Origin of the sequence: Sphingomonas alpina (assembly GCF_014490665.1) — a bacterium.
Classification (GTDB): Bacteria; Pseudomonadota; Alphaproteobacteria; order Sphingomonadales; family Sphingomonadaceae; genus Sphingomonas; species Sphingomonas alpina.
Genome location: NZ_CP061038.1, coordinates 4,500,372 through 4,946,440, shown reverse-complemented (window position 1 = coordinate 4,946,440; position 446,069 = coordinate 4,500,372). Strand labels below are relative to the sequence as shown.

The following is a 446,069-nucleotide window of genomic DNA, read 5'->3' as shown; positions in this document are numbered from 1 at the left end:
GATGCCGTCGATGAACGTGCCGACGGTGGGGTCGATCGACGGGATCGAGCTGTTGATGCCGAGGCCACGAATCGAGAAATTGGCATAGCCGGGGCTGGTGCCCAGTTCGGTCAACTGCACGTTGGGAATGTCGTAGCTTAGACCGGCGATGCTGCGGACATGCTGGTCATCCAGTTGGTCACTGCCGAATGCGGTGACGGCGAACGGCACATCCTGCACGTTCTGCGCCTGGCCGCGTTTGGTGGCCGTGACGACGATATCAGCGAGGCCGCCTGGTTCGTTCGCAGGAATTTCCGAAGATTGCTGCTCCGGTGTGTCCGCAGCCGCGGGCGGGCTGGCGGGTGTGGTCGTTCCGGGCACGGTCTGCGCTGCCACGGCCTGCGGCAAACAGATCAGCGCAGCGCTGCCAAGCAATAATATGGTCTTCAGGCCACTGACGTGCATCAAAATCCCTCCCCTATGTATCTGTCGCACGACGTTGCATGCTTGCTGTTCTTGGCTATCGGGCGCTGCCTGCCGAGACGTCCGTGGGACGTGGCGCAGTGCTGTTCGGCCCCGCTTTGTCGTCGCCGATGCAATCTTTACTCAATCGGGAGACCGGTCGGGGATTGGAAAATCACAACCGAGATTAGGCACAAACATCAATGCTGCGCAGCAAATCGCGTATGGGATTCTCCGCTCTGGCTCGATCCTCCCCGCTGGTCCGACGCCCGTTTCGTTAGAAAGCACGCACAAGGAATCAAACAGGAGAGTAGCGCCGTGAGCTTGATCAAGCTGGAAGTCGCTGATTACGTTGCCGTCGTCACCTTGAATAATCCGCCCGTCAACGCGCAGCCGATGGAGCTCATCCAAGAACTGATCGCGATCTTCGACACGTTCAACGATCGCGACGACGTGCGCTGCGTCGTGCTGACCGGCGCAGGCAAATGCTTTTCGGCCGGTGCGGAACTGAAGAACCGCATGGACCTGTCGGCACCGGGCGCGCGCTGGGCGCGCAACCGATGGGTACGCGAAGTAGGCTATTGCATTGCCGACAATTCGAAGCCGACGATCGCCGCGGTGAACGGCCCGGCACTGGGTGCGGGCCTCGGCCTGGTATCGGCGTGCGACATCATCGTCGCATCGGAGCGCGCCGTGTTCGGCCTGCCCGAAGTCGATGTCGGGCTGATGGGCGGCGGCAAGCATGCGGCCCGGATCCTCCCGCATTCGCTGGCCAGGCGCATGATGCTGACCGGCTACCGCGCACCGGCGGCGGAGTTGTACCGCCGCGGGGTGATTGAGGCGTGCTTGCCGCATGATGAACTGATGCCGTTCGTCATGGAGATGGCGGCCAACATCGCCTCCAAGAGCCCGCTCGCCACGCGCCTGGCCAAGGATAGCATGCGCACGATCGAGAACATGACGCTGCGCGACGGCTACATCTATGAGCAGGGTAACACGGCAAAGCTGGCGCAATCGGAGGATGCCAAGGAAGCGGTGGCGGCGTTCGTCGAAAAGCGCAAACCTGTCTTCCAGGGACGCTGAGGCAGTGACCGGAGGCGACGCGGCGCCGTGCCGGACGGCAATGGACTGGAACTTCGGCGACCTGCTGGATGCGACCGCCGCCAACGTCCCGGGGGACCGGCCAGCGCTGATCCACGGCGCGCGCGTAATAAGCTGGGCCGAGTTCGACGCGCGCACCAACCGCGTCGCGCGCGCGATGCTCGCAGCCGGACTGCCGACCGGAGCCCGCATCGCGATCATGGCACGGAACATCCCCGAATTCATCGAGATCGCATGCGCGGCGTTCAAAGCACGGCTGTGTCACGTCAACATCAACTATCGCTACACTACCGCCGAGATCGAGTATGTGCTGGCCGACTGCCAAGCGCAGGCGCTGTTCTACCAAAGTGAGTTCGCGGCGCTGGTCGCGCCATTGTTCGAAGGCTTGCACGATCTGAGACTCGGCGTGCCGATCGACCAGGATGGCGCGTATGAAGCGATGGCGCGCGAGGGCGACGGCAGGCCGCTAAACATCGTACGATCGCCCGAAGATGGCTACCTGCTCTATACCGGTGGCACGACGGGGAAACCCAAGGGTGTGATGTGGCGATCAGGCGATGCGCGCACTTCGCAGCTGGAAGCACCGACGATCAAGACGGTGGTGCGCGATATGGCGGATCACGTCGCGATGGTCGCCGGCGCCGCCGCGCCGGGCCGCGTCATTCCCGCTTGCCCGCTGATGCATGGTGCGGGCCTCAACAGCTCGATGGCGGAACTGGTCGGCGGCGGCACGGCGATCCTGCTGCCCAACATACGCTTCGACGCAGAGGAATTGTGGGACGAGGCGGCGCGAACGCGTGCGACGCGCATCCTGATCGTCGGCGACGTGTTCGCGCGGCCGATGGCGCAAGCGCTGCAGAAGTTTCCTGGCCGATGGGACCTCGCGGCGATGCGCGTCATTTCCTCCGCCGGATTGATGTGGAGCCACGAGGTCAAGCAAATCCTGGTGGCGGCGCTGCCGCAGGTAACGTTGGTCGACATCCTGGGAGCGTCGGAGGCATCGGGCTTCGGCTATGCCATCACAACGGCGACGAACGAGACACCCACCGGATATTTCGAGCCGGGCCAGCACACCGTCCTGATCGAGGCGGAGACGGACCGCGTGCTGGAGGCCGACCAGCCGGGCGAGGGCTGGCTGGCGCGGCGGCCGCCGTTCGCGCTCGGCTATCATGGCGATCCGGCGAAGACCGCCGCGACCTATCGCCGGATCGGTGATGAAACGTTCGCGATCCCCGGCGACATGGCGGTGCGCGAGGCGGACGGGCGGCTGCGGCTGATCGGGCGCGGCAACATGGTGATCAACACCGGCGGCGAGAAGGTGTTCGCCGAGGAGGTCGAGGAAGCAATGAAGCGCGTGCCCGGCATTGAGGACGCCATCATCGTCGGCGTGCCGGACCCGGTGTGGGGCAAGAAGGTGATCGGCCTCGCGCGCACTTCCGATGGTTATGACGAGCGCGCCGCGCATACCGCGATGCTGCAGGACCTTGCGGCATACAAACTCCCCAAGCAGATCATCATACTCGACGACCTGCCGCGGCATGCAAGCGGCAAGAGCGACTATCGCCGCGCGCTGGAGATCGCGCTTGAGGAACTGGGGCTGGCAGCCGCCTGATAGTCGGTCAGCGGCGCCGCGCCTGACGAAACTTCAGGTTGTTGCCGCCGTCGACCAGAACCGTCTCGCCAGTGATCGACGGGGCGTCGAACAACGCGGCCGCCTGAATCGCCGCATCCGCGATCACCGGTTCGTCTGAGGCCGTCGTGCCGAGCGGCAGCGCGACCAGATTGGCGCGCACGCCGTGGCGGCCATATTCCATCGCTACACTGCGCACGATGCCGACCAGTGCGGCGCTGGCGGCCGCCTGCCCCGTGGCGTGCCAGCGGCCGAGATGCGCGTCGGTGCCGATAACGACGATGCTGGCGGCGGGGGCGAGGTGCTCTAACGCAGTCTGCAGCGCGGCCACGCGACCGAGCGTCGCGTCAATCAACTGAGCGGCGAAGGCGCTATCGGCCAGATCGAGAAACGGCGTCTCCACCGCGCTGTCAGTGCCGTCGATCAGGACGGCATCGACGCCGTGCTCCGCCGCGACGTAAGCGCCACCCGCGATCAACCTGGCGGCGATCGCCGCGACGGCTTCGGCGGGTCCGACGGTCAGCAGGCGGTGCGGTGCGGTCATTGGCGCCATGCTCAATACAATCCGACGCCGATGGTCTTGCCGCCATCGACCAGCAGCACCTGGCCGGTCATCGACCGGCCGGCGGGTGAAGCGAGATAGGCGACTGCGCCAGCGATCACCACGGGATTGAGCGGGCCGCCGCCCGGCTCCATTTCGGTCAGTTTCTCACGCAGGACGGGCGAGAAATTCTCGATCATCCGCGTCTCGACCATGCCGGGCGCGACCGCGTTGACGGCGATGCCGCGCCAGCGCAGCTCGACTGCCATCGCGCGGGTCATGCCGACCACTGCCGCCTTGGACGCGACATAATGCGCGCCGCCGATCCCACCGAGATAGCCGCGCGAGGCGATGTTGACGATCGTACCGCTTTCCATGCGCCGTGCAGCTTCCTGCGCAACGATGAAGCTGCCCATCACATTGATGCGCAACGCGCGGGCGAAATGCCCGGAGGTCAGCTCGGCGAAGGGCAGCATGTCGGCAGGAATCGCCGCATTGTTGACGACCACGTCGAACGGCCCTCGTTGCTCTATCAGCGCCGCCACCGCCGCACGGTCGATCACGTCGAGCGTCTCCCCGGTGATGCGAAGGTCGGGCTCCGCCTCGGCGACGGCGGACGCGTCGATGTCGGCGGCGGTCACCTGCCAGCCCGCGGCCGCCAAGGTGACTGCAATCGCCCGGCCGATGCCGCGCGCGCCGCCGGTGACAAGCGCGCGCTTGTCCGTCGCCGGCCCGGTCACCCGAACAGCGCGTAGACGGGGTCGTCGGGATAACGCCCTCCGACCGGCTTGCGCGCGCCGAAGCGTTCCGCCTCGCTGCCCGGGGGCAGCGGCATCTGCTCGACCCAGTCGTAGATCACGACGCGGTTCAGGATCCGCCACTCCTCCCCGCGCTTCTCAAACCAGTCGATGTAGCGGCCCTTCAAGTCCCATTGTTGCAACCCGTCCGGGCCTGGCTGGCGCTGGAAGGCGGAGAAATAGGTCTCGACCGCCGCGCCGCCGTCGCGCAACTCGATCAGCATGTTGTGCAGTTGGTGGATGCCGCGATCGATTTTCGGCAGCACGTTCATCGCCCAGTCGCAAAATCCTTCAGCACTGCCCTTGTACGGGCCGTGATCATCGGTGCCATCGGGCCAGTAGGCGGAGCGCAGCGCGGCTTCGTCCACACGGTCGATGCCGCGGCAATAGCGCAGCAGGCAATCGTGGATTGCAGCGCGGTCGATCAGGTCTTGCAGGGTCACAAGAGCTCTCCTCAGGCGGGGATCGCGGCGAAGCGCGCGCGGTGGTGCTCGGCGGGGCCGAAGGCGAGGTTGAGCATCATCTGGCGGCGCAGGTGATGGCTGACGATCAGTTCTTCGCTGATGCCAACGCCGCCGTGCAGTTGCACCGCCTGCTGCCCGACATAGATACCGCTTTCGGACACGCGCACCTTGCCTGCCGCCACCGCTCGGCCGCGCTCTGCCGCGTCCCGCTGCAGGTTGAGCGTCGCGTGATAGGCCATCGACCGCGCTTCCTCGCCTGCGATGATCATGTCGACCATGCGGTGCTGCAACACCTGGAAGCTTCCGATCGCCACACCGAACTGCTGGCGCGTGCGGATATAATCGAGCGTCGCATCTGACGCCGCCTCCATCGATCCGACCGCCTCGGCCAACTGCGCGGCGATCGCGCGATCTACCGCTGCTTCGATGACCGGCAGCGCACTTTCGGCATCGTCGACCAGCAGGCCAGCGACATTCTCCAGCGTCAGCCTGGCGTGGCGATGGCCATCGATCGCGCGGAACGTCTCGACCGTCAGACCGTCCGCTGCGCGGGGGAGCAGGAACAAGCCGATGCCATCGCGTTCATCAGTGCCGCCCGCAGTGCGCGCCGAGACGAGGAACCAGTCCGCGTCGGCACCGTCCTCGACATGGGCCTTCGCGCCCCACAACCGCCAGCCTTCCGGTCCCTGTTCGGCACGCGTAGCGACACGGTGGAGATCATAGCCGCCATCAGCCTCGATCAATCCCGCCGCTGCCAGAGCCTCGCCGGCGGCGAGGCGCGCCAGCAGTTCGGCGCCCGCTTCGCTGCCGGCAAGCAGCGCAGGCACGAGGACGCAGCAACTGACATAGGGCACCGTAATCAGGTGGCGGCCGATCCCTTCCATCACCGCCATCACCTCGGCCGGGCCGCCGCCCAGCCCGCCATCGGCTTCGGCGATCGGCAGCATCAACCAGCCCAGGTCTGCCATCTCGGCCCAGCGCCGCTTGGCAGCCTCCGGCGCGGCAGCCAGGATCTTCAGGCGATCGGACGCCGCCCAGTTCTCCGCGCCGTAGCGATCGACGCTGTCTCGCAGCATCTGCTGCTCGTCGGAATAGCTGAAATCCATCGGAGCGCCCCTCCTTACAGGCCTAGCGCGCGGCGCGCGATGATATTGTGCTGGATCTCGCTCGACCCGCCATAGATCGAAGTGACGCGTGCATAGAGCGCGCCCTGCATCGCATACGGCATGTCGGCACCCGCGCCGGTGTCGCCAAGGGCGGCGAAATGCGCCGCCTCCGGCCCGAGCGCCTCTACCCACAAGGCGGTGCCGGCTTGCGTCAGCTGCGACCAGCGCAGCTTGACCATCGAGCCGCGCGGGCCGGAATCCGCGCCCCGTGCCGCATCGTCCATCAGTCGCAGGACCATGGTCTGCAGCGCGATCACTTCGATCTCATATTGTGCGAGTTTGGCCGCAAAGCCCGGCGTCTCTATCAGCGGCATGTTGCCGATACGCCGCCTGGTCGCCGCGTCGCGGATGCCCCGTACCGTCTGGGTCAGAAAGATGGCAGTGGCAGCGCTGACCATGCGCTCGCGGTCGAGCAGCACCTTGCCATAGCTCCAGCCCCTGCCCTCTTCGCCCAGCAGATTTCCGACCGGAACGCGCACATCGTCGAAGAACAGTTCGTTGGTATGATATTTCTCGTCCATCGTCGGGATCTTCTGCACGCGCAGGCCCGGCGTGTTCATGTCGACCAGGATCAGCGAGATGCCCTGCTGGCGCTTGGCCTCCTGCGAGGTGCGGGCAAGCACAAAGACGTGGCTCGCGACATGCGCATAGCTGGTCCACATCTTCTGCCCGTTGATGACATAATGGTCACCGTCGCGATCGGCGCGGGTGCGCAGCGCCGCGAGATCGGAACCAGCGCCAGGCTCCGAATAGCCCTGGCACCACCAATCCTCCAGCGTCAGGATACGCGGCAGATAGCGCGCCTTCTGTTCCAGCGTGCCATAGGTGAAGATGATCGGTCCGATCAGCTCCAGCCCTTGATGGAACTGCGCGGGAGCATCGGCGCGTGCCGCCTCGCTCCAGAAGATATATTGCTGCGTCGGCGTCCAGCCGGTGCCACCATATTCCTTGGGCCAGGTCGGCGCCCCCCAGCCGCGATCGTTGAGGCGCCGCTGATAGTAGATCAGGTCCTCGGGCTCGAGCCGGAGCCCGCTTCGCACTCTGATACGCCAGGCGTCGGGGATGCCCTCGGCAAAAAATTCCCGCACCTCGCTCTGAAAGGCGAGATCGGCGGCGTCGAAATCCAGGTTCATGGTTCTTTTCGATCCTCTCGGGCGAGACGGTGCGATGCCGTTCCCGGCCGGGCAATGCCGGGCGCGACGCGCGCCGGACTATTCGCGGATGTGATTGTCCCGGTAGCGGCCTTCCCGCAGCCCGCGCGCATCCAACCCGGTAATGGCGACGATCCGCCCGGCATCGGGATGGTCGCTCTTCAGGCGCTGGCCGGAGTCCGCGATAGTGGTGACGTACAGCGTGGCGAGTCCCGGCCCGCCGAATGCGGGACAGGCAGGGTACGGGATCGGCAGGTCGATGCTGCGCAGCAACGTGCCGTCGGGCGCGATGCAGGCGATCCGCTGCGCGAGCACGAGCGCAACCCAGAGATTGCCGTCGGCATCCACCGTGGCACCGTCCGGACCCGAGCCGTACGGTCGGCAATCGACCAGATCGCGACGCGGCCCGATCGCACCCGTTGCGGAGTCGTACGGGTGAGCGCGGATCACGCCGTCCAGGCTGTCCGCGAAATAGAGCGTATCGCCATCGGGCGAGAAGCAGATCGCGTTGGTCAGCTTCAGCCCGCCGGCCAGGTCGCGTACGCTCCCTGCATCCAGTTGCCACAGCAAGGCGTCACTCAACTCGGTGCCGGTGCCGTGTACTTGCATCTGGCCGCTCAGAAAACGACCGGCGCGATCGGCCTTTCCGTCGTTGAGACGCAGCGTTCTGTCTTCGGGCAGCAGTGCGATGGCGCTCGCGCCGCCGGTATCGCCATCGATGCGATAAAAGCCGTCCGCCAGCGCTGCGACCAGCCCGCCATCGGCCAATCCGATACTGCCGACCGGCCGATCCTGCGGCAGCGTCGCGCGCAGCATACCGTCGGCGGAGGCGGCATGAATCAGCCCGGCGAGCGAATCCACCCACCATAGACAGTGGCGTGCATCATCCCATACCGGGCTTTCGCCCAGTCTGTTGCGATGCTCCCCAAAGAAGGCGATCTCCATCAACTCTCCCCCGCAATGCGATAGATGCGCGCGGCGGTGTCGTGCCACAGCGCTTGGCGGTCGGTGTCGGGCAAGTCCTGGATGGCAGAGTCGAAACGCGCGACGATCGTCGGGTAATCCGCCATCACCAGATCGACCGGCGCGTTGCTGCCGATCATCAGCCGATCGCTGCCAAACAGGTCGAGCAGGCGCAGGATCATCGGCCGGATCGTGTCCGCCGACCAGTCGCGCCGCACCAGCCCCGGTCCCGAGAGTTTCACCGCGACATTGCGACAGGCAGCGAGCCGCGCCATGCCATCGGCCCATGCGGGATTGCCATCGGCAAGTGCGAAATGCTCGATCACGATCGGGGTGCCGGGGAAGTCCTGCGCCAGCGCCGCAGCTTCCGCCAACTGCTCCGGCCAGAGCATGATATCGGCCACGCCGCCCGCCGCGTCGAGCGCGATATAGCCATGCCGCCAGCCGGCGTCGGCGAACGACGTACGTGCCGGACGCTCCAGCGCGGGATCGCCCGGCCATTCGGTGGTGATGCGGATACCCCGCCAATTGGCGAAAGCGGCATCGGCCGAGATCCGGGCCCCGGCATCCGCCGCCGCAAGATCGATCCGGGTCAGGAAAGCCTGAGGGAAGCCATGCGCATCGGCAACCGTTTGCATCGCCCGCGCTTCGCCATCGGGCGGTGTGAAGCCGGCCTCGACATGCACGGAAGCGATCACGCCAGCGGCACGCGCATCCGCCATGAACGCCTCGACATCATAGTGCCCGCGCAACTCGGCGCTGTTGCCCCAGAAACGCGCGACTGGCGCGGCGAACAGCATCGGATGATGCCCGCTGTCCACCTCCCACAGATGATGATGCGCGTCGATGCGCCGCATGCGCCGCCTCTCCCGTCGTTTATCGGCGCGAAGAGTGGCGCGGCGAACGCGCAATATCCCGCACCCGGCGGAGCGGCCGCGACAATTTACATAGGTGATAATCGGCAGGTGGCGGACACGGCGATCAACTTGCGTCGTCGCGCCCCTATCATCGCCATGACGCCCCGACGGCAGATCGGCGGCAGGAGAGCGACGTGACGGATCAGACGACAGCCCGGTTTCCGCAGACACCCCCGGACGACGTCGTCGTGTCGGATCTGAACTCCAGCGATCCGCCCCCCTCCCCGATCCTGGGCGCCGCGTCACGCGACGATGACAGCCCAAAGGTCTTCCCGCTCGGTGTCATGTTGCTGATGATGCTGATCTACACACTCAATTTCTTCGACCGGCAAATCCTGACCATCCTGGTCGAGCCGATCAAGGCGGACCTCGACCTGTCCGACAGCCAGATCGGCGCGATCAGCGGCCTCGCCTTCGCGCTACTCTATACTGCCGCGGGCCTGCCATTGGCGCGCTTCGCCGACAAGACCAACCGCGTGCACATGATTTCCGGCGCGCTTGCGGTGTGGAGTATCTTCACCATCGCCTGCGGCTTCACGCGCAGCTTCGGCCAGATGCTGCTGACGCGCATCGGGGTCGGTGTGGGCGAGGCAGGCTGCACCCCGGCCGCACACAGCCTGATCACCGACTATGTGCCCCGCCATCGCCGTGCGCTGGCGCTGGCCATGTACCAGATGGGGGTGCCGTTGGGATCGCTCACCGGCCTGGTCGTCGGGGGCATCCTCGCCTCCACCCTCGGCTGGCGCTGGGCGTTCTTCATCGCCGGCGCGCCGGGACTGCTGCTGGCGGTGATCGTGCCGTTCGTGATGAAGGAGCCGCGGCGCCAGGCCAGCGCCGCCGCCGCGGTGCACATTCCGCTGCGCGCCGGGCTGGCGGTGCTATGGCGCAAGCGATCGTTCGCGTACATCTGCGTGGCGTCCGGCTTCTCCGCCTTCGGCTTTTATGGGCTCAGTGCGTTTTCTGGGTCGCTGTATATCCGTACGCATCCCGAACAATTGGGTACCCTGGCGAGCAGCCTCGGCATGGCGCCGACTGCCTTGCTCGGCGTCCTGCTCGGGCTGATGGTCGGCATCTGCGGCGGGCTTGGCACCTTTCTGGGCGGCTTCCTCTCCGATCGGTTTGCGCGCTCCAGCATCGCCAATTACGTGCTGTTCTGCGCCGTCGCGATCACTGCCGCCGCTCCGTTGTTCACGCTGGTGGCACTGGCCAGCGACATGCGCGTTTCGCTCGGCCTGTTTGGCGCAGCGCTGTTCTGCCAGACGATGAGCTATGGTCCCGTCTATGCCGCGATCCAGACCGTCGCCGAACCGCGCATGCGCGGCATGGCGGTGGCGATCCAGATCCTGTTCGTGAACCTGATCGGTCTGGCGCTCGGGCCGTTGTTCGTCGGCGTCATGAGCGACCTGTTCACCAGCTGGTTCGGCGCGATCCAGGGTCTGCGCTTCGCCATTTCGCTGGTCGGCGCGCCGATGTTGCTGAGTGGCCTGATGTTCATTCACGCGACCCGCCTCGTCCACCGCGAGGATGCGGCGGCGGCCTGACCCCAAGATCCGGAGAAAGACATGATCGGACTGATGCAACAACAGCAGCTAACCACTGGTGCACTGATCGACCATGCCGCGCGCAATCATGGCCGCACGGAAATCGTCTCGCGCCGCGCGGACGGGGCGCTGGAGCGGTCAGACTGGGGCACGGTCTCGCGGCGAGCGCGACAGGTGGCGGCGATGCTCGCGGCACTCGGAGCGCAGCCCGGCGACCGCGTCGCCACGCTCGCGTGGAACCGGTTGCCGCACCTCGAACTCTATTATGGTGTCACCGCGGCCGGCATGGTGCTGCACACCGTAAACCCCCGCCTGTTCGCCGAGCAGATCCGCTACATCGTCGATCATGGCGGCGCGCGCATCCTGTGCGTCGATCCAGATCTCCTGCCGATCGTGGAACCAGCGGTCACCGACCTGGCCGGGATCGAGCAGATCATCGTCTTGTGCGCCGGCGATGAGATGCCGGAGAGCGCCCTGCCCGGCCTGCTCGCCTATCACGACCTCGTCGCCGCTACCGCGCCGATCGCGGCCTGGCCGGCGCTTGACGAGAACACCGCCTCCAGCCTGTGTTACACCAGCGGCACCACCGGCAACCCGAAAGGCGTGCTCTACAGCCATCGCTCGACCGTGCTGCACGCGTTCGCGGCGTGCGCGGCGGATTCGATGGCGCTGTCGGCGCGCGACACGGTGCTGCTCGCGCCGCCGTTGTTCCACGTCAACGCCTGGGGGCTGCCCTTCACCTCGGCGATGTGTGGCGCGAAGCTGGTGATGCCGGGATCGGCGCTGGATGGTGCGTCGATCTACCAGTTGCTTCGCGATGAAGGCGTCACCTTCTCGCTCGGCGTGCCCACCTTGTGGTTCATCGTGCTCGACTATATCCAACGGCAGGTGAGCGAGGCGGACCGTGCTGCGCTGAAACTCAACCGCGTGTTCATGGGTGGCGCCGCGACGCCCCGCGCGCTGATCGAGCTGTTCCGCGACCTGCTCGGCGTCACCGCCAACCAGGCCTGGGGGATGACGGAAACCAGTCCTGTATCCACCGTGTGCCAGCCGCTCGCGCACCAGGCGGGGCTGACCGGCGATGCGCTGACCGATATATTGGCGTGCCAGGGACGCGCGGTTTTCGGTATCGAACTGCGCGTCGAGAATGAGGATGGCAACGCCTTGCCGCATGACGGTGCGGGCTCCGGGCTGCTCAAAGTGCGCGGGCCATGGGTGCTCAACGCCTATTTCGGATCGGAACCCGGATCGGCAGTCGATGCCGATGGCTGGCTCGACACCGGCGATGTCGCGCGGATCGACGCGGACGGCTTCCTCCACCTTACCGACCGCGCGAAGGACGTGATCAAGTCGGGCGGCGAGTGGATCAGCTCGATCGACCTGGAAAACGCCGCCACCGCACATCCCGCGGTGGCCGAGGCGGCGGTGATCGGAGTGCCGCATCCGCGCTGGCAGGAACGGCCCTTGCTCCTCCTGCGCCTGCATCCCGGCGAACGTATCGAGAAGCCGGCAATGCTCGATCATCTGACCCGCCATGTCGCGAGATGGTGGCTGCCCGACGACGTGCTGGTCGTCGATGACCTGCCGCACACCGCGACGGGCAAGTTGCTGAAGACCGAATTGCGCGCCCGTTACCGCGAGCATCTCGGGGGTGTAGGGTGACGATCGGTCGACAGGCGAGCGGCCCACGCGGTAGAGCGCAACATTGCGCGATAGGTTGCAGGTGGGCACGCAGGTGGCGGTACAGCTACCCTTCGGCGTGCGTTCCTCGCCGACCAAGGCGACGAGGTCGACCGCCGCATGCCGCTGCGCGACGGAGTTCAGGCATCCGCCAGCGCCCCGGCAGATTCGAACACCAACTCGGCATAGCCGCTATCGACCGCCGCCTGACAATATTCGTCATATTTCGAGAACCCCCCCGCGAACATCGTCAGCCCGCGTGTCTTGCCCTCGACGTTCGCCCCGACATACCAGGTGTTCGCCTTTGAAAGCAGCGTCTTCTCGGCGAGCATGCGGACGATTTCCATCCAGCGTTCCTCGCTCTCTCGGGTCGGCTCCGCTATCGCCATGCCGGTCGCCTCCATGTGATCCATCAGCGAGCAGATCCAGTCGACATTCTGTTCGTTGATCGAGATGATGTTGGCAAGCGCCGCCGGGCCGTTGGCGCCGCAGACCATGAACAGATTGGGAAAGCCGGCCAGCATCAAGCCGAGATAGGATATGGCGCCATCCTGCCACTTCTCACGCAGGTCCAGCCCATCGCGCCCACGCACTTCAAAGGCCATCAGCGCGCCGGTCAGCCCATCATAACCGGTCGCGAGGATCAGCGCGTCGAGCGGCACCTCGCCGCTCTGTAATTTCACACCGGCCTTTGTAATCTCCACGATCGGATTCGTGAACAGATCGATCAGATGCACGTTCGGCTTGTTGAACTGCTCGTAATAGTCGGTGTCGAGACACGGACGGCGCGCGAAGATCGGGTAGCCGCGCGGTTTCAGCGCCTCGGCGATCTTCGGGTCTTCCACCACCTCGCCGATCTTGCCGCGGACGAACTCCGCGACCTGGTCGTTTGCGTCCGGATTGCTCATCAGGTCTGAGAAGGTACCGAGAAAAGCGTGGCCACCCGCCTTCCAGGCATCCTCCATCAACTGCAGACGCTGCGCACGCGGCAGGCTGAAGAACGGACGGGTCGATGAGGGGCGCACGCCGCCCAGCAGGCTGGCGCGCGCTGCCGCGCGCAGGCCGGTATAATGGTCTTTGATCTCGCTCACATGTTCCGGATCGAGCTTGTCGTTACGCATCGGCATGGTGAAGCTCGGCGTGCGCTGGAAGACGTAGAATTCACCCACCGCCTTGCCGACCTCAGTGACGATCTGGATCCCGGTCGACCCAGTGCCGATCAGGCCAACGCGACGGCCGGAGAAATCGACCTGCTCATGCGGCCATTTCTGCGCGCGAAAGATATCGCCCTCGAACCGGTCGAGGCCCGCAATCTCTGGATCCTTGGGGATCGACAAGGGCCCTGTCGCCATGATGCAATAGGTCGCCTCATAAGTGTCGCCCTGATCGGTCTTCACCGTCCACAAGCGGCGAACATCGTCCCACACCGCGCTGGTGACGCGCGTGGCGAAGGTGAAATCCTTGCGCAGGTCGAGCTTGTCGGCGACGAAATTGGCGTAGGCGAGAATTTCAGGCTGCGCTGCGAACTGCTCGCTCCACGTCCATTCCTGCTGAATCTCGTCCGAGAATGAATAGCTGTAATCGACGCACATCAGATCGCAGCGCGCGCCGGGATATCGGTTCCAGTACCATACGCCGCCGACATCGCCGCCGGCCTCGATGCCGATGACGCGCATACCGCGCTCGCGAAGACGATAGGTCATGTACATACCGCCAAAACCGGCGCCGACCACCACGGCATCCAGCGTCACAATGCTACCGGCGGCCCGCCGCTGCAGTTCTTCAGTATCGCCCATCTTGAAAACCTCTCCACATTCGAGCGTGTGGAGCGACAATGCGGCGGATACCGGCGGAGCGGCTATCAAACCGCCGGCCCCCTGCGAAAATCACATATGCGGATCATGCGCCTTGGACGAAACCGCGATGGCGCCGATCCTGTCAGTCGTTCTCGACGCTCTCGGCGCTCGTCACTGCCGCCGGCGTCGCATGCGTGCGTTCGTTGAACGTGGCGATCATCTCGCGCATGATCGCCAGTATGTCGGACTTGTTGCGCGAGATGCGATCCGCCAGCCCGCCGACGCCGATCGCCAGCGGGATGCCGTGCAGGTCGGCATCCAGCGCGATCGAGATCGACGACACGTCGGGCGTGGGCCAGTTGGGAAAGTAACAATAGCCGACCTGCCGGATCCAGCTGACGTCCTTCATGATCTCCGCATAACTGACGCGGTCGTCCTTCATCTCGTAATGATTGGTGTAGCGGCACAATTTGTCGATCGCCCGATCGGTCATCCGGGCCATCATCGCACGCCCGCCGCTCGAATCGACCAGCAGCCGCATCGTGCCGTCGGGGGTACGTTCTTGAATTCGTGATCCGGGCCACGCAGGAACAGATACTGGACGAACAGATCGTTCTGCGTCGACAAGCCGACGGTCTCGTCGGTGCGGCGCTGCATCTCGTTGACCAGATCGCGAAAGCCGCCCTCGGCCTGGATATAGCCTGCCACCCAATTGCCCAGCTGGTTGAGCCGCATGGTCGGCAGGTACGTACGCTTGACGCGATTATAGTTGAGATAGCCGAGCAGGACCATGCTCTTGAGCAGGTTGGTCGTGCTCGATTGCGGATAGCCGAGCTCCGAATAGATTTCATGGAGCGCCATCGGGCGGCGGCGTTCGGCAAAAAGCTCCAGCACCTCGAATGTCCGCATTGCCGATTTCACGGCACGTCGCTGCATCGTCTTCTCCGTGGCGCCGCATGATCGTTACCGGCGCTGCGTCGGCACTACCACCGATGTTTGGCTAAATCGACTTGAGCGTTGGCGCGACGGGATGAGATCGATCTGAACGCCTGTCGCTGGATCGCTCGGGCTCGAATCAGCAAAAGTGCAAGTGCACGTGACCAATCTTTCGCTCAGCCGTTCAAAGCGGCCCAACAAGTTCGGCAACCTGACGGACAAGTCGGGTCATCTGAATCCGGAGAAGCCATCTACCGAACCTTTGCCGTTCATTTCGAGAAGGAGACCGCCCCCATCAGGATAGCGGCCGGCTTCGGTCAGGGATTTGTTGTGAGCGCCGTGAGCTTTCCCATGGAGCCATATTTGTGTGTGCGGAGTGTGGAACTGGGTGAATTCGGTTGAACTGAAAACACCTAATTTCTTGAGGGTCTATGGCAATTCATGAGAGTTTGGGGAGACCCAAATAAGGGGCAAGTGGCGGAGCGGGAGGGATTCGAACCCTCGATACGCTTTTGGCGTATACTCACTTTCCAGGCGAGCGCCTTCGACCACTCGGCCACCGCTCCGCATTTCCCGGACAGGAAGGCGCTGCCCTAGGGCCTGATGCGAGCCGGTGCAAGCGGCGAGCGATTGCGTCGGCGTATCGGCTCGTGCCACACTCTCGGCCATGCTGATCCCGCTGCTTTCTTTGCTCGCCCTTGCCCAGGCAACACCGCCCGCCTCCAGCCCGGCGCCGCTGCCGTCGGATGTCGCCGCGCAGGACTGGCGACCGATCCCCGATGACGAGCTGCTGGTGATGACCCTCACCGGCAACCGGATCGTGGTGATCCGCCTCGCCGCACGCTTTGCGCCCCAGCATGTCGCCAATGTCCGCACGCTGGCCAAAGCGGGCTGGTGGGACGCGTCGAGCGTATACCGCGTGCAGGAGAACTGGGTCGCGCAATGGGGCGATGCGACCGAAAAGAAGAAGCTCGCCCCGGGTGTGGTCGAGACCCCGGCTGCGGAATATGAGATTGGCGCCTTCACCGTCGCCCAACGGCTGAGCAAGCCGGATTCGCATTCGACCGCATCGGGCTTCAGCGCTGATGGCTGGCCGATCGCGACCGACGGCAAGGCGGCCTGGCTGACGCATTGCTACGGCATGGTTGGGGTGGCCCGCGGGCCAGCCCCCGATACCGGCAGCGGATCCGAACTGTTCACCCCGATCGGTCAGTCGGCGCGGCGGCTCGACCGCAATTATACCGTGGTCGGCCGGATCATCGAGGGCATGAAATATCTCTCGGCGCTGCCGCGCAGCGATGCAGCGATGGGTGTCTATGCGACTGAAGCCGAGCGCTCGGGCATCGTCTCTATCCGGCTGGCCAGCGACATGCCCGCTACCGAACGGCCGAAGTTCGAGTACCGGTCGACCGATAACGCGCGCTTCGCTGCCTATATCAAGCTGCGCGAGAACCCTGCGCCGCCGACGATCGGATCGGGCGGCGTCGAACTGTGCGAAGTGCCGCTGGCGACGCGGAGCGTGCCGGCGAAATAATATCGCAAGGCCCGCGGCGTCGGTGATTCGTGTCCTTCAGCCGATGTTGTTCCCTGCTGTTATTCGCGCAGATTTTTTCGCCGCTGTTAAGTTGGATTTCCTGCGAGTTTTTCTGCCTTATTTTGAATTACTTATGCCAAACCAATGCTGTTATTCAATAACAGCATGAAAACAGCAGATAACAGCAAGGAAGCAGCGCTGTTTTCCGCCGGAACAGCACGGAAAAACATCCAACATTTCTTCAACCATGAGAAAGAGCCGGGCAGGAACGCCAGATAGCGCTCCTCCCGCTCCACCCAGCCCTGTCCGCTGCGAACCTTGAATCGGCAACGCCCGCGCAACGCCGACCGCGAGCAGCGATTTGCGGGGTAGTGGGCCCCCGTACAGGCCCGAGTGACGATGTCTTGCGGGTAAGACCCCGGACGGAGAGCCGGCCTAGCGCCCGACCCAGTCGGCGACTTCGCCGGCGACCTGATTCGCAGCCTGGTTGAGGCCGATGCCGACCGCCCCCGCTTCAACCGCGGCGACGGCAACACGCACTTCGAAGCGGCGCTTCTCGACCACGCTCGCCGATCCGCGGGTCAGCGACGCATCATAGGTCACCACCGCTTCCTTGGTCGTCGCATCAACGCCGAAGCTGCGCAATTCGCCCGACAGGCGCGCGCCGGGATCGGCAAAGGATTGCGCGCTGCTCAGCACCACGCGCCCGGTCTTTGCGCCGACCGTGTCGGACAGCAATCGCGCGAACAGACGGGCCGGCTGTTCGACCCATTGCGCCTTGGCGACATAAGCGATCGCTGTATCGCTCGCCTGCACCGGCACACGAGTGGTTGCCAATGCCTGCGACACCACCGGCACCTGAATGGTGATCGTCGCGCTCTTCGACGAATCCTGCACCTGCCCGACCGGCAAGACCGAGGCCGAGCTGATCGTCAGCAGCACGGGCGGCGGCTTGGCGCTGAAGCTGATACAGGCAGACAGCGGCAACAACGCGGCAGTCACCAGCAGTTTGGGAGCCGACATTTTCGGGAACATGCTCATCGGGCGCCTCACTTGCTGGGCTTGTAGTCGGGAAGTTTCGGCGAGCCGACCAGCGCGCCAGCACCACCCTGGTCGATCTTCTCGGCGACCGAGGTCAGTGCAGCCGACATCTGGCGCAGATCATGGACGAGCAGGCCGACCTCAGGAATGGTCTGCTTCGAAAAGGCCTGAACCCCGGGACGTGCATCGCCAATCACCGCATCGAGCGATTCCATGCTGCGCTGTGCCGCGGCGACCGCCTTGCTGAGATTCTGCGTCGCAGGGCGGACATCCTCATTGATCATCGTGTTGGTAGTGCCGGCAAGTTGGCCAATCTGCTGTGCGGCGTCGCCCGCCTGCTTGATCGCAGTCCGCGTTTCGGCAAGCGCCGCCGCAATCTCAGGTCCGCGATCGGCGAGAGCGCCGGTCAGCCGGTTGGTGTTGGCCAGAATGCCCGTGATCGATTTCTGGTTCTTGTCCGACAGCATCTCGGTCAACCGCTCGGTCAGGGTCGAGAAACGTTCGAGCAGTTGCGGTGCCGAGCTGAGAATTGCGCCGAGGCCGCCCTGTTTGGGCGGGATCACCGGCACGCCGTACGGACAGGATTTCTTCGGCTCGATCGCCGGGCAGCTGATCGCCGGCGCGTTCTTGACCGCGCCGTCGAGCTGGATCTGACTGACCCCGGTAAAGCCGACGCCCTGGATGGTCGCGGTGGTCCCTTCGAGCACCGGCGTATCGTCATTGACCGAGATGCGCACGCGCACGAACTGCGGATCGGGCTTCCACAGCGAGATTTCCTTCACCTGCCCCGCCGGCACGCCCGAAAAAGCCACCGCCGACCCCTTGTTGAGGCCGTCGACCGACTGTTTGAAGAAGATATCATATTCCTTCTCGGCCGAGCCGTTGAGCCGCGCGATCCACACGGTGAACAGCGCCAGCACGGCAAGCAGGATCAGCACCACGGCACCGACCAGGACATGGTTCGAACGGGTTTCCATCAGCGCCTAGCCCCTGCTTGTTCGTCCTGCTCCCGCGCCGTGGCTCGATCGATCGATGCGGTCGCTGCCCGGCCGCGCGGGCCATTGAAATATTCCTGGATCCACGGATGGTCCAACGCGAGAAGTTCCGGAATCGTGCCGACCGCAATGACTTTCTTGTCGGCGAGCACTGCAACCCGGTCGCAGATCGCATAGAGCGTGTCGAGATCATGGGTGATCAGGAACACGGTGAGGCCAAGCGTCTTCTGCAGCCCCTTGGTCAGCTCGTCGAATGCCGCCGCGCCGATCGGGTCGAGCCCGGCAGTCGGTTCGTCAAGGAACAACAGCTCGGGGTCGAGCGCCAATGCACGCGCCAGGCCGGCACGTTTGCGCATGCCGCCCGACAGCTCGGCGGGATATTTGGGCCCGGCATCCGCGGACAGGCCGCTCATAACCACCTTGTACGCTGCGATCTCATCGAGCAGCGACGGATCGAGCTTCGGGTAGAATTCGCGCAACGGGACCTGGATATTCTCCGCGACCGTCAGGGTCGAGAACAGGGCGCCCCCCTGGAACAGCACGCCCCAGCGCTTGCGGATATCGACCGCTTCGGTTTCCTCGCGGCCAATGGTCGGCTCGCCGAACACCGTGATCTCACCCTCGTCAGGGGTCTGCAACCCGATGATCGAGCGCATCAGCACCGACTTGCCGGTGCCCGAGCCGCCGACCACGCCGAAAATCTCGCCGCGCAGCACCTCAAGGTCCAGCCCGTCATGCACGACCTGATCGCCGAAGCTGTTCTTCAACCCATGGACCGTGATGACGGCTTCAGGTGTTTCGGGCGGGCTCATGTCCAGCCGACCCAGGTGAAGAACACCGCGAAAAAGGCATCGAGCACGATCACCAGGAAGATCGCCTGAACCACTGCCGAGGTGGTGCGCAGACCAACCTGTTCGGCATCGGCCTCGACCATCATACCCTGGAAACAACCGGCAATAGCGATGATCGCCCCGAACACCGGCGCCTTGACCAGCCCGACATAAAGATCGGTGATCGGCACGACTTCACGAATACGCTGGATGAAGGTGATCGGCGGGATGTCGAGCGAGATCCAGCATAGCAGGCCACCGCCAATGATCGCGATCAGCGAGGAATAGAAGCCGAGCAGCGGCATCATCAGCACCACCGCAAGCGTCCGCGGCAGCACCAGCGCCTCCATCGGCGAGACGCCGATGGTGCGCATCGCATCGACCTCTTCGGTCAGTTTCATCGTACCGATCTGCGCCGCAAAGGCAGAACCGGAGCGCCCCGCAACCATGATCGCGGTCATCAACACGCCGAGTTCGCGCAACGTCAGCCGCCCGACCAGGTTGATCGTGAACACTTCCGCGCCGAACTGGCGCAACTGCACCGCGCCTTGCTGCGCGATCACAATGCCGATCAGGAAGCTCATCAGCCCGATGATGCCGAGCGCCGATACGCCGACCACCTCGAAACGCTGCACCGTCGCGTTGAAGCGGAACCGGCTAGGGTGACGGATGACATTGCCGAGCGCGATCACCGTCGCGCCCATGAAGCCAAGCAGGCCGACTGTGGTCTTCAGCGCGATCGACGTCGCTTCGCCGATTTCACCGAGAACGCGGGTGAAGCTGCCGACATGCGCCGGACGCATCGACACATTCTGATCGGCCGCCTGGACCTGAGCGAGCAGATGTTCGCCATCCGCATCCAGCCCCTCGATCTTCGCGTCATGTTCGCTGGCGAAGCGATGCACCACCCATGCTCCGACCGTATCGATGCGCTCGATATCGCTCAGGTCGAGCCGGTCGACCGGCCCGGCATAGGCGCGCAGCCGCTCCGGCAGATCGCCGATGCGCGCGAGCGACAAATTGCCGGTGAAGCGCAGGACATCGCCGTCACCGGCGCGTTCGTGCGAGAAGGCGGCCTGTGCGTTCATCGCCCCCATCCTTGGTGCAATCGTGCTGGATCGGCAAGACGTATGCTGTGTAGGACGAAATGATGTCCCAGGAATCCGCGCACCGTATCGCCATCTACGACATGGACAAGACGATCACCGTCGCACCGACCTGGACAGGCTTCCTGATCGGCACGGCACGGTTGCGCGCGCCGTGGCGGCTGGCCCTTTTGCCGCTCGCCGGGCTTGCGGTCGGCGCCTATGCCTTGAAGCTGCTCGACCGTGCGCGGTTGAAGCAAGTGACTCAGCACCTGCTGATCGGGAGCACTATTTCCGCCCAGGATGCCGCCACCGCGGCCACGCGATTTGCCGACCGGATCGTCGCCACCGGCCTGTTCGCCGGTGCTCGGGCACGGATCAAGGCGGACCGTGCTGCCGGCTATCGGCTGGTCATGGCGACCGCTTCCTATGATTTCTACGTCACCGCAATCGCCGCGCAGCTTGGGTTCGACGCAGTCATCGCGACCGGCTCGCGCAAGACACCGGACGGAGGCCTGCGGGCGCTGATCGACGGCGAAAACTGCTATGGTCCGGCCAAGCTGCGCATGATCCGGGCCTGGCTCGATGCGCAGGGAATCGCGCGCGCCGATGCCATGATTCGCTTTTATTCGGATCATGTCTCCGACGCGCCGACACTCGACTGGGCGGACGAAGCGTTCGCCGTGCATCCGCATGGCCCCCTGCGCACGCTCGCCACTACCAAAGGATGGACGATCCTCGACTGGTAGTCCGCCGTTCGAGAATTCGCGGCTGACCGGATTTTGCAGGCGGTGCCAGCCCACTCCCCCCTCCCGGCCACCCATTCAGGATACGCTGTGGGCGGCCGGGAGGGGGGAGCGAGCCGGCACCGCCGAAATGCGCCTTCAGCGCATTTCCCAACGGACTCTAAGACGCAACCGCTCAAAGCAGCGTGTCCACGGCATGAATGACCAATCCGACCAGGCCGCCGACCAATGTGCCGTTGACGCGGATATATTGCAGATCGCGCCCCACGGCATTTTCCAGCCGGCGCGTGATGGTCCGCGCATCCCAGCCGCGCACCGTTTCCGATACGAGCCGGACGATACCGTCACCATAATCCGCCGCCATGCCCACCGCCGCACGACGCGTGAACCGGTTGATGGTTGCACGCAGGCGGGGATCCTCCTGTAATGTCGTGCCGAGTTGGCGCAACGCATCGCCAAGCTTGCCGTTCATCGCGGCATTGGGGTCTCGCGCGATCTTGAGCAGGCTGGCACGCGCGCTTTCCCACATGCCATCGAGCCATTGCTGCATCGCCGGATTGTCGATCAGATCGGCCTTCAGCGCCTCGACCCGCGCGCGCATCTTCGGATCGTATTGCAGGTCATAGGCCAGCACCTCCAGCCCCTCCTCCGCCTTGGCGCGCAACGGATGCTCCGGATCTTCGGCCATGTCGCTGACCAGCCCGTCGAGCCCGGAAATGATCTTGTCGGCAAGCGTCTCGTCGAGACCAGTCCAGCGCAGGATCGACCCCGCGCGTTCATGCACCATCGCGCGCACGAGATGCTCGTTGGAACTGAGCACCTGTGCTGCCCAGCGGATGATACCGTCGAGCAGCGGCAAATGCCGCTTTTCCGCGATCGCGGCGGTCAGCGCCTGGCCGAGCAGCGGCGACACCTCGAGCGTGCGCAACCGCTGCCCGATCGCCGTCTTGACCATGCCGCCGAGACGCTGCGGATCGAAGGATTCGAGCATATTGGCAACCAGGCCCGAAGCGCCACGCCGCAACCGGCCTTCGCTGCCGGCCGGCGCGGCGAGCCAGCGCCCCGCCGCCGAGGCGACATCGAGCTGCCGCATCCGCCGCGCGACCACACCGGGGATGAGGAAATTGTCGCGCAGGAACTGCGCCAGCGTATCGCCGATCCGGTCCTTGTTGCGCGGGATGATCGCGGTGTGCGGGATCGGCAGGCCGAGCGGATGGCGGAAGAGAGCGGTGACCGCGAACCAGTCGGCCAAGCCGCCGACCATCGCCGCCTCGGCAAAGGCGCGAATGAAGCCGAACGCCGGATGCCCGTCATCCAGCGCGCGGGTCGCCAGGAACAAGACCGCCATGGCAACCAGCAGCCCGGTCGCGACGATTCGCATCCGGCGCAACCCCGCAGGCACGGCTTCGGCATTGCGGGATGCGCGGGCGAGCAGCTTCATGAGTGAAACAATCCCCGAAACCGGGGATTGTTCAAGCGTGAAGAGCTTTTAACGCGCGCATCGCACATTTACTCCGCAGGATGCGGGAGATCGTCACCGGACTGCGGTCCGCTGATGCGCCCGGCCGGATGCGGCGGCAATTGCGGCCGGGGGCCGTGGTCGATCACTGGCATGCCGTCATCGCCCGGCTTGTAGGTCAACAGGCCGCGGCGCAGTTTCGGCCCGATCCACTTCTCGACACCGACCGCCAGGCTGAAGCTTGCCGGCACGATCAGCAAGGTGAGGATCGTCGACAGGGTCAGGCCACCGATCACGGTGATGCCCATCGGCGCACGCCAGGAGCCATCGCCGCCCAGCGACAGCGCGGTCGGCACCATGCCCGCGACCATCGCGACCGTGGTCATGACGATCGGCTGGGCGCGCTTGTGCCCGGCATCAATGATCGCGGTGGTGACTTCCACGCCCTTCTCGATTTCCTCGAGCGCGAAGTCGATCAGCAGGATCGAGTTCTTGGCGACGATGCCGAGCAGCATGAGCAGGCCGATGAACACCGGCATCGACAGCGGGTTGCCGGTCACGAGCAGCGCGAACAGGCCACCGAGCGGCGCCAGGAGCAGCGACCCCATATTGACCAAAGGCGGCAGGACACGGCGATAGAGCAGCACCAGCACCGCAAATACCAGACCGACGCCGGCAATGACCGCGATGAAGAAATTCTTGATCATCTCCGCCTGCCATTTGGTCTGGCCGAGCGTCAGCTCGCCAACGCCGATCGGCAGATTCTTCATCGTCGGCAGATTATGAATCTGGGTTTGCGCCGTGCCGCTGACAACGCCCGGGGCAAGGTCAGTGCCGACCGTGATCTGGCGCTGCTGCGCGACGCGTTCAATCTTGGTCGGTCCGGCGCCAAAGCCGATATCCGCAATCACGTTAAGCGGCACCGAACCACCCGTCACGGTCGCGACCGGCAGATTCTGGATCGTCGACAGGCGTTCGCGCGCATTCTCGTCAAGCGCGACACGAATCGGCACCTGCCGGTCCGACAGCGAAAATTTGGCGCTGTTCTGATCGATATCGCCAAGTGTCGCGATACGGATCGCATTCGACAGCGCTGCGGTCGTGACACCCAGATTGGCGGCAAGGTCGAGACGCGGCTTGATCACGATTTCCGGCCGCTGCAGGTCACCGCTGATCCGCGGCGCGACGAGGATCGGCAATTTCGCCATTTCGCGCACCAGCTTGACCGCGGTTTCGTTGAGCAACTTGGGATCGTCGCCGCCAAGCACGATGGTCAAGGCGCGGCCGCTGCCGCCCCAGCCATTCTGCGAGCGGAACGTGACGCGCGCATCGGCAATCGTGTTGAGCTTCGGCGCGAGCCTCTGTTCGAACTGGGTACTGGTCATGCCCTTGTCCTTGTTGAACAGGGCAGTCACCCGGCCGTTACCGACAAAGGAGCGTGAATAGACTGATCTTACCGCCGGCTTTTCCGCCGCCAGGATGTCGGCGACCTGCTTGACCACCTTGCTGGTCTGCTCAAGCGTCGTTCCCGGCACCATTTCGACCAGCGCGGTGGTTGCGTCCTGATCCTGATCAGGCTGGAACGTCATCGGCAGGAAATAGAAGCACACCACGGTCAGCGCGAGCGCGCTCATGCCGCCGACGACCGCCGACCAGCGATGCCGCAGCGTCCATTTGAGCGTGGTGAGATAGGCCTGCATCAGCCGCCCCTCGCCATGCTCGGCATGACCGAAGGCCTTGAGGAAATAGGCCGCGATCATTGGCGTGAGCAGACGCGCCACGGCGAGGCTCATCAGCACCGCGGCGACGACGGTCAGGCCGAAATTCTTGAAGAACTGACCCGACACGCCCGGCATCAGCCCGACCGGCAGGAACACCGCGACGATCGCCATGGTGGTGGCGAGCACGGCCAGCCCGATCTCGTCGGCGGCGTCGATCGACGCCTGATATGCGGTTTTGCCCATGCGCATGTGCCGGACGATATTTTCGATCTCGACGATCGCGTCATCGACCAGCACGCCGGCGACCAGGCTGAGCGCAAGCAGGGTCAGCTGGTTGAGGTTGAACCCCATCAATTCCATGAACCAGAAGGTCGGGATCGCCGAAAGCGGGATGGCCAGCGCGGAAATGACCGTCGCGCGCCAGTCGCGCAAGAACAGGAACACGACCAGGACCGCAAGCAGCGCGCCCTCGATCAGCGCTTCGATCGCGCTGTGATATTGTGCTTCGGCATATTGGGTTTCGTTGAAGATCAGCTTGAACTGGACCTTCGGATTGCGCTTCTCCAAGTCCGCCAGCTTCTTCTCGGCGGCATGGAACACCGCCACGTCCGACGCGCCTTTGGCGCGCTGGAAATCGAAGGTGACGACTTGCTTCCCGTCGAATTCGGATTGTGAACGCTGTTCTGCATAAAGGTCGCGCACGCGGCCGATATCGGCGAGGCGCACGGTTCGTCCGCCGCCGACCGAAATCTGCGTCTGACCAAGCTCATAAGCATTCTTGGCATTGCCGAGCACGCGGACCGATTGCTCGGATCCGGCGATCTCCGCGCGACCGCCGGCGGCATTGAGATTGACTTGGCGGAGCTGCTGGTTGACTTGGCTCGCCGTCAAGCCCTGTGCCTGCAGCTTCAACGGATCGAGGATGATGCGGATCTCGCGGCTGACGCCGCCATTGCGGCTGACCGTCGCCATGCCGGGAACCGACAGCAATTCCTTGCTGACATTATTATCGATGTACCAGCTCAGCTGCTCGATCGTCATGTCGGAGGTGATTGCGGAATAGCTGGCGAGATCGTTGCCGCTGGTGTTCGCGCGATAGATTTGCGGTTCGAGAATGCCATCGGGCAGGTCGTTGCGGATCTGCGTGATCGCATCGCGAATATCGATGACGGCACGATCGATCGGCGTACCGATGGTGAGCTGCACCATGGTCTGCGACTGGCCTTCGGTCACCGTCGAGCTGATCTCGTCGATGCCCTGCAGGCTGCGCACCGCGGATTCGACGCGCTGCGTGACCTGGGTCTCGAGCTCGGTCGGCGCGGCGCCGGGCTGGTTGATGATGATGATCGCCATCGGGAAATCGATGTCGGGGTCGTTATTGACCTGCATGCTCATGAAGCTGAAGACCCCGGCGATCGACAGCGCGATGAACAGCACGATCGACGGTACCGGGTTGCGGATCGACCAGGCCGAGATGTTCCGGAAATTCATATCGATCAGCCCCCGGCCTTAACGGCGCTCTTGGCGACGACCGGCGCCACCTTCTGCCCCGGATTGAGGAACGCGCCAGCCGACAGCACGACGCGTTCCGCGCCGGACAGGCCTGATGCGATCGCAACGCCCGAATCGGTCACCGCGCCGACCTTGACGTCGCGCCGCTCGATCTTGTCGTCCTTGCCGATGATATAGACGAAATTGCCGCGATCGTCACTCAGCACCGCCGATTCCGGCAGCTGCGGGGAGGTTGCCGCGCCGCTGGTGATCTCCGCCGCGGCGAATCCACCCGGACGCAGCGCCGGATTATAGGTCAGCGCAATGCGTGCGATGCCCTGGCGGGTCTGCGGATCGATGATCGGCGAGACCTGCCATACCTCGCCCATGAAGCTCTGCGTACCACCGACCGGCGTCACCTTGGCCCGCACGCCGACCCCGAGACCGATCAGGTCGGCTTCGCTCAGCGCGGCGCGCATTTCCATTTCGCCGCCCTTGGCCATACGGAACAGGGTGCCCGATCCGGCGGTGACGATCTGCCCCGGCTCGACATCGCGCGTCAGCACGAGACCCGCCGCCGGTGCCCGAATGTCGAGCCGGCCATTGCGCGCGCTCTGTTCGCCGAGCGCGGCCTGGCTGACGCGAACGCGCGCCAGCGCCGCGTCGCGGGTCGCGGCCTTGCGTTCCAGATCGGCCTTGGAGATGAAGCCGCGATCGACCAGCTGTTTCGCGCGGTCGAGTTCGGACTGGGCGATCGCCGCGTCGGCGCGTGCGACATTGATCTGCGCCGCAAGCGACGCGGCGGTCTGGGTCTGGACCGAGCGGTCGACGGTTGCGAGCACCTGCCCCGCGCCGACCCATTGACCCGGCTCGACCAGCACGCGCGTCACCAGGCCGCCTTCGCCGGCAACACCGACAGGCATTTCACGGCGCGCGGCGAGCGAGCCTGTCGCCGACAGGACGCGCGGCACCAGCTTGCTGCCCGGCACGGCAACCGTGACATTGGGGAGCTGCTCGACATGCTTGACCTCGGGCTTCTTGGTCCCGAACACGAACCAGGCGGCGATCGCGATCAGCACGACGGCGACAGCGCCGACGATCCACCACAGGCGGTTCGAACGCGGTTCGCCGCCGCCGGGCAGTGCCAGGCGCCCGTCATTGTCGAACGTCGCCGATTCGTAGTTCATCTGATCCACTTTCCCCGTCCCGGCCATCCACTGGCCCACATTCGCGGGACTGTATTAGCGAAATAAGTCACCGACCTCAATAGGCCGTTTTCACTCGGCGCGGCTCCTGCCCTTTTTTGCCCCTTCCCGCAAGCGTCAGTAACCGTTGCGGTGAAGAAACGGGTTGCATTGATTGGGGTTGAGGACGACGTTCCGCAGCGGACTCGCCCAGTAGCGGGCCGATAACATTGGGAGTGAAGCGATGGACCGTAGCATTCTTGGTTGGCTGTTGATCGGCCTGGTGGCCGGCATCCTTGGCAAGATCATCATGCCCGGCAAGGACCCGGGCGGCTTCATCGTCACAATTCTGGTCGGCATTGCCGGCGCGCTGCTCGCCGGCTTCATCGCCCAGTCGATGGGTTGGCAGATCGTCGGCGGATGGCAGAATTATGCCGCGGCGACGGCCGGAGCGGTCGTGCTGCTGGCGCTGTACCGGCTGGTCATGACGCGCCGCGTGCGCTGACACAATTTCGTTGGTTCGTTCAGCTTAGGTTGGCCTGCGGGACGGCACAGGACGTCGTGCAGGCCAATCGGCCTGAGTGATAACGGGAGTTATGGAATGAAGTTGATCGCGACCGCAGTGGCGCTCGCCGCGCTGCCCCTCGCCCTCGCACCGGCGGGCGCACAGGTAGCTCCGGCGATCCTGCCAGATGGAACCATATTGGATGTGACCGCGACGGGCCAAACGAGCCGCGTGCCGGACGTCGCAACGATTCGCGCCGGGGTCGTGACCCAGGCGGCAACCGCCGGTGCCGCGATCAGCGACAATGCGCAGGCAATGGCGCGCATTCTCGCGGCGTTGAAGCGTGCCGGTATCGTGGCCCGCGACGTGAGCACATCGAATGTCGGGCTCAACCCGCAATATCGCTATGTCGAGAATCAGGCTCCGGTGGTTACCGGCTATCAGGCGACCAACACCGTGTCGGTGCGCTTTCGCGACATCGCCAAGTCCGGTGCGATCCTCGACGCGCTGGTGAAGGAAGGCGCGAACCAGATCGACGGCCCCAACCTGGCGATCGACAATCCCGATGCCGCGCTCGACGAGGCACGCGCCGATGCCGTCAAGCGCGCCCGCACGCGCGCCGAACTCTATGCCCGTGCCGCTGGCATGAGCGTGTCGCGGATCGTGTCGATCGCCGAGAATGGCGAGAATCCGGGCGGATCGCCGCCGCCGGTCCTGTATGCCCGCGCCGCAAAGGCCGAGGATGCCTCGACCCAGATCGCGCCGGGGGAAACCGATGTGACGGTGACGCTCAGCGTTCGGTTCCTGCTGAAATAACGAAACGGGCCGCCCGACGGTGTCGGGCGGCCCGTGATGTTTTCGAAACGGAGCGACGTTTTAACGAACGCTGCCGCGACGAACCAGGTTGACGATCGCCAGCAGGATGACCGCGCCGATCAGTGAATAGATGAACGTGGTGATCGTGATCACCTGATTGATGCCGCCGCCGAATATGAAGGAGGCGATCACCGATCCGATGATGCCGACGACGACGTTCAGGATGATGCCCTGCTGCCCGTCGGTGCGCATGATCATGCTGGCCAGCCAGCCGCAAACACCACCAACTACGAGCCAAACGATAAGACCGACCATAATACCCTCCGTTGAGGCCCTTCGATGGGGCCGATGGAGGGAAATACTCGCCAGACCGGGAATTTGTTCCGGTAGCGGTTTAACTTGGCTCGATCAATATTTCTGCTGTCGCTCATAAAGCGAGCGATAATGCTGGATTCGCGTGACACGCAGGCCAGGCATGCCCGACCGGTCGATCGCACGCTGCCAGCCGGCGAATTCCTCGACCGTCAGATTATAGCGTGCGCAAACTTCGTCGACCGTCAGCAAGCCGCCATTGACCGCGGCGACGACCTCGGCCTTGCGGCGCACGACCCAGCGCGTCGTTTCCGGCGGTGGCAGACTGTCCAGCGTCAGCGGCTCGCCGAGCGGGCCGATAACTTTGGCTGGACGGATTTTCTGGTTTTCGATCATTCTCAACCTCGATCGGGGCGGGGGCCCCCTCTCATCAATTTCAATAACGGCAATTAGGCTGCGGACTTGAACAGCGGCTAAAGCGGCTCGGTAAACAGCGTCTTCATATCTCTTTCCATCGCAGGAGTGCGGCGGCCATCGCGGCATTGAACGCACCATGCAGCGGCGCGAACAAATTGACGGCGGCAGCCGTCGTTTCCGGGAGATGCGAGTGGAACAGCGCAGTCGGGCTCGCCGCCTGACGCGCGGCGATCCCGACCATCATCACCGCCAGGTCGGGCGGCAGGATGGCGACGGAAGCGTCGTGCTCGAAACGGGAAAAACTCAAATCCACTCAGGCGTCCTCGGCAAAGAATCAGCGTTGGACAGCCCTGTTAGACCCATACCTCTAAAGGTCCGGTAAAGCCGGTGAAAATCCTTTGGAAAGCATGTGTTTTGCAATGGGGCCTCGCGGTCCCTATGTGCGGCGCATGATCATCGAAGGCGATTTCCAGCTTGGGGGAGACCTCCAGGGCAAGCGTATCGTCGTCGCCATGTCGGGCGGCGTCGACAGTTCGGTCGTGGCCGCGCTCGCCGCGCGCACCGGTGCGGAGACGATCGGAATCACGCTGCAGCTCTATGATCATGGCGAGGCGGTCGGCCGCGCCGGCTCGTGCTGCGCCGGTCGCGACATCCGCGACGCGCGTGCGGTGTGCGATCGGCTGGGCATCGCGCATTATGTCTATGACCATGAATCGAGCTTTCGCGCCGATGTGATCGACGGCTTCGCCGACGAATATCTCGCCGGCCGCACGCCGATCCCATGCGTACGCTGCAATATGGGGCCGAAATTCACCGACCTGTTCGCGATGGCACGCGATCTCGGTGCGGATTGCCTCGCCACCGGTCATTATGTCCGCCGGCTCGAGGGGCCGGACGGGGCGGAACTGCACCGCGCGGTCGACCCGGCGCGCGACCAGAGCTATTTCCTGTTCGCGACGACGCAGGATCAGCTCGAGTATCTGCGCTTTCCGCTCGGCGGCCTGCCCAAGGCGCGGGTACGCGAACTGGCCGCCGAACTGGGCCTGGGGGTCGCGGCCAAGCCCGACAGCCAGGATATCTGCTTCGTGCCCGACGGCGACTATGCCTCGCTGGTCAAGAAGCTGCGCCCCGAGGCAGATACCAGCGGTGACATCGTTGACGAGAGCGGCCGCAAGCTTGGCGAGCATCGCGGGCTGATCCATTTCACCGTCGGCCAGCGCCGCGGACTGGAAATCGGCGGCACGCCCGAACCGCTCTATGTCGTGCGGCTCGAGGCGGAGCAGCGCCGCGTCGTGGTCGGCCCACGCACTGCTTTGGCGGTGGATGCCGCGCGCCTTACCGAGATCAACTGGATCGGCGGCGATCATGCCGGCCCGGTCACCGCCAAGGTCAGGTCGATGGCGAAGCTGGTCCCCGCCAGGCTGGAAAGCGACCGGGTGATGTTCGATGCGCCGGAATATGGCGTCGCGCCGGGCCAGGCGGCAGTGCTTTATGCCGGCGACCGTGTCCTGGGCGGCGGCTGGATCGCGGAAACCGAGCGGGCTGAACTCGCTCTCGTCTGAGATGACGGGTCAGCGCAGCTTCAGCGGCGTACCCTTGAACGGCTCGGGCTGGCAGCCAAGCACCGGATCGAACCGCGCCGACCGGCTCGCCACCAGCGGAACCCAGGCGGTGACCGTCCGGGTCGCCGGTTCTTCGGACAGCTGGATCGCCGCCATGCCCGGTTCGAAATCGCTGCGGCAATTCTTCAGGTCGCGATTGCCGATATAGCGGCAGGCGCACGCGACCCGCGCCGCATAAGCGGTGCCGAGTTCGAGCTGCGGCGTCATCGCACGCGCATAGAGCCAGGCGCCGGCGGACAGCGCGACAAGCAGCACGGGGATCGTCCAGAACATGATGTGCCTTGCCTTCATCGGCTTGCACCCTATCGTTACGTCCATGATGCGCAAGGCCGTCCTCCTCGCTCTGGTGCCGCTACTGCTGGCTGGCGCGGACAGCGATGCCGGCAAGCCGGTTTATTCGATCAGCCCCTGCCCCGGCGCCGGTCTCGGCCGCTCGCTGGTGCCGGTGAAATCCCTGTTCAGCGACCATCCGGAAACGCGCGCAGTGCTGATCACCGCCGATGGCTGCCCCGCGCTGAAGGCCTATGCGCCGGGCTATTCCGACGCCAACCGCTTCATCAGCTGGTCGATGGCGAAAACCATCACCGGAATGCTGGTCGGCGAACTGGTCAGCGACGGGCGGCTGGCGATCGATACGCCCGCGCCGGTCGCCGAATGGCGCAAGCCCGGCGATCCCCGCGGCGCGATCACCTTGCGCCAGTTGCTCAACATGTCATCGGGGCTGGCGCATATAGAAGTCGGTGATCCGGTCGAACGGTCGGACACCAACCAGACCTTGTTCGTGGCCCATACCGCCGACATGGCCGCCGCGGCGATCGCGCATCCCTTGGAGACCAAACCGGGCGCGACTTTCAAATACAGCTCGCTGACGACTCTGATCCTGGCCGAGATCATCACCCGCACGCTGACCGACAGCCGCGACCCGAAGGTCCGCGCCAGCGCCTATACCGCCTTCGCCAATCAACGGATCTTCGCCCCCGCCGGCATCCATAGCGCAATACTCGAATTCGACGGTGCGGGCACCCAGATCGGCGGTTCGATCCTGCATATGAGCCTGCCCGACTGGGGCCGGATCGGCGGCCTGCTGCTCGACGGCAAGGCGACCGACGGCACCCAGGTGATCGCACCCGACTGGCTTGCCTTCATGAAAGCGCCGTCGCCGACCAATGCCGAATATGGCGGCCAGACCTGGCTCAACCGTCCCGGCGGGGCCGGTGGGCATGTCGCGCTGTTCCCCGGCAAGGGCCCGGCCAGCGCAGTCGCGGCAGACGGGCATCTCGGCCAGCTGGTGATCGCCAGCCCGGACAGCGGGCCGGGCCGCGGTATCGTCGTGGTGCGGCTGGGCAATACGCCCGACACGGCCAATCCCGCCCTGATGCAGACTTTGGGTGACGTGGTCGCGGGGTTCGACCGGAAATAAAGCCGCTCAGTCGAGGAAGAAGCTGCCCTCGATCACCGTCGTGCATTTCCCGCCAAGGATCGCCCGCTCGCCGTCGAGCCGGCAGGTCAGATAGCCGCCTCGCGCGCTCGCCTGATAGGCGGTGAAGCGATCGCGGCCGAGGCGCTTGGTCCAATAGGGCGTCATCACTGCATGTGCGGAACCCGTCACCGGATCCTCATCGATCGAATAGGCCGGGGTGAAGACGCGGCTGACCACATCGGTCGCCGCACCGGGTGCCGAGACGATCGCGATCAACTGACCGGCAGCCGCCAGCGCGCGCAGATCGGGCCTGATGCCGCGCACCGCCGCTTCGTCCGCGACGATGACCAGCGCATAGCCCCTGTCGTGCCACAGCGTTTCGACCGGCGTCACACCGAGCGCGGCGACGATCCCGGCCAATGCCTTCGGCGTCGGTGCCCAGGCCGGCAGCGCCACCGCATAGCCGTCGCCCGCGCGCGCGACTTCCAATATGCCTGCCTGGCGGGTGCGAAACCTGACTCGCTCGATGCTGCTGTCGGATGACAGGATAAAATGGCCGCTGGCGAGCGTGGCGTGACCGCACAATGCGATCTCCGCCCCCGGCGTGAACCAGCGCAGCTCGAAATCGGCAGCACCACTGTCGTCGGGCACGATATAGGCGGTTTCGCTAAGGTTGTTCTCCGCCGCGATCGCCTGCAGCACATCATCGTCGAGCCAGGTCGCCAGCGGCATCACCGCTGCCGGATTGCCCTGAAAGGCTTGCGCGGCGAACGCATCGATCTGCGCGAAGGGAAATCTCACGACCACCACCTCACAGGCGCTTGCCGAACCAGTGCGGCGTGACATCCGCCTCGACCAGCGGATTGTCGGTATCGACATGCCCTTCAGGATCGAGATGAATCAGCACTTCGACTTTGGGATAGGCGCCGCGCAGCGCGCGTTCGACCCCTTCGACGATATCGTGCGCGGCGATGATCGTCAGGTCGCGCCCGACCTCCATATGGAATTGCGCAAAGTCATGGCTGCCCGAACGGCGGGTGCGGAAGTCGTGGATGCCCTTGATACCGGGCTGGCGCGCGGCGACTTCGATGAAGCGCGCGCGTTCCGCCTCGGGCCATTCCTTGTCCATCAGTTGGTCGATCGCATTGCTCGACGCGCGGAACGCGCCCCAGGCAAGCCAGAGCGCAATCGCGATGCCCATCAGCGGATCGGCACCGTGCAGGCCGAAATACTGGTCGAGCACCAGCGCGGCGATGACCGATCCGTTGAGCAGCACGTCGGACTGGTAATGCATATTGTCCGCCATGATCGCGACCGACCCGGTGCGGCGGATGATGCTGCGCTGATAGATCAGCAGCACGACCGTCGCGAGAATTGCGACGACCGACACGCCGATGCCGAAATCGGCATCCCGGGTCGGCGTGGTCTCGCCGAAGCGCAGCACTGCGCGCCACGCGATGCCGGCAGCCGAGGCCGTGATCAGCATGACCTGGAACAAGGCCGCGAGCGCTTCCGCCTTGCCATGGCCGAAGCGGTGGTCGTGATCGGCCGGCTCCGCAGCCAGCTTCACGCCGTACAGCGTGACGAGCGACGCAAGCAGGTCGAGCCCGGTATCGGCGAGCGAGCCCAGCATCGCGACCGATCCGGTATGCCAAGCGGCAAAGCCCTTCAGCAGCAGCAGGAAACACGCCATGCCGACGCTGGCGAGCGCAGCCCGCACGGCGAAGGGAATGGCACGGCGCTGGTCTTCGGTCACGGGTAAAGCAACCCTTCGCTCCAGCCCCCGATCGCACCGGAGCCCGAGCGCTCGAACAGGCGACGCTCATGCAGACGGTGTTCGCGGTCCTGCCAGAATTCGATCCGCAACGGACTGACGCGATAGCCCGACCAATGCGGCGGACGCGGCACATCGACACTGGCAAAGCGTGCCTCCATCTCCGCAAAGCGCGCTTCGAACGTCGCGCGCGCGTCGAGCGGGCGCGACTGATCCGACGCCCAGGCGCCGAGCTGCGAATCGCGACCGCGCGTGGCGAAATAGGCGTCCGCTTCCGCATCCGTCACCGGCGCGACATTGCCCTCGATACGGATCTGTCGGCGCAGCGACTTCCAGTGGAACAGCAAGGCGGCCTGGGCATTGGCCGAAAGGTCGTCCGCCTTGCGGCTCTGCTGGTTGGTGTAGAAGACGAAGCCGTCGGGGCCATGCCCCTTGAGCAACACCATGCGCACCGCCGGACGCCCGTTCCCGTCAGCAGTGGCGAGCGCCACCGCATTGGAATCGTTCGGCTCGGTCTCGCGCGCCTCGGCGAACCAGGACTCGAACAGGGCAAAGGGATCGGTGGTCATTTCCGGCCTTTAGCGGAGCTTTGCCGTGCGCGAAACCTGCGCGCCGGTCGAAACAACGGAACGACTCCGCTGCTGAGGGATTGAATCGGCTCCGCAACGAAGGAAACCGGGCATGGCCGCACGCGCCTATTGGCAGGGACAGATCAGGCTCGCTTTGGTCTCGATCCCGGTCGAAATCTACTCTGCGACCAAATCGGGCGCCCAGATCAGTTTCAAGCAGATCCATGAGCCGACCGGCAAGCCGATCCATTACGAGAAGGTCGTGACCGGCATCGGCCCGGTCGACACCGACGAGATCATGAAGGGCTTCGAATATCAGAAGGGCAATTTCGTACTGCTCGAACAGGACGAGATTGACGCAGTGAAGCTCGAATCGAAAAAAACGCTCGAACTGACCCAGTTCGTCGACGCCGACGAAATCGACGTGCTCTATTATGAAAAGCCCTATTTCGTCGTGCCGGCCGACGATCTTGCCGAAGAAGCGTTCATCGTGCTGCGCGAGGCACTCAGGCGAACGAAGAAGGTCGGGCTCGGGCAGCTGGCGATGCGCGGCCGCGAATATGTCGTCAGCCTGAAGCCGTGCGGGCGCGGCATGGTGCTGGAAACATTGCGCTACGCCGATGAGGTCAACAAGGCGCAAGGCTATTTCCGCGACATTCCCGATACCAAGCCCGATGCCGATCTGATGGATCTGGCCGAGGCACTGATCGCCAAGAAATCGGGTGCGTTCCACCCGCAGGAATTCCATGACCGCTATGTCGATGCACTGAAGGATCTGATCGAGCGGAAGCGCAAGTCGAAGGGGCGAAAGATCATCGAGGACGATGGCGACGATACGCCGAAGCGCTCGGGCTCCAACGTCGTCGATCTGATGGCGGCGCTCAAGAAATCGATGGAGAAATCGGGCGGGACGGCGGCAAAGCCGGCGGCGAAGAAAGCACCGGAAAAAACGGCGGCAAAGCGCCCGCCGGCGAAGAAACGTGCCTGATCCTTCCTTGTCATCCCCGCGAAAGCGGGGATCCCGCTTCTTCTGTTTCGCGCGTGTCCAGACAGCGGGATTCCCGCTTTCGCGGGAATGACGGAAAGACAAATGGCCAAGACCGATCCCCTTGCGATCTACAACGCCAAGCGCGACTTCGCGAAGACAGCGGAACCGGCAGGTACGCTCGCGCCGGGTCACGGCAACAGCTTCATGGTTCAGAAACACGACGCGACCCGGCTGCACTGGGATTTCCGGATCGAGGTCGATGGCGTGCTGAAAAGCTGGGCGGTGACGCGCGGCCCCAGCCTCGATCCAGACCAGAAGCGCCTCGCGGTCCGCACCGAGGATCACCCGATGTCCTATGCGACGTTCGAGGGCGTCATTCCCGCGGGCGAATATGGCGGCGGCACAGTGATGTTGTGGGACCGCGGCACCTGGGCACCGATCAAGGGCAAGAGCGCCAAGGATCTCGACAAGGGCCATCTCCATTTCGTGCTCGATGGCGAGCGCATGAAGGGTGAGTGGCTGCTCATCCGCTTGAGGCCGCGCGGGAAGGAGAAGCGCGAGAACTGGCTGTTGCGCAAGATCGATGACGCCGAAGCCGGCGGCGCGGATGTCCTGGTCGAGACCGGGCTGACCAGCGTGTCGACCGGGCGCACGATGGTCGAGATCGCGGAAGGCAAGAAGGCCAGCAAGCTTCCTTCTCCGTCATCCCTGCGAAAGCGGGGATCCCGCTCCCTTTCAAACGTCGAGAAGAAGCCGGATTCCCGCGTTCGCGGGAATGACGGTGGGGTTCCGGGATTTCGCAACCTCCAGCTCTGTACACTGGTCGACAGCGTGCCCACCGGCAGCCAATGGCTGCACGAGGTCAAATATGACGGCTACCGCGCGCTCATCTCGATCGCGAAGGGCAAGGCGAAAGTGTTCACTCGCACCGGACTCGACTGGACCGACAAATTCGCCGCGATTGCTGCGGCGGCCGGGAAAAATCCCGGTCAGGAACGCCCTGATCGACGGCGAGATCGTCGCGTTCAAGGACGGCAAGCCCGACTTCTCGACCCTCAAGAATGCCATTTCGGAGGGCGGCGACATGACCCTGTTCGCGTTCGACCTGCTCGAGCTCGATGGCGAAGATCTGGCCGGTCTGCCCAATGTGCAGCGCAAGGAACGCCTGCGTCCGCTGATCGACGGCGCCGATGCGCGGCTGCAATATTCCGAACATATCATCGGCAGCGGAGAGCCATTGTTCGAAACGATGTGCCGCGAAGGCTATGAAGGCGTGGTCTCGAAACGCGCCGATGCGCCCTATCGCGGCGAACGCACCAAAGCGTGGCTCAAGACCAAATGCACGCAGCGGCAGGAATTCGTCATCATCGGCTGGACCCCGAGCGATACGTCGCGCGGCTTCCGCTCCCTGCTTTTGGGGGTGAACGGCCCGGACGGCCTGATCTATGCGGGCAAGGTCGGCACCGGCTTCACCGCCGATCTGATGACCGACCTGCTCGCGAAACTGCGCAAGATCGAGCGCAAGACACCGACGGTCGACGCGCCGCGCGCGGCGGTGCGCGGCGCGCATTGGGTGACGCCGAAACTCGTCGCCGAGATCGCCTATGCCGAGACCACGCCCGACGGCGTGCTGCGCCATTCCAGCTTTCTCGGACTGCGCGAGGACAAGGCGGCGGCCGACGTGGTCGCCGAAACACCCGCCATCATGCACGCCGCACCGCAAATCCATGTGACGGTCAGCAGCCGCGACCGGCTGATCTTCCCGGATTCCGATGTCACCAAGGGCGATCTGGCGGACTATTATGCACAGGTGGCATCGATCATGCTGCCCTGGACCGCGCACCGCCCGATCAGCCTGGTGCGCTGCCCGCAAGGACGCGGCAAACGCTGTTTCTTCCAGAAGCACGATGCGGGCAGCTTCGGCGAGCATGTCCATCAGGTGCCGATCCGCGAAAAGGACGGGTCGACCGAGAATTATCTCTATGTCGACGACGCCGACGGGCTGGTGACCTGCGTGCAGATGGGTACGATTGAATTCCATGGCTGGGGATCGCTGGTCGCCGCGCTCGAAAAGCCGGACCGGCTGGTGTTCGATCTCGACCCCGATGAGGGGCTCGGTTTCGATATCGTCAGGAAAGCGGCGGAAGATCTGAAGGAACATCTCGCCGAGATGGGCCTGACCAGCTTCCCGATGCTGACCGGCGGCAAAGGCGTGCACGTGATCGTGCCGCTCAAGCCCGATGCCGAATGGCCCGCGGTCAAGGATTTCGCCGACCGCTTCGCCCGCGCCCTGGCCGAGGCGGAGCCCGAACGCTTTGTCGCGACCATGTCCAAGGCCAAACGCAAGGGCCGCATCTTCATCGACTGGCTGCGCAACCAGCGCGGCAGCACCGCGATCATGCCCTATTCCGCTCGTGCGCGATCGGGCGCGCCGGTCGCCGCGCCAATTACCTGGAGCGAGTTGCACGACTTGGATCGGGCCAACCGCTGGGGCGTGCGCGACGGTGCGGAATTGATCGAACGCGCCAATTCGCGCGCCCTTGCCGGCTGGGGAACCGCCGATCAGGTCTTGCCGGATCTGTGATCCCTTAATCCTCCCCCATCGGGGGAGGGGGCTTGGCCGGGTGCGGGACGCTCGCTTCGCTCGCGCCCCTCCACCATTCGCTTTCGGCTCATGGTCCCCCTCCCCTGCGGGGGAGGATTAAGTGATCGCTGTCCGCGCCAGCCAATTCCCATGAAAGCCCGGCGGGACACGGTGCGGCAAGTGGATGCTCGCCACCGGTTCGCCCGCAAAGGATCGCGCATCGAGGATGACCAGATCGGTCGTCTCGCGCGGCAGGTCGACGACCAGGCCGATCAGCCATCCCTCATCCTCGCCCGCATCGGCATGGGCCGGCACGAACACAAACTCGCCCGGGTAGCGCCCTTCGCCGAAGTCATGCACCTCGCGCGCGCCTGTCTCCAGGTCGTGCTTCAGGATGAAAGTCTCGCCGATAAAGCTGTCGTCCTCCTCCGGCAGGCCCAGCATATAGGCATAGCGATAGGGCTGGCCGAACCGGCGCTCGTCGGGGCGGGGGAATTCCTGCGGCGTGGCGTCGATCGTGCGGCGCTCGACCGTGCCGGCCACCGGATCGATCGTCCAGCGCTCCAGCCCGCGCGACATCGCGTCCGGGCCAAGATTGCTGTCGGCGAACATCGTGCCATAGACCACCGCATCCATGACCACCCGGCCATCGGGCAAGTCGAACGCATTGGCGACATGGAAGATATAGCAGGGGTCGACATCGACCCAGATCGTCTCGCTGCCCCGGCCGTTCCGCGGCAACAGCCCGATCCGCGCCTGATGATCGGGGTTCCAGCGATAGGGGAAGCTATGCCCGGCGATCAGCGATTTCATCGAGAAGGTCACCGGCAGGTCGAGGATCACCGCAAACCGCGCGGTGATCGCGCAGTCATGGATCGACGGCCCATGCTTCACCCTGATCGGCTCCTCGCGCACCACCAGCCCTTCGGGTGAAAGAACCACGTGGCGGATCGTCTCGGGATCCGTCGCCTCATAGGCGATCGCATGCTGTTCGCCGGTCAGCGGATCGCGGTGCGGATGCGCGGTAAAGCTGCCGGTCAGCGTGTCGTCGAACGGGTTATAGGTCTGCTCGTCGAGCGTGTCCGACAGTTCGACCGGATAGCTTCCCGCCTCGACCAGCGCGAAGGTGCGGCCGGCGACCGCCAGCACATTGGTATTGACCGTGTCGAATCCGCCATGGCGCGGCCCGGGCGCGGGATGCCCGCCCAGCGTGTCGGCAACGCGCCGCGACCGGATCCAGCGGTTGCGATACCATAGAGCCTTGCCCTGCTGGATCGCCACGCCGTGCACCATGCCGTCGCCGGTGAACCAATGATAGCCGGCAGGATCGGGCGCGACCGGATTCGGGCCGATGCGCAGATAGCGGCCGTCAAGCATTGCCGGAATCGTGCCGGTCACCGGCAGGTCCTCCAGCGTCAGTTCCTCGGCCATTGGCTGGTGGATGCCGGTCAGGAACGGATGATGGGCATCGATATCCAGCCGCTTGCGATTGAATTCGGCGACAACGCCGATGCCTTTGGCCACCGTGCCGCGGATTGCGGTTTCGATCATGCCTGCCATTATGACCTCCCATCATGGGTTTCACGTCTAAAGTTGACGGTGTTCACATAGGGCGTAAAAGGTAACAGTGTCAACATTGGAATCCATAATCCCGAAAAAGGCCTATCATCATGGTGACCTGCGCGCGGCGTTGATCGATGCAGGCCTTACCTTGCTGGAGACACGCACCGCTGACGACCTGTCGCTGCGCGAGGTGGCGCGCGCGGTCGGGGTCAGCCCAACTGCGGTCTATCGTCACTTCCCCGACAAGAGCGCGCTGATGGCCGCGCTGGCGGCCGATGGGCTGGCGCGGCTGGCGGTGGTGCAGCACGCGGCATCGGATGCGGCCGGCGGCGGCGTCGCCGGGTTTGGCGCGACCGGCGCGGCCTATGTCCGGTTCGCGCTCGCCAATCCCGCCCTGTTCCGGCTGATCTTCGCCAACCCCATCTCGCTTCCACTGCATTCCGGCGAAAAAGAGGATGACGCGATGGCGTTTCTGCGCGCCAATGCCGCCCTGCTGGCCAAGGGAAAGGGCGGCGACGCACAGGTCATCGCGCTGCAGGCCTGGGCGATTGCGCACGGCCTGGCGATGCTGATGCTCGACGGCCAGGTGCCGGTCGATGAGACGCTGATCGATCGCGTGATCGACACCGACGCGATCCAGGGCTGATCTGCGCCGGACCTCGGGCCAGGACTTCAGGCCAGAGCCTCTGGGTTGCCGCCGATTCAACCCCGGCGCTGGTCATGACAGCGTGGAGACGGACGGGACCCTGGTCGGCGTTTCGCCCCGCTCTTTGACATGACCGGAAAATAGCAAGCACTCCGCACCGCTGTTCGGGCAATAACAGCGGTCGGCTCACCGCTGTTATGCCGCTGTTCCACCGCTGTTATCGGGAACAGCGGTGAAATGGTCCAAGAGCATGAAAAATGGCCGAAAATTTACGCTGGGAATCCAACATAACAGGGGTGGTTTTTTTATTCCGGAAAACAGCGGAGGAATCGGCCCGACGATGACCGCGACTCGCGTCGCGGCGATGGTCGATTGGTCCCTGAAAGCGACAAGCTTGTTGCACCCGCGAAGGGATTGTGGTCGAGTCACCGGGCAGTGCGGGGAATGATCATGGCGCGGACATATCCAAGACGCGACCCGGCAGGGCGCGACCGATAGATCCCATGGCCACCCTTGCCACGCCTTCCCTGCTTGATGCGGGCACGCATGCCGCGCGGTGGATCGCGGACTATTGCAGCCAGCAGTTCAAGGGCGACGTGCTCTGCGCACAGCATGACGATCCGGCCTGGACCGCGATGTTCGAGGAACTGGCGGCGGTCGCCGGCGATGACCTCGGCCATGCGCGCGAGCGCGCGCAGCGCCATGCCGAGGATATCGGCACCGGCTTCCGCATCATCGGCGAAAGTGAGGAACGCCCCTGGCCGGTCTCGCCCGTTCCGCTGCTGATCGGCAGTGCAGAGTGGCAGGGCATTGCGGCCGGCATCGAGCAGCGCGCCGAGCTGATGGAGACGATCCTCGCGGATCTCTACGGCGATGCGAAGCTGGTCGAGCGCGGGCTCATCCCGGCGGCGCTGGTTGGCGGCAGCCCCTTCTTCCTGCGGCCGATGGCCGGGCTGGTGCCGCCCGGCGGCTATCAGCTGCATTTCATCGCGGTCGACCTTGGCCGCGGACCGACCGGCGAGTGGCGCGTGCTGGCCGATCATCTCCGCGCGCCGGCCGGGGCCGGCTATGCGCTGGAGAACCGGCTGGCGGTGTCACGCACCCTGGGCGGGCTGCAGTCGCGGCTCAATGTCGAGCGCCACGCGCCCTTTTTTGCCGCGTTCCGCGACGGACTTGCCGCGATGTGCCGCCGCGTCGAACCGCGCATCGGCCTGCTCACCCCGGGCCGGTTCAGCCCGAGCTATACCGAGCAGGCGCATCTCGCGCGCTATCTCGGCCTGTTGCTGGTCGAGGGTGCCGATCTCGCCGTGCTCGAGGACAAGCTTTACGTCCGCACGATCGGCGGCTTGAAGCGCGTCGATGCGCTGTGGCGCCGCACCGACCCGCGCATGCTCGATCCGCTCGCATTCGATTCGCATTCTAAGATCGGCGTGCCCGGCCTGGTCGATGCGATGGCGGCGGGCGAGGTGGTGATTTCCAACGCGCCGGGCGTCGGGGTGCTCGAATCGCCCGCGTTCGGTGCCTTCCTCCCCCAACTCGCGATGCGTTTGACCGGGCGCGACCTGTTGCTGCCCAATATCGCCACCTGGTGGTGCGGCCAGGATACCGAACGCGCGCATGTGATCGAGGATTTCGATTCGATGTTGATCGGCCCGGCCTTCGGCGTCGCGCCGCTTGGTCTGCCCGGTGGCGTGCCATTGCCCGGCGGCGAGATCACCGGCGCGGCACGCGATGCGCTACTGGCGGACCTGGCGCGCCGGCCGCAGGATTATGTCGGACAGGAGATTGTCCGGCTGTCGACCATGCCGGTGGTCGCCGATGCCGCTTTGGTCGCACGTCCCTTCACGCTCCGCGTGTTCGCGGCGCGCGGGGCGGACGGCGCCTGGACCGTGATGCCCGGCGGTTTCGCTCGGATTGGCGAACATCCCGATCCGCGTGCGTCGGTGATGGGCGAGGGTAGCTGGTCGGCCGATGTCGTCGTTCACGGCGCGGCCGAGGTCGATCCCGTCTCGCTCCTGCCGGCAACCGATTCGGTCCATGTCCGGCGCAATCCCGGCACCTTGCCGAGCCGCGTCGCCGACAATTTCTTCTGGCTTGGCCGCTATCTCGAACGCGGCGAGGCCCTGCTCAACGTGATCCGCGTGATGCTCGGCAACTCGATCGATGCCGATGCCGGCGCGGCGCTCGGGCCGCAGACGGTCGGGCGGCTGGTCGGCCTGATCGTCGCGGGCGGCGGGGCGCCGCATCCGGCCAGCCTGCGCCGCGCCGACCTCGCCGCCTTCACGCGCACCGCGATGGAGGCGGAGGAACGCTGGCACAGCGTGCGCACGATCAACCGGCTGGCGCGCGGCATCGGACAGGGCTCGCGCGACCGCTTGTCGTCGGACATGGTCAGGCTGCTCGACGCCCCCTTCCCGACGCGCGGCGGCATGCTCGACCGCGCCGGGTCGCTGCAACGCCGCTATGCCGCGCTGTCGGGCCTTTCGGCCGAGCATATGGGGCGGACCGCGGCGTGGCGCTTCCATGACCTGGGCCGCCGGGTGGAGCGCGCGCTGGCGGTGACCCGGGCACTACGCGCTTTCGGCATGCCGCAGGGCAGCGCGGACGATCTGTCGACTCTGCTCGACCTGGCCGACAGCCAGATCAGCTATCGCCAGCGCTACCTGACCGGCATCGCGCGCATTCCGGTGGTCGACCTGATCGCACTGGATCCGGGCAATCCACGCTCGCTGGCCTTCCAGATCGACCATATCTGCGAACACCTTCGCGCACTCCCCGTACTCGAGGATGACGGCATGAACGAGCCGCAACAGGCGCTGGCCGCCCGGCTGGTCGCCACCGTGTCGACCGCGACCGCGGCAAGCCTTGACGAAGAGGTGCTGGGCGATCTCGAACGCGGCCTGTTCACCCTCTCCGACGCAGTCGCGCGGCGCTACTTCCTGCAGGGCGCGGAGCCGTTGCGCGCGGCCGGGATGACGCTGGCATGATCTCATTTCCCACCGTCATCCCCGCGAAAACGGGGATCCCGCTCCTTCTTCCAAGTGCGGGGCAAGGCAGCGGGATCCCCGCCTTCGCGGGGATGACGGCGCTGGGTGAGACGACGCCCCAATGATCTACGACATCCGCCACGTAACCCGTTTCGATTATGGCGCGAGCGTCAAGTTCGCGCGCTGCAACCTGCGGCTCAAGCCGATCCACTGGTCGGGCCAGACGCTGGAAAGCTACCGCCTCAGCATTTCGCCCTCGGGACGCTGCGCCCCGGCCCGCGCCGAGGCCGGTCTCGCCAATGTCATGCGACTGGTGGTCGAGGAGCCGGTGCGCCATCTCGTGATCGAAAGCGTATCGCGCATTACGGTCGACCGGCCGGTACCGATGCCCTCGCCCGCCGACCCGACCCTGGCACGGATCGCTGCAACGGCCCGTGCCAGCCGCGATGCGTCGCCGGCCGGTCCGGCAAGCTATATGTTCCCCTCGCCGCTGATTCCGCTCGACCGCGATATCGCCGACTGGTGCGCGATCGATCTCGACCCCGACCGCCCCTGCCTCGACGCCGCGATCGCGCTCGCCCGGCGCATCCAGGAGGAGTTCGAGTTCGATGCCGCGGCGACGCTGGTCGATACGCCGCCGCACGACGCGTTCCTCAAGCGCCGCGGCGTGTGCCAGGATTTCGCGCAGATCATGATCACCGGCCTGCGCGCCGCCGGCCTGCCCGCGGCCTATGCCTCGGGCTATATCCGCACCATTCCGCCGCCCGGCCAGGAACGGCTGGTCGGCGCCGACGCCACCCATGCCTGGGTCTTGCTGTGGTGCGGCGCCGATCTTGGCTGGGTCGGGGTCGATCCGACCAACGGCATCTGGATGGCCGGCGACCATATCGTCATGGCGATCGGCCGCGACTATGCCGAGATCGCGCCGATCGACGGGATCGTACTCGGGTCGGGCGCCCAGAAGATGGATGTCAGCGTCGATGTGGCGCCGGTGGTCGCGGCAATGGCCTAGCGAGACGCCGCACGAATTGCACTCGCCCGCCGAATACCCCAAATAGGCGCCGAAGACCTGAACCACCGGAGCCACAATGGCCGATCCTTACGCAACGCTGGGCGTGCCGCGCACCGCCAGCGAGGCCGACATCAAGAAAGCCTATCGGAAGCTCGCCAAGGAGCTCCATCCCGATCGCAACAAGGACAACCCCAAGGCGACCGAGCGATTTTCGCAGGCGACCAATGCCTATGACCTGCTGACCGACAAGGACAAGCGCGCGCGCTTCGATCGCGGCGAGATCGACGGCGACGGCAATCCCGCCTCGCCGTTCGGCTTCGGCAACAGCGGCGGCGGCCAGGGCGGCTTCAAGCCCGGCCCCGGCGGCGGGGCCGATTTCGGCTTTGGCGGCGACCCGTCCGACGTGAACGACCTGTTCGAGGGGCTGTTCGGCCAATCCTCCGGGCGTGGCGGCTTCGCCAGCGGCTTTGGCGGTTTCGGCCGCAACAAGCCCCAGCCCAAGGGCGCGAACATCGCCTATAAGCTGACCGTGCCCTTCGTCGATGCAGCGACATTGGCACCGCAGCGCATTGCGCTCGCCGATGGCAAGACGATCGACCTCAAGCTTCCCGCCGGGGTCGAGAACGGCACGCAGATGCGGCTCGCGGGCAAGGGACAGGTCGGCGCGGGCGGCGCGGGCGACGGCATCGTCACGATCACCGTCCAGTCGCACCGCTTCTTTACCCGGGTCGGCGACGATGTGCGGATCGACTTGCCGGTCAGCCTGTCCGAAGCGGTGCTCGGTGCCTCGGTGCGCGTGCCGACGGTCGAGGGCGCAGTGATGCTGACCGTCCCCCCCCGGCTCGACCTCGGGCAAGGTCTTGCGCCTGCGCGGGCGCGGTTTCCACGGCAAGGGCGGCACGCGCGGCGATCAGCTCGTCACGCTGATGGTCGATCTGCCGGTCGGCGACGACGCGCTGGTCGAGTTCGTCCGCGGCTGGAAGGATCGCGACACAGGGAACCCCCGCAGCGGCATGGGCGTCTAAACGCCATCGTGAAGGATGTCTCACCCGAATCCCCCGAGCAGCGCCGCCAACGGCATGACGGGAGACGCCTGAAGCTCAGCCGTCATCTCGCCTTTGTCCGCCCGGGCAGTTATGCGCGCGAAGTGGTCAAGCGCGTCGTGATCGGCGTGTTCAACGACGGGTTCGTTCATGCCGGCAATCTCGCCTATCTGTCCCTGCTGACGCTGTTTCCCTTCTTCATTGTCGCCGCGGCGGTGGCGCGGCTGTTCGGGCGCACCGATGAGGGGCTGCACACCGTCAACGCCTTTCTGCGCACCGTGCCGCCCAGCGTCGCCAATGTGTTGCAGACGCCGATTCACGACGTGCTGACCGCGCGATCGGGATCGCTGCTATGGTTTGGCGCACTCGTCGGACTATGGACCACCGCAAGCTTTACCGAGACGATCCGCGACATATTGCGCCGTGCGTATGGCGTGCAGTTCGTCCGCCCGTTCTGGCAATATCGTCTCTGGTCGATCGGGCTGATCCTCGCCTCGCTGATTCTCACGCTGATCGCATTCAGCTTCCAGGTGATGCTGCTGGCGGTCGAGCAGTTCATCCTGCGCGTCCTTCCCTTTGCCGCCGATGCGGCGAGCATCGTCTCGCTGACCCGGATCGCACCGGCCGTAGCGCTGTTCATCGCGCTCTATATGCTGTTCTATTCGCTCACCCCGCGGAAATATCGTGAGAGCAAATGCCCGAAATGGCCTGGCGCGGCCTTCACTGCCGGCTGGTGGCTGCTGGTCACCGCGCTGCTTCCGCCGATCCTGGGCTCACTCGGCAGCTACGACCTAACCTATGGCAGCCTTGCAGGCGTGATGATCGCGCTGATCTTCTTTTTCTTCGTCGGTTTGGGCCTAGTTGTCGGCGCGCAGTTGAATGCGGCTCTAGCCGAGGGCGATGATGACGGAGTAGAGGAGGACGGCCAAGGCGACATACAGGAGGCGACGGCGGCGTGAATGATTTGATGAAGGGCAAGCGCGGGCTGATCATGGGGCTCGCCAATGATCGCTCGCTCGCCTGGGGGATCGCCAAGAAATTGAGCGAAGCCGGTGCGGAACTGGCGTTCAGCTATCAAGGCGAGGCGCTGGAGAAGCGCGTCCGTCCGCTTGCCGAACAGCTTGGCGTGGCGCGACTGTTCGATTGTGACGTGTCCGACATGGCGAGTCTCGATGCGTGTTTCGAAAACCTCGCCGCGGAATGGCCGACGATCGATTTCGTCGTCCATGCGATCGGCTTTTCCGACAAGAACGAGCTGCGCGGCGGCTATGTCGATACCAGCCTCGACAATTTCCTGATGACCATGAACATCTCGGTCTATTCGTTCGTCGCGGTGTGCAAACGTGCGGCGGCGATGATGCCGGACGGCGGGTCGCTGCTCACGCTCAGCTATTATGGCGCGGAAAAGGTCATTCCCCATTACAATGTGATGGGCGTGGCCAAGGCGGCGCTGGAAACCAGCGTGCAATATCTTGCGGTCGATCTCGGCCGCGACAATATCCGCGTCAACGCGATCTCGGCCGGCCCGATCAAGACGCTCGCCGCGTCGGGCATCGGCGACTTCCGCCTGATCCTGAAGTGGAACGAGTTGAACTCGCCGCTCAAGCGTAACGTCACGATCGAGGATGTCGGCGGTGCTGGGCTCTATCTGCTCAGCGACCTGGCGAGCGGCGTGACCGGTGAGACGCACCATGTCGATGCGGGTTACAATGTGATCGGCATGAAGGCCGAAGACGCGCCGGATATCGCGCTGGCGTAACCCTCTCCCTTTCTGGAGGAGGGATATATGAGCTTCAATACTTTCGGCCGGGTCTTCCGGTTCACCACCTGGGGCGAATCCCACGGCCCCGCGCTTGGCGCGGTAATCGATGGCTGCCCGCCGGGGCTGAGCCTGTCGGAGGCGGATATCCAGCCCTTCCTCGACAAGCGTCGGCCCGGCACGTCGCGCTTCACGACGCAGCGGCAGGAACCCGATCAGGTACGCATCCTGTCGGGCGTGTTCGAGGGTCGGACAACCGGCACGCCGATCAGCCTGATGATTGAGAATGTCGATCAGCGTTCGAAGGATTATTCCAACGTCGCGCTCGCCTATCGCCCCGGGCATGCCGATTATGCCTATGACGCGAAGTACGGCTTTCGCGACTATCGCGGCGGCGGACGCTCTTCCGCGCGCGAGACGGCGGCACGGGTCGCTGCCGGTGCGGTCGCGCGACTTGTCATTCCCGAGGTGAAGATTCGCGCCTGGGTCGAAGCAATCGGCGGAGATGCGATCGATCCTGCCAATTTCGACCCGGACCAGATCGACGCCAACCCCTTCTTCTGCCCCGACGCGGCGGCTGCCGCGCGCTGGGAAATGCGGGTCGATGGCGCGCGCAAGGCGGGATCGTCGCTCGGTGCGGTAATCGCATGCGAAGCGAGCGGCGTGCCCGCCGGCTGGGGCGCACCGCTTTATGCCAAGCTCGATGCCGAACTTGCTGCGGCCTGTATGAGCATCAATGCGGTCAAGGGTATCGAGATCGGAGACGGCTTCGATGCGGCAAAACTGCGCGGCGAGGAAAATGCCGACGCCATGCGCCCCGGACAGAACGGCCCCGAATTCCTTGCCAACCATGCCGGCGGCATTGCCGGCGGGATCGCCACCGGTCAGCCGATCCGCCTGCGTGTCGCGTTCAAGCCGACCAGTTCGATCCTGACCCCCGTCGAGACGATCGATCGCAATGGCGAGGCGACCGAAATTGCCACCAAGGGACGCCACGATCCATGCGTCGGCATTCGCGGTGCGCCAGTGGTCGAGGCAATGGTCGCGCTGGTGCTGGCCGACCAGAAGCTGCTCCATCGCGCGCAGTGCGGCTGACCGCCGGGCGCTGGTTCGGCGGGCCGAAATCGCTTCCGCCTTTGGGAGTTCAGCCCGTAAAAGGTCGTACGCTATCGGTCCGGAAACGTTCGTGACCAAGGCCTTCGACAGGCTGATACGATCCGCCGTCAACCCGCAGGGGGAGTCTCGGAAGCTGCACGTGCCGCCTCCCTGGCAGCCTGTTTGGCGCTGACCGCCGCGATGTCGGTCGAGGTCACCACATTGTTCTTGTCATCATCCATTCCAGCGAAGGCGCGATTGCCCGAGACATCATACTCTGCCTTCTGCATCTTCTGGTCCTTGTCCTTGTCGAGCACGCCGAAGCGGACATGAGTCTGGCGGACCTGGCGCTGCCGCTCCTCGGTCTTTTGTTCCTCGCTGCGATCCGACGCGGCGAGCTGCTTTTCAAGCCGGGCCGTATATTCGGCCAGATACTCCGAGTCGGAAACCCATCCGTCCTTGTTGGTATCGGTGGCGATGAACCGCTCGGCCCGCACCGCATCGAATTCGGCCCGGGTCACCTGGCCATCACCGTTCGTGTCGTAATCGGCAATGAAGCTCCTGCCGTCATGCGGCGCCGCGGCAAGCGGTGTGGCCAGGATACCGGCGGCGATGGCTGCGGCCGTGAAGATCGATTTCATGCTCGTAACTCCTGTGGAAATGGTGCGCCGATCAGGCTGCATCGAAGGCAAGGGTATAGGTGTAGCTGCGCCAAGGCGTTCCCGCCCCGGCCGGCGCCGCTGCACGGTGCCGCACCATGACCAGATAGGTTCCGGCATCGTCCGGCTTGAGCGTGAAGCGGCCGGCACCGTCGCTCCTGGTCTGCGCCGCGACCTTACGGCCATCATGAACGCCCGCGCTACGGAACAAGGTCACATCGGCGCCAGCAAGTGGCTTGCCGTCGAACAGCAGCACGAAACTGGCATCGCTCCCCGCACTGATGCTGTTGGGGTGCGTGACAGGCTGGATCTCCAGAGCGGTCCCCACCGGCTTGAGCGGAGCCTCAGTCGGCTGGCCACGCGTCACATAGGCATCGGCCAGCGTCATGCTTTGTACCTCGACCGACTGTGCACCGGCCGGCGCTGCGCCGCCGCCTTCGCCGCGCATCACCCATTTCTCACCATCCCGGTACATCATGCCCTTGCGGCCGGCGCGCTGCCCGGTGGTGATGCGGTAGGTGCCGTCCCGCTTGAGGTCCGCTTCGAAGATCGACAGGTCGCGCAAATAGGTGACGGGCCCGACATCGCCGCGTGTACCGTCCGGCCCGAGCAGATGGAACGGCGCGTCACGCATCGCCACCTCCGGCACGAAGGCATCCTCCGCAAAGGATGATTCAACCGTGACATGATCTCCCTTACCCACATCGAATGACGTCGGGAGGACATAGGGCATATGCGCGCTGACGCTTGCGCCCCCCAAAATTGCCATGGCCAGCACAGCCAGGGCGACGGAATTAATCAACGGCTTCATACGGAAAATCCCCTTCGCTCGACTCAGTATCGATATTGAGAATCACTTGCAATATTGTTTTTTCGCTGTAGTGGAGCGCCGCAGTCGGGGTCGAAGCAACGGCCCGGATGATCCGGGGATCAATGATGACGAACAGGAAAGCGCCGCTTCTCGCGGGCATCGCACTGCTGACGCTGGCGAGTCCTGCCATTGCGCAGGACAGCACGGCAACAAACCCGCAAACAGATGCCGGGACGACCCAGCTCTCGCTCGATCGGCTGGTCATCTCCGCCGGCGCCGAGAAGGTCGCGATCGACACGCCGCAGGCTGTCACCGTGCTCGACCAGGACGATATCGACCAGACCCAGGCAAGCACGATGGGCGATTTGCTGGAAGGGATTCCAGGCGTGAACGTCCAGGGCGGCGTCGGTGCGCTGGGACAGGGTTTCAACATTCGCGGCATGGGCACGGCGATCGGCGATTCGGACAATCGCATCCTGATCACGGTCGATGGCGTGACCAAATTCTACGAACAATACCGCATGGGTGCGTTCTTCAGCGAGCCCGAACTGTACAAGCGGGTCGAGGTGCTGCGCGGGCCAGCCTCGTCAACGCTCTACGGTGCGGGCGCTTTGGCCGGGGTGATCAACTTCACCACCAAGGACGCTTCGGACTTTCTCAAGGATGGCGACCCGCTGGCGATCCGCCTCAAGGCCGCGACCGAAACCAATGCCGAGGGCCACACCTTGTCGGGCATTATTGCGATCGAACCGCTGAACGGCGTGGAATTGCTCGGCAATTACAATTACCGCCGCAGCCAGGATTACAAGGACGGCAACGGCAACATCGTTCCCGCATCCTCCGCGCAATCCGACAATTTCCTGCTCAAGGGTCGCGTCTCGATCGGCGGCAATCGCAAGCACGCCATCTCGGCCTCGTATCAGGACTGGGTCAGCGACGGGCCGCAAGTCTATGACCAGATTTCGGCAGCGACCGGCAGTTCGCTGATGCGTCGCCGGGTCCATGACAGGACCGCCGTGCTTGGTTATGTCAATGATTTCGACGGCAGCAAGCTGCTCAACGTCGAAGCACAGCTCTCCTACACCAACACGCTGGTGCATCAGACCGAGACGACGTTCCTCGGCGCCAATCTCGAACATTCCGATTTTTCCTACAAAGGCTGGCAAGGCCGGCTGCAGAACACCAGCAAGTTCGACCTGGGTGGCGACTGGACAAGTTTCCTGATCGTCGGCGCACAGTGGAACGAGCAGCAGCGCCGCAATCCGCGCGTCGCCTTTAACGGCACGGTGACGCCGGGTGCGGGGACGCATCCCGAGGGCGACATGACCAAATATGGGCTGTTCGCCCAGCTCGAAATCTCCTGGTCGGACAAGCTGATGATCATCCCCGGGGCGCGGATCGACTGGACCGACCTGAAGCCCGGCGCCACGGTGGTCGGCGGCACCGTCCTGACCAGACGCGTGAAGGACAGCGGCGTTTCACCCAAGATCGCGGCGATCTATTCGCTGACCGACTGGTTCGGCCTGTTCGGATCGGTCGCGCGCACCGTCCGCATGCCCAATATCGACGAGATCTTCACGCGCAGCGCGACGCGCCCGTCAAACCCCAATCTGCGTCCGGAGACCTCCGACAATTACGAAGCCGGCTTTACCCTGTCGTTCGACAACCTTGCCGGACGGACCGACAAGCTGCGTCTGAAGACCACGATTTTCCGCAACAATGTGAAGGACCTGATCATCAATGCCGCCGGTGCGGTCGGCACGCCTTATTTCACCAATGTCGGCCGATCACGCTTCACCGGTGTCGAGGTGGAAGCCGAATATGGCATTGGTGGCTTTTTCGCACGCGGCAACATGTCGTTCATAAGCGGCAAGGACCGGCTGACGGGCAATTATCTGAATACCATTCCGGCCAATGATTATCGCCTGACGCTGGGCTATGCCGATGCCAAGACCGGCCTGTCGGGCGGCTGGACCGGCGAGTTCGCCGAGCGGCAGGACAAGGTCAACAGCGGCGCCTTCTCCTCGCCCGGGTCAGGCCTGCCGACCCCAGGCTACAACGTCCATAATCTGTTCTTCGCGTTCAAGCCGCGCAGCGGGGCAGCAGAGGGTTTCGAATTCCGCATTGCGGCCGACAATGTCTTCGACACAGCGTTCCGCCGTCATCTGTCGTCGCTTGCCGCCGAAGGGCAGACCTTCAAATTCACGGTCGCGAAAACCTTCTAGCGGCCGATGAGGGGATATGTCCGCCTTAGCCTGCCCGCCGCCGGTTCGCTGGCGATCAACAGCCTGTTGCTGCTGATGCTGTTTCAGATCGGCATCGGTCAGCAGCGCGTGCGCGAGGAAGCGCCCGCCTTGACCGTCATGTCGCTGGCTGTACCGCTGGGGGTGGAAGACGCACAGGATGACCAACAGACGGCGCGGGAGCAGCCGACACAACCCGCTGCTCCAGCGCTGCCACCTGTTCCGGTGCCAAAGTCCGACTCCGCCTCGTTGCTACCGCCGTCGCCGATCCCCTTTCCAGCCCAGCAGCCTCGCGCGATGGCGCCGCCCGCTGCGGCGCCCGAGCCGGCCGCGGCAATAGCGCCGGCTGCAACGATGCAATCGCCCGCCACTGCGGAAACTGCTCCTCCGCTGCGAAAGGGGGCGGCGGATGGATTGAATGCCAATGCGCCGGCGGGCGGCAGCCGCAACTATGCGGCGAAAATTCGCTCCTGGCTTTATGCGCACAAGACCTATCCGCGTCGATCGCGCATGCGGCGCGAGGAAGGCGTGGTCCGCGTTCGCTTCGTTCTGGACCGGCGAGGGCAATTGCTGGAGGGGGAAGTGATCGGCAGCTCCGGCTTTGCCACACTCGACGAGGAAGGACAGGCTATGCTGTCCCGCGCCTCCCCCTATCCCGCCGCCCCGCAGGATATGCCGGGCACCCGGATCGAATTTACGGTACCGATCGAATGGCAACTCCCGACCTGAGCATCCAAAACCGCTGTGCAATATCGTTGCACAGGCCGACCGAAAATTGCTTCATCCCGCTCGGCGCGGCTGAAAATGCCGTTAGCTTACCGTCAAGTTGTTCGAATCATACGCCAAGGCGAGCTATGGGGCCGGACCGTATCGTTCCCCGAGCCGTTCCCTTTCTGACCGTCTGTTTCGACGGGCATAACGGGAGCCGAACTATGCGTATCGCAACGATGATGAGTGTGGCCATCCTCGGCCTGTCGACTGCCGCGCTGGCAAACATGACCACCGCGCCGGGCCAGTCGACCACCAACAATGTGATCACCAACAATGCAGTGGTCGAGACGCCGACGCCGGGTAGTCCGCCGGTGGACAACACCACGACAAATCCGACACCGAACAGCACCGCGCCGAGATAAGCCGTCCCGGTCCTTCGCGAATGACGTGAAGGACCGGCGCGCTTCAATCCGCGAAGGGATCGCGAACCAGGATCGTATCCTCGCGTTCCGGGCTGGTCGATACCAACGCGACCGGGCAACGGATCAGTTCCTCGATCCGGCGGATATATTTGATCGCCTGAGCCGGCAGTTCGGCCCAGCTCCGCGCGCCTGCCGTGGTTTCGCTCCAGCCGGGCATGGTTTCGTAGATCGGTTCGACCTGCGCCTGATCCGCCGCGTGCGACGGGAAATAATCAAGTGTTTCGCCACCGAGCCGGTAGCCGGTACAGATCTTCACTTCGTCGAAGCCGTCGAGCACATCGATCTTGGTCAGCGCGATGCCGGTGATGCCGCCGACCGCCGCCGATTGGCGTACCAGCACTGCATCGAACCAGCCGCAGCGGCGCTTGCGGCCGGTGACGGTACCAAATTCATGCCCGCGCTGCCCAAGCCGCTCGCCGGTCTCGTCCTCGAGCTCGGTCGGGAACGGCCCGGAGCCGACCCGCGTCGTGTACGCCTTGGCGATGCCCAGCACGAAGCCGACCGCGCTGGGCCCGAGCCCCGATCCACCCGCCGCCGTGCCGGCGATCGTGTTCGACGAAGTGACGAACGGATAGGTGCCATGATCGACGTCGAGCAGCACGCCCTGCGCGCCCTCGAACAGGATACGCTTTCCGCGCGACCGTGCCTCATTGAGGTTGCGCCATACCGGCTTCGCGAAGGAAAGCACGAAATCGGCGATCGCGCGCAATTCCTCGACCAGAGCGGCACGGTCGATCGGCGGCTCGCCGAACCCGGCGCGTAGCGCATCGTGATGCGCGGTAAGGCGGTCGAGCTGCGCATCGAGCGCATCGAGATGCGCCAGGTCGCAGACGCGGATCGCGCGCCGGCCGACCTTGTCCTCATAGGCCGGTCCGATACCGCGCCGCGTCGTGCCGATCTTGCCCGCGCCGCTGGCATCCTCGCGGAGCGAATCGAGATCGCGGTGGAACGGCAGGATCAGCGCGCAATTGTCGGCGATCATCAGCGTGTCGGGCGAGATCGACACACCCTGCGCAGTCAGCTTCTCGACCTCCGCCTTCAGATGCCAGGGATCGAGCACCACGCCATTGCCGATCACCGACGGCGTGCCGCGCACAATGCCCGAGGGCAGTAGCGACAGTTTGTAGACCTTATCGCCCACCACCAGAGTATGGCCGGCATTATGCCCGCCCTGGAAACGGACCACGACATCGGCCTGCTCTGCGAGCCAGTCGACGATCTTGCCCTTGCCTTCATCGCCCCATTGGGCGCCGATGACCGCTACATTTGCCATGACAGATCCTTAGAGTGGGCGGACTTCGCTGCCGACCAGTATGTGAGTGCAGAGTTGCGCTTCCGGCGTATCGCCGGCTTCGAGCGCGGTGACGGCGACCCAGCCCTGGCCGCGCATTGCGGCGGACAGCGCAGGATCGGTGCCGAGCGGCACGAACAGGCGACGTCGGTCGATCGGGCCGAGCCCCGCCGCGACGATCGCATCGGCATAAAGCGAGAAGCCGATCGCCGCTTCTTCGGCGCCGTCCTCATGCACGATGGTATAGCTGCCGCCGCGCCCGATCTCGCCGAGCACGCCATCGGCGAAGATGGAGAAGCCGAGCCAGCTTTGATATTCGAAGCCGTGCCGTTCGGTCGGATCGAGCGTCAGCGCGACGCGGCCCTTGAGCCCCTCAGCGATGTTCCACAGCCCGTCGAGCCGCGAAGTCAGCGCCCCGCCGGCGTCGAAGGCGCACAGCCGCTCATGCGCCGGCTCGAACAGCCCCGCCGCCTCGATCAGCGGCAAATAGGCAGGGGCGATCGCTGCCACCCCGCCGGCATCCTTGGCGTCGAGCCGATCGCGCAGCGCATCGATCTGGTCCGCATCGACCGGGAACGGCCCGGCAGCAAGGATATCGACCAGGTCGGGCAAGGTGAAATCGATCGACACCCCGGCAACACCCGCCGCCGCCAGTGCCTCGACCACGACCTCGACGATTTCGCGTGCCGCAGCGATGGTATCGAGGCCGATCAGTTCGCAGCCGATCTGGCGTAGCTCGCGTTCCGGGCGAAGCTGCGACGCGCGCAGCTTGAGCACTGGCCCCGCATAAGCGAGCCGCACCGGACGCGGGTGATGGCCCATGCGCGTGGCGGCGATACGGCCGATCTGCGCGGTCATGTCGGGGCGGATCGCCAAGGTCGCCTGGCTAACCGGATCGACGAAGCGCACCGCATCCTGAGTCCGCGCCGATTTGAGCCGACCCGCCAGCCCTGCCTCGAACTCGGCCAGCGCCGGATCGACGCGTTCATAGCCATGCGCATAAGCCGCGCCGAGGATCGCCTGTTCGAGACGCGCGGCAGCATCGGCGAACGGCGGCAGTCGGTCGCGAAAACCTTCGGGGAGCAGTGCGTGGGTCATGTCGGAAGCCCTCTGCACTAACCGGCATTCCGGCGCAAAGCCGGAATGCCGGTTGGGGTTCAGAAGGACAGGCCCATCGCAGTGCGCACGCCCGACAGACCGCGCACCTTGGCGAGCAGGTCCTGCGTCACCGGCTCATCGACCGACAGCAACAGGATCGCCTCGCCGCCGGCACTGCGCCGGCCGAGATGGAAGGTGCCGATATTGACCTCCGCTTCGCCGAGCAGCGAGCCGAGCCGGCCGATAAAGCCGGGTGCGTCCTCGTTGACGACATAGAGCATATGCCCGGCGAGATCGGCTTCGACCTTGATCCCGAACAGCTCGACCAGGCGCGGCGCGGCGTCGCCGAACAGCGTGCCCGCGACCGAACGATCGCCGGCATCGGTCTTCACCGTCACGCGCAGCAGCGTGTGGTAATCGCCTTCGCGGTCGTGCCGGACTTCGCGCACGTCAATGCCGCGTTCCTTGGCCAGATATGGCGCATTGACCATGTTCACCGTGTCGGTGTGCACGCGCATCAGTCCGGCGAGAACCGCGCTGGTGATCGGCTTCTGGTTGAGCGATGCCGCCGCACCCTCGACCTCGATCGCGATCCCGGACAGAGCGCCGTGCGCGAGCTGGCCGATCAGCGAGCCGAGCTTTTCGGCCAACGCCATATACGGCTTCAGCTTGGGTGCTTCCTCGGCCGACAGGCTCGGCACGTTGAGCGCGTTGGTGACCCCGCCCGACACCAGATAATCCGCCATTTGCTCGGCGACCTGGATCGCGACATTGACCTGCGCTTCGTTGGTCGACGCGCCGAGATGCGGCGTGGAGACGAAGTTGGGCGTGCCGAACAACGGCGATTCCTTGGCCGGCTCGGTCACGAACACGTCAAGCGCGGCGCCGCCGATATGGCCCGAATCGAGCCCGGCCTTGAGCGCCGCCTCATCGATCAGCCCGCCGCGCGCGCAATTGATGATGCGCACGCCCGGCTTGGTCCTGGCCAGATTTTCCGCCGACAGGATGTTGCGGGTCTGGTCGGTCAGCGGCGTGTGCAGCGTGATGAAATCGGCACGGGCGAGAAGATCCTCGAGCGTGACCTTTTCGACGCCCATCTCGACTGCGCGCTCGGGGGTCAGGAACGGGTCGAACGCCACGACCTTCATTCGCAAGCCGCGAGCACGATCGGCGACGATCGAGCCGATATTGCCCGCACCGATCAGGCCCAGCGTCTTGCTGGTCAGCTCGACGCCCATGAAGCGGTTCTTTTCCCACTTGCCGGCCTGAGTCGAGGCATCGGCCTCGGGCAGCTGGCGGGCGAGCGCGAACATCAGCGCAATGGCGTGTTCGGCAGTGGTGATGGAATTGCCGAACGGGGTGTTCATGACCACCACGCCCTGCGCCGACGCGGACGGGATATCGACATTGTCGACGCCGATCCCGGCGCGGCCGATGACCTTGAGATTCTTCGCCGCGGCGAGGATCGCCTTGGTCACCTTGGTCGAACTGCGGATCGCGAGGCCGTCATACTCGCCGATGATCGCGATCAGCTCTTCGGGGGTCTTGCCGGTGATTTCGTCGACCTCGACACCGCGTTCGCGGAAGATCTGCGCGGCTTTGGGATCCATCTGGTCGGAGATGAGGACTTTAGGCATGGTTTGGGTAGCTTTCTGTTTCTTCGTCATCCCCGCGAAAGCGGGGATCCCGCTTCTTCGGTCCGGGGAAAGGCAGCGGGATTCCCGCTTTCGCGGGAATGACGGGACGGATCAGGCAGTGACGGTCGCGTAGGCCCAGTCGAGCCATGGGCCGAGCGCGACGATGTCCGCCGTGTCGACGGTCGCGCCGCACCAGATGCGCAGGCCCGGCGGGGCATCGCGATAGCCGGCGATGTCATACGCCGCGCCGGCCTTGTCGAGCAGGCCGGCGAACGATTTGATCATCGCTTCGTCGGCACCCTCGACGGTCAGGCAGACGCTGGTCTTCGACCGCGACGCCGAATCGGCGGCGAGATGGCCAAGCCAGGAGCGCTCGCTGACGAGTCGGTCGAGCGCCGCCGCATTGGCGTCCGAGCGCGCGATCAGCCCATCGGCGCCGCCAACCGATTTCGCCCATTCGAGCGCCGAAATGGCGTCCTCGACCGCAAGCATCGACGGCGTGTTGATCGTCTCGCCCTTGAACACGCCTTCGGTCAGCTTGCCCTTCGACACCAGGCGGAAGACCTTGGGCAGCGGCCATGTCGGCGTGTAATTTTCGAGCCGTTCGACCGCACGCGGGCCGAGGATCAGGACGCCGTGCCCGCCTTCGCCGCCCAGCACCTTCTGCCACGAGAAAGTCGCGACATCGATCTTGTCCCACGGAATGTCATAAGCGAACACCGCGCTGGTCGCGTCGGCGAAGCTCAGGCCGGTGCGGTCGTCGGCGATCCAGTCGCCATTCGGCACGCGCACGCCCGAGGTGGTGCCGTTCCAGGTGAACAGCACATCGCTCGACCAGTCGACCTGGGTCAGATCGGGCAGCTGGCCATAATCGGCGCGGACGATCGTGGGGTCGAGCCCGAGCTGCTTGACCGCATCGGTCACCCAGCCTTCGCCAAAGCTTTCCCAGGCCAGCGCCGTGACCGGCTTGGCCCCGAGCATGGTCCACATCGCCATTTCGAACGCGCCGGTGTCGGAACCGGGGACGATACCGATGCGGTGCGTGTCAGGAAGCTTGAGCAATTCGCGCATCAGGTCGATGCAATATTGCAGCCGGGTCTTGCCGATTTTCGAGCGATGCGAGCGGCCGAGCGACTCAGTGGCGAGATTGGCGGCGGTCCAGCCGGGAGGTTTGGCGCAGGGTCCCGAGGAAAAATAGGGACGCGCAGGCAGATGCGCCGGAGGCGCGGGTAACTCAGTCATGTAGTCTCTCCTTACAGAGAGCACGCGCGGCGTTGGGACCGCGTGGCCCATCGACGGCCCTAGCGATATGGCGCCGGGTGTCAATCGGACTTTCCGCACCGCACAACGACAAGGCCGTGGCCCGCCGCTGGACCTTTGCCGCGCCGGCGTTATTCCGGGCCGGGTGAACCGCGCGCTTATTCTGCTTGTGCCCCTATTGCTTTCCGGCTGCCTGTTCGGCGGCGGCGACGATAATCGCCCGGCGCCGCGGCGCAGCGCCAAACCGGCGCGGGTCGAGGTCCCGACCTCACGCGAAACCCGCGCCTGCTATGCCGATCTGGCGCGCGACAATATCCAGTTCACACCCCTGCCCGATCGCGACTTTGGCGGCGGCTGCACGATGGTCGGCACGGTGCAGCTGAACGATATCGGTGTGCCGGTGAGCGGCATAAAGGGCATGCGCTGCGGCCTTGCCCGCGCCTTTACCGGCTGGGCGCGCAACGGTGTCGCGCCCGCCGCACGGCAGATGCTCGGCAGCGACCTGGTGCGGATCGAAACCTATGGCACCTATGCCTGCCGCAAGATCGTCGGCAGCGCGGGCAGCGGCAACCGGCTGTCCGGACACGCCACCGCCAATGCCGTCGATATCTCGGCCTTTGTGCTGCGCGACGGACGGCGCATCAGCATCGAGCATAGCTGGCGATCGGAAGACCGTAACGTGCAGGCATTCCTGCGCACGGTCCGTGCCTCCGCCTGCAAACGGATCGGCACCGTGCTCAGCCCGGATTACAACGCGGCGCACTACAACCATCTGCACCTCGAGGACGATCACGCCAGCTTTTGCCGGTGAGGTGGTTTGAAAATTCGCGAAAGAGCGAATTTTGCAGGCGGTACCAAACGCTTCAAACCTCCGCCACTTTGCTCTAAAGGGCCGGGATGAGTGATACACATGTTCCGTCGCGGGTCTTTCCGCGCGCCCGCCAGGATGCCGAAACCGCCAAGACCGGCATCAGCACCCCGCAAACCGAAAATCCGGCCTACAAGCTCGCCTTTCAGGATCTCGATTTCCTGCTGCGCGAGGATTTGCGCCCGGTGCGTTTCCAGCTCGAGCTGCTCAAGACGCAACTCGTGCTCGACGAGGCCAATATCGCCTCGACCTTCGTCTTTTACGGCTCGGCACGAATCCCCGAACCGGCCAAGGCACAGGCGCTGCGCGACCTCGCCGTCGGCGAAGAGGCGATCCGAATCGCCGACAGCCTGATCGCCAAATCGAAATATTATGACGTCGCGCGCGAACTCGCCGCGAAGGTCAGCCAATTCCCGCGCGATACCGAGGGCAAGCGCCATTTCGTCGTCTGTTCGGGCGGCGGCCCGTCGATCATGGAAGCGGCCAATCGCGGCGCCGCTGATGTCGGCCAGGAATCGATCGGCCTCAACATCGTCCTGCCGCATGAGCAGGCGCCCAATCCCTATGTGACGCCATCCTTAAGCGTCCAATTCCACTATTTCGCGCTGCGCAAGATGCACTTCCTGCTGCACGCCCGCGCGCTCGCTGCATTCCCGGGCGGGTTCGGCACGTTCGATGAGCTGTTCGAGCTGCTGACCCTGATCCAGACCGGCAAGATCGCGCCGATTCCAGTGCTGCTTTATGGCCGCGACTTCTGGAACCGGGTGGTCAATTTCGAGGCCCTGGTCGAGGAAGGCGTGGTCAGCCCACGCGATATGAACATCTTCAAATTCGTCGAGACGGCCGAGGAAGGCTGGCAGGTGGTGCGCGACTTCTATCGCGAGCGGCCCGAAACGGGCGTGGTGCTCGACTAGGGGTTGGCTTGGGTAGAATCCTTTCCCCGATCGTGCTGAGCTTGTCGAAGCACCGTCCTTCTTCAGCGTCAAAAAGAGAGAAGAACGGCCCTTCGACAAGCTCAGGCCGAACGGAAGAGAATGGATCAACTCAACTCGAAGCGGCTCTAGAATTTGCCCCGGCACCCGGCATTTTGCTGGCTGTTCCTGGCTGTTATTTCGGAAAATAAATTTTGCTGGCTGTTAAATTCGCCCTTTCGACCTGATTTCCGCTTTATATCAATGCGCTAAATCAAAATCGGCGATCACAGATAACAGCCATGGAACAGCCAGCATAACAGCCAGTAACAGCGAACAGGACTGGCTGTTATTAGCCGGAACAGCCAGCAGCAAGGCAGGTAGGTTTCCGGTCATGTCAAAGAGCGGGGCGGAACGCCGAATGGCATTTCCGTCCGCCGCAACGTTTCATGATCCACGCCAATTGTTGAATCGACACGCCGCCGCGCCCACACCGGGGTCAGCGCCAGCGGGCGATACAAGCTAAACCGAGCCCTTGCGTTCCACGACGAGGATGTGCGCCGCGCCGACCGGGTGTGCGACATGCTCGTCGCCGACCTCGGCCAGGAACATGTCGGTCGGGGAGAGCCGCACGCAATGCTCCTCCCCATCGAGCCGGTAGAACATATCGACCTGGCCGCTGAGCACGACAAAGGCCTCGGCCCCGTCATTGGTGTGCCATTTATACGGCTGATCGGTCCAATGCAGCCGAACGGTGACGCCGTCGATCTCCATGAGATCGCGCGCACCCCATGCCCGGTCGGGCCTGAAATCGATGACGTCGTTGACGATCGTCGGCATTTCAGAGCTCCGGCGTGAGCAGGGGTCGTCGCCGGGTTTCCGGCGGCCCCGGCCTCTCCCGAAGGAGAGGCTGTTCGATCAATGCGCGTTCGCGGCCGGCGCTGGGGCCGGTGCTGCTGGGGCCGGTGCCGCGCCCTTGGCCGGTTCGGCGGCGGCAGTCGCGTTGCCTTCTGCCTTCGCATCTGCCTTGCCGTCGGCCGCCGCAGGTGCGCCCGCCGCCGGGGCGGCCGGAAGCGGCAGGTTCGATCCCTGCTGGTTGAGATAGGCGATCACATTCGCCCGGTCCTGCGCATTGCCCAGGCCGGCAAAGGTCATCTTGGTGCCGCTGGCGAATTTGCGCGGGCTGGTCAGCCACGCGTTCATTTCGTCAAAGCCCCATTTGCCGCCATGCGACTTCAGCGCGTCGGAGAAAGCGAAACCGGCCTTGCCCTCGGCAATGCCTTCGCCGAGCGTCCCATACAGATTCGGGCCGATGCCGTTCGCGCCACCCTGGGCGATCGTGTGGCATGCCGTGCACTTCTTGAAGACATCCGCCCCCTTGGCCGGATCGGCCGACGCCAACAGAGTCGCGATCGGCACTTCGGCGGCGCCTGCGCCACCCTCGGCCTCGGCGCCCTCAATCGGAAAGCCGGCCTTTTCGGGCACGCCGGTATGGTACACCATGCCGCCGACGATCCCGAGCCCGAGCGCCACGCCGCACGCCCCCAGTACCCAGCCCGCGATCGTGTTCGTCCTGTTGTCCATTATGCCTCTGCCCCTGTCCTGTCATAGGCCGGAAAGTTGGCATCCTTTAGATCTCGCGTTGCTCACACCGCAAGCCGCGCTTGTGGCGGCGTTGTCATGACACAGGGTCCGTCCTCAATTACCGCGACGGTCGAGACGGTCACCCGTGGGAGATGGGCAGGTCGCCATGTCCCCCGGACATGGCTGAAACTGCCGGGGGCAGTTTCTCCTGCCCATCTCCCACGGGCGATCACGACCCATTGCGGTAATTGAGGGCGGACCCTAAGCGCGCGGTCGATGGAAAATTTTGCTGCCCCCGCCCGCCCGATCGTCGCGAAGATGACTGAAGCCGCCGCCGCCGAGCCGGAGCGCGCGGTCGCGTTTCAGGGCGCGCCCGGGGCGAATTCGCATGTCGCCGCGATGGAGGCCTTTCCCGACTGCCTGCCTCTTCCCTGTTTCGACTTTGCCGATGCGATCGACGCCGTGCGCGAGGGCCGGGCCGATTGCGCGATCATCCCGATCGAGAATTCGCTCCATGGCCGCGTCGCTGACATGCATTTCCTGCTGCCCGAATCGGGGCTGGTCATCACCGGCGAGCATTTTCTCGGTATCAAATATGCCCTGATGGGCGTCGGTACGCGCGACGATGTGCGCGAAGCGATGAGCCATCCCCAGGCGCTCGGTCAATGCCGTCACTGGCTGCGCGAACATGGCATCACCGCCATCGCCTATCCCGATACGGCCGGCGCCGCAGCGGTCATCGCCGAGATGAACGACCCGAAGGTCGCGGCCCTCGCCCCGCCGGGCGCGGCGGCGATCTACAATCTCAACCTGCTCGCCAATGGCCTGGCCGACGCCGATCACAACACGACCCGCTTCGTGGTGCTGGCACGCGCTGGGCATGAGCCGCTCGGCGACGGTCCGTGGATGACGACATTGATCTTCGAGGTGAAGAACATCCCGGCCGCGCTGTACAAGGCTATGGGCGGGTTCGCGACCAACGGCGTCAACATGACCAAGCTGGAAAGCTATCAGCGCGGCGGCACCTTCGCGGCGACCGAATTCTATGCCGATATTGTCGGCCGGCCGGGCGACCCGGCGATCGACCGCGCGCTCGAGGAACTGGGCTTCCATTCGAAATGGATGCGGTTGCTGGGGACGTATCGCATGGCGCGCACGCGCGACTGAGTCGTCAGAGCGGGATGACAGCTGACTGACCCATTCACCGTCATCCCCGCGAAAGCGGGGATCTCGCTCCTTCTTCTTCCGCCTGTGCGGCAAGGTAGCGGGATCCCCGCTTTTGCGGGGATGACGGTGGAAATTGCCCAATTCCTCCACGTGTTGGGTAGGATCAGCCCTTCGCCCAAGCTTCCAGCAAAGTATGCGCAATCGCATAAGGTGGCGGCGCCAGGAACGAGCCCTCACCGCCCGCGAGCACGCGCTGCACTTCCTCGCGCGGGACCCAGATCGCGTCCTCCAACTCATTGGTGTCGAGCGTGATCCTGTCGTCCTCCGCCATGCCGACACAGGCCATCATCAGCGATGACGGGAACGGCCAGGGCTGGCTGGCGATGTAGCGCACATTGGACACGCGTACGCCCGCTTCCTCCATGATCTCGCGCGCGACCGCTTCCTCGATCGATTCGCCGGGTTCGAGGAACCCCGCCAGCGCCGAATAGCGCCCGGCGGGCCAAGCCGGCTGGCGCCCGAGCAGTGCACGGCCGTCATGCTCGGCGATCATGATCACCACCGGATCGACGCGCGGAAAATGCTCGGCATGGCAATTGGGGCAGCTGCGTCCCCAACCGGCGCGAAACATCACCGTCTGTGTCCCGCAATTGGCGCAGAATTGATGGCGCGAATGCCAGTCGAGCACGCTGCGCGCGGCGGCATAGGTCGCAGCCTCGCCCGGTGCGAACCGGTCGAGCAGCCCGAACAGGCGCATCGACCGTCCGGCCGGCGCGCGCATGCCAGGCGTGAAGGCAGCGAAGTGCGGTTTGTCGCCGTCCAGCCCGAGCAGCACCAGTTCGGCATCGTCCGGCGCATCGGCCAGGCTGGTCCAGCCGAGCTGACCGGCTTCATCGAGCTCGGGCTCGAAATTCTCGAGCTTGAGCAGCTTCGCGCGCCAGTCGCCCGCCGCTGCCGCAAACGCTTCCGAATCGTGGCGAATGCGGTCGGCGCGGTCGAGCGTGCCGCCGGTAAATCCTGGTATCACTGGTGCTTATGCTCCAGATCGGCCTTGAAGGCGCCGAGCACTTCGGTGCGCAGCGGCCATTTCTCGCCGGGGAAATAATTGACCATCACGGTTCCGCGCGTCTTGTGCGCCGGATCGACGAAAGCGACCGTACCGGCCGCCCCGCCCCAGCCATAACTGCCCTTGGCCGGCCCGTTCGGCATATCGTCGATCGCCACCGACCCGCCGGCGCCGAAGCCCATCGGCTGGGGCGTGCCGCCGGTGGAAGCGGCGACGCCCGTGAAGAAGACCCCCGCCGGCATCAGGTTCGACATGCCGAGCCTGGCGGTCTCCGGCTTCATCACCCGCGCCCCGTCGAGCTCACCGTAATTCTGCAGCATGTGCAGGAAGCGGTCATAGTCGCGCGCCGACATGACCAGCCCGGCCCCGCCATAAGGGAAGCTCGGCGGCTTGAGCCAGACTGAGGTCGCGGCGGGATCGAAGGGCAGGCGATTGGTGCCCATGATGACATACATGCTCGCAAAGCGCCCGACCTCGCTCTGCGGCACGGTCCAGTAGCTCGAAGTCATCTTGAGCGGGCCGAAGATCCGCTTCTGCACGAACGCATCGAAGCTCATGCCGCTGGCGACTTCGATCACCCGGCCCATCACGTCGAGGCCGATCGAATAGCTCCATTTGGTACCCGGATCGGCGATCAACGGCACGCTCGCAGCGCGGTTGGCGAATTCCTCAAGCGTCGCAGGCCGAATCGGGCGCGATTTGGCCTCGAGTTGTGCGTTGACCTGTGCCGGGTCGATCCCGAGCCGGTTATACTCGGCCAGCAACGGCCCCTTGGTGATGATGTTGTAGCCCAAGCCGGCTGTGTGAGTCAGCAGATGGCGAATCGTGATCGGGCGCGCCGCCGGGCGACTGTCGAGACTGTCGGGGCCGATCAGTACCTTCATGGTCTTGAACGCCGGGATGAAGTCCGACACCGGCTGGTCGAGCGACATCTTGCCATCCTCGATCAGCAGCATCGCCGCCATGCCGGTGATCGGTTTGGTCATCGAAAAAACCCGCCACAGGCTGTCGGGCCCCGCCTTGGCGGCCGTCGCATCGTCAGCGACCTTGCCCGCGCTGAGGAAGATCGTCGGGTGGTTGCCATAACCGAACGCACCGACGATGCCGGGCATCTTGTTGTCGACAACATAGCCGTCGAGCAGCGCCTGAGTGGTGGGCAGCGCCGACGGGACGGCGCGCAGTGCGGGTGCGGAGGTTTGGGCCCGAGGTTGGGCCCGAGGTTGGGATTGAGCCTGAGGTGCTCCCTCACTGGCAAACACCGCGCCCGCGGCGAGCAAAGCCAGAGCGCCCGCCGAAACCATGTACCGCACAGCCTTCATGTCGCTCTCCTGACCTCGGCCGCTGCTTTGGCGAAGACCGTCGGCAGACCTGCCGACTCGATATCCCCCACCGGCCACCATTCGCCAGCGTTCGAATGCTCCCGCACGCGCGCCACCGCAAGGGAGAGTTGGAGCCGAAAATGCGTGAAGACATGGACGACGCTCGTGTCGAGCATGCGCCAGCCGGCGGTGAGCGGCGGATCGGCAAGGCCGGGAGGCGATTCCGACCACGGGCCGGTGGGCAGTGCGCGCATCCCGCCAAGCAGGCCGCGCGGCGGACGGCGCACCAGCAGCACCTTGCCATCCCGTTCCGCCCAGAAGATCGTGCCGAAGCGCTCCGGCCTGGCAGTCCGGGCCGGCTTGACCGGATAGGCATCGGGCTGGCCGTGCGCGAACGCCGCGCATCGATCGCTGAGCGGACACACCAGGCATTTCGGGTTGCGCGGCGTGCAGATCGACGATCCCAGGTCCATCATCGCCTGGGCGAAATCCCCTGCCCGCGTCTCGGGCGTGATCGAATCAGTGGCGGCGCGGATCGCGGCGCGGGCGCCCGGCAGCGGCTCATCGATTGCGAACAGACGCGACACAACGCGCTCGACATTGCCGTCCACGACCACGGCGCGTTCGCCAAAGGCGATGCTGGCGATGGCGGCGGCGGTATAGGCGCCAATGCCAGGCAGAGCGCGCAATTCATCTTCATTCCCGGGGAAGGCGCCGCCATGCCGCTCGACCACGGTGCGTGCGCACGCGACCAGATTGCGCGCGCGCGCATAATAGCCAAGCCCGGCCCAGGCGGTCATCAGTTCGGCTTCATCGGCGGCGGCGAGACTCGCGAAATCGGGCCAGCGCGCGGTGAAATGCTCGAATTTCGGCCGCACCGTCGCGACATTGGTCTGCTGCAGCATGATCTCCGACAGCCAGACGCGATACGGATCGGCAAAAGGTGCCCCCGGTGGTGCGCGCCAGGGCAGGTCGCGGGCATGGACATCATACCAGGCAAGCAACGGTGCCGAAACGAGCGGCGCCGAAAAGAGCTGGGGGCGGATGGATCGGGGCTTTGCGGGCACCGCATCGCTATGGCATGAGAGACGCAATGAGCAAACGTGGCGTTCCTGCCCCCGATACCCAATCACCGAGTCCAGCGGCACGTGGCGGTCGCGCGCGCGCGGTGTCCGAGCTGTTGCCGGACGCCGGCCGTGCCGCGTTTCGTCGCTTCGGCTTCGTGCAGAGCGCAGTGGTGAGCCGCTGGGCCGAGATCGTCGGCGCGCGCTATGCCGGGGTGTCCGCGCCCGAATCGATCCGCTTTCCACAAGGAAAAAGATCCGAAGGCACGCTCAACCTGGTGGTACGCGGCGCGCATGGCACGATGATGCAGCATATCGCGCCCGAGATCATCGAACGGGTCAATCGCTTCTTCGGCTATGCCGCGGTCGCGCGAGTGCAGATGCGCCAGGGCGATGTCCCCGCGCCACGCCCGCGCGCGGCGCCGCCATCGCTGAAACCGATCCCGGTCGAGCTTGGCGCAAGCCTGCGCACCATCGCCGATCCGGAATTGAAAGCGGTGCTCGAAGCATTGGCGGCAGGCGTCGCCGCGACCAGGGGACCGCCGATCGTGGCAAGCCCAGTCAAGGGGAGTGGAGACGAGTGATTCGCTGGATGATCGCCTTATTTCTGGCCCCGCTGCTGATCGGCGCGGCCCCCGCCCCGCGCGACTGGTCCAAAACCGTGACTCAGACGAGCAGCGGCGCGTTCGTCGTCGGCAATCCCAAGGCGAAGGTGAAGCTGATCGAATATCTCAGCTATACCTGCCCGCACTGCGGGCATTTCTCCGCCCAATCGGCAGGCGTTCTCAAGGGCAAATATGTCCGTTCGGGCTCGACCAGCGTCGAGCTGCGCCACGCAATCCGCGACAAGCTCGATATGGCCGCGACGATCATCGCGCGCTGCACTGGCCCTGCGGGCTTTTTCGCGGCGACCGATGCGATGTTCGCGAGCCAGGAGGACTGGCTGGTGCGCGGAATGCAATTCGATCGCGTCAATGCCGGGCGGATGGGGCTCTATCCGGAAAATGCCCGGCTGCGCGCGCTGGCCGACGGGGCCGGGCTGACCGATATCGGCCGCGCCAGAGGATTGAGCGACGCGGCGCTCGATGCCTGTTTTGCGAATGAGGCGGACACGCTCAAGGTCGTGGTAATGGCCGACGCGGCCTGGACCGCGATTCGTGCCGCCGCGCCGAACGATGGCGGCACCCCGAGCTTCGTCGTCAACGGCAAGCCCTATCCGCACGCCGACTGGGCTGCGCTGGACAAGGTTCTGCAGGCGGCGGGTGCGCGCTGATCCGTTACCGTGATACTGTTGTTTCGTGATTTTCCCTGGAGTGTGCCGACCATGAAGTTCCGTCTCGCAATCGCCGTCCTGCCCTTGATCGCTCTCGCCGGTTGCGGCGGTGGAGACAGCGCCGGCAACAGCAATGCGCCCGCCAAGCCGGTTGCCGCCGTCCCGGCGCCCGCCGGGCAGAACTGGGCCGAGACATCGGCTCAGACACCTGAGGGCGGGTATCGCCTGGGCAATCCCAACGCGCCGATCAAGCTGGTCGAATATGGCTCGCGCACCTGCCCGACCTGCGGCCAGTTCGGCCGTGAGGGCATGGAGCCGCTGATCAAGAATTATGTGTCGACCGGCAAGGTCAGCTATGAATTCCGCGATTTCCTGGTCCATGGCGCACCCGATCTCGCCGCCGCCCTGCTCGGCACCTGCGGCGGCGCACAGCCCTTCTTCCCGCTGCTCGAGCAGATGTATCAGAATCAAAGCGATTATCTCGACAAGCTGCAGAAGATTTCGCCCGAAGCGCAGGCGAAGTTCGCGAGCATGAAACCCAATGAAGTGGCGACGGCGCTCGCCGAGCAGATGGGCCTGATCGATTTCGTCAAGCAGCGCGGCATCCCCGAGGCCAAGGCGCGCGCTTGCCTCAACGACCAGGCCAAGCTGGAAGCGGCGGCCAAGCTGAGCGACGACGCCGCGGGATCGGGCACCGTCACCGGCACGCCGACCTTCCTGATCAACGACAAGAAGGTCGACGCAGTGAGCTGGTCCCAGCTCGAGCCGGCGCTGAAGGGCGCGGGCGGCTGATCCCGCCCGATCTTCAGCAGGGGCATCAACGGGGCATCAACAGGGGGGCGGTGTCGTAAGTGCAGATCAAGCGGCTCAGGCTGTCTGGATTCAAGAGCTTCGTCGATGCCGCCGACCTGCGCATCGAGCCCGGGCTGACGGGGATCGTCGGCCCGAACGGCTGCGGCAAATCCAATTTGCTCGAGGCGCTGCGCTGGACGATGGGCGAAACCTCCGCCCGATCGCTGCGCGGTGCGGGCATGGAGGATGTGATCTTCGCCGGTACCGCCACGCGCCCGGCGCGTGAGTTCGCCGAAGTTTCGCTGCTGATCGAGGATGCCGGGTCCGAGGAAACCGAGGTGGTGCGCCGGATCGAACGCGGCGCCGGTTCCGCCTATCGCATCGACGGGCGCGACGTTCGCGCCAAGGACGTTGCCCTGCTGTTCGCCGATGCCGCGACCGGCGCGCATTCGCCCGCCTTGGTCAGCCAGGGCCGGATCAGCGCGGTGATCTCCGCCAAGCCGGCCGAACGCCGCGCGATGCTGGAGGAGGCGGCCGGGATCGCCGGCCTGCATGTCCGTCGCAAGGACGCCGAACAGAAGCTCCGCGCGACCGAGGCCAATCTCACCCGGCTCGACGAAGTGATCGCCGACCAGGACGCCCGCGCCGCGGCATTGAAGCGCCAGGCACGCCAGGCCGAACGCTATCGCGCACTCTCCGACCAGATCCGCACCGCCGAAGCGCGGATGATCTTCGCGCGCTGGCGCGACGCGGCAGCGGCGGCGGATGCCGCCAAGGCGGAAGCGGCGCTGGCCGAGACGCACGTCGCCGAGGCGTCCGAGAAACAGCGCGCCGCCGCCGCCTATCAGGCCGAGGCGACCGCTCGACTGGCCACCGCCCGCGCCGCCGCACTCGCCACGCGCGACCGCGCGAGCGAGACAGGGCATAAACTCTCCAGCTTGCGCACCGAGCGTGCGACGGTCGACCGGCGGCTGGCTGAACTGGCGGAGAACCGGACCCGGCTGATCGAGGACCGCGCGCGCGAAGGCGCGCTCGCCAATGACGCGGCCGAGGCGCTGGCGCGACTCGCCGAGGAAGCCAGGACTCTGGACGCGCGCATCGCCGAGGCGACGACGCGCATGCCCGAACTGGACACGATACTCGCCACGGCCGAACGCGCCGCGCGCGACGCCGAGGTCGCACTGGCCCAGGCGCTCGCGGCGCAAGCCAGTGAAGCGGCGGAAGCGCGCGTGGCCGAAGCGGCGCTGGCGGCTGCGCGTGCCCGGACCGAGCGCAGCGAGCGCGACCTGTCGCGTGTCACGGCGGAAGCCGCCGCACTTGGTGATGCGGCGCCGCTGCAGGCCGAGCGAACCCGCGCCGCCGAGGCGCGCGCGCAAGCGCTGCGCCATGCCGAATCCGCCCGCACCGCACTTGCCCGCGCCGATGCCGGCGAACGCTCGGCGATCGACCAGCGCGACCGCGCGCAATCGGCGCGCGCCGCGGCGCATGCCGAGCTCTCCGCGCTGGACAGCGAAGCCGCGGCACTCGCCAAGGCGACGCGCGCGAGCGGACGCGAGCGGCTGCTCGATCAGGTGCGTGCCGATCCGGGCTATGAGCGCGCGCTCGCGGCAGCATTGGGCGACGATCTGGAAACCGGGCTCGACCCGGCGGCAGAGCGCTTCTGGGCCGGAGCTGACGTCTTGCCGGGCGATCCGTCGCCACCATCTGGCACCGTTGCCTTGGGCAAGCACATTGCCGCCCCACCGGCGATCGCGCGACGGCTGGCGCAGATCCTGGTCGCCGACAGCGACGATGGCCAACCGCTTGCCGTCGGGCAAAGGCTGGTGACGATCGCCGGCGTGCTGCGCCGCTGGGATGGCTATGTCGCGAAGTCGGGCGGCGCCGCGGCGGCCGAACGGCTCGAACGCATGAACCGGCTGCGCGCAATCGAGGCGGCACGCCCCGCAGTGGTCCGCGCAGTCGATTCGGCCGAAACCGAACTGAATCGCATCGACGCAGCGATCGCCGAGGCGCGGCGCGCGGCGGCGGATGCGCGCCGCGTGCTCGAGGGTGCGGAAACCAGCGCACGCGATGCCGGCCGCGCCGAGGACAAGGCGGCGGTCGCGCTCGAACGGATCGAGACGCAGCGCGCCGATCTGGATTCGCGTCGGCAACGCATTGCGGCGGAACTGTCCGAGGCACAGGCCGAGCTCGACCGCGCGACGCGCGACAAGGCGGCGCCTGCCCGACGGCAGCGCGACCCGCGAGCGAGTCGTGGCCTTGTCCGCCGAGGCCGAAAGCCGACGCACCGCCGTGGCGACCGCCCGCGCCGACCGCGCGGGGCTGGAGCGGACGATCGCGCAGGACCGCGACCGGCTGGCAAGCGGTACCGGCGAGGCCAAGGGCTGGCGCGCCCGGGCCGGTGAGGCGGCCCGCCGCATCGGCGACATGGACAAGCGCGACGCCGAACTGGCCACCGAAGCCGAAACGCTGGCCGACCGCCCCGCAGCGCTCGACCGCGAGATCGCCGCACTGGATGCAGCCCACGGCACCGCGCGGGCCGAAGCGGAAGCGGCCCAGACCGTGGAACGCGAGGCCGAAGGCACGCTGCGCGAAACCGACACCGTCGCGCGCATGGCAGGCGAGGCTTTATCCGAAGCGCGCGAAGCCCGGGCCGGCGCGGCGGCGCGCGCGGAGAATCAGGAGTTGCGCCGGATCGAGATGGGCCGCTTGTCCGGCGAGCGTTTCGAATGCCCCGCGCCGGTGTTGCCGGAGCGGGTCGGCTTTCAGGTCGACACGGTGCGCAGCCCGGCGGACGAATCGAGCATGCACGAACGTCTCACGCTGGAGCGCGAGCGGATCGGCCCGGTCAATCTCGTCGCCGAAAGCGAACTGGCCGAGCTTGAGGCGGCGAGCATCGGCAACAGCGCCGAGCGCGACGAACTCGGCCAGGCGGTCAACCGGCTGCGCGGCTCGATCGGCACGCTGAACCGCGAGGGCCGGCAGCGCCTGCTCGCGGCGTTCGAAGCGGTCGACGGCCATTTCCGCCGCCTCTTCACCACCTTGTTCAATGGCGGCAGCGCGCATCTCGAACTGATCGATTCGGACGATCCGCTTGAAGCGGGACTTGAGATCATGGCGCAGCCGCCGGGCAAGAAGCTGCAGTCGCTGACCCTGCTCTCGGGCGGCGAGCAGGCGCTGACCGCGGTCGCGCTGATCTTCGGCCTGTTCCTGACCAATCCGGCACCGATCTGCGTGCTCGACGAAGTCGACGCGCCGCTCGACGACGCCAATATCGAGCGTTTCTGCGACCTGCTCGACGCGATGACCCGCGAAACCGCGACCCGCTATCTGATCGTCACCCATAATGCCGTGACGATGAGCCGCATGCACCGGCTGTTCGGCGTGACGATGATCGAACAGGGCGTCAGCCGGCTGGTCTCGGTCGATCTGGGCGGGGCGGAGAGCCTGCTCGCGGCATAGGGCTCTGCTCGACCCAATCCGGCGCGGGCTGGCGCAAGCTCGCGGCGATGATCCACAGCATCGCCGCGCCGCGAATCGCCGCGGCCAGCGCAATCTGGCCCTGCGTCGCGGCGGGCAGATGCCCCTCCATTCCGGCGAACAACCAGAATTCGGCGAAATAGGCGAGCACATCGCCGAACGCGAACCAGGCAACCGGCCAGAGCCGGTAGCTGGTCAGGATCAGCATCGGATAGAGCCACAGGTCGAATTGCGGCGAATAGACCTTGTTGGTCAGCAGGAACCAGGCAAGCACCGGGGTGAACAACAGCCAGGGCCGATGGCCGTGCCGTCGCCAGCCCAACGCGACGATCACCGTCGCGCCGATCAGGAACAGGCCGCCCGACACCAGGTTGCGCTGTGCGATCGGGGACATCCAGACCCCGAACACCGCCAGCAATTCCCAGATCGACGCGGCGGTGCCCGACCGGTCGCCGGAGAAGCGGTAGAATTCGGACCAGTTCTGATACGCGCCGAGCGCCAGCGGCAGATTGACCGCGCCCCAATAGGCGATGGCGATCCCCACCAGCAGCGCCGCGGCGGCAAGACGCCGGGTCACGCCGCGGCGCTCAGCGGGGAACAGCGCGCCCAAGCCGAGCAGCGGCAACAGCAACACCGGAAACAGCTTGGCGGCGGTGCCCAATGCGGCCAGCGCGGTGGCATTGGCCCCGCCCCCGCGCCGCGCCGCAAGCAGCGCCGCGACGGCGAAGGCGACGGCCAGCATATCCCAGTTATGCCCGAGATAGAGGATCAGCGGCGGCGCCGCCGCCCACCAGTAGAGCCGCTGGCGATCGACCCCGGCCCGCTCCATCATTGCCAGCACGAGAAAGGCGAGCAACGCATTAACCGCAGCCACGACACCAAGGAAATGCGCCGCGGTCGCCACCGGGCCGAAGATCGTCCGCGTCACCAGACCTTCGATCCAGATCAGCCCGCCGGTCAGCACGGGATATTCCATCCGCGCCTCGACATAGGGCAATTGCCCCGCCGCGACGCCGCGCAGACCCCAGAACGGCACCGCGTCGCTGTAGCAGCCAGTGGTGTACTGGATCGAATCGGTCCAATAAGCCCCGCAATGCCCCTTGAACGCCCAGCCGGCGAGGCAGGTCAGGCCCAGCAGCACATAGGGCCACCACCGCGTTCGATCCGTCCCGCTCATGCTCGCTCCCGATGCTTTGGGGCGGGTGTATCGTCCCCCACCGGCGAAGAACAGCCAGTCCCCGGCGTCACTTCAGAAGGCAATGCCGGGTCGCAGCACGACCTGGAAAAATGCCAGCATTGCCATCGCCGCGATCAATAGAAGCAATGGGCTGAGCTGGCCGGTCGGCGCCTCCGGCGGCCGCGGCGCGCTGCGCCAGGCGCCGGCCTGGATGAATCCCATGCCGATGATCGCCACCGCAACCGGGACCAGCGCCACCTGGTCGATTGAGCCCGGCAGGCGGAACGGGATGACGATCAGGGTCCCCAGCACCGCCGGCACAGTCCCCACCCGGAAGATCGTGCCGGTGCGTGACGCATCGGGTGCGAGGCTGAGCAAGGGGCGAGTCAGCGCAAACGCCAGTGCGATGATCGCCGCCATCGCAAGCAGCGCCGCAGCCCAGCGCAGCGGCGCGTCGAGGCCAAGATAATCCATCGCCATGCCGACATCGTTCTGCGGCAGGATCGCGCCGACCACGACCTGCGGAACCGACTGGAACAAGCCGGCAAAGGCGACCCAGATCAGCGCTGTGCGCGCGGTCATGCCCTTCGGCACATGCGCGGCGCGCAGCACGGCCAGCGCCGCCAGTCCGACCAGCAGGATGGCCAGTGCGCCGGTGCCCTGAAACAATCGCGCCAGCGGATTGTCGCCAGTCCAGTCGTGATTGTTGTGATAGAGGATCGGATGGAGCCCGGGAGTGAGCGCCTTGGGAATGACGAGAAACAGTTCCTGGATCAGGAACAGCACTTCAAAGGCGAGCGCATAGAGCAACGCCGACCCGATCGTCAGCCGCCAGTCCCATGACCGCGCCGCCGAGCCGCTTCCGCGGACCTTCCCGCGTCGGAGCCAGCCCATCAGGCCGAGTATCAGCGGCCCCAACAGGACAAGGACCGCGAACAGGATCGCGATCGGGCCGGCATCCACTCTCATATCTTCCCCGCTTCGATACGACGGACAAGCCTTACCGCCGTCGCGAGGCCCCGTCTAACAAAGCGGGTATGGCCGTTGAATCATGCGCCGGCCAGCATCCGCCGCCGGCGGTCGCCATAGCTCCACGCGGTCAGCCCGATCCCGATCAGCGCCGGCAAGGTGACGGCGGCGAAATCGCGCGGAAAAGCGGACAGCGCGCAGATGCCCACTGCAATTTCCCACAGATGGAACAGGGCATGGCCGCTGAACCAGATCGTCGCCACCGCCCAGAGCAGCAATCGCAGCTCCGCCCGCACCGCGCCGACCACATAGGCCGCGCCGGTCATGACGAAGATCATGCCGATATCGCGAATGAAATGCTGGTTGAATGCGCCGGTCGAGGTCACGCCGGGCACCGCGAAATACCAGTCCAGCGGCGATGCCAGCATGAATATGCCATTGGCCGCCATGGCCAGGCCGAGGATCGTCGCGACGATGATGCAGGTCCGTGTCATGTCATTTTCCTTTGCGATCTCGCGATCAATGCGGCTGTCCGGCCGGTGCTTCGACGGCCAGGGCCAGTTCGACATGTTTCAGCTTGTCGGGGTTGCGCATGATATAGATGCCGGTGATGCGCCCATCCTCGATCTCCAGCGCGGTGGTCTGCAGGACTTCCCCGCGTTCGGAACTGACATAGCCGGGCAAGCCGTCGATCCACACCGGGCGGATCATCACCATCCCATGCTCGCCGAACTTGCGATGCAGGCCGGCGAACAGCCGCAGCATGCGGTCGACCCCGACGATCGGGTTGCGGAACGACAACACTCGGCCGCCGCCATCGGCCTGCAGCACGACATTGTCGGCCAGCAATGTCTTCAGCATTTGGGTATCGCCGCTGCGCGACGCCGCGAAAAAGGCCTCGGCAATCCGGTCCGCTTCTTCCTGTTCGACCGGAAAGCGCGGCCGTGCGTCATGGACATGCTTGCGCGCCCGGACCGCCAGCTGCCGCACCGCGCCTGCATCGCGGTCGAGCGTCGCCGCGACTTCGTTCAGCGCCACGCCGAACACATCGTGGAGCAGGAACGCCGCCCGCTCCAGCGGCGACAGGCGTTCGAGCGCCATCATCAAGGTCATGGTGAGGTCATCGGCCGGCTCTTCCCCGGCGGTATCGAGCAATGGCTCGGGCAGCCATTCGCCGATATAGGTTTCGCGCCGCACGCGGGCCGATTTGATCACGTCGAGGCACAGCCGCGTGACGATGCGCGACAGGAAGGCAGCGGGCGTTTCCACCGCGACATCGGCGCGTTGCCAGCGCAGCCACGCATCCTGCACCACATCCTCCGCTTCGCTGAACGAGCCGAGCATGCGGTAGGCGAGGCGCAGCAGCCGCGGCCGCTGCGCCTCGAAAATGCGGGTCGACTCCTCAGGCTGCAGCACGCGCCGCATCCACCGGATGAACGGCGCGCAGGCCGATCTGCAGCCGGTTCCACAGGTTGATCGACCCGATCAGCAAGGTGAGCTGGACTTGCTCCTCCTCGCTGAACTGCGCGCTGACCAGCGCATAATCGGCATCCGGCGCGCCGGTATCGGCGACATGAGTCAGTGCCTCGGTCCAGGCCAGCGCGGCGCGTTCGCGATCATTGTAGAGCGGCGATTCGCGCCACGCGTTGAGCATGTAGAGCCGCATCTCGGTCTCGCCATGCGCCCGCGCATCGGTCGCGTGCATATGGATGCAATAGGCGCAGCCATTGATCTGCGACGCGCGCATCTTCACCAGTTCCAGCAAGCTGTGCTCCAGCCCGCTGGCCGCGATGCTCGCTTCCACCGCCATCATTGCCTTGAGGCCGTCGGGAATGAACTTGAACGGGTTCTTGATACGCGGGGCCATCTGCCTTCTCCTCGGTGCCCTATGCACCTTCCCCGTCAAGACGAGCTAGCGCGGGTCGAGTGTGACATGGCCGCGAAATTTTTTGGCTTTTTTTCTTCGGAACATGCCCATCGGCGGTGTAGCACGGTCAATGATGAAGGCGCTCGCCGATCCCGACAATGCTCTCGCCCATGGCCTGGCGACGATCCGCGACCAGTTTCAGGTGCCGGACGCCTTCCCCGCTCCTGTCCTGGCCGCCGCTGAAATCGCCGCGGCCCGCGCGCCTGCCCAGCATGTCGATCGCACCGACCGGCGCTTCGTCACGCTCGACCCTGCCGCCTCGACCGATCTCGACCAGGCCTTTGCAATCGAGCCGAGTGGCGCCGACCTGCTGCTCCACTACGCGATCGCCGATGTCGCCTGGTTCGTCGACGACGGCGACGCGCTCGACACCGAGGCGTGGCAGCGCGGTACGACGCGTTATCTGCCCGACGGCAAGGCCGGACTTTATCCACCGATACTCGCGGAAGGCGCCGCCAGCCTGCTCCCCACCGGCCCGCGCCCGGCGGTGATCTTCACCGTGCGCGTCGCCCCCGACGGCGGCGTCCGCCTCGACGGCGCCGAGCGCGCAATCATCCGCAGTGCGGCCAAGCTCGCCTATGACAGCGTGCGCGACAGCGACCTGCCGGCCGGCTTTGCCGAGCTGGCGGGGCGTATCCAGGCGGCCGAGGACCGGCGCGGCGCAGCGCGGGTCGACCCACCCGAACAGGAAGTCGCCGCGCTCGGCGACGGCACCTATCAACTCGCCTTTCGCCCGCTGCTCGAATCGGAGAATCGCAACGCCGCCATGTCGCTGGCGACCAACATGGCGATCGCCGACGCGCTGCAGGCGCATCATACCGGGCTGTTCCGGGTCATGGCCGAACCCGATGCGCGCGCAGTCAAGCGGCTGCGCCATACCGCCAGTGCGTTCGGCCTGACCTGGCCCGACGCCATGCCGCTCACCGAGTATGAGCGCACGCTCGATGCGATCGATCCGCGCCAGGCGGCCTTCATGCTGGCGATTCGCCGCGCCGGCATGGGGGCGTCCTATGTCCCGTACCGCGACGGCGTGGTGCCCTGGCATGCGGCGATGGCTGCGACCTATGCCCATGCCACAGCCCCGCTGCGCCGGCTTGCCGACCGCTATGTGGTGCGCGCCACGCTGGCGATCGCGAATGGCCAGACGGTGCCGGATGTCGTGACCGAGGCATTCACGCGCCTGCCCCAGGTGATGGCCCGCGCCGATGCGTTGAGCGGGCGGATCGACCGTGCCGTGATCGACCTGGCCGAGGCCGTCATGCTGCACGGCCAGGAAGGGCAGGTCTTCCCGGCGGTGGTCACCGACGTGACCGATCACGGCGCGCGCATGCAGCTGCGCGACCTGCCCGTGGTCGCCAATGTCAGCGCGCATAATGTGACACCGGGCGACGCGCTGCGCGTCCGGCTGACGGCGGCCGACCGGGAACAGCGCACGCTTTCGTTCGAGCGGATCAACTAAAAGCGACATCGGCTCGGGTCGGATCTTCGCACGGATAAGGTTGGATCAACTCAACTCAGCTCAATTCAAAACCCTCCAAGCGGGGTGCGGCGTGCGCGGCCAGCCGTTCGCCCCGGCGAACTCCGGGTAAGCGGCGCGCCAGCGAAAGATGGTGGTGCGTGAGACGCCAAACGCTGCGGCCAGCTCGCGATCGGTGGTTGCGCGCAGAATCGGCTGAAGCCTTGCCCGACTGAAGTCGCGAGCTTTGCTCCAAACATGCGACCAGAAAATTCTAGAACTTTCAGCCCTTTACGACGCGTCGATCGGAACATATAAAGAACATATGGCCCAGCTCGATATTCAGCAAAAGCTCGAAATCCTCGCCGATGCGGCCAAATATGATGCGTCCTGCGCTTCGTCGGGTACGGTCAAGCGCAGTTCGCGCGACGGCAAGGGGTTGGGGTCGACCGATGGCGGAATGGGCATCTGCCATGCCTATGCTCCCGACGGACGCTGCATCAGCCTGCTCAAGATCCTGCTGACCAACAGCTGTATCTTCGACTGCCATTATTGCATCAATCGCAAGAGCAGCAATGTGCGCCGCGCACGCTTCACCGCCGACGAAGTGGTGCAGCTCACCCTCGCTTTCTACCGGCGCAATTATATCGAAGGGCTGTTCCTTTCCTCGGGCATCATCCGCTCCTCCAACTATACCATGGAGCAGATCGTCGAGGTCGCGCGGAGCTTGCGCGAAGACCATCATTTCCGTGGCTATATCCATTTGAAGACCATCCCCGACGCCGATCCCGAGCTGGTGCATCAGGCGGGACTCCATGCCGACCGCGTGTCGATCAATGTCGAGCTGCCGACCGCGAGCGGGCTCAGACGGCTTGCGCCGGAGAAATCCGAGAGCCGGATCGAAGGCGCGATGACCGAGATGAAGTCGGCGATCATCGATACCGCTGACGCGACCCGAAAATACCGCTCCGCGCCGACATTCGCACCGGCCGGGCAATCGACCCAGATGATCGTCGGCGCGGACGCCGCGACCGACGGCGATATCGTGCGCAAGGCGTCGACTCTCTACGATCGCTTCGGACTCAGGCGGGTCTATTATTCCGCCTTCTCGCCGATCCCCGATGCCAGCGCGATCCTGCCGCTGCAGCGCCCGCCGCTGATGCGCGAACACCGGCTCTATCAGTCGGACTGGCTGATGCGTTTCTATGGCTATGGCGCGAATGAAGTCGTCGCGGCGGCCGATGCCGAAACCGGCATGCTGCCGCTCGACATCGATCCAAAGCTTGCCTGGGCGCTGAAGTTCCGCGGCGCCTTTCCGGTCGATGTGAACAAGGGGCCGCGCGAAATGCTGCTGCGCGTTCCCGGGCTCGGGACCAAGGCAGTCGATGCGATCCTTGCCGCGCGGCGCTGGCGGCGGTTGCGGCTTGAGGATGTCGCCCGGCTGACCGTATCGGTGGTGAAGGTGCGGCCCTTTCTGATCGCGGAGGGCTGGCGGCCCGGCGCATTGACCGACCTGGCGGGGCTGAAGACCATTCTTACGCCCAAGCCGAAACAAATGGAGCTTTTCATCTGATCATGGCCGGAAAACAGTGATCGGTGCCGCACTTCGCCGAAATAGTTATTGACCATAAAGTAGTTATCGCTAGATTTTTTCCAATGCCGGAACATGTCGGCACGGATGCGGAATCGGCAAAGCCAAAGGCCCCGGTTCGGTCTGAAAATGATCGTCATAGACGCGGGGCGAACCCGCGCATGACATTAGAGGAGCTGTACATGAAACCTATCCTGCCATTTGCGGCGCTCGCGATCATCGCGTCGCCCGCCCTGGCCAAGACCATCACCGTCGCACCCGGACCCGATGCGCAATCGCGGCTGCAAGGCGCGCTGATCGAAGCGGCGCCCGGCGACGTGATCGAGATCGGTGCGGGGCGCTTCGACCTGACCGACGGCCTGTCGCTTGATGTCAACAAGGTCATTGTGCGCGGCGCCGGGCCGGACAAGACGGTGCTGAGCTTCAAGGGGCAATTGGGTGCGGGCGAAGGCCTGCTCGTGACCTCCGACGATGTCGTGCTGCGCGGCTTCGCGGTCGAGGATTCGAAGGGCGACGGGATCAAGACCAAGGGCGCCGACCGCATCGTCTACAAGAATGTCCGCGTCGAATGGACCGGCGGGCCGAAGGAAACCAACGGCGCCTATGGCATCTATCCGGTCGAGAGCAGCGACGTGCTGATCGATTCGGTCATTGTGAAGGGCGCGTCCGATGCGGGCATCTATGTCGGCCAGTCGAAGCGGATCATCGTGCGCAATTCGCGCGCCGAGGGCAATGTCGCCGGGATCGAGATCGAGAACAGCCGCAACGCCGATGTCTATGGCAACACCGCGACGCACAATACCGGCGGCATCCTGGTATTCGACCTGCCCAATCTGCCGGTGATGGGCGGCGGCGACATCCGCGTGTTCAAGAATATGGTGGTCGACAACGACACGCCCAATTTCGCGCCCAAGGGCAATATCGTCGCCACGGTGCCGACCGGCACCGGCGTGCTGGTGATGGCCAACGACAATGTCCATGTCTTCGACAATGACCTGTCGGGCAACGGCACCGCGAACGTGATGATCATCAGCTACCCCAAGGCCTTTACCGACAAGCGCTACAACCCGCTGCCGCGCGGCATCGCGGTCGGCGGTAATCGCCACGGCAAGGCCGGCTTCGCTCCGCAATTGCCGGGCGGCGCTCAACTTGCCGCGGCGTTCGGCGGGTCGCTGCCGCCGATCCTGTGGGACGGCTCCGGCGACAAGGCCGGGCTGGCCGTGACCGACAAGGTCACAGTGCTTGGCCTGGGCCTTGCGCTCGCCGCACCGCCGGAGACGGCCAAGCCGGCGCCGGTCGATCTGTCCACGGGCACAGCGATGCCGCAACCCGCCAGGGTCGTGTTGCCCGAGGCGATGGAGGCCGCTGCCCGGTGAACCTCGCCCGACGCCTTGCCATAATCGTCTCCGCCGCCGCCGCGCTCGTCATTCTGGGCGCGGCGATGGAGGACGCGCGCGGCGTGAACGACGCGGCGATCACCGGTGAAGGATATCCGGCGACCCTGTCGGAATTCCATCTCTTTACCGACATGGCGACGCGCGCGCCGGCGGCGCGCGTAACGCCCTATACGCTCAATACTCCACTCTTCTCCGACTATGCCGAGAAGCAGCGCTATCTCTATGTCCCGGGCGGCAAGGCCGCCGCCTATGACCCGGACAAGGTCATCGACCTGCCGGTCGGCTCGGCGCTGGTGAAGACGTTCGGCTATCAGCAGGCGGGCAGGTTCAAGGCGCTCGAGACGCGGCTGCTGCTCCACCGTGCGAGCGGCTGGGTGGCGATCCCCTATGTGTGGAATGCGGACGGTACCGATGCAGTGCTGAAGCGCGCCGGCACGCGCATCCCGGTGACCTTCACCGATCCGTCGGGCACCATTCGCACGATCAGCTATTCGGTACCCAACCAAAATCAGTGCAAGGATTGCCACGCGCTGTCGGGCGCGGTCACCCCGATCGGCCCGAAGATCCGCAATCTTAATGACGGCAAGCAGCTTCAGGCCTTGCTCAAGGCCGGGATGCTCGACCGCTTGCCTACGGATGCGCCGCGCCTCGCACGCTGGGACGATGCGGCCGCCCCGCTCGCCGACCGCGCGCGCGCCTATCTCGAAACCAATTGCGCGCATTGCCACAACCCCAATGGCGCGGCATCCAATTCGGGCCTTTATCTCGACTGGCACCAGGCCGATCTGAATGCGCGCGGCATCCTCAAGCACCCGGTAGCGGCGGGACGTGGCAGCGGCAGCAACGAGTTCGACATCGACCCGGGCCATCCCGAACGCTCGATCCTGATCTTCCGCATGGAGAGCGCCGACCCCGGCATCGCCATGCCGGAGCTGGGCCGCGCCACCGTCCATGCCGAGGCGATCGACCTGCTCACACGCTGGATCGCGGAAATGCCACCCGCCGGCACGCCGGCGGATATCGGGGTGAAAGCGACTCGCAACTGAAACAAGCATCGCCGCGATCGGTTCTTCTGCCAACCACAGGAGAGTTTCATGGCCGACGCCCGTATCTTCGCCGATCTCAAGGCCGATCACGACCGCCACCGCACGCTGCTCGCGCAGATCAGCGAAACCTCCGGCGCGAGCGAGGAGCGCGAGACTCTGTTCGAGGCGTTCCGCGTCGAAGTCTCGGCGCATGCCGCCGCCGAAGAGGAGTCGCTCTATGCGACCATGCTGGGCAACCCGGAGCTGCGCGACGACGCCCGCCACTCGGTCTCCGAGCATAAGGAGATCGACGATTATCTCGGCGAGCTGGCCGAGATCGACATGGCCACCGGCGCATGGCTGACCAAGTTCAAGGAAATGCGCCACCGCTATGAGCATCATATCGACGAGGAAGAGGAAGAAATGTTCCCCGCCGCCGCGGAGGAGCTCAGCAGTGCGGAGGAAGCACGGCTCGCCAAAGTGTTCGAGACGCGCAAGCCGAAGGAGCTGGCCCGCGCCGAAGCCTCGCCGCCGGGTAGCGACGAGCGCGACTGACATTCTGGCACGACATTGAGGACTGCGATCCTCGCCGCGCCGGATGATTTCGAAGGCTGGCGCGACGTCGCACGCGCGTTGGCCGCGGAAGCCGTGGCGCCTGAGCAAGTCCTCTGGCAAATCGGCGAGGGGGGCAGCGATCTCTTCGCCGGAGCGGCAGCGTCAACGACCTCGTCTGCGCCTGCCGGCTTCTCCGTCCCGCGCGCCTTTATCGACCTGGCACGCGATGTGGTGCTGCACCGCGATCCCGAGCGGTTCGCCTTGCTCTACACCCTGCTCATCCGGCTCCGCTCCCGGCCCGGCCTGATCGAGGACCGCGCCGATCCGCTGATCCGCCGGCTCGATCCTCTCGCCGGGCAGGTGCGGCGCGACATCCACAAGATGCGCGCCTTTCTGCGCTTCCGGGACGTCCCCGACGATGCGGGTCCGCGTTTCGTCGCCTGGTTCGAACCCGAGCATCATATCGTCCGCGCCAATGCCGCCTTCTTCATCGAACGCTTCGCATCGATGCGCTGGTCGATCCTGACGCCGGACCTGTCGATTCACTGGGACGGCGAGACGCTGAGCGAGGGTCCGGGTGCACAAAAGGGCGATGCGCCGGACGGCGATCCGGTCGAGGATGTGTGGAAGACCTATTATGCCTCGATCTTCAATCCGGCGCGCGTGAAGATTGGCGCGATGTTGAAGGAAATGCCGAAGAAATATTGGAAAAACATGCCCGAAACCGCGTTGGTGCCCGGCCTGATCGCAGCGGCGCAAGCGCGGGAGAGTGGCATGATCGAGACGGCGCGCGCCAGTGTCGGCGGCAATATCCCGGTCGCATGGGAGGCACTGCGCGACGAGGCGGCTGGCTGTACGCGCTGCCCCTTGTATCGGGACGCGACGCAGACCGTGTTCGGCGAAGGGCCGGTCGATGCAGCGCTGATGTTCGTCGGCGAGCAGCCCGGCGACCAGGAGGATCTGGCCGGCAAGCCCTTTGTCGGCCCGGCGGGCCAGATGTTCAATCGCGCGCTGGCCGAGGCCGGGATCGACCGCGCGAGCGTCTATGTCACCAACGCGGTCAAGCATTTCAAATTCGAGCAGCGCGGCAAAAGGCGCATCCATTCCAAACCCGGCGCGGGCGAGATCGAGGCGTGCCGCTGGTGGATCGATCAGGAACGCATGCTGGTGAAGCCTCGCGTGACGGTCGCGCTGGGCGCGACGGCAGCGCGCTCGCTGTTCGGCAAGACCATGGCCATCGGCCGCGAGCGGGGACGGGCGCTCGCCCTGCCCGGCGACGGCGGCGAGGCGTGGATCACGGTTCACCCAAGCTATTTGCTGCGCCTGCCCGACGAGGCGGAAAAGGAGGAGGAGTTTGCCCGGTTTGTCGAGGATCTGCGCAGGGTGGGCGAACGGGTCGCCCGGAAATAAGGGCTTCCCTTCGCCGCCAACCTCCCCCATCGCATCTGCCCATGATCGAGCACATCCTGGGCATCCTCGCCACGTTCACTATCTGGGTCATCTCCAGCGGCGGCTATCTCGGCATCGCGCTGTTGATGGCGATCGAATCGGCCTGCATTCCCTTGCCGTCCGAGATCATCATGCCGTTCGCCGGCTATCTCGTCTCGACCGGACATTTCAACCTGTATTTGGCGGCGACCGCCGGGGCGATCGGCTGCAATATCGGGTCGATTCCGGCCTATGAACTGGGCAAGCGCGGCGGGCGTCCGGCGATCGAGCGCTGGGGCCGCTATGTCCTGATCGGCCCGGGCGAGCTTGACGCCGCCGACCGATTCTTCGCGCGCTTCGGCAATTCGGCGGTGCTGATCGGCCGGTTGCTGCCGGTGATCCGCTCGTTCATCGCCTTTCCGGCCGGTGTCGCCAGGATGAAGCTGCTGCCATTCCATGTGTACACCTTTGTCGGCTCCTGGCCGTGGTGCTTCGGGCTCGCCTGGCTCGGCATGGTGCTGGGCGAGAAATGGAACAGCGACCCGCGGCTCAAGGCCGCGTTCCACAGCGCCGATGCACTGATCGGCGTGGTGCTGGTGGCCGGGGCGGGCTTCTATATCTGGCACCGGGTACGCGGCATGAAGCGCAAGCCCTAGAATCGTTTTCAGCAAGACGGCACCAGCCCGCTCCCCCGCCCGGCCACCCATTCAGTATATTCTGTGGGTGGCTGAGCGGGGGAGCGGGCGGGTGCCGTCTCTAATCCGTCGGCATCCGCGCGGCGAGCGCCCGGGTGCGTTCGTCGCGGTCCGGCGCAAGCCGCGCAGCCAGCGCCTGATAGCGCGCAAGCGTCGCGGCATCGGCGCGCTCGGGCGAGCCCGCATCGAACGGCGGTGCCGGGTCATATTCGAGGCTCAGCTGAACCAGCCGGGCATGATCCTCGCCGCGGATCGCGGCGGTGAGCGCAAGGCCGAAATCGATCCCGGCGGTCACTCCGCCGCCGGTCACGCGGTTGCGGTCGAACACGACCCGCTCATGCACCGGGATCGCACCGAATGCGGCAAGATGGTGATGTTGCGCCCAGTGAGTGGTCGCGCGATACCCGCGCAGCAGACCTGCCGCGCCGAGCAGCAGCGCGCCGGTGCATACGCTGGTCACCCAGATCGCGTCAGCCGCCGCCGAACGGACCCACGCCATCGCCGCCGCATCTTCGCTGGCGTCGGTCACGCCGAAGCCGCCGGGGATGCACAGGATGTCGGGCTGGACCGCGTCCTCGAATGTCGCGGTCGGCAGCAGCGCAAAGCCCGCATCGGTCGCGACCGGATCGCGGGTCGCCGCGACCAGATCGATCGTCGCATTGCCGAGACGCGACAACACTTGCGCCGGCCCGGTCAGGTCGAGTTGCGTGACATCGGGGAATAGCAGAAAGGCAATACGGATCGCGGGCAGATCGGGCATGGGAGGCTCCTTCACGAATGAGGTCTGCCCAGGCGAGCGGCATGGATCGGTCGCGCTTCCCCGTGGTGCTCCACGCTTCGCCAGTCACGCGACGCCAGTCAGGTAATGCGGGCGAGACTATCCCGTGGCGGCGCACTCGACAAGCTCACCGCGCGGAACAGGAACCACAGCATCGGCAGCGCCAGCGCGAGATAGAATGCGAGACCGAAACCGGTCTTCCAATGCCACCAGTCGCTTGGCACGGTCCGGATCTCTCCAGCGAAGAAGCGCGTCATCACCGGATCATAGACCGGAAAATGGAAGCCATGTGGCGCAGTGACCTCGGCTGCGGCGATGGCGAGATTGATGACCATGCTCAGGCCCAGCAGCCCGGCGATCCAGCGTCGCCCGGTTTGTCCCCATGCCTGCCACAAGGGCGCAAGCCCGAGCGCCAGGAAGCCAAGCGCGGGAACCGAATGGCGCGGGCCAGTGGAATAGCCGCCATCCCAGTAATAATAGGATGAATTATACAGCAGCACGATGACGGCGATCGCTGCCGCGAGCCAGCCAAGGTCACGTGTTTCCGGGGCACGGATCAATCGCGCCAGCCCGAACGGCGCCAGCACGAGGATCGGTGCGACCCACACCAGCCCGCGATCCGGCCCGGCAATGATCTGTGCCAGCACCTCGATATGCGGATAGGTCAGGCCGAACAGCCCCTGTTGCATGCCCTCGAACCCGACCACGCCCTGATAGCCGACCTTGAACGGCAACCCGAAGGCGATCTCGTTATAGACAAGCATCGGGACCAAGGCGGCAATGCCCGCCGCAGCCGCGATCACCGCCAGCATCAGACGCCGCCGCCACGGCACGGCGCGCGTCCGCCAGATCGCCCAGAGCCCGATCGCGAAACCGGGCAGGATGGCGGGCAGTTCGATCACGATCGCCCAGCCGAGCGCGGCCCCGAACATCAACGGATAGCGCCAGCGGCCGAGTTCACGCGTGCCGGACGTGCCGCGCCACACCGCCCAGGTCGCGATCAGCAACAGCGCCCCGACCGGCGCGTGGCCGAACATGGTCGTCGACCAGCCCCAGGCGGGCGTCGCCATGGCATAGCCGAGCGCGACAACCAGCCCCGCCCGCGGGCTACCGGTGATGCCGGTCGCCAGGTCGAACAGCAGGACCGAAGCAAAGGCGATGAGCACGGCCGCCGTCGTCGCCACCGCCAGGCGCAGACGCAATTTCATGAAAGGCTCGTAGCGTGGATCGTTGAATTCGGTCGGCGGCTTGCGGGTATCATTGCCCGACAGCCGGTCGGCAGCCCATACCGCCGGGAGCGCCATCAGCGTCATGCCCGGCGTCTTGTCCATGTAGTAATGACCGCCGAACTGCGCCTTGTCGATCGTCAGCGCCTCGAACTCGTCGATCGTCGCATCGCCCTGATCGACCAGCGAAATCGCCGCGAACAGGCGGGTCGTATTGTTGGGATTATACTCCGACGACCCGAACCACATGCACGACAGCCAGACGAGCAGGAACAAACCGACCGCGACCGCATGGGGCCCGCGAACCGGTCCCCGCCCCCCTGTGTGTCGGTCATGCAGTCAACCCAACTGCCAGGCGCCGGGACGCCCGATCAGGGCAGCGATTCCTGGACCTGCTTGTCGGCCGCCTTCTTGTCCTTGTTGATGCGCCGCGCCTGATTGGCCTGCTGCACGAAACAGCCGCTGCCACCGCCCGGGCCGACATTGGTGCAGCTGCCGATACCGCTCGCGCCGGCCTGATCATTGGCCTGGGCACGCACCGCCCAGCTTTGCTTCTCGGGCGTGATCTCGAGTTCGCGCAGTTCCTTGGGAATGCGGAACTGTTCCTGCGCGCTGCGACGTTCGCATACCACGATCTCGTTGCCGTTCGGATCGGTCGGGCATTTCTGCGTGCCGTAGATCACCAGGACGCCGTTCTGCGGCGCATTCTGCGCAAAAGCCGGGGCCGCGACGCCCCCGCCGGCCAGTATCGTCGCGGCCAGCGCCGCGCGGAGTGCGAATGTCATCAGCCTTGCTCCCGTCCGACGGTCGAACGCATCAGCGCCGCTTCCGTCTCCAAAATTCCTGTCATCATATCCGCTTCGCCGTGGCGATGGCGACGCGGCAGCCGAGGCGGATCACCGCACTCAACAGCGGATAGGCGATCGCCGTCTCCGCGCCCGCGGCGAGCGCCGCTTCTCTGTGCTCGACCTCCTCGGCCTGGAAATCCAGCACCGCCGCCGACAGGATCGGATCGCTGTCGCCCAGTTCGATCAGTTGATCGGCATAATGTTTGTCGATCTCGGTCTCGACCGCCACGGTGCAGGCCATCGCTGCGGCCGGACCGATCGCTGCGGTCACCGCGCCGAGCGCGAAGCCGGCAACGTTCCAGAAGGGCTGCAACAGGGTCGGACGAACGCCGCGCTCGACGATCATCGCGTCGAAAAAGGCGCGGTGGCGCTCCTCCTGATTGGCCATGCCGGCGATCGCGCGCGCCGCGGGCGATCGATCACCCATCACCGCCAGTTGCCCGGCATAGATGCGCGTCGCACCATATTCACCCGCCTGATCCACCCGGATCATGGCGTGCGTCGCACGTTTCGCGTCGCCGGGTTTCCAGCCGCTCATCTGCGTCGATCTTGTACCATCAGCCACAAGATGGTGGCGGCACCGCCAAGTGAAAAGAGCGCATTGAAGCCGGCAAGCGAGATTCCGAACAGGCTCCATTGCGCCACGTCGCAGCGGATCAGCGGCGCACCCATGATCCGGGCGAGCATGTCCTGCGGCGTGCCGCCCGAGCCGGTGATGTTCGATGCGCAGGCCGTGATGCCGTTCCACCAATGATATTCGACCCCGGCATGGAACACGCCGATCGCACCGCTCGCCGCGATCGCAAGTGCCGCGAGCACCACCAGCAGGCGCCGTGCCGGCGGCGGAACAAGGAAGCCGAAACCGGCCAGCGCGATCGCGGTATAATGCGGCCAGCGCTGCCAATGGCACATCTCGCACGGAAACAGGCCGCCCCAATATTGCGACAGCAAGGCCCCCGCCATGAGCGCGACCGGCAGGAAGAAGGCAAGCTCGTGCGCGAGCTGGAAGCGGGTGCGCGCCATTATTTTGCCGATGCCGCCATCTTCGACGCGGCGCCAAGCCGGGCGATCGTTTTCAGCGCATAATCGAGCTGGAAGTCGGTGACTCCCTTGGCCTTGAGCTGGTCGGGCGTCGCGCTGTAGCGCGGATCGTCCTTGGTATCCTCTTCGAGCACGGCGTTGTCGGCCTTGACCTCGTTGATCAGGTGACGGCGCAGATCGGCCTCGCGGAACACCGGACGCGTCTTGAAATCGGGGTCGGAGATCTGCGGCACCTTGATGTCCGGCTCGATCCCGCCCTCCTGCACCGACCGTCCCGACGGCGTGTAGTAACGCGAGGTGGTCAGGCGCAGCGCCGAATTATTGCCCAGGTCGAGCACGGTCTGCACCGATCCCTTGCCGAACGAGCGTTCGCCCATGACCAGCGCGCGGTGATGATCCTGCAATGCACCGGCGACGATCTCGGATGCCGAGGCCGATCCCGAATTGACCAATACGATCACCGGCAGACCGCGCGACGGGTCGCCGTTCTTGGCGTAGAAACGCTCGATATCGCCCTTTTCGCGGCCGCGTTCGGAGACGATCTCGCCATAATTGAGGAAATTGTCGGCGACGTTGATCGCTTCGTCGCGCAGGCCCCCTCCATTGTCGCGCAGATCGACGATATAGCCGAGCGGCGGTTTGCCGAGCGATTTCTCGATCCCCAGCATGCCCGCCTTCACCGCAGCGCCGGTATTTTCCGAGAAGGTATTGATGTTGAGGATGCCGATCCCGTTCTTGACCTCCCACTTGACCGGCTTCTGCACGATCTTCTCGCGCACCAAAGTCACCTCGATCGGCTTGTCGCGGCCCGGCCGGACCAGCGTCAATGCGATCTTGCTGCCCGGCGTGCCGCGCATCTGGGTGATCGCTTCGTCCAGGGTCTGGCCGTAGATCAGCTTGCCGTCGATATGGGTGATGTAATCGCCCGACTTGATCCCCGCGCGGAAGCCCGGCGTATCTTCCTGCGGCGCGATCACCTTGACCGCGCCGTCCTCCGACGTGACGGTGAGGCCGAGCCCGCCATAGCTGCCCATCGTCTGGATGCGCAGATTGTCGTAGTCGAGCCCGGTCTCATAGGCACTGTGCGGATCGAGCGCGGCGAGCATGCCGTCGATCGCGCCCTTGATCAGCGTCTTGTCATCGACCTTGTCGACATAGGCGCCCTTCACCCGGTTGAAGACGTCCATGAACTGGTCGATCTCGCGATAGGCATCGGTATCGACCTGCGCCATGGCGGCGGTCGTGGCGGGAACGATCGCCAGAACGGCGGCGATCGCAGTTGCCTGAATGAAGGGACGAGCCATGAAATTTCCAAATCGGGAGAGCAGTTGCCGCAACTCTAGCGGTTAATTCGGCGCGATCAAAGCGCAGTAAGGATGAACCTGGGGTGAGCCAGCCGGCATGCGGCCGGATTGGCCCCGCCTCATCCGATCAATGGCGTCATGTCGACCGCACGCCCCTTGCGGCGCAGTTCGACCGTCACGCGCGGATCGTCGCCCCGTATGGCCCGGCCGATCGGTGCGCCCTGGCTGACACTCTCGCCGACCCGTACCGATGCCGAACCCAGCCCGGAAACGAGCGAGGTCCAGCCGGCGCCATGATCGAGTATGACGATCGTGCCATAACCACGAAAAATACCGGCATAAGCGACCCGTCCCGCGGCGGGTGCCACCACGGTTGCGTCGGCGGCGGCAGCGATGGTCAACCCGCGCGAGCGCACGCCGGCATCCGACAATTCGCCCAGGCCGGTGACGATCTTGCCCACCACCGGCAAGCGATAAGGTGGAGATGCGTGCGACCAGGACACCGTATCGACCGGCGACGCGACCTCACCCGGGCGCGGCGGGCGCGGCAGCGGACCGGGAAGCGATTCGAGACTCTCGCGCACCGCGGCCTGATTGCCGAGCTGGCCCATCAGGTCGACGATATCGCGCGCGCGTTCGCCGAGCGCGATGGCGCGATCGGATTCGAACAGCGCATCGCGCCCGAGCGCACGCGAACGCAGCCGGTGCTCAGCCTCAAGCCGGGTCAAGGCGAGCCGCTGCTCCTCCAGCCTGGCGCGGCTGCCGGCCAGTGCCTGAGTCGCCAGCGCGGCACTGGCCTGAAGCCGGCGCGAGCGCGCCAGATCGGCCCGGACATCGGCGGTGCGGGCGTGAATCACCGGCAGGGTGCTCGACAGGACCGCACGGACATGGACGATGTCGCCGACCGAACCGGGCTGGACGATGCTGATCAGGGCGGGGCGTCGCGCCAGCGATTGCAATGCCGCGACCAGCCGGACGACCGGCCCCTGACGCTGCGCGAGCCGCGCACGCTGCTGGGCGAGCTGGCGGCGGATGATCTCGATCCGCGCCTGCCCGGCCGCGATATCGGCCTCGGCCTGCTGGATGCGCGCGGCGACGGCCGCCTCCTGCGCCTGCGCCTGACGCGCCTGATCCTGTTCATGGGCGGCCTGCGCCTCGAGCCGGGCGGAGCGCTGTGCGGCGGCCTCGGACTGCGCCTTGGCCTCGGCCAGGCGTTGCCGCTGGTCCTGAGCGGGAAGTGATTGGGCAGCCAGGGCGAGCGCAGCCACGCCCGCGATCCATCCCCACAGCTTCGTGCCGCCCCGCATACCGCCTATCCTTCGCGGTGATAGGGGTGGTTGGCAAGGATGCTCGTCGCGCGCCACAATTGCTCGGCGAGCATGGCGCGGGCCAGCATATGCGGCCAGGTCGCCCGGCCGAACGAGAGCAGCAGGTCGGCGCCGGCACGGTCGCCATCATCGAAGCCGTCGGCTGCACCGATCATGAAGCGCGTCTCGCGCACGCCATCGTCGCGCCAGCGTCCGAGCTTCTCGGCGAAAACGCGCGAAGGCAGCACGTCGCCGGTCTCATCGAGCATGACGATCCGGGTCTGCGACTCAAGCGCCGGCAGCTTGCCGCCTGTGTCCGGTAGCTCGGTGACCTTGGTCGGCCAGGACAGCCGCTTCAGATAGCGCGCAACCAGTTCCGCCTCGGGGCTTTTCCCGATGCGACCCCGCGCGACGATATGGAGCAGCAAGGCCTAATCGTCGGAATCGGTATCGGCGTCGGCGTCGAGCACCGGCGCAGTAGGCACCGGCGGTGCATCGCCGAACGCCCACATCCGCTCCAGATTGTAGAAGCTGCGCACTTCGGGGCGGAACAGATGGACGATCACGTCGCCGGCGTCGATCAGCACCCAATCGGCGGTCGGCAGCCCCTCGATCCGCGTGGTGCGGCCAAGCTCGCCCTTGATCTTCTCGGCGAGCTTTGAGGCCATCGATGCGACCTGGCGCGTCGAGCGGCCGCTCGCGATCACCATATGATCGGCGATCGACGATTTGCCGGCGAGCGGGATGGTGATCGTGTCGACCGCCTGATCGTCGTCGAGCGAAGCCAGGACCAGCTTGTGCAGTGCCTCGACCTCTTCCGGGTCGGTCGCGCGAATGACGGGTGAAGTTGAAGCCAAAACGATTCCTATGATGAGCGTGTTGATCCGGATTGCGGCAGAAAACGCCGTTGCCAGGCGGGATCGGTCTTGCGCAGGCCGGTCGCCGAGGTGGGGTCAGGGCGGAATCGCAACAGCACGAGTGCCGGCATTCTCCACGTCGTCCAGCTCTTTGCCTGGTATGCGGGCCGGATGAAGCGCCGCAACCAACCCATCGCGGGAGCCGCGCGGGCAGCATGCTCATACCCCGGACGGGCAATGACCGCAATCGGAACCTCACGCGCGATGCCGCGCCAGTCGCGCCACTGATCGAATTGCGCGAGATTGTCCCCGCCCATCAGCCAGATGAAGCGCTTTTTCGGGTAGAGCCGGACCAGCTTGCGCAGCGTATCAACGGTATAACGCGTGCCGAGCCGGGTCTCGATATCGGTCGGCCGGATCGGTGCATGCCGCGCCATCGCCCGGGCCGAAGCGAGGCGGATGGCCAGGGGCGCCATATCGCGCGCCTTGTCCTTCAGCGGATTGCCGGGCGAAACGAGCCACCACACTTCGTCAAGCCCAAGGGCGTCGAGCGCGGCCAGGCTGATCGCGCGGTGACCGCGATGCGCCGGATTGAAGGAGCCGCCAAGCAGGCCGATACGGGTCAATCGCGTTTCCAGTCCTGGCGACCATGATGGATGCGCAGAACGTCGATCCTTTCAGCCAGCACGCGATAGATCAAGACATAGGGGGTCGAGCCGACCCGCCATTTCCGGACCTCTTCTCGCCGCAACGCTGGTCCGGCCCTCGGCATCGTCGTCAGGAAACGGGCCGCTCGTTCGATCTTGTCGGCCCTCTCTCCCGCCGCGGCTTCGGAATAAGTCATCCAGTAATCGTCGATCGCCTCGAGGTCGACGATCGCAAGATTCGATACAGATGATCAACCCCGCACCTGCCCCGTGCCTCGCACGACCCATTTATAAGTCGTCAGCCCTTCCAGTGCGACCGGACCGCGAGCGTGCAGGCGGCCAGTAGCGATGCCGATTTCCGCGCCTAGGCCGAATTCGCCGCCATCGGCGAACTGAGTCGATGCGTTCCACAGCACGATCGCCGAATCGACGCCCGCGACGAACCGGTCGGCCACGGCTTCGTCCGCGGTGACGATCGCGTCGGTGTGGTGCGAGCCATGCGCCGCGATATGCGCCATCGCGCCCTCGACCCCATCGACGATTGCGACCGAGGCGATCGCATCAAGATATTCGGTGTCCCAGTCGACCGCCTCGGCAGCCCCGATCGAAGCATCGAGCGCGCACACCGCCGGATCGCCGCGTACTTCGCATCCCGCCGCCGTCAGTGCCGCGGTCAGGCCGGTCGCCAGCGGGTAAGAGCGGTCGATCAGCAAGGTTTCCATCGCACCACAGATGCCCGTGCGGCGCATCTTGGCGTCGACCACGATCTTTTCCGCCATAGCGGGATCGGCGGCGGCATGGACGAAGACATGATTGATGCCGTCGAGATGCGCGAGCACCGGCACCCGTGCCTCGGCCTGGACGCGCGCGACCAGGCTCTTGCCGCCCCGCGGCACGACCAGGTCGATCACCCCTTCGGCGGTGAGCATGGCGCCGACCGCAGCACGGTCCGTGGTCGGCACGAGCTGGGCGATATCGGCGGGCAGCCCTGCACCCGCCAGCCCGGCAACGAAAGCGGCATGAATCGCGCGATTGCTGTGCGCGGCCTCCGATCCGCCGCGCAGGATGACGGCATTGCCCGCCTTGACGCACAACGCCGCCGCATCGGCGGTGACGTTGGGGCGGCTTTCATAGATGATGCCGATCACGCCGATCGGCACGCGCACGCGGCGCAACACCAGTCCATTGGGCCGCCGGCTTTCATCGATCAGCGCGCCGACCGGATCGCGCAAGCCCGCGATCGCCGCGACGCCCGCCGCCATCGCATCGATCCGCGCTTCGTCGAGCATCAGCCGATCAAGCATCGCACCCGACAAGCCGATCTCCCGGCCATGCGCCATATCGAGTGCATTCGCAGCGAGGATCTCCGCCGTCGCGCCGCGCAATCGCTCCGCCGCCGCATCGAGCGCGCGTGCCTTGGTCGCGCTCGGCAATGCGGCAACGGTACGCGCGGCATGGCGGGCGCGAACGCCCATATCGGCGATCAGCGAGACGGGATCGAATATCGGGGCGTTGTCAGCCATGACCGCACCGCTATCACGCCAGCCGCGCTGGACCAATCCCTTGGGCGAACCCCTATCGCCTTTCCCGATCCTGATGCTATTCGGTGCGGCGATGACGGGGGAAATCGAAGCAGTCGGCGACATCGCCACCGGGGCACTGGTCGGGCGCGCCATCGAACCGGGAGGTGCCGGGGCGCATGGTGCCGGCGCGCATGGGCCGTGCCTCAATTGCGGCACCGCGCTGATCGGGGAGCATTGCCACCAGTGCGGCCAGACCGCGCACATTCATCGCAACCTTCACTCGCTGTTTCACGACCTGTTGCACGGTGTGTTCCATTTCGAGGGCAAGATCTGGCGCACGCTGCCGATGCTATTCGGGCGGCCCGGATCCCTCACCCGCCGCTATATTGCGGGAGAGCGGATGCGCTTCGTCTCGCCGCTGGCCCTGTTCCTGTTCTCGGTCTTTCTGATGGTCGCGACCTTCGGAACGATCGGCGGCCCGCTCGGCCATGGCGCGACGGTAGTGCACAATGGCACAGCTACCAGCAGTGCCGATCTGTCCTCAGAAATCGACAAGGAAAAGAAGCGCGAAGCGCGGCTGGTCAAACAACGGGAAGCGGCGGTCGCGCGCGGCGGCGATACCGCACGGATCGACGAGCGCCTTGAGGACGTGCGCGGCGACATCAAGGGGCTGGCCATGGCCCACAGCATCACCGAGGGCAAACTGGCCGAGCCGGTGACGGTCCAATTGGCCAGTACGGGCAATGGGTGGCTCGACAAGCGCGTCCAGAAGGCAGCCAAGGAACCGGGGCTCTTCTTCTACAAGGTGCAATCGAGCGCCTATAAGTTCAGCTGGGCGCTGATTCCGATCTCGCTGCCCTTCATCTGGCTATTGTTCGCGTTCCGCCGCGATGTCGGGCCGTACGATCATGCGATCTTCGCGATCTATTCGCTATCGGCAATGACGTTGGGAGTGGTTGGGCTGAGCATAGCCAACGCGCTTTACCTGCCGAGGGGGCTTATCGCCCTGGTGATCCTGATTGGGCCGCCGCTCCACATGTACAAGCAGCTAAAGGGGGCTTACAGTCTTACCCGCTTCGGCGCGCTGTGGCGGACATTCGCGCTGGTCATCTCCGCCTATGTGGCGGCGCTCCTGTTCTTCATGGCGATCGTCAGCACCGTTTCGGGCTGAACCACGAAAAACCCCTTTCCAGCCCGGGCCGGAAAGGGGTCATTCTGCATCGCCGTCCAGAACCGTGTCAGGCGCCGACGGGACTCGGGTTGCCGAACGGCCCCTTGGGGCGCCGCGTCTTGGGGATCGAGGTGCCGCCCACCGGTACCGAAGGCGCCTTGGGGCCGCTGTCGCGGTCGATCGCATTGCCCGCGACCAGCGCCTTGATCTCTTCGCCGGTCAACGTCTCGAATTCGAGCAGTGCACCGGCAATGGCGTGAAGCTGATCGACATGCTTGGTGATCAGCTCGGTGGCGCGCTTGTGGCCACCCTCGACCAGGCGGCGAATCTCACCATCGATCGCGAGCGCCGTCTCGTTCGACATGTTGTGACGCTGGGTCTGTGAATAGCCCAGGAACGTCTCGCCCTGCTGCTCTTCATATTGCAGCGGCCCGATCGCCTCCGACATGCCCCATTGCGTGACCATCGCGCGGGCGAGCTTGGTCGCCTGTTTGATGTCGCTCGACGCGCCCGACGACACCTTGTCGTGACCGAAAATCACTTCCTCGGCGACGCGGCCGCCCATGACGGACGCCAGATCGGCGTACATCTTGTCGCGGTGATAGGAATAATTGTCGCGCTCCGGCATCGACACGACCATGCCGAGAGCACCGCCGCGCGGGATGATCGTCGCCTTGTGGATCGGATCGGACGCCAGTTCATGGACGCGGACCAGCGCGTGGCCCGCCTCATGATACGCGGTCATGCGCTTTTCGTCGGGCGTCATGACGAGCGATTTCCACTCGGTGCCCATGATCACGCGATCCTTCGCGATCTCGAACTGCGCCATCGCGACGAGGCGCTTGCCGAGCCGAGCCGCCATCAGCGCCGCTTCATTGACGAGGTTGGCGAGATCAGCACCCGACATGCCCGGTGTGCCGCGCGCCAGCGTGCGTGCATCGACATCCGGCGCCAGCGGCACCTTCTTCATATGGACTTCGAGAATCTTCACCCGGCCCTCGATATCGGGCAGCGGCACCGTCACGCGACGATCGAAGCGGCCCGGACGCAACAGCGCTGGGTCGAGCACGTCGGGGCGGTTGGTCGCCGCGACGATGATGATGCCTTCGCTTGCTTCGAACCCGTCCATCTCGACCAGCAACTGGTTGAGCGTCTGTTCGCGTTCGTCGTTACCATTGCCGAGGCCGGCGCCGCGATGGCGGCCGACCGCGTCGATTTCGTCGATGAAGACGATGCACGGTGCCGATTTCTTGGCCTGTTCGAACATGTCGCGCACGCGGCTTGCACCGACGCCGACGAACATCTCGACGAAATCCGAACCGGAAATGGTGAAGAAGGGCACGCCCGCCTCACCCGCAATGGCGCGGGCGAGCAAGGTCTTGCCGGTGCCGGGCGAGCCGACCAGCAGCGCGCCCTTGGGGATCTTGCCACCAAGCCGGGCGAATTTGGTCGGGTCCTTGAGGAACTCGACAATCTCCTGCAGCTCCTCGCGTGCTTCGTCGATGCCGGCGACGTCGTCGAAGGTCACGCGACCTTCCTTCTGCGTCAGCATTTTCGCACGCGATTTGCCGAAGCCCATCGCGCCGGAACCGGAGTTCTTCTGCATCTGACGCAGCACGAAAAAGGCAATGCCGAGAAACAGCAGGAATGGCAGCGACTGGATCAGGATGACCTGCCAGATCGCCGGGCCTTCCTCAGGCTTCGCGGTGATGACGACATTCTTGGCACGCAGCTTGTCGGTCAGCTGCGGATCGGCCATCGCATAAGTGCGGAAGCGCGTATCGTCGCGCAGCGTGCCGGAAATCACGTCGCCGGCGACATTGACCTCCTTCACCGTGCCCTCCTCGACCTTGTCGAGGAAAGTCGAATAGGCGATCGCGCTGCCGGCGGCCGGCTGGCTGCGGGTGTCGATCGTCATTACGAACAACGCCAGCGCGACCAGGATGCCGCCCCAGATGAGCAGGCTCTTCATCCATGGGTTGGGACCACCATTGTCGGGGCCGGGCTGTTTCTCGTTATCGTTCATCGCTGCGCATACCTTTCGAGATCACAAGATAGGCGGTGCGAGGTTAATGGCAATGGAACAAGCGCAGGACTCGGGTTTATCAGTGTTATCGCCGGGGTGGAGCCAGCCGGAAATGCCATCCCCGGGGCAGAATGCGGGCCTGAACATCGGCCAAAGTTCCCCCTTTCCCGCTATCCAGCGCCGCGACAAGCCGATCGAGTCCGGTTGCTGACCACACCTCGAACATGCCATTTTCCTGCCGGATGCCCTCAATCGCACGACGCACGAATCGGCGGCGAAGTTCATATGGCAGCTCGCGTGCATCGAGCCAGAGGCCGCCATTCTCGTCTTCGGCGACTCGAGTCTTCAGCTCGCGCCGCACCATCCACTCGATCGCATCCTCGGCATGCCGCAAATTGCGGGCGGCAAGCGCCAGCCGCGACGCCGGCAATTCGGGGGTGACCGCGAGGATCGCGCGCATCCGGCTGCGATCAAAGCGTGGATGGCTGTTCGATGGATCCTCGGCATGGCCGATCCCGGCGGCCGCAACGATCGCGGCAAGTTCGGATCGGCTCCAGCCAAGCAGCGGTCGAATCAGCACGGGCCACTCGCCACCCTGGCCGAACGGTCGCTGTCGCACCATTTCAGCGAGCCCGCCGACACCGGCGCCGCGCCGCGCACGCATCAGCAGCGCCTCGGCGACATCGTCGCGTTGATGGGCAACCGCAACCCAATCGGCATGCCGCAAACCCGGTGCGGCGCGGCGCGGCGATCCAGCCCAGAGCTCGAGCGCCGCGTAGCGCGCCACGCGCGCGCGATCCTGAATATTGCCCGCAAAACTATATCGCGGCGGCATGCCGAGAATGGCGTGCTCGATCCCCATGTCCGCGCACAGATGATGCACCTGGGTTGCCTCGCGAGCGGCATCGGGGCGCAGGCCGTGATCGACCGTCGCGGCACATACGGCACCCGGATAGGCCGTGGCGGCAAGCAGCAGCAAGGCAAGGCTGTCGCCGCCGCCCGACACCGCCAGACCGAGTCGCGCCTCGGATGTCGGCGGAGTGCCTGTGATCGCCTCCAGGTCGCGCCGGAAGCGTTCGACCAGCGCCGGGCCGGGCATGCTCATCCAACCACCGTCAGATGACGGCAGGAAGGATCATTTGCATTTGGAAGTGACACGACCGCGCGCGACATCGGCCTTCATCTGCGGCGACAATTTGTCGGGATAGACATCCTCGAGCTCATCATAGACCTTGCAGACCTCCCCCGCCGGCTTGTTGAGCTTCACCAGCGCCTGGGCGAGGTAGAACAGGCTCTCATGCGCGCGGTCGCCCTTCGGCATCTTGCGGTAATTGTCGTAGAAAGCGAGGATCGCGAGGTTCGGCTTGCCGCCGTCGAGCAGCGAGCGGCCGAGCATGTTCTGCGCCCGGCTGATACGGCGATGCTGCGGATAATCCTTGATCAGCGCTTTGAACTGCACCTCGGCCTCGGGATAGAATTTCGCCTCCCAAAGCCGGTAGCCATAATTGTACAAATCCTCGCCGGCGTCGTCGGTGGCGGGTTTTTCGATCGCCGCGACGCGCTGCGCGCGCGCCGGATCCTTCGCCGGCGCTGCAGGAGTCGCGGCGGGCGACGTTGCGGGCCGGGTGGCGCCCGGCTTGGGTGCGGGTGGTTTCGGAGTCGTGGCGGCAACCGACGGTGTGTCGATCACCGCCGTGCTGGTCGGGGCGCTTGTGCCCTCAAGCGCCGTCAATCGCGCATCGGTCGCCCGCTTATAGGCGGCAAAGCCTTCGTCCAGCTGCCGGCCCTTGAACTGAAGCTGCTCGATCTGACCGGTCAGGCCGCTCAGCTGCGATTCGAGCGCATCGACCCGCGCGGTCAGGTCGCTGATCGCGCTACCCGATGGTGCGCCGGTCGAAGGGGTCGAAAGGTCGTTCGGCGCGATATCGGGCTGAATCAGCTGGTTGTTGCCACCTTGACCCTGCGGTGGAAAAACCTTGCGCTGAACCGCGCGCATCTGTCCTTCGAGCCGCTCGACGCGGTTCTCGACCGCCGACTGCGCGACGGCGCTTCCCGGGATGGTCGCCACCCCGATCAATAATATTGCTGTCTTCAGATAGTTACGCATGACACCCCCCGGTGCAGTGAATGGGGCGGTATAGCTGACATCGTCATCCTGTCGCCAGCCTTAAGGAGCGGTCGCCGGCGACGCTGCCGGCGCGGGAGGAGGGACGAGCGGCGCAAGCGTTGCCGCCGGCGTGGGCGCACCCGGTGACACCGGGCCTGCCTCCGAACGCCGCCGCGAAGCGGTTGCCGGCGGCGTCGTGCCACTTTGCGGAGTCGCGACGGGCGGTGTCGGGACCGATACGCCATTGACCCGCGCATTGAGCACGGCGGCGCTGATCCCGACATCCTTGATCGCCACCCGGCCATCGCCGAGCGGCGGCAGCTGCGATCCGTTGAGCAATATCTGCAATTTGTCGGGCCGGCCGATATTGATCATCGGGCCATTGGCATCGGCCGGCACGTCATAGCGATCCCCCGGCTTCATCGTATTCTCGAACAGGGTCTTCTTCGTCGCATCGTAAACGCGCAACCAGACTTCACCGGTTGCAACCAGCGTGACCTGACCCGTGGCTGGCGCCACCCGCGTCGGCTCGGCTGCCGGTACCGGTGCGACCGTGTTTTCGACAATTGAGGCCGGCGGCGCCGACTCCTCGCCGCGGAACAGGGTCGTACCGTACCACAATATGGCCGCGAGGATGAGCAATGCTGTCAGCGCCACGGTGACGATCACGACGCCGCCGGTCGGATTGCGCGACGGATCGCTGATCTCATAGGCCTCATATTCGGTGCGTCGCACGCCTTCGTCATTCTGGCCGCGCACCTCGCGTGCGATCGCGACTTCGTCGAGACCGACGGCACGGGCATAAGCCTTGGCGAAACCGACCGAATAGGTGACCGAGGGCAGGGCCGAGAAATTGCTCGTCTCGATCGCTTCGAGCTGGCGGATCGGGATGCGGGTCCGCGACGCGATCTCGGCCAGCGACAGGCCCTGGCCTTCACGCGCATCACGCAACCTTTCCCCCGCCGTCTTGGGAAAAAGTGTGGCTTCCTCGCCGGGTTCGACGTCGGTCATGATTGTCTCCGGCAGGAAGGTGCGGCCCGATGTTTTTTCCTGCGATTGCAGACGTGTCTCACAAAGGGTTGCGGCAGTGTCAACGCCCCCTCTACCCGGTCCGTCACACAATCATGCCAGTTCGACGCCGCTTTCCGCCGCCCAGGCGGTCAGCGCGCCGCGCATGTCGCGCGGCGGCGCCGCCAAAAGGGTTTTCATGTGCGCCATCAACGCCGCGCGATCGAGCGAACGGACCATCGCCTTGATCGGCCCGACGGCGGCAGGCGTGATCGACAGCCGGTCGATGCCGAGCCCGATCAGCGCCATCGCCTCGAGCGGCCGGCCGCCCATTTCGCCGCATACGCCAAGCGGCACGCCCGCCTCGCTCGTCGGCGCGACAAGCCGGGCAAGGAAACGCAGGATCGCCGGGCTGAGCCAGTCATAGCGCTCGGCCAGCTTGGGGTTGGCGCGGTCGGCGGCGAACAGGAACTGAGTCAGGTCATTGGTGCCGATCGACAGGAAATCGAGCTTGGGCAGCAGGATGTCGAGCTGCTCGGCAAGCGCCGGCACTTCGAGCATCGCGCCGTAATTGATCTCATTGGGCAGCTTGCGGCCACGCTGTACGAACCACTCGCGCTGTGTCTCGAACAACGCACGCGCCTCTTCATATTCCCACGGCTCGGACACCATCGGGAACATCACGTTGAGCGTCCGTCCCGCCGCCGCCTCAAGCAGCGCGCGCGCCTGGACCTTCATCAGCCCGTCGCGTTCGAGCGCGAGCCGCAAAGCGCGCCATCCCATCGCCGGATTCTCTTCCTCGGCATCCTCCTGGGTCAGATAGGGCAACGCCTTGTCGCCGCCGATATCGACGGTGCGGAAAATCACCGGCCGGTCGCCCGCCGCATCGAGCACTTCGCGGTAGAGCCGCTGCTGCCGCTCGCGCGCGGGAAGCGTGGCGGAAACGAGGAACTGGAACTCGGTCCGGAACAGGCCGATGCCATCGGCGCCGGTCATATCGAGGGCGGCGACATCGTCGCGCAGGCCGGCATTGACCATCACCGTCACACGGTGCCCGTCGGTGGTGACCGGCAGTTCCGATTTCAGCGCAGCGAACACGGCACGGCGCTTCTGGCGTAGCTGCAGCTTCGCCTCGAACGCTTCCTCCATCGCCGGCGACGGGCGGGCAAAGACATTGGCTGCGGTTACGTCGAGCAGCAGCATGTCGCCCTCGGCGATCGAGCGGCGCACGCCCTTGACCCGGCCGAGCACCGGCACACCCATCGCTCGTGCGACGATCGTGACGTGCGCGGTCAGCGACCCTTCCTCGAGGATCACACCCTTCAGCCGGCGGCGATCATATTCGAGCAGTTCGGCGGGTCCGAGATTGCGCGCGATCAGGATCGTGTCCTGCCGGAGCCCGCCCTGCGCGGCCGTGCCCATCTGGCCCGAGACGATGCGCAGCAGCCGGTTCGACAGGTCCTCCAGATCGTGCATCCGGTCGGCGAGCAGTGGATCGTCGATCTGGCGCATGCGCTGGCGGGTGCGCTGCTGGACGCGCTCGATCGCGGCTTCCGCGGTCAGACCGGAATCGATCGCCTCGTTGATGCGGCGGCTCCAGCCTTCGTCATAGGCGAACATCTTGTAGGTCTGCAGCACCTCGTCATGCTCGCCGCCGACGCCGAATTCGGCCTGGCTGGCGATACGCTCGATCTGCTCGCGCATCTTGTCGAACGCGGCATAGACGCGGTGGCGCTCGGCATCGATATCCTCGGCGACGGTGTGCTCGATGGTGATGCGCGGCTGGTGGAACACGGCATAACCGCTGCCCATGCCCTCGACCAGCTTCAGCCCGTCGATGCGCATCGCCGCGGTCGATTGCGGCCGCAGCGTCGCGGCACCGGCGGTATCGACCAGATCGGCATTGGCGATCAGTTCGCTCAGCACCATCGCCACGGTCTGCAGCGCCTCAATCTCGACATCGTCATATTTATGCGGATCGGCATGCTGGACGCAGAGCACGCCGACGGCGCGTTCCCGGCGGATGATCGGCACGCCGGCAAAGCTGTGGAATTTTTCCTCGCCCGTCTCCGGCTTGTAGGCGAAGTCGGGATGGCTCGCGGCCTCGTCGAGGTTGAGCGTCTCGACCTGTTCGGCGATCGTGCCGACGAGCCCCTCGCCGAGCGCGAGCTTGGTGACGTGCACCGCCTCCTGCGCCAGGCCGCGCGTGGCATAAAGTTCGAGCACGCCGTCGCGCAGCAGATAGATCGAACACACCTCGCTGGTCATCGCCTCGCCGACGATCCCGACCACCGAATTGAGCTTCGCCTGTGCCGCGGTGCGCGACGCCATCACGTCGTGCAATCGAACGAGGATTTCACGGGCGGAGTTGGCGGCGGTCGGCATGCCCCTAGCGCTATCAGATTGTTGCGCGGGGAGCTATCATCCAGCTGCGCAACTTTTGCTCCGTTCCCCCGAACTGTAGCGGCAGGGCCTCAGCTGCGGAGTCGCCCTTGCCGAACCCAATCTAGATCAGGATATGCCCCTCCATCACGACGATGCCCGAACCGGATAGTTCCGGCTGCTTCCCGACGTCGACCGACAACAGGCTGCGACGCCCCAACCGGGTACCCTGTTCAACCAGCAGCGCGGTGTCACGCAACAGGCCCTGCTCAAACAGATAGGCCGCCAATGGTCCGGCTGCAGTGCCCGTTGCGACATCTTCCGACATACCCACCGCCGGACTGAAGAAGCGCGCATAGGCTTGCGAACCGGATTCTTCGTCGAATGAGTAAACGTAACAACCCTCCGCCCCGGCCGGCTTGAGAATGTTCAAAAGCGCCGGCACATTCGTTTCGGCACGATCGACGGCAGCCTTGTCACGGACCCGGACCATCAGATGCGACGCACCGGTATCGGCAGCACGCGGCGGCGGATTGGACAGGAAATCATCCGCCGCGAGACCCAGCGCAGGCGCCAGGCCGCTCGTATCGCTCAGGATCGGGAACAGCTGCAACGGGGCCTGCTGCATCCTGACATGGACTCGCTCGCCGCGGCGCTCGACAATCACCGGCAGAATATTCTCCCCAATCTCCTGGTGAAAAATGGTGGCCGAATCGAGCGGCCCGAGCGCATCGCCGCGCGCCAGCCAGAGCCATGCGCCGAGCGCATTATGCCCCGCGCCGGCCACCTCGAATCCAGCCGCGGTGAATGAGCGGAGCTTCCGGTCGGCCCTGTCGCTTTCCATGATGAAGGTGGTTTCCGCCTGGTTGAACTCGCGCGCGATCGCGCGGAGCACATCGTCCGAAAGTTGCTCGCCGCCTTCGACTACGGCGAGCGGATTACCCTCAAGCGGCGCATCGGCGAAAACATCGACCATCCCGAACACTAGCTTGCTCATTCCGAGCCTCCTATGGTGATGTAAATTCATCTGCTCACTTGCTATTGAGGAGTGTTTGTCTCAGCAATCGATCAATTCTCAGCTTAAGATGAGTAGGAATCATCATTCCATTCACCGACGTTCCACCGCTCGCTGCCCTGCGGACCTTCGAGTCCGTGGCCCGTCATGCGAGTTTCAAGCGTGCGGCGTTCGAGCTCTCGGTCACACCGACCGCCGTCAGCCATCAGATCCGGCAGCTGGAAGACAATCTGGGCACCAGGCTGCTGGATCGGAACCCGAGGCAGGTGCTGCTGACACCGGTCGGCGCCGACCTTTATGAAGCCGCGGCCGCTGCGCTGAAGACGATCGGCGATGCGACGCGGCGCGTGCGGCACGGTGCAGGCCCTGCAAAGGTGACGCTTTCCGCAAACACCGCCTTTATGAGCCAATGGCTCGTACCCCGGTTGACGGAACTGCAGGCGATGTTGCCATCGGTCGACCTCCGCCTCCACGCCTCTGATGAGCTGGTCGATCTTCGCCATGGCGAAGTGGACATCGCGATTCGCTACGGCCCCGGTGGCTATCCGAATGCGAACTCGGTCAAACTGATCGATGACGTGTTTGCGCCTGTATGCAGCCCGTCGCTCGGCCTGACGGACCGATCGGCGCTGCATCGCGCCGTCCTGCTCCACATCGATGGCCGACGCGCGCCACGTGCGACACCGGATTGGCCACGCTGGTGCGCGACGGCGCAGGTCGATGGCCTGGATGTCGCCACGGGCCCCCGCTTCACCGATGGCGGCCACGCAATCCAGGCTGCCATTGCCGGCCATGGCATTGTCATCGTCAGCCTGATCCTCGTCGCCGACGCGCTGGCAGCCGGGTTGCTCGTCCAACCGTTCGCGGTGGTCCTGCCGGGCGATTCATATCACTTTGTCCGCCCGCTCGACGCACCCGATTCCCCCGCCATTGCCGCGCTGCGGTCGTGGATGATGAAGGCACTCCGGCCTTACGCCGCCTGATCCCGGACACTGCGGCGCGACCGCCGAACGATCAGTCGAACAGCCCGTCCTGCGAATCGGCCGGCGGGTTGAGCCCGAGATGCTTCCAGCCGCCGGCATTCAGGCACCGCCCGCGCGCCGTCCGCGCGATCAGGCCGAGCTGGATCAGATAGGGCTCGATCACTTCCTCGATCGTGTCGCGCGGCTCGGACAGGCCCGCTGCCAGCGTCTCCACTCCGACCGGCCCGCCACGATAGATATCGGCGATCATCATCAGATAGCGCCGGTCCATCGCATCGAGCCCGAGCGAATCCACCTCAAGCCGGTTGAGCGCCGCATCGGCGGCCCGGGCATCCACCATGGGCGTACCCGCGACATTGGCGAAGTCGCGCACCCGGCGCAGCAGGCGTCCGGCGATGCGCGGCGTACCCCGCGAACGCCGCGCGATTTCATGCGCACCGTCGCCGGAGACATGGAGATCGAGCAGCGACGCAGCCCGCGCGACCACCCGCTCGAGCTCATCGACGGTGTAGAAATTGAGCCGCACCGGAATGCCGAACCGATCGCGTAGCGGCGTGGTCAGCAATCCCTGCCGCGTCGTCGCACCAACCAGAGTGAATCGCGGCAGGTCGATCCGCACGCTGCGCGCACTCGGCCCCTCGCCGATCATCAGGTCGAGCGCACGGTCCTCCATCGCCGGGTAGAGCACTTCCTCGACCGCCGGCGCCAGCCGGTGAATCTCATCGATGAACAGCACATCGCCATCTTCGAGATTGGTCAACAGCGCGGCGAGGTCACCCGATTTGGCGATCACCGGGCCGGACGTGGCGCGAAATCCGACGCCCATTTCACGCGCAACGATCTGCGCCAGGGTTGTCTTGCCCAAGCCCGGCGGGCCGAAGAACAGCACATGGTCAAGCGCATCGCCACGCGATTTGGCGGCGGCGATGAACACGCGCAGATTCTCGCGCGCCGCCTTTTGCCCGACAAACTCGTCGAGCGATCTGGGGCGCAGCGCGGCGTCGATATCCTCGGGCTTGCGCTCGGGTGTCATGAAGCGGTCGGCATCGGTCACGACTGCGGTCGTAGCGGGAGGCACGCCCCGCTGTCGAGCGCGACGGCAAATCGCTTTCGCTCGCACGGACCCCGGCCTAGGTTCGCCCCGCTGCATCTATTGGGCGCGCACCGCAGCGGATAACGGGAGAGACGGTATGAAACCGATCAACAAGACCATGATGGTCGCGGGCCTGGGCGGCACATTGCTGCTTGCCGCGTGCAACGCCCCCACCGGCGGCGGCACGGCCAACGGCACTGCGACCGCGGAAACCAGCGCGAGCGGCAGCACCGGCGGCGGCACCAAGCCGCCCGGCAACTGGAACGCGACCGATGCTTGCACCCTGCTCGACAAGGCGACGGTCGGTGCGGCGCTCGGCACCCAGGTCACCGAAGCCCAGCTCGGCCTGGTCCATGCGGCGGATGGCAGCAGCGCCGCGACCTCGGAATGCACCTATGTCCTGGCGGGGGGCGGGCGGGCAAGCTTCATGGCGCGCTGGTCGCCGATCGCCGACAATAGCGACGGCGCCATGAATGCCGCCAAAAATGCTACCGCGGCATCGATCAAGGCATTTTCCGACAAGCCGGTCGAGGACATTGCCGGTCTCGGCAAAAAGGCGTTCTTCGTGCCCGGCATCAATCAGCTGAACGTCTTCATCGGCGAGGACAGGTTCGTCATCATCACCTTGGCGAGCGCGGATAATGCGCACGCAAAGGACATTGCGGTCGCCTTGGCCAAGAAGGTCGGCGCCTGACGAAAGGGGCGGCCGACATGCGTGCCGGCCGCCCTTCTTCATCGCGATCGATGCCGATCCATTTGCCTCAGTAGAAGGCGCCGTAGATCACATCGGCGATGCGCCCGGTGCGCGTCTGCACCAGCAGCAGGTCCGGGCCATAGCGGACCCAGCGATAGCCGCGCGGCGGCGCACCCACGCCCAGCCCGTACCAGTCATTGTAATAATAGCGGCTCGACAGGAACAGGTGCGGCAGCAGCAACCCGACTACCCAGCGGCGATAGCGATAGCCGCGCGGATACTGGAATCCGGGTCCGTGGATCGGCCGGAAATGGGGCGGACGTCCGGTGCCGGGGCGATGCGGCGGACGCGGCGGCCTGACCTGACCGGGGCGACCGGGACGCGGCGGCTGAATCTGCGGACCGCCATTGCCCGGACCAGGCCGGCCTGGACGTGGCGGTTGAATCTGCGGCCCCCCGTTGCCGGGACGTGGAGGCTGTATCTGCGGACCGCCATTGCCGGGGCGGCCTGGACGCGGCGGCTGAATCTGAGGCCCGCCCGCTCCCGGGCGCGGCGGCTGGACATGCGGCCTGCCCGGCGGCGCGGGCCTCGTCTGCGGCGGGCCGGGCCGGCGTTCGGGTGCCGACTGAACGGCAAGGGCCAAATCGGGAAGGATCAACAACACGCTGGTTGCCGCCAATACGAGTCGCTTCATGCGTCGTCTCCGCCTGTGGAACGGAGCAAGCTATGCCGGTCGATGCGGGCTGACAACCGGCGTCGCAACCATCGTCGAGGCAACCGGCCCATCGCGCGAGGATCCGCCGCTATCGGCGATGTGGAAGATGAATCTTGAGAAGCGGGACGACCAGATAACCGCCGCTCACCGACCGCAGGATGCGCCCGCCACCCGAACGGTCGTTGCTTGTCAGACGTGCGGACAGCCGTTCATTGTGGATCATGTCGTCGAGGCCGGCAGCAGTGGCATTGCCGCGCGGCCAGAGATCGGGATCGGTGACCGCGTCGCTCGGGTCCGGGTCGGGCATCCAGTCGGCGCCAAGCGCGGGAAGTGCTGCGGCAGGCACCGGCGTCGATGCGGGTTTATCCGCAAAGCACGGCGCAGCGGCGAGCGCGATCGTCCCGGCAATGATGAAACGCATTTTCATGACACCCCATAATCGATTCGGCATCGCAAGGTTCCGCCTCACTTCGCTGCCTTGCGCAACGCCAGGCGAACCAGCGCGTCGAGCGTCGCCCCGACACCCAGTTCCTCTTCCGCCGAGGCGACCGCGGCATTGGCCTCGGCCGGGCGAAAACCGAGATTGAGCATTGCCGACACCGCATCCGCGCCCGCCCCGCTCGGCACGATCGGGGAGACGCCGCCGATCGCGACGCCGCCGATCTTGTCCTTCAATTCGCGCACGATGCGTTCGGCGAGCTTGGGCCCCACACCGTTGGCGCGCGCGACCATCGCCTTGTCCTGCGCGGCGATGGCGCGGCTCAGATCAGCCGCATCGAGTGCGGAGAGGATCGCCAGCGCGACCCTCGCACCGACGCCCTGAACGCCGGTCAGCAAGCGGAACCAGTCGCGCTCGCTTGCGGTCGCGAAGCCGACCAGGCGGATGAAATCCTCCGCGACGAGCATTTCGGTGTGGAGCATCACCGCCTCGCCGACCGGGCCGATACTGGCCAGCGTCCGGGCCGACGCGCCGACCAGATAGCCGACACCGCCGACATCGATCACCGCATGGTCGATACCGGTTGCGTCGAGGCGGCCCTTGAGATGCGCGATCATGATTCAACCATAGGTTGATTTTGCGCTCCCCGTCATCCCCGCGAAAGCGGGGATTCCGCTTCTTGTTCTTTTGCGGGCGGGAAAGGAAGCGGGACTCCCGCATTCGCGGGAGTGACGAGGCTTATTTTGACGGGTCAGGAATACGCCGCGCCGACGCCAGATGATGCGCGTGGCAGATCGCCACCGCGAGCGCATCGGCGGCGTCGGGGCCATCGATCTTCACACCGGGCAGCAACCGGCCGACCATCGCATGGACCTGCGCCTTTTCGGCGGTGCCGGTGCCGACCACCGCCTTCTTGACCAGGCGCGGAGCATATTCGCCGACCTCGATGCCGCCGCGCGCCGCCGCGCACAACACGACGCCGCGCGCATGGGCGAGCTTCAGGGTCGATTGCGGGTTGGCGTTGACGAACACTTCCTCGGCCGCAGCGCCGTCGGGCGCATGGTCCGCGATCAGCGCGGAGATCAGCGCATCGAGATGCGCGAGCCGGCGCGGCAGCGACGCGGCGCTGTCGGTCTTCAGCCTGCCATTGGCGAGATGCGACAAGCGATTACCCTCGGCGCGAATCACGCCCCAGCCGGTCGTACCGAGCCCGGGGTCGAGGCCGAGAATGATCATGGCGTGCGCCGTGCCGGCACGATCAGAACCACATCAGGAATCGCGGATCCTCGTCCTCAAGCGTCTGCCCGCTGCGCACTGGCGCCGGCGCGGCGGCATAGATCGAATCGGCCCAGTCACCGGCGACCGTCGCAGTGCCGGGGCATTGTAGCGTCGACACGTCCTTGCCGTCGAGGCTCACATGAATCCCCGACCATGTCTTGCCCGGCGTCTCGGTATATTGGCCGCCCACCCCCTTGAAGACGATGTAATGATAGCGCCCCGCGGTGAAGCGGATGCTGTCCTGGCGCCCCCCCGCCGCCACCGGTGATGGTGCCGAGATGGATGTTGCTCCATTTCCCGTCGGTCGCGAGATCGATCGCCGGACGGTTCGCCGGTCCGTAGCGATAATGAACGGCGGTTTTCGATGCGCAAACACTGCCGACTGCTCGTGGGAAGCGGCAGGAATAGAGAATCGTCTCAGCCGCGGCGCACTGGCTTTCGCCACCGGCGCGTTCTGCGACCGGAGGGGCGGGGCAACCGCACCCGACAGCAGGAAGGGAACGAGGAGCAGGGTCACATGAAGCGCGCGCATCGTCGTCCCTTCTCCTTCGGCTGATTAACCCAGCTTCTCCATCACCTCGTCGGAGACTTCGTAATTGCCCCACACCGTCTGCACATCGTCGTCGTCGTCGAGCGTGTCGATCAGCTTGAACAGCAGGCCGGCATCGCCCTCCCCGACCTCGACCATGGTCTGCGGCCGCCAGGCGAGCTTGGCGCCTTCCGGTTCGCCGAGCACCGGAGTGATCGCTTTCACCACCTCGTGCAGCGAATCGTTGGCGGTCCAGATCTCATGGCCGTCCTCGGTCGACGACACATCCTCGGCGCCCGCTTCGAGCGCCGCCTCGAACACCGTGTCGGCATCGCCCGCGCCGGCCGGATAATTGATCAGGCCCATGCGGTCGAAGCCATGGCTGACCGATCCCGAAGCACCGAGATTGCCGCCATTCTTCGCCACCGCGGTGCGCACATTGGTCGCGGTGCGGTTGCGATTGTCGGTCAGCGCCTCGATGATCAGCGACACGCCGCCGGGGCCGAAGCCTTCGTAGCGGATCTCTTCATAGGTCTCGGCATCGCTGCGGCTCGCCTTGTCGATCGAGCGCTGGATATTGTCCTTGGGCAGCGACGCCGCCTTGGCCGCGTTGACCGCCATGCGCAGGCGCGGGTTCATGTCCGGATCGGGCAGACCCATCTTCGCCGCAACGGTGATTTCGCGGCTCAGCTTGGAGAAAAGCGAGCTGCGCTTCTTATCCTGCGCACCCTTGCGGTGCATGATGTTCTTGAACTTGGAATGGCCTGCCATGGTCGTCCTGATCGTCGTTCGGGCCGTTTCCGGGTCACGGCCGCGCTGAATGTCCTCACGGACTAGTGGAAAACAGCCTTGCTCGACAAGTCGGGGCTCGACAAGTCAGGCCTTTGGTCGGGCAACAGGGTCAGGCGTCGCTGACGGTCACCGCGGTGCCGGTCACCGACACCATCAGCATCGATCCCGACTTGCCGATCACCTGATAATCGACATCGATGCCGATGATCGCATTGGCGCCCTTGTCGCGCGCCTCCGCTTCCAGTTCCTGGAACGCCGTTTCACGCGAGGAACGCAACGGCTTTTCATAGGCGCCCGATCGCCCGCCGACGAAATCGCGCACGCCGGCGAACAGATCGCGAAACACATTGGCGCCGACAATGACCTCAGCCGATACGATGCCGTGATAGCGAGTCACGGTCTTGCCATCGAGCAGGCTGGTGGTGGTAAGGATCATGATCGGCGCTCCCTGATGCTGCGTTCCGGTCTATGGGCCGCCTTATACCAGACCGAGCGCGACCTTGTAGGTCTCGAGCAGCGCCTCGGCCTCGTCGCGATGGTGCTTCTCCATGCGGCGCAGGCGGACGATCTGGCGCATCGTCTTGGTGTCGTAACCGGTCGACTTGGCTTCGCCGTAAACATCCTTGATGTCGTCGGCGATGCCCTTTTTCTCTTCTTCGAGGCGCTCGATACGTTCGATCAGAAGGCGTAGCTGGTCGGCGGCGATAATGTCGCTCATGAGTGGGAATGCTCCGGTAGGATGAAATGATTTGAGGCGGGGCCTCTAAGCCATCGCCGGGCGCGGCTCAACCGGCCCTGCGATCAATTCGGTGGAAAAGCCTGGCGAACGCCACCGACCTTGACCGCGACACCGTGCCGCATGACGAAATCGACCTGTTCCAGCCGGGTCACATCGCCCAGTGGATCCTCAGTCACCGCGATGATGTCGGCGAACTTGCCCGGTTCGAGCGATCCGAGCGTGTCCTTGCGCCCGAGCAGATCGGCGGCATCGATCGTCGCAGCGCGGATCGCCGCGGCGGGCGTCAGACCGGCCTTGACCATCAGCGCGAATTCCTTCGCATTCTCGCCGTGCCGTGACACGCCGGTATCGGTGCCGAACGCGACCTTCACCCCGGCGGCAAAGGCGCGCCGGTGGCTTGCCGCGGCAGCGGCGGCCGCCGCCTCAGCCTTGGCGATCGTCGCGGGCGGCAATTGCCCGCCCCGCGCCTGCGCCAATGCCGAGATCGGCGCGATCATCGTCGGGACCAGCCAGGCATTGTGCTGCTTGAACAGCCGGATCGTCGAGTCTTCGATGAAAGTGCCATGCTCGATCGAATCGACTCCCGCCTCAAGCGCGGCCTCGGTCCCTTCGCGAGCATGGGAATGCGCGGTGGCCTTGCGGCCGAACGCGTGTGCCGTGTCGACGATCGCCTTCATCTCCTCGGGTGTCATCTGCCGCCCGAGTCCGCCTGCGACATTCGACAGGACGCCGCCGGTCGCGGCGAACTTGATCACCTGCGCGCCGAGCGAAATCTGCGCGCGCACCGCGCGGCGGCAATCGTCGGGGCCGTCACAGGTATTGATCTGATGCGCATGGACCGCGTCGGCGAATTCTTCGGCCAGCCCGTTGCTGCCATCGCCATGCCCGCCGGTGACGGAGATCATCTGCCCGGCATTGACGATCGTCGGCCCGGCCACCGCACCGGCCTCGACTCCGTCGCGCAGCGCACGGATGCCACGCGGATTGCCGCCCAGGTCGCGCACGGTGGTGAAGCCGGCTTCCAGCGTGACGCGCATATTCTTCTCGGCCTCGATCAGATCATCGCTGTCGTCGCGATTGAGTTCGCCGAGCCGTGCGCGCATCGGGTCGCCGCCAATGCCCCACAGATGTACGTGCATGTCGATCAGCCCGGGCAGGACGTAGCGATCCTTGAGGTCGATCACGCTGGCGTCCGCATCCGGCGCGGCAAAGCCGTCGCGCAACTCGACCACCTTGCCGTCGCGCACCACGATGGTGGTCGCACCGCGCGACGGCTGGCCGGGACGGTCGATGACATGACCGGCATGGATGAAGATCGTTCTGGGCGCCGGGGATGCCGGCTGTGCGGTCTGCGCCTGCGCCATAGTCGCCAGGCCCATCGCGAGGGCGATCGTCGAAACCAGCATCCTGTGCATTGTCATCCCCTGACCCCTTGATTGTCCGGACCGTATCGATCGGCCCTGAGGGTCAGCCCTAACCGGGTTTGGCGCGCAATCAACTCTACTGGCCGGCATTTTTTGCGACGCTGAGCCGCATCCGTTCAAGCTGCTCGGGCGTCGCCTCGGCTTGATGCTCGGCCTTCCACTGCGCATAGGGCATGCCGTAGATCGCTTCGCGTGCCTCGTCCTTGCTCAGCCGTCCTTCGCTGGCTTCCTCGACCCAGTCGGACAGGCAGTTGCGGCAGAATCCGGCCAGGCCCATCAGGTCGACATTCTGCGCATCGTCGCGGTGACGCAGATGCGCGACAAGCCGCCGGAACGCTACGGCAGCCGCGGCATCGTCGATCTGTTTAGTTTGCGACATTATCATTCTCCCGGTTGATCGGGCGGAGATAGGCTTTAGAGCCAAGGCCCGCAAAGCCCCGAGGACGCGAAGCAATGACCAAGGCCATCAGCCCCCGTTCGCGCAAGGTGCGCGTCCTCGCGACGCTCGGTCCCGCCAGCAACAGCGTCGAGATGATCGGCAAGCTGTTCGAGGCCGGGGCCGACGCGTTTCGCATCAATATGAGTCACGGCGATCAGGAATCGAAGATCGCGGTGATCAAGTCGATCCGCAGCCTCGAAAAGAAATATGGCCGCCCGACCACGATCCTCGCCGATCTCCAGGGCCCGAAGCTGCGCGTCGGCAAGTTCGAGGGCGGGCGCACCGAACTGGTCAAGGGCGCGATGTTCACGCTCGACCGCGACAAGACGCCGGGCGATGCGACTCGCGTCGAATTGCCGCACAAGGAAATTTTCGCCGCGATCGAGCCCGGCGCCCGGCTGCTGCTCGACGATGGCAAGCTGGTGCTGCGCGTGACCGAACATGATCCCGACCAGATCATCACCCGGGTCGAGGTCGGCGGCACGCTGTCCAACAACAAGGGGCTGAACGTGCCGGACGTGGTCGTGCCGATGGCGGCGCTGACCCCGAAGGACCGCAGCGACCTGGCCTTTGCGATCGACCAGGGGGTCGACTGGATCGCGCTCAGCTTCGTCCAGCGGCCCGAGGATCTGGCCGAGGCACGGCTGCTCATTCAGGGCCGGGCGGCGCTGCTCGCCAAGATCGAGAAGCCCTCGGCGATCGACCGTCTCGAGGAAATTGTCGAGCAATGTGATGGCGTGATGGTCGCCCGCGGCGATCTCGGCGTCGAATTGCCGCCCGAATCGGTCCCGCCGCTGCAGAAGCGAATCGTCGAAGTATCGCGGCGGCTCGGCCGGCCGGTGGTGGTCGCGACTCAGATGCTCGAATCGATGATCACCTCGCCCTCGCCGACCCGCGCCGAAGTGTCCGATGTGGCGACCGCAATCTATGACGGCGCCGATGCGATCATGCTGTCGGCGGAAAGCGCCGCCGGTGCCTGGCCGGTCGAATCGGTCGCGATGATGAATTCGATCGGCGTCGCGGTCGAAGGCGATCCGATGCATGGCGACCGGATCCATTTCACCGTCACCCGGCCCGACCCGACCACCGCCGATGCGCTGGCCGAGGCAGCAAAGAACATCGCCGCGACGGTTGGCGTGGCGGCGATCATCTGCTTCACGACGTCGGGCTCGACCGCCCGGCGCGTCGCGCGCGAGCGGCCTTCGGTGCCGCTGATGGTGCTCACGCCGAAGATCGACACGGCACGGCGGCTCGGCCTGTTATGGGGCACCCATGCGGTGCACACCCGCGACGTCGAATCGTTCGAGGACATGGTGGCCAAGGCCAAGCGCATGGCGCTGCGTCACAATATCGCCAAGGCGGGCGACCGCGTGATCGTGATCGCCGGCGTGCCGTTCCGCACACCCGGATCGACCAATGTGCTGCACGTGGTGCGCATCATCGGGGACGAGCTGAAGGGCTATACCGACTAATCCTTCCCGTTTCGGGGAGGATTAGGTCAGGCGAGCAGGCCGAGCCCCACCAGATCGTTCCGCAAGGTCACCGCGTCGGTGAACAGCAGGCCGATCATCCCGACATTCTGCGCGCCGACGATATTTTCTTCGCGATCATCGACAAACACGGCGTGATCGGGGCGTAACCCGAATCGCTCCAGCGCGAGATGGTAGATCGCCGCGTCGGGCTTGGTCAGCTTCTCGTCGCCCGACACGACGATGTCGCGGAACCGGTCGAAGATCGCCGCCTCGCGGTCGCGGAACGGCGGCCAGAACTCACCCGAGAAATTGGTGATCGCATACAATGGCACGCCGACCGCATCGAGCTCCTCGACCAGCGCCTGCATGCCCGGCAGCATGTGCGGGATCTGCTCGTGAAAATGCGGCCCCCATAGCGCGATCATGTCGGCATAATGGGGATGTTGCGCGCTCAACTCCGCCGATGTCTCCGCAAAGGGACGGCCGGCGTCGTGCTGGAAATGCCATTCCTTGGTCGCGACATCGCGCAGGAATGCATCGAGCGCCCGATCATCCTTGATCAGGCGCCCGTAAGGGACCCGCGGATCCCAATCATAAAGGACGTTACCGACGTCGAAGACGACGGCGGCCGGTCCGCTCGACAATTAGCCCTGGCGGGCCTTGAAGCGGCGATTCGTCTTGTTGATGACGTAAGTGCGCCCGCGACGACGGATCACGCGGTTGTCGCGATGACGGTCCTTGAGGGACTTCAGGGAATTGCGAATCTTCATGTCGAAACTTCTTCGATTCTGGTGGTGCCGGAAAGACGTGAGCGCCTATAGTCGGCTGCCGCCCAAGTCAAGGCGAACCGGCCGGGAAACTGCCGGGGGAACCGGCAGGGGGCGGTGAAGCGTTACACACATGCAACAATCGGCTTAAAGAGGCTCGCACATGAAGAACGTGGCATATGGACTGGCGATCGCGCTGGCGGCATCCTCTCTGGGCGCTTGTGCCACGACGACGGCGAGCGGCCCGGTTGAGGTCACCCGCTTCCATCTCGGCGCCCCGCTCGAGCACGGATCGCTTGCGGTCGAGCCGCTTGCCGGCGGCGGTGCTGCCAGCATCGAATTCAAGACCTATGCCGCGGCGGTGGAAACCGAACTGCTCCAGGCCGGCTTCACCACGCCGCCACAGGGCGCCACCGCGCAATATCTCGCGGTGGTCGGCTTTGCCCGCACCGCGCAGGATGTCGGGCCGGCGCGCTCGCCGGTCTCGATCGGCCTGGGCGGCGGGGTCGGCAGCGGCGGCTATCGCGGCGGCGGGGTCAGCCTGGGCGGCGGCATCTCCTTCCCGATCGGCAAACCCAAGACGCGCGAAATCGTGCTGACCGAATTGTCGGTGCAGATTCGCCGGCGCAGCGACGGCACCGTGATCTGGGAAGGCCGCGCCCAGACTGGCGCGGACGTACGCGCGGTCGATGCTCAGGCCAATGTCGCGGCGGGTAAATTGGCCAATGCGCTGTTCCGGGGCTTTCCGGGAGAATCGGGTCGCACTATCACGGTCAAATGAGCTCGACCCCAACGCCGATCCCGGCCAGCATCGCCATCAACGCCGCCTTTGACGGCGGCAACATCAAAATCGTCGCCATTGACGGGGACCGAATCGACCTGGAGATCGTGCGCGATCACCAGTCCGATTTCTACCAATGGTTCTATTTCCGGGTCGCCGGCGCCAAGGGTCGCAAGCTCAGCTTCCGCATCCTCAATGCCGGCGATTCGGCATATCCGCTCGGTTGGCCCGACTATAAGGCGCGCGTCTCGACCGACCGCGAGACCTGGCGCCAGACGCCAGCGCGCTATGCCGGTGGCGTGCTCGAATTCGACTGGACCGGCGAGACCGATCTCGTCTGGTTCGCTTATTTCGCGCCCTATACGATGGAACAGCACGATGCGCTGATCGCGCGCATGGCGCTCAAGCCGGGCATGACGCACCGCCAGCTCGGCACCACGATCGATGGCCGCGCGATCGATTGCCTCACGATCGGGCGCGGGCCGAAACAGGCCTGGCTCTATGCCCGCCAGCATCCCGGCGAATCGATGGCCGAATGGTGGATGGAAGGCGCGCTGGAACGGTTGACCGATACGACCGACCCGGTCACCGCCGAGCTGCTGTCCAAGGCGACCTTCCATGTCGTGCCCAACATGAATCCCGATGGGACGTTCCGCGGTCATCTTCGTACCAATGCGGTGGGCGTGAACCTGAATCGCGAATGGCACGAGCCTTCGCTGGAGCGCAGCCCCGAAGTGCTGTGCGTCCGCAATGCGATGGACGCGAGCGGCGTCGATTTCGCGATGGATGTCCATGGCGACGAAGCGATCGCCGCCAACTTCATCGCCGGGTTCGAAGGTATCCCGTCCTGGACCGATGCGCTGGGCGAGAAATTCTACGATTTCGGCCGCCGCCTCGCGGTCAACACGCCGGACTTCCAGACCGAGCTCGGTTACGGCAAGGCCGCACCGGGCCATGCCAATCTGAGCATGTCGACCAACCAGGTCGCTGAACGCTTCGGTGCGCTCAGCATGACGCTGGAGATGCCGTTCAAGGATCACGATGCCAACGCCGATGTCGAATTCGGCTGGTCGGCCGAGCGCAGCAAGAAGCTCGCGCACAGCTGCCTCGAAGTGCTCGCTGAGGTGATCGACACGCTCTGACCCATTGACGCCGTCACGCTGAACCGCGTTCGGAGTGACGTCTGTAAGGAATGCCATGCCCACTCTCGTCCTGATCCGCCACGGCCAGTCGTCGTGGAACCTCGAAAACCGCTTCACCGGCTGGTGGGACGTCGACGTGACCGAAAAGGGCGCGGAGGAAGCGCGCGCGGCGGGGCGGCTGATGGCGGAAAAGGGCCTGGATTTCGACCAGACCTTCACCAGCCTGCAGACCCGCGCGATCAAGACGCTCAATCTCGCGCTCGAGGAGATGGGCCGGCTCTGGCTGCCGGTCGAGAAGGACTGGCGCCTCAACGAGCGGCATTATGGCGGACTGACCGGCCTGAACAAGGCAGAGACCGCGGCGCTGCACGGCGACGAACAGGTCCATATCTGGCGCCGCAGCTTCGATATCCCGCCCCCGGTGCTCGAAGCAGGGAGCGAATACGACCTGTCGCAGGACCGCCGCTATGCCGGCATCGCCATCCCCTCGACCGAAAGCCTCAAGGACACGATCGCGCGCGTCCTGCCCTATTGGGAGGGCCGTATCGCCCCCGCGCTCAAGGCCGGGCAGCGCGTATTGATCTCCGCGCATGGCAATTCGCTGCGCGCACTGGTGAAGCATCTGTCGAACATTCCCGACGACGAGATCACCTCGCTGGAAATCCCGACCGGCCAGCCGATCGTGTACGAGCTCGATGCCGATCTGAGCGCAACCGACCGCTATTATCTGAGCGAGCGATAGCTCCACCCGTCCGCGCCATTCGACCAAGGAGGTTGTGTTCCCGCGAAGGTAAGGAGCGATCATTCGACTAATGCCGATCCTTCGACCGAAGAGATAAGCACCGAACAGGTACGGGCGAGGTACATCCTATATCCTGCCCGGTTGCCCTCCCCCGATCGCGCCGCTAGTCAGGCCCTTCCTTGGGACGGGGCACGGACATGGCGGATACGCCACTTATCGGCATCATCATGGGTAGCACGTCCGATTGGGAGACGATGCGCCATGCCGCCGACATCCTCACCCAGCTCGGCGTGGCACATGAAACCAAGGTCGTGTCCGCGCACCGCACTCCGAAACGCCTCTACGATTATGCGACCAGCGCCGCCGGGCGCGGCCTGCAGGTCATTATCGCCGGCGCCGGCGGCGCGGCACACCTGCCAGGCATGGCGGCGTCGATGACGCATCTGCCGGTGCTCGGCGTGCCGGTCGAAAGCGCCGCGCTCAAGGGCATGGATAGCCTGTACTCGATCGTTCAGATGCCCGGCGGAATCCCGGTCGGCACGCTGGCGATCGGCAAGGCGGGCGCGATCAATGCCGGCCTGCTCGCCGCCTCGATCCTCGCACTCGGCGATCTCGCCCTGAGCGAACGGCTTCAGGCATGGCGTACGGCGCAGACCGATGGCGTGGCGACCGACCCGGCATGACCGTCCTGCCCCCCGGTTCCACCATCGGCATCCTTGGCGGCGGCCAGCTCGGCCGGATGCTCGCGGTCGCCGCCGCGCAGCTTGGCTATAACACCCGCGTGCTCGCGCCCGATGCCGAAAGCGTCGCGGCGCAGACCGCGTCGAGCTTCACCCGCGCCGATTATCACAGCCGCATCGTGCTCGACGAATTCGCCGCCGCCTGCGACGTGGTGACCTATGAGTTCGAGAATATCGCGCTCGAACCGGTGGAATATCTTGCCGGCAAAGTACCGGTCCATCCCGCCCCGGCCGCGCTCGGCATCGCGCAGGATCGCGCGACCGAGAAGGCGTTCGTCGAGACGATCGGCGGTCGCACCGCCCCCTGGGCGGCGGTCGCGACGCTCGACGAGCTGAAGGCGGCGATCGACACGATCGGCTGCCCCGCGATCCTCAAGACGCTGCGGCTCGGCTATGACGGCAAGGGCCAGGTGCGAATCGCCGCGCCGGGCGATGCCGAGGCGGCCTGGCAGGCGATCGGCCAGCGCCCCGCGATCCTCGAAGGCTTCGTCACCTTCAGCCACGAATTCTCGATCCTGCTCGCTCGCAGTCCCGATGGATCGACCGTCAGCTACCCGCCGCCGTGGAACGAGCATAAGGATGGCGTCCTCGACCGCTCGACCCTGCCCGCCCCGGCCGAGATCGCCGCGCAATGGGACGAGGCGGCGGAGCTTGCCGGCCGCATCGCCGAGGCGCTCGGCTATGCCGGCATCCTGGCCTGCGAATTCTTCGCCGGTACGGACGGCCCGGTGTTCAACGAAATGGCGCCACGCGTGCATAATTCGGGGCACTGGACGATCGAAGGCGCCAATTGCTCGCAGTTCGAAAATCATATCCGCGCGATCTGCGGCCTGCCGCTCGGCGATACCGGCCTGACCGCGCCGAAGGTCGTGATGGACAATCTGATTGGTCACGACGCCGATCGCTGGGCCGAAATCCTCGCCGAGCCGGGCGCACATCTGCATCTCTACGGCAAGGAAACCCGCCCCGGCCGCAAGATGGGCCATGTCACGCGGCTCCTGCGCGATTAGAGTCCGGGGCCGGGGGCCCTCCGCCCAACGGCGATTCAATCAAACTACGGGGTGCTGCACTGTGACGGTCGGACACGACGCTGGTCAGGCGTTCTTGTCCCGCTCTTTCACATGGCTGCAAAGCGTCGGGCGACATCGCCCCTGTTTTGATGGAGACGGCCCCTGTTATTGCCCCTGTTCCGCCCCTGTTTTCATAACAGGGGCCGGCGCAGCCATGCTACTGAAAATGAACGCGTAATCCGGCGGTCAAATCCAACATAACAGGGGCGCGAAAATACACTGTCGAAAACAGGGGGTAACAGGGGCGAACAGGCGCGAAAGCGATGACGGCGGTCGATCAGCCCGGATCGAAAACGCGCCCATGAAAAAAGGGCCCGCCACATCGGTGGCGAGCCCTTCATTCACGTCAGCAGGCGGCCGATCAGGCCCCCCGATCAGGCGGCGCGCGTTCCCGTCAGCGGGAAGCTGCCGAACGCGCCGGCGCCGACATTGCCGGTGATCGTGTCGCCATCGACCGTGGCGCTGCAATCAAGCGTCATCGGCATCGGCACGACAATGCTCATCTTCCAGGTGATGGTGTTGCCATCGACACCGCCATCGGTGATTTCGACCGAACCCATCGCGCCAGTATTGCTGCCGGTCCAGCTATTGCCGTCGCTCTTCACGACAAGCGTGGCTTTCTGATCGCCAAGCGGCGACTTTACAACGGTATCCCAGGTGCCATCGACATCGGCCATTACGTCTCTCCCTCAACTCGAAACTGGTTGGTATCGGATCACTTCGCGCCCGCAATGGACGCGGCGGGCACCACCTCAACCGGCAACCCGAGGCTGTCAAGCTGGGGGCGGACCGTCTTGGCATCGCCGACCACCACCCAGATGAAGCTCTTGGGGTCAATTGTCGCGCGTGCCGCAGCGTCAAGTTCGGCCTGAGTCAGCGCACGATATTTTTGCGTGATGGTCGCATAATAATCGTCCGGGCGCTTGTAGAGGTCGTTGGTCTGCATCGCACCGAGCACATCGCCCGATGTTTCGAAGTTGCCGGCCAACTCCCGAGTCTTGCCGATGATCGTGCGGTCGAACTCGGCCTTGGTCAGCCCCTTGGTGGTCAGGAAGTCACCGACCTGCTGGCGGATCGCCGCGATCGACGCGCCGGTCTTGTCGGCCTGGACCGGCGCCGAGACAATATAAGGTGCGGCATTTTGCGAACGGCTGAAATTGCCCGACGCGCCATAGGTCCAATGCTTGTCCTCACGCAGGTCCATGTTGATCCGCGACAGGAAGCTGCCGCCGAGCGCATCATTGGCGGTGATCACGGGCAACAGCTCGGCCGTGCCCTTGAGGCTGTTGGGCGCGGCACCGAGAATCAACGACTGTGGCGAATCGGGGCGGTCGATCAGCAGTATCTTGGGTGCCGACGGCGCTGACACCGCGGTGAAATCCTTGACCCCGGGTGCGCCGACCCCCTTCCAGCTGCCGAAGCGCTGGTCGAGCGCGGCCTTGACCTCGGCGAGCGGACGATCGCTGACGACGAAGATCTTGGCCTTTTCCGGGCGCAGCCAGGCATGCTGGAACGCGACCAGATCGGCGCGCGTCAGCGCCGCGACCGCGACCGGATCGCCCCGTCCCGCCGACTTCGCATAGGGCGAGGCCGGACCATAGATGAGCTTGGGCAGCGCGCGGCCGGCCAGGCCGCCGGGATTGGTCAGCTCCGACGCGATTCCGGCAAGCTGCTGGTTCTTCAGCCGCGCCACTTCAGCCGGTGCAAATGCCGGGTTGAGCGTCACATCGGCGAACAGGTCGAGCGACGGGCCGAGATTGGTGCTCGGCGTCGAGAGCGACAAATAGGTCCGGTCGAGGCTGGCGCCCGTCCCGATCTCCGCACCGAGCCGCTCGCGCGCTTCGGCGATCGCGATCGAATCCTTGGTCGTCGTACCCTCATCAAGCATGCCGAGGGTCAGTTGCTGGGTGCCGAGCTTGGTCGCGGGATCGGCCGCGACGCCGGCGTCGAAGCTGATCACTGCGCGCGTGATCGGCACCGCATTGCGCTGCGCATAGATCAATTCGATGCCGTTTCGAAGCTTGGCGCGCTCGACCTTGGGGAAATCGAGATCGGCGATCGTGCCGACCGCCGGCATATCGCCGCGCGTGCCCTTGAACGGCGCGGCCTCGGCGACGTCAGGCTTTTCCTCGGCCGCCTTGGCTTCGTCATAGGCTGCACGCGCACCGGGCTCGATCGTCAGCGCATAGACTGGACGCGACAGCCATTTCGCGGTCACGGCCTTCACATTGGCCGGCGTCTCGGCGGCCAGCGTCGCAAGCTGTTTCTTGTAGAAACCGGGGTCGTCCGAATAGAGCGCGCCCTGCGCCAGAGCGACGGCCTTGCCCCCGAATCCGCCGACCGATTCCAGCCCTTCGATGCGGTCGCTGACCTCGCCGGTCGCGACCCGCTGCACCTCGTCGGCGGTCGGGCCGTTCTTGATGAAATCGGCAATGATCTCGTCGAGCCGCTTGGCGACCAGCGCCGGATCGACGCCGGGACGGACATCGGCACTGACTTCGAACATGCCGAGTTGAGCGAAGGTCTGGTTGCCCGCCGTCACCGCGACCGCGAGCTTCTCCTTGCGCACCAGCGCATTGTCGAGCCGCGAGCTGGCAAGCCCGCCCAGCACGCTGGCCGCGACATCGAGCGCGGTCGCATCACTGCTGTCGAGGCCGGGCACGACCCAGGTGCGCATGATGCGCGTCGTGGCAACGCGATCCTTCATCACCTCGACCTTGGGCGCGGACAAGGTCGGCACGGGCGCCACCGGGCGCACGGTCTTCTGACCTGCCGGGATTGCGCCGAAATACTTCTCGATCAGCGGCCTGGCAGTCGCGACGTCGACATCGCCGGCAAGCACGACGATCGCGTTGCTCGCGCCATAATGGTCGCGGAACCAGTTCTTCACATCGTCCAGGCTGGCGGCATCGAGATCGGCCATCGAGCCGATCGTGTCATGACCGTAAGGGTGATCGGGGGAGAACAGAGCCGCGGTCTTGGCGTAATCGACCAGGCCATAGGGCTGGTTGTCGCCCTGGCGCTTTTCGTTCTGCACCACACCGCGCTGCACATCGAGCACGCGCTGAGTGATCGCGCCGAGCAGATAGCCCATCCGGTCGCTTTCCAGGAACAGCGCGCGTTCCAGCGCCGGGGTCGGCACGGTCTCGAAATAATTGGTCCGGTCGTACCAGGTGGTGCCGTTATAGTCGGTCGCGCCGACCTGTTTCAGCGGCTCGAAAAAGTCGCCCGGTGCATTCTCGCTGCCGTTGAACATCAGATGCTCGAACAGATGGGCAAAGCCGGTCTTGCCCTTGGGCTCGTGCTTCGACCCGACATCATACCACACCGACACCGCGACGACCGGCGCCTTGCGGTCCGTATGGATGATGACGCGTAAGCCGTTCTTGAGCGTGAATTCCTCGTACGGAATATCGACTTGCTTGACGAGATCCGCCACCGGCGCGGGCTTGGCGATTGCCGCCGCCTGAGGAGCCGCGAGCGCGGGGGTTGCGAGCGCGAACAGCGCCACGCCGGAAAGCGCGAGAATCTTGGCAGTCATTGGGGAGAAAATCCTTGGCTTAAGACCGTTGTGTGACACTATAACACCCAAACGATCCGGCGCAATCGCAAGGGCCCGTCGTTTCGATCCGATCCGGTTAGGGTCGATAGACCCGTTCGACATGGCCGCGCAGCGATGCCGGCGCGAAGCGGACCGGTTTGAGCTTGTGCGCCACGAACAACGGCGCCTGATCGGCATAATGCGGCGAATTGGGCCGCGTGGTCGCCGCGCCATAGGGCTGGATCGAGTCGGAGCGCACGCGCCCTGCCTTGTCCCATTCGATGAACATCACAAAGCTGTCGCCATGGTTGACCACCAGCCGCCCATCGGGCGCCTCGTCCCAGGTCGATGCGGCGCGCAGCACATCGGGCGCGCCGTCGAGCGGCAGATCGACCTTGCCCTGGCGCAGCCGGAGCACGGTGCCGAGCGGCGGATCAAGCCGGCCGAAATGCGTCGTCAGATAGGCTGCGGCCGTACCCAGTTCCACGCGCGGATCGAGCCGCGGCGCGCGGCGATAATGCCATTTCTGCCCCGCGCGCAGCAGGATCGCGGCCAGCGCATCGGCCGGGCCCTTGCCGTCGAAATTCCAGTCCCATTTCACCATCAGCGCCTTGGCGTCGGCAATGGCGCGATCACCCTTCGGATCGACCGCCGCCAGGTCGGCATACCATTTCGCCGCCCAGCCGAGCCGGCTCACGCCGGTGTCGAACTTGATCCGTTCCAGATCGGCGCGGCTGATCGATCCATCCGCCCCCATCAATTCGATCGCCCGCGTACCCCGATTGGTCGTGTCGGTTTCGATGCCGAGCAGCGGCGAGTAATCGCTCGGGCGGATCTCGGACCCCGCCCCCGCCGCCTGATAGGGCGTGTTGTTGGCGTTGATCAGAAAGCCCGACGCCGGGTTCACGTTGCGCGGCACCTTATCCCAGGGCACCGTTCCCGCCATCAGGTCGCGCGACGTATCGCCCGGCAGGACGGTGGCATAATCAAAGCCCGGCTTCCGGTTGGGGAAGCTCGCATTGTAGAAATAGGCGATGTTCCCCTTGGCATCGCCATACAGGAAATTGGTCGCCGGCACGCCCTGGATCGCCAACGCCTTCTGCCATTCGGAGAAATCGCGCGCCTTGGTCAGGCGGTAATATTCCTCGATCATCCGCACCTGGTCGGCGCCTGCATAACGCATTGCGAACGCGCCGTTCTTGTTGACGATGACCGGTCCCTGCACCGCGCGGTACACCAGCTTCGGGATCGGCAGCACGAACGGCCCGACCTTCACATGCAGCCATATCCGCGTGCGTTGCAGCGGCAGCCATTTCCCGTCGAAGCGATACTGGGTGCCGGCCGAATCGAGCACCAGCTTGTAGACATCGGTCAGGTCGGGCCGGTTGACCGTATTGGTCCATCCAAGCGTCTCGTTATGCCCGAGCACGGGAAACGGCACGCCGGGAAAGGTCGCTCCGGCGAAGTTCCAGCCCTGTCCGGAATGCACCACGAGCTCATACCAGGTAACCGGTCCGCGCCAGGGCTGATGCGAGTTCGACACGAGGCGCGTGAAGCCGTCGGACGAACGTTTGGGTGCGACGATGAACGCGTTCGAGCCATTCGAATTTTCCTCCCCGGCACTCGAGGCCCCCGCCGGAATCGTCGCGGGATCGGGTGAATCCGGCGTCGGCCCGGCGCTTTCCTTCGGCAATGGCATGTCGCCCGACAAGGCGCCCAGCACCTGATCGAGCCCGAAGAAGAACGGGGTCCTCAGCACGAAGCCGGTGGCGATATCGCGTCCATCGACCGGGAAGAGCCGGGACAGGCGCACTTCGTCGGGATGACGCTCGGCGTAGCGGTTCAGCCCGGACGCATAGCCATCGAGCAGGGCGCGGATATCAGCGGGCTGCTTCGCATAATCGCGATCCACGGTCGCGCGCGCGCCGAGCAGGTGCAGCGCATAATCGACCTTCGCGCCGTCCGCGCCGAGCATCGCGCCGAGCCGCCCGCGCGACATCGCGACCGCTTCCTGCAGCGTCGAGAAATCATCCTCGGCATGGGCATAGGCGACGCCGTACGCGACATCCGCATCGGTCCTGCCGAAGATATGCGGGACACCGAAATCATCGCGCGCGATGACGCTGTCATAGCGGTGCGGCGGTGGCGGCGCGGGCGCTCCGGCAAGGAGCGGCTCCCACACGGCAAGCCCGATCGCGACCAAGCCGAGCAGCGCGGCCAAACCGAGCGCACCGAGCTTCAAGACTTTGCGCATGCCGCCCTCCCCGCTTTTTTGTTGCGGGCAGGGTACAGCAGGCGGGGTGCTTCTCAACCCCTCCCGACGCGGGAGGGGTTGAGAAGGCCAGACCTTAGAGTCCGGTCTTGAGCGTCACGAACACCTGTCGCGGTGCGCCGATCAGCAGCGTCTGGCTGTCGCCCTTCTGGACGAAACCGTTCGAGCCGATCGTCGCGATATAGTCCTTGTCGAGCAGGTTGGCGCCGTTGACCTGCAGTTCGACCTGGCGGTCGCCGGCGACCTTCAGCCGCACGCCGACCGTCGCGTCGAACAGCACCCGCGCCGAAACGGACTGATCGTTGCTGTAGGAGAAATAGCGCTTGCTCATATAGTTCGCGCCAAGCCGGCCGAAGAACAGGTTGCTGTCATAGGTCAGCTCTCCCGATGCGATGTGCTTGGGCGCATCGACCACGGTCTTGCCTTTGATCCCCACGCCGCCGACCAGCGAACCATCGGCGTTGAAGACATCGTTGCGATAGGTCGAGTTGTTATAGGCATAGGATGCGAACGCCCCGAACCCGCCGGGCAGCTTGACCTGGCCGGTCGCTTCGATGCCATAGGAGCGCACCCCGCCGACATTCTGCAGGATCGCCGGATTGCCAAGGATCCCCGCGCCATTGGCGAACGCCAGCAAGCGGTTGCGGAAGTTGATATAATAGGTGCTGAGCGACCCGGTGAAGATGCCCGAACGTCCACGCACACCGAGTTCATAGGTGTCCGACGATTCGGGCTTGAGATCGCCGAGCTTGTTGAAGCCGGCCTGGCTGGTGGCCAGCGGCCCGCTAGTGGCCGCCGCGACGAACGCGCGGGTCACCTGAGTGAAGCCGCCGAACAATTCGGCGCGCTCGCCCAGCTTGTAGGTGAAGCCGGCATGCGGCTGGAACCAGTCGGTGGTCTTGACCTTGCCGGTCGCAAGCGGACCGGCGAGGATCGCGTCGGAGCTGCCGCGAACGTCGAAGCCCTTCCAGCCCAGATTGATGGTCAGATCGCCGATCGGGATCTTGTCCTCGACATAATATTGTACGGTATCGGTCTTGTAGCGCAGGTCCCATTGCGTCGCGAACGCGCCGTTCTGAAACTCGAGCGCATTGCGCGTCGGCACGGTCCGGCTGTCGAGCCCGTAGAAACGGCGTGCCTGACGCAGGTCGTTGCGCTCGTACCAGCCGCCGACGGTGATGTCGCCAAACGCACCCAGATCGGTGCCGAGCGAGCCGAATACGCCCTTGCGATGCATGTTGTATTCGGTCGTCCGCACCGAAATCGGCACGCCGGAGGGCGATGGGACATAGGGCGTGAACCAGATGCCCTGGCCGCGATTGTCGTGATAATAGGCCTTGAACTGGCCATGGACCTTCGCGTCCTTGCGGGTCTCGATGCCAAGCGAGGCGACATAGTCGTTCCGCAGGCCGGCCGCATCGTAATAAGCGTCGTCAATGGAGCCGAATGGAGCAGGGAAAGCTTTCCCTGCGGCGGGGTTGGAAGGAGCAAGCCCGGTGATATCCGACAGGCCGTCGCCGCCCGGTGCGCCGGTCGTGTTGTTCACATTATCGATATTGTTCGCGACATCGGCGACCCGCACGGCGAGCGGAAACTGGCCGGTGATATTGTCCCAGCGATAGCCAAGCCGCTTGATCATATCGAGCGACATGTCCTGATAATCTTCCTCGCGGCGCTCCGAATAGTTGAACGTGCCCACAAGGCGCAGGTCGGGCGTGATCGGTGCGATAGCCTTGGCGTTGACCTGGTTCTGGCGCTGTGCGCCGCGGCCCTTCCACTTGCCGGTGTCGAGATGGCTGTACGACACATAGGCGCTGGGCCCGTTGTCACCGAGCTGGCCAGTGTCGAGCCGGCCAAAGGCGTGGACCGTATTGTTGCTGCCATAGCTGCCGTCGAGCGACAGGCCGAAATCCTGCTTCGGATCGGACGAGAAGAATTCGATCGTACCGCCAAGATTGTTGGTCGCCTGAGTCCCGATCGAACCCGACCCCTGCGACACCCGTGTCTCGCCGATATTCTCGGAGCTGATCGCGCGGCTGATATGCAGGCCGTTGGTATTGCCATAGGTCCCGTCGCCAAGCGGAATGCCGTCAAGCGTGAAGCCGAGCTGATTCTGATTGAAGCCGCGGATCGACACGCGCTGCGACCATTCATAGGCGCCGAAGGGATCAGCGGACTGGAAGTTCACGCCGGGCAGCTTCTGGATTGCTTTGAGCGGGCTGGTACCCGGCGTCAGGATCGCAATGTCATCCTGGCCAAGGCGCTGCACCTGACGGGTCTCGCCGCGACCGATGACGATGATGTCGCCCTCGGCGGCATTTGCGTCCGGCTCTGCAAGGGTGGTGTCGACGGCGGGGGCAGCCGGCGCGGCGGCGACATCGTCACTGACGGCAGCAGTAGCAGCAAGCGGCCAGCCGAGCGCAGTGCCGGCGAGCAAGCAAGCGGTGAGAACACGCATTATGAAATCCCCTTAGGCAGAACGAGGCGCGCAACTGCGCGTCGCCCGCCGCCTAGGCGTTGTGCGTTGCACAATTACGCAGGCGTGATGACAGTTCGATGCCAGTCTCATGGCGTATTCGAGACACCTTGCGGCGCGCGGCGCGTTACGCTCCAATCATCACGGCAAAGCTGCGGCCGGGCGGGTTGTGTTGCATAAGTGCAACACTATATCGCACGAGCAAGTGGAGATGGGAGCAACATGAACCTCGAGAAATTCACCGACCGCGCCAAAGGCTTCCTCCAATCGGCGCAAACCGTCGCGATCCGCATGAGCCACCAGCGGATCGCACCCGAGCATTTGCTCAAGGCACTGCTTGAGGACGAACAGGGCATGGCCGCCGGGCTGATCACGGCGGCGGGCGGTGATGCGAAGCGCGCGGTGAGCGAAACTGACCTCGCTTTGTCGAAAATCCCTGCCGTGTCGGGCGGTGGCGCGCAGCAGACGCCGGGCCTCGACAATGACGCGGTGCGCGTGCTCGACCAGGCCGAGCAAATCGCCGCCAAGGCGGGCGATAGCTTCGTGACGGTCGAGCGGCTGCTGGTCGCACTGGCCCTGTCGCTCAACACGGCGGCGGGCAAGGCGCTGCAGGCGGCGGGCGTTCGCGCCGATGCGCTCAACACCGCGATCAACAATGTGCGCGGCGGGCGGACCGCCGATTCCGCGGGCGCCGAGGACCGTTTTGACGCGCTGAAGAAGTTCGCCCGCGACCTGACTCAGGCTGCGCGTGACGGCAAGCTCGACCCAGTGATCGGGCGCGACGAGGAAATCCGCCGCACGATTCAGATCCTCGCACGCCGCACCAAGAACAACCCGGTGCTGATCGGCGAACCCGGCGTCGGCAAGACCGCAATCGCCGAAGGCCTTGCGCTGCGCATCGCCAATGGTGACGTGCCCGATACGCTGAAGGACCGCCGCCTGATGTCGCTCGACATGGGCAGCCTGATCGCCGGCGCGAAATATCGCGGCGAGTTCGAGGAACGGCTCAAGGGCGTACTTGACGAGGTGAAGTCGGCCGAGGGCGACATTGTGCTGTTCATCGACGAGATGCACACGCTGATAGGCGCGGGCAAATCCGAAGGTGCGATGGACGCATCGAACATGATCAAGCCGGCACTGGCGCGCGGCGAACTGCACTGTGTCGGCGCGACCACGCTCGACGAATATCGCAAGCATGTCGAAAAGGACCCGGCACTGCAGCGGCGCTTCCAGCCGGTGTTCGTCGGCGAGCCGACGGTCGAGGACACGATCTCGATCCTGCGCGGGCTGAAGGAGAAATACGAACTGCATCACGGCGTGCGCATCACCGATGCGGCGATCGTCGCCTCGGCGACGCTCGGCAACCGCTACATCACCGACCGTTTCCTCCCCGACAAGGCGATCGACCTGATGGACGAGGCGGCGAGCCGAATCCGCATGGAGGTCGAATCCAAGCCGGAAGAGATCGAGACGCTCGACCGGCGCATCATCCAGCTCAAGATCGAACGCGAGGCATTGAAGCGCGAGAGCGACGCTGCGTCGCGCGACCGGCTTGCCGCGCTCGAAGGCGAACTCGCCAATCTTGAGCAACAATCGGCCGAACTGACCACGCGCTGGCAGGCAGAGAAGGACAAGATCTCGGCCGAGGCGAAGATCAAGGAAAAGCTCGACGCGGCGCGGCTCGAACTTGAACAGGCACAGCGCGCTGGCGACCTCGCCAGGGCGGGCGAGCTGTCCTACGGCACGATCCCGCAATTGCAGCGCCAGCTCGACGAAGCCGCGGGCGCGACCAAGGGCGCGATGCTGCGCGAGGAAGTGACCGCCGACGACATCGCCGCTGTGGTCAGCCGCTGGACCGGCATTCCGGTCGACCGCATGCTCGAAGGCGAACGGGCGAAACTGCTCGGCATGGAAGAGGCGATCAGCAAGCGCGTGATCGGCCAGCAACAGGCGGTCCATGCCGTCTCGACCGCAGTGCGCCGTGCGCGCGCCGGACTGCAGGAGGCGAACCGTCCGCTTGGCTCCTTCCTGTTCCTCGGCCCGACCGGCGTCGGCAAGACCGAGCTGACCAAGGCACTCGCCGAATTCCTGTTCGACGATCCCTCGGCGATGGTGCGTATCGACATGAGCGAGTTCATGGAGAAGCACGCAGTCGCTCGGCTGATCGGCGCACCTCCCGGCTATGTTGGTTATGAAGAAGGGGGCGTTCTAACCGAATCGGTTCGCCGTCGGCCTTATCAGGTCATTTTGTTCGACGAAGTCGAGAAGGCGCATGGCGATGTATTCAACATCCTGCTTCAGGTGCTCGACGATGGCCGGCTGACCGACGGGCAGGGCCGTACGGTCGATTTCTCCAACACGCTGATCATCCTGACCTCGAATTTGGGCAGCCAGTATCTCACCAACCTGGCCGATGGTCGGCCAGTGAGCGATGTCGAACCGCAGGTGATGGAAATCGTGCGCGGGCATTTCCGCCCCGAATTCCTCAACCGGCTCGATGAGATCATCTTGTTCCACCGCCTCGGCCAAAGCGAGATGGCACCGATCGTCGATATTCAGGTCGGCCGGATCGGCAAGCTGCTCGCCGACCGCAAGGTGACGCTGGATCTGACCGAGGCGGCACGCGCCTGGCTGGGCCGGGTCGGTTATGATCCGGTCTATGGCGCGCGGCCATTGAAACGGGCGGTGCAGCGTTACCTGCAGGATCCGCTCGCCGACCTGATCCTGCGCGGCGAGGTGAAAGACGGCGCGGCGGTGAAGGTCGATGAAGGCGATGGCAAACTTGAGTTGACGATCGGCTAGCGCAGTCGCGCGAGCGCCTCAGGGAGTGCTGGACGAGAGAACTGCCGGGATCGTAAATCGCCCCGGCAGTTCTCGTGATCCGAGAGGCTCAACAGCCCGCTTGCCTCTGGCACGAACCGACCTGAGTTTGCTGGACCATCGCACGATCATTTTGACGTTGGGCGGCCCATTCGCTCCGCGTCTTGCAGACCCGTCGCACCGCAAGACGGCTTCCGAGTACCTCTTCCTTCTGGCAGACGACCTCGTTTGGATCATTCTTTTTCCTGGCATCTGAAGGCGTGCCCTCCTTCGCCATCGCGGGTGTGGTCAGTGCGAAGCTGACCAGCAACCCAAAAACGGCCCGCCGAGCGACATGGTTCACTTTCTATCCTTTCAAGGCTGAAGAGTTGCTTTGAAACTATAACAGACGAAAGTGAAAACCCAGACTTTTCGAAACGACAACCCCGATCCCTGGCCTAACGCGGTGGCGCGACGTCGAAGGCGATGGTCAGTCTCTCCCCTTGCGCAAAGCGTCGCGTACCGTGCCACATCCAGGAGGGGAATAATATCAGCTGTCCCTCGCGGGGTTCGATCATTCGTCGCGGCGGTAGATCAAGGCCAAGCGCCGCCGGAGGCTCGCCAAGCACCAGCCAACCAGCATGGGCAGACTCATCCGGCTGGCGCCGGGGAAGCGAGACATAGAGCGCCGAACTGATCCAGCCCTGAGGATGGACGTGATTGGAATGGTGCCCGCTTGCCGCGAGCCGAACCGACCAGCTGCCAGCAAAGCGCACGCGGCGATCGCGACGACCAGCCAGGAGCGGGTGCGAAGGATCGGGCGGTGGAAGTTGGGCAATATAACGCGTCACAGCCTGCGTTATGGCATCGCGTGCGGTACGGATTATCGGCTCGATACGACTGAGCAAAGGCCCGTCCGTCTGGGTCCCGCCACGAACTGACTGATCCAGATACTCCCCCTTTGCGACATGCAGCGATCGCAGCAGTGCAGCAAGCTGTTCAAGCGGAGGTAGATTCCGCTCAAGATCCATCACCGTCACAAACCGAGAGTCGTTTTCCAGCCATTCGCCCCGGGAGTCTCCGGTCAGGCGCCACGTTGCAGCGGCATAAGGCCAGACGGCAGTCGCGCGCTCCGTCATCAGTTCATTATCGATCAGCCGCGATGCCCATTCAGCCCGTCCGCTTCGCAGCAGATGACGAATTCGCCATATGGCAAGCTTTGATTCCATGGCAGAGGCGACGTCGAACAACGTATCCGCACGCTCTTCGTCGCCGAGTTCGGCCGCAGCAATTGCTCTGTACTCGGCGCAGAACGGGTCGGCTTGTCCGGCTTTTTCCGCTGCGTTCACCCGGTCGGCAAGGGTCGCATAATCCTCACGGCGCAGATGGAGGTCAAAGAGAGCATACCACAGCGCGCTTTCGCCGGGCTGCGCCGCCAGCGCTCGCATCAAGGATGTTTCCACAGCCTGGGGCTGACCCAGCATTGAGCGAAGTTGCGCGAGCTGCGTATGCCCCTCAATCCACATTGGCGATCGAATGAGGATCGTATCGAGAGCCGCGGCCGCTTCCTCGCCGCGTCCCATGGCCATACGCGCTGCGGCAAGGCCAAGGACCATATCGCCCGCCATCGGAGCGAGGCGGCACGCCCGTTCAAAGAGAGCGATGGCATCGAGACCCGCCTCGAACGTTACCTGAGCATGGCCACGGGCAATACTGACGTCAGAAGGCGCCAGCCTGACCGCTTGCCCAAACGATTGTAGTGCAGCTTCGTGCTGGTCCAGCGCTCGTTGCAACAGGCCAGTCCATTGCCATAAACGGGCATCCATCGAACCCCGCGCTGCCCGTTCGAGCAACGGTAATGCGCGCTCTTCCTCACCTGCATCAAGTGCCAGCCCGGCCAGATCGGCGAGACTGTCTCTATTGAATCGACCATTGAGAATCGATGCGAGCCGAACCTCGAAAGTCACAGGCCAACCGCCGATACTCCGTCTTCGGCAGCGATAAGCGCCGCGATCGCCTCACGCTCGATAGTGCTGAGATCGGGGTGCCAAATATCGCAAATGAAGACGATGCGAAGCTGATCGGTTGGATTCGCCGCTTCATGCTCAATGGTGTCGTCGAATATAAAGGCTTCTCCACGCTGCCAGTGTCGCCGTTCGGCACCGACACGAAACCAGCAGCCTGCCGGCACAACGAGCGGAAGATGGCAGACCAGCCGTCCATTGTTGATGCCGACATGCGGTGGAATCTGGGTCCTTGGCGCAAGCAGCGAAAACATCGCATTGGGCGAGGCACCCGGTATCACTGGCTGGGGAAGTCGTTCGAGCAGTTCGAGAGTGCGCGGACAATGGCGGGAGTTGGCCTCGACCTTATGACCGTTCTTCCATAGGTGAATGGCCGTCCAATCGGCATTGTGGTTCAAGGGCCGCCATTGCTGAAGCGGAAGGTGGTCCGCGTATTGGATGTATGGCACAAGCTCAGCGCGCTCGGCCGACATGACTGCTTCCAGCTCGGCAACGATGATTCGGGTTTCCGCTTCGAGCTCGGCCAGCCATGGGAACAGTGTGCGGGGATGGAATTCGCGCTCAACCAGACCTGGAAAATGAAAATGGGTCGGCTCACTGTGAAAATGTCGTGTGCGGCGCAGCGCATTGCTCCTGAAACGCGCGATGCGTTTCCGCTCCTCGTCATCCGCTTGTTGCTCAGCAACGGCCATCGCGGCTTCCAATCGCTGCTCGCGCGCATCGAGCCAGGCAGCGTGCCGACGCTCCCCCTCCGCAAGTACCGCGGCCATCTGCGGCGGTAACTGACCATCCGGCTTCTGGGCAAGGGCATGGCCCCAAGCCTCCCCCGCCATTGGATCCCCCGCTCGATCCAATAGCCCGGCTCGCATGAGAAGCGCGGTAAAATCCAGTGGGGAGAGAGAGAGTGCGCGATGCACGGCATCGAGCGCGACGCCGAACTGGCCGATAGCACGGCTGACCCCGGCTAGTTTCAAGAAGATCGACAGATCCTCCGGCTGCGCCAGAGCCGCTTCGCGCAACAGCTTCTGAGCTCGGGTAAAGTCCTGCGCGGCTAGAGCCCGATCAGCCTCCCCCAGAAGAGATGCCAAGCTCATGGTCAAAGCGAATAACCGAACTTCGCTATCCAAGGCTCAAGCACTGGCAGGATCAGCTCCAGATGTGGCCGGTAGCGTTCCCAGCGACCGGCGGCGCGTTTGTAGATCGGCTCCGTTACCTGTGAATAGCTTGCGGTCGTGATCAAGCCGCGCTTCTTGGCGGTACGCTGATGGTCGAGCGCATCGGCATGCCATTCCAGACCGAGAAAATCGAACAGCGGGCGAACCTCCCCCTCGACGTCGTCGATCAATCGCTCATAGAAAATCGTATGTACATTGATCGGGAACAACGCACGCGATCTTTCCCAATGCTGGAACGTCAGGTCATAAAACTCGGCTGCGTCATCGAGCCGAAGAAAGTTGGACATCGCCGGATTCAGGCGAAAATTGCTCATGAAACAACTCAGGAGAACGTCGCATGGATGGCGTAGCGCCAAAATGAATCGCGCATTCGGGAAAAGGCGCTGAATGAGCGGTACCTTATGCAGGAAGAGCGGCGATTTATCGATCAGGAGGCTTGATGTTTCGACCTCCTGAATTTTATTCACCTCATCGAAGTAATGTCGGCGTGCATCGGCGATGCCGAGCGCATCGAGCGTCGGAATGGCCGCCAGCCCACCAATCGCCTTATCGGTCAGGCTCAATGGAGGTTTTTCCTCCAGCACGACTGTATCGGGATGACCCATCAGGATCGTGTCGAGCAACGTCGTACCCGATCGCGGAAAGCCAACGAGGAAAACCGGATCCGGCCGCTCCGGCACGACCGTTTCCCGAGACCAGCTCGTCCGCCACGCCGGTGTGAGCAAGGCAACCTCCTGACGAATTTCCGCACGAAAATCGGCGGCGCGGGAAATGGGATCGACGGGGTTTCCCTGGTGCAACCGACTGGTTTCGGCGAACGCGGCGAAGGCCTCATCTGACCGGCCGAGCCGATCCAATAGCGTCCCACGAAGATGTGCGCTGCGTTCCGGCTCGAACTCGGGCGGCACCATCGTCAGGCTCTTGAGCCCCTCCTCAAACCGCCCGGCCCGACGATGCTCCATCGCCCGCAGGAACTCGAGCGCGCCCCGGTCCACGCCATTCGCCTCGGCGAGCGCAATCAGCGGCGCGAATTCCTCCTCGCGATTGGTGTGTTCGTATTGGATTGCCAGACCGGCATAGGCATCCATCTGCTGCGGCTCGAGAGCCACGACCTTGCGATAGGCGCGCTCCGCATCGTCGACCCGCTGGATCAATCCACATTCGACGCCATATTTGAGCTGCAGGTCTGCATCGTCGGGATCGCGCGTGACGGCCTCCTCGATTGCCCACCACGCCTCGTCCTGCCGCCCGTCACGTTTCAGTTCGATATAGAGCTCACGCAGAGAGCGGGCATCCTGCGGGAAATCCTTGGCAGCAGTGCGCAGCACGCTTTCGACTTCCGCGGGTCGACCGGCCGCGCGAAGTACGGATGCGAGGTTCAGGCGTGTGGGAGGAGCTGATGGGTCGAGCTCAACCGCTCGCTGAAGAGCGGCGACACTACCGTCGAAATCGCCCAACGCCGATCTCGCATTGCCCAGGTTATTGAAACTCTCGAAATCATTCGGCGCGCGCGCGATCACATACTCATAGGCTTCGGCCGCTTCTGCGAAATTCTCAAGTGACTGGGCGAGAAACCCGCGATAGCGCGCGATCCGCAACGTCGGATCCGAGAAGGACAATTCGCGCGTCGCGATATCGAGTGCGCCAGCCAGTTCGCCGGAGTCGATCAAAGCGGAGATCAGGTTGCAAGCGATCGTGGCGTCATCAGGCCGGCCGCGATGAGCTTCCCGCAAATGGCGGATTGCGCCGACAGGATCGCCGATACGAGCTCGCGCCATACCGAGAAACGCATTGAGGGCCACCGTGTCGCCGCCTTGCAACAGCGCATCCCCGGCCAGTTGAATTGCGCGAGGCATGTCTCCGCCCTGGGCGGCACCCATTGCGCGCCTGAGAACGTCGACGGTGAGCGGGTCTAGCATGGATGCAGTCGTCATCTTTGCAGTTTGAACCGCTCTGCCCCTTCGATGCAATCCAAAGCGGCCATCACCGGGCAGAACGGGGAAAAGAAAGGGCGGCTGATCCGAAGACCAGCCGCCCGAAGAGTCGAAATTTTCCGACGATATTAGAAGTCCAGCGTTACACCCGCATAGAGGTAGCGGCCCAGCGCATCCCAGGTGGCGGGATAGGTATTGCCGTTGCACGGACCGCTCGGGCACAGGTTCGAACCATCACGACCGCCATTGCCGCTGGTGATGTATGGCGGCTGTTTGTCGAAGATGTTGTTCGCACCCACGCGGAAGGTGAACTTGTCGGCAACGTTGAACGTCGTGGCCAGATCGAAATAGTTGACCGCCTTGACGTGCAGGCCCGGGTCGAAGTTGAAGTCGCCGTGGAGCGACTGGTTCGCCTCTAGCGTTTCGGCCTTCACCTTGCCGACATAGCGCCACTGCAGCGAGAGACCGATGCCGTCCGGCAGCGTCAGAGTGGCACGTGCCTTATGGCGCCACTTGGGCATTGGCGCGCCGCTGCTGACGGTACCGCCAGCGCTGCAGGTCGGCCCATAAAGGCCGGCGCAGTCATAGGGCTGGGTGACACCATTATCGATCGCATATTTGTCGAGATAGGTGCCTGTCAGGCTGAGGCTGAGATTGCCAAAGTTGCCGAGGCCGGTCGACCAGGCCGAGTTGACTTCGATACCACGGGTATTGGCGGTACCAAGATTGTTCGGGATGTTATCGACATAACCATTGGTCGACAGCCAGAGCGACCCGGCTGCATCGCGCCTGACCATGGAGCATGACAATGGCGTGAAGGTCGCCGTCGCGTTGAGTACGCAATCCTTGAGGATAGCGTCCTGAGCAGGCGGTGCGATCGTATCCCGGATCTTGATGTCAAACCAGTCGACCGTCAGCGAGAAACCAGGCAGGAACGTGGGCTGAAGCACGATACCGACCGTCTTGGTGGTCGCGATTTCGGGCCGCAGATCGGGGTTGCCGCCGATCAGGCCATTATACTGACCTGATGGGTTGCCGGCCGTCTGCTGGCCGACAACGAGGCCCTGCGCACGGCAGCCAAATTCCGCCGCCGTGATCTGATGGCCAGAGCAGGGATCGGTGGAGCCGTTGAGACCCACCGTCGGCGTTGCGAACAGTTCCTGAATGTTCGGCGCACGTGCAGCGCGATTGTAGGTGCCACGGAAGCGAACGCCGCGGATCGGCGCGAATTCCAGACCGACCTTGAAAGTGTCGGTGTCGTAACTCCGGTCCGCGCTCGTCTTGTACGATGAGCGGCGATAACCCGCGTTCAGCGACAGATCGTAGATGAAGCTGTCATGGACGAGCGGCACCTGCGCCTCACCAAAGAATTCCAGGACGCGGAAATTCCCTGAAATCGGCAACGTCGCGCCACCTTGACCAGTCAGATCACCGGTCTGGAAGGCGTTGTCAGTCTGAAGTTCAAGCGACTCCTTGCGATACTCGGCACCGAAGTTCACCGCCACTCCGTCGTTCGTCCAAGGGGTCTTGAGGCCATAGTCGCCCAGCAAACCGGTGACCGAAACGCTCGCAATCTGCTCCGACGTCTGGCCCTTCTGGAAACCGGTCGCGGACAAATAGTCAACCGACGCCTGGCTCGCAGCACCCGCGCCGCCAAAGACATTATAGGGTACGCAATTCGGATCGGTTCCGTCGCGAGCGGAACGACAAATCGGCGTACCCCCAGGACCGGATACGACATCAAGTGCTCGGGCGAGACGCACGGCCGAGAACTCGTTCGAATAGACCTGCGAATAGTTCGACCGCCCATATTGATAATAGGCATCGTAGGACCAGACCTTGTCCAGGTCGCCCTTAGTACCGATCACGCCACGGAAATTGGTGTGCTGCAGGTCCGATTGGCGGGGACCGCCTTCAACATTGCGGCGCAGCAGCTGAAAGAATGCCTTTTGATATTGCGCGCCAGTCACCGGATCGGTGAAATTGAGAACTGGAAGCCCCGGATTCGGGTTATACGACGCCCCGACCGGTATCGGTGTGGTGGTTCCGGGGAAGAGCCCGTTAATCATGTTCCCAGGCGTGAAGACAATAGCGCGCTGGGCTGCTGACAGCAGCGGATTGTCCGAATTGATCGTCTGGGTATTACCGAAATCGCCCGAAGGAGCGATCTGCGCGACCGTTCGATCGTCCATGAACATGAACTCGACGTAAGGCTTGATCGAGTCATTGATTTCATAATTGGCGAACAGACCAGCGGTGTAGCGCTCGTCCGGCCGCTGATAATAATTAGTCGGGGCGAAGTTGTAGAGGCTGGTGGCATTATTAAATCCGCCGCCGGGCGCGAAAGTGTAGATCGTCGACGTGATACCGGTCCCACGAGGATCGGCAAACACGACCGCATTGCCGTTGTCCGAGGTGGCGGATCCGCCGCAGGTCGGCACGCCTGCTCGGCTGTTCTGCAGGACGCAGGCGCTATAGTCGCGCCTGGACTGCAAGACCGCGTTGACCTTCCGGTAGCCGAAATAAACCAGCGCATGACCGCGATCATCGGCAAATTTGCTGCCGATCGAAATCGTGGCGTCGATCGTGCCGCCATCAGCGACATTACCTTGAGGATAATCGAAGCCAGCGACGCCGGCCTTGATTTTATCGTTCAGCAGCGGCGTCAGGAACTTGTCGCGATTATTGTGCTGAAACAGGCTGTACTGGCCATCGAGCCGAACACCGGTGAAGTCGGTGTCGATAATGAAGTTGACGACGCCCGCAACCGCGTCCGCGCCATAGGTGGAGGATGCACCGCCGGTCAGCACTTCGACGCGCTTCAGGATCGATGCCGGAATGATGTTGATATCGGCGGCAGAGCCGCTGGTCGGGCTCGGGTCACCCGGAAGCAGGCGGCGGCCGTTGACCAGGCTGAGCGTGCGGCTCGTCCCCAAACCGCGAAGATCGATCGACGCCGTGCCGTCGGCACCGTTCGAAACGGTCGAGGACTGGCTTGCATAGACCGACGGCAACGAATTGAGCATGTCCTCGATTCGCGTCGTGCCCTGGAGCTTGATGTCCTGGTTGCTGACGATGGTGACGGGGCTGAGCCCTTCGAGGTTCGGCTGCGGGATGCGCGAACCGGTAACGACGATGTCGTCCGTCGGCGCGCTGGTGTCGGTGGCAGTCGCCGGAAGTTCAGCGGCCTGCGGATCGGCTGCCTGAGCAAAGGCTGGCCCGGAGATCAACGCCAGGCCCAGCACGATCGGCGCGGCGCCGTTCCTGAGCTTCGCGATGGTTGTAAATTTATTCACGTCCCTGTTCCTTTCGCATCCGCGGCCCTGACCGCGAGGCTGTCCCCGATATGCGAGCGATTTTCTCGTCAGATCGGGCGATGGTGCGATGAGTGCCTTTCCGGCAATGCGCTGTAAACGGATTTGCCTGCGGCGCAGCAAATTGACTTAATAGTGTTGCGTCCTTGCCACATAGCGCGGATGCCGGGAATTGAACGATAAGGCCGAATGACTTCCGGGGAGAAAGACGATGAAGCTGTTTTACGCCGCACTGCTGACCGGACTCGCGGCCAGCCCGGCCCTGGCAAAAGAGAAGGAGCCCCCCGCCCGTGCCCAGGCTTTTCAGCGACTGGTCGATTGCCGCGCAGTCAAGGATTCTGCCAGCCGCTTGGCCTGTTACGACAATGAAGTCGCCGCGCTCGACGCAGCCGAAAAGGCGAAGGAACTCGTCATCGTCGACAAGGAGCAGGTGCGCCAGGCGAAGCGCACTTTGTTCGGACTGAGCCTGCCAAGCATCAAGCTGTTCGGGGGTGATGACGAAGACGACACCGTCGCGCAGATCGAATCCAAGATCGCATCGGCCAGTGAAGACATTAATGGCTGGACGATACGACTGGTCGATGGCTCGGTATGGCGCCAGATCGACAGCAAGCCGTTCTACCGTCTTCCGAAGGCCGGCCTCGATGTCGTGGTGAAGCGCGCAGCGCTTGGCAGCTACATGTTGCGGGTCGGCGGCTCGCCGGGGGTTCGGGTCAAGCGCGTTATCTGAACGCGGAGGACGAGCTCACCCTACTCAGCACGCGGCATCGGCCCTGCAAGCAGCAGCGGGTCGATCCGCGCGTCGCGCCACTTCAAACCCCAGTGGAGATGCGGGCCGGTGGCGCGGCCGCTCATCCCGACCGCGCCGACCACCTGGCCGCGACGGACGCGTTCGCCGACCCGAACGTCGATCCGCGACAGATGGAGGAACGCCGAGTTCAGCTCCATGCCGTGATCGATCATCAGCAGATTGCCCTCCAGGGTGAAGGGATGATCGGCGGCAAGAATGACCACGCCGTCGGCCGGCGCCAGCACCGGCGTGCCGGTCGGCTTGGCGACATCGGTACCCGAATGATAGGCCCCGGGCTCACCCCGATAGACGCGCTGCGACCCGAACATGCCGGTGATACGCCCGGTCGTCGGCCATAGAAACGTCTGGCGCCACCCCGACGAATCGGATCGGATCCTTCGCGCGGCAGCGATCTGCGCGAGCTCGGCCGGCCGCAGCCGCGCCATTTCCGGCTCGGGCTTGGGAAATCTGGGCAGGGTATTGAGCCGTTCGATCAGCCATGCGCGCGGGGCGACGGCCAGCGTATCGCCGACCTGACGGCCATCCTCCAGCGTCGCGACGAGCGTTGCCGAGGGGCCGGCGTCGCGGTCGAAGGCGATCAGGAACCGGCCATCGGCGGTCACCGGCACCTGAGCGCCGTTGAAGGTCAGCAGGCTGGTGCCGGCGGGCGCGATACCGATCACCGCGGCGCCCTGCATGCGTGGACCGCTATAACTGAAGGTCACCGGTCCTGGATCGCGAGTCAGCTGTGGCGTGGGCTTGTCCATCCGGGGAGATGGCGGCGGCGCCTGAACGTGCTCCGGCGTCGTGGTGCAGCTTCCGAGTAGCATCAGCGCGGCCGCCCCAATGGTCCAGCGCCGCACGCGGTTCATCTGGGCGGGCTCATCGCTTCGGTGGCGATCTCGGCAGTCGCATAGGCTTCCTGCGCAGCGACGCTCCAGTAGCGCAGATCCTCGAGCGGGATACGCGCGCCGGACACCGCACAGACGACATGGTCGCCGGTGGTCAGCACACGAAAGCCATTGGCCATATAATGGAGCCGCGCGGGGCGATCAGTGTTCGACATCAACATGGTGCGTGGGTCCGGTTACAACAGGGTCGGCTGGTCGGGCTTGGGCCGAGTACCCAGTCCGTCATTTCCCTTGTCATATGCCTTGCCGCCGCCGCGCTCAACCCGCGCGTCGACTTCTCCGTCCCGGAAATGGAGCGTGACGGCCCCCGCCGTCCTGGCAGCCGCCGCACTCGCAAGCACAGCGCCCGACAATTTTGCCGAGACGCGGACATAGCCGCGATCGAGCAACCGGTCGGGATTGAGCGATTCGACCAGCCGCCAGGTCCGGTCGAGCCGGTCGCGCGCGCCGGCGAGCTGGCGTTCGAGTACCGACAGCCGCAACGCCCCACCGGCACGGTCGAGCGCGCCCCGCGCCAGCGTCACGCGCCGCTCCAGGCCACGGTCGAGCCGCGCACCCATATCGTCGGCCTTTTGCCGCTGCGGCCCGAGCAGCGCATCGCGTTTCGGCAAGACGCGAACCAGCGCATCGAGCCGCTCCCGGCCGCGCTCATGATAGCGCCGCGCGCACCGTTCCATCCGCTGGCCATGACCGTCGAGCGTCAGCCGCAGATCGGCAAGCACCGGCACCGCCATTTCCGCCGCAGCAGTCGGTGTCGGGGCGCGAAGATCGGCCGCGAAATCGGCCAATGTCGTGTCGGTTTCATGGCCCACCGCGGAGATGATCGGGATCGAGCAGGCGGCAATGGCGCGCACCACCACTTCCTCGTTGAACGCCCAGAGATCCTCGATCGACCCGCCACCGCGCGCCACGATCACCAGGTCGGGGCGCGGTACCGAGCCGCCCGGCGCGATCGCGTCGAATCCACGCAGCGCCGCAGCGACCTCGCCCGCCGCGCCGTCGCCCTGCACCTTCACCGGCCAGACGATGACATGGGTCGGACAACGATCCTCGAGCCGGTGAAGGATATCGCGGATCACTGCGCCCGTCGGCGACGTGATCACGCCGATGACGCGCGGCAGGAACGGAAGCGGCTTTTTCGCCGCGCTGTCGAACAATCCCTCGCCCGCCAGCTTCGCCTTGAGCTTGTCGAGCAGCGCCATCAGCGCGCCCTCGCCGGCCAGTTCCATCCGCTCGATGATGATCTGGTATTTCGACCGGCCCGGATAGGTGGTGATCCGGCCGGTGGCGATCACCTCGACCCCGTCTTGCGGCTGAAAGGCGAGGCCCGACACCTGCCCCTTCCAGATCACCCCGTCGATGACCGCGCTGTCGTCCTTGAGACTGAGATAGGCATGGCCCGAGGCGACGCGCTTGTACCCGGAAATCTCGCCGCGCAGCCGGACATGGCCGAACTCGCCCTCGACCACGCGCTTCAGCTTCATCGCCAGCTCACCGACGCTGACCGGCGCGGCGTTGTCGCCTGCCACCTCCTCGGCTACGAGCCGCCCCATGTCTGTTTTGGGTAAGTCGGAAAAGGGGTCGGCCATGAATGTCCTGTTGATTGGATCGGGTGGCCGCGAACATGCGCTGGCATGGCGGCTGGCGCAATCGTCGACGCTGACGAAACTCTATGCCGCGCCCGGAAATCCCGGCATCGCCGAGCATGCCGAGCTGGTCGCGCTTGACCCGGCCGACCATCGCGCGGTGATCGATTTCTGCATTCGCCATTCGATCGGCTTCGTCGTGATCGGGCCGGAAGCGCCTTTGGTCGACGGGCTTGCCGACAATATCCGTACCATGGGCCTGCCAGTGTTCGGACCGGACAAAGCGGCGGCGCAGTTGGAGGGATCGAAGGGTTTCACCAAGGATCTGTGCTCCCGCGCCAATATCCCGACCGCGGCCTATGCCAAGGTCACCTCACGCCAGGGCGGGATGGCGGCGCTCGACGATTTCGCCATTCCGGTCGTGGTGAAGGCCGATGGCCTTGCCGCCGGCAAGGGCGTGACGGTGGCGATGACTCGCGACGAAGCCGAAGGCGCGATCACGGACCTGTTTTCGGTATCGGGCGCCGAAGCCGTGATCGAGGAGTTTCTCGAAGGCGAGGAAGTCAGCCTGTTCGTCCTGACCGACGGCACGACGATGGTGCCGTTCGGATCGGCGCAGGATCACAAGCGCGTCGGCGATGGCGATGTCGGTCCCAATACCGGCGGCATGGGGGCCTATAGCCCGGCGCCGGTGCTCACGCCGCAGCTGGAACAGCGCGCGCTCGACGAGATCGTCGCGCCGACCATCGCGGCGATGGCGGCGATGGGTACGCCATTTTCGGGCGTGCTCTATGCCGGGCTCATGCTGACCGACGCGGGGCCCAAGCTGATCGAATATAATGTCCGCTTCGGCGATCCCGAATGCCAGGTGCTGATGATGCGCTTCCAGGGCGATCTGCTCGACCTGATGCTGGCGACCGCGCAGGGAACGCTGGCCGACCATCCGGCGCCGGCCTTCGCTGAAGACACCGCCTTGACCGTGGTGATGGCCGCCAATGGCTATCCCGGTACGCCCGAGAGCGGCGGTGCGATCGCAGGCATCGAGGCGGCGGAAGCGACCGGTGCCCGGGTCTTCCAGGCCGGGACACGCCGCGACGGCAAGACGCTCGTCGCATCGGGCGGACGGGTGCTGGCGGTCACCGGGACCGGAATCGACGCTGCGTCTGCCAAGGCAGCCGCTTATCGCGGTGTTGCGGCAATCGACTTTCCGACCGGCTTCAGCCGCAGCGATATCGGCTGGCGCGAGATCCAGCGCATCGCCGGGTGATGCTTTGTCGGCAAGGCTGAGTTAGCATCGGTTCGAAGAGCAACGGAGCATCAATCATGGCCGCCCAGTCGACGATCACTATCGTACCACTGATCCTCATCGCCGTGTTCGCGGTGATCGTGATCATCGGCATCTGGTGGGGCATCAAGCGCAAGCGCGACCGCGTGGCGGCGCAGGCCGTCACCGAGGAGCATCGCAAGACCATCGATGCCCAGGCGGCAGACACGCAGCCCGCATCGCCCGCAGCAGTTGCATCGCCCCCTCCCGCGACGGTCGTGGCGCCCGAAGCGGTTGCGCCGCCTCCCGTCGCACCGCCTGCTCCCCCGCCGCCGCTCGCGGACGAACCGATCGTCGCGGCCGCCGCGTTCGATGCCAGCCCGGCGGCACTCGCGGCCGACATGGTCGCGAACTCGCCGGTCGAACCGGTGCTTGCCGGCGCGATCACCCAGCTCAAGGGGCTTGGACCAAAACTCGCCGCGCAACTCGCCGAACTGGGCGTGACTCGCGTCGATCAGATTGCAGCGATGAGCCCGGCGGAAATCGAAGAGCTCGATGCGAAGCTCGGCACGTTCAAGGGCCGAATCGCCCGCGACCGCTGGGTCGAGCAGGCCAAGCTGCTGACCGCCGGCGACCGTGCAGCCTATGAAGCGGAGTTTGGCAAGCTCGGCGGCTAGGACCCGTCGGCCTCTCACCCCCGCCCCTGTTATCCCCTGTTTTTTTGGCGTTAAATTCCAGCCCCTGTTATGTTGGATTCGGTCGCCGGATTACGCGTTTGTATTCAATACCTTGCCCGACTTCGCCCCTGTTATGAAAACAGGAGAGAACAGGGGCAATAACAGGGGCCGTTTCGATCGAAACAGGGGGATAAACGCCCGATGCTTCGCGGCCATGTGAAAGAGCGGGAAGAGAGCGTGCGACCCGTGCCTCGTCCGACCGTCATCTTGCCGCATCAGGCAATTCCATTGAATCGCCGTCAGGTGGATCGGTTCAACCCGACAAGGCTTTAGGGCCGATCCGGCGCATAGCGGTCGAAAGCCGCGGCGAGATCCGCGAAGCTGCGGTCGGTCCCCGAAACACTGAGCGCAATGTCGCCGAACCCCATCGACTTGTTGGCCCCCGCGACTCTGCCCAGCACATGCGCCGACCGATACCGTTCCGGATCCTGCAGCCAGAGCGCCAGGAAGCGCTGGCGCCCCAGGCTCATGGCTTCGGCGCGTTCGATCGCAGACCAGGGAATCCGCTCATCCGACCAACGCCGCCATAAAATGCCCCGCGCATCGATTTCCATCACCGGACCGGTACGGAACAGCTGGCGTGCGCCGACCAGCGCACAAGCCCCGAAAAACAGAGCACCCAGCCAGCCAGTGATCAGCGCCCGGAGATCGGTCAGCCCCTTGGTCTGCATGACGAAGACGGCGGCGGCGACGAAGCCGAGCGCGCCCAGCACCAGCAGGCCGGCACGCCAGCGCGAAACACGCGCGACGAAACCATCGTCCATTTTCAGCCTCTGCGCTTCGCCGCGCTGACCAGCAGCTTGTCGATCCGGCGGCCGTCGAGATCGACCACCTCGAACTTCCAGCCCTGCTCGACAAAGCTCTCGCCCTCGCCCGGCAAATGGCGGAACACCGCCAGCGCCAGGCCGGCGACGGTCGCATAATCGCGGTCCTCGGGCAGGTCGATGCCGAGCCGTTCGGCCAGCGCATCGGCCGCCATCTGCCCCGCGACAAGCAGCGATCCATCGTCGCGCTCGACCACTGAAGGGCTGTCGTCGGGGTCGGTATCCGACGCAAATTCGCCGGCGATCGCCGCGAGCAGGTCGGCGGGCGTCACAATGCCTTCGAAATGGCCATATTCGTCATGCAGCAGCGCCATCGGTACTTCGGCTTCGCGCAGTGCGATCAGCGCATCCATCGCGTCGAGCTGATCGAGCACGACCGGCGCCTGGCGCATCAAGGCGCGCAGGTCGAGCGGCGCCCCGCTGAGCAGCGCGATCGCCACGTCGCGCGCCTGCACCACGCCGATCACCGCATCGACCGACCCTTCGGCAACCGGCAGACGGCTGTGCGATGCCTCCATCAGCGCAGCACGGATGCCGTCGGCGTCGAGCCCGACATCGATCCAGTCGATATCGGTGCGCGGCGTCATCACTTCGCGCACCGGACGATCGGCCAGCCGCACCACGCCCGAGATGATCGAGCGTTCATGCTCCTCGATCACGCCGGATTTTGACGCCTCTGCGACGATCAGATGGAGTTCCTCCGCCGTGACATGATCCTCGGTCTCGCGCTTCAGCCCCATCAGCCGGAACAGCAAGGCGCTGGTCGAATCGAGCAACCACACGATCGGCGCGGTTCCCCAGGCGAGCCAGCGCATCGGCGCCGCCATGAATGCCGCGATCGGCTCCGGCGCGCGAAGGGCGATCTGCTTGGGCACCAGCTCGCCAATGATCAGCGAGGCATAGGTGGTGATGGTGATGACCAGCGCGAAGCCGATTGTTGCGGTCGTGTCGTCCGACAGGCCGAGCCAGTGCAGCCGGGCTGCGACCGGTGCACCGAGACTGGCGCCGGAATAGGCGCCGGCGAGAATGCCGATCAGCGTAATGCCGATCTGCACCGTGGAGAGGAATTTTCCGGGATCGGCGGCGAGCTGAATTGCCGACCTAGCGCCGCGCTTGCCGGTACGCGCCATCGCCTCGAGCCGCGCCTTGCGCGACGAGACGATCGCCAGTTCCGACATCGCGAAAACGCCGTTCAACGCGACCAGCGCGAGGATGATCGCAACGTCGATCCAGGGAAAGGGGGAAGCGGTGCCATGACGCTCCTGTTCCTTTGGCGCGAATCTGTCTGCTTCACAACAGCGCGATCATCTTTCGTTCAAATCGGATGCGGAACAATCGCGCGACAGGACGAGTTATTGCGACCGTTCGGTCGTTCGAAACCATGGCTCGCTCTAATGGCTCGGGATGACCTCAAGGGAGAATTTACGTGATCAAATCCAGGTTGTTGCTCGGCGCAACGCTTGCCGCACTGGTCGCCACCAGCGCCTGCACCACCGACCCCGAGACTGGCGAACGGCGCCTTTCAAAGGCAGCGATCGGCGGCATCGGCGGCGCACTGGGCGGGTATCTGCTCGGTGACCTGGTCGGCGGCCGCAACGACCGGACCGAGAAGATCCTCGGCGCCGGCATCGGCGGCCTCGCCGGTGCCGGCATCGGCGCCTATATGGACAAGCAGGAGCGCGAGATGCGCGCCCGCACCGCCGGTACCGATGTCCGGGTCATCCGCCAGGGCGACGATCTGATCCTCAACATTCCTTCGGGAATCAATTTCGCCACCGACAGTGCAACCGTCGCGCCCAGCTTCCGGCAAACGCTCGATCAGGTCGGCCAGGTACTCGGCGAGTATAATCGCACCTATGTCGATGTGTACGGGCATACCGATTCGACCGGTAGCGACGTGTACAACCAGAGCCTGTCGGAACGGCGTGCGGTGTCGGTCGCCGATTATCTCACCACCCGCGGCGTCCAGGCGGCACGCATCGGCACGCGCGGATTCGGCGAATCGCAGCCGATCGCTTCGAACGACACCGAGGAAGGGCGCGCCGCCAACCGTCGGGTAGAGATCAAGATCGTGCCGATCCCCGAAAGCGATCTGCGCTAAGTAAGCCGCGCCTCCTCCCCCACTACCGTTCGAGCTGAGCTTGTCGAAGCCCCGCCGCTCCCAACAGGCCATCGCCTGCGGGAAGCGGCCCTTCGACAGGCTCAGGGCGAACGGACATGTTTGTGGCTAACGCCGCGCGGCGAAAAAATCCTTCAGCAGTGCGGCTGCCTCTTCCTCGCCGATTCCCGCATAGATTTCGGGCCGGTGATGGCAGGTGGACTGGCTGAAGAAGCGCGGGCCATGCGCGACCGCTCCGCCCTTCGGATCTTCCGCACCATAATAGAGCCGGGCGATCCGGGCATGGGCGATCGCCCCGGCGCACATCGCGCATGGCTCCAGCGTCACCCACAAATCACAGTCTTCCAGCCGATCCGACCCGATCAGCGCGGCGGCCGCGCGAATCGCCCGGATCTCGGCATGGGCGGTGGGATCGTGAAGCGTGCGCGGGGCATTGGCGGAAATCGCGATGATTTCCCCGGCGCGCACGACCGCTGCACCGACGGGGACCTCGTCATTGCCGGCGGCGGATAGTGCAGCGTCGAGCGCGGCGCGCATCGGGGCAGGCATCGGGAACATGAATGCCCTATGCCCGCCCGGTGCCGGCCGGACCAGCCCGCCGGCACCATGTGGCGTTATTTCGCCGGAGCGGCGGCGTTGCTCGCCGGCGTATCCATCTTCACCGTGGGGACAGTGATCGTCTTCTGAGTGGTGCCGACCGTCGGCACGTCGATCGTCTTGTTCTCCGTTCCAACCGAGATCGTCGCCATATCGGCCTTGACCTTCGGCGCGGAACCGCCTTCGAGCTTGACCGTGGGCAGCGACCCCGGGGTGCCTTTGAACGTCAGCAAGCCAAACGACATCAGGCCGACGACGACAAGGGCGGCAAGGCCAATAAGGATCAACAGCGCGCGCATGGCATTCTCCTGGATCGACTCAATCGAATCGTTACCGTAACCAAACGTCGCACCCGCACCGTTGGTTGCACGCCAAAGTCTGAATCGGTTGACGCACTGCCCTGTCTCGGGTATCCGCGCCGCCTTCATGGGATTACCGGGCCGTCATGGCCCTGACCTTCAGGATACGATCATGTCGCGGATTTGCGAGCTGACCGGCAAGGGCCGGCTGGTAGGGAACAATGTTTCCCACGCCAACAACAAGACCAAGCGTACCTTTCTGCCGAATCTGCAGAATGTGACTTTGATGTCGGAAGCACTGGGCACCAGCGTGAAGCTGCGTGTCTCGACCCATGGTCTGCGTTCGGTGGAGCATGTCGGCGGCCTCGACAACTGGCTGGTCAAGACGACCGACGACAAGCTGTCGCTGCGTGCACGCCGCCTGAAGCGCGACGTCCGCAAGAAGCTCTCCACGGCGGTCGCCGCCTGAGCTGCTGATCCGGGCGCCGACGCGCCGCTTTGAAAATTCGCGAAAAGGCGATTTTCAAAGCGGCGCCGGCCCGCTCCCTCATCCGCCCATCCATACAGCAAAGTCTGTTGGCGGCGGATGAGGGAGCGGGCCGGTGCCGCTAAACGCGTCTGCAGCGCGGCTCGATCAGCCGCCCGGCTCCAGCCTGAATTTGAGCAGCAACGTACGTTCCAGCACGAGCTGGTTATCGTCCGAGACAATCCAGACGATCGTGTCGCGCCCTTCGCGCGTCGCCACGATCCCTTCGAAATTGTCATGGATCAGCGGCGCTGCGAGCGTCGCGATCTCGCGGCCCCGCACCACCGCGCGGGGCCGGATCTGGGCCGGATCGACAATCGTGAGCTTCGCCGAGAATTTGAAGGGCAGGGCGAATCGGCGATTGAGGATCAGCAGGCGCCCGTCGGGCAACAGCGTCGCGTCGCTCGGATCATAGCCTGCGGGCGGCAGATAGCCGAACTGAAACCCCTGATTCGGGTGCGCGACCGGATCGCCGGCGAATCGGACTGCCTTGCGGGCTGCACGGTGCCGCCACTTGGTCGTTTCGGCGATGACGATCATTCCGCCATCGGGCATCCGCACCATCGTCTCCGGGCCGCCATTCTCGTCCCACCGCGCCATGACCGGCGGCGCGGCATGTCCCCGCACCCGAGTCAGCGACGAATCATAGCGCCAGATCGCATTGGCCCGCTCGAACCCGACCCAGACATCGCCGCTCGCCGGATCCACGACCAGCGATTCGCTGTCGCGGTCTCTCTTCTGCCAGCCATTGCCCGGACCATCGGGAAGCTCCGCAAAATGCGGGTCGCTCAGTCGCCCGTAGCGGTCCAGCGCGAAGCTGACGATGTTGCCGCCATCGCTAAGCAGCGTGAAGCGATCGCCCTGTACGCGCATCGACGAAAATCCGCCAAAGGTCGGATCGGGGCTGCTCAATTGCACACCGCCAAGCCAGGTCAGTTGCCCGACCCGTCGCCGCGCAGGGTCGTCCGCGTCGAGCCGCACGCGTTTCACGTCGATTCGCGCGTCCCTGCCGAGCAGGTCGAGACGTTTCGGCCCGGTCCAGGTCGGGACCAGCAACAGTACAAGCAGGATCGACTGAAGGATGCGCACGCGCCCTCATAGCCGCGAACCGCGCAACAGCCAGTGGCTTTGGCGCATTCGGTCCGGGCCCGACATGAACCAACGATAACGGACGCATTCAGGCTGGGCTCAAAGCGAATCACCTAGAAGCAATTCATCGACGGCGATCAGACAATCCCGTCGTCACGACATTCGAGACCGGGAGATCGACTATGTTCAAGAAATTCACCCTCGCCGCCGTCGCGCTCGCCATGGGCACCACCGCACTGGTTTCCGCGACCCCTGCTTCGGCTCAGCGCTATGATCGCTATGACCGTTACAGCGATCGTTACGATCGGAACGACGACCGTGGCTATCGCGATTATCGCCGCGACGACCGCCGTTATTATAACGACAACCGCCGCGACAATCGCCGCTATCGCAACAACCGCTGCGACAATGGCACCGGCGGCACGATCGTCGGCGCAATCGCCGGCGGCCTGCTCGGCCACGAAATCGTCGGTCGCCGCGGCGACAAGACCCTTGGCGCAGTACTTGGCGCCGGCGCCGGCGCCCTTGCCGGCCGCGCGATCGATAAGTCGGATAACCCCCGTTACTGCCGTTGATAGCTCCCCGGTAGTATGCGTAGCCCTCGTGTAGCGTAGCTGAGGGTGGAGGGCCGGTTCCCGGAAGGGAGCCGGCCCTTCGTGTTTGGGTGAAGCGCGGCTACGCCCGCGCGGTGCGCAAAGCGCAGCGCCCAAACCGGCCGGCGGGCGCTTCAGCGGCCCGTCCGACGGCGGCTTTGCCGCGGGTCTACCTGGACTCTACCCCCGTTCGTTTCGAGCGCAGTCGAGAAACAAACCATGAGCGCTGCGCACAGTTTCTCGACTGCGCTCGAAACGAACGGGGGAAGGAGTTTCGTGCTTTAGCCAGCGACGGCGGCAAAGCCGCCGTCGGACGGGTTGGCGCTGCCACCCGCCGGCCGTGCCGGGCGCTGCTCGCTCTGCGAGCATCGGCGGCACGCAGTGCCGCCTGCGCCCGTCAGTACATATGTTGCCCGCCATTGATGCTCAGCGTCGACCCGGTCACGAACCCGCCCTCTTCGGAGCACAGGAACGCAACGCCGCGAGCGATCTCATGTGCCTGGCCGAGCCGGCCGACCGGAATCTTCGCCACGATCTTCTCCAGCACGTCAGCCGGAACCGCCGCGACCATGTCGGTGTCGATATAGCCGGGCGCGATCGCATTGACCGTCACGCCGGCGCGCGCGCCTTCCTGTGCCAGCGCCTTCGTGAAGCCATGGATGCCCGATTTCGCGGCGGCATAATTGACCTGGCCATATTGCCCGGCCTGGCCGTTGATCGATCCGATATTGACGATTCGGCCCCATTTACGGTCACGCATTCCGGGAAAGGTCGCCTTGGCCATGTTGAAGCAACCGCCAAGATTGGTGTCGATCACTTCTTTCCAAGCCTGATAGCTCATCTTCAGGATCGTGCCGTCGCGGGTGATGCCGGCATTGTTGACGACGATATCGATCGGGCCAAGTTCCTCGGCGACTTGCGCGCAGCCTGCCTGGGTCGCGTCGAAATCACCGACATCCCATTTATAGGCCTTGATCCCGGTGCGATCGCTGAACTCGCGCGCGCGTTCGTCATTGCCCGCATAATTGGCGGCGACGGTCACGCCGATCTCCTTGAGCGCAAGGCTGATCGCCTCGCCAATCCCGCGCGTGCCTCCGGTAACGATCGCGACGCGTGCCATACACTCTCTCCTTGGATTTTCCCGTTGAACAAAGGCTAGGCGGTGATGTTCCAGCCTTCAAGCTCTCGTGCGAGCAGCGTGCGAAGCATTTCGATGCCGACGGCGCCTTCATTGAGGCAGGGCAGATAGGCGAAATGCGTGCCGCCGGCTTTTTCGAAGCCGTCGCGACCGCGGATCGCCAGCTCTTCCAGCGTCTCGAGGCAATCGGCGGAGAACCCCGGTGCGAGGATCGCAACCTTCTTCACGCCCTGGCCCGGCAGCGCCTCGAGCGTGATGTCAGTTGCCGGCGTGAGCCACTTCGCACGCCCGAAGCGTGACTGGAATGCGATCACCAGATCGCGACCGAGCGCTTCGCCGAGCAGGCGCGCGGTCTTCTGGCAGTGGCAATGATAGGGGTCGCCGAGTTCCAGCGTACGCTCGGGCATGCCGTGAAAACTGGCGACGATCACCTCAGGCTCGAAATCGAGACGCGCGAGCGACGCCTCGACCGACTGCTTCAGCGCATCGATATAGGCGGGGTCGTCATGATAGGGTGGCAGGGTTCGGATCGCCGGCTGCCAGCGCATCGTCGCCAGTGCGGCAAAAGCCTTGTCGTTGGCGGTCGCGGTCGTCGCGGCGCAATATTGTGGATAGAGCGGCGCGATCAGGATGCGGTCGCACCCGGCCTGTTTCAGCGCCGTGAGCCGCGCAGGGATCGATGGATTGCCGTAGCGCATTGCCCAGTCGACCACCACGTCCGGCCCGAACACCCCCTGCAACGCCGCGCTTTGCAATCGGGTGATCGCGGCGAGCGGCGACCCGTCCTCGCGCCACACCAGGCCATAGGCATGCGCCGATTTTTTCGGCCGTGTGTTGAGAATGATGCCGCGCAGGATCGGTTGCCACGCGATCGGCGGAATCTCCACCACGCGTCGGTCCGACAGGAATTCCGCCAGATAGCGTTTGACCGATTTCGCATCCGGCCCATCCGGCGTGCCGAGATTTGTCAGCAGCACGCCGATCTTCCGCGCGGCGACTGGGGGATGATCGACGGGGAGGATCATGCGTCTCCAGGCCTGAGCGGCAAGGTGCGCATGCGGAATCCGGTCGCGGCCTGCAGCGCATTGGCGATCGCCGGCGCGACCGGCGGCACGGCGAGCTCGCTGACGCCGCCCGGGTCGGCCTCGCTGCGGATCATCTCGATCGTGATGTCGGGCGTGTCCGCAAGCCGCGGCAGCGCCAGATCGCCAAAGCCGCGCGCATCGGCGAGATTCTCGGTGAATTCGGTCGCGCCACCGAGCGCCGCCGCCATGCCGAAGATCAGCCCGCCTTCGATCGCCTGCAGCACGACATCGGGATTGACCTGGCGCCCGCAATCGACCGCCGCAACCAGCCGGTCGACCACGGGCCGCTGATCGTCGCCGATATGCGCCTCTGCCAGCACCGCGATATAGGAGCCGCGGAATGCGTGGCAGGCGATCCCCTGTCCGCTGCCCGGCACGCCGCCCTCCCAACCCCCGAGCGCCGCGGCGGTCGACAGGCAGCGCGCGAGCCGCGCATCTCCGCCGAGCATGCCGATGCGGTACGACAGGGGCTCAGTCCCGGCGACATGCGCCAGCTCATCGAGAAAGCATTCGGTGAAGAACGCGGTATAGCTGTGTGCGCCCGAGCGCCAATGCCCGGTCGGCACGCCGATCTCGGCCGGGTGATGGTCGATCGCATAGGCCGGCAGGCGGTAGAATGGCCTGGCCCCCGCCACCGCATAGGCGTCGCCGCCGCCACTCGTCGCGAGCAGTGCGCGGGCGGTGGTGTCGCCCGACAGCAGCCGACCGGCGATCTCGTGACCGGTCGAGGGCGCGGCGATCTTCGCCAGCCAGCCGAGAATCTGGCCGTTGGGGCCAAGCCGGGCGCTCATCCGCGCCGCTGCGGGCGGGCGATAGCGATCGTGCAGCAGGTCCTCGCTGCGCGACCAGACCAGTTGCACCGGTCGTTTGATCCGTTCGGCGAGCAATGCCGCCTGTTCAGCGACCTGATGTTCGAGATTGGCGCCGAACGAGCCGCCGATCAGCATCGGATGAACAACGACGTCATTCTCGGAAATGCCGAGAACCGCCGCCGCCGCGCCGCGCGCCAGGCCCGGCGCCTGGGTCGGCAGCCACAGCTCGAGCCGGCCGTCATGATAATGTGCGGTCGCAGTCATCGTCTCGATCGCGGCATGGACCGCGAGCCCGGCGCGATATTGCGCGGTCACGACATTGGCACCCTTGAACACCGGTCCGAGATCGCCGAGCGCCGCCATACGCGTGCCGGGACCATCGAGCGCAGCGTTGAGCGCGGTGTCGATCGTCGCGCTGCTGATGATCGCCCCCCTGGTTTCGAAACGCGGGCTGAGTGCGTCAAGCGCCTTGTTCGCCGCCCACCAGTTGTTGGCGATCGCCGCGACCCAGCCATCATTGGTCACGACCGAGAGCACGCCGCGGATCCTGTCGGCGGCTGCCCGGTCGACGCGAATCAGCTTCGAATCACCGATCGGCCCCTGTCGGATCGCCGCGAACACCATGTCCGGCAAGCGGATATCGCCGGCGAAATTGGCCGAGCCGTCGACCTTGGCAGGTACGTCGAGCCGGGGCAGCGACTGGCCGTAGAGCCGATTGGTGTCGCCGCCGCGCAGGGGAATCGGACTGGGTATCTTCTGGTGCGCCGCTTCGGCGACGAGTTCGGCAAAGCGCAATTTCTTGGTGCCGTGCACGACGAAGCCGGCTGCGGTGCCGGTCGATTGCCAGTCTACGCCCCAGCGTTTGGCGGCCGCCTTGGACAGCATGATCCGCGCCGCCGCACCCGCCGCGCGCAGCTCACCCTCGAACGCCCGGACTGAACTCGATCCGCCGGTCAGCACCAGCGCACTGCGCTGCGCATGGGTGGCGCGAAGCGGCGCGGGCAAGGCGCCAAAGGCACCGCCGAACAATTCGCTTGCGGCGAGCGCATTGGCATAGAGCGGGTTGAGCGGCGCCGGCTGCACGCTGACCGTGCGCCAGTCCGCGCCGAGTTCGTCGGCGACGATCTGCGGCAGGGTGGTATAGACGCCCTGGCCGTGTTCGGCCTGCGGCACCGCGACGGTGACATGGCCGTCGACCCCGATCTTCAGCCAGGCGCCGAACACCGTCTCGCCCTTGGCCGGGGTCAAATTGGGCGCATAGCTGCGCGGCCAGACCGCCCAGGCGACAATCAGCCCGACACCCGCCCCGCCGCCGATCAGCAGCGTGCGTCGATCGATCTTTGCCGGAGTGTCGCCCTGCGCCATCGGCCTGCTCTATCTCCGCCGGTGGAAGGTGGGAAGGGAGGACAGCGATGGCTGGACCGTCAGCGCCTCAGGCCGTTCTCGCCGCCATCACAATCCGATACCGCTTCACTCACGCAACCGCACTGGATGATCCCCGCCATCGGCCGCGATCTGCGCCGGCGTGAAGGGCAGCCGGTGCCATCCCTTGCGCGAATAAAGCCTGGTCTGGTCGGCGTACCAGGGTGATGCCGGGTCGGTCGATTGCGAATAGGTCAGCACCGCATCGGCGATCGGGCCGGCCGCGTCGAAACCGACGATCTGGATATAGCTCGACCCGTGCTTGGGCTTCACACCACCCGGCGCCGGCTCGTTGATGATCACATTGAGCACGCCGAGCAGCCCGTCGGCGCCGTGGATCGGGATACGCTCCGTCCCGCGCGGCGCATATTGGACGTCGCCCCAGCGCGCATCCAGCGCGATCCCGTCCTTGCCCAGCTTCGCCGCCGCATCGGCCAACGCCGCGATCAGCTTCGCCCCGCTCGCGCCGCTGGTGACCAGATCGCGCGGCGTGTGCACCGGATCGACCGGGTCGAACTTCACCGCCCAGAGACCGGGCTGCGCCTGCACCGCCAGCCAGAAGGTCGAGAACAGGTGGGCACCGCGGCTGTCGAGGTCGAATTTGCGCTCCCACCCCTTCAGTGCGGCGCAGGCCGCGGCGACCTCGGCCTTGCCGGCGCACAGGGCAAGCAGCGGGTCCATCACCAGTTCGGCCGCCAGGCTGTGATTGGCAAGGATCAGCGCCTTGCCTGCCTCGCGGTCGATCTTGCGGCCCGGCGCGCCGTTCAGCCAGCGCTCGATCTCTATCAGGCCCGATCGCGTGCGCAGCGTCCGTTCGGTCTGTGCCGGGCCAAGGATCGGCGACAGCGTCGCATAGGGCGTGTGCGGATTGCTCAGCCAGTAGCTGTCGTTGCTGTTGGCGAGATAATCGCGCCGTAACCACACTGCCTGCTGGCCCGCCGGCAACAGTCCGGCAACCGGCGTGCCGGGCGTCTTGTCCCAATCGCACGCACTGCGCGATCCGTCGAGCAGCACGACGCGAGACGCGACCAGCGCAGACAAGGGTGTCGCGCAGTCCTTTGCCTTGGCGATCGATACATTCGGCACTGCCGTCACATCGGCATGCATCGCATCACCCTTGCGATCGACGACCAGGGTATTGACCCAGGGAATGCCGAGCGTGCGCTCGATCGCGGAGCGCACCTCGCCGACGCTGTGCGCCCGCCCGATCGCCATCCAGGTGCCGAGCGCGCGCTGGTTGCCATGATTGGCCTCGCGAAAGGCGAATGCTCGCTTCGCCGACCAGCTCAGGCCCAGCGCCGGCATCGCGACCAGCGCGCCGAACCGCGTGGTGTAGAGTGTGCGTTCGACCGGCGCGGTGCCGTCGGGCATCGCGACGCTGATCGTCCGCCGACCCATCTTCTCGCTCTTTCCATCGACCAGATAGGCAGTCGGATCGGCCGGGTCGATCTTGAGCTCGAACAAGGTGAAGTGCTGCGCCGCGGTGACGGTATGGGTCCAGGCGATGTCGCGATTGAACCCCAGGGTCGGCAAGGGCGATCCGGCGAGCCCGCTGCCCATCGCGTCGTAAATACCCGGGATGGTGACGTGCATCTGCCAGAAACGGCCCGGCCCATTCCATGGGAAATGCGGATTGCCGACCAGCAACCCGCGCCCGTCGCTGGTCACATCGCCGCCGAACACCCAGCCATTGCTGCCCCAGTCATTGCGCCCGACATCCGTCAGGCCGAACGGCCCGGGACTGGTAGTCATCGCGGCTGCCTGCGCCGCACCTGGCGGCTGCGCAGCGACGATCGCCGCCGCGAACGCGACCGAAGTCAGCTGCATCAGCGTGTCGTTCACGCGCAGCGCGTCGTCCATCGTCATCGGCCGCACCCACGGCTTGCCGCGACACGCCACCGGCACCCGGGCCGGGCCCAGGTCGCGTAGCCACCGGTTATAGCCGGCGATATAGCCGGTCAGCAGTTGCACCGCCCCCGGTTCCTGATGGGACAGGCCGCGCCGCAGCGCCGGCAGGTCGATCACTGACCGGAAAAAGAGATCGGACGAAAGATTGTCGATCCGGCCGGACCCCAGATCAGCGCTTTCCTTCGGCCCAAAATAGCGCGATCGCTCGCCCGCGGTGGTGACGAGCTGTTCCGCGAGCAGGCACAGATTGTCCTGCGCATAGGCGTAGCCGACACCATAACCGGCCCCGCGCCAGTCGCGCGCGCTGACGTGCGGAATGCCATATGTCGTGCGCACGACCGTCGCTGCGAACCGTGGCGCGCGCGCCTCCGCCGCATGGCCATGGGCAAGGCCCAGCACAGTTGCCGCAAGCATCCATTTCCGCATCGAACAGCCCCTCTTTTTATGGGGCCGACACTGTCGCAGATCGAAGGTTCGCGCAAGATATTTACATCGATGTCAGTTGCAAACTGTTAGTGATGACCATGTGTCCCGCAACCTCGATCAGGTCGCCTCTGCCTCTGCCTTTGCCAGCGCGCGATAGGTCTCGCGCAAACTCACCTTGTCGATCTTCTCCGTTCCCAGTCGCGGCAACGGCTCAGCCGAGGTCCAGATGCGCTGCGGCACTTTGAACGCGGCAATATGCGCGAACAGGAAGGCGCAGAGCTCTTCCGGGGTCAGTTCCTCGCCATCGCGATATTTGACCACCGCGCCCGGCACTTCGCCGAAACGTTCATCGGGCAAGCCGAACACCGCGGCTTCGGCGACGGCGGGATGTTCGTAAATCGCCGCCTCGACCTCCTGGCACGAGATATTCTCGCCACCGCGGATGATAATGTCCTTCTTGCGATCGACGATGAACAGATAACCCTCGTCGTCGAGATACCCGATATCGCCGGTCAGGAAATAACCGTCGCTGGTGTATGCCTCGCGCGTCGCTTCGGGCCGGTTGTAATATTCGCGGAAGTTGCAGATCGAGCGGATCCCGACTTCGCCGCGCCCGCCCGCCGCGACCGGCTTGCCGTTCCCGTCGAGGATCGCGAGATCGACCAGCGGCAGCGATGCTCTCCCGGTCGAATTGGGCTTGGCGATATAGTTGCTTCGCCAATTGCCGCAGCCGACCCCATTGGTTTCGGTCAGACCATAGCCGAGCAGCGGCGCACCCTCGCCCTTGGGGCCGCCCATTTCGTCCTTGATCCGCCGGACGTGATCGACCGGGCGCGGCGCACCGCCGGCGGCGAAGTCCGAGACGGTCGAGAGATTGTATCGCGAGCGGTTGGGATGAGTGAGAATCTCGAAGCTCATCAGCGGCACGCCGACAAAATAGGTCACGCCTTCGGCCTCGATCAGCCGCATCGCCTCCTCGGCATCCCATTTCGGCATCAGCACCAGCTTTCGCCCCATCGCGAAGCTTTGCAGGAACACCGGCACCTCCGCCGTCACATGGAACAGCGGCACGTTGAGCAGTGTCGCATGCTGAGCGGGCGGCGACACGCCGTCCTCGGTCGAGATGCCGAGCATGACCAACGCCTGGGTCAGATAATTGAAGATCCCCTGGACCACCGCGCGGTGATCGCTGATCGCGCCCTTGGACTGGCCGGTCGAACCGGAGGTGAACAGGATCGTCGCATCATCGGTGGCGGCGAGCATCGGCAGGGTTTCCGCCTGGCCGAGGCCGGTTACCGGCGCCAGCGCGGACGCCAGCGGTTGCAGGTCATCGATCGTGACGAGTTTCGCGGCCAGCCCGGCAACCTCGGCCAGGCGTTTGGCACGCGGCGGATCGGCGAAGACCAGGCTGCATTCGACATCGCGCAACGCCTCGTCGAGCTCGGCCGATTGCCACCAGCCGTTGAGCAGGGTGGCGATCCCCCCGGCCATGACGATGCCCATATAAAGCGCGATCCAGCTCGGCGAATTGCGCATCGCGATGCCGATTCGATCGCCCTTCTTCACACCAAGCTCGCCCGCCAGCGCACCGGCGACCTGTCGGGCCGTGGCAAATACCTCGGCAAAGGTCAGCCGTTCCAAGCCGGCGACGAGGAAGGTCTTGTCGGCATGTTCATTGCAGTAATGTGCGAAATAATAGGACAAAGCCGGCGGCGCGGCGGCGATCACCGGCACCTCGACACCGAACCGGTCGAGCGCCGCTCGGGTCAATGGCAGGGGCCCGCCCTCTCCGCTCAGCCTGGCCAGGCCCTCATCCATTCGCCGGTCAAGCTCGGTGCGCATGCTCTCTCCTATTGGTTCTATCGCCCAGGCTCTTTATGGAGACTGGAAAGCCCGGGGAAAAGCCTTGATCCTGACTGCCGCCACCGCCGCCCAGACACACATGACGTTCAGCAGTCTCGGGCTCGATCCCGTGGCGCTCAACCTGGGCTTCTTCCAGATCAAATGGTATTCGATCGCCTATATCACCGGCATCCTGGTCGGCTGGTGGTATCTGCTCAAGCTGATCGCACAGCCGGGCGCGCCGATGGCGCGGCGCCATGCCGATGATCTCGTTTTCTATGCGACGCTCGGCGTCATCCTGGGCGGACGGCTCGGCTATGTGATCTTCTATGCGTCGGACATGTTCCTCGATCCGATCCGCATCCTGAAGCTATGGGATGGCGGCATGTCCTTCCATGGCGGTGTCATCGGCACCAGCCTCGCGCTGATCCTGTTCGCGCGCAAGAACGGGCTGAACTGGCTGCGCGTCCATGACTATGTCGCGTGCGTCGTGCCGTTCGGGCTGTTCTTCGGCCGGCTGGCGAATTTCGTGAACGGCGAACTGTGGGGCAAGCCGAGCAACGTCGCCTGGGCGATCATCTTCGAGCGCGGCGGCGGCCCGCTGGCGCGCCATCCGAGCCAGCTCTACGAGGCGGCGCTCGAAGGCATTTTGCTGTTCATCGTCTTGTGGTTCGCCTTCTGGAAGACCAAGGCGCGCTACGATCCGGGCAAGCTCGTCGGCATCTTCGTCGCCGGCTATGGCATTGCGCGCTTCTGCGTCGAATTCTACCGCGAGCCCGACGACCAGCTGCGTGATTTCGCTGCCTCGACCGGCCTCCATATGGGCCAATGGCTGTGCGTGCCGATGATCCTGGGCGGCATCTATCTGATCGCGACATCGGCGAAACGACGCGAGCGTGTCGAGCCGATCGCGGGGGGCGAGAGCGTCGCCTGAACCAGTCCGCTATCTCTTCTTGCGTTCGTTTCGAGCGAAGTCGAGAAACAGCCACCGGCACCTGCCCTAATGTGTCTCGACTTCGCTCGACACGAACGGAAGGGGGTTTTCCGATGATTGAAGATGCCCCCCTTCCCGACCGGCTCGCCCGGGCCATCACGCTGGCGGGGCCGATTCCGCTCGCACATTTCATGGGCGCGGCGAACGCGCATTATTATGCGACGCGCGATCCGCTGGGCGCAGCGGGCGACTTCACCACTGCGCCCGAAATCAGCCAGATGTTCGGCGAGCTGGTCGGCCTGTGGTGCGCCGATCTGTGGGACCGCGCCAGCCGGCCGGATATTGCCTGGATCGAACTCGGCCCGGGGCGCGGCACGCTCGCCGCCGACGCATTGCGCGCAATGGCGACCGTCGGCCTGACGCCGCCGGTGCATTTCGTCGAAACCAGCCCGATCCTGCGCAAGGCGCAGGCAGAGCGGGTGCCACAGGCGATCTGGCACGACAGCGTCTCGACCCTGCCGGGTGACCGGCCGCTGGTCGTCATCGCCAATGAATTCTTCGATGCGCTGCCGATCCATCAGCTGGTCCGCACAACCGGCGGCTGGCACGAGCGGCTCATTGCCTGCCAAGACCTGCTGTTCCTGCCGATCGCCGGCAAGCAGGTGCCCGATTCGATCCTGCCCGCGGAGTTGCGTGAGGCGCCGCCGGGGTCGATCATCGAAACTTCCCCCGCCAGCGTTGCGATCATGCGCGACCTGGCGCAGCGCATCGTCGCGCAGGGCGGTGCCGCATTGGTCATCGACTATGGCTATGAAGGCCCGGCAGTCGGCGACACGCTGCAGGCAATGCGCGCGCACGGCTTCGTCAATCCGTTCGACAATCCCGGCGAGCATGATCTGACCGCGCATGTCGACATGGCGACGCTCGCCGCCGCCGCGCAGACCGAAGGCGCTGCCCGGTTCGGCCCGGTCGATCAGGGCGCCTTGCTCTCCGCACTGGGCATCGCCGCGCGCGCCGCAGCTTTGAGCGCGGCTGCCCCCGATCGCGTGGCGGGCATTACCGCCGATCGCGACCGGCTGATCGGGTCCGACGCGATGGGCACATTGTTCAAGGCGCTCGCCGTCACCGCGCCGGCCTGGCCGGCACCGGCGGGCTTCGCATAATCGAGGCGATCGGTAGCGGGATCGGCCGCAACGGCATATGGCGGACATCATGACCGATCTCGCTCCCCCACCCGCCATCACCTATCGCGACGCGCGCACCATCGACGGCCCGGCCCTGTCGGCCATGGCGCGGCGCAGCTTCACGGAGACGTTCGGCACGCTCTATCGCCAGTCCGATCTTGCCGCCTTTCTCGACGAGGCGTTCGGCGCCAACGGCCTGCCCTCGCAGCTGTCCGATCCCGATTTCGCGGTCCGGCTCGCGCTCGAAGGGGACAAGATCATCGGCTTCGTCAAAATGGGTCCCGTGACCTTCCCGGGCGAATGGCGGCCCGATGCGATCGAGCTGTACCAATTCTATATTCTGGGCCCGTGGCAGGGCCAGGGCGTTGCCCAAACGCTGATGGACTGGGCGCTGGAGCATTCGCGCGCGCATGGTGCGAAGGAGATTATCCTCAGCGTCTATGTCGACAATCACCGCGCACACCGATTCTATGAACGCTACGGCTTTCGCGATATCGGCCGCTACGCGTTTCGCGTCGGCGAAACGGTGGATGACGATAATCTCATGAGGCTGGTGCTGTGAACGATCTCGAATACCGTATCCCGACCCAGGCGGACGCGGCAGCATTATCGGCGATGGCGCGCACCAGCTTCGCTGCCACCTTTGCGGCCAAGATCGCCCCGCCCGAGATGAGCGTCTATCTCGATATGGCCTATGGTCCGTCCGGGCATATGCAGCGCGACCTGGGCGACCCTGCAATCCTGTGGCGCGCGGCGTTTCAGAACAGCGTGCCGGTCGGCTACGTCAAGGTGATGCCGATGAGCTTGCCCTATGACGCCGCCGTGCCCGGGGCATTGGAGGTGCGCCAGCTCTATGTCGATGAAGGCGTAAAGGGCGCCGGCGTGGCCGCCACGCTGATGGCCTGGGCGATCGACACGGCGCGCGCGCATGACGCGGGCGAACTCTATCTTGCGGTGTTCGACGACAATGTGCGCGCGGTGCGTTTCTACGCCCGGCACGGCTTCGCCAAGGTCGGGCGGTTCGACTTCGTCACCGGCGGCCAGGTGCATGACGACGGGATCTGGCGGCTGGCGCTGTGAGCGACGTCGAATTGACCCGCAGCCGCACGCTGGGCAGCGTAGCCCACGGCTTTCTCGGCCGGCGCGGTGGCGTCTCGACCGGCGTTCATGCCGGACTGAATGTCGGTATCGGGTCGGAGGATGACCCCGCCGCCGTCGCCGAGAACCGTGTGCGTGCCGCCGATGCTGTCCTGCCCGGCGCGACACTGGTCACACCGTTCCAGATCCATTCCGCCGACGTGATCGCCGTGACCGCGCCGTTTGCCGAACGCCCGCGCGGCGACGCGCTGGTCACCGACCGGCCAGGCCTGCTGCTCGGCATCCTGACCGCCGATTGCGCGCCGGTGCTGTTCGTCGATCCGCAGGCCGGGGTGATCGGCGCGGCGCATGCCGGTTGGAAAGGTGCGATCGGCGGGGTCACCGACGCGACGATTGCCGCGATGGAAGCGCTGGGGGCCCGGCGCGACCGGATCGCGGCGGCGATCGGACCGTGCATCGCGCGCGCCAGCTATGAGGTCGATGACGGCTTCATGCAGCGCTTCGCAACCGACGACCCGGCCAATGAACGCTTCTTCGCGCCCGGCAAGCCGGGCCATCATCAGTTCGATCTCGAAGCCTATGTCACGGCCCGCCTCGCCACCGCCGGCCTGACCCGGATCGAGGCGCTGGGCCTCGACACCTATGCCGATGAGGGCCGCTTCTTCAGCTTCCGCCGCGCGACGCATCGCGGTGAGCCGGGTTACGGGCGGCAGATCTCGCTGATCGGTTTGCAATCGCCGAGCTGAGCTCGGGGAGTTCAGCGCGTCCTGATCTCTTGCGGGTCTGTCAGTTGCGACAGGATCAGGCCGTTGCCGTCCGGATCAGTCAGCATGATATAGCGGCCCCAGGGCTCCTCCGCGACTGCGGGCAACTCCAGGCCAAGCGCGGTCAGTCGCGCATGTTCGGCATCCACATCGTCGATCCCGAGCATCAGCCCCTGCTGGCCGCCGGGTCTCAGCTGCTCGAACCAGGTGACCAGCGCGATCGTCGCGCCGCCGTCTTTCGGCTGCAGCTGGATCCAGCGCATGTCCGGTCCCATCGGCGCGTCGCGCAAAAGCGCGAGGCCCAAGGTGTCGACATAAAAGGCACGCGCGCGATCGAGATCGGTGACGGGTATGGAGACGATCGCAACAGGCATCGATTTTCTCCTTTGGGGTTCTCACCTATGACGGCCGGGACGGTATCAAATGCGACTATCCGGCGTTAGGATGGGCCAACACTCCTTCCCGCAGGACATAGAGCATGCCGAACAAGAACGAAACCGAAGCCGATCTGACCGGCGTCCCGCCACGCGGCAAGCCCAAGGCCAGCGTCGAGAAGATCGGCGACCGCAAGCTGAAGCCGTCGACCATGATGATGGGCCATGGCTATGACCCGACGCTGTCGGAAGGGTCGTTGAAGCCACCGATCTTCCTCACCTCGACCTTCGTCTTTCCCAATGCGGCGGCGGGCAAGCGCCATTTCGAAGGCGTCACCGGCAAGCGCCCGGGCGGGTCGGAAGGACTGGTCTATTCGCGCTTCAACGGACCGAATCAGGAGATCCTGGAGGACCGGCTCGGCATCTGGGAAGAAGCCGAGGACGCACTCGCTTTCTCCTCCGGCATGTCGGCGATCGCCACCCTGTTCCTGTCGATGGTCAAGCCGGGCGACACGATCGTCCATTCCGGCCCGCTCTATGCCGCGACCGAAACGCTGATCGCGCGCATCCTCGGCCGCTTCGGGGTGCATTGGCTCGACTTCCCGGCCGGCGCGACGCGCGAGGAGATCGATGCGGTGCTGCAAAAGGCATCGAGCGGCAACGTCGCGCTGATCTATCTCGAAAGCCCGGCCAACCCGACCAATGCGCTGGTCGATATCCAGGCGGTAGCGGCAAGCCGCGACGCGATCTTCAAGGGCGCCAAGCCGCCGATCGCGATCGACAATACGTTCCTCGGCCCATTATGGCTCAAGCCGCTGCAGCACGGCGCCGATATCGTGGTCTATTCGCTGACCAAATATGCCGGCGGGCATAGCGATCTCGTCGCCGGCGGCGTGCTCGGGTCGAAGGAGCATATCAACACCATCCGGCTGATGCGCAACACGATCGGCACGATCTGCGACCCCAATACCGCCTGGATGCTGATGCGCAGCCTGGAGACGCTCGAACTGCGCATGAGCCGCGCGGGCGAGAATGCGATCAAGGTGTGCGAATATCTGCGCACCCACCCCAAGGTCGAGCGCGTCGGTTATCTCGGCTTCCTCGAAAGCACGCCCGGCATGGAGCGCCAGGCCGATATCTATCGCCGCCACTGCACCGGCGCGGGGTCGACCTTCTCGCTGATCGTCAAGGGCGGGGAAAAAGAAGCGTTCGCGTTTCTCGATGCGCTCAAGATCGCCAAGCTCGCGGTCAGCCTGGGCGGGACCGAGACGCTCGCCAGCCACCCTGCGGCGATGACCCATCTGTCGGTGCCCGATGCGCGCAAACAGGCACTCGGTATCACCGACAATCTGGTGCGGATCTCGATCGGCGTCGAGGATGCGGACGATCTGATCGCCGATTTCGAACAGGCGCTGGAGGCGATCTAAGCGACGCAGACGATCCATAAAACCCGTTCGCCCTGAGCCTGTCGAAGGGTCGTTCTTGTTCCTGACTTCGGACAAGAAGAACGGTGCTTCGACAAGCTCAGCACGAACGGGCGGGAGGGTCGCGCCGATATAACCTGCGGTCCGTCAGGATTTCATGGGCAAGGCACGCGCATCGCCGCTTGCCCTGCCCAGCGCGCCGCGCGATCATGGTGCATGACCGATCTCGACCGCTTCATCGCTGGCCTGCCCAAGGCTGAGCTCCATCTTCATATCGAGGGCAGCCTCGAGCCTGAGCTGATGTTCGCATTGGCCGAGCGCAATCAGGTCACGATCCCGTTCGCGAGCGTCGATGAGGTTCGCGCCGCCTACAGCTTCTCGCGGCTGCAGGACTTTCTCGATATCTATTATCAGGGTGCGGAAGTATTGCGCACCGAGCGCGACTTCCACGACCTTGCCACGGCTTATTTCGATCGCGCGGCAGCCGATGGCGTGGTCCATGCCGAGATCATGTTCGACCCGCAGACCCACACCGCGCGCGGCATTTCGTTCGACACGGTGATCGCCGGCCTGTTGTCGGGCATGGCCGAAGCCGAGGCCAGGCATGGCCTGACCGCCAAGCTGATTCTATGCTTCCTGCGCCATCTCGACGAGGAGGACGCCTTTGCGACGCTGAAGGCAGCCGAACCCTGGCTCGACCGGATCGCAGCGGTCGGGCTCGATTCGGGCGAACTCGGCAATCCCCCCGAGAAGTTCGCCCGCGTGTTCGCTGCCGCCCGGGCGCAGGGGCTGAGACTGGTCGCCCATGCCGGCGAAGAGGGCCCGCCGGACTATGTCCGCCAGGCGCTCGACCTGCTCGGCATCGACCGGCTCGATCATGGCAATCGCAGCCTGGAGGATCCGGTGCTCACCGCGCGACTGGCGCGGATGGGCATGACCCTGACCGTCTGCCCATTGTCCAATCTGAAGCTGTGCGTGGTCGAGAGCATGGAGGCGCATCCGATCGACCGCATGCTTCGCGCTGGATTGCGGGCAACGGTCAATTCCGACGATCCGGCCTATTTCGGCGGTTATATCGCGGATAATTACCGCGCCGCCGCCGCCGGGCGCGGGCTCGATCGCGACGATCTGGTCGCTTTGGCGCGGAACTCCTTCCTCGGGTCGTTCCTCAACGATGACGAGGTCGCCGGGCATCTTGCGGCACTGGATGCCTATGTCGAGGGGGACGCGGCGTGACGATCTACACGCATATTCCGCAGGCGCAGTTCGTTGCCGATATCCGCGCGCTGGCGGGCCGGCTCGATAGCGATGCGAGCTGGAACCCGACCTTCATCATCGGCATCGGCCGGGGCGGGCTCGTGCCCGCAGTGTTCCTGAGTCACGCCACCGGCCTGCCGATGCTGTCGGTCGATTTTTCATCGCAAGTCGAGGATTTCTCCGACGCGCCGCTGGTCCGCCTCGCGGCGCGCACACGCGAGGGCGAGCGGCTGCTGTTCCTCGACGATATCAACGACACCGGCCGCACCATCGCCAATCTGCGTCGCGCACTGGCCGAGGCGGGCGCAGTGCCGGGCAGCATTCGATTTGCCACGCTGATGGACAATATCCGTTCCGACCAGCGCGTCGAATATCATGCGCGCGAGATCGACCGGTCAGTGACCAAGGACTGGTTCATCTTTCCCTGGGAAGCGGTCGCGCCCGATGTGGCGATCGCACTCGATGCGGCGATGGTGCCGGAGCGCACCGCTTAGATCGGATGCGCGCCGATGGTGAGCGCGTCGACAAGCGGTCGGAGCGCATCGATCAGCGGGTCCAGCACAGCCGGAGCTCCATCCGGCCAGACCGCCTCCAGCTCCGCTATTTCCATGCCGACCATCTCGAAACCGGCCAGCACGTCGCAGACCGACCCAAGGTCTGCCAATGTGAGGCCACCGGGAACCTGATACTCGGTCGGAACGATGCCGGGTTCCAGCACGTCGCAATCGATGTGCAGATAGACAGGCCTGCCGGCCACCGCCGTGCGGAGGCGATCCGCCAGATCGGGACCGCATTCCACCAGCTCGATCCGGCCGGCATCGATCAGCTCGCGCTCGCTGCGATCGAGATCGCGGCTGCCGACCAGAATGACCTGATCGAGGGTCAGGCCGGCGCCAAGGCCGGTCGGCCACATGCCGGCCGCGCCGCTCAAAACCATCCCGCCAAGGTAACCCGTGCTGGTGCGGTCGGGTATGTTGCAGTCGCCATGCGCATCGAACCAGACAATGGCAGCGCCGGGATGCCTTTTCGAAATGACCGGCAACGTGGCCAGTCCAGCGGCACAGCGAGGGAGGAGGGTCAGCGCGCGACGCCCCTCGGACAGGGCCCGATCGAGCTCACGCGCGAGAAGCCGCAAGCCCGGCATTGCGGCGGGCAATTCGATCGTCCAATCCGCGGCAAGGGGCTTGCCAGCCGTTCCGACTACCTGAACCGGCAAGCCGGTCTCGCGGGAAAGGCGCGTCGCGAGCATATCCACCCCGGCGGCGGCCCGGTCGTTCCGATCGCCGGCGCGGCCCACATAGGCAATAAGAGCCGAAGCAGGCGGCCCGCGCCTCACCCGTCCCCGACGCGCTCGATATCGGCACCGACCGCCTGGAGCTTCTCCTCGAGCCGCTCATAGCCGCGATCGAGATGATAGACGCGCTGCACCTGAGTCTCACCGCTGGCGACGAGGCCGGCGAGGATCAGGCTCATCGAGGCGCGCAGGTCGGTTGCCATCACCGGCGCGCCGACCAAAGGCGTGACGCCACGCACCACGGCGGTGCGGCCGCGTACCTGGATGTCGGCGCCCATCCGCGCCAGTTCGGGCACGTGCATATAACGGTTCTCGAAGATCGTCTCGGTCAGCACGCTGGCGCCGTCCGCCTGAGTCAGCATCGCCATGAACTGCGCCTGCATATCGGTCGCAAAGCCCGGGAACGGCGCGGTCGACAGGGTCAGCGGCCCAAGGCCATTCGATGCCTCGACATAGAGATTGCTGCCGCGTTCCTCGATCGTCACGCCGGCCTCGACCAGTGCGGCAACGGTAGCGCGCAGATCATGGATGCCGACGCCGACCAGTTCAAGCGCACCGCCGGTGATCGCCGCGGCACAGGCATAGCTGCCCGCCTCGATCCGGTCGGGCATCACGCGATAGGTCGCGCCGTGCAGCCGGTCGCGCCCTTCAATCTCCAGCGTCTCGGTGCCGATGCCGGAAATGCTCGCGCCCATCGCCACGAGCAGATTGCACAGATCGACGATTTCCGGCTCGCGCGCGGCATTTTCGATGATCGAGCCGCCCCTGGCAGTGACCGCCGCCATGATGACATTCTCGGTCGCGCCGACCGACACGATCGGGAAAGTATATTTGCCGCCCGACAGCCGCCCGCCCGGCGCGGTCGCCTTGACGTAGCCGGCCGCCATTTCGAGAGTGGCGCCGATCGCCTCGAGCGATTTGAGGTGAAGGTCGATCGGACGGTTGCCGATCGCGCAGCCGCCGGGCAGCGATACGGTCGCCTCTCCGGCGCGGCCGATCAGCGGGCCAAGCACCAGGATCGACGCGCGCATTTTCCGCACAATGTCGTACGGCGCCTCGGTCGAGGTGAGCTTGCCGGCGCGGATCGTCATCACCCGGCCGAAATCTTCCGGCCGCGATCCTTCGATCTGGGTCGAGGCGCCAAGCTGGTTGAGCAGATGCCCGAAGCTGTCGACATCGGCGAGTCGCGGCAGATTGCGCAGGGTGACCGGTTCATCGGTCAGCAGCGCGCACGGCATCAGCGTAAGCGCCGCGTTCTTCGCACCGGAGATGGGCAATTTGCCCGAAAGGCGATTGCCGCCGCGGATAAGAATTCGATCCATTGCCGAGCTTCTATCGCGTGCACGCGTCCGCGCAACAGCCGCGTGATGCCGATCAACCTTCCCGACCGCGGATCGCCCCGCTTGATCGACTTTAATGCGCGGATTCCGCCGTGATGCTCTGAGCTTACACCTTCGGGGGAATGCGTGAGTGGCTGGTAGTTGTTTCGCCGAACGATTGGGCGACATGGTGATTCTGACCCCGGCCGAGCATCGGGCGCTCGAGCGACTGGAAGAGCGGGAGCGCCCGCTGCGCCGTGGCGGCGCGCTGATCCGCGAAAATGATCGCACCACCGAGATGTTCGTGTTGCGCAGGGGCACGATGATGAGCTCGGTCCTGCTCGACGATGGCAGCCGCCAGATCCTGCGCTTCCTGTTTCCCGGCGACATGCTGGCGGTGTCGAGCCTGGTGTATCGCGAATCGCCCGAGACGATCACCGCACTGACCGATTGCGTGGTATGCCCGTTCGAGCGATCGGCAATGGCGAGTCTGATCCGCGATCATCCGCGGCTGGCCGCGCTGATCATGGTCTATAACCAGATCGAGCGCGCGGCGCTGACCGACCGGCTTGCGGCACTGGGGCGCACATCGGCCAAGGCACGAGTCGCAGCGATCCTGATCGAGATGCGCAACCGTTTGCGCATGATGGACAAGGAGATCGGCGCCAGCTTCACCCTTGGACTGACTCAGGAAGAGATTGGCGACGCGACCGGCCTGACCGCGGTTCATGTCAACCGCATGCTGCGCCAGCTCGAAGAAGACGGTTTGATCGCGCGCGAGGCCGGACGAGTGACCTTCCACAACGAGCGGGCGCTGGCGCGGGCGGCGAATTATGTCGACCGTTATGCCGGGCTCGACCTGAGCTGGCTGCCGTCCGCGTCCTGACGTGGCCCGCATTGGGCTGGCTGTTCCTGGCTGTTATTTCGGAAAAACTTTTTTGCTGGCTGTTATTTCAGGCTGATCACGCAATTTATGGTGCTTCTTCAGAAGCTTGTGCCAAATCCGGTGGTCATCGATAACAGCCAGGTATCAGCCAGCATAACAGCCAGCTATCAGCCAGGAACAGCCAGCGACGCTGGCTGTTTGCGCAACCCATGGCGCAGGGATGGGCTTTTTCGACACATTGATGATGAGAAAGAGCGAGTCGAAGGCCGGGTGGCGCTTCGTCCGCTATTTCGCTGTCACAACTGAGTTTTGTGTTGAATCAGGATCGATGCAACGCCTGAACCCGCGCTCAGGCCTTTTCCAGCGTGCATTGCAGCGGGTGCTGGTTCTGCCGGGCGAATTCGGTGACCTGCGCGACCTTCGTCTCGGCCACTTCGTAGCTGAAGGTGCCGCACACGCCGACGCCCTTTTGATGGACGTGGAGCATCACGCGCGTTGCAGCCTCCATGTCCATGCGGAAGAAGCGCTGCAGCACCAGCACGACGAACTCCATCGGCGTGTAATCGTCGTTGAGCAGCAGCACGCGGTACGGGGTCGGCTGCTTGGTGCGCGTCCGGGTGCGGGTGGCGATGCCGAGGCCAGTGCCTTCGTCGTCACCGCCCGTGCCCTCGTCGGGCCCTTGGGCCATCGCCTTGATGTTGAGCTGTTCGATCATGAAGTTCGAAAATATGGCATGACATGCGCCAAGGGCAAGGGGTGGCGGCAAGGAGAATGGATAACAGCCCCGATACCATGGCTTTGCAAACAGCCACGACCGGGACATTCCCGAGAGCGGGACATCAAGATCCAGGCCCGGAACGCTAATCGAAGACTTTCGCCACCTCTTCGACGTCGAGGTCGCCACGCCTCAGTGCCAGAGCGCCACGCACGCCGTTGATCATGAAGGCCAGCAGGACGAAGTTGATGACGATGCCGGCAATGCCGGTCATCGTAACGAGCTTCATGACCATCTCGATGATGAGCAACAGTGCTGCGACCCCGCCCCATATGACCCCTTTGCCGGCGCGCAACCGGAAGCCGGCGACGGTGAAGACCACGGTTTCGCTCGCCACGCCGGCAATGCCCCCAACCAGCCCTTCCACAGGTCCGTTATACATCGCGACAAGCATCGCCATGCCGACGACGGTGAGTCCTGCCGCGATGAAACAGGCAAAGCCGCCATTTTGCGCGGCGCCCTCTGCGCCGTCCTGCGTCGTCAGATCGGTATTCCAGAAAGCCATTGCAATTCCCCCTTCGCCCCATAGAGCGGATTTCTAGCACAACGCCGGGCCGCGTCGAGGAATCAACAAAGCTGAGGCCGCGCAAACGAAAAGGGCGGCCCCTTGCGGGACCGCCCTTTCCTGATTGGTTCGATTGCAGCGATTAAGCGGCGATCTTGACCTTCTCGACGGCGACGGCGACGCGGTTCGAGATCGGCTGAGCGACCTCGCCGGCCAGCTTCAGCACGGCTTCGGTGTTCTTCGAGGTCTGCGCGACGATCGCATCGAACGACGAGCGGACATAGTCGCTGTGCAGCTTGAAGAAATCGGTCGGCGACTTGACGGTCGACAGGCTCTTCAGCGCGGCGGTCGCGCCTTCGAACTGCTTGCGGCTGTACTCAGCGGCGTCCTGGCCGAGCGTCTCGAAGCCCTTGGCTGCGATCTTGCCCGATTCGACCAGAGCTTCGATGTTGCCCTTGCTGAACTCGTTGATTTCCTCGAACGCCTTGGTGCTCTTTTCCACAGCGGCCTTGGCGCGGTCGTTCGCATCGGCGAACAGGGTCTTTGCCTTGTCGGCAGCGGTCTTCAGCGTAGCTTCCATGACAGTCACTTCCTTCTGGATGACGGCCTTCGCCTTGGCGACGACCGGCTTGATTGCGGTGGGCACAGCCAGCTTGGCTGCAGGCTTGATCTTGATCGGGGCAGACTTGACGGCCGCCTTGGCGACGACCTTCTTCTTGGCCACCGGCTTGCGCTTGGCGGCGGTAACGGGCTTGGCCGCAGCCTTGGCGACCGTCTTCACGGGCGCCGGCTTGGCTTCAACCTTGGGCGCGGGCGCTGCTTCGACCTTGGCGGTCGGCGCTGCGGCCGGAGCCGGATCGGCCTTGGGCGCAGGCGCTGCTGCTGCCGTCACGGCAGGAGCGGAAACCGGCGCGACGACCGGCGCGGGCGCCTTGATGGTCGTGTCAGTGTTAGGCGACTTGCTGGCCAAAACGGCCTCCTTACATTCGTTGCTGCACTGCAATATAATTGCTGCGCCGCCAAAAGCAAGGATTTTTGTTGCAACGCAACATAACAGTCACGTAACGATGTAGAAACAGTTATAACAAGGACTTAGCGGGTCCTTACATAGGTCCCGGGCGCGTCTTCGAGCGCCTTGAGTTTGCCCTTGCCCGGCTGGCGCGCGGTCCTTGCCGCGACGGTCGTCGAGTCCTGATCCTGCAGCCAGCCAAGCCAGTCCGGCCACCAGCTCCCCTTGGTCTCGTTCGCCCCGGCAACGAATTCGGCCAGCGTCTTCACTGGCATCGGATTGAGCCAATATTGATATTTGTGCAGCGAGGGCGGGTTGACCACCCCGGCGATATGGCCCGACCCGGCGAGCACGAATTTGATCGGCCCGGCGAAATGATGAGTGATGTTCCACACGCTCTCCGCCGGCGCGATATGATCCTCGCGCCCGGCCTGAATATAGGCTGGGGTCTTTACCCTGGTCAGGTCGATCGGCGTGCCGCCGGCCTGCAGCGCGCCGGGTTTGGCGAGCAGATTGTCGCGGTACAGATCGGTCAGATAGCTGAGATGCCATTTGCTCGGCAAATTGGTCGTGTCGCCGTTCCAGTGGAGCAGATCGAACGGCGCATAATCCTGGCCGAGGAGGTAATTGTTGGTGACATAGTTCCAGATCAGGTCGCGCCCGCGCAGCAGGTTGAAGGTCAGCGCCATATAGCGGCCGTCGAGAAAGCCGTCGGGGGACATCTTGGCGATCGAGGCGAGCTGATCGTCATCGACGAAATGAAGCAGCTCGCCGGCATTGGCGAAGTCGATCTGGGCGGTGAAGAAGGTCGCGCTCTTCACTTTCTCCGCTTCTCCGCGCGCCGCGAGGATGGCGAGCGTCGCGGCAAGCGTGGTGCCGGCGACGCAATAGCCGATCGCATGGACCGCATCGACCTTCAGCGCATCGCGAATCGTGTCGATCGCATCGATCTGGGCGGCGATATAATCGTCCCACAGCACGTCCTTCATGCTCGCATCGGCCGACTTCCACGACACCATGAACACGGTGATGCCCTGATCGACCGCCCAGCGGATGAAGCTTTTCTCCGGCGTCAGGTCGAGAATGTAGAAACGGTTGATCCAGGGCGGGAAGATCACCAGCGGCACGGCGAGCACAGTCTCGGTGGTCGGCGTGTACTGGATCAGTTCGTAGAGCGGGGTGCGGTGCACCACCTTGCCGGGGGTCGTGGCAAGGTTGCGACCGACCTCGAACGCATTCGGATCGGTGTGGGTGAGTTGCCCCTTGCCGATATCGGCGAGCATGTTCTGCAGGCCTTTCAGCAGATTCTCGCCGCCCGTCTCGATCGTCTTTTCGAGCACCTGCGGATTGGTCGCGGGAAAATTGGACGGGCTCATCGCATCGAGGAAACCGCGCGCGGCGAAGCGCAATTGCTCCTTCTGCTTCGCATCCACGCCCTGCAGGGCATCGACATTCTGCAGCAGATGGTCGGAGATCAGGAAATAACTCTGGCGGATCCAGTCGAACATCGGATTGTCGCGCCACGCCGCGTCCTTGAAGCGCTTGTCGCGCGCCTGTTCGGGTTTTTCCTCGACCGCCGGCGCATGCGCCGGATCGACGAAGCGCTGCCACAGGGTGAGACTGTCGGTCCAGAAGGATTGGGCGCGCTCGAGCGTTGCCGGATCGTTGAACCCGGGGATCACCGGCAGGCCGCTCGATTCGGGCGGTGCGATCGCGCCGAGCCCCTGTTCGAGCATCATCTGCTGCGCCCGGCCGATCACCCAGGTCCAGTGCTGGATCTCCTCCAGGCTGGGCAAGGTCGGCATGGGCGTGTCGGGCTTGGCCATATATAATCTCCTGAAGCCACCCTAGCCTGAGCCTTCATTCCCGCGAAAGCGGGAATGAAGCATCTGTTTCTGATCCGCCGCGAAAGCGGGATTCCCGCTTTCGCGGGAATGACGTATGGAGGCCACTCCCTCCAACCGGAATCTCATGCCATGTCCGACGATTTCTACCGCATCCGCCGCCTGCCGCCCTATGTCATCGCCGAAGTGAACGCGATGCGGGCCGAGGCGCGAGCGGGCGGCGAGGACATCATCGATCTCGGCATGGGCAATCCCGATCTGCCGCCGCCGCCGCATGTGATCGAGAAATTGTGCGAGGTCGCGCGCAAGCCCGATGCGCATGGCTATTCGGCCTCCAAGGGCATACCCGGGCTGCGCAAGGCGCAGAGCGGCTATTACAAGCGCCGCTTCGGCGTCGACCTGAACCCCGATACCGAGGTCGTCGTGACGCTCGGGTCCAAGGAAGGCCTCGCCAATCTCGCCCAGGCGATCACCGCGCCGGGCGATGTCGTGCTTGCGCCCAATCCGAGCTATCCGATCCACACCTTCGGCTTCATCATCGCCGGCGCGACGATCCGCAGCGTGCCGACCACGCCCGACGAGCAGTATTTCGAAGCGCTGGAGCGGGCGATGGCATTCACCGTGCCGCGCCCGAGCGTGCTGGTGATGGGCTATCCGTCGAACCCGACCGCCGAAGTGGTCGATCTTGCTTTCTACGAACGCGTCGTCGCCTTCGCCAAGGAGCACAAGCTCTGGGTGCTGTCCGACCTGGCCTATTCCGAGCTTTATTATGACGGCCAGCCGACCCCATCCATCCTGCAGGTGCCGGGTGCAAAGGATGTCGCGGTCGAATTCACTTCGCTGTCGAAGACCTATTCGATGGCCGGGTGGCGGATCGGCTTTGCGGTCGGCAACCCGACGCTGATCGCCGCGCTGACGCGCGTGAAATCCTATCTCGATTACGGCGCCTTCACCCCGATCCAGGCGGCCGCGGTCGCCGCGATCAACGGGCCGCAGGACATCGTCGAGCAGAACCGCAAGCTGTACCAGCATCGCCGCGACGTGCTGGTCGAAAGCTTCGGCCGCGCCGGATGGGACATCCCCTCGCCGCGCGCATCGATGTTCGCCTGGGCGCCGCTGCCGCCGGCGCTCGCGCATCTCGGCAGCCTCGAATTCTCCAAGCAACTGCTCACCCATGCCAAGGTCGCAGTCGCGCCGGGCGTCGGTTACGGCGAAAATGGCGAGGGTTTCGTGCGCATCGCGATGGTCGAGAATGAGCAAAGGCTGCGCCAGGCGGCGCGCAACGTGAAAAAATATCTGCAGAGCATGGGCGTGAATACGCCGGCGCGCTCGGCCTGACGGGGCGGTTTGCCGACACTGGATTGACGCGCCCCCCGGGGCGCGTCATCGAGGCGCCATGACCGACAGAATCGCCACCAAGCTCGCCGAACTCGGCCTCACTTTACCCGAGGCCGCGGCACCGATCGCTTCCTATGTTCCGGCCGTCGAAGCCGGCGGGCTGCTCCATATCTCGGGCCAGCTGCCGTTCAAGGACGGCGTGGTGATGACCGGGCGGATCGGCGAGGACAAGGATCTGGCCTATGGCCAGGAGGCAGCGCAGCGCTGCGGGCTGATGCTGGTCGCGCAGATGAAGCGCGCGCTGGGCGAACTGCACCGGGTAGAGCGGATCGTGAAGCTCGGCGTATTCATCAATTCGGCGGGCGATTTCACCGACCAGCCTTTGGTCGCCAATGGCGCGTCCGACCTGATGGAGGCGCTGTTCGGCGACGCCGGCAAGCACGCGCGCAGCGCGGTCGGCGTACCGGCCCTGCCGCGCGGCGCAGCAGTGGAGATCGACGCGATCGTCAAGATCGCGGGGTAAGCGCGGCCGAACTCGCGGCCGGGAGCGTGTCCAGCCATTGCTGCGCATCGATCAGGCGCCTCGCCGCGGTGTGCCGGACGGCTTCCTCCAGCATGGCGCGGTTTTTGAAGCTCCCCAATACCAATACCCGCTTGTTCGGATTGGCCGCCACCGTTCGCCGGACGCAATCGGCCATATGGCGGTCCCATTGCCCCTGCACGATCGCATAGGAGGGGCCGACCAGCCCGAGCTGTAGTGCTTGCAGCCCACCGGCGAGCGCGGCGGTCGTGGCATCCTGCACCTGGCCCGCACTGCCCCAGTACGACAACAGGCTGTCTTCCATGGCCGTCTCCAGCCTGGCGAGTGCCGCTGCGCCTTCCGGATCCCGCTGGCGCATCGCCGCGAATGCCGCACCGGCACCGGACGAGAGCGCTTTGAACGTCTCGCCGCCCGGCTCCATCGCGACGGTTTGGGCGTTCAGGCTGGTTAGAAGCGGCCAGATGACCGCCGGATATTCGGGACGTCCCGGCGTTTCCTTCTTCCCGGACAGTTCGTCGGGCCGCACTTCAAGCACCAGTATGTCGGGCCGGAATGCCAGGATTGCCGAACGCAGGTCCGCATAGCCGAATCCCGGCTCCCGAGGATGCAGGTCGTGCAGCGCGCCGATGACCAGCACGGCGTTGGATGCGGGCCTGGTGGCTTTTGGCGCGGACGATGCCGGCACCGCGAGCAGCAAGGCGGCCGCAGCCACAAGAGAGAGGAAGCGCATCGATTGGGTCCCGTCCTGTCATGAGAGCGAGACCTTTGCGAGGCGAAATCGGGGGGATCGAGCGCATCCCTGTGAGCGGGATCGCCGCGTCGCCCGGCGGGAGTCAGACCGGGAAATGCGCCGCCAGATTGTCGCGATAGCGCCGGCTGAGGCGCAACGACGTACCATTGTGAAAAACGACGCTGGCATCCCCGCGCCCGAGGCCGCGCACTTCACGCACACGATCGAGGCGCACGATGGTGCTGCGATGGATTCTCGCAAACTCGCCCGGCGGCAATTCCTCGGCAAGGCTCGAGAGCGATCGGTCGATCAGCCGGTGGCTGCCATTGGCATGGACTTCGGCATAGTCACCGGCTGCGGCGATCCAGTCGATTTCCCGGTACGGGGTGAGCCGCGAGATGCCGCCCGCACGACTCCACAATCCCTCCACAGGTGCGGTGGGAACCGCAAGATCATGACTTTCCGGGCCGCGGGCTCGACGGCCGCCCGGCCTGCGAAAATGATCCAGCGCCACCAATGCGAGATAGGCAAAAACAGCCTTGTCCAGATTGGCGAGCAGAACCGGCCGCGCCATTTCGACGGGCGAGAGGCCGGTACCGTATACCGGCCAGTAGAGGACAACGAAAACCAGCATGTGCGCTGCAACGAACGCCGGCAGGCACAGCAGATGATATGCAATACGTGAAACCAGGGCAGGCCTTTGCGCGATCCACGCCGCCGCCTTCAGCACGACGGGGGTGAGCGCCCCCCAGACCGAAAAGACCGCGACGCTATAGCCGAGCGATGACCACCAATCCTGGGCCTGACCATGGTAAAGTGCGAAAATCTGCCCCTGAAGCGCACTGGCCAGGGCCAGCACCGCCCATATCGAGGCGCCGATCGTCACCGGCATTGCGTGGCGCGCCCACAGCCGGCCGGCGGTCGATGCAGCCAAGGGCGATCCGCCCGGGGATGTGTGCGCCGATGTTGCCCCCGTCGATGATATTCGCGCCAAATTCCCGCTCCTCGCCATCGACACGGCCATACACGCTCGCGCCCGCCGCATCTAAACCCGAAACAAACCCAGATCCCACCTTGGAGCGACCGGCCCCCGCCTCTACCTTAGGGACAATGACCGCCGTCACCGCCCGAATCGCTCACGGCGTCGCCGCCATCGCGCCCGCCGACTGGGATGCGTGTGCCGGGACCGGCAATCCTTTTCTCAGCCACGCCTTTTTGTCGATCCTCGAGGATTCAGGCAGCGCCACCGCGCAGGCCGGATGGCAGCCGATCCCGATCGTGGTCGACGCTGCGGACGGCGCACCCGGCGCGATCGCGCCCGCCTATGCCAAGAGCCACAGCCAGGGCGAATATGTCTTCGACCATGGCTGGGCCGATGCGTGGGAGCGCGCCGGCGGCCAATATTATCCCAAGCTGCAGGTCGCAGTGCCCTTCACCCCCGTGCCCGGCCCACGCCTGTTGCTGCGCGATGCCGCGCTGGCCGCGCCGCTGATCGCCGCGATCGAGGCGGTGACCGACCAGCATGGTCTGTCGTCGGCGCACGCCACCTTCATCGACCCCGACCAGCTGCCGTTGTTCGAAGCGGCCGGCTGGCTGATCCGTGCGGGGACGCAATTCCACTGGCGCAACCAGGGTTATGCCGGGTTCGACGATTTTCTCGGCTGCCTCGCCAGCCGCAAGCGCAAGGCGATCCGCAAGGAGCGCGCCGCCGCGGTCGAGGGGCTGACGATCCGCCATTTGACCGGCGCCGAGATCAGCGAGGCCGATTGGGACGCCTTCTGGATCTTCTATCAGGATACCGGATCCCGCAAATGGGGGCGCCCCTATCTGACACGGCAGTTCTTTTCGCTGCTCGGGCAACGTATGGCGGACAGCGTATTGCTGATCCTCGCCGAGCGGGACGGCGCACCGATCGCGGGCGCGCTCAACCTGATCGGCGCGGACACGCTTTATGGCCGGTATTGGGGCTGTATCGAGGAAGTGCCCTTCCTGCATTTCGAGCTTTGTTACTACCAGGCGATCGACGCCGCGATCGCGCGCGGCCTGGCGACGGTCGAAGCGGGCGCGCAGGGCGAGCATAAGCTGGCGCGCGGCTATGTTCCGGTCACCACCTGGTCGGCGCATTATATTCCGGACCCGAATTTCCGCCGCGCGATCGAAACATTCCTGGAGCGTGAGCGCGAGGCGGTCGAATCGGATCAGGAATATCTCGGCGCGCTGACACCGTTCAAAAAAGACGTAGAGTCGTTTTTCGAGTAAGCCGGTACCGGCCCGCTCCCCCAACCGGCCACCCAACGGCAGTGTATTCTATGGGTGGCCGGGTGGGGGAGCGGGCCGGTGCCGGCTTACATATCAAAAAGGCACCCGCCGGACATATTTCGGATAGAGTTCGGAATCCGGCACATCCGGCCCGGGCTTCGAATGGTCGACCTTGTACAATACGCTCGATCCGTCACGCCACACCTCGATCAGCCCGGCATTGAATTTGGGGTCGTATACGGGCGGCTGGATCAGCCACACATAATCGAACGCGTCGCGCGGAAAACGCGCCAATGAGCGGATCAGCGGACGCCAGAATTCGCGCGGGCATTGCGCGCTGGTCACGACCTGCGACGGATCATGGGCGAAATTGAGCGCCCTGGTATATTTGGTGGTCAGCAGCTGCGCGCCCGGCATCGACCATTGATCATTGGTATAGGCGAGCCGCCGTTCCAGTGCGATCGCCGGCATATGTTCGAGCCGCGACATCAGCCATTTGTTGCCGCATTCTTCGCCGATGAAGCTGACCAGCCGCGCGCCGACGGGCACGTGATTAAGCGCCGCCAGCTCGCGATCATAGCGCTGATCGAACATCCAGTAGCTGACCGTGCCCGCACCCATTCGCACCAGAAAGAAAGCGCAGCCCAGCACCGCAAGGAACGCAGTGCCGCGGATCGACAGGCCCGGGCGGGGGCGCAGCGAGATCAGCGCGATCGCGAGCAGGAACGGCGCGAGGCGCATATCGGCATAGGCGGAACCGAACACGATGCGCGGCAGGATGATGAACACGGCAGCCAGGAACAAAGCCGACAGCCCCAGATTGCGCGAATATTCGATCGCCGGGTCGCGAAAGCCCTTGAACAGGATGAGATAGAGCACCGCGGTCGAGGCGATGTCGAAGAATTGCCACCGGTCCTTCAGCACCATGGTCAGCCAGCCGACCTTGGCGCGCCAGTTGAACCAGTCGCCGGTCTGGCCGGTGACGTGATTGCCCGTGCGCCAGGCGACCATCAACACCATCGGCAGGGCGAGCGGCACGCAGGCAAGCCCGGCGCGCACCCAGGCAAGGCCCCAGTGCCGCCACCCCTTGCCGCGGATCGCGTCATGCTGGCGGATCATCTCCGACGAGAAGGCGAGCACGCCGAGCACGCCCCAGCCAAAGGTGTGGCACAACCACAGCGCGCAGGAGAGCGGCACGAAGATGATGGCGCGCAGCCGCAAATGCCCAAGCCGGGCAAGCCGCAGCCACAGCGCGAAGGCGTTCAGCGCGATCGCCATTGCCAGCGCAAAATTGACGAAGCCGAACTGGAACGGGAAACTATACGCCAGCGGCAGCGCGAACAGGGCGGTCGCCGGGATGCGGCCATGCACCTCGCGTGCGATCCATAACAGGCCGAGCACGGTCAGCGCCGGGATGGCGATGACGATCAGCTTGACCGACAGCTCAAGCCCGAAGATCGGCGTCAGCGGGACGACCAGCAGATCGACACCGAGATTACCGATCAGCGACCATTTGAAATCATACCAGTCACTCAGCCAGGGATAGCTCCCGATATCGAGCTGGACCCGGTAGCGGCCCATATGGCCGGGCAGGTCGACCAGCGGTGGAATGTCGGGCTTCAACAGCGGAATGATCGAGACGAGCACCATCAACGCCACGAACCAGCGTGTCTGCCACCAGTGCAGCCTGTCGGTGTCCCCCTGCATGATCACGCCTTACCGCGAGGAATGCGAAGCAAACAAGCGCGGTTCGACTACAAACAGGCTCAATCCACTGCTATTCTGGCCGATCGGTCGCATCCAGGGCGGAATTCGGCCCTGTCGCAGCTGTGCCAGCAGGTGCCGGCGGTCGCCGGTCACCCCCGCGCCAAGCTCGACGAAGCTGTCGGAACACAGCGCGACATAACGAATCCGCCACGTTCCCGCGATCGACCGGGCCTGATCGGGCGTGCCGAGAAAGAAGCGATAGACCGCCAGATTGCCCTTGTTGTTGCGATGATAGGGGGCGCCGAGCACCGTCAGCCGGGACGAGGCCAGCGCATAAGCGCCGAGGTCGAGCGGCGCGATCAGCCTCCCTTCGGCGAGCGCCCCGATTTCGGCGAGCGCCTCGGGCGAGGTGCAGCCGCCGCCGGCCTGCACCGCGGGCGACGCCGGTGCCGATACTTCGGGCTGCGGGATGAACGCGGTCGCGGCGAGCGGGTACAGCATGCCTGCCGACCCCAGCCAAGCCGCCGTCAGCCAGGCCGATCCGCGTCGCCGCGCGGCTGCGATCACCGCCGCCAGCGCGGGCGCGGCGAGGATCGCGCCGGCATAAGCGCCGCGCAGCTGCGCCATGCTGAGCGCCAGCGCGGCGATCTGAAAGGCGAGCAGCACCGACCAATAGCCGTCGCGCGTCGAGTGCCAGCGCCACAGGCTCGCGGCGATCCCCGCGACCATCAGCCCGGCATAGCCGATCGCGACCTCAGGACGGGCGGCAAACAGGGACTGCGCCTCGCCGACATTATCGAGCCAGAGCCGGGCGAGCAGCGGATCGACCCCGCCATAGGGCGAGAGACAGGCCGGTGCGACCAGCCACAGGCCCCAGGCAGCGGCGACTGCAAGCGCAACGGCAAGGCCGGCACGAACATCGCGGCGCGCGCTGGCATAACCGGCGATCGAGAGCACGATCGGCGCGAATGCGGCAAACTGGCTTGCGCGCCACACCGTCGCGGTAAAGCCATCGCAGGCGGCGAAATCGAACTGCTCGGTCTTGAGCACGGTATTGGCGGCCAGCAATCCCGCGGCGAGCGCGATGCCGAAACCCATCAGCGCGTCATCCGCACCACGCCGGCCCCATGCCCAGCCGACAACCAGCACGATGCCCGCGACCGCCAGCAACGGCAGCGTCTCGAGACCGATCGCGATGCTGAGCGCCGCCGCCAGTCCGGCAGTCAGGCCGCGCGACATGTCGGACACGTGAACCAGCGCATGGACGACGATGAGCAGCAGTACGATCTGCAGCCCATGATGGTCGATGCGTCCGGGCAGGAAGATCGTCGTTGCGGGATAGGCGATCGCCGCCACGATCAAGGCGGTACGGGCGATCTCCGCCCCGCCGAGCGCCCGGGCGATTCGGGCGATCAGCAGCAGCGCCATGGCCAGCAGCAGCGCCGGCCAGGCGATCACTGCGGCGATCTCGGCCGCGTGCCGCCCGACGAACGGGGTCAGGCCGGCAATCAGGCCGCCCGGCACCAGGTCGGGCAGCCGCGACCAGTGCATGGCAACACCCGGCGGAAACCCCAGGCGATGCTGGGCGAGATCGGAAAAACGCTGCCCGCCGAGCCAGTCGCGAATCTGCTGCAAGCGCATGACATCATCGGTGTCGGGCAGCCGCAGTGCCGACAATTGGTGCCAGTCGCGCCAGGACCAGGCGGCGGCAAGCAGGAACGCAAGCACGAACGCGGCCAGCGCGTCGCCCTTTATCCCCCGCTGATCCCCATAGTCCATGTCCTGCCATTAGGCGGGCGACAGTTAAATTGCGGTTCCCGATCTTGCTCTCACACCTCCCCGGCAAGCCCGGGGAGGATTTGAAAATTACCGATCGCGACGGCCCAGCAAGCGTAACCGCAAGGCGTTGAGCTTGATAAAGCCCGCCGCGTCGCGCTGATCATAGGCGCCCTGATCGTCCTCGAAGGTCACGACCTTTTCCGAGTAGAGCGAATTGGGCGATTTGCGGCCCGTGACGATGACCGACCCCTTGTAGAGCTTGAGCCGGACCGTGCCCGAGACCTTTTCCTGGCTATGGTCGATCGCCGCCTGGAGCATCTCGCGCTCCGGCGAGAACCAGAAGCCGTTATAGATCAGCTCGGCATAGCGCGGCGCGAGCTCGTCCTTGAGGTGCGCCGCACCGCGGTCGAGCGTCAGCTGTTCGATCCCACGATGCGCGAGGTGATAGATGGTACCGCCCGGCGTTTCGTACATGCCGCGCGACTTCATGCCGACGAAACGGTTCTCGACCAAATCGAGCCGGCCGATGCCATGCCGGCGACCCATCTCGTTGAGCGTTTCCAGCAGCGTCGCGGGCGACATGCCGACACCATTGATCGCGACGCCGTCACCGCGTTCGAAATCGACCGTGATCGTCTCCGGTTCATTCGGCGCATCCTCCGGATTGACGGTGCGCGAATAGACATAGTCGGGGACCTCGTCCCACGGATCCTCAAGCACTTTTCCTTCCGACGAGGTGTGCAGCATGTTGGCGTCGGTCGAAAAGGGCGATTCGCCGCGCTTGTCCTTGGGCACCGGAATCTGATGCTGTTCGGCAAAGGCGATCAGCGCGGTACGGCTGGTCAGGTCCCATTCGCGCCAAGGCGCGATCACCTTGATATCGGGCGCGAGCGCGTAATAGCCGAGCTCGAAGCGCACCTGGTCGTTACCCTTGCCGGTCGCGCCATGGCTGACCGCATCGGCGCCGACCAGCTTGGCGATCTCGACCTGGCGCTTGGCGATCAGCGGCCGGGCGATCGAGGTGCCGAGCAGATACAATCCCTCGTACAGGGCGTTGGAGCGCATCATCGGGAAGACATAATCGCGCACGAATTCCTCGCGCAGATCGTCGATGAAGATGTGCTCGGGCTTCACGCCCATCAGCTCGGCCTTGGCGCGCGCCGGCGCGAGTTCCTCGCCCTGACCGAGATCGGCGGTGAAGGTCACCACCTCGCAATTATAGGTCTGTTGCAGCCATTTCAGGATCACGCTGGTGTCCAGACCGCCGGAATAGGCGAGGACGACACGATTGATCTGATCGGACATGGGCAATGGGCTCCGCGAGATAGGGACGCGCGGGCGGGTATCAGCCCGCCTCGCACGGGGCAAGTCGAGGCGCTGTCTATTCGGGCGCCGCCGTTTTCATGCCTCTGAGCAGGGCAGGCAGATAAAGGCCCAATGCGCCGGCGCGATAGGCATAGCCGAGCAGCATCGCCCACCACAGGCCGATCGAGCCAAACGGACGGAGCAGCAGGTCGGTGACGATATACAATGCGGTCGCGACGATCGCGGCGTTGCGTAGCGCGCGGCCGCGCGTGGCGCCGATGAAGATGCCGTCGAGCAGCCAGGCCGGAACGCCAATCAACGGGATCGCGGCGGCGAAGGGCAGCAGCGCGCGTGCCTGAGTCCGCACATCGGCATTGGCCGCGAGCAGGTCGATCAACGGACCGCCGGCCAGGAAGAAGAGCAGCGCGAAACCGAGACCGGCGAGCAGCGAGAATTCTCCGGTCAGCCGGATCGCGCGGCGCATCTGAGCTTCGGACCGGGCGCCGATCGCATGGCCGACGCGTGATTCGGCGGTGAAGGCGAACCCGTCGAGCACGAACGCGGCGACGCTGACGAATTGCATCAATACGTGATTCGCCGCGAGCGGCACCGTCCCCAGCCGCGCACCGGCATTGGTGAACCACACGAACAGCAAAAGCAGCGCGATGGTACGGATCATGATGTCGGCGTTGACCGCGAACAGCCGCTTCAGCGCGCCACCGCCGAACAGCGCGGCCGAGCCCAGCCGGCGCCAATCGATTCCTCGCCCGACGATCAGCAGCCCGGTGGCGAGCGCGATCCATTCCGCGCAGGACGTGCCCAGCCCGACGCCGCGAGCGCCCAGGTCGAAATGCCATACGAACATCAGATCGAGCGCGATGTTCGCGACGTTCATCACGATCTGCAGTGCCAGCGCCGCGCGTGTACGACCGACGCCGAACAGCCAGCCATTGATCGCGAACACGGCGAGGCCGGCCGGTGCGCCGATGAACCGCGCGCCGACAAAGGCACGCGCGGCATCGTCGAGGGCGCCGCCGCCGGACAAGGCGGCAAAGGCAAGCGGGATCAGCAACAGCTGCAAAGCGAACAGGACCACACCCAGCACCAGGCCGACCGCAACCCCGCGGAGCAGCAGCGCCTCGACCTCCGGCGCATCACCCGCGCCCGCCGCCTGCGCGGTCATCCCGGTCATGCCCATGCGCAGGAAGCCGAAGGTCCAGAAAATCAGGTTGATCACCGTCGCGCCGAGCGCCACCCCGGCGAGCGCCGCCGCGTCACCGGTCGCGCCGATCACCGCGGTATCGACCAGCCCGACCAGCGGCACCGTGGTCTGGCCGAGCATGATCGGCCAGGCCTGGGCGAAGATCGACCGGCGGGTGAGCACAAGCGAAGTCATCGGCGGCGCTTAGGCAGGAATGCCGTGTTGCGCTAGATTATCGGCGTGTCGAATCGGGGAATGACGATGGCGGAGAACAAGACCCAGGCAACCGATGCGAGCGTGGAAACATTCCTTGCACGGGTCGAACCCGAACAGCGCCGCAGCGACGCGCGGATCGTCATCGATCTGATGACGCGCATCTCGGGCGAACCAGCGACGATGTGGGGCCCCTCGATCATCGGCTTCGGCCGCTATCGATACCGCTACGACAGCGGGCGCGAGGGCGAGATGGCGCGGATCGGGTTCAGTCCACGCAAAGCGAGTCTGGTGCTTTATATCGCCGGCGGCTTTCCTCGTCACGACGCGCTGATGGCGCAGCTCGGCAATTTCACCACCGGCAAGTCCTGCCTTTACGTCAAGAAGCTGAGCGAGGTGGACATGGGCGTGCTGGAAGCGCTGATCGTCGAGTCGCTCGACTATATGCGGATGACTTATCCGCCGGCTTGACGCAGCCGACGCTCTTCCTCGTACATATAGTCGCGCGTGATCGGCAGAACGTGGCGGTTGCGCGCGAACTGCACCTGATAATTGACCATCCCGCCATAGCGGAATGCGGCGCTCGCCCCCGCCAGATAGAACAGCCACATGCGATAGAAGCGCTCGTCATACAGCTCGATGATCTGTTCACGCGCGGCGACGGTGCGGTCATACCAGAGGTCGAGCGTATAGCTGTAATGCAGCCGCAGCACTTCGACATCGGTCAGGAAGAATTTCTGCCCTTCGTTGGCGCGCACGATTTCCGACAGCGCGGGGTTATAGCCGCCCGGGAAGATATATTTCGCGGTCCAGTCATCGGTCACGCCGGGCGCGCCGGCCCGGCCGATGGTGTGGAGCAGCATCACGCCGTCCTCGGTCAGCAGGCTGCGGCATTTGCGCATGAAAGTGCGGTAATGCGCCGGGCCGACATGTTCGAACATGCCGACCGACACGATGCGATCGAACGTGCCGGTGACGTGGCGATAATCGATCAGCTCGAACTTCACCTTGTCGGCGACGCGGGCCTCTTCGGCGCGGCGGCGGGCGACCTTGATCTGCTCTTCGGACAAGGTGACGCCGAGCACCTCGGCGCCGGTCTTGGCATGAAGATAGAGCGCCATGCCGCCCCAGCCGCAGCCGATATCGAGCACGCGCATGCCCGGCTTCAGCGCGAGCTTGGCGGCGATATGCGCCTTCTTGTCCGACTGCGCCTGTTCCAGGCTGTTGTCGGGATCCGTGAAATAGGCGCAGCTATACTGGCGATCTGCGTCGAGGAAGAGATCGTAGAGCCGGTCCGACAGGTCGTAATGATGCGCGACGTTGCGTTTCGATGCGCGCGCCATGTTGATCCGGCCGATGCGGTGAGTCACTGCCGCCACAGCGCGTCGTGTCGGGGAAGCGACCAGCGCGGCCTTGCCCTCCTCCCACAAATCATTGGCGGTCATCAGCGTAACCAGTCCCATGATATCCTCTCCATCGACGAGCATCCGGCCGTTCATATAGGCCTCGCCCGCGCCGAGGCTGGGATGACGCACGATGAAGTTCGCCGCACCCGCGTCCGCGAAACGGATCGTGACGGTCGGGAAGCCGGGTTCGGGCGTACCAAAGGTACGGACATTGCCGTCGGCGTGGTGGACTATGAGCTGCCCGCGCTTGACGCGGGCGGCAAGGAATCGATCGATCAGTGCCATACGCGGCCCCGTAACAAGTCAGATGCCCGCATACCAATCGTAATCGACACGATCTTCCCAATATCCGCCTTTTCCCAGGCCGATGCCGGCGAGTGACGCTACGGCATCGATGCGCATGACATATTTGGCGTGCTTATAGCCGAGCTGCCGTTCCACCCGCAGGCGAATCGGCGCGCCGTGCCCGACATCGAGCAGCGTATCGTTCATCGCCCAAGCAAGGATCGTCTGCGGGTGGAATGCGTCGATCAGGTCGATCGATTCATAATAGGGCTGCCCGCCGTAGAGATCGGCGCAAGTGAAGACGATATAGCGCGCCGCGTCCCGGATCCCCGCCAGCTTCAGCAGAGTGCCGAGCATCGGCCCCTGCCATTTGCCGATCGCGCTCCAGCCCTCGACACAATCGTGGCGTGTGATCTGGCTGCGTGCCGGCATCGAGCGAAGCTGCGCCAGCGAAAGGTCGAGCGGCCGCACGACGAGCCCGCCGACCTGCAATCGCCAGTGCGCGAAATTCTCCGCCACCATCGCATTATAGCTTGGCGTATTGGGATTGGCGGTGCCGTTGGTGCGGAAACGCGGCGACATCTGGTCGGGCCGAAATTCGGGCGCCAGCGCGCCGCGATTGGTCAGCGCACGCTGCAGGCCCTGGTTCATCGCATCGCCCGATAGCAGGATCTTGCGAAACCCCGGATTCTGCGCGACCCGGTCACAGCCGCTGAGCAACAGTCCCGCGGTCACGGCACCGCCGGTGACGAGCGCCCGCCGGGTGATCAGGCTGCTCATTGATCATCCTCCGGCACGGTCCAGCGTCCGGTGATCATAGAGCGCACCTCATTCCAGGCGCCGGCCAGAATGACCAGCACGAGGTGGACGATGATGAACAGGACCAGCCCGCTGGCGGCAATGAAATGGATCGAACGCGCCGATTGCCGCCCGCCGAACAGATCGAGCAGCCACGGCCATGCCGCATTCATGCCCGGCGACAGGGTCAGGCCGGTCAGGATCATCAGCGGGATCAATACGAAGATGGTCAGCGCATAGGAGAGTTTCTGGAAAATATTGAACGCGCCGGGATGGTTCGGATCGTGGAAGCGAAAGGCGAGATGTTCCTTCAGGTCGAACCACAGATGAGCCGGCGACAATTCCGCCAGCCGGATGCGCAGATCCTTCTGGAAATGCTTGTTGATCAGGCTCGAGACCATGAACAGCAGCAGCCCGAATGCCAGCACCAGCGCGAACAGCAGATGCCAGCGTCGCGCAATGGCGAGATTATAGCCCGCCGGGATGGTCAACCAGCTCGGTGCGCGCGGCGTGTGCAACCAGGCATGGTCGAAATTGGCGCCATAGGCGCCCCAGTAGAGATGCGGGTGGGCGTTGAGAATGGTCAGGCCGCTACCGATCAGGATCATCACCGTGACGACGGTGACCCAGTGCCAGATGCGTGTCGCCAGCCTGTGACGGTAGATGGAAGACCCGGGAGCCGGAGCGAGCGGCTGAGGTGCGCGCCCGGGGACGGCATCGCCCGTCGCTGGCGGAGGCTGGGGTTCGACCGGATCTTCCATCTGTGCCTCTTGTTCGGTCGTTGCTGGCGATCGGTTACATCCTGAACCTGTATCGGCCAACGCCGCCCTGTTGACCAGCGGTCGAAACCCGGGGAACCAGGGCGGGATGCCAGAACAATATTTCTATCAGCCCGAACATGGTCACGGCCTTGCCCATGATCCGCTGAACGCGATCGTCGCGCCACGGCCGATCGGCTGGATCAGCACGGTGAGCCCGACCGGTGTGCGCAACCTCGCGCCCTATTCCTTCTTCAACTTGTTCAGCTACCGCCCACCGATCATCGGCTTTTCATCGACCGGCTGGAAGGACAGCGTCGCCAATATCGAAGCGACCGGCGAGTTCGTATGGAATCTCGCCACCCGCCCGCTGGCCGAGGCGATGAACGCAACCTCGGCGCCGGTGGCGGGCGACGAATTCGCCCTGGCCGGGCTGGAGACGGCGCGGTCACGCCTGGTCGCGCCGTCGCGCGTCGCGGCGAGCCCGGTGGCGTTCGAATGCCGGCTGACTCAGTTGTTGAGGCTTGAAAGCAAGGACGGCGATGCGCTCGACCAATGGATGGTGTTCGGCGAAGTGGTCGGCGTGCATATCGATCCGGCGCTGATCGACAAAGGCATCTACCAGACCGCCAGGGCACAGCCGATCCTGCGCGGTGGGGGTGCTGGGGATTATTTCGAGATCACCGAGGCGCAATTGTTCCGGATGCGCCGGCCCGGCTGACTTCAGCTATAGGCCCGCCAGAAGAACACGGCAGTCGTGATTGCCGTCACCAGCAGAGTCCAGATCCGGATCACCGCCGGCGACAGGATACGCCCGAGCTGCGCGCCGAGATAGCCGCCGGCAATCGCGCCCGCGAGCATCGGCAGGCACAGCAGCCATTTCACCATGCCGGTAACGATGAAGATGATCGCCGCCGCCGCGTTGGCGGTCGCCAGCATCAGGGTACGCGGCGCCGCCAGCTTGTGCGGCTCCGCCCCCGACAACAGCCCCCAGGTCGCGGTCATCATCAGCCCGACGCCGCCGCCGAAATAGCCGCCATAGATGCCAAGCAGGGCCTGCGCGCCGATCAGCGTCTTCGGCCCGATGCTGATCCGGCCGCTCAATGCCGCCGCTCCACGCTTGCCGAATGCCAGCGCGATTGTCGCCAGCAACAATAGCCAGGGGATGACGATATCGAACACCCGGGTCGGGGTGGCGACCAGCAACAGGCTGCCCGCGACGCCGCCGGCAAAGGTGATGCCGGTGAGCAGCCGCACCGACAGGCCCGACATCGGTTCCAGCCCGGCGCGATAGGTCCAGGCGCTGGCCATCGCGCCGGGCTGCAGCGCGACATTGCTGGTCGCATTGGCGATCGGCGAGGGCAGACCGAGCGCGATCAGCGTCGGCATGGTCGCAAAGGTGCCGCCGCCGGCGAGTGCGTTCATGGCGCCACCGAGCATACCGGCACCGGCCGCAAAGGCGAGATCAGCGAGAGTCACGAGGCGCGCTACCCTTCCGTTCGCCCTGAGCTTGTCGAAGGGCCGTTCCTGTCCGCCATAGAGAGAAAGAACGCTGCTTCGACAAGCTCAGCACGAACGGGGAGTGTGAGCCGCCGCGCTCACCCGAGCGCCGCGAGTTTTTCCTCGGCCTGCCGGTCGAGTTCGGCACGGCTCTTCTTTTCCGACGCGGTCTTCAGCTGACCGCAAGCGGCATCGATGTCGCGCCCGCGCGGGGTGCGCACCGGCGCGGAAATGCCGGCTTCGAAGATGATGTTCGAAAAGCTGCGGATCCGGTCGGGCGTCGAACATTCGTACGGCGCGCCGGGCCAGGGATTGAACGGGATCAGATTGACCTTGGCCGGCAGATTATAGTGCTTGATCAGCCGGACCAGTTCGCGCGCCTCGGCATCGCTGTCATTCTTGTCGCGGAGCATGACATATTCGAAGGTGATACGCCGGGCGTTATTGGCGCCGGGATAATCGGCACAAGCCTGAAGCAATTCCTCGATGCCGTATTTGCGATTGATCGGGACGATCTCGTCGCGCACTTCCTTGGTCACGGCATGGAGCGAGACGGCAAGATTGACGCCGATCTCGGTCCCCGCGCGCGCCATCATCGGTACCACGCCCGAGGTCGACAAAGTGATGCGGCGCTTCGACAGCGCAATGCCGTCGCCGTCCATGATCAGTTTCAGGGCGTCGCGTACGGCATCGAAATTATACAGCGGCTCGCCCATCCCCATCATCACGATGTTGGTCAGCATCCGCCCCTCGGGCTGGCTCGGCCATTCGCCGAGACCGTCGCGCGCCAGCATGACCTGGCCGACGATCTCCGCCGGGGTCAGGTTGCGCACCAGGCGCATCGTACCGGTATGGCAGAAACGGCAATTGAGCGTGCAGCCGACCTGGCTCGACACGCACAAGGTGCCCCGATCGGCATCGGGGATGAACACCATCTCGTAATCCTGGCCGTCGTCCGAGCGCAGCAGCCACTTGCGCGTCCCGTCGGTCGACACCTGCGCCTCGACCACTTGCGGGCGGCTGATCACGAAGCGCTGCGCGAGCCAGGGCTGCATCGTCTTCGAGATGTCGGTCATCAGCGCGAAGTCGGTCACACCGCGATTATAGATCCAGTGCCACAACTGCTTGGCGCGCAACTTGGCCTGTTTCGGTTCGAGTTGCGACGTCTCCAGCGCCATGCGCAGGTCGAGCTTCGACAGGCCAAGCAAGTCGATCCGCCCGTCGCTGCGCGGCACGAAGCTGCGCGGCACGGGCACGGGATCAATGTGCCCGGGAATAGGCATGAGGGTCGTCGCGGTGTTGGGCATGGCGGCGATGTAGTCGAAAACCTCGACAATTTCCAGCCATGGCACCGATCCGCCGCAACGACCCGGACAGGCCTCCATCGCTCAGCGTTCGATGCAGCCAAGCGCGGTCAGCGTCGCACTCACCGCCTGGTCGAGTGGGGTGTGCGGCTCCGGCCCGATCACCGCAACCAGCGCGGCATTGTCGAGCTCGACCGGATGTTCCCAGAAGGGCTTCATCTCGATCAGTTCGCGCATCGTCGGGTTGAACGGCGCGATCAACGGCAACAGCAGCCAGGGCAGGCGCGATGGCTTGAGGTTCGGCTTGCCCACCGCGCGGGCGATGGCCCGGGTGATCATGGTGCCGTCTGCATCCCAGGTGCCGGCAAAATGATAGCGTGCAAAGTCGGGCAGCGATCCCTCAATATCCAGCAGCCGGGCAAAGGCTTCACCAAGGTCGGGCAGATAGGCCCAGCCATGGCCGATCCCGCGCTTGCCCGGATAGAGGATCGACCGCACCGGCTGACCCGGCTTGACCATGCCCTGCGAAAACCAGTTATTGCCTGGCCGTGGCCCGAAGAAATCGCCGGCGCGCAGGATCATCGCCCGCACGCCCGAATCGGCGATACGCTGCTCCATCGCCACCCGGATCGCGCCCTTGCGGGTCGCGGCCCGTTGCGGCGAGTTGGGCAGCGCCACCGGCGTGGTGGCGGGATCATAATTATAGATCGTGCCGGGCAAAGCGAGCCGCGCCCCGGTCGCCTGTGCCGCGGTAATGCTGTTGTCGAGCATCGGCAGGACCAGCTTCGCCCAGTCGCGATAGCCCGGCGGATTGACCGCATGCACGATCGCGTCCGCGCCCTGTGCCGCCGCCATCACCGCGGCCGCGTCGAGTGCATCGCCCTGCACCCATTCGATCCCGTCGCTTGCCGCCGGCGCACGCCGAGCAAGCCCTCGCACCCGCCAGCCATGCGCCAACAGCGCCCGCGCCGTCTCGCCGCCGACGCCGCCGGTCGCACCCAATATCAGAACAGTCTTTGTCATGATCGTCTCCATCGCTTGATGGTGAGGATATCGGCGCGGGAGAGACTAAAAGAAATTGTCAGGCTATTCTAATCGGCCTATCATAAAATGATGAGCAATGATTTTGCCGCCGAGGATGACTGGGAACGCCACCGCGCCTTTCTGGCGGTGTTGCGCGACGGCAGTCTGGCGGGGGCAGCACGGTCGCTCAACCTGGCGCACCCGACTGTGCGCCGCAGGATCGCGGAACTGGAACATCGGCTCGGCGTGACTCTGTTTACCCGCGCGCCCGACGGATTGCGCCCGACCGACGCCGCCCTGTCGCTGCGCGAACCCGCCGAGGCGATGGCGCTCGCCGCTGCCGCCTTCGCTCGCGCCGCACAGACCCGCCACGGCGAAGTGGCCGGCCTGGTCCGCGTTTCGGCCAGCGAGATCATCGCGATCGAAGTGCTGCCGCCAATCATTGCCGAGCTCCGCCGCCGTCACCCGGCGCTGAACATTGCGCTATCGCCGAGCAACCGGAACGAGGATTTGTTACGGCGCGAGGCCGATATCGCAGTGCGGATGGTGCGGCCGGCCCAGGATGCGCTGGTCGCGCGCCATATCGGGGCGATCGAACTCGGCCTGCACGCGCGCGCCGAGGTGCTTGACGGGCACCCCTTTCCCAAAACGCTCGATGATGTGCGCGCGATCGGCCTGATCGGGGTCGAGACCGACAATGCAGTCCTGCGCGGCCTGCGGGCCCAGGGTGTTACGCTCACCCAGGCCGATTTCTCGTTCCGCACCGACAGCGATATTGCGCAGGTCGCCGCGATTCGCGCCGGGATCGGGATCGGCGTGTGCCAGGTGCAGCTCGCCGCGCGTCATCCGCATCCGACCCTGATCCGCGTCCTGCCCGATTGGTTCAGCGTCGATCTCGATACCTGGGTCGTGATGCATGAGGATCTGCGGACCTCGGCACCGGTTCGCGCGGCGTTCGATGCGCTGGTTGCAGGGATGGATGCCTATCTCGCGCAGCCCAGTGCCGCCGCATCGATTGCGGTCGCCGCGCCGCGCAGGGCATAGACATCAGCGAAGGGCACGCCGCTCTTGCTTAGCGTCTCCACACTCATGCTGCGGCCCGACCGGATCGCCGCGACCACCGCAGCATCGGTGCGCCTGTCGGGCGACCAGGCATCAGCATTGCCGGCGACCAGCGCGAATCGCCGCTCGCCGACCGACAGCGTGACCCGGGCACGCGGATCGCGGTCGCGGCTGAGACGGATATGCAGCTGGTTGCGGGCGCCCTGTCCCGGCCAGGTCGCGATGCTCGCGAACGGCCGCCAGCGCGCCGATCCGCCGGCCTGGACTGGTTCGGCAATGGCGTAGCAACGCCGCGGCGAGGGGTCGGTGAAGGCGCCCCAGCGATCGAAGATGCCGAGCGATTCACGCGCCTCCGCCTGAGCCGGCGCCACACCGGCGGCAAGCGCGAGGAGGAGCAGCGCGCGCTTCATGCCGGCGCGTGGCCCGTGCCGAGATGGACGACCGTCTCGATTCCGTTTTCGATCATCACCACCGATCCTTGCGGCAATCCGGGCAAGGCCGGGGCGCCGAAGCCGGGGATCTCCGCCGTACCGGTCATCACCCCCCGCATGACCCGGCTCGAAATGCCGTGCATGATCACCAGCCGGTCGCCTGGATCCTCATTCGTCTCGCCGAGCCAGCCGCCGACGCGCGTCGCGATCTCGTGATAAAGCTCTCCATCGGGGGCGGAGATCAGCAATCCCGATTCGCGATCGAACACCGGCCCGACCTCGGCGATGACATCGGCATAATAGCGCCCGCCCCAGCTGCCCATGCCGATCTCGACCAGCCGCGAATCGGTTTTCGCGCCGTGCCAGTCGAGCTCGAGATGCTCGGCGATCACCGCCAGCGTCTGCAGCGCGCGGCCGGTGGGCGAGGCCCATAGGGTCAGCGCCGGCTTGGTCCCCAATTCGGCGCGCAAGGCCCGCCCCATTTCGTCGGCCTGGGAGAATCCGGCGCGGGTCAGGGGGTATGGGGGTGGTCGCCCTGCAATCTTTGCGCGGCATTGAACACGGTTTCGCCGTGCCGTGCGATGAAATCGCGCCCCAATCGCCCTTGGGGCCGTGCTGCCTTGGAAGTCATGCCCCGGCATTCAACCCCGTGTGGCACAAAAGCAACGTTTTTCCGTGTTTATCTGAGGTTCATGCAACTTCGCTCCGAGCCACCTATTTGAGCATCCCCGCCCGAGTTTTGGGGGCGGGAACGACCAATGGAGTATGGTTATGCGTAAGTTTGTTCTCACCGCCGCCGCCAGCGCACTGGCGCTCGGTATCGCCGCTCCCGCTTTCGCACAGGACGGCCCTGCCGAAACCTTCACCGGCCCGCGCGTCGGCGTGATCCTGGGCTATGACAAGCTCCAGCCGGGCAGCGGCCCCGACTCGGACATCGACAGCGACCACAAGGCTGACGGTTTCCTCTATGGCGGTGACGTCGGCTATGACGTGGCGCTCGGCAGCCTGGTCATCGGTGCCGAAGGTGAAATCACCGGATCGACCTCGAAGGTCTCCAACAACCCGGTCAACGCGGCGGCACTCGGCTATGGCCGGGTCAAGTCGGGTCGCGACCTTTATGCCGGTGTGCGCGTCGGCTTCCGCGCGACGCCGAGCACGTTGATCTATGCCAAGGGCGGCTACACCAACGCCCGGCTCGACCTGACCGCAAGCGATGGCACGACCACCACGGGCCAGCACTTCAACCTTGACGGCTATCGTCTGGGTGCCGGTGTCGAGCAGGCGCTCACCGCGAAGACCTATGCGAAGATCGAATATCGCTACTCGAACTATGGCAATGCGCGGTTTGAATATGCCAACGGCGCAAACACCAACAACTTCGATGTCGATACCGACCGGCATCAGATCGCGGTTGGCGTCGGCTTCCGCTTCTGAGCCACCCGCCCGGTTTCGGGCGGGTTCAGAAACCTGCGCTTAAATCGACTCTCCCCGCCCTCCTTTTTGGGGGGGGGGAAGAACTCAGGGAGTTCCAGTATGCGTAAACCAGTTCTCACTGCCGCGGCCGGCGCGCTGGCGCTCGGCATCGCCGCCCCTGCCCTGGCCCAGGACGGCCCGCCCGAGGATTCGGCCTTTACCGGGCCGCGTATCGAAGCGCTGGTCGGCTATGACAAGGTCAATGCCGGTTCGGACGTCGGATCGAGCGACGGCGTCGCCTATGGCGGCGCGATCGGCTACGATGCGCAATTCGGCCGCGCGATCGTCGGCGTCGAAGGCGAGATCACCGGCTCGACCACCGATACGCGGACTCGCAATCTGCTCGTCGCGGGCGACCGGTTTCGTCTCGACGCGGGCCGCGATCTGTACGCCGGCGCGCGCGTCGGCATCGCCATCTCGCCGCTCGCTTTGGGCTATGTGAAGGCCGGCTACACCAATGCCCGCCTCAGCGCCCGCTATCAGAACGGCAACACCACGATCGAGGACAGCGAGAATCTCGACGGGTACCGGCTTGGCGCCGGCCTCGAATACAAGGTCGGACCGACCACCTATATCAAGGGCGAATATCGCTATTCGCATTATGGCGAGCTGGCCGGCTACGACATCGATGCCGACCGTCATCAGCTTCTGGCGGGCGTCGGCGTCCGCTTCTGAGCGTTCGTTTGGAAACGCGCGAAAGAGCGAGTTTCAAGACGGTGCCGGCCCGCTCCCCCTCCCGGCCACCCATAGCGTATCCTGATTGGGTGGCCGGGAGGGGGGAGCGGGCTGGCACCGCCAGAATGCGCCGCAGCGCATTTTCAAACAAACGCCCTGTTTCAGGCAGCAAATAGGGGTCGGGGCGCTTGCTCCGGCCCCTTTTATCGTTAAGGAAAGAGGACGGCGAATTGCCCCCGGCTTATAACGCTCGGTGGGAAGGAAATAGGGCGGCGGCCCGGGGGATTTACGATGAAGGCGACGATCGAACGCGCGACTCTGTTGAAGGGCCTCAGCCACGTCCAGTCGGTGGTCGAGCGGCGCAACACCATTCCCATCCTGTCGAACGTCCTGCTCGAGGCGACTGCCGAGGGCGGCCTCAAGCTGATGGCGACCGATCTCGACCTGCAAATCAACGAGACCGTCGCCGCGGCCGTCGACCAGCCCGGCGCGACCACGGTGTCGGCGCACACCTTGTTCGACATCGCGCGCAAGCTGCCCGAAGGCAGCCAGGTCAGCCTGGCCGCAGCCGAAGGCAAGCTGACGATCATGGCGGGACGCGCCAAGTTCCAGCTCGGCACGTTGCCGCGCGACGATTTCCCGGTGATCGCCGAGGGCGAACTGCCGGTGAGCTTCGAGCTGCCCGCCGAAACGCTGAAGCAGATCATCGACAAGACCCGATTCGCCATCTCGACCGAAGAGACACGTTATTATCTCAACGGCATCTTCTGGCACGTGTCGGACGATCCGCAGCCGGTGCTGAAGGCTGCCGCGACCGACGGCCACCGGCTCGCCCGCGTGACCATGCCGCGCCCGGACGGCGCCGAGGGTATGCCCGACGTGATCATCCCGCGTAAATGCGTCGCGGAACTGCGCAAACTGCTCGAAGAAATCGACGGCTCGGTCGGCGTCTCGCTGTCGCCGACCAAGATTCGCTTCGATCTCGGCCAGGCGCTGCTAACGTCGAAGCTGATCGACGGTACCTTCCCCGATTACAGCCGCGTCATCCCGACCGGCAACGACAAGATCCTCAAGATCGACCCGCGCAGCTTCGAAGAAGGCGTGGACCGCGTCTCCACCATCGCCACGGAAAAAACCCGCGCGGTGAAGATGGCGCTCGACCGCGACAAGATCACCCTGTCGGTGACCAGCCCCGAAAACGGCACCGCGGCAGAAGAAGTCCCCGGCGAATATGCCGCAACCAGCTTCGAGATCGGCTTCAACAGCCGGTATCTGCTCGATATTCTCGGGCAGCTGCATGGCGATACGATCGAGGTCCACCTCGCGGACGCCGCCGCCCCGACACTGATTCGCGAGAACGACAAATCATCGGCGCTCTATGTTTTGATGCCGATGCGGGTCTGATGCGGGATAGTCTCCGCAGCATCGTCCTATTGTTGATGCGGTATTGATCGTCCAATGCCCAGCAGAATGACTGGGTTGCCCTATGCCTGCCGCGTTGATGAACGATAGCTCCGCCCTCACCTGGCGTACATCGTTGCTCGACCGACTTTCAACGCCGCTCGGCGCGGCCTGGTTGTGCCTGTTCGTCGCCCTCGTGGCCCGCGCCGTGCAGTTCGGCAATCCGGTCATCCATGTCGACGATCAATTCTATCTCTTTGTCGGCGACCGCATGTGGCACGGCGCGATGCCGTATCGCGACATCTGGGATCGCAAGCCGGTCGGCCTGTTCCTGATCTTCGCCGCAATCCGCGCGCTGGGCGGCGAAGGCGTCATCCAGTATCAACTCGTCGCAACCGGCTTCGTCGCCGCAACCGCCATCGTCATCCGCGCCATTGCCCGCCGCATCGCCAATCCGCGCGGTGCTACCGCCGCCGGGATCGTCTATCTGACCTCGCTCGGCATCTCCGGCGGCGACGGCGGGCAATCGCCGGTGTTCTACAATCTGTTCGTGGCAGTCTCGGTCTGGGCGATGCTGGCGGCGCTCGAGCGCCCGCGCTTCGATCGGCGCGCCGTGCTGCTCGGATCGGCGGCGATGCTGCTGATGGGCCTGGCGATCCAGATCAAATATACCGTGTTGTTCGAAGGCGGATTTCTCGGTCTGGTCCTGCTATGGCGCGCCTGGAAGTCCGGCCTTAGCCCGGCGGCGGTGCTGATGCTGGCGCTCGGCTGGACGATACTCGGCCTTGCCCCGACCGGCGCGGCCTGGTGGTATTTCGCCGCGGCCGGACAAGGCGATGCCTTTGTCTATGCCAATTTCACCTCGATCTTCGATCGGCGCGCCGAGCCGGTGGATGTCGTGCTCGGCCGGCTGGCGGCGATCATCATCCGCCTGATCCCCTTGTCGGTCGCGGCCTGGTACGGCATCGCAGGGGCCCGCGCGCGCGATCCCGACGAGACGCCGTCCAAGAGCCTTGCGCGCCGGATCATCGCCGGCTGGGCGCTGGCCGCATTGGGCGCGGTGCTGATATTCGGCAGCTATTTCGATCATTATGCGCTGCCCTTATATGTCCCGCTGGCGGTCGCCGCCGCCCCGTTGATGGGCGATCCGCGATCCGGCGTGGCGCTGATCATTCGCGGCCGGTCGCGGCTGATGACGACGGCGGTCTTTCTGATGCTCGCAACCAGCATCGTCACCGCCACGACCTCGGCGCGCTTCCGCAAGGAACGCGGCACCGGCGCCGAGGTGCGCGAAATGGCCGCGATGCTGAAGCCGCTGCTGAAGGATTGCCTCTACATCTATGACGGCGACCCGATTCTCTACATGATGACCAACAGCTGCCTGCCGACTCGCTGGCCGTTCCCCGACCATCTCAACAACAAGCGCGAAGTCGGCGCCGTCGGAGTCGATGCGCTGACCGAGATGCGGCGCATCATGGCCAATCGCCCGACCTATGTGGTTTCGCGCACCTCGCCGCAAAGCAAGACCTACACGCCCGGCTGGGACGAAATGCAGGTCGATCTTGCCCGCGACTATCGCTCGGTCGCCGAATGGCAGGTCGGCCCGAGCAAACGTGTCATCTACCAGCGCATCCCGGGGCATTGACAAGTCAGTTGCCGATCGCTACTAACATTCCTGTCAGTAAGGATCGACTCAATGGCAAAGCTTCCTCCCTTCCCCGGTACCAGTGGCCGCCGCGACTGGCGGACCGCGTTCGACGCAATTCGCAAGCTGCTCGCCAATGGCGACGACACGACACAGGTTTTCCGCATCATGCGTGCGCTCAACGTCGGCAATGCGCCGATGAACTATGCGCGCTTCATCGCCACCGAAGAGGGCGGACGGATGGCTTATGAGCGAGTCGAACTGGCACAGCGTTTCACCGACAAGGCATTCGTCGCGAGTTTCGCGCCTGGCACGGTCGGCGCGGCCTATCGCAATTTCCTCGAAACCACCGGCTATTCGGCCGACGGCCTTGCCGAGATCAGCAAGATCAATCGCGAAGAAGACATGCCGCATCCCTATGCCTGGTTCGGGCGGCGGGTGCGCGACACGCACGACATCTGGCACGTGCTGACCGGGTACAAGGCGGATGAGAGCCTGGGCGAAGCGGCCCTGGTGGCATTTTCCTATGCCCAGGTCGGCGGGCTCGGCTGGGCGTTCATCGGCGGCGCCGCTGCGCTCAAGAGCCTCAAGGTCACCGGGGGCACATTGTTCGCCCGGGCCGTGTGGGAAGGCTATCGCAACGGCCGCAAGGCGAAGTGGATCTCCGGCGAGGATTATCTGCAGCTGCTGCATGAGCCAATTGAAGCCGCGCGCGCGCGGCTCAACATCGTGACGCCGATCGCCTATCTGCGCGCGCAGCGCGAACTGGGCGCCGAACTGGCGTCCTACCTCAGCGCGCCGAAGGCTGACAAGACCGTTGCCGAGCCGGAGCGGGCAGCCGCTTGAGAAAGTATCCGGGAATTCGCCGCCTTCGCGAATTCTCGGACAGATGCCCGATCAGTCGCGCTCGGGCACCGGCACGTTGAAGCCGTTGAGCGTCATCGACACCAGCGCATAAAGGCCAACGAGATAGATCAGTTCGTTGGCGCCATGCTGACCAAAGGTATCGACGGCGAGCCGATAGCATGGCTCGGGCAGCACGCCGCCATTGACCAGCGCGAAGGCGACATCATAGGCGACGCTTTCCGTGTCGCTGAGGTCGACCGGCTTGATGTTGGCGCATAGCTCGGACAGCCGCCGGGCCGGCATCTTCTCGCGCTCGGCGACGGCGATATGCGCATAGATTTCATAGGCGGCGTCGAAATGCGCCCCGGTGACCAGGATCGCGACCTGCCTTGCGCTGTCGGGCAGGGTCGCCTGCATCGACATCGCTTTGGTCAGATCCCACACAGCCTTGCCGATCACCGGTTCGTGCAGCCAGGGATTCCATGGGCCGATCAGCGCGCCATCTGCATCCACGGTTTTGAAATCGTTGAAGTTGGACGCGATTCCGGCCTTCATATCTTCATAGAGCGGCCTCTGGGCGTCGGTCAGGTCGGCGGGCGGAATGAGCGGCAGGCGCATGGAATTCTCCGGTTATGTCGAAATGGGCAGATCGCGATTCCCGCACGATGGCGCCGGAGCGATTGACGACCGCTTTCGTTCCATCGGCACTGGGTGCGAAAATCGCACCCGCGATTGCGTTTCGCGCTAAGGCACTCGACGATCATGCTCGCTCGCCTCGTCCTCACCGATTTTCGCAACCATGCCGATACCGTGATCGCGCCGGGGCCGGGCTTCGTCGTGCTGACCGGCGAGAATGGCGCGGGCAAGACCAATATACTGGAAGCGGTGTCGCTGCTCGCGCCCGGCCGCGGGCTGCGCCGTGCGCCGCTGGGCGAGATGGCGCGTCAGGACGGGCCCGGCGGTTTCGGCGTGGCGACGGATCTCCGCTCTGCCGGGGACCGTGACGACACGATCCAGATCGCGACCGGCACCCAGGCCTCGGCACCCGAACGCCGCATCGTCCGGATCCAGGGCGCCCCCCGCCGCCGCGACGGCGCTGTCGGAGTGGCTCGCGATCCTGTGGCTGACCCCGGCGATGGACCGCCTGTTCGTCGAACCCGCGAGCGAACGCCGACGCTTTCTCGATCGACTGACGCTCGCACTCAACCCGGGCCATGCAGTGCACAGCAATCGCTATGAAGCGGCGATGCGCGCGCGCAACCGGCTGCTCGCCGAAGAAAGCCCGCCCGACCCAGACTGGCTGACCGCGCTCGAGGCGCAAATGGCCGAACATGGCGCGGCGATCGACCTGGCGCGGCGCGATACCGTCGCATCACTCGGCATCACCCTGGCCGACCAGCCCGAAGGCCCGTTCGCGCGCGCCGGGCTGATGCTGGAGGGCTGGACCGGCGCCGGCGACGCGCTTGCCGTCGATCTCGCCCGGGGCCGCGCGCGCGATGCGGCCGCCGCGCGTGCGCTTGCCGGCCCGCACCGCACCGATCTCGCCGTCACCCATCTCGGCAAGAACCAGGCCGCCGCGCTGTGCTCGACCGGCGAGCAGAAAGCCCTGTTGCTCGGCCTGATCCTCGCCCATGCGGATCTCGTCGCCGCGCGCACCGGCCTTGCGCCGATCCTGCTGCTTGACGAGGTCGCGGCGCATCTCGATCCGGTGCGCCGCGCCGCCTTGTTCGAGCGGCTCGCCGGCCAGGGACAGGTATGGATGACCGGCACCGAGGATGCGCTGTTCGCAGCTCTCGGCCCCGATGCGTTTCGCATGACATTGGGCGCCAGCGCTGGGTGAACCCAACCTGTCAGGGCAACTCACGCGCCATTCAAGCGCTTCCTGTCATCTGAGCCGTATCGGGCGGGGGCCAGGAGACGAATAATGACAAAATTGAACAAGCCGATACTCGCTATCGCCGCCACCGCCGCCGCGCTGATCGCCGGTGCCAGCCCCGTCTTTGCCCAGGATCGCTGGGACTGGGGTGGTGGCCGTCACGGCGACCGCGAATACCGCCTGATCGGTGCGGGCGTGCCGATCCTCTATCCCGAACTGCGCACGACCAATCGCGGCCGTGCCTTCGTGATGCGCAATTTCGACTTCAACCGTGACGGTCGCGTCAATCCGCGCGAAGCTCGGGCCGCCAATCGCGCTTTTGCCAACGTCGCCGGCTCGCGTCGCGATCGTTTCGACTGGAACAGCCGTGATCATGCCGTGGTCGTCGAAGAACGCGGCGGCTGGGATCGCGGCGCGATGCGCGGTTACGGGTTCCGCCAGACGTCGCGTGGCGCAACGCTGCGCCTGCAGGAAGATGTGCTGTTCAAGACCGACAGCGCAGTACTGCGGCCCGGTGCGATCGAGAAATTGCGCCCGCTTGCCGACTATCTCAGCTCGGAACGCGGCGTGCGCGTGGCGATCGACGGGTATACCGATTCGCGCGGCACCGATGCGCATAACCAGGCGCTGTCGGAACGCCGCGCCGACAGCGTGCGCGCCGCATTCGATGAGATGGGCGTGACTCGCGCGCGCTTCTCGGTGGTCGGACATGGCGAGGCCGATCCGGTCGCGACCAATGCAACTCCGGCCGGCATGCGCCAGAATCGTCGGGTCGAAGTGACCTTGCTTGGCCAACGCGCCGATCGTTTCAGCAATAGCGATTAAAATCAATAGAGTACCAGTCGCTTATTTGTGGCGACTGATACTCCGGCTGACTGCGGAGAATGAAGCCACGGAACTTCCGAGCTTCGGAGTTCGTTACGTCGCCGCTTTAGAATTTCAGGAGAAGAGTTATGCGTAACTATTCAATGATGACACGCGCACTATGCGTCTCCGCATTGCTACTTTCATCAGCTACACCCGCCTTTGCGCGCGGCAAGACCGATCGCGCCCATGAGGCGATCGCCGCAGCCAAGGCAAAGGTCGATGCGGCGAACAAGCTCGGTGCCTCGGGCGAAGTCCCCCGCCTGCAGGCCCAGGCCCAGGCCGCGCTGCGCAGCGCCGAGGAGGATCTCGCCGCGAAGCGCAAGGATCAGGCGATCGCCGAGGCCAATCGCGCCTCCGAGCTTGCCGATACGGCGATTGGCATTTCCGAGCGCAATCGCAACGAAGCGGTGAATGCCGAACGCGCCGCGGCAGCCGATGCGCAGCAGGAAGCCGCAGCCGCCAATGCCCGCGCCCAAGCCGCGCAACAGGAGGCCAACGCCGCTGCTGCGGATGCCGCCGCCGCACGCGCCGCGCCCCCGCCCGCGCCGATCGTGATCGCCCCGCCGGCACCGACCACCACGACGATCACCACCGAGACGGTCAAGAGTGCCGCGCCGGCGACCGTGGCACGCAAGAAGGTCACCGTGCGCAAACCGGTGCGCCGTGTCGTGAAGCGCTCGGGCACGGCCGAGAAGACGACGACAACGGTCACAACCAAGACTGAATAAGCAGGATCGGCGGCGCGCGTCGGCGCATCCTCGGGGTGCTCCGCGCGCGCCGCCATTTTGCTTCCGTTTCCGAGAGCGAATCCCTATATACTCGGTATGGCTGAAGACCCCAACAAGAACGACTATGGCGCTGACTCGATCAAGGTCCTGAAGGGCCTGGACGCAGTGCGCAAACGCCCCGGCATGTATATCGGCGACACCGATGACGGTTCCGGCCTCCACCATATGGTGTTCGAGGTCAGCGACAATGCGATCGACGAGGCGCTGGCCGGGCATTGCGACCGGATCGACATCACGCTCAATCCCGACGGATCGGTATCGGTCGAGGATAATGGCCGCGGCATTCCGACCGGCATCCATACCGAGGAAGGCGTGTCGGCGGCCGAGGTCATCATGACTCAGCTCCACGCCGGCGGCAAGTTCGAGAACACTTCCGACGACAATGCGTACAAGGTGTCCGGCGGACTTCACGGCGTCGGTGTTTCGGTGGTCAACGCGCTGAGCGAATGGCTCGACCTGACGATCTGGCGTGACGACCAGGAGCATTATATGCGCTTCGCGTTCGGCGATGCGGTCGCGCCCCTGAAGATCGTCGGCCCGGCAAACGGCAAGAAGGGTACCAAGGTCACCTTCTTCCCCTCGCCCGCCACCTTCAAGATCACCGAATTCGACTTCGAGAAGCTCGAGCATCGCTATCGCGAACTCGCTTTCCTGAATTCCGGCGTGCGCCTGTTCCTCAACGATGCGCGGCACGAAGAGCTAAAGGCGGTCGAACTCTATTATGAAGGCGGCATCGCCGCGTTCGTGAAATATCTCGACCGCAACAAGATCGCGCTGATGCCCGATCCGGTCGCCATCTCCGGCACCCGCGACGATGTCACGATCGACGTCGCGCTGGAGTGGAACGACAGCTATTACGAGAACGTCCTCGCCTTCACCAACAACATCCCGCAGCGCGACGGTGGCACGCACATGGCCGCATTCCGCGCGGCGATGACGCGCACGCTGAACAATTATGCCGAGAAGTCGGGCCTCCTCAAAAAGAGAAGGTCACGCTGACCGGCGACGATATGCGCGAAGGCCTGACCGCGATCGTCTCGGTCAAGCTGCCCGATCCGAAATTCAGCAGCCAGACCAAGGACAAGCTGGTTTCGTCCGAGGTACGCCAGCCGCTCGAAAGCCTGATGGCCGACAAGCTGGCCGAATGGCTCGAAGAGAATCCGGCGCACGGCAAGGCGATCGTCGCCAAGATCATCGACGCCGCCGCCGCGCGCGAAGCGGCCAAGAAGGCGCGCGAGCTGACCCGGCGCAAGGGCGTGATGGACATCGCCTCGCTGCCCGGCAAGCTCGCCGATTGCCAGGAGCGCGATCCGGCCAAGTCCGAACTGTTCCTGGTCGAGGGCGACTCGGCCGGCGGCTCGGCGAAACAGGGCCGTGACCGGCATTTCCAGGCGATCCTGCCGCTGCGCGGCAAGATCCTCAACGTCGAGCGCGCACGCTTCGACCGGATGTTGTCGAGCCGCGAAATCGGCACCTTGATCCAGGCGATGGGCACCGGCATCGGCCGTGACGATTTCAAGATCGAGAAGCTGCGCTACCACAAGATCGTCATCATGACCGACGCAGACGTGGACGGCGCGCATATCCGCACGCTGTTGCTGACCTTCTTCTATCGCCAGATGCCCGAGATCATCACCGGCGGCTATCTCTATATCGCCCAGCCGCCGCTCTACAAGGCGACGCGCGGGCGCAGCGAAGTCTATCTCAAGGACGACAATGCGCTCGACGAATATCTCGTCGAGAATGGCGTGGGCGCGACGATGCTCGACGGTGCGGCAGGCGGATCGCGTTCCGGCGCCGATCTGCGCAGCCTGGTCGACCATGCGCGGCGCATGCGCACGCTGATGCGCTATGTGCCGCGGCGTTACGATGCGACGATGGTCGAGGCGCTGGCGATGGGCGGAGCGTTCGACCCGAACGCTGCGCGCGCCGACCGGCTCGCCACCGTGACCGTGGTGACGGCGGGGCTCAACGCCGCCGATCCGGAAGCACGCTGGTCGGTGCGACTGACCGAGGATGGCGGCATCCATTTCGAGCGTATATGGCGCGGTGTGACCGACCATCACATCATCGAGGCAGCGTTCCTCGGATCGGCGGAGGCGCGCAAGCTCCATGCGCTGGCGGTCGAGCAGGCTGAATCCTACGAACAGACCGCCAAGCTGGTCTCGACCAAGGCGTCGGCAGCGGCCGCCGCCGAAGCTGAAGCCGCGAGCGAGACGGACGATGACGATGACGTGCCGGTCACGCTGGCCAAGGGCGAAACGATGGTCGCGCGGCCCAGCCAGCTGCTCGACGCGATCCTCGCCGCGGGCCGCAAGGGCCTGTCGATCCAGCGCTACAAGGGGCTGGGCGAGATGAATGCCGATCAGCTGTGGGAGACGACGCTCGATCCGCAGGTCCGCTCGATGCTTCGTGTCGAGGTCGACCAAGCCGATGTCGCGGACGAGATCTTCACCCGCCTGATGGGTGATGTGGTCGAACCACGCCGTGAGTTCATTCAGGAGAATGCGCTCAGCGTCGCCAATCTCGACGTTTGAGGTCAGCTTTGGTCAGCCGGGATCGCCGGACGTCCGCATACGGCTCGCAACGAAATGCTGCTGGATGCGCCACCCGGCGTCATCCAGCACTTCGTTGCGCCACAAAAAGGCGGCGCGTTCGATCGCATCGAAGGTCCAGCGCATCGCCGCCTGACCTTCGAGCGTTTCCAGCACCACCGTGTCGGCGATGCCCCGCGCGGTGAAGCGGCGGATATAATTGTGCATCGGGCCGACCCACAGCGAATGCCACGCCCCGAGTGCCGCATCGAAATAGCGGAGGCTGGTGCCATATTCGCCCTCGCCCGGTCGCGCGGTGCGATCGCCGCGCGGCGGCCATAGCCAGATATCCTGGATCGCGCGTCCTTCCAGCACCCAGGAAAAATGCCATTCGCCACGCTCCTGCCGCGCCACGCTGCCGTCGACGTCGAGCCAGGTGATCAGCAGGTCCCAGGACCCGATCATGGGCGCAAACAGACGATGTGCCGGCGGTATGTCCGGGTGAGGCCCCTCACTGACAAGGGCGGCGGCAAATGCCGGATCACTTGACGCATCAATCATTGCGGCGTGCCTTACAGGTCAATCGGAATGGCCAGGCTGCGTTTGCCCACGCCCAGCGCGACATTGGTGGTGAAGCGACGGACATTGGGATTGTCGGCGATCAGCCGGCTCATCAATGCGTCATAGGATTCTACATCCGGTGCCGCCACGATCAGGATGAAATCAGCACTGCCGGTGACGTAGAAGACTTCCTGGACATGCGCGTCGGCGTTCAGCCATTGCCGCAACCGCCCGAGCAGCTCGGGCCGCTCGCGTTCGATTTCCAGCGCCACCACGAAGAAGGTCGGCTTGCCGACGCGGAGCGGATCGACCGTCGCGACATTTGCCAAAATGACTCCATCGGCCTTCAGTCGTTTCAGCCGACGCAGCACGGCCGATGCCGATAGCCCGACTCGTTCGGCAAGGATGTCGGTCGGCGTATCGGCATCGTGCTGGACGATGGCGAGGAGCTTGCGGTCGAAGCCGTCAATCTGTGCAAGGCGCGTCATATCGGCATCTTAGCATCGAATGACGCCGTTTTCGTGCAGACTCGACACGCACTTTGCCGAATTTCGGCACCGCGGCGCGATATCTTCCGGTCATGGACAATCCCACTCCGGCCGGCATCCGCGCGGCGCTTACCCAGATCGATCCGGTCTTTCTCGATACGCCGCTGCGGCACTCGGCTTCGCTCGACGCCGCGCTCGGCGCGACACTGATCCTGAAGGACGAGACGGCCAACCCGATCCGCTCGTTCAAGGGGCGCGGTACGGGCGCTTTCGTCGCCCGGTTGATCGGCGAAGAGCGGCCGGCACGGCTGGTATGCGGATCGGCCGGGAATTTCGGCCAGGGCCTTGCCTGGGCCGCGCGCCGCCACGGCCTCACGCTGACCGTCTATGCCGCCACCAATGCCGTCTCCGCCAAGGTCGGGGCGATGCGCCGCCTTGGTGCCCAGGTCCGGCTGGCCGGCGCCGATTTCGATGCCGCGAAGGATGCTGCGCGAGGCGATGCGGGAGGTGGCGGTGTCCGCTATGTCGAGGATGGCGCGGAGCAATGGATCGCCGAAGGTGCGGGCACGATCGCACTGGAGATGGTGCGCGACGCGGCATTCGACACGATGATCGTGCCGCTCGGCAATGGCGCGCTCGCCGCCGGCGTCGGGACCTGGCTGAAACATGCCATGCCCCAGGCCCGGATGGTCGCCGTGGCGGCAACCGGCGCGCCGGCAATGGCCGATGCCGTGCTCGATCGCCCGGTGGCGGCCCAACCTGGCCTCCACACCATCGCCGACGGCATCGCGGTGCGCGTACCCATTCCTTATGCCGTGAGCAGCGTCCGATCGGTGGTCGACGATGTGCTGTACGTCGATGACGATGCGATCCGGCATGCCATGGGGCTGCTCCACCAGCATCTCGGCCTGACGGTCGAGCCCGCCGGCGCCGCCGGGCTGGCGGCAGTGATCGCCGATCCGGCGCGCTGGCGCGGGCAGCGCATCGCTGTGCCCCTGTGCGGCGGCAATGTCGATCCTGCCTGAGTCCTGACCTGCAACCCCGACCACCAAAGAGACAGACCATGATCGACCATCTCGAACTCAAAACGCGCCGGCTCGATGAGTGCCTGCGCTTCTACACCGACGCACTGGCGCCGCTTGGCTATAGCTTGCAGGTCGACGGCCCGGCCAAGGGGTTCGGCGACGGCACGACACTCGATTTCTTCATCGGCGAGGGCGAGCCATCGGAGGCGGTGCATTTCGCCTTTGCCGCACCCGATCGCGCAATGGTCGACCGCATCTATGAGGTTGGCCGCGCAGCCGGACATACACTCGACCGGGCACCCGCGCTCGCACCACATATCCACCCGAACTATTATGCCGGCTATCTGCGCGACCCCGATGATCGCCTGATCGAATTCGTCTGCCACAAACCGGAATAATCCATCGCCGCCATCGGCCGGGACGTTCATGCCATGGCGGTGGCCGTTCATGGTTTCCGATGGACGCCGCCCGACAAGCGATTATCATCCAGCGTAATGAATGCCGTGCGGTGCCATCACGGCAGGTCGGCGGCAGGCGCGGGAGAGAGATGATGTCGGCAGCGAAGCTTGCTGGTGCGGCCCTGGCCGCGCTGTTGATCACCACGTCCGGCAGCGTGCCGGCCCATGCGAAAAAAGCAGCCGCCCAGTCACACAAGACGGGAGCCGGAGCGCAGATCGCCAAGGCACTCGCCGATCCCGCACGTGCCGACCAGGCAAATGACGATGCGCGGCGCAAGGCGGCGGAAATGCTGGCCTTTTCCGGCGTGAAGCCGGGCGACCGGGTGATCGATTTCCTGCCCGGATCGGGATATTGGACGCGCATCTTCACCGGCGTGGTCGGGCACAAGGGTCATGTCCTGGCGCTGTGGCCGGCGGCCGCCGCGAAATATGCCGAGAAGCCCTTGCCGGAACTGCGCGCCCGCAACCTCGCCAATGTCACCGCCGAAGTGCAGACCGCATCACTGCCGACGGTCGATCAGCCGGTCGACCTGTTCTGGACCGTGCAGAATTATCATGACATCCCCAACAACGGCGTCGGCGAAGCTGGCCTGAATGCGTTCAACGCCGCCGTGTTCAAGACGCTCAAGCCCGGCGGCCTCTATATCGTAAGCGACCATGCCGATGCGCCGGGCAGCGGCCTGACCGGGACCGAAACCAAGCACCGCATCGATCCTGCGGTGGTCAAGCAACAGGTCGTGGCGGCAGGCTTCACCTTCGAGGGAAGTTCCGATGTGCTGGCCAATCCGGCCGACGACCACACAGCCAAGGTCTTCGACCCCGCGATCCGCGGCAAGACCGATCAGTTCGTCTTCAAGTTCCGCAAACCGCGCTGATCCGTTTCACATCAGAAAGGGTTGTTTCGATGAAGACGACGATCCTCGCCGCTCTGCTTGCCGGCGGCACGCTGGCCGGGTGCGGTCCCGCCGCGGCGCCGGCGAATGACACCGTAGCCGCACCGGCCAACGCCACCGCGCCGGCCGGCACGCTGCCCGCCCATATCGCCGCGGCAGCGGCCGATCCCGCACGCGGTACCGTGACCGCGACCGATGCGGCGCGGCACGGGCCGGAAATCCTCGCCTTTGCCGGGGTGAAGACCGGCGACAAGGTGATCGACCTGATCCCCGGCGGCGGATACTGGACCAAATTGTTCGCCAAATCGGTCGGTCCGTCGGGCCATGTCTATGGCATCTGGCCGCAGCCCTATGCCGCCGAGGCGCGTACCAATGTCGCCGATTACCAGAAGCTCGGCGCAACGGCCGACTTCGCCAATGTCAGCGCCTCGACTCAGCCGGCGACATCCCTGACCGCCGCCGAACCGGTCGATCTGGTCTTCACCGCGCAGAATTATCACGATTATCCCGACAAGTTCATGGGATCGCTCGACCCGTCGGTGTTCAACAAGTTGGCCTTTGCCGCGCTGAAACCCGGCGGGACATTGCTGATCATCGATCATGCCGCCGCTGCAGGATCGGCGATGCGCGATACCGACACGCTGCACCGCATCGATCCGGCGACGGTCAAGTCGCAGGTGGTCGCCGCCGGGTTCGAATTCGTCGGCGAAAGCGCACTCCTCGCCAACAAGAACGACGATCACACGCTCGCGGTGTTCGACAAGGCGGTACGCGGCAAGACCGACCAGTTCATCTACAAGTTCCGCAAGCCGGGCTGAGGAAATCCGGAGGTCGTCGGTTGGAGGGGGCACCGGGGATCACAAGCCATGTACCCTGGCCGAGGCTGCTTTACGTTTGCCTGAAATCAGGCATCGTTTAAGATTGAACATGTCGGTTTAAATCAGGGGATGGGATTGCCTACTACCTACGAGAGGCTTCTCATCTCCCGATTTCTGATTCCAGGTGCGGGTGGGCGTCTGGCTCTGTTCATTGCCGCGATCGGGTTCGCAGGGGTGACCATCGGCGTTGCCTCACTGGTACTGGTCGTCAGCTTCATGAACGCTGCCGAGGCTCGATTGGCTGGTCAGATCGCCTCCGTAGACGGCCACATCTTTGTCACTGCCCGAGGGCATCGAATTGAGCGTCCAGCCCGGCTGGAACAGAGGCTTGCCGGGATCGATGGCGTGGAGGCGGCGACAGCAACGCTGGACAGCACAGGCTTGATTACGGCCAATGGGAGATCGTTTGCCGCTGATCTGCAGGGGCTCGATCCATCCAGGATGACGGCGGGTCCGCTTTTCCAGCGCAAGACGGCAATCGTCGTCGGTGAAGCGCCGGCTCGTCCGGCGACCCTGGCGATTGGCAGCGACCTGGCGGCCCGCCTTGGCGTCGGCATCGGAGAGCATGCGGCGATTACCTCGATACGACATGATGGCGAAATTCTCACCGTCGCCAATTACGACTTCATCGTATCGGGCATAATCAGCACAGACGTTTACACGTTCAACAGCCGGCGGGCGATCATGCCCGTCGACGACCTCCGCACGATACTTGGCACAAAATCCGCTGCCACCAGGATCAACGTCAGGCTCGTCAATCCGGACACGCAGAATGCCGTAGTCAAGACCATCCGCAATAGCCTTGGCCACGACTACAGCCTGGCGACCTGGCAAAGCATGAACCGCGTGCTGTTCTCCGCTTTGAAGCAGGAGCGCGTCGCCATGACCATCATCATCTCGATGGTCACGCTTATCGCCCTGTCGAACATTCTGTCCTCGATGGTGATGCTCGTCCGCTACAAATCACGTGAGATAGCGATACTGAGAACCATGGGCATGTCGAGAAAATCGATCGCCAGGGTTTTTGTCGGAGTGGGCGCTGCGATCGGACTTGCCGGAGAGGCCGCCGGCCTCGGCGTGGGACTGACCCTCAAAGCTGCCAAGGACCCAATCACGCAGACGCTTCGCATGCAGATCGCGCATCCATCGGCAGAACTGGACGTCCTGCTTTCCCTGCCACTTGCGATCTCCGGAGGAGAAATCACCTGGATTGTGGCGCTGGTTTCCTCTGGCGTGCTGCTGAGCACCCTCTATCCGGCAGTTCGAGCCGCAGCGATCGATCCGGCCGCTGTGTTGAGGCACACCTAAGCCTTGAAGCTTGCAGCCTAATATGGGGACACAATACTAATTAGCCTGAAAGTTTAGTATTGTGCCCCCAAAATAAATCATGCCGGATTGTGGCCTTTCAAGCCTGCGGAAAATCAGAGATGGCCTATCGGCGACCAACCATGGCACGTCGAATATTTGCAGGAGGCGTCATTCGACTGGAACCGGACTGAGCGGCTTCACCTGCCGGATCACCACCAATGTTTTGAAGCTGCGGACGCGATCGTTGGCCGAGAACAAGCGCTGCACCAATTCGTCATAGCCTTCCATGTCGCGCGCAACGATCCGCACCGCGAGATCGTGATCCCCGGTGACATTCCAGGCTTCAATCACTTCCGGTTCCCGCTCCAGCAAGCGCATCATCTCATCGATGGTTCGCGCATCTTCGCGTTCGAGCGTGACCATCACAATCATCGATAGCGGCCAGCCCAGCGATCGCGGTCGAACAATTGCCACCTCCCGCTCGATCACTGCCGTCTCGCGCAGGCGGCGAATACGCCGGTAACAGGCCGGTGGCGAAAGCCCGACCTTCTCCGCAATTTCCGCTACTGGCTGCTGCGCATCGATTTGAAGCAGTTTGAGAAGCTTCAGGTCGAAGCTGTCGAGTGTAACCGTCTTGTTCATTCGGAGGGATGTAGCCGATAAAGTTTATCGAGAACGAGTGAATTTCGACCGCTTCGAGCAGGGCGTTTCCGTAGATTGCGCCTGTCCCAAACCTTCGAAAGAACCGCATGACCACAACTGCCATAGCGCGGCCGCTCGACCCGCGTATCGATCCCATAGCCATCGCTGCCCTGTTCGGCTCGCTTGTGTCGATCAGCGTCGGAGCGTCGCTTGCGAAAGGGTTGTTTCCGGCGATCGGACCGGAGGGCGCAACGGCACTGCGCCTCATCTTCAGTGCAATCGTGCTGTCGATTGCATTCCGGCCGTGGCGAGTCCTCACCCGATCAGGCTGGCGTTCACTTCTTCCGTACGGTGTCGCGTTGGGTATCATGAACCTTGTCTTCTACAAGTCCTTGACGTTCATACCTCTGGGTATTGCCATCGCGATCGAGTTCACCGGGCCGCTCGCCGTCGCCTTGTTGAACTCGCGGCGCAAGGTGGATTTCTTGTGGATCGCGCTGGCCGTCGCCGGACTGGCTTTGCTGCTGCCGATCTGGAAGGGTTCCGCCCACCTCGACTGGCGGGGTGTCGCGCTCGCAGGTGCAGCCGGCGCCTGTTGGGCTGTCTACATTATCATGGGCAAGCGGGCGGGAGAGAACCACGGAACCACGGCTGTAGCGGGTGGCATGGTCATCGCCGCCATCATCGCGGCGCCAGTCGGCATCGTCCATGCAGGCGCCGCGATGCTGCGCCCGGAAGTGCTTGTACTCGGACTCGTCGTCGGCATCGTGTCGAGTGCTCTTCCGTACACATTGGAGATGATCGCTCTGCCACGATTGCCAACCAACACCTTCGGCACGCTCCTGAGCGCAGAACCCGCCATGGGTGCGCTGATCGCCATGGTTCTCCTGGGCGAGTTGTTGTCAGGCGCACAGTGGTTGGCGGTTGGGCTAATCATATGCTCTTCGATCGGTGCCGCGATGACGGCGAACAAAGGCGGTGCTCCTCAACCGGACGCTTGATTAATATGGGGACACAATACGTCGCCGGACTGAGACGCACCAGAAGACCGACGCGCATACCAGGCTAAGGGCCGCAAAAACCAGCACCACGCTCAATCCGGTGCTGCTCAATATCTCACGCGGGCATCCTTATCGCCGAGAGGGCGATGATGTCGACAATAGCTACGACGCCAAGGGCGGTGGTGCCCAGATAAGCGGGGAGGCTGTAACGGCCGAGCCTGCGCAGTATCAAATGCGTCGGCAATCCAATGAGCAGAGCAACGCCGCAACTTGCCAGCAGCAGCTGTAGAAATTCTCCGAGAACAGACATGCTGTCACCATCCGACACCGGAGTTTCACACCGGCAACAGGAAAATTCGGTACATCGCCGGCCCAGCTATCCATTTCATGGATAGCAGAACGGGATTTCTATCAATATCGTTTATACCAGGAATCGCTATGCTGCCAGCTAAGCCATTACTACATAATGATAATCATGAGATTTGTCACGATTGACAGCGTGCTTCGCCTGCCCCGCGCCGGAATATGGCACAATGGGGTGTCCCATATCTCTCGCCGCCCTCCCGGCAGCCCCGCCACCGACGCGATTCAACCATCACCCAGGATCAGGCATGAGGCGCCTTGCCGGGCTGGCACCGGCGCGCTCTTTCCCGGTGTCGAGAACAGGATTGCACGCTTCGCTCGCACCAGGCGCGGCGTGGTGAATCCGCTCAAATCGAAAAATGCGCTAGTTGAGCGCACCGCGCAGCGTGGCGCGAACGCCGCTATGGCCGGGGTCATATTCGACGATCGTCTGCAGACTCTGCGCCATCGCGCGGATCAGCTTGGTACCGAGGCCGGTACCGCGCGCCGGCCCGTTCTCGACCATGCCCACACCGTCATCCTCGACCGCGAGCAGGAAATGCTCACCATCGTCCTGGCTGAGCGCGATCCGCACTTCGCCGGCGCGTCCCGGATAGGCATATTTGCACGCATTGCTGACCAGCTCGGTGACGATCACGCCCAGCGACACCGCACGGTCGGTCTTCAAGCGGATCGGATCGGCGGCAAGCGACAGGGTGCGCGGCGCAGCGTTGCTCGACCAGGTCTCGCCCAGTTCCTCGACCAGCGCGCCGAGATATTCCTGCATGTCGACACTCTCGACATCGTTCGAGGTATAAAGCCGGCGATGCACCTGTGCGATCGCCGCGATGCGACGCTGCGTGTCCTCCAGCGCGTCGCGCGCCGCGCCGTCATCCAGTGCCCCGGCCTGCAACCGTACCATTGCCGATACCAGCTGCAGGCTGTTGGCGACGCGGTGATTGACCTCGCTGAGCAGGGTTTCGAGCCGCGCATTGCTCGCGCGCAACTGCTCCTCGGCCGCTGCCTTGCCGCGCTCGAGCGCGGCGCGTTTGAGCACCTGATCGAACGCGGAGGCCAGCAGGTCGAAGAAATCGCTGCCGATCGTCTTCACGACATAATCAGCCGCCCCCGCCTTTAGCGCGGCGACTGCGATCCGGCCCTCTTCCGATCCGGTGACATAGACGACCGGGGGCGCTGCCGGGAGCGCGCGAAGCTTCTTCAGCGTCTCCAACCCGTCCATGCCGGGCATGTAATGATCCACCGCGACCAGATCGAAGGTTTCGGCGCCGACCAGCGCCAGCCCCTCGGCACCGCCCTCCGCCAGCGTAACGGCATAGCCGCGCCGCGTCAGCGACCGCGCGGCCAGCGTGCGCAGCCCGGCATCATCGTCAATATAGAGGACCTTGACCGGCCCGGAGATCGGCACGCTGGGGGTCAAGCCTGGCCCTCGATATCCGGCACCTGGATGACCGAGAGGAACAGGCCGAGCTGGCGGATCGCCTGGGCGAAGCTTTCATAATTGACCGGCTTGGTGATGTAGACATTGCAGCCCAGATCGTAGCAGCGCTGAATCTCGACCTTGTCGTCGGTGGTGGTCAACACGACAACAGGCGTGCGCTTCAACAGCGGCTCACTCTTGATCTTGGCCAGGATATCGGTGCCGCTCATGTCGGGCAGGTTGAGGTCGAGCAACACCAGCGCCGGGCCGTTGAGCGCCGGGCCGTTTGCGTCGTTGAACAGATAGTGCAGCGCGCTCGTCCCGTCGGTGAAGTGCGTGATGTCGTTGAGAATGCCGGCGCGGCGGATGTTCTTTTCGATGAGGCGGGCATGCCCCTCATCATCCTCGATCATCACGATGCTGACGGAGCGATGGTCGTTCATGAGCGATTATCCTGTGGGTCGGCTAGAGTGAGCGGCAGGGTCAACCGGAAGGTCGCACCCTTGCCAAGGTCGGAAGCAACATCGATGACCCCGCCAAGGCGATAGGCCAAAGCGCGGACATGGGCGAGCCCGATGCCCTCGCCCGGCTGGTCCTGATGGCCCGAGCGGCGGAACAGGTCGAACACGCGCTGATGATCGCCCGGCGCGATGCCGCGGCCATTATCCTCGATCTCGTAGGTCACCCGCACGCCCTCGCGCTTGCCACGCACGATGATCCAGCCGGGGCGCTTCGGGTCGAGATATTTGACTGCATTCTCGATCAGGTTGGAAAAGATCTGCTCGACCGCCAACCGGTCGCTGGTGATCGGGGGCAGGCTGCCCTCGACGTTCAGCGTGGCGCCGCGGTCGTCGATCAAATGCTTGAGCGATCCGCCGATCGCATCGACCATCGCGTTCAGGTCGAGCGGCTCGGGCGCGATCAGGCGACGGCCTTCGCGGGACAATTTCAGAATCGCGTTGATCAACCGGTCCATCTTCTGGGTCGAGGTGCGGATGAACCGGATCGCCTCGGGCAGATCCTCGCGCGCCGCCAGCCTTGCTTCCTCGGTGACGATGTCCGGCGCCTTCTCCTCGGCGCGATCGATCAGGTCGGTGATCGCGGCGGTGGCCGCGTCGAGTTCGGCGGTGAAGCCCATCACATTGACCAGCGGGCTGCGCAAATCATGACTGACGATATAGGCGAAGCGCTGGATCTCCTCATTCGCGCGCGACAGGTCGGCGGTGCGCTCATTGACCAGCCCCTCGAGCGAATCGGCGAAGTCGCGCAGCACGTCGCGCGACGCGGCGAGGTCGCGGGTATAGCGCAACACCGTCAGCAACGACGCGATCGCGACGAGCAGCAGCAGGATAGCAGCGACGATCAGCGTGCCGTAGAACGTCCGCAGGCTCTCGCGCTGTTCGGCATCGCGAATGGCGAGCAAACGGCGTTCCTCATCGCCCATCGCGCTGCCCAGTTCGCGAATGTTCCGCATCCGTCGCGCTGCGGTCTCTTCGCCAAAGACGCGCAGCGCTTCGGCCTGCCGCCCTTCCTTGACCAGCGCGATCGTCCGGTCACGCTGCGCTTTCAAATCCGCGACGATCAGGGTCAGCCGGGCGATGTTGGCGCGCTGGCGCGGATTGTCGGCGGTGAGCGTGGCGATACGCGTCAGCGCAGCGGGAACCTTCGCCGCAACCGTTGCATAGGTGTCGAAATAGCTCGGCTGCGCGGTGATCAGATAGCCGCGACGCGAGGTCTCGCCCTGCTCGATCAGGATGCTCGCCTGGTCGATCGCGATCTCGACCTCATAGGTATGGTTGACCGCCTGGCTATGCTGCTCGTTTTGCGTGGTGGAGCGATAGGCTGCGTACCCGGCGGCGAGCAGGCTGAGAAACCCGATCGCCATGAACGCGATCAGGGCTCGTCCGACCAAGGCTTCACGGACCCCAAGCCGTCTGACGAGCGCGCGAAACATTGTTTCGCTTTATGACCGATACCGAGAGAAGGCCAGCACCACCGTCTTGACCTCGATCAAGCCGGATCGGCCAGGATAACCTCAGGCGTCAATCTTCAAACAGCCTGCCCTGCGGTGTCTGACGCCCGACCGCGCCACCGCCGCGCCGCCGCGCCAATTCGGTCTCGGCGCTGAAGCGAACATCCACGTCGCGATCGCCGAGCTGCACCGCCAGCGATTCGTCGCTGATCTCGTGCCAGTTCTTGCCGCGATCTGGCCCTTGCCGCACCGCCGGCAACAGGCCGGGCAGGTTCGACCATTCGATCAGCTGCGCCACCCCGGCTTCATTGAGCATGTCACGCAGGTGGAAGGCGGTGACATAGGAATCGGGAAAGGCGCGGTGCGCGGGCAGGCCGCGTTCATGCTCCATCCCCTCGGGCTTGCGCCAGTAGCGCAGCACCTGGTTGGAGAAGCTGGGGCTGTCGGGCCACAGCCGCAGCGCGCATTTCCAGGTGCAGATCCACTGCGCATTATGAGTCAGCGCCGGCGTGCAGAACTTCATCTCATAATCCGCGCGGTGTGCAGCCAGCGCGACCCGGCGCGGCCAGGGATCGAGCACCGCGCGCGCGACATCATGCCATAGCGGCTCGTTCGCAACCTGCTCGTCAAGGATATGATGGATCGCCTGCGTCACCGGCGGGATTGGCCGCCCCGGATTGACCAGCCGCGCGCCACCCTCGCCCTGCAAGTCCCAGCGCCCATCGGCGCCGAGCGCGACATCCTGCCAGCCAATCTCGCACACGCCGTGTGCGGGCGGGGCAGGACCGGTGGTTTCGAGATCGACGACGCGGATGATCTGGGGCGGCGGTGGCGGCATCAGGCGTAAGTGGCGAGTTCAGCAACGGAACGCCAGCCTTTTAGCCCTCTCCCCACCGGGGAGAGGGCTATCCGGTCAGTGTCCCGCCTGTTCACCGCGCACCAGGCCACTCGCGGCGAGTTGCGCATCGATCATTGCCAGCAGCCGGTCGAGTGCAGCCTGGTCCTTCGCCTCGGCGCGCGCGACCAGCACATCCTGGGTGTTCGAGGCGCGCAGCAGCCACCAGCCGTCGGGGGTGTTGACTCGCGCGCCATCGGTGCGGTTGACGTCGGCGCCTTCCTGCTCGAGCCGCTCCAGCACTTCCTCGACCACCGCAAACTTGCGGCTCTCATCGACCTGGAAGCGCATCTCGGGCGTGTTGACCAGAGCGGGCATCGCGCCGCGAATCTCGGTCATAGACTTGCCGATCATGTGCACCGCGCGGATCAGCCGGACGGCGGCATATTGCGCATCGTCGAAGCCGTAATAGTCGTGCGCGAAGAAGATATGGCCCGACATCTCGCCGGCGAGCGGCGCATGGGTTTCCTTCATCTTGGTCTTGATCAGGCTGTGTCCGGTCTTCCACATCAAGGGCTCACCGCCCAGTTCCTTCACGCGGTCGAACAGCGCCTGCGATGCCTTCACATCGGCGATGATCGTCGCGCCGGGCAATTCCTTCAGCACCGGCTCTGCCAGGATCGACAGCAGCTGATCGCCCCAGATCACCCGGCCCTGGCCATCGATCGCACCGATACGGTCGCCATCGCCGTCGAACGCCAGCCCGAAATCGAGCTGCTTGTCGGCCACCAGCTTTTTCAGATCGGCGAGGTTCTTCTCCTCGGTCGGATCGGGATGATGGTTGGGGAAAGTGCCATCGACCTCGGTGTAGAGCAGGTGATGCTCGCCCGGCAGCAGCTTGGTCAGCTTCTCGATCACCGGACCCGACGCGCCGTTGCCGGCGTCCCAGCCGATCCGGTACGCGCCCCCGACATAGCCGGCGAGCAGGCGTCCGACATAATCGTCGACGATATCGGCCTCGGTAACGACGCCTTCGCCTTCTTCCCAGTCGCCAGCCTCGGCCAGCCTCGCCAGATCCTGAATGTCGGCGCCGAAGAAGGGCAGATGCTGCAGCACCATCTTGAAGCCGTTGTAATTGCCTGGGTTGTGGCTGCCAGTGATCTGGATTCCGCCATCCACCTCAAGGATCGCTTCGGCATAATAGAGCTGCGGCGTCGGCCCCATGCCGGTGCGCACGACATCGACACCTGATGCGGTCAAGCCGGCGATCAGCGCGGTTTCCAGCTCAGGCGACGAGGTCCGCCCATCATAGCCGACCGCCACCCGCGTGCCGCCCGCGCGTCGCAGGCGCGTCGCGAAACCGCGCCCGATCGCAGTCGCATCGGCCGGACCCAATGTCTTTCCGACAATACCGCGAATGTCATATTCGCGCAGGGACGTAGGGTCGAAAACATGGGTCATCGGAACTCCTGTCATGATTTGCGTCTTCAATCGGCAAGCGCGAAGAAAGTTCAACGCGCGCGCATCAACTTGGGCGCTTCAACAAGGTATCGCGCGCGGCATTGACCCGGCGCGTCAGTTCGGCCGAGCCGCCGTGATCCGGATGGACCGCGCTGATCAAGCGACGATGCGCGGCGCGGATTTCGGCCTCGCTTGCCTCCGCATGCACGCCCAGCACCGCGCGCGCCGCCGCGGCTTCAACGTTCAGCGTCTCCGGCCGAATTCGCCGGTGCGTCTTCTTCGGGCCCTGCCACAGGTACCAGCCGGCATAGGCAACCAGCACAGCAACGATTATTTTGAAAATCATGGTCGCGGGCTCAAGCGAACAGCGGCAGGACGGGCTCGGGCAAGGCGAGCGCGGCCATCATCTCGCGCAATTCCTGGCGTGCCGCGACATGGGCCAGGCCCATTTCGCCGAATTCACGCGCATCGAGCATGGTCAGTCCTTTGGGGAACAGCTCGCGATAGATCACCCGCTCGCCGAGCCCTGGAATGATGCGGAAGCCGACCCGCTTGGCGAGCTGGTCGAGTGCTTCGGACACGCGGCGCATGTTGCGCGCCTCGATATGCTGGACCCGGTTGCGCAGCACGACCCAGTCGATCGTCGAGCCGTCGGCCTTGGCCCGTGCCTTGCGCGCATCCCAGATCAGTTCGGCATAGAAGCTGGGGCGGGTCACCTTGTAGGTTACCGGATCGACCTGTCCGATCAGGTCGAAATCGACGAAGCTGTCGTTCATCGGCGTGACCAATGTATCGGCACGCTGCGCGGCCATGCGTGCGAAACGGTCGTCACGGCCCGGCGTATCGATGACCAGGAAATCGGTATCCACGGACAGCGCGTCGAGCGTCTCGGTGTAGCGCGCCAAACTCTCGCCGTCATGCGTCGCATGGCGCGGGATCGGCAATTCGCGACCGGTGCGCTTGCCGGTCTCGGCCCGATTGTCGAGATAACGCCCCATGGTGCGCTGACGATGATCGAGATCGAATGCGGCGACGCGCGCGCCCCGCGCCTCGAGCGCGATCGCGACATGGACCGCAGTGGTGGATTTCCCCGTACCGCCCTTTTCATTGGCGAATACGATGACGTGCGGCCTTTGCACGTGTGGCTTTTGCGCAACCGTCGACACAGTCCTTGATTTCCCCTGGTTGCCTGGCTGGACCGCCCCCCCATAGAAGGCCCGCCCGTCCTTATCGAAGGCTAGTAGCGCGTGCAAACCATCCGTCAGACCGAGTCCCTGCGTGAGGCAGTCGCTGCGTTCCGCGCCGAGGGGGCCCGAATCGCGCTGGTGCCGACGATGGGCGCGCTGCATGCCGGCCATATGGCACTGGTCGAAGCGGCGAAGCGCACCGGCACGCGCGTGATCGCGTCGATCTTCGTCAACCCGAAACAGTTCGGTGCGAACGAGGATCTGTCGCGCTATCCACGCAAGGAGACCGCCGATACGCGCATGCTGAAAGAGGCGGGCTGCGACCTGTTGTGGATGCCGCCGGTCGAGATCATGTACCCGCAGGACTTCGCCACGAATATCTCGGTCGCCGGTGTCAGCGACGGCCTGGACGGCGCAGCGCGGCCGGGGCATTTCGACGGCGTCGCGACCGTCGTCACCAAATTGTTCAATCAGGTGCGGCCCGACACCGCTTATTTCGGCGAGAAGGATTTCCAGCAGCTCGCGGTGATTCGCCGCATGGTCATCGACCTCGACCTGGATATCGAGATTGTCGGCGTGCCCACGCAGCGCGAGGATGACGGCCTCGCGCTCTCGTCACGCAACATCTATCTCGACGACGAGCAGCGCGCCCGCGCCGTCGCGCTGCCCCGCGCGCTCGGCGTCGCGGCCAAGGCGATCGGGCGCGGCGACGATGCCGAGGCCGCGCTCGATACGGCACGCGAATCGCTCAGGGCAGCCGGTTTCGAGGTCGATTATGTCGAACTCGTCGACGCCGAAACGCTCGCTCCCGACGGCGATCCCGCCCGCCCGCGACGCCTGCTCGCCGCCGCGCGGATTGGTACGACACGGCTGATCGACAACCTCGCGATCGAATTAGTACCGGCTTAACCAACACCCCAATACGGAGGGACGCGCAAACGTCCCTAATGACCATTAACCATTTGTTGATCCCCACGCGGCAAAGTCAGGCCGTAGGAATGGTTAACGGGGGTTAGTGACATGGGCAGCAGCCTGAAGAGCGCACAGTTTCTGATCGACAGCCGATTGGCTGATGCGGCACGCGGCGACGCCGATGCCTGTTATGAACTGGGCATGGTCTATTCCAGCGGCGCGGCCGGGATCGATATCGACCTGATCGAAGCGCATAAATGGTTCAACCTGGCCGCAGTCGCGGGCAGCGAGGCGGCGCAGGCCTGCCGCAGCGAGATTTCCGAGGATATGAGCGCACGCGACATCGCCATCGCGCAAAAGGCCGCTCGTGCCTGGCTGCACATGACCAGCCCGCGCGCCGCCTGACTGGGCTTCTCCATCGATCGGGCGTAGGATCGCCTCCGTAACGATAAACGGAGGGGTCGATGCACATGATGATCACCGCGCTCACCACGGTCGCGCTTGCGCTGCTGCTGGTCTTCCTGTCGGTCGCGACGATCCGCCTGCGGATCAAATATGAAGCGTCGTTCGGCGACGCCGGCCAGCAAGGCCTGGCCTGCGCGATCCGCGCGCATGGCAACCTTACCGAATATGCCCCGATCGGCATCATCCTGATCGGCCTGCTCGAAACCTACGACGCGAACCATCTGGCGCTCGGCATCGTCGCCAGCGCCTTTGTCGCATGCCGCACGCTCAACGCGATCGGCCTGTTCAACCCGCCCGGACCGCCCACCGCGACCCGCTCGATCGGGATCGTCGGCACCCTGCTGATCCTGCTTGGCCTGGCAGTGTGGCTGTTGATCCTGGTGCATAGCCCGATGCCGGGCTGAGCACCGCCTAAAGCTCGAGCGGCCACTCCATATCGACCCGATGCATGCCGGGGCCCCAGCCGTCATCGATCCGCCCGAGCGTGCGCGCACCGTGTCGTGCGAAGAACGGCGCGGAATGCTGGCTCGCCGCGATATCGACGATCGTCGCGCCCAGCCCGGCCGCCCGCGCACGCGCCGCCGCCATCATCGCGCGACCGATACCGCCGCCCTGCGCCGCCGGATCGACCAGGATCCAGTTGAGATGCGCGCGGCCCGGCGTGCCCGGCGCAACGGCGAAACCCGCCACCACCACTCCCGCTTCGATTGGGCCGTCCCGCACGCACACCGCATGGAGCGCGGCATGGCGGTCGAGCCAGGCGATGAAGTCCGCCCGCTCATTGACTGCGAAGAAAGCCGGCGTGTTGGCATCGAAGATCGCCAGCATGCGGGTCCGATCCGGATCGGCATAGGACCGGATCGTCACCGTCATTCGGCGGCCACCGCCTTCGCCTTGGCCGCCGGCTTCTTCGCTGCGGCCTTCTTGGCCGGCGCCTTCTTGGCAGCGGCTTTTTTCGCCGGAGCTTTCTTCTTGCCCTTCTTCGACGGTCCCGCAGCGGCGCGCGCATCGAGCAGCTGCGCGGCTTCTTCCAGGGTCAGCGCATCCTTCTCGATCGACTTGGGCAGAGTGGCATTGGTTTCGCCGTCCGTGACATAGGGACCGTAACGCCCCTCCATCAGCTTGATCTCGGCTTCGGTGCGCGGATGCTTGCCGAGGATCTTGAGCGGCGCCTGGGCGCCACGCTGCGGACGTCCGCCGCCCGCCGCCGCCTCGGCCAGCTTGACCACCGCGGTGTTCATGCCGGTCTCGAACACCTCCATGGTCGAGCCGAGCCGCGCATATTTGCCGGCATGAGCAAGATAAGGCCCATAGCGCCCGATCGACGCGGTAATCGGCTCGCCGCTTTCCGGATGCGTGCCGACGGTGCGCGGCAGACTGAGCAGCTTCAGCGCCCATTCCAGGTCGAGCTCCGGAATGTCCTTGGGGATCGAGGCACGCTTTGCGTCCTTGCCCTCGCCGAGCTGGATATAGGGGCCGAAGCGCCCCGCCTTGCGTTCGACCGGCAGGCCGGTCTCGGGATCATTGCCCATCGTCTCGGGACCGGCATCGCCGCCCTCGTCGCCACCGCCCTGACCGAAGCGACGGGTATATTTGCACTCCGGATAGTTGGAGCAGGCGACGAACGCGCCGAACTTGCCGCCGCGCAGCGCAAGCCGCCCCTCGCCGCAATTCGGGCACAGTCGCGGATCGCCGCCATCGGCCTTGGCCGGGAAGAGATAGGGTTCGAGGAACAGGTCAAGCGCGGCGGTCACTTCCGACGGCTTCTGCTCCATCACTTCATTGGTGCGCGGCTTGAAGTCCTTCCAGAAGGCGTCGAGCACCGATTGCCATTGCGCGCGGCCACCCGACACTTCGTCAAGCTCATCCTCGAGCCCGGCGGTGAAATCATAGCCGACATATTTCTCGAAGAAGCGTTCGAGGAACGCCGTCACCAGCCGCCCACTTTCCTCGGCGAAGAAGCGGTTCTTCTCGACCCGCACATAGGCGCGGTCCTTCAGCGTCTTGATGATCGAGGCATAGGTCGAGGGCCGGCCGATGCCGAGCTCCTCCAGCCGCTTGACCAGCGACGCTTCGGAGAAGCGCGGCGGCGGTTGCGTGAAATGCTGTTCGGCGGTGACGCCCTTCTTGGCCGGCGCATCGCCTTCGCGCATGCGCGGCAGGCGGCGGCTTTCCTCATCGGCGCTGTCGTCCGAGCCTTCTTCATAGAGCGCGAGATAGCCGGGGAAGAGCACGACCTGGCCGGTCGCGCGCAGGCCGGTCTGGCCCGAGCCGTCGAGCAGCTCGACCGTGGTGCGCTCCATCCGCGCGGACGCCATCTGGCTGGCGAGCGCACGCTTCCAGATCAGGTCGTAGAGCCGCGCATGATCGCCACCGCCCATCTTGTCCTTGCCGAAGTCGGTCGGACGGATCGCCTCATGCGCTTCCTGCGCATTCTTGGCCTTGGTCTGATACTGGCGCGGGCTGTCCGGGACATAGCTCGCGTCATAGCGATCCGCGACCGCCTTGCGCGCGGCGGAAATGGCCGATCCGTCCATCTGTACGCCGTCGGTCCGCATATAGGTGATCGCGCCGTCCTCGTAGAGCCCTTGCGCGATACGCATCGTATGATCGGCGGAGAAGCCGAGCTTGCGCGACGCCTCCTGCTGCAGGGTCGAGGTGGTAAAGGGCGGCGGCGGGTTGCGCGTGGCCGGCTTGACCTCGACGGTCTGGACGCTGAAGCGTCCCTCCTCGACCGCTTGCTTGGCGCGCTTCGCGGTGCCTTCTTCGCCGATCGACAGCCGGTCGAGCTTCTTGCCTTCGAAGGTGACGAGCCGCGCCTGGAACGGCGTGCCGTCCTGCTCCATGTCGGCGACGACCGACCAATATTCCTGTGCCTTGAACGCTTCGATCTCGCGCTCGCGCTGCACGATCAGGCGCAGCGCGACCGACTGCACGCGGCCGGCCGACTTGGCGCCGGGCAGCTTGCGCCACAGCACCGGCGACAGAGTGAAGCCGACCAGATAGTCGAGCGCACGGCGCGCACGATAGGCGTCGATCAGGTCGGTATCGAGCTCGCGCGGGTGCTTCATCGCCTCGGTCACCGTCGCCTTGGTGATCGCGTTGAAGGTCACGCGCTGCACATCCTTGGGCAGCGCCTTGCGGTTGCGCAGCACTTCCTGGACATGCCATGAAATCGCCTCGCCCTCACGATCGGGATCGGTTGCGAGGATCAATCGGTCGGCGGTCTTCGCCAGATCGGCGATCGCTTTCAATTGCTTCGCCTTGTCGGCGTAGTTTTCCCATTCCATCGCGAAGCCGTCATCGGGATTCACCGAGCCGTCCTTGGGCGGCAGATCGCGGACATGGCCGTAGCTCGCGAGAACGCGATAGTCGGAGCCCAGATATTTCTCGATGGTTTTCGCCTTGGCGGGCGATTCGACAATGACAAGCTGCATGGAGGGTATGAATGTCCTTACGTGTACGCGCGAGGGTGGAAAGCTTCTAGGGGGCCCGTCAAGGGGGCATTGCCACCAACACGCGGCCCATCAGCTTTTGTTAGGAAGTGAATGTCAGGGTGGATGTGAGAGCGGCGAGCCGAATTTCAATTGGGTCTCAACGACATGGTCGATTACGAAAGCCTGATGCGCGAACATGACGCGCTCACCGTGCTGGCGGCCCGGCTGGTCGATGCCGTAGAACCGGACCAGTCCCCTCCCGGGCCGGCACTCGCAGCGCGCGATGCGCTGTCCGCCCTGCTGATGCAGCACCTCCACACCGAGGACAGTGCGATCTATCCCAGGCTGATCGGCGGCAACGATGCCGCGGCGGCAGCGGCGGCGCAGGACGTCGTCGCGGAGTTCAAGGATCTGATCGGCGACTGGATCGCCTATATGGCGGACTGGCCCATAGCGCGGGTCGAGGCCGAATGGCCGGTTTTCAAAACCGCCACGCTCGACCTGATGCGCCGCCTGGGCGGGCGGGTCAGGCGCGAGAATGAGTTGCTCTACCCGCTCGCGCTGGCCGCTGCGCATATTCCGTTGCGGGCCAAGCCGGAATGCTGAACCCGGAATGCCGAACATCGGCACCTGACCGGCGAGGGTGAAGACATTGGTCATCGGCGGTCATCGGCGCGGCGCCTCCTGCGCCGGCTGCTGGTCGATCTCCCACTCATGGTCCTCGACCAGGACCGAACGGACCGGCCGGCCGCGCGCATCGCGCGAGGGTTCAAAGCGGAAGCGCTGCTCGATCAACCGGCAGGTGGTCACGTCGAGCAGTTCGTTGCCGCTGGAATGGGTGATGAAGCAGCCGGTGGCGCGGCCATTGGTTTCGACCGTGTAGCGCACCGACACGGTGCCGCCGATCCCGGCCGCGCCGACCGCGCCGGGATAGTCCGAATCCTTCAGCCGCCCGCTGCGCCGGCGCGGCGGGCTTTCATAGCCGCCGTCGCCGTCGCCATCCCCATACCCGCCGCTGCCCAGCCCATCGCCCACCCCGCCGGCGCCGGTGCCGGGCCCGCGCACATCCGCCGCCCCGGCCGACGCCTGCGCGCCGGGTCCGGCGATCGGCGCGGCGACCACCGGCGGCGGCACCGCCACCACGACGACCGGCCGCGGCGCGACCACTTCGGTCGGCTTGGCGCGCAGATTGGGTGGCGATGCCGCTCCCTCGGCCCGGCTCGCCTTGCGGCGCGGAATCTTCTTCTCGGGCGGCGGGGGCGGTGGGTTCGGCGCAATGCCGAACAGCTTGAGATCGTCGCTCAGCCGGACCGGCGAATGCACCGCGAGGCCGGCGATCAGGATATAGCCGAGCACCAGCTGCACGACCGCCGCGGCGATCGCGCCCTTGATCCGATCGGACAGATTCGATTGATCAGCCGTCACGCGCGATCCTCGATCAGCAAGCGGTGCCGATATAACGCCGACCGGCCCGATCCGTCGCATTGGTCGATGCCCCATCGGGACGGCGTTTTCCGCTGTTCTGCAAAAATAAAAAAACCACCCCTGTTATGTTGGATCGCGGGCGTGGAATTACAGCCGTATCTCCGTGAGATACGCCCGCCCACCGCTGTTCCGGAACAGCGGTGGGGAACAGGGGTCGCGGTCACCGGAACAGGGGTGGCCGCTGCCCGAACAGCGGTCACAATCACGCGCGGCCGATTCAACCGATGCCGGAATTCTGGTTGTGGGGGAATCGAATCAGCCATGATCGGGGCCATGACATGACCGAAGGAATGATAGAATCGACCGACGAGCGAATGGGCGATGACTTCGCTGCGTCTGCGGCCGGGGCCAATCCCAGGAAACGCACGCCGCCGATCGGCCAGCGCTTTGTTAAAGGCATGTCGGGCAACCCTGCCGGGCGGCCGCCGGGTCGCGGGGCGACGGGCACGCGCGGCGATCGCCTGCCCGGGGCGGACCAGCCGACCCGGGCGATGATCCTGGAAGAAGCGTACCGGATGGTGCGCGTGGAGGAGCCGGACGGATCCTCGGTCGAGATCCCGGCGCACCGTGCGGTGTTCCGGGCGCTGACCCGGGCCGCGATGAGCGGCAACCCGATCGCGCAGCGGCGCTGGACCACGATCGTACAGGCGGCGGAGCGCGAACAAAAGGACGTGCAGATCGCGCTGTTCAACATGCTCGAGCGCGGTGGCGTGAACGAGCGCTACTGCGCCGAGCAACGCGGGTTCGTGCCATTATGGACGAGCGACGACGATATCATGATCGATGGAGTATCGGGGGTGTCCGTGGTGCGGACTGAGACGGGGGAGGAGGATGGCGCATGATGGGCGCGCCTGTGCAGACAGCGGACCGGGTAAAATTCATCTATTTCGGATGTGACATCGATACGCGGTAGCGCGGATTCGATTCGACTTTATGTTGAAGCAATCACCGGATTCGGGGAATTACGGTGACAGTTTACCTAACCCCTAAATTCACTAAACCTCCATGAAATGGCCCGCCTGTCTCGCCTCGTGATCCCCGGCCTCGCGTATCACGTGACGCAACGGGGAAATGGGCGTCAGGCCACCTTCTTCGAGGAGGGCGACTATGCGCTCTATCTCGATTTGTTCGCCGAAGCGGCTGCGCGAACGAACGTCGAGGTCTGGGGCTATTGCCTGATGCCTAATCATGTTGATGCTATCTTCATGCTGGGAGTCTCAGGCAGACAATACCGGGTCCAGCCGACATCCTGTCTCGATCAAACCCCGCTCACCCGCCCGCCGGCATGGCGTTCGAGCCGCCCCGCCAGTTCCAGTTCGAGCAGCACCATCTGCACCACCGCCGGCGCGAAGCCCGACTGGCGGATCAGTTCGTCGATCGCGACCGGCACCGGGCCAAGCAGCGAGACCAGGTCGCGGCGCTCCACATCGCTGGCATCCCGGGGCGGCGGGCCAGTGAAGGGCGAGCTGGGAGCCCGCACCATCCGCGCATCGATCGGGCGGATCGTTTCCAGCACGTCGGCGGCGGACTGGACCAGGATCGCGCCGTCGCGGATCAGGCCGTTGCAGCCCTGTGCACGCGGATCGAGCGGAGAGCCGGGTACCGCCATCACTTCGCGGCCCTGTTCGCCCGCCAGCCTTGCGGTGATCAGCGAACCGGATTTCGGCGCTGCCTCCACCACCACCGTGCCGACCGACAGGCCGGAGATGATGCGGTTGCGATAGGGAAAGTGGCGCGCGCGTGGTTCGGTGCCGGGCGGCTGTTCGGCGATCAGCAGGCCTTCGCGCGCGATCCGTTCCTGCAGCGCGGCGTTTTCCGGTGGGTAAGCGATATCGATGCCGCCCGCGATCACCGCGATCGTGCCGCCCTCCAGCGCGCCGACATGCACCGCGGTGTCGATACCGCGCGCCAGGCCCGACACGACCGCGACGCCCTGATCCGCGAGCTGATAGGCGAGCTGCCGCGCGAAGCGGCAGGCAGCGGCCGAAGCGTTGCGCGCGCCGACCATCGCGACCGCGGTGCGCCCGAGCAGCGCCATGTCGCCGCGCAGCGTCAGCACCGGCGGCGCATCGTCGAGCTCGGCGAGCAAGGCAGGATAGTCAGGATCGTCGAGGAACAGATGCCGTGCGCCGAGCTTCGCCGCGGTCGCCAGTTCGCGTTCGGCAAGGGCGCGATCCGCGATCAGCGGCGGGCGCCCGCCACCGCGCGCGGCAAGTCCGGGCAGCGCCTCGATCGCCGCGGCGGCATCGCCGAAGCGCGCGAGCAGCTGGCGATAGGTGACGGGACCGATCTGGGCGGTGCGGATCAGCCGGAGGCGGGCAATCGCCCCGCCGCTGTCTCGCCCGCCATCCCGCCCGGCAGAGTCAGCCACTCTTGCTGCCGATGCGCGGCTCAGTCCCGGCGAGCAGCCGGTCGATATTGGCGCGGTGTTTCCACAGCACCAGCAGGGCGAGCGCGAGCAGCAGCAGCACCAGGTCGAATTGCGAGAAGAGCGCCACGCTGACCGGCGCGCTGACCGCCGCGGTCATGCCGGCAAGCGAGGAGATGCGCAGTATGGCGAGCAGGCCGAGCCAGATGCCGGCATAGACCAGGGCGCTCGGCCAGTGCAGCGCGAGCAGGATGCCCATCATCGTCGCGACGCCCTTGCCGCCGCGGAATTTGAGCCAGACCGGGTAGAGATGTCCGAGAAACGCCGCCGCCGCGGCGACCACGCCAGTGCCGGGGAAGAGATGTTCGCACAGCAGCACCGCGGCCCAGCCCTTGGCGCCGTCGAGCAGCAAGGTCGCCGCCGCGAGCCCCTTGCGCCCGGTACGCAGCACATTGGTCGCGCCGATATTGCCCGACCCGATGGTGCGCAGATCGCCGGCCCCGGCCAGCCGCGTCAGGATCACCCCGAACGGGATCGACCCGAGCAGATAGCCCAGCACCATCGCGCCCGCCGGCGCCATCCACAGATATTCAGTCGGCAAATCGCCCCCCTTATGTTCGGGTATAGCCGACACCAATCGCGACGCCAACATGATCCGGGCGGACAGAAGGGGATGATGAGTCCCGGCGCCGATCCGCATATCCTCAGACGCGCGTCGGGCGACAAACCTCACTTCGCGCGCCGTGTTTTCGCCAGCCGCCGCGAAAAGACCGGTTCGTGCCGGCCCGCGGACGGCGCAGCCCCTTGCCCCGCGCGCCAGCCACGTTAAGCGGCACGCATGACGGATGCGCGACCGATCCTGTTCTTCGATTCCGGCGTCGGCGGCCTGTCGGTGCTGGGCCCGACCCGCGCGCTGCTGCCCCGCGCACCGTTCATCTATGTCGCCGATTCGGCGGGATTTCCCTATGGCACCAAGAGCGAGGCGGAGATCGCGGCGCGCGTGCCCGCCCTGCTCGGGCGGCTGGCCGAACGCTATCGGCCGCGCCTGATCGTCATCGCCTGCAACACCGCCTCGACCATCGCGCTGGCAGCGGTGCGCTCCGCACTCGACTTGGGCGTCGTCGGGACGGTGCCGGCGATCAAGCCTGCGGCGGCGATCAGCGTGACGCGCGCGATCGGCGTGCTGGGCACCAGTGCGACCGTCCGCCAGCCCTATGTCGATGACCTGACCGCCCGCTTTGCCGGCGACTGCCTGGTGCTGCGGTACGGCTCGGCCGAGCTGGTCGAGCTTGCCGAGGCGAAGCTGCGCGGCGAGGCGACCGACCCGGCGCGCTATGCCGCCGCGCTGCAGGGCCTGCTCGGCCAGCCGGGCGGCGAGCGCATCGATACGGTGGTGCTGGCCTGCACGCATTTCCCGCTGGTCGAAGCCGAGCTGACCGCCGCCGCGCAGAGCCTGGGCGGGCGCGCGATCCGCTTCGTCGATGGCGGCGCGGGCATCGCGCGGCGCGTCGCGGCGCTGACGCAGGGGCAGGAATGGCCCGACGATCCCGGCGCGGGGCGTGCGGTGTTTACCCGCGGCGGCGGCGATGTCGACGCGCTGGCGCCGGCGCTGGCGAGCTATGGCCTGAACCGGCTTGAGCCCTTTTGAAATGAGACTGGGATTGCAACCGGGATGCTGACGGAAAGCGCCAATGGCGCGCCCGTGCCGCACCCGTCCGTCGTGCCGGAGCGGCTGGCGTTGTTCGCCACCTATGCGCTGGCGATGCTGCTGTTCTTTCGCGGGCCGATACTGAGCGGATTCGATCTGGGCTATGGCGATCGCGGCGATGGCCTGATCGAAATCAGCCTGCTCGAGCATTGGCGCAATGTGCTGACCGGCGCCAGCCACTGGGCGACGACCGGCTATTTCTACCCCTATGCCGGCACGCTCGGCTATAATGACGGCTATTTCCTGTACGGTCTGGTCTATTCATTCTGGCGCCTGTTCGCCGACCCGTTCCTGGCCGACACGCTCAACATCTTCACCTTCAAGACGATCGGGTTTTTCGCCGCCTATCGCCTGGTGTCGAGGAGCCTGGGATGGGGTCATCGCAGCGCGCTGTTCGTCGCGCTGATTTTCACGATCGCCAGCGGCATGGTGATCCAGGCGGGACACGCCCAGCTTCACATCATCGCGCTGCTGCCGGTCGCGATGATGCTGATGATCGGCGTCGTTCGCGCCGAACGGGCGGAGCAAAAGGCCCGCGCCCGGATTGGCGCAGTCGCGCTGGCGGCATTGCTCGCCGCATGGCTGATGACCGCCTATTACATGGCATGGTTCACCGTCCTGTTTTCGGCGCTGTATGTGCTGTTCTACGGAATCCTGGCCATGCCGCTGAAGCCGCGCGCGTTCGCCGGCGCGGTCCGCCCGCACATCGCGACGATCGCGATCGGGGTGGTTTCGTTTGCGGTGTTCATCGTCCCCTTCCTCGTCACATACCTGCCGAAGAAATGGGAAACCGGCGGGCATCATTATTTCGATCATGTCTATAATCAGGTCAATCCGATCGATTTGATCAATGTCGGTCCCGACAATTATGTCTGGGGATGGATTTTTCGCCTGTTCCGCGCGCTGGTTCCCAATACAGGCGCGGCGGAGCGCATAATCGACGGCGAGCATGTGACCGGTTTCCCGGTGCTGCTCTTCATCCTGATTCTCACCGCTGCGTGGCGGATCATCGTCCGGCGCAGCGCTGGCCCGGAACAGCCGGTGTCGCCGGCGCTCCGCGCGCTGGCGCTGGCGCTGATCGTGAGCTGGCTGCTCACGCTGAAGCTGTTCGGTCATTCCCTGTGGTACCTCGTCTTCCGCCTCGCGCCCGGGGCGAGCGGGATCAGGGTCGTGCTGCGCTATCAGTTGTTCCTGGTCCTGCCGGCCCTGCTCGTGGTGGTCGCGGCGTACCGCGCGCAGGCGCACCGGTTGCTGCGGACCCGCTCCTTCGTGATGGGCGGCCTGCTCGCGCTGCTCGTCGGGGAACAGCTGACCGGCGCATCGGCGGCGCTGCTGAGTCGATCGGTGCAGCGGACGGCCTTATGGGCGATCCCGGCACCGCCACCGGCCTGCCGTGCTTTTTATGTCGTCGCGGCGCGCAAGTTCGAGCCGATGTTCGGGCACGAAGTCCTGAACAGCCTCTATCCGCACAATGTCGACGCGATGTTCCTTGCCGAACGATGGAATGTGCCGACGATCAACGGTTTTTCGACCTTCAACCCGCCGGACTGGGCGTTCGCCAATCCACAGGCGGCGGATTACGAATCGCGAGTCGCGACCTATGCGCAGCGGCACCGGCTACAGGGCCTTTGCCGGCTGGACATGCGCCAGGCCGAGCCATGGACGATGATGCCGGAGACGCCGGGGACGTCGTGAAGCGATGGCGCCGGACGATCCCAGGCCGCTTTGCCGCCGGTGCGACTGAAATGGTTCAATCCGATCACGCTGATCGTGCAAAGTTGCTGGAAATCTGCGGCGGCGCGCGCTAGGGCGCGGACATGGAAGCGGACGGAACGTCGCTGCGGGGAGTCGACTACTCGCGCATCTTCACCCAGGCGATTGATCGCCTGCACGTCGAAGGGCGCTATCGCGTCTTCATCGACATCCTGCGCAACAAGGGCGCCTATCCCAACGCACGCTGCTTCGCCGGCCATAACGGGCCGAAGCCGATCACCGTGTGGTGCTCCAACGACTATCTCGCCATGGGCCAGCATCCAGCGGTGATCGCAGCGATGGAAGAGGCGCTGCACGATGTCGGCGCCGGCTCCGGCGGCACGCGCAATATCGGCGGCAACACGCATTACCATGTCGACCTGGAAGGCGAGCTCGCCGACCTGCACGGCAAGGAAGGCGCGCTGCTGTTCACCAGCGGCTATGTCTCGAACGAAGCGACGCTCGCGACGCTGGCCAAGATCCTGCCCGGCTGCATCATCTTCTCCGACGAGATGAACCATGCCTCGATGATCGCGGGGATCCGCAATTCGGGCTGCGAGAAGCATGTCTTCCGCCACAATGATCTCGAGCATCTCGAAGAGCTGCTCGCCGCGGTCGATCCGGCCGCGCCGAAGCTGATCGCGTTCGAGAGCGTCTATTCGATGGAGGGCGATGTCGCGCCGATCGCCGCGATCTGCGACCTGGCCGACAAGTACAGCGCACTGACCTATCTCGACGAGGTCCATGCGGTCGGCATGTATGGCGCACGCGGCGGCGGCATTTCGGAGCGCGACGGGGTCGCTGACCGGCTGACCATCATCGAGGGCACGCTGGGCAAGGCGTTCGGCGTGATGGGCGGCTATATCACTGCCGATCAGACGATCATCGACGTGATCCGCAGCTATGCGCCGGGCTTCATCTTCACCACCTCGCTGTCGCCGGTGCTGGTGTCCGGCGCGCTGGCCAGCGTGCGCCACCTGAAGGCATCGGGTGTCGAGCGCGAAGGCCAGCAGGCGGCCGCGACGATGCTCAAGGCGATGTTCGCCGAGGCGGGGCTGCCGGTGATGAATTCGACCACGCATATCGTGCCGCTGATGGTCGGCGACCCGGTCAAGGCCAAGAAGATCAGCGACATATTGCTCGCCGAATACGGCGTCTATGTTCAGCCGATCAATTATCCGACCGTGCCGCGCGGCACCGAGCGGCTGCGCTTCACCCCCGGCCCCGCGCATGACGAAGCGATGATGCGCGAACTGACCCAGGCGCTGGTCGAGATCTGGAGCCGGCTGGAGTTGCGTAAGGCAGCGTGATGCCAATGCGCAATGCAGACGACTGGTCGATCGCCACCGGCATGGTCGATGGCAACCGCACCATCATCCGGGTCCTGTCGCAACTGCCCGAACCCGACGAGCGCGTCGAGCGCCCGCTGCTGATCCACGTCACCTGGGCGTATGGCGAAACGCCGACCGGCATGCCCGACGCCGCGACGCTCGACATGATCGAGACGTTCGAGGAGACGATCTTCGCCTCGATCGACCAGCAGGACTGGGCGACCGAAGTGGCCGCGATCACCGGCAACGGTGCAAAGCAATGGCGCTTCTACACCGATGATGGTGACAATTTCGTCGCGCAATTCAGCACCGCGCTGGCGGATCATCCGGTCTATCCGATTGAACTCGAAGGCATTCCCGATCCGGAATGGCAGGGCCTGCGCGAGCTCCAGCCCGGCTGAACCGCGGAACCAAGCGAGGCCCGACCGGTTATCGGCTTCCCCAACAGGAAGGCTTCGCCGTGAAAAAAGGTTGTCTGCTCTGGCTGCTCGGCGTGCCGATCCCGGTGATCATCATCCTGTACCTGATCTTCGGGCACTGAGCCGAATCGCCGCCGCATCCATCAAGCCGCCGTATCGCGATCGTGCCGGATATTCCGGCAACCGGTTTATTCCCCGAAGCTGCCGGCCCGATAGAGCAGCGTAATCGCGACGCGGCGGTTGCGCGGGTCCATCTTGTTGGCGGCGATCATCGGCTCGCGGTCGGCGACGCCCTCGATACGGTTGAAGCGCTGTTCGGGGATGCCCCCTGAGGCGAGCCGGCGGCGCGTCGCTTCTGCGCGGCTCGACGACAGCATCCAGTTGTTCATCTCCAGCGGGTCGCCATAGCCAAGGCCATCGGTATGGCCGCGGATCATGATCGGGTTTTCCATCGTCCCGATCGATTCCGCGATCAGGCCGATCAGCTTCGATGCTTCGGGCTCGAGCGCCGTGGTGCCGAGCGAGAACATCGAATAATCGGCGTCGTCGAGCAGGTCGATGCGCATCCCGTCCTGAGTGCGCATGAAACGGACATGCTTGCCGAGCCTGGCGAGCTTCGGATTGGACGCCATTGCCATCGTCACGCGCCGGCGCATCTTCTCGAAATTCTTCTGGTCCTCCATGCCGAGGGCCATCTTGTTCTTCATCGACCCCTTCTCGCCGGTGCCGACCTGCAGCCCACCGGTGGCTTCGACCGGTACGGTCATCGACCGCGTGCCCGTCTGCTGCGCCTTGTGCGGGTAATTGTCCTTGTCGGTGATCGATGAGCCGCCGAACATGCCGTTCGAACCGGCGCTGTTCTGCTTCATCTGGATCAGGGTCGGCGAGAAATAATCGGCCAACGCCTTGCGCTGCTTCTCATTGGTCGCGCCGAGCAGCCACATGAGCAAGAAGAACGCCATCATCGCGGTCACGAAATCGGCATAGGCGACCTTCCAGGCGCCGCCATGATGACCGCCATGACCCTCGATATAAATCTTCTTGTAGATGATCTTGGGCGGTTGATTGGACCCATGCGGCGCACGCGCGGCCATCTTACCTACCCCTCAGGCCGTCGAACACTTCGGCAAAGCCGGGCTGATTGCTGTGCGCGATGCCCGAGCGTGCCGCTTCGATCACCAGCGGCTGCGGGTGGCCGTGAAGCGACGCGATGATGATCTGCTTCACCACATGATAGATCGCGCCATCGGCGTCGATCACCTGCTGCAGCCGGTTGGCGAGCGGCGAGACGATGCCGTAGGCGAGCAGCACGCCCATGAAGGTGCCGACCAGCGCCGAGCCGATCATCGCACCGAGAATCGCCGGCGGCTTGTCGATCGAGCCCATCGTCTTCACCACGCCCAGCACCGCCGCGACGATGCCCAGTGCAGGCAAGGCGTCGGCCAGGCTGGCCAGCGTGCCCTGCGGCCCCTGCACCTCGTGGTGATGCGTCTTGATCATGTTGTCCATGACCTCCTCGACCGCATGCACATCGAGCGTGCCCGACGACACCACGACCAGGCGCAGCGTGTCGGCGATCAGGTTGACCAGGGTATGATCAGCGAGCAGGCGGGGATATTCGGCGAAGATCGCCGATGATTTCGGATCCTCGACATGCGGTTCGAGCGCGATCGGCCCTTCCGTGCGGAGCATCTTCATCAGCTTCGACACCAGGAAGATGGTGTCGAGATAATCCTGTTTCTTGTATTTCGGACCCTTGAAGATCTTGCTGAAGCTGCTGCCCAGCGCCTTCAATTCCTTGCCCGAATTGCCGATGATCAGCGCGCCGACCGCGGCGCCGCCGATGATGAGCATTTCGTGCGGGATCGCTTCCATGACCGGGCCGAGCGCCCCGCCGGTGATCGCGAAGCCGCCGAAGATCATCACCAGAAGGACGACGAGGCCGATTACCGGAAACATGTGTGTGAAACTTCCCCCAGGATCGGCTCAGGATGGCCCGCGAAGATGGGCCCGTGCGATGATGGTTAACCTGACTTCGTAGCCAATCGGTTAACCAGAGCATTTGTTTTTTGAGACGGCTCCGGCCCGCTCTTCAAACTCAGCTCAAATAATTGAACAGCGACAGCGAACTGAGTTTCGAAAAGCTCGCCTGGGTCGCGGACAGGACGGTCATCGTCTTCTGCAGCTCGGTGATCGCCGCGGTGATGTCGGTATCCTCGATCGCCGAACGGGCGATCTCGCGAGTCGCGCCGACATCTTTCAGCCGCGACGCTTCGAGATCCATTCGCGCACCGCGCGCACCGACCGATCCGCGTGCCTGGGTGACCTGCGACAGGGCTGCTTTCAGCCCGTCGGTGGCCGCCGCCGTTGCGGCCGGATTGCTGCCGCCTTCCAGCGAATCGGCGAAACTGCCGAGCATCGCGAAGATGTCGGTCGTGCCGCCACCGCTGGTCGGAATGCCGCCGAAGACGCGCGCCGCACTGTCGGTCGCCTGGACATTGTTGCCGTCGCCGATCGGGATTGCCGATGGTTCGCCGGTGCCGACGAAACTGACCGTGCCGTCGCTCGCGACCGACACCGCGCTATCGCCGGTCGCGGCGCCGAACAAAGGCTGGCCGCGCACATCCTTGGTATTGGCGAGGCCGACCATGTCGCTGATCAGCGCCCGCACCTGCCCCGCCAAGACCTTGCGGTTCTCGTCGGACAATGTGCCGCTCCCGGCCTGGATCGCCAGCTCCTGCGCTCGCTGCAGCTGGGTCTCGACCGCCCCGAGCGTGGTGTCGGATTGCTCGAGCAAGCTCTGCGCCAGGCCGATATTGGAGGAATAGGCGGCATCGTCGGCCTTGCCGACCTTGAGCGTCTCAAGCCGGCGATAGCCAAGTGCGTCGTCGGAAGGAGCGAGAATCTTGGTTTCGGTCGAAATCTGCGTCTGCAGCCTGTCGGCCTTTTGCGACAGCTTCGCCATCAAGCTGGTCGAGCGATCATAGAGCTGGCTGGTGCTGATCTGCATGGCTGAACTCACTGAATACTGAGGATCGATTGCAGCGTCTCGCGCGCAACCTGGATGACTCGAGCCGACGCCTGATAGGCCTGCTGGAAGCGCATCAGATCGACCGCCTCGCTGTCGATACTGACGCCCGACACCGCATCGCGCGCCGCAAGCGCGCCGTCGCGGATCGAGGATTGCGCCTCCGCCACGGTGCGGCGGCCGGCGAGCGTGGCGGCATTGCCTGCGACCAGCGCCGATGTTTTCGCCTCGAACCCGCCCGAGGTGCGCAATGCATCGAGATTGGTGAGGTTGGCGTTGTTGCGCGGACCGCCACCAGGTGCCGCCGCAGCGATGCCGCGCGGATCGGTCAGGGTAACGGTAATATCCGTCGGCGTCGTGCCGACCGCGAACATCGCTGTGCCGGCAGTGCCGTCGAGATCGCGGCCCTGCGACTGCACAGTGTTGACGCCGGCGACGAACTGGCTGGCGATGGCATTGACCTGGTTGCGCGCGTCGGCGATGCGCTGCGCGCCATCGGCGACGCCGGCCATCACGCCACCCTGCGGCGAAAGCGGGACGGTGGTGCCGTCACGGTGCAGCGCAAAGGCCACCGTGCCGTCGTCGTTGCGGGCATAGCTGACATGGCCGGCCTGGTTGCCGGCGACGAACACCGGCCCGGCCGAACCACCAAGTCGCACGGTCGCGCGGCCCGCCGGGTCGAGCGCGACGGAGACATCGCTGAGCGCACTCATCTGTTCGAGCAGCTGATCACGTTGATCGGCGAGCTGCGCTGCTCCTGCGGTACCGGGCGTGGCGCGGCCGATCCCGTCATTGACCTTGGCGAGCGCCGCACCGAGCTGATCGAGATTCTGCGCCGCGCCTTCGGCGGTCGCATCGAGGTCTGCGCTGATCGAATCGAGCGCCTTGCCGGTCGCGGCAAAGGCCGTTGCGGCCGAGGTCGCGGATTCGAGCATCGCGGTGCGCGGCGTGGTCGCCGACGGATCACCGGCAACTGCCTTGGCCGAATTGAAGAAGCTGGTCAGCCGGTCGCCCAGCTGGTTGCCGGTCAGCGCGCTTTCGATCCGGTCGAGCCAGGCGATGCCGGTTTCGGTACGCGAGAGATCGGCGCTGGACGATCGCACATCGGCGGCGCGGAACATGTCGGCGGCACGGTTGATGCCCGACACCAGCACGCCGGCGCCGTCATTGATGCCGCGCGTGGTGATGCTGCCGCCGGCAATGGTGATTTCGTTGAGCGACGTGCTACGCCGCGTGTAACCGGGCGTCGCGGCATTGGCGATGTTTTCGGACACGGTGGTCAGCGCGCTTTGATAGGCGCGCACCCCGCTGGCGCCGATGCCGAGCATGTCGCTCATGGCACCTTCGTCCCGTTGATTGCGGCGTTCTGCGCGGCAGCGGTCTTTTCAGCGTCAGCTTGCGACTTGGCGAGGAAATCGACCATCGCCTTGCCGATACCGAGCGGCGCATGATCGGCCATCGACTGAGCGATCTTCTGGTCCTGCATCTCGCGAAACGTGTCGAGGCCCTTGCTCTCGAATAGCTCGCTCGCGAGATGTGCCTGACGCATCGATTTCAGCATCATACCGGTGAACACCGATTCGAACTGCTTGCCGGCCTTTTCCAGATTGGCGCGCGATGACAGCCGGCTCGTGTCCAGGCTGATGCCATTGGTCGGGACTGCAGGCGTTGCAACGCCGCCAAGGTTGATCGGCGTGCTCACAGGACGATCAGTTCGGCTTTGAGCGCGCCCGCTTCCTTCAGCGCCTCGAGGATCGCGACCAGATCGGCCGGCGATGCCCCGATCGCATTGACCGCCTTGACCACATCGGCAAGCTTCGGACCGGGCTCGATCAGGAACATCGGGCGACGCTCCTCCTCGACCGCAACGCCGCTCTTCTGTTCCTTGGCGGTCTGGCCCTGGCTGAACGGCTCCGGCTGAACGACGCGCTCCTGTTCGTCGATGCGCACGGTGAGCTTGCCGTGCGTGACGGCGGCGCGGCCGACGCGAACTGCGGAGTTGATCACCACGGTGCCGGTGCGCGCGTTGACGATCACCTTGGCCGATGGTTCGGCCGAGACGACGTCGAGATTCTCGATCGTGCTCATCAATGTGGCGCGGATATCGCCGCCGATCGGCGCGCGGACCGAGACCGACACGGCATCGACCGCCTGAGCCGAGCCCATGCCGAGCTTGCTGTTGATCGCCGACGCGACATTCTGTGCGGTGGTGAAATCGGCACGCTGCAGGTTGAAAGTCAGATAGGGGGTGTTCTCGAACCCGGTCTGCACCGCGCGTTCGACCGTCGCCCCCCTCGGGGATGCGGCCGGCCGAGGGAATGTTGACGACGATGGTCGAGCCATCCTTGCCCTCGGCGCCAAGGCCGCCGACCGCGAGATTGCCCTGCGCCATGGCATAGATCTGGCCGTCCGCGCCGAGCATCGGCGTCAGGATCAGGCTGCCGCCGCGCAAGCTCTTGGCCTTGCCGATCGACGCGACGGTGATGTCGAGCCGCTGGCCGGGCTTGGCGAAGGCGGGGAGATCGGCGGTAATCAGGACCACCGCGGCGTTCTTCATGCCCGGATTGGCATTGGGCGGCAGTTGCAGGCCGAAGCGCGAGGCGACCGCCTTCAACGACTGCACGGTGTACTCGAGATTGTCGTCGCCGGTGCCGGGCAGGCCCACCACGATGCCGTACCCCGTCAGCTGGTTCGACCGGATGCCCTGAAAGCCGCCGAGATCCTTGATCCGGTCGGCGTTTGCAGGCGTCGCAACCAGCAGGGCGGCGAGCGCAGCGATAAGGATGCGGAACATGGGTGCGGCTTTCATCATCAGAACGGGCTGATCACGGAGAAGAAGCGGCTGAACCAGCCTTGGCGGCTGGCGCGGGCGACATCGCCCTTGCCGGTGTAGGCGATCTGGGCATCGGCGACGCGGGTCGACGGGACACGGTTATAGGCGTCGATATCGGCCATGCGCACGATGCCGCGGATCTGGACGAATTCGTCGCCACGGTTGAGCGTGACGCGCTTCTGCCCCTTCACCAACAGCGTGCCGTTGGGGAAGACCTGCGCCACGGTAACGCTGACTTCGCCCGACAAGGTGTTGGACTGGTCGGTACTGCCGGTGCCGGTGAAGTTGCGCTTGCCGCTGATCGACGCATCGGTCTGGCTGAACAGGCTGAGTGCGCCGGTGGTCGGTGGCGTCAGACTGGCACCGCCGCCCGAATCGAGCTTCGAGCTCGCCGATTTCGAGGCGATGGTACGCTCGACCAGGACAATGCTCAGCGGGTCGCCGACACGACGCGCGCGCCAGCCCTCATACAGCGCGGCATAGCCGTCCGACGCCTGGTAGATCGATCCGTTCGCGGGCGCCGGCGCCATGGGAGGTGGCGCCGGCATCGTCGCGGAGAAATCGACCGGCGGTTGCTTCTTGCCGAACAGGCGCGCGTCGGCGGGCGCCGGCGAGAGGCTGGCGGCGGCAAGTGCGGTGACGGAAATGAGAGCGGACATCTTCATGGCGTTAACCATCACAGATTTTGGTTAACATATTTCAACATGTCGTCGGTCGCGGAGATCATTTTCGAATTGACCTCGTACGCGCGCTGCGTCTCGATCATGTCGACCAGTTCCTCGACGACATTGACGTTCGATGCTTCAAGCATGCCCTGGCGGATATTGCCGCGACCATCGAGCCCGGCAACGCCGAGATTGACCGCGCCACTCGCCGCGGTTTCGGTGAGGTAATTGTCGCCCTGTGCGAGCAGGCCGGCGCCATTGGGGAAGGTCGCAATCTGGATCTGACCGATCTGGCTCGCTTCGGTCTGGCCGGGAACGGTCGCCGAAACGGTGCCATCGGTGCCGACGGTGATCGAGGTCGCGCCTTCGGGAATGGTGATGCCGGGCATCACCTGATAGCCCTCGGAGGTGACCATCAGCCCCTCGGGCGAGCGCGAGAAATTGCCCGCGCGGGTATAGCCGAGCGTGCCGCCGGGCAACTGGACCTGAAAATAGCCATCGCCGTCGAGCGCCATGTCGAGCGCATTGCCGGTGGTCTGCATCGCGCCCTGGGTGTCGATCCGCGCCGTGCCCTGGATGCGCACGCCGGTGCCGAGATTGAGGCCGACGGCATATTTGGTTTCGGACGTGCTCGCCGTACCGGGAGTGGTGACGGTCTGATAGGCAAGCGTTTCGAACGCCGCGCGGTCACGCTTGTACCCCGTGGTGTTCACGTTCGCGAGGTTGTTCGAGATCACGCGCATCCGCATGTCCTGGGCGTCGAGCCCGGTGCGGGCGATGTGCATGGCTGCGCTGGTCATGTCTGTGCTTCCTTATGCCGGCATCCGCATCAGCGATGCGGCGCTCGAATCCATGTCCTTGGCTTCCTTCATCAGGTTGGCCTGGACCTCATAGGCGCGCTGGTTCTCGATCATGTCGACCAGCGCCTGAGTCATGTTGACGTTCGATCCCTCAAGGGCACCGGACGCCACTTTCCCTTCCATATCCTCGGGCAGCACGCCGCCGCCCTTCACATGGAGAAGGTTGTCGAGACCCTTGACGGTCACCGACCCTTTGGTGCTGACCAGCTTGAGCTTGTCGATCACCTGCGGGTTGTTGGCGTCGCCGCCGATCGGCACGATCGAGATCGTACCGTCCGAGGCGATCGTCATCGATTGGGCGGGCGGCATGGTGATCGGGCCATTCGCCCCCATCACCGGAAAGCCGTCACCGGTTTCGAGCACGCCGGTCGGTGCGATCTGCAGATCGCCGCGCCGCGTATAGGCTTCGGTGCCATCTGGCGCCTGGACGGTCAGCCAGGAATCGCCGGAGACGGCGATATCGAGCGGTCGGCCGGTCTGCATCACCGTGCCGGCGCGCCGGTCGGCATCGACCACCTGCTCCGACGCGGCGGTGCGCGTTTCGAAGCCGGGGCCGTTGACCGACAGCCGGTCGAACACCACGCGATCGGAGCGGAACCCGATCGTCGAGGCATTCGCGATATTGTTCGCGATCGCCGCCTGCGACGCCATATGCGCCTTGAGGCTCGATGCCGCGGTGTAGACCAGCTTGTCCATTCAGGATGTCCTGTCCGTGCCTGAGTTCAGCTGCGAATGTTGAAGATCGTCTGCGAGATCTGATTGGCGGTATCGAGCGCCTTGGCATTCGCCTGGAAATTGCGCTGTGCCGCGATCAGGCCGACCAGTTCCTCGGTCACATCCACGTTGGAGCCCTCGATCGTGCCAGACATCAGCGAACCGAAGCCATTGTCGTTGGCGCTGCCCAGCTTTGCCTCGCCGGAAATGCCGCTCGCCGACCAATAGCTGTTGCCGTTCTGGCGCAGGCCGGCCGGATTGGTGAAATTGGCCAGGGCGACCTTGCCGAGCGCCACCGTGTCGCCATTCGAGAAGCTGGCGGTGACCACGCCGGATTCATTGACCGAGACGCCGGACAATTCGCCGACGGTCGCGCCGTTCTGGCTGCGGCCCATCACCGCAAAGGCGCTGGGCTTTTGCGACGAACCGGCAAGATCGAGCGAGAGCGGCTGTGCCGCGCCGCCCGATGACGGGGTAAACGGATCATAGGCGATCGGCGCAGTCGGCGCGGTCATCGTGCCGTTCGCGTCGAAGGTGACATGAACCGGCGCGGACGATCCACCGACGGTCAGCGGCTGATTGCCGACATAGGAGTGGACCGACCAGCTCGTCGCGGAATCGCGGACATAATAGTTGGTCATCGTCATCGCCTTGCCGGCCGAATCGTAGATCGTCGTCGAGGTCGAGTTGTTATAGGTCGATGCGTTGAGCGGATCGAACGTGCCGGTCGGGACCTGCGCGTTGGAATAGAGATTGACGTCGAGCGTGACCTTCGAGGTTGCAGCCGGTGTGCCGCTGGTTTCGGGCAGACGCAGATTGACCATGCCGTCACTGCCGGTCGCCGTGACCTTGCCATCGGCGTCGACCGGATAGACCTGCAACGCGCTACCCTGGGCATCGACGACATTATGCGTTGCCGGATCGACCTGGAAACTGCCGTTGCGCGTATAGGCGACTGCCGAACTGATCCCGTTGGTCTTGACCGCGAAAAAGCCGTCGCCGCTGATCGCGAGATCGAGCGAGGAGCCGGTGGTCTTCAGATTGCCTTCGGTGAATTGCTGGCGATTGCCCTTCACGACGGTGCCCGACCCGACAAGCTTGGTCGGATCCGCGCTCAGGCTGGAGGCGATCACGTCGGCAAAGTCGGTCCGGCTCTTCTTGAAGCCATTGGTCGCCACGTTGGCGAGGTTGTGCGAGATGGTCGACATCTCGGTCTGGGCCGCCTGCAAACCACTGAGCGAAGTGTAAAAGGACATTGCGATACTCCTGATTTAACGGATTCAGCCGATCTGGCGGACGGCAGTGATGGGAACCTGGCCAATGCCGGGCAGGGTCAGAATGGGGTTGCCGGAGGACGGCATCGAGACCGCGGCGACCGGCGCCCAGACGAGCGAGCGGCTGGTGACCGCGACATTGTCCTTGGCGGCGCTGACGACGACCTTGAACGGGCCGGCGCCGGCGTCCACGCCGGCCTCGGTCTTGCCGTCCCAGTCGTAATTGACCGTGCCCTTGGACTGCGCGCCGAGCTGCAGCGTCTTCAGCACCTGGCCGTTCGCATCCTGGATCGAAACGTTGACGTTGGTTGCATCGCCATCAAGCTCGACCGCGCCGGCGATGCCGCCGGCGGTACGGCCAAAGGCGACATTGCCCTCGGTCAGCACGGTGCGGCCGACAAAAGCGAGCGCGTCGCTCTTGCTGGTGCCGGCAAGCTTGTCGGAGATCGCCTTCAGCGTCGTGTTCATCTCGCTGATGCCGGCAACCGACGAGAATTGCGCCATCTGGGCGACCATCTGCGTGTTGTCGACCGGCGAGAAGGGATCCTGGTTCTTCAGCTGCGCCGTCATCAGCTTGAGGAAATCGCTCTGCCCAAGCGTCGGCGACGAGGCGGCCGCATTATTGGCCTTGCTGTTGGTCGTCCGGTTGATGCCGAGATTGTTCAGCGTGGTATCGAAACTGCTCATGATCAGCGGCCCAGTTTGAGGGTATCGAGGATCAGCGACTTTGCCGTCTGCATCACCTCGACATTGTTTTGGTAGCCGCGTGCAGTCTCCATCATGTCGACCAGCTCACGGGTTTCATCGACCGCGCTTTCCCAGACATTGCCGTCCTTGTCGGCCATCGGGTGCGACGGGTCATAGCGTTTGGTGGGGGCTTCCCCGGCATTGACGATGCTCTCGACATTGACCGTGGCGAGCCCCGTCGCCTTGTCATATTCGGTGCGGAACACCGGCTTGATCGTGCGATAGGCACCGGCCTCGCTCGAGGCGATCGACCCGGCATTGGCCAGGTTCGACGCAGTGGTGTTCATGCGCACGAGCTGCGCCGACATCGCCTTGCCGGCGACCTGGAAAATGGTGAGCGGGTTATCGGCCATGACTTATTCTCCCCGCAGCGCGCGCGTGATCGTGCTGATGCGTCCGTTCAGGAACGAGAGCGTGGTCTGATACTGGACCGCGTTTTCCGCGAAGGCGGTCTGCTCGGTCGATAGTTCGACCGTGTTGCCGTCGATCGACGGCTGCATCGGATTGCGGTAGCGCACGGCGCCGCTCATCCCGTTGGCGGAGAGCCCCCCGGACCCTCCGCCGCCTGGAGCGCAACCTGGAAATCCAGGTCCTTCGCCTTGAAACCCGGCGTGGAGGCGTTTGCGATGTTCGAGGCAAGCAGCCCCATGCGTTGCGAACGCACCTGGAGCGCTGCTCCATGAACCCCGAAAAGATTGTTCTCGTTCACCGTATCGGTCTCCGCACCTTGTTGTGCGCGAAGAGCTAAGCAATGGCCGTGCCAAGTGATGGCTGAGGTGGTGCCGGGGCGACAGAGCGGCAGAGCGGCGGCAGGCAAAGCGGCAAGACGTTGCCGGTCGGCGGCAAGGATTGCCGCCCGATCGCGCCGACCGGCAAGCCTGGCATCGCCGGAATGAAACTGGCCCACCCCTTGCAATACCCGCGTCGATGACATCCGCACCCACCCTCGCCCATATGCTGGGCCCGTTCCTCGATCCCACCGCGATCGCCCTGGTGGTCGGCGGCACGCTGATCGCTGTCGTGCTGCGCACTTCGCTCCGCGATCTGGCCGGCGCGGCCGGGGCATTGGGCAGTTTGGTCCGCCGCCGCTTCGATGCGACGCCGCTGCTCGACCAGATCGCCGCACTTGGCCGGATCGCGCGCCGTCACGGCGTGATGGCGCTCGACCGATCGGTGATCGCCGACCCCGATGTCGCTGCCGCGGTTGCCGCGATCGTCGACGGCGCCGGGCCGGACGAGGTTGCGACGATCATCCAGCATTGCAGGCGGGCGCGGATCGAGAAGCAGCTTGGCGCGGTCGAGGTCTGGACCGGTATGGCGGATGTCGCGCCGGCGATGGGCATGATCGGTACGCTGATCGGCCTGGTCGCGATGTTCACCCGGATGACCGACCCGAGCGCGATCGGCGCAGCGATGGCGATCGCGTTGCTCGCCACGCTTTATGGCGCGATCATCGCCAATCTGGTCGCGGCCCCGATCGCTACCCGCCTCAAGCGCCGCACGCGGATCGAGGCGTTCGAACGCACCCGCCTGGAGGGCCCGCTGGTCGCGCTCGCCGCGCGTGAACGCCCGCGCACCGCCGCGCTGACGAACGTCGCCGACCTGGTGAGCGTGGCATGACGATCGACGATTTCCCCGAAGAGACGCCGGGCCGGCCCATCTGGCTGATGACGCTCGCCGACCTGGCACTGCTGCTGGTCGGCTTCTTCGTGTTCGTGCAGGCCGCCCAGCATCTCGACCAGAAGGCGCTCGCCAAGGGCATTCGCGACGGCTTCGGCGCGCCTGCCATAGCGCCTATCGCAGCCACGGCCGAACCGATGCCGGTCGCTGCCGCAGCGATGCTCAACTTCGCGCCCGGTTCGGCCGCCCTGCCCGCATCGCCCGCCGGCCTGATCGCCTGGGCGCGCGAAGTGACCCGCGATCCGCGCGTCACGCTGAAGATCAGCGGCGGCAGCGACGGCAGCGCGATCGATGTCGATGCGGATACCGGCAGCGGCGCCGTACTGGCTGCCGACCGCGCCCGCACAGTGGCTGCCGCACTGGCCCGCGCGAAGATCGTCGCGCCCGGCCGCATGACCATCGTCAACACCACCACCGCCAATCGCCGATCGGTCGTCGTGACCCTCGGCTTTGCCGGCAACCGGCAATGATTGGCCGGCCGGCAACCGGTTTCTGCCGCTTTGGAGAAAAAGCCATGTCCCGTTCGCTCCTTCCCGCATTGCTGTCGACACTGGTGATCGCGGCTCCCGCGATCGCCGCGCCCGGCTTTCAGGACACCGCCTCGCTCGACCGCGCGGTCGCCGCCTTTACCGGGCGCGGGATCGGCGACGAGGGCGGCGCACGCAGCCTGGTCGATACGCGACTCAAGCTCGCGCAGTGCCCGACCGTGTCGCTGTCGTGGCGTTCCGAGGCGCATGACGCCGTGGTGGTGACCTGCACAGGCCCGGACTGGCGCCTGTTCGTGCCGGTCCGCTTTACCCCGACCGAGCCACGCAAGACACCGCAAGCGGTCGCTGCGGCCGTGCCCGCAATCAAGGCCGAAGCCGTGATCAAGCGCGGCGACCCGGTGACGATCGAAGCCGGATCGCCGGGCTTTTCGATCACTCGCGAAGGGATCGCTGCCGGCGATGCGGCACCGGGCGCGCGCTTCCTGGTCAAGATCGACGGCGGCCGGGCACCGGTCCAGGCGGTGGCGGTGGCGAGCGGTCGCGCGACCCTTCCCGGCTGGTCCGAATAATTTTCGTAAAGGTTTGGCGGATGCGGTCGTTTATCCCTGTGTGGCATGACCCGGAAAGGGGTGAACATGGTGGATCCGCTAGGCGTAAAGCCTGTCCAGACCAGCGATCGCGGGGTTGCCCCGGTCGCGCGCGTCGTCGCGCCCGCCGCCGTTCAGAAGCCGACCGGACCGGAAGCGGAAGCCGTCAGCCAATCCTCGCTGGCGGTCGCCGCGAAGGAGTTCTCCGCCAAGCCACCGATCGACCCGGAGCGCATCGCGCGGATCCGCAAGGCGATCGCCGAGGGGCATTTCCCGATCTATCCCGCGCAGATCGCCGACCGGCTGATCGCGGCCAAATTCGAATGGACCCGCAATGACCCGGCGTGACGCCCTGATCGGCGTGATCGATTCGCTCCATGTCGAAATCGCCGCGCTGAAGGCGAACGATATCGATGCACTGGAACGCGCCACCCAGGCAAAGCTTGCCGGGCTCGAGACGATTGCCGCGATGGGCACAGCGCCGGTCGGTCCGGAATTGCGCGAGCTGGCCGAGGAAGCCAACCGCCTCAACGAGACGTGCCGCATCTATGTCAACCTGATGGCGGCAAATGTTCGCCGCCGCCTGCAAGTTTTGACCGGTGATGCCGGTGCCGGTTACCGCCCCACCGGCGGCATTTCCGTCTACGCCTAAGGGTGGTGCCCTGTCGTCTGTCGGCGACACCTAACTTACAGAAATGGCACGCTCCTTGCTGATGTGACCCTTGCATAAGGGCAATCAGCCGAGGACCGATGAGTTTCAATCCGTTCGCCATCGCCGGGAAGAGTTCGGGCGCGTCGGTCCAGTCGGCGATCGCCTCCGCGAGCCAGAAGACCGGGATCGATTTCAATTACCTGATGGGTCAGGCGCAGCTTGAAAGCGGCATGCGCACCAATGCGCGCGCCAGCACGTCGAGCGCATCGGGTCTGTATCAGTTCATCGACCAGAGCTGGCTGCGCGTGATGAAGCAGCATGGTGCCGAACATGGCCTGGGCTGGGCCGCCGACAGCATCAAGACCGCCAGCAACGGCCGCATGACGGTGAGCGATCCGACCATGCGCCGCGCGATCCTCAATTTGCGCAACGACCCGCAGACCGCTTCGCTGATGGCAGCCGAGCATGCGTCCGACAACAAGGATGCGATCGAACAGTCGCTGGGCCGCGACGCGACCGGCACCGACCTTTACATGGCGCACTTCCTGGGCCTGGGCGGGGCACGCTCGTTCCTCGGAGCGATGGAGACCAATCCGGGCCGCAGCGGCGCGAGCATGTTTCCCGCCGCCGCGCGCGCCAACCGCAACATCTTCTATGGCTCGAACGGCCAGCCGCGCTCGCTGGAGCAGATTTATAGCCGCTTCGCCGCCAAGCTCGACAAGGGTGCCAGCATCGCGACCGGCACGACCAGCAGCCGTGCAAGCGATGGCTTCGCGATGAACCCGGTGACGATGGCGTCGGCGATGGAGATCGACGGCGCGACAGTCATTCCGGGAGCGGGCGAAAGCGGCGACAATGCCGGCGCCTGGGCCAAGGCGACGCTCGACCAGATCAACGGCAGCGCCAGTCGCCAGACGCAGAGCGCGAGCCTGATGCGGCCGACACCGAACACAGCACGGCTCGCTTACATGATGCTCGCGAGCCTGGGGGCGTAACACATGGCCATTGCCCTCAAATCGCGCGGCGTGCTGCCGCTGCTGCGCAGCTCGGCCCTGCCGCTTGCGACGTTGCTGCTCGTCATCCTGATGGTCGTGCCGATCCCGACCTTCCTGCTCGACGTCTTCTTCATCATGAACATCGCGATCAGCCTTGCGGTGCTGATGGTCGCGCTCAATGCGCAGAAGCCGCTCGATTTTTCCGCCTTCCCGACCGTGCTGCTGTTCGCCACCCTGTTCCGGCTCGGCCTCAATGTCGCCTCGACCCGCGTCGTGCTGGGTCATGGGCATGAGGGCGAGGCGGCGGCCGGCCATGTCATCGAGGCGTTCGGCACCTTCGTGATCGGCGGCGACTATATCGTCGGCCTGTTCGTGTTCGCGATCCTGGTGATCATCAATATGATCGTGGTGACCAAGGGCGCGGGCCGCGTGTCGGAAGTGTCCGCGCGCTTCACCCTCGACGCCTTGCCCGGCAAGCAGATGGCGATCGACGCCGATCTCAATGCCGGCCTGATCACCCCGGAAGAGGCCAAGGCGCGCCGCGTCGAAGTGTCGACCGAGGCCGATTTCTATGGCTCGATGGACGGTTCGTCCAAGTTCGTGAAGGGCGACGCGGTCGCCGGTCTGCTGATCCTGTTCGCCAATATCGCCGGCGGCCTGATCTTGGGCCCCGTCAGCCATGGCATGTCGATCGGCGATGCGGCGCAGACCTATGTCCTGCTCGCGATCGGCGATGCGCTGGTCGCCCAGCTGCCGTCGCTGATCCTGTCGATCGCGGCCGCCGCGATCGTCACCCGCGTCACCTCGAGCCAGGATCTCGCCGGCCAGATCGGCGGCCAGTTCGCCTCCGCCCGTACCTGGACCCCGGTCGCGGTGATCCTCGGCCTGCTCGGCATCATGCCCGGCATGCCGCACTTCATCATCCTGCCCGCCGCCGGCATTGCCGGTTTCGCCGCCTGGAAACTCAACCAGCAGGCCAAGCGCCCCGCACCGGTCGAGGTCGTCGCCGCGGAGCCGGTCGACCAGTCCAAGATCGGGTGGGACGAGGTTTCGGATCATATGCAGGTCGTGCTCGACATCGGCTACGGCCTGGTGCCGCTGGTCGACGAGCGTCGCGGCAGCCCGTTGATGGGCCGCATCACCGGCGTCCGCCGCCAGCTGTCGAAGGAACTCGGCTTCGTCGTGCCGCAAGTCCGCGTGCGCGACGACATCAACCTGCCGCCCTTCGCCTATCGCATCAATGTCGGCGGCGTGACCGTCGGCGAGGACAGCGTCTCGCCCGACGAGATGCTCGCGCTCGACACCGGCCAGGCGGTCGGCTCGCTCAACGGCAAGCGCGCCAAGGATCCGACCTTCGGGCTCGACGCCGTGTGGATCGCACAGGGCGATGCCGATGCCGCGACCGGCGCCGGCTATCTCGTGGTCGATCCCGGAACGGTGGTCGCGACGCACCTCAACCATCAGCTCGGCGCGCATGCCGCGGAACTGCTCGGCCCCGATGAGGTGCAAAGCCTGCTCGACGGGCTGAAGGATCGCGCCGCCAATCTGGTCGCCGCACTCTCGCCCAATCCCTTGCCGCTGACCACGCTCACCCAGGTGCTGCGCGGCCTGCTCGCGGAGAATATACCGTTGAAGGAATTCCGCCGTATCGCCGCCGCGATCGCCGTCGCCGCGCAGAAGACGCCCGATGCCGACGAGATCATCGAGATGATCCGCCCCGAACTGGGCGGCCTGATCATCCAGAAATTGTGCGGCGTGCGTGAGCCGCTGCGTGTGATGACGCTGGAAGGGCAACTCGAAGGACTGCTCGGCCAGGCCGTGCGGTCCGATCCGTCGCGCCGCCACACGATCGAGCCCGATCTCGGCCGCCGCATCGTCGATGCGCTGCAGCGTGCCGCCGCGCCATTGGTCGCCGACGCCAAGCCGTTCGCGCTGGTCGTCCAGCCGGCGATCCGCGTCGCGATCCGCAAGCTGGTGCGCACGATATTGCCCGACACGCCGGTGATGAGCTTCTTCGAAGTGCCGGAGGAAAAGGCCGTCGAAGTGGTCGCCGTGATCGGCGCGCCGGAGGCACTGGCAGCATGAGCGCGCATCCCCTCCCCGCCGCCTTTGCCGACGCCGCACCCCTGACCTATGGCCGCAGCGGCGCCGCGCCCGATCTCGACAAGCTCGCGCGCAAGCATCTGCCGCTGGTCCGACGTATCGCCTGGCACGTCCATGGCAGCATGAGCAGCCTGGTCGAGGTCGAGGATTTGATCCAGATCGGCCTCGTTGCCCTGGTCGAGGCTGTCGGCGGCTTCGAGGATCGCGGCCAGGTGACGTTCGAGCAATATCTGGTGACGCGGGTGCGCGGGTCGATGATCGACGCGCTGCGCCGCCAGGCGACGTTGACGCGCGGCGCGATGCAACGCCGGCGTGCCTTCCAGGAAGCGATCAAGACACTGACGGCTGAAACCGGCCATGCGCCGACCGAGACACAGATTGCGGAGAAACTGGGCGTGACGATCGAAAAGCTCCGGATCGATTATGCGACCGCCGAACCGCTGCGTTTCGAGCCGATCGACGAAATCTATAGCGACGACAAGCCATGGTTCGCGAGCGACGACCCCGATGCGTTCGAACAGCTCGCCGAATCCGACCTGCGCGACACGCTGATCGCGGCAATCTCCGCACTACCCGAACGCGAGGCGCAGGTGGTGCAGCTCTATTATGTCGAGGAATTGAACCTCGAGGAGATCGGACTGGTGCTCGGCGTCGGTGCCGCGCGAATCTGCCAGATCAAGGCATCGGCGCATGCCCGGCTGAAGAAAGCGCTGGCGCGGCAGGTTTAGAGTCTCATCGGTCGGGGTGGAATCACCTTCCCCCGTTCGTGCTGAGCTTGTCGAAGCACCGTCCTTCTTCTTGTGTCGGAAAGAGAAGAACGGCCCTTCGACAAGCTCAGGGCGAACGGAGGGGGTGATTTTACTCACGCCGACGGTGCTTATGCGGATCGACAGGCGGCCATCCGACACGAGTCGCGGTTCCTTCGCACCGCTGTTTTCCGCTGTTATTCCGAGATAAAAAAACGCACCCCTGTTATGTTGGATATCGGCCGGCAATTTTTCCTAATTTTCCAATCGCTTGACCCGAACCACCCCTGTTCCGATAACAGGGGTGGAACAGCGCCATAACAGCGGTCAGCGACCGCTGTTATGGCGAGAACAGCGGCCCGCGAAACGCGCATTCTGATACAGTCATGTCAAAGAGCGGGACGGAATACGGCCAGTATTCCGTCCGCCGCCTCGCTGACATGACTGCGGTCATGGTTGAATCGATATCCTCCGGTAGATTCACTGCCGACACTGTTCCGTTCACCCCGGAGCGGCGATCAGCGCGTCCTTGCCGAGCCGCTCGGCAAGATAATCGACGAACACGCGCACCCGCGCCGGCATCTGCGCGCCGCCGATGAACAGGGCGTGGAATGCCTCCCGATCGCCCGGGTTGAACGCGTCGAGCAGGCTCACCAGCCGGCCGGCAGCGATATCCTCCGCGACATGGAAGGTGCCGACGCGGGCAATGCCGATCCCCTCGCGCGCACATTGCGCGACGGTCTCGCCATTATTCGCCTCGACATTGCCGGTCACCGCCAGCTCTACCTCCTCCTCCCCGATGCGGAACGGCCAGCCGATCTGGTGACGGCGGAAATTGAAGCCGATGCAATTATGCGCGAACAGGTCGTTCGGCGTCTTCGGGCAACCATGGCGCGCAAGATAGGCGGGCGACGCAACGATCGACCGCCCGCTGTCACCCAGCCGCCGCGCCATCAGAGTGCTGTCGGCGAGCGGCCCGATGCGAATCGCGACATCGGCGCGCTCCTCCACCAGATCGATAATCGTGTCGGTCAGGCTGAGATCGACCATGATGTCGGGATACAGTTCCAGAAACGGTCCAAGCAGCGGCACGATGGCCAGCCGGCCATGCACTAGCGTCGCGGTGACTCGTAACCGGCCGCGCGGCGACCCGCGATCGGCCGCAACCCGCTCGGCATCGTCGAGGTCACGCAGGATGCGTTGCGCGGCACGATGATACGCCTCGCCTTCAGCGGTCAGCGCCAGTGCGCGGGTGGTGCGCACGAACAGGCGCACGCCGAGCCGTGTCTCCAGCTTGGTTATCGTCCGGCTGATCGCCGAGGGCGTCAGGTCGAGCGCGCGTGCGGCGGCCGAGAAGCTGCCGCGTGTCACCACCTCGGCCACCACTTCCATTTCACCGGTGCGGTCGACCCATTCGCGTGCCATTTGTGCGCCTCATTCACAGATGCTTGCCGTACCGGCGCACTACAGCATGGATGGCCGAACCGCCATATGTGCCCGGTATCAGGGAGCCTTCCAACATGAAGATCAATCCACCCATTCTCGCGCTGGCGATCGGCGCTTTCGGCATTGGTGTGACCGAGTTCGCGCCGATGGGCCTGCTGTCGATCATGGCGACCGATCTGGGCGTGTCGATTCCGGTCGCCGGCCTGCTGGTCAGCGCCTATGCGCTTGGCGTGCTGTTGTGCGCGCCGCTGATGACGCTGACCACGACGCGGGTGCCGCGCAAGACTCTGCTGATCGCGCTGATGGGCATCTTCACCCTCGGCAACCTGCTCTCCGCTGTGGCCGATGGCTATGCGATGCTGATGGCGGCGCGGATCATCACCTCGATGACGCATGGCGCATTCTTCGGCGTCGGATCGATCGTCGCGGCGAGTGTCGTTCCGGACAATAAGCGCGCCGGCGCGGTCGCGGCGATGTTCATGGGCCTGACCATCGCCAATGTCGCCGGCGTGCCGGCCGCATCCTGGGTCGGCGAAGTCGCCGGATGGCGCACTGCCTTTTTCGGTATTGCCGGCCTCGGCGTCCTGGCGATGGCGGCTTTGTGGTTCGCGGTGCCCTATGCGAAAGTCTCCGAGGCAGCGGACATGCGCGCCGAACTGCGTGTCCTGCGCCGTCCCCAGGTGCTGACCGCACTTGCCCTGACGGTGATCGGATCGGGCGCCATGTTCACCGTATTCACCTATATCTCACCGATCCTGCGCGAAGAGACGCATGCCTCGGTCGCCTTCATCACCGCCATGCTCATGGTGTACGGCATCGGCCTGACCGTCGGGAACTGGCTCGGCGGGCGCTATGCCGACCGCTCGATCGACGGCACCTTGCTCATCGTGCTGAGCGCGCTGACCGCTTTGCTGCTGCTGTTCGCGGTCACGATGCACTGGCCGGTGCCGGCCGCGCTGTCGATCTTCGCCTGGGGCGTCGCGACCTTCGCCCTGGTGCCGCCGCTGCAGATGCGGGTGATGGCGGCCGCATCGGACGCACCCAATCTGGCCAGTGCGATGAACATCGGCGCCTTCAATCTCGGCAATGCGCTGGGTGCCGCGATCGGCGGCGCCGTGATCAGCCTCGGCCTGGGCTATGTCGCCGTGTCGATCGCCGGCGCAATCGTCGCCGGTTCGGCGCTCGCCCTGGCGATCGCGACTAGAGGCCAGAGCATCTCCACCGCCAAGCCCGTCCCCTGCACGACCTGATGCCAAAAACCCCGGCGGTCTTGCGACCACCGGGGTTTTCAGTTGCTCCACCCGTTTCCGGGAGGAGCCCGGTCGGCGCCGACACCCTATAGGGGGCGGTGCCGGCGCCGTAGCCGTTAACTTAACGCAGCAGCGACAACACGCCCTGCTGGCTCTGGTTTGCCTGGGCAAGCATCGCGGTCGATGCCTGGCTCAGGATCTGGGCCTTGGCGAGGTTGGTCGTTTCGGCCGAGAAGTCGGCGTCTTCGATCCGGCTGCGCGCGTCGGTCAGGTTCGTGACGTTGGACGTCAGGTTGTTGACCACCGACTGCAGGCGGTTCTGCGACGCACCAAGCGATGCACGCTTGGTCGAGACAGTGTCGAGTGCGGTATCGACCGTGGCCAGTGCCGCATTGGCGCCAGTCGAGGTCGCGACAGTCGCCGTGGCGACGCCGGTCAGGGTGACCGCACTCAGAGCGAGATCAACGGTATCGCCCGAATTCGCACCGGTCTGGATCGACACGACGCCAGCCGTACCCGCCGTACCGTCGAACAGCTTCACGCCGTTGAACTCGGTCTTCGAGACGATGTCGGCGATCTGCTTCGTCAGTTCGGTGACTTCGGTCTGCAGGTTGGTGCGGTCGTCATCCGAGTAAGTGCCCGAAGCCGACTGAACCGCGAGCTCGCGGACGCGCTGCAGCATGTTGGTGACTTCGCCGAGTGCGCCTTCAGCCGTCTGCGCCATCGACATGCCGTCGTTCGCATTGCGGACGGCCTGGTTCATGCCGCGGATCTGCGACGTCATCGACGATGCGATGGCGAGGCCGGCAGCGTCGTCCTTGGCCGAGTTGATGCGCTTGCCGGTCGACAGGCGCTCGATGCTCTGCTGCAGGTTTACGTTTGCGGCCGTCGACGCGTTCGAAGCGCGCAGCGAACCGATATTGGTTCCGATAACAGTCATGTCAAAATCTCCGTTATGACTCTGACGATCCCCGCCGCCCCCTAGCGGAGGGCTGAGCCGTCACAGAGTAAAACGACCGGTTGCCGACGGGATTAAGCACTTTCGCAAACCATCCTCGAAAATAGCGCCGGCAGGTGCGGCAGGCGGTTGCCGCAGACCCAGGATCTGCCTGCAAAATATGAAGGTGAAGCCCTTGGGTGCATATAGAGCCCAAATCGGTGCGGAAATATTTTGCCGCCCGGCAACATGTTTAACGCGTCGTTTACCATCCACAGGCCATTGCCTCCTTACTCGAAGGGGGAAATCCATGCGGTCGATCGTTCCATCAGCTGCGGTGCTGCGGCAGAAATATGCCTTGGTCTCGTCATTGCGCGCGCAGGGCTTCGCGGTCCGGTCGTTCGAGGATGGCCGCCCGCAGCCCGGCGATCTATTCCTGGTTGCCGACGGCGAAACGCCACCCGCCCCGGCGCGCACCGTGATCGTCGGCGAGAATGGCCGTTATGTCATGCCGTCGCGCGACGGCAGCCCGGCCCGGATCGCCTTCGCCCCCGAAGATGCCGCCGTCGGCAATGGCTTTGTTCGCGCGCTGATCGCCGGCGCGGAAACGCCGACCGCCGCGGACCCCGAGAGCCTCGCCCTTTACGCGCTCGCCGAACGCGTTGCCGCCGCCGACATCACCGTGTTGATCAACGGCCCGACCGGCACGGGCAAGGAAGTGCTCGCACGTCATATCCACCTCTCGTCCGACCGTCGTGACGGCCCGTTCATCGCGATCAACTGCGCGGCACTGCCCGAGACGATGCTCGAGGCGTTGCTGTTCGGCCATCAGAAGGGTGCCTTCACTGGTGCCTCCTCGGGCGGTGAAGGCTTTTTCCGCGCCGCCAATGGCGGCACGCTGCTGCTCGACGAGATCGCCGAGATGCCGATCCAGCTACAGGCCAAACTGCTTCGGGCGCTGCAAGAGCGCGAAGTGGTGCCGATTGGCGCCTCGACACCCGAGGCGATCGACGTGCGCGTCATCGCCTGCGCCAACCGCGACCTGCAAACCGAAGTCGCAGAAGGCCGTTTCCGCGCCGATCTCTATTACCGCCTGTCGGTCTTCCCGCTCAGCACCAAGCCGCTCAACGAGCGCCGCCAGGACATTCCGTCGCTCGCCGCGACGATGATCCTGCGCCATGCCGGCAACCGCACTACCGTGCCCTGGCCCGATGCCGCGGCGATCGATGCGCTGGTCCGTCACGACTGGCCCGGCAATGTGCGCGAGCTCGAAAACGTCATCCAGCGCGCTCTGCTGTTCGCGGCCGGCGACACGATTTCGCCTGAGCATATCGTGTTCGACCGCGCGCCGACCCCGCTGGTCCAGCGCGCCGCGAACGATCAACCGGCGCCATCGACCTTGGGCAATATCGTCCAGATGCACGAATTTCAGGCGATCCGCGAAACACTCGCCGCGTGCGGCGGCAGCCGGATCGAGACCGCGAAGCGGCTCGGCATTTCGGAGCGCACCCTGCGCTATCGTCTCGCCAAGGCGCGCGAACAGGGTGACGACATCACCCGCATCTCCAACCAGGCAGCATCGGCATGAGCGCGGTCGGCGGCGTCGGCGGTGCAACGGGCATCGACCGGGTGATGGCGCTCCGCGCGCAGATCCTCGAACGCAACCAGGCGCTGCAGCGCGCCAACACCTCGGCCGGCGCGCCCTCCGGCGCGACCGAGACGAAGCCGGCCAGCTTCGCCGCGACGATGGAAGACGCGCTGAAGAGCGTCAACGAAGGCCAGGCCAAGGCCGGTGAACTCTCCGCCGCCTATGAGCGCGGCGAGACGATCGACATCGCCAAGGTGATGCTCGCCCGCCAGCAGGCCTCGGTCGGCTTCGAGGCGACCCTGCAGGTCCGCAACAAACTCCTGTCCGCCTATAAGGACATCATGAGCATGCCGGTATAAACCATGAGCAACGCCCTCACCCCGCAGCCAGGCAGCGCGCTCCCCGAGCGCTTCGCCAACCCGTTGCAGCAGATCTCCGGTCTGCTCGCCCAGCCCGCGGTACGCCGCAGCCTGCCCATGGTTTTGATGGTCGGCCTGATCGCCGCCGCCGCACTGGCGTGGATGTCGTTCAGCACCGCACCGCAGAAAACGCTGTTCGCGCAGCTCAGCGACGCCGACAAGGGCGCGGTCACTCAGGCGCTCGACCAGGCCAATATCACCAGCCGCATCGACAATGGCTCGGGTGCGCTGACCGTCGACGAGGATGATTATTCCCGCGCCCGTATCCTGCTTGCGGGTCAGGGCCTGCCCAAGGCGACGCCGGGCGGTTACGCGATTCTCGACCAGTTGCCGATGGGTGTCAGCCGCGCCGTCGAGGGTGAACGCCTGCGCCAGGCGCGCGAGACCGAACTTGCCCGGTCGATCGAAGAAATCGATTCGGTCGCCGAAGCGCGCGTCCATCTTGCCACGCCCGAGGCATCGGTATTCATCCGCGACAATGCCGCGCCATCGGCATCGGTGATCCTCAAGCTCCAGGCCGGGCGCAGCCTGGCGGATTCGCAGGTCGCATCGATCATCAACCTCGTCGCCTCCTCGGTACCGGGGATGAAATCCGATGCGGTCACGATCGTCGACCAGATGGGCGGACTGCTCACCAAGGCATCCGACCGCAGCGCGCTGGGCATCGCCAGCGATGAACGCATCGCGTTTCAGCGCCGCGTCGAGGACAAATATCGCGCCCAGATCGTCCAGCTGCTGACGCCGCTGGTCGGCGCCGGCAATTTCACTACCGAAGTGCAGACCGATGTCGACCTGAACGAGACCCAGGCGACACGCGAAAGCTATGACAAGCAGGGTGCACTGCGCGCCGAACAAGGCAATTGGACCGGCAACCAGAAGGGCGATGCCGCCCAACCCGGCGGCATCCCGGGGGCACTGTCCAACACCGCGCCGCCGCCCTCGACGATCACGTCGCCCGCTGCCGATGCGGCGGCCGCCGCCAAGGCCGGTGCAACGCCGGGCGCACCACCGGCAGGTGCCGCAACGACACCAGCCGAGCCAGTCAAGCAGAGCGACCAGTTCGCCCGCGCCTATGACCTGGGCAAGGAAGTGTCGGTCAGCCGCACCGCGCCGGGGGCGATCACCCGACTGTCGGTCGCCGTATTGCTGCGCGACGTAGAGGGGAGCAAGCCGCGCAGCCCGGTCGAGATCCAGCAGATCACGCAGCTGGTCCAGACCGCCGTCGGCTATAGCCAGGCACGCGGTGACCAGGTGACGGTGATCAGCCGCAAATTCGCCGGCGCCGCAACGGTCGAGGACAAGCAGCCCTGGTATGATGCCGGCTGGCTGCCGGTGGTCGCCCGCAACGTCACCGCGATCGTCATTGCGCTGCTCGTGCTGATGCTCGGCGTCCGTCCGCTCGCCCGCGCGCTGATGAAGAAGCGCGACGATGCGACGCCGCGCATGGCGCTAGGCCGCGATCTCGGCAATCTCAACGCGAGCGGCCAGCCACAGCCCGGTCCGCCGGTCAGCATCGACGCGATCGCCGGCGCACAGAATTACGACGACCGTATCGGCATGGTGCGCGGCTTCACCCGCGACAATCCGGCGCGCGCCGCGCTCGCCGTCAGGGATATGATCAAGTCATGACCGCACCCTTTCGCAACTATAGCGGCGTCGAGCGCGCCGCGGTCCTGATGATGCTGGTCGGCGAGGAGGAAGCCGCCGCCATCCTGCAGAAGCTCGACCCCGAAGAGGTTCGCCAGCTCGGCAAGGCGATGTTCGCCGTCGCCGATGTCAGCGAGAGCGAGGTCGAATTCGTGCTCGACGATTTCGTCGGGAAGGCGCGCGAGCGCACCGGCATCTCATTCGATCCGCGCCCGCAGATCGAGGCGGTGATGCACCGCGCACTCGGCCAGGAAAAAGCCGACAGCGTGCTCGCGCGCATCATCCCGACCGAGGATGCGTGCCAGATCGACCTGCTCGACTGGCTCGACGCGGGCGAGATCGCCGCCATGATCGAGAAGGAACATCCGCAGATTGCAGCGGTGCTGATCGCCAATCTCGACCCCAATGTCGGCGCGCAGGTGCTCGAATTGCTGCCCGATTCTGTACAGCCCGATATCCTCCACCGCATCGCGCGGCTCGGCCCGATCACGCCCGAGGCGATCGAAACGCTGACCACGATGCTCGCCGGCCGCGCCGGATCGGCCAAACAATCCGCCGGTCTGACCTTGGGCGGGACGCGCGACGCAGCGAAGATCCTGTCGAGTGGGCGCAAGGCGACCGAGCAGCGCGTCATGCCGAAACTGTTCAAGATCGACCGCGAGGTGGCCAAGGCGATCGAAGAGGCGATGTTCGTGTTCGACAATCTGCTTGAACTCGACGACAAGAATCTGGGCACGCTGATCCGGAACATCGACGGCGACATCCTCACTCGCGCCTTGAAGGGCGTGGACGAAAGCGTCCGTGGCCGCTTCCTCGGGTGCATGTCGAGCCGCGCCGCCGACGGCATTCGCGACGAGATGGAAGCGCGCGGCCCGATGAAGCTCAGCGAAGTGCTCGAGGCGCAGAAGGTGATCATCCAGATTGCGCGCAACCTGGCCAAGGACGGCACGATCATGATGGGCGGCGGCGAGGACGATTATGTCTGATTTCGCCCCCGGCTTCTCCGCCCGCCACAATGCCGCGGCCCAGGTGCTGCACCAGGCATTCTCGATGCCTGATGAGGGATTCTTCCCCTCCGACCTGCGCGCGCGCGCCAAGCCCTCGGGTCCGGTGCATTTCTCGCCCCAGGTCAATCCCAGGCATTTCGAGCCCGCCGATCCCGACACCAACCCGACCGAGGGCTGGGACCCGTTCGACACCGGCACGCCGTCGGGCTTCGTCGATCCGATCGTGACCGCGCATTCCGCGGGCTATGCCGAAGGAATCGCCGCGGCACTGGCCGAAGCGGGTGAAGCGGGTGAGCGCGACCGCGCGCTGCTCGCCCGGCTTGGCGAAGCGCTCCGGGCGGACGACCGGCTCGATCGCGAACATATGGCGCGCCAGTTGCGCCAGACCGTGCTCTTCCTGGTGACCCGGATCGTCGGCGAGGTCGGCATTGCGCCCGATATCCTTGCCGGGCGGATCGACGCGGCCGCCGAAATCCTTGCCGACAGTGCCGAATCGGCGTTGCTGCGCGTCCATCCCGACGATGTCGCGCTGCTCGAAGATAAATTGCCGCGCAGCGTGTTCGCGGTCGGTGACACCGCGATCGCACGCGGCAGCTTCGTGCTCGAATCCGCCTCGACCATCGTCGAGGACGGCCCGGAACTCTGGTTGGAACAGCTCGCGCTTGCGATCGATCGCGTCGCGGTGCCGCCTGCATGTTGAACCGCTTCACGTCCGACTATCTCGAATCGCTTGGGGTGCCGAACTTCGCGCCACAACCCAAGGTATCGGGACGCCTCGCCTCGTTCGACGGCCTGTTGATGGAAGCAGTCGGCCTGCAGCTGCCGGTCGGCACGGTGTGTCAGGTCGGCGCCAGGGACGCGGGTGTCGAGGCCGAAGTGATCGGTTTCCGCAATGGCCGCACCTTGCTGATGAATCTCGGCGGCCCTGCGCCCTTGCTCCCGCAATCGCCGGTCCGGCCGCTTGGCCCTCCCGGTGAAGCCGAGGTCGGCGCGGCCCTGCTTGGCCGGGTTGTCGATGGGGCGGGCAAGCCGATCGACGGGCTCGGCCCGATTCGCGGCGCCGGGCGCTGGCCGATCGGCGGCAAGCTGCAAAGCCCGCTCGACCGGGGCCGCGTATTGCAGCCAATGGATGTCGGGGTGCGCGCGATCAACGGGTTGCTCACCATCGGCCAGGGCCAGCGTATCGGCATCATGGCCGGCTCCGGTGTCGGCAAATCGGTGCTGCTCGGCATGATCGTGCGCGCCGCGCAAGCCGATGTCATCGTCATCGGACTGATCGGCGAGCGCAGCCGCGAAGTCGCCGACTTTCTCGAGACCAAGGTGGCGGGCGAAGCGCGTGCGCGTTCGGTGGTCGTGGCGGTCCCTGCCAATCATTCCCCCGTGCTGCGCATCCGCGGCGCGCTGCGCACCCATGCCATTGCCGAAGCGTTCCGCGCCGAGGGCAAGAAGGTGCTGCTGATCATGGACAGCCTGACTCGCGTCGCCCATGCCGGCCGCGAGATCGGCCTGGCGCTGGGCGAACCGGCCAGCGCGCGCGGCTATCCGCCCAGCGCGATCGCCATGCTGCCCAATCTGATCGAACGTGCCGGCACCTGCGTGTCGAGCGGCGGATCGATCACCGCGATCTATACCGTGCTCGCCGACGGCGACGACGGCAACGACCCCGTGGTCGATTCGGCCCGCTCCATCCTCGATGGGCATATCGTGCTGTCGCGCCAGCTCGCCGAGCGCGGCGTCTATCCCGCGATCGATATCGGGCCCTCGGTCAGCCGGGTGATGACCGACATCGTCGGCAAGCCGCACGCCAATGCAGCGCGCGTGCTGCGCCGGCATCTCGCCACCTATGAAGAGAATCGCGACCTGGTGCTGATGGGGGCCTATCGCTCCGGCGCCGACCCGGCGATCGATGCCGCGATCGCCTGCCATCCGGCGGTGATGGAATATATCCGCCAGGATCCGGACGAAACCGTGTCGCTGAGCGATGCGACCGAGGAACTGGTCGGCGTGTTCGGCGCCGATTGAGATGGCGCAGGCGCGAAAGCTCGACCGGATCCTGCGCGTCCGCACACTCCAGCTCGGGCTGGTGCGGGCCGAGGAAGCGCGCGCCAATGAGCGCGTCGTGAGCGAAGTGACGTTGCGCAACCGCATCGCCCAGCTGGCCGAAGATATCGCCCCGTCCGCGAGCGGCGGGCACGCCTTTTCGATGATCGCCGCGGCGCATTTTCGCGATCGGCTGCAGCAATCGGCCGAGGCGGCCGAGCAACGGCTGCGCATCGCCGAGCGTGGTGTCGAACGCGCCGCCGAAGCCTCACGCGAAGCCAAGCGCGACCAGAGTGCGATCGAGAAACTGCTCGCCCGCGCCGACGCCGAAGCAGCGGTCAAGGCGATCCGCGCGATGGAAAGCGCGCCGTCGGTCAGGAAAATCCGGCACGATCCTTGCTGATCGCCCGGCGGCTGATGTTGCCGACCGGGGTAAATGGATGATCGAGTTTTCTACAGTTTTGGCAAAGCCGCCCGAAAAGGCGCCGAAAGCCGCCGGTTCCGGCGGTGATCCGAGTGCGTTTACGGTTGCGCTTGCCGATTTTCTGAAGGCTGGGGACGGGGCACCGCCGGACGATCCGGCATTGCCGGGACTCCCCGCAAAGCGGCAGGATCTTGCCGCCGGCGGCGAAGCCTTGCCTGACGATGCCGGTACCGCGATCGATCCGACCCTGATCTGGCTGCCGGTCACCCCGCCGCAACCACTCCCTGTGACGCAGGTCATCCCGCTGCCCGGCGTGGCACCCCAATTTGCGATCAACGCGGCGCTCCCCGGCCTTGTGGTCGCGGCGGATCCTGCGCTGGCGGAAATGACCCAGCTTCCGGCTGGAGGACAGCCGGCAGGAGCCGCTCCAGCGATTCCGGGCAAGCCGGTGATCGACATCTCCGGGCTGGTGCCGGTCGAGGCCGAACCGCAGCCGGTCCAGCCCGTGGCCGGCAAAGCGGCGACAAGCCGCGACGCGCCGGTATTGGCGGCGGGAACGCCAGCCGCGCAGCCACCCGTTCCGGCTGCGCAACCCGCCAGCCAGGCCTTTGCCGCGGCGATCCTCGCCGCCAGCCATCGCCAGCGTGCCGCCGGCGAGGATGATCGTCCGGTGACGACCGCCACCCTTGCCACAGCCCTCGGCGCGGTGACCGAGGCGACGCATCGCCCGGTCGTGCAGCCGGCCGGCGACGCGCAGCGTGCGCCGCTGGACCTGCGCCAGGATGCCGGATTGCAGGCCATGATCGATCGCATCGAAGTGCTGCGCGACGATGCCGATTCGCGTGATACGCGGATCAGGCTCGTTCCCGATGCGCTCGGCGCGGTCGATATCGCGGTGCGCAAGCATGGCGACACGCTGCATGTCCATTTCACCGCCGAAAGCGCCGCGACCCGCACGCTGCTGAGCGATGCGCAGCCACGCCTCTCCGAACTGGCCGAGGCGCGCGGCGTGCGCATCGCGCAATCAAGCGTCGATGGCGGCGGCACCGGCGCCGGGCGCCAGCCGCACCCGCCCGTACCGATCCTGCCGGCCGCCCCGGCTCGCGCAGCAACGGATGGCGACACCGAAACCACCACCGATCAACGCATCGCTTGAACTGAAGGAACAGGAATATGAGCGACCCCGCAGAAGATGTGAAAGCGCCCAAGAAAAAGGGCGGACTGATGAAGAAGCTGATGCTCGGTATCGGCTTGCTCGTGCTGGTCGGCGGCGGAGTCGGCGCGGGGCTTTATGCCTCGAATTCGGGCCTGTTCGGCGGCGGCGCGCATGCCGAAAGCGCAGCGAGCGGCCCCAAGCTGGTCCCGAAGAGCGAACAGAAGCGCGGCGGCGGAGCGGCCGGTGAGGGTGAAGGCGGAAGCGGCGAAAGCCATGGCAAGGCGCCGCCCAAAGGTTCCGGCGGCGAGAAGTTCGCGTCCAATTATTATGCGATGGAAAAGGAGTTCACCTCCAACCTCCAGGACAGCGTCCATTTCGTCCAGGTCGGCATTGCCATCTCTACGCCCTATGACGACACGGTCATCGACAACCTGAAAACCAACGAGATTGCGGTGCGCTCCGCAATCCTGATGACGCTCGGCGATACGTCGGAGGAACAGGTCTTCACGGTCGAGGGCAAGACCCAATTGCAGCGCCGGCTGGCCAAGGCGATCAACGACACGCTGAAGGAAAAAGAAGGTTTTGGCGGCGTTGGTAACGTCTACTTTACCAATTTTGTTGTTCAGTGAACGTCGATGGTTAACGACGCTTCACCAAATACGACGGATCGGCGGGAACGGCCCCGGCAGCAGGCGGATCACGCCACGCTCGGGGTCGCGAACATCAATCCGTTCGGCGACCTGCACACGCTGCAGCATCTGTCCGCGCGCCTCGCGCGGTCGCTGCGCGGCGTGTTCGAGCCGCTGCTGCGTCGTGAAGTGCGCGTCTTCGCCGAACCTCTGGTGGTGCAGCGCTTCGCCGATTACCGCGCCGAGCGTCCCGACGGACTGACCGCCTGGCTGCCGCTCGCCATGACGACCGCCGGTGCGCCGGCCACCGGCAATATGCTCGCCGTGCTCGACGGGCGATTCGTGATGGAACTGCTCGACCTGTTCTTCGGTGGCACCGGCGCCGTGCACGAGCTCCCGGTCGAATTCACACCCGCCGCCGAAGCGATGATCGGGCGGCTCGGCACCATGCTCGCCGCACCGCTCAGGACCGCCTGGGAACCGCTCGCGCGGATCGATTTCGTTCCGGCGCATGTCGAGGCGAACCCGGCGCTGATTCAAGGACTGGAAAGCGACGATCCCGTCGTCGTGACCCGGTTCGGCATCGGGTCGGGCAACGCCAAGCCGGTGTTCCTCGATCTGGTCTATCCGGTCGCCGCGCTGAAGCCGCATACGCCGTCGCTGACCGGCAAGGTGCACGCCAAGACGGCTGCCCCCGACCCCGCCTGGCGCACCGGCCTGACCCGCGCCGTGATGGGCGTGAAATTCCCGGTCCGCTCGGTCCTGGCCGAACCGATGGTCTCGCTCAACCTGCTGATGGACCTGAAGCCCGGCGACGTCATCCCGATCAGCTTCGGCGCGGAAGTGCCGGTGATGGTCGGCGGCGACCGGCTCGGCTTCGGCACCGTCGGCACGTCGAACGGCAAGGCCGCGATCAAGCTCAATTCGATCACCCGTGAACTCGAGGATTTCCAATGAACGACATGACCGGTGGAGTCCCGGTCGACGCCTCGCTCGCCGCCAATTTCCGGCTGCTGCAGGATGTCGACGTCAAGCTGACCGTGGAGATCGGCTCGACCCAGCTGACCCTGCGCGAGTTGCTCGCGCTCGGCGAGTCGAGCGTCATCGAGCTCGATCGCCAGGCCAATGAGCTGCTCGATGTGCTGGTCAACGGCACGCTGATCGGCCGCGGCGAAGTGGTCACGGTCGGCGACCGCTTCGGCGTGCGCATGACCGAACTGGTTTCCCCCGAGAAGCGGACCTGACCGATCATGATGTGGTCCTATATTCTGAAGCTCGTCGTGCTGCTGCCACTCGTCTGCGGCCTGATGATCGGCTGCCTCTATCTGTGGCGCAAGCTTGAGTCGCGCATGCCGGGCCAGCCCGCCAACCGCATGCTCAAGGTGCAGGAGACGATGATGATCTCCCCCGGCCTGCGCATGGCGGTGCTCGAATTCGAGGGACGCAAGCTGCTCGTCTCGGTCGGTCGCGGCGGCGTCAACCTGATCGACAAGATCGAACCGAAATGAGCGGTCCCGTGATCCGCCGCGTCCGTCAGGATGGCCCGACGCTGTTCCGCAACGCGCAGCCGAAGGGCATGGGCATGGGCGGCAAGATCCTGCTGGTCATGCTCGGCATCGTCTTCGCGCTGCTCATCGCGCATCCGGCGTTCGCGCAGGTCGTGCCGGCCGTCACGCCGCCCGCCACTCCAGGGGCCGGCGACGCGATCGACCGCGCGCTCGGCGATCTCGGCGGCGGCGACGCGCCGATGGCGCTCAGCCTGCAAGTCCTCATCATCATGGGGCTGCTGTCGATCCTGCCCGGCATCCTGCTGATGATGACCAGCTTCACGCGGATCATCATCGTGCTCGCGATCCTGCGCCAGGCGCTCGGCCTGCAACAGACCCCGCCCAACCAGGTGCTGATCGGCCTGTCGCTGTTCCTTAGCTTCTTCATCATGGCGCCGGTGATCAACACCATGAACACCACCGCGATCCAGCCCTATTCCGAAGGCAAGATCGGCGCGACCGAGATGATCAAGACCGCCGGCGTCCCGCTGCACGACTTCATGGTCAAGCAGACGCGGGTGAAGGACATCACCATGTTCTCCGGCATCGCCAAGACCGGCCCCTATGCCAAACCCGCCGACATCCCTTTCTCGGTCCTGCTGCCGTCGTTCGTGACCAGCGAGTTGAAGACCGCGTTCCAGATCGGCTTCCTGATCTTCCTGCCCTTCATCGTCATCGACCTGGTCGTCGCGACCGTGCTGATGTCGCTCGGCATGATGATGCTGTCGCCGACGATCATCTCGCTGCCCTTCAAACTGCTGCTGTTCGTGCTCGTCGATGGATGGGCACTGACGATGGGATCGCTCGCCAACAGTTTCGTGAGTTAGCGACGATGGCCCGCATGCAACAGCCGTTCACCCTGAGCTTGTCGAAGGGTAAGCGCATAGGCTTCGACAGGCTCAGCCCGAACGGAGTTCGTCGCTGATGGACGCGCAATATTTCCTCACCGTCGCGAACGAGACGATGTGGGTGCTGGCGCTCGCCGCGGCACCGATCCTGATCCCGGCTTTACTCGCGGGGCTGATTCTCGGCATGATCCAGGCGGCGACATCGATCAACGAGCAGACCTTGTCGTTCGTGCCCAAGCTGATCGTCGTCGCGATCTCGATCCTGGTGTTCGGCAGCATGATCCTCGGGCTGCTGAGCGATTTCACGATCGGCATCTTCGAGCGGATTCCCGATCTCGTGCGATGAGCGTGCTCGGTTTCGGCCTTTCGATCGAGCCGCAGCTCTGGGCTCTGGTCTTCGTCATGGTGCGGATCGGCGCGGCGTTCATCGCGGCACCGGTGTTCGGCGCGGTGTCCGTGCCGGTGATGGTGCGCGTGACCCTGTCGGGCGCGATCGGTTTCCTCGTCCTCGCGACGCATCAGGTGGTGCCGCCCGCGCAGGTCTTTTCCGCCGCAACGATCCTTGCCATCGCCGCCGAGGCGCTGGTCGGGCTGGCGATGGGGTTCGTACTGCAGATCGCCTTTGCCGCCCCGATGCTGGCAAGCGAAGTGATCGGCATTTCGATGGGCATCGGCTTCGCCAATGCGATCGACCCGCAGAACGGCCGGTCGAGCCCGGCGCTCGGCCAGTTCTTCTCGATCATGCTCACCTTGCTGTTCCTGTCGGTCAACGGGCACCTCGTGCTCGTCGAGATGATCGTCAAAAGCTATGATGTGATGCCGGTCGGCGCGGCATGGATGGGCGCCGAGCAATTGAAGGGCATCGCCTTTTTCGGCGGCTATACCTTCCTTGCCGGGCTGTTGCTCGCTTTGCCGGTCGGCTTCCTGCTGCTGTGCCTCAACCTCGTCGTCGGCATGCTGTCGCGCTCGGCGCCGGCGCTCAACCTGTTCGCGGTCGGCCTGCCCGCCAGCCTCGCGGTCGGCGTCATCGCGCTGGCGATGGCCTTCCCGGCGATGGGCGATTACATGCTCGTCATCATCCGCGAGGCGCTTGCCGCGACCCAGAACCTGGTGCTCGGCTGATGGCTGAGGAGTTCGGCGACAAGACAGAAGCGCCAACCGCCAAGCGGAAACGCGATGCGGTCGAACAGGGCGACATTCTCCGCTCGCGCGAATTCGCGACGGCGTTGGTGGTGCTGGCCGGCTGTGGCTGGCTCGCCCTGTTCGGCCCCTCATTGGTCGCCGCGTGCAAGGCGGTGATGACCTCAAGCTTCCAGTTCGGACGTGGCGATGTCGACGATTTCGAACCGTTCCGCCCAATCATGGCATCGGGCTGGAAGCTCGCGCCGTCGCTGATCTCGCTGTTCGTCATCACGCTCGGCGCGGCGATCCTCAGCCAGCTCGGGCTCGGCTCGCTCAACTTCAACGGCAAGCTGCTCGCGCCCAAGGCGGGACGGATCAACCCGGCATCGGGGCTCAAGCGCATCTTCGGGCCGCAGGGCTGGATCGAGCTCGGCAAGTCCCTGCTCAAGATCATCCTGCTCGGCGCGATCGGCAGCTATATGCTGTGGTCGTCGTCGAAGATGATGATCGGGCTGGTTTCGTCCGATATCGAAGCCGCGACCAGCACGCTCGGCGGCACGCTGATGGGCATATTGTTCGCGATGGCGGCCGGGTTGCTGATCATTGCCGGCATCGACGTACCGATTCAGCTGATCCGCCTGCTCAACAAATTGCGCATGACCAAACAGGCGGTGAAGGACGAGCATAAGGAAAGCGAAGGATCACCCGAAGCGAAGGGCGCGATCCGCCAGCGCCAGCGCGAGATGATGCGGCGCGGCACACGCAAGGCCGTGGCCGAGGCACATGTCGTGCTGACCAACCCGACGCATTTCGCGGTCGCGCTGCGCTACGATCGCGACAACGACCAGGTGCCGGTGGTGGTCGCCAAGGGACGCGGCGCGATGGCGCTGGCGATCCGCGAGATCGCCGCCGACAACAAGGTGCCGGTGCTGGAATATCCCGCGATCGCACGCGCGGTCTATTACACCAGCCGCGAGGGGCAGGAGGTCCGCGACGACCTGTATCTCGCGATCGCGACGATCCTGGCCTTTGTGTTCGGCGTCAATGTCGCGGCCGGCGGCAGTGCGCCGCCCGTCGCGGTGCCGCCAACCGCGCGATTCGATGAAAACGGGGTCAAGCAGGACTAAAGAATCACCGGCTTCGGTCGTTCTGACAGGAGAGCGAGAAGGAACATCATGGCCACCACATCGATCACTTCCGCGCTCGGCGCTGGTTCGGGCGTCGACATCAAGGAACTGGTGGCGTCGCTGGTCGATGCGCAGTTCGCCAACAAGACCAAGCAGCTGACCGCCAAATCCGACGCGCTGACCAAGCAGATTTCGGGCGTCTCGACGCTGAAGAGCGGCATTTCCGGTTTTGCCGGCGCGCTTGCCGCGCTGGCCAAGGGCGGCACGCTGGCAACCGCGCCGACCAGTTCGAACAGCGGCATTCTGAAGGTCAGCGGCCTGTCCGGTGCGAAGCTCGCCGGCTTGTCCGCCTCGGTCGAGGTGCGCCAGTTGGCCGCGCCGCAGGTCGCGACCAGCCCCGCCATAGCCGATCCGATCGCGTCGGTCGGCCTGGGCAGCTTCACCCTGACGTTCGGCAAGGCGACCGTCACCGATGGCGCGATGACCGGCTTCACCGCCGGCGCCGCCGCACCGATCACGATCCCGATCACCGCCGGCAATTCGGGCCTGAGCGGCATCGCGCGCTCGATCAACGCCGCCAATGCCGGCGTCACGGCGACCGTGCTGACCGACGCCAATGGCTCGCGGCTGAGCATCAAGAGCGCGACCGGCGAGGCCAAGGCCTTCACCCTGACCGCGAACGAAGATCCGGCGGCGCCCGGCCTGTCCTCGCTCAACATTGGCCCCGGCGCGACCGGCACGACGATCGGCTCAGTCGCCAAGGACGCGATCGTCGCAGTTGACGGCGTCGCGCTGCAGCGGCCGAGCAACAGCATCAGCGACCTGATCCCGGGCGTGAAGCTCGACCTGGTCAGCGCCGCGATCGGCACGACCGTGACCCTCGGCACCAGCGCGCCGACCGCCGCCCTGTCCCAGGCGGTCAATGACTTCGTCGAGACGTTCAATCAGCTCGGCGCAGCCATCAAGGAACAGACCGACCCGGTCACCGGCCTGCTGAAAAGCGATTCCGCGACCGCGACACTGGCGCGATCGATGCGCCAGTTGACCCTGACCCCATTGCTGACCGACGCGCCCAATGGCGTACCAGCGACGCTGGCCGAGATCGGCGTGCAGACCAATCGTGACGGCACATTGTCGGTCAATGCCGCGCGGCTGACCGAAGCGCTGACCAAATGGCCCGATACGGTCGAAGCAATGTTCGCCGATGGCAGCGGCGCGTCAGGAAAGGGCCTGTCGGCGGCGCTGACCAGCATTTCCAATACCGCGATCGACACCAAGGTCGGATTGGGCGCAAGCACGGCGCGCTACACCAAGGCGCAGGCCGACCTGGCCGACGATCAGAGCGATCTGGCCGACGCCGAAGACGTGATGACCAAGCGGCTGACCCAGCAATATGGCGCTATGGATGCGCGCGTTGCGGCCTATAAATCCACCCTCACCTTCCTGCAGCAGCAGGTCGATGCCTGGAACAGCAGCAAATAATGTACGCGACCATACTGGGTCGTGACCCGGAAGCCACCTATCGCCAGATCGACATAGCGGGACGCACGGCGGAGGCCGATGGGCCGGCGCTGGTGCAATTGCTCTATGAGGAGCTGATCCGCGCACTCGGCGCGGCGGCCTGGGCGGCGGAGAATCGCCAGTTCAGCATGAAGAGTGAAAAGGTCACCCGCGCCACCGCGATCCTGTTCGCGCTTGAGGCGGGGCTCGATTTCGAAGCCGGCGGTACCGTGGCGACCGCGCTCGCCCAGCTGTACGGCAGTGCCCGCCGCACCGTGGTCGACGCGAGTATCGGTCACGATCCGGCACCGTTCCGCGAGATCGCGGCCAGCCTGACCGAGATCGCGCAAGCCTGGCGCGAAGCGCGCGCGGCATGATCGTTTCGGTTCGTTAACCAAAAAAAGACAGCCCCGGACTAGCGTTGCCGCATCATCAGCGGGAACGGACCGACCCATGGAGCTTTTCGAACATCCGGACATGCCGTCACGGCCCGGGCCGGTGCGCACGATCCTGGCGGTCGACGACAGCCGCACCAATCTCGGTGTGATCGGCCGGCGGCTTGCCCATCTGGGCTATCTGACCGCGCTCAGCGACAATGGCGCGGAGGCGCTCGACCTGATCGCGGCGCGCGGGTTCGACCTGGTTCTGCTCGACATGGTCATGCCGCGCATGTCCGGGATCGCCGTGCTGCATGAGATTCGCGACAACCCGGAAACTCGCGACCTGCCGGTCATCATGTTGACCGGCCGCAGCGATCCCGCCGCGGCAGTCGAGGCGCTGGCCGCCGGTGCCGACGACCATGTGGCCAAGCCCTTCGCGTTCGAAGTCCTTGCCGCACGGATCGAGCGCACGCTTGCCCGGGCCCGGCGGATCAACGAGCTGAAGCGGTCCAACGCGGTACTCGATGCGCGCATTGCCGCGCGGGCGATGGAACTGGGCGAGGCGCGGTCCGAACTGGCCGAAACGCGCGCCGACCGGATGCGGCTGATCGCCTCGATCCAGGCGCTCAACGACCAGGTCGAGCGGCTGAACCTGAACGGCTAGGGGGCGAGCCCACCGACGCCCTGGGCTTCGCTCTGTTACCTCCTGTTCTCTCCTGTTTCTGGCACTATTTTTTTCGCTCCTGTTATTGTTGGATCGAGGTTTCGATTATCCGATTGTTTTCAACAGCTTGATAGCGCCGTCCCTGTTACTGGAAAACGGGAGCGATAACAGGAGCGTTTTAATCGAAACAGGAGCCTGTGCTCGACGCTTAGCGGCCATAAGAAAGAGCGGAGACAAGAGTGGCTGACGGGATCTCGTCCAACCGTCACGGTGGCGCATCTCGCAGCTTCATTGAATCGCCACCTGCAGGAAAGCGCCCAGGGCTGGTGTTGACAGATCCGAGGCGGCTGGATGGAGAAGCGCTAGCCGAGCGTCAGGTCGACCGACAGCCCCTCACCGGAATCGTTCGGTGGCGCGGCGCATTCGACCCGCACCGCGTCCGCTCGCGCTCGATCGAGGATCGCCGCAGGCACATCGGCACGGTGAAAAATGCGATCGGCAAGCGCCAGCGCCCGCGCCTGGCGCAGCGTAAGATCATCGACATCGGTCGATGTCAGCACGATCTCGACCAGTTCTGGCCGGCTCGTGCCGGGTCCCGCCGCGACCCATGCCGCGACAGCATCCTGGTCCGCCAGAAGCGGATCGAGCGCCCCGCCCTCAGCCAGCGCGCCGCCCAAGGCCCGGCGGCGGTCGCCCTGATCGGGATATCTGCGCCGGATCGCATCACGCCCTGCAAACAGCGCCGTCGCCACCGCGCCCAGGTTTGCTGGAAGCAGCGCCTCCAGCCGCTGACGCAGCGCCGCCGCCAACCCGGCCGACGCCCCACCGGTTCCGATCGCGACCAGCACCGGATCGCGGTCGACGATCGCCGGCAGGGTAAAATCGCACCAGTCGGGCCGGTCGACCGCATTGATCAGGATGCCACGCGTGCGGAGCCGCCCGACCGCCGCCCGCGCATCGCCCTCGTTGGCGATCGCGACGATCGCCAGTGCCGCCTCGCTCTCCTCGCCGCCGATCACGGCACCGGCGCGCTCGAGCACGCGCCGCTTGGCGTCCGCCGCCTCGCCTTCGCCAAGCAGGATCACCGGCCGGCCTGCCAGCCGCACGAACAGCGGCAGGCTGTGCCAATTCATCCCTTCAGCCAGTCGGGCAGGCGTTCAGCCGCCAGGATGGTCTCGGGCTGGATGCGGTCGGCGACCACCGCGAAACGGTCGCCATCGACCAGCACCTCGGGCACCAGCGCGCGGCTGTTATAGGTGCTGGCCATCGTCGCGCCATAAGCGCCGGCACCGCGGAACACGGCAAGGTCGCCGGAATGGACCTCGTCGATCTCCCGGCCCATCGCGAAGGTGTCACCGCTCTCGCATACCGGCCCGGCAATATTGGCGGTCATGCGGCCCCCATTGGGCCGGACCGCCACGAAATCATGCCAGGCATCGTACAGTGCGGGGCGGGCCAGATCATTCATTGCGGCATCAACAATGACATAGGGGTTGATCACCCCCGGCTTGACCCAGATCACCTTGGTGAGCAGCACACCGGCATTGGCGGCGATCAGCCGGCCGGGCTCGAACATCAGCTCGACGTCCCAGTCCCTGGTCACCCGCGCGACCATCGCGCCATAATCGGCCGCGCTCGGCGGCACGTCGCCCGCCTTGTAGATTACACCGAGGCCGCCGCCGAGATCGACGCGGGTAATGAAATGGCCGAACTTGCGCAGTTCCGCGATCAGTGCGCCGATCCGCCGATAGGCCGTCTCGAGCGGCGCGAGGTCGAGCAACTGGCTGCCGATATGGATCGCAATGCCGTGCAGCGCGAGCCCGTCGAGCTCGGCAAGCCGCCCATACATCTCGACTGCCTGATCGATCGGCACGCCGAACTTGTTCTCCTTGCGTCCAGTCGAGATCTTCGCGTGCGTGCCGGCATCGACGTCCGGATTGACGCGCAGCGTCGCCGGCGCGCGAATGCCGCGCGCATGGGCGAGCGCGGCGAGCACTTCGCCTTCTTCCTCCAGTTCGAGATTGAACTGGCCGATTCCGGCATCGAGCGCGGCGGTCAGCTCCTCGCGGGTCTTGCCGACGCCCGAGAAGACGATATCCTTGGCCGGCACGCCCCCCGCGAGCGCGCGCATCATCTCGCCGCCCGAGACCACGTCGGCGCCATAGCCTTCATTGGCGAGCACGCGCAGCACCGCGAGATTGGGATTGGCCTTGATCGCATAGGCGAGATGGATCCGGGTCACGCCCGCGCCGGTCAGCCCGTCGCGAAAGGCGCGCGCATGGCGCTGAAACGCGGCGGTGGAATAGACATAGACCGGTGTGCCGACAGCATCGGCGATGGTCGAGAGCGACACGCCCTCGGCATGGAGCGCGCCGTCGACCGGCGTAAAATTATCCATCAGTGGCGTGCCATCAATTCGAGGGGGGAGATTGAACTCATCGCTGCGCCGCTCGTCCGAGCTTCTGAGCAATTCATCGCTGCGTTCGGGGCGGGTCTGGTTGCCCGGTTTGAGCAGTTCCTTGGCCGTCGGGGTCGATTTCGCGCCATAGGGCGCAACCGGCAGAGTTTTGCCCGGCGCCGGTTGCAGCCCCCGGGATGCGCCGCAGCCGGCGAGCAGCAGCGCAAGCAATGAAATCGCAAACCTCATCGTCCGTCTCCCTCACGCGCCGCCGCGATCGCCGCCCGTACCCGTGCCGGCGCGGTGCCGCCAAAGCTGGTCCGGCTGGCGACCGATGCGTCGACGCTCAGAACGTCATAGACCGTTGCGTCGATCCGCGCATCGATTGCCTGCAGGTCGGCGATCGGCAGCTTGTCGAGCGCGACGCCCAGTTCTTCGGCGCGTTTCACTGCGCTGCCCGTGACGTGATGCGCCTCACGGAACGGAATGCCGCCCTCACGTACCAGCCAGTCGGCCAGGTCGGTCGCGGTCGAGAAGCCGGCTTCCGCAGCGCTGCGCATGCGATCGGTCCGGAAGGCTGCGCTCTCGACCATGCCGGTCATCGCCGCGATCGACAGGCCCAGCAGGTCGTGCGCCTCGAACACGGGTGGCTTGTCGTCCTGCATGTCCTTCGAATAGGCGAGCGGCAGCCCCTTCATGGTGATCATCAGCGCCGTCAGGCAACCGATGATCCGGCCCGAATGGCCGCGCACCAGCTCCGCCGCGTCAGGATTGCGCTTCTGCGGCATGATCGACGAGCCGGTCGACCATTGATCGCTGAGCGACACGAAGCCGAAGGGTTGCGAGGCCCACAGGATGAACTCCTCGGCCAGGCGCGACAGATGCAGCGCGCACTGTGCGGCCGCCGTGAGATATTCGATCGCGAAATCGCGGTCGCTGACCCCGTCGAGCGAATTGCGCGTCGGCCCGTCGAAACCGAGCGCCGCTGCGGTCGCGTCGCGATCGATCGGGAATCCGGTCCCGGCCAGCGCGGCCGAGCCGAGCGGGCTGCGGTTGAGCCGCGCGCGCGCATCGGCGAAACGGCTGCGGTCGCGCGCGACCATCTCGTAATAGGCCATCAGATGATGGCCGAGCGTCACCGGCTGCGCGCTCTGCAAATGGGTGAAGCCGGGCATGACGCTGTCGGCATGTTCCTCGGCGCGGGTCAGCAAGGCGTGCTGGAAGCCGGTCAGCGCCACCTCGACCTGGTCGATCGCGTCACGCACCCAGAGCCGGAAATCGGTCGCGACCTGGTCGTTGCGCGAGCGGGCGGTATGCAGCCGGCCGGCGACCGGCCCGATCAGCGCGGCGAGCTTCGCCTCGGTCTGCATATGGATGTCTTCGAGCGCCAGATCCTCGGCCACGCCGTTCGCGTCATAATCCGCCGCGACCTGGTCGAGACCGGCGGAGATCGTTGCCGCGTCCTCGGCCGAGACGATGCCCTGCTTGCCCAGCATTGCGACATGCGCTCTGGATCCGGCGACATCCTGACGCCACAGCCGCTTGTCGAACGGGATCGACGCATTTATCTCGCGCATCACCGCCGCGGGGCCCTCGGCAAAACGCCCGCCCCACATCGCATTGGAACCTGTCATGTCGCTGCGCTCGACGATCATCTGTCTCCTGGGAGCCGGCCTGTTGGTCGGCGGTTGCGATAGGCAAGACTCGGCCGCGGAGCAAGCGAACGCCGCAACACCGGCCAAAGTGGGGGCAAATGGGACCGAGAATGCGGCGACCGCTTCGGTCGAACCAGCTTCGGCGCCAGGGGCACCGAAAGAGGGCGAGAAAGTGATCGTCGACACGATCGGCACACTCGACCGCAGCCATAAGGGTGAGAAGGCACCCGGCGTGCCGTTCCAGACTCCCGCCGGCACCAAGACCTCGATCGCCGATTTCGCGGGCAAGCCGGTGCTGCTCAACCTGTGGGCCACCTGGTGCGGCCCGTGCGTCGCCGAGATGCCGACGCTCGATGCCGTTGCCGGGCGCATGACGGTGGTCGCGGTCAGCCAGGATCTCGAAGGCGCGGCCAAGGTCACGCCGTTCTTCGCCCGGACCGGGGTGAAGAACCTCAAGCCCTATCTGGACCCCGATGTCGCGCTCAGCACCGCCTATCAGGTGAGCTTGCCGACCAGCATCCTGTACGATTCGTCGGGCAAGGAAGTGTGGCGGATGACCGGCGGGATGGACTGGACCTCCGAGACCGCGAAGCAATTGCTGGCCGAAGCGGCCTAGGGTCGTTTTCAACCGGACGGCACCAGCCCGTTCAGGTAAAAACGACTCCAGGCGCCGGTTCGGGCCGCCGCGCGTCCATCATCCCGCGTTCGCGTCAGCGACCGGCCAGCTCGCCGCGTTCAAGATGCGCGCGGAGTGCCGCGTAATAATCCGACAGGAAGGCGACGTCATCCCCGTCGCGGGGCAAGCCGGCCTTGCGTCGGATCGTGTCGGCGATGGTGGTCACCTGCTCTTCGTTGCCGCGACGCAGCACGCCTTCGAGCGTCTGCAGCTGATGGGCGCCGTACATGTTGAGCGCCGCCGCGCTGAACACACGGCGCGGCCGACCCGCGCCGCTCGCGAGAGTATCCGACTTGCTGTCGCGCCGGCGGCCGACCATCAGGCCGCGTTCGAGATGGACGCAGAGCGCCGCGTAATAGTCCGACAGAAAGCTGTAATCATCCCCGTCGCGGGGCAGGCCGGCCTTGCGCCGGATCGTTTCTGCGACCGTGGTCACCGCATCGTCCCGGCCGCGCCGTAGCACGTCTTCGAGCGTCTGCAGTTCATAGACGCCGTAGAGATTGAGCGCCGCCGCGCTGAACGTCCGGCGCGGCCGGGCGCTGCCGTGCGCAACAAGATCGTGGCCGAGTTCTTGCCGCGCCACGCGCACCACCCAGGTGCCGGCAAGCATGTCGCCGATCCGGAGCCGGTCGCGGTTCATCAGCGGGAAGAACAGGAAGATGCCGCTCCACAGCAGCGCGAAGATCGCCAGAAAGGCGTCGGCCGCCCCCTGTGCGGTCTGATAGCCGAGGAAGGACAAAGGCAGGAAGACCTCGATCTCGCGCATCGCATTGCGCGCGATCACGGCGCCGCCGGTCAGTCGCGCGCCATCGCGCGCCACCACGCGCAATCCCATCACGCGCTTGCCTGGCGTAGCGCCGCGCCCGCCCATCTCGAACATGACGAACCAGCCGAAACGCAGCACGAAAAAGCCGATCAGCCATATGATGGCGAGGATTTCCGTTGCACCCGAGCGCAACAGAAACAGGATCCCGATCGTCATCGCGATCAGCGTGCCGACCACCATCAGCGCGTCGAGCAGAAAAGCGCCCGCACGCGTCCCCGCGCTGCCGAGTTCGAGCTTCAGATCGACCCCCTCGGGCGTGATGAAACGCCGGCGCAGCGGATCGATCATTTTCAGCTCAGTCATCGGCGCTCTCGCGGCGCGGCAGATAGAAATATGCCGTCCAGCCGACCAGCATCGCCAGCCCGATGCCGTAGCGCGCCAGATCGTCATTGATGGTCTGGCGCCCGATCCCCTCCAGCAGCCCGGCGACCATCAGCATGATCACCGCACCACCCATCACCAGAGCGCCGGTGCGCCCGGCGTCGATCGCCGAATCGGCGCGCGACCGGCGCCCGGGAAAGGCGATCGCGGTCCCGATCCTGAAGCCCGCCGCTCCGGCCAGGATGATTGCGAAAAACTCCGTCGTGCCGTGAATGATCAACCAGCCACCCAGCGCATAGCCGAGCCCCTTGGCGGCATAGAGCGCGATAAAGGCGCCGAGCATCAACCCGTTATAGAGGATCAGCAGTACGGTCGGGACGGCAAAGGCGAAACCGAGCGCGAAGGAGAAGACCGCGATCTGCGCATTGTGCGTGAACAGGAAGGTCGCGAACACCGCCAGCGCATCCTTCTGCTCGGCATAGAGCACCGCCTTCAGCGTCTCGGCCGAAGCCGATGGATCGCGCCCGCCGGCAAGACTGCCCGGGATGAGGCTATAGAACCAGGTCGGCTCGTTCTTCACCAGCAGATAGCCGACGATCGTGCCCGCCAGGGTCAGCAACAGGCTGACCAATGTCTCACGCCACAGCGATTGCACCGCGCGCGGCCAGCCGCGTGCGAAGAACTGGCCGAGCTGCCGCCAGGCCGAGGTCGGCACGCCGTAGAGCTGGAAATAGGCGCGGGTGGACAGCTGTTCGAGATAGACGACCAGCGCATTGTCGAGCGAGGTTTCGCGCGCCACCGACAGTGACGAGAGCGTCGCGCGATACAGCAGCGGCAAGGCGAGCAGTTCGTCGTCGCTGAGCCGGTTCAGCGAGCGCTTCTCGATCCGCGTAACCAGCGTATCGAGCTGTTCCCATTCGGCTTCATGGGCGGCACGAAAGCGGCTCGCATTGACCAATATCGGCTGGGCTTCGATGAGCGCGCTCATAGCAGGTTGCGCCGCTTGAGATCGATATAACCGCTCACCAGCCGGTCTCCCACACGGTCATATTCACTTTCGATGACGTGCACGCCGAGGTGCCGCAGGCGAGTCAGCACGAGCAGCCGGTCGCGCAGCAGCGCCGCCGCGGTGACCGCGCGAGTCACGTCGGCCGGTGTCTGCGGCCGCGCACCGGTGAGCGCCTCCAGCTCCTCATCACGCAGCACCACGACCATCAGCAAATGCTTCTCAACCAGGCGCGCCGCGGCGCGGACCATGAATTCGGCGGAAGTCAGGTCGGTGAATTCGGTGAACAGCACGATCATCGAGCGCCGCGTCAGACGCTGCGCGAGCGTGACCAGCGCGAAAGTGTAGTTGGTCTCGTCCTCGGAATAGTCGATACCCGCGGCAAGCCGCTGCAACTCACTGAACCCGGCGGCCCCCGAGATCAGGCCGCTGGCGATGCGCGGGCGCGAATCAAACGCATGCAGCGCGACACGGTCGCCAAGCTTCAGCGCCACCCAGGCCGTGAGCAGCATCGCCGCCACGGCGCGATCGACGCGCGGCAGACCGGCGACCGGTTCCGACATCTGCCGCCCGGCATCGACGGCAAAGACAATCTGGTTGTTGCGTTCGGTACGGAACTCCTTGGCATGGAGCTTCTGGTGGCGTGCCGATTGTTTCCAGTCGATCGCGCGGCGATCCATGCCGGAGTGGAATTCGACCAGCGATTCGAACTCGGCGCCGTCACCGCGATCGATCTGCGCGATCAGGCCCTGTAGTGCGTGGCGCTGGAATATCTGCGCGCCGCGTTCGCGCACCGGGCGCACATCGGGCAGGATGCGCATCGCAGCCCGCTGCGCGATGCGGCGTTGCTTCCAGACCAGCCCGAGACCGCCCTTCCAGCGCAGCCACAGCGTGTCGAGCCGGGCGGTGCCGCGCCGGATCGTGGTGAGCGGGAGGAGCGCCGAGCCGGCCGGCCCGGCCAAGCCCATGATCAGCCGGTCGTCCTCCGACGGCACGAGCAGCGGATCATTGCCGATCGCCACTTCGACACGGGCGGGCGCGGATCCCGCGAACATCACCCGGATCGTCGCATCGATCGTCGCCCCGACGCTGGCCGATTTCGGCAGCTCAAGCGTCGCATTGCCTTGCGCCGGCCGGATCCCCGACAGGGCGTCGAACGCAGCGAGCAGCAGCACCGCGCCGGGCCAGACCAGGCCGGCATACCAGCTGCCCGGCAAAAACACGGCGACAAGCAACGCGAACGGCGCACCGGCCGCTGCGAGCAGGATCGCCGAGCGCGTCGGATAGATCAACGCGGCGCCTCGATCGTGTCGATGATGCCGGCCACCACATCCTCGATCGCGCGCCCGTCAATCTCGGCGGCGGGAGACAGGATCAGCCGGTGGCGCAGCAGTGGCGGAGCGAGAATCTTGACGTCGTCGGGGATGACGAAGTCGCGTCCGTCGAGCGCAGCGCGCGCGCGCGCGGCGCCCGCCAGCATCGCGCCGGCCCGCGGCGACGCACCGCTCTCCAGGTCGGCCACGTCGCGCGTACCGCGGATCAGCGCAGCGATATAATCGATCACTTCATCGACCAGCTTCACGCTCGCAACCGCCTCGACCGCTGCCTGGATGGCCTTCGCATCGCCCTTTGCCTCGACGCCCCAATTCTCCGGCGACATCGCCGACCGGCGCGCGCCGTGCGCGGCGATGATGCGGCGTTCCTCGGATGCGCTGGGATAATCGACCGTCTGCTTGAACAGGAAGCGATCGAGCTGCGCCTCGGGCAGTGGATAGACGCCCTGCTGCTCGATCGGATTCTGCGTCGCGACGACCATGAAGTGATCGCCGAGCGCGAGGCTCTCGCCGTCGATCGTCACGGTGCGTTCCTGCATCGCCTCGAGCAGTGCCGCCTGGGTCTTTGGCGGGGTGCGGTTGATTTCGTCGGCGAGCAGCAGATCGGTGAAGATCGGGCCCCGCGTCAGCGTGAAGGTCGAGGTCTGGAAGTTGAACAGATTCGCGCCGATGATGTCGCCCGGCATCAGGTCGGGGGTGAACTGGATCCGCCCGAAATCCAGCCCGACCGCACGCGCGAAGCTGTGCGCGAGCAGGGTCTTGGCCGTGCCCGGCGGTCCTTCCAGCAGGATATGCCCGCCGGCGAACAGCGCAACGAGCATCAGTTCGACCGTCGCCTCCTGCCCGATGACGGCCTTGCCGACTTCCGCGCGGATCTGTGCGGCCAATGCCTGCACGTCTTCCATCGTCACCCGTTCTTCTCCCCTTGCCAGTCATGGAGTGCCTGCGCGGCGGCAAGCAGCGCGCGTCTGTCGTCGGCGGTTTCGGCGGCGCGCGCGAGATCGCTGAACGTCCCGCGCCCGCCAAGCTTGTCGAGATAGGCGTCAAGCGCCGCATCGCGCAACCGTGCCGGCACGCCGAAAGCGGCGACGGCGCGTTCGCGGATGACCTGCGCATAGCGCCCGCCGAGCATCGCCTCGCGCCGGGCCTTGCGCACCAGGGCCGCGGTATTGTCGACCAGCGCAGCCTTGCCGAAGGCGATCGCGCGCGGGCGGCGTTGTGGCGAGCCGAACCGGCCCAGCGCATGGAGGCCGGCGAGCAGCAAGGCGGCGGCGATCGCCAGCGTCATGGCGAGAAAGGGCGGCGCAAAGGCCAGTTTGAGCGGACTCGGGCTATGACCAAGACCGTTGAGCGTCACATCGAACGCAATACCCTCGGCACCGGTGTCGCTCAGATAATCGAGCAGAGCGAGCGCGGCCTGTGCCTGGTCGGCATTCTTCATACCGCGGTTCGACAGCAGATCGGGGTCGGCCAGCACGTACAGGTCGGTGCCGATCTGGCCGAGCACGATCCGCCCTTCGCGATCGGTGATCACCGGCTGCAGGCCGGCGCCGGTGATGGTTTGTAGCGGCCGCGGCGCGGTGAAGCGCGCCGGGGTGCCGGTCTGTGCGTCGACCATCGTTTCCGGGACGATCAGCGGCGCACCGCCACTGGGCCGGCGGGTCACGGTCAGCTTGCTGCCCGGGGCAAGCACGCGTTCGGGTACGTCGCGCGGATACAGGCCGACATAGCGCACCCAACCGGTCACCGCGGGATCGGCCTTGGTCGCCCATTTGGGCAGGATCATCAGCGTCGGCTTGTCGGCCCGGCTCTGGATCGGCAAGCTGACATTGGTCGTGCCATCGGGTGGCGACAGGATGACGAGATCCCCGGTCTCGAATTCGTGATCGTTGCGGATGATGCGCGGATGGCGTCCGGTCGCCTCCACCAGCCGGTACAGGCCGCTGAAGCCGATCGCGGCGCGCGACAGCGCGTGGGTTCCGCCGTTATTGCCCGACCGGAGATCCGGCGCAAAGGCACCGAGCACCAGCGTCGCGACGAATGCCAGGATGCCGACGATCAGCATCAGCGCGACGGTCAGCGGGCGGAATGCGGAATCGCCACCGCCAATGCGCCCCGTTGCCGCGTCGCTCATTTCCATACCTTGGGCAGAGCAAAGTCGGCATAGGCGGTGCGCGCCTCCGACCAGTCGGTCGCGCCGACCGCGCGGCCGCCGAACAGGCTGCGTTCGACGATTCGTGCGATCCCGGCGAAGATGTCGCGCGCGGTCGACGGAATGGCGTCGGCGGCGGCGATATCGCGGCTGGTCAGCGCCGGACGGATCAGGCGCGGCCGCCGACGTCCGATATCCTCGATGCTGCGGATCAGTAGGTGGTGCACCGCCTCGGCATAATGCCCGTCCGCCGCAAGCGCGTCGGCCTCGCGCAGCCAGGCACGGGCCGGCGCGGCTTCCGGCGTCCATTGCGGGTCGTCCTCGGGCGCAGCATCGGCAATTATACGGCGGCGCCAGCGCGGCCAGCGCCAATGGCCGTTGCGAACCCGGTCGACGATCACCCAGAGCAGCAGCAGCACCGCGACGATGAGAATGCCCCAGAGCAGGATGCGCGCATAGGGAGCGTCGGGCAAGAGGTCGAACAGCCAGGCGATCCCTCGTCCGACCGGGCGCAGCACGGAGGCGACCCATTCGCCGAGCTGATGGACCCATTCGGGCGGTTTGGGGGGCGGTGGGGCGGCGCGGAGATCGAATTGTACCGAAGTGTCGGCGCGCAACGCGTCATGCGCCGCAGTAAAGCGGCGCGCGGCGGCTGCCGCCGCTTCCTGCGATGATGCCGATGTCACGAATGTCCCCCGGACCGCGATGAACCGCTTTCACGAACTTATCCAAAGAGATCGCGCATGCAATGAAGAAGTTCACAATCGAACCTTCGCTGTGGACAGGATGCGCCAGCTGGGTCAGATTGTCGCCGGAAGGCCGGGGCATGGCCACGGCGGCAAACGGGGTGAAAATCACATGGCTACAAACGTCGCGGTGCCTTTGGGCGAACCGGTCTCGATCGGACGCATCTTGAACCGCACCTTTTCCGCAATTGCCGCCAACCCGGCGGTGATGCTCGGCATCGCCTTTCTGTTCGGCGCCCTGCCCAGCGTGATCTCCGGCTTTTTCGGCCAGCGCCTGCAGATTGCGCTCGCAGGGCAACCCAACGCGTTCCGCGACGGCATCATCATCAGCATCGGCCTGGGAATCATTGGAGTGGTTCTGTCGATGATCGTGCAGGGCGCGCTGGTCCGTGCGACCGTGGCGTATAGCGAGGGCCGGCGCGCCAGTTTCGGCGAAAGCGTGGCGGCCGGGATGAGCGTGGCGTTACCGCTGATCGGCCTGGCGCTGATTGTCGGTCTCGGCGTCGCGATCGGCTGGGTGCTGCTGTTCGTGCCGGGGATCATGCTGTACGTCATCTGGTCGGTCGCCGCCCCCGCCCTGGTCGAGGAACGTACCGGCGTGATCGGCGCACTCGGCCGCAGCCGCCAGCTGACAAAGGGCGCTCGCTGGAAAGTCTTCGGGCTCGAGCTGCTCGTCGGCGTCGTCTATTTGCTGGTCTCGGGATTGCTCGGCTATGCGCTGATCGCCAGCGGCGGCGGGGTTCAGGCGATGGCCCAGATGGGCGAAAACGGTCTGCCGATCGGATGGCTGATCGGCAACGCCGTGGTCGCGACCCTGATCAGCGTCTTCTGGAGCACCGTGCAGAGCTCGCTTTATATCGAGCTGCGCAACTGGAAGGACGGCCCGCAGACACAGCAGCTCGAAGAGGTTTTCGCGTAGGTCACATGTACCGGGGCAAAGCCCCGACTCGAGATTGGGTGAACGAGATCGCCTGCGGCAACGACATGGTCATCGTTGCTGGACCATGGGCGGCGGGTATCCCCGGATTCTTGATGCCGCGCGCTCGTTACGGTGTCGGGCGCCCGTCTCGTACGAGATCAGCGTTCCGCCTGCGAGTTCGGCGGGTGGCGTGAGAGATGCGCAACTGACGATGAATGGAAGCATCGGCCCGGCTATGACGGCCAGCCGGTGCTTTCGGGACAATCGGCGCTGTTTTCCGGAATCGCTGCCGATTTCCGGAGCCTGACACTCGAACGAGCGAGCGGAATCGCGCGGCTCTCGAATAGCGGAAAAGCTGGATGCCCCGTGAGGATTCGAACCTCAATTAACGGAGTCAGAGTCCGTAGTCTTACCTTTAGACGACGGGGCAACAGCGAGGGTCACTTAGGTGGCGGAAAACTGTGGGTCAAGGCTGTTGGCGCTGCGACGGTGCGACGAAATTTTGTCGCACGTGCGACAAAAGCGTCATCGGGCGCGCGAATGCCTCTCGATAATTTCGGCTCGACGCTCGCCGTTCCAGCCGTCGCGATCGTTCAAAAAGTCGGATAGCTGGACAGCCAAGGTCCGCGCAATCCGGTCGATAAACGCGGCCCGCGCATCCCTGCGCCGCAGCCCGTCGAGGCCTAGAACTTGCTCGCGTCGACCGATCGAAAGCACTTCCGCGACCTCCTCTCGATCGATGCGATATGCAAAGGCGCACTCTACTCCCAAGCCGGAAAAATCCATGCGGATGTCGGCGTGCTGCCCCTCGGTCGACGGTGCTGCGCGATAGTCGGTCATGCTTGTTCCTCTCGATCGGCACGGCGCTGCAGGCCGGCGATGCCGGTAGCAACGCAAGCGCATGCTCCCTCGGTATTGCCCGGCATATACGTGTCCAGAATCGTCTTGCGGCCTAGTACGGCGTGGCCGCTAAGGGCGGTGATCCATGGCAGGCGGGCACCCATGTTGCTGTAGAAGGTCATGCCGGTGCGGCGCAGGTCGCGGAACTGGCACTGGTTGATCTGTTCGGCCAGTGCGTTGTTGCCGGCCATGGTCGCATTCTCCGCAGCGGCGGTGCGGGCGGCCTTGAAGCGGCGCTGAAACATCCAGTCCGGCATGGGCTGGCTGGCGTCGTCGGGATGCTGGAATAGGAAGCCGGTGGGGCTGGCGGACAGCGCCGTTTCGACGCGATCGTGAAACTGTGGCGGCATTGGCGCATCGATCCACACGGCGGTCTTTTGCTGGCAGAGGCGGAAGCCCATCACCCGGCCGCGCGGGTTGGCGAGCAGCGCGGCGTGATCGCGATCGACATTATCGTATTCGCGCCATGCCAGCCGATTGAGCGCGAGGATATCCGCCTGGCGCTGCAGCGACCAGAAGGCGAGATCGATGCCGAGTTCGACCTCGGGCAGCTTGAGCCGGCGCGCGGCGGCGACGATCGCCAGCATGACCGCATCGTTCATCACGTTGCGGCGGCTGGGCCGTTCCGGGATATCGCAATTGACCGCGGCGTTTTCGCGCACGATCCCTTCGCGGACCGCCCATGCGAGCAGCAAGCGCAGCACGGCGAGGGTCGAGGCGGCGCGGTGGATGCTGTGGCCGCTGACCAGTCCGTTGCGCAGATCGCGCACCAGCTGCTTATCGATGTCGCGCACCGGCAGCTGGCCATCCATTGCCCAATGGTCGAGCTGGCGCAGGCGGGTGTCATATTCGCGGCGCGAACTGGCGCGCAGCGTCGTGAAGGCATCGCTTGCGCGGTAGCGGGCCATCAGCTCCGCGAAGCGCACGACGCGCGGTGCGGGGCGCAGCACGGCGGCTCCGTCGCCGGTCGCGCCGGTCTTGTCCCATTGCACGACCTGGGCATTCAACTCCATCGCCTGGATCACAGCTGGGCCATGGTCATAACCAAGCTTGACGTTGACGAATCCGGCGCGGCGCAGGCGGGCGCTGGGTTTCCAGTGCCACATGGTTTGACCATCGGCGAGCTTGCGCGCGAATAGGCACGGGATCTGGCGTTGCTTAGGCATTGACCTTCTCCTGTGGGCGGGCCGCGATGGCCAGTTCATCGGCGAGCGCATCGGCACCGCCTTTTGCCGCCAGCTGGCCGGCAAGGTCTTCGAGCAGTTTTGCCGGCGGTGGCTGCTTACCGCCCGCCATGCGCTCGATCGAGCGCAGCGCTATGCCGGTGTCCCGCGCGGCGGCTTCGCGTCCGCCTATATGGGCGATCCATTTGCGGAAGGCGGCGGTGCGCGCAGCGTCGCGAGGTGTGGGCATTGGTCGGTTTCCTTTCACCGGGTAGATTCGGGCGGTAGCGTCAGGGCGTGGAAGGTGCGCCCGGGGAGGGTGTGGCGTCAACGCCTGCTCCTTTGCAGGCTGCAAGCGCGGCATCGACGGCTCGCCATGCTGCCAGCTGGTCAGGATCGTCGTCATCTTCCCAATTGCTCGGCCGGACCGCTGAAATCTGATTGAGCGCAGCGACAACGCTGGGTCGCGCCTCGCGCCTGAGGAAGCGCATCGCGGATTCGACAGGCGTCCAATCGCTCACGTCGCCCTCAAAGCCGAGATCGGGCCGTTCTTCCCGGAAAAAGCGCGCCAGCCGGTCGCTATCACGGTCTCCCCGGATAGCGGTCAAGGTCATGTTGGCGAAGCGCTGGACAATCCGGGTGGCCGCAGCTCGACATGCCACTGGAGATGCGAACGCGCCGATGCCGTTGCTCAGTTCGGTAGTGATGACGTTGACGGCATCGTCCAACAGGTCGCTCGCCTCCATTTCGGGCGTGCGGATCAGGGGAATATGGCCATGGCCGTTGAGCTCGATCATGCCTCAAATTCCCAGCCGTGGACAAGACGTGATATTTCACCACGGACCGCTTCCCGGCCGGGTTCATTCTTCGCCTCAATATCGTCGGGGTGGCTTGCCGGGATGAAGCGATTTATGGCGGTTTCCAGCAACGCTTTTGCTTTGCGCGGGTTGCCCACCAAGGCGTTTGCCTCACATTTCCACACGCCAAAATTCGCGAGATAATCCTGCACATATGGCTTGTAATGATCGGGGTGGAGCGGGCTGGACAAGTCACGTCCGCCTCCCGTTTCGAGGTTGGCTATCTTCATCAGGCCCAAGCTATCAATCTGATCTTCCGTCAGGCCGATATTGACCACCTCGAAATTAGGATCGTGCCAGTCCAATCCCTTGATGTTGCTGCAGGACATGAACGTGCGGTGTAACCCTTCCACGATATGGAGGCCCTTTGGATCATGATCGCCAATGGCCAGTAGGATGCAGCGCCGCCCTTCGTTGCTATGATCCCGAAAACGCTTGAGCATGGCAAGCCGGGTGTGAATATCCGTGTCGCCTTTGCCGTTGGTAATCCGCACGTTGTAACGATCGGCGGTTGATCGAAATATTTGCACAAGATCCTTCTTCTCTACGATCAGCTCAACATAATAGTCGAGATCGTCCCAATATCCGGTTTCATAGAATGACTGCGCCCAATCTCGTAATCGGTCGCTAATTTCATCAATGGCGTATTGCGCGAGTTCTTCGGGCGTGTGTGTCGTTGCCTCAAAGTCGAAAACATCGGTGGCAATGCGCGAAGCATCCGGCTCGATCACGTCAGGATCAAGTTCGCCGTCCTTTCGCATATCGGTGAGTAGCTTTTCGAAGCGATCAAATTCGCCTTTGGTGATTAGCCCCAAGCCCTCGGCGTAGTATGCCCAGCCGCGCGGTCCAAACTTGTAGCCCGTCTCGTTCGACATACGCTCGATGACTTCGCCCATTTCGAACCGGGCTTGTTTGCGCACGTGCAGCGGGCCGGTTGTTGGCGGCATTTGAAAATCATATGTGCCCGTCATGCGGCCATCCTTTGCGGCTCGATCGCGGCCGGGATGGACGCGATGTCAGGGGAATTGAGCCAGCGAGCGATTTGCTCGAGCTGGGTGAAGATGGCCTCGGCTGCGGCGCGATCGGTCGTGCCGTCGAAACAGCGAGCAAGCTGCTCATCGGCACGCCGGCGGGCCTCGGCGGCGAGGATGGCACGAGTTTCGCTCGCGGGCGGCAGCAGGCCGGGTGTTACCGGCTCGCCAGCAGACATGCGCGCATAGGCTTCTATGGTGCGCCAGATGGCGTCCGTGCGCCGCGCGTCCATCCCTTCATCAAGCGATCCGGTCGCCATGATGTTCGTCCAGTGCGGCATCATGCGGGCGCGCTCGGCCGCTGCGGCCCAGGCGGCGCGGGCCGGATCCGCGTCACGCGCAACGTGCGGCGGGGAGAAGGCGAACAGTTGGTGCCAATAGCGGGCATGAACCGCATCGAGGCATTCGAGTTTCTGTGCGGCGGTCGCGACAGTCAGCGGGTTGGCGGGCGCGTCGATCCATTTGGGATAAGCGTTGCGGCGCAGTTGCAGTTCGCGGCGCAGCTCGCGCACGCGGGTCGGCCAGTCGAAGCAATAGGGCGCTGGGTTGACGGCATATGCCTGATGACAATGCCGGGCGATGCTGGCCGCAAGGCGATGATGGTCGGCGATGATCGCGCGCCAAACCGCTATATGCTGGTCCGCCTCTTCCTGTTTCAGCTTATCGGCCGCAACCAAGCCGGGATAGACGCGGATGCGCCGCTCCAGTTCGGTCTGTAGTTCGATCATCTGTTCGTCCAGGGGCACGGCGCGCGGTGCGCGTACGGCGAGCGACGATTTCATGGCGAAATCGTCCGTGAGCGGACGGCCGGTCATGCGTCTTGTTCCGGTGGCGGCCCGCGAAACATGGCGGGCGGGCGGCGTCGGCCGTCACGGCAATAGCCGCACTTGCCATTGACCAGCCGTCCCATGTCTTCGCCGCAGCCGTCGCATTCACCCGCTTTGCCCTCGGGAATGGGCTGGCGCGCAGCAGCGATGCCGCGCGCCAGATGTTCAGCCTCGATTTCGGCGGCGAGGTCAGCTTCGTCGGCCATCAGATCGAGCTCGGCTCGCTGCGTTCGGAGCGAAATCCGCCGCATGTGTTGATTGCCAAGGCGATCGTTTCTGCGAGGCGCGTCACGTCCTCATCCGGTCGCTCATTGTTCACATCGACGGTCAGTACCGTGACGCCGGCATGATCAAGGATATCGCCAACATTCTCGTCATCGAGCCGCAGTGGCAGGACGACGCCAAGAGTTTCGAGCGTGGAAAAATAGCGATCGTTGTCGGCTTGCTTGTCGAAGCGGAGTTCCGCCATTAATTTTCCTTTCCGTAGCCCATGCCGGTCAGCGCCTTGGCGACCAGATTCCAGACGTGCAGTTTGAGGCGCTGGTGACCGAGAACCTTGCCCTCGCGGGTAAGGCTGTTGGTCAGCATCGCGCGGTGCAGCTGTTGTTCCGACCGGCCGCGCATGGTGCGCGTGCGGTAGTCGCCGCGGGTGACGTCTCCCCCAATGTTGTCGATCGTCATGCGGGCCAGTTCCCTGCGCTGACCGTCAACGGCCGACCACAGTTCGACCTTGACCACGATCATGGCTTGCTGACCGGCCGAGGCGCGGTGTGCGTTTCTGCCTGGATGCTCATCAAGCCAGCCCCAGCGCGATCTTGTAGGTTTCCAGCAGCGCCTCGGCTTCGTCGCGATGGTGCTTTTCCATGCGGCGCAGGCGGACGATGCTGCGCATCGTCTTGGTGTCGTAGCCGGTCGATTTGGCTTCGCCGTAGACATCCTTGATGTCGTCGGCGATGCCTTTCTTCTCATCCTCCAGGCGCTCGATGCGCTCGATCAGCAGGCGCAGCTGATCGGCAGCGATGATGTTACTCATGCGGTTTTCCCTTCGGTTGAACTTCTCCGCAGGCGCTGGCGGTGACGGGCCGACGCGACGATCTCGTAGCGCTCGCGCTCGACGCGCTCGGACTTGGTGAGGATGCGCCATGGCCATGCCTGCAAGTCGGCGAGGCGGCGCATCTGCACGGTCACAGGCGGCAAGGGGGCGTTGCGCGTCATACCTTGGCCTTGCTCGCCATTTCAGTGCCTATGGCGCGGGTGCGCAGCGCGTTTGCGATCTGCGCGGGCAGGTCTTCGGCGGCGCTCGCCGGAATGCGGTACGTCTGCGTGTCGGTGAGGATGACGACAGAGTCGTCAAACCGCGAATAGACGGCGGTGGCCTGGGGCGCGGGCATCAGATCAGTCCCCGCGCTTCCGCCTCGGCTTGACAGAGCCGCAGGCGTCCGTGCGCGTCGAGCATTGCCGCGCCGATCGTGATTTCCCGAGCGTCGAATCCGCCCACGCTGCAGGGGTTATCCCGGCCTGCATCCATATGCGCCTCTGCGCCGTCGATCGGATCGAACCCGCTGAACGGTTGAAAATCCGGCATCATGTCAGTGGGCCTCCATTTTTGCGGGCGAGCCGATTCAGGGATTTGGGAAGACTGACAGCAGGGTCGCGGCGGCCCAGGCGATAAGCACGGTCAGCAGCCACGCGGCGCGCGTGCGCGGATCCGGTGGCGATGCGCGCCGCCACTTCACGACACCGCCCAGGCGGCGAACGGACCGACGAACGGTTCGGCGAAGACGAACAGGATGACGGCGGCGAGCGTCGCGTAGGCGATGCCGCTGGCGGAGCGGATCGGGCGGAACAGCGCGGTCATTCCGCATTGCCTTGCCGGACCGTGATTATGACGCGCTCAGCATCACGAGCGACATCGTAATGGTTCATGATGCTCATCGCGAAATGCGGCGCGAGCAACCGCATCCGATCATGTATCCGCTTGGCCGCTTCGTTTGCCTCGTCCGCGACGATCTTTTCCGCCTCGACACGGACAGCGGCACGCAACGCGTCGAGGATAGCGTCGCTCATCGTCCTGCACCGATCGCAACTGCGCGCGCGGCCATTTCCTGACGGAGCGGCGGCGGGAGCATGGCGGGTGCAGGGCTGGCCGGACCGCGACCGCGACCGTCGAGCCACGCATCATATTCGCCGGCATTCCAACGGCTGATCTTGCAGATCATGTCGACGCCGCTGACCGGCTTGCCCTTGATCACGCGCGGGGTGCGCGGGAGCGGCATGCCTTCATGCTTGGCCAGCGCGCGCAGCGTGTCGATGATGGTCCTGATCGACAGATGCAGGATGCCGAGCGGGCGGGCGACATCAGCCAGGGCATATTCGCCGCGCGTGCCGCCAGTGCTTGGCAGCGCATCCGGCAGGGCCGCAACCGCAGCGCGTGCCGATGGATGAGTGTTCGGCACCGGGACGGGCCGTTTGACGCCTGGGAATTGGGCTATCTGGCCCATAAACTCGCCTCCGTGGGAAGAACCAACGGAAAGCTAACTACCCATATTGGGAAGTTATCGCAATAGGAAAACTTCCCATATTGGGAAGTCGCGTTCTGCGCGCAGCAAAAAGGCCGCGCTCAAGGGTGGTAGCGCGGCCTTTTTCAGGCGAACGGGGATCAGGCGCGGCGCGCGGTGTCGTGCTCGTCTTCGCGTGGCTCTGGCGGTGCCGGTGCGCCGGGATCGAAGGCGTTGAGGCTTTCGGCGACGCGGTGGACGGCATCGGCGACATGTGCCTGACCGTGCCGCATCGCGTTGATCACGTCGCGCTCGCGATCGTCGAGGCGATATGGGTTATCCTCTTCGTTGAGCAGGTCCGCGACGGAGACGCCAAGCACTTCGGCAATACGCCGTGCCATGTGCATGTAGAGCGGGCGTTCGCCAGTCTCCACGCGGGAGATGACGGTTTGCGTGGTGCCGAGGGCTTCGGCGACCTGGCGCAATGTCACCTTCGGCACGCGCGCTTCACGCACGGCGCGAATCCGGTTGGGCGGGTCAATCAACTTCTTCACCATAGAGGTGATTTGTATGACCTGACCCATCCGGCTCAATCCCCCGTTCTGGCAACTCTGCATAAAATTCAGTTGCATGAAACTTCCCTATATGGGTAGTTAGGCATCATGACAACCTTGGCCGGCAACAAGATCAGGCGCTATCGCGAGGCGCACAGTCCCAAAATCGGGCGCCCCGCGTTCGCGGCCGAGATCGGCGCGAGCGCGGGCACGCTGCAGGGATGGGAGGAGGAGGGGAAGCGCCCCGAGTCCGCCGATATCGTCAACGAGCTGGCGCGGCGCGGCATCGCGGATCACGCGGACTGGTTTCGGCCGGCGCGCTGTCCACGGTGCGAACTGCACGCGGAAGACGAGAGCGTCGAGGCCTGTGCCAAGGCGCATTGTCCAATGCAGATGCAGCGGCGGGCGGCGGCGTGAAATCATGTCGAGTCGTTCCTGTGTTCTTGCTTCGTTCTAATTCGCTGCTATCCAACAAAGCAACAGAAATAGGAATTTTCCTATGTCCAATTTGACACGCAACAGCGGATTGACGGCGCGGCAGAACGAAGCGTTACGGCTGATCGTGATCGAGCAGGGCCATGGCCGGACGGTCACATATCGTTCGCTGGCGGCCGGGCTGGGCATCGACGGCGTGGGCGCGGCGTACTGGCTGCGCCAGCAGCTGCATGATCGCCTGGGCGCGGAAACGATCGCGGCGATCGTGCCGCGCGCGCCGGACGGGGCGCGGTTGCGCTTCGTCACTATTCCCGATCTCCAATTGTCGCCGGGTTGCGCCGACGGCATGTCTGACGCGTCTTGCCTAGGGCGCGTCAGGCGGGGCGCGGTGTGCCCAAGCCACACCGCGCCCCAAGCCATTTTGAAAGCCGCGTGATGGCCAAGGGCTATATCGCGATCGACCTGTTTTCGAAAACCTTGCCGAGCGGCGCTGTGTCGTTGTTCGTGAGGGACGGTGACGGGAAAGATGTTCTCATCACGTTGCCGAAGCGTTCAGCACGAGCGCTGGCGGCGCGGATCAATCAGAATATCGATTATTCCGAAGGCCGCGCCGATCGTCGCCCCGGCACTCCACACCTATGGTTTGATGATTTAACCCCCCGTGTGAACGGCAGCTAATGTCGGTCGATCTGGAAGCATTGCGGCGACGGGCCGAGGCGGTGCGGAGTCGCATTTACCTGTCCGACCTGATCGGCGGCGATGTGTCGTTGACCAAGCGCGGCCATGAGCATGTCGGGCTGTGTCCGTTCCATTCGGATGCCAGTTTGGGCAGCTTTTCGGTCAATGACGCCAAGGCGATCTTCAAATGCTTTGCCTGTGGTGCGAGCGGCGATCACTTCAAATATCTCGAAAAACGCAAGGGCATGACTTTCGTCCAGGCATTAAAGATGCTGGAGGCCGATGCGGGCATCGACTTCACCAGTACGGCGACCAATGCCGAATATGACCGGGCGCGCGAAAAGCGGCTGCGTGCGGCGATGGCCGATGCGGAGAAGCGGAAACGCAACGCGCGCGGGCTGTGGCATCATTCGGCTGTGATGCAGGGCACGCCCGCGCAGTTGTATCTGGAAGGGCGCGGCATCGATTTTGCGGCGTTGGGACGGTTTCCGGGCGCGATCCGGTTCCGGCACGATTGCTGGAATACCGAGCTGGGGCGCGAGATACCGGCGATGGTGACGGCAATGACAGTGCTGGCCGGCGAAATGGTCGCGGCGCACCGCACCTATCTGGAATTCGTGCGCGGGCGCTGGGTCAAGGCCGATCTCGACATGCCGAAGATGACGTTGGGCGACTATGCCGGGGCGCATATCGCGCTGAACAAGGGCGAAGTCGGCCGAATGCCGCTGCGCGACGTGCCGGAAGGCACGACGGTGCATATCAGCGAGGGCATCGAGGACGGATTGACCGTGGCCATGGCCGATCCGGCGGTGCGGCTGATCGCGGCGGCGACGCTGGGCAATATCGGCGCGGTCGACCTGCCCGATTCGGTGAGCGATGTGGTGATGGTCGGACAGCGTGACGAAGAAGATCGGGCGTTGCGCGCGCTGGCGGCGCGGCGTGCCGGAGACGAAGCGCTGGCGCAGAAGCATGAGGACGCGGCGATGAAGATCAACGCGGCGTTCAACAGCCAGATCGCGGCGCATCAGGCGCGCGGCCGGACCGTGTTGTGCATGTGGCCCGATGACGGGTTCAAGGATTTCAACGACCAGCTGCGTAGCGTGAGGATGGCGGCATGAGCAGTCTGGGCTGCCCGTCTTACGGTTGGGACCGAATTGTTGCCGATGCGCCCGAGGTCACGCCGCTCTGGGAGCGCACCCATGTCGCGCATAAGGCGGGCAAAACTTGCGAGGTGTGCAAGGCTCCGATCGAGATTGGGGAAAAATATCAAAGTTCGGGGATGATCTACGAAGGCGATTTCTCGGTCTGGCTTCGTCACCAATATGCGGAGCACTTTCCATCTGGATGCCCAAAGTTGCGGCCTCGCGACCTCGCCGAAATCGAGCGAGATAGCGAAGGGTATCCGTAATGTCTGGCGGGGGGAGTATCGAAGGCATCCGGGACAAGGCGCGCAAGCCGTTGCGCGCGCCCGACATGGTGCAGGAAGAATTTGCGGGCGATGGGTTCGATCGCAGCGTGATGCCGTTCGGGTGTCCGGTGACGCCGCTGGGCATTCAGGGCCTCAAGCTATGGGTACTGGATGCCGCCAATCAGCTGATCGCGCTGGCGACGGATTGCCGGAAGGGCGACCTGCTGCTGCTGTTCGGCGGCGACTCCTGGTTGATCAAGCATTTCCCGCAGCTGACCAAGGATCAAGCGAAGAACGGCGCGCCCGCCACGAAGTTCGATCAGGCGGAAGTGCAGACCGCGCTGGTGACGGCATGCCAGCGCAAGAACATCTTCAACCCGCAGGGCCGCGTGTTCGGCCGGGGCGCGCATCGCGCCGTTGGCGACGATCAGCAGCTGGTGCTGCACATGGGCCGATCGGTGCTGATCGCGGGTCAGCCGGACGCCAAGGGGCAGCGCGGTAAGCTGGCCGAGCATCGGCCGGGTGAGATCGATGACAGTTTTTTCCCGGCGCTGCCGGCGCTGGTACCGCCCGCGTCGGAGCCGAGCGCGACCGAGGACGCGCAGCGGCTGCGTGAGCTGTTCGGCGATTGGTTCTGGGTCGAGCCGGATTCCGCGCCCTTGCTGCTGCTCGGCATGGTCGGTCAGATGTTCTTTTGCGGGGCGCTGTCCTGGCGTTCGCATGTGTGGCTGGCTGGGCCGACTTCGGCGGGCAAATCCAGCCTGCAGGCGCTCATCCGTGCCTTGCTGGGCAATTGGTGCCTGCACGTCGAGGACGCGAGCGAGGCCGCAGTGCGCCAAATCCTCGGCGACGATACCTTGCCGGTGATGATCGATGAAGCCGAGGCGGACGATAACCCGGAAAAGCAAAAGGCGATCATCAACCTCGCCAAGAAAGCGTCATCGGGCGCGAAGATCATTCGCGGCGGCGCCGATCACAAAGGTCAGGAATTCACGGCGCAGAGCTGTTTCCTGTTTTCGTCCGTGCTGCACAGCCTGGCTAAAGGCGAGGAACGCAACCGCGTCGCCATTCTCGAAATGCGTCAGGTGCCGTTGACGAAAAAGGAATATGTCGCGCCGGACCTGTTGGAATGGCGCGACATTGGGCGGCGGATGCATCGGCGCATGATCGAGCAATGGCCCCGGTTCAGCCGGACGCTGGCCGATTACAAGCGCGAGATATGGAGCCATGGTCTAGAAGGGCGCTGGCAGGACACTTACGGCACGCTGCTCGCCTGTGCCGATTGCCTGCTTTACGATCGCGCGCCCAGTCAGGAGAGCGAGCTTAACGAGGAACATGGCAGGGAAAAGGTGTGGGTGCGCGCGATCCTGCCGATGATCCAGCGCGGCAAGAGCGAGGCCCGATCAGATGTCGAACGGTGCATCGCCCATTTGATGGGGTGCCTGATCCCCGGTGCGCATGGCGCGAGCGCGGAGACGGTCGGGCAGTGGATCAAGCGGGCGATGGCGCTGGCCGACCCGATCGAGGGCGGTATCAACCACACCGCGCGCGAGCGATTGAAGCAGTATGGCTTGCGCCTCGTGCTGCTCAAGCGGGACGAACCGAAGCTGGATGGCGAGCCGGTCCCGAACGATTGGGTCAACGGTTATCTGGCGGTAGCCTATCAGACCTGCGAGCCGCTAGCGACGCTGTTCCGGGGCAAGGAATGGGCGAACGGGGCTTATCTGCAATCGCTGGGCAAGGTCGATGGCGTCCGCAGGGGCCTAAAAATGCGCTTCTCGGGCATGAATGCCGACAATGCCATTGCGATACCGCTGAAGGCGCTGCGGGATGACGAAGAGTGAGCGCGGCGTTCGACCGGGTGTGGCGGTGGCGGAAGACGCTGCCCGACCGCAAGGGTACGCGATGCCGCATCCGCGCACGCGGGACGATGAACAGCTGCGAAATCGAATTCGAGGACGGGGCGCGGTTCATCGTGTCGCGCTTCGCCGTGAGAAAGGTGACGTGATGGCGGGTATCAGCAACGAACGGCGGGAATGGCACCGGCTGGCAACCGAGAACGCCAAGCGAACCCTAAAGGTCGGCGACAGGATAACCTTTACGTCGTGTCCGGGCACGAAGCGCTGGGCCATCGTGACGGGGTGGGACGGCGTATGGATCTGCAGCAAGACGCGGAACGACATCGCTGCGGCGACCATCTGCACGCTCAATGGCCAGCCGGTGTCATTCGCGCGTGGCCCGCGGCCGGATTAAACGATGGCGGAGAATCCACCCAAGCTGACCGTGGTGCCGCTGTACGACAAGGCCATGGCGGCCGATGTTATCGGGTCGCTGCGGCGCGCGGCGGATTCGATCGAGGCCGAAACCGAGCAAGATGACCGCACGGTGTCGATGATCGCAGTAGCGGTGTCGGAGACCGGCAATATCGAGATCTATGGCTGGGGCCAGACCAACAGCTTTCATGCCCTGGGTGCGCTGGCCAAGGGCATGGCGAAGCTGGCGTGACGGTCGACCTGTTCGAACCGATGCTGGCGATCGACGCGCCGAAAGGGCTTGGCGCCCAGATGGCGGGTGGTGGCGACAAAGCGAAGCGCCGGCCGCTGGACTATTACCCGACGCCGGCCGAGGCGACCCGCGCGCTGCTGATTGCCGAATTGCCGCGCTGGCCGGACCGTGAGACGCCATCGCCCGCGTTCTGGGAGCCGTGCGGCCGGGGCGGTGCCATAGCACGCGTGGCGGCGGAGGAATTCGGCTTGTCCTCGATCGCAACCGATATCGTCGCGGATCCGGCGAACGATGTGGCCGCGCAGGATCTGATGACGGTCAAGGTCGCGCCTGCACGGCGCGCAATCAGCAACCTGCCCTTTGCCGTGGCGCGGCCGATGGTCGCGCACCTGTGGCAAGCGCTCGAGCTGGACTATCTGGCGCTGCTGTTCAAAACGACCTGGCTGAATTGCGGCGAGGGCGCGACGCTATGGCGCGCGGGGATGAAGCCCACGCGGCGCTGGGACATCACGTGGCGGCTGGACTTCACCGGGGCCGGTAATCCGACGATGGATTGCGTGTGGCTGATCTGGGACCGGATCGACACGACCGAACTTTTCGGCCTGCTGACGCGCGACGGGCCGGTGATCGTGGGTGGCGATCTGTTCTAGTCGTAGCGCAGGCGGCGCATCTTCTTGCGCTTGCGGGCATCGTGAAAGGCGCGCTCGACCTGATGCGCCCATGACTTCTCCGCAGGGGCCGCTGCGCGGCGCGCGGGGAAGAGCGCGACGTGATCCACGGATTTGCATTGCCTGCAGGGGAACCTTGCGCGGGCGGATTCCAGATCGAGCGCCCAGCCGCGTTCGGTGAAGTGAACCCAGATGATCGCATCGAGCGTCGATCCGCGCGCGCATTTGAAGCACCATAGGCGCAGGTCGTGCCCGGCATCGTCAATCTGTTTGAGGGTTTCGAACCGCATCGCGCCAGTAGAACGCATCGGGAACGATTCGGGCAATAGGCGATGTGAATTTAGCCGCGATCGAGCGGATCGAACCCGGCCGCGTAGCGGCGCTGCAGATATTCCACCCATGGCATGCGGCCTTCGGCCTTGTCTTCGTCCGTCCAGCGCCGCAACAGCGTGTTGTGGTGCTGGGTTGCCTGTCGGCCGGTCGCCTTGTCGCCCCGCGTGCCGTTGCGCGTGAGGCGCGCGACCATGGCGAAGGGCATCAGAACGCGGGCGCGCACGGCGGCGCGGTTGTTCCAATCCTTGCGATGTTCGGGCGTGCAGAATAGCTGCGTGGGCTGAGTCCGCACGAATGGCTGTAAGCATTCAGGGCATAGGGGCGGCGGCATGACTAAGCCACGCTGGCCGTTTTGCCCTGTCGATCGCTGGCGGGGCATCTGAGCCGGGGCGTGTACTGAGGCCTTGGCGGGGCGGGTCATGCCGCGCGCCCTCCCCATTGTTCGGCCATGGCATCGGCCACGCCGGGGAAGAAGCGGGAGCGCTCGCGCGCCTGATTGCGTCCGCCCGGCATCCTGTGCACGCGCGCCTCGCGTCCCGCAACGATCTTCGTCGGGACAAGCGGGTCTAAGCCGCGAAGCCAGAGACAGGTGCGCTTCGTCTCAGGGTGGCCGAACTGCCACGGCTGGATCGATTGGGCGAAATCCTGATAGCCGGTGATCCGTTCCTTGGCGTGGCGGTGCATCACCGGATTTTCGATTGCGACGCGCTCGATTGGCGCGTGCCAGAAATCGGCGAACAGGGCGGCGGCTTCGTCCAGCTCGCGCCACATCGCTTCCAGCGTCCGGCCGGGTGGCGGCGTGGTCAGCCAGCGCACGCCGCTGTTGCAGAGCCGCGTGCAGGGCGGGTGCGCGACCATCAGCAAGTCCCAGCCCTCATGCAGGTAATCGCGCGCGTCGCCCCGGATGTGGCGATTGCTGCCGTCCTCGCTGGGCAACAGGTCGCACGACCAGGCGTCGTGGCCGCGATCGAGGAAGGCGTTGCGGACGATGCCGGAGAATTCGCACGCGATCAGCACGCGCTTCGCCTGGACGAAGAGGTCCGGCTGGCGGGGGTTCCAGTGCTTCATGCGAGCGCCGCGAACAGATCGGCTTGCACTGGCCGGAGATTATCGAGCCATGCAAGGATTGCGCGCACATCGCGAAGGGCGCCGGGCTCGCGCTCGCCATACTTCGTAACTCTCTCGCGAAGGCGCGCCACTTGATGTTCGATGGCGGCATCGCGCGAGTTGAAGGCTGTATCGCGATCCATAAGCGGCGATGAGCTGCCCCAGCAACTGCCAGTCAGGAACTGAATGCCGTGCACAGCGCGCCAGCCTTCGGACGTTCGCACGATATCAATTTCGGCCAAGGGCGAGCCGCGCCATCCTTTCCGGTTGGGTTGCGGCAGCGCCAGCGTCTCTGTGGGCGTGTATACGCCGCAGTCATTCTTTTGACCCGGTGCCGCGATCATAGCGGCTTCCCCGACCCGTTTGCACGAACATGCTCGCCGAGGCGCGACAGGATATGCAGGGAAAGCCGGGTCGCGGTCGCGAAGTCCGCGTTGGCAATCTCTTCCTCGACGCGGATGTTGTGCTGTTGGATGGCGCGCTGGGTGTCCGGCGCTGGCGATGGCGGCGGCGTGGGAGCCGGTGCGGGTGCCGCGAACTGCGGTTCAGACGGGCCGGACAGCGCATTGAGCCATTCGATCCGCTCCGCTTTGCCTTCCGGCATCTCGACCTTGCCCCAAGTCGATCCCTCGGCTTTGGCGGCGGCGTCGGCTTCCGGTTGCGTACCGGCCCATGTGCCGGCGCTCGTGCGATAGAGGCGCATCAGATCATCCTCGGTTCATTGGCGGCGGCGAACAGCGGCAAGTGGCCCGCGTCGGCCTGATCGGTGAGAAAATGCCCCTGTGCCGCGCGGTGCGGGCTGGCGAGGCGAAGCGCGATCAGCTGGCGCTCGCGATCGGTGGCGGGACGCTGCTCGGCAACATCAGCCAGGCAGTTTGCGAATTGGGGGGTGCGCGCGCTCACAGCGGCATCTCCGCTAGCTGGTCGATCAACCAGCCTTTAACTTTCAACGTCTGGCCGGTGTCGAGGCATATCGCGGCGAATTCGCCGTCGAGGTCCGCATCGTCATCGACCAGCACGTCTAGATCCTGCACGCCGTCGCTCATGTAATATCGGGTCATTGGGTCGGCCTCCTTTTGCCGTGGGTGATGCTGATCGCATCCTGAGCGCGCCGATCGCACCGGCACGCTGGGGGTGGGGTCAGGCGTAGGAACTGACGTGCTGCGCGTCGTACGTGGGCACGCCCGCAATGATCGTGGGTTTGTCGAAGCTGGCCCATTGGCCGTTCTTCGGCGCGCGGAAGCCGCTTTGCTGCGCCAGCACGCGGGTGGCTTCGCCGACATATTGACCGGGCATCGGCACGGCTTTTCCGGCGAGCCATTGGGTTTCGACATAGCCGCTGGCGATCTGGCGCACGATCAGATGCTTGCCGCGTACTTCGGTGCATTCGTAGTATTCGCGGTTGGTCTGGTCATAGCCCCAGCAGGTGCTGAACACGTCGCCCGGCTTGTATGGGTGCTGCCACGCTTTGCGTTCCGCGCGGTTGGCAACCCGCCCTTGCTCGATGCGCTGGATTGCCTTGAAGAAACCCCCGACCCGTTTGGTGCGATCAGCGTCCGAGAGGAAGCTGTAATCCCATGCCGGTTTCTGCGCCTTGCCTTGGAAGACGACGGCTGCGGGGCGTTTGCGGCGCGACGTGTAGATGTAGGCCACGGCCGAACTGGCGCGGTCGCGAACACAGATTGCGCCTTTCGGGATGTAGAAGTCTCGCTGGTGACGGATACGCATTATCGGCTTCCTTTCGCCGGGTGAGACGGTCAACGCCGTCAACACAACTACCCTATATGGGGAGTTTATACGCTGTCAATAGTGATAAATCGGCGCATTTCCGCCAATCTTCAAAATAACTCAGCGGCGCAGCCGCTTCCTTTTGCCGCCCTCGGGCGGCTCTTCCCGCGCCCGCCTTACCACTCCCCGACCCGTATCTAGCTAGCAGGATTTCGGCCGATTTTTGGCGGTTCGAACGGGTTAGGGGGCGTTCCGGCTGTTCTGGTATCAGAACGCACATAATCGTGTGTTTTCAAAATCTTAGTTGGTCATTCCGGCTGTTCTGGCGATTGTGGCATTTCCCGGCGCGATCACACGCGCGAGCGCGAGACGCGAGCGCGGCGCGAAGCGTTAGAACATGTGGAACGGCTGGAACGGCACGCATTTCCGGCCTTATTCTGTTCTATGCTTGGAACATTCAGAACGGAGATAAGAGAGGCTTGCGGCGAAATACCCATATAGGGTAGTTGCTGCGGCCATGCTTCGCCTCGGTCATCCTCCGATTGATTTTATATGGGGTGGAAACGCGTGCCTCGCCGCCCAAGGGGTGTGTTGGGGTCGCGGGTCGGCGGAGCTGGGGAATTTTCTTGGCCGGGCGCGCTCGATGTTGGCACTGAAACGCGCCTGGGCATGGCGGATCGGCTCTGCTGATCTGCGGCGCGGGAATGGCGGATTTCCGCCGTTTCCGCGCCCTCTCCTCGTCGTCGTCGCACGGCCAGTCGTCGCACGGACTCGCTATGTGCTTGCGATCATGGGTGAAAATGGGCGTCGTCGGTTGATTGCCAATCTGACGACGCTGACCCGCAACGCGCTCGGCCAGCTGGCAGGGCCGCGATCGGCAGCGACGGCGGGAGGGGGGTGTCCCCCCTTTCGGCCCGCGCGCTCGCTCCCCATGCCCCTCGCATTCGGCGGGGTCGAGATTTGAAAAATCGCCGGGCCGTGCCGCGCGCGACTGAAAGCGAGTTCGACGCCTGCGAAAATGGCGCGAAGTTCAATTGGCCAGTGGGGTCGGGGGTGCGGGCGGCATCGATCCGCGACGAACTAGGCGCGAAGGGCGCGGAATCCGGTCGTCGGCAGGTGGGTCAGGGTTGTTGCGGGGATCATGTTCCGCTCGATGCTGGCAAGTTGCGGACGCTATGCCTCGGGGGTGCTGGTGTCAACTGACCAGCCAAGTCGCATCTTCGCGCAATTCGGCGGTTACGCGGCCGGAAAAACGGCCGCGCTGGCCGCATTGCCCTGGAGCCGCAACGAAGGGAAGTTCGGCGGTCCGACCTCGGGTGTGCCGGAATCGCGGTATGTCGCGCGGGTAAAGTCGATGCCGGCGCATATGGCGCAGCGGCTGGCGGATGCCGAGCGGCAGGGCGTCGTACCGGTTGGCGCGGCGTCGATCCTCGTGCGGATCGATGCGGCGATCGAAAAGCTAAAAAGTGACGGATTCGGGAATGCGACATCGATCTACCTGATCGAGGCGGATTTGATGGCGCTGCATGAGGCATCGGGCAAGCCGGTCGATCACTTTCTTGGCCTGCCGGTGTCGATCGGCGCGAGCTCCAAGGTTTATTCGGGGCGCGGGTCGCGGGCGATCCGCAGAGCCGCGAAGGGCTCTGCATGAGCGTCGAGCCCGCCTTGCCGATGGCGCTTCCCATCCATGTTGATCCGAACGCGCGGGCGGTCGCGCCAGTTGCGCATTGCAGGCTGTGCAAGGGGCGGATTCCCGATGACGATCATGGGTTGATCGCTTGGGGGCTGTGCGAGCCGTGTTTTGACGGCGCTGAGTTCGAGTCATGACAACCGAAGCATCCTCCCTGTTCCAGGCGATGGAAGCCGAGGTTGGCACCGTGATGGGTGTCGATGCCGGGACCGAGCAGCTTGATCTGTTGCGCGATCCCGAAACCGGCAAGCTGCCGTCGAATGTGTTTCAGCTGGCGCGGTCGCGTGCCGAGGGGCGGGGCGTTGGGCGGCCTGCCGGCGCGCGGAACAAGAAATCTGCGCAGCTGGCGCGGCTGATCGTCGAGAAGCATGGCGACCCGGTTCTGGGCATGGCGGCGATCTATGCGATGCCGCTGGATCAGCTGGTTGAATTGTTGCTGATCGCCGATGGCTCGAAAGAGCGGATGGAGCGGTTCGAAATTCTGGCCGATCGCGTCCAGACCATGGTCGATCATATGCTGGACGGCGAAAGCGGCCGGCCGCTGACGGATAAGCAAGTCGAAAAGTTGGGCGAACTTGCCGAGCGCATGGGCGATCTGGCGAAGACGCTGAAATCGAAACCCGGCGAACTGGCGTTGAAAGCGCTCAATACGCAGCTGCAGGCGCGGCGCGAAGTTGCGCAGTATGTCCATGGCAAGATGCCGGTTGCGATCGATGTGAATTCGCGCGCCGATGTCATCCTCAACATCCCCGGCCTGACCGACCCCGCCCACTTGGCGGAGTATGTCGAGCATGGCGAACTGACTGACGTCGATATCAATCGGCTGGAATTCAAGCCGTTCGAAGATGCCGCGCGCGATGACGATGACGGGGCGGACAATGACGATGGTTGACGCTGCGGTCGAGCCTAGCGTTCCCATAAATGGGAACAGCATTTCTCCAATGGCGCGCGCGGTGCGGCGGTTGGTGCTACTCGATCGGGCGCGCGTCATGCTGGGTGGCGCTCAGCGGCTCGCCGATGTGCTGATGATTTCGCGCCGCGCGGTCAACCACAAGCTGGTGGCCGATCGCGGGGTGAGCGAAGGCGAAATGCTAGCTGTGGCTGGCGCGCTCGATGAGCATGCCGCGAAGATTACGGCGCTGGCGAACGAACTGCGCGCGCTATGCTGATCGCTCGCGACATTCCACTGCTCGCCCCGCTCGCGGCGCTGGCGGCGCTCACCGGCCCGGCCTTGATCAGCGAACATGTTCTTGAGTCCTGTGCCTGGGCGATCGTTGATGCGCGCAGTTTGCGCGAAGAGCGCAATCTGACGATCGAGCAGGCGCGGCAGATCAAGGATGCGGACCGCATCGCCGAACGGTTGACGGAAGTCGATATCGATCGACTGGAGCCAGAGGCGGTCGGGCGCTTCGGGGAGTTTCTGGCGACCTCCAAAGGTCTGACCATGAATTTTGTCGGGCCGATCTCGCATAATTTCCGGGAGGACACATCGGCGGTCAGCACGATCATGGGACCGTACGGCTCCGCAAAGACCACGACGTGCTTCCAGAAAATCATCAACAGCATCATCTGGCAGCCGCCTGGCCCTGACGGGATAAGGCGGGCGCGCTGGTGCGTGGTGCGTGACACTTACGGCCACCTGCAGGCGAACGTCATGGCCGATTGGTTCATGTGGTTCCCCAAGACGAAGGCGAACTACAACCTTTCGACTAACACCCATAAGCTGCGGTTCGATATCCCGCTCGCCAATGGCGAGGTGATGAAGCTCGAGCTGGAAATGCTTTTCCGGGCGGTCGACAACCAGTCGGCCGAAGAGCTGTTCAAGGGTATGGCGCTAACCGGCCTGTGGCTGAACGAAAAAGACACGCTGCATCACGACGTGTTCAAGTTCGGCTTTCCGCGCGTTGGCCGCTATCGGCCGCCCGGCACCCCGACCGGGGGTTGGTCGGGCGTGATCGGCGATATGAACGCGCCGGCCGAGGACAATTGGACCTATGGGTTCAACGTCAACAAAGATATCGGCCTGACCGAAAAGCAGATGGCGGATTTTCGCCTGGAATATGGCGATAATTTCCGGGTGTCGTTTCATGTCCAGCCGGGCGGGATGGACGCGGGCGCGGAGAATCTAGCGAACCTGCCCAAGGGTTATTACCAGCGTATCCAGATCGGCATGAGCGAGCCGGATCAGCGGCGCTTCATCCACAACAAGTTCGGCGCGGTGCGCGACGGCAACCCGGTCTATTCGCAGTATAACGATGATCGGCACTGCATTCAGGACATGACGGCGGATCCGCGCTTGCCGATCCATATCGCGATCGATGGCGGCAATACGCCGGCAGCGCTGTTCATGCAGAAAACCGACGCCGGGCAGGTACGCGCGGTGGATGAATGCGTCGTGTTCATGCCGGGCAAGGAAAAGGTGCTGGCCAATCTCGGGGCGATGGAATTCGGGCAAAAGGTCGGCCAGTATTGGAACGAAAACTTCGCGAAGTTCGATCTGGGGTCGGTCAACTGGGGCGATCCATCTGCATGGTTCGGCGACAGCGAGGCGAATGCCGAGGATCGCGCGTGGATTCATAAATTCGTCGCCGGGTTCAACGAAGTCGCGATCGGCGTGAAGCTCAAAATGAAGCCCGCGCCGGTCAAGCGCAACCTGATTGGTCCGCGCCTGGAAGCGGTGCGCGAGCAGCTGAAAAAAGCGATCGACGGGCAACCGGCATATGTCATTTCGAGCCGCTGCAAGGTGCTGCGCGAGGGCTATAATCGCGGGTACGTCGTCACGCGGGTCGCGTTCTCGACCGGTGGCGGGCGATGGAACGATCAGCCGCTGAAGAACGACTACAGCCATATCCATGACGCCAATCAGTACGGCGTGCTGGGCCTCGTGAAATTCGACGGGTGGGAAGATGCCGAGGCGCGGTCGCGCAAGTCGGTGCGCAAACGCGCGGCTCCCAAATTCGGCGACGGGTTCTTTGCGCATCAGGCGCGGACATGACGGGAGGGAAGAAATGAGCGGAATTGCGGGCGCTTTGCTGTCGCCGATCGGCGCGATCATCAAGGCGGCGGTCAAGAAACCCAAAGCGCAGACGGTGGTGCCGCTGCCTACGATCACGCCTCGCGGCAATTCGGTGGTGTCCGATGCCCTGGCGGCGCGGCGCGGGTCGGCAACCAACCAGCGCACCGGATCGGGCGGTGCGGAATCCAGCACCGGCAAAAAGACCCTGATGGGCACTTGAGGAGAAGAACGATGGTGAAGGAATATGATCTGGCCGCGCTGATCGGCGGCAATATCGGCAGCATTATCGAGAAGTTCGGCGACCTGTCGGACGCGCAGCTGGGCCAGCTGCACGATCTCGAAAGCGCGTCGCCAACCAAACGGTCCACGTTGTTGTCGGCGATCGACGAAGAGACGAATGGCCGTGCGGAACTGGCGAAGGTCAATCCTCCGAGCGGCACGCCTGCGACCTACACCCAGAAGCAGGTCGATGAAATGCTGGCCCAGCAAAAGCTGACGCATGACGAAGAACTGAATCTGGCCGTGGCGAAGGCGGGCGATGGCAAGACGCCGGCGGCGCGGAAAAAGCCGGTGGGCAAGCCGCTGGTCATCGACGCCAAGTCCGACAATCCCGCGCTGGTCGCGTTGACCGGCCCGAGCAAGATCGTGTTCGTCGATGATCATGACGTGCCGGTCGATGGCCTGCCGCCCATGACATTCGGCGCTACCGATTTCACGCCGAACGGCGAGGGCGTGAAGCTCGACAAGGATGTCGATTTCCCGGTCGAGCTGCCGCAGCGCGAGATCACGGGCGCGTTCGTCACGACCGAGGGCGGTGAACCGGTGGGCAAGGCCATGTTGGTGCAACCGTTCTCGATTGGCGGCGGGCGTCAGGCTCGGTTGCAGAAGGGCGGGTTGGCCTTCACCAAAGAATAGCAGGGATCCCGTTCACCGCATTCGCCCTTCGACCGTGCCGGCGAGGGGTCAACGGGCCAGCCAGCGAGCAATCGTCAACGGGGTGGTGAACGGGTTGGTAGGGCTTGAGTACAGGCCCCGATGGCTGGCTCCGGCACAGATTTTTGAGGATGGTGGGCATGTTCGACGACAAGCAAATCGAAGCGAGCCAGGCGCGGATGGAAAGTGCGCGTTACGGTTTCGACAGCGTGCGCGGCGAGATCGCGAGTCTGGTCCTTCCCCAACAGCAGGGCTTCAACCGCAAATTCGGTTCGCAGGGCCAGCTGCACACCAATCATCAATATGACGAATACGCCGCGCTGGCGCTGGAAGATGGCGTGTCGGCATTCGAGGGGTTCGTGATCCCGCGCGGCCAGAAGTGGCAGAAGATCATCCTGGGCAATGAACGGCTGATGGAGTCGGTCGTGGTGCAGCAATGGCTGGAAACGATCGAGACGCGGCTGTTCGCGCTGCGCAACGACCCCAAGTCCGGTTTCACCAATGCGGTGCATACGAGCGCGCAATCGCTGTTCGCGTTCGGCGAGCAAAGCATGTGGGTCGACAAGCGGTTCGACCCGAGCGGGCGCTTTGCCGGCCTGTCGTACCAGTCCGAGCATCTGGACGGCATCTTTGTCGAGAATGATGCCGAGGGTTCGCCGATGCGCGTGCATCGGAAATTCACGCTGACGGCCGAGCAGCTGACGATGAAATTCCGCGAGGGCGCGCCGCCCAAGGCGAAAGAGGCGATGGCGGCGCAGCCCGCGCCGCGCAGCAATGAGTCGTTCGAGATCGTGCATGTCATCGAGCGCAACGACCGGATGATGCCGGGGCGGATCGATCCGTCGGGGATGCCGTGGCGGGCATGCTATTACAGCATGACGGACCGCAAGACGTTCAAGTCGGGCGGCTATCGCACGATGCGGCGGATTGTCAGCCGGTTCGACCGCGCACCGGGTGAGGATTACGGGCGCGGCCCGGCAATGCGTGTCCTGCCGGCGATCCGCGCCAGCCAGATCATGATGCAGGATCGCGTGCTGGCAACGGAAATGGCGGTCAAGCGGCCGATGCTGGCGCCGAGCGACGATCTGGATTCCTCAGTGATCGATGTCGGACCGTTCGGCATCACCTATGGCGGCATCGACGATCGCGGCAACAAGTTGCTGGTGCCGCTCGATATCGCGGCCGACCTGTCGGGTGCGTCCGAACTGCATGGCGAGATTCGCGCAACGATCGACAAGGCGTTCTATCGCGACCTGCTGCAGATCAACCGCGAGTTGAAAACGCACATCACTGCGGCGCGGACGATGGAGGAAATCGGCGAAAAGGGCATCCTGCTCGCTCCGCTGGCGCGGCAGGAACAGGAATGGTTCGCGCCGATGATGGATGTCGAGCTGGACCTGATGTGGGAAGAAGGTCTGCTTGACGACATGCCGGCCGAGGTGATCGAGTATTTTCAGGCCGATGGCGGTGTGCATGCCCGGTACGACAATAACCTGTCGCGGATGCAGGAAGCGGGCGCGGCGGCGGGCTATCTGCGCACGGCCGAGCAAATCGGCCTGATCGCGCAATTCGACCCGAGCGTGGTTGGGCAGTTCACCCGCGAATATCCGCTGTCCAAGGTCGTGCCCGGACTGGCCTCGGTCAACGGTATTCCGGCGCGCTGGCGTGCGACCGATGAAGAAAAGGAAGCGGTCGACGAAGCCGAACAGCAAAAGGTGATGCTGGATCAGTTGTTGCAAGCAGCGCCTGCGCTGGGCGGCGCGGCGAAGAACATCGCCGAAGCGGAGGCGATCGGTGGCGGTTGAGCATGAAATAGACGCGCTGGCGTCGCGTGCCGAGCAGCAACAGCTGCGCCGGATTTATGAGCGCGCCAAACGGCTGTCGCTGTTCCGCACGATCGCGGCCTATCGCACGTTGTTCCTAGACGAACATGGCGCGGTGCGGCCCGACGCGGTGGCGGTGATCGCCGATTTTTCACGGGTCGCGAAGCTGGGCGTGGTCGATGCGTCAGGCGTCGGCGACGCCGAATTGCGCGAGCGCAGCGGACGGCGCGCGATCGCGCTGCACATATTGGGGAGGTTGGACCTGGACGGTTCCAAACTCCGCGATCTTGCCAGTAAATTGAGGGAGACGGGGAATGAGTGAAGTACCGCCAGTAATCGAACATGTCGCGCCAGCCGCGCCGCCAGCACCTCCGGCCGCGCCAGCCGCACCGGCTGCGCCCGCGGCTCCTGCCGCACCGCCCGCTGCGCCGGCAGCACCGCCCGCGCCTGCCGAGCCAACATGGCGCGACAAGTTCTTGCCCGAGGATATGCGCAGCAACGAAACGCTGGCCAATTACGCCGATGTGCCGGCGCTGGCCAAGGGCCTGATCGAAACGCAGAAATGGGCACGCGGCCGGATTCCGATCCCGGCGGTGGGGGACGCAGAGGCGTTCACCGAATTCGCGTCGAAGGTGCGCCCGGCAGATGCGGCCGAATACAAGATCGCGACGGCGGATGGGCAGCCGAGTGAGACGGGCGAGGCCTTCCGGCCGATCTTCCACGCGGCAGGGCTGCACCCGGAACAGGCCCGCATCCTGAATGAGGGGTGGAATCAGTATCAGACGGACGTGGTGAGCAAGACGACGCAGGCGGGCAAAGACGCGCTGATGGCGATCGAACTCGACCTTGGCCCGGCCGCCTATACGCAGCGCGTGACGGCGGTGGATAACATGCTGCGCGGCATGGGTATCGAGATCGATGATATCGCGCCTGCGCTGGAACAGGTGGTGGGTGCGGACAAGACGATGCGCGCGCTGTTCGCCATGGCGGAGAAAACCGGGGAACTGGCCAAGGTTGATGGCGCGACGGTGTCGTTGCAGATGGGCACGATGTCGGCGGCGAATGCGCAGATCGAGGTCGATCGCATGTCGGCGAACCCTGACAAGGATTTCCAGAGCCGCCTGGCCGATAAAACCAGCCCGGAATATGCCAAGCGCAAGGCATTGCTGGGACGCATCGCCAAAGGGGATTGACAAGAAATACCCAAATAGGGGATTTGACGAATCTCGGCGGGGGCTGAGCAGCTTAACAGTTTCAGTCCCCGCCTTCTCCGGCCTCTCCTTCGCGGCGACGCGACGGCCCCGGATGCAACCGGCGAAAGCAGCCGCGCGATACGGGGTGTGTCATCCCCGAGACGGACCCGGAGTATCCCATTTGGGTAGAGCCGGCTTCTCCAGTCGAAAACCGAACCATTCGCTTTTTGACCGGAGATCATCATGGCAGACAATTGGGCAGAGTCCCTTCGCACCGTCGAGTATCGCAACAACGTCACGCACGAGTTGAAACAGCAGCCGGGCATTCTCTATCCGCTGGCCGGTTCGTCCGACACCTATTCGTCCAAGTCGGCAGAGATCGAACAGCGCTTCGCCGGCCTGACGCTGCAGAAGAAAACGACCCGCAACGGCGACACCAACAATGTCGATCCGAGCGCGTCGGTCCGCTTCGTCAAGAAGCCCGGTTCGTCGAATGTGGCTCCGTTGCTCGATCGCGACGACAAGCACGCCACGAGCGTCGACATGAAGTCGCCGCTGGTGATGGAAACTGCGGACGCGGTGCGCGCCTATCACGACGATCAGTTCCTGACCGGCTGGTGGGGCAATGGCTGGACGGGTGAGACGGGCGATATCGCTGTGCCGTTCACGGCGGGCAACAAGGTCGCACACACCTATGGCGGCGGCGGCAGTGTCGGGCTGACCAAGGCGAAGCTGATCGAACTGCGCCGGCTGCTCGGCACGGCCAATGTCAGCATGCAGCGCGAAAAGCCGATCATCCTGCTCGACCCGGATTCGGAGTCCGACCTGCTCAACATCAATGAGTACGTCAATAAGGACTTCGGCGAGGGATCGCCGCTGATGACGGGCGAGATCAAGCCATGGCTTGGGTTCCGCTTCTTCTCGGTCAACATGAAGGATGCGGTGGCGTTCCCCAATTCGGCGGCGCTGTTCCAGGTGGGCGGCATCAACCGCCTGCCGGTGATCATCCCGTCGGGCATCCATCGCGGTGTGTGGGTCGAGTTCTTCGGCAAGATCACGGAGCGCGATGACAAGCAGTTCAGCGAGCAGATCTACGCCGAGGCCGAATCGGCCGTGGTCCGCACCAATGAAGCAAAGGCGTGGTTCCTCGAAACCAAGCCTGCCGCCTGACCTTAGCGGGGCGGGCTGGTCCCGCCCCTTTTCATCCTGCGGCCCAGCCCCGCCTGACCGGCTGACGAAAAGGAGTAACGACAATGGCAATCGTTTATGGCGCGGCGTTCAGCAGCACCGATCTGACGGCCAAAGCGCCGGGCACGAGCCACGACGCGGGCGAGCGTTCGTTTCGCAATGTGTTCGACTTCGCGACCAATGGCGGCGGCGGCACCGTTAACACGCCGAAGATCGCGATCGTGCGCGAAGGATCGTGCATCAAGGGTTTCCGCGTTTCGTCGGACGTGAACTGTTCGGGCATCAACTTCACCATCGGCACGATCGCCGACCCGGTTAAGTACTGCGCGGCGTTCGCCGGCCCGGCCGCGAACGCGCAGGTCATCCCCACGGTCAAAATCCCGATGCAGGCGATGGACCCGCTGGCGAGGCCGGAAGAAATCTATCTGTTCCCGAGCGGCAATATGCCCGCAGCGGGCACGCTGGTCGCGTTCACCAGCGCGACGCACCGCTGAACCGAACAGGCGGGCGGGTGGCGACACCTGTCCGCCCTGGCGGCGCGCCGGGTTTGACCGGTCAGGTTAAATCGGAGTGGGATCCTTTCCCGGCGCGCCGTTACTTCTTTCCCCACCTAAAGGCGCAGCGCCATGGCGACACCCGGCCCGACCCAGACTCGCATCGTCAACGGTGCGCTGGCGGAGCTGGGTTCGACCGAGAAAATCACCAGCATCGACGATCCGACCAGCAACAGCGCCAAGCGCGCGTTCGCGGTGTGGCCGGAAGTGTTGCTGGACTTGCTTTCGCGCCATCCGTGGAATTTCGCGCTGCGGCGTGCCGAGTTGAACGTGGCGACCGCCACGCCGGCCTTTGGCTATGAGCGCCAGTTTCAGCTGCCGAGCGGTTGCGTGCGATGGTTGCCGGCCGCGCGCGACGATGACGATTTCGAGGAAGCCGAGCGCGAAGGCAATTTCCTGCTGACCAATGCCGATACCCTGCGCATCCGTTACATCGCGCTGATCGACGATGTGACGGTGTGGCCGCCCGCCTTTGTTCGGGCGATGACGTTGATGCTGGCGGCGGCGATGGCCGAAGGCGTCACGCAGAGCGAAGGGATAAAGGATCGCCTAGCGCAGCGTGCCGAAGATCAGATTGCGAAGGCCAAGCGGATCGACGGCCTTGAAACCGGGCGGACGCGGCGCGGGCGGGTGTCGGTGCAATCGTCCTGGCTGCAGTCGCGCAACCGCTCCGCCTATGGGCGGTATTGAGCGATGGCGCGCGTCACGCCGGTACAGACGAATTTCAACGGTGGCGAGATTTCGCGCCGGCTGCATTCGCGATTCGACCTCAATCTTTACGATATCGGCCTGGCTGAACTGGCGGGTTGGGTTCCGCTGCCGGAAGGCGGCATCGATGCCACGCCCGGCTTTATCTATGTCGAGATGGCGGCCGGGCCGTGCCGGTTGATGCCGTTCGATTACAACGCGACGCAAGGCTACGTCCTCGAAATGAGCGACGGGATTGCGCGGCTGTTCACGAACGACGCGCGGATCGAGGACGCGGGAGACCCGGTCGAGGTCGAGATTCCGTATAGCTTCGCACAGATCGGCGGGCTGAATTACGAGCAGAGCTATGACGTGCTCTATCTGTTTCACCCCGAGGTGCAGACGCAGTTGTTCACGCGCACCGGGGCCGACACGTTCGTTGTCGATCCGCTCGAACTGGAAAACGGCCCGTTCGAACCGCGCAACAAGATCGAGACGCGGGTGGTCAGTGCCAGCGCGGTGTCCGGCACGGTAACGCTGACCGCGACGGGGCCGATTTTCGAGGCGGGCGATGTCGGCGGGCTGTTCCAGCTTGAGGCGGATGATTTCGGCGACATATCGTCATGGGAGCCGGGTATCACGGTGACGGTCGGCCAGCTGCTTGTGTGGAATGAGCGGGTCTATCGCGTGGCGGGCGGTTCCGGCCGCACCGGCACGGTCGCACCGATCCATAACAAAGGCGTCGAGTGGGACGGCATCGGCCAGGGCAAGGATCTGAACGACAAGAACGCCGGCGGCGTGCAGCTGGAATATATGCACGACCGTTTCGGCGTGCTGCGCATCACCGCCTACACCGATTCCACCCATGTAACCGCGCTGGTGCTGCGCCAGCTACCGTTCACGGCGGCGACCAGTTATGATTACGAAGGCGGATATTGGGATGAATGGGGCAATTATGTGCCGCCCGAGAATTCCGTCACCTATGGTTTTGGCAGCTGGCGGTGGCGCTTCGGCGCGTTCAGCACGCGGCGCGGTTGGCCAACCTGCGGCGTGGTGTGGAACGAACGGCTGGTGCTGGCCAAGGGGTCAACGATCTATGGCAGCGTCACCGGGGATCTGACCGATCATTCGACCTATAACGAGCTGGGCGAAATATCGTCGGACATGGCGTTTATCGCCACGGTGAAAGACCCGAACGGCATTGTCGGCCTAATCGCGGATGACAAGCTGTTGATGATGACCGCATCGGGTATGTTCGCGCTTGGCCCGTCGAACGCGGCGAGCGGCGTGGGGCCGAACAATCTGCGCGTCGATCGCGAGAATAACGAAGGCGCTGCGGCAACAATGCCGGTCGAGCTGGACGGGCGCAGCGTCTATATCGGCAAAAGCCGTCGGCGCGTGATCGAGGCCGCATATCAGGCGCAGCGCGATCGTCAGGATTCGATCGACCTGTCACGCTATGCCCGGCATATCGGCGCGCCGCGGTTCCTGTCGCTGGCGTCGCAAAAAGACCCGAACCGGTTGATCTGGGCATTGCGGGCGGATGGCACGCTGGCGGTAGCCGCCTATGTGCCCGAAGAACAGGTGCTGGGCTGGGCGACGCGCCCACTTGCGCCGGGCCTGTTGGCCAAGTCGATCTGCACCATCACCGATCCGGCCGGTGAACTAAGCCAGTTGTGGGTGTCGATCGAGCGGGATGGCGCGTGGCATGTCGCGCGGTTGAGCCAGTTCCGGCAGGAAGACGATGAGCAGGATCCGGTGATGACCGATCTTGCCTGGGAATATGACGGCGCGCCGGCAACCGAATTCGGGCCCGTGCCGTGGCTGGCTGGCGCGGCGGTGCAGGTGCAAGCGAGCGTGGCCGATGGCGTGGGAGTGACGTATCGCAGCGTCACGGTCGACGGCGACGGCATGTTCGAAATCGGCAATCCGGCATCGCGAGTGGCGGTCGGCCTGCCGTTCCTTGCGCGCTTCACGACGCTGCCCGGCAATGGCGGGAGCGAGAATGGCCCGGCCATGGGCAAGATGCGGCGTATATCGCGGATGGCGATCAGCGTGTTGAAAACACGCGGCTTGCAGATATCGGTGCAGGGCACGACGCCGCGCGACATCGAGCAGCTGTTCGCGGACAGCACGACGAACGAAGGATTCCAGCCCGACACCGGCATCGTGACGCTGGAAGATTGCGGCGAGCATGACCGGTTCGGGCAAATCACCGTGACGCGGGTCGCGCCGTGCGGGGCGACGATTCGTGCGATCCAGCCGACAACCGACGTTGCGGCGCGATGAAGGCGGGGCGATGAAAGTGACCGTGGTCCCATTCGAGCCGGAGCATCTGGCCGATATGACGATCCAGCTTGGCCAGCCCGAGCTTGATTGCGATCGGCTGGCGCGCGGTATCGCCTTGTCGGCAACGGGGCGGTGCTTCTCGGTCTTGCCGGGGTCTGGCGGTGCGCCGCTCTTTTGTGGCGGCGCGCTGGAATGCCATGCGCGCTACGCCAGCTTGTGGGCGGCGTTCAGCCCGGACGCCGGCCCGGCTATGCTGGCGATCACGCGGCGCACGCGGCACTTTCTCACGACCCTGAAACACACTCGCGTCGATGCCGTGGTGCGCAGCGATTTTCGCGCGGCGCACCGGTTCGTCCATCGGCTGGGCATGGTCGCGGAAGCGCGGCTCAACGATTATTTCGAAAATGGGGGTGACGCTGTGGTTTATCGGGCTGCGATCAATCGGACGGGCAAGTAGATGGGCGCGGCTCTCCCCGTCATCGCCCTGGCCGCGACGGTCGGCGGCAAGGTATTCGGCGCGATATCCGAAAAGAACGCGCTGTATGACGCGTCGAAGGTCGACGATGCGAATGCGCTGGGCTCGCTGCTGGAAGGCGAGCAACAGGCGTTGCAGACGCGGCGTGACGAACGCATGCAGGCGGGCGACATGATCGCGGCGATGGGCGGCGCCGGCATCGAGCTGGGCAGCGGGAGCGCGGGCGATGTCATCGCGCAGAGCGCCTATCAGCGCGAACTTGAAATCCTCAATATCCGCACGCGCGCCACGCGTCAGGCGAACAGTTTCTATCAGCAGGCGGCGGACAAACGGAAGGCCGGGCGCAATGCGCTGATCGGCGGCATGTTCGGTGCCGTGGCTTCGGCGGTCGGCGGGGCGAGCGATATGCGCGCGGGCCGCACGGCATCGGCGCAGGCCGGCGCGGAGCGGAGTGCGTCGTTGGGTGGCGGGGCGCAGGCCGTGCCGCAGATGCGCGTGAAGGGAGGCTGATATGCCCGAAGGCTTCCGGTCGCGGGTCAATACCAATGTCGTCGACGTGCAGCAGCGCGACCCGCGCGATCTGGTGTCGCCGATCGGCGCGGGCATCGCGGCGCTGGGCAAGGCGCTGGGTCATGTCGCCGATAATGAGGCAGAGACGGCGGAGAAAGTCGCGGCGAGCGAGCATCGCATTGCGTTGGAGGAACAGCGCCGGCAGCGATCGGCGACGGTCGCCAACCGGGCGGCAGCCTGGGCGGAGACGCAGGCGGCGATGGCGGCCGATCTCGACACGTTACGCAGCAGCAGCGAACCGGGCGCAGCCGGTTACAAAGAACAGGCCGATCAGGCGATCACTGACCGCCTGACAGGGTTTCTCGGTACGTTGGGTGATGATCCCGAGGTGCGGCAGCGGTTCGAACCGCTGGTCGCGGCGACCGGGGCGACGACACGGCTGGATGAGGATCGCTGGGCGCGCGGTGAGCGGACCAAGCAAGAGGGCGCGAATATCGACACCTGGCGCGACACGACGGGCAACGCCCTGATGTCGTCGCCGACACCGGAGAAACTGGAACAGGCGTTCACCGCGACCGACCTGCTGTATGACGCGCTCGACGTGCCCGGCACGGTCAAGGGCAAGTTGAAGGAAAGCGCCAAGCGCGGGTTCGTGCAGAATTTTCTCGATGGGCGAATGCAGGCGGGCGACTGGCAGGGGCCGAAGGCGCTGCTCGATGCCGGCCAGTTCGATGCGTTTCTCGACCCGGCCCAAAAGGTCAATTACCTGAAACAGGCGGGCAACGCGCAGGAACAGCAACAGCGCGAAGTCGAACTGGCGCAGGGCCGCGCGCGCGAGGAAGCGCGCGATGCGGGCAAGGCGGTCGAGGCCAAGGTTAAAGCGGGCATCGTGCCCACGCCGGCCGAGCTTCGCACGACGCGCGCGCAGCTGAAGGCGGCTGGCGTCGATGACGCCGAGCTGATCGAGTTCGACGCGCTGAACGTCAAGGTCGGCGTGAACCGCAGTTATGGTGCCATGGTCGACCAGCCGGGCGGCGGCGAGCGCATCCGGCGCGATCGTGATGCGCTGGCGGCGAAGATGGCGGCGGGCAAGGCGAGCGAAACCGAGCAGATGATGAAGGCGCAGCTCGACGATCTGGTGACGGTCGCGGACAAGAACGAAACCGAGCAGCTGAAAGGCCTGATGGGCAAAGGCCCGATCGGCAAGATGCAGGCGCTGGCGCAGCTGACCGGGACGCCGCAAGCCCGGTACGAGAAGGCTGAGACGCTGGAACCCGGTCTAGGCGCGGTTTCGCTGTTGGGACCGCAGGGACGCCAAGCGGCGATCGAGGGCAAGGCGCTGCGCCAGGCGCGGCCAAAGGATTTCGGCAAGGCGGCGGATGCCGAGCGATCCGCGCGCGGGATGCTGGGGCCGATGATGACCGCGCTGGGGCCGGAATATCGCCGTGTCGTCGATACCGCCTGGGACATCATGGCGAGCAATCAGGCGAAGGACGGCAAGGAAGGGTTCGACGAAGGCGCGATGCGCCATGCGATCAACATCGCGATGGGTGCGACAGTGCGGCCGAACGGGGCGCTGCAGGGCGGCGTGCAGCGGGTGCGCGGCAAATCCGTATGGTTGCCGGCGCAGATGACGGCACCGGAATTCGATCAGCAATTGTCGCGAACGGACTTTTCCGGGGCGGTCTATGCCAATGGCAAGGCCGTCGACAAGGCGGATGTGCTGGCAAGCTATCGCCCGTCCTTTGTCGCCGAGGGCGCGGACGGACGGCCGATTTACCAGATGGTCGACGCGAACGGGAACTGGTTGCGCGGCAAGGACGGGTCGGCCTTCGTCCTCTTGCCGAAGGTGCGCTGATGCCCGGTGTGGTGCTGCCATCGCGCCTGTCGACGCGCATGTCGCGGCCGAGTGAGCGGCTGGGGCCGGATCCGGCATTTCTGGAAGGGCTGTATGCGACGGCGGTAGAGTCGGCGGGCACTGCCGAGATACGGGAGACGCAGCGAAACGAGGCGCGCAACGGGGCGCTCGACGATATTGTCGAAGGCCTGCAGCAGCGCGGCTTCGCGGCGGATTACCGGCAGCGCGTGCTGGGCATTCCGGTCGGTTACGACGAAGGCGCAATCTGGCGCGACCTCGCCGCGGCGCGCGAGCGCGACCCGAAATTCTTCACGCCATATGCGACCGGCGCCGATGCGCTGGATGCCGATCTGAACCGTCGCTTTGCGCCGGCACCGGACAGCAATGCCGAGGTGGCGTCGCGGACGAAGGGCGCGGCTTCCCTGATCGGTAATTTGTGGGGCGGCGCGGCCGACCCGGTCAACACCGGTACGATGTTCCTTGGTGCAGGCGCGGGCAAGACACTGCTGCAAACGATGTGGCAGGAAGCGAAGCTGAACGCCGGCATCGAGTTGATGCAGCAGCCGTCGCGCGTGGTCGAGCGCGGGTTGCGCGGGCAGGAAACGACGGCGGGGCAGGCGTTGACCGAGGTCGCACTGGCGGGCGGTGCCGGTGCCGCGTTTGGGGCGCTGGGCAAGGTCGGCGAGCGCGCCGCGCCAGTGATCGGCGATGCGCTGGCGTCGGGCCGGGAAAAAGCGCTGGCGCGCGTGTATGACGTATTGCCGCCCGCGTTTCAGCAGCGGTGGAAAGAGTCGGGCGAGATCCCCGATGAAGCCTTGCCCGATGCACTGGAAGCATTGGTTGGCCGGTCCAACATGAGCGAGGACGAACGCGCGGCGGTCGCGGTGGCGCGGCGCGAAGCCGAGATCGCGCGCGCCAATCCATTCGAACCGAATGGCGCTGGGGTCGCGGCACATCGCGAGCGGATGGCCGAAGCGATGTCGCGCATCCTGTCCAATGCTCCGCCAGCGCCGGTGCGAACGCGGTTGGCGGGCGACACCGCCATATCCAGCGGCACGGTCGCGCCGCGCGCCAGCCAGGGCACGGTCGACACCGTGTTCGACGCTCTGGTGCATCAGGAAAGCGGCGGACGGCGCGGCGTGCCGGGCGTGATGACGCAGTACGGGCAGGCGCACGGGCTGACGCAGATGCTGGACAGCACGGCGGCGGCGGTGGCGAAGCGCATCGGCGAACCGTGGCGGCCGGAATTGATGCGCGGGCAATCGGACGCGGCGGCGGCATACCAGTTGAAGCTGGGCCGCGCCTATTTCGAGGAAGGGCTGGCGCGTTATGGCGGCGATGTCCGCAAGGCGCTGCATTTCTATCATGGCGGGCCGAACGAACGGCTATGGGGCGCGAAGACGCGGGCCTATGCCGACGCGATCCTTGCCCGTTCTGGCGGTGGCGACGTGCGGGTTCGCGCCGATGTCGTGCCCGGGGCGGAGGTGGCGCGCGCGCAAGCCGACCTTGACCGGCTTCGCGCCGAACGGTTCGAACTGGAACAAGTGACCGCGCAGTCGGGCCGAGATGGGGCGGACGGTGAAGAACCCACGCCCTGGGCGCGCGAGGTCGAGCCGGTGGCCGGTGTCGATATGGACGATGCGGCGCTGATCCCGTCGTCGATCGACGCGCGCGAAGGCGTGGCGGCCGAAACCGCGATGCTGCTGCCCAAGTTGCGCGAGATCGTCGCCGACCGGGGCCGGTCGATCAACCAGCTGGCGTCGATCGCGGAAGAGCTGGGCGTCCCGGAAGCGCGGGTGCGCGATGCGCTGACCGAATTGGCCAAGGGCCGCGAAGTGCGGATGAAGACGGTTAAGGCCAAGGACGGCACGCTGTCGCAGCAGTTCGCGCGCCAGCCGGTCGATGCCGGGCCGATCGATGCGCTGAAATTCATCGCGCGGATCGGTGTCAGTGATGACGGCGGGCACGCGCTGGCCAAGGGGCGGGAAAGCGCGCTGACGGGCAAGGCGAGGACGGGCCGCGACCTGCAGCGGTTCGTACCGGGGGCCGGGCCGCTGATCCGCAAGGGCGGTAAATCGGTCGATGAAATCGGCGAGCAGCTGTGGGATGCGGGCTATTTCGGACCGCCTTCCGCTGTGGCGCGGCCGGATGTCGACACGGTGTTGCAGTTCATCGAGCGCGCGGCGACGGGGGAAAAGCTGTTCCCGATCGGCGCGGTAATGCCCGATGCGGAGGTGCCGGCCGGTGTCGGCCGCTTCATCGATCCGGCCGAGCGCGAATGGTTCGTCGGCAAGTTCGAACACGCGGCAGAGGATCTGGGCGTGTCGGTCGATGACGGCCTTTTCGAAGCGGCCGTAAAAGTGTATGACGGGATGGACCCGGAAACAGCATCGCACCGCGTTGCGCTGATCCAGGCGTTGAACGATGAATTCGACGCGATCCGGCTGGACGTGTGGCACGAGACAGGGAACGATCATTATGCCGCGCTCGATGACGACTTCGCCGGCTCCTTTCGAGAAGCAGAAGGCGTTGGCCGCGACATGGGCGGACGACCCGAACTTGTCGCCGGAGACGCGGGAGCGCGCGGCGCGGCTGGCCAAGGCGCTGACCCCGAAGGGCTGAGCGCCCTATCTTCCGAGGCGCGGACCGCCTTTCTCGACCCTGACGGCGCGGCGGCAAAGGCGCAGGCGGATAGCCTGGCGCATGATGCACGCATGTTGCTCGATCGGGGCGCGGAAACCGATCCTGCCATTGCCGCCAAGCAACGTCAGCAGGGCGAGCTGGGCGCGGCTGCGCCGCTGGCGGCCAAGGTCGATCAGGACAGCACGATCGGCGCGCCGCTGTTCGACGCGGCCGACCAGACGCGATTCCGGCTGGATGACGGCGACGGCGAGGGCAAGACGATTGCCGAGATCATGGCCGACCTCGACGCAGAGGAAGCCGCCATCAAAACCGTGAGGGATTGCCTATGAGCCTTGGTGTCTGTCTCGCCGATCTGCTCGCGCGCAAGCTGATCACGCCGGAGCGCGCCGAGGCGATGCGCCCGGTCTATGACGAACTCGTTGCGCAGTACGAACCGAAGTTCGGGCGCGCCGCGGCGGAAAGCATGGCGACCGAAAAGGCGATGAAGTCGATCGATGACGATTTCCTGCACCGCAAGCGGGTGACGCTGTTGCAGGCCAAGGCGCAGGGCGTCGTCGCCGACAATGCCAGCCGCCTCTACAAGCGGAACAAGACACCGGGGAAACCTTCGCCCGATGGCTTGATGGCGCATCTGGTTGACGATCAGCACGCGCCCTATCCCAATGTCGAATATCGCTGGAAGAACCTGAAAGATGAAGCGCTTCGTGGTATGTACGACATGCTGTGGGAGCATCGCGCCAATGTGCTGGGCGACGTGCGCAACAAGAGCGATTTCAACGATGTCGTGATGGCGCTGGGCGGCAAGGAAACCGACAACGTCAACGCGCGGGAATTCGCCGATAGCTGGACGCGCACGGCGGAGTCGCTGCGCACCGCGTTCAACGCGGCGGGCGGGCGAATCCCCAAGCTGGAAAGCTGGTCGCTGCCGCATCATTGGGACGGTGTGCGGACCGGCATGGTGCCGTTCGAAACATGGCGCGCCGATTTCCTGAGTGAACTCGACCGCCCGAAAATGATCGATTACGCGACCGGCGAGCCGATGTCGGACATGAAGCTGGATGACCTGTTGCGCCAGAGCTACGAGAATATCGTCAGCGAAGGCGCGGTGGGGCGCGAGGCAAGTAGCGCGATGGTGGGCAAGGCGATGGCCAACCGGCGCACCGATCATCGCGTGTTCCATTTCAGTTCGCCGGATGGCTGGTTGCGGCTGAACGACAAATATGGGGCGTCGCATCCGCTCGATGCGATGCTGCACCATGTCGACAGCATGACGCGCGATATCGCGGCGATGCAGATCCTTGGTCCGAATCCGGCGGCGACGGTGCGCTGGATGAAAGACCTGATCGGCAACACGGCGCTGACCAGCCCAAGCCTGACGGCGCGCTTCGCCACGGGGCTGCATCAGCGACGGATCGACGGCGTGTGGGAGGAAATCACCGGCATCAACCGGATCGCGGCGCGGCCGAATGTCGCGTCGTTCTTTTCGACGCTGCGCAACTGGCAAAGCGCGACCAAGCTTGGATCGGCGGTTGTCGCGTCGGCGGCCGATCTCGCCACGAAGGGGCTGACATCGCGGTTCAACGGGTTGCCGGCCATGGCAGGGATGCGGGAAACGGTCGCATCGTTGAACCCGCTGGATGGTACGCATCGGGCGTTCGCGCGCCGATCTTTGATGGTCAACGAAGAGATGATCGGGCGGACGGCCGGATTCGGGCGGGCGCATTTCGAGGAAAATCTGGGCGGCGCGATCACGGCACCGACACTGGCAGCGCTGCGCCGCGGTGATGTCAGCCTGGCGGATTTTGCGGCGTTGCAGGCGAGGGGCAAGCTGCAGGCGGCGAATGAAGTGAGTCGTCGCGCATCGCAGTTCACCATGCGGGCCGGCTTGCTCAACCAGTGGACGATGTCGAACCGCAGCGGCACGGTGATGGAATTCTGGAATGCGATCACGCATTTCGCCGACACGCCGTTCGCCGAACTCAACCCGGGCTGGCGTGGCTTCCTTGAACGACAGGGAATCGGTGGCGAGGGTTGGGAGGTGTTGCGCACCTCGCCGCGCGTCGAGAAGCATGGCGAGCCGTGGATATTGCCGGAGTCGATCGACAATCGCGACCTGCGCGACCGGATCGTCGAGGGCATCTTTACCGAACTGGATTATGCGGTGTCGACGGGCGGCGTTCGCCAGCGCGCCGCAATGACCGTCGGCCGGCCGGGCGAGTTGCCGCACGAGATCATCAAGACGGCCGGCCAATTCCTGATGTTCCCGATCACGGTCACATCGCGCCACCTTTCGCGCGCCTGGAGCATGCCGGGTGTGCAGACCAAGGCCGGTTATGCCGCGTCGTTCCTGATCGCCACGACGGTAATGGGCGCGTTCAGCGAGCAGCTGGGCAACATCATCCGTGGGCGCGATTTCCGGCCGATGGACGATCGCGCGTTCTGGATGAAATCAATGTCGCGCGGCGGCGGCCTTGGGTATTATGGCGAGATATTCGAACACACGGTAGCGGAGAACGGGCGCGGCATTCAGGATTTGGGCAACGCCCCGGTGCTGGGATCGCTGGACAATTGGTCGAACGCGCTGGTGCGCCAGCCCTATCGTGCGCTGACCGGTCAAAAGACCGCGTTCGGCAAGGCCGGGGTTCGCCTGCTGAAGTACGAAGTGCCCGGCGACAACATCTGGTATCTGCGCCTCGCCTATGAGCGGCTGTTGCTCGACCAGCTGAGCGCCATGGCGGATGAGCACCCCGAGCGCGCCTATAGCCGGATGGAGAAGCGAGCGGCGGACGAACGCACCGCATACTTCGCGCCGCCCGGATCCGGCATGAGCGATTGGCGATCCCCTGATTGGGCAAATGCGCTGGGCAATGATCGCGAGCCCGCGCAATAGCGGCTTGCGAAATACCCAGATAGGATATATTCGACCCGCAGATAGCCGGTCCAGACCCCACTCCGACCCGGCACCAGCGCATCCTTAACCGGGTGCATGTGTGTGCGGAGGGTGACGGGTGACGGTTTCAACAACCGACGTATCGCACAGCTACAAGCCGGGTGCGGCTATGGCTGTCGAAGCGATCCCGTTCAATTTCCTCGATCCGTCCGATGTCGTCGTCACGCATATCGCGGCGCTGACCGGGGTTCGCACGGTGCTGGTGCCGGATACGAATTATATCCTGTCCGGGAACGGCGCGGCCGGCGAGGGCAAGATCGCAGCGACGGCGGTCTGGCCGGTCAATGACGATTTCGAGCTGGTGCGCGTCACGACGATCGAACAGCCGACCGAGATTGTGCCGCACGATCCGATTCCCGCTGCCCAACTGGAACGGCAGCTTGATCGCGGAGCGCTGGTTGCACAGGAAGCAGATGCGCGCCTGACCGATGTGCAAGCGCGCGCGGTCCAAGTGGTGCACGGTGAGACAGGATTGACCGTGCCAACACAGGCATCGCGTCTCAACAAGCTGTTGGGGTTCGATGCCGGGGGATCGCTTTATGCTTATGCGGTTACCGCGACTTCGCTTGAACTGCTGGCCGATGTTTCGGCGGAAATCGATATCGTCGCCGGTATCAAGCCTCAGCTGCTTGCGGTCTATGCGAACATCACCGGCATCAACACGGTCGGCACGGTCGCGGCGATAGCGGGCGAGATCACGACCCTCGCCGATATCGCTGTACCGCTCGTTGGGCTTTACGACATTCGCGACAAGATCACGGCGCTGGACGCGCTTGGCGGGACCATGGCCGCACTTTACGCGATCCGTGTCGCCCTGGTCGCAGTGGATGCCAATCAGCCGGCGATCAATGCGGTTTATAATGACATAAATTTGGGCGGTGCCGCTTCCTTCATTCTGCGCGCGCCCGCAGCGGCTGAGACCGCCACAGCGCAAGCGAATATCGCCACGGCGGCAGCAACGTCGCTGGCGAACGCTGTCGATCTGGTAGCATCCCTTCCGGTGCGCCGCCTTTCTAGGCTGGCAGATGTGGCCATTGTAGACAGGCAAGGCATTCTGGATCGCGAGCCGGGGATGGTCACCGGTCCTTGGACGGGCGCCACAATCTACGGGATGATCGCGACCGGCGACAGCACGAGCGTTGGCGTATCGGGCGGAGCGCCGGCAACGCCAGTGTCGGCCAAGAGTCTGATGTTCAATGGTGGCATCCTCCCTTCAACGCGTACTGCGCTCGTGCCTGCGCAGGAACAGGTCGTCGAGACGGGAATGACCAGCATTGGCGAGGCGTTTTACACGCTGGCCGGCCCGGGTGCGCCGCCCCTGTTCCTGGCTTGCGCCGGACAATCGGGCTCAAGCATCGGATCACACCTTCCGGGCGCGACATACAATGTCCGCTTTGTCGATATCATTACTGCGTTTCGTGACCTTGTCGCCGCAGCGGGCGGGCGGGCGGTTATACCGTTCGTGTTTTTCTCCGAGGGAACGAACGACGAGTCTTATTCTACTGCTGTGGGCAACCCGCTCGCCAGCGCCGAATATATGATTTCCGATTATGCCGATAAGCTGATCATCTTCGCCGAAGGCATCCAGCGCCAAGTCAAAAGGATCATGGGCCAGGATCGCGCGCCCAAAATCGCACTTATCCAGAATGCCAACTGGACCTATGTCGGCGCTCAGACGGGCAGTCCTGTGCGGAGCGTCGTGGGGCGTATCGGCCTCGGTCACCGTCTGGCGTTTTTCCAGCGCCCCGACCTGTTCACCCTTGTCGGTCCACAATATCAGATTACCCATGAAGGGCCGAATACTGGCCTCCATCCTGCCGGCGCGGGCTATATCCGGCGAGCATCGGACGTGGCGCGCACCCTGTATGCCGAGATGTATGGGCGGGATTCCCGGCCATTGCATCAAATCGGGATCGAACACACCGTAGGCACAGATTTTGCGGTCATCAATTATTACTCGCCGTCAGGCGCGATTGTGGCCGACACGGTGACGGTGACGGACCCGAATGGTGCTTGGGGCTTCGAGGTTGCCGATACCAATACGGTTACCCCGCTCACGATTGCCGGTGTGCCCAAGATCGCGGGCACTAGCGTGCTGCTCCGCTTCAACCGCGTCACCGTGTCCTATCCCGACTTCGGCTACGCGCTGACTGGTGTGGCGAACGCCGGCTCCGGCCCCCTCGGCGCGCGCGGCTGTATCCGCGACACGTCAGTTCCGCCTGCCTGGGCAATCTACTCATCCACAAAGGTGCTGCCATGACGAGTATTCCGGTCATGACGGATCCGTCGGCCGACTTCGCAGCAAAGGCGAAGGCAGCTGGACGCCGGGCGCGAGCCCTGGTCGAACTCGACCTGATGCCGAAGCGCGGGCTGCAAGCCTTCTACGATTTCACCGACCTCGTCGGCTCAGCCACACTGCTCGATCGCTATCTGACCAACCACGCGACAGTCGCCGGGCTGGCCTTCGACGGCACGAAAGGGACGCTGACCTCTTCCACCACGAACGGGATCACGCTCCCGTTCCTGTACACCGGCTCGTTTGCAATCTTCTTCCTTGCGAAGATCACGACCAGCGGGCGCTGGCTGCAATCGCTGCTGACCGGTCCAAACCGCGGAGCCTTCGGTCTTTTCAATCTTGCCGCTGGCGGCGGGCTCGGCAACTTTCAGCTTACGGCTTACGACGATCAGGCCGCCCCTACCCGTCTCGCTTTCACTACGGGGGGCGTGGCTCCCTATACGAACGACTACCGGGTCTATTGCGCATCGATCAATATCGGTGCTGCCGAAGCTCGTGAAGGGGCAGCTGCGGGCCAGACTGTTCGCGTTCGAGACGACACGCGCGTCAATGAGACGCTCAACACGCTGCCAGCGGCTGTTCTCTCCACGACCGGCACCGCCATCAAAATCGGCGGCGGCGTGGGGCAGGTCTGTTTCGGTGGCGAGATTGCGGCGATGGCGTTCTACAATCTGGTTCCGACGCGACGCGAGGAAAACCAAGCCTTCAGAGGCATGGAAGAATTCGGCCTGAGGGCGAAGAATATTCTACTGAGCGGGCGCGGCCAGTGATGTCAGCGCGCGCTCTACCAGCCCATGCGCTCAAGTGCAGCCACCTACTGCGCTCCAGCGATAGCGCGGGGACGCAGCGCGCCGCGCATCTGCCTGATCGGGTACTCCATCACGAACATCACGCCAGCGGCAACGGCATATGTGGCAACCGTGAGCGCCATAGCACTGGCCAGTCCGGCGCCGCTGAAGATCACAAACACCGGGACATGCACGAGATAGAGAGGATACGAGATATCGCCCATCCAAGCGAGAAGCGACGACTTGCGCGCCGGCAGCTTGTCGGCCGCGATAAGCCAGAGCAATGCCACGACGAAGGCCAAAACGCACGCTTGCCAAACGAAGCTCGGCGTATCGATCAGGAAGAAGTCGGACAGCCGATCATTCTTGAAGCGCGACCCAAATTGAATGGCGCAGGCCAGCCCAATACCGGCAACAAGAAGGCCGGCGATTATCGCGCACGAGCGCCTTGGTTTAGGCTGAGTGGCGACGATAAATCCCAAAAGCCAGAAATGCGACAGCATGATCAGATTGAGCCCGTAGCCAAGGCCAGAAAAGCTTGGCAGGTGCATCAGCGTGATCAGCGGCAGGTAAACAATGTAAGCGCCGAACGAGGCCAGGGCGAGTGCCCATATCAGCCGGCCATTTGCCAAGGCGAGCAGCGGGGTCAAAGCGTACAGCCAAACTTCAAGCGACAGGCTCCACGCGGGTCCGAGAAACGACTGGCTTGTGAGCAGCTGGTTCATAAACAAGAGGTTGATGGCGAACACGCTCGCGCCCGGCCAGCCGTAAGCGGCGACGGCCAGGCCGATCGCGCCGATGTAGGCGGGATATATCCTCTCGACGCGCCGGATGTAGAACCCCGCGCGTCGGCTCTTGTACGACGATCCGATCGAATAGCCGCTGATCAGCAAGAAGCCGGCGATGGCTTGGAAAGCGGCGCCTCCGATGAACTCGACGACGCCCGATGTGGCGGCGAACAATTTGAGGTGCGTCAACAGCACGATCGATGCGAGCAGAAATCGAGCGCCGGCCAGCAGCGACCATCGCTCGTACAATCGACCAGTCATCGGTCCAATCGTCGCCGCCTCTGTCGATCCGGGTTCATCCATTTGCGGCCTTATACCTACAGACTCCATCGCAGCAATGCGTTGCGCCATCCGGCGCGTGTGAACGTCGCCTGATGTCCGGGCTCGATGAGATCAAGGCGGCCGCTTCGTTTGGCGGCGGGCTTGGTGTGACGCTCTACTTTCTGCGCTGGCTGGTGAACTGGATCACCGGGCGGCTCGATAAGCGTGCGGCGCAGCTGGACGCGGAGCATGCCTCGCTCGACGGTAGCTGGAAGGGCTATCGATTGACGCTCGAACAGCGTGTCGCTCGCCTGGAAGGGCAAAACCGGGCGCTTAGCGTGTGTTTCCAGCACGTGTCAGCCGCGCTGATCCGGATCGACCCGGCAAACCCTGCGCTGCAGCGGGCCGAACAGATCATGGCGGCGGCGTTCCCAATGGATTTTTCACTGGCCGTGCAGCGTGCAGGCGCGGCCCTCGATGCGGAGGATTGACCATGGTGCAGATGAAGTTTCTGACGATCCATTGTGCGGCGACACCGGAAGGCCGCGACGTGAAGGCTGGCACGATCAGCCAGTGGGATATCGCGAAGTTCAACCAGGTCAGTTATCATCAGGTGATCGAGCTGGATGGCACGGCCGTGCGGACCCTGCCCGATCAGACGCGCGGCGCGCATACCGGTGGCCATAACACCGGCAACATCGGCATTTGCTATGTCGGCGGCGTCGACAAGAACAACAAGGTCCCCAAAGACACGCGGACACCCGCGCAGCGCGCGACCATGAAACGGATCGTCGCGGACTATAAGCGGCTCTACCCCGGCATTGTCGTGCGGGGGCACCGTGACTGGCCCGGTGTCGCCAAGGCGTGCCCGTCGTTCGATGTCGCCGGGTGGCTGAAGGCGGAAGGTCTGGCGTGACGGTTCGGGCGGCCTGTTGGCGCGCGCTGAGCGCCCCGTGGCGGGCCGTAGCGGCTCTGCGCGATGCGGAGGCCCGCAAGGGTGCCGCGCTGGTGCTGATGGCGACTGGCGGCATGGCGATGACGGCCTATGCCGGGTTCGCGCTGTGGATCGTCCGTGGCGAAGCGAAGTTCGCTTTTTATCTTGGCGAAACGGCGCTGGCGATCGTGCTGATCGTGCTGACCGGATTCGCGGGCTTGCTGGTGCGGCGGCGGTTGGCCGGTGAGTTCTTCGGCAACAAGTTCGAGATCAGCGACGAAGTGCTGACCGCTGCCGTGGCAGGCGCGGCGGCGGCAAACGCGGTCAAGACCGCGAACGAAAGCGAACCGGCATGAAGATCGAGCTTCCCCAAGCCAAGGGCGCGCGGATCGCCGCCTATGCCGTCGCCGGCATCGTCGCGCTGATCGCGATCGGCGCGGTGCTGTGGTTCGTGTTCGTCCGGCCGCGCGCGTTGCAGACGCAAGCGGCGTCATCGCGGATCGAGGCGGCCGGATCCGCAGCGACGGCCGGGGCGGCGCGGGACACGGTCAAGCTGCAGGTCGAACATAGCCGCCAGATCGTCGCGATCGAGGTTCAAACAAAGGAAGGCGAACATGCCGTACATTCTGCCCAGGGCGCCAATGTGGCGAGCCCTGATGTTGCTGCCGCTATGCGCGCTGCTTTGTGCGTGTCCGGCTCCCATCGTGCTGACCCCGCCTGCAGTGCCGTGCGAGGATCTGGTGGAAGCGTCGGGGATGTTGAACCCGACACCGGGCGCGCCGCTCCCCGCTGACGACAGCGTGGGCGAGATCGCCGCGTTTGGCGTGCGCGAATCGGGGCAGCTGGACAAGGCAAACGCGGACAAGGCCGGGACAAAGGGCATCCTGCGCGTGTGCAAGTCGTGGCGCGAGAAGGCCGTCCAGGCGGTCAAGCCAAAGCGCTTTCTGGGGATATTCTGATGCCGGCCGATCGCCGCCATGCCGCCCGTCTGCAGGGCGTGCTGCTTAATACCGCGCGCGTGATGGCGATTTCGGATGCAGCGACGCTGTCCGAAACAATCGAAGTGAAGGTCGACGAGGCGGTGACGGGCGATCTTATCGCCATGTCGCCATCGCTTGCCGCGAAACTGGCGGAGATCGACGGACGGATTGAAGACCTCGAAGCGGTGTAACGCCGTGCGACGAAACGCGCCGCGAACAACAATGTCGCACGATGTTTGCAAGCTAAGTTGTTGATTTCGCTGAGTCGGCCCAAAACTTACCTTTAGACGACGGGGCAACAGCGGGCCGCGAGATAGGCGGCGGGTCGGGCAGTGTCAACCGACACTGATCGCCGATCCCGGCAGGTCGCTTGCCGCTACCGTCATGCTGCGCTAGCATCGCCGTCAACCACCGAACGGGCGCATCTCGCACCCGCGACGGGCAGAACAGAATGGTGAGTGTGAACGGCATGGGGGATCAGTCGCCCAAAATGCCGTACCGGCAGGGGAATCCTGCCCGTCCGGCGCCGGCCCCTGGCAAGGGTCAGGCCGCGCCGCGTGCGCGCTGGCCGGAGGCGCGGCATTATGCCGCGCTCGATCTCGGCACCAATAATTGCCGCCTGCTGATCGCTCGGCCGCAAGGCGATGGCTTTGCCGTGGTCGATGCCTTTTCGCGCATCGTGCGCCTGGGCGAAGGGCTCGCGGCGACCGGACGGCTGAGCGATGCGGCGATCGACCGCACCTTGTCGGCGCTGAAAGTGTGCGCGGACAAGCTGAAGCGCCGCAATGTCACCTTGGCGCGGTCGGTCGCGACCGAGGCGTGCCGCCGCGCGGAGAATGGTCCGGACTTCATCGCTCGCGCCTATGCCGAAACCGGCATCCATCTCGACATCATCTCGGCCGAGGAAGAGGCACGGCTCGCCGTGCTGGGCTGTCATGTGCTGATCGAGCCGGGCGACGACCCCGCGCTGATCTTCGATATCGGCGGCGGATCGACCGAGCTGGTGCTGGTCGACACTCGGCCGACCGTGCCGACCGTGCTCGACTGGCACAGCGCGCCCTGGGGCGTGGTGTCGCTGACCGAACATGCCGGGAATGCCGAGGGTACGGAGGGCCGGCTCGCGCTTTATAACCGGATGCGCAGCCTGGTCGCGGAAAGCTTTGCCGGATTCGCCAGCCGCTTGCCGCGCGGAATCGACCGGCCGCGGCTGCTCGGCACTTCTGGCACAGTGACGACGCTTGCCAGTGTGCATCTCGGCCTGTCGCATTACGACCGCTCACAGGTCGACGGGCTGATCGTACCGGCGACGTCGATGCGCAAGATCAGCGCAGATCTGTCGCGCATGGACCTGAGCGAACGCGCCACCCTGCCCTGTATCGGTACCGAGCGCGCCGACTTGGTCGTGGCGGGATGCGCGATCCTCGAGACGATCATGGACCTGTGGCCGGCCGAACGGCTCGGCGTGGCCGATCGCGGTATTCGCGAGGGCATTTTGCGCCGACTGATGCGCGGAGACAAATTGTGAGCAAGGGCGCCTTATGAGCAAGGACGGCGGCGGATTACGCGTCCGGGTCAAGACCGCGCGCAAGCGCACGCCGCAATCGACGCGCTGGCTCGAGCGGCAGCTCAACGACCCCTATGTCAAGCGCGCCAAGGCCGACGGCTATCGCAGCCGTGCGGCCTACAAGCTGATCGAGCTCGACGAGCGATTCGGTTTCGTGAAGGGCAAGAAGCGCGTCGTCGATCTCGGCATCGCGCCGGGCGGGTGGAGCCAGGTGGTCGGGCGGCAGAATCCCAAGGCGGCGATCGTCGGGATCGACCTGTTGCCGGTCGATCCGATCGACAATGTCATCATCCTGCAGATGGATTTCATGGCCGATGCCGCCCCGGCGCGGCTGATCGAGGAACTGGGCGGCGCGCCCGACCTGGTGCTGTCGGACATGGCGGCCAACACCGTCGGCCATCCGCAGACCGATGCGCTGCGTACCATGGCGCTGGTCGAGGCCGGCCTCGCCTTTGCGATCGAGACGCTGGAGCCCGGCGGAGCGTTCATCGGCAAGGTGTTCGCCGGCGGCGCCGATGCCGCCCTGGTCGCCGAGATGAAACGCAATTTCGCGACCGTGAAGCACGCCAAGCCGCCCGCCAGCCGCAAGGGATCGTCCGAATGGTATGTCGTGGCGCAGGGCTTCAAGGGCCGGCGTGCGGTTGAGGAAGAGCGCTAGACGGGTCGCATCAGCCTTGGCGCATCAAGGCACGGTACGACAGTTCGCGCAGAGCGTGGAGGACGCAGGGATCATGTCCGGCATGGCCCTCGCTCCCGGACCGCGGATGCACGTGCGGGCGGGTCGGTCGTCTCTGACCATTGGAGCCAGATGACTTTTCTCCGTCATACTCGCGAAAGCGGGTATCCCGCTGCCTTGCCCCGCACTGAGAAGAAGCGGGATTCCCGCTTTCGCGGGAATGACCAGGTGGTTCAATCAAACCTCATCCCACTCTGGAAAGACGACTCCCTCCGCATTCCCTGCGCCTCTGCGCGAATCCTCATCTTCGCTGACGACCGCGCGGACGCGAACTCCCTGTTTCTCCCTGATACTCCCTGTTTTTCGCGCCAGGACTTTTTTGGCGCCATTCTCCCTGTTAATCGACTACCGCCTCTTAAATCGGGACTTGTTTTCAGAGGCTTGCAGGCGATCTCCCTGTTATTCGAATAACAGGGAGATCGGGCGCGATAACAGGGAGTGGACGCTCCCTGTTATGTCGGGAACAGGGAGAGCCCGGCCGGTCGCTGTTGGTCATGAGAAAGAGCGCGCCGGTGCCGCTCAGCAATCCGACTGGCGCTATGCTGCCATGAACCAGCATCGATATTGAATCGGGTAAGCCCTAAACCCGCTCGACCGCGCTGACCGCATCGGCTGCGCGCAATGCCGCGATGACACGCATCAGATGCTGGACGTCATGCACCTCGACATCGATCGTGTTGGTGTGGAAGCCGGTGTCGCGATTATCGAGCCGCAGATTGACGATATTGGCTTTCTGCGCGCCGATGATCGTCGCGATCGTGCCGAGCGCGCCGGGTTCGTTCTTGACCTCGACCAGGATACGCCCCGTCGCCCCTTCGGTCTTGTCCCCCCAGGCGAGATCGACCCAGTCGGCGTCATCGCCCGAGACCAGCTTCTCGCAATCGATCGCATGAACCTCGATCCCCTTGTCGGGGCGGCGCAGGCCGACGATGCGGTCGCCGGGTACCGGGTGGCAGCATTCGGCCAGATCGAACGCGACGCCCGGGGTCAGGCCGCGAATCGAGATCGCGCTCGATTGCGGCGGCAACTCGCGCATCGAATCCGCGCCCGCCGAGCCGGGCATCAATGCCTCCATCACCTCGGCATCGGTGATGCGGCGGCGTGCGATCGCTTCCATCAGGGCAGCATTATCGGCGAGCTTCAGCCGCTTGAGCGCCGCCGCCAATGCATCGCCGGCGATCTGCGCGGGCAGGCGCTGGACGATCTCGTCATAGATTTTATGACCAAGTGCCTGGGTTTCCTCACGCTCCTTGTGGCGCAGATGGCGGCGGATCGCGGCGCGCGCCTTGCCGGTGATGGCAAAGTTCATCCAGTTGGCCTGCGGCTCCTGCGCCTTGGAGCGGAGGATCTGGACCTGATCGCCATTCTCGATCTGGGTGCGCAGCGGCACGACCCGGCCATTGATCTTCGCGCCGACCGCCTGGTCGCCGAGATCGGTGTGCACCGCATAGGCGAAGTCGATCGGCGTCGCGCCTTTCGGCAGCTGATGCAGTTCGCCCTTTGGCGTGAAGGCGAAGATGCGATCCTGGTACATCGCCATGCGGGTATGTTCGAGCAGCTCCTCGGGCGATTCGGCAGTGTCGAGGATTTCGATCAGGTCGCGGATCCAGCTGACCTGAGTTTCGGGCTTCACCTTGTCCTGCTTGTACGCCCAGTGCGCGGCGAGGCCGAGTTCGGCCTCTTCATGCATTTCCTCGGTGCGGATCTGGATCTCGACCCGGGTATTGTCGGCATGGATCACCGAGGTGTGGAGCGAGCGATAGCCGTTGCGCTTCGGGGTCGAGATATAATCCTTGAAGCGCCCCGGCACCATTTGCCAGCGGCGATGGATCACGCCGAGCGCCTCGTAACAGGCCTCGACGCTCGGCACGATCGCGCGGAACGCCATGATGTCGGAGAGCTGCTCGAAGCTGATGTGCCGTTCGGCCATCTTCTTCCAGATCGAATAGGGATGTTTCTCGCGCCCCGAAACATCGGCCTCGACGCCGTGGCGCGACAGCAGCAGCTTCAGCCCCGAGCCGATCTTGGCGATGCGGTCCCCGCCGCCCTCCTTCAATTGCGAAAGGCGGCGGTCGATCGATTGATAGGCTTCGGGTTCGAGCTGAGCGAAGGCGAGCGTCTGCATCTCCTTCATGAATTCATACATGCCGATCCGCTCGGCGAGCGGCGCATAGATATCCATCGTTTCCTTCGCGATCCGGCGGCGCTTGTCCGGATTGGCGATGTGGTGGAGCGTGCGCATATTGTGCAGCCTGTCGGCAAGCTTGACCAGCAACACGCGGATATCGTCCGACATGGCGAGCAGGAACTTGCGCAGATTCTCTGCCGCGCGCTCATTCTCGGTCTGCGCCTCGATCTTGGACAGTTTGGTGACGCCGTCGACCAGCCGCGCGACCGAAGGGCCGAAGATCCTGGTGATCTCCTCGATCGTGGCGACCGTGTCCTCGACCGTATCGTGGAGGATCGCGGTGGCGATCGTCTCATCGTCGAGATGGAGTTCGGTCAGGATGCCCGCCACCTCGATCGGGTGGCTGAAATAGGGGTCGCCCGAAGCCCGTTTCTGCGTGCCGTGCGCATTGACCGAGAAGACATAGGCGCGGTTGAGCAATGCCTCGTCGGCATCGGGATCGTAGCTCAGGACGCGATCGATAAGTTCATATTGCCGCAACACCCGGCCAAGATGGGGCCGGGTGCTGCTGCTTTGCAACAAATTCTAGGCCCGGCCCCGATTATTTGGCGCGGGAGTTGCATTTAGCCAACGCATCGGCATCGAATGCCGCGCCATTGGCCGTGAAGGTGGTGAGTGCGCCGACGCGCTTGACGACCAGTTCGCACACGATGCTGTCGCGCGCCGAACCCTTGGGCGCGGTGCAGGTCGTGTCGCCGCACTTCCACATCATGCCATTGGTGATGACGTTGGGCTTGGCCGGCGCGGTTACCGGGGTCGCGTTGTAATAGCCTGCGCCCTGTGCGCTGGCCGCCGTCGCGGGCAGAAGCAGCGTGGTGGAAGCAAGAGCGATGGCAAGTGAAACGAAGCGGGACATTTTTTCCTCCGGGGATGAAGCAGCAACTAGGTTGCTAATCGCCACCTAGTATATTAGGTTTCTGGTTGCAACTGAAAACGGATAATCCCGGGCGCATGGAGAATTCACATGGAGAATTCGTTCGCATGGTGGGGAAAATGGGTTAGGCTGGACGATCATGAAGCAAAAACTGCGTGAACCTCTTCGCGATCTCGCCGAATGCAGCCTTCCCGCCGCACTCGAAGCGATGGGCGAACGCTGGTCGTTCCTCATCCTGCGCGCGGCATTCAACGGCCTGTATCATTTCGAGGAATTCCAGTCTGAGCTGGGTATCGCCCGCAATATCCTCGCCAACAGGCTGGCGCGACTCGTCGAACACGGCATCCTGAAGCGCGATGCCCTACCCGAGGATCGCCGCAAGATCGAGTATCGATTGACCGACAAGGGATCGGCGCTGCTGCCGACGATGATCGCCCTCAGGCAATGGGGCGAGCGTTGGGAAACCGGCATGCCGGCAACGCCGGTGCTGGTCGACGAGCGGGACATGCGTCCGATCGCGCCGATCGACGTGCGCGCCTGGGACGGCCGCATCCTGACCAAGCAGGACTTGCTCTGGGCGCTGCCCGAGGATGTGGTGACGGGCGCCTCCGAAGCACAAGCCGCCGAATAAGGCGGCTCGGCCGCCGGGAATTCAGCTGGCGGCGAGCTTTTCGAGAAAGGTACGGATGGCCGACGGAAACGGCACCGGGCGCCCCTGTTCCAGGTCGACATTCACGCTGACCATCAGGATCGCGCAGTGCAGTTCACCCGTCACCGCATGGCATAGATCGAACTTCTTGGTCAGGCTGGTGCCGCCGAGCCGGTCGAGCCGGACAAATGCCTCGATCTCGTCGCCCCATCTGAATGGCTTCAGATAATCGATCTCGGTATGGCGTACACTGAACTCGGCGCTGTGCCATTCGGGCAGCGCGTCGATGCCGGTCCAGTCCCAATATTCGGTCACCGCGACATCGGCATATTCGAGATAGCGCGAGTTGAAGACGATCTTCTGCCCATCGATCTCGGCGTAGCGGACCTTGAGGCGGGTCGAGAAAGAGAAACCGTCCCTCATGCCGCCGGTTGCCCAGCAGCGAAGCGCCGGGCGATCCATGCCTCGGCTTGAACCCAGTCATCGATCCGCGCATGTGCGGCGGGCGCCTTCGGCACATTGGGCGCGAGCGCCGGCTCCGAGATCATGTGCAGCCGGTGGACCTGCGGCGCGTGGCGCGCGACCGAGTCATGATGGACGGCAAGATCGTCGACGAAAACGGTGACAGGATTGCCGTGCTCCGCGACAAGCTGTGCGACCGGGCCGCCCTTGCCGCCCTGATTGCATTCGACGCGGTGGTCGATGCCGAAGCGCGCCAGCTGCTCGATGCGCGGCTGGCGGCACTGGTCCTGCAAATTGGTCAGGATGACGATATCCGCGCCTTGCGCCAGTGTCGCGAGCGCTTCGCGCGCATGCGGCACGAGCGTCTGGCGATCCATTTCGGCGGGGAAGAACTGATCGAGCATCGCCCACATTTCCTCACGCGCCGGGGCGGGGCTGCCGTCGCGGCGCTTCATCGAGGTCGAGAAATCACCGCCATTGGGGCTGAAGTCGATATCGTGCGTCTCGCCGAGCCACACGCCGAAATGGCGCACCATGTGCAGCAGCACTTCATCGCAGTCGCAGATCAGCAGCGGTCTCATGCTTCGAGCCTCGCACGGGCCTGCACCAGGGCGGCGGGCGGAACGCCAAGACCATCGGCACAGGCGACCAGATCGGGCTCGTGATTTTCGAGAAAGCCGAGCGCCGCTGCCAGGACCGCGGGCTCGCTGGCGCGCGCGCGCAGGTCGGCAGGCTGCAGGCCGGTCACGTCGAGCAGGCGGATCGCTCGCTCCGGCTCGGCCAGCGTCCATACCAGCGCGCGCAAGGCCAGTTCCTCGGCGTCTTCATTTGTCTCGGGCACGCGCATTGCCTATCAGTGGGAGGAGAATGGAAGGATGGGCGTCGCGTGGCAAAAAGGGTGCTCGTTGTCGAGGACAATGAACTCAATCTAAAGCTGTTCTGCGACCTGCTCCGTGCGCATGAATTCCTGACAGAAGGCGTGCGCGACGGTCGTGAAGCTGTTGCGCGAGCGCATGAGTTCGCGCCCGACCTGATCGTGATGGACATTCAATTGCCGCATGTCAGCGGGTTCGAGCTGATCGGCCAGTTGAAGGCGGACGATGCGCTGAAGAAGATCCCGGTCATGGCCGTGACCGCTTATGCCGGCCGCGAGGACGAGGAGCGAATTCGCGCGATCGGCGCCGACGCCTATGTGTCGAAGCCGATTTCGCTTGCGCGCTTCATCGACGAGGTCACTGCGCTGCTGTGAAGCGGGCGGGGCTTGATGGTGCGGGCGAGGCAGGCCAACTCGCTTAACGTCGCACCGGACTCGTTCGGCGGACATCCCCTGCGACGGTGTATTTTTCCTCTTCCCCGGCGGAGGCCGGGGCCCAGTTGGGAGACGCCAGTAAACAGGCGCCCCGCACCCCGCGAGTGTGGCGCGACTGGGCCCCGGCCTCCGCCGGGGAAGCAAAAAGACAAAGGCAGTCGCCGACGAATGGGGGCATGAGGTAGCGTGCGCCCACCCGCCGCGAACACGACAAGAGCCGCGAGGGTTACCCCTGCGGCCCTGGGTTCCGGCCTGCGCCGGGGATAACATTGCCGCGGCTACGCCGCAGCGAATGTCACTTGATCTTGGTTTCCTTGAACTCGACATGCTTGCGCACGACGGGATCGTACTTCTTGAAGCTGAGCTTCTCGGTCTTGGTACGCGGATTCTTCTTGGTGACATAGAAGAAGCCCGTGTCAGCCGAGCTGAGCAGCTTGATCTTGACGGTTGTCGGCTTGGCCATGAGCCCGATTCCTGTACGATAAAAATGCAAAAGCGGCGGACGCGCCGCCGCTCACAGACCGGGGCGATTGGCCGAGCCTCGTTCGAATGTCAAGTCCGCAGCCTGTTTAACGCCCTGTTTACCATGTTGGGCGCAGCGTCGGTTCCGAAGCAGGGAGCATGACCATGGCGCAAAGACAGTGTGGGGGATATCCGGCATACGACCCGATCAGGGCGGAACTGGCAGCGCGAATCGGTTTGATCGGCGCGCAGATGTCGGCCTGCGATACGGCCGACATCGCACACGAGATCGATGCGATCCGTTCCATTGCCTATCGCAGCGGCATCCATCCGGCCGTCACGGTCGCCCAGGCGCTGGAATCAGCGCTGGCGCGCGGCGAGCGCGGGCCGTTGATCCATGACTGGCTGGCGATTCTCAGCGATGCAGTGGACAGCGAGGAGACCGATGGCGCCGCCTGTTCGACTTATGCCGCCGCCTGCTCCGTTCGCCTGACCGGCTGAGCCACCGCCATGGATGCGCTGATGGCCGCCTTTGTCGCGGCGCTGCTGGCGCAGGCGAGCGACCGGACGCCGTGGCTGACCGCCATCCTCTCCACCCGATTCGCCAGGCCCGGCACGATCATCGTCGCCACCGCGATTGCGCTGGCCGCGGGCAACGGCGTCGCCGCGATCGGCGGAATGATGATCGGGCCGCATATGCCCCCCAATGCCCGCGACCTGTTCCTTGCGCTTGCGCTGCTCTCTGCCGGCGGGTCGGCCCTGTTCCCGATCAAGCCGCCCGACCGGCTGTCGGGCTGGCGGATCGGCGCCTTCATGACCAGCCTGCTGGGAGTCGCGATCCTCGCCGCCGGCGACCGCAGCCAGTTCATCACCCTCGCCATTTCGGCGCGCAGCCCCTCGCCGGTGCTGGCCGCGGTCGGCGCGACGATCGGCGCGCTGGTGATCAACATTCCCGCGATCCTGGCGGGCGAGGCGGCACGCAAGACGCTGCCGCTCACCGCGATCCGCCTTACGATCGGCGTGCTGTTCCTGATCACCGGCATCATCCTCGGCCTGGGTGCGATCCGGCTGATCTGATCACTCGATTGCTGTGATCGCCGAACTTCATCGTGCGGGGAGGGAGCATTTCGGCTATCGAATCGTTGGCGCAACGACCCGACCGAAACGTTCGAAGGATATGAGCATGGCAACGCCCCCCGCACCACTGAAGACCCCCACCGACATCAAGACCAATGCCGCGAAGTCGGTCGCCGAGGCGCTGAACGCCATCCTCGCCGACAGCTTCGCGCTGTACCTCAAGACCAAGAATTTCCACTGGCACGTGTCGGGTCCGCATTTTCGCGACTATCATCTGATGCTCGACGACCAGGCGACGCAGATCCTCGGCACAACCGACGCGATCGCCGAGCGCGTGCGAAAGACCGGGAACACCACGCTTCGCTCGATCGGCGACATTGCACGGCACCAGACGATCAAGGACAATGACGAGGCCTTTGTCGCCGCCGCCGACATGCTGACCGAATTGCGCGAGGATAATCTGAAACTGGTCGAGGCGCTGCGCGAGGCGAAGGACATTGTCGACGCGGCAAAGGACAATGCCACCAGCGGCATTCTCGACGACTGGACCGACCAGGCCGAGGAGCGCGCCTGGTTCCTGTTCGAGGCAAGTCGGGGCGCCTGAGGTCGCAAGACAAAAAATGGGAACAACGTGGCCCGGCGGGTCGTTTCGCCTCCAGATAATAGGAGACGTCACATGATCCGCTGGGCCATCACTTTCCTCGTCATCGGGCTCGTCCTCGCGCTGCTGGGCTTTGGCGGCCTGGGCGGTACATTTATCGGCATCGCAAAGATCCTGTTCTTCGTCGCGATTGCGGTGTTCGTCGTACTGCTGCTGATGGGCCTTGCCGCCGGCAAGGGCGTCAAGAACGCGCTCGACTAACCTGAGACCTGGGCGCCGGGGCCGCATCTCGCGGCCCCAGCGTTACCAGCCACATATCCGGCGGCGCACCGATTCGCATCGGCAGAACGCTGGTACCGACACCCCCGGTCACGAGAATGCGATCTGCACCGCGCCATGACGGGCCGCAAAGATATTTCTCGCGCGAATCGATTACTGTCTTGATCGGGCCGAGCCAGGGCAGGACGATCTGCCCACAATGCGTATGCCCCGCAAAGACGATCTGAGGATCGACCTTGGTGACGATCCGGGGAGTGGTCGTGGTATTCCCCTCTGTCAGCCGTCGAAGCGCCCGCGCAATGTCCGGCGTGTGAGCCAGCAAGATCTTCGCGCCCGACAATTTTCCCATCGCGACAAGTGTCGCCGGGATATCGTCATGGCCGGAAAGCTGATCGTCCACGCCACCAATGACCAGCGGGCCACGCGCGACTGCGCCATTCGATACGACGCTGATATTGGCCGCCATCAAGGTGCGCCGCACGGTTGCGGCATCGGTCCAGTGATCATGATTGCCCAGCACGGCAACAACGCCGAGCGGCGCATGCAGCCGGGCCAGCTGAGCGGCAAGCGGTGCGGCCGCAAGGCGCGCGGTTTCCGCATCATGACCGGCGATATAGTCACCCGCGAGCAGGATCAGATCGGGCTTCAGCGCCATCGCCTGATCGATAATCCGCGCCAGCCGCGCCGACCCCATCGTCGCATTGCCGAAATGCACGTCGCTGATCAGCAGCGCGCGCACCGGCCGGGCACCGACCGGCCAGTCGGCGAGCGGCACGGCGGCGTACCGAACCAGCGGGTCACGCCGCGCTTCCACGAATCCATACAAGGCTATGACCAGCAAGAGCAGGACCAGACTGGCGAGAAACAGGCATATTCTACGCATCGCCCCTGACTAGCGGGAGCATCCGCGATGCGCCATGCGTTGTCGTGTCATGCGTGCCTTTGCCGACCTTCTCGATTCGCTGATCTACACGCGGTCGCGCAACGCGAAGCTGAAATTGATCGGCGACTATCTGATCGCCACACCCGACCCCGATCGCGGCTGGGCAATGGCGGCGCTGACCGGTGATCTCGACCTGCCCGCGGTCAAGCCGGCCGTGATTCGCGGCCTGATCGAGGCGCGGGTCGATCCGGTACTGTACCGTATGAGCCGCGATTATGTCGGCGACAGCGCGGAGACGGTCGCCCTGCTCTGGCCGACGCCCCTGGTTCCGCCCCAGGAGAGCGGCCCGCTCGCCATCTCCCAGGCGGTCGATACGCTCAACTCGCTGTCGCGATCGGATGCGCCGGCCGCGCTGGCCGCGATGCTCGACCGGCTCGATGCCGAGGAGCGCTTCGCCTTGCTCAAGATGGCCACCGGCGCGCTGCGCATCGGCGTGTCGGCGCGGCTCGCCAAGACCGCGCTGGCGACCGCTTTCGGCATCGATGTCGAGGCGGTCGAGGAAGTGTGGCACGGCATTGCCCCACCCTATGCCTCCCTGTTCGACTGGGCCGAGGGACGCGGGGCACAGCCGACTGCGGCCGATGTGCCGGTATTCCGGCCCTTCATGCTGGCGCACCCCCTTGAGGACTTGCGTGTCAGCCTCGACGATTATGCCGCCGAGTGGAAATGGGACGGCATCCGCGTGCAGATCGTCCATGTCGCCGGCGCGACCCGGCTCTACAGCCGCGCGGGCGACGACATCACCGCCAGCTTCCCGGAGGTCGCGCGCGATTTCACCGGCATCGGCGTGGTCGATGGCGAGCTGATGGTGAAGGGCGATGCGCAGGGCGGCGCGCTTGAGGAGGGCGGCGCGGCCAGTTTCAATGCGCTGCAGCAGCGGCTTGGACGCAAGATCGTCTCGGCCAAGATGCTCGCCGACTATCCGGCGTTCGTGCGGCTTTATGACATATTGTTCGACGGCGGCGAGGATTTGCGCGAACGGCCCTGGACCGAACGGCGCACGCGCCTCGAACGCTTTGCGCAGAGCCTCGACCCCGAACGCTTCGATGTCAGCCAGTTGATCGAGGCCAGGGATTTCACTGCGCTCGAGGGCATTCGCGCCGGCGCGCGTGATGCGGCGATCGAGGGGGTGATGCTCAAGCGGCGCGAATCGCCCTACGTCACCGGGCGGCGCGTCGGGCTGTGGTATAAATGGAAGCGCGACCCGCTGACCGCCGATTGCGTGATGATGTATGCGCAGCGCGGATCGGGGCGACGATCGTCCTTTTACAGCGATTATACTTTTGGCTGCTGGACTGAAGACGGCGAACTGCTGCCGGTCGGCAAGGCCTATTCGGGCATCACCGATGAAGAACTGAAGATGCTCGACAAATTCGTGCGCGGCCACACGCTCAACCGCTTCGGCCCGGTACGCGAGGTGGAGAAGACGTTGGTGCTGGAGATCGCGTTCGATTCGATCCACGAATCGAAACGGCACAAATCCGGCGTGGCGATGCGCTTTCCGCGGATCTCGCGGATCCGCACCGACAAGCCGGCGGCCGAGGCGGATACGGTGGTGGGACTGAAGCGGCTGATCGTGTGATGCGCGCATTCGACTTGCTTCGAGCGCGCCGTACCGCCACCGCCGACCGGTGCCGCCACTCGCCCTAGCCTCGATTCTGATGATCGCCTCCGGGTCGGTCCATGCCGTGGTCAATGCAATCGTCAAGGGCGGCAAGGACAAGGCCTCGGGCCGTGCGGTGACCGACGGGACCAGTGCGCTGGTGTTGTTGCCTGCGACCTTGTTCGTGCCGCTGCCGCATGGTGCGTGGCAATGGCTCGCGGCGAGCGCAGTGATTCACGCTTTCTATCTTTACTCCCTCGTCCGCGCCTATGCGATCGGTGACCTGTCGGCAGTCTATCCGGTACTGCGCGGTAGTGCCCCACTGATCACCGCCGGGGTGACGATCGGCGTGCTCGGCGAGCATGCGACGATCGCTCAGGTCGCCGGGATCGCGGTGATCGGGATCGCCATGTTCGTGATGATCGCCGGCAAGCATATCGGTCGCCAGGCACTAGGCTGGTCGCTGCTCACCGGGTTGTTCATCGCCGCCTATACCGTGGTCGATGCGATCGGCGTGCGCGCAGCGCCGACGCCCGCAAGTTATATCGTCTGGGTGTTCGTGCAGATGGGCGCTGTGGTGGTCGTGATGTTCGGCATCATCACACGCGGCGCCATTTTCACCGCGGCGCAGCGGCAATGGCGGCCGGGCGTGATCGCCGGCATATTGTCGATCCTGACCTACGGCATGGCGCTCTACGCGCTCGCGATCGGCCCGACTGCACCGCTCGCGGCGTTGCGCGAGACGGGCATGGTCACCGCCCTGGTGATCTCGATCCTGGTCTTGCGCGAGCCGGTCTCAAGGGGTCGGGTGATCGGTGTGCTGGGAATATTGGCCGGCGCAGCGCTGATTCTCGCCGGCTAGCTTATTTCGCCCAACCTGCCAGCCAGTCGGCCAGGCCCTGCGGCGTCATGCTGCGCGCATCCGCCAGCGCCGCGGTCTTGCCCGCATTGCGCAGCCTGTCAGCGCGCGGATCGACGATCAGCAGGCTGGGCACGCCGGCGAGCCGGTCCTTCAGGCCGTAATGTGCCGGGATGGCGAGGTTCTTGTCGAATCGGCCGACATCGACCGTGACCACCACATAATGGCGATCGATAAAGCTTTTGAGCTGCGGCGTGTCCATGACTCCGGCCAGGATGCGGCAGTCGAGGCACCAATTGCCGCCCAGATCGATCAACAGCAGCTTCTTGCTCGCTCTTGCACGCGCCTTGGCCACGGCAACTTGCCGGGTCGCATCGGCCTGCTCATCATAAGGAAGCGGCAAGGGCCGGGCGAGCTGTTCGAAGCTGGTGATGGCCAATTGCGGCGCGGTCGCCGCCGTCGCGGGAGCGACCGGCGCAAGCATCGCGGCAAGGAAGGAAAAAGCGAAGATCGAACGCATACGGGCTCCTTTGCGGCCATTCTACCGTCACGGTGCCGTATTGCCGCCCGAGCAAAGTTTTGCCGGCGCAAAGAAAAACCCGGCGAACCATCTGGTCCGCCGGGTCTTTTTCCCTTGTCGCTTCGAGTCGCGCTTACGCGATCGAGGTGAGGTTCACCGCTGCATATTTGCCGCGACGATCGACCTCGAGCTCGAATTCGAGCCGGTCGCCCTCGTTGAGGCTGGTCATGCCGCCGCGTTCGACTGCGGAGATATGCACGAACGCATCAGGCTGTCCATCGTCGCGCTGAATGAAGCCGAAGCCCTTCATCGCGTTGAAGAACTTGACCGTGCCGGTCGCCTTCTCGCCAGTCAGCTCGCGCTGCGGGCCACCGGCGCCACCGCGCGGTGCACCGCCCGGCGCCGCGTCACGGTCGCGCGGCGGGCCGCGGTCAGTGACGGGGAGCGGTTCGCCCTCGATCTTGAGGTCGGTTGCCGAAATACGGCCGCCGCGATCGACCAGGGTAAAGCCGAGCGGCTGACCTTCGGCCAGACCGGTCAGGCCGGCCTGCTCGACTGCGCTGATGTGCACGAACACATCCTCGCCGCCATCATCGCGAACGACGAAGCCGAAGCCCTTTTGACCATTGAAGAATTTGACGACGCCCGTGCCTTCGCCAACGACCTGGGGGGGCATGCCGCGGCCTGCGCCGCCGCCGGCACCACCGCCGCCGAAGCCGCCACCACCGCCGCTGCGGAAACCGCCGCCGCCACCGCCGAAGCGGTCACCGCCGCCACCGCCGCCGCCACCGAAGCGGTCGCCACCACCGCCGAAGCGGTCACCACCGCCAAAGCTGCTGCCGCCACCGAAATCGTCGCCGCCGAAACCATCACGCTTGTCGCGGCCACGCCCACCGCGATCCCCGCGGCGTCCTTTATCGAAACTCATGCCCTGTTCGTCTTCCCGGTCCGCCCAAATCGCCTATCAAGAACCGAGCGCCGGACGAAAAGCGCAGGTCTTCGGACACCAAACCAATCGTGCCACCGAGTCGGTCTAGCCTAAAAAGACCCGTGCTGCGAATGAATTCGTCGGAATTACGGCACGGTAGGCACCGTCTGCTTGCGCATGCGTGGCCTAAACGGCACACACAAGGCCATGCCGATCCTGCAACTCCTGTCCGATCCCGCCGTCTGGGCGGCACTTGCCACGCTGATCGTGCTCGAGGTGGTGCTCGGCATCGACAATCTGATCTTCATTTCGATCCTGTCGAACAAATTGCCGGCGAATCAGCAGGCCAAAGCGCGGCGGCTGGGCATCGGGCTGGCGCTGGGCTTGCGCCTCGTGCTGCTGTCGATGATCGCGTGGATCGCCGGGCTGACTCAACCGGTGTTCGACCTGGGGCTGGTCGGGCCGACCGGCACACACGGCGCACCGAGTTTCGAGACCGCTTTTTCGTGGCGCGACCTGATCCTGATCGCCGGCGGCATCTTCCTGCTGTGGAAGGCGACCAAGGAAATCCATCACAGCGTCGATCCCGAGGAATCGGGCGAGCAACTCGACAAGAAAGGCAAGGTCGCGCTGACCTTCGGATCGGCGATCGCGCAGATCCTGGCGCTCGACCTGGTCTTTTCGATCGATTCGATCCTCACCGCGATCGGCATGACCGACCATCTGCCGGTGATGGTCGTGGCAGTGATCTTCGCGGTCGGCGTGATGATGTTCGCCGCCACGCCGCTGGCCAATTTCATCGCCCGCAACCCGACCGTGGTGATGCTCGCGCTGGGGTTCCTGCTGATGATCGGCGCGGTGCTGATCGCCGAAGGCTTTGGCGTGCATGTGCCAAAGGGTTATATCTACACCGCGATGGCCTTTTCCGCCGGGGTCGAAACGCTCAACATCCTGGCGCGCCGTCGCCGCGAAAAACGCGCCGCGGCCGGCCAGCCGCCAGGGTCGGACCATTGAGCGACCCATTGAGCGATAGGGCAATCGCCGCTAGGCGATTTGCATGACCGTATATTTCCACGAAGAAGACATTCCCGCCGGCCTGTTCGCGCCCGGCGCCGACATCGCCGTCGATACCGAGACGATGGGCCTGATCACGCCGCGCGACCGGTTGTGCGTGGTGCAATTGTCCGATGGCGGTTCCGACGAACATCTCGTGCGCTTTGCCCCCGGCAGCGATTATGCCGCGCCCAATCTGCGTGCGCTGCTCGCCGATCCGGCACGCGTAAAGCTCTATCATTTCGCACGCTTCGATCTCGCCGCGATCAGCCATTACCTGAAAGTGACCGCGGCGCCGGTCTATTGCACCAAGATCGCCTCGCGGCTGGTGCGCACCTATACCGATCGGCACGGGCTGAAGGAGCTGGTTCGCGAACTGCTCGGCCAGGACATTTCGAAGCAGCAGCAATCGTCCGACTGGGGCGGCCCGGTGCTGAGCGACGCGCAAAAGGATTATGCCGCGTCCGATGTGCGCTTCCTGCATGCGATGCGCGAGGAGCTGAACACCCGGCTGGTGCGCGAAGGCCGCATGGCGCTTGCTCAGTCCTGCTTCGATTTCCTGCCAGCCCGCGCCGAGCTCGATCTCGCCGGCTGGCCAGAGGTAGATATCTTCGCGCATGTTTGACGCTGCGCGTTCGCGGGATCGACCCGCCGCCCCTCCCGGCCACCCACAGCGTATCCTGAATGGGTGGCCGGGAGGGGCGGCGGGCCGGTACCGTCTTTCCGAAGGAAACAAACATGTCTGAGGTCGCGGTCCGCGTCCGGTCGGAGCGGCAGGTCTGGGCAGCGCCCGGCAGCAGCCATGACCGTGTCGTCGCGGCATCGAAAATCCTGCTGCCGGTCGGCATCGGCGTGCTGGCCGGCTTCCTGGTCATGGCACCATTGACCACGACCGGCGATGTCAGCTTCCTGCTAGACAAGAACAAGGTCGAGGTCGCCAAGGAGCGGCTGCGCATCCAGAAGGCACTGTACCGTGGCGAGGATGGCAAGGGGCAGCCCTTCGCACTGACCGCCGGCTCCGCCGTACAGCAAAGCTCACGCGAGCCGATCGTCCAGCTCAACGTCCTGACGGCGGCGATCAGCCTGCCGGATGGCCCTGCGACCCTGGTGGCCGACAAGGGCCATTACAACATGAATACCGAGCAGGTCGCAGTCGATGGACCGATTCAGTTCAATGCAGCGAACGGCTACAAGCTCAATACCAACGACGCCGTCGTAGATCTGAAGACGCGCAAGCTGCGCAGCGGCAGCGCGGTGACCGGCACGGTGCCGCAAGGCACGTTCAGCGCTGATGGCATGAAGGCCGATCTTGAGACGCATGTCGTGACGCTCGACGGCAACGCGCGCTTGCGGATCGTGCCCGGAAGGAACAGATAGGCGTTCATGATCAAGCCTGTTCGCCTGTTCGCCGTGATCGCCCCTGCGCTCGCACTTGCCGCTACGGCTGCGGGAGCACAGACGCGTCACAATTCGAACGCACCGATCGATTTCGGGGCGGACCATATCGAATTGCAGGACAAGGCCAACCGCGCGATCCTGTCGGGCAGCGTATCGGTCAAGCAGGCCGAAATGACGCTCAACTCGGCACGCATGACAGTCGCCTATACCGGGCAGGTGATCGACGGCAGCCCGCAGGTATCGCGGCTCGATGCGTCGGGCAACGTGGTGGTGACTCGCCCCGACCAGAGTGCACGCGGGCAATACGCAATCTATGACCTCAATCGCCGTGTCATCACCATGCTCGGCGCGGTCACGCTGGTGCAGGCCGGCAACACCGTCAATGGCGGGCGGCTGACGATCAATCTCGACACCGGCCGCGCGGTGATCGATGGATCGTCCGTGGGCGGGTCGCGCCCCGGCCCCGATGGCAGCACGACCACCACACCGGGCGGACGCGTGACCGGCCGTTTCTCGGTGCCGAAGCGGAATTAGAAGCCTCACCAGCGCGTGTTTTTACGGCGTTTCGCCGCGCTGCTCTTCCCTAAATCGCCGACCTGCTGCAAAGGGGCCATGCACAAAGCTTGCCAAGTTCCGATTTGGCAAGGTTTTGCTAACCCTATGATGCGAGCACGGACTCAACCGATGACCGATACCGCAACCCTCGAGACGATCTCGCCGATCCATGAAGCACCTGCGATGACCGGGCTTTCGGTGGTGTCGATCGCCAAGTCCTATGACAAGCGCGTGGTTCTGTCCGACGTCTCGGTCACGGTCGGCCGCGGCGAGGTGATCGGGCTGCTAGGGCCGAATGGTGCTGGCAAGACCACCTGCTTCTATTCGGTGATGGGGCTGGTGAAGCCCGATTCGGGTCGCATCATGCTTGACGGTGACGATATCACCGGACTGCCAATGTATCGCCGCGCGATCCTTGGCCTTGGCTATCTGCCGCAGGAAACTTCGATCTTTCGCGGCCTTTCGGTCGAAAAGAACATCCTGACCGTGCTTGAGCTGGCCGAACCGGACAAGGCGGCGCGCGCCGAGCGACTGGAGAAGCTGCTCGGCGATTTCGGCCTGACGCGGCTGCGCGATGCGCCGGCAATGGCCTTGTCGGGCGGCGAACGCCGCCGTGCGGAAATCGCGCGCGCACTGGCCGCCGATCCGTCGATCATGCTGCTCGACGAGCCCTTTGCCGGGATCGACCCGATCTCGATCGCCGATATCCGCGATCTGGTATGCCAGTTGAAGGAACGCGGCATCGGCGTTCTGATCACCGATCACAATGTCCGCGAGACGCTCGACATCGTCGATCGCGCCTACATCATCTATGACGGCCGCGTGCTGTTCACCGGCTCGCCCGCCGAACTGGTTGCCGATGCGAATGTGCGGCGGCTGTATCTGGGCGAGGGCTTCTCGCTCTAAAGCCATGACAGGTACCGGGAACACCGTTCGTGCTGAGCTTGTCGAAGCACCGTTCTCCGCCAATGAGCGCTGCATTCCGGGCACATGCCCTTCGACAGGCTCGGGGCGAACGGACGTAGCGCTCATCTCATGAGTCTCGCGCCTCGCCTCGATCTGCGCCAGTCGCAGTCACTGGTGATGACGCCGCAGTTGCAGCAGGCGATCCGCCTGCTTGCGCTATCGAATCTCGAGGTCGAGGGCTTCATCGCCGAGGAGATCGAGAAGAACCCGCTGCTCGAAAGCGGTGCGGCCGAGGACGATGGCCCGACGCAGGAGCGCGACGCCCCGCTGGAAGAGTTCACCACACCGCGCGACGAACCGGCCAGCGCCGACGAATTGCTGATGGGTGGCGATGCGACCGGCGAGGCCTCGCTGGATGTCGATTTCACCGCCGAAAGCTTCCACCATGACAGCGTCTCCGACCAGGCCGGCGGCGCGGGCATGGACGGCGCGCTCGGGCTGACCGGCGGGAGCGCCGGCGGCGGGAGCGAGGACGGTCCGGATTTCGACAGCTTCGCCGATACCGGCCTGAGCCTGGCCGATCATCTCCTTGCCCAGGCCGGACCGGTGGTCGACGGCCCCGACATGTTCATCGCCGCGCATCTGATCGATCAGATCGACGAGTGCGGTTACCTGACCGTTCCGTTGCTCGAGATCGCCAATCGGCTGGGCGTCGCGCTGGCGCGAGTCGAGGCGGTGCTGATGACGATCCAGACCTTCGATCCGACCGGGGTCGGCGCGCGCGACCTGGCCGAATGCCTCGCACTGCAGGCGAAGGAAGCGGACCGTTACGATCCGTGCATGGCGCGGCTGATCGACAATCTCGACCTGCTCGCGCGCGGCGATCTCGCGCGGCTGAAGCGCATGTGCGGCGTCGATGACGAAGACATGGCGGACATGATCCGCGAACTGCGCGGCTATGATCCGAAACCCGGCTGCCGTTTCGGAGGCGAACCGGCTCAGGCCGTGACCCCCGACATTTTCGTCGCGCGACGCAAGGACGGCTGGGGCATCGAGATCAACGCCGCGACCTTGCCGCGCCTGCTGGTCAATCGCAGTTACTATGTCGAGCTGTCGGGCGGGCATCAGGACAAGGCGTCCAAGGCCTGGCTCAGTGATATGCTCGCCAGCGCCAACTGGCTGGTCAAGGCGCTCGACCAGCGCCAGCGCACCATCGTCAAGGTCGCGACCGAGATCGTCAAGCAGCAGGAGGCGTTCTTCCTGCACGGCGTCGCGCATCTGAAACCGATGACCCTGCGCCAGGTCGCCGATGCGATCGAGATGCACGAATCGACCGTCAGCCGGGTGACGAGCAACAAATATATGAGCTGCGCGCGCGGGCTCTACGAACTCAAATATTTCTTCACCTCGGCGATCCAGTCGTCCGATGGCGGCGACGCGGTATCGGCTCAGGCGGTGAAGAGCGCGATCCGAGCGCTGATCGGAGCGGAGGGCAACAAGATCCTGTCCGATGACACGCTGGTCGAACTGCTCAACGCCAAGGGCTTCGATATCGCGCGGCGCACCGTCGCCAAATATCGCGAGGCGCTGGGCATCGGCAGTTCGGTGCAGCGGCGCCGGGCCAAGGCGCTGGAGGGTGCGGGGTGAACGTTTCGCGTTGGTGGTTTGCGCTGCCGTTGCTCGCAGTGGGTTCGGTCGTCGCCGCGCAGACCGACTATGCGGCGGATGCCGCCGCCATGTCGAAACTGTCACTAGCCACGGTCGGCGCGGGCGCGAAAACCTATCTCCTGCATGGCACGGATCGGCCGGGATGCCCGGCGAATACCACTCGATGCCGGCGCGCCGCCTATCTGGTAGCCGGTGACCCGGTCCTGATTGACGGTTCGGCCGGCGGGTTCGTGTCGATCAATTATGTCGCAACGAGCGGCACCATGACTCAGGGCTGGCTGCCCGCCGCTGCCATCACGCGCGTCGCGCCACCGCCGCCCAGCATCGCTGCCTGGCGTGGCAATTGGCAGCGCGACGAGGCATCGATCGATATCAAATCCGCCAAACGCCCCGGCCGCGTGAGCATCGACGGCACGGCGACATGGGGCACGCACGATCCCGAACGGGTCGAGCGGGGCGGCATCAATACGGGCGAGCTGAGCGGCGAAGCGGCGCCCGTCGGCGACCGCCTCTCGATCACGGACGGCCCGGAGGGCTGCACGGCCTGGTTCAGGCTGGTTGGTCCCTATCTTGTCGTGACCGACAATCTGCAATGCGGCGGTTTGAACGTATCGTTTTCCGGCATCTATCGGCGATCGCGCTGAGCCTGAACGATTCTAACAGGGGGAAGTCTGCATGATCATCGTCACCGGCAGCGTCACGGCTCGCACCGATAGTTTCGACGCACTGCGCCAGGCGAGCCTCGACCATGTCTACCGCTCGCGCACCGAGGATGGCTGTATCAGCCATTCGGTGCAGGCCGATTGTGAAAACCCGCTCAGGCTGTTCTTCTACGAACGCTGGCGCGACATGGCGGCGCTCAAGGCCCATTTCGTCCAGCCGGGATCGGCCGAATTCATCGGCGCCGTGCGCAAGCTGGCGGCATCGAGCGAGGCTGTCAGCCTGTACGAAGCGAGGGAAGCCCCGGCCGACGACCCGGCCTGAACGCTCAATCCCAGTCGAGGCCGGGATACCATTGGGATCGTGCCCCTCTGGCGTCGTGTCGAGCACATTCCAGAATGGCGTCAGGCCGGAGGCGTCATGCGGATCCTGGCAAGGGCTGGCGGCTTTGCCGCACATTTCCCGCCCTGGAAAAGACGGCGCGTGCCGTCACCGCGGTCCCGGATGGCCTTGTATGCATTAGTAATTTCGTAGGAGCCCCCGCGTATCGAAAGTCACATGGATGCAAATTTCTCTATTGATGCCGATCCGTCGCGCGATCTGATTCGGATCCGGATGAGCGGCTTTTTCACGATCGACAGTATCCAGGCTTTCCTGGAGGCCAGGCGCGACGCGCATGCCCGGTTACGCTGTGGCCCGAACGAACATCTGACCGTCAACGATCTGCGTGAGATGAAGATTCAATCGCAGGACATCGTCGGCAAATTCTATTCGGTACTGGCCGATCCGGTCTATCGATCGCGCCGGCTCGCCTTTGTCGTCGCCTCATCACTGGCCCGGATGCAGTTGGTTCGCGCGCTCGGGTCACGCTCGGCGGAATGCTTCACCGATCCGCTCGCGGCCGAGCAATGGCTGTTCGAAGACCTGATCGCACACCGCGCCGCCGTCGCCGCGGCTCGCTAATCGTCTTCATCCTCATAGCCGACCAGCGCCAGCGCGCGTGCCTTGATCTGGCGCGTCTGGCACCAATGAACCAGCGCATCCTCGCGGCCATGGGTGACCCACACCTCTTTCGGCGCGATCTCGGTCAGCGTGTCGGTCAGTTCGTCCCAATCGGCGTGATCGCTCAGGATCAGCGGCAGCTCGACATTGCGCTGCACCGCGCGCTGCCGGACGCGCATCCACCCGCTCGCCATCGCGGTGATCGGATCGGGCAAGCGGCGTGACCAGCGATCGTTGAGCGCCGATGGCGGCGCGATGACGATATGGCCCTTGATCTCCGCCTTGGGCACGCCGGTCGCCGGAATCAGTTCACCCAGATCGACGCCCAGCTCGACATAGAGATCGCACAGCCGCTGCATCGCGCCGTGGATGTAGATCGGCGCCGCATGGCCGCGGTCGCGCAGCTCGCGAATCACGCGCTGCGCCTTGCCCAGCGCATAGGCCCCGACCAGCACGCAGCGATCGGGATTGGCGTGGAGCGCGGCAAGCAGCTTGTCGATCTCATCGCCGGTTTCAGGATGCCGGAACACCGGCAGGCCGAAGGTCGCCTCGGTGATGAAGACATCGCATTTGACCGGCTCGAACGGCGCACAGGTCGGGTCGGCGCGGCGCTTGTAATCGCCCGATACGACGATTCGTTCGCCGCGATGTTCGAGCAGGATCTGCGCCGAGCCCAGCACATGCCCGGCCGGCACGAAGGTCACCTGCACATCGCCCATGGTCAGCGTCTCGCCATAAGCGACCGGATGCCCCGCCTGCGGTCCATAGCGCGTTTCCATGATTGCGAGCGTTTCGGGCGTCGCCCACACTGCATCATGTCCGCCGCGTGCGTGATCGGCATGGCCATGCGTGACCAGCGCTCTCGGACTAGGGCGCGACGGATCGACCCAGATGTCGGCGGGTTTCACATAGATGCCGTGCGGTTGCGGATCGATCCAGTCGCCGAGCTTTGCCATCATGCCTATATGAACGGCATGCCGCCCCGGTTCCACCGGATCACAAAGGAGATGACATGATCGATTCGGATTGGCGCCTCGAACGGCTTGAACGGCAAGTCCGGCATCAACGCATCGCGTTGCTGGCCGTGGGATTGACCGCCATGGGCTTCGCGCTCGCCGCCTTCACCGCCACCGCGCCGAAGACGATCGAAGCGCAGGCGATTCGTATCGTCGACGCGACCGGCAAGCCACGCATCCTGATCGGCGCCCCGCCTCCGGTCGAAGGGCGCAAGCGTACCGACGGCCAGACCGCGTCGATCGTCGTGCTCGGGCCCGATGGCGAGGATCGGGTGGTGCTGGGCGAAGAGCCGCTGCCCCGGCTCGACGGCAAGACCTATCCGCGGGTTGCGGCCGGCTATGGCCTTGTCCTGCATGACCGGAACGGCTCCGAACGCGGCGCCATGTCCTATCTCGACAATGGCCGCGGCGTGGTCGCGCTAGACCGGCCCGGCGGCGACGCGGTCGCGATGATCGTCAACGAACAGAGCGGCTTTGCCGGTGTCACCGTCAACTATGCCAATCCGGTCGGCCAATATGCCGAAGCCTGGCGGATCGGCACCAAGGGCGACGAAGCCTGGCTGTCGCTGCAGGACCGGCCCCAGGCCGAACGCGCCCGGCTGTCGACCAAGGGGACGGCCGCGCCGGCGCTCGTCACCCGCCCCGCAGGGTCGCCGCCCGCACCTTGACCGCCACCCTTCCCGCCCCCCCTTGCCGACTGGTTCACCGCGCGCGGCTGGTCGCCGCGCCGACATCAGTTGGAGATGCTTGAGGTCGGGCGCGCCGGACGACACGGGCTGCTCGTCGCGGCGACCGGCGCGGGCAAGACGCTCGCCGGGTTTCTGCCCACGCTGACCGAGTTGATCGAAGCGCCGACGACGGGGCTGCACACGCTCTACGTCTCACCGTTGAAAGCGCTGGCGGTCGATGTGCAACGCAACCTGATCACGCCGATCGAGGAAATGGGACTCGATATCCGGGTCGAGACGCGCACCGGCGACACACCCTCCGACCGCAAGGCGCGACAGCGCATCCGACCGCCGCAGATCCTGCTCACCACACCCGAATCGCTCAGCCTGTTGCTGAGCTATCCCGACAGTTTCCTGATGTTCGACGGGCTGAAGACGATCGTCGTCGACGAGGTGCACGCCTTCGCGACCGGCAAGCGCGGCGACCTGTTGTCCTTGTGCATGGCGCGGTTGCAGCGCCTCGCGCCCGCCCTGCGCCGCGTCGCCCTGTCCGCGACGGTCGCCGATGCCGATGGTTACCGTGCCTGGATCGCGCCCGATGGCGATATCGATCAGGTCGCCCTGGTCGAGGGCGAGCCCGGTGCCGACCCGAACATCACCATCCTTCTTCCCGAAGGCCGGGTGCCCTGGTCGGGGCATTCGGGCCGCTATGCCGCCGAGCAGGTGATGGCGGAGATCGAACTGCACAAGACGTCGATCATCTTCTGCAACACGCGCAGCCTGGCCGAGCTGATCTTCCAGGACCTGTGGAAGGTCAATGCGATGGGACTGCCGATCGGCATCCATCACGGCTCGCTCAGCCTGGAGGCGCGGCGCAAGGTCGAGGGCGCGATGGCGGCGGGCCGGTTGCGCGGGCTGGTCGCCACCGCCAGCCTCGATCTGGGAGTCGATTGGGGCGATGTCGATTGCGTGGTGCAGATGGGTGCGCCCAAAGGGTCGTCGCGCCTGCTGCAGCGCATCGGGCGATCGAACCACCGGCTCGACGAACCGTCCGAAGCGGTGCTCGTGCCGGGCAATCGCTTCGAATATCTCGAGGCGCGGGCGGCGCTCGATGCGGTCGAGGCCGGAGAGCTGGATCCGGATATCTTCCGTCCAGGCGGACTCGATGTGCTGGCGCAACATATCATGGCCTGCGCGTGCGCCGCGCCGTTCACGCAAGGCGCGATGCTTGACGAGATCCGCTCGGCGTTGCCCTATTCGGCGCTGACCGACGAGACGTTCGAGCGGGTGCTCGGCTTCATCCGCGACGGCGGTTATGCGCTGAAGGCTTATGACAAGTTCAAGCGGCTGACCCAGGATTCGGACGGCAGCTGGCGGGTCAGCCATCCCCGCTTCGTCGCGCAGCATCGCCTGAACGCGGGAATCATCGTCGAGGCGACGATGCTGACGGTGCGCTTCAAGAACGGCCGTAGTCTCGGCAAGGTCGAAGAGGGCTTTGCCGCCACTTTGTCGCCGGGCGACACCTTCTTCTTCGCCGGAATGAGCCTGGAGGTGATGGGTGTCGATACCGAGGATCTGCTGGTCCGCGCGACGGCCCGGCCAGCGCGCATCCCGACCTATGGCGGCGCGCGCATGCCGCTGTCGACCAACCTCGCCGAGCGTGTGCGCGGTTTCCTGTGGAACCGCAGCGAATGGGCGCGCTTCCCCAATGATGTTCGCGAATGGCTGGAGATCCAGGCACTGCGCTCGCGCCTGCCCGAGCCAGGGCAATTGCTGGTCGAGACCTTCCCGCGCGAGGGCCGGCATTACATGGTGATCTACAGCTTCGAGGGGTGGAATGCGCACCAGTCGCTTGGCATGCTGATTACCCGCCGGATGGAGACGCAGGGCCTGAAGCCGCTCGGCTTCGTGTCGAACGACTATGCGCTGGCCTGTTACGCGCTCGACCCGATCACCGACCCGGCGAGCCTGTTGTCGCCCGATATCCTCGAAGACGAATTCGTCGACTGGGTGCAGACATCGGCATTGCTCAAGCGCGCTTTTCGCGAAGTCGCGGTGATCGGCGGGCTGGTCGAGCGCCAGCATCCTGGCAAGCGCAAGACCGGCAAGCAGGTCACCTTCTCGACCGACCTGATCTACGACGTGCTGCGCAAATACGAACCGGGCCATTTGCTGCTTCAGGCGGCCTGGGCGGATGCGCGCGCGCGGATGACCGATGTCGGGCGACTGGCGAGCCTGCTCGACCGTGCGGTCGAGACGATGGTGCATGTCGACCTGCCGCGCCTGTCGCCGCTCGCGGTGCCGGTGCTGACGCTCATCGGGCGCGAGCGGGTCGCGACGGGCCTGGCCGACGACGCGCTGCTGGTCGAGGCGGAAGTGCTGGCGGCAGAGGCGATGCGGCTCGATTGATCGGGCAGAAGCGGCAGAGGGCTCGGGCTTGGCAAAGGTCCGGATCGGGCGTACTCTGCCTCATTCGCCTGATCCCTGCCTCGATCCTTGCGGCGCTCGCTTTGCCGCTGACCGGCCAGACCCCCGTGCCTGTGACCACCGGCGAGCTGGCCATGAGCATGATGGATCAGCGCATGACCGTCCCGGTCACGATCGGCGGCGCCGGGCCGTTCGCGTTCATCATCGACACCGGCGCGGAGCGCACGGTCATCGCCCGCGAACTTGCCACCACGCTCGGCCTGGTCAGCGGCCGCACCGTCAGAGTGACCGCAATGACCGGCACCAGCAGCGTCGGCACCGTGACGATCCCGTCGCTGAACGTCAGCACGATCACCAGCCCCCCGATCGAGGCGCCCGCGCTGGAGGCGGTCAACCTCGGCGCGCCGGGGATGCTCGGCATCGACACGTTGCGCGGTCATTCGCTGGCGATCGATTTCGAGACCGACCGGATGACGTTGACGCCGTCGACCAAGCGATCGCGACGTGACGGTGGACGAGGCGACGACATCGTGGTGCGCGCCAAAAGCTATCTCGGCCAGCTGATCGTCACCGACGCGCATTATCGCGGCGGGCGTATCCGCGTGATCCTCGATACCGGCTCTTCGGTCAGCATGGGCAATGCCGCGCTGCGCAAGCGCATCCGCAAGAAGGGGCTGCCGCAACAGATCAGCCTGCGCAGCGTGACCGGCGGCTTGTTGCTGGCCGATTACATGCAGGTTGAGCGGATCGAGGTCGGCGGCGTCGGGTTCGAAAATCTCCCCGTCGCCTTTGCCGAGGCGGCGCCCTTTCGCCGCTTCGGGCTGAACGACAAGCCTGCCTTGTTGCTCGGCATGGATGCAATGAAATTGTTTCGTCGTGTCGAGATCGATTTCGCCAATCGCGAAGTGCGCTTTTCCCGGCCGCGAGCGGAGGATCGGCGGGCCTTGGCAAAGGACCGTAACGGGCGTAGCCTGTCCTGATGCAGATATCGGTCGCCTTCGCGCTGATCGCTCTTGCCGGTGCAGCGCCGCCGGCCGGACAGGTCGGCCCGTCGCCGCCCGAAGCCCCCCCGCCCCCCGCCTCCACCGATCTCAGTATCGGGCTCGACATCGACAGCGGGCGTATGACCGTGCCGGTGTCGATCGGCACCAGCGGGCCGTATAAGTTCGTCATCGATACGGGAGCCGAACGCTCCGTGATCTCGCGCGAGCTGGCCACTGCGCTGGCGCTCACCGCCGGGAAGCCGGTACGGCTGATCGGGCTTGCCGGGACCGCGACGGTCGAGACGGTGCATGTTCCCGAACTTTCGATCAGTACGCTCGGGGCGAAGAATGTCGAAGCCCCGGCACTCGCGACCGGCAATATCGGCGCGCGCGGCATGCTGGGCATCGACGCGCTGCAGGGGCACCGCATCACGATCGATTTCGACCGGCGAGCGATGAAAGTCACGCCGTCCGGTCGGCGGATACGCGGCACAAGCAGTCCCGGCGACATATTGGTGAGTGCCAAGAATCTTTACGGCCAGTTGATCGTGACGGACGCGCGTTATCATGGCGAGCGCATCTCGGTGATCATCGACACCGGATCGCCGATCTCGATCGGCAATCGCGCGATGCTGAACCTGGCGCGACGCTCGACCAAGTCGCTTGGCCCGATTTCGGTCACCTCGGTCACCGGGCAGGTACTGGACGCCAGCTATGTGATGATCAACGACCTGCACATCGCCGGCCTGGAGTTCGACCGCGTTCCGATGGCGGTTGCCGACGTTCCGCCGTTCAAGCGCTTCGGGCTGGAAGATAGTCCCGCGCTGATCCTCGGCATGGACACGATGCGGCTGTTCCGGCGCGTCAATATCGACTTTGCCAATCGCCAGATTTTGTTTTCCCTGCCCGCCCCGAGAATGGCGACAAGGGGTTGCTCTGCCGGAACGTCCTGTTCAAGTTACAACTAGGTCCGCGCTTCGCGGGCCGTTGTTTTTCGGGGACAGGGTATGAGGGCATTGGCGCGTATCGGCGGTATCGGCTTGGCGGCGGCATTGGCGTTGCAGCCCGGCCTGGCAAGCGCGGAGGCGCTGACCCCCGACCAGCAGCGCTTTTTCGACCTCTACAAGGAGCTGGTGGAAACCAACACCGCCTTGTCGACCGGCAGCTGCACCCAGGCATCGGCACAGATTGCGACGCGGCTGAAGGCGGCGGGCTATACCGACGCCGACATCACCCAATTCTCGGTCCCCGACCATCCCAAGGATGGCGGCATCGTCGCGATCCTGCCCGGCAGCGACAAGAAGCTGAAACCGATGCTGCTGCTTGGCCATCTCGATGTGGTCGAGGCCAAGCGCGCGGACTGGGTTCGCGACCCGTTCACGCTCACCGAAGAGGATGGCTATTATTATGCCCGCGGTACGGTCGACGACAAGGGCATGTCGGCGATCTGGGCGGACAGCATGATCCGTTTCAAGACCAGCGGCTACAAGCCGAAGCGCACGATCAAGCTGGCGCTGACCTGTGGCGAGGAAACGACCTTTGCGTGGAACGGCGCGCAATGGCTGGCCAAGAACAAGCCCGACCTGATCGCAGCAGAATTCGTCCTCAACGAAGGCGGTGGCGGACGGTCCGGCCCCGACGGCAAGCCGCAGGTCCTGGCGATCCAGGTCGGCGAGAAAGCGGCGCAGAATTACACCTTCGAGGCGACCAACCCCGGCGGCCACAGCTCGCAGCCGGTGCCCGACAATGCGATCTACGAACTGGCGGACGCGATCGAAGCGGTGCGCGGCTATGAATTCCCGATCAAGTTCACCGACACCACCCGCGCCTTCTTCACCGCCACCGCGCAATCCACGCCGGGCCCGCTCGGCGATGCGATCAACCGCCTGCTCGCCAACCCGAACGATGCCGAAGCCGACAAACTGGTCAGCCGCGACAAGACGATGCATTCGACGCTGCGCACGACCTGCGTCGCGACCCTGCTCGCCGCGGGCCATGCCGAAAACGCCCTGCCGCAACGCGCGACGGCGAACATCAATTGCCGCGTCTTCCCCGGCGAAACGGTCGAGGCGACGCTCGCCAAGCTCAAGGAGCTGGCCGGGCCCAAGGTCAAGGTGACAATGAACCTGCCGGTCCGCCCGACCGCCGTGCCGCCGCCGCTCGATCCGAAGATCGTCGGCCCGGCCAAGGCGGTCGCCGCGAAGCATTTCCCCGGCGTGCCGATGCTGCCGCTGATGTCGACCGGCGCGACCGACGGCATCTTCTTCCAGGCGATCGGCATCCCGGTGTACGGCGTGCCGGGGATCTTCGTCGATCCCGACTTCAACGGCATTCACGGCCTGAACGAGCGAATCCGCGTCAAATCGCTCTATGACGGCCGGGCCTATCTCTACGACCTGGTCAAGGTGTACGCCGGATAAGCGATTGCTGGCTGTTCCTGGCTGTTCTTGCGGAATATTTTTTTGCTGGCTGTTAAGTTGGATTTCTGGACCGGATTTACGGCTTATTTACAACAGGTTGATCCGGAGCTGGCTGTTATCGGATAACAGCCAGCTAACAGCCAGCTAACGGCCAGCGGAACAGCCAGTAACAGCGAACGACGCTGGCTGTTCTGCCGCAATAACAGCCAGCGGCCTCCCATAATCTTCAAGCTGAGAAAGAGCAGGAACGGAACGCCGGCGGCGCTCCGTCCCGCGCCGCAATGTCATAATCGATCGTCGTGTTGAATCAGGCGACTTCATCGAGGCAAGCCGTGCCCTTGCATCCCCGGCGCAGGTCCTCGTTGACCGAGGCCGACAATCGCGATGTGTCGGGATCGTCGGTCACCGGGATCATCCGGTGGTGGAAACACTTGCCGCCTGTCTTGTCGCCGCCGAGTGCGTCCAACAACTCGACGCATGAACAGGTCATTTAAATCCGGGGCTATGCTTATGCCGTTGCGTCCGGGTTTTCTTCCCGGACCTGCAGGATACGATCGACCAAACCCCATTCCAGAGATTCCTCCGCGGTCATGAAGCGGTCGCGATCCATCGCGCGTTCAAATTCCTCATAACTGCGTCCGCAATGCTCGGCATAAAGGCGCGTCAATCGGTGCTTGGTCCGTTTGATTTCCTCGGCATGGATGAGCATGTCCGATGCCTGCCCCTGAAAGCCACCGGATGGCTGATGGACGAGGATGCTCGCATTGGGCAGCGTCGCCCGCTGTCCGGGTTCACCCGCCATCAGCAGGAACGATCCCATCGAGCGGGCTGTCCCCATGCAGAGCGTATGCACCGGGGCGCGGATGTAGCGCATGGTGTCATACATCGCGAGGCCGTTCGTCACCATGCCGCCGGGGGAATTGATATAGAGGCTGATTGGCTTCCTGGGATTTTCCGCTTCGAGGAACAACAATTGCGCGCACACGAGCGCGGACACCGTGTCGTTCACTTCGCCGTTGAGGAAGATGATCCTTTCACGAAGAAGGCGGGAATAGATATCGAATGATCGCTCCCCTCTGCTTGATTGCTCTACGACCATAGGGACGAGCTGCATCGCTTCGCGCATCGGCGAATTCCAATCTTCCAGAATTCAAAGGGAGGCTCGCCGCGTCAGGCGGCGAGCATGAGGATCAGGCCGTTATTGTTTGCGGCGGCGCGGGTCATCCGATCGAACCGAGCGTCCACAAGTTCGTGAATGATCCGCAGACAGGTTCCGCCCGTCGCGCTGGGGGCGATCCGAAAGATGACCACGCTTTCCAGAAATGGCGGATCGCTTTCGCGCATCCGGTAGCGGACCTCGTGCCCCGGCGTGAGAGAGGTAGCCTCCGGATCGGCCAATGCCTCTTTCGGCAGCCAGTTCTCCCGGAATTCCGGAATGCTTATCGCGCGCCAGACCTTATACGGCGGCTCATCGATTTCATACTCAAGCTCAATGCCCTTGTCATGATCGTCGGTCTTTCTGTCGGTCATTGATCCATATCCTTCAGCAGAGCTTTGAGAGCGTCGATGCGCGCGGGCCAGTAAGCGCGATATTTCGCCAGCCATCCGGCTATGAGTGCCAAGCCTTCCGGATCGACCTCGTAGTTCACAAAGCGCCCCTGTCGTTCCTCCCGTACCAGTCTCGCGCTCCGCAGAACCGAGAGGTGTTGGGACATGGCAGGCTGACTGATCTTCATGCCGTCGCGCAAAGCGCTGGCGTTCATGCTGCCGGTCGCCAGCTTCTCGAAGATCGCGCAGCGGGTGGGGTCAGCCAGAGCCTTGAATATGTCATTCTCTATCATGCCGACACATAAGCATGCACTTATGTGATTCGCAAGGCTTCCCTATCCATTTCCGGCTGAAAGCGCCGCCCGAAACGCGGCGAGTGCCGGGTTTGCGGCAACCGACGGCATTACGGTGCCGGGATGACGGTGCCGCCAAAGCGCAGCCGAACCGCCGATCTCCTGCCGCCGAACGATCAGGTAGCGTTCCGTTTGCGGTGGATGCACCGTCCGCCTGCCTCAATGCAGGTCCGGGCGATGCTCCCGCGCCGCCCGTTCGAGTATCCGCCGGTAGCCGATCCTGGTCAGCCCTTCGACAAGCCCAGGGCAACGGAAGAGAGAGGATCAGCTCAACTCGAAACCGCTCTAGACCGTCACTTGCTCGCCCAATTCCAGCACTTTACCCGGCGGAATCTTGAAGAAGTCGGTCGGGTCGCTGGCGTTGCGTTGCAGGAACATGAAGATGCGGTCCTGCCAGAGCGGCATGCCCTGTTTCGCGGCGGGCTTGATCGTGTTGCGGCCGATGAAATAGCTCGTCTTGGCCGGATTCATCGGCATGCGCACGCCCGGTGGCGCAAAGCCGAGATCACTCGGCACATCCGGCGAATCCATGAACCCATAGGTCAGGATGACAGTGGCGAAATTGGCGTCGACCTCGGTCATCGCCACGCGCTCCTCATCGGGCACGTGCGGACGGTCGGCGGTGCGGATGCTGACCACCAGATTGCGTTCGTGCAGCACCTTGTTGTGCTTCAGATTGTGCAGCAGCGCACCCGGCGCACTGTCCGGATTGGCAGTAAGGAAGATCGCAGTGCCCTCGACGCGTTCCGGCGGGCGGCGCGACAGGGCCGCAGCCAGGTCGGCCAGCGGTACGCTCTGGCGCTGCTCGAACATTCGCACGATGCCGCGCCCGCGCACCCAGGTATAGATCAGCAGCGCGATGATCGCCGCGACCACCAGGGGCACCCAGCCGCCCTCGATCACGCGCAGGATGTTCGCGCCGAAAAAGATCAGGTCGAGGACGAGGAACGGCGTGACCACGAGGATCGCTGTGGCGCGTGGCCAGTTCCAGCGGTGCCGCACGACGATATAGGCAAGACAGGTGGTGACGACCATCGTGCCGGTCACCGCGATGCCGTACGCCGCAGCCATCGCCGACGAACTGCGGAACTGGGTGACCAGCACCAGCACGCCGGCCAGCAGCAGCCAGTTGATCGAGGGCAGGTAGATCTGCCCCGAATGCCGCGCCGAGGTCTGACGGACGCGCAGGCGCGGCAACAGGCCGAGCTGGATCGCCTGCTGGGTCAGCGAATAGGCACCGGTGATCACTGCCTGGCTGGCGATGATCGTCGCCAGCATCGACAGCCCGACCAGCCAGGGCCGGAACTGGTCCGGGGCCATCAGGAAGAACCAGTCCTGATTGGTGAAGGGGGTGCCCGCCGCCTGCGCCGTCTCCAGCGCATTCAGCGCGAAAGCCCCCTGGCCGAGATAGTTCAGCATCAGCGCGGGAAAGACCAGCATGAACCAGCCAAGCTGAATCGGCACGCGGCCGAAATGGCCCATATCGGCGGTCAGCGCTTCCGCACCCGTCACCGTCAGGAACACCGCGCCGAGCACGAACAGGCCGGTGACACCGTGATTGGCGAGGAAATAGGCGGCATAATGCGGCGAGATCACGCGCAGGATCGAGGGTTCGTCGGCAATATGCCACAGCCCGAGCCCGCCGATCGCGAGGAACCACAGGATACAGATCGGGCCGAACAGATTCGAAACGCTGGCCGTGCCGCGCGACTGGATGACGAACAAGGCGACCAGAATCACGATGGTCAGCGTCAGGATCAGCCGTTCATCGACCATTGCCCCGATACCCGGCAGCGTGCGCAGTCCCTCGACCGCCGACAGCACCGACAAAGCAGGCGTGATGATCGCATCGCCATAAAAGAGCGCAGCGCCGGCCGCACCGAGCACCAGCGCGATCCGCGAGCGCCGGCCCAGCGCGCGCCGCGCCAGTGCGGTCAAAGCGAGCACGCCGCCCTCGCCCTGATTGTCGGCGCGAGTGAGGAAAATGACATATTTGATCGTGACGACCAGGATCAGCGACCACAAGGCGAGGCTGAGCACGCCGAGAATCTCGCTGGCATCGATCCCGTCGCGCGCCGATTGCGTCAGCGCCTCGCGAAAGGCGTAGAGCGGGCTGGTGCCGATATCGCCGAACACCACGCCGATCGCACCGACCGCAAGTGCGATCGTTGCCGGTCGGGAAATGTCGGGCCGGGAAAGAGGGGAATGCCCGGAAGTGTCTGTACCGGAGGACATCTTTTGGCCTGTCGTTGGGACGGCGCGCTCTACGCCTGTTGCACTGCAGCGCAAGCGATTTCAAGCAACCCGTTGATCGCCAAGTTGAACATTGGGAAAAGTCACGGCATAGCAAGGCCATGGTTCCCTTTTCGTTCGCCGGTCATGATCTCTGTGCCTTGCCGCAAGGCGCGCTGTTCTGGCCCGCACGGCGCGCCCTGCTGGTCGCCGACCTGCATTTCGAGAAAGCGAGCTGGTTCGCGGCCCGCGGGCAGATGCTGCCGCCTTATGATTCGATCGCGACCCTGGCTGCGTTGACCGCGGTGGCGGAGGAAACGCGGGCGGCCGAAATCTGGTGCCTGGGCGACAGTTTCCACGATTCGGCCGGATGCGATCGCCTGCCCGACAATGCCGCGGCGATGCTGCGTAGGCTGACCGCGACGCGTCGCTGGACCTGGATCACCGGCAATCACGACCGCGTGCTGATCGATCGCTGCGGCGGCGATGTGGTCGATGAGGCGGCGATCGACGGCCTGGTGTTGCGCCACGAAGCCGAGCGGGGCGAGACCCGGCCCGAACTGTCAGGCCATTTCCATCCGAAATTCCGCATCACCGTGCGCGGGCGCCATGTGTCGCGCCGTTGCTTCGTGGCGACCGCGACCAAGCTGATCCTGCCCGCTTTCGGTTCGCTGACCGGCGGGCTCGACGCCGATCATCCGGAAATCGTGCGCGCGATCGGCGCGGGGGCCGAGGCAATGCTGCCGGTCGACAACCGGATGCTGCGTTTCCCGCTGGCGGCGTGAGCGAGACCGGGTCGTTTTTTCCGAGCTGAGTTCGTTCACCACCTCCGTTCGCCCTGAGCCTGTCGAAGGGCATGCGCGGCGCTTGGGCTTCGACAGGCTCAGCCCGAACGGAAAGAGGGAATCCCGAATGGGGGAAAGGGAATGCTGCTCTACCGAGCGAGCGAAGGGAAACCGGCCCTGAACGCCGCCAGCTTGGGCTTGTCGATATTGACGATGTACGGATGGGTCGGGTTTCGGTCGAAGAAATTCTGGTGATAGGCCTCGGCCGGAAAGAAGCCGCCGCCCTCCAATTTGGTCACGATCGGTTTCGGGAACAGCTTTGCCGCCCCGAGCTGTGCGATATAGGCGGCTGCGACAGATTTCTGTGCAGCGTTTTGCGGGAAGATCGCGGAGCGATAGCTGGGGCCGGTATCCGGGCCCTGGCGGTTGAGCTCGGTCGGGTTGTGCGCGATCGAGAAATAGACCCGGAGCAAGGTACCGTAACTGATCTGCGCCGGATCATAGACGATCTTCACCGCCTCGGCATGGCGAGTCGTCTCGGTCGACACCTGGTCATAAGTCGCGGTCGCCGCACTGCCGCCGGCATAGCCGGCGGTGACATTGCGCACGCCCTTCACATGTTCGAACACCGCCTCCATGCCCCAGAAGCAGCCGCCCGCGAGCACCGCGGTCTGCAGCCCATTGGCTCTGGGCACATCCTGCACCGCCGCCGGAATCGGCACGGCACGTTCAGCATTGGCACTGCCGCACGCGCTCAGTGTGACGGCAAGTGCAGCAGCGATGGTCAGTCTGTTCATGAAATCCGCCTCGTGAAGAGCGCCGATACGCGCGCTCTTACTTCATATACGGATCTGGGTGCGGTCCGGTTACATCAACTACGGATAGGGTAGCGGCCCGGATGCCCGCCAATAGGGATCAGCGCGCAGCGGGCGCCGTCGCCGCGACGGGCGTCGCCGGAGTCTCGGTCGCGGCGGGCTGCAGCGTGAACACGCCGACCGCGCCCAGCGCGAAACCGCCGATGAACTGCCACAGGAAACCCGATTTCAGGATGCTACGCATAAACTACCTCATGGACCCGCGTCGCACCGCGCGGGCCAAAACCCAATGACGGCGCCGAAAATACGGTCCGTCGACGATGCGCAGGTCGGGATTGTCCCGCGCCGTTGCAAGGTGCCTTTGCGAAACCCAGCGTTAACGCCCGCTGACTGATCCGTTCATCCGCACTCGTTCAACAAGACGGAACCAACACCCGATTACCGTAGGGGCGATTACCGTAGGGGCGATTACCGTACGGCCGCGCACGCCGTCTGGATGCGCTCGCACGCCTCGCGGAGCAAATCTTCCGATGTCGCATAGGAAATGCGCATCGCCGGCGAGAGGCCGAACGCCGCGCCCTGCACTGCGGCGACCTTCGCATCATCGAGCAGATAGGCGACGAATGCCTCGTCGGTATCGATCAGCTTGCCCTTGGGCGTGGTCTTGCCGATCAGCGCGGAGAATTCCGGATAGACATAGAAGGCACCCTCGGGCCGCGGGCAGGTGATGCCGTTTGCCTGGTTGAGCATCGACACGACCAGGTCACGGCGCGACTGGAACTTGGCGGCATTGTCCTTGAGGAACGCCTGGTCGCCGGTCAGCGCCGCGACCGAGGCGGCCTGCGCGATCGAGCAGGGGTTGGAGGTCGATTGCGACTGCAGCTTGGCCATCGCCTTGATCAGCCAGGGAGCGCCGCCAGCGAAACCGATCCGCCAGCCGGTCATCGCATAGGCCTTGGAACAGCCGTTCGCGGTCAGCGTGCGATCGTACAATGAGGGGCAGACTTCGGCGATGGTGGTGAATTCGAAGCCGTCATAGATGATATGCTCATACATATCGTCAGCGAAGATCCACACCTGCGGATGGCGTTCGAGTACTTCGCCCAGCGCCTTCAGCTCGGCGCGCGAATAGGCGGCGCCGGTCGGGTTGGACGGCGAGTTGAGGATGACCCACTTCGTCCGCGGGGTGATCGCCGCTTCGAGCTGTTCCGGGGTCAGCTTGTAATTCTGCTTCGGGCCCGCCTCGACGAACACCGGCGTACCGTTCGCAAACAGCACGACATCGGGATAGCTGACCCAATAGGGCGCCGGAATGACCACCTCGTCGCCAGCATCGATCGTCGCGACCATCGCATTGAACAGGGTATGCTTGCCGCCGGCATTGATCGTGATCTGGTCGCGCGCATAGGTCAGGCCGTTGTCGCGCTTGAACTTGAAGATCACCGCATCCTTCAGCTCGGGCGTGCCGTCGACATTGGTGTATTTGGTCTTGCCGTCGCGGATCGCCTTGATCCCGGCTTCCTTGATGAATTCAGGCGTGTCGAAATCGGGCTCGCCGGCGCCGAGGCCAATCACATCGACGCCCTCGCGCTGCAGTTCCTGGACGCGCGAGGTAATCGCGAGCGTGGGGGAAGGCTTGATGCGGGCGAGCGCGGCGGATGGTTGCATGAAACGAACCTCGCTTGGGAAGCCGCTCAAGGCGCGAGCGGCTCAGGGGAGCGGCGCGGCTATAGACCGTGCTTGTTCGATTTCGCAACTGCAACAATGGCAGAAAACAGCCCGCGCAGTGCATTGCCGAGCAGAAAACCGCCGGCCAGGTCGGCGGTACTCAATTCGCCCTCGATCGCACGGCCGCTGGCGATGAGATCGGCGCGCAACACACCGGGCAGCAACCCGCGCGCGAGCGGCGGCGTGACCAGCATGCCGTCGCGCTCGACGAAGATCGAGGTGAAGCTGCCCTCGGTCAGGAAGCCGGCAGGATCGGTAAACAACACCTCATCGGCGCCCGACTGGCGCCGCGCCGCGTCGTAAAAGCCCCGGTCGCTGGTCTTGTGGCGCAGGCGGAAGTCGTGCGGCGCGACCGGCAGCGGGGCAATCGCGACCTGCATCGGCGTGGTGCGCGGCTCGGGCATCGGCGCTACCTCGATCGCGATCGCCCCGCTCTTCGCCAGCATCAGCCGGACCCGGCGCGCGGTACGCAAGCGGAAGGTCGCGGCCTGCAATTCGTTGCGCGCCGCATGGCGATCGAAGGTGAAGCTGAACAGGGTCGCGCTGGCCTTCATCCGAGCCAGATGACCCTCGAGCAGCGGCAATCCGATCTCGGGATCGAACGCCATCGTCTCGATCAGGTCGAAGCCGCGCTGGCCGGCGGTCACGAATGCCCCCTTGGCGAGGCATTCGTCCCATTCCTCGTCGGCGCGCGAATCGGCGACGATGCCCGAGCCGAGCCCGATCGTCGCCCTCATGGTCGTGGCGCTCTCGTCCGGATCCAGCCGGAGCGTGCGGATCGCGACGTTGAATGCCGCGTCGCCATTCGCGCCGATCCAGCCGATCGACCCGGTATAGGCACCCCGCGCATCGACCTCGACTGCATCGATCACCTCCATCGCACGGATTTTCGGAGCGCCGGTAATCGAACCGCACGGAAAAGTCGCGCCAAGCACGTCGATGGCGTCGAGACCGGGCCGCAGTCGCGCAGTGACGGTCGATGTCATCTGATGGACCGTGGGATAGCCCTCCACCGCAAACAATGCGGGCACGGCGACGCTGCCCGGCTCCGCCACACGCGTCAGATCGTTCCGCATCAGGTCGACGATCATCAGGTTTTCGGCACGCTGCTTGGCGTCCGTTCGCAGCGTCGCGGCCAAGGCGCGATCCTCTTCCGGCGTGACGCCGCGCCTTGCCGTGCCTTTCATCGGCCTGGCGGTCAGCGCACCCGCCTTGAGCGAGAAGAACAGTTCCGGCGAAAAGGACAGCAGCCATTCCTCCCCGGTCCAGACGACTCCCCCATAACCGGCCCGGGCACGCGACCGGATCGCGGCGTAGAGCGCAAGCGGATGGCCGATCGCCTCGACGCTTGCGCGAAAGGTCAGATTGGCCTGGTAGATGTCTCCCGCGCCGATCAGGCCAAGCACTTGCGCGATCGCCGCGTCATAGGCGACGCGATCGATGCGCGGCTCGGGCGCGCCGAGCCAGGCGCCGGCCGGATCGGGCAGCAGCGCTGCAACCCCGTCACCATCCATCCGTTCACTCGCGCCGAAAATGCCGAACCACAGCAGGGGCGCCTGCCCCGCTTCGCGCACCAGCCCCGCGAGCCGGGGCTCAAGTGCCGCACCCGCGCCATAGGCCATGAACCCGGCCGCATCGCGTCCCGCCGCGCGCTCGGCCTTGAGCTCGGCCAGGGCGGCCGGCACATCCACCGCTCGATCGGCGCGGACGATACGCAGCGGCGCGCGATACAGCCGCGCAGGTGCGCCACCGTCACGGGCATCGTCGAGCAGGACAAAGGGGCCAGACAGAATACCAGACAAAACGGGGGGAGAGTCCTTGATCGGCATCGACATCGTCCTCGCCATGTAGCGTGGATGTACGGCCGAGTGCCAGTATCCTTGGCGTTCCGGTCGGCGCGGGAGCGGCACGCGGCCTCCCCGCCTGCTCCGCCCCCGAAAAGTCCGAAAGGGAATGGCGGGCAAAGAACGGCGGCGACAAGCCTGACGGCTCAGCGTCGCATCAAGCGCGTCAGTTGAGCACCGTACCTCGCTTGGGAGGCTTTGGAGGTGCCGGCGGCCTTACCCCCGGCATGAGACCGCAGAACCTCATATGCCTCACAGGCCTTCGCCGATGCTATGAAGCCCCAAGAAAAGGCCGCGTTCGCATCCGGGCACCGAAGATTCTCCCTCTTCGATTGACGGAGACGCGCAGCGCGACCATTTCGCATGGATGGCTAATCCCCCGCTGCGCGCCGCGATCATCCCCGTCACTCCATTGCAACAGAATTGCACCCTGTTGTGGTGCACCGAGACGATGCGGGGCGCGTTCGTCGATCCGGGCGGCGACTTGCCCAAGCTGAAGGCGGCGGCGGCGCATCACGGCGTGACGGTCGAGAAGATCATCCTCACGCACGGCCATTTCGACCATTGCGGCGAAGCCAAGCCGCTCGCCGAGGCATTGGGCGTGCCGATCGAGGGGCCGCACCGCGAGGATCTGTTCCTGCTCGAGACGCTGGCCGAGGACGGCGCCAAATATGGCATCATGGGCGGGAAGGCGTTCGTACCGGACCGCTGGCTGGTCGAGGGCGACACCGTCACCGTCGGCAAACTCACCTTCAACGTCTACGAAACCCCCGGCCATACGCCGGGGCATGTCATCTTCCACCATCCCGACTCGAAACTGGCGCTGGTCGGCGACGTGCTGTTCCAGGGATCGGTCGGCCGGACCGATTTCCCGCGCGGCAACCATGCCGAGCTGCTCCAGTCGATCGCGACCAAGCTGTGGCCGCTGGGCGACGACACCGCCTTCATTCCGGGACACGGCCCGATGAGCAATTTCGCCCATGAGCGGGCGCACAACCCGTTCGTCAGCGACGCAGCACTCGCGGAGTAACCGGTGGCCTGGGAAATTCGCTCTTTCGCGAATTTCAAACAAGCTCTCAGCCGCCGCTGGGCACGACCGCCTCGACCGGATCGCCGACGGGCGCCTGCTGCATCGCGATCAGCGGCAGCGCGATGGCATAGCCGCCCAGGCCAAGCAGCAGCGCGAAGGTTACCACCGTGCCGGTCGTGCGTGCATATTTCAGCCCGTCCATGCCCAGCGGATGGGCGATTCGCGCCAGCAGGAACAGCGCGCTTGCCACCCATAGCCAGGTCGATGTGCCGGCGGTGAATTCGATCAAGCCGATCAGGATGACGATGAACGGCGCATATTCGACGAAATTGGCCTGCGCGCGCATCCGGCAGATCAATCGCTCGTCACCACCGTCGCCGATGCTGACCTTGGCCTGGGTGCGCACCTGGCCGACGCGAATCGCCAGCCACAACGCGATCAGCGCGGAACCGCCCGCGGTCACCAAAGCGACCGGCAACATCACCATTTCCATTGGCATTCTCCCCCTGCTCTTATGAGGGTGGACCCTGCCAGTCCGCGCACAAGCTTGCAACGCCGCGTGGAATCGCTATAGGCGCAACGCTTCGCGACGTGTCCGGCCGCCGGTGCCACCTGCGGTCGACCTTATCCGTCGGTTGCGCGGTGCCTGTTACGGGCTTATCGCAGTTTTGATCCAGACAAAGGTTTCGCCGAAATGGCCGTCCCCAAGAGAAAAACCACGCCGTCGAAGCGCGGCATGCGCCGCAGCCACGATTCGCTGCCGATCGAATCCTATCAGGAATGCCCGAATTGCGGCGAACTGAAGCGTCCGCACAATCTGTGCGGGTCGTGCGGCCATTATAATGGCCGCGAGATCGTTTCGGTCGAAGGCTGACCCAAGCTTCACGAAAGGGGGCAAGCGACGTGTCGAACAGCTCCCGGATCGCCGTCGATGCGATGGGCGGTGACAAGGGACTGGCAGTAATGCTGGCCGGCGTCGCCCGTGCGCGCCGGCGTTTCCCGGACATGCAGTTCATTCTGGTGGGTGACGAGACGGCGATCCGTGACGGATTGCTCAGTCACCCCAATCTGACCGCGCATTCCGAGATCGTCCATGCCCCCGAAGTCGTCGGGTCGAGCGACAAGCCCGGCCAGGCGCTGCGCCGTGCCAAGACGACCTCGATGGGCATCGCCATCGACATGGTGAAGCAGGGCCGCGCCGCCGCCGCCGTGTCGTCGGGCAATACCGGCGCGCTGATGGCCATGGCCAAGCTGTCGCTGCGCATGATTCCCGGCATCGACCGCCCCGCGCTCGCCGCTTTGCTGCCGACGCTCGGCAATAATGACGTGGTCGTGCTCGACCTCGGCGCCAATACCGAATGCGATGCACGCAACCTGGTGCAGTTCGCGGTGATGGGTGCCGCCTATGCGCGCACCACACTCGACCTCGCCTCCCCGCGCGTCGCGCTGCTCAATATCGGCAGCGAGGACCAGAAGGGCACCGACGAGATTCGCGACGCCGCGCGCGATCTCAAGGCCGCGACTCATCTGCCGATGACCTTTTCCGGTTTTGTCGAGGGCGACCAGCTGTCGCACGGCGATGTCGACGTGATCGTATGCGATGGTTTTTCGGGCAATATCGCACTCAAGACCGCCGAGGGCACCGCGCGCTTCGTCGCCGACCTGCTCAAGCGTGCGTTCCGCAGCTCGATCCGCTCCAAGATCGGCTTCCTGATCTCCCGGCCGGCGACCGAGTTGCTGCGCCACCATCTCGACCCCAACAACCATAATGGCGCGGTGTTTCTCGGGCTCAACGGCCTGGTCGTGAAGAGTCATGGCGGTGCCAATGAAGTCGGCGTGGCGACCGCGATCGCTGCGGCGGCCAAGATGGTCCGCGACGATTTGACTCGTCGCATCGCCGAGGACCTCGGCAACTTCGAGGCTAAAGCGGCATGATTCGCAGCATCATTACCGGCACCGGATCGGCCCTGCCCGTGCGGCGCGTGTCGAACGCCGAACTGGCCGAGACCGTCGATACGACCGACGAATGGATCGTCGAGCGCACCGGGATCCGGTTCCGCCATATCGCCGGCCCCGACGAGACGACCGCCACGCTGGCAGCCGATGCCTGCCGCGCGGCGCTGACCGCTGCCGGCCGTTCGGCTCAGGATATCGACCTGATCGTGCTGGCAACCGCCACGCCCGACCAGACCTTTCCGGCCAGCGCGACCAAGGTGCAGGCGATGCTCGGCATCGACGATTGCGTCGCCTTTGACGTCGCCGCGGTCTGCTCGGGCTTTCTCTATGCGCTGCAGGTCGCCGACAGCATGATTCGCGCCGGCGCGCACAATCGTGCGCTGGTGATCGGCGCCGAGACCTTCAGCCGCATCCTCGACTGGGACGACCGCACCACCTGCGTCCTGTTCGGCGACGGTGCCGGCGCGATCGTGCTCGAAGGCGAGGATGGAAGCGGCGAACGCGGCATTCTCGCGACCAAGCTCCATGCCGATGGCCGCCATAACGCGCTGCTGTATGTCGATGGCGGCCCCTCGACCACCGGCACGGTCGGCAAGGTCCGCATGAAGGGCCGCGAGGTGTTCCGCCACGCAGTGGTCAATCTCGCCACGGTGATGGGCGAATCGCTCGCCGCCGCCGGGCTCAGCTCGGACGATGTCGACTGGGTCGTGCCGCATCAGGCCAACGCCCGCATTCTCGACGCGACCGCGCGCAAGCTCGGCCTGGCGCCGGAAAAGGTCGTGGTGACGGTCGACCAGCATGCCAATACGTCGGCCGCATCGGTGCCGCTCGCACTCGACACCGCGGTGCGCGACGGGCGGATCAAGCCCGGCCAGTTGATCGTGCTCGAAGCGATGGGCGGCGGCTTCACCTGGGGTGCCGCCGTCGTCCGGCTTTAACTGACACTCTTGTCTATTGAAACGCTAGCGTCACAAACCCCTTTCGGTGTGTTCCCTCATTGTGTTAGGCAGGCTTTCTGCCACGCTATGGGGAGGGAAGTCGCATGGCACCTGCGGGTACGCTGACAAGGGCCGATCTGGCCGAATCGCTGCATCATCAAGTGGGGCTGTCGCGCGCCGACTCGGCCAAACTGGTCGAACAGATACTCGGCCATATGTGCGAAGCCCTGTCCAAGGGTGAGAATGTGAAGATTTCCGGCTTCGGCACCTTCGTGCTGCGCGACAAGGGCGAGCGCGTCGGGCGCAATCCCAAGACCGGGGTCGAGGTGCCGATCGCACCGCGCCGCGTTCTCACCTTCCGCGCCAGCCAGATGATGCGCGACCGTATCGTCAGCGGCAGCTGACCGAAGCATGGCGGTCGTCTCCGACAAGGCGGCGGGCGCGTTCCGGACGATCGGCGAGCTCTCCCGCGAGGCGGGCATCCCGCAGCATATATTGCGTTATTGGGAAACACGGTTTCCGCAATTGCGCCCGCTGCAACGGGCGGGACGGCGACGCTATTATCGGCCCGAGGACGTTGCGCTGGTGCTCCGCATCAGCGGCCTGCTCGAACAGGAAGGCTATACCATCCGCGGCGTGCAGAAGTTGCTGTCGGCGGAGGGCAAAAGAGCGAGTGGCGGTCCTGGCAACAGTGGCGGCGGTGCAGATACGCGCACCGTGAAGGCGGTGCGCGATATACTGGTCAAGGCCTTGCGGGACGATCGGCCCTAAATCGACCCCAAACCTGCTCGGCCCTGAACCTGCTCGACCCTGAATCCGTTTAACGCGGCGCGATTCCGGTTGCGAGCATGTCGCCGATCGTCTCCGCCACCGCCTCTGGCGAGACATCCTCGCTCCAGACACCATAGCGCAGGCCGAGGAACACGTTCATCCCCATGATCGCCCAGGCGTGGACCTCGGACACGTCACCGCGCACCTCGCCGCGCGTCGCCGCCGCCTGAAGCCGTTTGGCGATTCGCTCGGCGGTGGTGGCGTAGTGAAGGCGGAAGCTTTCCGGGTCGACAAACTCGGCCTCGTCGATGATGCGGTACAATTCCTTGTGGCCGCGCACGAACTCAATGAAATGCAGCAGGCCGGCACGTTCGGCGGCAAGCTGGTCGGGGGCGGCGCGAATCAGCGGCGCGACATGGTCCCGAACCTGATCGGACATGTCGCGGACCAGCGCGCGGAACACCGCATCCTTCGAATCGAAATAGGTATAGAAACTGCCCAGCGCGACGCCGGCGCGCCGCGTGATGCCGCTGATCGACGCCTCATGAAAACCGCGCTCGCCGAATTCCAGCGCGGCGGCATCAAGGATCGCACGCATCGTCCGGCGCCCGCGCTCGGTGCGCGGCGCCTTGCCCTCGCCCGCCGCGCTGACCGCGCGATCATGGCCCTGGACCTGTGCAGGCGTTGCTCTTTCGCCACGCTCGACCGGCATTCTTTCTCTCCCACACAAGTCCAAGTTGAAACCTGGTTCAGGTTTCAGTATAGCCTCCTGGAATGGTGCACAACCCGGGAAGAACCGGGACGCGACAGCGCGGCGCCACAAGGAGGGGAAGAACATCATGTCACGCCTTTACGCCGCACACACGTTGCTCAACGCCGGCGTCGCGATCGCCGCGCTCATTGCTCCATTATCCATCGCGCCCGCTTTCGCGCAGGACGCGCCTGCCGCCGAAGAGGCGCAGATCGACGAACCGGCCAGTGGCGATATCGTCGTGACGGCGCGCCGCCGCGAGGAAAACCTGATCAATGTTCCCATTGCAATGTCGGTTGTCTCGGGCGATTCGCTGGTCAAATCCGGCGCGGCCGACATCACCGCGCTTCAGGATCGCACGCCAAACCTGACGCTCCAGATCGCGCGCGGCTCAAATTCGACGCTGATCGCGTTCAGCCGCGGCGTCGGCCAGCAGGATCCGCTATGGGGTTTCGAGCCGGGTGTCGCGCTCTACATCGACGACGTTTATGTGGCGCGTCCGCAAGGCGCGGTGCTCGACATCTTCGATGTCGAGCGTGTCGAAGTACTGCGCGGGCCGCAGGGAACGCTCTATGGCCGCAACACGATCGGCGGCGCGGTCAAGTATGTGACCCGCAAGCTCGGCAACGAATTTCATGCTTCGGCGCGTGCTTCCTATGGTTCGTACAACCAACTGGACCTGGTCGGCCAGGTGACGCTTCCGATCAGCGACACATTCTCGGTTGGCGCCGCCATCGCCCGCTACAAGCGCGACGGCTATGGCAAGAACCTGACCACCGGCGCCGAGCAATATGACAAGGACGTGATCGCGGCCCGCGTATCCGCCGAGTTCACCCCGACTGAAAATATGTTCTTCCGCGTGGCCGGGGATCGCATCCTGGACCGTTCCAATCCGCGCCACGGCACGCGGCTGCTGCCCAACGGCACCGATCCCATCTATGCGCCGACCGCCAGCGTCTACGATACTCGCGCCGGTATCGGCGATCGCAACCGCGTGAAGACACAGGGCGTCTCAGCGACCGGTGAGATCGGGCTGACCGATGCGCTCACCTTCAAGACGATCAGCGCCTGGCGCGAAGGCCATACCGACACGCTGATCGATTTCGACAACACGGCCCTGCCGACGCTCGACGTTCCGGCCGAATATGACGATCGCCAATTCACCCAGGAACTCCAGCTCCTCTACCAGGGCGACCGGATACAGGGCGTCGCCGGGCTCTATTATCTGGATGGTCGCGCCAGCGGTGCCTTCGATACCGTAGTCGGCCTGTTCAATCTCACCACGCTCACCTCGGGCACGGTCCGGACAAAGAGCTATGCCGCGTTCGGGGACATGAGCTTCGATCTCACCGACCAGTTCAAGATATCGGTGGGTGCCCGATACACCAAGGACGACAAGACCGGCACGGTCTTCCGGCGCAACTACACCGGCATCCGCAGTCCCTATTTCGGCAATGCCGCAGCCGTGCCGGGCCTGTTGCGCACCGATTATACCAACAGCCGCAGCTTCGAAAAGTTCACACCGCGTGTCAGCGTGAGCTACGCGCCCCGCGCCGATCTGAACTTCTACGCCAGCTACGGCCAGGGTTTCAAATCCGGCGGGTTCGACATGCGCGGAGACGCGATCTTCACGCCCACGACGGTCAACGGTTACGAGCCCGAGACGATCGATTCATGGGAGATCGGCATGAAGGGCGCATTCCTCGACCGGACGCTGTTCGTCAATCTCGCCGGCTTCATGTCGAAGTACAAGAACCAGCAGGTCACCATTCAGGTGCCCGCGCTTCCCAGCGGAATCGCCAGCTTTGTCGATAATGCCGGCAAGGCGGACATCTATGGCTTCGAGATCGAGACGCGGATGGTTCCCTCGCGTCATTTCTCGGCGGGGTTGGTCGTCGGCTATACCCATGCCGACTATAAGGAGTTCCTGACCTTCATCGGCGGCGGCACCACCCCGGTCGACGTCGCCAACCAGCGCGTGTTCCAGAACACGCCCAAATGGACCGCGAACGTGTCGGCAACCTGGTCGGAAGACGTGGCCGGCGGCACGCTTGCGCTCACCCCCGCCGTTTCACTGCGCAGCGACCTGTCGATGTTCGAGATTCCGACGCCCGCGCTCGATCAGGACGGCTATGTGCTGGTCGAGGCATCGCTCAACTGGACTTCTGGGGACGGGCGCTATCGGATCGGCGTTGCGGGACGCAACCTGACCGACACGCGCTACCGGGTCGGCGGCTATAATTTCCCGGGCGCGACGACCGGCAATTCGGTGATCGGTTATTACGGGCCACCGCGGACGGTGACGGGGACGGTCGAAGTCAAGTTCTGATTCGGCCCGTTCATCAAAGGGGATGGAACCGGACGCTCGACGCGGTACGAGTGTCCGGTTCTTTATATCGGAGAGTGGCATGATGGCGACGAAGACAGCGACGGCCCATTCACGCTACCCCGCCATCGTGCTGGCGATGCTGCTGCTCGTCTACACCTTCAATTTCCTCGACCGGCAGATCCTCGGCATCCTGGTCCAGCCGATCAAGGCCGAGCTCGGCCTGACCGACACGCAGATGGGCCTGCTCGGCGGCCCGGCCTTCGCGCTGCTCTATTCAACCCTGGCGATCCCGCTTGCCCTGATCGCCGATCGCACCAGCCGCTCCTGGGTCATCACCATCAGCCTGACGGTGTGGAGCCTGTTCACCGCGCTGTGCGGCGTGGCGACCAGCTTCTGGCAACTGTTCGCGTTTCGCGTCGGCGTCGGCGTCGGTGAGGCCGGCGGCGTCGCACCATCCTACGCACTGATCGCCGATTATTTCCCGCCCGAACGCCGCGCACGCGCGCTGGGCATCTATTCGATGGGTATCCCGATCGGCCTTGCCGGGGGGACATTGATCGGCGCGTTCATCGCTGCTTATGTCGACTGGCGCGCCGCCTTCATCACGGTCGGCATTGCCGGCGTCTTGATCGCCCCGATCTTCCGCTGGGTGGTCAAGGAACCGAAGCGCGCCGCACCGGTCGCCGGCCGCGCGCCGGTGAGCGCCGTCTTCGCGATCCTCGCGCGCAAACCGAGTTTCTGGCTGATGGCGTTCGCCGCCTCGATGAGCAGCCTGGCCGGCTATGGCCTTGCGTTCTGGGTGCCGTCGCTGCTGATCCGCAGCTATCATTTCGACCTGCAGACCACGGCGCTCTATTTCGCCTCGCTGCTGCTGATCGGCGGCGCGTCCGGCGTGTATCTGGGCGGCCTGCTTGCCGACCGGATGGGGCGCGCCGACCGCGGTGCCTATGCCAAGCTGCCCGCGATCGCCTGGCTGATCACCGCGCCTTTGTTCGTCGCCGGCTTCCTCTCGCCGTCGCCGGTGATCGCGTGGTGCCTGTTTCTCATCCCGAACGCGCTCAACATCCTCTGGCTCGGGCCGATTACGACGGCGGTCCAGCACCTTGTACCGCCGCACATGCGCGCGACGGCATCGGCCAGCTTCCTGCTGATCAACAATCTGATCGGGCTCGGCGTCGGCTCGGTCGCGATCGGCGCATTGTCCGATGCGCTGACCGTGCGTTTCGGGACCGAAGCACTGCGCTATTCAGCGGTGATCGTCGCCTGTTTCTACCTAATCGCAACGGTCCTTGCCTTCGTGGCGGTCAAGCCGCTGCGCAAGGACTGGGTCGACGAACCGGCGGCCTAGAACTCAGGAAATACAAGTCAAGTAACTGATATATAATAGATTTTATGAATCCTGGCCGATACGGGCGGGAAAAAGATATGGGACATTACTGGTGTCCCATATCTCCGCCGCCTGGGCATCGCGCCTCTCTGCGTCCTCCGCGCCTCTGCGCGAACAAATCTTCCTAACGTTCGCGCGTCGCGGCGAACTTCACCTTGGGGTAGCGGTCGGACACATAGCCGACGTCCCAAGCCGTCTTCGCCAGATAAACCGGGTTGTTGTCGCGGTCCTTGGCCATTGCGTTGCGATTGACGTCCATGAACGCCTTGAGGTCAGCCGGATTCTCCGCCGAGACCCAGCGCGCGGTGTCGAACGGCGCCATTTCCAGCCCGGCATCGACCTTATACTCGGCCTCGAGCCGGCTGAGCAGCACTTCAAGCTGCAGCTGGCCGACCACGCCGATGATCCAGTTGGACCCGATCTCGGGATAAAAGACCTGAGTCACGCCCTCCTCGGCCATGTCGTCGAGCGCCTTGCGCAACTGCTTGGTCTTGGTCGGATCCTTGAGCGCGACGCGGCGCAGAATCTCCGGCGCGAAATTGGGCAAGCCCGTGAAGCGCACATCGGCCCGCTCGCTCATCGTGTCGCCGACCCTGAGCGTGCCATGGTTGGGGATGCCAATGATGTCGCCCGGAAACGCCTCGTCGGCCAGCTCGCGATTCTGCGCGAAGAACAGGATCGGCGAATGCACCGCGATCGGCTTGCCATGCCCGGTCGGGGTCAGCTTCATGCCGCGCTTGAAGGTGCCCGAACACAACCGCATGAATGCGATGCGGTCGCGATGATTGGGGTCCATATTGGCCTGGACCTTGAAGATGAAGCCAGTGACGTCGGCCCGGCTCGGCAGCACCGGCGCGGGCTCGGCCGGCTGCGGGCGCGGCCCCGGCGCATGCGTGCCGAGTGCGGCGATCAGCTCCGCCACACCGAAATCCTTCAGCGCGGAGCCGAAATAGACCGGGGTCAGGTCGCCGGCGCGGTACGCCTCGACATCGAACGCGCCATAGCCGCCCATCGCCAACTCGGCCTCATCACGCAAGGTCGCAAGACCAGGCGCGGAAATGACCTTCTCCAGCGCCGCATCGTCCATGCCGGTAAAGGACAGCGCCTTGCCCATGAACTCGCGCGACGGCCCTTCGGGCTGGCTCAGCGTGTTGGCGTGAAGATCGTACACGCCCTCGAAATCGCTACCCATGCCGACTGGCCAGCTCATCGGCGTCACGTCGAGCGCAAGCATGTCGGCAATCTCGTCGAGCAGCTCGAACGGCGGACGGCCCTCGCGATCGACCTTGTTGACGAAAGTGATGATCGGCACCGAGCGCAGCCGGCACACTTCGAACAATTTGCGCGTCTGCGCCTCGATGCCGCGCGCCGCGTCGATCACCATCACCGCGGAATCGACCGCGGTCAGCGTGCGATAGGTATCCTCGCTGAAATCCTCATGCCCTGGCGTATCGAGCAGGTTGAAGGTCAGCCCGTCCTTCTCGAAGGTCATCACCGACGAGGTGACCGAAATGCCGCGCTGCTGCTCGATCTTCATCCAGTCGGAGCGCGCGCGCCGGTTCTGCCCGCGCGCCTTCACTTCGCCGGCGAGATGGATCGCACCGCCGAAATAGAGCAGCTTTTCAGTCAGCGTGGTCTTGCCGGCGTCGGGATGCGAAATGATCGCAAAGGTGCGCCGATCGGAGATATGGTCGGAAGGGGTCGTCATCGCGACCCCCTACCCCTTACGCCTGCGCGAAGTCGAGAGATATGCCGCGCGGCCGGTTCAGGGCACCAGCGTCACGCGCATCACGATCTGGCGCTCTTCGCGCGGCGCCAGCTCGAATATGCCGGGCTTGGCGCGGAATTCACCGTCATAACCTTCGGGGTCGGCGATGCCGTGCCACGGCTCGACACAGACATAATGCGCGCCGGGCTTGGTCCAGATACCGAGCATCGGCGTGTCGGGAAACTCGATATCGAGCTGCGGCCCGGTCGATCCGCCATAGCTCAACCGCTGCGACCGGATCGGATTCCAGACCAGCGCATCATGATCGAACAGCGTATCGCACAGGACAAGTGTGTCGCCCTCGACCGGCGATGGGCGCTCTTCGGCGGCGAGGAAGCCCGCCTCAGTGATCTGCTTCAGCTGTCCCGGCTCATCCTGCTCGAACCGGATGCGGTGATCGGCGCGGTCCAGGCCATAGGGCAGCGGCCAGGCAAAGGCGGGGTGCCAGCCGAAACTCGCCGGCATCGCCACATCGCCGGTATTGCCGATCCGCGCGGTCATGGTCAGCGTGGCGCCGACGATCGCGAAGTCGATTTCGAGCAGGAAATGGAACGGATAATTGTCCTGCATGTCGCTACTGTCGACCAGCCGGAAGGTCGCTCGCGATGCTTCCTGCCGGACCAGGGCGAATTCGGTGCGCCGTGCAAAGCCGTGCTTGGGCATCGGATATTCGGCGCCATCGACCCGGATGACATCGTCGCTCACCCGCCCGACGATCGGAAACAGGATCGGCGCATGCCCGGTCCAGAAGGCCGGATCCGCGTCAGTCATCAGATCGCGCCCGTCGGCATCGCGCAGCCAGGTCAGCTCTGCGCCATAGGGCTCGATCGCGGCGGAGAGGCCGTCGCCGGCGATCTGGACGAGTGCGGTTTCAGTCATGCTCTCTACCTTATCCGTTCGCCCCGAGCGAAACCTGTGGAATTACCCTCGCAGAATCGCCCCAAGCTTCGCCGCCGCCGCAACCACCTTGTCGGCGACTGCCTTCAACTCCTCATCGGTGAAGCTCTTCGCGCTCGGCTGCAGCGTGATCTCGACCGCCAGGCTCTTCTTGCCATCCTCGACGCCGGCGCCGGTGAAGACATCGAACAGCCGCGCCGCGGTGATCGCCGCCTTGTCGGCGCCCTTGACCGCACGGACCAAAGCGTCGGCGGCAAGATCGGCAGGAACGAGGAAAGCGAAGTCGCGCGTCACTGCCTGCAGCGCGGGCGGCGCATAGGCCGGGCGCATGAAACCAGTGGCGCGCTTTGGCGGGATCGCGTCGAGATACAGCTCCACCCCGGCGACCGCGCCGTCGAGGTCGAAGGCCTTGAGCACGATCGGATGGACCATACCGAATGCGGCGAGCACCGTTTTCGGACCGAGCCGCAGCGTACCGGACTGGCCGGGATGCCAGGCATCGCCGGCCTCCCCGAAGACCTGCAGATTGTCGACCGGCGCGCCGGCGGCGGCAAGCAGCGCCAGCGCCTCTGCCTTGGCGTCGAATGCGTCGAAACCGGCTGCCTTGCCGCCGCGCCAGCCGCGCGGGCGGGCATTGCCGGCGAGGATCACGCCCAAAGTCGGCCGCTCGGCATCGGCGAGATAGCGCCGCCCGACCTCGAACAGGCGCACGCTTTGCTGCCCGCGCTTGAGGTTGCGCGCCGCAGCCGACAACAGCCCGGCAAGCAGCGTCGGCCGCATCACTTTCAGGTCTTCGCTGATCGGATTGGCCAGGCTCCATCTGCCCCCGCCGAACGGCGCAGCCTCGGCCTCGGACAGGAAGCTCCACGTCACTGCCTCGTCCAGACCACGCGCGGCGGCGGCGCGGCGGACGCGGCGCTCGAGCTTCTGCTCGGGCGTGGCGGTCGGCTTGGCCACGCCGGGCAGGCGCTCCAGCGGGGTCGAGGGGACATTGTCGATGCCCTCGATGCGGATCACTTCCTCGACCAGGTCGGGATAGCCCTCCACGTCGCGGCGCCAGCTCGGCACGCCGACTTTCCAGTCGGGCGAAACGGTGAAGCCAAGGCTTTCGAGGATTGCCTTTTGCCGCTCCGGCGCGACCGCAAGGCCGCCGAGCGTTTCCGCACGAGCGGGATCATAGACGATGGTCCGTGCCGTATCGGGCGGCGAGCCAGCGCGCGTGACCTGGCTCGCAGTCCCGCCGCAAATCTCGGTGATCAACCGCGTTGCAATGGCAATGCCGTCATCGAGGAACGCCGGATCGACGCCGCGTTCGAAACGCTGCCGTGCATCGCTGGTCAGGCCGAGCTTCTGCCCGGTACGCGCGATATGGTCGGGATCGAAATAGGCGCATTCGATCAGCACTTCGGTCGTCGTCTCCGACGCGCCTGAATGCTCGCCGCCCATGATGCCGCCAATGTCATGCACCTGCGCTTCGTCGGCGATCACCGTCATGGTCGCGTCGAGCGTATAGGTCTTGCCGTTGAGCGCCAGCACCTGCTCACCGTCACGCGCCCTGCGCGCGACCAGCTTGCCGGTCAGCGTCGCGCGGTCATAGACGTGCAGCGGCCGGCCGAGGTCGAACATCACATAATTGGTGATGTCGACCAAAGCGGAGATCGGCTTCTGCCCGATCGCCTTCAAACGCGCCTGCATCCACGCCGGTGCCGCGCCGTTGGTCACGCCCGACACGGTCTGGCCGAAGAAAGCGGGGCAGCCTTCGGGATCGTCGGTGCCGACCTGCGGCCCTTCGCCGGTGCCGGTCAGCGCATCGACCTTGAGTGGCTTGAGCGTGCCCAAGCCCGCCGCGGCGAGATCGCGCGCAATGCCGCGCACACCCATGCAATCCTGCTTGTTGGGCGTGACGCTGACATCGATCACCGGATCGTTGAGCCCCACGTAATCGGGATAGGGCGTGCCGACCGGCGCATCGGCGGGCAGCTCGATGATCCCGTCATGATCGTCACCCAACTCCAGCTCGCGGGTCGAACACATCATCCCGTTCGACACGACGCCGCGAATCTCCGCGACCTTCAGCGTGATGTCGCTGCCCGGCACATAGGTACCGGGCGCGCCGAACACGCCGACCAGCCCGGCGCGCGCGTTGGGCGCTCCGCACACCACCTGCATCGGGCCGTCACCGGCATCGACCGACAGGACCTGCAATTTATCGGCCTGGGGATGACGCTCGGCGCTCAGCACCTTCGCGACCTTGAACGTGGCAAGCTTCTCGCCCGGATTTTCCACGCCTTCGACTTCGAGGCCGACACGCGTCAGGGCCTCGACGATCGCGTCGAGCGAGGCAGTGGTGTCGAGATGCTCGTGCAACCAGCTCAGGGTGAACTTCATGCGCCGACTCCCCCGCTCAGCGTGGGCACGTCCAGCGCCGAGAACCCATAATGCTTCAACCAGCGCGCATCGCCGTCGAAGAACGCGCGCAGATCGTCCATGCCGTATTTGAGCATCGCCAGCCGGTCGATGCCGCAGCCGAACGCGAAGCCCTGCCACAGATCGGGATCATAGCCGCCAGCAGCAATCACCTTGCGGTGAACCATGCCGCTGCCCAACACTTCCATCCAGCCTTCCGAGCCACCGATCACGCGCTTGCCATTGACCAGAGTGTATCCGACATCGATCTCCGCCGAGGGTTCGGTGAAGGGGAAATAGCTCGGGCGGAGGCGAAGCACGACATCGTCGCGCTCGAAGAATGCCCTGAGGAATGTCTCCAGCGTCCATTTGAGATGGCCAAGCGTGATGCCCTTGTCGATCACCAGCCCCTCGATCTGATGGAACATCGGCGTGTGCGTGGCGTCGCTGTCCGAGCGATAGGTGCGGCCGGGCGCAATGATGCGGATCGGCTTGTCACCGCCCGCCGCCTGCATCGCACGGATCTGTACCGGCGAAGTGTGCGTGCGAAGCAACATCTTCTTCTCACCCTCGCCACCCTCGGGGAAATAGAAGGTGTCGTGCATCGCTCGCGCCGGATGCGTCTCCGGGATGTTGAGCGCGCTGAAATTATACCAGTCGTCCTCGATCTCAGGCCCGGTCGCGACCGCAAAGCCGAGATCGGCGAAGATTTCCGCCAGTTCGTCCATCACCTGGCTGACCGGATGGATCGTGCCGGCCGGCAGCGCATCCGCCGGCAAGGTCATGTCAATCGTCTCGCGCGCCAGCCGTGCATCGAGCACCGCTCGTTCGAGCAGCGCCTTGCGTTCAGCCAGCGCAGTGGTCACCGCCTCGCGCAGCCCTTGAATCCGCGGCCCCTGCACCAGCCGCTCGTCCGGCGACATGCCGCCCAGCGTCTTGAGCAAGGCCGTGACCGAGCCCTGCTTGCCGAGAGCGCTGACGCGCACTGATTCGAGTCCATCCAGGCCATCGGCCGCATCGATCGCGGCCAGCAGGTCGTGTTGAATCCGGGCGAGATCGGTCATGCGGGTGTTCCATTGCTGGTCAGGTCGTTCGCCCAGGTGATGAGCGCGCCGTCTTCGGGATCGTCACGCGTACCGGTTCGAACAAAGCCGTTCTTGTCGAGCACGCGCTGCGAGCCCGGATTGTCCACGCTGGTCTCGGCGGTCAAGCCGGAATGACCATCGGCACGCAGGATCGGCAACAATGCCGCGATCGCGCGCGTCATCACGCCGCGCCCTTCATGCGCCGGCGCGACACCGTAACCGATCTCGTACCGGCCGTCGCTTCCCTGCTTTGTGAAACTGGTCATGCCGACCACCATGTCACCATCGGCGATCATCCACGCAACCGGGCGATCGGTAGTCGCGGCAACGCTTCTGGTCACATCGCGCATCAGGGCGGTCACCTCGACCGGCCCGATGCCGCCGTCGCACTGAGTCAGGCCATCGGCACGCGCCGGCGTTTCGCCGAGCAGCCAGGCGAAATCAGCGTCGGTCATGGCGTGGAGTGTGATCATGAACCTCGAATCCCAACGAAAAGGGCGCGGGAAGCATTGCCTCCCGCGCCCCATATTCGGTCGCTACAGGTCGCCTCAGGCGGCCTGGGGCAGAGCCGCCTTCGCCTGAGCGATGATGGCGCTAAACGCCGCACCTTCGTGCATCGCGATGTCGGCCAGGACCTTGCGGTCGAGATCGACGCCGGCGAGCTTCAGGCCGTGCATGAACGTGCCATAGGTCAGGCCCTCGACGCGGACGGCCGCGTTGATGCGCTGAATCCACAGCGCGCGGAACGAACGCTTCTTAACCTTGCGGTCGCGATAGGCGTATTGCCCGGCCTTTTCGACGGCCTGGCGGGCGATGCGGATCGTGTTCTTGCGACGGCCGTAAAAGCCCTTCGCCTGTTCAAGTACCCGCTTGTGCTTGGCGTGGGTGGTTACACCCCGTTTGACGCGTGCCATTCTCTAATTCCTTCCGCTCAACCGAGACCGTAAGGCGCCCAGGCCTTAACCGTTGCCGTATCGGCCTTGGACAGCACCTTGGTGCCGCGATTCTGGCGGATATATTTGCCGTTGTGATGCAGCAGGCGGTGACGCTTGCCGGCAACGCCGTGCTTCAACAAACCAGTAGCAGTGAGCTTGAAGCGCTTTTTGACGCCGCTCTTCGTCTTGAGTTTGGGCATTTTCGTCTCCTTATAAACGCGACGATTTATGAACAGCCACGGCAGCCCATACCGGCCGGGCGGTTCCTCTTACTCGCGAAAGGCGGGCGCATAACCGGGAGTCGTCGCAAATGCAACCATCGGGAACGATTCATGTCCCCCGATGATTGCATTCGTGATGGCCGACCTTGATGAACCCGTAACGATCCCGTCCGTGCAAGAGCCGGACCCCGCTGCGGCGCCTCAAGTAAAGGACCCCGTCGTGCCATGGTACTGGCGGCGGTACCGCAAGCACACACCGCTCGGCTGGATCGGGCGTATCCTGCTCGGCCTGCTCGCAGCGATTTTGCTGGCCTGGGCGATCCTGTTCATTACCAAGGGTCGCTTCCTGAAGCATAGCTTCGAGCGCATCGCGAGCCAGTCGACACATCGCACGGTCAAGGTCGCTGGGGATTTCCAATTCTATTTCAACCCGATCAACCTGAAATTCGTCGCTGAGGGGCTGAGCGTCTCGAACCCGGACTGGGCCGGCCCACGCAATTTCTTCGAAGCGAAGCGGATCGATCTGCGCGGCGCGGTCGTGCCGTTTCTCTTTTCAGGCACGCGACGGATCAACCGGCTCGAACTCGACGGCGCGCGTGTCGATATGGAATGGGACAAGGCACACCAGCACAACAGCTGGACGTTCGGCACCGGCAAGGGCAAACCGTTCGAATTGCCGCTGATCCGCAGCGCGACGGTGACCGGCACGCAGGTCCGCTATCGCGACCCGCGCCAGCAGCTCGCGGCCGACATCGTGATCGAGACCGCAAAGGCAACCGACAGCCGCTTCGCCAGCGCGATCCGCCTGAACGGCACCGGCACCGCACGCACCACGCCTTTCGCGGTGACCGGCGCCTTGCTGTCGCCCAATGCGACCATCACCGGCGGCGAGAATCAGCTGATGCTGCATTTCGATGCCGCCCGGACCAAGCTCGATGTCGTCGGCACGCTGCCCGGCGCGACCGAGCTTGAAGGATCGAAGCTGCGTGTCACTGCGCGCGGCGGCAATCTGGCCGATTTGCTGGCGGTGATCGGCGTCGCAATCCCCGAAACGCGGACCTACAAGCTCAACTCGGCGCTCACCAAAGCGGGCAATGAATGGCGCTTCACCGGGCTGAACGGCTTTTTCGGCGACAGCGATATCGCCGGCACGCTGACCGTGGCGCTGAAGGAACCGCGCTTGCTGCTCACCGCGACGCTGGCGACGCGCAAGCTCGATATCATCGATGTCGCACCGTTCATCGGTTACAACCCTGACCTCGTCGCGGCAAAGGGCGCTGCGGGCGCGATCACCCGGGTTGGCGGGACGCCGCGCCTGTTGCCCGATGCGAAGCTTCGGGTCGATGCGCTGCGCAATTTCGATGCCGATGTCCGCTATACGGTGCGCACCTTGCGCGCGCGCAGCCTGCCCGTCTCGAACATCGCGCTGACCCTGGGGCTCGACAACAGCCTGCTCACTTTGTCACCGCTGACCTTCGACATGGCGCGCGGCCATGTCGCGTCGGATATCACAATCAATGCGCGGCGGGCGGCAGTGGTGACCGATTACGATATCCGATTGTCGCCGACCCCGCTTGGCGTGCTGCTCGCCGGCTGGGGTGTCGAGGAATCAGGCACCACCGGTACGGTCAAAGCGCGGATCAAGCTGACCGGCACTGGCGATACCGTGCACGATTCGCTCAGCAACGCGAACGGACGGGTTGCGATCATCCTGCCCAAGGGCAGTTTCTGGACGCGCAATATCCAGCTTTCCGAACTCGATCTCGGCACCTTCGTATACAAATTGTTCCAGGGCAAATTGAAGGAACCGGTGCAGATCAATTGCGGGTTGATCGGTTTCACCGTCAGGAACGGCATCGCCGCCGCCGACCCGATCCTGATCGACACGCAGAAGAATGTGATGATCGGGCGCGGCGGATTCAGCTTCAGGAACGAGGCGCTCGACATCGCCTTTCGCGCCGACGGCAAGAAGTTCAGCCTGATCTCCGCTCAATCGCCGGTCGGCATTGGCGGCTATTTCGCCGCCCCCGCAATCAACCCGATCAGTCCGCAACTGGTCGAGCGCGCCGGTGTGGGGTTGGGGCTGAGCCTGGTGGCGACGCCGCTTGCCGGCGTGCTCGCCTTTGTCGATGTCGGCGACGCGAAATCGGCGGCGTGCGGCCCGGTCCTGTCGGGGGCGACGGCCAAGGCGCAGACCACCACCAAGGGCAAGCCACGCGACGATGTCGGTAGGGGCACCACCGCCAAGGCCGAGGACGGCAAGAGGTCGAATGCGGAGAAGAAGGGTCAGAAGAAGAAGTTTCTGGGGATTTTCTAATTCCTCCCTCCGCTGTGCAAGGGAGGAATTGAGCTAACCGTGCCCCCGGCAGTCCAGCGCCTCGAGAATCTCCTCGACCCGCGCCGGATCACCCGCGGCGATCACTTCGCCAATGCTGTCGGCGGTCAGCGGATCGCCCGACCAGTCGCACATCCGCCCGCCGGCGCCCTCGACGATCGGCACCAGTGCGGCAAAGTCATGCAGCTTCAGCCCCGCCTCCACCACCACGTCGAGCCAGCCGCTCGCAACGCCGCCATAATTATAGCAATCCCCGCCCAGCACCGTGCTCATCACGCCCGCTTCGAGATGCTCGAAAGCGTGAAGCTGGCCGTCGTCGAACAGCGCGGGCGAGGTGGTCGCCAGCAATGCCTTGGCCAGGTCGGGGCAGCGCCGCGTCTTTGCCGGCGCACCGTTGAACAATGTCGGCCGTCCGACCACCCCGATCCAGCGTTCCTTGAGGATCGGCTGATCGAGCACTCCAAGCACCGGCCAGCCATCGGCAACCAGCGCAATCAGCGTCCCGAAGATCGGCCGGCCCGAGATGAACGCCCGCGTCCCGTCGATCGGGTCAAGCACCCAGGCGCGGCCGCTGCTCCCTTCGCGAACGCCATATTCCTCGCCGATGATCGCGTCGTCGGGATAGGCTTGTTCGATCAGTTCGCGCATCGCGCGTTCGGCGGCGCGGTCGGCCAAAGTCACCGGCGAGGCGTCGTCCTTCGCCTCCAGGCCGTGGGGCTCACGGAAATAGGGACGGATCGCCGCGCCTGCCGCATCGGCAAGACGGTCGGCAAAAGCCATATCGGATGGGGAAACGCGCATCGCTCTCGCCTAGCTTCCCCGCAAGCAGACCGCCAGCCGCTAATCACGACTCGCATCCGTAACAAACGACTGGCATCACGCAGCGATGCGCATGCTCCTCCTCGTCGCGACCCCGACCCTGATCGTCGCCACGCCGGCCGCCGCCCAGCTTCGTCCGCTCGTCGAACCGCCAGCATCAGCGGCCGCCGCGCTGGACGGTGTCGAGGTCTTCCTGCTCAATGAAGGCAAGGTCACGCTGCCCGCGACGGGACCCGATACGATCGAGACGGTGGCAAGGGACGGCACGAAACTGCGCCTCATCGCCGCGCCCGACGAACCACTCACCGTGCCGCCCGGCGGTTTTGCCCGCTTGCATTATCGCCTCGCGGCCGCCGAAGCGGTCGCAGCCGCCCCGCCTGCCACGCCGGCACCCGTCACGATCGCCGCATCGGATTCGCAGCTCGAGACGTTTTCGCGCAGTTCAAGCGGCACCTCGACGGCATTGGCCGATCGCATTCGCCCCTATGAACCGACCTATGCCGCCTGGGGACCTGGCAATGCCGGCATCAAGATGCAGTTCAGCGCTGCGGTCCGGTTGATCGGCAGCGAAGACGGGTTCAGAATCAGGGGCGCCTATACCCAGACGATGTTCTGGGCGCTCAACGAGCCATCGGGACCGATCCGCCCGACCACCTACAGCCCGGAGCTGTTCGCCGAGCTGCCAATCGGCAGATCGACCACCCTTGGCCTGGGCTATCGCCATGATTCGAACGGCGAGGCAGGCTTCCGGTCGATCGACGTCAATCGCATCTTCGTGCGCGCGACCAAGGCGTTCGACCTTGGCGGCGACTGGCGTTTCGAACTGACGCCACAGGCCTGGTTCTATACCAGTCGCCTCGGTCGCGGGACCGATATCGACCGTTATTGGGGCTATACCTCGCTGAGCGCCTCGATCGCGCAAACCAATGGGCTCAAGGTCGCGGGCACGCTGCGCGGCAGCGTCGATACCGGCAAGGGCGCGGGAGAGCTGTTCATCTCCTATCCCCTGACACGCTTCGGCCCGGCGGGCATCTATCTCTTCGGTCAGGCCTTTACGGGTTATGGCGAGGCGCTCAGCCGTTTCGACCGCAGCGACAGCCATGCGCGGATCGGCATCGCCTTCACGCGGTGAGGTGACACACCGGATGCGAAGTCGTTACGGTCAGTCATCGGTTATTAGCAGTTGCGCCCTATCACTCTTCCCGGAAGGGGAAGTCGTGCCGTTCCCGAGAACGGCCACGAGGCGATAAGAGGTGAAGAAACGGCAATGGCGGGCGCGAGTGCAAAACGGGTGGCAAACACCGGTGAAGCGTCGGCTGAGCTGTTCTGCCGCATCGGAGAGTTCCTGCGCGACAATCATCTCAGCCCCGACCCGCTTCATTATGCCTTTGCCTATCGTGTGCTTACCGATACGCACGGCCCACTGGCGCGGGCGGTGGCGCATCTGACCGATGGCGGCGTCCGCCTGTCGCGTCGCGACATCGAAAATCTCGGCGGCGAAATCGGCACGCTTGCGCCACCGATCCCGACCGAGGCGATGGTTCTCGCCAGAAATGAAGGCCTGGTCGCGCAGACCCAGATGCAGGTCGAGGGCTTTACCGATATCGTACAGGCGATGCGCGCCGAGACCGAGGGTTTTGGCCGCGACCTTGCCGCCAGCGCGGACGCGATCCGGCACCGTCATCATGCTTTGGGACCGGAGACATTGGGCGTCGATGAGGTCGTGCGCATCACGACGCGGATGCTCGACCGGGTGCGCTCGGCTGAAACCCGACTCGAAGCGGCAACGCACGAAGCAACCGAGCTTCGCGCCCGGCTGGAGGAAGCGCGCGACAATGCGCGACGCGACCCGCTGACCAACCTGCCCAATCGCCGTGCATTCGAGGAAGCCTATGCCGCGCAAGTGGCGACCGGAGCATCGGTATGTGTCGCGGTATGCGACATCGACCATTTCAAGCGCGTCAACGACCGCTTCGGCCACACGATCGGCGATCGGGTGCTGAAAGCGATCGGTGAGGCGTTGTGCCTGGGCTGTGAGGGGCATCTCGTCGCACGCTATGGCGGCGAGGAATTCGCGATCCTGTTCGCCGACGTTCCACCGGACGCCGCAATGGCAGCACTTGAGAATGCGCGCGAGACCGTCGCGGCGAAACGCTATCGTCTGCGCGAATCCGATGAGCTGCTCGGGGCCGTCACTTTTTCGGCCGGACTTACCGCTGCCATCGATGACGAGCAGTTCGGCACGGTGTTCGCACGTGCCGACGCGCTGCTTTATGCCGCAAAGCATGCCGGGCGAAATCTTAGCAGGTTCGGCTAGCCATCGACTCGCCAACTATTGGCGAAAAATCCGGCAAAATTTGGCAATCCTTGCGCATTCACGCTGTAAGAAAATTACATATCTAACAAATACAAACACTTATGGAACTGGCACGCTCCATGCAATTCCCTTGGCATCGGCGGCCGGATGGTCCGGATCGCCAGAAATCAGGGAATAGATACCATGTCCATCCGTTTCGAAGCCGCCCAGCGCGTTGCTTTCTCGCTCGTTGCATCGCTCTTCGTTGCCGCCATGATGATCAGCGCAGCAGTTCCCGTCGTTCCGGTCGCCTGACCGGAACGACCTCAACCGGATACAGGCAATGACTCGCAGCATCTTTATCGGTCTCGCCTCCTTCGCGATGACCATCCTCATGATCCTCGGCCAGCACGCCGCCAATGGCGCGAGCATGATCGGCTGAACTCCTGCCTGGCTGGGCGCGACCGCGATGACGCCGCGCCCCATCCGGCCCCTTTTCCGGCGGACTCAATCCGCCCCCTCATTCAAAGCTTTTATGCCGGACCACGGCTTTTCGTGTAGAACGGCCCCGAGGGCGCCTCGCCCTTGAGGAGAGCCGTCATGGCCAAGAGCCAGAAGAAATCGAACAAGGAAGTCCGCAAACCCAAGGCGGAGAAGGTCAAGACGATCGCCGCCAACAGCTCGACCAAGGGCAAGGCGGTCGAAATCACGACGCTCAAGAGCTGACGGGCACGTCCCATCATGTCGGAAAACGATGACGCGTTCGTCTATGACGAGGCGAGCGGCGAATGGATCAGCGCGGCTGACGCCCGGACCAAGGCCGGTGCCGATGATGGCGCCGCGACCGAAGTGCGCGATTCTGTCGGCAATCTGCTTGCCGATGGCGATCAGGTCACGCTGATCAAGGACCTGACCGTCAAAGGCGCAGGCCAGACGCTGAAGCGCGGCACGCTGATCAAATCGATTCGGCTGACCGGCGATCCGCAGGAGATTGATTGCCGCTACGACGGCATCAAGGGCCTCGTGCTTCGCGCGGAATTCGTAAAGAAGCGCTGACGAGACGGCCCGGCTGGCGCTGGCCTCATCTCGTCGCGCTTGCCATTGTTCTGTTTTTGTTCTATGCGTCGCCTATGCAGTCGCTGTTCGACTTCACGACGCGCGATGTGCTGCGCTGGCATCAGTCGCTGTTGCCGATGCTCGCCGATATCGATCCTTTGCCGCGCCGCAAGCCGATCGGCCAACTGGTCAAGTCGCTGATCAGCGGGCGGACGCGCGACCCGGTCTCGCTGGCGGCCTATCACCGGCTTCGCGCCCGCTTCGGCTCGGCGCGCGGGATTGCCGGGGCCGACCCGCGCATGGTGACGCAGGCGATCGCCGATGTGACCTTTGCGCCGGAAAAGGCCGAGTGGCTGGTCACCGCACTGCGGCTGATCGGGCACGACCGGCCGGATTTCTGCCTCGATTTCCTCGCCGAGTATGCGCTCGACGACGCGCTTGCATGGCTTGAACGGCTACCCGGCGTCGGGCGCAAGGTCGCCGCGGCGACGCTTAACGCCAGCACGCTGCGCCGGCCGGTGCTGATCGTCGACGGTCATGTCCTGCGCGTGCTCGTCCGGCTCGGCTTCGTGACCGCGCGGAGCGACGCGCGAGCGGCCAGCGAGGCCGTGACGGCGGCAATGCCCAATTGGGGCGCCGACGATTTCCTGACCCTCCACATGCTGCTCAAGCGGCTGGGCCAGGTTGCGTGCCGTCCCGATATCCCGGTTTGTGGCATGTGCCCGCTGCGACGCGATTGCCCGTCGGCACGCGATTGACAGCGGCCGCGCTCCCCCGGCACTGCACAGACCGGAGGAGAAGCGCCGATGTCCGATATCAAGCTGCATCCCGGCTGGCTCGAGCCGCTGCGCACCGAATTCGAGAGCCCGTACATGCAGACGCTGAAAAGCTTCCTGGTCGCCGAAAAGGCGGCGGGTACCCGCATCTTTCCGCGCGGCGACGAATGGTTCCGCGCGCTCGACCTGACCCCGCTCGAATCAGTACGCGTGGTGATCCTCGGTCAGGACCCCTATCATGGCGAGGGGCAGGCACACGGCCTGTGCTTCTCGGTCAAGCCGGGCGTCCGACCCCCGCCGTCCCTGGTCAATATCTACAAGGAGTTGTCGAGCGACCTCGACATTCCGCCGGCGCGGCACGGCTTTCTCGAACATTGGGCGCAGCAGGGCGTATTGCTGCTCAATTCGGTGCTGACCGTGCGCATGGGTGCCGCGGCCTCGCATCAGGGGCGCGGCTGGGAGAAATTCACCGACGCGGTGATCCGGCTGGTCAATGCACAGGAGGCGCCGACCGTGTTCATGCTATGGGGATCCTACGCCCAGAAAAAGGCGGCGTTCGTCGACAGCGTGGAGCGCGGCGGCCACCACCTGGTGCTGAAGGCAGTGCATCCTTCGCCGCTATCGGCTTATGGCGGGTTCTTCGGATGCCGGCATTTTTCCCAGGCGAATGCATTCCTCGCGGCGCATGGCCGCACGCCGATCGACTGGGCGCTGCCCGAGCTCCCGGCCTGACATCAGGCCGGGCGGCGCACCACGCGCCAACCAGCCCAGGCGAAGAAGAGGAGCGCCAGTCCCTGTGCGAGGGCGAAGGGCGGCTCGGTCTGGTTTGGCGCTAGCGCGTTGAGGAACGGGATCTTCTGGAACATCTGCACGATCAGCACGAAAACGTTGAAGTAGAGCGCGATCACCGCCGTCACGGCATAGACCGGCCGCCAGATCCCGGCGCGCTTATAGCCATAGAGCGCGACCAGCGAGACCGCGAGCACCGCCAGCGAGATCGCCCCGACGATGTGCGGCGGCGCTATCGCAGTGATCGGGAAGAAGAAGCCGGTGACGCTGGTCAGGATGGTGGTGACCAGGAACGCCACATTCCACCCCGCAAGCCAGCGCCCGCGCAGCAGCGCGACGAGGAAGACCAGTCCGGTTGCGATGCCGATCAGGCTGATAATGGTATGAAGCTGTGTGAACGCCGGTATCGAAAGGCCCAGAATCATCTGCCGTCTCCCCCGAGAAGCGTGCAGCATAGGCCAGCATTATCGTTTCGCAAATGTCATGATTCTGCATGGCGGAACATCCGATGTCGGCGTGCATTGCGCCCAGGGTCCGGGAGAGCGGCATGTCACAGATCCATCGCGGCGGTTTTCATCATATCGACCTGAACGTCAGCGACCTGCCGGCGGCCCAGGCGGTCTATGGGCCAGTGCTCGAATTTCTCGGCTATACGCAGGTCAAGGATTCGGACGGGTGCGAGTGGGACCTGCGGGCCGATGGCCATGGCGCCTCGCTCGGTCTCAGGCCGTGCGATCCGGCGCTGGCCGGACATCGCCATGAGCGATATGCGCCCGGGTTGCACCACCTTGCGTGGCGTGCGGAGAGCCGCGCCGATGTCGATGCACTGCACGAGCTGCTGGTCGCGCGCGGCATCAGGGTGCTCGATCCGCCGGCGCATTATCCGCAATATTCCGGGGACTATTATGCGGTGTTCTTCGAGGATCCGGACGGGATGAAACTGGAAGTAGTCCACGCCCCGGGCTGGATCTGACCGGTCAGCGCACCGGGAAGGATCAAGCCGTGCGATGGCCCGGCCTGCATTTCCGAAAGGGCAATCTCGGCGCCGGCGGGCGTTTCGTCGAAACAGGAAGGGGCATCCGGTTCGGGTGCCCCTTTTGCGTTGAATGACGGCACCTGTCGGACCCGCGTCAGAACAGGCTCAGCTGACCATCGCCGCCGTCCCGGCCGAGCGGCCAGCGGCCCAGGACCTCATGCCGCGTCCGGCCGACCAGACTGTGGATCAGGACAAGCTCCCCGGCGACCCAGCCGATCGGATCGATGCGCTCGTTGAAGGGCCTGCCATCCCGGTAGAACAAGGTGACGTGCGGGCTGAAACGATAGCCGCCGTCACGTTCGGGAACCCCCTGAGCACGCATCGCGTCGGTAATGCGCCGCTGCAGGCCCTTCAGTACGGACGACGCGCGGCGCGGACGCAGCGCAACCGACCGGTTGCTGCCGGCCATGACCTCCAGCAGGATTTCGACCGGCTCGGCGGCAACGGCGGCGCCGATCATCATCATCCGATCGATGATGTCGCGCGGAAAGGCGCTATGGTCATCGGTCATCGCCAGGGTGAGATGGAGATGGTCGATCAGGATGCGCCGCGCGCCCCGCGCCTCGATGGCGGACCGCCGGTCGATCTCCTGCGCTGCAGCGATGGAGGGGCGTAGCGCATAGAAGGGACGATGATACACAAGGGACTGATGAAACATGATGGTCTCCGACTCGGATCATGTTCCCATTATGTTCCATGCGATCCGCAGGAGTCGAGTCCCGATCAGCCGGGCGCGCCGCGCACCAGATCGGCCACATAATCGTCGAGCGTGACCAATCCGCGCACCGGCGCCTCAGCGTCGAAGCCGTCATCCAGGGTGATCGCGGTCATGCGCGCGTAGGACGCGGCGGCGGGATCCGAAAAGCCCAGCGCCTTGTACGCCTCGACCCAGTGTTCGCGCGGCGTCACGACCGTCGTGACCGGCTTGCCGAGCGCCGCGGCGAAGGCGGCGGCGACATCGGCCGACGAACAGCGTTCCGGCCCCTCGACATAATAGGTGCCGGTACGATCGACCGGCTCAGTCAGCAGACGGGCGGCCTGCGCGCCGAGATCCTGCGGCGCGACCATCGGCAGCGCGAAGTCGGCCGGGAACATGGTATGAAGCACGCCTTCCTTGCGCGCAGTGTCGAGCGATGCGTCCCAGTTGCTGTAATAATAGGCGGCGCGGATGATGCTCGCCGGGATCGGCTGCGCCTTCAGTCCCTGCTCCAGCGCATAGAGCGTATTGAGATCGCCGATCCGGTCGCCGGGCTGCGCGCCATAGGTCGATTCGGCGACGACCTTCTCCAGCCCGGAGCCATCGAGCGCGGCGAGGATCAAGGCGATGGTGCGCTTCTCCTCCGCATCCGTATCGGTCCCGGGGTCGGCCGGGGGATTGAGCAGAAAGGCGCGGCGACCGGTGGCAAACACCCGGCGCAGCGCATCGGTATCACCGACATCGGCGATCGCGACCGTAGCGCCGGCCTGTTTCAGATCGCCCGCCTTGCCTTCGTCACGCGTGACGATCGTGACCGGCGCGCCCTGTGCCAGCAGCGTCTTTGCCGCCGCCGAGCCGACATGGCCCGTCCCGCCAAGAATGATGTACATCGAAGTACTCCTGCGATTGACCGGACCGCTAGGAACGCCCCTCTTCGCAGCAGGGTTCCACTATTGGCCGGGGCGCAGGATCCCCTCGTCGGCAAGCATGCGGGCAAATGTCTGGTCGGCGACATAGCCGTCGAACTTGTGCTTCAGGCGTGGCGGGTCGGTGAAATATTGCCGCATCATGCCGTAATTCTCTTCGTTGATCGCACGCCCGACCTCCGGGTCGAGACCGAAGCTGGTCGGGTTGAGCCGCGAGGCCAGGCCGAAGAATTTGCGCAGTACCGGATCGCCGGTGTTGATGGTGTAGCGGAAGCTCTTCACTTCGGGGAGCGGGCGCAGCTTGCGGCAGCCCTGGCCCTGATCGAGCCGCTCCTGCTCGCTCACGTCGCAAAAGTCGATCCGCCCGACCGCGGCGGCCATCAGCAGGATATGGAGGCGGTTGTTGCGGCCGGCGGCCGGTGCGGGCGGCGACAGCAGATCCTTGTACGCATTCCCCCAGGGTTCGATCGCCTGATAGGTCTTGTCGCGAAAGGTCTTGGCATAGACCGGATTGCCGAGCGCGGAGAGGATGACCGACGCGCCGCGGCTGTGCGAGATCAGGTAGATCTCCTTGTCCTGGAACTGGTCGAGCACGCGGCGCAGACCGCGCGATCCGGCGAGCTGGCTATAGCCGACGGCGTTGAACCAGATCTTCGCCCCGAAAATGCCCTTGGCGCTCAGTCCGTCCCAGTAGAAGCGCAGCACACCATCGTCGGGGCGCAGATCGAGCTTGGCCTTGATCGCGTCGAACGGCGGGTCGGCCTCCGCGACCGTGTTGTTATAGCCGTGGATGAGAATGAAGATGCGCTTCTTGGCGCGGCCGAAGTCGCGGAGTTCCTGCAATTGCCGCTGTTCGTCCGACTCGATATGCGCGCGGAATGCCGGGCCGTCCTGCGCATCGCCCTTCGCCTCGCGATAGGTTTCGGCAAGCAGGCTGTGCGCCTTCCAGCGACGCGGTCCGTGCCATTTGGCGCAGGGTTGCGTGCGCGAGCCGAACCAGGTGCACCAGTCATCGGGGTAGAAGCTGCCATTGGGATCGACGAACACTTCCGCCTCGGCCGCCACTTTGGTCCCGCCATCGGCATAGATGAAGTGCTGTGCGACCGGGAAAGCATGGCCGTAGCAGCCGCTCAGCGCCAGCGCCGCCGCGACGACCAGCCCGATGCGCCCGATGCGTCCCCTGATCCGGCCCCCGATCCACCCAACGCCGATGCCAAACGCCATATCAGAATCTCCGGGCCGGATGAGGCCGCATAACGGCCTAGGGTCCATACCCAAACACCGCAATATCGAGATCGCCGGTGCAGATCGCTGGCTGTTCCTGGCTGTTATCTCACAAAAACATTTTTGCTGGCTGTTATGTTGGACTTTGAGAGTGGATTTGTGGCTCATTATCAATGGCTTGTACAAGGCCTGGCTGTTATTGAATAACAGCCAGCTAACAGCCAGCTAACAGCCAGCTAACAGCCAGCTAACAGCCAGCTAACAGCCAGCCATCAGGCGGATAACAGCCAGTGCCGCTGCGTTGTTTTCCAGTCATGCGAAAGAGCGCGCGAGAGCCCGGTGAGGCCGTCGTCCGAGGCAATATTGCTATGGCCGATGAAACGATTGAATCGGCCTGGTGGATCAGCGCCCGTCGGCGAACTGCACGAGATCCCAGAGCGTGCCGTAGAGATCCCTGAACACCGCGACGGTGCCATAGTCGTAGGTCGCGGGTTCGCGGACCCATTCCACCCCGGCGGCGCTGAACGCGGCATGATCGCGCGCAAAATCGTCTGTGGCGAGGAACAGGAAGACGCGGCCGCCGGCCTGGTCGCCGATAAAGGCTTCCTGCCGGGGCGCCGAGGCGCGGGCGAGCAGGATGGTGGTGGCGCCCGCCGCCGCGCCGGGCGGGCGGATCGTGACCCAGCGCTTGTCCTGTTCGGGCTGATAGGTGTCCTCGACCAAGGTGAAACCGAGCTTGCCGACATAGAAAGCGAGCGCCTCGTCATAATCGCGGACGACGAGCGAGACATGGGCGAGATGGGGCATGGGACTCCGTGCGGGAAAGAGTGGCTACCAGATTTCGATCACCGGATTGAACGAGCCGGCCTTGTCCTTGTGGGTGGTGAACATGCGGATCCGCGCCGGGACCAGGCTGTGCCCCTTATATTCGGGTTCGACCCGGAGATTGTCGATCAGATCCTGCTTCACGAACCGCACCAGCGTGCCGGTCAGCTGGTCCTTGATCCCGGGAATGCCGCCGGGGACATACACGATATTCTCCGGCCGCGCCTCGCCACCGAACTCAGCGGGAAAGAGCAGGATCTTGAAGAGCTTGTCTTGCGACACGAGCCGATCGGCGGCCTCGCGCGAGGTCACGGCCGAATAATCCGGCTTCGCCCCGGTCGCTCCGGCAGCACCCGCCGACAAGCCCAGGGCCACCGCCACCGTTGCAAGAAAACGCCTGATCATGCTGCCGCTCCGCCGTCGTCACCGGACCCTATAGGCCGGCGCGCGATCGCGCGCGACAGCGCGGATGCCGCAACCGAACCCGGCGTCATGCGATTGACCCTCACAGGCGCCATGAGCATAGCCGGCCGGCCAGGATGCAGGCACGATGGAGACGCAGATGGGTGCAGTGTCAGCGGCGTTCTATTTCCTCAGCCAGCATCCCTTTCTCGCCTTGCCGCTCTATCCGCTGGCCGCATTGGCGATCGGCGGGCTGCTGGCCAGAATCACCGGCTGGTCCGGGTGGTTTTGCCTCGGCATTCCGGGGTTGGTGCTGGGGGCGATGAGTCCGTTCTTCGGATCGGCGGTGAACGCGATCTTCCTCAACGCCGCGGGCACCACCGGCAGCGCGGTGATCGTCCATTCGGAGGAAACCAGCTCGACCCTGAACGACAGCGCGATCTGGTATTATGAAGCGGTGGTGCGGACCGCGGACGGACGCGATGTCGAGACCAGCTTCGACACCATGTCGGCATCGATCTATCCGTGGCGCAACCAGATCCTGATCCCGCCCGAGGGCGAGCGGTTCATGGTCAAATATGTCCCCGGTTTCCCGCGCAACATCGCGATCATGGTCGACCAGTCGCCCTATGGCCGCAAGCGCCGGATCGCGGAGGATCGCGAGCCGGTCGAGACCGCGGCGGCAAAGCTGGCGGCAGCGCCAGACAATGCGCGGTTCCGCGACACGTATCGCGATGCGCTGACGGTGTTTATCGCGGCGCACGGCAAGGATGCCGATCCGACGCTGCTGGCGGAGTATCGCGCGAAGCTCGCGGCGCTGGGGAACGCGCCGGCGCGGTAGCGCCCGATGCAGCTCGCCGACCGGTCGTGTCAGCAAATCGCGGCAACCGGCGAATGATATTCAACTGGGCCGCGTAACATAGTATCATGGGCAATCTTCCTAGGTCGGAGGCACCGTGAAACTGCTGCTCATGCCGATCCTTGTCGCCGCAATTCCGGTGGCGTCCCCGTCTGCCGCCGGACCGCCCGGCTGCGCTGACGTCGTGGATGGCGCCAGGATTCGTGTCCAGAAACGACCATTCGACCAGGACATACCGGATCGCGACCGCTTCGGTTATCCTGACGCGCGCACCATGATTACCTGCCGGATCGTGGCGGGAGGGCGGCTCACCGATTGTCGAACGCCGCTTACCGACAAGCGGGGCCCCTGGCTCGTGAAACAATTGCGGCTATGGAAAGCGCTCGGCAAAAAATCGGGCGGTTGCCCACTGATCGGGCGACGCGTCCGATTCAACTTCCGGCTCGAAATGAGCGATAAGGAGGCAGACGGTGGAGTGCCCGGACATCCGCCGGGCGGTTAAGTGGGGCCGACTTGTCGATTGGTGGTCGATGCCGGAGTATCTGGTCCGCGTCTCTTTCAAACCGCGCGCCACAGACATATTCAATTCCGCGCATCCTTTCCTATTTTGTGCGGGCCATATCGGGAGGGCCAAGGTGAAATCGCTGCTCAGTCGTCTGTTCGGGTCCGGGGCCGTTGCTGTGGACGAGCCGGTTGCTCCCACCGCGCCCGATACACGTGAGGAAGTGCTCGAAGGGCTGCGCGGCTATATCGACCGGGATGTCGCCAGCGGCTTTTATGACGAAGACGAAATCCTGAAGAACGGCGTGGCCGCGTTCGACGGCGAGCTGGAAAGCGCCGATCTGCGCAGACAGGCGCAGCTTCACCTCAAACAGGCGCTTGCCGCCCATGCCGCCGAGCAGAAGGACTGGCCCGAGCATACCGATTGCGACCGGCTGGACGCGGCATTCGAGGAGCTCGAGGCGGAGGGCGTGATTTCGCGGCAGAATTTCTCCTGTTGCGGGACCTGCGGTTCGTCCGAAATCTGGGACGAGATCGCGGCAGTCGAGGAAGGCGGCAGCGCGGCGCGCGGCTATGCCTTCTACCATATGCAGGACACCGAATCCGCGGCCGAGGGCGGCGGGCTGTATCTCAACTATGGCGCCTGCGTTGAAGGCGAGGAGGCGGCGCTGGCGATCGGGCAGGAGATCGTGTCGCGGCTGGAGGAGCATGGGCTTTCGACCGACTGGGATGAGCGGTGGGAAACGCGGATCCGGGTCGATCTGGACTGGAAGCGGCGGCGCGGGTTGCTGTAAGGCAAGTGGCGTGTCGCCATATCCGGCATGAATGATGCTGAGCGTGATTCAGCCGTTGCGCGTCGGTCGTGCTGCGGACGACAATGGTAACGCGGGCATGGGCATCAGCCGGCACCGCGAAGTCGCCAGCGGCCATGTTCGACATGTGTGGTCTGGCCGACAATGCTCTCGACCAGCATGATTTCCTCCACCGTCCAGCCGATCGGCGCGATCTTCTGGCTGCCGAGCCGGTCGCCGCGATAGTTGATCGTCACGTGCGGTTCGGGCGTGGTGCCGAGCATCATCGGGGCTTTGCGTTCGAGAAGATGACGGACCAGCGCCGCCTGGAATGCGCGGGCCTCCGCCAGCGGTGCGCGGGTGCGCAGCGTGACGGCCTTTCGGTTCTCGATCCGATCGAAGGCGAGCGGGAAGGCTGGAGCGTCGACGCTGTCGAGCGCGGCGATCACCGCAGGAAGCCATTCGGGCGGCGCGTAATGGAGGTCGAACAGCGATACCAGGGTGACGTGGAGCAGGTCCGCGCCGCGGCCGGGATCGTTGCGGGCGAGCGCGGTGATCTGCGCCTGCGCTTCGGGCGGCGGCTTGGCCATGATGTAGAGCGGGTTACGGGCGCGCATATGGCGAGACGTAGCAGATGAGGGTGTTGTGGGGGAGGTGCGGTCACTGGGCGATGTTGATCGGTGGGATTTCGGCGATTTGGCAAATCGTCACCATAATCCGGGCATTCAGTGGCGTGGTCATGTCAGCCAAACGGTCGATGCTCGTCCGTTTTAGCGCAATATCGTAGGGTGTCGTCATGACACAAATGAACGTCTCGCTTCCCAACGGCCTCAAAAACTGGGCCGAAGCGCGCGTCGCCGAGGGGCGCTACAGCAGCACGAGCGATTATGTCCGCAACCTGATGCAGCGCGACCAGGGCGCAGAGGAAAAGAAACAAGCGCTGCGGACCGCCACCGATCTCGGCCGCGGGTCGGGATCCGGCCAGCGGAGCCTGACCGATATCGTCGCCAAGGGACGGCGTCGTCGCGCAAAAGCGTGAAGCGGCTGGAAATGAGCAAGCAGGCTCTGGCCGATCTCGCGGACATTCTCGACTATGGCGTCGTGGCGTTTGGCGAGCGCGCGGCTGAAGCATATCTGCTTGGCTTCCACGCGATATTCGAGCTAATTCTGACGCACCCACTAGCTGGCGCGGTGCATTCCGTCGTGCGGCCGCCGATCCGAAGTCTGTCGCGTGACAGTCATCGGATATCTATGATCTGTTTGCCGATCGCATCGTCGTGCAACGCGTCTTACATCAAACGATGGATGTGGAGCAGTGACTTTAGAAAGGGATCGGATCAGGCTGCATTATCCGCAGAAAGATTAGTCGCTTTTTTCCAGTATCAAGCGGCGGATCCCCGAAATCCGACTACCCGGGTGTCCCATCACCTGTGCCGTGCGACACACCATCGCTATCCGCCAAATATTGCCTTCTTGTCCATGACGCGAACTTACGTGCTTCGTCGTCCGTTAAAAGTACCGCTGCTTTATCTAGACCCCTAAGGTCAATAAAGTATATGTAGGCTATAATTTCATCGTCATTTATTCGAACTGGATTGTTCGTCAGATTCTTTAGCCCAAACTGTAATATCTGCTTTTTCTTTGCATAGTCACCGAAGGGAGCTTCGATTCTGCCCGCCGAAAGGCATAGCCCTTTTCGAGCTATAATGGATGCAGGAACAATATGTCCAACAATGGATTCTTTCAGGCTGATGTGTTCTGCGATCTCAACGACAACGAACTCTCCGCTATCTAAGAAGTATGGATCTTCATTGTCAATCGAACAATCTCTCTTTGACAAGAGGCGAAAATTACCTTCTGGTGTTTCCAAAGATTTTGATAAAATTTTCCCCGGGGTGAGAGGGTAATGTATTGTTTTCAGCTTTCCGCTGTCAAATGGGCTGATCTTAATACAATTCGATCCGATCGCTTCGGCAATCTGCTTATTATTCATTACATTACCGAACATATTACCCCCCTAATTATCTCAAAGACTGCAAAGCTATATCTGACAATCTAAGTAGCTCTTTCCCGTCATTTAGCGATATTCTACTATAGACTGCTCCGCCATCTCGAAATGTTTCCGACGTCGTCGATATGTAGCGCTCGTAAAATTCAAGTATCGGCTGAGCCTGTTCTTTAGGAAGCGCTCCCAAGGAAATTCCATGCTGGCGAAATAATGCAGCGCCGTCCTGGCCTACAACAAGGCCATGTACTTTGATGGGGTCTGTTTTTATAAGCAATGCGTCGTTTAACCGATCATAAATCTGCTGTATATCAATTCTTGTAATTGGTCCCACGACACGTGCTATCCGTACTAAATCTGCGTTAGCTGCCATTTTTATTGTCAGCAGCACCGCACCTATGGTTGTTAGGCTAGCTAACAACTGACCAATAAGCTGCCATTGCGCATCTACAGACGGCATATTTAAAATATAGGCCCCAATTGTCATAGACGTCTCAACTGCCTCAGAGATAATGAACGCCTTATTCTGCCGGAAGGTAGATTTCTCCGCCCCTCTCTTTGAATGCTTCACTCATCTCCGCCATACCCTTCTCCGCATCCCCGGCGGCGATGAACGCATTTGCCGACTGGTTTTGCTTCGCGGCGAAGTCCCTTACTTCCTGCGTAATCTTCATTGAGCAGAATTTCGGCCCGCACATAGAGCAAAAATGAGCCGTTTTGGCTCCTTCGGCCGGCAAGGTCTGGTCATGATATTGCTCCGCCGTGTCGGGATCGAGGCTGAGGTTGAACTGGTCGCGCCAGCGGAATTCGAAGCGGGCGCGTGACAGGGCGTCGTCGCGCATCTTCGACGCCGGGTGGCCCTTGGCGAGATCGGCGGCGTGCGCAGCGAGCTTGTAGGTGACCACGCCGACCTTCACATCGTCGCGGTCGGGCAGGCCGAGATGCTCCTTCGGCGTGACGTAGCAAAGCATCGCGGTGCCGTACCAGCCGATCATCGCGGCGCCGATGCCGCTGGTGATATGGTCGTAACCCGGCGCGATGTCGGTGGTAAGCGGCCCGAGCGTGTAGAAAGGCGCTTCGCCGCAGACCTCGAGCTGCTTGTCCATATTCTCCTTGATCTTGTGCATCGGCACATGGCCGGGGCCTTCGATCATCACCTGCACGTCGCTCTTCCAGGCGCGGTGGGTGAGTTCGCCGAGCGTGTAGAGCTCGCTGAACTGCGCTTCGTCATTGGCGTCGGCGATGCTGCCGGGGCGGAGACCATCGCCGAGCGAATAGGCGATGTCGTACGCCTTCATGATCTCGGTGATCTCGTCGAAGCGTTCGTAGAGGAAGCTTTCCTTGTGGTGGCTGAGGCACCATTTCGCCATGATCGATCCGCCACGGCTGACGATGCCGGTGACGCGCTTCGCGGTCATCGGGATATAGGCGAGACGCACGCCGGCATGGATGGTGAAATAATCCACGCCCTGTTCGGCCTGTTCGATCAGCGTGTCGCGGAAGATTTCCCAGGTCAGGTCCTCGGCCACGCCGCCGACCTTTTCCAGCGCCTGGTAGACCGGCACGGTGCCGATCGGCACAGGGCTGTTGCGGAGGATCCATTCGCGCGTGTCGTGGATGTTGCGGCCGGTCGACAGGTCCATCACCGTGTCCGCGCCCCAGCGGATCGACCAGACCATCTTGTCGACTTCGCTCGCCACGTTCGAGGCGACGGCGGAATTGCCGATATTGGCGTTGATCTTGACCAGGAAGTTGCGGCCGATCGCCATCGGTTCGGATTCGGGGTGGTTGATATTGTTGGGGATGATCGCACGGCCGCGGGCAACCTCGTCCCGGACGAATTCGGGGGTGACGAAATCGGGGATCGAGGCGCCGAAATCCTGGCCGTCGCGGATCAGCGCTTCCTTCGCTTGCGCGCGGCCCATATTCTCGCGGATCGCGACATATTCCATTTCCGGCGTGACGATGCCGCGCCGGGCATAGTGCATCTGGCTGACGTTCGCGCCGGCCTTCGCCCGGAGCGGGCGTTTCACGACATTCGGGAATTGCGGCACGCCGGCCGAACGATCCGGGCCGGACAGGCCGTTATCCTCCGGACGGATTTCGCGTGCGTCATATTCCTCGACATCGCCGCGCGCCATGATCCAGTCGCGGCGCAGCTGCGGCAGGCCGGCATTGATATCGATCAGCGCCTTGGGATCGGTGTACGGCCCGCTGGTGTCGTAGACGCGCAAGGGGGGTTCGCTGCAGCTCGGGTCGAGCAGGATCTCACGCATGGCGACGCGCAGATCACCGACATGGATTTTCCGGGAGCCGCGGATCGGGCCGGTGGTGACGCCGATTTCGGTGCGCGTGGGAATGTCAGCCATGAATATTCGCTCCAAATGACTCGGAAGCGAGGGCGGTTTTCCGGGCTGGAGCCGCTCCCTCCCTCCGCCGGTGTGAGCCGGATCAGGTTCAGCGGGTCATGGCATCAGCCATATCTCAGCTGCTGAGAGCGCCCATCAAAGTGATACTTTGATGGGACCCATTGCGCAGCCCCCCGGGGATGACGCCAGTGTAGCAGATCGCGGCGACAAGGGAAGCGTGACCAGGCGACGCTTTCCCCCGGCTCGCCGGTTTCTCCTTTGCGCCGGCACGCGAAGCGCAGGCAAAGAAAAGGCCGCGCGACCCGAAGGGATCGCGCGGCCGGTAGAAATCGTCAGAACCGGCTCAGAAGGCGCCCTGGGCGCCGTTCGCACTGCTGGTCTTGACCGTGCCGTTCAGGCCGGACGGGAAGAAGCCGCCCCCGACCACGGCGGCCTGGTTGAGGTAGAAGATGTTGAGCACCTGGCCGGTGGTCCGGAGGAAGGGCAGGCCGGTCGTATTGTCGGTGGGTACGATGTTGGTTGCCGTACCGGTACCGGTGACGCCCTGATCCAGCTCATTGCCGGTGCCGTCAAAGAAGTCGCGCCGATCGGAGATCTTGTCCGCATTGGCGAGCACGGTCCCGCCCTTTTGCGTGATGACGCTGCGGATCAGGCCGGAGGAATAGCCTTCGGCCGCGATCAGCCCGGCCAACGCCTCGCGGAAGGTCGCGTTGGTCACCTTGGGAAACAGGTAATTCAGGGCCGTAACGCCGACATCCTCGAACAGGAAAGCGGCGGTCAGGAAATTCGTCTCGCTGGCATAGGGGTTGAAGGTTCCCCCGGCGGCAACGATCCCGGCGCCCTGCGCCAGGACGCTGAAGGCACCCGTGGCGGCAATGCCGTCGATATTGAGCGCGGGTTGCGCAACCCTGGCCGAACCGAGCAGAAACCGCAGCAGGGTGATATGCGCGACCTGATCCGCCGCGATTTCCTTGGCATATTGCTGGAGCACCGTGTCGGAGAAAGTTACCGCCGCGCCCCCGGTTACGGCGCCGGCGGTGCCGACGCCATCGGTCAGGGTGGTAGCGAGAGCCGCGCCGTTTGCCGCCCAGGCGTAGAATTGCGCCTTGAGGAATTTGAGGTTGAGCGCGAAATTCAGCACGTCCGGGTCCAGCAGGGTCGGCGTCGGCGAGCCGGTCGGCGTCGGCGTCGGGCTGCCCGTCGGCGTGGGCGTCGGCGAAGGGGTCGGCGTCGGGTTGTCGCTGCCGCCGCCACAGGCGGCGAGCAGCGAGGTGGCGCCCGCCACCGCCGCGATGCCGCTGGCATGACGCAGGAAGCTGCGACGCTGGACCCGACGCAGATCGTCGGCGGCGAGCGTTTCGTTGATGGGAGTCTCGGTCAGCTTTTCTGTATCGGTCATCGGGTCAACTTCCCTGAATTCTATGGCTATCGGATCGTGCGCGGCTGGAGCGCCGATCAGACCGTCGTGTTGCGGATGGTGCCGTTGAGCCCGGCGGGGAAGAAGCCGCCCCCGGAGGCCGCGGCCGAGGTCAGATAAAGGATTTTCATCACCTGGTTGGTCGTCCGGCTATACGCCAGGCCATTCCCGTCGAGCGGGGTAACGTTCGACTGAATCGCGGCACCGGTGCCGGTGGGCGAGATGCCCTGATCGAGATCCGCCGTACCGTCCAGGGTATCGCGCGCGCCCGAAATCGCATCGGCCGAAGTGCGCAGCGAAGCGGTGGTCGCGCCCTTGGCATAGAGCGTGCTGCGGAGGATCGAGGCATGATAGGCCCGGACCGCGATAATGCCGGCAACGGCAGCGAGATAGCCCGGGTCGGTCAATATGATCGATCCGCCCTTATACGCGGTAACCCCGACATCTTCGAAGATGAACGCGCCGAGCAGGAAGTTCTGGTCATTGGCATAGACGTCGAAACCCTGGCCCGCGCCGACCAGGCTGGCCAGGCGTGCGGCGTTGCTGAACGCGCTGGTCGCCGTGACGCCGAGGTCGATCGCCGGCTGGGCAATCGCCGCCGTGCCGAGCAGGCTGCGCAGGTAACGGACATGGTTGAGCTTGTCCTGGGCGATTTCCCGGGCAAAGCGCGCGACCACCGGATCGGTGAAATTGACCTGGGCCCCGCCGGTCACGGCGCCTTGCGTGCCGGTGCCGGTCAGGTCGGCGTTGGACAGGCCGGCGCCGGACACCGCATAGCTGTAGAATTGCGCTTCGAGATATTCCAGGTTGAGGGCGAAGTTGAGAAAATCCTTCTCGTTCGCGCCGGCCTCCGCCGATGCATAACCGCCGATCGAAACCGCCGCCACACCCGCGCCGGCCACCGCGGCCGCGCCGAGCGCGGTCTTGAAGAATTCACGGCGTTCGTTGCGCGGTTCGGCCCCGGCGTCGAAGGTCTCGATCGGTTGCTGATTCGTGTCGGTCATGGGCACGGGCCTTCCCTTTGATTCTATCTGGCGCGCTGTGATGGCTGGCGGGCGGTTGGGCAATAGCTGCGATAACATCCGTTACGATGATGTGGTGCCGCCCCCAAGCATGACGCGACACTGGCTGATCTGTTCAATCAGCGCAACCAGATAGACGGAGATTCCGGCCCGGACCCGTACCGCCGCCGGAAGAATTTCCCGGGAAGAGCGGTCGAGCGAAGCCCGTTTGGGCATGCGCGTCGCGGCGCATGCCCAACAGGACGCTCAGAAAGTATAGCCGATACCTGCCCCGAAGAGCAGCTGGTTGCGGTCGCCCGCGATGCGCGTCACCGGGCTTTCGGCAAAGTCGCCCAGCAGCCGCGAATAGGACACGCCGGCGATGACCGCGAGGCCGTGCGTCAGGTCGCCGGTCAGCGAATAGGTGGCGAGGCCAGTGAGCGAATAGCTCTTCCAGCCCTTGCCCGCACTGTACGTCGGCAGGGTGCTGGCGAGCGAGCCAGGCGCATCGACGCTGAAATACGTCCGGGCATAGCCGCCGCCGGCATAGACCGCGTTGGCCGAGACACCGACATAGGCCTTGCGGCTGAGCGGTGTGCCATATTCGATCTGCGGCGTGATGAGATAGCTTTTATGCGCGTTGTTGACGTCATGGACATAGGAGACGCTCGCGGTGAGCTTGTCATAGTCGCTGGTGATCACCCCGGTCTTGCCGATGCCGATATAGCCACCGAGCTCGACCGCGGTCTTGCGTTCGCCAAGCGCAGCGACGCGGGTGTCCTTGATACTCTTCAGGCTGGTGCGGTCCAGATTGACGCCGGCCACCGGGCCGAGCTGAAAGTCGAATCCGGGACCCGGCTTGTCCGGCACGACATCGACGAGCAACCTCGTGCCGCGCGTGCTGAAATTGATCCCCGACAGCGACCCGCGGACGACGCCGACCGCCAGGAAGCGGTTGCTGTCCGATCCTTCATAGCTCGGCACGCTGGCGACGCCGACCGCTACCGAGAGACTGTCCCCGCCAATCTCAGGCGCTGGCGGAGCCGGTTCAGCGGGAGAATTCGTGTCCTGCGCAAAGGCGGGAGCAGCAAGAGGGAACGAAAACAAGACGGCGGACAGGATAACGCAAATTTTAAGCGACACTGGCGGCTCCGGATAAAGTGAGTCACCTTACCCCAACGCATCCTCGCGACTTTGGCTCCGCCGATCGGATCAGAGCAGATACTTCATCCTGATCTGTTGTTCTGCGGCATCACTGGTCAGCGTGAAGCGCGCCGCGGCGAATTTCGGCGGGCCGAAGCCGATCGCCGGATTGCGCGAAAAGCCGAATCCTTCGCGCGGGATGCCGGCAAAGGTGTCGAGCTTCTTGTTGCCATTCTCGTCATGGATCACCGCAACCGCATAATCACCCTGCGGCAGGGCCTGGAAGACGATGTTCGGCGCATCGGCACGAACCGAGCGGGTCACCGCGCGGGTATCGTCGACGCAGCCAGGGAAATTCTTCGGATCAGCGGTCAGGCAGACGCGGATCATGCCCTTGGCCGAGCGCAGTTTCTCGACATCGACATGGAGATCCGCGACCGGCATCGCGCCGGGCAGCAGCGATACGAGGATCAGCGCGGCGCCAAGCCGACGCGCGAAACGCTGCGCCGGACCCACCGCCGTCGCGGCACTGTTATCGTTCGTCAAAACTGCCAACCCCTCGATCGGTACCACAGAACCGGTCCCAGAACCGAAAATAGAGACCATAATTGCACCTATATTGTTCATGATGCCGCTGATGATGGCTCGCAGTGATGAGCCACGCCCCCAAATGCCCCCGCCACATGAAGCGCGGGAAGATTTCCCAGCCCATATGATTGGTCACCCCCATAACGGTCATGATCGTCAGCACCAGCCCAAGTGCGCCGACATGAATCGGAATCGAGAAGACCAGTAGCGGAATTACCACGGCACCGGTCAATGCTTCATAAGGATGGAACGCCATCGCTGCCCAGGCGGTCGGCGGGCGGCTGGCATGATGCACGGCATGAGCGATGCGGAACGGGCGCGGGCGATGCATCCAGCGATGCGTCCAGTAGAACCAGGTGTCGTGCGCGAAGAGATAGAACAGCACCGACAGCGGCAGATACCAGAGCGGCCAGGCGTGGATGTCGCTGTAGATCTGCGTCCAGCCGCGATTCTGCCAGCCCCACGCGACCATGCCGGCGGGGATGCCATAGATTGCCGCGGACGCGAGGCTCCAGCGGATCTCGCGCCGGATCTGCGGATCGAGGCCGGCATAAAGGCCGGGAAAGCGCCAGCGCGTGGCAAGCGCGAAGGCGCCGCTGACGATAAGATAGCGTACCCCGACGATCAGCGTCATGGCGATCGCGGAGATCAATATGGCTGAGGCGGCGTTCATCCGGCGCCCTTATAGAGGCCCAGCCGCTCCCGTCACCCGCTCCCGTCACGCAACCAGTGCGGCGCAATCCCTGGCGATCTGTTCGAGCGCCTCGCGCGGCTCGCCGGCCCGTGCGCGGACGCTGAGCGAATGGATCACCGCGGCAACGATGCGGGCATGGGCAGCGGGGTGAGCGCTGCCGGCCGCCGCGAGCAGTTCCTCGATGCGGCGATCCTCCATCGCGAGAAAATCGGCCAGCGCCGCTCGCACCTGCGGGTCGGACGCCGATTCAGCACTTGCCGTGCTCACCGCAAGACAGCCCGACGGGCCCTTTTCGCCCGACAGATAGCCATCGATCGTGAACATCAGCATGATCTCGACCAGTTTGCGCAGCTCGAGTCCCTGCGCCGCGATCGCATCGAAACCGCGTTCGGCGCGTGCGCTGACTCGCGCCAGTGCGGCCAGATAGAGCGCACGTTTGTCGCCGAACGCCGCGTAGAGGCTGGGCCGCGCAAGCCCGGTTGCCTCGACCAGATCGTCGAGCGAGGTTGCCGCATACCCCTGGGTGCGGAAGCGCTCGCTTGCCGCCTTGAGCACGGCATCGGGATCGAAACCTCGCGGGCGGCCGCGCGATCGGCCCCTGGCAGGAGCTTCGGAGGGTTTGTCGGTCAATTATATACCGTTTCGCAAAGAATCATTGACGCGTTCTATATTATGCGAAATAGTACAGAAATCAACCAAGCCCGGGGAGACCGCCATGAAACTGTACTTCATTCCCTTCGCCTGCTCGCTCGCCACGCGCATCGCAGTCGAGGAAGCCGAGCTCGAGGCGGAGTTCATCCAGGTCCTGCCGGGCCAGCTCTTGCCCGACGGCCGCCCGTTCTCGGCGGTCAGCCCGATGGAGTATGTCCCGGCGCTTGAGACAGGCGGCACCGTGCTGAGCGAGGGTACGGTGGTGCTGACCTATATCGCTGATCTCGCCGCCGAGGGCGTACTCGCGCCGGCACCCTATACCGAGGCGCGTTACCAGATGATGCGCTGGCTCAACTTCGTCGCGACCGAAGTGCACAAGGGTGTCTTCTCGCCATTGATGACGAGCAAGTCGAGCCAGGGCGCGCGGGACTGGGCCTTGGGCATGCTACACAAGCGCTTCGACTTGCTCTCGCGCCAGCTCGAGGGACAGGATTATCTGATCGGCAGCTTCAGCGTCGCCGATGCCTATCTGCTGGCGGTGCTCAACTGGTGCGAACACGCCGGGGTGCCGATCAAGACCTGGCCGGTCCTCGAAGCGTGGCGCGCGAAGATGCGCACCCGGCCTTCGGTCGTCCGCGCGATGGCAACCGAGATGCCGCTGCTCCAGGCGGCGTGATCCGAAAAGGGCGGCGTCACTTCTTCTTCGCGCCGTCCTTTTTCATATCCACTTTCTCGATCCTGGTGCCGTTGACGCTCCACAAGACATCTTTTGCGGTGCCGACGAACACGGGATTGCCCGACCAGAGCGAGAGATAGACGTGCATCTCGGTCGGTTGCGGGTCGAGCAGATGCGTCACGAACATGATCGCATCCTTCTCCGGCCGCTCCATTACCAGGCAGCTTTTGCTGAAATCGCGTGTCGCCAGCAGCTTGCCGTCGGGACCGATATCGACCTCGTGATGACCACCCATGGGATAGGCGTCCCGCTTCATCATCGGGGTGAGCAGATAGACGGGAATGATATTGCTGCCGGGCCGGGGCGGCAGGGTGACGGTGTTGAAGGGCCGCTCGACACAGGCACCGAAAGGCTGCGCGACCGCGACATCGTGCGCCGCCGCCATACGCACGGCTTGTGCCGACAGACTGCGGCCGCCTCCCGCGTCGGGCACGCGGTCGTCGACGACCTTCCCATCGCGATACTCGGCGACATAGATCGCAAAGGGCGTCGTCCCGCTCAGTCCGTAATAGGTGACGGTCAGCAGATCGCCCGCCGGTTCGACCACCCAGCCGCGGATCGCGCGCATCGACTCCTCGGGCAGCTTGCGCGCCACCATCGCATCGGTGCTGTGCCAGGCCGCCTGGTCAAAAGCGTAAATCTCGGCGCCGCGGGCGGCGACGGTGGCGAGGTCGGCGGTCGGGATGACCGACGGCTTGTCCGCCTGCCCGGCATATGCCGGTACGGCCAGCATCGCAGCGGCCAGCGCCAATACTTCGATCAGCAACAGTCGCATCGGCAATCTCCCCAGAGTCTCCCAGGCGAATTTCTAGCATCGCTACAGCCTGTGGCCTATCCCGGCCGGAACCGGATGGGGCGGCATTTGCAGGCGGCCGACCCGACGGCGAGCAGGCGGCCACCAGCAACGGCATCCCCATCCCGCGAATTCCGCGCTTGCGCAGGAACGCGGATCGGTTAGGCGCTGAGACATGGCAGCGATCATTCCGTGCGATGTGGCGATCGTCGGCGCGGGGCTCGCCGGCGGACTGATGGCGCTGGCGCTGAAGCGCCGGCATCCCGACCTCGACGTCCGGCTGATCGAAGGCAGCAACTCGATCGGCGGCAATCATGTCTGGTCGTTCTTCGCCAGCGATATCGCCGATGCCGACCGCTGGATCGTCGCGCCACTGATCTGTTACGGCTGGAAATCCTACGACGTCGCCTTTCCGGCGCATGCGCGCATGCTCGCCAATGGCTATTATTCGATTGAGTCCGAACGGCTCGACGCCGTGGTGCGCGCCGCCCTGCCCGAGGGCGCGCTGATCACCGGACGCAAGGTGCTCGGCGCCAGTCCGCGCGCGGTCGTGCTGGCGGACGGCGACCGGGTCGAAGCGAAGGGCGTGATCGATGCGCGCGGGACCGGGGATCTCTCGCTGCTCGATCTCGGCTGGCAGAAATTCCTCGGGCGCGAATTCGCGCTGAGCGAACCGCACGACCTGACCCGGCCGATCGTGATGGATGCGACGGTCGCGCAGCTCGGCGGCTATCGCTTCGTCTATTCGCTGCCCTTCGCGGCGACGCGGATGTTCGTCGAGGATACCTATTACAGCGATGGCCCTGAGATCGAGCGCGACGCACTGGGCGCGCGGATCCATGCCTATGTCACGGCGAAGGGATGGCAGGTCGACCGTATCATACGCGAGGAAGCAGGCGTGCTGCCGGTCGCGATGGGCGGCGATTTCGAGGAATATTGGCGATCGGGCGGCAACAAGGTCGCCAAGATCGGCATGCGCGCCGGTCTGTTCCATCCGACCACCGGCTATTCGCTGCCCGATGCGGTACGGATCGCGGCATTGGTGTCGAATTCGACCGAGCTGTCGGGCAAGAAGCTGCACGACCTGACCTATCATTATGCCCGTGCACGGTGGCGCGAGCGCAGTTTCTACCGCCTGCTCGACAAGATGCTGTTCCGCGCCGCCGAGCCCGAAGAGCGTTACCGCATCCTTGAACGCTTCTATCGTTTGTCGCCTGCGCTTATAGGCCGTTTTTATGCAGGACGTTCGACCATGACCGACAAGGCACGTATTCTCACCGGCAAGCCGCCGGTTCCGATCGGCCGCGCGATCCGGGCCATCACTGGCGGACTGGCAGGAAACGCACGATGAGCAGCACGCCACCGCGATCGGCGATCGTCATCGGCGCCGGATTCGGCGGGCTCGCGCTCGGCATCCGGCTGCAGTCCGCCGGAGTCGATACGACGATCGTCGAGGCACGCGACAAGGCCGGGGGCCGCGCCTATGTCTGGGAAAAGGACGGCTTCACGTTCGATGCCGGGCCGACCGTCATCACCGACCCGCCCTGCCTGCAGGAATTATGGGCGCTGACCGGGCGCGACATGGCCGAGGATGTGAAGCTCGTGCCGGTCACGCCATTCTACCGGCTCAACTGGCCCGATGGCGTCAGCTTCGACTATACCAATGACGATCAGGTCCTGAACGCCGAGATCGCCAAGCTCAATCCCGAAGATGTCGCAGGATATCGCAAATTCCTCGACTATTCCGCCGGCGTGTTCCGCGAAGGCTATGAAAAGCTCGGCCATGTCGCGTTTCTCGATTTCGCGTCGATGATCAAGGCAGCACCTTCGCTGGCCAAATATCAGGCCTGGCGGTCGGTCTATTCGATCGTGTCGAGCTTCGTGAAGGACGAGCATCTGCGCCAGGCGCTGTCGTTCCACACATTGCTGGTCGGCGGCAATCCAATGACCACCAGCGCGATCTATGCACTGATCCACAAGCTCGAACGTGACGGCGGGGTATGGTTCGCGATGGGCGGTACCAACCAGCTGATCGCCGGCATGGTAACGCATTTCGAGCGGCTCGGCGGAAAGCTGCGCCTGAACGACCCGGTGACCAGCATCGAGACGCTCGGCGACAAGGCGACCGGTGTGACCACCAGGGACGGCTGGGCCGGCACCGCGGACATGATCGCGTGCAACGGCGATGTCATGCACATCTATCGCGATCTGCTGAAAACCTCGCGCAGCGCGGTGCGAACCAAGGCGAAGCTGGAACGCAAACGCTATTCACCGTCGCTGTTCGTGGTGCACTTCGGCATCAAGGGCACATGGCCGGGCATCCCGCACCACATGATCCTGTTCGGGCCGCGCTATAAGGGCCTGCTCACCGATCTCTACGATACCGGCATCCTGCCTGAGGATTTCTCGCTTTACCTGCACCACCCGACCGTGACCGATCCGTCGCTGGCGCCGGAAGGGCATTCGACCTTCTATGCGCTGGCGCCAGTGCCGCATCTGGGCAAATTCCCGGTCGATTGGGACGAGCTTGGCCCGATCCTGGAAAAGCGCATCCTCGACGAGGTCGGGAGACGGTTGATCCCCGACATCAATGAGCGGATCGTGACCAAATTCCATTACGCACCGAACGACTTCGCCGCCGATCTCAACGCGCATCTCGGCAGCGCGTTCAGCCTGGAGCCGATCCTGACGCAGAGCGCCTGGTTCCGCGTGCACAATCGCGACGATCATATCCCGAACCTGTATTTCGTCGGCGCCGGAACGCATCCGGGCGCGGGCATTCCCGGCGTGGTCGGCAGCGCCAAGGCGACGGCGGCACTAATGCTGGAGGGTGCGAAGTGAAGCGTCTTGCCATCTATTGCGGATCCGCCACTCCGGCCGATCCCGTCTATATCGAGGCCGCGCGCGCGGTCGGCCGCTTGCTCGCCGAACGCGGTATCGGCGTGGTCTATGGCGGTGGGCGGCTCGGGCTGATGGGCGCGGTCGCCGATAGTGCTCTGGCAGCAGGCGGCGAGGTGATCGGGATCATCACCCAGGCGCTGGTCGATATCGAGGTCGCGCATCGCGGCTGCACCGAACTGCAGGTCGTCGAGACCATGCATCAGCGCAAACAGGCCTTTACCGACCTGTCCGATGGCTTCGTCAACCTGCCCGGCGGGACCGGTACGATGGACGAGCTGTGGGAAGCGATGAGCTGGGCGCAACTCGGCTATCACGCCAAGCCGGTCGGGCTGCTCAATGTCGCGGGTTATTACGACCATCTGATCGCCTTCTATCACAAGATGGGCGAAGTCGGCTTCCTGCGGCCGCAACATCAGGGCTTGCTGATCGTCGATACCGCGATCGACGGATTGCTGGCGAAGATGGCCGCGAGCCAGCCGATCAGGGCGATCACCACGATGAGCGCCTCCGACCTGTGAGTCCGCCTTGCTCCACGCAAAGGGGCGGCAGACCGTGAGCCAAGCAACCGCCCTCCCCACTCGCGATGCGATCGTCGCGACGGCGCGGGAGTCGATTGCACGCGGGTCGAAGAGTTTCGCCGCCGCGAGTACATTGTTCAGCCCCGCCACACGCGAACGCGCCTGGCTGCTCTACGCGTGGTGCCGCGCTTGTGACGATATCGCCGACGGGCAGGACCATGGGCACGGCATGAGCGTCGTCACCGATGCGCCGGCGCGACTCGAGCGCATGCGGGCGATGACCGAAGCGGCGCTGGCCGGTAAGCCGGTCGGCGAGCCCGCCTTCGATGCGCTGCGCATCGTCGCGGCCGAGACGCACCTGCCACATGGCTTCGCGCATGATCTGATCGAAGGGTTCGCGCTCGACGCGCGCGACTGGCGGCCGCGCTCCGAGGCCGATCTCTACAAATACTGCTATCATGTCGCCGGCGTGGTCGGCTGCATGATGGCCGTGATCATGGGCGTGTCGCCCGATGACGAGGCGACGCTCGACCGCGCCTGTGACCTGGGCATGGCGTTCCAGCTCGCCAATATCGCGCGCGACATCGAGGAGGATGACCGGGTCGGGCGCTGCTATGTGCCAGAGGAATGGCTGGTCGAAATGGACATTCCGCCGGGCCAGCACATGAAGCCGCCGTTTCGCCGCCGCCTGGCGGTGCTGGCGCGGCGGCTGGCCGATCGCGCAGCGCTGTTCGAGGCAAGCTCGCGGATCGGCACGACGAAACTGGACCTGCGGTCGGCCTGGGCAGTGTTGTCGGCCGCGGGTATCTATGGTGCGATCGGGCGCAAAGTCGCTGCAGGAGGCGAGCATGCCTGGGACCACCGCGTGACGACATCCAAGGCAGCGAAGATCGGCTTTATCGCCCGCGCGCTGGTCGAGGCAATGCGGCGACAGGCATTGTACCCGGATTCGCCGCGGGATCCCGGGCTGTGGACCCGCCCTGAAGTCCTGCCTCAGAGAGCACGAACGCAGCGTTAATCATGATCAGTCACCGGCTGGTCATCCCGCATCCAGCATCGCGGACCTTGTGACCATGCTTTCTTTAAAATTGTCCCGCGCACTGGCGCAGGGACGCGCCGTCCGGCCCGAGCCTCCCAGTCGGGCCGCCTTGCTGGCCATGTTGCTGCGCAAGCGCGCCGCCGCGCATAATGTCGGCGCGGAGGAGCTCGAAGCCCTGTTGCGCGACCAGATCCGCTGGTCGCTGCCGATCGAGCGCAACCCCGCTTCAGCCGAGTAGCGGTTCCCCGGGATAGGGTTTGCGGTGAATCCGCGCCGCGATGCGGCCGCCGAGCAGCGGCACGACAACCGCGCAGACCTGCATCCACAGCGGATGGGGCAGCATGACGATGGCGGAGATGCCGCCGGCGACGACCAGCACCGCGACGATCCAGCCTGCCCAGCGCCAGTCGGAAATTCTCAGTGCCAGCCACGCGCCGCCAAGCGCGCCGAGAAACCAGGCCAGCACCACGAGCAGCTTCGCCGGGAGCGGCATGCCGGCCATGATCGCGGCGGTGGTTTCGGCGTCGGCGCTGTCGAGCTCCCCGCCCAGCGGATAAAGCGTCCCGGCGAGCAATTCGGTCAGCGCGACGATCACCACCGCGGCGACCGCGCCGAGGACGACGCTCAGGATCCGCTTGCCCATCAAAAACCCCCACCGCTCAGCCGATGGGGGTAGATCTATCAGTTTGCCGGGAATCGGCCAATCGGGTTCAACTCGCGCGGCGATCCTGTTTCAGCTGCACCATGCGTTCGCCGTTCGCGCGGCATGCGGCGCTGACCACCGGATAGTCGATATCGCTGTTGCGGGTGAGTGCTGCGGGCATTGCCGCCTGGCATTGCTGGATCGTTGCGTAGCGAGCGGATTCGACCCGCGCTTCGGCACAATTCGCGCTGCCGTCCGAACATCCCATGATCGCCATGACGTAGAACAGAGGTTCCATGTCGTCGTCTCCCGTATCATCGGCATAAATCGACGAACCGACACTCTGGTTCCATGAAAGGATTGTCCGGGGGATTGACCTTTCACCGACGCTGCGGGTGACCTACATACCGTCCTTATGCCACCCATGACCGAACCAACTTCCCGAGAGCGTCCGCTCCTGCCGACGCTCAGGCGGTTCCTCCCCTATCTCTGGCCCGCCGATGCACCGGCGCTGCGCTTGCGCATCGTGCTGGCGATGTTGCTGGTCGTCGTGTCGAAGGTGGTGCAGGTCTATGGCGCACCCTTCGCGCTGCAGGGCGCGGTCGATGGTATGGCCAAAGGCGATCGCAGCGCGACGACGCTGATTCTCGCCCTGGTGATCGGCTATGCCGCTGCGCGTTTCGGGTCGGTGCTGTTCGACAATCTGCGCAACACGGTGTTCGAACGCGTCGGGCAGGATGCGACCCGGCGGCTTGCCGCGACGGTGTTCCGCCATCTTCATCAGCTATCGCTGCGCTTCCATCTCGAACGGCGCACCGGCGCAGTCACCAAGGTGGTCGAGCGCGGCACCAAGAGCATCGATACGATGCTCTATTTCCTGCTCTTCAACATCGCGCCGACCGTGCTTGAGCTGGCCATGGTGGTCGGCATCTTCTGGACAAAATTCGGTGGCTGGCTGGTCACCGCCACGCTGATCATGGTGATCGCCTATATCGCCTTCACCCGCGCGGTGACCGACTGGCGCGCGGCCTTGCGCACGCAGATGAACGACCTCGATACCGGCGCGGTCAGCCATGCGGTCGATTCATTGCTCAATTTCGAGACGGTGAAATATTTCGGCGCCGAGGAGCGCGAGGCGAAACGCTATGATGCGGCGATGGGCGCCTATGCCAGCGCAGCGGTGCGCAGCGAGAATTCGCTCGCCTGGCTCAATATCGGTCAGGCGCTGATCACCAATGTGATGATGGCGTTCGGCATGGCGCTGATCGTGTGGGGCTGGAGCAGCGGCCGTTTCACTGCCGGTAACGTCGTGCTCGTATCGACTCTGCTCGCCCAGCTGTTCCGCCCGCTCGACCTGCTCGGCATGGTCTATCGCACGATCCGCCAGGGCGTGATCGACATGGGATCGATGTTCGACCTTATCGATACCCCGTCAGAAGTGGTCGATGCGCCCGGCGCGACGGCTTTGGTTGTCGACAGGGGCCATATCCGGTTCGAAGATGTGCGCTTCGGCTATGACGACCCAGAGCATGGCGGGCGAGAGATCCTGAAGGGCATCGATCTCAATATCCCGGCTGGACATACGCTGGCAGTGGTCGGGCCTTCGGGCGCGGGCAAGTCGACGCTCGCGCGGCTGATGTACCGTTTCTACGACCTGACCGGCGGCCGCATCACGATCGACGACCAGGACATCGCGCAGGTCACCCAGGCGAGCCTGCGCGCCGCGATCGGCATCGTGCCGCAGGATACGGTGCTGTTCAACGACACGATCGGCTACAATATCGCCTATGGCCGTGAAGGTGCAGACCAGCAGCAGATCGAGACGGCGGCGCGCGGCGCGGCGATCGCCGGGTTCATCGAGAGCCAGAGCGAGGGATATCAAACGCGCGTGGGCGAACGCGGGCTGAAATTGTCAGGGGGCGAAAAGCAACGCGTGGCGATTGCCCGCACCTTGCTCAAGAATCCGCCGATCCTGATTCTCGATGAAGCAACCAGCGCACTCGACAGCCGCACTGAAGGCGAGATCCAGGACACGCTGGAGGCAATCTCCGCACGGCGCACGACGATCGTCATCGCCCACCGCTTGTCGACCGTGGTCAATGCCGACGAGATCGTCGTGCTCGAAGCCGGCCAGGTGGTCGAACGCGGCAATCACGCCAAGCTGCTGCGCAAGGGCGGGCTCTACGCCGAAATGTGGAACCGCCAGGCGCAGGAGCGGGCCGATGAAGATGGCGTGATGGCGGCGGAATGACGGTGCGATTTCACTTGCTGTTCGCCGCCACGCGACCAACAAGGCCCGCCTGAACTCCCCAAGGAATGGCCATGATCGTCGCACGTCTGCTTACCACCACCGCCCTTGTCGCCACGCTGTGGAGCGCTCCAGCCGGCAGCGCCACGCCGGCACGTACCAATCCCTTCGCCACGGCCAGTACCTTGCCGTACCAGGCGCCGGATTTCCGCAAGATCAAGACCAGCGACTACCTGCCGGCGTTCGCACAGGGCATGAAGCAGCAGCTGGTCGAGATCGCGATCATCGCCAATAATCCAGCCGCGCCGACCTTCGACAACACCATCGCCGCGCTGGAACGCTCGGGTCAGATGCTCGGCCGGGTCAGCCAGGTCTTCTCCGCGCTCAGTTCGGCCGACACCAATGACGCGCTGCAGGCGATCGATACCGAGATCTCGCCCAAGCTGACCGCGCATTCCGACGCGATCTATCTCAACGCTAGGCTCTTCGCGCGGGTCAAGGCGCTGTATGACCAGAAGGCGACGCTCACGCTGACGCAAGAGCAGGCACAGTTGCTCGAGGTCGATTACCAGCAGTTCGTGCGCGCCGGCGCGCAGCTGTCGGCGGCCGACCAGACCAGCCTGCGCGCGCTCAACACGCAGATTTCGTCGCTGCAGACCGCATTCCAGCAGAAATTGCTCGCCGCGACCAAGGCCGGCGGGCTGGTGGTCGACGATGTGAAGAAGCTCGACGGGCTTGGCGCCGACGGCATCGCCGCTGCGGCGAAAGCCGCGAGCGATCGCGGGCTGAAGGGCAAATGGGTGCTGCCGCTGCAGAACACGACGCAGCAGCCGGCGCTCGCCTCGCTGACCGATCGTACGACGCGCCAGGCGCTATTCGAGAAGAGCTGGACGCGAACCGAACAGGGCGACGCCAACGATACACGCGCAACCGTCGCCGAACTGGCGGTGCTGCGTGCGCAAAAAGCCAAATTGCTCGGTTTCCCGACCTTTGCCGATTATGTCCTGGTCGACCAGATGGCCAAGACGCCCGGTGCGGCAAGCAACTTCCTCAAGCAGTTCGGCCCGGCCTTGTCGGCGAAGCAGCGCAGCGAAGCGGCCGCGATCCAGGCGCAGATCAAGGCGACTGGCGGCGATTTCGAGCTGAAGCCATGGGACTGGGATTTCTATTCCGAGCAAGTGCGCAAAGCGAAGTACGACCTGGATGGCGAGCAGCTGAAGCCCTATTTCGAGATCGACAAAGTGCTGAAAGACGGCGTTTTCTATGCCGCAAACCAGCTTTACGGAATCAGCTTCAAGGAGCGCAAGGACATCCCGGTCTATAATCCCGATGTCCGCGTGTTCGAGGTGTCCGAGGCGAACGGCACGACGATCGGCCTGATGTATTTCGATTATTGGAAGCGCGACAACAAGTCGGGCGGTGCATGGATGTCGAACTTTGTCGGCCAGTCCAAGCTGCTCGGCACCAAGCCGGTGATCTATAATGTCGCCAATTTCACCAAGCCGGCGGCGGGCAAGCCGGCACTGATCAGCTTCGACGATGTGACCACCATGTTCCATGAATTCGGCCATGCGCTGCACGGCCTGTTCGCGGACCAGGTCTATCCGAGCCTGTCTGGCACCAACACGGCGCGCGATTTCGTCGAATTCCCGTCGCAGTTCAACGAGCATTGGGCGCTCGATCCCAAGGTGCTGGCGCACTATGCGGTGAATTATCAGACCGGCGCGCCGATGCCTCAGGCGCTGGTCGACAAGATCCGTGCCGCCGAGACATTCAACCAGGGCTATACCACCGGTGAGGCGCTGGAAGCGGCGCAGCTCGACATGGCGTGGCATTCGCTGCCCGCCGACGCGCCGAAGCAGGATGTCGATGCGTTCGAGGCGAAAGCGCTGGCGGCGATGGGGCTGGAGACCGACAAGGTCCCGCCGCGCTATCGCAGCAGCTATTTCTCGCACATCTGGGGCGGTGGCTATGCCGCGGGCTATTATGCCTATGCCTGGACCCAGATGCTCGACCATGACGCCTATGCCTGGTTCGTCGCCAATGGCGGCCTGACCCGCGCCAATGGCCAGCGCTTCCGCGACCTGATCCTGTCGCGCGGCCATACCCAGGATTATGGGCCGATGTTCAAGACCTTCTATGGCAAGGATCCCGATGTCGGTCCGATGCTCGACTATCTCGGGCTGAACGCGAAATAGGCGTCGCCGTTGCGATTGACGGCAGGTGCTTGGGGATCAAGCACCTGCCGGACGCACGAGGAGCGACGGGAGATATGGGACACCGGTTGTGTCGTATCTTTTTCAAATCGCCCTAAATAAAAGTATTGTGTATCAGATACTTATATCAAGATAGGTAATCTTGAGCGCTGCCGGGCAGGAATCTCGCGGAGATCCCGGAGCCTCAGGCGATCTCGACCATTGCGGTAATCCGGCCCGGACCCTAGGCCGGTCGCAATGTCGACCGATCCCCTGCCCATCCTGCAATCCACTTTCGGCTTTCCCGAGTTTCGCGGGGTGCAGCGGCAAGTGGTCGACCGCGTGCTCGCAGCCGAGAATACGCTTGCGGTGATGCCGACCGGGGCAGGCAAGTCGCTCTGCTATCAGCTGCCCGCGGTGGCGCTGGACGGCACCTGCGTGGTCGTCTCGCCGCTGATCGCGCTGATGCACGATCAGCTGCGCGCGGCGTCCGCGATTGGCATTCGCGCGGCGACACTGACCTCAGTCGATACCGACCAGATGGAGACGATCGCGCGATTCCGGCGCGGCGAGCTCGACCTGCTCTATGTCGCGCCGGAGCGTGCATCGGGCGAAAGCTTCCGCAATCTGCTGGGCCAGGCACCGCTTGCGCTGTTCGCGATCGACGAAGCGCATTGCGTGTCGGAATGGGGGCATGATTTCCGTCCCGATTACCGTTTGCTGCGCCCGCTGCTCGACCATTTCCCCCATGTCCCCCGCCTCGCGCTGACCGCGACCGCCGATGCCGTCACGCGCGCAGACATTCTCGATCAGCTCGGTATTCCGCGCGAGGGGATGATCGTCGCTGGCTTCGACCGGCCCAATATCCGCTACATGATCAGCCCCAAGGACAATACCACGCGGCAGATCGCCGATCTGATCGCCGAGCAGCCGGGGCCGGGCATCGTCTATGCCCAGACGCGTGCCGCGACCGAGAAACTGGCCGAGGCGCTGGGCCGTACCGGGCGGCCGACGCGCGCCTATCATGCCGGGCTCGATCCGCAGGTGCGCGCGCGCAACCAGGCCGATTTCGTCGCCAGCGAAGATATGGTGATCGTCGCCACGGTCGCGTTCGGCATGGGCATCGACAAGCCGGATGTCCGCTTCGTCGCACATGCGGGCATGCCCAAATCGATCGAATCCTATTACCAGGAAACCGGCCGCGCCGGGCGCGACGGCGACCCGGCGATCGCGCATCTGTTCTGGGGCGCGGAGGATTTCGCCAAGGCGCGGCTGCGCATTTCGGAAGTCGAGCCGCATCGCCAGGCGGGCGAGCGCACCCGGCTGACCGCGCTGAGTGCGCTGGTCGAGACGGCGGGGTGCCGGCGGCGTATCCTGCTCAAGCATTTCGGCGACGAATCGCCGGAGAATTGCGGCAATTGCGATAATTGCCTGAGCCCGCCCAGCGCCGTCGATGCCACCGAGGTAGCACGCAAATTCCTCTCCGCGGTGTTCCGCACCGGGCAGAGCTTCGGCGTCGGCTATATCGAGAGCATCCTGACCGGCCAGTCGAGCGAACGCAGCCTGATGAACGGGCATGAAGCGCTTGGCGTGTTCGGTATCGCTTCCTCATCCGAAGAAGCGGCGCTGATCAAGCCGGTGGCGCGCGCGCTGCTGCTGCGCGATGCACTGCGCGCCAATGATTTCGGCGGGCTGGAATTCGGGCCCGAAGCCAAGGCGATCCTGAAGGGTGAGGCCGAAGTGGCGCTGATCGTCCAGCCAAAGCGCGAACGCCGCCGTCGTGGCGGGGCCGGCGCGGTGGCCAATCCAACCGGCGACCCGCTGTTCGAAGCGCTGCGCGCCAAGCGCCGCGCGCTGGCGGCGGAAGCGAGCGTGCCGCCCTATGTCATCTTCCATGATTCGGTGCTGCGCGAGATGGCGACGACGCGCCCCGCCAATGCCGCGGCGCTGGGACGGATTTCCGGTGTGGGGGCACGCAAGCTGGAGGCGTATGGCGATGCCTTTCTGCAAGTGATTCGGGAGGCGGCATGAGAATCCTGGCGGTATTGATCGTGAGCGCGGCGCTGTGCGGCTGCACGTCGGAGCCTCAGTCCGGCAATGGCACGGCCGAAAACGGCGTCTCGACGATGGTGGAGAATGAGGCGGTGATGATGTCCCCGACACCTTCTCCGGCACCCTCTCCTTCCGCTGCGCCCTCGCCCCAGCCGGTCGAAACCGCATCACCCTTCCCTGAGGACGCTCCGGCGTTCAACGAGCAGCAATTGACCACTTACCCCAAGGCGCGCGGCCTGCCCGGCGACGTGCAGCGCTTCGTCGCGCGCTATGAGGATTGCGAGCATTTCATCGGCGAGCCCGATTATGATGCCGAACGCCGCGCCGAACTGGAAAAGGCGGTGGCGGAAGTTTGCAAGGGAATCGATGCCGAGGCGGTGGGACTGCGCAGGAAATATGCGGCCGACACAGCGGTGACCACGGCGCTGACCGGTTATGAGGATCTCCACCAGTAAGTCCCGTTACTTCATTGCCCGCCGCCATCTCGACTTTGCGCGCGGCGGACGGCAAGGTCCACGCCATGACCAGCATCCGCCCCATCGACGACTCGATTTCAGTCGCCCCGCAGATCACCCCCGCCGACGTGACCGAGATCGCGCGCGCCGGTTTTACCGCGATCATCAACAATCGCCCCGACGATGAAGAGCCCGGCCAGCCCGAGGGCGCGGCAGTGCGCCTGATCGCGGACACGCTGAACCTGAAATATACCGAGATTCCGGTCACCCATTCGGGCTTTTCGGGCAATCAGGTCGATGCGATGGTCGCGGCACTCGAAGATGCCGGCGGACCGGTGCTCGCCTATTGCCGTTCGGGCACGCGGTCGTGCAATCTCTGGGCGCTGGCGCGAGTCAAGATGGGCGACCATCCCGATACGGTGATGGCGAAGGCGGCGGCCACCGGGTACGACCTGACCGGCATCCGCCCGCTGCTCGATGCGTTAGCTTCGGGCAGATGAACTGGGTCCAGCTTGGCGGCAGCCTGGTCGCGATTCTCGGGCTCGCCGGGATCGCGCATCTGCTCAAGCTGGGCGAGAGCCGGATCGGCGACGCCGCCAAGGCGCGCGAAATGGCCGAGGACATGCTTGCCGGCTTCGAGGCTCGCGCCGCGATCGTCAGTACGGACGGCAATGCCGCGCTGGTCGCGGGCAATGGTGCGATTGCGGTGCTGAAACGCCACGGCGCGAAGGTTGCGGCGCGGCGTCTGCTCGCACCGCTGCGCATCCGCCCGGCGGTCGAAGGAGTCGAGATCGACACTGGCGAACGGCTGTTCGGCGGGGTCGTTTTGCTCGGCGTGATCGATGAAGATGTGCGCGGACTGGAAGCGTCGCTGACAAGAGTGTAAGCAGCCCCCATGGATCTGCATTTCCTCGTCGCCTATGACCCGGTCAAATATGCCGTGCCGGGCTTTGTCCTGCTCGTCGCGCTTGAGATGGTCGTGGCGCGATTCAGGGACCGGACGCGTTACGAGCCGCGCGATACACTGACCTCGCTGGCGCTCGGATTGGGCAGCACGGTGGCCGGCGTCCTCACCGCCGGCATTGCCTATGCCATTGCGGTCTGGGTGTGGCAGTTCCGGCTCTTCGATATCGGCTATGCCTGGTATTGGTTCCTGCTCGCCTTCGTGATCGACGATTTGGCCTATTATGCCTTTCACCGCTCGGCGCATCGCGTGCGCTGGTTCTGGGCGAGTCATGTCATCCATCATTCGAGCCAGCATTATAATCTGTCGACGGCACTTCGGCAGACCTGGACCGGCTTCGTCTCGCTCGGCTTCATCTTCCGCCTGCCGCTCGCCCTGATCGGCTTTCCGCCCGAGATGCTGCTGTTCGTCGGGGCGATCAACCTGATCTATCAGTTCTGGATTCACACCGAAGTGGTCGGGCGCTGCCCGCGCTGGTTCGAGGCAGTGATGAACACGCCGTCGCACCACCGCGTCCATCATGCGACCAATGCGCGCTATCTCGACAAGAATTATGCCGGGGTGTTCATCATCTGGGACAAGATGTTCGGCACGTTCGAGCCGGAGCGCGACGATGATCGGCCACGCTATGGCATCGTGCACAATCTCGGCAGCTTCAACCTGATCTGGGCCGCATTCCATGAATGGATCGGCATCGCCAGGGACGTGTGGGCGGCACCGGGCTGGCGCGCCAAGCTGGGCTATATGGTCATGCCCCCGGGATGGAGCCACGACGGCAGCCGGGATACGTCGGAAATCATCAAAGAGCGCTGGCTGGAAAAGCAGCGCCGAGCGGAGGGTGCGCTGTGGAAGAAGCCGATATCGTCGTCGTCGGAGGAGGATCGGGCGGGAGCGCCGCCGCGGGCCGCCTGAGCGAGGGCGGGAAATATACCGTCGCCCTGCTTGAGGCGGGCGGCCGCAACACCGGCCTTCGCACCCGCATCCCGGGATTCATCCCTTTCCAGACCGAGAAGACCAACTGGCAGTTCGAAACCGTGCCGCAGGCCGGGCTCAACGGCCGACGCGGCTATCAGCCACGCGGGCGTGGCCTGGGCGGGTCGAGCGCGATCAATGCGATGCTCTATCTGCGCGGCGCGGCGTGGGATTACGACAATTGGGCGGCGCTGGGCTGTCCCGGCTGGTCCTATGACGAGGTGCTGCCCTGGTTCAGAAAATCCGAGGCCAATGAGCGCGGCAGCGATGATTTTCACGGCGGTGACGGACCGCTCCGCGTCAGCAACCAGCGCTCGCCGCATCCCGGCAGTCTTGAGTTCGTCGAAGCGGCGCGCAACCTGCAGATCCCCGGCAATGACGATTTCAACGGCGCGCGGCAGGAAGGGATCGGCCTTTACCAGGTGACGCAGCATGGCGGCGAGCGCTGGAGCGCGTCGCGCGCCTATGTCGAACCTGCGAAAGAGCGCCGCAATCTCGAAGTCCTGACCGATGTCGTCGCCGAACGCGTGCTGTTCGACGAAGGCCGCGCCTGGGGCGTCGCCTATCTGCAGGATGGCGAGGAGAAGATCATCAAGGCGAAGCGCGCGGTGGTGCTTGCCGGCGGCGTATTCGGCACGCCGCAGTTGCTGATGCTATCGGGCATTGGTCCGGGCGCTCATCTGAGCGAGCATGGCATCGCGGTGCGCACCGACCGGCCCGCGGTCGGCACCAATTTGCAGGACCATGTCGATTATGTCGCCGGGTTCGAGACCAGGGGCAGCTATTTCATTGGCCAATCGCTTGCCGGCACGCTGAAGTCGGCCGGCGCGGTGATCGAATGGTTCCGCCGAAGGACCGGGTCGATGACCACGCCCTATGCCGAGGCAGGTGGCTTCCTGACGCTCGACCCGAACGCGCCGGCGCCCGATATCCAGCTGCATTTCGTGCCGGTGATGCTCGAGGATCATGGCCGTACCAAGCTCAAGACGCATGGCTTTTCCTGCCATGTCTGCGTGCTGCGCCCCGAAAGCCATGGCACAGTCAAGCTGCAGTCGATCGATGCGCGCACGGCGCCGCTGATCGACCCCGCTTTCCTGGCCGACCGGCGCGATGTCGAATTGCTGAAAAAGGGCGTGCGCGCGATGTACCGCATCCTCGAAGCGCCGCCGCTTTCCAACCATAAGGGCAAGGACCGCTATCCGATCGACCTGAACGACGACGACGCGCTCGAGCGGCTGATCCGCGCGCGCGCCGACACCATCTATCATCCGGTCGGCACGGCACGGATGGGATCGGACGATCTGGCGGTGTGCGATCCGAAGCTGCGCGTGCGCGGGGTCGACGGGCTGTATGTCGCCGATGCCTCGATCATGCCGAAGCTCGTGTCGGGCAACACCAATGCGCCGTCGATCATGATCGGCGAGCGCTGCGCCGATTTCGTGCAGGCCGATCTCGCCTGAGGCGTTAAAGGCGCCGGATGGACAGGAAATTGTGGAACCGGATCGGGCTTGTCGCCACGGTCTGCCTTGTGCCGGGCGGCTTCATCCTCGGCGCGACCTTGGCTGCGCGGCGCTATCGCCAGCAGCAGGACGAGAAGGCGGCGGCCGAGGCGGAAGAGACGGCGGAACCCGATCAACCCGAGAGGTAAAAAGGGCCGGTGCGTTGCCGCACCGGCCTGAGGTTGTCCGCAGGAGGAACATGGTTTGGAAGCCGGTCTCCCCCGAGGCCGGCCCCCAATCTCGTCAATAATTATAGGCGCGTTCGCCATGCTCGCCGAGATCGAGGCCTTCGGCTTCGACTTCGGGGCTAACCCGGCCACCGGTGACAGCCTTGGCGATGAACATCGCGATGGTCGTTCCGATCGCCGCCCAGACGATGGTCGCACCGACCGCTTCGAGCTGAACCAGCAGCTTGGCGCCCATCGCATAATCGGCAGCACCCGGGCCACCGAGCGACGGGGCGTAAACCACCGCCGTGCCGATCGCGCCGACCATGCCGCCGATGCCGTGAATGCCGAAGGCGTCGAGCGAGTCGTCATAGCCGAGCTTCGGCTTGACGATGGTCACGAACACGAAGCAGACGATCGAGGCAACCGCGCCGAGAACGATCGCGCCGAACGGGCCGGAATTGCCCGCCGCCGGCGTTACCGCGACCAGACCCGCGATGATGCCCGAGCAGAAGCCCAGCGCCGAACCCTTGTGACCGGCAACCCGCTCCGCCAGCATCCAGAACAGACCCGCCGAAGCGGTGGCGACGAAGGTATTGATCATGGCGAGGCCGGCGGAACCATTGGCTTCGAGCGCCGAGCCAGCGTTGAAGCCGAACCAGCCGACCCAGAGCAGGCCGGTGCCGACCATGACGAGGGTCAGCGAATGCGGAGCCATCCGCTCGGTCGGGTAACCGACGCGCTTGCCGATGATCAGTGCCGCGACCAGTGCCGAGACGCCGGCATTGATGTGCACCACCGTACCGCCGGCGAAATCGAGCGCTCCAAGCTTGAAGAAATAACCGCTCGCCGCCCACACCATGTGCGCGATCGGGAAATAGACGATGGTCAGCCAGACCAGCGCGAAGACCATGACTGCCGAGAATTTGATCCGTTCGACCAGCGACCCCAGCACCAGCGCGATAGTGATCGCGGCAAAGGTCATCTGGAAGCTGATAAAGACATATTCCGGGATCTCAGTGCCGGGAGTGAAGGTCGCCGCTTGCGAGGCCGGCGTGACGCCCGACAGGAAGAGTTTGCCGAAGCTCGACACGACGTTGCTAAGACCCGATGTATAGTCGGGACCGAACGCCATGGTGTAGCCCCACATCACCCACACAAGCATGGTCAGTGCCGCGACGGCGCCGATCTGCGTCATCACCGACAGCATGTTCTTGGTGCGGGTCAGGCCGCCATAGAAGAGTGCAAGGCCGGGGAGGATCATCATCAGAACGAGGATGGTGGAGGTCATCATCCAGGCGGTGTCGCCCTTGTTGACCGTGGCGACGGGCGCGGCGGCAACCGCCGTCTGCGCCCAGGCAGGCAAGGCCGCGAAGAAGGCGAGGCCGGCAGCGCCGGCGAGTTTCAGTGTGTGCTTCATCATTACCCCCTTCATCACAGCGCTGTCTGGTCGGTTTCGCCGGTGCGGATGCGCACCGCCTGGCCGACGTCGAGCACGAAGATCTTGCCGTCGCCGATCGCGCCGGTGTTCGCCGCTGCCTGCACCGTCTCGACGACACGCGCCGCGAGGTCGGATGCGCAGACGATCTCGATCTTGATCTTCGGCACCATGTTGGTGCTGTATTCGGCACCGCGATAGATTTCGGTCTGGCCCTTCTGGCGGCCAAAGCCCTTCACTTCGGTCACGGTCATGCCCGCGACCCCGATTTCGGTAAGCGCCTCGCGTACCTCGTCGAGTTTGAACGGCTTGATGATTGCTATGACGAGCTTCATTCGCGCCCCCTTTGATTGTCCCGGGAGCTCCTCAGCAATGCTCGTGCCAGAGTCGAAGCAACACGGAATCGGGGCGGAATCGCGCCGAATCCCAGGATCGAAGATTAAGCGAAGGTAAAAATTTGTGCAGTTGCGAACAAATGCCCGAGAATCAGGCAGTGGTTCCGATGATCGCCTGTGCTGCGATCAGATCATCCTCATCAATCATCACGCGCACCGGGATGAACAGATAACTACCGTCGCCGATGCTCGATTCGCCGTCAAAGGCGAGTGCGGTGATACCGTCCGATTCCAGCCGGCCGATCAGGATATGCGCTTCGTTGCGATTGAACCGGCCGAGCTCGACGAGCGCCATTATCGCGCCATCACGGTCGGGTTACGCACCGGCAGGCCATCGATGCTGGTGGTTCGCTTGGCATATTTGCCAAAACGTTCGGCATCGCTCGATCCCGCATGATATTTGACCAGGGTCTGCCGCTCGCGCTCGAACGTCATATACGGCACGCCCCAGCCGCAGCTGGTCTGCACCTGGTCGATCGCCACCTCGAAGATCTGGCGCGTGCCAGGCAATAAAGTGAATTGCGCGCTGAGCTCAGCCCAGCGATCGTCCTGCGGCAGTACCGCCTGCCCGCGGCCATAGATGCGGAAGATCAAAGCGGGATTGTCAAACGCGCAGAACATGATGGTGATTCGCCCATCGGCAAGCAGATGCGCGTTGGTCTCGTTGCCCGAGCCCGCCACATCGAGATAGGCGACGCGCTTGTCATCGAGCACACGGAAACAATCCATGCCTTTCGGACTGAGGTTGATCCGTGCCCCCTCCGCCGCGGTCGCGACGAAGAACATCGGCTGGCGCGCGATGAAGGCGCGGTGGTCGTCGGTCAGTGCGTCGAAGAATTCGGCCATCGCAACACCTCGATCATGCCGGCACCGGCCGACGATATCATTCTGGTCAGACCGCGCGCGGAATACGCGGGCGCCCGAGCGGACATTCGAGTGCCGTCCGGTCCCAGTTACCGAGATCGGCGGCGGCATCATAGGTCGAGCGGCAAAAGGCAAGCAACGCCGCGTCCGGATCGCCGGCGGCGCGCACCGCATCGTAGGACAACAGGAACTCGCCGAGATCGCGGTTGAATGCTGCTTCAGCCGGCTCGACTCTTGCCTCGGCATAGCCCGCTGGTGCGGGATAGGCATAGGCGTAGAATGACGCGTGCGGATAGGCGTCGCTACCCGGCCAGAAGCCTATGCTCGCTTCCTCATGGCTATAGGCCTCGCACGTCACCGTATCGGGCAAGCCGGGCATGCCGCCGGCATGACGCGGCGCGCTACGTCCCGAAAAGCGCGTCGAAGCGAGATCGAAGCTGCCCCAGAAGAAATGGGTCGGGCTCGCCTTGCCGAGAAAGCCGGTGCGAAACTCGCCGAAGATGCGCGAAACGCGGATCAGCGCCCGCCAGAAATTGCGCGCCGCATCGGCATCATAGGGCCGTTCGGCATGATCCTCGGCAAAGGGCAACGCATCCGGCATCTCGCTCGGCTTCGGATCGAACCGGCAATCAACCCCGAATTCGGCCAGTACGGCCATCACCGCAGCATGGAAATCGGCAACTGAACCGGCGGTGAGCGGAATGGTGCGCACCCCACCGTCGCTGGTCGCCAGCACCACCCTTTCAGCGATGAAGTCGAAATCGACCTGCAGGATGCGGTCACCGCACGGGATCGGCGAAGTCGAAAGGCCGCGGGCGGTGAGATAGAGCGGCACATGCCAGCTATGGTTGAGCCACGGCGTCAGAGCGAGCCGGACCTTGCCGATAATCTGGGTGCGGAGCTGAAGGCCGATCGCCGTTTCGCGCCAGGCGGCCCAGTCAAGGACCGGCCAAGCGCCCGTCCCAGTCACTTTTTGGCCGCAGCGCGCGCGTCGGCGACGAGCTGCGCCAGGCCGGCCTTGCCGAGATTGCGCAGGGCATTGCCCGCCGCCTCGCTCAGCGCCTTGTCACCCGTTCCCTCACCAGCAATGGCATAATGGCCGTCGGGCTGAGGCTGGATTGCGAAGAAGAAGGGCGCGGCCGGGCTTCCCGGCTTCGACAGCACGACCGCGCTCTTGCCGTCGCTACAGGCAAAGACCGCCCAGTCGGAGCCGCCAAAGTTGCGTTCGACCGGGCCGATCGTGCACGCCATCGGCTCCCCTTGGGGCGCAGGCGCCGGAGCAGCCGGGGCTGGAGCCGCCTGACCGGCAAGCGCGGCGAGAAGCAGCGCGGCGATCACATCGCGGTCCCGCCGACGGTCAGGCCGGCGACAAGCAGGGTCGGCTGCCCGACACCGGCAGGCACGCTCTGCCCGGCCTTGCCGCACATGCCGACGCCTTCATCGAGCGCGAAGTCGTTTCCGATGCCCTCGACACGAGTCAGGCAGGACGGCCCGTCGCCGATCAGCGTCGCGCCCTTGATCGGCGCGCCGAGCTTGCCATTCTCGATCTTGTACGCCTCGGTGCAGCTGAACACGAACTTGCCCGAGACGATATCGACCTGGCCGCCGCCGAAGCTCTTGGCGAAAATGCCCGATTTGACGCGGCTGAGCAGCTCGGCGGGGTCGTCCTTGCCGCCGCGCATGAAGGTGTTGGTCATGCGCGGCATCGGCGCATGGGCAAAGCTTTCCCGCCGGCCATTGCCGGTCGGCGCGACGCCCATCAGCCGCGCGTTGAGCCGATCATGGATATAGCCCTTGAGGATGCCGTCCTCGATCAGGATATTCTCCTGCGTCGGCGTGCCCTCGTCATCGATCGACAGCGAGCCGCGGCGATCGGCGATCGAACCGTCATCGACCACGGTCACACCGGGCGCCGCGACGCGCTCGCCGATCCGGCCCGAAAAGGCCGAGGTGCCCTTGCGGTTGAAATCGCCCTCCAGCCCATGGCCGATCGCTTCGTGCAGCAGGATCCCGGGCCAGCCCGGCCCGAGCAGCACGGTCATCTCACCGGCCGGGGCGTCGACCGAATCGAGATTGACCACCGCCTGTGCCAGCGCCTCATCGATCGCGCGGTTCCAGGTCTCGGGCTGCATCAGCTGATCGTAGAGATAGCGGCCGCCAAGGCCGAAACTGCCCGTTTCGCGACGGCCATTCTGTTCGACCACGATCGATACGTTGAGCCGCACCAGGGGGCGGATATCGGTGGCGATGAAACCGTCGGGGCGGACGATCTCGACCACGCTCCACGTGCCCGACAGCGCGACCGAGACCTGCGCGACACGCGGGTCGCGCGCACGGGCGGCGGCGTCGATCGTCTGGCACAGATTGACCTTGTCCGCGAAGGGCACGAGGTCGAGCGGATCGGCATCGGTATAAAGGTGACGGTTGGTGCCTTGCGGCGGTCCAGCCTTGGGCCCGGTCGACGGATCGATCAGCGCCATCGTTTCCGCCGCGCGGTTGATCGCGGCGGCGCTCAGCTCATTGGCATGCGCAAAGGCGGTGGTTTCGCCCGACACCGCGCGCAGGCCGAAGCCGGAATGCGTATCGTAGCTCGCGGTCTTCAACCGGCCATCATCGAAACCGAATGCTTCGGCCTTGCGATATTGCAGGTAAAGCTCGCCATCATCCGCTTTGGACAAGGCTTGCGCGGTCAGGCGCTGCGCCTCTTCGGGCTCAAGCTGGCCGGCATGATAAAGGAAAGCGCGGGGATCTGCGGGACTGGTCATGTCCTGCAATATAGTTGGCTTAAAGGCTGGCGCCAGACGCGATATCGGGAAGAGTCGCCGGATCGACGCCATCGGCGGGTCCGCCGATCAACACGAAGCGCCGGTCGCAATAGCCGCAATCGACATAGCCATGCTCGTCGATCTGCAGGAACACGCGCGGATGACCGAGCGAAGCGCCGCCGGGAATGTCGGTCGCCCCGTCACAGGAAACGCGGGCATGGCTGACGCGGAGGGTTTCGGGAGGTGCGATCATGACCGCGCGATAGCAAGGTGGAGGGCCGCAAACAATCCTCGCCGGCACTTGGATCCTCCCCGGTACGGGGAGGATTGAGGTTGCGCGACTCTGGGCCTATCGCGGCCTCCATGACGGAAGCCGCAATCTCGATCGCCAATCTGTGCAAGACCTATGCGGGCGGCAAGCGCGCGCTCGACGATGTGACGCTCGATGTCGAGCGCGGCAGCATCTTCGGACTGCTCGGGCCGAACGGCGCGGGCAAGTCGACGCTGATCAATATCCTCGCCGGCCTGGTCAACAAAAGCAGCGGTACCGCGTCGATCTGGGGCTTCGACATCGATCAGCATCCACGCAACGCCAAGGTATCGATCGGCATCGTCAACCAGGAAATCCTGTTCGACCCCTTTTTCACGCCGGTCGAGACGCTGGAGATCCAGGCAGGGCTGTACGGCGTGCCCAGGGCGAAGCGGCGCTCGATGGAATTGCTGCGCGCGGTGCATCTGGAGGACAAGGCCAATGCCTATGCCCGTACCTTGTCGGGCGGGATGAAACGGCGGCTGATGGTCGCCAAGGCGATGGTCCACTCTCCGCCCGTGCTGGTACTCGACGAGCCAACCGCCGGTGTCGATATCGAACTGCGCCAGCAACTCTGGGCCTATGTTCGCCAGCTCAACGCGCAGGGCGTGACGGTGGTGCTGACCACGCATTACCTCGAAGAGGCCGAGCAGCTCTGCGATCGGATCGCGATCATCAATCATGGCAAGCTGATCGCCGACAAGCCGACCCGTGAGCTGGTCGGCATGGCGACCGAAAAACTGGTCGAGGTGACGGTCGACCGCGACGTCGTGACGCCACCCGCAGCGACCTGCTTCCAGAAGATCGAGCTGAAGGGTAGCCGCACGCTGGCCATCACCTATCGCAAGGACGTGGCCAATGCCGGCGAGGTGCTCGCCGCGGTCCAGGCCGATGGCTATGGCATCGTTGACGTGTCGACCCGCGAGGCCGATCTGGAGGATGTGTTCCTCAACCTGACACGGGCCTCCAACGCCTAGCCTGTGGTCAAGAACGGAGTGGGTGTGCCGGACTCAAAGCAAAGCGACGTTCTGATCATCGGTTCCGGCGCGGCCGGGCTGACCGCAGCGCTCAACCTGGCCGACCGGTTCAAGGTGACGGTGCTCGCCAAGGGCGGGCTGAGCGAAGGATCGACCGCCTGGGCGCAGGGCGGGATCGCTGCGGTACTCGAACCCGGCGACACGTTCGAAAGCCATATCGAGGACACGATGGTCGCCGGCGCCGGGCTCAACGACCGCGCCACGGTGGAATTCGTGGTCGAAAGCGCACCCGCCGCGATCGAACGCCTTGCCGCTCTGGGCGTCCCGTTCAACATGGACGGCGATGCCCGGCACCTGACGCGCGAAGGCGGACACAGCCACCGCCGCATCGTCCATGTCGACGACGCGACCGGCTGGGCAGTGCAGGAAGCGCTGACCCGCGCCGCGGCCGCGCATCCCAATATCACTCTGATACCCGACATGGTCGCGATCGACCTCGCCACCGGGCGGCACGAGGAACGCTATTCGGGTTCGGGCCATGTGTGGGGCGTCTATGCGGTCAATCGCGCGACCGGGCGGGTCGAGCTGTACACCGCTCGCGCGACGATACTCGCCACTGGCGGCGCCGGGCGCACCTATCTTTTCTCGACCGCGCCGCGTGGCGCGACCGGCGACGGCATCGCGATGGCGTGGCGCGCGGGATGCCGCGTGTCGAACATGGAATTCATGCAGTTCCACCCGACCTGCCTGTACAATCTCGAGGTCAAGAACTTCCTGATCACCGAGGCGGTGCGCGGCGAGGGCGGCCATTTGCTGATCCCGGAAACCGGCTATCGCTTCATGCCCGATTTCGACGACCGCGCCGAACTCGCGCCGCGCGACATCGTGGCGCGAGCGATCGATCATGAGATCAAGCGGCTCGGGCTCGATTATGTCCATCTCGACATCAGCCATAAGGGCCCTGATTTCGTGAAGGAGCATTTCCCCAACATCTATGAAAAGCTGATGGGTCTCGGCATCGACATGACCAAGGACCCGATCCCGGTGGTGCCGGCGCAGCATTATACCTGTGGTGGAGTGGTGATCGATCTCAACGGCAGGACCGACCTGCCCGGCCTCTATGCCGCGGGCGAATGCAGCGAATCCGGCCTCCACGGCGCCAACCGGCTCGCCTCCAACTCGCTGCTCGAATGTTTTGTGTTCGGCGAGGCGGCCGCCAAGCATATCAATGCGCATTGGGACGAGTTGCCGGAACCGCCGCCGATCCGCGCCTGGGATGAAAGCCGCGTCGAGGATTCCGACGAGGAAGTCGTCATCAAGCAGAACTGGACCGAGATTCGCCGCTTCATGTGGAATTATGTCGGCATCGTCCGCACCACCAAAAGGCTTGAGCGCGCGCAACATCGCATCCGTCTACTGACCGAGGAAGTGAATGATTATTATGGACATTTCCGCGTTACGCCGGATCTGATCGAGCTCCGCAACCTGCTCCAGACCGCCGATCTGATCGTGCGTTCGGCGCTGCACCGCCATGAATCGCGCGGGCTGCACTATACGCTCGACTATCCCGAAATGCTTCCCGACGCGATCGATACAGTATTGATTCCCTGAAGAGTCAGTGGGTTGCGCATTTGTTACGGAACCGTCCCACCGCGTGTCAGCGGCACTTCATCGCAATCTCGCCGTTCAGCTATTTCTTAGCAAGATTATGCGCATAAAGGTCGAAATTCTCCGGGGGCGGGGCATTGTTGCGTGACTGAACAACTCATCAATTCTGGGCATTCCAACGCAAAATGGCGGCGGCCGGCGGCGATTATCTTCGCCGCGATGGCGGTCGCATCCTGCGTTGCTGCCAGCCCGAAAATGGCGGATTCACGTGCCGTATCGCCGACCTATCGCGCGCCGGCTTACGGTGCACCGGCCTATCAACTCGTCATTCCCGTTCCACCACCGACCCCGCGCCCAGTCAGCGCGCCGCAGGCACTGAGCACGAATATCGCCGCGCTGGGCCGCAGCTTCAACGGCCGTGTCGGCATTGCGGTGCGCAGCATCGACGGCGGTTGGAGCGTCCAGAGCAACGGCGATATATTGTTGCCCCAGCAAAGCGTGAGCAAGCTGTGGGTGGCGATGACCGTGCTCGATTTCCGCGACGCCGGAAAGCTGCGGCTCGAGGATCCGGTCACGGTAAAGCGTGAGGATCTGACCCTGTTCCATCAACCGATCGCTGCGCTGATCAAGGGCGACGGCTATGAGACCACGATCGGCGCATTGCTGCAACGCGCGCTGACCATGAGCGACAATACCGCCAATGACCGCCTGCTTCGCTATGTCGGCGGCCCCAAGGCAGTCCGCGCCTTCATCCTGCGTAAGCAACTCGGCGATATTCGTTTCGGCCCGGGCGAGCGGCTCCTGCAAAGCGGCACTGCCGGCCTGGCGTGGAAGCCTGAATATGCCTTTGGCAATGCCTTTACCCGCGCGCGGGCAAGCCTGCCACAAAGCGATCGCATCGCCGCGTTCGAGCGCTATGTCACCGATCCGCCCGACGGTGCCGCGCCGATGGCGATCGCAGGCGCGCTGGTGAAACTGAAGAAAGGCGAACTGCTGTCGGCCAGTTCGACCGACTATCTGATCAGTACGATGCAATCGTCCAAGACCGGCAAGATGCGCCTGCGCGGCGCCGTGCCGGAGGGGTGGAGCTTCGGCCACAAGACCGGCACCGGCCAGGACCTGGCCGGGCGCACCGCGGGCTATAACGATGTCGGCCTGCTGACCGCACCCGACGGCAAAAGCTATGCGCTCGCGGTGATGATTGGCGACACGCTCAAATCGATCCCGGAGCGCCAGGCACTGATGCAGGCGGTGGTTGCCGCGGTGGTGGTCAACCATCACTGACGGAACGATGGTCGCGGCGAGCGGCCGGGATGCCAGCATCGATCGAGCCAATCGGACTCTGGCGGGCATTCTCCTGCTGGCGCTGGCGCTACGCGTAGCGGTCGCTTTCATCCCGGCGATCGCACATCCCGACGAGCTCTGGCAGTATCTGGAGCCGGCACATTATCTGACCAACGGCACCTGGGTGCGCGCCTGGGAATATCGTGCCGGAATCAGGTCGTGGCTGATCCCGCTGGTGGTGGCCGGCCCGATGGGTATCGGCCATTTCATCGCGCCGGGGACGATGCTTCCGATCCTGTTGCCGCGCTTCCTGTGCGCGCTGGGGTCACTCGCCCTGGTATGGACATGCTACCGCTTCGGCGCGCTGGCCGGGCGCCGCCAAGCGCTGATCGCCGGCATCGTCGCTGCTGTGTGGAGCGAGTTGCTGTTCTACGGCCCACGCACCTTGTCCGAGCCGATCTCGCTATCCCTGTTCCTGCCCGCGGCGTGGCTGTTGATCGGCAAAGGCGCCACCGTCAGCCAACGGCAGCTCGCGCTGGCCGGCCTGTTGCTTGGGCTGGCGGTGTGCGCGCGGCTGCAAATGGCACCGATTGTCGGCGCGCTGGCGATCATCGGCGGCGGTCGCGACATACGCCGCTGGGCGACGATGATCGCCGGCGGCATCGCCGCGCTCGCGATCTCGGCGGGTGTCGACCTGATCACCGGGCAAATGCCATTCCGGTGGATGATCGAGAATTTCCGCATCAACCTGATCGAGCACAAAAGCGCCAGCTTCGGGGTCGAGCCCTGGTATTGGTACCTGACCCAGACGGTGCGGAACTGGAGCATCGCGAGCGTCTTCATCGTACCACTCGCACTGGTTGGTGCGCGCCGTCATCCCGCCTTGCTGATCCTCGCACTGGTCCATCTCGCAGCGCATTCGGTGATTCCGCACAAGGAAATGCGCTTCATCCTGCCCACGCTGGCGCTGTTCGTCCTGCTGGCCAGCCTGGGAAGCGGCGAAGTGCTGGCCCGGGTGACCCGCACGGCGAGCCGGCGCACCGCGACATGGGCGACGATCGGCACGGTTGCGACATGGACCATCCTGTCCGGCATTGCCGCGGTATCGGGAAGCTCGCAGAAACTATGGCAGTCGCATCGCACCATCCTGCTCGCGATCCGTGCAGCCGGTGTCGATCCCGCAGCATGCGGCCTGGCGTTCTTCAGCCCCAAGCCGCCCGCGCCGGCAAATTACAGCTTTTATGATCGCGAGACGCCGATCTACAATTTCTACGGCCCCGACGCGACCAGCGTCGCCGCCCCGTGGCGTGGCGCCTTCAATGTCGCGATCGCCCCGCTTGCCGCCGGCGCGGGTCTCGGCCCGAATTACCGGGCGACCTATTGTGCGCCGGGCCGGAAGGGCGCGCCGCAGGAATTTTGCGTCTTTCGCCGTCCGGGCGCCTGCCCGATCGCCGGGCCGAAGCAGTATGAGATCGAGGCTGTGATGCGGCGCTGGGGCCACTGAACAGGTCCGATGTCCGTAATGATGAGCGCCGCAGCGGACCAGCGATGCTGACGCGACGCCACTTGCCCCTGCGACGCGATCCTGTATTTCGCCGCTGATGGGCGGGCTCAGGCAGAACGACGGGCCGCAAGTCCCCAGTCAATTGGCGGTCTGGTGGCGGGACTGGCGCCCCGCGCTGATCGCGACCCTTGTCTATCTGCTGCTCTGCATGCTGAAATCGGGGCCGGTCGAGCTCTTCACCGGGTCGAGATGGCATGGCTGGTTCGACCAGGGCCAGTATCTGCGCTCCACCCTGGCGTTGGCGCATGGCAACCTGTCGCCCGACAACCACTGGTATCCCCTGCTCTACCCGTTGCTTGCCGTGCCGTTCGTGCCGTTGATGCCGGACAATCCCTATCTGCCGCTTGATCTGATCTGCGTCGCCGTGATGGTGCGCGCGCTGATCCGCGTCGCGGCCCATCTCGGCATCGGCCAGCGGGCGGCGCTCATCATCCTGCTGTTGAGCATCGCCTGGCCACCCCAGCTCTGGCAGGCCTGGGTTCAGCCCTGGACCACCACTCTGTCTGCCGCGCTGATCTGGTGGCTGATGGCACGGGCCGGAGATCTGACCCTCGGCGAAGCCCCGGTGCGGCCGCGCGATGTCGCGGGCTTCGTCTTCGTCGCGGCGCTGGTACCGCTCGCCCGGCCCGCCGATATCGTGGTGCCGGCCACCCTCTGCCTGTTCCTCGCCGCCCTGCTCGCACGACGCGGCGTGCTGAACCGGCGCCATGTCGCAGCAGCGATCATTGCCGCCGCGATGCCAATTCTCGGTTATCTCGCGCTCCACGTCAGCATCTACGGCGCGGCGCTGAGCGATTATACGCAGCTGTCGGTCGCGATCGGCACGCGGTTCGCCGATCTCGGCTGGAAGATGTCGATCCTGTTCGTCGATCCGTCACCCTGGTTTCCGCGCGGCACGGGATTGCTCACCAGGATTCCCTGGATCGTACTCGGGCTGGCAGGATCGCTCTTCGTGCTGTTGCATGGGGCAGGAGAGCCACGGCGCCGGGGCTATGCCGCCTGCCTGCTGTTCGCGGCGGCGAGCTATGTTCTCGTCCTTGCCGCCTATATCGACCTGCTCCCGACCGGACTGTGGCGCTTCAACGGCCTGCATTATTTCAAATGGATCCTGCCGCTGCTTGGCCTGATGGCATGGCTGCTGGTGCGCGATGCGCGCGCGGCGCGCGGATACGCCATCGCCGCCGTGACAGGCGCATTTCTGCTGACCGGGCTGCGCCTTGTCGCCGTGCCCGCCGGGGCGGACGAATCCGCGCGACGGATTGACGTCATTGCACCGCCGCAAGGCGACTGGGCCACGATCTATTTCGCCCGCTCGGCGATCACCGGCCCGACGGGTCCGATGCGCAACGTCTTCGAATATCGCCAGGTGCCGGACGGCGGCCAGATCCGACTGCTTGGGCTGAGACGGGATTTTGCACCCGGCGCCAAATGGGTTCCGAACGGCATTGCGGGCCTTGATTGGCCAGCCGGCGGCCCCGGCACGACCGCGCCCTTCGCGCCGCCCGCTCCCGTCGCGCCCGTCGCCCGCTGGAAGACGCAACTGTCCTGGGGACTGCCCTGCTGGCTCGGCACGTGCCGGGCACAGCCGCTCTAGGGTCAGAACCTTGGTGGTTCGAGCGCAAGCGGCGGAGTGCCATCGAATACCGACGGTGCGATGCAACCGGCATGGATATCACGAACATCGACGCACGGATCGCTGCGCAGGACTGGGCTGAAACACGCACATCGCTCGACGCACGAGGGTCGGCCATCCTGCCGGGGCTGCTCGACGCCGATACCTGTACCACCCTTTCGGCATGGTATGACGACGACACGCTGTTCCGCAGCCGCATCGTGATGGCGCGGCATGGTTTCGGGCGCGGTGCCTATGGCTATTTCGCCTATCCGCTGCCGCCCGCGATCGCCTGCCTGCGCGGGGGCCTCTATCCCCATCTTCAGCCGATCGCCAATACCTGGGCAGAGCGGCTGGGCAGCGCGGTTCGTTTTCCCGTCGACCATGCAGAGTTCATCGACCGCTGCCACGCGGCCGGCCAGAAGCGCCCCACCCCATTGCTGCTGCGCTACGGCGCGGGCGATTATAATTGCCTGCACCAGGACCTGTATGGCGAGCACGCCTTCCCGCTACAGGTCGCCATCCTGCTGTCGCGACCGCAGGCCGATTTCGCCGGTGGCGAATTCGTGCTGACCGAACAGCGCCCGCGCATGCAATCGCGTGTGGAGGTGGTTCCGCTGCAACAAGGCGATGCGGTGATCTTTGCAGTCAATCATCGTCCGGTACGCGGCGGGCGCGGCGATTACCGCGTGACGATGCGTCACGGCGTCAGCACCCTGCACTCAGGCGCACGGCACACTTTGGGGATAATCTTTCACGACTCCGTCTGATCAACATGACGAAGTTATCATCGCCAGAGTCGACCGGTCCAGCTAAGCGACAGCGAATGTTGGCTTTTTCAAATGCGGTTGCGCTGCGGCGTGGCGCGACCGTCATGCTGGTGCTGTTACTGTCATCGCTTGCGCTGGGATTATTGCTGCCGATCTACACCGATGAGGTCGGCTGGCGCTTTCAGCTGTCGCGGTATCTTCAGGATGGCGGGGTCGATCGCTTTCTTGCCGAAACATGCGGCGCGAACACCGACGCGACGCCTGCTTTCTTCATGATGCCGGTACGCTGGTTCAGTTCACTGCTGACCCGTTTCCTGCCCGATCCTGCGCTGATCCGGCTATCCGGCGTGGGATGCGCGATCCTCGGCGTGTTCGGCATCCGCATGCTGATCCGGCGCGCGACCGACGATGTGCGGCGCCGCGCGACCATCGACCTGCTGTGCTTCGCGCTGCTCGGGATCGGTATCCTGCCGCTGCTGCTGGTGTGGAGCCGCCCCGAACAGCCGTTATGGCTGGCGATTCTGGCCGCCATGCTGATCGCCTTCCGGCGCCGGGGCAATCCGGATGCGCTGCCCCTCGCACCGGTCGCTGCCATCCTGTTGCTCGCCCTGCTGGCGATCAGCTATCATTTGAAGGCGCTTTTCTACCTCCCGCTGTTTACACTGGCGATCATCCTGTGCCGCCAGGGCGACCGGCGATTCCTGGTCCGTGGAGTTGCGCTCGCCCTGCTCTTCGCGCTGGCATGGCTCGGCTATCGTTACTGGTCGCAGCGTTTCGCCTGCCCCGACGATCCGGTGCTGGCGGCGAAACTGGCCGGCGAGAATGCGTCGATCCTGCTGCTCGGGGGCGGCTGGCGCGGCACGGTTGCGATCATACCCGACCTGCTCGCCAATATGCTGCCCGGCGACTATGTCGAACTATCGCTGCCGAAGAGGCTCTATATGTCCGACTGGCTGCCGTCGGACCTGATATCGGCAGACGCGCAGCGCATCTGGAAACGCATTGGCCATAGCGCGTGGAATGTCGCGCTTGCGACGGGATTGATTGCGCTGCTCCTCACGGTGATTCGCTCTGACCGGCGCTGGAAGCCGCTGCTGACCGCGCTTGCGCTGATCGGCTGCGCGACGGCCTGGGCCGCGTTGCAGCTCAACAAGGGCGTCTATGAGGCAGCACTGTATATGCCGGTGATCGTCGCGGCACTGGCGCTGATTCTGGCAGCGATGCCGGGCGAAGGACGCTGGCTGGCACCGATCGCATGGGCGATCGCCGCGGTCTCCCTGATCAGCCAGATTGCGCTGATCGGACTCTATGCGCCACGGTTATGGGCGACGAGCGGACAGGGCGGCTATGTCGCGCAACAGCCTTATTCGCTCGGCGCCTATGGCTATGCCGCGCTCCGGCGGCAGATCGTATCGGCTGGAGCGAAATGCGGGATCGGTCCCGAATCGCCCCGTGTGCTGATCGACGATCTGACCTATTTTACTTATTCGGAAGGGTATCGCCCGGTTCACCGGCTGGGCCTGTTGTCGGTGTGGAACGGGTCCGCTGGCGACCCGATGACCTGGATGCGCGCCCATGGATCGAGCGGCGCGGTGATCGGTTGCCACTATCTGCCGCCTGCGATGCGGGCCCGCGCCATCGCGACGGGATCATTCTGCTGCGTAAAGCCGAACTGATTCATCCGATCGTTCAAGCCGGGTCGCATCGCGCCGCAGTCCTTGCTATTCCCTCGCCATGCCTCATCTCTATCTCGTCGACGGCTCCGGTTATATCTTCCGCGCCTATCACCGGTTGCCGCCACTCACCAATGTGCATGGCGAGCCTGTCGGCGCCGTCTATGGCTATACCACCATGTTGTGGAAACTCGCCGACGAGCTGCATAAGGCCGACGGGCCGACGCATATGGCGGTGATTCTCGACAAGTCGAGCCATACCTTCCGCAACGAGCTGTACGACAAGTACAAGGCTCAGCGTCCGCCGCCGCCCGAGGATCTGGTACCGCAATTCCCGATGATCCGCGATGCGACGCGCGCCTTTTCGCTGCCCTGCATCGAAACCGAGGGCCTGGAAGCCGATGACATCATCGCCTGCTATGCCAAAGCCGCGCTGGCGCAGGGCTGGCTGGTGACGATCGTCAGTTCCGACAAGGATCTGATGCAGCTGATCGAGCCCGGGCTCGACATGTACGATACGATGAACAACCGCCGGCTCGGCGCCGAGCATGTGCAGGAGAAGTTCGGCGTCGGACCCGAGCGGCTCGGCGACGTGCTCGCGCTGATGGGCGACAGCGTCGACAATGTGCCTGGTGTGACCGGCGTCGGCCCGAAGACCGCGTCGAAACTGATCAACGAGCATGGCGACCTGGAGGGCGTGCTCGCCGCCGCGCCGTCGATGAAGCCGGGCAAGCTGCGCGACAATCTGATCGAGCAGGCCGATATGGCGCGGCTCAGCCGCGTGCTGGTCGAGCTGAAATGCGACGTGCCGCTGCCCGAACCGCTCGACGATCTCGAACTGAAGGGCATTCCCGAGGCGCCGCTGCGCGCCTTCCTCGCACATCATGGCTTCAAGTCGCTGCTCGCCAAGCTGTCGGCGGTCGCCGATACTCCGGTCGAGGTACCGGTCTCGACCGTGCCGCAGGAGGAAGACCCGCCGTGCGATCATGATGGCTATGAAACCGTGGTCGATGAAGCGGCGCTCGATCGCTGGATCACCATTGCAAAGCATCAGGGCTGGGTGGCGATCGATACCGAAACCACGGGAGTGGATGCGACGCGCGCCGAGCTGGTCGGGGTGAGCATGGCGCTGCACCCCAATCTCGCCTGCTATATCCCGCTGGCGCATGGTGGAACCGACATGTTCGCCGAGGTGCCGGTGCAAATCGACCGCACCACCGCGCTGGCGAAGCTCAAGACGCTGTTCGAGGACCCAAGCGTCCTGAAGATCGGCCATAATCTGAAATACGACATGATCGTGCTTGGCCGCGCCGGACTCGACGTCGCGCCGTTCGACGACACGATCCTGATGAGCTTCGACCTCGATGCCGGGCTGCACGGCCACGGCATGGACGAACTCGCCGCGACGCATCTGTCGCATAGCTGCATTGCCTTCAAGGATGTGGTCGGCACCGGCAAGAATCAGCGCGGGTTCGCCGAAATCGACCTGAAGACCGCGACGCGCTACGCCGCCGAGGACGCTGACGTCACCTTGCGGTTCTGGCGTCGCTTCAAGCCGCGTTTGCCCGCCGAGCAGGTGACGCGGGTCTATGAAATGGTCGACCGGCCGCTCGTGCCGGTGATCGCACAGATGGAGCGGCACGGCATCAAGGTCGATGCCGCAAAGCTGGCACAGCTTTCGACCGAGTTTGCGCACCAGATGGGCGCACTGGAAGTCGAGATTCATGCACTGGCCGGCGGTGCCTTCACCATCGGCAGCCCCAAGCAATTGGGCGATGTGCTGTTCGAGCGCATGGGGATCAAGGGCGGCCGCAAGGGCAAGTCGGGCGTCTACTCGACTGACGTCAACGAGCTCGAACGGATCGCGGCGGACAAGGATTCGCCCGGCAAGGACATTGCGCGCAAAGTGCTCGACTGGCGCCAGCTGTCGAAGCTCAAATCCACCTATACCGATGCGCTGCAGGCACAGATCAACCCGGCGACCGGCCGCGTCCATACCAGCTACTCGCTGACCGGGGCGCAGACCGGGCGCCTCTCCTCGACCGATCCCAATCTGCAGAATATCCCGATCCGCACCGAGGTCGGCCGCCAGATCCGTGACGCGTTTGTGGCGGAGGAGGGCAATGTCCTGCTCGCCGCCGATTATTCACAGATCGAGCTGCGCCTCGCTGCGCATATGGCCGATGTGCCGGCATTGAGGGACGCGTTCGCCCGGGGCGACGACATTCACAGCCTGACCGCGCAGGAATTGTTCGGCGAGGTCAATCGCGACACGCGCGGGCGCGCCAAGACGATCAACTTCGCGATCCTTTACGGCATCAGCCGCTGGGGGCTGGCCGGCCGGCTCGACGTCACCGCGGAAGAGGCTCAGGCAATGATCGACCGCTATTTCGAGCGCTTCCCGGGGATCAACAATTATATCGTCCAGACGATCGAGACAGTGCGCGAGAAGGGCTGTACGACCACATTGTTCGGCCGGAAGACGCATTTCCCGCGCATCAGGTCGAAGATTCAACACGAGCGCCAGGGTGCCGAGCGCGCCGCGATCAACGCGCCGATCCAGGGCACCAGCGCCGACATCATCAAGCGCGCGATGGCGCGGATGGGGCCGGCGCTGATCGAGGCCGGGCTGCCCAATGTCCGCATGCTGCTGCAGGTGCATGACGAACTGGTGTTCGAATTGCCCGAAGGCGATGTCGAGGCGGCCAGGCCGGTGATCGAACGCGTCATGGCCACCGCCGCCGAACCGGCGGTGATGCTCAGCGTGCCGCTTGGCATCGAGATCGGTACGGGGAAGAGCTGGGGCACGGCGCATTGACCTCCGCCGCGGGCGACATCGATGATCTCAACGCGCTCGCGAAGGGTGGCCGGACCAACATCATCGGATTCCTCCTCAGGCTCGCGGCGCGACTGCCGTTCCTGTTCATCGCGGGGCGCGTCTATGGGCCGGAAACGGTCGGCCGCTTCGCGATCGCCGTGGTCGTGGTCGAGCTCGCCGCCCTGCTCGCGACACTCGGGCTGAAGCGCGGGCTCGCCCAGGCCTTGTCGGATACCGATCGGCCGCATGTCCATGTCGTGTGGGATGCGATGGCGGTCGCGTTCGTCGTCTCGCTCGTCGCCAGCGCGATCCTGATTATCTTTCCGGAGGCGATGTACCCCAATTCGCCGATCACCGGCATGGACCGCTGGTTGCCGTGCATCATCTTCGCCACCGCCTGGTCCGACGTCAGCCTGGCCGCGCTCGCCTATCGCCGCAACGTCAAGGCGACGGTGACGGCGCGCGCGATCGTCGAGCCCTGGACGATCAGCGCTGCGGCCTGGGCGCTGTCCTATTATTCGCTCCGCGACGGCCTGGTGCTGTCCTATATCCTGTCGATGGCGGCGGCGCTGATTGCATCGCTGATCCCGTTCGTGCGCAGCTATGGCATCCCTTATGGCTGGAAACCGCGCGTGCGCCCTCTGCTCGCGCTGGCCGGGCGCAACATACCGCTCGCCGGCGCGGACGCGGTCGAATGGGGCACGCGCAACGTCGACCGTTTCATCCTCGGCGTGATGTTCGAGCCCAAGATCGTCGGCATCTATTACATGGCGCAGCAAGTCGCCTCGATCCCGGCCAAGCTCAAGACCAGTTTCGACCCGATCCTCGGCCCGGTCATCACCACTGCGCTCGCCCGCGACGACCGCGAGGCGGTCGCGGCGCAGGTCAAGCAGGTCGGCTTCTGGATCATGGCGGCGCAGGTCGGCCTCGCGCTGATGGGTTCGATCCCGGGCGAAGCGGTGATGGGCGTGGTCGGCCCGCAATTCGTCGCCGGCACCGCAGCACTTGCCTTCCTGTTGTCGGCGGAAGCGGCGGCCTCGACCGGCGCGGTGTGCGAGAGCGCGCTGGTCTATATCGCGCGGATGAAGAACCTGCTGATCTCGCTCGGCATGCTGTGCTTCCAGATCGCGCTGAGCTTCACCCTGATCTTTGCGATCCGCAGCGGCGGATGGCCGGTCAACTACCAGGCGGCGGGGCCGGCAATCGCCCTGCTGCTGTCGGTCGGCCTGACCTCGGTGATCAAGTCCAAGTTCCTCTCGCGCCTGCTCGACGCGGGCGTCGCCGGCTGGCGCTGGCCATTGCTCTGGGCGGCGCTGGCGGCAGGGCTGGTCGGCAGCGCCTTCACCGCTTTGCCCAAAAGCTATGAATGGGCGGAGGCGGCAATCGGCATCCCGGCAATCTGCGGCACCTATTTGTTCGTGCTGTTCAAATGGGCATTCCGCCCCGCCGACCGGGCCTTGTTCGGCAAGATACCCAAGAGTGGCGAGACGACCCTCCCGGTCTAGGTGTGCGTGAACATAGGCTTTGATTCGAAGGCAGTCGGCATCACGATATCATCGCACTACCCCGTCGCCCCCTGTCGATCACCTCTCTAACGGATCGTGCGATAAGCCATGCCGAGCAGATCGCGCTTGTCGCATTCTAGGTGGAAACTCAGCACCGTCCCTTTTAAAATGCTCCGACGATCAATGCCGGAAGTGACGCATGCCGGTGAAGACCATTGCCAGCCCTGCTTCGTCCGCCGCGGCGATGACCTCATCGTCGCGGATCGAGCCGCCGGGCTGGATGATCGCGGTCGCGCCTGCCTCGACCGCGGCAAGCAGGCCGTCGGCGAAGGGAAAGAAAGCGTCGGAGGCAACCGCCGAACCGATCGTGCGCGGCGTTGCCCAGCCGGCCTTGTCCGCCGCGTCCTTTGCTTTCCAGGCGGCGATGCGCGCGGATTCGAGGCGGTTCATCTGGCCTGCGCCGATCCCGGCGGTCGAGCCACCCTTGGCATAGACGATCGCGTTCGACTTGACGTGCTTGGCGACGGTCCAGGCAAAGCGGCAATCGGCTAGCTCAGCCTCGGTCGGGGCGCGTTTTGTAACCACTTTCAGCTCGGGCAGAATACCATTGTCGCGCGTCTGGACCAGCCAGCCACCAGTGATCGACTTGGCCTGCAGCCCGGTGCGTGCGGCATCGGGCAGGTCCCCGGTCAGCAACAGGCGGAGATTCTTCTTTGCCGCGAAGATCGCCAGCGCCGCCTCATCGGCATCGGGCGCGACCACCACTTCGGTGAAGATCCCGGCAATGGCGCGCGCGGTCGCTTCGTCGAGCGTGCGGTTGAGCGCGATGATACCGCCGAACGCCGACACCGTGTCGCACGCGAACGCCGCGGCATAGGCTTCCTCCAGCGTCGCGGCAGTGGCGACGCCGCACGGATTGGCATGCTTGACGATCACCACTGACGGCGCGGCATCGCGGAACTCGGCGACCAGCTCGAGCGCGGCATCGGCATCGTTGAGATTATTGTAGCTCAGTTCCTTGCCCTGCACCTGGCGCGCCTGGCCGATGCCGCGCACGTGCGGGCCGGTGGCGGTGTAGAAAGCGGCGGACTGGTGCGGGTTTTCGCCATAGCGCAGCGACGCGCTGCGCTTGAGCGTGATCGGCAGGGTTTCCGGGAATGCCTCACCCTGGTCGGCAAAGCCGAACCAGCTGGCGATCATACCATCATAGGCC

Annotated in this window: 464 protein-coding genes, 2 tRNA genes, 9 pseudogenes and 1 riboswitch (2 of these 476 cut by a window edge); of the genes and pseudogenes, 229 read left to right on the top strand and 246 right to left on the bottom strand. The window is 64.7% G+C overall.

The genetic code is table 11. The annotated features are described in order from the left end of the window. Positions 1–444, bottom strand: the beginning of a protein-coding gene (locus H3Z74_RS23315) for a TonB-dependent receptor (protein ID WP_187761836.1). It extends 1,776 nt beyond the left edge of the window; only the first 444 of its 2,220 coding nucleotides appear in the window; it begins with the start codon at positions 442–444; its stop codon lies off the left edge, out of view. A gap of 315 nt (positions 445–759) precedes the next feature. Here H3Z74_RS23315 and H3Z74_RS23310 point away from each other — a divergent pair, with 315 nt between their 5' ends. Further along, positions 760–1,524, top strand: coding sequence for an enoyl-CoA hydratase/isomerase family protein (locus H3Z74_RS23310; protein ID WP_187761835.1), 765 nt, complete (start codon positions 760–762; stop codon positions 1,522–1,524). 4 nt (positions 1,525–1,528) lie between these two features. After that, positions 1,529–3,154, top strand: coding sequence for an AMP-binding protein (locus H3Z74_RS23305; protein ID WP_229726764.1), 1,626 nt, complete (start codon positions 1,529–1,531; stop codon positions 3,152–3,154). Between the two features lie 7 nt (positions 3,155–3,161). On the opposite strand, the gene H3Z74_RS23300 is transcribed toward H3Z74_RS23305, so the two are convergent. The 7 genes from H3Z74_RS23300 to H3Z74_RS23270 all read right to left on the bottom strand — a co-directional run bounded on the left by H3Z74_RS23300 (position 3,162) and on the right by H3Z74_RS23270 (position 9,111). Continuing rightward, entirely contained in the window at positions 3,162–3,725 is a 564-nt protein-coding gene (locus H3Z74_RS23300; RefSeq protein ID WP_187761834.1) for an SDR family oxidoreductase, read from the bottom strand. Between the two features lie 2 nt (positions 3,726–3,727). After that, positions 3,728–4,453 carry an SDR family NAD(P)-dependent oxidoreductase gene (locus H3Z74_RS23295; protein WP_187761833.1) on the bottom strand — a complete coding sequence of 242 codons (726 nt, stop codon included), beginning with the start codon at positions 4,451–4,453 and terminating at the stop codon, positions 3,728–3,730. Next, a complete protein-coding gene (locus H3Z74_RS23290) occupies positions 4,450–4,953 on the bottom strand; it encodes a nuclear transport factor 2 family protein (protein WP_229726763.1) in 504 nt (167 codons plus the stop codon). Before H3Z74_RS23290 ends, H3Z74_RS23295 begins: the two co-directional genes overlap by 4 nt. 11 nt (positions 4,954–4,964) lie before the next feature. Beyond that, positions 4,965–6,080: an acyl-CoA dehydrogenase family protein gene (locus tag H3Z74_RS23285; protein WP_187761832.1), complete on the bottom strand. Its 1,116-nt coding sequence runs from the start codon at positions 6,078–6,080 to the stop codon at positions 4,965–4,967. 14 nt (positions 6,081–6,094) lie between these two features. Next, entirely contained in the window at positions 6,095–7,273 is a 1,179-nt protein-coding gene (locus H3Z74_RS23280; protein WP_187761831.1) for an acyl-CoA dehydrogenase family protein, read from the bottom strand. Between the two features lie 78 nt (positions 7,274–7,351). Further along, the gene (locus tag H3Z74_RS23275) at positions 7,352–8,236 is read right to left on the bottom strand and encodes an SMP-30/gluconolactonase/LRE family protein (protein ID WP_187761830.1); all 885 of its coding nucleotides are present in this window, start codon (positions 8,234–8,236) and stop codon (positions 7,352–7,354) included. Beyond that, positions 8,236–9,111: an amidohydrolase family protein gene (locus H3Z74_RS23270; protein WP_187761829.1), complete on the bottom strand. Its 876-nt coding sequence runs from the start codon at positions 9,109–9,111 to the stop codon at positions 8,236–8,238. The genes H3Z74_RS23275 and H3Z74_RS23270 overlap by 1 nt, the downstream gene beginning before the upstream one ends. Positions 9,112–9,305: 194 nt before the next feature. Here H3Z74_RS23270 and H3Z74_RS23265 point away from each other — a divergent pair, with 194 nt between their 5' ends. Next, the gene (locus tag H3Z74_RS23265) at positions 9,306–10,712 is read left to right on the top strand and encodes a spinster family MFS transporter (protein WP_187761828.1); all 1,407 of its coding nucleotides are present in this window, start codon (positions 9,306–9,308) and stop codon (positions 10,710–10,712) included. 21 nt (positions 10,713–10,733) lie between these two features. Continuing rightward, positions 10,734–12,374, top strand: a complete 1,641-nt coding sequence (locus H3Z74_RS23260; RefSeq protein WP_187761827.1) for a long-chain fatty acid--CoA ligase — start codon at positions 10,734–10,736, stop codon at positions 12,372–12,374. Positions 12,375–12,532: 158 nt separating this feature from the next. Here H3Z74_RS23260 and H3Z74_RS23255 read toward each other — a convergent pair whose 3' ends face one another. The 4 genes from H3Z74_RS23255 to H3Z74_RS23245 form a co-directional block, all read right to left on the bottom strand. Then, the gene (locus H3Z74_RS23255) at positions 12,533–14,188 is read right to left on the bottom strand and encodes a flavin-containing monooxygenase (RefSeq protein WP_187761826.1); all 1,656 of its coding nucleotides are present in this window, start codon (positions 14,186–14,188) and stop codon (positions 12,533–12,535) included. A 142-nt stretch (positions 14,189–14,330) separates the two neighbouring features. Next, complete coding sequence (locus tag H3Z74_RS24565; protein ID WP_229726762.1) at positions 14,331–14,690, bottom strand: IclR family transcriptional regulator; 360 nt, start codon at positions 14,688–14,690, stop codon at positions 14,331–14,333. Then, the gene (locus H3Z74_RS24560) at positions 14,690–15,124 is read right to left on the bottom strand and encodes a helix-turn-helix domain-containing protein (protein ID WP_229726761.1); all 435 of its coding nucleotides are present in this window, start codon (positions 15,122–15,124) and stop codon (positions 14,690–14,692) included. Before H3Z74_RS24560 ends, H3Z74_RS24565 begins: the two co-directional genes overlap by 1 nt. A 475-nt stretch (positions 15,125–15,599) precedes the next feature. Beyond that, positions 15,600–15,690 (bottom strand) — tRNA-Ser (locus tag H3Z74_RS23245). Between the two features lie 101 nt (positions 15,691–15,791). On the opposite strand from H3Z74_RS23245, the gene H3Z74_RS23240 reads away from it, so the two are divergent. Further along, positions 15,792–16,658, top strand: coding sequence for a peptidylprolyl isomerase (locus H3Z74_RS23240; protein WP_187761825.1), 867 nt, complete (start codon positions 15,792–15,794; stop codon positions 16,656–16,658). 435 nt (positions 16,659–17,093) lie between these two features. On the opposite strand, the gene H3Z74_RS23235 is transcribed toward H3Z74_RS23240, so the two are convergent. From H3Z74_RS23235 to H3Z74_RS23220, 4 genes are read right to left on the bottom strand one after another with little or no spacing between them, the layout of a single operon-like run. Beyond that, positions 17,094–17,699, bottom strand: coding sequence for an ABC-type transport auxiliary lipoprotein family protein (locus H3Z74_RS23235; protein ID WP_187761824.1), 606 nt, complete (start codon positions 17,697–17,699; stop codon positions 17,094–17,096). Between the two features lie 8 nt (positions 17,700–17,707). Further along, a complete protein-coding gene (locus tag H3Z74_RS23230; RefSeq protein WP_187761823.1) occupies positions 17,708–18,676 on the bottom strand; it encodes an MlaD family protein in 969 nt (322 codons plus the stop codon). Further along, the gene (locus H3Z74_RS23225; RefSeq protein WP_187761822.1) at positions 18,676–19,506 is read right to left on the bottom strand and encodes an ABC transporter ATP-binding protein; all 831 of its coding nucleotides are present in this window, start codon (positions 19,504–19,506) and stop codon (positions 18,676–18,678) included. The genes H3Z74_RS23230 and H3Z74_RS23225 overlap by 1 nt, the downstream gene beginning before the upstream one ends. Further along, positions 19,503–20,612 carry an MlaE family ABC transporter permease gene (locus H3Z74_RS23220; RefSeq protein ID WP_187761821.1) on the bottom strand — a complete coding sequence of 370 codons (1,110 nt, stop codon included), beginning with the start codon at positions 20,610–20,612 and terminating at the stop codon, positions 19,503–19,505. Before H3Z74_RS23220 ends, H3Z74_RS23225 begins: the two co-directional genes overlap by 4 nt. A gap of 62 nt (positions 20,613–20,674) precedes the next feature. Here H3Z74_RS23220 and H3Z74_RS23215 point away from each other — a divergent pair, with 62 nt between their 5' ends. Beyond that, positions 20,675–21,358 carry an HAD family hydrolase gene (locus H3Z74_RS23215; protein WP_229726760.1) on the top strand — a complete coding sequence of 228 codons (684 nt, stop codon included), beginning with the start codon at positions 20,675–20,677 and terminating at the stop codon, positions 21,356–21,358. Between the two features lie 172 nt (positions 21,359–21,530). On the opposite strand, the gene H3Z74_RS23210 is transcribed toward H3Z74_RS23215, so the two are convergent. The 3 genes from H3Z74_RS23210 to H3Z74_RS23200 form a co-directional block, all read right to left on the bottom strand. Next, positions 21,531–22,796, bottom strand: a complete 1,266-nt coding sequence (locus H3Z74_RS23210) for a DUF445 domain-containing protein (RefSeq protein ID WP_187761820.1) — start codon at positions 22,794–22,796, stop codon at positions 21,531–21,533. Between the two features lie 68 nt (positions 22,797–22,864). Then, a complete protein-coding gene (locus H3Z74_RS23205) occupies positions 22,865–26,026 on the bottom strand; it encodes an efflux RND transporter permease subunit (protein ID WP_187761819.1) in 3,162 nt (1,053 codons plus the stop codon). A gap of 5 nt (positions 26,027–26,031) precedes the next feature. Then, positions 26,032–27,213: an efflux RND transporter periplasmic adaptor subunit gene (locus H3Z74_RS23200; protein ID WP_187761818.1), complete on the bottom strand. Its 1,182-nt coding sequence runs from the start codon at positions 27,211–27,213 to the stop codon at positions 26,032–26,034. A gap of 241 nt (positions 27,214–27,454) precedes the next feature. On the opposite strand from H3Z74_RS23200, the gene H3Z74_RS23195 reads away from it, so the two are divergent. Both H3Z74_RS23195 and H3Z74_RS23190 read left to right on the top strand, forming a co-directional pair. Beyond that, on the top strand, positions 27,455–27,715 hold the full coding sequence (locus tag H3Z74_RS23195) for a GlsB/YeaQ/YmgE family stress response membrane protein (RefSeq protein ID WP_187761817.1): 261 nt from the start codon (positions 27,455–27,457) through the stop codon (positions 27,713–27,715). A gap of 96 nt (positions 27,716–27,811) precedes the next feature. Further along, on the top strand, positions 27,812–28,531 hold the full coding sequence (locus H3Z74_RS23190) for an SIMPL domain-containing protein (protein ID WP_187761816.1): 720 nt from the start codon (positions 27,812–27,814) through the stop codon (positions 28,529–28,531). Positions 28,532–28,591: 60 nt separating this feature from the next. Here the strand turns inward: H3Z74_RS23190 and H3Z74_RS23185 are convergent, their stop codons facing one another. From H3Z74_RS23185 to H3Z74_RS23175, 3 genes are all read right to left on the bottom strand, one after another. After that, positions 28,592–28,846, bottom strand: a complete 255-nt coding sequence (locus tag H3Z74_RS23185) for a GlsB/YeaQ/YmgE family stress response membrane protein (RefSeq protein WP_187761815.1) — start codon at positions 28,844–28,846, stop codon at positions 28,592–28,594. Between the two features lie 93 nt (positions 28,847–28,939). Continuing rightward, entirely contained in the window at positions 28,940–29,239 is a 300-nt protein-coding gene (gene sciP / locus H3Z74_RS23180; protein ID WP_034160363.1) for a CtrA inhibitor SciP, read from the bottom strand. Between the two features lie 103 nt (positions 29,240–29,342). Then, the gene (locus H3Z74_RS23175; protein WP_187761814.1) at positions 29,343–29,573 is read right to left on the bottom strand and encodes a hypothetical protein; all 231 of its coding nucleotides are present in this window, start codon (positions 29,571–29,573) and stop codon (positions 29,343–29,345) included. Between the two features lie 136 nt (positions 29,574–29,709). Between H3Z74_RS23175 and mnmA the strand changes: the two genes are divergently transcribed. After that, positions 29,710–30,822: a tRNA 2-thiouridine(34) synthase MnmA gene (mnmA, locus tag H3Z74_RS23170; protein WP_187761813.1), complete on the top strand. Its 1,113-nt coding sequence runs from the start codon at positions 29,710–29,712 to the stop codon at positions 30,820–30,822. Between the two features lie 9 nt (positions 30,823–30,831). Here the strand turns inward: mnmA and H3Z74_RS23165 are convergent, their stop codons facing one another. Next, positions 30,832–31,173 carry a hypothetical protein gene (locus H3Z74_RS23165; RefSeq protein ID WP_187761812.1) on the bottom strand — a complete coding sequence of 114 codons (342 nt, stop codon included), beginning with the start codon at positions 31,171–31,173 and terminating at the stop codon, positions 30,832–30,834. A gap of 25 nt (positions 31,174–31,198) precedes the next feature. Between H3Z74_RS23165 and H3Z74_RS23160 the strand changes: the two genes are divergently transcribed. Beyond that, a complete protein-coding gene (locus tag H3Z74_RS23160) occupies positions 31,199–32,302 on the top strand; it encodes a serine hydrolase domain-containing protein (RefSeq protein ID WP_187761811.1) in 1,104 nt (367 codons plus the stop codon). A gap of 6 nt (positions 32,303–32,308) precedes the next feature. Here H3Z74_RS23160 and H3Z74_RS23155 read toward each other — a convergent pair whose 3' ends face one another. From H3Z74_RS23155 to pdxH, 3 genes are read right to left on the bottom strand one after another with little or no spacing between them, the layout of a single operon-like run. Then, the gene (locus H3Z74_RS23155; RefSeq protein ID WP_187761810.1) at positions 32,309–33,103 is read right to left on the bottom strand and encodes a PhzF family phenazine biosynthesis protein; all 795 of its coding nucleotides are present in this window, start codon (positions 33,101–33,103) and stop codon (positions 32,309–32,311) included. Between the two features lie 10 nt (positions 33,104–33,113). Next, entirely contained in the window at positions 33,114–34,058 is a 945-nt protein-coding gene (locus tag H3Z74_RS23150; RefSeq protein ID WP_187761809.1) for a cation diffusion facilitator family transporter, read from the bottom strand. Beyond that, positions 34,055–34,645 (bottom strand): pyridoxamine 5'-phosphate oxidase, encoded by a 591-nt coding sequence (pdxH, locus tag H3Z74_RS23145; RefSeq protein ID WP_187761808.1) that lies wholly within the window; start codon positions 34,643–34,645, stop codon positions 34,055–34,057. The genes H3Z74_RS23150 and pdxH overlap by 4 nt, the downstream gene beginning before the upstream one ends. A gap of 112 nt (positions 34,646–34,757) precedes the next feature. On the opposite strand from pdxH, the gene ku reads away from it, so the two are divergent. Together ku and ligD are read left to right on the top strand one after the other, a co-directional pair. Beyond that, positions 34,758–35,633, top strand: a complete 876-nt coding sequence (gene ku, locus H3Z74_RS23140; RefSeq protein ID WP_187761807.1) for a non-homologous end joining protein Ku — start codon at positions 34,758–34,760, stop codon at positions 35,631–35,633. 102 nt (positions 35,634–35,735) lie between these two features. Beyond that, positions 35,736–38,217, top strand: a pseudogene (gene ligD / locus H3Z74_RS23135) (DNA ligase D). A 117-nt stretch (positions 38,218–38,334) separates the two neighbouring features. Here the strand turns inward: ligD and H3Z74_RS23130 are convergent. Then, positions 38,335–39,777, bottom strand: coding sequence for an 8'-apo-carotenoid 13,14-cleaving dioxygenase (locus H3Z74_RS23130; protein WP_187761806.1), 1,443 nt, complete (start codon positions 39,775–39,777; stop codon positions 38,335–38,337). Between the two features lie 67 nt (positions 39,778–39,844). Here H3Z74_RS23130 and H3Z74_RS23125 point away from each other — a divergent pair, with 67 nt between their 5' ends. The 7 genes and pseudogenes from H3Z74_RS23125 (at position 39,845) to aroC (ending at position 48,322) form a co-directional block, all read left to right on the top strand. Beyond that, positions 39,845–40,426 (top strand): TetR/AcrR family transcriptional regulator, encoded by a 582-nt coding sequence (locus tag H3Z74_RS23125; RefSeq protein ID WP_229726759.1) that lies wholly within the window; start codon positions 39,845–39,847, stop codon positions 40,424–40,426. A gap of 503 nt (positions 40,427–40,929) precedes the next feature. Next, on the top strand, positions 40,930–43,413 hold the full coding sequence (locus tag H3Z74_RS23120) for a circularly permuted type 2 ATP-grasp protein (protein ID WP_187761805.1): 2,484 nt from the start codon (positions 40,930–40,932) through the stop codon (positions 43,411–43,413). 121 nt (positions 43,414–43,534) lie between these two features. Further along, positions 43,535–44,425: a transglutaminase family protein gene (locus H3Z74_RS23115; RefSeq protein WP_187761804.1), complete on the top strand. Its 891-nt coding sequence runs from the start codon at positions 43,535–43,537 to the stop codon at positions 44,423–44,425. Between the two features lie 76 nt (positions 44,426–44,501). Then, positions 44,502–45,450 (top strand): annotated as a pseudogene (locus H3Z74_RS24555) (DnaJ C-terminal domain-containing protein). A gap of 8 nt (positions 45,451–45,458) precedes the next feature. Beyond that, positions 45,459–46,427 (top strand): YihY/virulence factor BrkB family protein, encoded by a 969-nt coding sequence (locus H3Z74_RS24550; RefSeq protein WP_229726758.1) that lies wholly within the window; start codon positions 45,459–45,461, stop codon positions 46,425–46,427. After that, positions 46,424–47,227 carry an enoyl-ACP reductase FabI gene (gene fabI / locus H3Z74_RS23105; protein WP_275944101.1) on the top strand — a complete coding sequence of 268 codons (804 nt, stop codon included), beginning with the start codon at positions 46,424–46,426 and terminating at the stop codon, positions 47,225–47,227. The genes H3Z74_RS24550 and fabI overlap by 4 nt, the downstream gene beginning before the upstream one ends. A 27-nt stretch (positions 47,228–47,254) precedes the next feature. Then, entirely contained in the window at positions 47,255–48,322 is a 1,068-nt protein-coding gene (gene aroC / locus H3Z74_RS23100) for a chorismate synthase (protein ID WP_187761802.1), read from the top strand. A gap of 128 nt (positions 48,323–48,450) precedes the next feature. Here aroC and H3Z74_RS23095 read toward each other — a convergent pair whose 3' ends face one another. Both H3Z74_RS23095 and H3Z74_RS23090 read right to left on the bottom strand, forming a co-directional pair. Continuing rightward, the gene (locus H3Z74_RS23095; RefSeq protein WP_187761801.1) at positions 48,451–48,963 is read right to left on the bottom strand and encodes a CREC-EF hand family protein; all 513 of its coding nucleotides are present in this window, start codon (positions 48,961–48,963) and stop codon (positions 48,451–48,453) included. 31 nt (positions 48,964–48,994) lie between these two features. After that, positions 48,995–49,714, bottom strand: a complete 720-nt coding sequence (locus tag H3Z74_RS23090) for a DUF4198 domain-containing protein (RefSeq protein WP_229726757.1) — start codon at positions 49,712–49,714, stop codon at positions 48,995–48,997. Between the two features lie 203 nt (positions 49,715–49,917). Between H3Z74_RS23090 and H3Z74_RS23085 the strand changes: the two genes are divergently transcribed. The 3 genes from H3Z74_RS23085 to H3Z74_RS23075 all read left to right on the top strand — a co-directional run bounded on the left by H3Z74_RS23085 (position 49,918) and on the right by H3Z74_RS23075 (position 53,168). Then, positions 49,918–52,017 carry a TonB-dependent receptor domain-containing protein gene (locus H3Z74_RS23085; RefSeq protein WP_187761799.1) on the top strand — a complete coding sequence of 700 codons (2,100 nt, stop codon included), beginning with the start codon at positions 49,918–49,920 and terminating at the stop codon, positions 52,015–52,017. A gap of 6 nt (positions 52,018–52,023) precedes the next feature. Beyond that, complete coding sequence (locus H3Z74_RS23080) at positions 52,024–52,764, top strand: energy transducer TonB (protein ID WP_187761798.1); 741 nt, start codon at positions 52,024–52,026, stop codon at positions 52,762–52,764. Between the two features lie 221 nt (positions 52,765–52,985). Beyond that, the gene (locus tag H3Z74_RS23075; protein WP_187761797.1) at positions 52,986–53,168 is read left to right on the top strand and encodes a hypothetical protein; all 183 of its coding nucleotides are present in this window, start codon (positions 52,986–52,988) and stop codon (positions 53,166–53,168) included. A gap of 43 nt (positions 53,169–53,211) precedes the next feature. Here H3Z74_RS23075 and H3Z74_RS23070 read toward each other — a convergent pair whose 3' ends face one another. The 4 genes from H3Z74_RS23070 to H3Z74_RS23055 all read right to left on the bottom strand — a co-directional run bounded on the left by H3Z74_RS23070 (position 53,212) and on the right by H3Z74_RS23055 (position 58,496). Further along, positions 53,212–54,501 (bottom strand): adenylosuccinate synthase, encoded by a 1,290-nt coding sequence (locus H3Z74_RS23070; protein ID WP_187761796.1) that lies wholly within the window; start codon positions 54,499–54,501, stop codon positions 53,212–53,214. Between the two features lie 9 nt (positions 54,502–54,510). Continuing rightward, positions 54,511–55,617, bottom strand: coding sequence for an ATP phosphoribosyltransferase regulatory subunit (locus H3Z74_RS23065; RefSeq protein WP_187761795.1), 1,107 nt, complete (start codon positions 55,615–55,617; stop codon positions 54,511–54,513). A gap of 59 nt (positions 55,618–55,676) precedes the next feature. After that, a complete protein-coding gene (gene serA / locus H3Z74_RS23060) occupies positions 55,677–57,254 on the bottom strand; it encodes a phosphoglycerate dehydrogenase (RefSeq protein ID WP_187761794.1) in 1,578 nt (525 codons plus the stop codon). Positions 57,255–57,365: 111 nt separating this feature from the next. Then, positions 57,366–58,496 (bottom strand): phosphoserine transaminase, encoded by a 1,131-nt coding sequence (locus H3Z74_RS23055; RefSeq protein ID WP_187761793.1) that lies wholly within the window; start codon positions 58,494–58,496, stop codon positions 57,366–57,368. Between the two features lie 163 nt (positions 58,497–58,659). On the opposite strand from H3Z74_RS23055, the gene H3Z74_RS23050 reads away from it, so the two are divergent. Both H3Z74_RS23050 and H3Z74_RS23045 read left to right on the top strand, forming a co-directional pair. Continuing rightward, on the top strand, positions 58,660–59,325 hold the full coding sequence (locus tag H3Z74_RS23050) for an extensin family protein (protein ID WP_229726756.1): 666 nt from the start codon (positions 58,660–58,662) through the stop codon (positions 59,323–59,325). An 86-nt stretch (positions 59,326–59,411) separates the two neighbouring features. Next, positions 59,412–60,296: an LOG family protein gene (locus H3Z74_RS23045; protein WP_187761791.1), complete on the top strand. Its 885-nt coding sequence runs from the start codon at positions 59,412–59,414 to the stop codon at positions 60,294–60,296. Between the two features lie 258 nt (positions 60,297–60,554). Here H3Z74_RS23045 and H3Z74_RS24695 read toward each other — a convergent pair whose 3' ends face one another. From H3Z74_RS24695 to H3Z74_RS23035, 3 genes are all read right to left on the bottom strand, one after another. Next, positions 60,555–60,689 (bottom strand): hypothetical protein, encoded by a 135-nt coding sequence (locus tag H3Z74_RS24695; RefSeq protein WP_268234758.1) that lies wholly within the window; start codon positions 60,687–60,689, stop codon positions 60,555–60,557. A gap of 126 nt (positions 60,690–60,815) precedes the next feature. Beyond that, the gene (locus H3Z74_RS23040) at positions 60,816–61,133 is read right to left on the bottom strand and encodes a cupin domain-containing protein (RefSeq protein ID WP_187761790.1); all 318 of its coding nucleotides are present in this window, start codon (positions 61,131–61,133) and stop codon (positions 60,816–60,818) included. Between the two features lie 78 nt (positions 61,134–61,211). After that, complete coding sequence (locus H3Z74_RS23035) at positions 61,212–61,877, bottom strand: c-type cytochrome (protein WP_187761789.1); 666 nt, start codon at positions 61,875–61,877, stop codon at positions 61,212–61,214. Positions 61,878–62,153: 276 nt separating this feature from the next. On the opposite strand from H3Z74_RS23035, the gene H3Z74_RS23030 reads away from it, so the two are divergent. Next, a complete protein-coding gene (locus H3Z74_RS23030; protein ID WP_187761788.1) occupies positions 62,154–63,044 on the top strand; it encodes a prephenate dehydratase in 891 nt (296 codons plus the stop codon). 163 nt (positions 63,045–63,207) lie between these two features. Here the strand turns inward: H3Z74_RS23030 and nudC are convergent, their stop codons facing one another. The 3 genes from nudC to H3Z74_RS23015 are packed head-to-tail and all read right to left on the bottom strand — an operon-like array spanning position 63,208 to position 66,433. Beyond that, a complete protein-coding gene (gene nudC, locus H3Z74_RS23025) occupies positions 63,208–64,071 on the bottom strand; it encodes an NAD(+) diphosphatase (RefSeq protein ID WP_187761787.1) in 864 nt (287 codons plus the stop codon). Next, positions 64,068–65,429 (bottom strand): serine hydrolase domain-containing protein, encoded by a 1,362-nt coding sequence (locus H3Z74_RS23020; RefSeq protein ID WP_187761786.1) that lies wholly within the window; start codon positions 65,427–65,429, stop codon positions 64,068–64,070. Before H3Z74_RS23020 ends, nudC begins: the two co-directional genes overlap by 4 nt. After that, positions 65,426–66,433: an A/G-specific adenine glycosylase gene (locus H3Z74_RS23015; RefSeq protein ID WP_187764500.1), complete on the bottom strand. Its 1,008-nt coding sequence runs from the start codon at positions 66,431–66,433 to the stop codon at positions 65,426–65,428. Before H3Z74_RS23015 ends, H3Z74_RS23020 begins: the two co-directional genes overlap by 4 nt. A gap of 77 nt (positions 66,434–66,510) precedes the next feature. On the opposite strand from H3Z74_RS23015, the gene H3Z74_RS23010 reads away from it, so the two are divergent. From H3Z74_RS23010 to H3Z74_RS22995, 4 genes and pseudogenes are all read left to right on the top strand, one after another. Continuing rightward, positions 66,511–67,077 carry a DUF721 domain-containing protein gene (locus H3Z74_RS23010; protein ID WP_187761785.1) on the top strand — a complete coding sequence of 189 codons (567 nt, stop codon included), beginning with the start codon at positions 66,511–66,513 and terminating at the stop codon, positions 67,075–67,077. Between the two features lie 8 nt (positions 67,078–67,085). Continuing rightward, positions 67,086–67,766 (top strand): DsbA family protein, encoded by a 681-nt coding sequence (locus H3Z74_RS23005; protein ID WP_187761784.1) that lies wholly within the window; start codon positions 67,086–67,088, stop codon positions 67,764–67,766. A 51-nt stretch (positions 67,767–67,817) separates the two neighbouring features. Continuing rightward, positions 67,818–68,558 (top strand): thioredoxin domain-containing protein, encoded by a 741-nt coding sequence (locus H3Z74_RS23000; protein WP_187761783.1) that lies wholly within the window; start codon positions 67,818–67,820, stop codon positions 68,556–68,558. Positions 68,559–68,617: 59 nt separating this feature from the next. After that, a pseudogene (locus tag H3Z74_RS22995) lies at positions 68,618–72,020 on the top strand (chromosome segregation SMC family protein). Here H3Z74_RS22995 and H3Z74_RS22990 read toward each other — a convergent pair. The 5 genes from H3Z74_RS22990 to H3Z74_RS22970 all read right to left on the bottom strand — a co-directional run bounded on the left by H3Z74_RS22990 (position 71,965) and on the right by H3Z74_RS22970 (position 76,051). Continuing rightward, positions 71,965–73,215 (bottom strand): hypothetical protein, encoded by a 1,251-nt coding sequence (locus H3Z74_RS22990; protein WP_187761782.1) that lies wholly within the window; start codon positions 73,213–73,215, stop codon positions 71,965–71,967. The pseudogene H3Z74_RS22995 and the gene H3Z74_RS22990 overlap by 56 nt on opposite strands. A 72-nt stretch (positions 73,216–73,287) precedes the next feature. Further along, positions 73,288–74,184, bottom strand: a complete 897-nt coding sequence (locus H3Z74_RS22985) for a hypothetical protein (RefSeq protein WP_187761781.1) — start codon at positions 74,182–74,184, stop codon at positions 73,288–73,290. Positions 74,185–74,264: 80 nt separating this feature from the next. Next, positions 74,265–74,678: a hypothetical protein gene (locus tag H3Z74_RS22980; protein WP_187761780.1), complete on the bottom strand. Its 414-nt coding sequence runs from the start codon at positions 74,676–74,678 to the stop codon at positions 74,265–74,267. 25 nt (positions 74,679–74,703) lie between these two features. Continuing rightward, positions 74,704–75,609, bottom strand: coding sequence for a sigma-70 family RNA polymerase sigma factor (locus H3Z74_RS22975; RefSeq protein WP_187761779.1), 906 nt, complete (start codon positions 75,607–75,609; stop codon positions 74,704–74,706). Further along, a complete protein-coding gene (locus H3Z74_RS22970) occupies positions 75,587–76,051 on the bottom strand; it encodes a carboxymuconolactone decarboxylase family protein (RefSeq protein ID WP_187761778.1) in 465 nt (154 codons plus the stop codon). Before H3Z74_RS22970 ends, H3Z74_RS22975 begins: the two co-directional genes overlap by 23 nt. Positions 76,052–76,154: 103 nt before the next feature. On the opposite strand from H3Z74_RS22970, the gene H3Z74_RS22965 reads away from it, so the two are divergent. After that, on the top strand, positions 76,155–77,570 hold the full coding sequence (locus H3Z74_RS22965; protein WP_229726754.1) for an RNB domain-containing ribonuclease: 1,416 nt from the start codon (positions 76,155–76,157) through the stop codon (positions 77,568–77,570). Positions 77,571–77,630: 60 nt separating this feature from the next. Here H3Z74_RS22965 and H3Z74_RS24915 read toward each other — a convergent pair whose 3' ends face one another. Further along, positions 77,631–77,753, bottom strand: coding sequence for a hypothetical protein (locus tag H3Z74_RS24915; RefSeq protein WP_412034843.1), 123 nt, complete (start codon positions 77,751–77,753; stop codon positions 77,631–77,633). A gap of 139 nt (positions 77,754–77,892) precedes the next feature. Here H3Z74_RS24915 and H3Z74_RS22955 point away from each other — a divergent pair, with 139 nt between their 5' ends. From H3Z74_RS22955 to H3Z74_RS22930, 6 genes are all read left to right on the top strand, one after another. Then, positions 77,893–79,140, top strand: a complete 1,248-nt coding sequence (locus H3Z74_RS22955; protein ID WP_187761777.1) for a putative DNA modification/repair radical SAM protein — start codon at positions 77,893–77,895, stop codon at positions 79,138–79,140. A gap of 200 nt (positions 79,141–79,340) precedes the next feature. Beyond that, complete coding sequence (locus tag H3Z74_RS22950; protein WP_187761776.1) at positions 79,341–80,534, top strand: parallel beta-helix domain-containing protein; 1,194 nt, start codon at positions 79,341–79,343, stop codon at positions 80,532–80,534. Continuing rightward, a complete protein-coding gene (locus H3Z74_RS22945; RefSeq protein WP_229726753.1) occupies positions 80,531–81,601 on the top strand; it encodes an SO2930 family diheme c-type cytochrome in 1,071 nt (356 codons plus the stop codon). The genes H3Z74_RS22950 and H3Z74_RS22945 overlap by 4 nt, the downstream gene beginning before the upstream one ends. 48 nt (positions 81,602–81,649) lie before the next feature. Further along, positions 81,650–82,135, top strand: a complete 486-nt coding sequence (locus tag H3Z74_RS22940) for a hemerythrin domain-containing protein (protein ID WP_187761775.1) — start codon at positions 81,650–81,652, stop codon at positions 82,133–82,135. 15 nt (positions 82,136–82,150) lie between these two features. Further along, on the top strand, positions 82,151–83,545 hold the full coding sequence (locus H3Z74_RS22935) for a UdgX family uracil-DNA binding protein (RefSeq protein ID WP_187761774.1): 1,395 nt from the start codon (positions 82,151–82,153) through the stop codon (positions 83,543–83,545). 41 nt (positions 83,546–83,586) lie between these two features. After that, positions 83,587–84,219: a DedA family protein gene (locus H3Z74_RS22930; protein WP_187761773.1), complete on the top strand. Its 633-nt coding sequence runs from the start codon at positions 83,587–83,589 to the stop codon at positions 84,217–84,219. Positions 84,220–84,319: 100 nt separating this feature from the next. Here the strand turns inward: H3Z74_RS22930 and H3Z74_RS22925 are convergent, their stop codons facing one another. The 12 genes from H3Z74_RS22925 to H3Z74_RS22870 all read right to left on the bottom strand — a co-directional run bounded on the left by H3Z74_RS22925 (position 84,320) and on the right by H3Z74_RS22870 (position 93,789). Beyond that, the gene (locus H3Z74_RS22925; protein WP_187761772.1) at positions 84,320–85,018 is read right to left on the bottom strand and encodes a DJ-1/PfpI family protein; all 699 of its coding nucleotides are present in this window, start codon (positions 85,016–85,018) and stop codon (positions 84,320–84,322) included. 19 nt (positions 85,019–85,037) lie between these two features. Further along, a riboswitch (ZMP/ZTP riboswitch) is annotated at positions 85,038–85,116 on the bottom strand. Beyond that, positions 85,117–86,538, bottom strand: coding sequence for a glycosyltransferase family 39 protein (locus tag H3Z74_RS22920; RefSeq protein ID WP_229726752.1), 1,422 nt, complete (start codon positions 86,536–86,538; stop codon positions 85,117–85,119). Between the two features lie 95 nt (positions 86,539–86,633). Continuing rightward, the gene (locus tag H3Z74_RS22915; protein WP_187761771.1) at positions 86,634–87,047 is read right to left on the bottom strand and encodes a hypothetical protein; all 414 of its coding nucleotides are present in this window, start codon (positions 87,045–87,047) and stop codon (positions 86,634–86,636) included. 64 nt (positions 87,048–87,111) lie between these two features. Continuing rightward, positions 87,112–87,648, bottom strand: a complete 537-nt coding sequence (locus tag H3Z74_RS22910) for a demethoxyubiquinone hydroxylase family protein (RefSeq protein WP_187761770.1) — start codon at positions 87,646–87,648, stop codon at positions 87,112–87,114. After that, positions 87,645–88,133: a disulfide bond formation protein B gene (locus tag H3Z74_RS22905; RefSeq protein WP_187761769.1), complete on the bottom strand. Its 489-nt coding sequence runs from the start codon at positions 88,131–88,133 to the stop codon at positions 87,645–87,647. The genes H3Z74_RS22910 and H3Z74_RS22905 overlap by 4 nt, the downstream gene beginning before the upstream one ends. After that, on the bottom strand, positions 88,133–89,455 hold the full coding sequence (locus H3Z74_RS22900) for a S41 family peptidase (RefSeq protein ID WP_187761768.1): 1,323 nt from the start codon (positions 89,453–89,455) through the stop codon (positions 88,133–88,135). Before H3Z74_RS22900 ends, H3Z74_RS22905 begins: the two co-directional genes overlap by 1 nt. Before the next feature lie 119 nt (positions 89,456–89,574). Beyond that, positions 89,575–90,762, bottom strand: coding sequence for a murein hydrolase activator EnvC family protein (locus tag H3Z74_RS22895; protein WP_187761767.1), 1,188 nt, complete (start codon positions 90,760–90,762; stop codon positions 89,575–89,577). Positions 90,763–90,767: 5 nt separating this feature from the next. Next, positions 90,768–91,190 carry a 23S rRNA (pseudouridine(1915)-N(3))-methyltransferase RlmH gene (locus H3Z74_RS22890; RefSeq protein WP_187761766.1) on the bottom strand — a complete coding sequence of 141 codons (423 nt, stop codon included), beginning with the start codon at positions 91,188–91,190 and terminating at the stop codon, positions 90,768–90,770. A gap of 3 nt (positions 91,191–91,193) precedes the next feature. Next, positions 91,194–91,619 (bottom strand): ribosome silencing factor, encoded by a 426-nt coding sequence (gene rsfS / locus H3Z74_RS22885; protein ID WP_187761765.1) that lies wholly within the window; start codon positions 91,617–91,619, stop codon positions 91,194–91,196. Between the two features lie 8 nt (positions 91,620–91,627). Beyond that, entirely contained in the window at positions 91,628–92,245 is a 618-nt protein-coding gene (locus H3Z74_RS22880) for a nicotinate-nucleotide adenylyltransferase (RefSeq protein WP_187761764.1), read from the bottom strand. Next, the gene (locus H3Z74_RS22875) at positions 92,242–92,463 is read right to left on the bottom strand and encodes a type II toxin-antitoxin system RelE/ParE family toxin (RefSeq protein ID WP_229726751.1); all 222 of its coding nucleotides are present in this window, start codon (positions 92,461–92,463) and stop codon (positions 92,242–92,244) included. Before H3Z74_RS22875 ends, H3Z74_RS22880 begins: the two co-directional genes overlap by 4 nt. Positions 92,464–92,517: 54 nt before the next feature. Further along, positions 92,518–93,789: a glutamate-5-semialdehyde dehydrogenase gene (locus H3Z74_RS22870; protein ID WP_187761763.1), complete on the bottom strand. Its 1,272-nt coding sequence runs from the start codon at positions 93,787–93,789 to the stop codon at positions 92,518–92,520. Between the two features lie 91 nt (positions 93,790–93,880). On the opposite strand from H3Z74_RS22870, the gene H3Z74_RS22865 reads away from it, so the two are divergent. After that, positions 93,881–94,960 (top strand): DUF3667 domain-containing protein, encoded by a 1,080-nt coding sequence (locus tag H3Z74_RS22865; protein ID WP_187764494.1) that lies wholly within the window; start codon positions 93,881–93,883, stop codon positions 94,958–94,960. Between the two features lie 67 nt (positions 94,961–95,027). Here the strand turns inward: H3Z74_RS22865 and ftsH are convergent, their stop codons facing one another. The 6 genes from ftsH to H3Z74_RS22835 all read right to left on the bottom strand — a co-directional run bounded on the left by ftsH (position 95,028) and on the right by H3Z74_RS22835 (position 103,480). Continuing rightward, on the bottom strand, positions 95,028–96,986 hold the full coding sequence (gene ftsH / locus H3Z74_RS22860; protein WP_187761762.1) for an ATP-dependent zinc metalloprotease FtsH: 1,959 nt from the start codon (positions 96,984–96,986) through the stop codon (positions 95,028–95,030). 85 nt (positions 96,987–97,071) lie between these two features. Then, positions 97,072–98,091, bottom strand: coding sequence for a tRNA lysidine(34) synthetase TilS (tilS, locus tag H3Z74_RS22855; RefSeq protein ID WP_229726750.1), 1,020 nt, complete (start codon positions 98,089–98,091; stop codon positions 97,072–97,074). A gap of 30 nt (positions 98,092–98,121) precedes the next feature. Beyond that, a complete protein-coding gene (locus H3Z74_RS22850; protein WP_187761761.1) occupies positions 98,122–99,093 on the bottom strand; it encodes a tetratricopeptide repeat protein in 972 nt (323 codons plus the stop codon). 60 nt (positions 99,094–99,153) lie between these two features. Next, positions 99,154–100,104 carry a helix-turn-helix domain-containing protein gene (locus tag H3Z74_RS22845; protein WP_187761760.1) on the bottom strand — a complete coding sequence of 317 codons (951 nt, stop codon included), beginning with the start codon at positions 100,102–100,104 and terminating at the stop codon, positions 99,154–99,156. 111 nt (positions 100,105–100,215) lie between these two features. Further along, positions 100,216–102,486 carry a phosphoenolpyruvate--protein phosphotransferase gene (gene ptsP, locus H3Z74_RS22840; RefSeq protein ID WP_187761759.1) on the bottom strand — a complete coding sequence of 757 codons (2,271 nt, stop codon included), beginning with the start codon at positions 102,484–102,486 and terminating at the stop codon, positions 100,216–100,218. Between the two features lie 121 nt (positions 102,487–102,607). After that, on the bottom strand, positions 102,608–103,480 hold the full coding sequence (locus H3Z74_RS22835) for a PhzF family phenazine biosynthesis protein (RefSeq protein ID WP_187761758.1): 873 nt from the start codon (positions 103,478–103,480) through the stop codon (positions 102,608–102,610). A 155-nt stretch (positions 103,481–103,635) separates the two neighbouring features. Between H3Z74_RS22835 and H3Z74_RS22830 the strand changes: the two genes are divergently transcribed. Continuing rightward, positions 103,636–104,481: a LysR substrate-binding domain-containing protein gene (locus H3Z74_RS22830; RefSeq protein ID WP_229726749.1), complete on the top strand. Its 846-nt coding sequence runs from the start codon at positions 103,636–103,638 to the stop codon at positions 104,479–104,481. A 31-nt stretch (positions 104,482–104,512) separates the two neighbouring features. On the opposite strand, the gene ruvB is transcribed toward H3Z74_RS22830, so the two are convergent. After that, entirely contained in the window at positions 104,513–105,535 is a 1,023-nt protein-coding gene (gene ruvB / locus H3Z74_RS22825; RefSeq protein ID WP_187761757.1) for a Holliday junction branch migration DNA helicase RuvB, read from the bottom strand. 136 nt (positions 105,536–105,671) lie between these two features. Between ruvB and H3Z74_RS22820 the strand changes: the two genes are divergently transcribed. Then, a complete protein-coding gene (locus tag H3Z74_RS22820) occupies positions 105,672–106,268 on the top strand; it encodes a DUF3558 domain-containing protein (RefSeq protein WP_187761756.1) in 597 nt (198 codons plus the stop codon). Positions 106,269–106,335: 67 nt separating this feature from the next. Here H3Z74_RS22820 and H3Z74_RS22815 read toward each other — a convergent pair whose 3' ends face one another. The 10 genes from H3Z74_RS22815 to H3Z74_RS22770 all read right to left on the bottom strand — a co-directional run bounded on the left by H3Z74_RS22815 (position 106,336) and on the right by H3Z74_RS22770 (position 112,563). Further along, positions 106,336–106,962, bottom strand: coding sequence for an RcnB family protein (locus tag H3Z74_RS22815; RefSeq protein ID WP_187761755.1), 627 nt, complete (start codon positions 106,960–106,962; stop codon positions 106,336–106,338). A gap of 109 nt (positions 106,963–107,071) precedes the next feature. After that, positions 107,072–107,404 carry a hypothetical protein gene (locus H3Z74_RS22810; protein WP_187761754.1) on the bottom strand — a complete coding sequence of 111 codons (333 nt, stop codon included), beginning with the start codon at positions 107,402–107,404 and terminating at the stop codon, positions 107,072–107,074. 44 nt (positions 107,405–107,448) lie between these two features. Next, positions 107,449–108,039: a Holliday junction branch migration protein RuvA gene (gene ruvA / locus H3Z74_RS22805; RefSeq protein ID WP_187761753.1), complete on the bottom strand. Its 591-nt coding sequence runs from the start codon at positions 108,037–108,039 to the stop codon at positions 107,449–107,451. A gap of 121 nt (positions 108,040–108,160) precedes the next feature. Beyond that, on the bottom strand, positions 108,161–108,658 hold the full coding sequence (gene ruvC / locus H3Z74_RS22800) for a crossover junction endodeoxyribonuclease RuvC (RefSeq protein ID WP_187761752.1): 498 nt from the start codon (positions 108,656–108,658) through the stop codon (positions 108,161–108,163). 22 nt (positions 108,659–108,680) lie between these two features. Then, the gene (locus H3Z74_RS22795; protein ID WP_187761751.1) at positions 108,681–108,962 is read right to left on the bottom strand and encodes a hypothetical protein; all 282 of its coding nucleotides are present in this window, start codon (positions 108,960–108,962) and stop codon (positions 108,681–108,683) included. 294 nt (positions 108,963–109,256) lie between these two features. After that, entirely contained in the window at positions 109,257–110,000 is a 744-nt protein-coding gene (locus H3Z74_RS22790) for a YebC/PmpR family DNA-binding transcriptional regulator (RefSeq protein ID WP_187761750.1), read from the bottom strand. Between the two features lie 130 nt (positions 110,001–110,130). Then, entirely contained in the window at positions 110,131–110,457 is a 327-nt protein-coding gene (locus H3Z74_RS22785) for a heavy metal-binding domain-containing protein (protein WP_187761749.1), read from the bottom strand. A 42-nt stretch (positions 110,458–110,499) separates the two neighbouring features. After that, entirely contained in the window at positions 110,500–110,739 is a 240-nt protein-coding gene (locus tag H3Z74_RS22780) for a DUF2312 domain-containing protein (protein ID WP_034160869.1), read from the bottom strand. Positions 110,740–110,822: 83 nt separating this feature from the next. Continuing rightward, positions 110,823–112,175 (bottom strand): metal-dependent hydrolase family protein, encoded by a 1,353-nt coding sequence (locus tag H3Z74_RS22775; protein ID WP_187764491.1) that lies wholly within the window; start codon positions 112,173–112,175, stop codon positions 110,823–110,825. A gap of 85 nt (positions 112,176–112,260) precedes the next feature. Next, entirely contained in the window at positions 112,261–112,563 is a 303-nt protein-coding gene (locus H3Z74_RS22770; protein ID WP_390901776.1) for a DUF1244 domain-containing protein, read from the bottom strand. Between the two features lie 74 nt (positions 112,564–112,637). Between H3Z74_RS22770 and pyk the strand changes: the two genes are divergently transcribed. After that, on the top strand, positions 112,638–114,095 hold the full coding sequence (gene pyk, locus H3Z74_RS22765) for a pyruvate kinase (protein WP_187761747.1): 1,458 nt from the start codon (positions 112,638–112,640) through the stop codon (positions 114,093–114,095). Positions 114,096–114,121: 26 nt separating this feature from the next. Here the strand turns inward: pyk and H3Z74_RS22760 are convergent, their stop codons facing one another. Together H3Z74_RS22760 and ykgO are read right to left on the bottom strand one after the other, a co-directional pair. Beyond that, a complete protein-coding gene (locus H3Z74_RS22760) occupies positions 114,122–114,739 on the bottom strand; it encodes an HAD family hydrolase (RefSeq protein WP_187761746.1) in 618 nt (205 codons plus the stop codon). Further along, on the bottom strand, positions 114,740–114,865 hold the full coding sequence (gene ykgO, locus H3Z74_RS22755) for a type B 50S ribosomal protein L36 (RefSeq protein ID WP_003046794.1): 126 nt from the start codon (positions 114,863–114,865) through the stop codon (positions 114,740–114,742). Between the two features lie 160 nt (positions 114,866–115,025). Here ykgO and H3Z74_RS22750 point away from each other — a divergent pair, with 160 nt between their 5' ends. The 5 genes from H3Z74_RS22750 to H3Z74_RS22730 all read left to right on the top strand — a co-directional run bounded on the left by H3Z74_RS22750 (position 115,026) and on the right by H3Z74_RS22730 (position 119,277). Then, entirely contained in the window at positions 115,026–115,643 is a 618-nt protein-coding gene (locus tag H3Z74_RS22750) for a DUF4136 domain-containing protein (protein ID WP_187761745.1), read from the top strand. Next, positions 115,640–116,785: a M14 family metallopeptidase gene (locus H3Z74_RS22745; RefSeq protein ID WP_187761744.1), complete on the top strand. Its 1,146-nt coding sequence runs from the start codon at positions 115,640–115,642 to the stop codon at positions 116,783–116,785. The genes H3Z74_RS22750 and H3Z74_RS22745 overlap by 4 nt, the downstream gene beginning before the upstream one ends. 55 nt (positions 116,786–116,840) lie before the next feature. Next, complete coding sequence (gene gpmA / locus H3Z74_RS22740) at positions 116,841–117,527, top strand: 2,3-diphosphoglycerate-dependent phosphoglycerate mutase (RefSeq protein ID WP_187761743.1); 687 nt, start codon at positions 116,841–116,843, stop codon at positions 117,525–117,527. 197 nt (positions 117,528–117,724) lie between these two features. After that, entirely contained in the window at positions 117,725–118,210 is a 486-nt protein-coding gene (purE, locus tag H3Z74_RS22735) for a 5-(carboxyamino)imidazole ribonucleotide mutase (protein ID WP_187761742.1), read from the top strand. Then, positions 118,207–119,277 carry a 5-(carboxyamino)imidazole ribonucleotide synthase gene (locus H3Z74_RS22730; protein ID WP_187761741.1) on the top strand — a complete coding sequence of 357 codons (1,071 nt, stop codon included), beginning with the start codon at positions 118,207–118,209 and terminating at the stop codon, positions 119,275–119,277. The genes purE and H3Z74_RS22730 overlap by 4 nt, the downstream gene beginning before the upstream one ends. A gap of 434 nt (positions 119,278–119,711) precedes the next feature. Here H3Z74_RS22730 and H3Z74_RS22725 read toward each other — a convergent pair whose 3' ends face one another. From H3Z74_RS22725 to H3Z74_RS22710, 4 genes are all read right to left on the bottom strand, one after another. Further along, entirely contained in the window at positions 119,712–120,014 is a 303-nt protein-coding gene (locus H3Z74_RS22725; RefSeq protein ID WP_187761740.1) for a hypothetical protein, read from the bottom strand. Positions 120,015–120,052: 38 nt separating this feature from the next. After that, entirely contained in the window at positions 120,053–122,878 is a 2,826-nt protein-coding gene (locus H3Z74_RS22720) for a M16 family metallopeptidase (RefSeq protein WP_187761739.1), read from the bottom strand. A gap of 97 nt (positions 122,879–122,975) precedes the next feature. Beyond that, entirely contained in the window at positions 122,976–125,132 is a 2,157-nt protein-coding gene (locus tag H3Z74_RS22715; protein WP_187761738.1) for a penicillin acylase family protein, read from the bottom strand. Between the two features lie 94 nt (positions 125,133–125,226). After that, positions 125,227–127,608 (bottom strand): TonB-dependent receptor domain-containing protein, encoded by a 2,382-nt coding sequence (locus tag H3Z74_RS22710; RefSeq protein WP_187761737.1) that lies wholly within the window; start codon positions 127,606–127,608, stop codon positions 125,227–125,229. A gap of 240 nt (positions 127,609–127,848) precedes the next feature. Here H3Z74_RS22710 and clpB point away from each other — a divergent pair, with 240 nt between their 5' ends. Continuing rightward, entirely contained in the window at positions 127,849–130,428 is a 2,580-nt protein-coding gene (clpB, locus tag H3Z74_RS22705) for an ATP-dependent chaperone ClpB (RefSeq protein ID WP_187761736.1), read from the top strand. A gap of 455 nt (positions 130,429–130,883) precedes the next feature. Here clpB and H3Z74_RS22700 read toward each other — a convergent pair whose 3' ends face one another. From H3Z74_RS22700 to H3Z74_RS22685, 4 genes are all read right to left on the bottom strand, one after another. After that, complete coding sequence (locus H3Z74_RS22700; RefSeq protein WP_229726748.1) at positions 130,884–132,392, bottom strand: putative 2OG-Fe(II) oxygenase; 1,509 nt, start codon at positions 132,390–132,392, stop codon at positions 130,884–130,886. Continuing rightward, a complete protein-coding gene (locus tag H3Z74_RS22695; RefSeq protein ID WP_187761735.1) occupies positions 132,389–133,543 on the bottom strand; it encodes an aspartyl/asparaginyl beta-hydroxylase domain-containing protein in 1,155 nt (384 codons plus the stop codon). Before H3Z74_RS22695 ends, H3Z74_RS22700 begins: the two co-directional genes overlap by 4 nt. Positions 133,544–133,545: 2 nt before the next feature. Beyond that, positions 133,546–135,558, bottom strand: coding sequence for a tetratricopeptide repeat-containing sulfotransferase family protein (locus H3Z74_RS22690; RefSeq protein ID WP_187761734.1), 2,013 nt, complete (start codon positions 135,556–135,558; stop codon positions 133,546–133,548). A 128-nt stretch (positions 135,559–135,686) separates the two neighbouring features. Next, a complete protein-coding gene (locus tag H3Z74_RS22685; RefSeq protein ID WP_229726747.1) occupies positions 135,687–138,854 on the bottom strand; it encodes a TonB-dependent receptor domain-containing protein in 3,168 nt (1,055 codons plus the stop codon). Positions 138,855–139,083: 229 nt separating this feature from the next. Here H3Z74_RS22685 and H3Z74_RS22680 point away from each other — a divergent pair, with 229 nt between their 5' ends. After that, positions 139,084–139,602 carry a hypothetical protein gene (locus tag H3Z74_RS22680; protein WP_187761733.1) on the top strand — a complete coding sequence of 173 codons (519 nt, stop codon included), beginning with the start codon at positions 139,084–139,086 and terminating at the stop codon, positions 139,600–139,602. A gap of 20 nt (positions 139,603–139,622) precedes the next feature. Here the strand turns inward: H3Z74_RS22680 and H3Z74_RS22675 are convergent, their stop codons facing one another. From H3Z74_RS22675 to xseA, 3 genes are read right to left on the bottom strand one after another with little or no spacing between them, the layout of a single operon-like run. Next, entirely contained in the window at positions 139,623–140,534 is a 912-nt protein-coding gene (locus H3Z74_RS22675) for a M23 family metallopeptidase (protein WP_390901777.1), read from the bottom strand. Further along, positions 140,531–140,734 (bottom strand): DUF2093 domain-containing protein, encoded by a 204-nt coding sequence (locus H3Z74_RS22670; RefSeq protein ID WP_187761732.1) that lies wholly within the window; start codon positions 140,732–140,734, stop codon positions 140,531–140,533. The genes H3Z74_RS22675 and H3Z74_RS22670 overlap by 4 nt, the downstream gene beginning before the upstream one ends. A gap of 15 nt (positions 140,735–140,749) precedes the next feature. After that, on the bottom strand, positions 140,750–142,162 hold the full coding sequence (gene xseA, locus H3Z74_RS22665) for an exodeoxyribonuclease VII large subunit (protein ID WP_187761731.1): 1,413 nt from the start codon (positions 142,160–142,162) through the stop codon (positions 140,750–140,752). Here xseA and purD point away from each other — a divergent pair. Both purD and H3Z74_RS22655 read left to right on the top strand, forming a co-directional pair. Beyond that, a complete protein-coding gene (purD, locus tag H3Z74_RS22660) occupies positions 142,161–143,426 on the top strand; it encodes a phosphoribosylamine--glycine ligase (RefSeq protein ID WP_187761730.1) in 1,266 nt (421 codons plus the stop codon). The genes xseA and purD overlap by 2 nt on opposite strands. A gap of 56 nt (positions 143,427–143,482) precedes the next feature. Then, positions 143,483–144,100, top strand: coding sequence for a hypothetical protein (locus tag H3Z74_RS22655; RefSeq protein ID WP_187761729.1), 618 nt, complete (start codon positions 143,483–143,485; stop codon positions 144,098–144,100). Positions 144,101–144,429: 329 nt separating this feature from the next. On the opposite strand, the gene H3Z74_RS22650 is transcribed toward H3Z74_RS22655, so the two are convergent. Then, a complete protein-coding gene (locus tag H3Z74_RS22650; protein ID WP_187761728.1) occupies positions 144,430–144,924 on the bottom strand; it encodes an STM3941 family protein in 495 nt (164 codons plus the stop codon). A 2-nt stretch (positions 144,925–144,926) separates the two neighbouring features. Next, positions 144,927–146,180: a hemolysin family protein gene (locus tag H3Z74_RS22645; RefSeq protein ID WP_229726745.1), complete on the bottom strand. Its 1,254-nt coding sequence runs from the start codon at positions 146,178–146,180 to the stop codon at positions 144,927–144,929. Between the two features lie 233 nt (positions 146,181–146,413). Between H3Z74_RS22645 and H3Z74_RS22640 the strand changes: the two genes are divergently transcribed. Further along, positions 146,414–147,085: an OmpA family protein gene (locus H3Z74_RS22640; RefSeq protein ID WP_187764486.1), complete on the top strand. Its 672-nt coding sequence runs from the start codon at positions 146,414–146,416 to the stop codon at positions 147,083–147,085. A gap of 126 nt (positions 147,086–147,211) precedes the next feature. Here H3Z74_RS22640 and H3Z74_RS22635 read toward each other — a convergent pair whose 3' ends face one another. Together H3Z74_RS22635 and H3Z74_RS22630 are read right to left on the bottom strand one after the other, a co-directional pair. After that, on the bottom strand, positions 147,212–147,661 hold the full coding sequence (locus H3Z74_RS22635) for a nucleoside deaminase (protein ID WP_229726744.1): 450 nt from the start codon (positions 147,659–147,661) through the stop codon (positions 147,212–147,214). 56 nt (positions 147,662–147,717) lie between these two features. Further along, entirely contained in the window at positions 147,718–147,999 is a 282-nt protein-coding gene (locus H3Z74_RS22630) for a hypothetical protein (protein ID WP_187761727.1), read from the bottom strand. 172 nt (positions 148,000–148,171) lie between these two features. Between H3Z74_RS22630 and rpmB the strand changes: the two genes are divergently transcribed. After that, positions 148,172–148,468 carry a 50S ribosomal protein L28 gene (gene rpmB, locus H3Z74_RS22625; protein ID WP_034160912.1) on the top strand — a complete coding sequence of 99 codons (297 nt, stop codon included), beginning with the start codon at positions 148,172–148,174 and terminating at the stop codon, positions 148,466–148,468. A gap of 165 nt (positions 148,469–148,633) precedes the next feature. On the opposite strand, the gene H3Z74_RS22620 is transcribed toward rpmB, so the two are convergent. Further along, complete coding sequence (locus tag H3Z74_RS22620; RefSeq protein WP_187761726.1) at positions 148,634–149,614, bottom strand: esterase-like activity of phytase family protein; 981 nt, start codon at positions 149,612–149,614, stop codon at positions 148,634–148,636. Between the two features lie 182 nt (positions 149,615–149,796). On the opposite strand from H3Z74_RS22620, the gene H3Z74_RS22615 reads away from it, so the two are divergent. Next, complete coding sequence (locus tag H3Z74_RS22615) at positions 149,797–150,189, top strand: glycine zipper 2TM domain-containing protein (RefSeq protein ID WP_187761725.1); 393 nt, start codon at positions 149,797–149,799, stop codon at positions 150,187–150,189. 415 nt (positions 150,190–150,604) lie between these two features. Here H3Z74_RS22615 and phbB read toward each other — a convergent pair whose 3' ends face one another. The 5 genes from phbB to H3Z74_RS22590 all read right to left on the bottom strand — a co-directional run bounded on the left by phbB (position 150,605) and on the right by H3Z74_RS22590 (position 158,840). Beyond that, positions 150,605–151,327, bottom strand: coding sequence for an acetoacetyl-CoA reductase (gene phbB / locus H3Z74_RS22610; protein WP_187761724.1), 723 nt, complete (start codon positions 151,325–151,327; stop codon positions 150,605–150,607). A gap of 35 nt (positions 151,328–151,362) precedes the next feature. After that, complete coding sequence (gene hemH / locus H3Z74_RS22605; RefSeq protein WP_187761723.1) at positions 151,363–152,370, bottom strand: ferrochelatase; 1,008 nt, start codon at positions 152,368–152,370, stop codon at positions 151,363–151,365. Next, entirely contained in the window at positions 152,367–154,607 is a 2,241-nt protein-coding gene (locus tag H3Z74_RS22600) for a xanthine dehydrogenase family protein molybdopterin-binding subunit (protein WP_187761722.1), read from the bottom strand. The genes hemH and H3Z74_RS22600 overlap by 4 nt, the downstream gene beginning before the upstream one ends. Before the next feature lie 105 nt (positions 154,608–154,712). After that, positions 154,713–156,998, bottom strand: a complete 2,286-nt coding sequence (locus tag H3Z74_RS22595; protein ID WP_187761721.1) for a penicillin acylase family protein — start codon at positions 156,996–156,998, stop codon at positions 154,713–154,715. Between the two features lie 117 nt (positions 156,999–157,115). Next, positions 157,116–158,840, bottom strand: a complete 1,725-nt coding sequence (locus H3Z74_RS22590) for a class I adenylate-forming enzyme family protein (RefSeq protein ID WP_187761720.1) — start codon at positions 158,838–158,840, stop codon at positions 157,116–157,118. A gap of 100 nt (positions 158,841–158,940) precedes the next feature. On the opposite strand from H3Z74_RS22590, the gene lgt reads away from it, so the two are divergent. From lgt to pgeF, 5 genes are all read left to right on the top strand, one after another. Next, positions 158,941–159,774: a prolipoprotein diacylglyceryl transferase gene (gene lgt / locus H3Z74_RS22585; protein WP_229726743.1), complete on the top strand. Its 834-nt coding sequence runs from the start codon at positions 158,941–158,943 to the stop codon at positions 159,772–159,774. A 113-nt stretch (positions 159,775–159,887) separates the two neighbouring features. Further along, the gene (locus tag H3Z74_RS22580) at positions 159,888–160,937 is read left to right on the top strand and encodes a class I SAM-dependent methyltransferase (protein ID WP_229726742.1); all 1,050 of its coding nucleotides are present in this window, start codon (positions 159,888–159,890) and stop codon (positions 160,935–160,937) included. 49 nt (positions 160,938–160,986) lie between these two features. Further along, a complete protein-coding gene (locus tag H3Z74_RS22575; protein WP_187761718.1) occupies positions 160,987–161,520 on the top strand; it encodes a GNAT family N-acetyltransferase in 534 nt (177 codons plus the stop codon). Next, positions 161,517–162,038, top strand: coding sequence for a GNAT family N-acetyltransferase (locus H3Z74_RS22570; RefSeq protein ID WP_229726741.1), 522 nt, complete (start codon positions 161,517–161,519; stop codon positions 162,036–162,038). The genes H3Z74_RS22575 and H3Z74_RS22570 overlap by 4 nt, the downstream gene beginning before the upstream one ends. Beyond that, positions 162,035–162,802 (top strand): peptidoglycan editing factor PgeF, encoded by a 768-nt coding sequence (gene pgeF, locus H3Z74_RS22565; RefSeq protein ID WP_187761717.1) that lies wholly within the window; start codon positions 162,035–162,037, stop codon positions 162,800–162,802. Before H3Z74_RS22570 ends, pgeF begins: the two co-directional genes overlap by 4 nt. 11 nt (positions 162,803–162,813) lie before the next feature. On the opposite strand, the gene H3Z74_RS22560 is transcribed toward pgeF, so the two are convergent. Then, positions 162,814–163,194, bottom strand: a complete 381-nt coding sequence (locus tag H3Z74_RS22560) for a VOC family protein (RefSeq protein WP_187761716.1) — start codon at positions 163,192–163,194, stop codon at positions 162,814–162,816. A 104-nt stretch (positions 163,195–163,298) separates the two neighbouring features. On the opposite strand from H3Z74_RS22560, the gene H3Z74_RS22555 reads away from it, so the two are divergent. The 3 genes from H3Z74_RS22555 to H3Z74_RS22545 all read left to right on the top strand — a co-directional run bounded on the left by H3Z74_RS22555 (position 163,299) and on the right by H3Z74_RS22545 (position 166,369). Then, the gene (locus tag H3Z74_RS22555; RefSeq protein ID WP_187761715.1) at positions 163,299–164,621 is read left to right on the top strand and encodes a cystathionine gamma-synthase family protein; all 1,323 of its coding nucleotides are present in this window, start codon (positions 163,299–163,301) and stop codon (positions 164,619–164,621) included. A 213-nt stretch (positions 164,622–164,834) separates the two neighbouring features. Beyond that, positions 164,835–165,854, top strand: coding sequence for an adenosine deaminase (locus tag H3Z74_RS22550; protein ID WP_187761714.1), 1,020 nt, complete (start codon positions 164,835–164,837; stop codon positions 165,852–165,854). Then, positions 165,851–166,369, top strand: coding sequence for a phosphoribosyltransferase (locus tag H3Z74_RS22545; protein WP_187761713.1), 519 nt, complete (start codon positions 165,851–165,853; stop codon positions 166,367–166,369). The genes H3Z74_RS22550 and H3Z74_RS22545 overlap by 4 nt, the downstream gene beginning before the upstream one ends. Here the strand turns inward: H3Z74_RS22545 and H3Z74_RS22540 are convergent. Both H3Z74_RS22540 and murA read right to left on the bottom strand, forming a co-directional pair. Next, positions 166,366–167,124, bottom strand: coding sequence for an arginase family protein (locus tag H3Z74_RS22540; protein ID WP_187761712.1), 759 nt, complete (start codon positions 167,122–167,124; stop codon positions 166,366–166,368). The two genes, H3Z74_RS22545 and H3Z74_RS22540, sit on opposite strands and share 4 nt — an antisense overlap. Positions 167,125–167,207: 83 nt before the next feature. After that, positions 167,208–168,491 (bottom strand): UDP-N-acetylglucosamine 1-carboxyvinyltransferase, encoded by a 1,284-nt coding sequence (murA, locus tag H3Z74_RS22535; RefSeq protein ID WP_187761711.1) that lies wholly within the window; start codon positions 168,489–168,491, stop codon positions 167,208–167,210. Between the two features lie 184 nt (positions 168,492–168,675). Here murA and H3Z74_RS22530 point away from each other — a divergent pair, with 184 nt between their 5' ends. Further along, positions 168,676–169,374 (top strand): Crp/Fnr family transcriptional regulator, encoded by a 699-nt coding sequence (locus tag H3Z74_RS22530; protein ID WP_187761710.1) that lies wholly within the window; start codon positions 168,676–168,678, stop codon positions 169,372–169,374. A gap of 349 nt (positions 169,375–169,723) precedes the next feature. Here H3Z74_RS22530 and clpS read toward each other — a convergent pair whose 3' ends face one another. From clpS to H3Z74_RS22510, 4 genes are all read right to left on the bottom strand, one after another. Next, entirely contained in the window at positions 169,724–170,062 is a 339-nt protein-coding gene (gene clpS, locus H3Z74_RS22525; RefSeq protein WP_187764482.1) for an ATP-dependent Clp protease adapter ClpS, read from the bottom strand. A gap of 172 nt (positions 170,063–170,234) precedes the next feature. Continuing rightward, the gene (locus tag H3Z74_RS22520) at positions 170,235–170,654 is read right to left on the bottom strand and encodes a hypothetical protein (RefSeq protein ID WP_187761709.1); all 420 of its coding nucleotides are present in this window, start codon (positions 170,652–170,654) and stop codon (positions 170,235–170,237) included. Positions 170,655–170,796: 142 nt separating this feature from the next. After that, positions 170,797–171,657 carry a phasin family protein gene (locus H3Z74_RS22515; RefSeq protein ID WP_229726740.1) on the bottom strand — a complete coding sequence of 287 codons (861 nt, stop codon included), beginning with the start codon at positions 171,655–171,657 and terminating at the stop codon, positions 170,797–170,799. 89 nt (positions 171,658–171,746) lie between these two features. Then, the gene (locus H3Z74_RS22510; RefSeq protein ID WP_187761708.1) at positions 171,747–173,489 is read right to left on the bottom strand and encodes a PHA/PHB synthase family protein; all 1,743 of its coding nucleotides are present in this window, start codon (positions 173,487–173,489) and stop codon (positions 171,747–171,749) included. A gap of 150 nt (positions 173,490–173,639) precedes the next feature. On the opposite strand from H3Z74_RS22510, the gene H3Z74_RS22505 reads away from it, so the two are divergent. Together H3Z74_RS22505 and H3Z74_RS22500 are read left to right on the top strand one after the other, a co-directional pair. Next, the gene (locus H3Z74_RS22505) at positions 173,640–174,845 is read left to right on the top strand and encodes an LL-diaminopimelate aminotransferase (protein ID WP_187761707.1); all 1,206 of its coding nucleotides are present in this window, start codon (positions 173,640–173,642) and stop codon (positions 174,843–174,845) included. Positions 174,846–174,903: 58 nt separating this feature from the next. Continuing rightward, on the top strand, positions 174,904–175,368 hold the full coding sequence (locus tag H3Z74_RS22500; RefSeq protein ID WP_187761706.1) for a RidA family protein: 465 nt from the start codon (positions 174,904–174,906) through the stop codon (positions 175,366–175,368). Here H3Z74_RS22500 and H3Z74_RS22495 read toward each other — a convergent pair. Then, a complete protein-coding gene (locus H3Z74_RS22495) occupies positions 175,352–176,083 on the bottom strand; it encodes a hypothetical protein (protein WP_187761705.1) in 732 nt (243 codons plus the stop codon). The two genes, H3Z74_RS22500 and H3Z74_RS22495, sit on opposite strands and share 17 nt — an antisense overlap. A 136-nt stretch (positions 176,084–176,219) precedes the next feature. After that, positions 176,220–177,050 carry a LytTR family DNA-binding domain-containing protein gene (locus tag H3Z74_RS22490; RefSeq protein WP_187761704.1) on the bottom strand — a complete coding sequence of 277 codons (831 nt, stop codon included), beginning with the start codon at positions 177,048–177,050 and terminating at the stop codon, positions 176,220–176,222. 176 nt (positions 177,051–177,226) lie between these two features. Between H3Z74_RS22490 and H3Z74_RS22485 the strand changes: the two genes are divergently transcribed. Then, positions 177,227–178,375 carry a GNAT family N-acetyltransferase gene (locus H3Z74_RS22485; protein WP_187761703.1) on the top strand — a complete coding sequence of 383 codons (1,149 nt, stop codon included), beginning with the start codon at positions 177,227–177,229 and terminating at the stop codon, positions 178,373–178,375. A gap of 93 nt (positions 178,376–178,468) precedes the next feature. Here the strand turns inward: H3Z74_RS22485 and H3Z74_RS22480 are convergent, their stop codons facing one another. The 4 genes from H3Z74_RS22480 to H3Z74_RS22465 form a co-directional block, all read right to left on the bottom strand. After that, positions 178,469–180,082: a hypothetical protein gene (locus tag H3Z74_RS22480; protein ID WP_187761702.1), complete on the bottom strand. Its 1,614-nt coding sequence runs from the start codon at positions 180,080–180,082 to the stop codon at positions 178,469–178,471. A 9-nt stretch (positions 180,083–180,091) separates the two neighbouring features. After that, positions 180,092–181,861 carry a hypothetical protein gene (locus tag H3Z74_RS22475; RefSeq protein WP_187761701.1) on the bottom strand — a complete coding sequence of 590 codons (1,770 nt, stop codon included), beginning with the start codon at positions 181,859–181,861 and terminating at the stop codon, positions 180,092–180,094. An 87-nt stretch (positions 181,862–181,948) separates the two neighbouring features. Then, positions 181,949–183,166, bottom strand: coding sequence for an argininosuccinate synthase (locus H3Z74_RS22470; RefSeq protein WP_187761700.1), 1,218 nt, complete (start codon positions 183,164–183,166; stop codon positions 181,949–181,951). Between the two features lie 76 nt (positions 183,167–183,242). Further along, positions 183,243–184,562 (bottom strand): MATE family efflux transporter, encoded by a 1,320-nt coding sequence (locus H3Z74_RS22465; RefSeq protein ID WP_229726739.1) that lies wholly within the window; start codon positions 184,560–184,562, stop codon positions 183,243–183,245. Between the two features lie 60 nt (positions 184,563–184,622). Here H3Z74_RS22465 and H3Z74_RS22460 point away from each other — a divergent pair, with 60 nt between their 5' ends. Continuing rightward, positions 184,623–185,051, top strand: coding sequence for a DUF1801 domain-containing protein (locus H3Z74_RS22460; RefSeq protein WP_187764479.1), 429 nt, complete (start codon positions 184,623–184,625; stop codon positions 185,049–185,051). On the opposite strand, the gene H3Z74_RS22455 is transcribed toward H3Z74_RS22460, so the two are convergent. The 3 genes from H3Z74_RS22455 to H3Z74_RS22445 are packed head-to-tail and all read right to left on the bottom strand — an operon-like array spanning position 185,036 to position 187,830. Then, entirely contained in the window at positions 185,036–186,271 is a 1,236-nt protein-coding gene (locus H3Z74_RS22455) for an SAM-dependent methyltransferase (RefSeq protein WP_187761699.1), read from the bottom strand. The genes H3Z74_RS22460 and H3Z74_RS22455 overlap by 16 nt on opposite strands. 18 nt (positions 186,272–186,289) lie before the next feature. Then, positions 186,290–187,051, bottom strand: a complete 762-nt coding sequence (locus H3Z74_RS22450) for a molybdopterin-dependent oxidoreductase (protein ID WP_187761698.1) — start codon at positions 187,049–187,051, stop codon at positions 186,290–186,292. Then, the gene (locus tag H3Z74_RS22445) at positions 187,048–187,830 is read right to left on the bottom strand and encodes a cytochrome b/b6 domain-containing protein (protein WP_187761697.1); all 783 of its coding nucleotides are present in this window, start codon (positions 187,828–187,830) and stop codon (positions 187,048–187,050) included. Before H3Z74_RS22445 ends, H3Z74_RS22450 begins: the two co-directional genes overlap by 4 nt. A 106-nt stretch (positions 187,831–187,936) precedes the next feature. On the opposite strand from H3Z74_RS22445, the gene H3Z74_RS22440 reads away from it, so the two are divergent. Continuing rightward, positions 187,937–188,548 carry a flavin reductase family protein gene (locus tag H3Z74_RS22440; protein WP_187761696.1) on the top strand — a complete coding sequence of 204 codons (612 nt, stop codon included), beginning with the start codon at positions 187,937–187,939 and terminating at the stop codon, positions 188,546–188,548. 2 nt (positions 188,549–188,550) lie between these two features. Here the strand turns inward: H3Z74_RS22440 and H3Z74_RS22435 are convergent, their stop codons facing one another. From H3Z74_RS22435 to H3Z74_RS22425, 3 genes are all read right to left on the bottom strand, one after another. Next, positions 188,551–189,306, bottom strand: coding sequence for a sulfite exporter TauE/SafE family protein (locus H3Z74_RS22435; RefSeq protein ID WP_229726738.1), 756 nt, complete (start codon positions 189,304–189,306; stop codon positions 188,551–188,553). Positions 189,307–189,425: 119 nt separating this feature from the next. Further along, a complete protein-coding gene (gene rlmN / locus H3Z74_RS22430) occupies positions 189,426–190,610 on the bottom strand; it encodes a dual-specificity RNA methyltransferase RlmN (RefSeq protein ID WP_229727112.1) in 1,185 nt (394 codons plus the stop codon). A 105-nt stretch (positions 190,611–190,715) separates the two neighbouring features. Next, positions 190,716–191,654, bottom strand: a complete 939-nt coding sequence (locus H3Z74_RS22425) for an NAD(P)H-binding protein (RefSeq protein ID WP_229726737.1) — start codon at positions 191,652–191,654, stop codon at positions 190,716–190,718. Positions 191,655–191,744: 90 nt separating this feature from the next. On the opposite strand from H3Z74_RS22425, the gene H3Z74_RS22420 reads away from it, so the two are divergent. Then, positions 191,745–192,698, top strand: a complete 954-nt coding sequence (locus H3Z74_RS22420) for a LysR family transcriptional regulator (RefSeq protein ID WP_187761694.1) — start codon at positions 191,745–191,747, stop codon at positions 192,696–192,698. On the opposite strand, the gene H3Z74_RS22415 is transcribed toward H3Z74_RS22420, so the two are convergent. Next, positions 192,638–193,126, bottom strand: coding sequence for a hypothetical protein (locus H3Z74_RS22415; RefSeq protein ID WP_187761693.1), 489 nt, complete (start codon positions 193,124–193,126; stop codon positions 192,638–192,640). The two genes, H3Z74_RS22420 and H3Z74_RS22415, sit on opposite strands and share 61 nt — an antisense overlap. Then, positions 193,123–193,778, bottom strand: a pseudogene (locus H3Z74_RS22410) (histidine phosphatase family protein). The gene H3Z74_RS22415 and the pseudogene H3Z74_RS22410 overlap by 4 nt, the downstream one beginning before the upstream one ends. 140 nt (positions 193,779–193,918) lie before the next feature. Here H3Z74_RS22410 and H3Z74_RS22405 point away from each other — a divergent pair. From H3Z74_RS22405 to H3Z74_RS22385, 5 genes are all read left to right on the top strand, one after another. Beyond that, positions 193,919–194,581: an outer membrane protein gene (locus H3Z74_RS22405; protein ID WP_187761692.1), complete on the top strand. Its 663-nt coding sequence runs from the start codon at positions 193,919–193,921 to the stop codon at positions 194,579–194,581. A gap of 99 nt (positions 194,582–194,680) precedes the next feature. After that, positions 194,681–195,295 (top strand): outer membrane protein, encoded by a 615-nt coding sequence (locus tag H3Z74_RS22400; RefSeq protein WP_187761691.1) that lies wholly within the window; start codon positions 194,681–194,683, stop codon positions 195,293–195,295. Positions 195,296–195,586: 291 nt separating this feature from the next. Further along, positions 195,587–196,699 carry a DNA polymerase III subunit beta gene (dnaN, locus tag H3Z74_RS22395; protein ID WP_187761690.1) on the top strand — a complete coding sequence of 371 codons (1,113 nt, stop codon included), beginning with the start codon at positions 195,587–195,589 and terminating at the stop codon, positions 196,697–196,699. Positions 196,700–196,796: 97 nt separating this feature from the next. Beyond that, positions 196,797–198,341: an ArnT family glycosyltransferase gene (locus H3Z74_RS22390; protein WP_187761689.1), complete on the top strand. Its 1,545-nt coding sequence runs from the start codon at positions 196,797–196,799 to the stop codon at positions 198,339–198,341. Between the two features lie 51 nt (positions 198,342–198,392). Continuing rightward, a complete protein-coding gene (locus tag H3Z74_RS22385; RefSeq protein WP_187761688.1) occupies positions 198,393–199,187 on the top strand; it encodes a Coq4 family protein in 795 nt (264 codons plus the stop codon). A gap of 51 nt (positions 199,188–199,238) precedes the next feature. Here the strand turns inward: H3Z74_RS22385 and H3Z74_RS22380 are convergent, their stop codons facing one another. Beyond that, positions 199,239–199,805, bottom strand: a complete 567-nt coding sequence (locus H3Z74_RS22380; RefSeq protein WP_187761687.1) for a carboxymuconolactone decarboxylase family protein — start codon at positions 199,803–199,805, stop codon at positions 199,239–199,241. Positions 199,806–199,949: 144 nt separating this feature from the next. Here H3Z74_RS22380 and recF point away from each other — a divergent pair. From recF to gyrB, 4 genes and pseudogenes are all read left to right on the top strand, one after another. Continuing rightward, positions 199,950–201,027, top strand: a pseudogene (recF, locus tag H3Z74_RS22375) (DNA replication/repair protein RecF). A gap of 84 nt (positions 201,028–201,111) precedes the next feature. Next, positions 201,112–201,888: an OmpA family protein gene (locus H3Z74_RS22370; RefSeq protein ID WP_187761686.1), complete on the top strand. Its 777-nt coding sequence runs from the start codon at positions 201,112–201,114 to the stop codon at positions 201,886–201,888. A gap of 128 nt (positions 201,889–202,016) precedes the next feature. Further along, positions 202,017–202,658, top strand: a complete 642-nt coding sequence (locus H3Z74_RS22365; RefSeq protein WP_229726736.1) for a hypothetical protein — start codon at positions 202,017–202,019, stop codon at positions 202,656–202,658. 96 nt (positions 202,659–202,754) lie between these two features. Next, a pseudogene (gyrB, locus tag H3Z74_RS24795) lies at positions 202,755–205,255 on the top strand (DNA topoisomerase (ATP-hydrolyzing) subunit B). Between the two features lie 12 nt (positions 205,256–205,267). Here gyrB and H3Z74_RS22355 read toward each other — a convergent pair. Further along, a complete protein-coding gene (locus H3Z74_RS22355; RefSeq protein ID WP_187761685.1) occupies positions 205,268–205,717 on the bottom strand; it encodes a hypothetical protein in 450 nt (149 codons plus the stop codon). A gap of 107 nt (positions 205,718–205,824) precedes the next feature. Beyond that, positions 205,825–206,301, bottom strand: coding sequence for an Lrp/AsnC family transcriptional regulator (locus H3Z74_RS22350; protein WP_187761684.1), 477 nt, complete (start codon positions 206,299–206,301; stop codon positions 205,825–205,827). A gap of 92 nt (positions 206,302–206,393) precedes the next feature. Here H3Z74_RS22350 and H3Z74_RS22345 point away from each other — a divergent pair, with 92 nt between their 5' ends. The 5 genes from H3Z74_RS22345 to H3Z74_RS22325 all read left to right on the top strand — a co-directional run bounded on the left by H3Z74_RS22345 (position 206,394) and on the right by H3Z74_RS22325 (position 210,863). After that, positions 206,394–207,326 (top strand): threonine ammonia-lyase, encoded by a 933-nt coding sequence (locus H3Z74_RS22345; RefSeq protein ID WP_187761683.1) that lies wholly within the window; start codon positions 206,394–206,396, stop codon positions 207,324–207,326. Positions 207,327–207,364: 38 nt separating this feature from the next. Then, a complete protein-coding gene (locus tag H3Z74_RS22340; RefSeq protein ID WP_187761682.1) occupies positions 207,365–207,724 on the top strand; it encodes a VOC family protein in 360 nt (119 codons plus the stop codon). A 152-nt stretch (positions 207,725–207,876) separates the two neighbouring features. Next, a complete protein-coding gene (locus H3Z74_RS22335) occupies positions 207,877–208,659 on the top strand; it encodes a class I SAM-dependent methyltransferase (protein WP_187761681.1) in 783 nt (260 codons plus the stop codon). Positions 208,660–208,688: 29 nt separating this feature from the next. Further along, positions 208,689–209,495 (top strand): class I SAM-dependent methyltransferase, encoded by an 807-nt coding sequence (locus tag H3Z74_RS22330; protein WP_187761680.1) that lies wholly within the window; start codon positions 208,689–208,691, stop codon positions 209,493–209,495. Positions 209,496–209,630: 135 nt separating this feature from the next. Then, a complete protein-coding gene (locus tag H3Z74_RS22325) occupies positions 209,631–210,863 on the top strand; it encodes an ABC transporter permease (protein WP_187761679.1) in 1,233 nt (410 codons plus the stop codon). 168 nt (positions 210,864–211,031) lie between these two features. On the opposite strand, the gene H3Z74_RS22320 is transcribed toward H3Z74_RS22325, so the two are convergent. Continuing rightward, the gene (locus H3Z74_RS22320; RefSeq protein ID WP_187761678.1) at positions 211,032–211,505 is read right to left on the bottom strand and encodes an Lrp/AsnC family transcriptional regulator; all 474 of its coding nucleotides are present in this window, start codon (positions 211,503–211,505) and stop codon (positions 211,032–211,034) included. A gap of 107 nt (positions 211,506–211,612) precedes the next feature. On the opposite strand from H3Z74_RS22320, the gene H3Z74_RS22315 reads away from it, so the two are divergent. Beyond that, positions 211,613–212,506, top strand: coding sequence for an EamA family transporter (locus tag H3Z74_RS22315; protein ID WP_187761677.1), 894 nt, complete (start codon positions 211,613–211,615; stop codon positions 212,504–212,506). A 115-nt stretch (positions 212,507–212,621) separates the two neighbouring features. On the opposite strand, the gene H3Z74_RS22310 is transcribed toward H3Z74_RS22315, so the two are convergent. From H3Z74_RS22310 to H3Z74_RS22275, 8 genes are all read right to left on the bottom strand, one after another. After that, entirely contained in the window at positions 212,622–212,816 is a 195-nt protein-coding gene (locus tag H3Z74_RS22310; RefSeq protein ID WP_187761676.1) for a hypothetical protein, read from the bottom strand. 417 nt (positions 212,817–213,233) lie between these two features. Continuing rightward, positions 213,234–214,286 carry a sensor histidine kinase gene (locus tag H3Z74_RS22305; protein WP_229726733.1) on the bottom strand — a complete coding sequence of 351 codons (1,053 nt, stop codon included), beginning with the start codon at positions 214,284–214,286 and terminating at the stop codon, positions 213,234–213,236. Continuing rightward, a complete protein-coding gene (locus H3Z74_RS22300; RefSeq protein WP_187761675.1) occupies positions 214,283–214,729 on the bottom strand; it encodes a response regulator in 447 nt (148 codons plus the stop codon). Before H3Z74_RS22300 ends, H3Z74_RS22305 begins: the two co-directional genes overlap by 4 nt. Then, a complete protein-coding gene (locus H3Z74_RS22295) occupies positions 214,726–216,240 on the bottom strand; it encodes a sensor histidine kinase (RefSeq protein ID WP_187761674.1) in 1,515 nt (504 codons plus the stop codon). Before H3Z74_RS22295 ends, H3Z74_RS22300 begins: the two co-directional genes overlap by 4 nt. Before the next feature lie 88 nt (positions 216,241–216,328). Next, positions 216,329–217,096, bottom strand: a complete 768-nt coding sequence (locus H3Z74_RS22290; RefSeq protein WP_187761673.1) for a 3'-5' exonuclease — start codon at positions 217,094–217,096, stop codon at positions 216,329–216,331. A gap of 75 nt (positions 217,097–217,171) precedes the next feature. Continuing rightward, positions 217,172–218,554: a phosphoglucomutase/phosphomannomutase PgmG gene (gene pgmG / locus H3Z74_RS22285; protein WP_187761672.1), complete on the bottom strand. Its 1,383-nt coding sequence runs from the start codon at positions 218,552–218,554 to the stop codon at positions 217,172–217,174. A gap of 64 nt (positions 218,555–218,618) precedes the next feature. Then, positions 218,619–218,900: a J domain-containing protein gene (locus H3Z74_RS22280; protein ID WP_187761671.1), complete on the bottom strand. Its 282-nt coding sequence runs from the start codon at positions 218,898–218,900 to the stop codon at positions 218,619–218,621. A gap of 10 nt (positions 218,901–218,910) precedes the next feature. Beyond that, on the bottom strand, positions 218,911–219,693 hold the full coding sequence (locus H3Z74_RS22275; RefSeq protein WP_390901778.1) for a division plane positioning ATPase MipZ: 783 nt from the start codon (positions 219,691–219,693) through the stop codon (positions 218,911–218,913). A 108-nt stretch (positions 219,694–219,801) separates the two neighbouring features. On the opposite strand from H3Z74_RS22275, the gene panC reads away from it, so the two are divergent. The 3 genes from panC to H3Z74_RS22260 all read left to right on the top strand — a co-directional run bounded on the left by panC (position 219,802) and on the right by H3Z74_RS22260 (position 221,522). Beyond that, positions 219,802–220,650: a pantoate--beta-alanine ligase gene (panC, locus tag H3Z74_RS22270; RefSeq protein WP_187761669.1), complete on the top strand. Its 849-nt coding sequence runs from the start codon at positions 219,802–219,804 to the stop codon at positions 220,648–220,650. A 111-nt stretch (positions 220,651–220,761) separates the two neighbouring features. Continuing rightward, on the top strand, positions 220,762–221,058 hold the full coding sequence (locus H3Z74_RS22265; protein WP_187761668.1) for a hypothetical protein: 297 nt from the start codon (positions 220,762–220,764) through the stop codon (positions 221,056–221,058). 59 nt (positions 221,059–221,117) lie between these two features. Then, complete coding sequence (locus H3Z74_RS22260) at positions 221,118–221,522, top strand: MAPEG family protein (protein ID WP_187761667.1); 405 nt, start codon at positions 221,118–221,120, stop codon at positions 221,520–221,522. A gap of 7 nt (positions 221,523–221,529) precedes the next feature. On the opposite strand, the gene H3Z74_RS22255 is transcribed toward H3Z74_RS22260, so the two are convergent. Together H3Z74_RS22255 and topA are read right to left on the bottom strand one after the other, a co-directional pair. Next, the gene (locus H3Z74_RS22255) at positions 221,530–221,991 is read right to left on the bottom strand and encodes a GNAT family N-acetyltransferase (RefSeq protein WP_187761666.1); all 462 of its coding nucleotides are present in this window, start codon (positions 221,989–221,991) and stop codon (positions 221,530–221,532) included. Next, positions 221,988–224,555: a type I DNA topoisomerase gene (gene topA, locus H3Z74_RS22250; RefSeq protein WP_187761665.1), complete on the bottom strand. Its 2,568-nt coding sequence runs from the start codon at positions 224,553–224,555 to the stop codon at positions 221,988–221,990. Before topA ends, H3Z74_RS22255 begins: the two co-directional genes overlap by 4 nt. 165 nt (positions 224,556–224,720) lie before the next feature. Between topA and H3Z74_RS22245 the strand changes: the two genes are divergently transcribed. Then, entirely contained in the window at positions 224,721–225,161 is a 441-nt protein-coding gene (locus H3Z74_RS22245) for a hemerythrin domain-containing protein (RefSeq protein WP_187761664.1), read from the top strand. Between the two features lie 60 nt (positions 225,162–225,221). On the opposite strand, the gene H3Z74_RS24690 is transcribed toward H3Z74_RS22245, so the two are convergent. Further along, the gene (locus H3Z74_RS24690; protein ID WP_261300292.1) at positions 225,222–225,980 is read right to left on the bottom strand and encodes an energy transducer TonB; all 759 of its coding nucleotides are present in this window, start codon (positions 225,978–225,980) and stop codon (positions 225,222–225,224) included. 338 nt (positions 225,981–226,318) lie between these two features. On the opposite strand from H3Z74_RS24690, the gene H3Z74_RS22235 reads away from it, so the two are divergent. Beyond that, positions 226,319–226,882 carry a DUF5681 domain-containing protein gene (locus tag H3Z74_RS22235; protein WP_187761662.1) on the top strand — a complete coding sequence of 188 codons (564 nt, stop codon included), beginning with the start codon at positions 226,319–226,321 and terminating at the stop codon, positions 226,880–226,882. Positions 226,883–227,298: 416 nt separating this feature from the next. Here H3Z74_RS22235 and dprA read toward each other — a convergent pair whose 3' ends face one another. Then, positions 227,299–228,411, bottom strand: a complete 1,113-nt coding sequence (dprA, locus tag H3Z74_RS22225; protein ID WP_187761661.1) for a DNA-processing protein DprA — start codon at positions 228,409–228,411, stop codon at positions 227,299–227,301. Then, positions 228,404–228,988, bottom strand: coding sequence for a glycerol-3-phosphate 1-O-acyltransferase PlsY (gene plsY / locus H3Z74_RS22220; protein WP_187764474.1), 585 nt, complete (start codon positions 228,986–228,988; stop codon positions 228,404–228,406). Before plsY ends, dprA begins: the two co-directional genes overlap by 8 nt. A 258-nt stretch (positions 228,989–229,246) precedes the next feature. Here plsY and murI point away from each other — a divergent pair, with 258 nt between their 5' ends. The 4 genes from murI (at position 229,247) to H3Z74_RS22200 (ending at position 233,600) form a co-directional block, all read left to right on the top strand. Continuing rightward, complete coding sequence (murI, locus tag H3Z74_RS22215) at positions 229,247–230,056, top strand: glutamate racemase (RefSeq protein ID WP_187761660.1); 810 nt, start codon at positions 229,247–229,249, stop codon at positions 230,054–230,056. A gap of 24 nt (positions 230,057–230,080) precedes the next feature. Further along, positions 230,081–231,811, top strand: a complete 1,731-nt coding sequence (locus H3Z74_RS22210) for a hypothetical protein (RefSeq protein ID WP_229726732.1) — start codon at positions 230,081–230,083, stop codon at positions 231,809–231,811. Between the two features lie 122 nt (positions 231,812–231,933). Next, entirely contained in the window at positions 231,934–233,178 is a 1,245-nt protein-coding gene (gene hemA / locus H3Z74_RS22205) for a 5-aminolevulinate synthase (protein WP_187761659.1), read from the top strand. A 5-nt stretch (positions 233,179–233,183) separates the two neighbouring features. Continuing rightward, entirely contained in the window at positions 233,184–233,600 is a 417-nt protein-coding gene (locus H3Z74_RS22200; protein ID WP_187761658.1) for a DUF695 domain-containing protein, read from the top strand. A 206-nt stretch (positions 233,601–233,806) separates the two neighbouring features. Here H3Z74_RS22200 and H3Z74_RS22195 read toward each other — a convergent pair whose 3' ends face one another. The 13 genes and pseudogenes from H3Z74_RS22195 to flgB all read right to left on the bottom strand — a co-directional run bounded on the left by H3Z74_RS22195 (position 233,807) and on the right by flgB (position 244,388). Continuing rightward, positions 233,807–234,712, bottom strand: a complete 906-nt coding sequence (locus tag H3Z74_RS22195) for a flagellar motor protein MotB (RefSeq protein ID WP_187761657.1) — start codon at positions 234,710–234,712, stop codon at positions 233,807–233,809. A 1-nt stretch (position 234,713) separates the two neighbouring features. Continuing rightward, positions 234,714–235,577, bottom strand: coding sequence for a flagellar motor stator protein MotA (gene motA / locus H3Z74_RS22190; protein ID WP_187761656.1), 864 nt, complete (start codon positions 235,575–235,577; stop codon positions 234,714–234,716). A 139-nt stretch (positions 235,578–235,716) separates the two neighbouring features. Then, positions 235,717–236,628: a flagellar hook-associated protein FlgL gene (gene flgL, locus H3Z74_RS22185; RefSeq protein ID WP_187761655.1), complete on the bottom strand. Its 912-nt coding sequence runs from the start codon at positions 236,626–236,628 to the stop codon at positions 235,717–235,719. Positions 236,629–236,636: 8 nt separating this feature from the next. Beyond that, positions 236,637–237,983, bottom strand: coding sequence for a flagellar hook-associated protein FlgK (flgK, locus tag H3Z74_RS22180; protein ID WP_187761654.1), 1,347 nt, complete (start codon positions 237,981–237,983; stop codon positions 236,637–236,639). Then, positions 237,980–238,348, bottom strand: a complete 369-nt coding sequence (locus H3Z74_RS22175) for a rod-binding protein (protein WP_187761653.1) — start codon at positions 238,346–238,348, stop codon at positions 237,980–237,982. The genes flgK and H3Z74_RS22175 overlap by 4 nt, the downstream gene beginning before the upstream one ends. Then, a pseudogene (locus H3Z74_RS22170) lies at positions 238,345–239,440 on the bottom strand (flagellar basal body P-ring protein FlgI). The gene H3Z74_RS22175 and the pseudogene H3Z74_RS22170 overlap by 4 nt, the downstream one beginning before the upstream one ends. A 17-nt stretch (positions 239,441–239,457) precedes the next feature. Next, positions 239,458–240,144 carry a flagellar basal body L-ring protein FlgH gene (locus H3Z74_RS22165; protein ID WP_187761652.1) on the bottom strand — a complete coding sequence of 229 codons (687 nt, stop codon included), beginning with the start codon at positions 240,142–240,144 and terminating at the stop codon, positions 239,458–239,460. 11 nt (positions 240,145–240,155) lie between these two features. Next, positions 240,156–240,944: a flagellar basal-body rod protein FlgG gene (flgG, locus tag H3Z74_RS22160; protein ID WP_187761651.1), complete on the bottom strand. Its 789-nt coding sequence runs from the start codon at positions 240,942–240,944 to the stop codon at positions 240,156–240,158. A gap of 12 nt (positions 240,945–240,956) precedes the next feature. Continuing rightward, a complete protein-coding gene (locus H3Z74_RS22155; RefSeq protein WP_187761650.1) occupies positions 240,957–241,700 on the bottom strand; it encodes a flagellar basal body rod protein FlgF in 744 nt (247 codons plus the stop codon). Positions 241,701–241,726: 26 nt separating this feature from the next. After that, entirely contained in the window at positions 241,727–242,974 is a 1,248-nt protein-coding gene (locus tag H3Z74_RS22150; protein ID WP_187761649.1) for a flagellar hook protein FlgE, read from the bottom strand. Between the two features lie 24 nt (positions 242,975–242,998). Next, positions 242,999–243,679: a flagellar hook assembly protein FlgD gene (locus H3Z74_RS22145; RefSeq protein WP_315443523.1), complete on the bottom strand. Its 681-nt coding sequence runs from the start codon at positions 243,677–243,679 to the stop codon at positions 242,999–243,001. Positions 243,680–243,681: 2 nt separating this feature from the next. Continuing rightward, complete coding sequence (flgC, locus tag H3Z74_RS22140; RefSeq protein ID WP_034157941.1) at positions 243,682–244,092, bottom strand: flagellar basal body rod protein FlgC; 411 nt, start codon at positions 244,090–244,092, stop codon at positions 243,682–243,684. Positions 244,093–244,095: 3 nt separating this feature from the next. Then, a pseudogene (gene flgB, locus H3Z74_RS24525) lies at positions 244,096–244,388 on the bottom strand (flagellar basal body rod protein FlgB). A 278-nt stretch (positions 244,389–244,666) separates the two neighbouring features. Here flgB and H3Z74_RS22130 point away from each other — a divergent pair. The 8 genes from H3Z74_RS22130 (at position 244,667) to H3Z74_RS22095 (ending at position 250,972) form a co-directional block, all read left to right on the top strand. Then, the gene (locus H3Z74_RS22130) at positions 244,667–245,359 is read left to right on the top strand and encodes a motility protein A (protein WP_229726731.1); all 693 of its coding nucleotides are present in this window, start codon (positions 244,667–244,669) and stop codon (positions 245,357–245,359) included. Then, positions 245,356–245,889, top strand: a complete 534-nt coding sequence (locus H3Z74_RS22125; protein WP_187761648.1) for a flagellar motor protein MotB — start codon at positions 245,356–245,358, stop codon at positions 245,887–245,889. Before H3Z74_RS22130 ends, H3Z74_RS22125 begins: the two co-directional genes overlap by 4 nt. Before the next feature lie 44 nt (positions 245,890–245,933). After that, complete coding sequence (locus tag H3Z74_RS22120) at positions 245,934–246,476, top strand: flagella basal body P-ring formation protein FlgA (RefSeq protein WP_187761647.1); 543 nt, start codon at positions 245,934–245,936, stop codon at positions 246,474–246,476. A 66-nt stretch (positions 246,477–246,542) separates the two neighbouring features. Then, positions 246,543–246,842 (top strand): flagellar biosynthesis anti-sigma factor FlgM, encoded by a 300-nt coding sequence (flgM, locus tag H3Z74_RS22115; protein ID WP_187761646.1) that lies wholly within the window; start codon positions 246,543–246,545, stop codon positions 246,840–246,842. Further along, positions 246,829–247,146 carry a flagellar protein FlgN gene (locus H3Z74_RS22110; protein WP_187761645.1) on the top strand — a complete coding sequence of 106 codons (318 nt, stop codon included), beginning with the start codon at positions 246,829–246,831 and terminating at the stop codon, positions 247,144–247,146. Before flgM ends, H3Z74_RS22110 begins: the two co-directional genes overlap by 14 nt. Before the next feature lie 98 nt (positions 247,147–247,244). After that, on the top strand, positions 247,245–248,141 hold the full coding sequence (locus H3Z74_RS22105; protein WP_187761644.1) for a lytic transglycosylase domain-containing protein: 897 nt from the start codon (positions 247,245–247,247) through the stop codon (positions 248,139–248,141). Positions 248,142–248,144: 3 nt separating this feature from the next. After that, complete coding sequence (gene flhA, locus H3Z74_RS22100) at positions 248,145–250,226, top strand: flagellar biosynthesis protein FlhA (protein WP_187761643.1); 2,082 nt, start codon at positions 248,145–248,147, stop codon at positions 250,224–250,226. Further along, positions 250,223–250,972: a sigma-70 family RNA polymerase sigma factor gene (locus H3Z74_RS22095; protein WP_187761642.1), complete on the top strand. Its 750-nt coding sequence runs from the start codon at positions 250,223–250,225 to the stop codon at positions 250,970–250,972. The genes flhA and H3Z74_RS22095 overlap by 4 nt, the downstream gene beginning before the upstream one ends. Before the next feature lie 519 nt (positions 250,973–251,491). Here the strand turns inward: H3Z74_RS22095 and H3Z74_RS22090 are convergent. After that, positions 251,492–252,415 (bottom strand): LysR family transcriptional regulator, encoded by a 924-nt coding sequence (locus H3Z74_RS22090; RefSeq protein WP_187761641.1) that lies wholly within the window; start codon positions 252,413–252,415, stop codon positions 251,492–251,494. 95 nt (positions 252,416–252,510) lie between these two features. Between H3Z74_RS22090 and H3Z74_RS22085 the strand changes: the two genes are divergently transcribed. Beyond that, the gene (locus H3Z74_RS22085; RefSeq protein WP_187761640.1) at positions 252,511–253,686 is read left to right on the top strand and encodes an MFS transporter; all 1,176 of its coding nucleotides are present in this window, start codon (positions 252,511–252,513) and stop codon (positions 253,684–253,686) included. A 121-nt stretch (positions 253,687–253,807) separates the two neighbouring features. On the opposite strand, the gene H3Z74_RS22080 is transcribed toward H3Z74_RS22085, so the two are convergent. Further along, positions 253,808–254,626 carry a flagellin N-terminal helical domain-containing protein gene (locus tag H3Z74_RS22080; protein ID WP_187761639.1) on the bottom strand — a complete coding sequence of 273 codons (819 nt, stop codon included), beginning with the start codon at positions 254,624–254,626 and terminating at the stop codon, positions 253,808–253,810. Between the two features lie 307 nt (positions 254,627–254,933). Here H3Z74_RS22080 and H3Z74_RS22075 point away from each other — a divergent pair, with 307 nt between their 5' ends. From H3Z74_RS22075 to H3Z74_RS21985, 19 genes are all read left to right on the top strand, one after another. Continuing rightward, positions 254,934–256,211 carry a sigma-54 interaction domain-containing protein gene (locus H3Z74_RS22075; protein WP_187761638.1) on the top strand — a complete coding sequence of 426 codons (1,278 nt, stop codon included), beginning with the start codon at positions 254,934–254,936 and terminating at the stop codon, positions 256,209–256,211. Next, entirely contained in the window at positions 256,208–256,570 is a 363-nt protein-coding gene (gene fliE, locus H3Z74_RS22070) for a flagellar hook-basal body complex protein FliE (protein WP_187761637.1), read from the top strand. The genes H3Z74_RS22075 and fliE overlap by 4 nt, the downstream gene beginning before the upstream one ends. A gap of 3 nt (positions 256,571–256,573) precedes the next feature. After that, positions 256,574–258,259: a flagellar basal-body MS-ring/collar protein FliF gene (fliF, locus tag H3Z74_RS22065; RefSeq protein ID WP_187761636.1), complete on the top strand. Its 1,686-nt coding sequence runs from the start codon at positions 256,574–256,576 to the stop codon at positions 258,257–258,259. Next, positions 258,256–259,263 (top strand): flagellar motor switch protein FliG, encoded by a 1,008-nt coding sequence (gene fliG / locus H3Z74_RS22060; protein WP_187761635.1) that lies wholly within the window; start codon positions 258,256–258,258, stop codon positions 259,261–259,263. The genes fliF and fliG overlap by 4 nt, the downstream gene beginning before the upstream one ends. Continuing rightward, positions 259,256–259,984, top strand: coding sequence for a FliH/SctL family protein (locus tag H3Z74_RS22055; protein WP_187761634.1), 729 nt, complete (start codon positions 259,256–259,258; stop codon positions 259,982–259,984). Before fliG ends, H3Z74_RS22055 begins: the two co-directional genes overlap by 8 nt. Then, complete coding sequence (locus H3Z74_RS22050; protein ID WP_187761633.1) at positions 259,978–261,306, top strand: FliI/YscN family ATPase; 1,329 nt, start codon at positions 259,978–259,980, stop codon at positions 261,304–261,306. Before H3Z74_RS22055 ends, H3Z74_RS22050 begins: the two co-directional genes overlap by 7 nt. Position 261,307: 1 nt before the next feature. Beyond that, positions 261,308–261,727: a hypothetical protein gene (locus H3Z74_RS22045; protein WP_187761632.1), complete on the top strand. Its 420-nt coding sequence runs from the start codon at positions 261,308–261,310 to the stop codon at positions 261,725–261,727. 58 nt (positions 261,728–261,785) lie between these two features. Further along, positions 261,786–262,904, top strand: coding sequence for a flagellar hook-length control protein FliK (locus tag H3Z74_RS22040; protein ID WP_187761631.1), 1,119 nt, complete (start codon positions 261,786–261,788; stop codon positions 262,902–262,904). 17 nt (positions 262,905–262,921) lie between these two features. Further along, complete coding sequence (locus H3Z74_RS22035; protein ID WP_187761630.1) at positions 262,922–263,533, top strand: flagellar basal body-associated FliL family protein; 612 nt, start codon at positions 262,922–262,924, stop codon at positions 263,531–263,533. Between the two features lie 6 nt (positions 263,534–263,539). Beyond that, complete coding sequence (locus H3Z74_RS22030; RefSeq protein ID WP_187761629.1) at positions 263,540–264,490, top strand: flagellar motor switch protein FliM; 951 nt, start codon at positions 263,540–263,542, stop codon at positions 264,488–264,490. After that, positions 264,487–264,777: a flagellar motor switch protein FliN gene (gene fliN, locus H3Z74_RS22025; protein WP_187761628.1), complete on the top strand. Its 291-nt coding sequence runs from the start codon at positions 264,487–264,489 to the stop codon at positions 264,775–264,777. Before H3Z74_RS22030 ends, fliN begins: the two co-directional genes overlap by 4 nt. A 9-nt stretch (positions 264,778–264,786) precedes the next feature. Beyond that, the gene (locus H3Z74_RS22020) at positions 264,787–265,041 is read left to right on the top strand and encodes a flagellar biosynthetic protein FliO (protein WP_229726730.1); all 255 of its coding nucleotides are present in this window, start codon (positions 264,787–264,789) and stop codon (positions 265,039–265,041) included. Further along, positions 265,038–265,907, top strand: coding sequence for a flagellar type III secretion system pore protein FliP (fliP, locus tag H3Z74_RS22015; RefSeq protein WP_187761627.1), 870 nt, complete (start codon positions 265,038–265,040; stop codon positions 265,905–265,907). The genes H3Z74_RS22020 and fliP overlap by 4 nt, the downstream gene beginning before the upstream one ends. A gap of 97 nt (positions 265,908–266,004) precedes the next feature. Then, on the top strand, positions 266,005–266,274 hold the full coding sequence (fliQ, locus tag H3Z74_RS22010; protein WP_187761626.1) for a flagellar biosynthesis protein FliQ: 270 nt from the start codon (positions 266,005–266,007) through the stop codon (positions 266,272–266,274). Further along, complete coding sequence (gene fliR / locus H3Z74_RS22005; protein WP_187761625.1) at positions 266,271–267,050, top strand: flagellar biosynthetic protein FliR; 780 nt, start codon at positions 266,271–266,273, stop codon at positions 267,048–267,050. The genes fliQ and fliR overlap by 4 nt, the downstream gene beginning before the upstream one ends. Continuing rightward, positions 267,050–268,177 (top strand): EscU/YscU/HrcU family type III secretion system export apparatus switch protein, encoded by a 1,128-nt coding sequence (locus tag H3Z74_RS22000; protein ID WP_187761624.1) that lies wholly within the window; start codon positions 267,050–267,052, stop codon positions 268,175–268,177. The genes fliR and H3Z74_RS22000 overlap by 1 nt, the downstream gene beginning before the upstream one ends. A gap of 48 nt (positions 268,178–268,225) precedes the next feature. Beyond that, complete coding sequence (gene fliD, locus H3Z74_RS21995; RefSeq protein ID WP_187761623.1) at positions 268,226–269,659, top strand: flagellar filament capping protein FliD; 1,434 nt, start codon at positions 268,226–268,228, stop codon at positions 269,657–269,659. Continuing rightward, positions 269,659–270,054, top strand: coding sequence for a flagellar export chaperone FliS (gene fliS / locus H3Z74_RS21990; protein ID WP_187761622.1), 396 nt, complete (start codon positions 269,659–269,661; stop codon positions 270,052–270,054). Before fliD ends, fliS begins: the two co-directional genes overlap by 1 nt. Before the next feature lie 76 nt (positions 270,055–270,130). Beyond that, on the top strand, positions 270,131–270,721 hold the full coding sequence (locus tag H3Z74_RS21985) for a response regulator (RefSeq protein ID WP_229726729.1): 591 nt from the start codon (positions 270,131–270,133) through the stop codon (positions 270,719–270,721). Between the two features lie 362 nt (positions 270,722–271,083). Here H3Z74_RS21985 and H3Z74_RS21980 read toward each other — a convergent pair whose 3' ends face one another. The 3 genes from H3Z74_RS21980 to argH form a co-directional block, all read right to left on the bottom strand. After that, positions 271,084–271,854, bottom strand: coding sequence for a precorrin-2 dehydrogenase/sirohydrochlorin ferrochelatase family protein (locus tag H3Z74_RS21980; RefSeq protein ID WP_187761621.1), 771 nt, complete (start codon positions 271,852–271,854; stop codon positions 271,084–271,086). Continuing rightward, the gene (gene lysA / locus H3Z74_RS21975) at positions 271,851–273,119 is read right to left on the bottom strand and encodes a diaminopimelate decarboxylase (protein WP_187764469.1); all 1,269 of its coding nucleotides are present in this window, start codon (positions 273,117–273,119) and stop codon (positions 271,851–271,853) included. Before lysA ends, H3Z74_RS21980 begins: the two co-directional genes overlap by 4 nt. A gap of 245 nt (positions 273,120–273,364) precedes the next feature. Further along, on the bottom strand, positions 273,365–274,735 hold the full coding sequence (gene argH, locus H3Z74_RS21970) for an argininosuccinate lyase (protein ID WP_187764468.1): 1,371 nt from the start codon (positions 274,733–274,735) through the stop codon (positions 273,365–273,367). Positions 274,736–274,862: 127 nt separating this feature from the next. Here argH and H3Z74_RS21965 point away from each other — a divergent pair, with 127 nt between their 5' ends. Beyond that, positions 274,863–275,390, top strand: a complete 528-nt coding sequence (locus H3Z74_RS21965; protein WP_326838795.1) for a TlpA family protein disulfide reductase — start codon at positions 274,863–274,865, stop codon at positions 275,388–275,390. Positions 275,391–275,484: 94 nt separating this feature from the next. Here H3Z74_RS21965 and H3Z74_RS21960 read toward each other — a convergent pair whose 3' ends face one another. From H3Z74_RS21960 to H3Z74_RS21930, 7 genes are read right to left on the bottom strand one after another with little or no spacing between them, the layout of a single operon-like run. Further along, complete coding sequence (locus H3Z74_RS21960; RefSeq protein ID WP_315443539.1) at positions 275,485–276,579, bottom strand: RDD family protein; 1,095 nt, start codon at positions 276,577–276,579, stop codon at positions 275,485–275,487. Then, entirely contained in the window at positions 276,572–277,585 is a 1,014-nt protein-coding gene (locus H3Z74_RS21955) for a stage II sporulation protein M (RefSeq protein WP_187761619.1), read from the bottom strand. The genes H3Z74_RS21960 and H3Z74_RS21955 overlap by 8 nt, the downstream gene beginning before the upstream one ends. After that, positions 277,582–278,895: a DUF58 domain-containing protein gene (locus tag H3Z74_RS21950; protein WP_187761618.1), complete on the bottom strand. Its 1,314-nt coding sequence runs from the start codon at positions 278,893–278,895 to the stop codon at positions 277,582–277,584. Before H3Z74_RS21950 ends, H3Z74_RS21955 begins: the two co-directional genes overlap by 4 nt. Then, complete coding sequence (locus H3Z74_RS21945) at positions 278,892–279,842, bottom strand: AAA family ATPase (protein ID WP_390901784.1); 951 nt, start codon at positions 279,840–279,842, stop codon at positions 278,892–278,894. Before H3Z74_RS21945 ends, H3Z74_RS21950 begins: the two co-directional genes overlap by 4 nt. A gap of 2 nt (positions 279,843–279,844) precedes the next feature. Next, positions 279,845–281,071, bottom strand: coding sequence for a hypothetical protein (locus H3Z74_RS21940; RefSeq protein WP_187761616.1), 1,227 nt, complete (start codon positions 281,069–281,071; stop codon positions 279,845–279,847). Further along, entirely contained in the window at positions 281,068–281,775 is a 708-nt protein-coding gene (locus tag H3Z74_RS21935) for a DUF4129 domain-containing protein (protein WP_187761615.1), read from the bottom strand. Before H3Z74_RS21935 ends, H3Z74_RS21940 begins: the two co-directional genes overlap by 4 nt. Next, the gene (locus H3Z74_RS21930; protein ID WP_187761614.1) at positions 281,711–281,947 is read right to left on the bottom strand and encodes a hypothetical protein; all 237 of its coding nucleotides are present in this window, start codon (positions 281,945–281,947) and stop codon (positions 281,711–281,713) included. Before H3Z74_RS21930 ends, H3Z74_RS21935 begins: the two co-directional genes overlap by 65 nt. Between H3Z74_RS21930 and H3Z74_RS21925 the strand changes: the two genes are divergently transcribed. Continuing rightward, positions 281,948–282,754: a hypothetical protein gene (locus H3Z74_RS21925; protein WP_187761613.1), complete on the top strand. Its 807-nt coding sequence runs from the start codon at positions 281,948–281,950 to the stop codon at positions 282,752–282,754. 356 nt (positions 282,755–283,110) lie between these two features. Here H3Z74_RS21925 and H3Z74_RS21920 read toward each other — a convergent pair. The 18 genes from H3Z74_RS21920 to H3Z74_RS21840 form a co-directional block, all read right to left on the bottom strand. Further along, positions 283,111–283,184 (bottom strand) — tRNA-Gln (locus tag H3Z74_RS21920). A gap of 95 nt (positions 283,185–283,279) precedes the next feature. Beyond that, a complete protein-coding gene (locus H3Z74_RS21915; RefSeq protein ID WP_187761612.1) occupies positions 283,280–283,594 on the bottom strand; it encodes a hypothetical protein in 315 nt (104 codons plus the stop codon). Beyond that, positions 283,591–284,820, bottom strand: a complete 1,230-nt coding sequence (locus tag H3Z74_RS21910) for a phage integrase SAM-like domain-containing protein (protein WP_187761611.1) — start codon at positions 284,818–284,820, stop codon at positions 283,591–283,593. Before H3Z74_RS21910 ends, H3Z74_RS21915 begins: the two co-directional genes overlap by 4 nt. Then, positions 284,813–285,067 (bottom strand): hypothetical protein, encoded by a 255-nt coding sequence (locus H3Z74_RS21905; RefSeq protein ID WP_187761610.1) that lies wholly within the window; start codon positions 285,065–285,067, stop codon positions 284,813–284,815. The genes H3Z74_RS21910 and H3Z74_RS21905 overlap by 8 nt, the downstream gene beginning before the upstream one ends. 40 nt (positions 285,068–285,107) lie before the next feature. Beyond that, positions 285,108–285,614 carry a hypothetical protein gene (locus tag H3Z74_RS21900; protein ID WP_187761609.1) on the bottom strand — a complete coding sequence of 169 codons (507 nt, stop codon included), beginning with the start codon at positions 285,612–285,614 and terminating at the stop codon, positions 285,108–285,110. Then, on the bottom strand, positions 285,611–286,645 hold the full coding sequence (locus tag H3Z74_RS21895; protein ID WP_187761608.1) for a hypothetical protein: 1,035 nt from the start codon (positions 286,643–286,645) through the stop codon (positions 285,611–285,613). Before H3Z74_RS21895 ends, H3Z74_RS21900 begins: the two co-directional genes overlap by 4 nt. Beyond that, entirely contained in the window at positions 286,642–287,520 is an 879-nt protein-coding gene (locus H3Z74_RS21890; RefSeq protein WP_187761607.1) for a hypothetical protein, read from the bottom strand. Before H3Z74_RS21890 ends, H3Z74_RS21895 begins: the two co-directional genes overlap by 4 nt. Continuing rightward, on the bottom strand, positions 287,517–287,738 hold the full coding sequence (locus tag H3Z74_RS21885; protein WP_187761606.1) for a TraR/DksA C4-type zinc finger protein: 222 nt from the start codon (positions 287,736–287,738) through the stop codon (positions 287,517–287,519). The genes H3Z74_RS21890 and H3Z74_RS21885 overlap by 4 nt, the downstream gene beginning before the upstream one ends. Further along, a complete protein-coding gene (locus H3Z74_RS21880; protein WP_187761605.1) occupies positions 287,738–288,001 on the bottom strand; it encodes a hypothetical protein in 264 nt (87 codons plus the stop codon). The genes H3Z74_RS21885 and H3Z74_RS21880 overlap by 1 nt, the downstream gene beginning before the upstream one ends. Then, complete coding sequence (locus H3Z74_RS21875; protein WP_187761604.1) at positions 288,001–288,276, bottom strand: hypothetical protein; 276 nt, start codon at positions 288,274–288,276, stop codon at positions 288,001–288,003. Before H3Z74_RS21875 ends, H3Z74_RS21880 begins: the two co-directional genes overlap by 1 nt. Positions 288,277–288,325: 49 nt before the next feature. Continuing rightward, positions 288,326–288,565, bottom strand: a complete 240-nt coding sequence (locus H3Z74_RS21870; protein WP_187761603.1) for a DUF2312 domain-containing protein — start codon at positions 288,563–288,565, stop codon at positions 288,326–288,328. Next, positions 288,562–288,747, bottom strand: a complete 186-nt coding sequence (locus H3Z74_RS21865; protein WP_187761602.1) for a hypothetical protein — start codon at positions 288,745–288,747, stop codon at positions 288,562–288,564. The genes H3Z74_RS21870 and H3Z74_RS21865 overlap by 4 nt, the downstream gene beginning before the upstream one ends. Next, positions 288,744–288,923 (bottom strand): hypothetical protein, encoded by a 180-nt coding sequence (locus tag H3Z74_RS21860; RefSeq protein ID WP_187761601.1) that lies wholly within the window; start codon positions 288,921–288,923, stop codon positions 288,744–288,746. Before H3Z74_RS21860 ends, H3Z74_RS21865 begins: the two co-directional genes overlap by 4 nt. Further along, positions 288,923–289,117 (bottom strand): hypothetical protein, encoded by a 195-nt coding sequence (locus H3Z74_RS21855; protein WP_187761600.1) that lies wholly within the window; start codon positions 289,115–289,117, stop codon positions 288,923–288,925. Before H3Z74_RS21855 ends, H3Z74_RS21860 begins: the two co-directional genes overlap by 1 nt. Positions 289,118–289,264: 147 nt before the next feature. Then, entirely contained in the window at positions 289,265–289,390 is a 126-nt protein-coding gene (locus H3Z74_RS24685) for a hypothetical protein (RefSeq protein ID WP_261300295.1), read from the bottom strand. Further along, positions 289,387–289,599 (bottom strand): hypothetical protein, encoded by a 213-nt coding sequence (locus tag H3Z74_RS21850; RefSeq protein ID WP_187761599.1) that lies wholly within the window; start codon positions 289,597–289,599, stop codon positions 289,387–289,389. Before H3Z74_RS21850 ends, H3Z74_RS24685 begins: the two co-directional genes overlap by 4 nt. Then, the gene (locus H3Z74_RS21845; RefSeq protein WP_187761598.1) at positions 289,596–289,988 is read right to left on the bottom strand and encodes a hypothetical protein; all 393 of its coding nucleotides are present in this window, start codon (positions 289,986–289,988) and stop codon (positions 289,596–289,598) included. The genes H3Z74_RS21850 and H3Z74_RS21845 overlap by 4 nt, the downstream gene beginning before the upstream one ends. 203 nt (positions 289,989–290,191) lie before the next feature. Further along, the gene (locus H3Z74_RS21840) at positions 290,192–290,587 is read right to left on the bottom strand and encodes a helix-turn-helix domain-containing protein (RefSeq protein ID WP_187761597.1); all 396 of its coding nucleotides are present in this window, start codon (positions 290,585–290,587) and stop codon (positions 290,192–290,194) included. A 105-nt stretch (positions 290,588–290,692) separates the two neighbouring features. Between H3Z74_RS21840 and H3Z74_RS21835 the strand changes: the two genes are divergently transcribed. The 10 genes from H3Z74_RS21835 (at position 290,693) to H3Z74_RS21790 (ending at position 296,260) form a co-directional block, all read left to right on the top strand. Then, positions 290,693–291,001, top strand: a complete 309-nt coding sequence (locus H3Z74_RS21835; RefSeq protein ID WP_187761596.1) for a helix-turn-helix domain-containing protein — start codon at positions 290,693–290,695, stop codon at positions 290,999–291,001. 82 nt (positions 291,002–291,083) lie between these two features. Beyond that, positions 291,084–291,455, top strand: a complete 372-nt coding sequence (locus tag H3Z74_RS21830) for a hypothetical protein (protein WP_187761595.1) — start codon at positions 291,084–291,086, stop codon at positions 291,453–291,455. Next, positions 291,455–291,697: a hypothetical protein gene (locus H3Z74_RS21825; protein ID WP_187761594.1), complete on the top strand. Its 243-nt coding sequence runs from the start codon at positions 291,455–291,457 to the stop codon at positions 291,695–291,697. The genes H3Z74_RS21830 and H3Z74_RS21825 overlap by 1 nt, the downstream gene beginning before the upstream one ends. Further along, positions 291,697–292,815 (top strand): DUF7146 domain-containing protein, encoded by a 1,119-nt coding sequence (locus tag H3Z74_RS21820; RefSeq protein ID WP_187761593.1) that lies wholly within the window; start codon positions 291,697–291,699, stop codon positions 292,813–292,815. Before H3Z74_RS21825 ends, H3Z74_RS21820 begins: the two co-directional genes overlap by 1 nt. Next, the gene (locus H3Z74_RS21815; RefSeq protein WP_187761592.1) at positions 292,812–293,105 is read left to right on the top strand and encodes a hypothetical protein; all 294 of its coding nucleotides are present in this window, start codon (positions 292,812–292,814) and stop codon (positions 293,103–293,105) included. The genes H3Z74_RS21820 and H3Z74_RS21815 overlap by 4 nt, the downstream gene beginning before the upstream one ends. Further along, complete coding sequence (locus H3Z74_RS21810) at positions 293,105–294,949, top strand: hypothetical protein (RefSeq protein ID WP_187761591.1); 1,845 nt, start codon at positions 293,105–293,107, stop codon at positions 294,947–294,949. The genes H3Z74_RS21815 and H3Z74_RS21810 overlap by 1 nt, the downstream gene beginning before the upstream one ends. Next, on the top strand, positions 294,946–295,113 hold the full coding sequence (locus tag H3Z74_RS21805; RefSeq protein WP_187761590.1) for a hypothetical protein: 168 nt from the start codon (positions 294,946–294,948) through the stop codon (positions 295,111–295,113). The genes H3Z74_RS21810 and H3Z74_RS21805 overlap by 4 nt, the downstream gene beginning before the upstream one ends. Next, positions 295,113–295,358, top strand: coding sequence for a hypothetical protein (locus H3Z74_RS21800; RefSeq protein ID WP_187761589.1), 246 nt, complete (start codon positions 295,113–295,115; stop codon positions 295,356–295,358). Before H3Z74_RS21805 ends, H3Z74_RS21800 begins: the two co-directional genes overlap by 1 nt. 3 nt (positions 295,359–295,361) lie before the next feature. Further along, a complete protein-coding gene (locus H3Z74_RS21795) occupies positions 295,362–295,610 on the top strand; it encodes a hypothetical protein (RefSeq protein WP_187761588.1) in 249 nt (82 codons plus the stop codon). Beyond that, positions 295,607–296,260, top strand: coding sequence for a hypothetical protein (locus tag H3Z74_RS21790; RefSeq protein ID WP_187761587.1), 654 nt, complete (start codon positions 295,607–295,609; stop codon positions 296,258–296,260). Before H3Z74_RS21795 ends, H3Z74_RS21790 begins: the two co-directional genes overlap by 4 nt. On the opposite strand, the gene H3Z74_RS21785 is transcribed toward H3Z74_RS21790, so the two are convergent. The 8 genes from H3Z74_RS21785 to H3Z74_RS21750 all read right to left on the bottom strand — a co-directional run bounded on the left by H3Z74_RS21785 (position 296,257) and on the right by H3Z74_RS21750 (position 299,446). Continuing rightward, positions 296,257–296,568 carry a hypothetical protein gene (locus H3Z74_RS21785; protein WP_187761586.1) on the bottom strand — a complete coding sequence of 104 codons (312 nt, stop codon included), beginning with the start codon at positions 296,566–296,568 and terminating at the stop codon, positions 296,257–296,259. The genes H3Z74_RS21790 and H3Z74_RS21785 overlap by 4 nt on opposite strands. Positions 296,569–296,618: 50 nt before the next feature. Continuing rightward, positions 296,619–296,903, bottom strand: coding sequence for a hypothetical protein (locus H3Z74_RS21780; protein WP_229726728.1), 285 nt, complete (start codon positions 296,901–296,903; stop codon positions 296,619–296,621). Positions 296,904–297,028: 125 nt separating this feature from the next. After that, complete coding sequence (locus H3Z74_RS21775) at positions 297,029–297,679, bottom strand: hypothetical protein (protein WP_187761584.1); 651 nt, start codon at positions 297,677–297,679, stop codon at positions 297,029–297,031. Further along, entirely contained in the window at positions 297,676–298,062 is a 387-nt protein-coding gene (locus H3Z74_RS21770; RefSeq protein ID WP_187761583.1) for a hypothetical protein, read from the bottom strand. The genes H3Z74_RS21775 and H3Z74_RS21770 overlap by 4 nt, the downstream gene beginning before the upstream one ends. Further along, a complete protein-coding gene (locus tag H3Z74_RS21765) occupies positions 298,059–298,421 on the bottom strand; it encodes a hypothetical protein (RefSeq protein ID WP_187761582.1) in 363 nt (120 codons plus the stop codon). The genes H3Z74_RS21770 and H3Z74_RS21765 overlap by 4 nt, the downstream gene beginning before the upstream one ends. After that, positions 298,421–298,621: a hypothetical protein gene (locus H3Z74_RS21760; RefSeq protein WP_187761581.1), complete on the bottom strand. Its 201-nt coding sequence runs from the start codon at positions 298,619–298,621 to the stop codon at positions 298,421–298,423. The genes H3Z74_RS21765 and H3Z74_RS21760 overlap by 1 nt, the downstream gene beginning before the upstream one ends. Beyond that, on the bottom strand, positions 298,618–298,779 hold the full coding sequence (locus tag H3Z74_RS21755; RefSeq protein ID WP_187761580.1) for a hypothetical protein: 162 nt from the start codon (positions 298,777–298,779) through the stop codon (positions 298,618–298,620). The genes H3Z74_RS21760 and H3Z74_RS21755 overlap by 4 nt, the downstream gene beginning before the upstream one ends. A gap of 79 nt (positions 298,780–298,858) precedes the next feature. Continuing rightward, the gene (locus H3Z74_RS21750; RefSeq protein WP_187761579.1) at positions 298,859–299,446 is read right to left on the bottom strand and encodes a hypothetical protein; all 588 of its coding nucleotides are present in this window, start codon (positions 299,444–299,446) and stop codon (positions 298,859–298,861) included. Positions 299,447–300,089: 643 nt separating this feature from the next. Between H3Z74_RS21750 and H3Z74_RS21745 the strand changes: the two genes are divergently transcribed. The 19 genes from H3Z74_RS21745 (at position 300,090) to H3Z74_RS21655 (ending at position 321,195) form a co-directional block, all read left to right on the top strand. After that, positions 300,090–300,410, top strand: coding sequence for a hypothetical protein (locus H3Z74_RS21745; RefSeq protein ID WP_187761578.1), 321 nt, complete (start codon positions 300,090–300,092; stop codon positions 300,408–300,410). A 177-nt stretch (positions 300,411–300,587) separates the two neighbouring features. Then, entirely contained in the window at positions 300,588–301,097 is a 510-nt protein-coding gene (locus H3Z74_RS21740) for a hypothetical protein (RefSeq protein ID WP_187761577.1), read from the top strand. A 172-nt stretch (positions 301,098–301,269) separates the two neighbouring features. Further along, complete coding sequence (locus tag H3Z74_RS21735) at positions 301,270–302,028, top strand: hypothetical protein (RefSeq protein ID WP_187761576.1); 759 nt, start codon at positions 301,270–301,272, stop codon at positions 302,026–302,028. A 49-nt stretch (positions 302,029–302,077) separates the two neighbouring features. Beyond that, positions 302,078–302,305: a hypothetical protein gene (locus H3Z74_RS21730; protein ID WP_187761575.1), complete on the top strand. Its 228-nt coding sequence runs from the start codon at positions 302,078–302,080 to the stop codon at positions 302,303–302,305. Beyond that, positions 302,299–304,131 carry a hypothetical protein gene (locus tag H3Z74_RS21725; protein ID WP_187761574.1) on the top strand — a complete coding sequence of 611 codons (1,833 nt, stop codon included), beginning with the start codon at positions 302,299–302,301 and terminating at the stop codon, positions 304,129–304,131. Before H3Z74_RS21730 ends, H3Z74_RS21725 begins: the two co-directional genes overlap by 7 nt. Positions 304,132–304,144: 13 nt before the next feature. Then, complete coding sequence (locus tag H3Z74_RS21720) at positions 304,145–304,372, top strand: hypothetical protein (RefSeq protein ID WP_187761573.1); 228 nt, start codon at positions 304,145–304,147, stop codon at positions 304,370–304,372. 11 nt (positions 304,373–304,383) lie between these two features. Beyond that, positions 304,384–305,067 carry a hypothetical protein gene (locus H3Z74_RS21715; RefSeq protein ID WP_187761572.1) on the top strand — a complete coding sequence of 228 codons (684 nt, stop codon included), beginning with the start codon at positions 304,384–304,386 and terminating at the stop codon, positions 305,065–305,067. A 158-nt stretch (positions 305,068–305,225) separates the two neighbouring features. Next, positions 305,226–306,890: a portal protein gene (locus H3Z74_RS21710; protein WP_187761571.1), complete on the top strand. Its 1,665-nt coding sequence runs from the start codon at positions 305,226–305,228 to the stop codon at positions 306,888–306,890. After that, positions 306,880–307,230 carry a Bbp19 family protein gene (locus tag H3Z74_RS21705; protein ID WP_187761570.1) on the top strand — a complete coding sequence of 117 codons (351 nt, stop codon included), beginning with the start codon at positions 306,880–306,882 and terminating at the stop codon, positions 307,228–307,230. The genes H3Z74_RS21710 and H3Z74_RS21705 overlap by 11 nt, the downstream gene beginning before the upstream one ends. Continuing rightward, positions 307,223–308,101 carry a hypothetical protein gene (locus H3Z74_RS21700; protein WP_187761569.1) on the top strand — a complete coding sequence of 293 codons (879 nt, stop codon included), beginning with the start codon at positions 307,223–307,225 and terminating at the stop codon, positions 308,099–308,101. The genes H3Z74_RS21705 and H3Z74_RS21700 overlap by 8 nt, the downstream gene beginning before the upstream one ends. Positions 308,102–308,344: 243 nt before the next feature. Further along, the gene (locus H3Z74_RS21695) at positions 308,345–309,271 is read left to right on the top strand and encodes a phage capsid protein (RefSeq protein WP_187761568.1); all 927 of its coding nucleotides are present in this window, start codon (positions 308,345–308,347) and stop codon (positions 309,269–309,271) included. 83 nt (positions 309,272–309,354) lie between these two features. Beyond that, positions 309,355–309,783, top strand: a complete 429-nt coding sequence (locus H3Z74_RS21690) for a hypothetical protein (RefSeq protein ID WP_187761567.1) — start codon at positions 309,355–309,357, stop codon at positions 309,781–309,783. A gap of 132 nt (positions 309,784–309,915) precedes the next feature. Further along, a complete protein-coding gene (locus H3Z74_RS21685; protein WP_187761566.1) occupies positions 309,916–310,533 on the top strand; it encodes a hypothetical protein in 618 nt (205 codons plus the stop codon). Positions 310,534–310,536: 3 nt separating this feature from the next. Further along, positions 310,537–312,819, top strand: coding sequence for a phage tail protein (locus tag H3Z74_RS21680; protein WP_187761565.1), 2,283 nt, complete (start codon positions 310,537–310,539; stop codon positions 312,817–312,819). Positions 312,820–312,835: 16 nt separating this feature from the next. Beyond that, the gene (locus tag H3Z74_RS21675; protein WP_229726727.1) at positions 312,836–313,276 is read left to right on the top strand and encodes a hypothetical protein; all 441 of its coding nucleotides are present in this window, start codon (positions 312,836–312,838) and stop codon (positions 313,274–313,276) included. After that, positions 313,277–313,804, top strand: a complete 528-nt coding sequence (locus H3Z74_RS21670) for a hypothetical protein (RefSeq protein WP_187761563.1) — start codon at positions 313,277–313,279, stop codon at positions 313,802–313,804. A 1-nt stretch (position 313,805) separates the two neighbouring features. Continuing rightward, positions 313,806–315,662, top strand: a complete 1,857-nt coding sequence (locus tag H3Z74_RS21665) for a hypothetical protein (RefSeq protein WP_187761562.1) — start codon at positions 313,806–313,808, stop codon at positions 315,660–315,662. Then, on the top strand, positions 315,662–318,634 hold the full coding sequence (locus H3Z74_RS21660) for a hypothetical protein (protein WP_187761561.1): 2,973 nt from the start codon (positions 315,662–315,664) through the stop codon (positions 318,632–318,634). Before H3Z74_RS21665 ends, H3Z74_RS21660 begins: the two co-directional genes overlap by 1 nt. Then, a complete protein-coding gene (locus H3Z74_RS21655) occupies positions 318,631–321,195 on the top strand; it encodes a hypothetical protein (RefSeq protein WP_187761560.1) in 2,565 nt (854 codons plus the stop codon). Before H3Z74_RS21660 ends, H3Z74_RS21655 begins: the two co-directional genes overlap by 4 nt. 127 nt (positions 321,196–321,322) lie before the next feature. Here H3Z74_RS21655 and H3Z74_RS21650 read toward each other — a convergent pair whose 3' ends face one another. Next, entirely contained in the window at positions 321,323–321,601 is a 279-nt protein-coding gene (locus tag H3Z74_RS21650) for a hypothetical protein (protein WP_187761559.1), read from the bottom strand. Here H3Z74_RS21650 and H3Z74_RS21645 point away from each other — a divergent pair. After that, positions 321,593–323,515: a hypothetical protein gene (locus H3Z74_RS21645; protein WP_187761558.1), complete on the top strand. Its 1,923-nt coding sequence runs from the start codon at positions 321,593–321,595 to the stop codon at positions 323,513–323,515. The genes H3Z74_RS21650 and H3Z74_RS21645 overlap by 9 nt on opposite strands. After that, the gene (locus tag H3Z74_RS21640; protein ID WP_187761557.1) at positions 323,512–324,321 is read left to right on the top strand and encodes a hypothetical protein; all 810 of its coding nucleotides are present in this window, start codon (positions 323,512–323,514) and stop codon (positions 324,319–324,321) included. Before H3Z74_RS21645 ends, H3Z74_RS21640 begins: the two co-directional genes overlap by 4 nt. 44 nt (positions 324,322–324,365) lie before the next feature. Here the strand turns inward: H3Z74_RS21640 and H3Z74_RS21635 are convergent, their stop codons facing one another. After that, positions 324,366–325,430 carry an acyltransferase family protein gene (locus tag H3Z74_RS21635; protein ID WP_187761556.1) on the bottom strand — a complete coding sequence of 355 codons (1,065 nt, stop codon included), beginning with the start codon at positions 325,428–325,430 and terminating at the stop codon, positions 324,366–324,368. Between the two features lie 71 nt (positions 325,431–325,501). Between H3Z74_RS21635 and H3Z74_RS21630 the strand changes: the two genes are divergently transcribed. From H3Z74_RS21630 to H3Z74_RS21595, 8 genes are all read left to right on the top strand, one after another. Continuing rightward, positions 325,502–325,879, top strand: a complete 378-nt coding sequence (locus tag H3Z74_RS21630; protein WP_187761555.1) for a hypothetical protein — start codon at positions 325,502–325,504, stop codon at positions 325,877–325,879. A gap of 2 nt (positions 325,880–325,881) precedes the next feature. After that, positions 325,882–326,304, top strand: a complete 423-nt coding sequence (locus H3Z74_RS21625) for an N-acetylmuramoyl-L-alanine amidase (RefSeq protein WP_187761554.1) — start codon at positions 325,882–325,884, stop codon at positions 326,302–326,304. Next, entirely contained in the window at positions 326,301–326,678 is a 378-nt protein-coding gene (locus H3Z74_RS21620) for a hypothetical protein (RefSeq protein WP_187761553.1), read from the top strand. Before H3Z74_RS21625 ends, H3Z74_RS21620 begins: the two co-directional genes overlap by 4 nt. Then, the gene (locus H3Z74_RS21615) at positions 326,675–327,115 is read left to right on the top strand and encodes a hypothetical protein (protein ID WP_187761552.1); all 441 of its coding nucleotides are present in this window, start codon (positions 326,675–326,677) and stop codon (positions 327,113–327,115) included. The genes H3Z74_RS21620 and H3Z74_RS21615 overlap by 4 nt, the downstream gene beginning before the upstream one ends. A gap of 7 nt (positions 327,116–327,122) precedes the next feature. Beyond that, entirely contained in the window at positions 327,123–327,281 is a 159-nt protein-coding gene (locus H3Z74_RS21610; RefSeq protein WP_187761551.1) for a hypothetical protein, read from the top strand. Then, entirely contained in the window at positions 327,281–327,493 is a 213-nt protein-coding gene (locus tag H3Z74_RS21605; protein WP_187761550.1) for a hypothetical protein, read from the top strand. The genes H3Z74_RS21610 and H3Z74_RS21605 overlap by 1 nt, the downstream gene beginning before the upstream one ends. A 299-nt stretch (positions 327,494–327,792) precedes the next feature. Further along, the gene (locus H3Z74_RS21600; protein ID WP_187764467.1) at positions 327,793–328,827 is read left to right on the top strand and encodes a Ppx/GppA phosphatase family protein; all 1,035 of its coding nucleotides are present in this window, start codon (positions 327,793–327,795) and stop codon (positions 328,825–328,827) included. Between the two features lie 13 nt (positions 328,828–328,840). Beyond that, positions 328,841–329,524, top strand: coding sequence for an RlmE family RNA methyltransferase (locus tag H3Z74_RS21595; protein WP_187761549.1), 684 nt, complete (start codon positions 328,841–328,843; stop codon positions 329,522–329,524). A 658-nt stretch (positions 329,525–330,182) separates the two neighbouring features. Here the strand turns inward: H3Z74_RS21595 and H3Z74_RS21590 are convergent. After that, positions 330,183–332,273 (bottom strand): RelA/SpoT family protein, encoded by a 2,091-nt coding sequence (locus tag H3Z74_RS21590; protein ID WP_187764466.1) that lies wholly within the window; start codon positions 332,271–332,273, stop codon positions 330,183–330,185. A gap of 58 nt (positions 332,274–332,331) precedes the next feature. Continuing rightward, positions 332,332–332,646, bottom strand: a complete 315-nt coding sequence (locus tag H3Z74_RS21585) for a CC_3452 family protein (protein WP_187761548.1) — start codon at positions 332,644–332,646, stop codon at positions 332,332–332,334. Positions 332,647–332,803: 157 nt separating this feature from the next. Here H3Z74_RS21585 and H3Z74_RS21580 point away from each other — a divergent pair, with 157 nt between their 5' ends. Next, positions 332,804–333,295, top strand: coding sequence for a winged helix-turn-helix transcriptional regulator (locus H3Z74_RS21580; RefSeq protein ID WP_187761547.1), 492 nt, complete (start codon positions 332,804–332,806; stop codon positions 333,293–333,295). Positions 333,296–333,316: 21 nt separating this feature from the next. Here the strand turns inward: H3Z74_RS21580 and H3Z74_RS21575 are convergent, their stop codons facing one another. From H3Z74_RS21575 to H3Z74_RS21565, 3 genes are read right to left on the bottom strand one after another with little or no spacing between them, the layout of a single operon-like run. After that, positions 333,317–333,736, bottom strand: coding sequence for an acyl-CoA thioesterase (locus H3Z74_RS21575; protein WP_187761546.1), 420 nt, complete (start codon positions 333,734–333,736; stop codon positions 333,317–333,319). After that, the gene (locus H3Z74_RS21570; protein ID WP_187761545.1) at positions 333,733–334,356 is read right to left on the bottom strand and encodes an HAD family hydrolase; all 624 of its coding nucleotides are present in this window, start codon (positions 334,354–334,356) and stop codon (positions 333,733–333,735) included. The genes H3Z74_RS21575 and H3Z74_RS21570 overlap by 4 nt, the downstream gene beginning before the upstream one ends. Then, a complete protein-coding gene (locus H3Z74_RS21565) occupies positions 334,353–334,622 on the bottom strand; it encodes a DUF3572 domain-containing protein (RefSeq protein WP_187761544.1) in 270 nt (89 codons plus the stop codon). The genes H3Z74_RS21570 and H3Z74_RS21565 overlap by 4 nt, the downstream gene beginning before the upstream one ends. A 39-nt stretch (positions 334,623–334,661) precedes the next feature. On the opposite strand from H3Z74_RS21565, the gene H3Z74_RS21560 reads away from it, so the two are divergent. Next, positions 334,662–335,024 carry a response regulator gene (locus tag H3Z74_RS21560; protein WP_187761543.1) on the top strand — a complete coding sequence of 121 codons (363 nt, stop codon included), beginning with the start codon at positions 334,662–334,664 and terminating at the stop codon, positions 335,022–335,024. A 355-nt stretch (positions 335,025–335,379) separates the two neighbouring features. Here the strand turns inward: H3Z74_RS21560 and rpmG are convergent, their stop codons facing one another. Then, complete coding sequence (gene rpmG, locus H3Z74_RS21555) at positions 335,380–335,547, bottom strand: 50S ribosomal protein L33 (RefSeq protein ID WP_034157855.1); 168 nt, start codon at positions 335,545–335,547, stop codon at positions 335,380–335,382. 164 nt (positions 335,548–335,711) lie between these two features. Between rpmG and H3Z74_RS21550 the strand changes: the two genes are divergently transcribed. The 4 genes from H3Z74_RS21550 (at position 335,712) to H3Z74_RS21535 (ending at position 337,485) form a co-directional block, all read left to right on the top strand. After that, positions 335,712–336,047 carry a hypothetical protein gene (locus tag H3Z74_RS21550; protein WP_187761542.1) on the top strand — a complete coding sequence of 112 codons (336 nt, stop codon included), beginning with the start codon at positions 335,712–335,714 and terminating at the stop codon, positions 336,045–336,047. Between the two features lie 9 nt (positions 336,048–336,056). Further along, positions 336,057–336,623 carry a TMEM165/GDT1 family protein gene (locus H3Z74_RS21545; RefSeq protein WP_187761541.1) on the top strand — a complete coding sequence of 189 codons (567 nt, stop codon included), beginning with the start codon at positions 336,057–336,059 and terminating at the stop codon, positions 336,621–336,623. 106 nt (positions 336,624–336,729) lie between these two features. Then, a complete protein-coding gene (locus tag H3Z74_RS21540) occupies positions 336,730–337,227 on the top strand; it encodes a Dps family protein (protein WP_187761540.1) in 498 nt (165 codons plus the stop codon). Positions 337,228–337,299: 72 nt separating this feature from the next. Further along, complete coding sequence (locus H3Z74_RS21535; RefSeq protein WP_034157851.1) at positions 337,300–337,485, top strand: DUF1328 domain-containing protein; 186 nt, start codon at positions 337,300–337,302, stop codon at positions 337,483–337,485. Here H3Z74_RS21535 and H3Z74_RS21530 read toward each other — a convergent pair. Further along, positions 337,466–338,386 carry a metallophosphoesterase gene (locus tag H3Z74_RS21530; RefSeq protein ID WP_187761539.1) on the bottom strand — a complete coding sequence of 307 codons (921 nt, stop codon included), beginning with the start codon at positions 338,384–338,386 and terminating at the stop codon, positions 337,466–337,468. The genes H3Z74_RS21535 and H3Z74_RS21530 overlap by 20 nt on opposite strands. A 49-nt stretch (positions 338,387–338,435) precedes the next feature. Here H3Z74_RS21530 and H3Z74_RS21525 point away from each other — a divergent pair, with 49 nt between their 5' ends. After that, the gene (locus H3Z74_RS21525; RefSeq protein WP_187764465.1) at positions 338,436–340,028 is read left to right on the top strand and encodes a cisplatin damage response ATP-dependent DNA ligase; all 1,593 of its coding nucleotides are present in this window, start codon (positions 338,436–338,438) and stop codon (positions 340,026–340,028) included. A gap of 49 nt (positions 340,029–340,077) precedes the next feature. After that, on the top strand, positions 340,078–340,911 hold the full coding sequence (locus H3Z74_RS21520) for a DMT family transporter (protein WP_229726726.1): 834 nt from the start codon (positions 340,078–340,080) through the stop codon (positions 340,909–340,911). A gap of 1 nt (position 340,912) precedes the next feature. Here the strand turns inward: H3Z74_RS21520 and H3Z74_RS21515 are convergent, their stop codons facing one another. Together H3Z74_RS21515 and H3Z74_RS24790 are read right to left on the bottom strand one after the other, a co-directional pair. After that, a complete protein-coding gene (locus tag H3Z74_RS21515) occupies positions 340,913–341,428 on the bottom strand; it encodes a thioredoxin family protein (protein WP_187761538.1) in 516 nt (171 codons plus the stop codon). Positions 341,429–341,561: 133 nt separating this feature from the next. After that, a complete protein-coding gene (locus tag H3Z74_RS24790) occupies positions 341,562–342,356 on the bottom strand; it encodes a cold-shock protein (RefSeq protein WP_187761537.1) in 795 nt (264 codons plus the stop codon). A gap of 207 nt (positions 342,357–342,563) precedes the next feature. On the opposite strand from H3Z74_RS24790, the gene H3Z74_RS21505 reads away from it, so the two are divergent. The 9 genes from H3Z74_RS21505 (at position 342,564) to H3Z74_RS21465 (ending at position 349,559) form a co-directional block, all read left to right on the top strand. Next, positions 342,564–343,370, top strand: coding sequence for a TerC family protein (locus H3Z74_RS21505; RefSeq protein ID WP_187761536.1), 807 nt, complete (start codon positions 342,564–342,566; stop codon positions 343,368–343,370). Between the two features lie 43 nt (positions 343,371–343,413). Then, the gene (locus H3Z74_RS21500) at positions 343,414–344,034 is read left to right on the top strand and encodes a ribonuclease D (RefSeq protein WP_187761535.1); all 621 of its coding nucleotides are present in this window, start codon (positions 343,414–343,416) and stop codon (positions 344,032–344,034) included. 113 nt (positions 344,035–344,147) lie between these two features. Further along, entirely contained in the window at positions 344,148–344,786 is a 639-nt protein-coding gene (lptC, locus tag H3Z74_RS21495) for an LPS export ABC transporter periplasmic protein LptC (protein ID WP_187761534.1), read from the top strand. Positions 344,787–344,792: 6 nt separating this feature from the next. Then, positions 344,793–345,341, top strand: coding sequence for an LptA/OstA family protein (locus H3Z74_RS21490; RefSeq protein ID WP_187761533.1), 549 nt, complete (start codon positions 344,793–344,795; stop codon positions 345,339–345,341). Between the two features lie 150 nt (positions 345,342–345,491). After that, a complete protein-coding gene (gene lptB / locus H3Z74_RS21485) occupies positions 345,492–346,268 on the top strand; it encodes an LPS export ABC transporter ATP-binding protein (RefSeq protein ID WP_187761532.1) in 777 nt (258 codons plus the stop codon). Positions 346,269–346,397: 129 nt separating this feature from the next. Further along, on the top strand, positions 346,398–347,915 hold the full coding sequence (gene rpoN / locus H3Z74_RS21480; RefSeq protein ID WP_187761531.1) for an RNA polymerase factor sigma-54: 1,518 nt from the start codon (positions 346,398–346,400) through the stop codon (positions 347,913–347,915). Further along, complete coding sequence (locus H3Z74_RS21475; RefSeq protein ID WP_187761530.1) at positions 347,912–348,580, top strand: hypothetical protein; 669 nt, start codon at positions 347,912–347,914, stop codon at positions 348,578–348,580. Before rpoN ends, H3Z74_RS21475 begins: the two co-directional genes overlap by 4 nt. A 31-nt stretch (positions 348,581–348,611) precedes the next feature. After that, the gene (locus H3Z74_RS21470) at positions 348,612–348,920 is read left to right on the top strand and encodes a putative quinol monooxygenase (RefSeq protein ID WP_187761529.1); all 309 of its coding nucleotides are present in this window, start codon (positions 348,612–348,614) and stop codon (positions 348,918–348,920) included. A 291-nt stretch (positions 348,921–349,211) separates the two neighbouring features. Further along, positions 349,212–349,559, top strand: a complete 348-nt coding sequence (locus H3Z74_RS21465) for a hypothetical protein (protein WP_187761528.1) — start codon at positions 349,212–349,214, stop codon at positions 349,557–349,559. Here H3Z74_RS21465 and H3Z74_RS21460 read toward each other — a convergent pair. Next, positions 349,556–350,554: a ligase-associated DNA damage response exonuclease gene (locus tag H3Z74_RS21460; RefSeq protein ID WP_187761527.1), complete on the bottom strand. Its 999-nt coding sequence runs from the start codon at positions 350,552–350,554 to the stop codon at positions 349,556–349,558. The genes H3Z74_RS21465 and H3Z74_RS21460 overlap by 4 nt on opposite strands. A 56-nt stretch (positions 350,555–350,610) precedes the next feature. On the opposite strand from H3Z74_RS21460, the gene H3Z74_RS21455 reads away from it, so the two are divergent. The 5 genes from H3Z74_RS21455 to H3Z74_RS21435 all read left to right on the top strand — a co-directional run bounded on the left by H3Z74_RS21455 (position 350,611) and on the right by H3Z74_RS21435 (position 357,112). Further along, positions 350,611–351,282 (top strand): hypothetical protein, encoded by a 672-nt coding sequence (locus H3Z74_RS21455; RefSeq protein ID WP_187761526.1) that lies wholly within the window; start codon positions 350,611–350,613, stop codon positions 351,280–351,282. Positions 351,283–351,357: 75 nt separating this feature from the next. Further along, on the top strand, positions 351,358–353,691 hold the full coding sequence (locus tag H3Z74_RS21450) for a ligase-associated DNA damage response DEXH box helicase (protein WP_229727107.1): 2,334 nt from the start codon (positions 351,358–351,360) through the stop codon (positions 353,689–353,691). 131 nt (positions 353,692–353,822) lie between these two features. Next, entirely contained in the window at positions 353,823–354,689 is an 867-nt protein-coding gene (locus H3Z74_RS21445) for a retroviral-like aspartic protease family protein (protein ID WP_187761525.1), read from the top strand. Continuing rightward, entirely contained in the window at positions 354,689–355,660 is a 972-nt protein-coding gene (locus H3Z74_RS21440) for an aspartyl protease family protein (protein WP_187761524.1), read from the top strand. The genes H3Z74_RS21445 and H3Z74_RS21440 overlap by 1 nt, the downstream gene beginning before the upstream one ends. A 39-nt stretch (positions 355,661–355,699) precedes the next feature. Continuing rightward, positions 355,700–357,112 carry a M20/M25/M40 family metallo-hydrolase gene (locus H3Z74_RS21435; RefSeq protein WP_187761523.1) on the top strand — a complete coding sequence of 471 codons (1,413 nt, stop codon included), beginning with the start codon at positions 355,700–355,702 and terminating at the stop codon, positions 357,110–357,112. 307 nt (positions 357,113–357,419) lie between these two features. Here the strand turns inward: H3Z74_RS21435 and H3Z74_RS21430 are convergent, their stop codons facing one another. The 5 genes from H3Z74_RS21430 to H3Z74_RS21410 all read right to left on the bottom strand — a co-directional run bounded on the left by H3Z74_RS21430 (position 357,420) and on the right by H3Z74_RS21410 (position 361,248). Continuing rightward, positions 357,420–357,578, bottom strand: coding sequence for a hypothetical protein (locus H3Z74_RS21430; RefSeq protein ID WP_229726725.1), 159 nt, complete (start codon positions 357,576–357,578; stop codon positions 357,420–357,422). 42 nt (positions 357,579–357,620) lie between these two features. Further along, a complete protein-coding gene (locus H3Z74_RS21425) occupies positions 357,621–358,238 on the bottom strand; it encodes an ATP-dependent Clp protease proteolytic subunit (protein ID WP_187761521.1) in 618 nt (205 codons plus the stop codon). Between the two features lie 44 nt (positions 358,239–358,282). Further along, entirely contained in the window at positions 358,283–358,642 is a 360-nt protein-coding gene (locus H3Z74_RS21420; protein ID WP_187761520.1) for an SRPBCC family protein, read from the bottom strand. Continuing rightward, complete coding sequence (locus H3Z74_RS21415) at positions 358,639–358,953, bottom strand: ArsR/SmtB family transcription factor (RefSeq protein WP_026188300.1); 315 nt, start codon at positions 358,951–358,953, stop codon at positions 358,639–358,641. The genes H3Z74_RS21420 and H3Z74_RS21415 overlap by 4 nt, the downstream gene beginning before the upstream one ends. A 345-nt stretch (positions 358,954–359,298) precedes the next feature. Next, a complete protein-coding gene (locus tag H3Z74_RS21410) occupies positions 359,299–361,248 on the bottom strand; it encodes a potassium transporter Kup (protein ID WP_187761519.1) in 1,950 nt (649 codons plus the stop codon). Between the two features lie 119 nt (positions 361,249–361,367). Here H3Z74_RS21410 and pdeM point away from each other — a divergent pair, with 119 nt between their 5' ends. Then, positions 361,368–362,030 carry a ligase-associated DNA damage response endonuclease PdeM gene (gene pdeM, locus H3Z74_RS21405; RefSeq protein ID WP_187761518.1) on the top strand — a complete coding sequence of 221 codons (663 nt, stop codon included), beginning with the start codon at positions 361,368–361,370 and terminating at the stop codon, positions 362,028–362,030. 149 nt (positions 362,031–362,179) lie between these two features. Here pdeM and msrA read toward each other — a convergent pair whose 3' ends face one another. The 4 genes from msrA to pabB all read right to left on the bottom strand — a co-directional run bounded on the left by msrA (position 362,180) and on the right by pabB (position 366,402). Beyond that, positions 362,180–362,827, bottom strand: coding sequence for a peptide-methionine (S)-S-oxide reductase MsrA (gene msrA, locus H3Z74_RS21400; RefSeq protein ID WP_187761517.1), 648 nt, complete (start codon positions 362,825–362,827; stop codon positions 362,180–362,182). Between the two features lie 118 nt (positions 362,828–362,945). Then, positions 362,946–363,089: a hypothetical protein gene (locus tag H3Z74_RS21395; RefSeq protein ID WP_187761516.1), complete on the bottom strand. Its 144-nt coding sequence runs from the start codon at positions 363,087–363,089 to the stop codon at positions 362,946–362,948. Between the two features lie 224 nt (positions 363,090–363,313). After that, positions 363,314–364,513 (bottom strand): pyridoxal phosphate-dependent aminotransferase, encoded by a 1,200-nt coding sequence (locus tag H3Z74_RS21390; protein ID WP_187761515.1) that lies wholly within the window; start codon positions 364,511–364,513, stop codon positions 363,314–363,316. A gap of 59 nt (positions 364,514–364,572) precedes the next feature. Further along, positions 364,573–366,402 carry an aminodeoxychorismate synthase component I gene (pabB, locus tag H3Z74_RS21385; RefSeq protein ID WP_187764463.1) on the bottom strand — a complete coding sequence of 610 codons (1,830 nt, stop codon included), beginning with the start codon at positions 366,400–366,402 and terminating at the stop codon, positions 364,573–364,575. Positions 366,403–366,784: 382 nt separating this feature from the next. On the opposite strand from pabB, the gene H3Z74_RS21380 reads away from it, so the two are divergent. After that, positions 366,785–367,447 carry an MBL fold metallo-hydrolase gene (locus tag H3Z74_RS21380; RefSeq protein WP_187761514.1) on the top strand — a complete coding sequence of 221 codons (663 nt, stop codon included), beginning with the start codon at positions 366,785–366,787 and terminating at the stop codon, positions 367,445–367,447. 46 nt (positions 367,448–367,493) lie between these two features. Here H3Z74_RS21380 and H3Z74_RS21375 read toward each other — a convergent pair whose 3' ends face one another. Beyond that, positions 367,494–367,934 carry an MAPEG family protein gene (locus H3Z74_RS21375; protein WP_187764462.1) on the bottom strand — a complete coding sequence of 147 codons (441 nt, stop codon included), beginning with the start codon at positions 367,932–367,934 and terminating at the stop codon, positions 367,494–367,496. Positions 367,935–368,141: 207 nt separating this feature from the next. Here H3Z74_RS21375 and rpmF point away from each other — a divergent pair, with 207 nt between their 5' ends. From rpmF to H3Z74_RS21350, 5 genes are all read left to right on the top strand, one after another. Continuing rightward, positions 368,142–368,321 carry a 50S ribosomal protein L32 gene (gene rpmF / locus H3Z74_RS21370; RefSeq protein ID WP_034157833.1) on the top strand — a complete coding sequence of 60 codons (180 nt, stop codon included), beginning with the start codon at positions 368,142–368,144 and terminating at the stop codon, positions 368,319–368,321. Positions 368,322–368,350: 29 nt separating this feature from the next. After that, the gene (gene plsX / locus H3Z74_RS21365; RefSeq protein ID WP_187761513.1) at positions 368,351–369,382 is read left to right on the top strand and encodes a phosphate acyltransferase PlsX; all 1,032 of its coding nucleotides are present in this window, start codon (positions 368,351–368,353) and stop codon (positions 369,380–369,382) included. Further along, complete coding sequence (locus H3Z74_RS21360) at positions 369,379–370,341, top strand: beta-ketoacyl-ACP synthase III (RefSeq protein ID WP_187761512.1); 963 nt, start codon at positions 369,379–369,381, stop codon at positions 370,339–370,341. Before plsX ends, H3Z74_RS21360 begins: the two co-directional genes overlap by 4 nt. 104 nt (positions 370,342–370,445) lie before the next feature. Then, positions 370,446–370,745, top strand: coding sequence for an integration host factor subunit alpha (locus H3Z74_RS21355; protein WP_187761511.1), 300 nt, complete (start codon positions 370,446–370,448; stop codon positions 370,743–370,745). Between the two features lie 7 nt (positions 370,746–370,752). Beyond that, on the top strand, positions 370,753–371,112 hold the full coding sequence (locus H3Z74_RS21350) for a MerR family transcriptional regulator (RefSeq protein WP_187761510.1): 360 nt from the start codon (positions 370,753–370,755) through the stop codon (positions 371,110–371,112). A 49-nt stretch (positions 371,113–371,161) separates the two neighbouring features. Here the strand turns inward: H3Z74_RS21350 and H3Z74_RS21345 are convergent, their stop codons facing one another. Further along, positions 371,162–371,824 (bottom strand): TetR/AcrR family transcriptional regulator, encoded by a 663-nt coding sequence (locus tag H3Z74_RS21345; RefSeq protein ID WP_187761509.1) that lies wholly within the window; start codon positions 371,822–371,824, stop codon positions 371,162–371,164. 127 nt (positions 371,825–371,951) lie between these two features. Here H3Z74_RS21345 and H3Z74_RS21340 point away from each other — a divergent pair, with 127 nt between their 5' ends. Further along, a complete protein-coding gene (locus H3Z74_RS21340) occupies positions 371,952–374,192 on the top strand; it encodes a TonB-dependent receptor (protein WP_187761508.1) in 2,241 nt (746 codons plus the stop codon). A gap of 82 nt (positions 374,193–374,274) precedes the next feature. Beyond that, positions 374,275–375,540 (top strand): spinster family MFS transporter, encoded by a 1,266-nt coding sequence (locus H3Z74_RS21335; RefSeq protein ID WP_187761507.1) that lies wholly within the window; start codon positions 374,275–374,277, stop codon positions 375,538–375,540. Between the two features lie 163 nt (positions 375,541–375,703). Here H3Z74_RS21335 and H3Z74_RS21330 read toward each other — a convergent pair whose 3' ends face one another. The 7 genes from H3Z74_RS21330 to rpmI form a co-directional block, all read right to left on the bottom strand. Next, positions 375,704–377,287, bottom strand: coding sequence for a peptide chain release factor 3 (locus H3Z74_RS21330; RefSeq protein ID WP_187761506.1), 1,584 nt, complete (start codon positions 377,285–377,287; stop codon positions 375,704–375,706). A 57-nt stretch (positions 377,288–377,344) separates the two neighbouring features. Then, on the bottom strand, positions 377,345–378,226 hold the full coding sequence (locus H3Z74_RS21325; protein ID WP_187761505.1) for an aldose 1-epimerase family protein: 882 nt from the start codon (positions 378,224–378,226) through the stop codon (positions 377,345–377,347). A gap of 42 nt (positions 378,227–378,268) precedes the next feature. Then, entirely contained in the window at positions 378,269–380,632 is a 2,364-nt protein-coding gene (gene pheT / locus H3Z74_RS21320; RefSeq protein ID WP_187761504.1) for a phenylalanine--tRNA ligase subunit beta, read from the bottom strand. Then, positions 380,629–381,714: a phenylalanine--tRNA ligase subunit alpha gene (pheS, locus tag H3Z74_RS21315; RefSeq protein ID WP_187761503.1), complete on the bottom strand. Its 1,086-nt coding sequence runs from the start codon at positions 381,712–381,714 to the stop codon at positions 380,629–380,631. Before pheS ends, pheT begins: the two co-directional genes overlap by 4 nt. Continuing rightward, entirely contained in the window at positions 381,711–382,208 is a 498-nt protein-coding gene (locus tag H3Z74_RS21310; protein WP_229726723.1) for a GNAT family N-acetyltransferase, read from the bottom strand. Before H3Z74_RS21310 ends, pheS begins: the two co-directional genes overlap by 4 nt. A 75-nt stretch (positions 382,209–382,283) precedes the next feature. Continuing rightward, entirely contained in the window at positions 382,284–382,649 is a 366-nt protein-coding gene (gene rplT, locus H3Z74_RS21305) for a 50S ribosomal protein L20 (protein ID WP_034157821.1), read from the bottom strand. Between the two features lie 17 nt (positions 382,650–382,666). Further along, entirely contained in the window at positions 382,667–382,870 is a 204-nt protein-coding gene (rpmI, locus tag H3Z74_RS21300; RefSeq protein ID WP_034157820.1) for a 50S ribosomal protein L35, read from the bottom strand. Between the two features lie 157 nt (positions 382,871–383,027). On the opposite strand from rpmI, the gene H3Z74_RS21295 reads away from it, so the two are divergent. Next, positions 383,028–385,208 carry an AsmA family protein gene (locus H3Z74_RS21295; protein ID WP_187761502.1) on the top strand — a complete coding sequence of 727 codons (2,181 nt, stop codon included), beginning with the start codon at positions 383,028–383,030 and terminating at the stop codon, positions 385,206–385,208. Between the two features lie 33 nt (positions 385,209–385,241). Here H3Z74_RS21295 and hisN read toward each other — a convergent pair whose 3' ends face one another. Further along, the gene (gene hisN / locus H3Z74_RS21290) at positions 385,242–386,027 is read right to left on the bottom strand and encodes a histidinol-phosphatase (RefSeq protein WP_187761501.1); all 786 of its coding nucleotides are present in this window, start codon (positions 386,025–386,027) and stop codon (positions 385,242–385,244) included. A gap of 85 nt (positions 386,028–386,112) precedes the next feature. Here hisN and H3Z74_RS21285 point away from each other — a divergent pair, with 85 nt between their 5' ends. The 7 genes from H3Z74_RS21285 (at position 386,113) to ung (ending at position 390,905) form a co-directional block, all read left to right on the top strand. Then, positions 386,113–387,177, top strand: coding sequence for a phospholipase A (locus H3Z74_RS21285; protein ID WP_229726722.1), 1,065 nt, complete (start codon positions 386,113–386,115; stop codon positions 387,175–387,177). A 159-nt stretch (positions 387,178–387,336) separates the two neighbouring features. Continuing rightward, positions 387,337–388,362: a GGDEF domain-containing protein gene (locus H3Z74_RS21280; protein ID WP_315443612.1), complete on the top strand. Its 1,026-nt coding sequence runs from the start codon at positions 387,337–387,339 to the stop codon at positions 388,360–388,362. A gap of 147 nt (positions 388,363–388,509) precedes the next feature. Next, positions 388,510–388,656, top strand: a complete 147-nt coding sequence (locus tag H3Z74_RS21275; RefSeq protein WP_187764524.1) for a hypothetical protein — start codon at positions 388,510–388,512, stop codon at positions 388,654–388,656. Between the two features lie 285 nt (positions 388,657–388,941). After that, positions 388,942–389,067, top strand: a complete 126-nt coding sequence (locus tag H3Z74_RS24680) for a hypothetical protein (protein WP_261300299.1) — start codon at positions 388,942–388,944, stop codon at positions 389,065–389,067. Between the two features lie 15 nt (positions 389,068–389,082). Continuing rightward, positions 389,083–389,397 carry an alkylphosphonate utilization protein gene (locus H3Z74_RS21270; protein ID WP_187761499.1) on the top strand — a complete coding sequence of 105 codons (315 nt, stop codon included), beginning with the start codon at positions 389,083–389,085 and terminating at the stop codon, positions 389,395–389,397. A gap of 74 nt (positions 389,398–389,471) precedes the next feature. Continuing rightward, complete coding sequence (locus H3Z74_RS21265) at positions 389,472–390,155, top strand: endonuclease III domain-containing protein (RefSeq protein ID WP_187761498.1); 684 nt, start codon at positions 389,472–389,474, stop codon at positions 390,153–390,155. A gap of 48 nt (positions 390,156–390,203) precedes the next feature. Further along, the gene (gene ung / locus H3Z74_RS21260) at positions 390,204–390,905 is read left to right on the top strand and encodes a uracil-DNA glycosylase (protein ID WP_187761497.1); all 702 of its coding nucleotides are present in this window, start codon (positions 390,204–390,206) and stop codon (positions 390,903–390,905) included. A gap of 2 nt (positions 390,906–390,907) precedes the next feature. Here ung and H3Z74_RS21255 read toward each other — a convergent pair whose 3' ends face one another. Further along, positions 390,908–391,387 (bottom strand): hypothetical protein, encoded by a 480-nt coding sequence (locus tag H3Z74_RS21255; RefSeq protein ID WP_187761496.1) that lies wholly within the window; start codon positions 391,385–391,387, stop codon positions 390,908–390,910. 122 nt (positions 391,388–391,509) lie between these two features. On the opposite strand from H3Z74_RS21255, the gene H3Z74_RS21250 reads away from it, so the two are divergent. After that, positions 391,510–391,935 carry a VOC family protein gene (locus H3Z74_RS21250; RefSeq protein WP_187761495.1) on the top strand — a complete coding sequence of 142 codons (426 nt, stop codon included), beginning with the start codon at positions 391,510–391,512 and terminating at the stop codon, positions 391,933–391,935. Positions 391,936–392,092: 157 nt separating this feature from the next. On the opposite strand, the gene H3Z74_RS21245 is transcribed toward H3Z74_RS21250, so the two are convergent. The 5 genes from H3Z74_RS21245 to H3Z74_RS21225 form a co-directional block, all read right to left on the bottom strand. Beyond that, on the bottom strand, positions 392,093–392,656 hold the full coding sequence (locus tag H3Z74_RS21245; RefSeq protein ID WP_187761494.1) for a 2'-5' RNA ligase family protein: 564 nt from the start codon (positions 392,654–392,656) through the stop codon (positions 392,093–392,095). 65 nt (positions 392,657–392,721) lie between these two features. Further along, a complete protein-coding gene (locus tag H3Z74_RS21240; protein WP_187761493.1) occupies positions 392,722–393,585 on the bottom strand; it encodes an NmrA family NAD(P)-binding protein in 864 nt (287 codons plus the stop codon). Positions 393,586–393,645: 60 nt separating this feature from the next. Further along, on the bottom strand, positions 393,646–394,845 hold the full coding sequence (locus H3Z74_RS21235; protein WP_187761492.1) for an alpha/beta hydrolase: 1,200 nt from the start codon (positions 394,843–394,845) through the stop codon (positions 393,646–393,648). A gap of 402 nt (positions 394,846–395,247) precedes the next feature. After that, on the bottom strand, positions 395,248–395,652 hold the full coding sequence (locus tag H3Z74_RS21230) for a VOC family protein (RefSeq protein ID WP_187761491.1): 405 nt from the start codon (positions 395,650–395,652) through the stop codon (positions 395,248–395,250). Positions 395,653–395,676: 24 nt separating this feature from the next. Next, a complete protein-coding gene (locus H3Z74_RS21225; protein WP_187761490.1) occupies positions 395,677–396,075 on the bottom strand; it encodes a hypothetical protein in 399 nt (132 codons plus the stop codon). Positions 396,076–396,220: 145 nt separating this feature from the next. Here H3Z74_RS21225 and H3Z74_RS21220 point away from each other — a divergent pair, with 145 nt between their 5' ends. From H3Z74_RS21220 to H3Z74_RS21210, 3 genes are all read left to right on the top strand, one after another. Next, positions 396,221–396,913, top strand: coding sequence for a hypothetical protein (locus H3Z74_RS21220; protein WP_187761489.1), 693 nt, complete (start codon positions 396,221–396,223; stop codon positions 396,911–396,913). 115 nt (positions 396,914–397,028) lie between these two features. Next, on the top strand, positions 397,029–397,433 hold the full coding sequence (locus H3Z74_RS21215) for a hypothetical protein (protein WP_187761488.1): 405 nt from the start codon (positions 397,029–397,031) through the stop codon (positions 397,431–397,433). Positions 397,434–397,566: 133 nt separating this feature from the next. Continuing rightward, complete coding sequence (locus H3Z74_RS21210) at positions 397,567–398,226, top strand: DUF6891 domain-containing protein (RefSeq protein WP_187761487.1); 660 nt, start codon at positions 397,567–397,569, stop codon at positions 398,224–398,226. Positions 398,227–398,330: 104 nt separating this feature from the next. Here the strand turns inward: H3Z74_RS21210 and H3Z74_RS21205 are convergent, their stop codons facing one another. Beyond that, positions 398,331–398,840: a 2'-5' RNA ligase family protein gene (locus tag H3Z74_RS21205; RefSeq protein ID WP_187761486.1), complete on the bottom strand. Its 510-nt coding sequence runs from the start codon at positions 398,838–398,840 to the stop codon at positions 398,331–398,333. A gap of 43 nt (positions 398,841–398,883) precedes the next feature. Next, positions 398,884–399,021: a hypothetical protein gene (locus tag H3Z74_RS21200; protein WP_187761485.1), complete on the bottom strand. Its 138-nt coding sequence runs from the start codon at positions 399,019–399,021 to the stop codon at positions 398,884–398,886. On the opposite strand from H3Z74_RS21200, the gene H3Z74_RS21195 reads away from it, so the two are divergent. Both H3Z74_RS21195 and H3Z74_RS24910 read left to right on the top strand, forming a co-directional pair. After that, positions 399,020–399,262, top strand: coding sequence for a type II toxin-antitoxin system ParD family antitoxin (locus H3Z74_RS21195; protein ID WP_229726721.1), 243 nt, complete (start codon positions 399,020–399,022; stop codon positions 399,260–399,262). The genes H3Z74_RS21200 and H3Z74_RS21195 overlap by 2 nt on opposite strands. A gap of 11 nt (positions 399,263–399,273) precedes the next feature. Next, positions 399,274–399,411: pseudogene (locus H3Z74_RS24910) on the top strand (type II toxin-antitoxin system RelE/ParE family toxin); the annotation flags it as partial. A 220-nt stretch (positions 399,412–399,631) separates the two neighbouring features. Here H3Z74_RS24910 and H3Z74_RS24510 read toward each other — a convergent pair. From H3Z74_RS24510 to H3Z74_RS21150, 9 genes are all read right to left on the bottom strand, one after another. Next, entirely contained in the window at positions 399,632–400,231 is a 600-nt protein-coding gene (locus tag H3Z74_RS24510; RefSeq protein ID WP_229726720.1) for a dCTP deaminase domain-containing protein, read from the bottom strand. A 13-nt stretch (positions 400,232–400,244) separates the two neighbouring features. Then, on the bottom strand, positions 400,245–400,715 hold the full coding sequence (locus tag H3Z74_RS21185) for a hypothetical protein (RefSeq protein WP_187761483.1): 471 nt from the start codon (positions 400,713–400,715) through the stop codon (positions 400,245–400,247). A 34-nt stretch (positions 400,716–400,749) separates the two neighbouring features. Then, a complete protein-coding gene (thiC, locus tag H3Z74_RS21180; RefSeq protein WP_187761482.1) occupies positions 400,750–402,597 on the bottom strand; it encodes a phosphomethylpyrimidine synthase ThiC in 1,848 nt (615 codons plus the stop codon). Between the two features lie 343 nt (positions 402,598–402,940). Next, positions 402,941–403,996, bottom strand: a complete 1,056-nt coding sequence (locus tag H3Z74_RS21175) for a ferritin-like domain-containing protein (RefSeq protein WP_187761481.1) — start codon at positions 403,994–403,996, stop codon at positions 402,941–402,943. A 56-nt stretch (positions 403,997–404,052) separates the two neighbouring features. Further along, complete coding sequence (locus H3Z74_RS21170; protein ID WP_187761480.1) at positions 404,053–405,018, bottom strand: ferritin-like domain-containing protein; 966 nt, start codon at positions 405,016–405,018, stop codon at positions 404,053–404,055. A gap of 264 nt (positions 405,019–405,282) precedes the next feature. Continuing rightward, positions 405,283–406,122, bottom strand: coding sequence for a MipA/OmpV family protein (locus H3Z74_RS21165; RefSeq protein WP_229726719.1), 840 nt, complete (start codon positions 406,120–406,122; stop codon positions 405,283–405,285). A 105-nt stretch (positions 406,123–406,227) separates the two neighbouring features. Continuing rightward, entirely contained in the window at positions 406,228–406,602 is a 375-nt protein-coding gene (locus tag H3Z74_RS21160; RefSeq protein WP_187764457.1) for a DUF2141 domain-containing protein, read from the bottom strand. An 88-nt stretch (positions 406,603–406,690) separates the two neighbouring features. Further along, the gene (locus H3Z74_RS21155) at positions 406,691–407,419 is read right to left on the bottom strand and encodes a sterol desaturase family protein (RefSeq protein ID WP_187761479.1); all 729 of its coding nucleotides are present in this window, start codon (positions 407,417–407,419) and stop codon (positions 406,691–406,693) included. A 45-nt stretch (positions 407,420–407,464) separates the two neighbouring features. Continuing rightward, positions 407,465–408,070, bottom strand: a complete 606-nt coding sequence (locus H3Z74_RS21150) for a TetR/AcrR family transcriptional regulator (RefSeq protein WP_187761478.1) — start codon at positions 408,068–408,070, stop codon at positions 407,465–407,467. Positions 408,071–408,155: 85 nt separating this feature from the next. Between H3Z74_RS21150 and H3Z74_RS21145 the strand changes: the two genes are divergently transcribed. Then, positions 408,156–408,767, top strand: a complete 612-nt coding sequence (locus H3Z74_RS21145) for a glutathione binding-like protein (RefSeq protein ID WP_187761477.1) — start codon at positions 408,156–408,158, stop codon at positions 408,765–408,767. 16 nt (positions 408,768–408,783) lie between these two features. On the opposite strand, the gene H3Z74_RS21140 is transcribed toward H3Z74_RS21145, so the two are convergent. Further along, positions 408,784–409,602: a hypothetical protein gene (locus tag H3Z74_RS21140; protein WP_187761476.1), complete on the bottom strand. Its 819-nt coding sequence runs from the start codon at positions 409,600–409,602 to the stop codon at positions 408,784–408,786. Between the two features lie 193 nt (positions 409,603–409,795). Here H3Z74_RS21140 and crtY point away from each other — a divergent pair, with 193 nt between their 5' ends. The 5 genes from crtY to H3Z74_RS21115 are packed head-to-tail and all read left to right on the top strand — an operon-like array spanning position 409,796 to position 414,316. Beyond that, complete coding sequence (gene crtY, locus H3Z74_RS21135) at positions 409,796–410,971, top strand: lycopene beta-cyclase CrtY (protein WP_187761475.1); 1,176 nt, start codon at positions 409,796–409,798, stop codon at positions 410,969–410,971. Next, a complete protein-coding gene (locus H3Z74_RS21130) occupies positions 410,968–412,461 on the top strand; it encodes a phytoene desaturase (protein WP_187761474.1) in 1,494 nt (497 codons plus the stop codon). The genes crtY and H3Z74_RS21130 overlap by 4 nt, the downstream gene beginning before the upstream one ends. Beyond that, complete coding sequence (locus H3Z74_RS21125; protein ID WP_187761473.1) at positions 412,458–413,039, top strand: LOG family protein; 582 nt, start codon at positions 412,458–412,460, stop codon at positions 413,037–413,039. The genes H3Z74_RS21130 and H3Z74_RS21125 overlap by 4 nt, the downstream gene beginning before the upstream one ends. A gap of 34 nt (positions 413,040–413,073) precedes the next feature. After that, positions 413,074–414,057 carry a phytoene/squalene synthase family protein gene (locus tag H3Z74_RS21120; protein ID WP_187761472.1) on the top strand — a complete coding sequence of 328 codons (984 nt, stop codon included), beginning with the start codon at positions 413,074–413,076 and terminating at the stop codon, positions 414,055–414,057. A 55-nt stretch (positions 414,058–414,112) separates the two neighbouring features. Next, positions 414,113–414,316, top strand: coding sequence for a hypothetical protein (locus H3Z74_RS21115; protein WP_187761471.1), 204 nt, complete (start codon positions 414,113–414,115; stop codon positions 414,314–414,316). Here the strand turns inward: H3Z74_RS21115 and H3Z74_RS21110 are convergent. Continuing rightward, positions 414,305–414,721 (bottom strand): hypothetical protein, encoded by a 417-nt coding sequence (locus tag H3Z74_RS21110; protein ID WP_187761470.1) that lies wholly within the window; start codon positions 414,719–414,721, stop codon positions 414,305–414,307. The two genes, H3Z74_RS21115 and H3Z74_RS21110, sit on opposite strands and share 12 nt — an antisense overlap. A 67-nt stretch (positions 414,722–414,788) precedes the next feature. After that, positions 414,789–415,019, bottom strand: coding sequence for a hypothetical protein (locus H3Z74_RS21105; protein ID WP_187761469.1), 231 nt, complete (start codon positions 415,017–415,019; stop codon positions 414,789–414,791). Between the two features lie 117 nt (positions 415,020–415,136). On the opposite strand from H3Z74_RS21105, the gene H3Z74_RS21100 reads away from it, so the two are divergent. The 9 genes from H3Z74_RS21100 to H3Z74_RS21060 all read left to right on the top strand — a co-directional run bounded on the left by H3Z74_RS21100 (position 415,137) and on the right by H3Z74_RS21060 (position 425,255). Further along, positions 415,137–416,972 (top strand): ABCB family ABC transporter ATP-binding protein/permease, encoded by a 1,836-nt coding sequence (locus H3Z74_RS21100; RefSeq protein WP_187761468.1) that lies wholly within the window; start codon positions 415,137–415,139, stop codon positions 416,970–416,972. Positions 416,973–417,043: 71 nt separating this feature from the next. Beyond that, positions 417,044–419,167: a peptidyl-dipeptidase Dcp gene (dcp, locus tag H3Z74_RS21095; RefSeq protein WP_229726718.1), complete on the top strand. Its 2,124-nt coding sequence runs from the start codon at positions 417,044–417,046 to the stop codon at positions 419,165–419,167. Between the two features lie 255 nt (positions 419,168–419,422). Then, on the top strand, positions 419,423–421,195 hold the full coding sequence (gene recQ, locus H3Z74_RS21090; RefSeq protein WP_187761466.1) for a DNA helicase RecQ: 1,773 nt from the start codon (positions 419,423–419,425) through the stop codon (positions 421,193–421,195). After that, positions 421,192–421,671, top strand: a complete 480-nt coding sequence (locus tag H3Z74_RS21085; protein ID WP_187761465.1) for a hypothetical protein — start codon at positions 421,192–421,194, stop codon at positions 421,669–421,671. Before recQ ends, H3Z74_RS21085 begins: the two co-directional genes overlap by 4 nt. A 65-nt stretch (positions 421,672–421,736) precedes the next feature. Next, a complete protein-coding gene (locus H3Z74_RS21080; RefSeq protein WP_187764456.1) occupies positions 421,737–422,171 on the top strand; it encodes a protein tyrosine phosphatase family protein in 435 nt (144 codons plus the stop codon). After that, positions 422,168–422,557 carry a hypothetical protein gene (locus tag H3Z74_RS21075; protein WP_187761464.1) on the top strand — a complete coding sequence of 130 codons (390 nt, stop codon included), beginning with the start codon at positions 422,168–422,170 and terminating at the stop codon, positions 422,555–422,557. Before H3Z74_RS21080 ends, H3Z74_RS21075 begins: the two co-directional genes overlap by 4 nt. A 9-nt stretch (positions 422,558–422,566) precedes the next feature. Continuing rightward, complete coding sequence (locus tag H3Z74_RS21070; RefSeq protein ID WP_187761463.1) at positions 422,567–423,547, top strand: sterol desaturase family protein; 981 nt, start codon at positions 422,567–422,569, stop codon at positions 423,545–423,547. Next, positions 423,481–425,067 (top strand): GMC family oxidoreductase, encoded by a 1,587-nt coding sequence (locus H3Z74_RS21065; protein WP_187761462.1) that lies wholly within the window; start codon positions 423,481–423,483, stop codon positions 425,065–425,067. The genes H3Z74_RS21070 and H3Z74_RS21065 overlap by 67 nt, the downstream gene beginning before the upstream one ends. A gap of 17 nt (positions 425,068–425,084) precedes the next feature. Continuing rightward, entirely contained in the window at positions 425,085–425,255 is a 171-nt protein-coding gene (locus H3Z74_RS21060) for a hypothetical protein (protein WP_187761461.1), read from the top strand. Positions 425,256–425,349: 94 nt separating this feature from the next. Here H3Z74_RS21060 and H3Z74_RS21055 read toward each other — a convergent pair whose 3' ends face one another. From H3Z74_RS21055 to H3Z74_RS21020, 8 genes are all read right to left on the bottom strand, one after another. After that, entirely contained in the window at positions 425,350–426,696 is a 1,347-nt protein-coding gene (locus tag H3Z74_RS21055; RefSeq protein ID WP_390901779.1) for an ammonium transporter, read from the bottom strand. Between the two features lie 11 nt (positions 426,697–426,707). After that, on the bottom strand, positions 426,708–427,046 hold the full coding sequence (locus H3Z74_RS21050) for a P-II family nitrogen regulator (protein WP_187761459.1): 339 nt from the start codon (positions 427,044–427,046) through the stop codon (positions 426,708–426,710). A 151-nt stretch (positions 427,047–427,197) separates the two neighbouring features. Further along, the gene (locus H3Z74_RS21045) at positions 427,198–427,401 is read right to left on the bottom strand and encodes a putative signal transducing protein (RefSeq protein ID WP_187761458.1); all 204 of its coding nucleotides are present in this window, start codon (positions 427,399–427,401) and stop codon (positions 427,198–427,200) included. Further along, positions 427,401–427,952 carry a pyridoxamine 5'-phosphate oxidase family protein gene (locus H3Z74_RS21040; protein WP_187761457.1) on the bottom strand — a complete coding sequence of 184 codons (552 nt, stop codon included), beginning with the start codon at positions 427,950–427,952 and terminating at the stop codon, positions 427,401–427,403. Before H3Z74_RS21040 ends, H3Z74_RS21045 begins: the two co-directional genes overlap by 1 nt. Positions 427,953–427,998: 46 nt before the next feature. Beyond that, complete coding sequence (locus H3Z74_RS21035; RefSeq protein ID WP_187761456.1) at positions 427,999–428,940, bottom strand: DUF5996 family protein; 942 nt, start codon at positions 428,938–428,940, stop codon at positions 427,999–428,001. Then, positions 428,937–429,308, bottom strand: a complete 372-nt coding sequence (locus H3Z74_RS21030; RefSeq protein ID WP_187761455.1) for a hypothetical protein — start codon at positions 429,306–429,308, stop codon at positions 428,937–428,939. The genes H3Z74_RS21035 and H3Z74_RS21030 overlap by 4 nt, the downstream gene beginning before the upstream one ends. Continuing rightward, complete coding sequence (gene tldD, locus H3Z74_RS21025) at positions 429,305–430,735, bottom strand: metalloprotease TldD (RefSeq protein WP_187761454.1); 1,431 nt, start codon at positions 430,733–430,735, stop codon at positions 429,305–429,307. The genes H3Z74_RS21030 and tldD overlap by 4 nt, the downstream gene beginning before the upstream one ends. 19 nt (positions 430,736–430,754) lie before the next feature. Continuing rightward, on the bottom strand, positions 430,755–430,988 hold the full coding sequence (locus H3Z74_RS21020) for a zinc-finger domain-containing protein (RefSeq protein ID WP_187761453.1): 234 nt from the start codon (positions 430,986–430,988) through the stop codon (positions 430,755–430,757). 110 nt (positions 430,989–431,098) lie between these two features. Here H3Z74_RS21020 and H3Z74_RS21015 point away from each other — a divergent pair, with 110 nt between their 5' ends. From H3Z74_RS21015 to H3Z74_RS20975, 9 genes are all read left to right on the top strand, one after another. After that, positions 431,099–432,022: an ABC transporter ATP-binding protein gene (locus H3Z74_RS21015; RefSeq protein ID WP_187761452.1), complete on the top strand. Its 924-nt coding sequence runs from the start codon at positions 431,099–431,101 to the stop codon at positions 432,020–432,022. 24 nt (positions 432,023–432,046) lie between these two features. Continuing rightward, complete coding sequence (gene nadB, locus H3Z74_RS21010; RefSeq protein WP_187761451.1) at positions 432,047–433,633, top strand: L-aspartate oxidase; 1,587 nt, start codon at positions 432,047–432,049, stop codon at positions 433,631–433,633. 252 nt (positions 433,634–433,885) lie between these two features. After that, positions 433,886–434,914 carry a serine hydrolase gene (locus tag H3Z74_RS21005; RefSeq protein WP_229726717.1) on the top strand — a complete coding sequence of 343 codons (1,029 nt, stop codon included), beginning with the start codon at positions 433,886–433,888 and terminating at the stop codon, positions 434,912–434,914. Between the two features lie 7 nt (positions 434,915–434,921). Continuing rightward, the gene (locus H3Z74_RS21000; RefSeq protein WP_187761450.1) at positions 434,922–436,418 is read left to right on the top strand and encodes a glycosyltransferase family protein; all 1,497 of its coding nucleotides are present in this window, start codon (positions 434,922–434,924) and stop codon (positions 436,416–436,418) included. A gap of 97 nt (positions 436,419–436,515) precedes the next feature. Further along, positions 436,516–438,072, top strand: coding sequence for a hypothetical protein (locus H3Z74_RS20995; RefSeq protein ID WP_187761449.1), 1,557 nt, complete (start codon positions 436,516–436,518; stop codon positions 438,070–438,072). Between the two features lie 71 nt (positions 438,073–438,143). Then, the gene (locus H3Z74_RS20990) at positions 438,144–438,860 is read left to right on the top strand and encodes a 2OG-Fe(II) oxygenase (protein ID WP_187761448.1); all 717 of its coding nucleotides are present in this window, start codon (positions 438,144–438,146) and stop codon (positions 438,858–438,860) included. Positions 438,861–438,916: 56 nt separating this feature from the next. Continuing rightward, positions 438,917–440,536, top strand: coding sequence for a hypothetical protein (locus H3Z74_RS20985; protein ID WP_187761447.1), 1,620 nt, complete (start codon positions 438,917–438,919; stop codon positions 440,534–440,536). A gap of 58 nt (positions 440,537–440,594) precedes the next feature. After that, entirely contained in the window at positions 440,595–443,351 is a 2,757-nt protein-coding gene (polA, locus tag H3Z74_RS20980; RefSeq protein ID WP_187761446.1) for a DNA polymerase I, read from the top strand. Further along, a complete protein-coding gene (locus H3Z74_RS20975) occupies positions 443,348–444,856 on the top strand; it encodes a lipopolysaccharide biosynthesis protein (protein ID WP_187761445.1) in 1,509 nt (502 codons plus the stop codon). The genes polA and H3Z74_RS20975 overlap by 4 nt, the downstream gene beginning before the upstream one ends. Before the next feature lie 180 nt (positions 444,857–445,036). Here H3Z74_RS20975 and purH read toward each other — a convergent pair whose 3' ends face one another. Then, positions 445,037–446,069, bottom strand: partial view of a bifunctional phosphoribosylaminoimidazolecarboxamide formyltransferase/IMP cyclohydrolase gene (purH, locus tag H3Z74_RS20970; RefSeq protein WP_187761444.1) — the 3' portion only. It continues 551 nt past the right edge of the window; only the last 1,033 of its 1,584 coding nucleotides appear in the window; its start codon lies off the right edge, out of view; the stop codon is at positions 445,037–445,039.

What these genes read in the sequence shown, in the direction of transcription:
- H3Z74_RS23300 (WP_187761834.1), bottom strand. Translation starts at nt 3,725, where the DNA reads ATGGCGCCAATGACCGCACCGCACCGCCTGCTGACCGTCGGACCCGCC.
- H3Z74_RS23285 (WP_187761832.1), bottom strand. Translation starts at nt 6,080, where the DNA reads ATGGATTTCAGCTATTCCGACGAGCAGCAGATGCTGCGAGACAGCGTC.
- H3Z74_RS23280 (WP_187761831.1), bottom strand. Translation starts at nt 7,273, where the DNA reads ATGAACCTGGATTTCGACGCCGCCGATCTCGCCTTTCAGAGCGAGGTG.
- H3Z74_RS23275 (WP_187761830.1), bottom strand. Translation starts at nt 8,236, where the DNA reads ATGGAGATCGCCTTCTTTGGGGAGCATCGCAACAGACTGGGCGAAAGC.
- H3Z74_RS23270 (WP_187761829.1), bottom strand. Translation starts at nt 9,111, where the DNA reads ATGCGGCGCATCGACGCGCATCATCATCTGTGGGAGGTGGACAGCGGG.
- H3Z74_RS23260 (WP_187761827.1), top strand. Translation starts at nt 10,734, where the DNA reads ATGATCGGACTGATGCAACAACAGCAGCTAACCACTGGTGCACTGATC.
- H3Z74_RS23255 (WP_187761826.1), bottom strand. Translation starts at nt 14,188, where the DNA reads ATGGGCGATACTGAAGAACTGCAGCGGCGGGCCGCCGGTAGCATTGTG.
- H3Z74_RS24565 (WP_229726762.1), bottom strand. Translation starts at nt 14,690, where the DNA reads ATGGCCCGGATGACCGATCGGGCGATCGACAAATTGTGCCGCTACACC.
- H3Z74_RS24560 (WP_229726761.1), bottom strand. Translation starts at nt 15,124, where the DNA reads ATGCAGCGACGTGCCGTGAAATCGGCAATGCGGACATTCGAGGTGCTG.
- H3Z74_RS23240 (WP_187761825.1), top strand. Translation starts at nt 15,792, where the DNA reads ATGCTGATCCCGCTGCTTTCTTTGCTCGCCCTTGCCCAGGCAACACCG.
- H3Z74_RS23235 (WP_187761824.1), bottom strand. Translation starts at nt 17,699, where the DNA reads ATGAGCATGTTCCCGAAAATGTCGGCTCCCAAACTGCTGGTGACTGCC.
- H3Z74_RS23230 (WP_187761823.1), bottom strand. Translation starts at nt 18,676, where the DNA reads ATGGAAACCCGTTCGAACCATGTCCTGGTCGGTGCCGTGGTGCTGATC.
- H3Z74_RS23225 (WP_187761822.1), bottom strand. Translation starts at nt 19,506, where the DNA reads ATGAGCCCGCCCGAAACACCTGAAGCCGTCATCACGGTCCATGGGTTG.
- H3Z74_RS23220 (WP_187761821.1), bottom strand. Translation starts at nt 20,612, where the DNA reads ATGAACGCACAGGCCGCCTTCTCGCACGAACGCGCCGGTGACGGCGAT.
- H3Z74_RS23215 (WP_229726760.1), top strand. Translation starts at nt 20,675, where the DNA reads ATGTCCCAGGAATCCGCGCACCGTATCGCCATCTACGACATGGACAAG.
- H3Z74_RS23210 (WP_187761820.1), bottom strand. Translation starts at nt 22,796, where the DNA reads ATGAAGCTGCTCGCCCGCGCATCCCGCAATGCCGAAGCCGTGCCTGCG.
- H3Z74_RS23205 (WP_187761819.1), bottom strand. Translation starts at nt 26,026, where the DNA reads ATGAATTTCCGGAACATCTCGGCCTGGTCGATCCGCAACCCGGTACCG.
- H3Z74_RS23200 (WP_187761818.1), bottom strand. Translation starts at nt 27,213, where the DNA reads ATGAACTACGAATCGGCGACGTTCGACAATGACGGGCGCCTGGCACTG.
- H3Z74_RS23195 (WP_187761817.1), top strand. Translation starts at nt 27,455, where the DNA reads ATGGACCGTAGCATTCTTGGTTGGCTGTTGATCGGCCTGGTGGCCGGC.
- H3Z74_RS23190 (WP_187761816.1), top strand. Translation starts at nt 27,812, where the DNA reads ATGAAGTTGATCGCGACCGCAGTGGCGCTCGCCGCGCTGCCCCTCGCC.
- H3Z74_RS23185 (WP_187761815.1), bottom strand. Translation starts at nt 28,846, where the DNA reads ATGGTCGGTCTTATCGTTTGGCTCGTAGTTGGTGGTGTTTGCGGCTGG.
- sciP (WP_034160363.1), bottom strand. Translation starts at nt 29,239, where the DNA reads ATGATCGAAAACCAGAAAATCCGTCCAGCCAAAGTTATCGGCCCGCTC.
- mnmA (WP_187761813.1), top strand. Translation starts at nt 29,710, where the DNA reads ATGATCATCGAAGGCGATTTCCAGCTTGGGGGAGACCTCCAGGGCAAG.
- H3Z74_RS23165 (WP_187761812.1), bottom strand. Translation starts at nt 31,173, where the DNA reads ATGAAGGCAAGGCACATCATGTTCTGGACGATCCCCGTGCTGCTTGTC.
- H3Z74_RS23160 (WP_187761811.1), top strand. Translation starts at nt 31,199, where the DNA reads ATGATGCGCAAGGCCGTCCTCCTCGCTCTGGTGCCGCTACTGCTGGCT.
- pdxH (WP_187761808.1), bottom strand. Translation starts at nt 34,645, where the DNA reads ATGACCACCGATCCCTTTGCCCTGTTCGAGTCCTGGTTCGCCGAGGCG.
- ku (WP_187761807.1), top strand. Translation starts at nt 34,758, where the DNA reads ATGGCCGCACGCGCCTATTGGCAGGGACAGATCAGGCTCGCTTTGGTC.
- H3Z74_RS23130 (WP_187761806.1), bottom strand. Translation starts at nt 39,777, where the DNA reads ATGGCAGGCATGATCGAAACCGCAATCCGCGGCACGGTGGCCAAAGGC.
- H3Z74_RS23120 (WP_187761805.1), top strand. Translation starts at nt 40,930, where the DNA reads ATGGCCACCCTTGCCACGCCTTCCCTGCTTGATGCGGGCACGCATGCC.
- H3Z74_RS23115 (WP_187761804.1), top strand. Translation starts at nt 43,535, where the DNA reads ATGATCTACGACATCCGCCACGTAACCCGTTTCGATTATGGCGCGAGC.
- aroC (WP_187761802.1), top strand. Translation starts at nt 47,255, where the DNA reads ATGAGCTTCAATACTTTCGGCCGGGTCTTCCGGTTCACCACCTGGGGC.
- H3Z74_RS23095 (WP_187761801.1), bottom strand. Translation starts at nt 48,963, where the DNA reads ATGAAATCGATCTTCACGGCCGCAGCCATCGCCGCCGGTATCCTGGCC.
- H3Z74_RS23090 (WP_229726757.1), bottom strand. Translation starts at nt 49,714, where the DNA reads ATGCCCTATGTCCTCCCGACGTCATTCGATGTGGGTAAGGGAGATCAT.
- H3Z74_RS23085 (WP_187761799.1), top strand. Translation starts at nt 49,918, where the DNA reads ATGACGAACAGGAAAGCGCCGCTTCTCGCGGGCATCGCACTGCTGACG.
- H3Z74_RS23080 (WP_187761798.1), top strand. Translation starts at nt 52,024, where the DNA reads ATGAGGGGATATGTCCGCCTTAGCCTGCCCGCCGCCGGTTCGCTGGCG.
- H3Z74_RS23075 (WP_187761797.1), top strand. Translation starts at nt 52,986, where the DNA reads ATGAGTGTGGCCATCCTCGGCCTGTCGACTGCCGCGCTGGCAAACATG.
- H3Z74_RS23070 (WP_187761796.1), bottom strand. Translation starts at nt 54,501, where the DNA reads ATGGCAAATGTAGCGGTCATCGGCGCCCAATGGGGCGATGAAGGCAAG.
- H3Z74_RS23065 (WP_187761795.1), bottom strand. Translation starts at nt 55,617, where the DNA reads ATGACCCACGCACTGCTCCCCGAAGGTTTTCGCGACCGACTGCCGCCG.
- serA (WP_187761794.1), bottom strand. Translation starts at nt 57,254, where the DNA reads ATGCCTAAAGTCCTCATCTCCGACCAGATGGATCCCAAAGCCGCGCAG.
- H3Z74_RS23055 (WP_187761793.1), bottom strand. Translation starts at nt 58,496, where the DNA reads ATGACTGAGTTACCCGCGCCTCCGGCGCATCTGCCTGCGCGTCCCTAT.
- H3Z74_RS23045 (WP_187761791.1), top strand. Translation starts at nt 59,412, where the DNA reads ATGAGTGATACACATGTTCCGTCGCGGGTCTTTCCGCGCGCCCGCCAG.
- H3Z74_RS24695 (WP_268234758.1), bottom strand. Translation starts at nt 60,689, where the DNA reads ATGACCGGAAACCTACCTGCCTTGCTGCTGGCTGTTCCGGCTAATAAC.
- H3Z74_RS23040 (WP_187761790.1), bottom strand. Translation starts at nt 61,133, where the DNA reads ATGCCGACGATCGTCAACGACGTCATCGATTTCAGGCCCGACCGGGCA.
- H3Z74_RS23035 (WP_187761789.1), bottom strand. Translation starts at nt 61,877, where the DNA reads ATGGACAACAGGACGAACACGATCGCGGGCTGGGTACTGGGGGCGTGC.
- H3Z74_RS23030 (WP_187761788.1), top strand. Translation starts at nt 62,154, where the DNA reads ATGGAAAATTTTGCTGCCCCCGCCCGCCCGATCGTCGCGAAGATGACT.
- H3Z74_RS23020 (WP_187761786.1), bottom strand. Translation starts at nt 65,429, where the DNA reads ATGAAGGCTGTGCGGTACATGGTTTCGGCGGGCGCTCTGGCTTTGCTC.
- H3Z74_RS23010 (WP_187761785.1), top strand. Translation starts at nt 66,511, where the DNA reads ATGAGAGACGCAATGAGCAAACGTGGCGTTCCTGCCCCCGATACCCAA.
- H3Z74_RS23005 (WP_187761784.1), top strand. Translation starts at nt 67,086, where the DNA reads ATGATCGCCTTATTTCTGGCCCCGCTGCTGATCGGCGCGGCCCCCGCC.
- H3Z74_RS23000 (WP_187761783.1), top strand. Translation starts at nt 67,818, where the DNA reads ATGAAGTTCCGTCTCGCAATCGCCGTCCTGCCCTTGATCGCTCTCGCC.
- H3Z74_RS22990 (WP_187761782.1), bottom strand. Translation starts at nt 73,215, where the DNA reads ATGAGCGGGACGGATCGAACGCGGTGGTGGCCCTATGTGCTGCTGGGC.
- H3Z74_RS22985 (WP_187761781.1), bottom strand. Translation starts at nt 74,184, where the DNA reads ATGAGAGTGGATGCCGGCCCGATCGCGATCCTGTTCGCGGTCCTTGTC.
- H3Z74_RS22980 (WP_187761780.1), bottom strand. Translation starts at nt 74,678, where the DNA reads ATGACACGGACCTGCATCATCGTCGCGACGATCCTCGGCCTGGCCATG.
- H3Z74_RS22975 (WP_187761779.1), bottom strand. Translation starts at nt 75,609, where the DNA reads ATGCGGCGCGTGCTGCAGCCTGAGGAGTCGACCCGCATTTTCGAGGCG.
- H3Z74_RS22970 (WP_187761778.1), bottom strand. Translation starts at nt 76,051, where the DNA reads ATGGCCCCGCGTATCAAGAACCCGTTCAAGTTCATTCCCGACGGCCTC.
- H3Z74_RS22965 (WP_229726754.1), top strand. Translation starts at nt 76,155, where the DNA reads ATGCCCATCGGCGGTGTAGCACGGTCAATGATGAAGGCGCTCGCCGAT.
- H3Z74_RS22955 (WP_187761777.1), top strand. Translation starts at nt 77,893, where the DNA reads ATGGCCCAGCTCGATATTCAGCAAAAGCTCGAAATCCTCGCCGATGCG.
- H3Z74_RS22950 (WP_187761776.1), top strand. Translation starts at nt 79,341, where the DNA reads ATGAAACCTATCCTGCCATTTGCGGCGCTCGCGATCATCGCGTCGCCC.
- H3Z74_RS22940 (WP_187761775.1), top strand. Translation starts at nt 81,650, where the DNA reads ATGGCCGACGCCCGTATCTTCGCCGATCTCAAGGCCGATCACGACCGC.
- H3Z74_RS22930 (WP_187761773.1), top strand. Translation starts at nt 83,587, where the DNA reads ATGATCGAGCACATCCTGGGCATCCTCGCCACGTTCACTATCTGGGTC.
- H3Z74_RS22925 (WP_187761772.1), bottom strand. Translation starts at nt 85,018, where the DNA reads ATGCCCGATCTGCCCGCGATCCGTATTGCCTTTCTGCTATTCCCCGAT.
- H3Z74_RS22915 (WP_187761771.1), bottom strand. Translation starts at nt 87,047, where the DNA reads ATGACATTCGCACTCCGCGCGGCGCTGGCCGCGACGATACTGGCCGGC.
- H3Z74_RS22910 (WP_187761770.1), bottom strand. Translation starts at nt 87,648, where the DNA reads ATGAGCGGCTGGAAACCCGGCGACGCGAAACGTGCGACGCACGCCATG.
- H3Z74_RS22905 (WP_187761769.1), bottom strand. Translation starts at nt 88,133, where the DNA reads ATGGCGCGCACCCGCTTCCAGCTCGCGCACGAGCTTGCCTTCTTCCTG.
- H3Z74_RS22900 (WP_187761768.1), bottom strand. Translation starts at nt 89,455, where the DNA reads ATGGCTCGTCCCTTCATTCAGGCAACTGCGATCGCCGCCGTTCTGGCG.
- H3Z74_RS22895 (WP_187761767.1), bottom strand. Translation starts at nt 90,762, where the DNA reads ATGCGGGGCGGCACGAAGCTGTGGGGATGGATCGCGGGCGTGGCTGCG.
- H3Z74_RS22875 (WP_229726751.1), bottom strand. Translation starts at nt 92,463, where the DNA reads ATGACTTATTCCGAAGCCGCGGCGGGAGAGAGGGCCGACAAGATCGAA.
- H3Z74_RS22870 (WP_187761763.1), bottom strand. Translation starts at nt 93,789, where the DNA reads ATGGCTGACAACGCCCCGATATTCGATCCCGTCTCGCTGATCGCCGAT.
- H3Z74_RS22865 (WP_187764494.1), top strand. Translation starts at nt 93,881, where the DNA reads ATGACGGGGGAAATCGAAGCAGTCGGCGACATCGCCACCGGGGCACTG.
- ftsH (WP_187761762.1), bottom strand. Translation starts at nt 96,986, where the DNA reads ATGAACGATAACGAGAAACAGCCCGGCCCCGACAATGGTGGTCCCAAC.
- tilS (WP_229726750.1), bottom strand. Translation starts at nt 98,091, where the DNA reads ATGAGCATGCCCGGCCCGGCGCTGGTCGAACGCTTCCGGCGCGACCTG.
- H3Z74_RS22850 (WP_187761761.1), bottom strand. Translation starts at nt 99,093, where the DNA reads ATGCGTAACTATCTGAAGACAGCAATATTATTGATCGGGGTGGCGACC.
- H3Z74_RS22845 (WP_187761760.1), bottom strand. Translation starts at nt 100,104, where the DNA reads ATGACCGACGTCGAACCCGGCGAGGAAGCCACACTTTTTCCCAAGACG.
- ptsP (WP_187761759.1), bottom strand. Translation starts at nt 102,486, where the DNA reads ATGCCGACCGCCGCCAACTCCGCCCGTGAAATCCTCGTTCGATTGCAC.
- H3Z74_RS22835 (WP_187761758.1), bottom strand. Translation starts at nt 103,480, where the DNA reads ATGAGCAAGCTAGTGTTCGGGATGGTCGATGTTTTCGCCGATGCGCCG.
- H3Z74_RS22820 (WP_187761756.1), top strand. Translation starts at nt 105,672, where the DNA reads ATGAAACCGATCAACAAGACCATGATGGTCGCGGGCCTGGGCGGCACA.
- H3Z74_RS22815 (WP_187761755.1), bottom strand. Translation starts at nt 106,962, where the DNA reads ATGAAGCGACTCGTATTGGCGGCAACCAGCGTGTTGTTGATCCTTCCC.
- H3Z74_RS22810 (WP_187761754.1), bottom strand. Translation starts at nt 107,404, where the DNA reads ATGCGTTTCATCATTGCCGGGACGATCGCGCTCGCCGCTGCGCCGTGC.
- ruvA (WP_187761753.1), bottom strand. Translation starts at nt 108,039, where the DNA reads ATGATCGCGCATCTCAAGGGCCGCCTCGACGCAACCGGTATCGACCAT.
- ruvC (WP_187761752.1), bottom strand. Translation starts at nt 108,658, where the DNA reads ATGATCATTCTCGGCCTCGACCCCGGGCTCGGTACGACCGGCTGGGGC.
- H3Z74_RS22790 (WP_187761750.1), bottom strand. Translation starts at nt 110,000, where the DNA reads ATGGCAGGCCATTCCAAGTTCAAGAACATCATGCACCGCAAGGGTGCG.
- H3Z74_RS22785 (WP_187761749.1), bottom strand. Translation starts at nt 110,457, where the DNA reads ATGATCCTTACCACCACCAGCCTGCTCGATGGCAAGACCGTGACTCGC.
- H3Z74_RS22780 (WP_034160869.1), bottom strand. Translation starts at nt 110,739, where the DNA reads ATGAGCGACATTATCGCCGCCGACCAGCTACGCCTTCTGATCGAACGT.
- H3Z74_RS22775 (WP_187764491.1), bottom strand. Translation starts at nt 112,175, where the DNA reads ATGCACAGGATGCTGGTTTCGACGATCGCCCTCGCGATGGGCCTGGCG.
- H3Z74_RS22770 (WP_390901776.1), bottom strand. Translation starts at nt 112,563, where the DNA reads ATGTCGCAAACTAAACAGATCGACGATGCCGCGGCTGCCGTAGCGTTC.
- pyk (WP_187761747.1), top strand. Translation starts at nt 112,638, where the DNA reads ATGACCAAGGCCATCAGCCCCCGTTCGCGCAAGGTGCGCGTCCTCGCG.
- ykgO (WP_003046794.1), bottom strand. Translation starts at nt 114,865, where the DNA reads ATGAAGATTCGCAATTCCCTGAAGTCCCTCAAGGACCGTCATCGCGAC.
- H3Z74_RS22750 (WP_187761745.1), top strand. Translation starts at nt 115,026, where the DNA reads ATGAAGAACGTGGCATATGGACTGGCGATCGCGCTGGCGGCATCCTCT.
- H3Z74_RS22745 (WP_187761744.1), top strand. Translation starts at nt 115,640, where the DNA reads ATGAGCTCGACCCCAACGCCGATCCCGGCCAGCATCGCCATCAACGCC.
- gpmA (WP_187761743.1), top strand. Translation starts at nt 116,841, where the DNA reads ATGCCCACTCTCGTCCTGATCCGCCACGGCCAGTCGTCGTGGAACCTC.
- purE (WP_187761742.1), top strand. Translation starts at nt 117,725, where the DNA reads ATGGCGGATACGCCACTTATCGGCATCATCATGGGTAGCACGTCCGAT.
- H3Z74_RS22730 (WP_187761741.1), top strand. Translation starts at nt 118,207, where the DNA reads ATGACCGTCCTGCCCCCCGGTTCCACCATCGGCATCCTTGGCGGCGGC.
- H3Z74_RS22725 (WP_187761740.1), bottom strand. Translation starts at nt 120,014, where the DNA reads ATGGCCGATGTCGATGGCACCTGGGATACCGTTGTAAAGTCGCCGCTT.
- H3Z74_RS22720 (WP_187761739.1), bottom strand. Translation starts at nt 122,878, where the DNA reads ATGACTGCCAAGATTCTCGCGCTTTCCGGCGTGGCGCTGTTCGCGCTC.
- H3Z74_RS22715 (WP_187761738.1), bottom strand. Translation starts at nt 125,132, where the DNA reads ATGCGCAAAGTCTTGAAGCTCGGTGCGCTCGGTTTGGCCGCGCTGCTC.
- H3Z74_RS22710 (WP_187761737.1), bottom strand. Translation starts at nt 127,608, where the DNA reads ATGCGTGTTCTCACCGCTTGCTTGCTCGCCGGCACTGCGCTCGGCTGG.
- clpB (WP_187761736.1), top strand. Translation starts at nt 127,849, where the DNA reads ATGAACCTCGAGAAATTCACCGACCGCGCCAAAGGCTTCCTCCAATCG.
- H3Z74_RS22695 (WP_187761735.1), bottom strand. Translation starts at nt 133,543, where the DNA reads ATGAGCTTGGCATCTCTTCTGGGGGAGGCTGATCGGGCTCTAGCCGCG.
- H3Z74_RS22690 (WP_187761734.1), bottom strand. Translation starts at nt 135,558, where the DNA reads ATGACGACTGCATCCATGCTAGACCCGCTCACCGTCGACGTTCTCAGG.
- H3Z74_RS22680 (WP_187761733.1), top strand. Translation starts at nt 139,084, where the DNA reads ATGAAGCTGTTTTACGCCGCACTGCTGACCGGACTCGCGGCCAGCCCG.
- H3Z74_RS22675 (WP_390901777.1), bottom strand. Translation starts at nt 140,534, where the DNA reads ATGAACCGCGTGCGGCGCTGGACCATTGGGGCGGCCGCGCTGATGCTA.
- H3Z74_RS22670 (WP_187761732.1), bottom strand. Translation starts at nt 140,734, where the DNA reads ATGTTGATGTCGAACACTGATCGCCCCGCGCGGCTCCATTATATGGCC.
- purD (WP_187761730.1), top strand. Translation starts at nt 142,161, where the DNA reads ATGAATGTCCTGTTGATTGGATCGGGTGGCCGCGAACATGCGCTGGCA.
- xseA (WP_187761731.1), bottom strand. Translation starts at nt 142,162, where the DNA reads ATGGCCGACCCCTTTTCCGACTTACCCAAAACAGACATGGGGCGGCTC.
- H3Z74_RS22655 (WP_187761729.1), top strand. Translation starts at nt 143,483, where the DNA reads ATGGCCGCCCAGTCGACGATCACTATCGTACCACTGATCCTCATCGCC.
- H3Z74_RS22650 (WP_187761728.1), bottom strand. Translation starts at nt 144,924, where the DNA reads ATGGACGATGGTTTCGTCGCGCGTGTTTCGCGCTGGCGTGCCGGCCTG.
- H3Z74_RS22635 (WP_229726744.1), bottom strand. Translation starts at nt 147,661, where the DNA reads ATGTTCCCGATGCCTGCCCCGATGCGCGCCGCGCTCGACGCTGCACTA.
- H3Z74_RS22630 (WP_187761727.1), bottom strand. Translation starts at nt 147,999, where the DNA reads ATGCGCGCGCTGTTGATCCTTATTGGCCTTGCCGCCCTTGTCGTCGTC.
- rpmB (WP_034160912.1), top strand. Translation starts at nt 148,172, where the DNA reads ATGTCGCGGATTTGCGAGCTGACCGGCAAGGGCCGGCTGGTAGGGAAC.
- H3Z74_RS22615 (WP_187761725.1), top strand. Translation starts at nt 149,797, where the DNA reads ATGTTCAAGAAATTCACCCTCGCCGCCGTCGCGCTCGCCATGGGCACC.
- phbB (WP_187761724.1), bottom strand. Translation starts at nt 151,327, where the DNA reads ATGGCACGCGTCGCGATCGTTACCGGAGGCACGCGCGGGATTGGCGAG.
- hemH (WP_187761723.1), bottom strand. Translation starts at nt 152,370, where the DNA reads ATGATCCTCCCCGTCGATCATCCCCCAGTCGCCGCGCGGAAGATCGGC.
- H3Z74_RS22600 (WP_187761722.1), bottom strand. Translation starts at nt 154,607, where the DNA reads ATGGCGCAGGGCGACACTCCGGCAAAGATCGATCGACGCACGCTGCTG.
- H3Z74_RS22595 (WP_187761721.1), bottom strand. Translation starts at nt 156,998, where the DNA reads ATGCGGAAATGGATGCTTGCGGCAACTGTGCTGGGCCTTGCCCATGGC.
- H3Z74_RS22590 (WP_187761720.1), bottom strand. Translation starts at nt 158,840, where the DNA reads ATGCGCACCGAGCTTGACCGGCGAATGGATGAGGGCCTGGCCAGGCTG.
- lgt (WP_229726743.1), top strand. Translation starts at nt 158,941, where the DNA reads ATGACGTTCAGCAGTCTCGGGCTCGATCCCGTGGCGCTCAACCTGGGC.
- H3Z74_RS22580 (WP_229726742.1), top strand. Translation starts at nt 159,888, where the DNA reads ATGATTGAAGATGCCCCCCTTCCCGACCGGCTCGCCCGGGCCATCACG.
- H3Z74_RS22575 (WP_187761718.1), top strand. Translation starts at nt 160,987, where the DNA reads ATGACCGATCTCGCTCCCCCACCCGCCATCACCTATCGCGACGCGCGC.
- H3Z74_RS22560 (WP_187761716.1), bottom strand. Translation starts at nt 163,194, where the DNA reads ATGCCTGTTGCGATCGTCTCCATACCCGTCACCGATCTCGATCGCGCG.
- H3Z74_RS22555 (WP_187761715.1), top strand. Translation starts at nt 163,299, where the DNA reads ATGCCGAACAAGAACGAAACCGAAGCCGATCTGACCGGCGTCCCGCCA.
- H3Z74_RS22550 (WP_187761714.1), top strand. Translation starts at nt 164,835, where the DNA reads ATGACCGATCTCGACCGCTTCATCGCTGGCCTGCCCAAGGCTGAGCTC.
- H3Z74_RS22540 (WP_187761712.1), bottom strand. Translation starts at nt 167,124, where the DNA reads ATGCTCGCGACGCGCCTTTCCCGCGAGACCGGCTTGCCGGTTCAGGTA.
- murA (WP_187761711.1), bottom strand. Translation starts at nt 168,491, where the DNA reads ATGGATCGAATTCTTATCCGCGGCGGCAATCGCCTTTCGGGCAAATTG.
- H3Z74_RS22530 (WP_187761710.1), top strand. Translation starts at nt 168,676, where the DNA reads ATGGTGATTCTGACCCCGGCCGAGCATCGGGCGCTCGAGCGACTGGAA.
- clpS (WP_187764482.1), bottom strand. Translation starts at nt 170,062, where the DNA reads ATGGCCCAAGGGCCCGACGAGGGCACGGGCGGTGACGACGAAGGCACT.
- H3Z74_RS22520 (WP_187761709.1), bottom strand. Translation starts at nt 170,654, where the DNA reads ATGGCTTTCTGGAATACCGATCTGACGACGCAGGACGGCGCAGAGGGC.
- H3Z74_RS22510 (WP_187761708.1), bottom strand. Translation starts at nt 173,489, where the DNA reads ATGGCCAAGCCCGACACGCCCATGCCGACCTTGCCCAGCCTGGAGGAG.
- H3Z74_RS22505 (WP_187761707.1), top strand. Translation starts at nt 173,640, where the DNA reads ATGTCCGACGATTTCTACCGCATCCGCCGCCTGCCGCCCTATGTCATC.
- H3Z74_RS22500 (WP_187761706.1), top strand. Translation starts at nt 174,904, where the DNA reads ATGACCGACAGAATCGCCACCAAGCTCGCCGAACTCGGCCTCACTTTA.
- H3Z74_RS22485 (WP_187761703.1), top strand. Translation starts at nt 177,227, where the DNA reads ATGACCGCCGTCACCGCCCGAATCGCTCACGGCGTCGCCGCCATCGCG.
- H3Z74_RS22480 (WP_187761702.1), bottom strand. Translation starts at nt 180,082, where the DNA reads ATGCAGGGGGACACCGACAGGCTGCACTGGTGGCAGACACGCTGGTTC.
- H3Z74_RS22475 (WP_187761701.1), bottom strand. Translation starts at nt 181,861, where the DNA reads ATGGACTATGGGGATCAGCGGGGGATAAAGGGCGACGCGCTGGCCGCG.
- H3Z74_RS22470 (WP_187761700.1), bottom strand. Translation starts at nt 183,166, where the DNA reads ATGTCCGATCAGATCAATCGTGTCGTCCTCGCCTATTCCGGCGGTCTG.
- H3Z74_RS22465 (WP_229726739.1), bottom strand. Translation starts at nt 184,562, where the DNA reads ATGACTTCGCTTGTGCTCACCCGCCGGTCGATCTTCGCCCAGGCCTGG.
- H3Z74_RS22460 (WP_187764479.1), top strand. Translation starts at nt 184,623, where the DNA reads ATGACGATGGCGGAGAACAAGACCCAGGCAACCGATGCGAGCGTGGAA.
- H3Z74_RS22455 (WP_187761699.1), bottom strand. Translation starts at nt 186,271, where the DNA reads ATGGCACTGATCGATCGATTCCTTGCCGCCCGCGTCAAGCGCGGGCAG.
- H3Z74_RS22450 (WP_187761698.1), bottom strand. Translation starts at nt 187,051, where the DNA reads ATGAGCAGCCTGATCACCCGGCGGGCGCTCGTCACCGGCGGTGCCGTG.
- H3Z74_RS22445 (WP_187761697.1), bottom strand. Translation starts at nt 187,830, where the DNA reads ATGGAAGATCCGGTCGAACCCCAGCCTCCGCCAGCGACGGGCGATGCC.
- H3Z74_RS22440 (WP_187761696.1), top strand. Translation starts at nt 187,937, where the DNA reads ATGCCAGAACAATATTTCTATCAGCCCGAACATGGTCACGGCCTTGCC.
- rlmN (WP_229727112.1), bottom strand. Translation starts at nt 190,610, where the DNA reads ATGCCTATTCCCGGGCACATTGATCCCGTGCCCGTGCCGCGCAGCTTC.
- H3Z74_RS22425 (WP_229726737.1), bottom strand. Translation starts at nt 191,654, where the DNA reads ATGACAAAGACTGTTCTGATATTGGGTGCGACCGGCGGCGTCGGCGGC.
- H3Z74_RS22420 (WP_187761694.1), top strand. Translation starts at nt 191,745, where the DNA reads ATGAGCAATGATTTTGCCGCCGAGGATGACTGGGAACGCCACCGCGCC.
- H3Z74_RS22415 (WP_187761693.1), bottom strand. Translation starts at nt 193,126, where the DNA reads ATGAAGCGCGCGCTGCTCCTCCTCGCGCTTGCCGCCGGTGTGGCGCCG.
- H3Z74_RS22405 (WP_187761692.1), top strand. Translation starts at nt 193,919, where the DNA reads ATGCGTAAGTTTGTTCTCACCGCCGCCGCCAGCGCACTGGCGCTCGGT.
- H3Z74_RS22400 (WP_187761691.1), top strand. Translation starts at nt 194,681, where the DNA reads ATGCGTAAACCAGTTCTCACTGCCGCGGCCGGCGCGCTGGCGCTCGGC.
- dnaN (WP_187761690.1), top strand. Translation starts at nt 195,587, where the DNA reads ATGAAGGCGACGATCGAACGCGCGACTCTGTTGAAGGGCCTCAGCCAC.
- H3Z74_RS22390 (WP_187761689.1), top strand. Translation starts at nt 196,797, where the DNA reads ATGAACGATAGCTCCGCCCTCACCTGGCGTACATCGTTGCTCGACCGA.
- H3Z74_RS22385 (WP_187761688.1), top strand. Translation starts at nt 198,393, where the DNA reads ATGGCAAAGCTTCCTCCCTTCCCCGGTACCAGTGGCCGCCGCGACTGG.
- H3Z74_RS22380 (WP_187761687.1), bottom strand. Translation starts at nt 199,805, where the DNA reads ATGCGCCTGCCGCTCATTCCGCCCGCCGACCTGACCGACGCCCAGAGG.
- H3Z74_RS22370 (WP_187761686.1), top strand. Translation starts at nt 201,112, where the DNA reads ATGACAAAATTGAACAAGCCGATACTCGCTATCGCCGCCACCGCCGCC.
- H3Z74_RS22365 (WP_229726736.1), top strand. Translation starts at nt 202,017, where the DNA reads ATGCGTAACTATTCAATGATGACACGCGCACTATGCGTCTCCGCATTG.
- H3Z74_RS22355 (WP_187761685.1), bottom strand. Translation starts at nt 205,717, where the DNA reads ATGATCGGGTCCTGGGACCTGCTGATCACCTGGCTCGACGTCGACGGC.
- H3Z74_RS22350 (WP_187761684.1), bottom strand. Translation starts at nt 206,301, where the DNA reads ATGACGCGCCTTGCACAGATTGACGGCTTCGACCGCAAGCTCCTCGCC.
- H3Z74_RS22345 (WP_187761683.1), top strand. Translation starts at nt 206,394, where the DNA reads ATGGACAATCCCACTCCGGCCGGCATCCGCGCGGCGCTTACCCAGATC.
- H3Z74_RS22340 (WP_187761682.1), top strand. Translation starts at nt 207,365, where the DNA reads ATGATCGACCATCTCGAACTCAAAACGCGCCGGCTCGATGAGTGCCTG.
- H3Z74_RS22335 (WP_187761681.1), top strand. Translation starts at nt 207,877, where the DNA reads ATGTCGGCAGCGAAGCTTGCTGGTGCGGCCCTGGCCGCGCTGTTGATC.
- H3Z74_RS22330 (WP_187761680.1), top strand. Translation starts at nt 208,689, where the DNA reads ATGAAGACGACGATCCTCGCCGCTCTGCTTGCCGGCGGCACGCTGGCC.
- H3Z74_RS22320 (WP_187761678.1), bottom strand. Translation starts at nt 211,505, where the DNA reads ATGAACAAGACGGTTACACTCGACAGCTTCGACCTGAAGCTTCTCAAA.
- H3Z74_RS22315 (WP_187761677.1), top strand. Translation starts at nt 211,613, where the DNA reads ATGACCACAACTGCCATAGCGCGGCCGCTCGACCCGCGTATCGATCCC.
- H3Z74_RS22310 (WP_187761676.1), bottom strand. Translation starts at nt 212,816, where the DNA reads ATGTCTGTTCTCGGAGAATTTCTACAGCTGCTGCTGGCAAGTTGCGGC.
- H3Z74_RS22300 (WP_187761675.1), bottom strand. Translation starts at nt 214,729, where the DNA reads ATGAACGACCATCGCTCCGTCAGCATCGTGATGATCGAGGATGATGAG.
- H3Z74_RS22295 (WP_187761674.1), bottom strand. Translation starts at nt 216,240, where the DNA reads ATGTTTCGCGCGCTCGTCAGACGGCTTGGGGTCCGTGAAGCCTTGGTC.
- H3Z74_RS22290 (WP_187761673.1), bottom strand. Translation starts at nt 217,096, where the DNA reads ATGCCGCCACCGCCGCCCCAGATCATCCGCGTCGTCGATCTCGAAACC.
- pgmG (WP_187761672.1), bottom strand. Translation starts at nt 218,554, where the DNA reads ATGACCCATGTTTTCGACCCTACGTCCCTGCGCGAATATGACATTCGC.
- H3Z74_RS22280 (WP_187761671.1), bottom strand. Translation starts at nt 218,900, where the DNA reads ATGATTTTCAAAATAATCGTTGCTGTGCTGGTTGCCTATGCCGGCTGG.
- H3Z74_RS22265 (WP_187761668.1), top strand. Translation starts at nt 220,762, where the DNA reads ATGGGCAGCAGCCTGAAGAGCGCACAGTTTCTGATCGACAGCCGATTG.
- H3Z74_RS22260 (WP_187761667.1), top strand. Translation starts at nt 221,118, where the DNA reads ATGCACATGATGATCACCGCGCTCACCACGGTCGCGCTTGCGCTGCTG.
- H3Z74_RS22255 (WP_187761666.1), bottom strand. Translation starts at nt 221,991, where the DNA reads ATGACGGTGACGATCCGGTCCTATGCCGATCCGGATCGGACCCGCATG.
- topA (WP_187761665.1), bottom strand. Translation starts at nt 224,555, where the DNA reads ATGCAGCTTGTCATTGTCGAATCGCCCGCCAAGGCGAAAACCATCGAG.
- H3Z74_RS22245 (WP_187761664.1), top strand. Translation starts at nt 224,721, where the DNA reads ATGGTCGATTACGAAAGCCTGATGCGCGAACATGACGCGCTCACCGTG.
- H3Z74_RS22235 (WP_187761662.1), top strand. Translation starts at nt 226,319, where the DNA reads ATGACCGAAGGAATGATAGAATCGACCGACGAGCGAATGGGCGATGAC.
- plsY (WP_187764474.1), bottom strand. Translation starts at nt 228,988, where the DNA reads ATGGCGCCGGCGGGCGCGATGGTGCTGGGCTATCTGCTCGGGTCGATC.
- murI (WP_187761660.1), top strand. Translation starts at nt 229,247, where the DNA reads ATGACGGATGCGCGACCGATCCTGTTCTTCGATTCCGGCGTCGGCGGC.
- H3Z74_RS22210 (WP_229726732.1), top strand. Translation starts at nt 230,081, where the DNA reads ATGCTGACGGAAAGCGCCAATGGCGCGCCCGTGCCGCACCCGTCCGTC.
- hemA (WP_187761659.1), top strand. Translation starts at nt 231,934, where the DNA reads ATGGAAGCGGACGGAACGTCGCTGCGGGGAGTCGACTACTCGCGCATC.
- H3Z74_RS22200 (WP_187761658.1), top strand. Translation starts at nt 233,184, where the DNA reads ATGCGCAATGCAGACGACTGGTCGATCGCCACCGGCATGGTCGATGGC.
- H3Z74_RS22195 (WP_187761657.1), bottom strand. Translation starts at nt 234,712, where the DNA reads ATGGCCGCGCGTGCGCCGCATGGGTCCAATCAACCGCCCAAGATCATC.
- motA (WP_187761656.1), bottom strand. Translation starts at nt 235,577, where the DNA reads ATGTTTCCGGTAATCGGCCTCGTCGTCCTTCTGGTGATGATCTTCGGC.
- flgL (WP_187761655.1), bottom strand. Translation starts at nt 236,628, where the DNA reads ATGCAGATCAGCACCAGCCAGCTCTATGATCGCTCGACCAGCTTGATG.
- flgK (WP_187761654.1), bottom strand. Translation starts at nt 237,983, where the DNA reads ATGAGCGACATGCTCGGCATCGGCGCCAGCGGGGTGCGCGCCTATCAA.
- H3Z74_RS22165 (WP_187761652.1), bottom strand. Translation starts at nt 240,144, where the DNA reads ATGAAGATGTCCGCTCTCATTTCCGTCACCGCACTTGCCGCCGCCAGC.
- flgG (WP_187761651.1), bottom strand. Translation starts at nt 240,944, where the DNA reads ATGACCAGCGCAGCCATGCACATCGCCCGCACCGGGCTCGACGCCCAG.
- H3Z74_RS22155 (WP_187761650.1), bottom strand. Translation starts at nt 241,700, where the DNA reads ATGGACAAGCTGGTCTACACCGCGGCATCGAGCCTCAAGGCGCATATG.
- H3Z74_RS22150 (WP_187761649.1), bottom strand. Translation starts at nt 242,974, where the DNA reads ATGTCCTTTTACACTTCGCTCAGTGGTTTGCAGGCGGCCCAGACCGAG.
- H3Z74_RS22145 (WP_315443523.1), bottom strand. Translation starts at nt 243,679, where the DNA reads ATGAGCAGTTTCGATACCACGCTGAACAATCTCGGCATCAACCGGACG.
- flgC (WP_034157941.1), bottom strand. Translation starts at nt 244,092, where the DNA reads ATGGCCGATAACCCGCTCACCATTTTCCAGGTCGCCGGCAAGGCGATG.
- H3Z74_RS22130 (WP_229726731.1), top strand. Translation starts at nt 244,667, where the DNA reads ATGACATCCGCACCCACCCTCGCCCATATGCTGGGCCCGTTCCTCGAT.
- H3Z74_RS22125 (WP_187761648.1), top strand. Translation starts at nt 245,356, where the DNA reads ATGACGATCGACGATTTCCCCGAAGAGACGCCGGGCCGGCCCATCTGG.
- H3Z74_RS22120 (WP_187761647.1), top strand. Translation starts at nt 245,934, where the DNA reads ATGTCCCGTTCGCTCCTTCCCGCATTGCTGTCGACACTGGTGATCGCG.
- flgM (WP_187761646.1), top strand. Translation starts at nt 246,543, where the DNA reads ATGGTGGATCCGCTAGGCGTAAAGCCTGTCCAGACCAGCGATCGCGGG.
- H3Z74_RS22110 (WP_187761645.1), top strand. Translation starts at nt 246,829, where the DNA reads ATGACCCGGCGTGACGCCCTGATCGGCGTGATCGATTCGCTCCATGTC.
- H3Z74_RS22105 (WP_187761644.1), top strand. Translation starts at nt 247,245, where the DNA reads ATGAGTTTCAATCCGTTCGCCATCGCCGGGAAGAGTTCGGGCGCGTCG.
- flhA (WP_187761643.1), top strand. Translation starts at nt 248,145, where the DNA reads ATGGCCATTGCCCTCAAATCGCGCGGCGTGCTGCCGCTGCTGCGCAGC.
- H3Z74_RS22095 (WP_187761642.1), top strand. Translation starts at nt 250,223, where the DNA reads ATGAGCGCGCATCCCCTCCCCGCCGCCTTTGCCGACGCCGCACCCCTG.
- H3Z74_RS22090 (WP_187761641.1), bottom strand. Translation starts at nt 252,415, where the DNA reads ATGGCACGCGAATGGGTCGACCGCACCGGTGAAATGGAAGTGGTGGCC.
- H3Z74_RS22085 (WP_187761640.1), top strand. Translation starts at nt 252,511, where the DNA reads ATGAAGATCAATCCACCCATTCTCGCGCTGGCGATCGGCGCTTTCGGC.
- H3Z74_RS22080 (WP_187761639.1), bottom strand. Translation starts at nt 254,626, where the DNA reads ATGACTGTTATCGGAACCAATATCGGTTCGCTGCGCGCTTCGAACGCG.
- H3Z74_RS22075 (WP_187761638.1), top strand. Translation starts at nt 254,934, where the DNA reads ATGCGGTCGATCGTTCCATCAGCTGCGGTGCTGCGGCAGAAATATGCC.
- fliE (WP_187761637.1), top strand. Translation starts at nt 256,208, where the DNA reads ATGAGCGCGGTCGGCGGCGTCGGCGGTGCAACGGGCATCGACCGGGTG.
- fliF (WP_187761636.1), top strand. Translation starts at nt 256,574, where the DNA reads ATGAGCAACGCCCTCACCCCGCAGCCAGGCAGCGCGCTCCCCGAGCGC.
- fliG (WP_187761635.1), top strand. Translation starts at nt 258,256, where the DNA reads ATGACCGCACCCTTTCGCAACTATAGCGGCGTCGAGCGCGCCGCGGTC.
- H3Z74_RS22055 (WP_187761634.1), top strand. Translation starts at nt 259,256, where the DNA reads ATGTCTGATTTCGCCCCCGGCTTCTCCGCCCGCCACAATGCCGCGGCC.
- H3Z74_RS22050 (WP_187761633.1), top strand. Translation starts at nt 259,978, where the DNA reads ATGTTGAACCGCTTCACGTCCGACTATCTCGAATCGCTTGGGGTGCCG.
- H3Z74_RS22045 (WP_187761632.1), top strand. Translation starts at nt 261,308, where the DNA reads ATGGCGCAGGCGCGAAAGCTCGACCGGATCCTGCGCGTCCGCACACTC.
- H3Z74_RS22035 (WP_187761630.1), top strand. Translation starts at nt 262,922, where the DNA reads ATGAGCGACCCCGCAGAAGATGTGAAAGCGCCCAAGAAAAAGGGCGGA.
- H3Z74_RS22030 (WP_187761629.1), top strand. Translation starts at nt 263,540, where the DNA reads ATGGTTAACGACGCTTCACCAAATACGACGGATCGGCGGGAACGGCCC.
- fliN (WP_187761628.1), top strand. Translation starts at nt 264,487, where the DNA reads ATGAACGACATGACCGGTGGAGTCCCGGTCGACGCCTCGCTCGCCGCC.
- H3Z74_RS22020 (WP_229726730.1), top strand. Translation starts at nt 264,787, where the DNA reads ATGTGGTCCTATATTCTGAAGCTCGTCGTGCTGCTGCCACTCGTCTGC.
- fliP (WP_187761627.1), top strand. Translation starts at nt 265,038, where the DNA reads ATGAGCGGTCCCGTGATCCGCCGCGTCCGTCAGGATGGCCCGACGCTG.
- fliQ (WP_187761626.1), top strand. Translation starts at nt 266,005, where the DNA reads ATGGACGCGCAATATTTCCTCACCGTCGCGAACGAGACGATGTGGGTG.
- fliR (WP_187761625.1), top strand. Translation starts at nt 266,271, where the DNA reads ATGAGCGTGCTCGGTTTCGGCCTTTCGATCGAGCCGCAGCTCTGGGCT.
- H3Z74_RS22000 (WP_187761624.1), top strand. Translation starts at nt 267,050, where the DNA reads ATGGCTGAGGAGTTCGGCGACAAGACAGAAGCGCCAACCGCCAAGCGG.
- fliD (WP_187761623.1), top strand. Translation starts at nt 268,226, where the DNA reads ATGGCCACCACATCGATCACTTCCGCGCTCGGCGCTGGTTCGGGCGTC.
- fliS (WP_187761622.1), top strand. Translation starts at nt 269,659, where the DNA reads ATGTACGCGACCATACTGGGTCGTGACCCGGAAGCCACCTATCGCCAG.
- H3Z74_RS21985 (WP_229726729.1), top strand. Translation starts at nt 270,131, where the DNA reads ATGGAGCTTTTCGAACATCCGGACATGCCGTCACGGCCCGGGCCGGTG.
- H3Z74_RS21980 (WP_187761621.1), bottom strand. Translation starts at nt 271,854, where the DNA reads ATGAATTGGCACAGCCTGCCGCTGTTCGTGCGGCTGGCAGGCCGGCCG.
- lysA (WP_187764469.1), bottom strand. Translation starts at nt 273,119, where the DNA reads ATGGATAATTTTACGCCGGTCGACGGCGCGCTCCATGCCGAGGGCGTG.
- argH (WP_187764468.1), bottom strand. Translation starts at nt 274,735, where the DNA reads ATGTGGGGCGGGCGTTTTGCCGAGGGCCCCGCGGCGGTGATGCGCGAG.
- H3Z74_RS21960 (WP_315443539.1), bottom strand. Translation starts at nt 276,579, where the DNA reads ATGACTGAGCTGAAAATGATCGATCCGCTGCGCCGGCGTTTCATCACG.
- H3Z74_RS21955 (WP_187761619.1), bottom strand. Translation starts at nt 277,585, where the DNA reads ATGAGCGCGCTCATCGAAGCCCAGCCGATATTGGTCAATGCGAGCCGC.
- H3Z74_RS21945 (WP_390901784.1), bottom strand. Translation starts at nt 279,842, where the DNA reads ATGGAAGACGTGCAGGCATTGGCCGCACAGATCCGCGCGGAAGTCGGC.
- H3Z74_RS21940 (WP_187761616.1), bottom strand. Translation starts at nt 281,071, where the DNA reads ATGAGCGACGCGGCAACGGGGCGCATTGGCGGTGGCGATTCCGCATTC.
- H3Z74_RS21925 (WP_187761613.1), top strand. Translation starts at nt 281,948, where the DNA reads ATGGCTACAAACGTCGCGGTGCCTTTGGGCGAACCGGTCTCGATCGGA.
- H3Z74_RS21915 (WP_187761612.1), bottom strand. Translation starts at nt 283,594, where the DNA reads ATGACCGACTATCGCGCAGCACCGTCGACCGAGGGGCAGCACGCCGAC.
- H3Z74_RS21910 (WP_187761611.1), bottom strand. Translation starts at nt 284,820, where the DNA reads ATGCCTAAGCAACGCCAGATCCCGTGCCTATTCGCGCGCAAGCTCGCC.
- H3Z74_RS21905 (WP_187761610.1), bottom strand. Translation starts at nt 285,067, where the DNA reads ATGCCCACACCTCGCGACGCTGCGCGCACCGCCGCCTTCCGCAAATGG.
- H3Z74_RS21900 (WP_187761609.1), bottom strand. Translation starts at nt 285,614, where the DNA reads ATGATCGAGCTCAACGGCCATGGCCATATTCCCCTGATCCGCACGCCC.
- H3Z74_RS21895 (WP_187761608.1), bottom strand. Translation starts at nt 286,645, where the DNA reads ATGACGGGCACATATGATTTTCAAATGCCGCCAACAACCGGCCCGCTG.
- H3Z74_RS21890 (WP_187761607.1), bottom strand. Translation starts at nt 287,520, where the DNA reads ATGACCGGCCGTCCGCTCACGGACGATTTCGCCATGAAATCGTCGCTC.
- H3Z74_RS21885 (WP_187761606.1), bottom strand. Translation starts at nt 287,738, where the DNA reads ATGGCCGACGAAGCTGACCTCGCCGCCGAAATCGAGGCTGAACATCTG.
- H3Z74_RS21880 (WP_187761605.1), bottom strand. Translation starts at nt 288,001, where the DNA reads ATGGCGGAACTCCGCTTCGACAAGCAAGCCGACAACGATCGCTATTTT.
- H3Z74_RS21875 (WP_187761604.1), bottom strand. Translation starts at nt 288,276, where the DNA reads ATGATCGTGGTCAAGGTCGAACTGTGGTCGGCCGTTGACGGTCAGCGC.
- H3Z74_RS21870 (WP_187761603.1), bottom strand. Translation starts at nt 288,565, where the DNA reads ATGAGTAACATCATCGCTGCCGATCAGCTGCGCCTGCTGATCGAGCGC.
- H3Z74_RS21865 (WP_187761602.1), bottom strand. Translation starts at nt 288,747, where the DNA reads ATGACGCGCAACGCCCCCTTGCCGCCTGTGACCGTGCAGATGCGCCGC.
- H3Z74_RS21860 (WP_187761601.1), bottom strand. Translation starts at nt 288,923, where the DNA reads ATGCCCGCGCCCCAGGCCACCGCCGTCTATTCGCGGTTTGACGACTCT.
- H3Z74_RS21855 (WP_187761600.1), bottom strand. Translation starts at nt 289,117, where the DNA reads ATGCCGGATTTTCAACCGTTCAGCGGGTTCGATCCGATCGACGGCGCA.
- H3Z74_RS24685 (WP_261300295.1), bottom strand. Translation starts at nt 289,390, where the DNA reads ATGACCGCGCTGTTCCGCCCGATCCGCTCCGCCAGCGGCATCGCCTAC.
- H3Z74_RS21850 (WP_187761599.1), bottom strand. Translation starts at nt 289,599, where the DNA reads ATGAGCGACGCTATCCTCGACGCGTTGCGTGCCGCTGTCCGTGTCGAG.
- H3Z74_RS21840 (WP_187761597.1), bottom strand. Translation starts at nt 290,587, where the DNA reads ATGGTGAAGAAGTTGATTGACCCGCCCAACCGGATTCGCGCCGTGCGT.
- H3Z74_RS21835 (WP_187761596.1), top strand. Translation starts at nt 290,693, where the DNA reads ATGACAACCTTGGCCGGCAACAAGATCAGGCGCTATCGCGAGGCGCAC.
- H3Z74_RS21830 (WP_187761595.1), top strand. Translation starts at nt 291,084, where the DNA reads ATGTCCAATTTGACACGCAACAGCGGATTGACGGCGCGGCAGAACGAA.
- H3Z74_RS21825 (WP_187761594.1), top strand. Translation starts at nt 291,455, where the DNA reads ATGGCCAAGGGCTATATCGCGATCGACCTGTTTTCGAAAACCTTGCCG.
- H3Z74_RS21820 (WP_187761593.1), top strand. Translation starts at nt 291,697, where the DNA reads ATGTCGGTCGATCTGGAAGCATTGCGGCGACGGGCCGAGGCGGTGCGG.
- H3Z74_RS21815 (WP_187761592.1), top strand. Translation starts at nt 292,812, where the DNA reads ATGAGCAGTCTGGGCTGCCCGTCTTACGGTTGGGACCGAATTGTTGCC.
- H3Z74_RS21810 (WP_187761591.1), top strand. Translation starts at nt 293,105, where the DNA reads ATGTCTGGCGGGGGGAGTATCGAAGGCATCCGGGACAAGGCGCGCAAG.
- H3Z74_RS21800 (WP_187761589.1), top strand. Translation starts at nt 295,113, where the DNA reads ATGGCGGGTATCAGCAACGAACGGCGGGAATGGCACCGGCTGGCAACC.
- H3Z74_RS21795 (WP_187761588.1), top strand. Translation starts at nt 295,362, where the DNA reads ATGGCGGAGAATCCACCCAAGCTGACCGTGGTGCCGCTGTACGACAAG.
- H3Z74_RS21785 (WP_187761586.1), bottom strand. Translation starts at nt 296,568, where the DNA reads ATGCGGTTCGAAACCCTCAAACAGATTGACGATGCCGGGCACGACCTG.
- H3Z74_RS21775 (WP_187761584.1), bottom strand. Translation starts at nt 297,679, where the DNA reads ATGAAGCACTGGAACCCCCGCCAGCCGGACCTCTTCGTCCAGGCGAAG.
- H3Z74_RS21770 (WP_187761583.1), bottom strand. Translation starts at nt 298,062, where the DNA reads ATGATCGCGGCACCGGGTCAAAAGAATGACTGCGGCGTATACACGCCC.
- H3Z74_RS21765 (WP_187761582.1), bottom strand. Translation starts at nt 298,421, where the DNA reads ATGCGCCTCTATCGCACGAGCGCCGGCACATGGGCCGGTACGCAACCG.
- H3Z74_RS21755 (WP_187761580.1), bottom strand. Translation starts at nt 298,779, where the DNA reads ATGACCCGATATTACATGAGCGACGGCGTGCAGGATCTAGACGTGCTG.
- H3Z74_RS21750 (WP_187761579.1), bottom strand. Translation starts at nt 299,446, where the DNA reads ATGCGTATCCGTCACCAGCGAGACTTCTACATCCCGAAAGGCGCAATC.
- H3Z74_RS21745 (WP_187761578.1), top strand. Translation starts at nt 300,090, where the DNA reads ATGTTGGCACTGAAACGCGCCTGGGCATGGCGGATCGGCTCTGCTGAT.
- H3Z74_RS21740 (WP_187761577.1), top strand. Translation starts at nt 300,588, where the DNA reads ATGTTCCGCTCGATGCTGGCAAGTTGCGGACGCTATGCCTCGGGGGTG.
- H3Z74_RS21735 (WP_187761576.1), top strand. Translation starts at nt 301,270, where the DNA reads ATGACAACCGAAGCATCCTCCCTGTTCCAGGCGATGGAAGCCGAGGTT.
- H3Z74_RS21730 (WP_187761575.1), top strand. Translation starts at nt 302,078, where the DNA reads ATGGCGCGCGCGGTGCGGCGGTTGGTGCTACTCGATCGGGCGCGCGTC.
- H3Z74_RS21725 (WP_187761574.1), top strand. Translation starts at nt 302,299, where the DNA reads ATGCTGATCGCTCGCGACATTCCACTGCTCGCCCCGCTCGCGGCGCTG.
- H3Z74_RS21720 (WP_187761573.1), top strand. Translation starts at nt 304,145, where the DNA reads ATGAGCGGAATTGCGGGCGCTTTGCTGTCGCCGATCGGCGCGATCATC.
- H3Z74_RS21715 (WP_187761572.1), top strand. Translation starts at nt 304,384, where the DNA reads ATGGTGAAGGAATATGATCTGGCCGCGCTGATCGGCGGCAATATCGGC.
- H3Z74_RS21710 (WP_187761571.1), top strand. Translation starts at nt 305,226, where the DNA reads ATGTTCGACGACAAGCAAATCGAAGCGAGCCAGGCGCGGATGGAAAGT.
- H3Z74_RS21700 (WP_187761569.1), top strand. Translation starts at nt 307,223, where the DNA reads ATGAGTGAAGTACCGCCAGTAATCGAACATGTCGCGCCAGCCGCGCCG.
- H3Z74_RS21695 (WP_187761568.1), top strand. Translation starts at nt 308,345, where the DNA reads ATGGCAGACAATTGGGCAGAGTCCCTTCGCACCGTCGAGTATCGCAAC.
- H3Z74_RS21690 (WP_187761567.1), top strand. Translation starts at nt 309,355, where the DNA reads ATGGCAATCGTTTATGGCGCGGCGTTCAGCAGCACCGATCTGACGGCC.
- H3Z74_RS21685 (WP_187761566.1), top strand. Translation starts at nt 309,916, where the DNA reads ATGGCGACACCCGGCCCGACCCAGACTCGCATCGTCAACGGTGCGCTG.
- H3Z74_RS21680 (WP_187761565.1), top strand. Translation starts at nt 310,537, where the DNA reads ATGGCGCGCGTCACGCCGGTACAGACGAATTTCAACGGTGGCGAGATT.
- H3Z74_RS21670 (WP_187761563.1), top strand. Translation starts at nt 313,277, where the DNA reads ATGGGCGCGGCTCTCCCCGTCATCGCCCTGGCCGCGACGGTCGGCGGC.
- H3Z74_RS21665 (WP_187761562.1), top strand. Translation starts at nt 313,806, where the DNA reads ATGCCCGAAGGCTTCCGGTCGCGGGTCAATACCAATGTCGTCGACGTG.
- H3Z74_RS21660 (WP_187761561.1), top strand. Translation starts at nt 315,662, where the DNA reads ATGCCCGGTGTGGTGCTGCCATCGCGCCTGTCGACGCGCATGTCGCGG.
- H3Z74_RS21655 (WP_187761560.1), top strand. Translation starts at nt 318,631, where the DNA reads ATGAGCCTTGGTGTCTGTCTCGCCGATCTGCTCGCGCGCAAGCTGATC.
- H3Z74_RS21640 (WP_187761557.1), top strand. Translation starts at nt 323,512, where the DNA reads ATGACGAGTATTCCGGTCATGACGGATCCGTCGGCCGACTTCGCAGCA.
- H3Z74_RS21635 (WP_187761556.1), bottom strand. Translation starts at nt 325,430, where the DNA reads ATGGATGAACCCGGATCGACAGAGGCGGCGACGATTGGACCGATGACT.
- H3Z74_RS21630 (WP_187761555.1), top strand. Translation starts at nt 325,502, where the DNA reads ATGTCCGGGCTCGATGAGATCAAGGCGGCCGCTTCGTTTGGCGGCGGG.
- H3Z74_RS21625 (WP_187761554.1), top strand. Translation starts at nt 325,882, where the DNA reads ATGGTGCAGATGAAGTTTCTGACGATCCATTGTGCGGCGACACCGGAA.
- H3Z74_RS21615 (WP_187761552.1), top strand. Translation starts at nt 326,675, where the DNA reads ATGAAGATCGAGCTTCCCCAAGCCAAGGGCGCGCGGATCGCCGCCTAT.
- H3Z74_RS21605 (WP_187761550.1), top strand. Translation starts at nt 327,281, where the DNA reads ATGCCGGCCGATCGCCGCCATGCCGCCCGTCTGCAGGGCGTGCTGCTT.
- H3Z74_RS21600 (WP_187764467.1), top strand. Translation starts at nt 327,793, where the DNA reads ATGCCGTACCGGCAGGGGAATCCTGCCCGTCCGGCGCCGGCCCCTGGC.
- H3Z74_RS21595 (WP_187761549.1), top strand. Translation starts at nt 328,841, where the DNA reads ATGAGCAAGGACGGCGGCGGATTACGCGTCCGGGTCAAGACCGCGCGC.
- H3Z74_RS21585 (WP_187761548.1), bottom strand. Translation starts at nt 332,646, where the DNA reads ATGTCCCGCTTCGTTTCACTTGCCATCGCTCTTGCTTCCACCACGCTG.
- H3Z74_RS21580 (WP_187761547.1), top strand. Translation starts at nt 332,804, where the DNA reads ATGAAGCAAAAACTGCGTGAACCTCTTCGCGATCTCGCCGAATGCAGC.
- H3Z74_RS21575 (WP_187761546.1), bottom strand. Translation starts at nt 333,736, where the DNA reads ATGAGGGACGGTTTCTCTTTCTCGACCCGCCTCAAGGTCCGCTACGCC.
- H3Z74_RS21570 (WP_187761545.1), bottom strand. Translation starts at nt 334,356, where the DNA reads ATGAGACCGCTGCTGATCTGCGACTGCGATGAAGTGCTGCTGCACATG.
- H3Z74_RS21565 (WP_187761544.1), bottom strand. Translation starts at nt 334,622, where the DNA reads ATGCGCGTGCCCGAGACAAATGAAGACGCCGAGGAACTGGCCTTGCGC.
- rpmG (WP_034157855.1), bottom strand. Translation starts at nt 335,547, where the DNA reads ATGGCCAAGCCGACAACCGTCAAGATCAAGCTGCTCAGCTCGGCTGAC.
- H3Z74_RS21550 (WP_187761542.1), top strand. Translation starts at nt 335,712, where the DNA reads ATGGCGCAAAGACAGTGTGGGGGATATCCGGCATACGACCCGATCAGG.
- H3Z74_RS21545 (WP_187761541.1), top strand. Translation starts at nt 336,057, where the DNA reads ATGGATGCGCTGATGGCCGCCTTTGTCGCGGCGCTGCTGGCGCAGGCG.
- H3Z74_RS21540 (WP_187761540.1), top strand. Translation starts at nt 336,730, where the DNA reads ATGGCAACGCCCCCCGCACCACTGAAGACCCCCACCGACATCAAGACC.
- H3Z74_RS21535 (WP_034157851.1), top strand. Translation starts at nt 337,300, where the DNA reads ATGATCCGCTGGGCCATCACTTTCCTCGTCATCGGGCTCGTCCTCGCG.
- H3Z74_RS21530 (WP_187761539.1), bottom strand. Translation starts at nt 338,386, where the DNA reads ATGCGTAGAATATGCCTGTTTCTCGCCAGTCTGGTCCTGCTCTTGCTG.
- H3Z74_RS21525 (WP_187764465.1), top strand. Translation starts at nt 338,436, where the DNA reads ATGCGTGCCTTTGCCGACCTTCTCGATTCGCTGATCTACACGCGGTCG.
- H3Z74_RS21515 (WP_187761538.1), bottom strand. Translation starts at nt 341,428, where the DNA reads ATGCGTTCGATCTTCGCTTTTTCCTTCCTTGCCGCGATGCTTGCGCCG.
- H3Z74_RS24790 (WP_187761537.1), bottom strand. Translation starts at nt 342,356, where the DNA reads ATGAGTTTCGATAAAGGACGCCGCGGGGATCGCGGTGGGCGTGGCCGC.
- H3Z74_RS21505 (WP_187761536.1), top strand. Translation starts at nt 342,564, where the DNA reads ATGCCGATCCTGCAACTCCTGTCCGATCCCGCCGTCTGGGCGGCACTT.
- H3Z74_RS21500 (WP_187761535.1), top strand. Translation starts at nt 343,414, where the DNA reads ATGACCGTATATTTCCACGAAGAAGACATTCCCGCCGGCCTGTTCGCG.
- lptC (WP_187761534.1), top strand. Translation starts at nt 344,148, where the DNA reads ATGTCTGAGGTCGCGGTCCGCGTCCGGTCGGAGCGGCAGGTCTGGGCA.
- H3Z74_RS21490 (WP_187761533.1), top strand. Translation starts at nt 344,793, where the DNA reads ATGATCAAGCCTGTTCGCCTGTTCGCCGTGATCGCCCCTGCGCTCGCA.
- lptB (WP_187761532.1), top strand. Translation starts at nt 345,492, where the DNA reads ATGACCGATACCGCAACCCTCGAGACGATCTCGCCGATCCATGAAGCA.
- rpoN (WP_187761531.1), top strand. Translation starts at nt 346,398, where the DNA reads ATGAGTCTCGCGCCTCGCCTCGATCTGCGCCAGTCGCAGTCACTGGTG.
- H3Z74_RS21470 (WP_187761529.1), top strand. Translation starts at nt 348,612, where the DNA reads ATGATCATCGTCACCGGCAGCGTCACGGCTCGCACCGATAGTTTCGAC.
- H3Z74_RS21465 (WP_187761528.1), top strand. Translation starts at nt 349,212, where the DNA reads ATGAGCGGCTTTTTCACGATCGACAGTATCCAGGCTTTCCTGGAGGCC.
- H3Z74_RS21460 (WP_187761527.1), bottom strand. Translation starts at nt 350,554, where the DNA reads ATGGCAAAGCTCGGCGACTGGATCGATCCGCAACCGCACGGCATCTAT.
- H3Z74_RS21455 (WP_187761526.1), top strand. Translation starts at nt 350,611, where the DNA reads ATGATCGATTCGGATTGGCGCCTCGAACGGCTTGAACGGCAAGTCCGG.
- H3Z74_RS21450 (WP_229727107.1), top strand. Translation starts at nt 351,358, where the DNA reads ATGCTTGAGGTCGGGCGCGCCGGACGACACGGGCTGCTCGTCGCGGCG.
- H3Z74_RS21440 (WP_187761524.1), top strand. Translation starts at nt 354,689, where the DNA reads ATGCAGATATCGGTCGCCTTCGCGCTGATCGCTCTTGCCGGTGCAGCG.
- H3Z74_RS21435 (WP_187761523.1), top strand. Translation starts at nt 355,700, where the DNA reads ATGAGGGCATTGGCGCGTATCGGCGGTATCGGCTTGGCGGCGGCATTG.
- H3Z74_RS21425 (WP_187761521.1), bottom strand. Translation starts at nt 358,238, where the DNA reads ATGCGCGAAGCGATGCAGCTCGTCCCTATGGTCGTAGAGCAATCAAGC.
- H3Z74_RS21420 (WP_187761520.1), bottom strand. Translation starts at nt 358,642, where the DNA reads ATGACCGACAGAAAGACCGACGATCATGACAAGGGCATTGAGCTTGAG.
- H3Z74_RS21415 (WP_026188300.1), bottom strand. Translation starts at nt 358,953, where the DNA reads ATGATAGAGAATGACATATTCAAGGCTCTGGCTGACCCCACCCGCTGC.
- H3Z74_RS21410 (WP_187761519.1), bottom strand. Translation starts at nt 361,248, where the DNA reads ATGTCCTCCGGTACAGACACTTCCGGGCATTCCCCTCTTTCCCGGCCC.
- pdeM (WP_187761518.1), top strand. Translation starts at nt 361,368, where the DNA reads ATGGTTCCCTTTTCGTTCGCCGGTCATGATCTCTGTGCCTTGCCGCAA.
- msrA (WP_187761517.1), bottom strand. Translation starts at nt 362,827, where the DNA reads ATGAACAGACTGACCATCGCTGCTGCACTTGCCGTCACACTGAGCGCG.
- H3Z74_RS21395 (WP_187761516.1), bottom strand. Translation starts at nt 363,089, where the DNA reads ATGCGTAGCATCCTGAAATCGGGTTTCCTGTGGCAGTTCATCGGCGGT.
- H3Z74_RS21390 (WP_187761515.1), bottom strand. Translation starts at nt 364,513, where the DNA reads ATGCAACCATCCGCCGCGCTCGCCCGCATCAAGCCTTCCCCCACGCTC.
- pabB (WP_187764463.1), bottom strand. Translation starts at nt 366,402, where the DNA reads ATGCCGATCAAGGACTCTCCCCCCGTTTTGTCTGGTATTCTGTCTGGC.
- H3Z74_RS21380 (WP_187761514.1), top strand. Translation starts at nt 366,785, where the DNA reads ATGGCTAATCCCCCGCTGCGCGCCGCGATCATCCCCGTCACTCCATTG.
- H3Z74_RS21375 (WP_187764462.1), bottom strand. Translation starts at nt 367,934, where the DNA reads ATGGTGATGTTGCCGGTCGCTTTGGTGACCGCGGGCGGTTCCGCGCTG.
- rpmF (WP_034157833.1), top strand. Translation starts at nt 368,142, where the DNA reads ATGGCCGTCCCCAAGAGAAAAACCACGCCGTCGAAGCGCGGCATGCGC.
- H3Z74_RS21360 (WP_187761512.1), top strand. Translation starts at nt 369,379, where the DNA reads ATGATTCGCAGCATCATTACCGGCACCGGATCGGCCCTGCCCGTGCGG.
- H3Z74_RS21355 (WP_187761511.1), top strand. Translation starts at nt 370,446, where the DNA reads ATGGCACCTGCGGGTACGCTGACAAGGGCCGATCTGGCCGAATCGCTG.
- H3Z74_RS21350 (WP_187761510.1), top strand. Translation starts at nt 370,753, where the DNA reads ATGGCGGTCGTCTCCGACAAGGCGGCGGGCGCGTTCCGGACGATCGGC.
- H3Z74_RS21345 (WP_187761509.1), bottom strand. Translation starts at nt 371,824, where the DNA reads ATGCCGGTCGAGCGTGGCGAAAGAGCAACGCCTGCACAGGTCCAGGGC.
- H3Z74_RS21340 (WP_187761508.1), top strand. Translation starts at nt 371,952, where the DNA reads ATGTCACGCCTTTACGCCGCACACACGTTGCTCAACGCCGGCGTCGCG.
- H3Z74_RS21335 (WP_187761507.1), top strand. Translation starts at nt 374,275, where the DNA reads ATGGCGACGAAGACAGCGACGGCCCATTCACGCTACCCCGCCATCGTG.
- H3Z74_RS21330 (WP_187761506.1), bottom strand. Translation starts at nt 377,287, where the DNA reads ATGACGACCCCTTCCGACCATATCTCCGATCGGCGCACCTTTGCGATC.
- H3Z74_RS21325 (WP_187761505.1), bottom strand. Translation starts at nt 378,226, where the DNA reads ATGACTGAAACCGCACTCGTCCAGATCGCCGGCGACGGCCTCTCCGCC.
- pheT (WP_187761504.1), bottom strand. Translation starts at nt 380,632, where the DNA reads ATGAAGTTCACCCTGAGCTGGTTGCACGAGCATCTCGACACCACTGCC.
- pheS (WP_187761503.1), bottom strand. Translation starts at nt 381,714, where the DNA reads ATGACCGATCTCGCCCGGATTCAACACGACCTGCTGGCCGCGATCGAT.
- H3Z74_RS21310 (WP_229726723.1), bottom strand. Translation starts at nt 382,208, where the DNA reads ATGATCACACTCCACGCCATGACCGACGCTGATTTCGCCTGGCTGCTC.
- rplT (WP_034157821.1), bottom strand. Translation starts at nt 382,649, where the DNA reads ATGGCACGCGTCAAACGGGGTGTAACCACCCACGCCAAGCACAAGCGG.
- rpmI (WP_034157820.1), bottom strand. Translation starts at nt 382,870, where the DNA reads ATGCCCAAACTCAAGACGAAGAGCGGCGTCAAAAAGCGCTTCAAGCTC.
- H3Z74_RS21295 (WP_187761502.1), top strand. Translation starts at nt 383,028, where the DNA reads ATGGCCGACCTTGATGAACCCGTAACGATCCCGTCCGTGCAAGAGCCG.
- hisN (WP_187761501.1), bottom strand. Translation starts at nt 386,027, where the DNA reads ATGCGCGTTTCCCCATCCGATATGGCTTTTGCCGACCGTCTTGCCGAT.
- H3Z74_RS21285 (WP_229726722.1), top strand. Translation starts at nt 386,113, where the DNA reads ATGCGCATGCTCCTCCTCGTCGCGACCCCGACCCTGATCGTCGCCACG.
- H3Z74_RS21275 (WP_187764524.1), top strand. Translation starts at nt 388,510, where the DNA reads ATGGTCCGGATCGCCAGAAATCAGGGAATAGATACCATGTCCATCCGT.
- H3Z74_RS24680 (WP_261300299.1), top strand. Translation starts at nt 388,942, where the DNA reads ATGGCCAAGAGCCAGAAGAAATCGAACAAGGAAGTCCGCAAACCCAAG.
- H3Z74_RS21270 (WP_187761499.1), top strand. Translation starts at nt 389,083, where the DNA reads ATGTCGGAAAACGATGACGCGTTCGTCTATGACGAGGCGAGCGGCGAA.
- H3Z74_RS21265 (WP_187761498.1), top strand. Translation starts at nt 389,472, where the DNA reads ATGCAGTCGCTGTTCGACTTCACGACGCGCGATGTGCTGCGCTGGCAT.
- ung (WP_187761497.1), top strand. Translation starts at nt 390,204, where the DNA reads ATGTCCGATATCAAGCTGCATCCCGGCTGGCTCGAGCCGCTGCGCACC.
- H3Z74_RS21255 (WP_187761496.1), bottom strand. Translation starts at nt 391,387, where the DNA reads ATGATTCTGGGCCTTTCGATACCGGCGTTCACACAGCTTCATACCATT.
- H3Z74_RS21250 (WP_187761495.1), top strand. Translation starts at nt 391,510, where the DNA reads ATGTCACAGATCCATCGCGGCGGTTTTCATCATATCGACCTGAACGTC.
- H3Z74_RS21245 (WP_187761494.1), bottom strand. Translation starts at nt 392,656, where the DNA reads ATGTTTCATCAGTCCCTTGTGTATCATCGTCCCTTCTATGCGCTACGC.
- H3Z74_RS21240 (WP_187761493.1), bottom strand. Translation starts at nt 393,585, where the DNA reads ATGTACATCATTCTTGGCGGGACGGGCCATGTCGGCTCGGCGGCGGCA.
- H3Z74_RS21235 (WP_187761492.1), bottom strand. Translation starts at nt 394,845, where the DNA reads ATGGCGTTTGGCATCGGCGTTGGGTGGATCGGGGGCCGGATCAGGGGA.
- H3Z74_RS21230 (WP_187761491.1), bottom strand. Translation starts at nt 395,652, where the DNA reads ATGCCCCATCTCGCCCATGTCTCGCTCGTCGTCCGCGATTATGACGAG.
- H3Z74_RS21225 (WP_187761490.1), bottom strand. Translation starts at nt 396,075, where the DNA reads ATGATCAGGCGTTTTCTTGCAACGGTGGCGGTGGCCCTGGGCTTGTCG.
- H3Z74_RS21220 (WP_187761489.1), top strand. Translation starts at nt 396,221, where the DNA reads ATGGAGACGCAGATGGGTGCAGTGTCAGCGGCGTTCTATTTCCTCAGC.
- H3Z74_RS21205 (WP_187761486.1), bottom strand. Translation starts at nt 398,840, where the DNA reads ATGCGCGCCCGTAACCCGCTCTACATCATGGCCAAGCCGCCGCCCGAA.
- H3Z74_RS21195 (WP_229726721.1), top strand. Translation starts at nt 399,020, where the DNA reads ATGACACAAATGAACGTCTCGCTTCCCAACGGCCTCAAAAACTGGGCC.
- H3Z74_RS21200 (WP_187761485.1), bottom strand. Translation starts at nt 399,021, where the DNA reads ATGACGACACCCTACGATATTGCGCTAAAACGGACGAGCATCGACCGT.
- H3Z74_RS24510 (WP_229726720.1), bottom strand. Translation starts at nt 400,231, where the DNA reads ATGTTCGGTAATGTAATGAATAATAAGCAGATTGCCGAAGCGATCGGA.
- H3Z74_RS21185 (WP_187761483.1), bottom strand. Translation starts at nt 400,715, where the DNA reads ATGACAATTGGGGCCTATATTTTAAATATGCCGTCTGTAGATGCGCAA.
- thiC (WP_187761482.1), bottom strand. Translation starts at nt 402,597, where the DNA reads ATGGCTGACATTCCCACGCGCACCGAAATCGGCGTCACCACCGGCCCG.
- H3Z74_RS21175 (WP_187761481.1), bottom strand. Translation starts at nt 403,996, where the DNA reads ATGACCGATACAGAAAAGCTGACCGAGACTCCCATCAACGAAACGCTC.
- H3Z74_RS21170 (WP_187761480.1), bottom strand. Translation starts at nt 405,018, where the DNA reads ATGACCGACACGAATCAGCAACCGATCGAGACCTTCGACGCCGGGGCC.
- H3Z74_RS21160 (WP_187764457.1), bottom strand. Translation starts at nt 406,602, where the DNA reads ATGCCGGTCGCGGATCTCCATGTCGATGTCGAGAAACTGCGCTCGGCC.
- H3Z74_RS21155 (WP_187761479.1), bottom strand. Translation starts at nt 407,419, where the DNA reads ATGAACGCCGCCTCAGCCATATTGATCTCCGCGATCGCCATGACGCTG.
- H3Z74_RS21145 (WP_187761477.1), top strand. Translation starts at nt 408,156, where the DNA reads ATGAAACTGTACTTCATTCCCTTCGCCTGCTCGCTCGCCACGCGCATC.
- H3Z74_RS21140 (WP_187761476.1), bottom strand. Translation starts at nt 409,602, where the DNA reads ATGCGACTGTTGCTGATCGAAGTATTGGCGCTGGCCGCTGCGATGCTG.
- crtY (WP_187761475.1), top strand. Translation starts at nt 409,796, where the DNA reads ATGGCAGCGATCATTCCGTGCGATGTGGCGATCGTCGGCGCGGGGCTC.
- H3Z74_RS21130 (WP_187761474.1), top strand. Translation starts at nt 410,968, where the DNA reads ATGAGCAGCACGCCACCGCGATCGGCGATCGTCATCGGCGCCGGATTC.
- H3Z74_RS21115 (WP_187761471.1), top strand. Translation starts at nt 414,113, where the DNA reads ATGCTTTCTTTAAAATTGTCCCGCGCACTGGCGCAGGGACGCGCCGTC.
- H3Z74_RS21110 (WP_187761470.1), bottom strand. Translation starts at nt 414,721, where the DNA reads ATGGGCAAGCGGATCCTGAGCGTCGTCCTCGGCGCGGTCGCCGCGGTG.
- H3Z74_RS21105 (WP_187761469.1), bottom strand. Translation starts at nt 415,019, where the DNA reads ATGGAACCTCTGTTCTACGTCATGGCGATCATGGGATGTTCGGACGGC.
- H3Z74_RS21100 (WP_187761468.1), top strand. Translation starts at nt 415,137, where the DNA reads ATGCCACCCATGACCGAACCAACTTCCCGAGAGCGTCCGCTCCTGCCG.
- dcp (WP_229726718.1), top strand. Translation starts at nt 417,044, where the DNA reads ATGATCGTCGCACGTCTGCTTACCACCACCGCCCTTGTCGCCACGCTG.
- recQ (WP_187761466.1), top strand. Translation starts at nt 419,423, where the DNA reads ATGTCGACCGATCCCCTGCCCATCCTGCAATCCACTTTCGGCTTTCCC.
- H3Z74_RS21085 (WP_187761465.1), top strand. Translation starts at nt 421,192, where the DNA reads ATGAGAATCCTGGCGGTATTGATCGTGAGCGCGGCGCTGTGCGGCTGC.
- H3Z74_RS21080 (WP_187764456.1), top strand. Translation starts at nt 421,737, where the DNA reads ATGACCAGCATCCGCCCCATCGACGACTCGATTTCAGTCGCCCCGCAG.
- H3Z74_RS21075 (WP_187761464.1), top strand. Translation starts at nt 422,168, where the DNA reads ATGAACTGGGTCCAGCTTGGCGGCAGCCTGGTCGCGATTCTCGGGCTC.
- H3Z74_RS21070 (WP_187761463.1), top strand. Translation starts at nt 422,567, where the DNA reads ATGGATCTGCATTTCCTCGTCGCCTATGACCCGGTCAAATATGCCGTG.
- H3Z74_RS21060 (WP_187761461.1), top strand. Translation starts at nt 425,085, where the DNA reads ATGGACAGGAAATTGTGGAACCGGATCGGGCTTGTCGCCACGGTCTGC.
- H3Z74_RS21055 (WP_390901779.1), bottom strand. Translation starts at nt 426,696, where the DNA reads ATGATGAAGCACACACTGAAACTCGCCGGCGCTGCCGGCCTCGCCTTC.
- H3Z74_RS21050 (WP_187761459.1), bottom strand. Translation starts at nt 427,046, where the DNA reads ATGAAGCTCGTCATAGCAATCATCAAGCCGTTCAAACTCGACGAGGTA.
- H3Z74_RS21045 (WP_187761458.1), bottom strand. Translation starts at nt 427,401, where the DNA reads ATGGCGCTCGTCGAGCTCGGCCGGTTCAATCGCAACGAAGCGCATATC.
- H3Z74_RS21040 (WP_187761457.1), bottom strand. Translation starts at nt 427,952, where the DNA reads ATGGCCGAATTCTTCGACGCACTGACCGACGACCACCGCGCCTTCATC.
- tldD (WP_187761454.1), bottom strand. Translation starts at nt 430,735, where the DNA reads ATGACCAGTCCCGCAGATCCCCGCGCTTTCCTTTATCATGCCGGCCAG.
- H3Z74_RS21020 (WP_187761453.1), bottom strand. Translation starts at nt 430,988, where the DNA reads ATGATCGCACCTCCCGAAACCCTCCGCGTCAGCCATGCCCGCGTTTCC.
- H3Z74_RS21015 (WP_187761452.1), top strand. Translation starts at nt 431,099, where the DNA reads ATGACGGAAGCCGCAATCTCGATCGCCAATCTGTGCAAGACCTATGCG.
- H3Z74_RS21005 (WP_229726717.1), top strand. Translation starts at nt 433,886, where the DNA reads ATGGCGGATTCACGTGCCGTATCGCCGACCTATCGCGCGCCGGCTTAC.
- H3Z74_RS21000 (WP_187761450.1), top strand. Translation starts at nt 434,922, where the DNA reads ATGGTCGCGGCGAGCGGCCGGGATGCCAGCATCGATCGAGCCAATCGG.
- H3Z74_RS20995 (WP_187761449.1), top strand. Translation starts at nt 436,516, where the DNA reads ATGGGCGGGCTCAGGCAGAACGACGGGCCGCAAGTCCCCAGTCAATTG.
- H3Z74_RS20990 (WP_187761448.1), top strand. Translation starts at nt 438,144, where the DNA reads ATGGATATCACGAACATCGACGCACGGATCGCTGCGCAGGACTGGGCT.
- H3Z74_RS20985 (WP_187761447.1), top strand. Translation starts at nt 438,917, where the DNA reads ATGTTGGCTTTTTCAAATGCGGTTGCGCTGCGGCGTGGCGCGACCGTC.
- polA (WP_187761446.1), top strand. Translation starts at nt 440,595, where the DNA reads ATGCCTCATCTCTATCTCGTCGACGGCTCCGGTTATATCTTCCGCGCC.